402 protein-coding genes and 19 pseudogenes (1 of these 421 only partly in view) are annotated in these 436,706 nt (G+C 70.5%); 192 read left to right on the top strand and 229 right to left on the bottom strand.

Annotated elements, in window-relative coordinates; all coding sequences use genetic code 11:
• Both C1N81_RS44845 and C1N81_RS44840 read left to right on the top strand, forming a co-directional pair.
• Positions 1-339, top strand: a 339-nt coding sequence (locus tag C1N81_RS44845) for a hypothetical protein (RefSeq protein WP_394437757.1), incomplete at its 5' end; no start/stop codon positions are given.
• Positions 340-373: 34 nt separating this feature from the next.
• Positions 374-1,144, top strand: coding sequence for a transposase (locus tag C1N81_RS44840; RefSeq protein ID WP_394437755.1), 771 nt, complete (start codon positions 374-376; stop codon positions 1,142-1,144).
• Between the two features lie 771 nt (positions 1,145-1,915).
• Here the strand turns inward: C1N81_RS44840 and C1N81_RS44835 are convergent.
• Positions 1,916-2,723 (bottom strand): annotated as a pseudogene (locus C1N81_RS44835) (IS5 family transposase).
• Between the two features lie 39 nt (positions 2,724-2,762).
• Entirely contained in the window at positions 2,763-2,852 is a 90-nt protein-coding gene (locus C1N81_RS44830) for a helix-turn-helix domain-containing protein (RefSeq protein ID WP_394426245.1), read from the bottom strand.
• 549 nt (positions 2,853-3,401) lie between these two features.
• Here C1N81_RS44830 and C1N81_RS44825 point away from each other — a divergent pair.
• The gene (locus C1N81_RS44825; RefSeq protein ID WP_394437753.1) at positions 3,402-4,271 is read left to right on the top strand and encodes a PA14 domain-containing protein; all 870 of its coding nucleotides are present in this window, start codon (positions 3,402-3,404) and stop codon (positions 4,269-4,271) included.
• Positions 4,272-4,335: 64 nt separating this feature from the next.
• Here C1N81_RS44825 and C1N81_RS44820 read toward each other — a convergent pair whose 3' ends face one another.
• Positions 4,336-4,506, bottom strand: a complete 171-nt coding sequence (locus C1N81_RS44820; protein WP_394437752.1) for a hypothetical protein — start codon at positions 4,504-4,506, stop codon at positions 4,336-4,338.
• A 98-nt stretch (positions 4,507-4,604) separates the two neighbouring features.
• Here C1N81_RS44820 and C1N81_RS44815 point away from each other — a divergent pair, with 98 nt between their 5' ends.
• Positions 4,605-5,684 carry a fibronectin type III domain-containing protein gene (locus tag C1N81_RS44815; RefSeq protein WP_394437750.1) on the top strand — a complete coding sequence of 360 codons (1,080 nt, stop codon included), beginning with the start codon at positions 4,605-4,607 and terminating at the stop codon, positions 5,682-5,684.
• A gap of 748 nt (positions 5,685-6,432) precedes the next feature.
• Here C1N81_RS44815 and C1N81_RS44810 read toward each other — a convergent pair.
• Complete coding sequence (locus tag C1N81_RS44810; protein ID WP_394437748.1) at positions 6,433-7,323, bottom strand: hypothetical protein; 891 nt, start codon at positions 7,321-7,323, stop codon at positions 6,433-6,435.
• A gap of 815 nt (positions 7,324-8,138) precedes the next feature.
• Here C1N81_RS44810 and C1N81_RS44805 point away from each other — a divergent pair.
• Positions 8,139-8,804, top strand: a complete 666-nt coding sequence (locus tag C1N81_RS44805) for a hypothetical protein (protein ID WP_394437746.1) — start codon at positions 8,139-8,141, stop codon at positions 8,802-8,804.
• A 495-nt stretch (positions 8,805-9,299) separates the two neighbouring features.
• Here the strand turns inward: C1N81_RS44805 and C1N81_RS44800 are convergent, their stop codons facing one another.
• From C1N81_RS44800 to C1N81_RS44785, 4 genes and pseudogenes are all read right to left on the bottom strand, one after another.
• Positions 9,300-9,494 carry a hypothetical protein gene (locus C1N81_RS44800; protein ID WP_394437744.1) on the bottom strand — a complete coding sequence of 65 codons (195 nt, stop codon included), beginning with the start codon at positions 9,492-9,494 and terminating at the stop codon, positions 9,300-9,302.
• Between the two features lie 118 nt (positions 9,495-9,612).
• A complete protein-coding gene (locus tag C1N81_RS44795; RefSeq protein WP_394438612.1) occupies positions 9,613-9,831 on the bottom strand; it encodes a hypothetical protein in 219 nt (72 codons plus the stop codon).
• 65 nt (positions 9,832-9,896) lie between these two features.
• Positions 9,897-10,052, bottom strand: a pseudogene (locus C1N81_RS44790) (IS4 family transposase); the annotation flags it as partial.
• Between the two features lie 161 nt (positions 10,053-10,213).
• A pseudogene (locus tag C1N81_RS44785) lies at positions 10,214-10,393 on the bottom strand (transposase domain-containing protein); the annotation flags it as partial.
• Between the two features lie 198 nt (positions 10,394-10,591).
• On the opposite strand from C1N81_RS44785, the pseudogene C1N81_RS44780 reads away from it, so the two are divergent.
• Positions 10,592-11,523 (top strand): annotated as a pseudogene (locus C1N81_RS44780) (IS5 family transposase).
• A gap of 289 nt (positions 11,524-11,812) precedes the next feature.
• Here the strand turns inward: C1N81_RS44780 and C1N81_RS44775 are convergent.
• The 7 genes from C1N81_RS44775 to C1N81_RS44745 all read right to left on the bottom strand — a co-directional run bounded on the left by C1N81_RS44775 (position 11,813) and on the right by C1N81_RS44745 (position 15,988).
• The gene (locus tag C1N81_RS44775) at positions 11,813-12,220 is read right to left on the bottom strand and encodes a hypothetical protein (RefSeq protein WP_394437743.1); all 408 of its coding nucleotides are present in this window, start codon (positions 12,218-12,220) and stop codon (positions 11,813-11,815) included.
• Positions 12,217-12,798 (bottom strand): hypothetical protein, encoded by a 582-nt coding sequence (locus tag C1N81_RS44770; RefSeq protein ID WP_394426195.1) that lies wholly within the window; start codon positions 12,796-12,798, stop codon positions 12,217-12,219. Before C1N81_RS44770 ends, C1N81_RS44775 begins: the two co-directional genes overlap by 4 nt.
• Before the next feature lie 95 nt (positions 12,799-12,893).
• Positions 12,894-13,601, bottom strand: a complete 708-nt coding sequence (locus C1N81_RS44765; protein ID WP_394426193.1) for a hypothetical protein — start codon at positions 13,599-13,601, stop codon at positions 12,894-12,896.
• 166 nt (positions 13,602-13,767) lie between these two features.
• Positions 13,768-13,983 (bottom strand): hypothetical protein, encoded by a 216-nt coding sequence (locus C1N81_RS44760; protein ID WP_394426192.1) that lies wholly within the window; start codon positions 13,981-13,983, stop codon positions 13,768-13,770.
• A gap of 541 nt (positions 13,984-14,524) precedes the next feature.
• Positions 14,525-14,866 carry a hypothetical protein gene (locus tag C1N81_RS44755; RefSeq protein WP_394426190.1) on the bottom strand — a complete coding sequence of 114 codons (342 nt, stop codon included), beginning with the start codon at positions 14,864-14,866 and terminating at the stop codon, positions 14,525-14,527.
• A gap of 46 nt (positions 14,867-14,912) precedes the next feature.
• Positions 14,913-15,383 (bottom strand): hypothetical protein, encoded by a 471-nt coding sequence (locus tag C1N81_RS44750; RefSeq protein ID WP_394426188.1) that lies wholly within the window; start codon positions 15,381-15,383, stop codon positions 14,913-14,915.
• Between the two features lie 104 nt (positions 15,384-15,487).
• The gene (locus tag C1N81_RS44745) at positions 15,488-15,988 is read right to left on the bottom strand and encodes a hypothetical protein (protein WP_394426187.1); all 501 of its coding nucleotides are present in this window, start codon (positions 15,986-15,988) and stop codon (positions 15,488-15,490) included.
• 223 nt (positions 15,989-16,211) lie between these two features.
• Here C1N81_RS44745 and C1N81_RS44740 point away from each other — a divergent pair.
• From C1N81_RS44740 to C1N81_RS44725, 4 genes and pseudogenes are all read left to right on the top strand, one after another.
• Positions 16,212-17,161, top strand: a pseudogene (locus tag C1N81_RS44740) (IS3 family transposase); the annotation flags it as partial.
• Positions 17,162-17,750: 589 nt separating this feature from the next.
• A complete protein-coding gene (locus C1N81_RS44735; protein WP_394426242.1) occupies positions 17,751-17,903 on the top strand; it encodes a nucleic acid/nucleotide deaminase domain-containing protein in 153 nt (50 codons plus the stop codon).
• A 188-nt stretch (positions 17,904-18,091) separates the two neighbouring features.
• On the top strand, positions 18,092-18,496 hold the full coding sequence (locus C1N81_RS44730) for a hypothetical protein (protein WP_394437740.1): 405 nt from the start codon (positions 18,092-18,094) through the stop codon (positions 18,494-18,496).
• A 396-nt stretch (positions 18,497-18,892) separates the two neighbouring features.
• On the top strand, positions 18,893-19,144 hold the full coding sequence (locus C1N81_RS44725) for a hypothetical protein (RefSeq protein WP_394426251.1): 252 nt from the start codon (positions 18,893-18,895) through the stop codon (positions 19,142-19,144).
• An 18-nt stretch (positions 19,145-19,162) separates the two neighbouring features.
• Here the strand turns inward: C1N81_RS44725 and C1N81_RS44720 are convergent.
• The 12 genes and pseudogenes from C1N81_RS44720 to C1N81_RS44665 all read right to left on the bottom strand — a co-directional run.
• Positions 19,163-19,747 (bottom strand): annotated as a pseudogene (locus tag C1N81_RS44720) (hypothetical protein); the annotation flags it as partial.
• Entirely contained in the window at positions 19,747-20,094 is a 348-nt protein-coding gene (locus C1N81_RS44715; RefSeq protein ID WP_394426250.1) for a hypothetical protein, read from the bottom strand. The gene C1N81_RS44715 and the pseudogene C1N81_RS44720, both read right to left, overlap by 1 nt.
• A gap of 22 nt (positions 20,095-20,116) precedes the next feature.
• Positions 20,117-21,037 (bottom strand): annotated as a pseudogene (locus C1N81_RS44710) (IS5 family transposase); the annotation flags it as partial.
• 831 nt (positions 21,038-21,868) lie between these two features.
• On the bottom strand, positions 21,869-22,120 hold the full coding sequence (locus C1N81_RS44705; protein WP_394426185.1) for a hypothetical protein: 252 nt from the start codon (positions 22,118-22,120) through the stop codon (positions 21,869-21,871).
• Between the two features lie 661 nt (positions 22,121-22,781).
• Complete coding sequence (locus C1N81_RS44700) at positions 22,782-23,063, bottom strand: hypothetical protein (protein WP_394426183.1); 282 nt, start codon at positions 23,061-23,063, stop codon at positions 22,782-22,784.
• Between the two features lie 34 nt (positions 23,064-23,097).
• Complete coding sequence (locus C1N81_RS44695) at positions 23,098-23,295, bottom strand: hypothetical protein (RefSeq protein WP_394426182.1); 198 nt, start codon at positions 23,293-23,295, stop codon at positions 23,098-23,100.
• A gap of 594 nt (positions 23,296-23,889) precedes the next feature.
• A complete protein-coding gene (locus C1N81_RS44690) occupies positions 23,890-24,048 on the bottom strand; it encodes an RHS repeat-associated core domain-containing protein (RefSeq protein WP_394426180.1) in 159 nt (52 codons plus the stop codon).
• Between the two features lie 342 nt (positions 24,049-24,390).
• Positions 24,391-24,939 (bottom strand): RHS repeat-associated core domain-containing protein, encoded by a 549-nt coding sequence (locus tag C1N81_RS44685; RefSeq protein WP_394426178.1) that lies wholly within the window; start codon positions 24,937-24,939, stop codon positions 24,391-24,393.
• Between the two features lie 443 nt (positions 24,940-25,382).
• Positions 25,383-25,787, bottom strand: a complete 405-nt coding sequence (locus tag C1N81_RS44680) for a hypothetical protein (protein WP_394426176.1) — start codon at positions 25,785-25,787, stop codon at positions 25,383-25,385.
• A gap of 3 nt (positions 25,788-25,790) precedes the next feature.
• The gene (locus tag C1N81_RS44675; protein ID WP_394438601.1) at positions 25,791-26,633 is read right to left on the bottom strand and encodes an IS5 family transposase; all 843 of its coding nucleotides are present in this window, start codon (positions 26,631-26,633) and stop codon (positions 25,791-25,793) included.
• Between the two features lie 150 nt (positions 26,634-26,783).
• Positions 26,784-27,559: pseudogene (locus tag C1N81_RS44670) on the bottom strand (IS5 family transposase).
• Positions 27,560-27,751: 192 nt separating this feature from the next.
• Positions 27,752-28,306, bottom strand: a complete 555-nt coding sequence (locus C1N81_RS44665; RefSeq protein ID WP_394437738.1) for an EF-hand domain-containing protein — start codon at positions 28,304-28,306, stop codon at positions 27,752-27,754.
• 246 nt (positions 28,307-28,552) lie between these two features.
• Here C1N81_RS44665 and C1N81_RS44660 point away from each other — a divergent pair, with 246 nt between their 5' ends.
• On the top strand, positions 28,553-30,826 hold the full coding sequence (locus tag C1N81_RS44660) for a cytochrome P450 (protein WP_394437736.1): 2,274 nt from the start codon (positions 28,553-28,555) through the stop codon (positions 30,824-30,826).
• Positions 30,823-31,647, top strand: a complete 825-nt coding sequence (locus tag C1N81_RS44655) for a class I SAM-dependent methyltransferase (RefSeq protein WP_394437734.1) — start codon at positions 30,823-30,825, stop codon at positions 31,645-31,647. Before C1N81_RS44660 ends, C1N81_RS44655 begins: the two co-directional genes overlap by 4 nt.
• Before the next feature lie 174 nt (positions 31,648-31,821).
• Here the strand turns inward: C1N81_RS44655 and C1N81_RS44650 are convergent.
• Positions 31,822-32,633: pseudogene (locus tag C1N81_RS44650) on the bottom strand (IS701 family transposase); the annotation flags it as partial.
• 211 nt (positions 32,634-32,844) lie between these two features.
• Between C1N81_RS44650 and C1N81_RS44645 the strand changes: the two are divergent.
• Entirely contained in the window at positions 32,845-33,810 is a 966-nt protein-coding gene (locus C1N81_RS44645) for a helix-turn-helix transcriptional regulator (RefSeq protein ID WP_394437732.1), read from the top strand.
• Positions 33,811-34,312: 502 nt separating this feature from the next.
• Here C1N81_RS44645 and C1N81_RS44640 read toward each other — a convergent pair.
• From C1N81_RS44640 to C1N81_RS44625, 4 genes and pseudogenes are all read right to left on the bottom strand, one after another.
• The gene (locus C1N81_RS44640; protein ID WP_394437730.1) at positions 34,313-34,462 is read right to left on the bottom strand and encodes a hypothetical protein; all 150 of its coding nucleotides are present in this window, start codon (positions 34,460-34,462) and stop codon (positions 34,313-34,315) included.
• Between the two features lie 23 nt (positions 34,463-34,485).
• Positions 34,486-35,666: pseudogene (locus tag C1N81_RS44635) on the bottom strand (IS256 family transposase).
• Positions 35,667-36,120: 454 nt separating this feature from the next.
• On the bottom strand, positions 36,121-37,359 hold the full coding sequence (locus tag C1N81_RS44630; protein WP_394428871.1) for an IS256 family transposase: 1,239 nt from the start codon (positions 37,357-37,359) through the stop codon (positions 36,121-36,123).
• Positions 37,360-37,929: 570 nt separating this feature from the next.
• The gene (locus tag C1N81_RS44625) at positions 37,930-38,583 is read right to left on the bottom strand and encodes an LIM domain-containing protein (protein WP_394438599.1); all 654 of its coding nucleotides are present in this window, start codon (positions 38,581-38,583) and stop codon (positions 37,930-37,932) included.
• Positions 38,584-39,542: 959 nt separating this feature from the next.
• Here C1N81_RS44625 and C1N81_RS44620 point away from each other — a divergent pair.
• On the top strand, positions 39,543-40,145 hold the full coding sequence (locus tag C1N81_RS44620) for a hypothetical protein (protein ID WP_394437729.1): 603 nt from the start codon (positions 39,543-39,545) through the stop codon (positions 40,143-40,145).
• 255 nt (positions 40,146-40,400) lie between these two features.
• Here the strand turns inward: C1N81_RS44620 and C1N81_RS44615 are convergent, their stop codons facing one another.
• Entirely contained in the window at positions 40,401-40,817 is a 417-nt protein-coding gene (locus tag C1N81_RS44615) for a PqqD family protein (protein WP_394437727.1), read from the bottom strand.
• 48 nt (positions 40,818-40,865) lie between these two features.
• Positions 40,866-41,285 (bottom strand): peptidase inhibitor family I36 protein, encoded by a 420-nt coding sequence (locus tag C1N81_RS44610; RefSeq protein WP_394437725.1) that lies wholly within the window; start codon positions 41,283-41,285, stop codon positions 40,866-40,868.
• Positions 41,286-41,730: 445 nt separating this feature from the next.
• Here C1N81_RS44610 and C1N81_RS44605 point away from each other — a divergent pair, with 445 nt between their 5' ends.
• Complete coding sequence (locus tag C1N81_RS44605) at positions 41,731-42,234, top strand: hypothetical protein (RefSeq protein WP_394437723.1); 504 nt, start codon at positions 41,731-41,733, stop codon at positions 42,232-42,234.
• 26 nt (positions 42,235-42,260) lie between these two features.
• Here the strand turns inward: C1N81_RS44605 and C1N81_RS44600 are convergent.
• A pseudogene (locus C1N81_RS44600) lies at positions 42,261-42,413 on the bottom strand (ATP-binding protein); the annotation flags it as partial.
• A gap of 1 nt (position 42,414) precedes the next feature.
• A pseudogene (locus tag C1N81_RS44595) lies at positions 42,415-42,519 on the bottom strand (IS5/IS1182 family transposase); the annotation flags it as partial.
• A 675-nt stretch (positions 42,520-43,194) separates the two neighbouring features.
• Between C1N81_RS44595 and C1N81_RS44590 the strand changes: the two are divergent.
• Positions 43,195-43,650, top strand: coding sequence for a hypothetical protein (locus C1N81_RS44590; protein WP_394437721.1), 456 nt, complete (start codon positions 43,195-43,197; stop codon positions 43,648-43,650).
• 125 nt (positions 43,651-43,775) lie between these two features.
• Here the strand turns inward: C1N81_RS44590 and C1N81_RS44585 are convergent, their stop codons facing one another.
• Positions 43,776-44,135, bottom strand: coding sequence for an Imm51 family immunity protein (locus C1N81_RS44585; protein WP_394437718.1), 360 nt, complete (start codon positions 44,133-44,135; stop codon positions 43,776-43,778).
• Positions 44,136-44,433: 298 nt separating this feature from the next.
• Positions 44,434-44,682 (bottom strand): annotated as a pseudogene (locus C1N81_RS44580) (transposase); the annotation flags it as partial.
• A gap of 85 nt (positions 44,683-44,767) precedes the next feature.
• Between C1N81_RS44580 and C1N81_RS44575 the strand changes: the two are divergent.
• A complete protein-coding gene (locus tag C1N81_RS44575) occupies positions 44,768-45,061 on the top strand; it encodes a hypothetical protein (protein ID WP_394437716.1) in 294 nt (97 codons plus the stop codon).
• A gap of 107 nt (positions 45,062-45,168) precedes the next feature.
• Here C1N81_RS44575 and C1N81_RS44570 read toward each other — a convergent pair whose 3' ends face one another.
• Positions 45,169-45,696, bottom strand: coding sequence for a hypothetical protein (locus tag C1N81_RS44570; RefSeq protein ID WP_394437714.1), 528 nt, complete (start codon positions 45,694-45,696; stop codon positions 45,169-45,171).
• A 169-nt stretch (positions 45,697-45,865) separates the two neighbouring features.
• Here C1N81_RS44570 and C1N81_RS44565 point away from each other — a divergent pair, with 169 nt between their 5' ends.
• Positions 45,866-46,006, top strand: a complete 141-nt coding sequence (locus tag C1N81_RS44565) for a hypothetical protein (protein ID WP_394437712.1) — start codon at positions 45,866-45,868, stop codon at positions 46,004-46,006.
• Positions 46,007-46,605: 599 nt separating this feature from the next.
• Positions 46,606-47,481, top strand: coding sequence for a barstar family protein (locus C1N81_RS44560; RefSeq protein ID WP_394437710.1), 876 nt, complete (start codon positions 46,606-46,608; stop codon positions 47,479-47,481).
• A 38-nt stretch (positions 47,482-47,519) separates the two neighbouring features.
• Here the strand turns inward: C1N81_RS44560 and C1N81_RS44555 are convergent, their stop codons facing one another.
• Positions 47,520-47,693: a DUF4265 domain-containing protein gene (locus tag C1N81_RS44555; RefSeq protein WP_394438597.1), complete on the bottom strand. Its 174-nt coding sequence runs from the start codon at positions 47,691-47,693 to the stop codon at positions 47,520-47,522.
• A gap of 83 nt (positions 47,694-47,776) precedes the next feature.
• A pseudogene (locus C1N81_RS44550) lies at positions 47,777-47,863 on the bottom strand (hypothetical protein); the annotation flags it as partial.
• A gap of 192 nt (positions 47,864-48,055) precedes the next feature.
• Between C1N81_RS44550 and C1N81_RS44545 the strand changes: the two are divergent.
• From C1N81_RS44545 to cutA, 3 genes are all read left to right on the top strand, one after another.
• A complete protein-coding gene (locus tag C1N81_RS44545; RefSeq protein ID WP_394437708.1) occupies positions 48,056-48,658 on the top strand; it encodes a CPCC family cysteine-rich protein in 603 nt (200 codons plus the stop codon).
• Positions 48,659-49,078: 420 nt separating this feature from the next.
• Positions 49,079-49,390 (top strand): immunity 53 family protein, encoded by a 312-nt coding sequence (locus C1N81_RS44540; RefSeq protein WP_394437706.1) that lies wholly within the window; start codon positions 49,079-49,081, stop codon positions 49,388-49,390.
• Between the two features lie 204 nt (positions 49,391-49,594).
• Positions 49,595-49,921, top strand: coding sequence for a divalent-cation tolerance protein CutA (gene cutA / locus C1N81_RS44535; protein WP_394437704.1), 327 nt, complete (start codon positions 49,595-49,597; stop codon positions 49,919-49,921).
• A 71-nt stretch (positions 49,922-49,992) separates the two neighbouring features.
• Here cutA and C1N81_RS44530 read toward each other — a convergent pair whose 3' ends face one another.
• Complete coding sequence (locus tag C1N81_RS44530) at positions 49,993-50,613, bottom strand: TetR/AcrR family transcriptional regulator (protein ID WP_394437702.1); 621 nt, start codon at positions 50,611-50,613, stop codon at positions 49,993-49,995.
• 111 nt (positions 50,614-50,724) lie between these two features.
• On the opposite strand from C1N81_RS44530, the gene C1N81_RS44525 reads away from it, so the two are divergent.
• The 3 genes from C1N81_RS44525 to C1N81_RS44515 all read left to right on the top strand — a co-directional run bounded on the left by C1N81_RS44525 (position 50,725) and on the right by C1N81_RS44515 (position 54,289).
• Positions 50,725-51,573, top strand: a complete 849-nt coding sequence (locus C1N81_RS44525) for a siderophore-interacting protein (RefSeq protein ID WP_394437700.1) — start codon at positions 50,725-50,727, stop codon at positions 51,571-51,573.
• 39 nt (positions 51,574-51,612) lie between these two features.
• Positions 51,613-53,820: a 2Fe-2S iron-sulfur cluster-binding protein gene (locus C1N81_RS44520; RefSeq protein WP_394437698.1), complete on the top strand. Its 2,208-nt coding sequence runs from the start codon at positions 51,613-51,615 to the stop codon at positions 53,818-53,820.
• A 103-nt stretch (positions 53,821-53,923) separates the two neighbouring features.
• Complete coding sequence (locus C1N81_RS44515) at positions 53,924-54,289, top strand: hypothetical protein (protein ID WP_394437696.1); 366 nt, start codon at positions 53,924-53,926, stop codon at positions 54,287-54,289.
• Here C1N81_RS44515 and C1N81_RS44510 read toward each other — a convergent pair.
• Positions 54,286-55,218 (bottom strand): AraC family transcriptional regulator, encoded by a 933-nt coding sequence (locus tag C1N81_RS44510; protein WP_394437694.1) that lies wholly within the window; start codon positions 55,216-55,218, stop codon positions 54,286-54,288. The genes C1N81_RS44515 and C1N81_RS44510 overlap by 4 nt on opposite strands.
• Positions 55,219-55,325: 107 nt before the next feature.
• On the opposite strand from C1N81_RS44510, the gene C1N81_RS44505 reads away from it, so the two are divergent.
• Positions 55,326-56,306, top strand: a complete 981-nt coding sequence (locus C1N81_RS44505) for a zinc-dependent alcohol dehydrogenase family protein (RefSeq protein WP_394437692.1) — start codon at positions 55,326-55,328, stop codon at positions 56,304-56,306.
• A gap of 303 nt (positions 56,307-56,609) precedes the next feature.
• On the opposite strand, the gene C1N81_RS44500 is transcribed toward C1N81_RS44505, so the two are convergent.
• Entirely contained in the window at positions 56,610-57,344 is a 735-nt protein-coding gene (locus C1N81_RS44500) for an SDR family oxidoreductase (RefSeq protein ID WP_394437690.1), read from the bottom strand.
• A gap of 150 nt (positions 57,345-57,494) precedes the next feature.
• Between C1N81_RS44500 and C1N81_RS44495 the strand changes: the two genes are divergently transcribed.
• Positions 57,495-58,349: a helix-turn-helix transcriptional regulator gene (locus C1N81_RS44495; RefSeq protein WP_394437689.1), complete on the top strand. Its 855-nt coding sequence runs from the start codon at positions 57,495-57,497 to the stop codon at positions 58,347-58,349.
• Positions 58,350-58,526: 177 nt separating this feature from the next.
• Here C1N81_RS44495 and C1N81_RS44490 read toward each other — a convergent pair whose 3' ends face one another.
• The gene (locus C1N81_RS44490) at positions 58,527-60,011 is read right to left on the bottom strand and encodes an alpha/beta hydrolase family protein (protein WP_394438595.1); all 1,485 of its coding nucleotides are present in this window, start codon (positions 60,009-60,011) and stop codon (positions 58,527-58,529) included.
• A gap of 175 nt (positions 60,012-60,186) precedes the next feature.
• On the opposite strand from C1N81_RS44490, the gene C1N81_RS44485 reads away from it, so the two are divergent.
• On the top strand, positions 60,187-60,366 hold the full coding sequence (locus C1N81_RS44485) for a hypothetical protein (RefSeq protein ID WP_394437687.1): 180 nt from the start codon (positions 60,187-60,189) through the stop codon (positions 60,364-60,366).
• 63 nt (positions 60,367-60,429) lie between these two features.
• Here C1N81_RS44485 and C1N81_RS44480 read toward each other — a convergent pair whose 3' ends face one another.
• Positions 60,430-62,103 (bottom strand): glycoside hydrolase family 27 protein, encoded by a 1,674-nt coding sequence (locus tag C1N81_RS44480; protein ID WP_394438593.1) that lies wholly within the window; start codon positions 62,101-62,103, stop codon positions 60,430-60,432.
• A 695-nt stretch (positions 62,104-62,798) separates the two neighbouring features.
• Between C1N81_RS44480 and C1N81_RS44475 the strand changes: the two genes are divergently transcribed.
• A complete protein-coding gene (locus C1N81_RS44475) occupies positions 62,799-63,155 on the top strand; it encodes a hypothetical protein (protein ID WP_394437685.1) in 357 nt (118 codons plus the stop codon).
• Between the two features lie 424 nt (positions 63,156-63,579).
• Here the strand turns inward: C1N81_RS44475 and C1N81_RS44470 are convergent, their stop codons facing one another.
• Positions 63,580-64,578, bottom strand: a complete 999-nt coding sequence (locus C1N81_RS44470; protein ID WP_394437683.1) for an NADP-dependent oxidoreductase — start codon at positions 64,576-64,578, stop codon at positions 63,580-63,582.
• Positions 64,579-64,706: 128 nt separating this feature from the next.
• On the opposite strand from C1N81_RS44470, the gene C1N81_RS44465 reads away from it, so the two are divergent.
• Together C1N81_RS44465 and C1N81_RS44460 are read left to right on the top strand one after the other, a co-directional pair.
• Complete coding sequence (locus C1N81_RS44465) at positions 64,707-65,582, top strand: LysR family transcriptional regulator (RefSeq protein WP_394437680.1); 876 nt, start codon at positions 64,707-64,709, stop codon at positions 65,580-65,582.
• Between the two features lie 43 nt (positions 65,583-65,625).
• Positions 65,626-65,811, top strand: coding sequence for a hypothetical protein (locus C1N81_RS44460; protein ID WP_394437679.1), 186 nt, complete (start codon positions 65,626-65,628; stop codon positions 65,809-65,811).
• A 78-nt stretch (positions 65,812-65,889) separates the two neighbouring features.
• Here the strand turns inward: C1N81_RS44460 and C1N81_RS44455 are convergent, their stop codons facing one another.
• The 4 genes from C1N81_RS44455 to C1N81_RS44440 form a co-directional block, all read right to left on the bottom strand.
• The gene (locus tag C1N81_RS44455) at positions 65,890-66,315 is read right to left on the bottom strand and encodes a subtilase-type protease inhibitor (RefSeq protein WP_394437678.1); all 426 of its coding nucleotides are present in this window, start codon (positions 66,313-66,315) and stop codon (positions 65,890-65,892) included.
• Positions 66,316-66,960: 645 nt separating this feature from the next.
• On the bottom strand, positions 66,961-67,674 hold the full coding sequence (locus tag C1N81_RS44450; RefSeq protein WP_394437676.1) for a family 16 glycoside hydrolase: 714 nt from the start codon (positions 67,672-67,674) through the stop codon (positions 66,961-66,963).
• Positions 67,671-68,834 (bottom strand): non-hydrolyzing UDP-N-acetylglucosamine 2-epimerase, encoded by a 1,164-nt coding sequence (gene wecB, locus C1N81_RS44445; protein WP_394437674.1) that lies wholly within the window; start codon positions 68,832-68,834, stop codon positions 67,671-67,673. Before wecB ends, C1N81_RS44450 begins: the two co-directional genes overlap by 4 nt.
• Before the next feature lie 75 nt (positions 68,835-68,909).
• The gene (locus C1N81_RS44440; RefSeq protein ID WP_394438590.1) at positions 68,910-70,109 is read right to left on the bottom strand and encodes a glycosyltransferase family 2 protein; all 1,200 of its coding nucleotides are present in this window, start codon (positions 70,107-70,109) and stop codon (positions 68,910-68,912) included.
• A 539-nt stretch (positions 70,110-70,648) separates the two neighbouring features.
• On the opposite strand from C1N81_RS44440, the gene C1N81_RS44435 reads away from it, so the two are divergent.
• From C1N81_RS44435 to C1N81_RS44425, 3 genes are all read left to right on the top strand, one after another.
• Positions 70,649-72,427 carry a DUF2334 domain-containing protein gene (locus tag C1N81_RS44435; protein ID WP_394437672.1) on the top strand — a complete coding sequence of 593 codons (1,779 nt, stop codon included), beginning with the start codon at positions 70,649-70,651 and terminating at the stop codon, positions 72,425-72,427.
• The gene (locus C1N81_RS44430) at positions 72,424-73,476 is read left to right on the top strand and encodes a glycoside hydrolase family 113 (RefSeq protein ID WP_394437670.1); all 1,053 of its coding nucleotides are present in this window, start codon (positions 72,424-72,426) and stop codon (positions 73,474-73,476) included. The genes C1N81_RS44435 and C1N81_RS44430 overlap by 4 nt, the downstream gene beginning before the upstream one ends.
• 299 nt (positions 73,477-73,775) lie before the next feature.
• A complete protein-coding gene (locus tag C1N81_RS44425; RefSeq protein ID WP_394437667.1) occupies positions 73,776-73,940 on the top strand; it encodes a hypothetical protein in 165 nt (54 codons plus the stop codon).
• Positions 73,941-73,961: 21 nt separating this feature from the next.
• Here C1N81_RS44425 and C1N81_RS44420 read toward each other — a convergent pair whose 3' ends face one another.
• Entirely contained in the window at positions 73,962-74,324 is a 363-nt protein-coding gene (locus C1N81_RS44420; protein ID WP_394437665.1) for a hypothetical protein, read from the bottom strand.
• A gap of 204 nt (positions 74,325-74,528) precedes the next feature.
• Between C1N81_RS44420 and C1N81_RS44415 the strand changes: the two genes are divergently transcribed.
• Entirely contained in the window at positions 74,529-75,323 is a 795-nt protein-coding gene (locus tag C1N81_RS44415; protein ID WP_394437663.1) for a LolA-like protein, read from the top strand.
• Positions 75,324-75,341: 18 nt separating this feature from the next.
• Here the strand turns inward: C1N81_RS44415 and C1N81_RS44410 are convergent, their stop codons facing one another.
• The gene (locus C1N81_RS44410) at positions 75,342-75,722 is read right to left on the bottom strand and encodes a hypothetical protein (RefSeq protein ID WP_394437661.1); all 381 of its coding nucleotides are present in this window, start codon (positions 75,720-75,722) and stop codon (positions 75,342-75,344) included.
• Between the two features lie 179 nt (positions 75,723-75,901).
• Here C1N81_RS44410 and C1N81_RS44405 point away from each other — a divergent pair, with 179 nt between their 5' ends.
• On the top strand, positions 75,902-76,666 hold the full coding sequence (locus C1N81_RS44405; protein WP_394438588.1) for a hypothetical protein: 765 nt from the start codon (positions 75,902-75,904) through the stop codon (positions 76,664-76,666).
• Positions 76,667-76,933: 267 nt separating this feature from the next.
• Here the strand turns inward: C1N81_RS44405 and C1N81_RS44400 are convergent, their stop codons facing one another.
• Positions 76,934-77,359 (bottom strand): hypothetical protein, encoded by a 426-nt coding sequence (locus tag C1N81_RS44400; RefSeq protein WP_394437659.1) that lies wholly within the window; start codon positions 77,357-77,359, stop codon positions 76,934-76,936.
• 360 nt (positions 77,360-77,719) lie between these two features.
• Between C1N81_RS44400 and C1N81_RS44395 the strand changes: the two genes are divergently transcribed.
• Together C1N81_RS44395 and C1N81_RS44390 are read left to right on the top strand one after the other, a co-directional pair.
• Positions 77,720-78,226, top strand: a complete 507-nt coding sequence (locus C1N81_RS44395) for a hypothetical protein (protein ID WP_394437657.1) — start codon at positions 77,720-77,722, stop codon at positions 78,224-78,226.
• Complete coding sequence (locus C1N81_RS44390) at positions 78,219-81,536, top strand: CHAT domain-containing protein (protein WP_394437655.1); 3,318 nt, start codon at positions 78,219-78,221, stop codon at positions 81,534-81,536. Before C1N81_RS44395 ends, C1N81_RS44390 begins: the two co-directional genes overlap by 8 nt.
• 56 nt (positions 81,537-81,592) lie before the next feature.
• Here C1N81_RS44390 and C1N81_RS44385 read toward each other — a convergent pair whose 3' ends face one another.
• Positions 81,593-82,537 (bottom strand): hypothetical protein, encoded by a 945-nt coding sequence (locus C1N81_RS44385; RefSeq protein WP_394437653.1) that lies wholly within the window; start codon positions 82,535-82,537, stop codon positions 81,593-81,595.
• On the bottom strand, positions 82,534-82,932 hold the full coding sequence (locus C1N81_RS44380; RefSeq protein ID WP_394437651.1) for a hypothetical protein: 399 nt from the start codon (positions 82,930-82,932) through the stop codon (positions 82,534-82,536). Before C1N81_RS44380 ends, C1N81_RS44385 begins: the two co-directional genes overlap by 4 nt.
• A gap of 277 nt (positions 82,933-83,209) precedes the next feature.
• Here C1N81_RS44380 and C1N81_RS44375 point away from each other — a divergent pair, with 277 nt between their 5' ends.
• The 3 genes from C1N81_RS44375 to C1N81_RS44365 are packed head-to-tail and all read left to right on the top strand — an operon-like array spanning position 83,210 to position 86,641.
• Positions 83,210-83,644, top strand: coding sequence for a hypothetical protein (locus tag C1N81_RS44375; RefSeq protein WP_394437649.1), 435 nt, complete (start codon positions 83,210-83,212; stop codon positions 83,642-83,644).
• Positions 83,645-83,657: 13 nt separating this feature from the next.
• Positions 83,658-86,120 carry a tetratricopeptide repeat protein gene (locus C1N81_RS44370; protein ID WP_394437647.1) on the top strand — a complete coding sequence of 821 codons (2,463 nt, stop codon included), beginning with the start codon at positions 83,658-83,660 and terminating at the stop codon, positions 86,118-86,120.
• Positions 86,117-86,641: a hypothetical protein gene (locus C1N81_RS44365; protein ID WP_394437645.1), complete on the top strand. Its 525-nt coding sequence runs from the start codon at positions 86,117-86,119 to the stop codon at positions 86,639-86,641. Before C1N81_RS44370 ends, C1N81_RS44365 begins: the two co-directional genes overlap by 4 nt.
• Before the next feature lie 2 nt (positions 86,642-86,643).
• Here the strand turns inward: C1N81_RS44365 and C1N81_RS44360 are convergent, their stop codons facing one another.
• The 9 genes from C1N81_RS44360 to C1N81_RS44320 all read right to left on the bottom strand — a co-directional run bounded on the left by C1N81_RS44360 (position 86,644) and on the right by C1N81_RS44320 (position 96,070).
• Positions 86,644-87,558 carry a tetratricopeptide repeat protein gene (locus C1N81_RS44360; protein ID WP_394437642.1) on the bottom strand — a complete coding sequence of 305 codons (915 nt, stop codon included), beginning with the start codon at positions 87,556-87,558 and terminating at the stop codon, positions 86,644-86,646.
• A gap of 2 nt (positions 87,559-87,560) precedes the next feature.
• The gene (locus C1N81_RS44355) at positions 87,561-88,823 is read right to left on the bottom strand and encodes an NB-ARC domain-containing protein (protein WP_394437640.1); all 1,263 of its coding nucleotides are present in this window, start codon (positions 88,821-88,823) and stop codon (positions 87,561-87,563) included.
• Positions 88,824-88,916: 93 nt separating this feature from the next.
• Positions 88,917-89,387: a hypothetical protein gene (locus tag C1N81_RS44350; RefSeq protein ID WP_394437638.1), complete on the bottom strand. Its 471-nt coding sequence runs from the start codon at positions 89,385-89,387 to the stop codon at positions 88,917-88,919.
• A gap of 239 nt (positions 89,388-89,626) precedes the next feature.
• Positions 89,627-90,478, bottom strand: coding sequence for a class II fructose-bisphosphate aldolase (locus C1N81_RS44345; protein WP_394437636.1), 852 nt, complete (start codon positions 90,476-90,478; stop codon positions 89,627-89,629).
• Positions 90,479-90,623: 145 nt separating this feature from the next.
• Positions 90,624-91,574, bottom strand: a complete 951-nt coding sequence (locus C1N81_RS44340; protein WP_394437634.1) for a DMT family transporter — start codon at positions 91,572-91,574, stop codon at positions 90,624-90,626.
• Positions 91,571-92,563, bottom strand: coding sequence for a BadF/BadG/BcrA/BcrD ATPase family protein (locus C1N81_RS44335; protein WP_394437632.1), 993 nt, complete (start codon positions 92,561-92,563; stop codon positions 91,571-91,573). Before C1N81_RS44335 ends, C1N81_RS44340 begins: the two co-directional genes overlap by 4 nt.
• Positions 92,564-92,612: 49 nt before the next feature.
• Complete coding sequence (locus tag C1N81_RS44330) at positions 92,613-93,782, bottom strand: SIS domain-containing protein (protein WP_394437630.1); 1,170 nt, start codon at positions 93,780-93,782, stop codon at positions 92,613-92,615.
• On the bottom strand, positions 93,779-95,074 hold the full coding sequence (locus C1N81_RS44325) for a D-tagatose-bisphosphate aldolase, class II, non-catalytic subunit (RefSeq protein ID WP_394437628.1): 1,296 nt from the start codon (positions 95,072-95,074) through the stop codon (positions 93,779-93,781). Before C1N81_RS44325 ends, C1N81_RS44330 begins: the two co-directional genes overlap by 4 nt.
• A 204-nt stretch (positions 95,075-95,278) precedes the next feature.
• Entirely contained in the window at positions 95,279-96,070 is a 792-nt protein-coding gene (locus tag C1N81_RS44320; RefSeq protein WP_394437626.1) for a GntR family transcriptional regulator, read from the bottom strand.
• A 430-nt stretch (positions 96,071-96,500) separates the two neighbouring features.
• Here C1N81_RS44320 and C1N81_RS44315 point away from each other — a divergent pair, with 430 nt between their 5' ends.
• The gene (locus C1N81_RS44315; protein ID WP_394437624.1) at positions 96,501-98,576 is read left to right on the top strand and encodes a glycoside hydrolase family 36 protein; all 2,076 of its coding nucleotides are present in this window, start codon (positions 96,501-96,503) and stop codon (positions 98,574-98,576) included.
• Positions 98,577-98,966: 390 nt separating this feature from the next.
• Positions 98,967-99,668 (top strand): RDD family protein, encoded by a 702-nt coding sequence (locus C1N81_RS44310; protein ID WP_394437622.1) that lies wholly within the window; start codon positions 98,967-98,969, stop codon positions 99,666-99,668.
• A gap of 151 nt (positions 99,669-99,819) precedes the next feature.
• Here the strand turns inward: C1N81_RS44310 and C1N81_RS44305 are convergent, their stop codons facing one another.
• Together C1N81_RS44305 and C1N81_RS44300 are read right to left on the bottom strand one after the other, a co-directional pair.
• Positions 99,820-101,238 (bottom strand): purine-cytosine permease family protein, encoded by a 1,419-nt coding sequence (locus C1N81_RS44305; RefSeq protein WP_394437620.1) that lies wholly within the window; start codon positions 101,236-101,238, stop codon positions 99,820-99,822.
• Between the two features lie 142 nt (positions 101,239-101,380).
• Positions 101,381-102,538, bottom strand: a complete 1,158-nt coding sequence (locus C1N81_RS44300; RefSeq protein WP_394437618.1) for an FAD-dependent oxidoreductase — start codon at positions 102,536-102,538, stop codon at positions 101,381-101,383.
• Between the two features lie 317 nt (positions 102,539-102,855).
• Between C1N81_RS44300 and C1N81_RS44295 the strand changes: the two genes are divergently transcribed.
• Both C1N81_RS44295 and C1N81_RS44290 read left to right on the top strand, forming a co-directional pair.
• Positions 102,856-104,523, top strand: coding sequence for an amidohydrolase (locus tag C1N81_RS44295; RefSeq protein ID WP_394437616.1), 1,668 nt, complete (start codon positions 102,856-102,858; stop codon positions 104,521-104,523).
• 5 nt (positions 104,524-104,528) lie between these two features.
• Positions 104,529-105,563, top strand: coding sequence for an Lrp/AsnC family transcriptional regulator (locus C1N81_RS44290; protein WP_394437614.1), 1,035 nt, complete (start codon positions 104,529-104,531; stop codon positions 105,561-105,563).
• A gap of 589 nt (positions 105,564-106,152) precedes the next feature.
• Here the strand turns inward: C1N81_RS44290 and C1N81_RS44285 are convergent.
• Positions 106,153-106,554 (bottom strand): hypothetical protein, encoded by a 402-nt coding sequence (locus tag C1N81_RS44285; protein WP_394437612.1) that lies wholly within the window; start codon positions 106,552-106,554, stop codon positions 106,153-106,155.
• 467 nt (positions 106,555-107,021) lie between these two features.
• Positions 107,022-108,374, bottom strand: a complete 1,353-nt coding sequence (locus C1N81_RS44280) for a hypothetical protein (protein WP_394437610.1) — start codon at positions 108,372-108,374, stop codon at positions 107,022-107,024.
• Positions 108,375-108,639: 265 nt separating this feature from the next.
• On the opposite strand from C1N81_RS44280, the gene C1N81_RS44275 reads away from it, so the two are divergent.
• The gene (locus tag C1N81_RS44275) at positions 108,640-109,170 is read left to right on the top strand and encodes an ATP-binding protein (RefSeq protein WP_394437608.1); all 531 of its coding nucleotides are present in this window, start codon (positions 108,640-108,642) and stop codon (positions 109,168-109,170) included.
• Here the strand turns inward: C1N81_RS44275 and C1N81_RS44270 are convergent.
• Both C1N81_RS44270 and C1N81_RS44265 read right to left on the bottom strand, forming a co-directional pair.
• Positions 109,167-109,415 (bottom strand): hypothetical protein, encoded by a 249-nt coding sequence (locus tag C1N81_RS44270; RefSeq protein ID WP_394437606.1) that lies wholly within the window; start codon positions 109,413-109,415, stop codon positions 109,167-109,169. The two genes, C1N81_RS44275 and C1N81_RS44270, sit on opposite strands and share 4 nt — an antisense overlap.
• A 99-nt stretch (positions 109,416-109,514) precedes the next feature.
• A complete protein-coding gene (locus C1N81_RS44265) occupies positions 109,515-109,982 on the bottom strand; it encodes an NUDIX hydrolase (RefSeq protein WP_394437604.1) in 468 nt (155 codons plus the stop codon).
• Positions 109,983-110,176: 194 nt separating this feature from the next.
• Between C1N81_RS44265 and C1N81_RS44260 the strand changes: the two genes are divergently transcribed.
• Together C1N81_RS44260 and C1N81_RS44255 are read left to right on the top strand one after the other, a co-directional pair.
• Positions 110,177-110,716, top strand: a complete 540-nt coding sequence (locus tag C1N81_RS44260; protein WP_394425771.1) for a winged helix-turn-helix domain-containing protein — start codon at positions 110,177-110,179, stop codon at positions 110,714-110,716.
• Positions 110,713-111,261, top strand: coding sequence for a transposase (locus tag C1N81_RS44255; RefSeq protein ID WP_394426219.1), 549 nt, complete (start codon positions 110,713-110,715; stop codon positions 111,259-111,261). The genes C1N81_RS44260 and C1N81_RS44255 overlap by 4 nt, the downstream gene beginning before the upstream one ends.
• On the opposite strand, the gene C1N81_RS44250 is transcribed toward C1N81_RS44255, so the two are convergent.
• Positions 111,255-111,713 (bottom strand): NUDIX hydrolase, encoded by a 459-nt coding sequence (locus tag C1N81_RS44250; protein ID WP_394437602.1) that lies wholly within the window; start codon positions 111,711-111,713, stop codon positions 111,255-111,257. The genes C1N81_RS44255 and C1N81_RS44250 overlap by 7 nt on opposite strands.
• A 182-nt stretch (positions 111,714-111,895) precedes the next feature.
• Between C1N81_RS44250 and C1N81_RS44245 the strand changes: the two genes are divergently transcribed.
• Entirely contained in the window at positions 111,896-112,270 is a 375-nt protein-coding gene (locus C1N81_RS44245) for a nuclear transport factor 2 family protein (protein ID WP_394437600.1), read from the top strand.
• A gap of 115 nt (positions 112,271-112,385) precedes the next feature.
• On the opposite strand, the gene C1N81_RS44240 is transcribed toward C1N81_RS44245, so the two are convergent.
• From C1N81_RS44240 to C1N81_RS44230, 3 genes are all read right to left on the bottom strand, one after another.
• On the bottom strand, positions 112,386-112,640 hold the full coding sequence (locus C1N81_RS44240) for a hypothetical protein (RefSeq protein ID WP_394437598.1): 255 nt from the start codon (positions 112,638-112,640) through the stop codon (positions 112,386-112,388).
• Positions 112,583-114,115 carry a bifunctional transcriptional activator/DNA repair enzyme AdaA gene (locus C1N81_RS44235; protein ID WP_394437596.1) on the bottom strand — a complete coding sequence of 511 codons (1,533 nt, stop codon included), beginning with the start codon at positions 114,113-114,115 and terminating at the stop codon, positions 112,583-112,585. Before C1N81_RS44235 ends, C1N81_RS44240 begins: the two co-directional genes overlap by 58 nt.
• Positions 114,116-114,449: 334 nt before the next feature.
• Positions 114,450-115,331 carry an NAD(P)-dependent oxidoreductase gene (locus C1N81_RS44230; RefSeq protein WP_394437594.1) on the bottom strand — a complete coding sequence of 294 codons (882 nt, stop codon included), beginning with the start codon at positions 115,329-115,331 and terminating at the stop codon, positions 114,450-114,452.
• 96 nt (positions 115,332-115,427) lie between these two features.
• Here C1N81_RS44230 and C1N81_RS44225 point away from each other — a divergent pair, with 96 nt between their 5' ends.
• The gene (locus C1N81_RS44225; protein WP_394437592.1) at positions 115,428-115,802 is read left to right on the top strand and encodes a winged helix-turn-helix transcriptional regulator; all 375 of its coding nucleotides are present in this window, start codon (positions 115,428-115,430) and stop codon (positions 115,800-115,802) included.
• 279 nt (positions 115,803-116,081) lie between these two features.
• Here C1N81_RS44225 and C1N81_RS44220 read toward each other — a convergent pair whose 3' ends face one another.
• A complete protein-coding gene (locus C1N81_RS44220; RefSeq protein WP_394437590.1) occupies positions 116,082-116,456 on the bottom strand; it encodes a MarR family transcriptional regulator in 375 nt (124 codons plus the stop codon).
• Between the two features lie 330 nt (positions 116,457-116,786).
• On the opposite strand from C1N81_RS44220, the gene C1N81_RS44215 reads away from it, so the two are divergent.
• On the top strand, positions 116,787-117,584 hold the full coding sequence (locus C1N81_RS44215; RefSeq protein ID WP_394437588.1) for a COG4705 family protein: 798 nt from the start codon (positions 116,787-116,789) through the stop codon (positions 117,582-117,584).
• 128 nt (positions 117,585-117,712) lie between these two features.
• Here C1N81_RS44215 and C1N81_RS44210 read toward each other — a convergent pair whose 3' ends face one another.
• Positions 117,713-119,098 (bottom strand): DUF6056 family protein, encoded by a 1,386-nt coding sequence (locus C1N81_RS44210; RefSeq protein ID WP_394437586.1) that lies wholly within the window; start codon positions 119,096-119,098, stop codon positions 117,713-117,715.
• 285 nt (positions 119,099-119,383) lie between these two features.
• Between C1N81_RS44210 and C1N81_RS44205 the strand changes: the two genes are divergently transcribed.
• The 4 genes from C1N81_RS44205 to C1N81_RS44190 all read left to right on the top strand — a co-directional run bounded on the left by C1N81_RS44205 (position 119,384) and on the right by C1N81_RS44190 (position 127,025).
• Entirely contained in the window at positions 119,384-120,865 is a 1,482-nt protein-coding gene (locus C1N81_RS44205) for a glycosyltransferase (protein ID WP_394437584.1), read from the top strand.
• 26 nt (positions 120,866-120,891) lie between these two features.
• Positions 120,892-123,015: a PIG-L family deacetylase gene (locus C1N81_RS44200; protein WP_394437582.1), complete on the top strand. Its 2,124-nt coding sequence runs from the start codon at positions 120,892-120,894 to the stop codon at positions 123,013-123,015.
• Between the two features lie 132 nt (positions 123,016-123,147).
• Positions 123,148-125,418, top strand: a complete 2,271-nt coding sequence (locus C1N81_RS44195; RefSeq protein ID WP_394437580.1) for a bifunctional glycosyltransferase/CDP-glycerol:glycerophosphate glycerophosphotransferase — start codon at positions 123,148-123,150, stop codon at positions 125,416-125,418.
• Positions 125,385-127,025 carry a glycosyltransferase family 2 protein gene (locus tag C1N81_RS44190; RefSeq protein ID WP_394437578.1) on the top strand — a complete coding sequence of 547 codons (1,641 nt, stop codon included), beginning with the start codon at positions 125,385-125,387 and terminating at the stop codon, positions 127,023-127,025. Before C1N81_RS44195 ends, C1N81_RS44190 begins: the two co-directional genes overlap by 34 nt.
• A gap of 43 nt (positions 127,026-127,068) precedes the next feature.
• Here C1N81_RS44190 and C1N81_RS44185 read toward each other — a convergent pair whose 3' ends face one another.
• The gene (locus tag C1N81_RS44185; protein ID WP_394437576.1) at positions 127,069-128,697 is read right to left on the bottom strand and encodes a glycosyltransferase family 2 protein; all 1,629 of its coding nucleotides are present in this window, start codon (positions 128,695-128,697) and stop codon (positions 127,069-127,071) included.
• Positions 128,698-128,825: 128 nt separating this feature from the next.
• A complete protein-coding gene (locus tag C1N81_RS44180; protein ID WP_394437574.1) occupies positions 128,826-130,058 on the bottom strand; it encodes an alpha/beta hydrolase in 1,233 nt (410 codons plus the stop codon).
• A 185-nt stretch (positions 130,059-130,243) separates the two neighbouring features.
• Here C1N81_RS44180 and C1N81_RS44175 point away from each other — a divergent pair, with 185 nt between their 5' ends.
• From C1N81_RS44175 to C1N81_RS44165, 3 genes are all read left to right on the top strand, one after another.
• Positions 130,244-131,980, top strand: coding sequence for a phosphatidylglycerol lysyltransferase domain-containing protein (locus C1N81_RS44175; RefSeq protein WP_394438586.1), 1,737 nt, complete (start codon positions 130,244-130,246; stop codon positions 131,978-131,980).
• Positions 131,981-132,415: 435 nt separating this feature from the next.
• Positions 132,416-133,093: a response regulator transcription factor gene (locus C1N81_RS44170; protein WP_394438584.1), complete on the top strand. Its 678-nt coding sequence runs from the start codon at positions 132,416-132,418 to the stop codon at positions 133,091-133,093.
• Between the two features lies 1 nt (position 133,094).
• Positions 133,095-134,570, top strand: a complete 1,476-nt coding sequence (locus C1N81_RS44165; RefSeq protein WP_394437572.1) for a sensor histidine kinase — start codon at positions 133,095-133,097, stop codon at positions 134,568-134,570.
• Positions 134,571-134,625: 55 nt separating this feature from the next.
• On the opposite strand, the gene C1N81_RS44160 is transcribed toward C1N81_RS44165, so the two are convergent.
• The gene (locus C1N81_RS44160; protein WP_394437570.1) at positions 134,626-135,474 is read right to left on the bottom strand and encodes a COG4705 family protein; all 849 of its coding nucleotides are present in this window, start codon (positions 135,472-135,474) and stop codon (positions 134,626-134,628) included.
• A 168-nt stretch (positions 135,475-135,642) separates the two neighbouring features.
• On the opposite strand from C1N81_RS44160, the gene C1N81_RS44155 reads away from it, so the two are divergent.
• On the top strand, positions 135,643-136,701 hold the full coding sequence (locus tag C1N81_RS44155; RefSeq protein ID WP_394437568.1) for a bile acid:sodium symporter family protein: 1,059 nt from the start codon (positions 135,643-135,645) through the stop codon (positions 136,699-136,701).
• Positions 136,702-136,998: 297 nt separating this feature from the next.
• Here C1N81_RS44155 and C1N81_RS44150 read toward each other — a convergent pair.
• Positions 136,999-137,195: pseudogene (locus C1N81_RS44150) on the bottom strand (BlaI/MecI/CopY family transcriptional regulator); the annotation flags it as partial.
• Positions 137,196-137,373: 178 nt separating this feature from the next.
• Between C1N81_RS44150 and C1N81_RS44145 the strand changes: the two are divergent.
• From C1N81_RS44145 to C1N81_RS44120, 6 genes are all read left to right on the top strand, one after another.
• Positions 137,374-138,063 (top strand): DedA family protein, encoded by a 690-nt coding sequence (locus tag C1N81_RS44145; protein ID WP_394437567.1) that lies wholly within the window; start codon positions 137,374-137,376, stop codon positions 138,061-138,063.
• Positions 138,060-138,665: a phosphatase PAP2 family protein gene (locus C1N81_RS44140; protein WP_394437565.1), complete on the top strand. Its 606-nt coding sequence runs from the start codon at positions 138,060-138,062 to the stop codon at positions 138,663-138,665. The genes C1N81_RS44145 and C1N81_RS44140 overlap by 4 nt, the downstream gene beginning before the upstream one ends.
• Positions 138,662-139,450 (top strand): phosphatase PAP2 family protein, encoded by a 789-nt coding sequence (locus C1N81_RS44135; protein WP_394437564.1) that lies wholly within the window; start codon positions 138,662-138,664, stop codon positions 139,448-139,450. The genes C1N81_RS44140 and C1N81_RS44135 overlap by 4 nt, the downstream gene beginning before the upstream one ends.
• Positions 139,404-140,066 carry a response regulator transcription factor gene (locus C1N81_RS44130; RefSeq protein WP_394437562.1) on the top strand — a complete coding sequence of 221 codons (663 nt, stop codon included), beginning with the start codon at positions 139,404-139,406 and terminating at the stop codon, positions 140,064-140,066. Before C1N81_RS44135 ends, C1N81_RS44130 begins: the two co-directional genes overlap by 47 nt.
• Positions 140,063-141,433 (top strand): sensor histidine kinase, encoded by a 1,371-nt coding sequence (locus tag C1N81_RS44125; RefSeq protein WP_394437560.1) that lies wholly within the window; start codon positions 140,063-140,065, stop codon positions 141,431-141,433. Before C1N81_RS44130 ends, C1N81_RS44125 begins: the two co-directional genes overlap by 4 nt.
• Positions 141,434-141,694: 261 nt before the next feature.
• The gene (locus tag C1N81_RS44120; protein ID WP_394437558.1) at positions 141,695-143,077 is read left to right on the top strand and encodes a hypothetical protein; all 1,383 of its coding nucleotides are present in this window, start codon (positions 141,695-141,697) and stop codon (positions 143,075-143,077) included.
• A 247-nt stretch (positions 143,078-143,324) separates the two neighbouring features.
• Here C1N81_RS44120 and C1N81_RS44115 read toward each other — a convergent pair whose 3' ends face one another.
• Positions 143,325-143,948 carry a PRC-barrel domain-containing protein gene (locus C1N81_RS44115; protein ID WP_394437556.1) on the bottom strand — a complete coding sequence of 208 codons (624 nt, stop codon included), beginning with the start codon at positions 143,946-143,948 and terminating at the stop codon, positions 143,325-143,327.
• 357 nt (positions 143,949-144,305) lie between these two features.
• Between C1N81_RS44115 and C1N81_RS44110 the strand changes: the two genes are divergently transcribed.
• Positions 144,306-144,782 carry a hypothetical protein gene (locus C1N81_RS44110; protein ID WP_394437554.1) on the top strand — a complete coding sequence of 159 codons (477 nt, stop codon included), beginning with the start codon at positions 144,306-144,308 and terminating at the stop codon, positions 144,780-144,782.
• 236 nt (positions 144,783-145,018) lie between these two features.
• Here the strand turns inward: C1N81_RS44110 and C1N81_RS44105 are convergent, their stop codons facing one another.
• The 3 genes from C1N81_RS44105 to C1N81_RS44095 form a co-directional block, all read right to left on the bottom strand.
• Positions 145,019-145,828, bottom strand: coding sequence for an SAM-dependent methyltransferase (locus C1N81_RS44105; RefSeq protein ID WP_394438583.1), 810 nt, complete (start codon positions 145,826-145,828; stop codon positions 145,019-145,021).
• A gap of 195 nt (positions 145,829-146,023) precedes the next feature.
• Positions 146,024-146,800 carry a polysaccharide lyase family 7 protein gene (locus tag C1N81_RS44100; protein ID WP_394437552.1) on the bottom strand — a complete coding sequence of 259 codons (777 nt, stop codon included), beginning with the start codon at positions 146,798-146,800 and terminating at the stop codon, positions 146,024-146,026.
• Between the two features lie 225 nt (positions 146,801-147,025).
• Positions 147,026-147,625, bottom strand: coding sequence for a TetR/AcrR family transcriptional regulator (locus tag C1N81_RS44095; protein WP_394437550.1), 600 nt, complete (start codon positions 147,623-147,625; stop codon positions 147,026-147,028).
• An 84-nt stretch (positions 147,626-147,709) separates the two neighbouring features.
• Between C1N81_RS44095 and C1N81_RS44090 the strand changes: the two genes are divergently transcribed.
• Positions 147,710-148,447 (top strand): SDR family NAD(P)-dependent oxidoreductase, encoded by a 738-nt coding sequence (locus tag C1N81_RS44090; RefSeq protein WP_394437548.1) that lies wholly within the window; start codon positions 147,710-147,712, stop codon positions 148,445-148,447.
• A 241-nt stretch (positions 148,448-148,688) separates the two neighbouring features.
• Here C1N81_RS44090 and C1N81_RS44085 read toward each other — a convergent pair whose 3' ends face one another.
• Positions 148,689-149,318: an SMI1/KNR4 family protein gene (locus C1N81_RS44085; protein ID WP_394437546.1), complete on the bottom strand. Its 630-nt coding sequence runs from the start codon at positions 149,316-149,318 to the stop codon at positions 148,689-148,691.
• Positions 149,319-149,489: 171 nt separating this feature from the next.
• A complete protein-coding gene (locus C1N81_RS44080) occupies positions 149,490-150,359 on the bottom strand; it encodes a ketopantoate reductase family protein (protein ID WP_394437545.1) in 870 nt (289 codons plus the stop codon).
• A 70-nt stretch (positions 150,360-150,429) separates the two neighbouring features.
• On the opposite strand from C1N81_RS44080, the gene C1N81_RS44075 reads away from it, so the two are divergent.
• Positions 150,430-151,059 (top strand): TetR/AcrR family transcriptional regulator, encoded by a 630-nt coding sequence (locus C1N81_RS44075; protein ID WP_394437543.1) that lies wholly within the window; start codon positions 150,430-150,432, stop codon positions 151,057-151,059.
• Positions 151,060-151,150: 91 nt separating this feature from the next.
• Here C1N81_RS44075 and C1N81_RS44070 read toward each other — a convergent pair whose 3' ends face one another.
• Positions 151,151-152,170 carry a LuxR C-terminal-related transcriptional regulator gene (locus tag C1N81_RS44070; protein WP_394437541.1) on the bottom strand — a complete coding sequence of 340 codons (1,020 nt, stop codon included), beginning with the start codon at positions 152,168-152,170 and terminating at the stop codon, positions 151,151-151,153.
• Positions 152,171-152,353: 183 nt separating this feature from the next.
• Here C1N81_RS44070 and C1N81_RS44065 point away from each other — a divergent pair, with 183 nt between their 5' ends.
• The 13 genes from C1N81_RS44065 (at position 152,354) to C1N81_RS44005 (ending at position 174,259) form a co-directional block, all read left to right on the top strand.
• Positions 152,354-152,713 (top strand): hypothetical protein, encoded by a 360-nt coding sequence (locus C1N81_RS44065; RefSeq protein WP_394437540.1) that lies wholly within the window; start codon positions 152,354-152,356, stop codon positions 152,711-152,713.
• A 222-nt stretch (positions 152,714-152,935) separates the two neighbouring features.
• Positions 152,936-153,406 (top strand): helix-turn-helix domain-containing protein, encoded by a 471-nt coding sequence (locus C1N81_RS44060; protein ID WP_394437538.1) that lies wholly within the window; start codon positions 152,936-152,938, stop codon positions 153,404-153,406.
• A gap of 175 nt (positions 153,407-153,581) precedes the next feature.
• On the top strand, positions 153,582-153,983 hold the full coding sequence (locus C1N81_RS44055) for a cobalamin B12-binding domain-containing protein (protein WP_394437537.1): 402 nt from the start codon (positions 153,582-153,584) through the stop codon (positions 153,981-153,983).
• Entirely contained in the window at positions 153,980-155,287 is a 1,308-nt protein-coding gene (locus tag C1N81_RS44050) for a methylaspartate mutase (RefSeq protein ID WP_394437535.1), read from the top strand. Before C1N81_RS44055 ends, C1N81_RS44050 begins: the two co-directional genes overlap by 4 nt.
• Positions 155,288-155,372: 85 nt before the next feature.
• Positions 155,373-156,374, top strand: coding sequence for an asparagine synthetase A (locus C1N81_RS44045; RefSeq protein WP_394437533.1), 1,002 nt, complete (start codon positions 155,373-155,375; stop codon positions 156,372-156,374).
• Complete coding sequence (locus C1N81_RS44040; protein ID WP_394437532.1) at positions 156,371-157,678, top strand: glutamate synthase-related protein; 1,308 nt, start codon at positions 156,371-156,373, stop codon at positions 157,676-157,678. Before C1N81_RS44045 ends, C1N81_RS44040 begins: the two co-directional genes overlap by 4 nt.
• A gap of 24 nt (positions 157,679-157,702) precedes the next feature.
• Positions 157,703-158,917 carry an MFS transporter gene (locus tag C1N81_RS44035; protein WP_394437530.1) on the top strand — a complete coding sequence of 405 codons (1,215 nt, stop codon included), beginning with the start codon at positions 157,703-157,705 and terminating at the stop codon, positions 158,915-158,917.
• Positions 158,910-160,304, top strand: a complete 1,395-nt coding sequence (locus C1N81_RS44030; protein WP_394437528.1) for an amidase family protein — start codon at positions 158,910-158,912, stop codon at positions 160,302-160,304. Before C1N81_RS44035 ends, C1N81_RS44030 begins: the two co-directional genes overlap by 8 nt.
• 270 nt (positions 160,305-160,574) lie before the next feature.
• Positions 160,575-160,781 carry an MbtH family protein gene (locus C1N81_RS44025; protein ID WP_394437526.1) on the top strand — a complete coding sequence of 69 codons (207 nt, stop codon included), beginning with the start codon at positions 160,575-160,577 and terminating at the stop codon, positions 160,779-160,781.
• 129 nt (positions 160,782-160,910) lie between these two features.
• Positions 160,911-168,908: an amino acid adenylation domain-containing protein gene (locus C1N81_RS44020; RefSeq protein WP_394437524.1), complete on the top strand. Its 7,998-nt coding sequence runs from the start codon at positions 160,911-160,913 to the stop codon at positions 168,906-168,908.
• On the top strand, positions 168,905-172,777 hold the full coding sequence (locus C1N81_RS44015; RefSeq protein WP_394437522.1) for a non-ribosomal peptide synthetase: 3,873 nt from the start codon (positions 168,905-168,907) through the stop codon (positions 172,775-172,777). The genes C1N81_RS44020 and C1N81_RS44015 overlap by 4 nt, the downstream gene beginning before the upstream one ends.
• Positions 172,774-173,124, top strand: coding sequence for a nuclear transport factor 2 family protein (locus C1N81_RS44010; RefSeq protein ID WP_394437520.1), 351 nt, complete (start codon positions 172,774-172,776; stop codon positions 173,122-173,124). Before C1N81_RS44015 ends, C1N81_RS44010 begins: the two co-directional genes overlap by 4 nt.
• Before the next feature lie 73 nt (positions 173,125-173,197).
• A complete protein-coding gene (locus C1N81_RS44005; RefSeq protein WP_394437519.1) occupies positions 173,198-174,259 on the top strand; it encodes a branched-chain amino acid aminotransferase in 1,062 nt (353 codons plus the stop codon).
• A 54-nt stretch (positions 174,260-174,313) separates the two neighbouring features.
• On the opposite strand, the gene C1N81_RS44000 is transcribed toward C1N81_RS44005, so the two are convergent.
• Complete coding sequence (locus tag C1N81_RS44000; protein WP_394437517.1) at positions 174,314-175,606, bottom strand: MFS transporter; 1,293 nt, start codon at positions 175,604-175,606, stop codon at positions 174,314-174,316.
• A 215-nt stretch (positions 175,607-175,821) separates the two neighbouring features.
• On the opposite strand from C1N81_RS44000, the gene C1N81_RS43995 reads away from it, so the two are divergent.
• Positions 175,822-175,956, top strand: coding sequence for a hypothetical protein (locus C1N81_RS43995; protein WP_394437515.1), 135 nt, complete (start codon positions 175,822-175,824; stop codon positions 175,954-175,956).
• 229 nt (positions 175,957-176,185) lie between these two features.
• The gene (locus C1N81_RS43990; RefSeq protein ID WP_394437513.1) at positions 176,186-177,733 is read left to right on the top strand and encodes an aKG-HExxH-type peptide beta-hydroxylase; all 1,548 of its coding nucleotides are present in this window, start codon (positions 176,186-176,188) and stop codon (positions 177,731-177,733) included.
• A gap of 55 nt (positions 177,734-177,788) precedes the next feature.
• Here the strand turns inward: C1N81_RS43990 and C1N81_RS43985 are convergent, their stop codons facing one another.
• Complete coding sequence (locus C1N81_RS43985) at positions 177,789-178,514, bottom strand: LuxR C-terminal-related transcriptional regulator (RefSeq protein WP_394437511.1); 726 nt, start codon at positions 178,512-178,514, stop codon at positions 177,789-177,791.
• 519 nt (positions 178,515-179,033) lie between these two features.
• On the opposite strand from C1N81_RS43985, the gene C1N81_RS43980 reads away from it, so the two are divergent.
• Positions 179,034-180,545: an MFS transporter gene (locus C1N81_RS43980; protein WP_394437509.1), complete on the top strand. Its 1,512-nt coding sequence runs from the start codon at positions 179,034-179,036 to the stop codon at positions 180,543-180,545.
• A gap of 61 nt (positions 180,546-180,606) precedes the next feature.
• On the opposite strand, the gene C1N81_RS43975 is transcribed toward C1N81_RS43980, so the two are convergent.
• The 3 genes from C1N81_RS43975 to C1N81_RS43965 form a co-directional block, all read right to left on the bottom strand.
• Positions 180,607-180,990 (bottom strand): hypothetical protein, encoded by a 384-nt coding sequence (locus C1N81_RS43975; protein WP_394437507.1) that lies wholly within the window; start codon positions 180,988-180,990, stop codon positions 180,607-180,609.
• Between the two features lie 135 nt (positions 180,991-181,125).
• Positions 181,126-182,886 carry a ThuA domain-containing protein gene (locus C1N81_RS43970; protein WP_394437505.1) on the bottom strand — a complete coding sequence of 587 codons (1,761 nt, stop codon included), beginning with the start codon at positions 182,884-182,886 and terminating at the stop codon, positions 181,126-181,128.
• A gap of 35 nt (positions 182,887-182,921) precedes the next feature.
• Entirely contained in the window at positions 182,922-185,780 is a 2,859-nt protein-coding gene (locus C1N81_RS43965) for a PQQ-dependent sugar dehydrogenase (RefSeq protein WP_394437503.1), read from the bottom strand.
• 330 nt (positions 185,781-186,110) lie between these two features.
• Between C1N81_RS43965 and C1N81_RS43960 the strand changes: the two genes are divergently transcribed.
• The gene (locus C1N81_RS43960) at positions 186,111-186,698 is read left to right on the top strand and encodes an Imm21 family immunity protein (RefSeq protein ID WP_394437501.1); all 588 of its coding nucleotides are present in this window, start codon (positions 186,111-186,113) and stop codon (positions 186,696-186,698) included.
• A gap of 284 nt (positions 186,699-186,982) precedes the next feature.
• Here the strand turns inward: C1N81_RS43960 and C1N81_RS43955 are convergent, their stop codons facing one another.
• The 3 genes from C1N81_RS43955 to C1N81_RS43945 form a co-directional block, all read right to left on the bottom strand.
• Positions 186,983-187,897, bottom strand: a complete 915-nt coding sequence (locus C1N81_RS43955; RefSeq protein WP_394437499.1) for a hypothetical protein — start codon at positions 187,895-187,897, stop codon at positions 186,983-186,985.
• Positions 187,898-188,269: 372 nt separating this feature from the next.
• On the bottom strand, positions 188,270-188,737 hold the full coding sequence (locus C1N81_RS43950) for a TrmO family methyltransferase domain-containing protein (RefSeq protein WP_394437497.1): 468 nt from the start codon (positions 188,735-188,737) through the stop codon (positions 188,270-188,272).
• Positions 188,738-188,775: 38 nt separating this feature from the next.
• The gene (locus C1N81_RS43945; RefSeq protein ID WP_394437495.1) at positions 188,776-190,173 is read right to left on the bottom strand and encodes a tetratricopeptide repeat protein; all 1,398 of its coding nucleotides are present in this window, start codon (positions 190,171-190,173) and stop codon (positions 188,776-188,778) included.
• 266 nt (positions 190,174-190,439) lie between these two features.
• Here C1N81_RS43945 and C1N81_RS43940 point away from each other — a divergent pair, with 266 nt between their 5' ends.
• Complete coding sequence (locus tag C1N81_RS43940; protein ID WP_394437493.1) at positions 190,440-191,009, top strand: ATP-binding protein; 570 nt, start codon at positions 190,440-190,442, stop codon at positions 191,007-191,009.
• A gap of 213 nt (positions 191,010-191,222) precedes the next feature.
• On the opposite strand, the gene C1N81_RS43935 is transcribed toward C1N81_RS43940, so the two are convergent.
• Together C1N81_RS43935 and C1N81_RS43930 are read right to left on the bottom strand one after the other, a co-directional pair.
• Positions 191,223-191,366 (bottom strand): hypothetical protein, encoded by a 144-nt coding sequence (locus tag C1N81_RS43935; protein ID WP_394437491.1) that lies wholly within the window; start codon positions 191,364-191,366, stop codon positions 191,223-191,225.
• A gap of 12 nt (positions 191,367-191,378) precedes the next feature.
• Positions 191,379-192,311 (bottom strand): LysR family transcriptional regulator, encoded by a 933-nt coding sequence (locus tag C1N81_RS43930; protein ID WP_394437489.1) that lies wholly within the window; start codon positions 192,309-192,311, stop codon positions 191,379-191,381.
• Positions 192,312-192,422: 111 nt separating this feature from the next.
• Here C1N81_RS43930 and C1N81_RS43925 point away from each other — a divergent pair, with 111 nt between their 5' ends.
• Together C1N81_RS43925 and C1N81_RS43920 are read left to right on the top strand one after the other, a co-directional pair.
• Positions 192,423-193,268, top strand: coding sequence for an alpha/beta fold hydrolase (locus tag C1N81_RS43925; RefSeq protein WP_394437487.1), 846 nt, complete (start codon positions 192,423-192,425; stop codon positions 193,266-193,268).
• A complete protein-coding gene (locus C1N81_RS43920; protein WP_394437485.1) occupies positions 193,265-194,647 on the top strand; it encodes an MFS transporter in 1,383 nt (460 codons plus the stop codon). The genes C1N81_RS43925 and C1N81_RS43920 overlap by 4 nt, the downstream gene beginning before the upstream one ends.
• Before the next feature lie 50 nt (positions 194,648-194,697).
• On the opposite strand, the gene C1N81_RS43915 is transcribed toward C1N81_RS43920, so the two are convergent.
• The 3 genes from C1N81_RS43915 to C1N81_RS43905 form a co-directional block, all read right to left on the bottom strand.
• A complete protein-coding gene (locus tag C1N81_RS43915; RefSeq protein WP_394437483.1) occupies positions 194,698-199,005 on the bottom strand; it encodes an nSTAND1 domain-containing NTPase in 4,308 nt (1,435 codons plus the stop codon).
• A gap of 52 nt (positions 199,006-199,057) precedes the next feature.
• Positions 199,058-199,438, bottom strand: a complete 381-nt coding sequence (locus C1N81_RS43910; RefSeq protein WP_394437482.1) for a CU044_2847 family protein — start codon at positions 199,436-199,438, stop codon at positions 199,058-199,060.
• Positions 199,439-199,577: 139 nt separating this feature from the next.
• Complete coding sequence (locus C1N81_RS43905; RefSeq protein ID WP_394437480.1) at positions 199,578-199,898, bottom strand: hypothetical protein; 321 nt, start codon at positions 199,896-199,898, stop codon at positions 199,578-199,580.
• A 467-nt stretch (positions 199,899-200,365) separates the two neighbouring features.
• Between C1N81_RS43905 and C1N81_RS43900 the strand changes: the two genes are divergently transcribed.
• Together C1N81_RS43900 and C1N81_RS43895 are read left to right on the top strand one after the other, a co-directional pair.
• Positions 200,366-201,256: a hypothetical protein gene (locus C1N81_RS43900; RefSeq protein ID WP_394437478.1), complete on the top strand. Its 891-nt coding sequence runs from the start codon at positions 200,366-200,368 to the stop codon at positions 201,254-201,256.
• A 137-nt stretch (positions 201,257-201,393) separates the two neighbouring features.
• The gene (locus C1N81_RS43895) at positions 201,394-201,774 is read left to right on the top strand and encodes a DUF6355 family natural product biosynthesis protein (RefSeq protein ID WP_394437476.1); all 381 of its coding nucleotides are present in this window, start codon (positions 201,394-201,396) and stop codon (positions 201,772-201,774) included.
• 39 nt (positions 201,775-201,813) lie between these two features.
• Here the strand turns inward: C1N81_RS43895 and C1N81_RS43890 are convergent, their stop codons facing one another.
• Positions 201,814-203,238 carry an NAD(P)/FAD-dependent oxidoreductase gene (locus C1N81_RS43890; protein WP_394437474.1) on the bottom strand — a complete coding sequence of 475 codons (1,425 nt, stop codon included), beginning with the start codon at positions 203,236-203,238 and terminating at the stop codon, positions 201,814-201,816.
• Between the two features lie 113 nt (positions 203,239-203,351).
• Here C1N81_RS43890 and C1N81_RS43885 point away from each other — a divergent pair, with 113 nt between their 5' ends.
• Positions 203,352-204,566: a carboxylate-amine ligase gene (locus C1N81_RS43885; RefSeq protein ID WP_394437472.1), complete on the top strand. Its 1,215-nt coding sequence runs from the start codon at positions 203,352-203,354 to the stop codon at positions 204,564-204,566.
• A gap of 218 nt (positions 204,567-204,784) precedes the next feature.
• Here C1N81_RS43885 and C1N81_RS43880 read toward each other — a convergent pair whose 3' ends face one another.
• From C1N81_RS43880 to C1N81_RS43870, 3 genes are all read right to left on the bottom strand, one after another.
• Entirely contained in the window at positions 204,785-205,195 is a 411-nt protein-coding gene (locus tag C1N81_RS43880; RefSeq protein ID WP_394437470.1) for a TraR/DksA family transcriptional regulator, read from the bottom strand.
• Positions 205,196-205,376: 181 nt separating this feature from the next.
• Positions 205,377-205,886 (bottom strand): hypothetical protein, encoded by a 510-nt coding sequence (locus C1N81_RS43875; protein ID WP_394437468.1) that lies wholly within the window; start codon positions 205,884-205,886, stop codon positions 205,377-205,379.
• Between the two features lie 43 nt (positions 205,887-205,929).
• Positions 205,930-206,253: a DUF2795 domain-containing protein gene (locus tag C1N81_RS43870; protein ID WP_394437467.1), complete on the bottom strand. Its 324-nt coding sequence runs from the start codon at positions 206,251-206,253 to the stop codon at positions 205,930-205,932.
• Positions 206,254-206,488: 235 nt separating this feature from the next.
• On the opposite strand from C1N81_RS43870, the gene C1N81_RS43865 reads away from it, so the two are divergent.
• Positions 206,489-207,052: a YrhB domain-containing protein gene (locus tag C1N81_RS43865; RefSeq protein WP_394437465.1), complete on the top strand. Its 564-nt coding sequence runs from the start codon at positions 206,489-206,491 to the stop codon at positions 207,050-207,052.
• A 531-nt stretch (positions 207,053-207,583) separates the two neighbouring features.
• Positions 207,584-208,021, top strand: a complete 438-nt coding sequence (locus C1N81_RS43860; RefSeq protein WP_394437463.1) for an SMI1/KNR4 family protein — start codon at positions 207,584-207,586, stop codon at positions 208,019-208,021.
• A gap of 51 nt (positions 208,022-208,072) precedes the next feature.
• Here C1N81_RS43860 and C1N81_RS43855 read toward each other — a convergent pair whose 3' ends face one another.
• The 5 genes from C1N81_RS43855 to C1N81_RS43835 form a co-directional block, all read right to left on the bottom strand.
• A complete protein-coding gene (locus tag C1N81_RS43855) occupies positions 208,073-209,518 on the bottom strand; it encodes a nucleobase:cation symporter-2 family protein (protein WP_394437461.1) in 1,446 nt (481 codons plus the stop codon).
• Positions 209,515-210,948, bottom strand: a complete 1,434-nt coding sequence (locus tag C1N81_RS43850; protein ID WP_394437459.1) for an amidohydrolase family protein — start codon at positions 210,946-210,948, stop codon at positions 209,515-209,517. Before C1N81_RS43850 ends, C1N81_RS43855 begins: the two co-directional genes overlap by 4 nt.
• Positions 210,949-211,038: 90 nt before the next feature.
• Positions 211,039-212,034 carry a 2OG-Fe(II) oxygenase family protein gene (locus C1N81_RS43845; RefSeq protein WP_394438582.1) on the bottom strand — a complete coding sequence of 332 codons (996 nt, stop codon included), beginning with the start codon at positions 212,032-212,034 and terminating at the stop codon, positions 211,039-211,041.
• Between the two features lie 445 nt (positions 212,035-212,479).
• Positions 212,480-213,853, bottom strand: coding sequence for a hypothetical protein (locus C1N81_RS43840; RefSeq protein WP_394437457.1), 1,374 nt, complete (start codon positions 213,851-213,853; stop codon positions 212,480-212,482).
• A 249-nt stretch (positions 213,854-214,102) separates the two neighbouring features.
• Entirely contained in the window at positions 214,103-214,984 is an 882-nt protein-coding gene (locus C1N81_RS43835; RefSeq protein ID WP_394437456.1) for an alpha/beta fold hydrolase, read from the bottom strand.
• Positions 214,985-215,208: 224 nt separating this feature from the next.
• On the opposite strand from C1N81_RS43835, the gene C1N81_RS43830 reads away from it, so the two are divergent.
• On the top strand, positions 215,209-215,970 hold the full coding sequence (locus C1N81_RS43830) for an isocitrate lyase/PEP mutase family protein (RefSeq protein WP_394437454.1): 762 nt from the start codon (positions 215,209-215,211) through the stop codon (positions 215,968-215,970).
• A gap of 36 nt (positions 215,971-216,006) precedes the next feature.
• Here the strand turns inward: C1N81_RS43830 and C1N81_RS43825 are convergent, their stop codons facing one another.
• The 4 genes from C1N81_RS43825 to C1N81_RS43810 all read right to left on the bottom strand — a co-directional run bounded on the left by C1N81_RS43825 (position 216,007) and on the right by C1N81_RS43810 (position 220,914).
• A complete protein-coding gene (locus C1N81_RS43825; RefSeq protein WP_394437452.1) occupies positions 216,007-219,237 on the bottom strand; it encodes a tetratricopeptide repeat protein in 3,231 nt (1,076 codons plus the stop codon).
• On the bottom strand, positions 219,234-219,599 hold the full coding sequence (locus C1N81_RS43820; RefSeq protein WP_394437450.1) for a trypco2 family protein: 366 nt from the start codon (positions 219,597-219,599) through the stop codon (positions 219,234-219,236). The genes C1N81_RS43825 and C1N81_RS43820 overlap by 4 nt, the downstream gene beginning before the upstream one ends.
• Positions 219,600-219,742: 143 nt before the next feature.
• Positions 219,743-220,480, bottom strand: coding sequence for an ATP-grasp domain-containing protein (locus C1N81_RS43815; RefSeq protein ID WP_394438580.1), 738 nt, complete (start codon positions 220,478-220,480; stop codon positions 219,743-219,745).
• Between the two features lie 65 nt (positions 220,481-220,545).
• Positions 220,546-220,914, bottom strand: a complete 369-nt coding sequence (locus tag C1N81_RS43810; protein ID WP_394437448.1) for an Imm1 family immunity protein — start codon at positions 220,912-220,914, stop codon at positions 220,546-220,548.
• A gap of 12 nt (positions 220,915-220,926) precedes the next feature.
• Here C1N81_RS43810 and C1N81_RS43805 point away from each other — a divergent pair, with 12 nt between their 5' ends.
• Complete coding sequence (locus C1N81_RS43805) at positions 220,927-221,265, top strand: hypothetical protein (protein ID WP_394437447.1); 339 nt, start codon at positions 220,927-220,929, stop codon at positions 221,263-221,265.
• 314 nt (positions 221,266-221,579) lie between these two features.
• Here C1N81_RS43805 and C1N81_RS43800 read toward each other — a convergent pair whose 3' ends face one another.
• Positions 221,580-222,152 carry a TetR/AcrR family transcriptional regulator gene (locus tag C1N81_RS43800; protein ID WP_394437445.1) on the bottom strand — a complete coding sequence of 191 codons (573 nt, stop codon included), beginning with the start codon at positions 222,150-222,152 and terminating at the stop codon, positions 221,580-221,582.
• A 144-nt stretch (positions 222,153-222,296) separates the two neighbouring features.
• On the opposite strand from C1N81_RS43800, the gene C1N81_RS43795 reads away from it, so the two are divergent.
• Entirely contained in the window at positions 222,297-223,034 is a 738-nt protein-coding gene (locus C1N81_RS43795; protein WP_394437443.1) for an SDR family oxidoreductase, read from the top strand.
• Positions 223,035-223,200: 166 nt separating this feature from the next.
• On the opposite strand, the gene C1N81_RS43790 is transcribed toward C1N81_RS43795, so the two are convergent.
• Positions 223,201-223,635: a MarR family winged helix-turn-helix transcriptional regulator gene (locus C1N81_RS43790; protein WP_394437441.1), complete on the bottom strand. Its 435-nt coding sequence runs from the start codon at positions 223,633-223,635 to the stop codon at positions 223,201-223,203.
• 107 nt (positions 223,636-223,742) lie between these two features.
• On the opposite strand from C1N81_RS43790, the gene C1N81_RS43785 reads away from it, so the two are divergent.
• Positions 223,743-224,657 (top strand): alpha/beta hydrolase, encoded by a 915-nt coding sequence (locus C1N81_RS43785; protein WP_394437439.1) that lies wholly within the window; start codon positions 223,743-223,745, stop codon positions 224,655-224,657.
• Between the two features lie 40 nt (positions 224,658-224,697).
• Here the strand turns inward: C1N81_RS43785 and C1N81_RS43780 are convergent, their stop codons facing one another.
• Positions 224,698-225,633, bottom strand: coding sequence for a LysR family transcriptional regulator (locus C1N81_RS43780; protein ID WP_394437437.1), 936 nt, complete (start codon positions 225,631-225,633; stop codon positions 224,698-224,700).
• A 227-nt stretch (positions 225,634-225,860) separates the two neighbouring features.
• Between C1N81_RS43780 and C1N81_RS43775 the strand changes: the two genes are divergently transcribed.
• Positions 225,861-226,604 carry an SDR family oxidoreductase gene (locus C1N81_RS43775; RefSeq protein WP_394437435.1) on the top strand — a complete coding sequence of 248 codons (744 nt, stop codon included), beginning with the start codon at positions 225,861-225,863 and terminating at the stop codon, positions 226,602-226,604.
• Positions 226,605-226,758: 154 nt separating this feature from the next.
• On the opposite strand, the gene C1N81_RS43770 is transcribed toward C1N81_RS43775, so the two are convergent.
• The 14 genes from C1N81_RS43770 to C1N81_RS43705 form a co-directional block, all read right to left on the bottom strand.
• Positions 226,759-228,126 (bottom strand): FAD-dependent oxidoreductase, encoded by a 1,368-nt coding sequence (locus tag C1N81_RS43770; RefSeq protein ID WP_394437433.1) that lies wholly within the window; start codon positions 228,124-228,126, stop codon positions 226,759-226,761.
• Positions 228,123-228,908: a VOC family protein gene (locus C1N81_RS43765; protein ID WP_394437431.1), complete on the bottom strand. Its 786-nt coding sequence runs from the start codon at positions 228,906-228,908 to the stop codon at positions 228,123-228,125. Before C1N81_RS43765 ends, C1N81_RS43770 begins: the two co-directional genes overlap by 4 nt.
• Positions 228,905-230,293, bottom strand: a complete 1,389-nt coding sequence (locus C1N81_RS43760; protein ID WP_394437429.1) for a cation:proton antiporter — start codon at positions 230,291-230,293, stop codon at positions 228,905-228,907. Before C1N81_RS43760 ends, C1N81_RS43765 begins: the two co-directional genes overlap by 4 nt.
• A gap of 85 nt (positions 230,294-230,378) precedes the next feature.
• On the bottom strand, positions 230,379-231,344 hold the full coding sequence (locus tag C1N81_RS43755; RefSeq protein ID WP_394437427.1) for a chlorinating enzyme: 966 nt from the start codon (positions 231,342-231,344) through the stop codon (positions 230,379-230,381).
• Positions 231,341-232,126 carry a thioesterase II family protein gene (locus C1N81_RS43750; RefSeq protein WP_394437425.1) on the bottom strand — a complete coding sequence of 262 codons (786 nt, stop codon included), beginning with the start codon at positions 232,124-232,126 and terminating at the stop codon, positions 231,341-231,343. Before C1N81_RS43750 ends, C1N81_RS43755 begins: the two co-directional genes overlap by 4 nt.
• Positions 232,123-232,893, bottom strand: coding sequence for a thioesterase II family protein (locus C1N81_RS43745; protein ID WP_394437424.1), 771 nt, complete (start codon positions 232,891-232,893; stop codon positions 232,123-232,125). Before C1N81_RS43745 ends, C1N81_RS43750 begins: the two co-directional genes overlap by 4 nt.
• 31 nt (positions 232,894-232,924) lie before the next feature.
• Positions 232,925-234,193 carry a cytochrome P450 gene (locus tag C1N81_RS43740; RefSeq protein ID WP_394437422.1) on the bottom strand — a complete coding sequence of 423 codons (1,269 nt, stop codon included), beginning with the start codon at positions 234,191-234,193 and terminating at the stop codon, positions 232,925-232,927.
• The gene (locus C1N81_RS43735; protein ID WP_394437420.1) at positions 234,190-236,427 is read right to left on the bottom strand and encodes a non-ribosomal peptide synthetase; all 2,238 of its coding nucleotides are present in this window, start codon (positions 236,425-236,427) and stop codon (positions 234,190-234,192) included. Before C1N81_RS43735 ends, C1N81_RS43740 begins: the two co-directional genes overlap by 4 nt.
• 32 nt (positions 236,428-236,459) lie before the next feature.
• A complete protein-coding gene (locus C1N81_RS43730; protein WP_394437419.1) occupies positions 236,460-237,716 on the bottom strand; it encodes a cytochrome P450 in 1,257 nt (418 codons plus the stop codon).
• A gap of 149 nt (positions 237,717-237,865) precedes the next feature.
• Entirely contained in the window at positions 237,866-238,702 is an 837-nt protein-coding gene (locus C1N81_RS43725) for a hypothetical protein (protein WP_394437417.1), read from the bottom strand.
• Between the two features lie 69 nt (positions 238,703-238,771).
• Positions 238,772-240,346 carry a carbamoyltransferase C-terminal domain-containing protein gene (locus tag C1N81_RS43720; RefSeq protein ID WP_394437415.1) on the bottom strand — a complete coding sequence of 525 codons (1,575 nt, stop codon included), beginning with the start codon at positions 240,344-240,346 and terminating at the stop codon, positions 238,772-238,774.
• A gap of 4 nt (positions 240,347-240,350) precedes the next feature.
• Positions 240,351-241,118, bottom strand: a complete 768-nt coding sequence (locus tag C1N81_RS43715) for a thioesterase II family protein (RefSeq protein ID WP_394437413.1) — start codon at positions 241,116-241,118, stop codon at positions 240,351-240,353.
• A gap of 55 nt (positions 241,119-241,173) precedes the next feature.
• Positions 241,174-242,514: a cytochrome P450 gene (locus C1N81_RS43710; protein WP_394437411.1), complete on the bottom strand. Its 1,341-nt coding sequence runs from the start codon at positions 242,512-242,514 to the stop codon at positions 241,174-241,176.
• A complete protein-coding gene (locus C1N81_RS43705) occupies positions 242,511-244,367 on the bottom strand; it encodes a non-ribosomal peptide synthetase (protein ID WP_394437409.1) in 1,857 nt (618 codons plus the stop codon). The genes C1N81_RS43710 and C1N81_RS43705 overlap by 4 nt, the downstream gene beginning before the upstream one ends.
• Before the next feature lie 302 nt (positions 244,368-244,669).
• On the opposite strand from C1N81_RS43705, the gene C1N81_RS43700 reads away from it, so the two are divergent.
• Positions 244,670-245,665, top strand: a complete 996-nt coding sequence (locus tag C1N81_RS43700; RefSeq protein ID WP_394437407.1) for a TauD/TfdA family dioxygenase — start codon at positions 244,670-244,672, stop codon at positions 245,663-245,665.
• An 85-nt stretch (positions 245,666-245,750) separates the two neighbouring features.
• Here the strand turns inward: C1N81_RS43700 and C1N81_RS43695 are convergent, their stop codons facing one another.
• On the bottom strand, positions 245,751-246,731 hold the full coding sequence (locus tag C1N81_RS43695) for a D-2-hydroxyacid dehydrogenase (RefSeq protein WP_394437405.1): 981 nt from the start codon (positions 246,729-246,731) through the stop codon (positions 245,751-245,753).
• A complete protein-coding gene (locus C1N81_RS43690) occupies positions 246,732-246,941 on the bottom strand; it encodes an MbtH family protein (RefSeq protein WP_394437404.1) in 210 nt (69 codons plus the stop codon). It abuts the gene before it with no gap.
• 249 nt (positions 246,942-247,190) lie between these two features.
• Here C1N81_RS43690 and C1N81_RS43685 point away from each other — a divergent pair, with 249 nt between their 5' ends.
• The 10 genes from C1N81_RS43685 (at position 247,191) to C1N81_RS43640 (ending at position 264,235) form a co-directional block, all read left to right on the top strand.
• Positions 247,191-247,829 carry a phosphopantetheine-binding protein gene (locus C1N81_RS43685; protein WP_394437402.1) on the top strand — a complete coding sequence of 213 codons (639 nt, stop codon included), beginning with the start codon at positions 247,191-247,193 and terminating at the stop codon, positions 247,827-247,829.
• 24 nt (positions 247,830-247,853) lie between these two features.
• On the top strand, positions 247,854-248,879 hold the full coding sequence (gntD, locus tag C1N81_RS43680; RefSeq protein ID WP_394437400.1) for a guanitoxin biosynthesis L-enduracididine beta-hydroxylase GntD: 1,026 nt from the start codon (positions 247,854-247,856) through the stop codon (positions 248,877-248,879).
• A gap of 64 nt (positions 248,880-248,943) precedes the next feature.
• Complete coding sequence (locus tag C1N81_RS43675; RefSeq protein WP_394437398.1) at positions 248,944-250,134, top strand: pyridoxal-phosphate-dependent aminotransferase family protein; 1,191 nt, start codon at positions 248,944-248,946, stop codon at positions 250,132-250,134.
• Between the two features lie 52 nt (positions 250,135-250,186).
• Positions 250,187-251,311, top strand: a complete 1,125-nt coding sequence (gene vioD, locus C1N81_RS43670) for a capreomycidine synthase (protein WP_394437397.1) — start codon at positions 250,187-250,189, stop codon at positions 251,309-251,311.
• Positions 251,311-255,132 carry an alpha/beta fold hydrolase gene (locus tag C1N81_RS43665; RefSeq protein ID WP_394437396.1) on the top strand — a complete coding sequence of 1,274 codons (3,822 nt, stop codon included), beginning with the start codon at positions 251,311-251,313 and terminating at the stop codon, positions 255,130-255,132. Before vioD ends, C1N81_RS43665 begins: the two co-directional genes overlap by 1 nt.
• A gap of 37 nt (positions 255,133-255,169) precedes the next feature.
• Positions 255,170-255,919: a thioesterase II family protein gene (locus tag C1N81_RS43660; protein WP_394437395.1), complete on the top strand. Its 750-nt coding sequence runs from the start codon at positions 255,170-255,172 to the stop codon at positions 255,917-255,919.
• A 71-nt stretch (positions 255,920-255,990) separates the two neighbouring features.
• Entirely contained in the window at positions 255,991-257,808 is a 1,818-nt protein-coding gene (locus C1N81_RS43655) for a non-ribosomal peptide synthetase (protein ID WP_394437393.1), read from the top strand.
• A gap of 53 nt (positions 257,809-257,861) precedes the next feature.
• Entirely contained in the window at positions 257,862-259,544 is a 1,683-nt protein-coding gene (locus tag C1N81_RS43650; RefSeq protein ID WP_394437391.1) for a PhpK family radical SAM P-methyltransferase, read from the top strand.
• 57 nt (positions 259,545-259,601) lie between these two features.
• A complete protein-coding gene (locus C1N81_RS43645) occupies positions 259,602-262,973 on the top strand; it encodes an amino acid adenylation domain-containing protein (RefSeq protein WP_394437389.1) in 3,372 nt (1,123 codons plus the stop codon).
• Positions 262,970-264,235, top strand: a complete 1,266-nt coding sequence (locus C1N81_RS43640) for an MFS transporter (protein ID WP_394437387.1) — start codon at positions 262,970-262,972, stop codon at positions 264,233-264,235. The genes C1N81_RS43645 and C1N81_RS43640 overlap by 4 nt, the downstream gene beginning before the upstream one ends.
• 85 nt (positions 264,236-264,320) lie before the next feature.
• Here the strand turns inward: C1N81_RS43640 and C1N81_RS43635 are convergent, their stop codons facing one another.
• The gene (locus C1N81_RS43635) at positions 264,321-265,058 is read right to left on the bottom strand and encodes a LuxR C-terminal-related transcriptional regulator (RefSeq protein ID WP_394437385.1); all 738 of its coding nucleotides are present in this window, start codon (positions 265,056-265,058) and stop codon (positions 264,321-264,323) included.
• Between the two features lie 64 nt (positions 265,059-265,122).
• On the bottom strand, positions 265,123-265,317 hold the full coding sequence (locus C1N81_RS43630; RefSeq protein WP_394437383.1) for a hypothetical protein: 195 nt from the start codon (positions 265,315-265,317) through the stop codon (positions 265,123-265,125).
• A gap of 302 nt (positions 265,318-265,619) precedes the next feature.
• Between C1N81_RS43630 and C1N81_RS43625 the strand changes: the two genes are divergently transcribed.
• Entirely contained in the window at positions 265,620-266,603 is a 984-nt protein-coding gene (locus C1N81_RS43625; RefSeq protein WP_394437381.1) for a DUF6879 family protein, read from the top strand.
• 243 nt (positions 266,604-266,846) lie between these two features.
• On the opposite strand, the gene C1N81_RS43620 is transcribed toward C1N81_RS43625, so the two are convergent.
• Positions 266,847-267,224, bottom strand: a complete 378-nt coding sequence (locus C1N81_RS43620) for a MerR family transcriptional regulator (RefSeq protein WP_394437379.1) — start codon at positions 267,222-267,224, stop codon at positions 266,847-266,849.
• A gap of 75 nt (positions 267,225-267,299) precedes the next feature.
• Between C1N81_RS43620 and C1N81_RS43615 the strand changes: the two genes are divergently transcribed.
• From C1N81_RS43615 to C1N81_RS43590, 6 genes are all read left to right on the top strand, one after another.
• Positions 267,300-268,028, top strand: a complete 729-nt coding sequence (locus C1N81_RS43615; protein WP_394437378.1) for an SDR family oxidoreductase — start codon at positions 267,300-267,302, stop codon at positions 268,026-268,028.
• Between the two features lie 369 nt (positions 268,029-268,397).
• On the top strand, positions 268,398-269,321 hold the full coding sequence (locus C1N81_RS43610; RefSeq protein ID WP_394437376.1) for an acyl-ACP desaturase: 924 nt from the start codon (positions 268,398-268,400) through the stop codon (positions 269,319-269,321).
• A gap of 49 nt (positions 269,322-269,370) precedes the next feature.
• A complete protein-coding gene (locus C1N81_RS43605) occupies positions 269,371-269,631 on the top strand; it encodes an acyl carrier protein (protein WP_394437374.1) in 261 nt (86 codons plus the stop codon).
• Positions 269,618-270,841 (top strand): beta-ketoacyl-[acyl-carrier-protein] synthase family protein, encoded by a 1,224-nt coding sequence (locus C1N81_RS43600; RefSeq protein WP_394437373.1) that lies wholly within the window; start codon positions 269,618-269,620, stop codon positions 270,839-270,841. Before C1N81_RS43605 ends, C1N81_RS43600 begins: the two co-directional genes overlap by 14 nt.
• A gap of 158 nt (positions 270,842-270,999) precedes the next feature.
• The gene (locus C1N81_RS43595) at positions 271,000-272,037 is read left to right on the top strand and encodes a type III polyketide synthase (protein ID WP_394437371.1); all 1,038 of its coding nucleotides are present in this window, start codon (positions 271,000-271,002) and stop codon (positions 272,035-272,037) included.
• 208 nt (positions 272,038-272,245) lie between these two features.
• A complete protein-coding gene (locus C1N81_RS43590; RefSeq protein WP_394437370.1) occupies positions 272,246-272,635 on the top strand; it encodes a peptidase inhibitor family I36 protein in 390 nt (129 codons plus the stop codon).
• A gap of 66 nt (positions 272,636-272,701) precedes the next feature.
• Here C1N81_RS43590 and C1N81_RS43585 read toward each other — a convergent pair whose 3' ends face one another.
• Entirely contained in the window at positions 272,702-273,112 is a 411-nt protein-coding gene (locus C1N81_RS43585) for a RidA family protein (RefSeq protein ID WP_394437368.1), read from the bottom strand.
• A 77-nt stretch (positions 273,113-273,189) separates the two neighbouring features.
• On the opposite strand from C1N81_RS43585, the gene C1N81_RS43580 reads away from it, so the two are divergent.
• Both C1N81_RS43580 and C1N81_RS43575 read left to right on the top strand, forming a co-directional pair.
• Positions 273,190-273,564: a winged helix-turn-helix transcriptional regulator gene (locus C1N81_RS43580; RefSeq protein ID WP_394437367.1), complete on the top strand. Its 375-nt coding sequence runs from the start codon at positions 273,190-273,192 to the stop codon at positions 273,562-273,564.
• A 187-nt stretch (positions 273,565-273,751) separates the two neighbouring features.
• Positions 273,752-274,984: a M48 family metalloprotease gene (locus C1N81_RS43575; protein ID WP_394437366.1), complete on the top strand. Its 1,233-nt coding sequence runs from the start codon at positions 273,752-273,754 to the stop codon at positions 274,982-274,984.
• A 7-nt stretch (positions 274,985-274,991) separates the two neighbouring features.
• Here the strand turns inward: C1N81_RS43575 and C1N81_RS43570 are convergent, their stop codons facing one another.
• The 6 genes from C1N81_RS43570 to C1N81_RS43545 form a co-directional block, all read right to left on the bottom strand.
• A complete protein-coding gene (locus tag C1N81_RS43570) occupies positions 274,992-275,456 on the bottom strand; it encodes a hypothetical protein (protein ID WP_394437365.1) in 465 nt (154 codons plus the stop codon).
• A gap of 3 nt (positions 275,457-275,459) precedes the next feature.
• Positions 275,460-275,837: a hypothetical protein gene (locus tag C1N81_RS43565; RefSeq protein WP_394437364.1), complete on the bottom strand. Its 378-nt coding sequence runs from the start codon at positions 275,835-275,837 to the stop codon at positions 275,460-275,462.
• Between the two features lie 88 nt (positions 275,838-275,925).
• Positions 275,926-277,536 carry a Na+/H+ antiporter gene (locus C1N81_RS43560; protein ID WP_394437362.1) on the bottom strand — a complete coding sequence of 537 codons (1,611 nt, stop codon included), beginning with the start codon at positions 277,534-277,536 and terminating at the stop codon, positions 275,926-275,928.
• A 145-nt stretch (positions 277,537-277,681) separates the two neighbouring features.
• Complete coding sequence (locus C1N81_RS43555) at positions 277,682-278,104, bottom strand: arsenate reductase ArsC (protein WP_394437361.1); 423 nt, start codon at positions 278,102-278,104, stop codon at positions 277,682-277,684.
• Positions 278,097-279,221 carry an ACR3 family arsenite efflux transporter gene (gene arsB / locus C1N81_RS43550; RefSeq protein WP_394437360.1) on the bottom strand — a complete coding sequence of 375 codons (1,125 nt, stop codon included), beginning with the start codon at positions 279,219-279,221 and terminating at the stop codon, positions 278,097-278,099. Before arsB ends, C1N81_RS43555 begins: the two co-directional genes overlap by 8 nt.
• The gene (locus C1N81_RS43545) at positions 279,218-279,631 is read right to left on the bottom strand and encodes an ArsR/SmtB family transcription factor (RefSeq protein ID WP_394437359.1); all 414 of its coding nucleotides are present in this window, start codon (positions 279,629-279,631) and stop codon (positions 279,218-279,220) included. The genes arsB and C1N81_RS43545 overlap by 4 nt, the downstream gene beginning before the upstream one ends.
• A 119-nt stretch (positions 279,632-279,750) precedes the next feature.
• Between C1N81_RS43545 and arsM the strand changes: the two genes are divergently transcribed.
• The gene (arsM, locus tag C1N81_RS43540) at positions 279,751-280,575 is read left to right on the top strand and encodes an arsenite methyltransferase (protein ID WP_394437357.1); all 825 of its coding nucleotides are present in this window, start codon (positions 279,751-279,753) and stop codon (positions 280,573-280,575) included.
• A 929-nt stretch (positions 280,576-281,504) separates the two neighbouring features.
• Here arsM and C1N81_RS43535 read toward each other — a convergent pair.
• A complete protein-coding gene (locus tag C1N81_RS43535; protein WP_394437356.1) occupies positions 281,505-282,083 on the bottom strand; it encodes a TetR/AcrR family transcriptional regulator in 579 nt (192 codons plus the stop codon).
• Between the two features lie 82 nt (positions 282,084-282,165).
• On the opposite strand from C1N81_RS43535, the gene C1N81_RS43530 reads away from it, so the two are divergent.
• From C1N81_RS43530 to C1N81_RS43520, 3 genes are read left to right on the top strand one after another with little or no spacing between them, the layout of a single operon-like run.
• Positions 282,166-282,939 (top strand): oxidoreductase, encoded by a 774-nt coding sequence (locus C1N81_RS43530; protein ID WP_394437355.1) that lies wholly within the window; start codon positions 282,166-282,168, stop codon positions 282,937-282,939.
• 46 nt (positions 282,940-282,985) lie between these two features.
• On the top strand, positions 282,986-283,348 hold the full coding sequence (locus tag C1N81_RS43525) for a VOC family protein (protein WP_394437353.1): 363 nt from the start codon (positions 282,986-282,988) through the stop codon (positions 283,346-283,348).
• A gap of 2 nt (positions 283,349-283,350) precedes the next feature.
• Positions 283,351-284,184, top strand: coding sequence for an aminoglycoside phosphotransferase/kinase family protein (locus tag C1N81_RS43520; protein WP_394437352.1), 834 nt, complete (start codon positions 283,351-283,353; stop codon positions 284,182-284,184).
• 85 nt (positions 284,185-284,269) lie between these two features.
• Here the strand turns inward: C1N81_RS43520 and C1N81_RS43515 are convergent, their stop codons facing one another.
• Together C1N81_RS43515 and C1N81_RS43510 are read right to left on the bottom strand one after the other, a co-directional pair.
• Positions 284,270-285,445 carry a zinc-dependent alcohol dehydrogenase gene (locus tag C1N81_RS43515; protein WP_394437350.1) on the bottom strand — a complete coding sequence of 392 codons (1,176 nt, stop codon included), beginning with the start codon at positions 285,443-285,445 and terminating at the stop codon, positions 284,270-284,272.
• The gene (locus C1N81_RS43510; RefSeq protein WP_394437348.1) at positions 285,442-286,380 is read right to left on the bottom strand and encodes an SRPBCC family protein; all 939 of its coding nucleotides are present in this window, start codon (positions 286,378-286,380) and stop codon (positions 285,442-285,444) included. The genes C1N81_RS43515 and C1N81_RS43510 overlap by 4 nt, the downstream gene beginning before the upstream one ends.
• A 451-nt stretch (positions 286,381-286,831) precedes the next feature.
• Between C1N81_RS43510 and C1N81_RS43505 the strand changes: the two genes are divergently transcribed.
• Positions 286,832-289,324, top strand: a complete 2,493-nt coding sequence (locus C1N81_RS43505) for an ATP-dependent Clp protease ATP-binding subunit (protein ID WP_394437346.1) — start codon at positions 286,832-286,834, stop codon at positions 289,322-289,324.
• Positions 289,325-289,373: 49 nt separating this feature from the next.
• Here C1N81_RS43505 and C1N81_RS43500 read toward each other — a convergent pair whose 3' ends face one another.
• From C1N81_RS43500 to C1N81_RS43490, 3 genes are all read right to left on the bottom strand, one after another.
• On the bottom strand, positions 289,374-290,318 hold the full coding sequence (locus C1N81_RS43500) for a M56 family metallopeptidase (protein WP_394437344.1): 945 nt from the start codon (positions 290,316-290,318) through the stop codon (positions 289,374-289,376).
• Positions 290,315-290,692: a BlaI/MecI/CopY family transcriptional regulator gene (locus C1N81_RS43495; RefSeq protein ID WP_394437342.1), complete on the bottom strand. Its 378-nt coding sequence runs from the start codon at positions 290,690-290,692 to the stop codon at positions 290,315-290,317. Before C1N81_RS43495 ends, C1N81_RS43500 begins: the two co-directional genes overlap by 4 nt.
• 420 nt (positions 290,693-291,112) lie before the next feature.
• Positions 291,113-291,775 (bottom strand): maleylpyruvate isomerase family mycothiol-dependent enzyme, encoded by a 663-nt coding sequence (locus C1N81_RS43490; RefSeq protein WP_394437340.1) that lies wholly within the window; start codon positions 291,773-291,775, stop codon positions 291,113-291,115.
• A 71-nt stretch (positions 291,776-291,846) separates the two neighbouring features.
• Between C1N81_RS43490 and C1N81_RS43485 the strand changes: the two genes are divergently transcribed.
• Entirely contained in the window at positions 291,847-292,785 is a 939-nt protein-coding gene (locus C1N81_RS43485) for a LysR family transcriptional regulator (RefSeq protein ID WP_394437338.1), read from the top strand.
• Between the two features lie 286 nt (positions 292,786-293,071).
• Here C1N81_RS43485 and C1N81_RS43480 read toward each other — a convergent pair whose 3' ends face one another.
• Complete coding sequence (locus tag C1N81_RS43480; RefSeq protein WP_394437336.1) at positions 293,072-293,431, bottom strand: STAS domain-containing protein; 360 nt, start codon at positions 293,429-293,431, stop codon at positions 293,072-293,074.
• Positions 293,432-293,719: 288 nt separating this feature from the next.
• Between C1N81_RS43480 and C1N81_RS43475 the strand changes: the two genes are divergently transcribed.
• The gene (locus C1N81_RS43475; protein ID WP_394437334.1) at positions 293,720-294,121 is read left to right on the top strand and encodes a VOC family protein; all 402 of its coding nucleotides are present in this window, start codon (positions 293,720-293,722) and stop codon (positions 294,119-294,121) included.
• Between the two features lie 156 nt (positions 294,122-294,277).
• Here the strand turns inward: C1N81_RS43475 and C1N81_RS43470 are convergent, their stop codons facing one another.
• A complete protein-coding gene (locus tag C1N81_RS43470) occupies positions 294,278-295,204 on the bottom strand; it encodes a LysR family transcriptional regulator (protein WP_394437332.1) in 927 nt (308 codons plus the stop codon).
• 234 nt (positions 295,205-295,438) lie between these two features.
• On the opposite strand from C1N81_RS43470, the gene C1N81_RS43465 reads away from it, so the two are divergent.
• Positions 295,439-296,350, top strand: coding sequence for a winged helix-turn-helix domain-containing protein (locus tag C1N81_RS43465; RefSeq protein WP_394437330.1), 912 nt, complete (start codon positions 295,439-295,441; stop codon positions 296,348-296,350).
• Between the two features lie 3 nt (positions 296,351-296,353).
• On the opposite strand, the gene C1N81_RS43460 is transcribed toward C1N81_RS43465, so the two are convergent.
• The 4 genes from C1N81_RS43460 to C1N81_RS43445 all read right to left on the bottom strand — a co-directional run bounded on the left by C1N81_RS43460 (position 296,354) and on the right by C1N81_RS43445 (position 298,832).
• The gene (locus tag C1N81_RS43460; protein ID WP_394437328.1) at positions 296,354-297,076 is read right to left on the bottom strand and encodes a hypothetical protein; all 723 of its coding nucleotides are present in this window, start codon (positions 297,074-297,076) and stop codon (positions 296,354-296,356) included.
• 89 nt (positions 297,077-297,165) lie between these two features.
• Positions 297,166-297,531 (bottom strand): hypothetical protein, encoded by a 366-nt coding sequence (locus tag C1N81_RS43455; protein ID WP_394437327.1) that lies wholly within the window; start codon positions 297,529-297,531, stop codon positions 297,166-297,168.
• A 3-nt stretch (positions 297,532-297,534) separates the two neighbouring features.
• On the bottom strand, positions 297,535-298,245 hold the full coding sequence (locus tag C1N81_RS43450; protein ID WP_394437325.1) for an Asp23/Gls24 family envelope stress response protein: 711 nt from the start codon (positions 298,243-298,245) through the stop codon (positions 297,535-297,537).
• Complete coding sequence (locus C1N81_RS43445; RefSeq protein ID WP_394437323.1) at positions 298,236-298,832, bottom strand: RNA polymerase sigma factor; 597 nt, start codon at positions 298,830-298,832, stop codon at positions 298,236-298,238. Before C1N81_RS43445 ends, C1N81_RS43450 begins: the two co-directional genes overlap by 10 nt.
• Positions 298,833-299,004: 172 nt before the next feature.
• On the opposite strand from C1N81_RS43445, the gene C1N81_RS43440 reads away from it, so the two are divergent.
• The 6 genes from C1N81_RS43440 (at position 299,005) to C1N81_RS43415 (ending at position 302,654) form a co-directional block, all read left to right on the top strand.
• Positions 299,005-299,505 carry an Asp23/Gls24 family envelope stress response protein gene (locus C1N81_RS43440; protein ID WP_394437321.1) on the top strand — a complete coding sequence of 167 codons (501 nt, stop codon included), beginning with the start codon at positions 299,005-299,007 and terminating at the stop codon, positions 299,503-299,505.
• 62 nt (positions 299,506-299,567) lie between these two features.
• Positions 299,568-299,753, top strand: a complete 186-nt coding sequence (locus C1N81_RS43435; RefSeq protein ID WP_394437320.1) for a hypothetical protein — start codon at positions 299,568-299,570, stop codon at positions 299,751-299,753.
• Positions 299,750-300,778, top strand: a complete 1,029-nt coding sequence (locus tag C1N81_RS43430) for a DUF6286 domain-containing Asp23/Gls24 family envelope stress response protein (RefSeq protein ID WP_394437318.1) — start codon at positions 299,750-299,752, stop codon at positions 300,776-300,778. Before C1N81_RS43435 ends, C1N81_RS43430 begins: the two co-directional genes overlap by 4 nt.
• Entirely contained in the window at positions 300,771-301,355 is a 585-nt protein-coding gene (locus tag C1N81_RS43425) for a hypothetical protein (protein ID WP_394437316.1), read from the top strand. The genes C1N81_RS43430 and C1N81_RS43425 overlap by 8 nt, the downstream gene beginning before the upstream one ends.
• Positions 301,333-302,238 carry a YihY/virulence factor BrkB family protein gene (locus C1N81_RS43420; RefSeq protein WP_394437314.1) on the top strand — a complete coding sequence of 302 codons (906 nt, stop codon included), beginning with the start codon at positions 301,333-301,335 and terminating at the stop codon, positions 302,236-302,238. The genes C1N81_RS43425 and C1N81_RS43420 overlap by 23 nt, the downstream gene beginning before the upstream one ends.
• A 98-nt stretch (positions 302,239-302,336) precedes the next feature.
• Positions 302,337-302,654 (top strand): hypothetical protein, encoded by a 318-nt coding sequence (locus C1N81_RS43415; RefSeq protein ID WP_394437312.1) that lies wholly within the window; start codon positions 302,337-302,339, stop codon positions 302,652-302,654.
• Between the two features lie 143 nt (positions 302,655-302,797).
• On the opposite strand, the gene C1N81_RS43410 is transcribed toward C1N81_RS43415, so the two are convergent.
• The 4 genes from C1N81_RS43410 to C1N81_RS43395 all read right to left on the bottom strand — a co-directional run bounded on the left by C1N81_RS43410 (position 302,798) and on the right by C1N81_RS43395 (position 305,982).
• Entirely contained in the window at positions 302,798-303,346 is a 549-nt protein-coding gene (locus C1N81_RS43410) for a hypothetical protein (protein WP_394437310.1), read from the bottom strand.
• A gap of 81 nt (positions 303,347-303,427) precedes the next feature.
• Complete coding sequence (locus C1N81_RS43405) at positions 303,428-304,333, bottom strand: aminoglycoside phosphotransferase family protein (RefSeq protein ID WP_394437308.1); 906 nt, start codon at positions 304,331-304,333, stop codon at positions 303,428-303,430.
• A gap of 553 nt (positions 304,334-304,886) precedes the next feature.
• Positions 304,887-305,219: a hypothetical protein gene (locus C1N81_RS43400; RefSeq protein ID WP_394437307.1), complete on the bottom strand. Its 333-nt coding sequence runs from the start codon at positions 305,217-305,219 to the stop codon at positions 304,887-304,889.
• Between the two features lie 337 nt (positions 305,220-305,556).
• Positions 305,557-305,982, bottom strand: a complete 426-nt coding sequence (locus C1N81_RS43395) for a pyridoxamine 5'-phosphate oxidase family protein (protein WP_394437305.1) — start codon at positions 305,980-305,982, stop codon at positions 305,557-305,559.
• Between the two features lie 380 nt (positions 305,983-306,362).
• Here C1N81_RS43395 and C1N81_RS43390 point away from each other — a divergent pair, with 380 nt between their 5' ends.
• Entirely contained in the window at positions 306,363-307,346 is a 984-nt protein-coding gene (locus C1N81_RS43390; protein WP_394437303.1) for an aldo/keto reductase, read from the top strand.
• A 216-nt stretch (positions 307,347-307,562) separates the two neighbouring features.
• On the opposite strand, the gene C1N81_RS43385 is transcribed toward C1N81_RS43390, so the two are convergent.
• Positions 307,563-309,035 carry a vanadium-dependent haloperoxidase gene (locus C1N81_RS43385; protein WP_394437301.1) on the bottom strand — a complete coding sequence of 491 codons (1,473 nt, stop codon included), beginning with the start codon at positions 309,033-309,035 and terminating at the stop codon, positions 307,563-307,565.
• Between the two features lie 333 nt (positions 309,036-309,368).
• On the opposite strand from C1N81_RS43385, the gene C1N81_RS43380 reads away from it, so the two are divergent.
• Both C1N81_RS43380 and C1N81_RS43375 read left to right on the top strand, forming a co-directional pair.
• A complete protein-coding gene (locus C1N81_RS43380) occupies positions 309,369-311,540 on the top strand; it encodes a hypothetical protein (protein ID WP_394437299.1) in 2,172 nt (723 codons plus the stop codon).
• Positions 311,541-311,577: 37 nt separating this feature from the next.
• Positions 311,578-312,084, top strand: a complete 507-nt coding sequence (locus C1N81_RS43375) for a hypothetical protein (protein WP_394437297.1) — start codon at positions 311,578-311,580, stop codon at positions 312,082-312,084.
• A 38-nt stretch (positions 312,085-312,122) separates the two neighbouring features.
• Here the strand turns inward: C1N81_RS43375 and C1N81_RS43370 are convergent, their stop codons facing one another.
• The 5 genes and pseudogenes from C1N81_RS43370 to C1N81_RS43350 form a co-directional block, all read right to left on the bottom strand.
• A complete protein-coding gene (locus C1N81_RS43370) occupies positions 312,123-313,103 on the bottom strand; it encodes a UDP-glucuronic acid decarboxylase family protein (RefSeq protein WP_394437295.1) in 981 nt (326 codons plus the stop codon).
• Between the two features lie 158 nt (positions 313,104-313,261).
• Positions 313,262-313,999 (bottom strand): YoaK family protein, encoded by a 738-nt coding sequence (locus tag C1N81_RS43365; RefSeq protein ID WP_394437293.1) that lies wholly within the window; start codon positions 313,997-313,999, stop codon positions 313,262-313,264.
• Entirely contained in the window at positions 313,980-314,519 is a 540-nt protein-coding gene (locus tag C1N81_RS43360; protein WP_394437291.1) for a DoxX family protein, read from the bottom strand. The genes C1N81_RS43365 and C1N81_RS43360 overlap by 20 nt, the downstream gene beginning before the upstream one ends.
• A gap of 54 nt (positions 314,520-314,573) precedes the next feature.
• Positions 314,574-315,235 (bottom strand): annotated as a pseudogene (locus tag C1N81_RS43355) (hydrolase).
• A gap of 73 nt (positions 315,236-315,308) precedes the next feature.
• A complete protein-coding gene (locus C1N81_RS43350) occupies positions 315,309-317,231 on the bottom strand; it encodes an amidohydrolase (RefSeq protein WP_394438579.1) in 1,923 nt (640 codons plus the stop codon).
• Between the two features lie 519 nt (positions 317,232-317,750).
• Between C1N81_RS43350 and C1N81_RS43345 the strand changes: the two genes are divergently transcribed.
• Together C1N81_RS43345 and C1N81_RS43340 are read left to right on the top strand one after the other, a co-directional pair.
• A complete protein-coding gene (locus C1N81_RS43345) occupies positions 317,751-318,821 on the top strand; it encodes a helix-turn-helix domain-containing protein (RefSeq protein WP_394437289.1) in 1,071 nt (356 codons plus the stop codon).
• A 121-nt stretch (positions 318,822-318,942) separates the two neighbouring features.
• A complete protein-coding gene (locus C1N81_RS43340) occupies positions 318,943-319,095 on the top strand; it encodes a hypothetical protein (RefSeq protein ID WP_394437287.1) in 153 nt (50 codons plus the stop codon).
• A gap of 95 nt (positions 319,096-319,190) precedes the next feature.
• Here the strand turns inward: C1N81_RS43340 and C1N81_RS43335 are convergent, their stop codons facing one another.
• A complete protein-coding gene (locus tag C1N81_RS43335; RefSeq protein WP_394437285.1) occupies positions 319,191-319,649 on the bottom strand; it encodes a nuclear transport factor 2 family protein in 459 nt (152 codons plus the stop codon).
• 566 nt (positions 319,650-320,215) lie between these two features.
• Here C1N81_RS43335 and C1N81_RS43330 point away from each other — a divergent pair.
• The gene (locus tag C1N81_RS43330) at positions 320,216-320,437 is read left to right on the top strand and encodes a hypothetical protein (RefSeq protein WP_394437283.1); all 222 of its coding nucleotides are present in this window, start codon (positions 320,216-320,218) and stop codon (positions 320,435-320,437) included.
• A 77-nt stretch (positions 320,438-320,514) separates the two neighbouring features.
• On the opposite strand, the gene C1N81_RS43325 is transcribed toward C1N81_RS43330, so the two are convergent.
• Complete coding sequence (locus C1N81_RS43325) at positions 320,515-320,877, bottom strand: ANTAR domain-containing protein (RefSeq protein WP_394437282.1); 363 nt, start codon at positions 320,875-320,877, stop codon at positions 320,515-320,517.
• Positions 320,878-321,115: 238 nt separating this feature from the next.
• Positions 321,116-322,042, bottom strand: coding sequence for an ANTAR domain-containing protein (locus C1N81_RS43320; protein ID WP_394437280.1), 927 nt, complete (start codon positions 322,040-322,042; stop codon positions 321,116-321,118).
• Between the two features lie 667 nt (positions 322,043-322,709).
• Between C1N81_RS43320 and C1N81_RS43315 the strand changes: the two genes are divergently transcribed.
• Positions 322,710-323,270 carry a hypothetical protein gene (locus C1N81_RS43315; protein WP_394437278.1) on the top strand — a complete coding sequence of 187 codons (561 nt, stop codon included), beginning with the start codon at positions 322,710-322,712 and terminating at the stop codon, positions 323,268-323,270.
• 2 nt (positions 323,271-323,272) lie between these two features.
• Positions 323,273-323,695, top strand: coding sequence for a hypothetical protein (locus tag C1N81_RS43310; protein ID WP_394437277.1), 423 nt, complete (start codon positions 323,273-323,275; stop codon positions 323,693-323,695).
• A gap of 123 nt (positions 323,696-323,818) precedes the next feature.
• On the opposite strand, the gene C1N81_RS43305 is transcribed toward C1N81_RS43310, so the two are convergent.
• Complete coding sequence (locus C1N81_RS43305; protein ID WP_394437275.1) at positions 323,819-325,426, bottom strand: alpha/beta fold hydrolase; 1,608 nt, start codon at positions 325,424-325,426, stop codon at positions 323,819-323,821.
• A 93-nt stretch (positions 325,427-325,519) separates the two neighbouring features.
• Between C1N81_RS43305 and C1N81_RS43300 the strand changes: the two genes are divergently transcribed.
• Positions 325,520-326,497, top strand: coding sequence for a MerR family transcriptional regulator (locus C1N81_RS43300; protein ID WP_394437273.1), 978 nt, complete (start codon positions 325,520-325,522; stop codon positions 326,495-326,497).
• A gap of 279 nt (positions 326,498-326,776) precedes the next feature.
• Here the strand turns inward: C1N81_RS43300 and C1N81_RS43295 are convergent, their stop codons facing one another.
• Positions 326,777-327,673, bottom strand: a complete 897-nt coding sequence (locus tag C1N81_RS43295) for a LysR family transcriptional regulator (protein WP_394437271.1) — start codon at positions 327,671-327,673, stop codon at positions 326,777-326,779.
• A 184-nt stretch (positions 327,674-327,857) separates the two neighbouring features.
• On the opposite strand from C1N81_RS43295, the gene C1N81_RS43290 reads away from it, so the two are divergent.
• Positions 327,858-328,631: an alpha/beta fold hydrolase gene (locus tag C1N81_RS43290; RefSeq protein ID WP_394437270.1), complete on the top strand. Its 774-nt coding sequence runs from the start codon at positions 327,858-327,860 to the stop codon at positions 328,629-328,631.
• Between the two features lie 45 nt (positions 328,632-328,676).
• A complete protein-coding gene (locus C1N81_RS43285) occupies positions 328,677-329,495 on the top strand; it encodes an alpha/beta fold hydrolase (RefSeq protein ID WP_394437268.1) in 819 nt (272 codons plus the stop codon).
• A 352-nt stretch (positions 329,496-329,847) separates the two neighbouring features.
• Here C1N81_RS43285 and C1N81_RS43280 read toward each other — a convergent pair whose 3' ends face one another.
• On the bottom strand, positions 329,848-331,092 hold the full coding sequence (locus C1N81_RS43280) for a VanZ family protein (RefSeq protein ID WP_394437266.1): 1,245 nt from the start codon (positions 331,090-331,092) through the stop codon (positions 329,848-329,850).
• Between the two features lie 89 nt (positions 331,093-331,181).
• On the opposite strand from C1N81_RS43280, the gene C1N81_RS43275 reads away from it, so the two are divergent.
• Positions 331,182-332,204, top strand: a complete 1,023-nt coding sequence (locus tag C1N81_RS43275) for an LLM class flavin-dependent oxidoreductase (protein WP_394437264.1) — start codon at positions 331,182-331,184, stop codon at positions 332,202-332,204.
• Positions 332,205-332,338: 134 nt separating this feature from the next.
• Here C1N81_RS43275 and C1N81_RS43270 read toward each other — a convergent pair whose 3' ends face one another.
• The gene (locus C1N81_RS43270; protein WP_394437262.1) at positions 332,339-332,722 is read right to left on the bottom strand and encodes a MerR family transcriptional regulator; all 384 of its coding nucleotides are present in this window, start codon (positions 332,720-332,722) and stop codon (positions 332,339-332,341) included.
• Positions 332,723-333,014: 292 nt separating this feature from the next.
• Between C1N81_RS43270 and C1N81_RS43265 the strand changes: the two genes are divergently transcribed.
• Together C1N81_RS43265 and C1N81_RS43260 are read left to right on the top strand one after the other, a co-directional pair.
• Positions 333,015-333,953 carry an alpha/beta hydrolase family protein gene (locus C1N81_RS43265; RefSeq protein ID WP_394437260.1) on the top strand — a complete coding sequence of 313 codons (939 nt, stop codon included), beginning with the start codon at positions 333,015-333,017 and terminating at the stop codon, positions 333,951-333,953.
• Between the two features lie 101 nt (positions 333,954-334,054).
• A complete protein-coding gene (locus C1N81_RS43260) occupies positions 334,055-335,074 on the top strand; it encodes an LLM class flavin-dependent oxidoreductase (RefSeq protein ID WP_394437258.1) in 1,020 nt (339 codons plus the stop codon).
• Positions 335,075-335,158: 84 nt separating this feature from the next.
• Here C1N81_RS43260 and C1N81_RS43255 read toward each other — a convergent pair whose 3' ends face one another.
• Positions 335,159-335,485: a hypothetical protein gene (locus C1N81_RS43255; RefSeq protein WP_394437256.1), complete on the bottom strand. Its 327-nt coding sequence runs from the start codon at positions 335,483-335,485 to the stop codon at positions 335,159-335,161.
• A gap of 171 nt (positions 335,486-335,656) precedes the next feature.
• Between C1N81_RS43255 and C1N81_RS43250 the strand changes: the two genes are divergently transcribed.
• The gene (locus C1N81_RS43250; RefSeq protein WP_394437254.1) at positions 335,657-335,905 is read left to right on the top strand and encodes a hypothetical protein; all 249 of its coding nucleotides are present in this window, start codon (positions 335,657-335,659) and stop codon (positions 335,903-335,905) included.
• Between the two features lie 173 nt (positions 335,906-336,078).
• On the opposite strand, the gene C1N81_RS43245 is transcribed toward C1N81_RS43250, so the two are convergent.
• Positions 336,079-337,524 (bottom strand): endo-1,4-beta-xylanase, encoded by a 1,446-nt coding sequence (locus C1N81_RS43245; protein ID WP_394437253.1) that lies wholly within the window; start codon positions 337,522-337,524, stop codon positions 336,079-336,081.
• Positions 337,525-338,201: 677 nt separating this feature from the next.
• Between C1N81_RS43245 and C1N81_RS43240 the strand changes: the two genes are divergently transcribed.
• Positions 338,202-339,680 carry a non-reducing end alpha-L-arabinofuranosidase family hydrolase gene (locus C1N81_RS43240; RefSeq protein ID WP_394437252.1) on the top strand — a complete coding sequence of 493 codons (1,479 nt, stop codon included), beginning with the start codon at positions 338,202-338,204 and terminating at the stop codon, positions 339,678-339,680.
• 117 nt (positions 339,681-339,797) lie between these two features.
• Here the strand turns inward: C1N81_RS43240 and C1N81_RS43235 are convergent, their stop codons facing one another.
• The 4 genes from C1N81_RS43235 to C1N81_RS43220 form a co-directional block, all read right to left on the bottom strand.
• Positions 339,798-340,973 (bottom strand): glutathione-independent formaldehyde dehydrogenase, encoded by a 1,176-nt coding sequence (locus C1N81_RS43235; RefSeq protein ID WP_394437250.1) that lies wholly within the window; start codon positions 340,971-340,973, stop codon positions 339,798-339,800.
• A 217-nt stretch (positions 340,974-341,190) separates the two neighbouring features.
• Positions 341,191-342,348, bottom strand: coding sequence for a hypothetical protein (locus tag C1N81_RS43230; RefSeq protein ID WP_394437248.1), 1,158 nt, complete (start codon positions 342,346-342,348; stop codon positions 341,191-341,193).
• A gap of 73 nt (positions 342,349-342,421) precedes the next feature.
• The gene (locus tag C1N81_RS43225) at positions 342,422-343,471 is read right to left on the bottom strand and encodes an AraC family transcriptional regulator (RefSeq protein WP_394437246.1); all 1,050 of its coding nucleotides are present in this window, start codon (positions 343,469-343,471) and stop codon (positions 342,422-342,424) included.
• A 319-nt stretch (positions 343,472-343,790) separates the two neighbouring features.
• Positions 343,791-344,429 carry a histidine phosphatase family protein gene (locus C1N81_RS43220; protein ID WP_394437245.1) on the bottom strand — a complete coding sequence of 213 codons (639 nt, stop codon included), beginning with the start codon at positions 344,427-344,429 and terminating at the stop codon, positions 343,791-343,793.
• 378 nt (positions 344,430-344,807) lie between these two features.
• Between C1N81_RS43220 and C1N81_RS43215 the strand changes: the two genes are divergently transcribed.
• The 3 genes from C1N81_RS43215 (at position 344,808) to C1N81_RS43205 (ending at position 347,365) form a co-directional block, all read left to right on the top strand.
• Positions 344,808-346,169, top strand: coding sequence for an epoxide hydrolase family protein (locus C1N81_RS43215; RefSeq protein WP_394437243.1), 1,362 nt, complete (start codon positions 344,808-344,810; stop codon positions 346,167-346,169).
• 74 nt (positions 346,170-346,243) lie between these two features.
• A complete protein-coding gene (locus C1N81_RS43210; RefSeq protein WP_394437241.1) occupies positions 346,244-346,942 on the top strand; it encodes a DUF4331 family protein in 699 nt (232 codons plus the stop codon).
• Positions 346,943-346,972: 30 nt separating this feature from the next.
• Positions 346,973-347,365: a DUF4331 family protein gene (locus C1N81_RS43205; RefSeq protein ID WP_394438577.1), complete on the top strand. Its 393-nt coding sequence runs from the start codon at positions 346,973-346,975 to the stop codon at positions 347,363-347,365.
• A 75-nt stretch (positions 347,366-347,440) separates the two neighbouring features.
• Here C1N81_RS43205 and C1N81_RS43200 read toward each other — a convergent pair whose 3' ends face one another.
• Positions 347,441-348,451 carry an NAD(P)H-dependent flavin oxidoreductase gene (locus tag C1N81_RS43200; RefSeq protein WP_394437239.1) on the bottom strand — a complete coding sequence of 337 codons (1,011 nt, stop codon included), beginning with the start codon at positions 348,449-348,451 and terminating at the stop codon, positions 347,441-347,443.
• A 226-nt stretch (positions 348,452-348,677) separates the two neighbouring features.
• Between C1N81_RS43200 and C1N81_RS43195 the strand changes: the two genes are divergently transcribed.
• Positions 348,678-349,403, top strand: coding sequence for a dienelactone hydrolase family protein (locus tag C1N81_RS43195; protein WP_394437237.1), 726 nt, complete (start codon positions 348,678-348,680; stop codon positions 349,401-349,403).
• A 47-nt stretch (positions 349,404-349,450) separates the two neighbouring features.
• Here C1N81_RS43195 and C1N81_RS43190 read toward each other — a convergent pair whose 3' ends face one another.
• The 3 genes from C1N81_RS43190 to C1N81_RS43180 form a co-directional block, all read right to left on the bottom strand.
• Entirely contained in the window at positions 349,451-352,297 is a 2,847-nt protein-coding gene (locus C1N81_RS43190) for a lectin (protein WP_394437235.1), read from the bottom strand.
• Positions 352,298-352,685: 388 nt separating this feature from the next.
• On the bottom strand, positions 352,686-353,396 hold the full coding sequence (locus C1N81_RS43185; protein WP_394437233.1) for an ANTAR domain-containing protein: 711 nt from the start codon (positions 353,394-353,396) through the stop codon (positions 352,686-352,688).
• 76 nt (positions 353,397-353,472) lie between these two features.
• Positions 353,473-354,216: a GAF and ANTAR domain-containing protein gene (locus C1N81_RS43180; protein ID WP_394437231.1), complete on the bottom strand. Its 744-nt coding sequence runs from the start codon at positions 354,214-354,216 to the stop codon at positions 353,473-353,475.
• 933 nt (positions 354,217-355,149) lie between these two features.
• On the opposite strand from C1N81_RS43180, the gene C1N81_RS43175 reads away from it, so the two are divergent.
• Positions 355,150-355,458: a hypothetical protein gene (locus C1N81_RS43175; protein ID WP_394437229.1), complete on the top strand. Its 309-nt coding sequence runs from the start codon at positions 355,150-355,152 to the stop codon at positions 355,456-355,458.
• A gap of 75 nt (positions 355,459-355,533) precedes the next feature.
• On the opposite strand, the gene C1N81_RS43170 is transcribed toward C1N81_RS43175, so the two are convergent.
• From C1N81_RS43170 to C1N81_RS43155, 4 genes are all read right to left on the bottom strand, one after another.
• Positions 355,534-355,848: an SCO5918 family protein gene (locus C1N81_RS43170; protein WP_394437228.1), complete on the bottom strand. Its 315-nt coding sequence runs from the start codon at positions 355,846-355,848 to the stop codon at positions 355,534-355,536.
• Between the two features lie 56 nt (positions 355,849-355,904).
• Complete coding sequence (locus C1N81_RS43165; protein ID WP_394437226.1) at positions 355,905-356,210, bottom strand: CBS domain-containing protein; 306 nt, start codon at positions 356,208-356,210, stop codon at positions 355,905-355,907.
• A 58-nt stretch (positions 356,211-356,268) separates the two neighbouring features.
• Positions 356,269-357,765: a DEAD/DEAH box helicase gene (locus tag C1N81_RS43160; RefSeq protein ID WP_394437224.1), complete on the bottom strand. Its 1,497-nt coding sequence runs from the start codon at positions 357,763-357,765 to the stop codon at positions 356,269-356,271.
• Positions 357,766-358,113: 348 nt separating this feature from the next.
• Positions 358,114-358,317 carry a cold-shock protein gene (locus tag C1N81_RS43155; protein ID WP_394437222.1) on the bottom strand — a complete coding sequence of 68 codons (204 nt, stop codon included), beginning with the start codon at positions 358,315-358,317 and terminating at the stop codon, positions 358,114-358,116.
• Between the two features lie 446 nt (positions 358,318-358,763).
• Here C1N81_RS43155 and C1N81_RS43150 point away from each other — a divergent pair, with 446 nt between their 5' ends.
• Positions 358,764-359,975 carry a serine hydrolase domain-containing protein gene (locus tag C1N81_RS43150; protein WP_394437221.1) on the top strand — a complete coding sequence of 404 codons (1,212 nt, stop codon included), beginning with the start codon at positions 358,764-358,766 and terminating at the stop codon, positions 359,973-359,975.
• A gap of 105 nt (positions 359,976-360,080) precedes the next feature.
• On the opposite strand, the gene C1N81_RS43145 is transcribed toward C1N81_RS43150, so the two are convergent.
• Together C1N81_RS43145 and C1N81_RS43140 are read right to left on the bottom strand one after the other, a co-directional pair.
• Positions 360,081-361,844, bottom strand: coding sequence for a cation:proton antiporter (locus tag C1N81_RS43145; RefSeq protein WP_394437219.1), 1,764 nt, complete (start codon positions 361,842-361,844; stop codon positions 360,081-360,083).
• A gap of 218 nt (positions 361,845-362,062) precedes the next feature.
• Complete coding sequence (locus tag C1N81_RS43140) at positions 362,063-362,893, bottom strand: hypothetical protein (protein ID WP_394438575.1); 831 nt, start codon at positions 362,891-362,893, stop codon at positions 362,063-362,065.
• Between the two features lie 324 nt (positions 362,894-363,217).
• Here C1N81_RS43140 and C1N81_RS43135 point away from each other — a divergent pair, with 324 nt between their 5' ends.
• The 4 genes from C1N81_RS43135 (at position 363,218) to C1N81_RS43120 (ending at position 367,773) form a co-directional block, all read left to right on the top strand.
• A complete protein-coding gene (locus tag C1N81_RS43135) occupies positions 363,218-364,411 on the top strand; it encodes an ROK family transcriptional regulator (RefSeq protein ID WP_394437218.1) in 1,194 nt (397 codons plus the stop codon).
• A 298-nt stretch (positions 364,412-364,709) separates the two neighbouring features.
• The gene (locus tag C1N81_RS43130; RefSeq protein ID WP_394437216.1) at positions 364,710-365,009 is read left to right on the top strand and encodes a lasso RiPP family leader peptide-containing protein; all 300 of its coding nucleotides are present in this window, start codon (positions 364,710-364,712) and stop codon (positions 365,007-365,009) included.
• Positions 365,010-365,026: 17 nt separating this feature from the next.
• Positions 365,027-366,928 (top strand): albusnodin/ikarugamycin family macrolactam cyclase, encoded by a 1,902-nt coding sequence (locus C1N81_RS43125; RefSeq protein WP_394437214.1) that lies wholly within the window; start codon positions 365,027-365,029, stop codon positions 366,926-366,928.
• Positions 366,925-367,773, top strand: a complete 849-nt coding sequence (locus C1N81_RS43120; protein WP_394437212.1) for a lasso peptide biosynthesis B2 protein — start codon at positions 366,925-366,927, stop codon at positions 367,771-367,773. The genes C1N81_RS43125 and C1N81_RS43120 overlap by 4 nt, the downstream gene beginning before the upstream one ends.
• 256 nt (positions 367,774-368,029) lie before the next feature.
• Here the strand turns inward: C1N81_RS43120 and C1N81_RS43115 are convergent, their stop codons facing one another.
• Positions 368,030-368,188 carry a hypothetical protein gene (locus C1N81_RS43115; protein ID WP_394437210.1) on the bottom strand — a complete coding sequence of 53 codons (159 nt, stop codon included), beginning with the start codon at positions 368,186-368,188 and terminating at the stop codon, positions 368,030-368,032.
• Positions 368,189-368,725: 537 nt separating this feature from the next.
• Positions 368,726-369,778, bottom strand: coding sequence for an NAD(P)-dependent alcohol dehydrogenase (locus tag C1N81_RS43110; RefSeq protein WP_394437208.1), 1,053 nt, complete (start codon positions 369,776-369,778; stop codon positions 368,726-368,728).
• Between the two features lie 138 nt (positions 369,779-369,916).
• Between C1N81_RS43110 and C1N81_RS43105 the strand changes: the two genes are divergently transcribed.
• Entirely contained in the window at positions 369,917-370,504 is a 588-nt protein-coding gene (locus tag C1N81_RS43105) for a TetR family transcriptional regulator (RefSeq protein WP_394437206.1), read from the top strand.
• 25 nt (positions 370,505-370,529) lie between these two features.
• Here the strand turns inward: C1N81_RS43105 and C1N81_RS43100 are convergent, their stop codons facing one another.
• The gene (locus tag C1N81_RS43100) at positions 370,530-371,471 is read right to left on the bottom strand and encodes an ADP-ribosylglycohydrolase family protein (protein WP_394437204.1); all 942 of its coding nucleotides are present in this window, start codon (positions 371,469-371,471) and stop codon (positions 370,530-370,532) included.
• 314 nt (positions 371,472-371,785) lie between these two features.
• Here C1N81_RS43100 and C1N81_RS43095 point away from each other — a divergent pair, with 314 nt between their 5' ends.
• Entirely contained in the window at positions 371,786-372,112 is a 327-nt protein-coding gene (locus C1N81_RS43095) for a hypothetical protein (RefSeq protein ID WP_394437202.1), read from the top strand.
• Between the two features lie 48 nt (positions 372,113-372,160).
• On the opposite strand, the gene C1N81_RS43090 is transcribed toward C1N81_RS43095, so the two are convergent.
• Positions 372,161-372,853: a response regulator transcription factor gene (locus C1N81_RS43090; protein ID WP_394437200.1), complete on the bottom strand. Its 693-nt coding sequence runs from the start codon at positions 372,851-372,853 to the stop codon at positions 372,161-372,163.
• Between the two features lie 31 nt (positions 372,854-372,884).
• Complete coding sequence (locus C1N81_RS43085; RefSeq protein ID WP_394438573.1) at positions 372,885-374,069, bottom strand: sensor histidine kinase; 1,185 nt, start codon at positions 374,067-374,069, stop codon at positions 372,885-372,887.
• Positions 374,070-374,417: 348 nt separating this feature from the next.
• Here C1N81_RS43085 and C1N81_RS43080 point away from each other — a divergent pair, with 348 nt between their 5' ends.
• The 3 genes from C1N81_RS43080 to C1N81_RS43070 all read left to right on the top strand — a co-directional run bounded on the left by C1N81_RS43080 (position 374,418) and on the right by C1N81_RS43070 (position 377,022).
• Positions 374,418-375,920, top strand: a complete 1,503-nt coding sequence (locus C1N81_RS43080; protein WP_394437198.1) for an alpha/beta hydrolase — start codon at positions 374,418-374,420, stop codon at positions 375,918-375,920.
• Between the two features lie 77 nt (positions 375,921-375,997).
• The gene (locus C1N81_RS43075; protein ID WP_394437196.1) at positions 375,998-376,651 is read left to right on the top strand and encodes a hypothetical protein; all 654 of its coding nucleotides are present in this window, start codon (positions 375,998-376,000) and stop codon (positions 376,649-376,651) included.
• Positions 376,652-376,800: 149 nt separating this feature from the next.
• Entirely contained in the window at positions 376,801-377,022 is a 222-nt protein-coding gene (locus tag C1N81_RS43070; protein WP_394437194.1) for a hypothetical protein, read from the top strand.
• A gap of 3 nt (positions 377,023-377,025) precedes the next feature.
• Here C1N81_RS43070 and C1N81_RS43065 read toward each other — a convergent pair whose 3' ends face one another.
• From C1N81_RS43065 to C1N81_RS43055, 3 genes and pseudogenes are all read right to left on the bottom strand, one after another.
• Positions 377,026-377,736 (bottom strand): SMI1/KNR4 family protein, encoded by a 711-nt coding sequence (locus C1N81_RS43065; RefSeq protein ID WP_394437193.1) that lies wholly within the window; start codon positions 377,734-377,736, stop codon positions 377,026-377,028.
• Positions 377,737-377,797: 61 nt separating this feature from the next.
• On the bottom strand, positions 377,798-378,463 hold the full coding sequence (locus tag C1N81_RS43060; protein WP_394437191.1) for a hypothetical protein: 666 nt from the start codon (positions 378,461-378,463) through the stop codon (positions 377,798-377,800).
• A pseudogene (locus tag C1N81_RS43055) lies at positions 378,460-378,657 on the bottom strand (DUF2199 domain-containing protein); the annotation flags it as partial. The pseudogene C1N81_RS43055 and the gene C1N81_RS43060, both read right to left, overlap by 4 nt.
• 212 nt (positions 378,658-378,869) lie before the next feature.
• Here C1N81_RS43055 and C1N81_RS43050 point away from each other — a divergent pair.
• Complete coding sequence (locus C1N81_RS43050) at positions 378,870-380,336, top strand: hypothetical protein (protein WP_394437190.1); 1,467 nt, start codon at positions 378,870-378,872, stop codon at positions 380,334-380,336.
• Positions 380,337-380,563: 227 nt separating this feature from the next.
• Here the strand turns inward: C1N81_RS43050 and C1N81_RS43045 are convergent, their stop codons facing one another.
• The 4 genes and pseudogenes from C1N81_RS43045 to C1N81_RS43030 form a co-directional block, all read right to left on the bottom strand.
• On the bottom strand, positions 380,564-381,238 hold the full coding sequence (locus C1N81_RS43045; protein WP_394437188.1) for a hypothetical protein: 675 nt from the start codon (positions 381,236-381,238) through the stop codon (positions 380,564-380,566).
• 145 nt (positions 381,239-381,383) lie between these two features.
• A complete protein-coding gene (locus C1N81_RS43040) occupies positions 381,384-381,578 on the bottom strand; it encodes a hypothetical protein (protein WP_394437186.1) in 195 nt (64 codons plus the stop codon).
• Positions 381,579-381,804: 226 nt separating this feature from the next.
• Positions 381,805-382,335 (bottom strand): MarR family winged helix-turn-helix transcriptional regulator, encoded by a 531-nt coding sequence (locus tag C1N81_RS43035; protein WP_394437184.1) that lies wholly within the window; start codon positions 382,333-382,335, stop codon positions 381,805-381,807.
• Between the two features lie 407 nt (positions 382,336-382,742).
• Positions 382,743-383,659: pseudogene (locus C1N81_RS43030) on the bottom strand (DUF6891 domain-containing protein).
• 117 nt (positions 383,660-383,776) lie between these two features.
• Here C1N81_RS43030 and C1N81_RS43025 point away from each other — a divergent pair.
• Both C1N81_RS43025 and C1N81_RS43020 read left to right on the top strand, forming a co-directional pair.
• Positions 383,777-384,394, top strand: a complete 618-nt coding sequence (locus tag C1N81_RS43025) for a helix-turn-helix domain-containing protein (protein WP_394437182.1) — start codon at positions 383,777-383,779, stop codon at positions 384,392-384,394.
• A gap of 122 nt (positions 384,395-384,516) precedes the next feature.
• Complete coding sequence (locus C1N81_RS43020; protein ID WP_394437180.1) at positions 384,517-385,440, top strand: class I SAM-dependent methyltransferase; 924 nt, start codon at positions 384,517-384,519, stop codon at positions 385,438-385,440.
• A 38-nt stretch (positions 385,441-385,478) separates the two neighbouring features.
• Here the strand turns inward: C1N81_RS43020 and C1N81_RS43015 are convergent, their stop codons facing one another.
• Positions 385,479-386,300 carry an AraC family transcriptional regulator gene (locus C1N81_RS43015; protein ID WP_394437178.1) on the bottom strand — a complete coding sequence of 274 codons (822 nt, stop codon included), beginning with the start codon at positions 386,298-386,300 and terminating at the stop codon, positions 385,479-385,481.
• A gap of 201 nt (positions 386,301-386,501) precedes the next feature.
• Here C1N81_RS43015 and C1N81_RS43010 point away from each other — a divergent pair, with 201 nt between their 5' ends.
• On the top strand, positions 386,502-387,281 hold the full coding sequence (locus C1N81_RS43010) for an alpha/beta fold hydrolase (RefSeq protein ID WP_394437176.1): 780 nt from the start codon (positions 386,502-386,504) through the stop codon (positions 387,279-387,281).
• A gap of 212 nt (positions 387,282-387,493) precedes the next feature.
• Positions 387,494-387,907, top strand: coding sequence for a four-helix bundle copper-binding protein (locus C1N81_RS43005; protein WP_394437174.1), 414 nt, complete (start codon positions 387,494-387,496; stop codon positions 387,905-387,907).
• A 139-nt stretch (positions 387,908-388,046) separates the two neighbouring features.
• Here the strand turns inward: C1N81_RS43005 and C1N81_RS43000 are convergent, their stop codons facing one another.
• Together C1N81_RS43000 and C1N81_RS42995 are read right to left on the bottom strand one after the other, a co-directional pair.
• Entirely contained in the window at positions 388,047-388,940 is an 894-nt protein-coding gene (locus C1N81_RS43000; RefSeq protein WP_394437172.1) for a class I SAM-dependent methyltransferase, read from the bottom strand.
• A gap of 271 nt (positions 388,941-389,211) precedes the next feature.
• Positions 389,212-389,685 carry an STAS domain-containing protein gene (locus tag C1N81_RS42995; RefSeq protein ID WP_394437170.1) on the bottom strand — a complete coding sequence of 158 codons (474 nt, stop codon included), beginning with the start codon at positions 389,683-389,685 and terminating at the stop codon, positions 389,212-389,214.
• Positions 389,686-389,819: 134 nt separating this feature from the next.
• On the opposite strand from C1N81_RS42995, the gene C1N81_RS42990 reads away from it, so the two are divergent.
• Complete coding sequence (locus C1N81_RS42990) at positions 389,820-390,149, top strand: helix-turn-helix transcriptional regulator (RefSeq protein WP_394437168.1); 330 nt, start codon at positions 389,820-389,822, stop codon at positions 390,147-390,149.
• Between the two features lie 137 nt (positions 390,150-390,286).
• Here C1N81_RS42990 and C1N81_RS42985 read toward each other — a convergent pair whose 3' ends face one another.
• Entirely contained in the window at positions 390,287-390,526 is a 240-nt protein-coding gene (locus C1N81_RS42985; protein WP_394437166.1) for a hypothetical protein, read from the bottom strand.
• Between the two features lie 90 nt (positions 390,527-390,616).
• Positions 390,617-391,813, bottom strand: a complete 1,197-nt coding sequence (locus C1N81_RS42980) for a DUF4037 domain-containing protein (RefSeq protein ID WP_394437164.1) — start codon at positions 391,811-391,813, stop codon at positions 390,617-390,619.
• Positions 391,814-391,950: 137 nt separating this feature from the next.
• Here C1N81_RS42980 and C1N81_RS42975 point away from each other — a divergent pair, with 137 nt between their 5' ends.
• A complete protein-coding gene (locus C1N81_RS42975) occupies positions 391,951-392,937 on the top strand; it encodes an NAD-dependent epimerase/dehydratase family protein (RefSeq protein WP_394437162.1) in 987 nt (328 codons plus the stop codon).
• A 57-nt stretch (positions 392,938-392,994) separates the two neighbouring features.
• Here the strand turns inward: C1N81_RS42975 and C1N81_RS42970 are convergent, their stop codons facing one another.
• Positions 392,995-394,104 (bottom strand): sensor histidine kinase, encoded by a 1,110-nt coding sequence (locus tag C1N81_RS42970; protein WP_394437160.1) that lies wholly within the window; start codon positions 394,102-394,104, stop codon positions 392,995-392,997.
• A 2-nt stretch (positions 394,105-394,106) separates the two neighbouring features.
• Complete coding sequence (locus tag C1N81_RS42965) at positions 394,107-394,991, bottom strand: response regulator (RefSeq protein WP_394437158.1); 885 nt, start codon at positions 394,989-394,991, stop codon at positions 394,107-394,109.
• Between the two features lie 114 nt (positions 394,992-395,105).
• Between C1N81_RS42965 and C1N81_RS42960 the strand changes: the two genes are divergently transcribed.
• Genes C1N81_RS42960 through C1N81_RS42950 form a run of 3 tightly spaced genes read left to right on the top strand, consistent with a single transcriptional unit; the run spans position 395,106 to position 397,218 of the window.
• Positions 395,106-395,837, top strand: a complete 732-nt coding sequence (locus C1N81_RS42960; RefSeq protein ID WP_394437156.1) for a glycosyltransferase family 2 protein — start codon at positions 395,106-395,108, stop codon at positions 395,835-395,837.
• Positions 395,834-396,451: a TIGR04282 family arsenosugar biosynthesis glycosyltransferase gene (locus C1N81_RS42955; RefSeq protein WP_394437154.1), complete on the top strand. Its 618-nt coding sequence runs from the start codon at positions 395,834-395,836 to the stop codon at positions 396,449-396,451. Before C1N81_RS42960 ends, C1N81_RS42955 begins: the two co-directional genes overlap by 4 nt.
• Positions 396,448-397,218 (top strand): class I SAM-dependent methyltransferase, encoded by a 771-nt coding sequence (locus tag C1N81_RS42950; RefSeq protein ID WP_394437152.1) that lies wholly within the window; start codon positions 396,448-396,450, stop codon positions 397,216-397,218. The genes C1N81_RS42955 and C1N81_RS42950 overlap by 4 nt, the downstream gene beginning before the upstream one ends.
• 334 nt (positions 397,219-397,552) lie before the next feature.
• Here the strand turns inward: C1N81_RS42950 and C1N81_RS42945 are convergent, their stop codons facing one another.
• The gene (locus tag C1N81_RS42945) at positions 397,553-398,803 is read right to left on the bottom strand and encodes a molybdopterin-dependent oxidoreductase (protein ID WP_394437150.1); all 1,251 of its coding nucleotides are present in this window, start codon (positions 398,801-398,803) and stop codon (positions 397,553-397,555) included.
• A 113-nt stretch (positions 398,804-398,916) separates the two neighbouring features.
• On the opposite strand from C1N81_RS42945, the gene C1N81_RS42940 reads away from it, so the two are divergent.
• The gene (locus tag C1N81_RS42940) at positions 398,917-400,299 is read left to right on the top strand and encodes a hypothetical protein (RefSeq protein WP_394437148.1); all 1,383 of its coding nucleotides are present in this window, start codon (positions 398,917-398,919) and stop codon (positions 400,297-400,299) included.
• Between the two features lie 251 nt (positions 400,300-400,550).
• Positions 400,551-402,942, top strand: a pseudogene (locus C1N81_RS42935) (phosphoketolase).
• A 24-nt stretch (positions 402,943-402,966) separates the two neighbouring features.
• Here the strand turns inward: C1N81_RS42935 and C1N81_RS42930 are convergent.
• The 3 genes from C1N81_RS42930 to C1N81_RS42920 all read right to left on the bottom strand — a co-directional run bounded on the left by C1N81_RS42930 (position 402,967) and on the right by C1N81_RS42920 (position 405,792).
• Positions 402,967-403,659, bottom strand: a complete 693-nt coding sequence (locus C1N81_RS42930) for a response regulator (RefSeq protein ID WP_394437146.1) — start codon at positions 403,657-403,659, stop codon at positions 402,967-402,969.
• 179 nt (positions 403,660-403,838) lie between these two features.
• Positions 403,839-404,336 carry a GNAT family N-acetyltransferase gene (locus C1N81_RS42925; protein WP_394437144.1) on the bottom strand — a complete coding sequence of 166 codons (498 nt, stop codon included), beginning with the start codon at positions 404,334-404,336 and terminating at the stop codon, positions 403,839-403,841.
• A 208-nt stretch (positions 404,337-404,544) separates the two neighbouring features.
• A complete protein-coding gene (locus C1N81_RS42920) occupies positions 404,545-405,792 on the bottom strand; it encodes a ricin-type beta-trefoil lectin domain protein (protein WP_394437142.1) in 1,248 nt (415 codons plus the stop codon).
• 211 nt (positions 405,793-406,003) lie between these two features.
• Here C1N81_RS42920 and C1N81_RS42915 point away from each other — a divergent pair, with 211 nt between their 5' ends.
• Entirely contained in the window at positions 406,004-406,741 is a 738-nt protein-coding gene (locus C1N81_RS42915) for a class I SAM-dependent methyltransferase (protein ID WP_394437140.1), read from the top strand.
• Between the two features lie 62 nt (positions 406,742-406,803).
• On the opposite strand, the gene C1N81_RS42910 is transcribed toward C1N81_RS42915, so the two are convergent.
• From C1N81_RS42910 to C1N81_RS42900, 3 genes are all read right to left on the bottom strand, one after another.
• Positions 406,804-407,547 carry a GNAT family N-acetyltransferase gene (locus C1N81_RS42910; RefSeq protein ID WP_394437138.1) on the bottom strand — a complete coding sequence of 248 codons (744 nt, stop codon included), beginning with the start codon at positions 407,545-407,547 and terminating at the stop codon, positions 406,804-406,806.
• A 123-nt stretch (positions 407,548-407,670) separates the two neighbouring features.
• Entirely contained in the window at positions 407,671-409,305 is a 1,635-nt protein-coding gene (locus C1N81_RS42905; protein ID WP_394437136.1) for a hypothetical protein, read from the bottom strand.
• Between the two features lie 347 nt (positions 409,306-409,652).
• Positions 409,653-410,021 (bottom strand): hypothetical protein, encoded by a 369-nt coding sequence (locus C1N81_RS42900; protein WP_394437135.1) that lies wholly within the window; start codon positions 410,019-410,021, stop codon positions 409,653-409,655.
• A gap of 352 nt (positions 410,022-410,373) precedes the next feature.
• Here C1N81_RS42900 and C1N81_RS42895 point away from each other — a divergent pair, with 352 nt between their 5' ends.
• On the top strand, positions 410,374-411,237 hold the full coding sequence (locus tag C1N81_RS42895; protein ID WP_394437133.1) for a glycoside hydrolase family 16 protein: 864 nt from the start codon (positions 410,374-410,376) through the stop codon (positions 411,235-411,237).
• Between the two features lie 110 nt (positions 411,238-411,347).
• Here C1N81_RS42895 and C1N81_RS42890 read toward each other — a convergent pair whose 3' ends face one another.
• Positions 411,348-412,343: a hypothetical protein gene (locus C1N81_RS42890; protein WP_394437131.1), complete on the bottom strand. Its 996-nt coding sequence runs from the start codon at positions 412,341-412,343 to the stop codon at positions 411,348-411,350.
• A 360-nt stretch (positions 412,344-412,703) separates the two neighbouring features.
• Between C1N81_RS42890 and C1N81_RS42885 the strand changes: the two genes are divergently transcribed.
• From C1N81_RS42885 to C1N81_RS42875, 3 genes are all read left to right on the top strand, one after another.
• A complete protein-coding gene (locus tag C1N81_RS42885; RefSeq protein WP_394437129.1) occupies positions 412,704-413,000 on the top strand; it encodes a hypothetical protein in 297 nt (98 codons plus the stop codon).
• Between the two features lie 187 nt (positions 413,001-413,187).
• The gene (locus tag C1N81_RS42880) at positions 413,188-413,388 is read left to right on the top strand and encodes a hypothetical protein (RefSeq protein ID WP_394437127.1); all 201 of its coding nucleotides are present in this window, start codon (positions 413,188-413,190) and stop codon (positions 413,386-413,388) included.
• Between the two features lie 57 nt (positions 413,389-413,445).
• A complete protein-coding gene (locus C1N81_RS42875; protein ID WP_394437125.1) occupies positions 413,446-414,015 on the top strand; it encodes a DUF4253 domain-containing protein in 570 nt (189 codons plus the stop codon).
• A 27-nt stretch (positions 414,016-414,042) separates the two neighbouring features.
• Here C1N81_RS42875 and C1N81_RS42870 read toward each other — a convergent pair whose 3' ends face one another.
• Together C1N81_RS42870 and C1N81_RS42865 are read right to left on the bottom strand one after the other, a co-directional pair.
• Positions 414,043-414,789, bottom strand: a complete 747-nt coding sequence (locus C1N81_RS42870; RefSeq protein ID WP_394437123.1) for a Fic family protein — start codon at positions 414,787-414,789, stop codon at positions 414,043-414,045.
• Complete coding sequence (locus tag C1N81_RS42865; protein WP_394437121.1) at positions 414,786-415,418, bottom strand: hypothetical protein; 633 nt, start codon at positions 415,416-415,418, stop codon at positions 414,786-414,788. Before C1N81_RS42865 ends, C1N81_RS42870 begins: the two co-directional genes overlap by 4 nt.
• A gap of 216 nt (positions 415,419-415,634) precedes the next feature.
• On the opposite strand from C1N81_RS42865, the gene C1N81_RS42860 reads away from it, so the two are divergent.
• From C1N81_RS42860 to C1N81_RS42845, 4 genes are all read left to right on the top strand, one after another.
• Positions 415,635-416,777 (top strand): DNA polymerase III subunit beta family protein, encoded by a 1,143-nt coding sequence (locus tag C1N81_RS42860; protein WP_394437119.1) that lies wholly within the window; start codon positions 415,635-415,637, stop codon positions 416,775-416,777.
• A gap of 32 nt (positions 416,778-416,809) precedes the next feature.
• Complete coding sequence (locus C1N81_RS42855; protein WP_394437117.1) at positions 416,810-417,322, top strand: hypothetical protein; 513 nt, start codon at positions 416,810-416,812, stop codon at positions 417,320-417,322.
• Positions 417,323-417,490: 168 nt separating this feature from the next.
• Complete coding sequence (locus tag C1N81_RS42850; RefSeq protein WP_394437115.1) at positions 417,491-418,537, top strand: phage baseplate protein; 1,047 nt, start codon at positions 417,491-417,493, stop codon at positions 418,535-418,537.
• A gap of 116 nt (positions 418,538-418,653) precedes the next feature.
• The gene (locus C1N81_RS42845; protein WP_394437113.1) at positions 418,654-419,610 is read left to right on the top strand and encodes a C45 family autoproteolytic acyltransferase/hydolase; all 957 of its coding nucleotides are present in this window, start codon (positions 418,654-418,656) and stop codon (positions 419,608-419,610) included.
• 224 nt (positions 419,611-419,834) lie between these two features.
• Here the strand turns inward: C1N81_RS42845 and C1N81_RS42840 are convergent, their stop codons facing one another.
• Entirely contained in the window at positions 419,835-421,028 is a 1,194-nt protein-coding gene (locus C1N81_RS42840; RefSeq protein WP_394437111.1) for a winged helix DNA-binding domain-containing protein, read from the bottom strand.
• 73 nt (positions 421,029-421,101) lie between these two features.
• Entirely contained in the window at positions 421,102-421,722 is a 621-nt protein-coding gene (locus C1N81_RS42835) for an NUDIX domain-containing protein (protein WP_394437109.1), read from the bottom strand.
• A gap of 184 nt (positions 421,723-421,906) precedes the next feature.
• Between C1N81_RS42835 and C1N81_RS42830 the strand changes: the two genes are divergently transcribed.
• A complete protein-coding gene (locus tag C1N81_RS42830) occupies positions 421,907-422,197 on the top strand; it encodes a hypothetical protein (RefSeq protein ID WP_394437108.1) in 291 nt (96 codons plus the stop codon).
• A gap of 37 nt (positions 422,198-422,234) precedes the next feature.
• On the opposite strand, the gene C1N81_RS42825 is transcribed toward C1N81_RS42830, so the two are convergent.
• The 4 genes from C1N81_RS42825 to C1N81_RS42810 all read right to left on the bottom strand — a co-directional run bounded on the left by C1N81_RS42825 (position 422,235) and on the right by C1N81_RS42810 (position 424,896).
• Entirely contained in the window at positions 422,235-422,723 is a 489-nt protein-coding gene (locus tag C1N81_RS42825; protein WP_394437106.1) for a hypothetical protein, read from the bottom strand.
• A gap of 175 nt (positions 422,724-422,898) precedes the next feature.
• Complete coding sequence (locus C1N81_RS42820; RefSeq protein WP_394437104.1) at positions 422,899-423,153, bottom strand: ribosomal protein L7/L12; 255 nt, start codon at positions 423,151-423,153, stop codon at positions 422,899-422,901.
• Between the two features lie 137 nt (positions 423,154-423,290).
• A complete protein-coding gene (locus C1N81_RS42815; RefSeq protein WP_394437102.1) occupies positions 423,291-424,286 on the bottom strand; it encodes a CU044_5270 family protein in 996 nt (331 codons plus the stop codon).
• A complete protein-coding gene (locus tag C1N81_RS42810; protein ID WP_394437100.1) occupies positions 424,279-424,896 on the bottom strand; it encodes an RNA polymerase sigma factor in 618 nt (205 codons plus the stop codon). The genes C1N81_RS42815 and C1N81_RS42810 overlap by 8 nt, the downstream gene beginning before the upstream one ends.
• Positions 424,897-425,075: 179 nt before the next feature.
• On the opposite strand from C1N81_RS42810, the gene C1N81_RS42805 reads away from it, so the two are divergent.
• The 3 genes from C1N81_RS42805 (at position 425,076) to C1N81_RS42795 (ending at position 426,730) form a co-directional block, all read left to right on the top strand.
• Entirely contained in the window at positions 425,076-425,579 is a 504-nt protein-coding gene (locus tag C1N81_RS42805; protein WP_394437098.1) for a hypothetical protein, read from the top strand.
• A 168-nt stretch (positions 425,580-425,747) separates the two neighbouring features.
• Complete coding sequence (locus C1N81_RS42800) at positions 425,748-426,335, top strand: SRPBCC family protein (protein WP_394437096.1); 588 nt, start codon at positions 425,748-425,750, stop codon at positions 426,333-426,335.
• A 53-nt stretch (positions 426,336-426,388) separates the two neighbouring features.
• The gene (locus C1N81_RS42795) at positions 426,389-426,730 is read left to right on the top strand and encodes a hypothetical protein (protein ID WP_394437094.1); all 342 of its coding nucleotides are present in this window, start codon (positions 426,389-426,391) and stop codon (positions 426,728-426,730) included.
• Between the two features lie 3 nt (positions 426,731-426,733).
• Here the strand turns inward: C1N81_RS42795 and C1N81_RS42790 are convergent, their stop codons facing one another.
• The 3 genes from C1N81_RS42790 to C1N81_RS42780 all read right to left on the bottom strand — a co-directional run bounded on the left by C1N81_RS42790 (position 426,734) and on the right by C1N81_RS42780 (position 429,542).
• On the bottom strand, positions 426,734-427,717 hold the full coding sequence (locus C1N81_RS42790) for an MBL fold metallo-hydrolase (protein WP_394437092.1): 984 nt from the start codon (positions 427,715-427,717) through the stop codon (positions 426,734-426,736).
• 117 nt (positions 427,718-427,834) lie between these two features.
• Positions 427,835-428,761, bottom strand: a complete 927-nt coding sequence (locus tag C1N81_RS42785; RefSeq protein WP_394437090.1) for a hypothetical protein — start codon at positions 428,759-428,761, stop codon at positions 427,835-427,837.
• A 79-nt stretch (positions 428,762-428,840) separates the two neighbouring features.
• Positions 428,841-429,542 (bottom strand): DUF4232 domain-containing protein, encoded by a 702-nt coding sequence (locus C1N81_RS42780; RefSeq protein WP_394437088.1) that lies wholly within the window; start codon positions 429,540-429,542, stop codon positions 428,841-428,843.
• A gap of 437 nt (positions 429,543-429,979) precedes the next feature.
• Between C1N81_RS42780 and C1N81_RS42775 the strand changes: the two genes are divergently transcribed.
• Positions 429,980-430,270, top strand: coding sequence for a DUF6355 family natural product biosynthesis protein (locus tag C1N81_RS42775; RefSeq protein ID WP_394437086.1), 291 nt, complete (start codon positions 429,980-429,982; stop codon positions 430,268-430,270).
• 56 nt (positions 430,271-430,326) lie between these two features.
• Positions 430,327-430,593, top strand: coding sequence for a hypothetical protein (locus C1N81_RS42770; protein WP_394437084.1), 267 nt, complete (start codon positions 430,327-430,329; stop codon positions 430,591-430,593).
• A 47-nt stretch (positions 430,594-430,640) separates the two neighbouring features.
• Here the strand turns inward: C1N81_RS42770 and C1N81_RS42765 are convergent, their stop codons facing one another.
• Positions 430,641-432,146 carry a hypothetical protein gene (locus tag C1N81_RS42765; RefSeq protein ID WP_394437082.1) on the bottom strand — a complete coding sequence of 502 codons (1,506 nt, stop codon included), beginning with the start codon at positions 432,144-432,146 and terminating at the stop codon, positions 430,641-430,643.
• Positions 432,147-432,236: 90 nt separating this feature from the next.
• On the bottom strand, positions 432,237-432,770 hold the full coding sequence (locus C1N81_RS42760; protein WP_394437080.1) for a hypothetical protein: 534 nt from the start codon (positions 432,768-432,770) through the stop codon (positions 432,237-432,239).
• Positions 432,771-433,043: 273 nt separating this feature from the next.
• Between C1N81_RS42760 and C1N81_RS42755 the strand changes: the two genes are divergently transcribed.
• Both C1N81_RS42755 and C1N81_RS42750 read left to right on the top strand, forming a co-directional pair.
• Positions 433,044-434,666 carry a M48 family metallopeptidase gene (locus C1N81_RS42755; protein ID WP_394437079.1) on the top strand — a complete coding sequence of 541 codons (1,623 nt, stop codon included), beginning with the start codon at positions 433,044-433,046 and terminating at the stop codon, positions 434,664-434,666.
• Positions 434,666-435,733 (top strand): hypothetical protein, encoded by a 1,068-nt coding sequence (locus C1N81_RS42750; RefSeq protein WP_394437077.1) that lies wholly within the window; start codon positions 434,666-434,668, stop codon positions 435,731-435,733. Before C1N81_RS42755 ends, C1N81_RS42750 begins: the two co-directional genes overlap by 1 nt.
• A gap of 111 nt (positions 435,734-435,844) precedes the next feature.
• Here C1N81_RS42750 and C1N81_RS42745 read toward each other — a convergent pair whose 3' ends face one another.
• Positions 435,845-436,706: the 3' portion of a serine hydrolase gene (locus tag C1N81_RS42745; RefSeq protein ID WP_394437075.1), read on the bottom strand. 17 nt of this gene lie beyond the right edge of the window; 862 of the gene's 879 nt are visible here — the last part of the coding sequence; the start codon falls outside the window, past its right edge — the gene reads right to left on this strand; its stop codon occupies positions 435,845-435,847.

The following is a 436,706-nucleotide window of genomic DNA, read 5'->3' as shown; positions in this document are numbered from 1 at the left end:
TGTCCGTACCCCTTCGTCTGGCAGGCTCTGGCCACCAATCCTCACACCCCGCCCGCGGCTCTCCTGGAGCTGAGCAAGGCGCGCGACAGTGACTGGAACGACAACCGACTCCTTCACCTCCTGGCCGAACACCCGGAGGCAAACCGCATAGTTCTCCGATCTGTGCTCGATGGCGTTGCAGCGAAGCTTGACGAGGGCGAAAGGCCTTACGCCGCCGTCCTTGCTCTCGCGGGTCGGCCAGAGCTTGAGACCGGCGAGGTGAGAAAGCTCGGGACTCTTCGAGGGTCCTCTGCTCGTCTACGCCGCCTGCTTGCACTGCGGCTGAGCTCCCGCATCTGAATGATCGTGCCTCTCCAGGTGCGACGATCACGGCGTGGCTGGTGTGATCAAGGCGTCGGAGCCTTCCTGGATAGCCCCGTTCACCGGGCTGAGCCCGCGTGTCTTCAGGAAGCTGGTGACGGGTCTGCGTTGCGCGGGTGCGGACGCGGTCCGCAAGGGCCGGCCATGGAGCCTTCCGCTGGAGGACCGGCTCCTGCTGGTCGCGGCGTACTGGCGAACCGACCTCACGATGCGGCAGCTCGCGCCGCTGTTCGGGGTGTCAAAGTCGGCAGCCGACCGCATCATCGCCCACCTCGGACCGAGGCTCACCCTCCAGCCCCGCAAGCGGTTCGCCAAGGGCACCGTGCTCATCGTGGACGGCACCCTGGTGCCCACCCGCGACCACACGATCGCCGAGCGGTCGAAGAACTACCGGTACTCCACCAACCACCAGGTCGTCATCGACGCCGACACCCGCATGGTCGTCGTGGTCGGCCGGCCACTCGCCGGAAACCGCAACGACTGCAAGGCGTGGGAGGAATCCGGCGCCAAAGCCGCCGTCGGCGAGACCACCACGATCGCCGACGGCGGATATCCCGGCACCGGGCTCGTCATCCCTCACCGCAGAGAACGCGGCAAGACCGAACTTCCAGCCTGGAAGGGGGAACACAACAAGTCCCACAAGCAGGTCCGGGCACGCGTCGAGCACGTCTTCGCCCGCATGAAGACCTGGAAGATCCTCCGCGACTGCCGCCTCAAAGGAGACGGCGTCCACCACGCCATACTCGGCATCGCCCGCCTGCACAACCTCGCCCTCGCCGGATAGGCCAGCGCGCCGCACGGCGGCCCACCACGCCCGAGGCGTCAGAGATCATTCACGGGACAGCCCTTAAGAGGGACCAAGACGTCGTTTCTTATGGCTGAGGTGCGGGGTGGACGGCTTCAGGGAAGCCCAGCTCGTCCAGCAGCGCGTCGAACAGCTCCTCCACGAAGGTCTCCTGTGTGCGTAGCAGTTCCTCGATCCGAGACCGCTGCGCCGCGGCCTGGGCACCCCGCTGAAGCCCACACGAGAGCGCCTTCGGCGTCGGTCGGCACCTCCGCATCGAGTTCTGCACGCTTGTGTCCGATGGCTTCTTCGAACTCCGGGGTGGCCAACCACAGACTCACGTCGTCCACGTCCTCCGGTTCCTCGACGAGGAGAGCGGCGGCGTTGTCCAGGTTGAGCCACGCCTGCCAGCGGTGCCCGTCGGCGTCCAGGCCGGTCACGAGGGCGACGCTGCTGTCGGAGACATCGGCGACGCAGGCCGGCGCTCCGGTCCATTCGACCAAAAGTGGACAGGTACTCGTCCTCCCAGATGCCTTGTTCCAACTGCAGGGTCTGCCAACCGCCCGGTCGCGGCTGCCACTCGTGCACGTCGTCCCTCAGCTCTGGACCGGTGCTGTTGAACATGGGTGCCTTCAGCAGTGGGCGCTCGCTGCGCGCAAAGACCAGATGACCGGAAAAGCCCATCGAACCTCCTCGTCGAATCCCAGCGCACCCTACGAGCTGCTACTGACATCACCGGTGCTGGCCGACTGTTGCTCCCGACCGACCGGCTCACCTGATCAACCGGCGGTAGCCGATGAGGACTGCGGCTATGCCGACGAACGCGAGGAAGTGTTCGGCCTTGCGTTCGTAGCGGCGGTGGAGTTTTCGACAGCCGGCCAGCCAGGACACGGTTCGCTCGACCACCCACCGATGCCGGCCCAGCCTCTGCGAGGACTCGACGCCCCTGCGGGCGATGCGGTGGCGGATGCCGCGTTCGCGGAGCCATCGGCGCAGGGGGTCGTAGTCGTAGCCCTTATCGGCGTGCAGCTTCGCCGGCCTTCGCGCCGGGGACCACGGCGGGACCGGATGGGCGGGATGCCGCGCACGAGCGGCTCCAGACCCTGGCTGTCGTGCATGTTCGCGCCGGAGATACCCAGGGACAGCGGCAGTCCGTTCCGGTCGCAGATCAGGTGGATCTTCGATCCGAGTTTGCCGCGGTCGGTCGGATTCGGTCCCGTCAAAGGCCCCCTTTTGCCGCCCGCAGACTGACCGAGTCGATCGCGCACCGCGACCAGTCCAGCTCACCCCGCGCACCGAGCTCGTCAAGGATCACGCGGTAGAGCCTCGCCCAGACCCGGTCCCGGCTCCACTGGGCGAACCGGCGGTAGACCGTGGGCCAGGCCGGGCCGAACACCGGCGGCAACTGCCGCCAGGTGCAGCCCGACGTCGCCACAAAGATGATCGCCGCCAGGGCCTCACGGTCACCGGCCCGGCGTCGGCCACCGCCCTGCGGGCGTATCACCTCAGTCGGTGGCACCACCCTCCGGAACAATGCCCACAACTCGTCCGGCACCAGGCGCTCAGCGAGATCAGTCATGCACGGATCAACGAACGATCACGCCATAAGAAACGACGTCTAAGCCGACTTCCGGCTCACCCGGAGCTGCCGCGCGACCTCCATCGGCGTGTTGCCTTGCGCCAACAACCTGGCGGCCTGCACCCGCACGGTCTCCCGGCGTCCACGCCCCACGGCGGTCAACCCGCCCCCCTCCGCATACCTCACACACCACGGAATACAGCCAACACACCGGACACATCAGGCACTTCCCGCAACTGCACCCTAACGAGCCGAAGTCAGTAACGCCCTCTCAGGTCACCGCACATAACCGCCACTCTCCGCCGGGCACGGGTGGGGCACGGGAATCGCCGCGAAAACCGTGTGCCCCAGCGGCTGAGCTGTTGCGGCTGCTCGTACAACCAACCGGCCCTCTTGTTTGTCTTGTTCGGCGATGTCTGAATCACCTCGGCCGCCGAACAGGACTGACTGACTTGATGAACCCAGCCAGACGCACGACCGCCACCGCCTTGGCTCTGGCCACGGCAGGCGGAGTGCTCTACGCCACCGCGGTACCTGCTTCTGCGGCGGTGAACTGCACTTCCCCTGTCTTCACACGGCAGTTCTTCGCGAACACGACGTTCTCGGGCACGCCGAAGAAAGACGGACTGCGATTCCACGATCGACCAGAACTGGGGCAGCGGAGCACCCGTCTCCGGCGTGCCGTCCAACAACTTCGGGGTGCGCTGGTCGGTGACGCGCGACTTCGGCTCCGGTGGCCCCTTCACGTTCACGGCATCCGCCCTGGACGGAATGCGCGTCTATGTCGACGGTGTCCGCAAGATCGACGTATGGAAGAACGTCTCCGCCACCGTCAAGAAGACGGTCAACGTGACGATCCCCGCAGGCAAGCACACGATCCGCTTCGACTTCGTCAACTGGACGGGTTCCGCGAATGTCAGGTTCGCCTATGCGCCACGTACCTCCGCCGCCTACGACAAGGTCAAGCCCCTCATCCCGACGGGCACGGCCGTCTCGTACAACTCCGTCACCGGCGCCGCCAAGCTCACCTGGACCAGGAGCAAGGAGATGGACCTGGCGAATTACCGGGTCTACCGCCGGCTTAAGGGCGCGCCGTACGGCAAGCAGCTCGCAACGACCACCGCGACGTCGTACACCGACAGCGCGCTGCCCAAGACCGGGGCGACCTACTACTACGAGGTGCGTGCCGTCGACAAGGCGGGCAATGTCTCCGGCGGCAGCCCTGACAAGCTCGTCACCACCGTCGACAGGACGCCGCCCGCCGCGCCCTTCGTCGAACAGGACGCCTGTCCGGCCGACCAGCCCTACGCGGCACCGCAGCTGGTCACCACGCGCAGAACGCCGCCGACATCGTCCGGTACGAGATGCAGCGGCTCGACGCCGCCACGAAGCTCTGGAGCACCGTCTACTCCGGCACCAAGGGTGCGATCTGCGACACCGGTTACCGGGCCGACGGCAGCAAGGTCACCTACCGGGGGCGGGCCCGGGACGCCGCCGGGAACTGGTCGGCGTACTCGGCCGCCACGACGTTCACCACTCCCGACCTGACCCCGCCAGCCCCGGTCACAGGGCTCCGCGCCGAATACAGGTCGGCGTTCCGCACCTGGTGTGGTCACCCGTCACCGGGGCCGCCTCTTATCAGGTCCTCCAGTACGACCCGGCGACCGGCGGCTACACCGACGCTCTTCCCGGAGGCCACCACCACCCGCACCGACGTGGTGCCGACCCAGTCGGCCGCCGTCGCCGACACATACCGGTACGCGGTGCGCTCACTGGACGCCAAGGGCAACCCTGCCGCGCCGGTGGAGGTCACTCTGGAGATGGCAGACCGGCCGGAGGCGATCCCCGCGTTCAAGACCACTGCCGACAGGTTCGACGGGCGTGATGGTCGAGTGGAGCAGCGTCGACCCGTGGACCGTCGACGAGCAGCCCCTTCCCACGTACAAGATCATTCGAACCGACACCGCGACCGGCGAGACCGACATCGTTGACCGGTGCAAGCCGTTCACCTCGGTGGACCAGCCGCTGGATGCCCCGGACGCGTACTGGACCTGGGCGGACGACGACGCTCCTTTGTCCGCCCGCAAGCAGGTCAACGGCAGTTGCTGGGACGTCCAGGGCAAGTCGGAGACGACGTACGAGTACCGAGTCGTGACGACCGACCGGTACGGACATGTGTCGCAGGTCGGCCCGCCCGTCACCGAGACCACCCCGGACACGCAGCGTCCCGCCCCGGTTCAGGACCTGACCGCGGAGCGTGTCCCGCTCGGCGTCCGGCTGACCTGGACGCCACCCGCCGATGCGGACGTCACCGGCTACCACGTATGGCAGGGCGTCACCGACGCGGACAGTGGTGAGACGGTCTGGAAGGAGAACTGCTGGTCCGGCAGCTCCCTGGCCAGGACCGAGATCCTCTGCCCCACGGTTGCCGACGGTGCCACCCACGTCTACAAGGTGGCAGCCACGGACGGCCGGCTCATGCACGACGACCGGGCACTCGACGTCCTCCACCCCGCCGACGTCTCGGTCACCCTGCCTGACACCCGCCCGCCGGGCTGGACGGAGTCCGAGGTCGGTGAGGGCCAGTACCCGCAGCTGTACGTCGGCTGCTCCGAGAGCTCCGGACTCGGGGACTGTTCCCGGTTCGCGAGTTACCGCGTGGAGCGTTGGGACTCCGTCACATCCGCATACGTGGCTCTGGCGGAGGGCACGATGGGTGACGCCGCGTACTACACGGACACCACGGTGCACGAGGACCGGCTCGGCCTGTACTACTACCGCGTCGTACGGTTCGACGCCTTGGGCGTCGAGGCCGAGACCCGATCGACGGCGTACGGCATCTGGACTCCTGGCTCTGACCGGACGTGGGACATGGGGAGCGGGCCGAAGGCTTCTTCTGCCCCTCCCCGTGTCCCCGTGCTGGGCGACGAGTGGGTGCCCGCCCCCATCGCCTCAGGCTGATCAGCAACGCATCTGCGGGTCATTTTCGTGTCAGTCCCGGCATGGCGGTACCGCTGGTGCGTCCGCGGATCGGGGCGACCGTCACAGGGCAACGAGGTGGACCGTCCCAGGTGCGACGGTCCACCTTGAAGTTCCCGGGGTTACCTTCCTCGGCGACTTCGTACCGCGAACGCGACGAGAGCAATTACGGCGATGCCGACCAGGAGCCACAGGGGTACACCACTGAGCCCTTTGTAGGCCAGCACGGTTGAATCGGCGGTCGGGTACATGGGGACTCCCTCACTGTTGGGTGGGTGTGTCAAGTGGTGGCGTCTTCATAGGCGGCGTCCGTTGCCTCACCGACCGCCATGCCTCCGACGGCGCACGGCACGGCTCCCGCTCCACCAGTCAGGTAAGTGCAGCCTGCGGTGAACGCCTTCTGCCGCGAAGCTCACTGCCGTGCCGGGTGGCGTCCGCGCAGCACTGTAGCCACGAAGGAAGCCCTCGCGGCTACAGGTGATGCGGACGGCACTCTCAAGTACGGTGATGCCGGGCGGCCGGCACGCTACCGGCGTTGTGTCGGCCGGTCAGTTGGCGGTTCTGGCCGTCTTGACGCGTTGGCGCGCACGCCAGACCACGGCTACCCAGATCAGCGCGACGAGCAGGATGCCCGCTCCTTCACGTGCTCCCCAGAAGAGGACTGCGAGTATGCCGCCCACGGCCAGCAACGCAGCTACCGCACCGGCTACCGCGAGCGAGATCTTTTCTCCTAGCAACTTCCCCTCCAGGGATAGGCGTAGCCGTAGAAGTACAGGAAGTGGGTCCAGCCGAACGTCGTCTGGATGGCGATGGAGGCTCCCGCGATGATGGCGCACACGGCGATGACCGCGGGGTGCGGGAAGATCATCGCTACGATGGCCCGCGATTCCCGCCGGAACGAAGCCGTAGTCCGCGACCCTTCCCGTCCACAGTCTGTTGAGCTTGTAGGTGGTGCTGTCGGTGCGGCGCAGGTTGTGCTTGTTCGTCCACTTCTTGAGGACCACCTTGCCCCAGGAGCGGTAGACCGTACGCTTGCTGTAGCGGTAGACCTTGCGTCCGTCGAGGTCGACATTGGTGACCGGGTTCCCTGCGGCGTACTCGACTCGGTCGTCCAGCCGCGGAATCGGTTGGCCGGGTCGAGCGTCCACGTCTGGCGGCTGTTGCCCGCCGTCTGCCGGCGCACGAGGTCGTTGGCGTAGTAGGTGACGGCGGTGCCTCCCGGCAGTGCCGTGGTGCGGCCGAACGTGTCGTAGACGTAGCCGCTGTCGACGATGCGGTCCGCCGAGTCGTAGGCCGACGTCCTGGTCGTGCCGCCCGTGGTCGGGCAGTCGGAGCCCGGTGTGCCCACGGTCGTGGTGAGCGAGGTGCGGTTGGTCCTGTTGTCGAAGCCGTAGCCACGCCGGGTGCAGGTGCCCTCCGCTGTGTCGGCCACGTGGGTGAGCCGCCGCCCGATCCCGTCGTAGGTGTAGTCCTGCGTCTCGCCCTGGCCCGCTCCGCCCGAGTGATTGAGCCACTGGCCGTGGATCGTCTCGGTCGCGGAGTCGGAGATCAGGAGCGTTCCGTCGGAGTCGCGGGTGTAGGACCGCTGTGCCGGTCCGGCCTGACCGAGGTCCTGCCGCATGGTGTAGCCGTGGGGCCGGCCGGATTCGAACCGGCGTCCTCCCACATGCGGTGAAGGCGCGACAACCGCTGCGCTACGAGCCCATCCCGATCGCGATCGTATGAGAACCCTGGATCCAGCGCTCTGTATTTACCCAGGATGCCTGCGCACTCAGGCGCGACGACGTCACGGTTCGTGCAAGGCGGCGAGCTTCTACGCGGGCCGATCCAGCTCATGTCCATGGCCTCACTGTATGGCGCTCCCCCCGCACGGCAGGGCGGAACCGGGTGTTCTCCGCTGCTCGTTCAGGCAGCGGGGCGGCGTGGTCATGGTCTGGCCGACGAGCCTCAACAGCCGCGGCTGCCAGTGGGCCCCGGGAAAGTGATGTCACGTCCATCATGACAGGCCGGGGGGCGTTTTCGTAGGAGTAACGGCACAGGTGGTGAGCCTTGTTCGGCCCTCTCCGGGACGCCCAGAATCTCCGTCATGAGTCACTTGGGGAAAGGTCGCTCAGGACGACATCGTGCCGGGCGCGGAATGTACTGCTCGCGTCGGGCCGCCGCACGCCGCGCGAGGAGGTCGACGCCTACCGGGTGCTCGCTCAGGTCAGCCCCGCCTCGTACTTGCCGCTCCTGGCCCGGGCACTGCAACATCTGAGTTACGACACTGGCTCCGGAAAGAAGCATCCTGCCTGTCTCGCACTGCGTGAGGAGGCGGTGACCGTGGCCGCGGTCGATCGATCCGGCCGAACCCGCCCGCGCGGACGTTCTGTACGGGCTCTCGACATGTGTCAAAGGGAGCTGTACAGCCTGGGCCGGCGCGCCGAAGGGCTCGCCATGCGCGCCGAGATGCTCGCCATCGGCCGAGCGCAGGCCGAACTGTCCAAAGGACCGATGGTCAGAGGGCTGCGCGAGTGGGCTGCCGGACTTTCCGAGGAAGGCCGGTACGCCGAGGCTGCCGATGCCATGACCGAGCTGGTCGCGGCGGTCCTGCCCGACGGGTCCCGCAGTGGGGCTCTCGCCTGGTCACTGCTGGAGTGGATCGGCGCTCTGCATGACGCCGGCCGGTCCGGCGAAGCCCTCGCCGCATTCGAGACACTCGTCAGCATGGAAGCGGCCGAAGCCGCGAACGACCGCGGCCCGACGGCCTGCCACCTCTACTCACTCATCGGGTACGCGCAGATGCTCGACACCCATGGCCAGGGCGAGCAGGCGGTCCTCGTACGGCAAGAGGCACTCGCGCTGCTGACGGAGCTGGCGGATACCGGTGAGCGGAAGTCTTGGAGTGGTTATGCGGCGTCGTTCTGGGCGGTGCTGCTGACCTTCTCCGGCGCCGAAAGCGATCGGGCTTCCTCCGATAGACCGCGGCCGCCTTCAGGGGCGGAGCCCTTGCAGTGGTCGCCCGATGCCCAGCGGCGGCTACTTCGACAGCCTTTCATGCCCTCCGTGAAGAGGTGGACACGCTTGCTGCGCGAGTCACCGAGGATCCGGCTCAGCATCTGACCGAACTGGTCCGGCTGCATCGGCTCCTCACCGTCCGCTCCGCCGTTTACTGGGAACACCGCACCCATCTGTTCGCGGAACGCGTGCGCTCCCTGTTCGACGACACAGTGAGCCTGGCTCGTCGGCTGTCTCAGCACGACCCGGCCGAGGGCCGCGGACACTGGCCAGGATCCTGATCGACCGATCGACCTTCCACACCGCCGTCTGTGAGTTCGGGTCCGCCCTCGACGACTTCCGCCAGGCCTTGCGCTGCCTGGGGGAGGCCGACTAGGCCCAATGCCGTTGCCTTACGTCCTCGTGGGTGGGGGTCGTTGGATGCGGACGGCCCGGACGGCGGCGCGGGTGGGCTGGGGACAGGTGCGGTGTTCGGCCCGTTTGAGCCGGTAGTTGGATATCTTGCGTTTGACGACGCGGGGCTGGCTGCGCAGGCGTCTGGTCGGCAGGAGCCGCTCCAGCAGGTCGTGTTCGAGCAGGACCAGTGCCTGGGCCAGGAGGTCAGGGGGAAAAACGGCCCGGCGTGACGGTCACGCTGCGCCGGGCCGAGCGCAGGGTCTCGGTGAAGGAGAGCCGGTCTGGATCCGAGCCGCCGGAGGTGGCGGTTCGAAACATCAGCTCGCGCAGGGCCCGGTGGACCAGCAGGTGGGCCCAGATCTGCTGCAGCACCCCGTCCGGGGTCTTGCTGCTGAGCACGGTGTGGGCGCCGCGCTGGCGGGTCTTGAGTTCGCCGAGGACCGACTCGACCTCCAGCGCTCCTGGTAGAGCGCGGCCAGTTGCCGGGCCGGGAAGCGGCGGGCATCGAGCAGGCTGGTCACCAGCCGGTAGTCGTCCGCCGCCGGGCCGGCTGGTCGAGTTGGTAGGCCAGGACTCTCACGGTGACCGGGTCTTGCTTTGCGGGGTCGGTGCTGGCGTGGATGCGGGAGATCCAGGAGCCGTCCCGCAGCACCCGGTCGGCGGGCAGGACGCGATTGGCGGGCACCCGCCACAACAGGTCGGCGCCGCTGGCGGTGAAGGCCCGCCACAACGGCACGCGAGGAACTCGCGGTCGGCCAGGACAAGCTGGCCGGGTCCGCAGGAGCGGGGCAGGCGGCGGACCAGGGTGACCTCCCCGGTGCGGCAGCCGGCCAGCTCCGCGTCCACTACCAGGTGCGTGCCGGTCTCCACCAGGCAGGCCATCCACACCTGCGGGAAGGAGCTCTTGTCCGCACCGCGGGCGTGGCCCGGGCGGCCGAAGGCGGCCTCGTTGGCCACCGTGTCGGCGACGTCCCAGCAGGTGCCGTCCACCGCCAGCAGCCGCAGGCCCCGCCAGACACTCCGGGCGTGTCCTTGGTGCCCAGCGGTTTCGCCGTCGCGGTGAACAGCACCCGCAGCGGCTCGCTCCCCAGCCGCTGACGGGCCCTCAACAGCGAGGACTTCGCCGGAATCCGCCAGTCACCCAGCAGCCCCGGGCCCCGCAGGCCCTCGACCAGGTGCCGCATGACGTCCAGATAGGGAGCGGGCGAGAACAGCGCCAGGCCCAGGACGAAGTACACCACCAGCCGGGCCGGCAGCAGGCGTCTGCGTTGCTCCACCCGCCCGCAGGCCGCCAACACCCGATCCACCAGACCCGGCGGATACACCAAGGTCAACAGCCCCAGACCCGATAAGTCAGACACACTCGCAGACACCGGCACCACCCCGGGAGCAGTACACAGAAGCCTACGCCGAGCAGCTAAAACAACGGCATTGGGCCTAGGCGCTGTTTCTCGGATCTCCTGACATGACAGGGATGTTGTGGTCAGGCTGGAGTCATGGGTCGTGGGGATTTAACGAATGCGGAGTGGGATCGGCTGGAGTCGTTTCTGCCGCGGGGCGGGACGCGTGGAGGACGGTGGAGTGACCACCGGCGGGTGATCAACGGGGTGCTGTACCGGGTGCGGACGGGCGTGCAGTGGCGCGACCTGCCCGAGCGCTTTGGGCCCTGGGAGACCGTCTACAAGCGCCATCGCCGCTGGTCAGCGGACGGCACCTGGAAGATGCTGCTGTCGAAGATCCAGGCAGCCGAGGATGCGGCAGGTCGGGTCGACTGGGACGTGTCGGTGGACTCCACCGCGGTGCGGGCTCACCAGCACGCCGCTGGCGCCCGCAAAGTGCCGCCGCCCGCGCCCCCTCAAAAGGGGCCCGCACGGGGACGAAACAGGCCGATCCGGTTTTGCGGAGACTGGCCGTCCGGCTGGAGGAGGTGGTTGCCTCGGCGAGTGCCTGGGACGCTCCCGCGGCGGACTGACCACCAAAATCCATCTCGCCGCCGACGGACCCTGTCGGCCCCTCGCGCTCCTGCTGACTCCGGGCCACTACGGTGACGGCCCCCAACTCGAGCCCGTGCTGCGGCAGATAGCGGTGCCCCGCATCGGCGTCGGACGACCCTGCTCCCGGCCCGACCACGTCCTGGCCGACAAGGCCTACACGTCCCGCAACAACCGCCGCTACCTGCGACGACGCGGGATCGCCCATACCATCCCCGAGCGACGTGACCAGCGCAGACACCGGCTCAACCGCGGCTCCCGCGGCGGCCGACCCACCGGCTTCGACAGCGATCACTACAAGAAACGCAACACCCGTCGAGCGTGCCATCAACCGCCTGAAAGGCTTCCGCGCCGTCGCCACCCGCTACGAGAAGCGGGCTTACATCTACCTCGGCACCGTCACCCTCGCAGCACTCATCATCTGGCTCCGCACATGATCCGAGAAACAGCGCCTAGTTACTGCAGGAGCACCGGCTGCCGCCGGACGGCTGCGGCCGGCCTGTGCGGGCGTGAGGCGGTGGCGGGAGCGCGCCACGGCGGCCGCAGACCGGCCGGAAGCAGTCCGGTATGCCGGCGCCGAGTGGAGCCGGGACGGGGTCCGGCGGCAGCGTTGGAGTGCCGGATTGCCTCAGATGTGGGACGTGACCCGCTTGACCATGGTCACTTCGCTGGGCCGGGCCTCTCCGCGGCTGAGGACGCCGAGAACCACAGGCTCGATCCCCAGTTTCAAGGTGACGTTCTGCAGCGTTTCGCGCAGGTAGGGGTGGGCGATGAAGTAGGCGTTGTACTCGGCATAGAGGTCGATGGCCTCCCGTGTGGAGAGGGGCCGTCGTCCATGGTGAAATCGACCACCACGACAATCTCGACCTCCGCCAGAGGCTGTTCCTCTGCGTCCCGCAGGATGACCGTTTGCGTGAAGCGGACGGCGAAGCGCGGCGGTTCCAGGAGCACTTCGCCGGGGCCGACGCTGATGACGATGGTCGACACGTCCAGGGGCGGGTCCTGGACCGCTTCGGCCCGCAGCCGCTGGACACGCACGTCGTCCAGGTGCAGCCGGCTGTGCAGGTCTCGCAGATCCTCTTGTGACGAGATCGTTTGCAGCCGGTCCTCTTGTTGTGCGGGCGTGGTGGTCATGGGCAGGTGTCCCGGGTGGCGAACCGGCGTGCGGTGGGCGCGTTCTCCTGCAGGACTTCTTCGAGCGAGGCGAGCGTACGGGTCACCCCGGCGGTGCTCGTACGCTGCCACTGCTGTTGCTTGGGCTCGTGCAATGCGGCGTTGAGGCGGGCAACGTGCCGTGCGTCGAGGTAGGTGACGCCTGGCTCGAGGTCGAGGCAGTACTGCTCCTTGAGCCAGATCAGGACTTCTGGCCATGCCCAGATCTTGGATGTGGAGCGGCCCTGGCCCACCTGGGTCCGTGCTGCGGGAAAGGGCTCACGGCCGGTGCGGCGTTTGCCGGTTGCCCAGAGCCTGACTGCTTCGTGGGTCAGGCCGGCGCGGGCTGCGATGTCGGCGAGTGTGACGAACTGTTCGTCGACGCGTTCGACGATCGTGTGTGGCAGGACACGGCGGATGTGGTTGGCGGCTGCAACGGCGTCGGCCACCGGATCGGAGCCGGTGGAGTAGACGGTTGCGGTGGTGAGTCCGCCGGCCTCCTGCCAGCCCAGGTCGCCGAGGCTGAGTGCCAACTGCTCGATGGTCTCGTCATCGTCCAAGTTGATGTTTCGGATGACGAGAGAAATGCACGTTGTCACGGAGTACCCCCTTCTCCTGACTCCACCATACCCGGTTGTTGGACTTATCCAACACGCTAAACGCAAGTGGATCCGGACGCATTCCCGCGCTGCCGGATGCGCCGCAGAAGAAGTCTTCTGCGCTCTTTGCCCTGCTCGATACGGTCCTGCAGAGCGGCGGCCGGTTCCTGGCGGGGCAGGCCGTCGACCATGTGTCCTGCTTCGTCGGACCGGTGTCCGGCTTCAATCACCAGCATCTCGACCTCGCCGACCGAGGGCGGGCAGCCCAGGTCGCTCCCGGACGGCAGCACCTCATAGGCCGTGATGAGCAGAGCGTCGGACTGTTCCTGGGCGTGGATGGCGCGGCCGAGGAGCTCTTCGGCCTCAGCCGCCGCGGTATCCGCACATTCCAGCAGCTCAGCAGCTTCCATCTGCCGGTCCGCGGACGTCAGGCAGGCATCGGCGGCGTCCATCAGTCGGTCCGCCTGCGTGAGCAGGACGACAGCCCGGGCGACTATCTGTCCGTCGGCCTCGGCCGCGAGGTGGGGGCACCGCTCGATCTTCTTGCGCGCATCGCGCGCTGCATCCTCGCCGCCGTTGCCCGTGCTGAGAACGAGGAAGGCGCACGGCTCCTCGAGGGCGGGGTCGCACACGATCCGGCCCCAGGCATGGCCGTCGTAAGGCTTCAGATGCCAGCCAGAGGAGCGAGCGAACTCCAGGGTTTCGCGCCACCAGGATTTGGAATGGCGGGGCCATGCTTCCTTGGGCTGGTGCCAGTTGCTCACCTGGATCCTCCGTCCCCCGTAGACCACCTCCGCGGCATACACCATCGGCAGTCACCAATAGCCCAGTTTCTCAGGCAATGCCGGTACAGGGCCACCATCTGCGGACGATCCGGTGCCGTCGTACGCCGGTCCGGACGGCCGTTGCCGCGGCAGCACGTTCCTGCCGTCACGGCTGCTGCCTGCCGCGCCGGTGGTCTCCCGTTCCCTCCGCCGTGACGGGGGCGTCCGGGCGGGTCGGCGCGGCGCCCGGACCGGCGGACGTGCGCGGAAGCGGCCGGCGCTTGTCCTCCCCGGCTCCGAGCACCGGTTTGTCGGCGGAGGGAAGCTCTTGCCGCGAGGAGTTGCTCTTCACATCGTCGCCGCTCAGGGGGAAGAGAAGCATTCTCCGCATGCCTGCGCCGGCGTGGACGACCGCCGCCCCGATGCAGAGGTAGGGGCTCGTTTCGTACGCCGGCTGTTGCCGGGCGAGGTCTGCCGCACGGTGCCCTCTCCATGCGTTCTCCGCCTGTGGCGAAAGCCGCCACAGGGCGGGTAAGGGGCATTCAGCCCGTTCTCTCGTGTTTCCGCGCCGGACGGTAGCCTCATCACGGCGGAAAAGAAGGCATGGAGATATTCCCAGAGCCCGCCGCCCGGGCCGATCTCTCTTTCCGTGTGCAGGGAAGGCAGTACGTCCACAAGAACGCGAAGGGTGTGCGGAAGGTGTCTTCCACGCCCTCAAGCGGGTGCGCAGGCCCTCGACGCCTTCGGGCTGATAGCGGCGGTATCAGGTGTAGTAAGTCTGCGGGGAGAACCTGCAGTACCGGCAGAACAGGGCGACGTTCCCAATGACTTCCCGCCATGGCGTGTGACAGCCAGGCACCGCGTGGCCTCCCGGCCAAGCGGCTTACCATGGCTCGAGTTCGGCATACCCGTCGCGTTTCCGGTCAGGCGACTTGGCGGCCCAGCTTTGCCGACTTCCGGTTGTGCCCCTTCGTATCCCACCACTCTTCGAGGTGAGCATGGACCAGATGCACGAGCTGGTGCAGTCGGTCGGGAGGGGGCGCGGGCGAGGTGAGCACATCGGCCCAGGACTTGTCGTCCCAGGGCAGAGCGAGAACCCAGTGTTCATCCGGGTGGCCATGGCGTTTCACGCCGAGCTGGTAGGCCAGTGTCGCGCTACGGTCCGCATGCTGCTCGACCGACAGCTGTTCGACATCGAACCGCACCCCGTCAGCAGTCACGTATGAACTGCTCAGTGCTTTTTCGGCTGGTGTTTGTTCTGCCATGGTCGAAACACCCTTCCTATCTCGTCCCGCGTCCCCTCACCTGTTTCTAGCAGCGAGGCGCGCTGGCGGCGACCGTCTGGTTGACCTTGTAGGCGGTCAGAAGGTCGTTGGTCCCGGCCGGGGTGCCGATGATGGTGCGGAACTTCTCCACGCGCGGGCACTGGTTGAGGTACGTGGAGTAGCCGCCGCGGCCGTTGGCGTCGCCGGACCATATGGCCGCGTTTATCTTGCGGTCCATCGTGCTGTTCCAGCCGTGCCGAGCCTTGATGTGCTTCCAGCCCCATGTGCTCGTGCCGCAGCGGAGCGTGATCACCTTGGGGCCTCGATAGTACTTCTTCAGGACGTAGGTACGGCTGTGGCTTCTGCACTTGGCGTCAAAGCTGGTGGCTACCGCCGCGACGGCCCCATCCGCAGGCCCCTGCGACGCGGCGGACGCCGGGCCGACTGCTGGAACGAGCAGGACTGACATGGCCGCAGTAGCAATCAGTGCTGCCTTGATCGGGACGGTGACAGGCATGTGTTCCCCCTTTGTTCCCCGTGGTCAGCGGGGAGTTGTTGGATGGAGCGCCTCTGTGAGACGCGGGAGCACCGTGTCATCACTGTCTGAACCCTGTCAATCACTTACGGGTGCGGCTCTCGGCTCATACAAGCGAAGATCTGGCCGTTGGCGAAGGAGTGCAGAAAGGGCAGGTCAGCAGCGCGAGTGCAGTTGATACAGGCCGTCAGCTTCCCGGCGTTGTCCTCGTCAGGAACCAGTAGCTCGGCGGAGGTGCGGATCTGGTCTGCCAGCACGGTCATCTCCGGGCAGGCGCCGGTGAGCTGGTCACGCAGAGCGCGCTGGCCACCGGAGAGGTGGGCGAGGTGGCAGGTGAGCAGGCCGGTAACCTTGCGGGGCGGCAGGGCGGCATGGTCGGCCTCGACGCGCCCTTGGTTGATGTAGCGGACCAGGAGATTGGACGCTGCCGGTGTAACCCTGTTCCCGGATCTCCGCCAGCAGGTGAGTGACGGGGACGGCCGGGTCCTCGGTGCGACGTCTGCGCAGATGATCGCGGTAGGGGTCGACCAGACAGGCCCGGTATACGGGGGCGCGGACCATGCGGTCCGGCTCGCTGTGGCGGGCACAGCGCTTGACGGTGTTGAGCGACACGCCCAACCGGCGGGCGCACGCGAGCAGGCCGACGCCCTGGTCGAGGAGGTCGTGCACCTGCTGCCATCTCTCACGGGTCGTGGCGCTTTTGCCCTGGGTCAGCGGCGGGCCGAACTTGCTCCAGCAGGAGGCGGGCCTTGACCCTTGATGCTGGACACACGAGACACTGGATCCTGAGGATCTGAGAACGGACATCTCGTGGTCATGAAGAACTACCCGCCGGAGTTCAAGGCGGACGCGGTCGCGCTCTACGAGTCGCGGCCGGAGGCGACGATCAGGTCGGTCGCCGCCGATCTGGGCATCAATCCGGAGACCCTGCGGAACTGGGTGAGGGCTGCCGGAGCAAGCCGTCCGCGAGGACGCCGGACGGCGGAGACGGCCCAGCCGCCGGAGCCGCTGGAGGCGGAGAACGCGGCTCTGCGGAAGAAGATCCGCGAGCTGGAGGAGGAACGCGAGATCCTGCGGAAGGCGGCCAAATATTTCGCCGGAAAGACGCGCTGGTGAACCGCTTCCAGTGCGTCGCCGACCTGCAGCGCCGCTACGGCGTGAAGCGGCTCTGCCGCGTCCTCGGCGGCAGCCGCTCGAGCTTCTACTACTGGCGCCGGACAGCCGCAGACCGGGCCGCCCGGCAGGCGGCCGATGCCCGACTGGCGGCCCGGCTACGGGCGGTGCACCGGGAATCGGACGGCGCCTACGGAGTCCCGCGGATCACCGCCGAGCTCCGCGAGACCAGCGGTGAGGCGGTCAACCACAAGCGGGTCGCCCGCATCATGCGAGAGTCCGGGATCGAAGGGGTCAGGTTGCGCCGCCGGCACCGCACCACCGTCCCCGATCCGGCCGCAGCCAAGGCCCCAGACCTGATCCGCCGCGACTTCACCGCCATCACGCCGAACACGAAGTACGTCGGTGACATCACCTACCTGCCCCTCGACAGCGGGAAGTTCTGCTACCTGGCCACCGCCATCGACCTCGCCTCGCGCCGTCTGGCCGGCTGGGCGATCGCCGACCACATGCGCACGGACCTCGTGACCGACGCCCTGGCCGCCGCCGTCCGCACCCGCGGCAGTCTCGCCGGATCGATCATGCACACCGACCACGGAGCCCAGTACACCAGCAGGGCTTTTGCTAAAGCCTGCAGCTCAGCAGGGGGACGATTTGATCTTCCTCGATAACCAAAAGACTGACCCGCAGCCTAAAAAAAGTCACCGATACTATCTCGATGGAGGAGTTCAACGAGAGTATTGACCCAGTCGATATTCTACTGGGTGACTTCATCGACTGCGCAAAAAGATCACACCCGGAGTCAAGGGCGGAAGTTGGACTGGGTGCGCGTGGATCGCAGGATGATTCATTGCCACATCAGCGCTCAAGGCGCTGGCCGATGCCGTCAAGGCTGCGGATGCATCCCTCAAGGTTGGTGTCGGCCTCGCCGTTGCTTTCAAGACCCTGCGAGCTGCCCGACTGCCTGAGTCGGCAATTGCAGGAATTGCTCGCAAGCTGGTCAAGCGATTCTTTAAAGACTGCAAAAAGTCGAGGTTGTCGAGCTTCTCGGCTCGAGGATCATAGGGACCCCCGTTCCAGAGTACTCACGCATCGGCATGATCGCATACAACAGCAATGATATATCGCACATGGCCCTCAAAGTCCGGATAGGATCCAGACCTGGCTACACCGCCAAAAAAACGTTGCCGTAGCCAGGGTTCCGGGTTGGAACGACCCCGTTCACGGTGACTTCGTATACGCTGTCAGCGAGATTCCGGCGTTCACTCTGAGATCGGAATCATCGACAAACTCGAAAAGAAAGTCTTCTCAGCCAAACAGATTGAGGAGCTATACACAGAGCGACAACCATGCCCGCTTGCGCCTCTGAACTGGAGAGTAAGCTCGTGACGAGAACACCCGTTCACTGGCCAGTTGGTTACGGATCGCATAAAGAGCTGAACATAGAGATGCGGCTTACGCTGGAAGATATGAGCAGACCATTTATGGAAGGATAGATTTCTCATGAAGGGGTGGAGTTAGGGAGGTACTCCCCCCCTCATGCTACTGAGAAACTCATGCAGTGAAAGGCGTAGCTCATGTGTGAAGAGCTCAAGGCTGACGAACAGAGTATCACTGAGTGGAATAGTATTGCCGACGTCGCAATCCGCGAGCTTAGGCTTGCCGGCCTCACGGCGACGCGAATCCCGAATAAAGATGCCATCCCCGGCGCACAGGTCATGGTGGACCAGATGGGTGATGGGGGTGGAGTCTTCGTCACGTGGAGGCCCGCCCCACCCCCGGGGGGAGATTTCATGGAGAGCATAAAAAGAGGGGACATGCACCTACGGATGCGCGAGATCCGCCATCGTCAGGTAATTGCTGCAGAAATGAATCGAGCAATCCTGGCAATCTTGAATTCTGCCGGATTTATCGCTACGGACGCAAGTGACGATATTGATCCATACACAATTCGCGTAGAGCGCGGTGAGAAGAACATGTAGAACCTCCCCCGTCCGGGAGGGCGCGGTCGGGGATCTGTCGACTATGCGTCAACCTGCGTGATCCGCTCATCCTTCGACTGCTACTGGGGAGATCACGTGAACCAGGGGAATCGCCACATTCGCAGGACCTGTTGTCGGCTCGGCCGCCGCCGGGCTCACCGCCTGGACCGCCGACCGCACGAACAGTCGGCAACAGCCCCGCAAGATCTGCATCCCGCTCCAGGCAGCTTTGGTCAAGGCTGCACGCGGACTTCACCGATGGGCAGCGCCAGGCCACCACGGACGACCCAGTCAGCAACGGCAAGCAGATGTACACCTGCGGGGTCACGCATCCCACCTCGCACCGCCGCATACGCAAGCCCGCCTACCCACCCAAGGTCGATCCGGGGAGGGTAATTGCCCGAGCCCCTGCCGGCGCCCGCCGACGGTCGCCGTTCCCCGGCGGACGCCCCAGCGCTATCGGACCCGGCGGCCGCCGAGCGCCAGGAGCTCATCGAGCGTTGGGCCGAACGCCACGGTGTCGGCGCCGCCCGTCGCCTGGCCGGAGCCAAGGCCGAGAACCTGGCCATCGCCGCCGAGACCATCCCGGACAACACCGCCTTTCGTATGAGGGGCGAGGTCGCCTGCCTTACGGGCGCAGGCCCCTGAACAGCGCGGGACTCGGCACGCGGCGAAACCGATGTTGGTGACGTGCTCGTACTGGCCCCACTGCGAGAGCCAAGGTCGACGACGTGGTCGATCCAGGCGGCATCCAGGACCTGGTCGTCATCGTCGGCCCAGGCCTGCACGAGGCCGTCCCGGTGCCGGACGTTGAGGGTGCGGTGTTCGATGACGCGCTGCTGGGGGACGGAGGACCTGGGACTGATTGAGTGGGTGTATCTCCCCGCGGGTGCCGCGGCCGCAGCGTATGAGGCGGGCGGCCAGGTGGCCGGGCCGCGTTCTGCCGTCGCACCTGATGGTAGGCCTCCTCGATCCGTGCCAGGTTCGCCTTCGACGCAGTACGGCGTCCATCCAGCCAGGCCTGGACGGTGCGGTCGGTCGGTCGGTCGGTCGCGGTGAGGCTGGCGGCCCGGGCGGCGGTGCGGGCCCGCTCGGAGCGGGTGAGGTAGTGCAGGCGGGTTAGCAGCCCGCGGCGCTGGCTGATGGGTGTGGCGTGAAACCGGCCAGAGCATCGAGCTGGCGGGCGACGGCCTGATGGCCCTTGATGCCGCGGGCCCCGAACTTCCCGAGCTCCAGGTTGCGTGCGGGCATCAGGCGACCGCCTTTTCGGCGAGAAGTCCCTGGGCTCGGTGGCGGGCGCACACGTAGCGCTCGGGCAGGGCCAGGCGCCCGCACGGGTCCTGGGCGCTGCCGCCCGAGCAGGTCGGGGGCGACGTGTCGGCGGCCGATGCCGGGGCGGGGGCCGGTATCACGGCGCGGGACTGTGTCCGCTCGCGGCAGTGCTTGCACAGCCCGTCCTCGAGGACCGGGCCGATCACCATCATGTGGGCACCGCAGTCGCCGCAGAACCCGCGCGGCACGGCTTCGAGGACCGGCTGGTCGTCCGTCACCACTGCGGTGGTGGGCGGGTGAGCGATGACGCGGTCCAGTTCGCACACGGCGCACCGGCCCGAGCGTCGTGCGGAGCCAGACCATGAGTGCTGCGAGGGTGACGGTGCCGAGGTAGATGTAGGCCCGCTTCTCGTAGCGGGTGGCGACAGCGCGGAAGCCTTTCAGGCGGTTGATGGCACGCTCGACGGTGTTGCTGCGCTTCTTGTAGTGCTCGCCGTCGAAGCCGGCCGGCCGCCCCGGGAGCCCCGGTTGAGACGGTGTCTGCGCTGGTCACGCCGTTCGGGGATGGTGTGGGCGATCCCGCGTCGTCGCAGGTAGCGGCGGTTGCTGCGAGCCGTGTAAGCCTTATCGGCCAGGACATGATCAGGCCGGGAGCGTGGTCGTCCGACGCCAAGACGGGGTACGGCTATCTGCCGCAGCACGGGCTTGAGTTGGGGGCCGTCACCGTAGTGGCCCGGAGTCAGCAGGAGCGCGAGGAGCTGGCAGTGTCCGTCCGCGGACAGATGGATTTTGGTGGTCAGTCCGCCGCGGGGGAGCGTCCCAGGCACTCGCCGAGGCGACCACCTCCTCCAGCCGGACGGCCAGTCTCCGCAGCGCCGGATCGACCTGGTTCGTCCCTGCGCGGGCCCCTCTTTACGGGAGCGCGGGCGGCGGCGCGTGGCGGGCGCCGGCGGCATGCTGATGGGCCCGCACCGCGGTGGAGTCCACCGACACGTCCCAGTCGACCCGGCCCGCTGCATCCTCGGCAGCCTGGATCTTCGACAGCAGCATCTTCCAGGTGCCATCCGCTGACCAGCGGCGATGCCGCTTATAGACGGTCTCCCAGGGCCCGAACCGCTCGGGAAGGTCCCGCCACTGCACACCGGTTCGCACCCGGTAGAGCACCCCGTTGATCACCCGACGGTGATCACTCCACCGGCCTCCACGCATCCCGCCCGGAGGCGACTCCAGCCGTTCCCCCTCCGCGTTCGTTAAATCCCCACGACCCATGCCTCCAGCCTGACCACAACAGCCCCGCCAGGTCATGAGATCCGAGAAACAGCGCCCAAGGGGCTGCCGATCAATAACCTGCAGTCTTGATCTTGCAGCTGCAGTCGTTGCTTCGGGCAGTGACTCTGGCTTGAAGGCCTGCCAGGACGGTCGGCGGGGTGGCGGTCTGCGAGATGGCAACGCTCTGCGCTTCGAGTAGTCGTCTGATCTTCAGCAGGGTGCGGTGCATGGCGGTGCGGCTGCTGGCCTGTTCGTCATGACCACACGTAGAACGTCGCCACGCCGGACAATCCCAGATCGCGAATGCGTTCTCGGACGGCAGCAGCAGTCCGCTCGAAGGCAACCACCACCTCACCGACGGACAACGAACTCCTGTCCTGTTCATCCGCACCCAGCGACCAGGTGTTGGTCTCCCACTCCGCGCGCCGGTCAGTCGGCTCCAGTGCCAGAGGCTCGTCTGCCTCTTCAGCGATTCACGTCAACAGCACCACAGCAGTATCCCTGCACGACTCGACCCGAGAACAGCAAAAGAAACGACGTCTAAGGCCCTCTCGACACGCCGGGACCAGGAAATACCTACGTACCACCATCAAGTAGAGCGACACGCTCAGTCATGGTCCATCGGTCGCGCTCGTCGGACCAGACGACCACCCCTAAAGGAGCCGAAGCCTCGGGCCTGACGGTGAACGCCTGCTCTGGCGGCTGCCACATCCGGTTGCACTCCTGGAGAGGGAGAACCTTCCTATGGACACCGCTCTGAGCATCTTCTCGAAGCGAAACGAGTAGCAGCGGTGGGCGAAGGTGTTCTTGGTGCCGAAGAGGGTCGTGCTCTCATAGGTCGCGGCGAATTTGACGACGGTCGTCAGCGACCGGCCCGAGGACGTGTGGGCGAAGAGGGTGCCCTCGTGCTGCCGGGCTCAGGACGTCCCTCTCGTAAGAGTCCGCCAGTTCGGCCGTCTCCCGTAACGCCTCGTCCTTGTGGCGTGCGTTGGCGCTGTCCTGACCGCGGCTCAGGACCACCAGTACCCCGGCGATGACCAGGACGATGACGAACGGCGTCAGGAGCGCCACGATGCAGCCCAAGGCCGGTACTCCGCCGCGGTTCGACCGCGGCGGAGTACTGGAAAGGGCGGGAAACGTGCTCACTCCTCTTCGCGCCTCGCGGACAGCAGGGTTCTGTTGGACCCGGCCCGCCTACGCGACTCCGCATCCGCCGACCGTTGGACGTGGCTGATCATCGCCGCCCACACTTATCCGCCCATAAAACCCGTCGGTTACGACAGGAATGATTCCGATTCATTTAGTCGAAAACCCGTCTCTCAGGGGATTTTTTGTGCTGTCAGCCCACCGCACACATAAGGCGCTCCGGCAGAGTTTGGAAGAGGCCACGTTAAAGGCGCGTGAAGCCCACTACACAAGCAATCCAGAGGGCCGTACGCCCGCCCTTCGAGTGGGCATAGGTACAGGACGTGAGACGACTCAGTGCCGCTACAGCCAGGCCGAATGCGATCACGATAATACCTGCGATCACGACTCACCCCTTCCTTCTTTTGTTCCAGATTCCGAAGCCGAACATTGCCACGATTCCGACAAATATGAGGATCGCGACCACGGATCCGGCGGTCCCGCCCGGGATCCAACTCCCGCGGCCATCAGCAGCGAACAACATGCGAATTCCCTCCTTCAGATTGACCTTGTGGCGTGCTCCCGCCTGACGGGAGCACGCCACAATTAGGTGGTTCGATTACGACCAGGATTCGGAATCCGCGTCCTCCACCTGGCTTCCGACAAATTCGCCCGCAAACCCGCAACCGGCACCGACCAACGCTCCGCCCACGCCAGCCGTCGGCAGGCTCACCGCTGCAGCTGCCGACACACAGGTGGCATCGGTGATAGCACCTGCGACAGCGCCCGCGGCAGTCGCGGCGGCACCGCCCCAGTCGCCCTTCGCGGCGTTTTCACCAACCCCCAGGATTGCCTCGGCATCGAACGCGCCACCGACCTCCTTTTTGGGCGCCTCGTCCATTCTGCAGACAAGGCGCCCAAAACAGATGTCCTACCTAGCCGAGCTTGGCCACCCCAGCCGCATACACGATTCCCAAAATCAGCATCGCTACACCCACAACTCGAAATGCAATCGAGTTCGATGCCTCAAATCGGCGCCCTGACCGTGAACCGACTTCCCGGCCGAATCGTGGACCGAAAACCGCAATGGCAGCACCCATCATCGCGACGATGATCCCAACCAGAATATGCATACAGCCGACTCCTCTGCTTTTGCATTTCCGCCTCTATCAAGCGGAATCTACTTGCGCCGGCGACTTCTCAAGTAGAGAAAAAGGGCGCCGAGACCAAACAGGACAACCATTCCAATTGCCAGGAAAGGCGACCATGACGGTCCGTCTGGGCGGTCGTTTGCAAGCAGCAGTAGTGACGTCATCGCACCCTCCGTCTAAATTTCACCACGTGTACTTCGCCGATGCGAAGCATTTGCCCGAGCTCCCTCCCGTTCCGACCCCCTCAGATCGGTCGGTGGCTACGGAAAGTTCTGCTGGGCCATCGCCACAAGCAACCTCACCAGTCCAACCGCTGTCGGCGGAACCAGACGCCAAGCTGGCATCGGCGCCGGCGCCGGCGCCGGGAGTACCTGCACCGAACTGCACGTACGGGTGCAGACTTTCGTCCTCGTTGATACTTACTCCGCCCCCGATGCAAAGTCAGTAACACCCCTCTATGCCTATATCGAAAGAAAGAAGAACGCTCTGGTCGCTGCGATTGGCGGGGTCGCCGGCGGCATAGGCGTAGAGGTTGCTTTCTTTGCCGGAGGGGTCGGGCTGGGTGAAGCGGCCGAGTTAGGGGTCGTAGTAGCGGGCTCCCATCTTGTACAGGCCCGGCGGGTCGAGGTAGGTGCCGGTGTAGCGGTAGGGCTGGTTGGTGCCGGTGGTGGTGCGGACTTCGCCATAGGGGCCGTAGCTGTAGGTCGCGGTGCGCTTGCCGCTCGCGTCGACCAAGCCGATGACGCTGCCCTGGACGACGGTAGGCTGATACTGCCTTGCTTCGGCCGAGGCCCCGGGGCCAGTAAATACGCGTGGGCGCCCTACGCATTTCAAGAGTAGGACGCCCACGTACCGGTGGCACTAACGTGACGATTGTCCGCTCACTCGTTTTTCTCTGATGCACATGGAGAGAGTCGCCGCGCGTACATGACCGTTACCTCTTGCGGGCCTTACTCCACAAAAAAGCCACCCCGACGATTACGATCAGGATGATCGCGATGATCCAGAAGCTAGGGGTTCCTTCCCCTGCTCCCTTAGCCAAAAAGACGAGCTCATCCATCTTTCCGGTCTCCTCTCTCAGTGCGCGACCCCCTCTTTAGTTGAGGACGCTAGTCGCTGCTTTTCGCCAAGCTCACCTGCTGCGTACCCGGCCCCGAAGCAGGTGGCACCAACCGCGAGTCCACCCACTCCCGCAGTCGGTGCGCTCACCGCGGCGGCTACTGCGCCGCACCCAGCCTCGGCGGCGGCGCCAGCGGCCATACCCACTCCCGTGGCCAGGGCGTCCTTGTAATTACCCTCGTCAATGTCCTTCGCCATGCTGCCTATGTCGTAGATGTCGAATCCCTTGCCGACAGCGTCGAAGAAAGACAGCCCGTTCGGGTCGATGCGGTTGGTGGGGTCGCCGGCGGCGTAGGCGTAGAGGTTGCTCTCCTTGCCGGAGGGGTCGGGCTGGGTGAAGCGGCCGAGTTGGGGGTCGTAGTAGCGGACTCCCATCTTGTACAGGCCCGACGGGTCGAGGTAGGTGCCGGTGTAGCGGTAGGGCTGGTCGGTGCCGGTGGTGGTGCGGGCTTCGCCGTAGGGGCCGTAGCTGTAGGTCGCGGTGCGCTTGCCGCTCGCGTCGACCAAGCCGATGACGCTGCCCTGGACATCGGTGACGTAATACTGACTCGCCCCGCCGCTCGTCAAAGCTGTCTAGGGATTCGATGGCTCTCAAGACTTGCCCTATCGGGCGATGCTGGTATCGGCGTCGTTCCGAACAACGCGATCTGTTGAACTGCGCCGACCGGGATCCAGACAGGGGGACGCCCGCGGATCCCAATGCACGGGCTCCCAGACCATCTGTGTGGGCTTGGCGCCCCGGGGTGCCGGTGTGGAGGATGGAAAGGGCGAAGAAGGCGACGGTGCCGAGGCGGAGGCTTCGCTGCTCAACGACGGCAGGCAAGCGCAGCAAAGCTCCCGGGAGGCGAGTATGGTCAGATGAGCACTCGCCTCCCAGGAGCTTCGTGGCACCGGACTTTCGGTCAACCGCCGACAGCTCTCAGTGGGTGTTCTGCGAGTGTTTGCCGGGTCTAGTCCGGACGTGGGATTGGCCGGGGAAGGGTGAAGAGGCCAGGTTCGGGTTCGGCGAGGATGCCGCGGCTGACCAGGCGTTTCAGTTTGGCTCGGATGCCTTCGACGTGCCGGGGTTCGGTGCCGGTGTTCAGGGCGAGGCAGACGTCTTTGGGGTGGAGTCCGTCGGCGGTGTCCTCGAAGAGCGTGAGGATCTGGCGGTAGGCCGAGGGCAGGGGCTCGAGGCCGCCGGGGAGGTCAGGGGCGATCTCCAGGATGGTCTCGCGGGTGATGCGCAGTCGCTGCAGGGCCGCTTCGGTGGCCTGGAGTTGAGCGGTGAGCTCGGCGATCTGGGCGCGGAGCTTGTCGGCCAGGTCGCGGGCCGCGGCCTCGCGTAGTTCAAGCTGTTCCAGGAACTGGTGCATGCTTTACCCCTGCTCGTTCGAGCTGACCTCGCGGGGCGGGCCGGGTGGCGGGTCACGCCAGGTCAACGCGGTGGAGGCGGTGAGCCGGCGGGTCATCACGCCGGTCATCGACCAGCGGATCCAGGACGCCGAACTGGCGGGCCGGGCCTCGTAGTCGCGGGCCAGGCGGCGGTGCAGCATCAGCGTGCCCAGGGTCTGCTCGACGATCCACCGTTTCGGTGACGGGGTGAAGCCCGTGGTGGCCGGATCCCGGTGGACCACCTCGACGTCGATGCCCAGGGTGGCACCGTGGGCGACGACGGCGTTCTTGAACCCGGCGTCGACCCAGCTCTTGGACAGCGACGGGTTGTCGGCCGCGGCCTCGTTGAGCAGGGTGATGCCGATGGCGTTGTCGTGCACGCTCGCGGCGACCACGATCACGGCGATGAGCAGGCCGAGCATGTCGGTGGCGATGCCCCGCTTGCGGCCCCGGCTTCTCTTGCCCGGATCCAGCCCCGTGCTCTCTTTGGGTGCGTTGAGCGAGGCGTGCACGGTCTGGGTGTCCATCACGATCGCGGTCGGGTCCGCGTTTCGGCCGCGGCTCTCGCGGACCTGCCAGCGCAACAGGTCATGGACCGCCTGGTCGGTACCGTCGTCCCGCCACAGCCCGAAGTAGTAGTAGACCGCGGTGTAGGGCGGGAAGTCGTGCGGCAGATAGCGCCACTGACAGCCCACCCGGGCCTGGTACAGGAGGGCGTTGACGATCTCCCGCATCGCATACCGGCCCTGATGGCCGCTGACCGACGGATGCCGGCCCTTCCAGGCCGTGAGGACCGGCCGGATCAGCTCCCACGCCTCATCCGACAGGTCACTCGGGACGGCTGCCGGTCAGCCACTCCTCCAGCACACCGCACCGTCACTCATGCGCAAGCCCTCAATCAGGACAACCACACCGACGACTCACAGAACGCCCACTTAGTGCTGTGACCGCAAAGGTTCGCCGGGTAAAGGTCGCGGCTAGGTCGTTTCTGACGGCTCTTGGACGGTGTCGCGGAGCCAGATGACGATTGCGGTGATGGTGAGGGTGCCGTTGAAGATGTAGTCGCGCTTGTCGTAGCGGCTGGCCACCGACCGGAACTGTTTCCACTTGCTGACGCAGCGCTCGGCCGCGCTGCGCCGACGGTACTGGGCCTTGTCGAAGGCAGGCGGTCGGCCGCCGGCCCGGCCACGGTTCCGGCGGTTGGCCCGCTGGTCGTCCGGCTCGGAGATGGTCGCCTTGATGCCCCGACGGCGCAGGTAGGCGCGGTTGCCGCGGCTGGAGTAGGCCTTGTCGCCGCGCACCCGGTCCGGGCGGCGGCGTGGGCGTCCGGGCCCGCGGCGAGGAACCCGCAGTGTCTCCAGGACCGGCAGGAGCATGGAGCTGTCGCCCCGCTGGCCCGGTGAGGTGAGCCAGGTCAGCGGGCGGGCCCGGTCGTCGGCCAGCAGGTAGACCTTGGTGGTCAGTCCGCCCCGGGAGCGTCCGGGATCGCAGGCATCGGCCTCGATCTGCAGCTCGGCCAGGATCCGCTGCCAGGTGCCGTCCGCCGACCAGCGGCGATGCCGTTCATAAACGGTCTGCCAGGGCCCGTACCGCTCCGGCAGGTTCGGCCAGGCACCCGGGTACGGGCCCGGGACAGCACCCCATTGACCACCGTGCGGTGATCGGACCACTGCCCACCGGGCCGCCCATTGACCGGCAGCAACGGCTCGATCGCCCGCCACTGCGCATCGGTCAGTTCATGCCGCCGCACCATGCCCGACGCCTGCCCGGCTCCAAGCTTGGTCCACCCACCCGACAAGAGCCATCAGAAACGACCTAGTTGGATGTGTGGTGGTGTCCAATGTGGCTGCTGACGGTGCGGTGGCCTCGTCCGTCTGTGGCGGCAGGGAGCCGGGAGGACGGTCAACCGTCCTCCCGGCTCCCTCTGGCTTTGTCGAGCGGCGTCCTACAGCGGGCCGTACAGCCAGTTGCCCCGCGCGTCGGGATTCTCGCTCGTGAAGTACTCGATCACGGCGGTGCGGATTTCCTCGGCGTCCAGGGTGCCGTTGCCGTCGAGGTCGAGCTGGGCGAAGGCCGCGGCCATGTCCTCGTGGGTGCCGCCGCTGACGGCTTGGCCGAGCAGAGTGTACTCCTTCAGGTCGATCAGGCCGTCGTTGTTCTGGTCGCAGATGTCCAGGCAGGATGCCACGACGCCGTGCAGCGCGGAGACGAGGGAGGTCGCGTCCGTGTCGATGGCCTTGCGCACGCCTCGCTCGTACTCGGCCGGGTCGATGGCCCCGTCGCCGTCGAAGTCCATGTGGCGCAGGTGCTGTTCCCAGATAGCGCCGAGCGCGCCCCGGAGCCGCTCGACCTTCACCGGCTGCGTGGGCACCGAGGTGGCCAGGCGGTCCGCGATGGCCGACAGGTCATCCTCGGTCAGGCGGCCGTCCTGGTTGGTGTCGAGGAAGTTGAACATGCGGTGGAGCTTGGTGCCCAGCACCGATGTTTCCGCCGTCGTCATGGAAGATCCTTCTCTGCTGTCCTGAAGCGGTCTTGGGAGGCTGGCCCGGCCGATCGCCGTTCACGCACGAAACGGGCGCTTTTCACTCGTTGGAATGGCGCGGGGCGCTGGCCGGCTGGGACGTGCTCCCGGGCCGTGATCATGAAGAGGGCCGTACCCAGGCGGCCCGTGCCGGGGCTGCGCTCCGCGCGAGTTCGGGCGCCGCGGTCCCCGCCGCCGCCCCTGTCGTCAGCGAAGGTGAGCCTCATGCCCGTACGGGCCGACATCCACCACCAGCACGGGCTGGGCGCCGAACGCTCCGTGCGCACCGGGTCCGACGTGCCGACCCGGTCCGGACCGGACACCTCCTTCGCCGAATTCGTCATCCCGCGCGTACGGCTGCCGTTCGAGGCCCCCGCACCGCGCGCCGACGCAGATGCCCTGCGGGCGAACGCCATCGCCTGGGCGGAGCGGCACGGGCTGATCGGACGCCGCGGCCGGACCCGGCTTGCGGACTCCCCGGTACTCGATCTGGGGGTCACGCTCACCGGTCACGCCCCGTTACCGCGAGCGGGGACACTAATGGACTGGTTTTTGTGGGCGCTGGTCCTCGACGACCGGATCGACGACGGGCCATGGCCCGAGGGCGGCGTGCTCGGGCGCTTCAACACCGAGGCCGCCGCGCTCGTACGGGCAAAGGCGGCCGGTCCTCACTCCGATCCGATACTGGATGTGCTGGCACGTGAACTCTGGCCACGTACAACAAAGTTGGGTAACGGGCAGTGGCTGGAGCGGCTGCGCGGCCACCTGCTGCTCCACCTGAAGGCCCAGAACGCCCTGGTCGAACTGCGCGAGAGCGGTGGGCAGATCACGCTCGCCGCGTACTGCGCGCAGCGACGGCACGCCTTCGGGGCGCTGCTGTTCTTCGACCTCATCGAGGCGGCGGACGGCGCGGTCCAGGGCACCGACCCGTGCGGCAAGGGCTGCTGGGCGAAGCTGCGCGAGACGGCCGCGGACGTCATCGCCTGGACCAACGACCTGTGTTCGGTCGCCAAGGATCTCGTCCACGGCGAGCCCTTCAACCTGGTGGTGATCCACTCCGAAGAACACCGCGTCCCGCGCTTGGAGTCGCTGCAGGCGGCAGGCGAGATGATCGCCAAGGCGGCGGACCGTTTCGTCGAACTCAAGCAGCGGCACCTCGACCACCTGCCGCAGGCCGCCCCACAGACCGCACGTTTGGAGCAGGCGATGCGGGCCTCCGCGGACTGGCATGCCCAGGTCTCCCGCTACCACCTGCAAGCCCCGTCCGGGATCCGCACCAATGCCACGGTCGACCTGCGGCACGCGCCGCCCACCCTGAAGTCGAAGGCGTACGAGACCGATCCGTACCCGTTGTACCGGCGGCTGCGCGACACCATGCCGGTCGCCTACGACGAGCCCACCGACACCTGGCTGCTGAGCCGGCACGCGGACGTACGCGCCGCGCTCAGCGATCCGCGCTTCGGCAACGACAGCTACACCTGGCAGATCGGGCCGCTGCTCGGCCACAGCATCGTGTCGATGGACGGGGCAGAACACGCCGCCCACCGCGCCCTGCTCACCCCGGCGTTCCGCAGCCGGGCCCTGGTCGCCTTGCAGGAGTCCATCACGGAGACCGTCCGGGAGCTGATCGCACGGCTGCGGGGCCGGGAGCGGGCCGATCTGGTGGCCGAGTTCACCCACGCCCTGCCGGTGCGGGTCATGGCCCGTGTGCTGGGTCTGCCCGCAGACTCGCCCGAGCAGGTGGCCCGCCTCAAGCGGTGGTGCACGGTCGGCTTCTCGTATATGGGCAACTATCGTCAGGATCCCGGCCTGTTGACCCACGGGATGGCCAACCGCGACGACTTCTACGCCTACCTCGAGCCCTACCTGGACGCCCGCAGAGACGGCAGCGGCGACGACCTGATCTCCGCCATGTTCCGCGCCCGGGTGGACGACCACCCCCTGTCGCAGGAGTACATCCGGGGCTGCTGCGCGATCCTGATGACCGCGGGCAGCGAGACCAGCCACGGCACGCTTGCCAACCTGATCATGAACGTGCTTGAGGTGCCGGACCTGCTGGCCACCCTCCGCGCCGACCCGGCGAGCATCGATGCCGCGCTCGTGGAGACCCTACGCCGCAATCCGTCGCTGCAACTGGTGCTCCGACAGACCCGCCAGGAGGCAGATCTGCCCTCCGGCACGGTCCCGGCGGGGGCGACCGTCGCCTGTCTGATCGGCGCGGCCAACCGCGACCCCCGCCGCTTCACCGACCCTGACACCTTTCAACTCGACCGGGCCGCGGACCGGATCGACCGCGAGTACGGCGGCGCGGCCGCACACTTCGCATTCGGGTCAGGCCGCCACTTCTGCCTCGGGTCGCATCTGGCCCGCGCCGAGATCACCACGGCGCTGCGCATGCTCCTTGACGCCTTTCCCCACCTGCGCTGGGCGCCCGGCTTCCGCCCGGCCGAGACCGGCTTCCTCAACCGCTGCCCCGCCACGCTGGAGGTCTGCCTGTGACCCCCACCTCCGCTCACAGATCCGAACACGGCTACAGCACCAGCTACGTCGCCCACGACACCCCCGGCGAGGCGGCCCGGCTGCACACCCTGGAAGCCGCCTTCGACCATGCCAGCATCACCGTTCTCACCCGCATTGACCTGCCCGCCACCGCCGTCTGCCTGGACCTCGGCGCGGGATCGGGCTCGATCGCCGCCTGGCTGGGCACGCACCGCCCCCAAGGCCGCATCACGGCCACCGACACCGACACCCGCTTCCTGCACGTCCCGCCCGCCCCGTCCTCCGCCCCCATCGAGGTGCTCCGCCACAACGTCGTCCACGACGACCTGCCAGCAGCCGCCTACGACCTCGTTCACGCCCGCGCCCTGCTGTGCCATCTACCCGAACGCGACGAGGTACTGCAGCGCGCCGTGCACTGGCTCCGCCCCGGCGGCTGGCTGGTGATCGAGGACCTGACGGTCGAGCCTGCCGACGCCTCACCGAACACCCTGTTCACAAGGGTGACGCGAGCGGGCGAGGAACTGCTGGCCGCCACGGTGGGCTCCGATCTGCGCTGGGCGTCCACCCTCTCCGGGCAACTTCACGGCCTGGGCCTGCACGACGTCGGTTCGAGTACCGCGCTGGGCACGGTGGGCGACAACAGCGCCACGGACGCGTTCTGGACGGCAACGTTCGAACAGGCCGTCCCGGCCCTGCTGGACGGAGGCTTCCTCACGGACCGGGAGATCGACGAGATGCGCGCCCTCCACCGAACGCCGGGATTCACCGATACCGGAATCTCACTGGTATCGGCATGGGGACGCAAATCTGGAAAGCCGTAGTGTCTTCACCGGGTGAATGCCCCCGTTAAGGACAGCCGTAGCAACGCGACTCGTACTGGCTAGTAGGGCTTGGTCAGGTTGGTGCGGGGTCGGGGGTGTCGCGGTGACAGGTGGGGCAGGCGCCGGTCCAGAGTGCGAGGAGTAACTGCACTTCGCGGACGACTCGGTAGAGGCTCAGGCCGACGCCGTCTCTTTTGGGGAGCGGGTCAGCCGCTGGAGGGTGCAGAAGGCGTGAGCGACGGAGACAAGGGTGACGTGGTGGTGCCAGCCGGGCCAGGTGCGGCCTTCGAAGTGGGCCAGGCCGAGGGCCTGTTTCATCTCGCGGTAGTCGTTCTCGATGCGCCAGCGGAGCTTCGCGGTGCGCACGAGGACGGGCAGCGGGGTGTTCTCGGGCAGGTTGGAGAGCCAGAACTGCACGGGCTCGTCCTCGGTGGCGGGCCATTCGGCCAGCAGCCAGCGCACCGGCAGTTCGGTGCCGGCCGTGGCCTTGCGGATCTCGCGTCCGGCGGGCCTGATCCGCAAGGCGACGAAGCGCGAGTACATGCGCTTGTGGCCACTGCGGCCGCTGCCGGGCCGTGAGCCCTCTCGCCACTGCACCGGACGGGCGGACGCCTTGCCCGCGGCGATGACAAGGTCCTTCACGCGCCGGGCCGGCTCGGGATAGGCAGCACCCGGTCGTCGGCCCCGGCCGGTGTACTCGGCGGTGCACGGTCGTGCCTGCTCGGGTTGTGCGGTGGTCGTGGTCGAGATGCCCACCGCATAGGTGAGACCGCGTTCTTTCAGGCCGAGCCGGAAGGCGGCGGTGTCGCCGTAGCCGCCGTCGGCGATCACCTGGGGGACCTCGACGCCCCAGGACCTTGTCTCGTCGATCATGTCGAGGGCCAGCTGCCACTTCTCGACATGGCCGACCTCGGCGCGACCGCGCACGGGGTGCGACGGATCACCTTGACCGGATCGGCCTTCGGCGAGGCGGGATCCCAGCTCTTCCGGATTCGGTAGAGACTCCGGACTGCCCCGAGTTGGGTGGAGTCGGTTGTCGGGCCGTTTGGCTCTTGGGCCGGGGAGCTCCTGTCGAGTAGGACGCAAGGAGAAGCGACAGCAGGCCTGCCAGACCGGGAGTCTCACCAGGGATGCTGGCGGGCGAACGGCCGGGACCAGGCTGGCGGATGCCGGGGCTCTGATTGGCAGGGAGGTTGTATGCCGGACACGCCGGGTGCTCCTGTGGTGTTCGAAACGGCGGACCCTGACGCGGCACACGCGTTTATGAAGCAGGCCTGGGCCGGTGCGCCGACGATGCGGGTGAGTGAACAACCGTCCGGCGTGCCGCTCTGCTCCTACCGCCAGTGCGCCGCCGGACCGATGGCACTGGCCAAGGTCACGACGCGGCCCGAGTTCGTCGGCCTCATCGAGTCCAACGATCTGCTCGCCCTGACGTTGATCCACTCCGGGACGGTCGAGATCAACCTGCTCGACGGTCCCGAACGGTACGCGGCAGGAGATATCTTCGCGGCTATCGGGCCAGGACTGAACTACCGGTGCGTCACGAAGAACCTGACAGTGTCGGTCCTGACGCTTCCCGGCCTCTTGCTCACCGAGGCCGCCGGACTGGAAGACGTGGCAAAACCGTGGCAGTTCCTGGCTCGAGAGCCGGTGGACGAGGCGGCTGCCGACTTGTGGCGCGCCACCACCTCCTATGTGGGCCGTCTCTTGGACAGTCCCCTGGCGGTGACCAGTCCCCTGCTCGCCGCAGCGGCTGCCCGCATGACGGCCGTCGCTGCACTCAAGGTCTTCCCCACCACTCTCACAGTGGCACCCACCCGCACCGACGGCGCTGACGCCACCCCCGAGACCCTACGCCGGGCCGTAGCATTCATCGAAAACAACGCCGATCAAGGCATCTCTCTCACTGACGTCGCCGCAGCCGCCTACGTCACCCCTCGCGCCCTCCAGTACGCCTTCCGCCGCCACCTCGACACCACCCCCATCGCCCACCTGCGACGGGTGCGTCTGGACGCCGCCCACGCCGAACTGCTCGCCGCCGATCCCTGCAATGCGACGGTCAGCGACATCGCCGCCCGCTGGGGCTTCGGCCGGCGCTTCTCCGCCCTGTACCAAGCCGCCTACAGAGTCCCGCCCAGCCGGACACTGAACCACCCACCCTGACGCGCACGCCACGGCTGGCCATCCCAGATCATGGACGGCCTCTTGAACTGCCGTGCCTGCGCCAACTGGCCCCACAGCCAATGACAGCGATCGCTGCCAAGCCATACCGTCCGACCGCAGCAATCCCACTGATGACGCCAGGCAGGCAGGCAGATGCCCCATAGCATCAAACACCAGACGCCGCGCTAGGCAGGATGACCGCCTCCGACAGACAGCGACGTCCTGGGACCATTCCGGGCGACATCACACGCAGTGGAGGATGCAAAGTTCCTCCCGCCACCGACTGCGGGAGGAACTCCGCCCGCCCTTGCCGACGGTCTACGCCGACTGGACTCCGGGGAAACCCGGAGTCCAGCGCGGAGCATCCAGGGTCCGGGGACACTGCCGCACTGCCAGTCTGGCAATTGGTTCTGCCGTCGGCCGTACCACCAAACGAAACCGCAATCACCGATCGACCCGAAAACGAAAGAACGACCAGCCCCCCCCCGTGGGCCGATAGCGGTCACGTCCGCTGTGGTGGTGTAGCCGTGGGGAGTTCGTCTCCCGTGTCGTGGTCCGTGTAGATCGCGTCCATGCTTCCTTCGGAGAGGTAGCGGCGGGCGAAGGCGATCCATTCGTCGTGCATCTCGCTGAGCAGGGTGTGTCCAATCAACGGCTGATCTTGGTTGTTGAGGGTCAGTGGCTGGTGGGGGTGAGTCGGCCTTCAAAGGCGATCTGGAAGGCGTTCAGCGGCGTCGGCCCTTGCCGGTCGGGTCCAGGCTCATCAACGCCATGTAGACGCATTTCAACGCGGCGCCCTCCGACGGGAAGTGGCCGCGGACCCGAACGGCCTTGCGGATGCGGGCGTTCACGCTCTCGATCGCATTCGTCGAGCAAATGACCTTGCGGATCTCGACGTCGAAGGAGAGGAAGGGCACCATCTCGGCCCAGGCATCGGACCACAGCTTGACCACGGCCGGATACTTGTTGCCCCACTTCTCGGAGAACTCCAGGAACCGTTCGGTCGCGGCGGCCTCGCTCGGTGCGGTGTAGACGGGCTTCAGGTCCTTGGCGACCTTGTCCCAGTCCTGGCGGGCGCAGTACCGGATGCTGTTGCGGATCAAGTGAACGATGCAGGTCTGAACGACAGTTCGGGGCCAGACGGTCTCGACCGCGTCCGGCAGGCCCTTCAGGCCGTCGCAGACCAGCATGAGGACGTCCTCGACGCCGCGGTTCTTCAGCTCGGTGAAGACCTGGAGCCAGTGCTTGGCGCCTTCGCCGCCGTCGCCGACCCAGATACCGAGGATGTCGCGAGTTCCGTCGACGGTGACGGCCATGGCGACGTAGATCGGACGGTTGGCGACCTTGCCATCGCGGATCTTCACGTTGATCGCGTCCACGAAGACCACCGGCTAGACACGATCGAGCGGCCGGGCCTGCCATTCGGCCATGCCCTCCATGACCTTGTCGGTGATCGTGGTGATGGTCTGCTTGGACACCTCGGCGCCATACACCTCGGCCAGGTGAGCCGATATCTCGCCGTGCGTGAGTCCCTTCGCGGACAGCGAGAGCACCATCTCGTCCACGCCGGTCAGGCGCCGCTGACGCTTCTTCACGATCTGCGGCTCGAAGGTGCCGGCCGTGTCGCGGGGAACCTTCACCTCCACCGGACCGACATCGGTGAGCACGGTCTTCGACCGGGTGCCGTTGCGGCTGTTGCCACTGTTCCTGCCCGTCACGTCGTGCTTGTCATAGCCGACATGATCGGTGATCTCACCCTCCAGTGCGGACTCCAGGACCCTCTTGGTCAGCTGCTGCAGCAGCCCGCCCTCGCCGGTCAGCTGCAGTCCTTCGGAGCGAGCACGGTCGACCAGCATCGCGACCAACTGCTCGTCCGACACCGGCTCCGCAGTCGACTCGACGACCGGCTCCTCCACGGTCTCGTGCTCGGTGATGGTCTCGCTCATCAGGCGTCTCCTTGATCATCGGATCCGCCGTCTATTGGACACTCCCCCGCCGGGGTCTGTCCTTCCTGGGTGGTTGGGCTGGGAACCGAGCGAGCTGGAAGGGCCGGTTTCCGGCCCCGAACCGTTTCTGCCCAGACGGCTGGAGCCGCATCGCCGACCACGCGGCTCCAGCACCCGCCCCCTGGGTGTCGAACGTCCGGCGAGGCAGCTCCCGCACCTCATCCGGCGTCCAGAGGACGTCTCACGCGCAGGACGCGAAGATGAAAGGCGCTTCGCTGCGCGCCGCCCGCGGCCGGGGTTACGGAAAGATTCCCACCGCCCCGTGCGCCCTGTCCGATGGTGCCCCTCGTCGTGGTGTAAGCGATCAACTGGCTGGCTTGTTCGGGGTGTCGGGTAGTGCGGGGGCGCTTTCGGGGAGTTCACGGTAGAGCTCGTCCATGCTGCCTTCGGGGAGGTAGCGGCGGGGGAAGGCGATCCATTCGTCGTGCATCTCGAAGAGCACGGCGGTGACCAGCCGCAGCAGGGCGTCGTCGTTGGGGAAGACCTGGACGACGTCGGTCCTGCGCTTGATCTCCCGGTTGATCCGCTCCAGCGGGTTCGTCGACTGGATCTTCTTCCAGTGCCGGGGCGGGAAGTCCGCGAACGCGGTCAGGTCCTCCTTCGCGTCCAGCAGCATGGCCCTGACCTTGGGAAACTGGGTGCCGAGCATGTCGGCGACGGTATCGAGCTGGGTGCGCACGAGGTCGGCGGTGGGCTGGGTGAAGATCGTGCGGATCGTCGCGGCGACCATCTCGCCGGAGTCCCGGTCGATCACGCTGAAGACGTTGCGCAGGAAATGGACACGACAACGCTGCCAGGCGGCACCGAGCATGACCTTGCGGACCGCGGCGACCAGGCCCGAGTGCTGGTCGGTGACGACCAGGCGGACCCCGGACAGGCCACGTTCACGCAGCGAGCGCAGGAACTCTTTCCAGAACGCCTCGCTCTCGCTGTCGCCGACCATCAACCCGAGGACCTCGCGATTGCCGTCCTCGGTGATGCCGGTGGCGACCACGACGGCCCGCGAGACGATCTGGTGGTTGACCCGCGCCTTGCAATAGGTCGCGTCCAGGTAGACGTAGGGGAAGCGGACATGGTCCAGCGGGCGGGTGCGGAACGCGGTCAACGGCTCGTCCAGCGCCGCGCAGATCCGCGAGACTGCCGACTTCGAGATGCCGCTGTCCCCGCCCAGTGCTTTGACCAGGTCATCGACGCTGCGGGTGGAGACGCCGTGCACGTATGCCTCCATGATCACGGCGTAAAGGGCCTGATCGATGCGGCGCCGGCGTTCCAGCAGTGACGGGAAGAAGCTGCCGGTGCGGACCTTGGGGATCTCCAAATCCAGGTCACCGGCCAGCGTGGTCAGCACCTTCTCGCGGTGCCCGTTGCGGAGGTTGGTCCGCGTCGGCGTGTGCTCGTTCCACTCCGCGCCGATGTGAGCGGTCGCTTCGGCCTCGATCAGCTCCTGCACCATCCGCTCGGCGATGGCGCGGATCAGCTCGATTCCATCGGTCGAGCGTAGTGACTCAAGCAGCCGTATCAGCTCAGACTGGGACAGGGCCATCGTGTACTCCTCGTGGTTGAACTGGCTTTTCACCAAGGAGAGTTACGCGGTGGCCCACCCCCTGTTCAGGGAGCGGTACTCACCCGTGGAAGTGCGCCCCGGGCAAACGCCCGCGCACTCCCAGCCGCTGATCCCGTACACCACGACGAGGGACACCATCCGCGTGCCGGGGTTCAACGATGGCGGCTCTTCCCGCTGCGCCTCTCACGCCGCGCCGTCAACGTTGCGACCAGTCCCGGCCCAGAACGAGAAGTTCTCCCGCCTCCCACCCCGGGACAACCACCGGTCCCCCACTGCCCACAGCAGGCGTCGACACCGACGACAACGGAGATGATCGGCGGAGACGGCGACCGGGCTGTCATACCCAGCGGCCTCGATCACGGGCACAGGGATCCTCGGCTTCGGCCCCGCGACGGCCATGAACAGGTGCACGAGCCCTAACTCCTCGCTCCTGACAACCCGTTGGTCACCTCATGACCACCCCGCCTGAGGGTCACGATGGGCAGGGCGGGGGCCAGTCGGGTGACCGCGCAGCCGGTGACGAGACCAGCCAGGCGCCAAGTCGTCTCGCTAATCGTTCTGTCCCGGGGCTGTGAGGTGGTGTTGACGCGCGGCCTCGACGTATCGCGGAGCGAACTTCATCTCGTGAGCCTCGGGCACCTCGTAGGGGGAGCGCCATTGGTCCGGGACGAAGCTGTCGCCGTCCTCGTGGCAGACGTGGCACGCGGCACACCATTCGGTGCGCCACCCGTAGGCGGTCGCATGGACCCCGTCGAACACATCGTCCAGCGGGGCATCCACCCGGTACCACTGGTGGAGTTCCCTCGCGCCGCAGCACGGACACGGTGCCGTGAGGTCCGGGGCCGCGCGGTCGGCGTCGAAGATCGCCCGCCAGGCGTCAACGGTGTCGGGCGGGACGAGCCTCCAGTTTCCCGGGCCCAGCAAGTTGGCCTCGTCCCGGTCGAACAGGTTCAGCTCGATTGCCTCGAGAGAGCCGAGCATGGCGCACATGCCCGTCGTCAGATCGACCTGGACGGGGCCGATGCCGATGGCCATCTGCGAGGGGTCTCCGCTCTCCAGGTATCCCCGGGTCTGAAACCCGAAGTAGGCGACTTCGCCGACCACGGCCACGGCACCGTCCACGGGCACCAGATCCACCTCAGAGTTGAGTGGGTCCTCGGCCACGTACCGCTGCGCCAGCCGCGCCGCTCGGTCAAGCTCCATCACTTATCGGCCCTCAAGAATCTGTAGTTCCTGTAAGCGCGTTGGTCAGCCTGCCCCGACTGACCAACGTTTGTGAAGCCTTGTCGGCAGCACGGTGTTAGGTGTGCGGTCGCTGCCGTTGGGGTCCCGCTGAGGGCAAGCTCGAGATGGGGGTCGGGAATCGGAGTCGTACGGGTGGCGTGCGGTGTGTGGCCGCCTTGGCGGAGCGCGACAACCGGCCTTCACCAGGAGAGTTAAGGCGACCGACCGAGACGGCTGTTGATCACGCGCCGATTCGCCAGGTCGGTGGCTCCCGTCAGCTCGGCGCTGGACGTGCATTTTTGGGCGCTTTGTTGCGGGCTGGGCCGATGGCGATTAGCGCGGCGAGGAGTGAGGCGGTGGCCAGCAGCGTGGCTGGGCAGCGCTCCGCCACGCCCTCCAACTGCCGGGATCCCGGTTCGTCCTCGGCCCGCGCAGTCACCGACAGTCCGAAGAGGCGGGGGTAGCCGCCGAGGAGGGGCGTCAGGGCGGCTCCGGCGAATCGATCACGCACCGTCCTGGCAAGCGACACCCAAACCCACGTCGAAACGACATCCACGAGGAGTGACAAAGCCAGGCGCGCACACGGGCCGCCTGACCGGCCGAAAAACATACTTCGCGGACGGGGCAGGCGCGCGCCACATGAAGCATCGCCGCGGAGCGCTGGCGAGTTGGACCGCAGCTGCGCACCACACGATGTCTTCGCGCACGGGGCCCCGCCCTGCTTCGCCGCCGCCTACGGGCCTGACCTCCCACGTCCCTCCCTCCTCGGCAGGTCTCTTGGAACCAACCGGCGAAGAAAGTGATCAAGGTATGTATACGAACCGAATGGCCTGATGCTGTTCGAGAACGGGAGTCTTGAGTTGAGGTCGTCAGTCCGTCCCCTGTTGTCCGGTAGACCCGCTGTGGCGATAGTGGCTGTGATAGGTATCACCGCAGGGGTGCTGATCGGCCGGGAGGGACTGCGCACCGTGGTGGGCTGCGGCCCGGCCGACGACGCCTATCCGTCGCAGACCGCGGCGGACTGGAAGGCCGGCGCGGACCACGTGGTGGTGGCGGTGCCGAGCGCCGAGCGGGAAACCAACAAGCAGGACGTGGCCAAGGGGGCGGTGCGGTACACCCTCGACCGGGCGGTAACGCTCCGGACAGAGAAGGTGTTGTGGTCCGCTGCCACCGCCCGGCGGGAGCTGGGGAGCGCGTTCGAGATGACCGCTCCCGGCTGGTCGGTGTACCGGAGCGGCAAACGGGTCAAAGACACGGCGCCGGAGGCACCCCGGCTGGAGACCGGTCACACCTATCTCCTCGCGTTGCGCTGGGAAGCCGGCCGGTGGATCGTCCTCGGCGAGGGCGCGGCCGTGCCGTTCGACGACCATGTGGCGGGGCGAGGCGAGTGGTGCGGCCGAGTACTGAGCGAGGACGACTTCGCCAAGGGCGAGCGGTTCTCCCGCCGGGATGACCACAGCCTGGAAGAAACGGTGCGGGGACAGGACGAACACGCCGTCTCCCGTGAACTGGCGAAGACCAACGGCAGAAAAGGGCCGTAGCCCGGCTCGGTAAACCTTTTGCACCATGAGCTCGGGCGTAGGGAGTGCACGCGCGACAGACAGGCGGCCCGCGCGACTCGGCGCCTGCACAGGGCGACCGGGTGACCATGCCGGCCAGTACCTTCTCCAGCCGCTCGGCTCCTGTCAGCGAGACGCCGGCCCCGACCTCCGGATTCCCTCCAGGAGGTAAGTGGCGAAATCTGCCCATGATCTCGGACACATGACCCAGGCGGAGGCAGCGTTGCCTGCAACGTCTCAGGCCGGGCGCCAGCCGGGGTCGATATCGTCGAGGAGTTGGCGCTGCTCCTCGGTGAGCGCCCCCGTTTCCGACCCGACCGGCTCCCCGGCTTCCCGGCGTGCGGCGATCTGGTCGGCGAGCTTGGCCGCGTCGCGCATGTTCTTCGCCCACTTCCCGACCGGGTAGTCGCTCCACACGGCGGTGGCGGGCGGCACGGAGCGCTCGTGCGCCTCATGCTCTGGCGGCGGTGAGACCGTCTGGCTCACCGCGTCTCTCACCAGTTTCTCCTGCACCAGGCGGGCGAGGAGCGCGGTGACATCGGCGCCGGCGCGCGCGGGGGTGACGGGGCAGGTGGCGGCGAGCTGCTGGGCGATCTGCTCGGGCGTGGCGCCGTGCAGCAGCGCCCGCACGACGAGCGCGCCGGCGCCGTTCATCTAGCAGTAACGGCCATCGCGTTCATCGAGCAGGACTATGCCGTGGTCTCAGCCGCCGCAGGATGTCGTGTTGTTCTTGAGGGAGTGGGTGGTGTCGTTGAGCTGGTAGGAGCGCAGGTCGTGGATGGATCCTCCGTTGCGTCCCACGCAGACGTGGCGCCCGTGGTAATTGTCCTTTTGGTAGACCCGCGCGGTCCTGCTGGAGTTGTTGATGACCGAGCTGCCGTCGTTGCGGATGTAGTCGGGAAGGTGCTTGACGCTCCCATCCGAGGCACGCTTGACGTAGGGCTGGCCCCGGAAGCTGATGCTGGGGTAGATGCACACGTAGCCGCGGGGGCAGGCAATGGCTGCGGAGGTCTGTGCCCGTGGGGGCGGGGCGGCAGAAGCAGCGTCTGCGGTAACGGGCACCGCGAGCGCCACTGCGGCTCCGAGGGACAGTCCGGATATCGCTGTGCTCCTGAAGTGCATGGGGTTCCTCCGTGTCGTTGGCACTGTGTGGTGCGCTGGATCGGGCTATCGCCGATGCAGAGATGCCCGGCGCCGGAGCAGGCGACGGTGGTTCGACGGTGCCAGTGTCCAGGGCACGAGTCGTCAGACGAACGGCGTAATTCGGCGCATTCTGCGCGCTAACCCGGCTCGCCCTGAGGGGGATGGTGTTGTCATGCCTTCGCCGAGCAACCCCACGCGGTTGCACCCGCAGGGGACATAGCACGGGGCCGGATTCGGTTCGTCCGAGTGACTGGCTGACTCGTCGTGCCGGTCGTCAGCGCACGCGGCCGCCGGCGGTTGAAGTGCTCAGCCAGGTACGGATGAACGTGCTCAGCTTGGTGATCGTCAGGGTGCCCTGTGTGGTGGGAAAGGTCAGGGCGGTGGGCCCTTGTCGTTGGAGGCAGAGGGAACGCATGATCGACTCATGCGAGGCGCCTTCGACGATGTCCCGTTGCCCACGCTCTTCCCCCGCCTGTCGCCTGCCGACGTGGGATCTCTGGAACAAACCGCCCGCGCAGTTGATGCGGCTCGCGCGCACGGAGACAAGGCTGAGTGGGAGTGGGCACTGGATCACGTGGTCTTTCCGGGCCCGCAGCCGTGGACGCCCATCGTGCTTGGCCTGGATGTCATCGAGCATGCGGACGGGGGCGATCAGCTGGAGTTCCTGCTTCAAGTCGTGTGGACCGACTTCGCCCAGCTCGCGGTCGACGCGGCGGTGAACGTGGCCTGCTGGTGCGACACCGATCACGCCAGCCATGACGTCGACGCCTTCAGGCTTGTTGTCGATGAGGAGACCTCACTGCCTCGCGCCTTCCAAGCAGGCGCTGAGCGTCTGATCGGATGGCTCACCGACCCTCGCGACGCGAATTCTGGCGTGCCCGAGCGGCTCTGCCTCCCCGCCAGCCCGCCTAGGAAGCCGGCGGGATGACGACGGGTGACGGGCAGTTGGTGTGATCAGGCCACGTTGATGTCGCGTTCGATGGCGGCGAGCCGGTTCTTCAGCCGGTAGCTCGGACCGTTGGTGGAGACGACGTCACAGTGGTGCAGGAGCCGGTCGAGGATGGTCGTGGCGAGGACCTTGTCACCGAACACCTGCCCCCATTCGCTTGATTACGCGCCGATGGCACTGCCGACGTCCACCCCGCCCAACCTGCTTGGGCTGATGCGGTTCAAGCAGGGCCCACTCGTCGTCCGATAGTTCTCCTCGCCCCACATCAGCCGGAACGAGCCGCCGCCCGGGTGAGTCACTCGACCCCTCGGACAGGCCCTCTGGCGGTCAGCCCGCCAGCGCCCCAACCTCGCGACGCCCAGCACCACGCGACCGCCAGCGACCACCCGCTGGACACCCCCGCCTGTCGCGCCACGGCCTACCTGCCGCCGCTGCGCTCGCGCGCCCATAGACCAGGCCGCAGGGCCCACGGTCCGGCCGACCGCTACGACTTCCCCAGCGCGCCACCACGACACTGCCCCCTCCCCCACCGCGCACCACCGGCCCGCCCTGCCGGTGAGCGGATGGGGTCCGCGACAGCGCTGTCCGGTGCGCGTCCTCCCTGGTGAGGGCGGGATCTTGCAACGTCGTACGCATCTCTTCGCTGTGCCAGAACCGCTCATGGTGCGCCCGCCAGACCATCCTCGCAGGCGCGGGGAGCAGGGCCGCAGCCGTCGACAATCCCGCCGAAGGCAGGGAACATCCCCGCAGGCGCGGGAACGGTTCCGTCCCCTGCCCACCTGCACGGTGCACGGCGCCACCGTTGATCGACTGACCCTAAACGGCATCATCTTCGCAACCGGCACCGAGTGCTATCGACGCGGCCAGATCAGGGCCGAGCAGCAACGAGACTAGCGAAGTTCGCCTGGGCATCAACACGTTCCGTGGCAGGCTGCGGGCATGGCGCCCCTCGACGATCAAGAACTGAGCACCGCGATTCAGAATGCCGACTCGCCGGAGTGGGCTGTCCGCGGGGCGGCCGGGCGGCGGATCGCGGGTTCCGACAGGATCGAGGAAGTGGCGGGTGTCATCCAGCGTCTTCTCCTGGACGCCCAGGACACCTGGGTCATCCAGGAAACGGCCGAGGCATTGCTCGAACGCGAGGACACCATCGGCCTGCGCCACGTCCTGCTGGCCTACAGCCAGGCAGGCAGCTACGACGTGGTGGACCAGCTCGGCGCTGCCCTGGACTGCAAACCCGTATGGATGACGACCGAAGGCGCGGACCGCCTGATCAAGCAGTGCCGAGAGCTGGCAACAGACCGTGACGCAGGAGTCCGCGGCGAAGCCCAACAGATCCTGGCGAAGCTGCGGCCACGCGAGGAATGGGCGCGCGCCCCAGAAGCCGACGACTGATCAGCGGTTGAGCAGGGTCGACCGGGCCACGCGAAACCGGAAGCCGCAACCGCTTCAAGTATTCGCCACCGGAACCCTGTTGTGGCCCCGGCATCCGGTCAGTTGTAGCCCTGCACACACGGGCTCTATCGATCCGGGGAGCGCGGGTCGGACGTCAGGATGTACTGGCTGAGGAGTTCGCGGTTGTGGAAGGCGGAGTGCAAGAGGACGGACAGCTCCGTGAGGGCCTTGAGATCGCTGCTCAAAACAACGAACGTGCCGGCTTCTGATCCGAAGTGGAAAGTGTCCGCGCTGGCGGGCATACGGGAATTGACCAGGGATTCAGCCAACCACTCCCAGCCATGACCATGGCTCTCGGCGTTGTGCTGCTCGAAGACGTCGGCAACCCGCTCCATGTCGCCTTCGCAGAGATAGAGGCAGTGGGAGGGGCCGGGTTCGCCGGTTTCGTCCAGGTGGAACGGGGCCAGGGCTGATCGGTCGCTCATGGCGTGATGGTAGGTGCCCGGGTGGCACGCCAACCTCAACGTCCTCGGCCGCTACAGCTTCCGCGCCTCCACCCCGGTCGACGGCGGACTGCGCCCGCTGCGCGACCCGACAGCCGGCCGTCTCGACCAGGACGATGGCGCCTCAGGCCGATGCCGAACCACAGAAACTTGGTCATCGCGGAGTCGACCGTGAGCTTGGCTCTCACCTCATATCGCATGTACTCAGCGTGCTGACGGTCATGTCCCGCTGAGTGGTGGAATTGGATTGACCGCGTGACGCTCAGCGGGTGTGTTTCGACTATGCGCCGGTGAGTGCGGGCGGCGCCACCGGTTCGCCGGCAGCGACTTGGGCCATGGAGCCTTCGGAGAGGTAGCGACGGTCGGTGACCTGCCATTCGTCGTGCTGCTCGGCCAGGACGGCGCCGGTCAGCCGGGCCAGGGCGGCCGGGTTGGGGAAGACGCCGACCGCGTCCGCGCTGCGTTTGATCTCCCGGTTCAGCCGCTCCAGTGGATTGGTCGACCAGGTCTTCTTCCAGTGCGCGACCGGGAAGTCCGCTGGGCCCGGTATGACCGCATCCTCACATGGTGCTGTACTGGAAATGGCTGGGCCCTCACCACCCGAGGAGCAGGCTATGGGATGGATCAACAAGTCCAAGGGCGACGAAGCGGCCAGAGCTGCTCAACACGCCATTGAGTCGGGTAACACGGTCTTGGTCTACAAGTTCATCGAGGCGAACACGAACTCCATGGCCACGGGCCCCATGACTGGCATGGCCGAACAGATCCAGTCCGTTGAGGAGCTCGGCTGGACGCTGGACACGATGACCGCGGCCGAAGGCAAAGCAATGACATCAGAGCGCATCGCACTCATCTGCCTCTTCCGCCGTCCCGCAGCGCAACCACAGGCGTCGGATCCGGTTCTGTAGCCCGAAGCATGTGGCGGCCGCTGCAGTGCCGGTCGGGGCGCTGTACTGGCGGCAGCAGAAGCACCCGTGCGTCCCCCTCGTCTCGGCGCACGGCGGCGCCGTGATGCTCAATGGGTGGGAGGTGGCGCCGTGCAGCCGGTCTCCGGGTAGTGCCCGTTGACGTCGATCCAGATCCGTGTGGTGCTGACTGCTCCCGTGACGCAGGCGGTCTCGCCTACGAAGATGCCGAAGTCACTGCCGTCAGCCGGACTCTGCGCGGTACCGACCGTACGGCCGCTGAGGTCGAGCCGCCCCGGGCGCGCCAGGCGCTCGAGGACGGGGCGTATCTCCTCAGGGGTGATCTGTCCGCGCTGTTGCTGCACTTGCAGGGCGTGCTGGATGCTGCGGGCCTTGCGCTCGGCCTCCTGCCGGTCGCGGGAGCTCATGCTCTTCGGGTGGCGGGCGCGGTTGTTGTCGGCGTAGTTCGGCGGAGTGTCGCCTGCGGGCGGCTCGGCACCGGCGGTGGTGGAGGGGGGTGCCGAGTTGGGCGGATTCGGGTCCAGATTCGAGAAGAGGTCGTCGACGGCGGAGCATCCGGTTGTGGCAAGGGCGGCGACGAAGGCCACAAGGGCGGCGGCTGCTCGGCGTATCGGCATGGCATCAGACTTGCTGACCATGTCTGCCGGCGCCTGAGTACGCGTACCTACTCGGCAGAAGACCACCGGCGCGGCGGCCTCTCCGCCGTCGCCCCATTCGGTGACCGTGACGCGGACGCCCGGGTTTTCCGCGTGCTCGGCGGTGAATCCCTCCGCGGTGGAGTCGGCGATGTCGCCGACCGCAGCCCAGCCCCTGAACCGCACGGCCGTCTACAACTCCATGGTGGGCACGGACCCGGATACGGTCCTGCTTATCGAGGACCACGTGCTGTGTGAGGACGGTGAGGACCAAGGCGAACCGATGCTGTGATTCTCGCCCCAGGCCAACCCGTACCTGATGAAGGCCTTCGTTCCAGCCGTGGTGCAAGCGCTGCGCGCGTTGCTCTGGACGGCCGCTTAGCCCTGTGGGCCCGGACCCAGCCGGCGTCTGGCCGAGGGTGCACTCCGAAAGGGGCAACGAGCGGCGCGGTGCTGCCAGCCGCGCCCGCGCGGCACCACGCCCAGGCGTGCAGGTGGGCTGGGCGGTGCTCCAGCCTGCGGTGCGCCGCCCAGCCGTGGGTGCGCATGGTCTCGGTCTCCCGCGCCTCGAACAGCTCCGGCAGCCGCTTGGGGTCGCGGCCCGTGTCTCGGTGCCCCTGGATGAACGCGCGAGCGGCAGGGCGGTTGGCGTCGCAGGCCGGGCGGAGTTCCAGGCGCAGGAGTGCCGGTTCCCGCCGGGCCCGTCTCCGGCCGTTTGCCGGCGCCCAAATTCAGACGGTTGACGACCACAGCCAGAGCGCATCCCGCCCGGTTGCCACCGGCGCCGCAGTCCTCCACCGCCCAGCGGCCAGACCCCGGTGTGGGTGTGGCAGTGCAGCACCGCTCCGGGCCGCCGTGAACCTCTCTGCGTCCGGTCCGTAAGCTCGGGCCATGTCGACCGAGGACCACCCGCAGAGCGCCGTCAAACACTGGCGAGAGTGCACGGATGTGCACGACCTCCTCGAGCAGATCCGCCTGCGGCCGGGCATGTGGCTGCCCAACCGCTCACTCCAGGACCTGCAGTCCATGCTCGACGGATACCACTATGCGCTCGGCATCCACGGGGTCGACGAACCCTTTGCCTTCGGGCCCGGCGGTAGCTTCAAGTCCTGGCTTGAGGATCACCTCGGCTTCGCCAGTTCCCTTGGCTGGGCGGCGGAGATCGAGCGCGCGACTCCACAGGGGACGACACCCCTCGACGAGTTCTTCCGTCTACTCGACGCCTTCACAAGCTCCACCACCAACGCCCCGGACGCCGCCGGGCGCGACTCCCTCGGCGTCGATTTCATGCTGAACTCGTTCGTCACCCTCTTCTGGCGCCGACGGCTCCTCGACGCGTCGGTTGAGAGACTCCGGCTGCGGGGCTTCCGAACCATCCAGATGTCAGCCGACCAGTGGGCCACAGAGAAGGACATGCACCGCGCCTTCGCGGAAGCCCTGTCCTTCCCCGACTACTACGGCCGCAACCTCGACGCGTTCAACGACTGTCTCGGCGATGTGGCCTGCTACGGCGGCTACGACGACGCGCCCGAAGGCGCCGGACTGGTCCTGGCCCTCACCGACTACGACCACTTCGCCGCCGCCTGCCCCCAGACCGCGCACGTCGTCCTGGACATCGTTGCCGACCAGGCCCGCCGCGCCTCCGTGCTCCGGCGCCGCCTCATCTGCCTGGTGCACAGCAAGGACCCCGACATCGCCTTCGAGCCCGTCGGCGCCATGCCCGTCCTGTGGAACAGCGACGAATGGGCGGACAGCAACCGCGGCTGAGCACACGGCACCACGGAGCGATCACCACCGAACCGCAGTCAGCCGGTGGAGGTGGCTCGCCAAGCGGCGGTGACGCACCCTTCCTCCCAGTGCCACCAGCCCTTGGCCGCACCGTGCTCCAGGAACTTTCGAATCTGCGCCAGGTCCGCGCCCGGTGGGACGTCCAGAGCCACCATCCGGAACCGCTCGATCCCCTCACCGGTGGTCCCCAGACGATGGAAGTCTCCAGCACCGTCTGCCGAGCGACACCCGAGCCGTCGTCTTTCAGAACGATCAACCGGATCGTGTAGTTCTCCGACGCCCGCACCGTCTCCCCAGCCCAGCGGACACCACCCTCGTCGACATCGACCCGGATGCTGTCGTCGCTGGCGACCCCGCGCACGAACCACGAGGGTTGTCCAACCGGACCGTGTCGTCGCCGAGGTCCACCGCCCCAGGCTCACGCTCGCCGGCGGCCAGCCGCTTTCGTCTCTCTCCAGCCGGAAGTGGACCTCCACGTGATCGTCCCTGATACCTGTCACCGCATCATCATCCGTATGACCGTCACCTATGTCGCATCAGGGATGATGCGACCGTGGCAGATTCGTTCAAGAACGTCGTCGGAGATCCGCAGCAAGGGCCCTACCGATGCCCGTGCTGCGGCTACATCACCCTGCGCGAGCGCGCAGGGTTTCAGATCTGCGATGTCTGCTTCTGGGAGGACGACGGACAGGACGATCACGACGCTGACACCGTCCGCGGCGGCCCCAACGGCGCCCTGAGCCTTTCCACCGCACGCCGCAACTACCGGTCCTTCGGGGCCTGCGACGCTGCGCACATCCCGTCCGTACGCACTCCGCTACCGAAGGAAGCCCCGACGGGCAGTCGGCCGTATGGCGTCGGGGTACTCGAGGACCACACCCCGAAGCTCCCATCCGGGTGGACCCTGGAGAGGATCCGCGCCGTGTCCGGCGACCGCGAGGCGATCCCTTTGCGCACGGACCGGAAGATCGTCTACCTCAACCCGCCCGGGGAGGACGAGCCGGTGGACGCCGAGATCGTGCTCGGCTTCCACGGCCTCTGCTTGGTGAAGCGGGTGGATGACGATGACTGGTTCATGGGCAGCCATAACGATGACGGCAGCGTCGACCTCTGGTGTGCCTATGGCAACCTGTATGAGGCGCTACGCGGACTGTGATCCGGCCGTCAGCCTGTCGCGGAATGACTCCGAGCACTCGGGTCCATGGCCGATTCCGCGCAAATGGTCGGACGCGCCCTGCGCATGAAACCCGGGCAAGGGGAAATCGCCCCGCTCATCGTCCCGATATCCCTCGAAGAATGAGAAAACCCCGAGGACATGCTGCCCCCCGGCCTACAGCAAGCTGGCGAAGGTCCTCGAAGCGCTGCGGTGGTGAATGCAGGCGAGCTGACGTGGCCGGTCGGGCCCCTTCGCTATCTGACGGGAAGTGAGTCCGTCCCCCGGCCGACTGTGTGCTTTCGGAGCGGATCGGCTTTCACCCTTTCGCATGTGCACCTCCCGTGATGTTCTGATTTCCGTTGGCTACCGACGCGGGATGCCGTGGATCCTGGCCCCGCGGCTGACCTAGCATCATGTGCCGTGAGCGAAGCCGAGAACGTCTTGGACTGGCTGCAGAGTTGGTACTCCGCACAGTGCAACGAGGACTGGGAGCATGAGTGGGGTGTCAAGATCGACACGCTCGACAACCCTGGTTGGTCAGTCCGCATCGACCTGGAGGACACCGACCTCGAAGGGCACGACTTCCTCCGCCAGGATCTCCGCCGAAGCAAGGACAACTGGGTCTTGGCCTGGACCTCGGACATGACCTTCCATGCTGCATGCGGGCCAGGCAACCTCACTGAAGCACTCACCCTCTTCCGCAGGTGGGCGGTGGAGGACACCCCGCAGTAGCACAGCCCCGGCTCGATCCCTTCCAGCCGCAGACGCAAGGGTGCGGACGACGTGATCGCCGTGCTGCCGGAGGCCGGAGCGGATCTCGACGCCGGCACGCCGCGCACGAGCGGCGGCATCCCTGTTCGGCCGCGAGCACCTGTTCGCGGACTGAACGGTCGGCAGGACCGAGTGCGAACCGCACACATGAGGAGAGGTAGCTCTATGGCCGGCGAGGTCGTGATCGCGCAGACCACCATCGACGACGAGGAGCGCGCGAAGGGGCTGGCGCGTGGCGCCGTCGACGGTCAACTGGCGGCGTGCGCCCATATCGACGCCCCCTTCACCGCGGTCTACCGCTGGAACGGCGCCATCGAAACCGCCCAGGAATGGCGCGTCTCGTACAAGACCACCGTCGACCGGCTTCCCGAGTTGGAGGCGTGGGTCGCGCGTGAACACACGTATGAAGTTCCCGAGTGGATCGCGCTTCCGGTGACAGGTGGGTCCGAGGCATACCTGTCCTGGGTGGTGGCGGAGACCCACCCGCGATAGGAACGAGGGTCCCGGCTCCCGGTCGGCCGTGTATACGGGAAAAGCAGCCACCGCCCTTGACGGCCACGGCGCTACTGATCGCCGCGCAGGTACCGGGTGACCATGCCGACCAGTTCGTTCTCCAGTCGCTCGACCTCGACGCCCCGCGCGTCCGCCATGAACTTGTGCGCGTTTATCTCGACCGTGGTCAGGATCAGTTCGGCGGCCACGTCGAGATCTCGCACGCGGACGTCGGGGTGCCGGGTGAGCAGATCGCGCAGCTGACTGACGCGCACTTTGCCGTGCCGGTCCATCGTCTCGATCAACTCGCTGGAGACCGGCGCCTGTTCGATCATGATCCGGAGCAGCTGCGGGTCGTCGCGGTGGTTGTCGATCGCGTCGCGGACCAAGGCGCGCATCGTCTTGTCGAGGCTGCCGGGTTCCAGGTCGAGCTGGTCGGGCTGGGTCCAGGTGCCTCGGTCGATGTGCCGCACCAGCAGTTCGGCAAGGATGGCGTCCTTGTTCGGGAAGTACTGATACAGCGAACCGATCGACATGCGGGCGTGCTCGGCGATGCGATTGGTGGTGCCGGCGGCGTACCCGTACTCGGTGAAAACGTGAGCAGCGGCGGACAGGATCCGCTCGCGGGTCAGCTCCGCGCGCACCTGGCGGGGCTTGCGACGTGGGGCGAGACGGCGGTCGGCGGACGTCATCCGAGGGTCCTTCCGGGGCGCGGAAAGCGAGTAGCGAAAGAACTGAGCTTTTGCTCAGAATACTGCCATGAGCTGCGAAAACAAGAAGCTCCCCAGGTCCGGGAGCCGTTCATGAGTCCCCGTGTGCGCCTCCCTGCGGCGCGCACGATGATCACGCTGGAGGTGCGCCGCAGCGAGCTGCTCACCCCGGGCTTCGCGAGCGTCACCCTGGGCGGCCCGGGCGTGCGCCAGCTGGTCGCCGTCGGCGGTGACCAGGCCGTCCGCCTGTTCTTCCCCCGCGCCGGGCAGAGCGCGCTGCGCATGCCGACCGCCTCGAACGAGGCGTGGATGGCGCAGGTGATGCTGATGCCCAAGGCGGTCCGTCCATGGGTGCGCAATCTGACCGTCCGGCGCGTGCGGCCCGTCGAGCAGGAGATCGACATCGAGTTCGCCCTGCACGACGCGTCACCCATGTGTTCCTGGGTGCGCGGCGTCCGGCCGGGCGACCCGGCCGGGATATTCGACCTCGGCACCACATACCGGCTGCCCGAGTACGCCCGGGGCCGGCTGCTGGTCGGCGACGCGTCCGCGCTGCCGGCCATCCTCTCGATCCTGGACAGCGACAACGACAACGACAGCGGGGGCGAGGACGAGGTCGGGGACGGCGGCGGCGTGCACCCGCCGCCCACCGAGGTCTTCCTCGAAGTGGCGACCGCCGCCGACATCCGGCCCGTCCGCACTCCGCACGGAGTACGTGTCCACTGGCTCACCCGCGACGACGAGGCCCTGCGGCCCGGTACCCGCGCACTGGAGGCGGTCCGCGCCGCCGAACTGCCCCCGGGCCCCCTCTACGCCTGGGTGGCCGGCGAGTCCCGGCTGGCCACGGGCGTGCGACGACATCTCGTCAACGAGCGCGGCGTACCCAGGCGGGACGTCTCCTTCGTCGGCTACTGGCGGCTGGGCCGCTCCACCCCCGGCTGAACCGACGGAAAGAAACCGACGGAAAGGAACGCGCATCCCATGCAGCACGCACCCCATCTCGACACCCTGCACCGCCTCACCACCGCGGCCGAGGTCGAAGCGGTCGTCGGCCACCCGGCCGCGATCATCAGCCTCAAGCAGCTCAGCGCCCTGGACGAAGGCTGCCGCGCCGTCCTGGCCCACAGCCCGGTCGCGGCCCTCGGCCACCGGGACGCCGACGGCGCCGCCCGGACCACGTTCATCGGCGGAGCGCCCGGATTCGCGCGCGTCCACTCCGCGACGCGGATCGGCTTCACCGTCCGGGGACCGAAGGTCGCCCACGGTCCCGTCTCGCTGTTCTTCCTGCTGCCGGGGGTGGGCGAGGTGCTGCGCGTCAACGGCTCGGCGGTCGCCCACGACGGCGCGGAGACGATCGTGGACATCGCGGAGGCGTACATCCACTGCGCCCAGGCCGTCATCCGCTCCCGTCTGTGGGAGCAGCCCGGCCAGGCGCCCGTGGCCGAACCGGTGGAGGGCGAGGGCCCGTTGACCGGCCCCGGCGTGGCCGACTTCCTGGCCGCCGCACCCTTCCTGGCCCTGTCCACCTGGGACACCGACGGCGGCAGCGACACCAGCCCGCGCGGGGACCGGCAGGCCGTCGCCCGCATCCTGAACGGCCGCACCCTGGTCCTCGCGGACCGTAAGGGCAACAAGCGCGCCGACACCCTGCACAACCTGTTGCAGGACGACCGGCTCTCGCTCGCCGCGGTCGTCCCCGGCCGCAGCGGCGTACTGCACCTGCGCGGACGCGCATCGATCACCGACGACTCCACCCTCCTTGCGACCATGGCGCTGCGCGGGATGCCGCCCCATCTGGCGCTCCTCATCGACGTCGAACATGCCGAGGTGACCGGCAACGCCGCCCTGGCGGACGCCCGTCCCTGGGCCCCCGGCGGACAGCCCGGTCCCGGCGAGGCCCTCGACATGATGGCCCTGGGCAGCGCCCAGCTGGCCGCCAACTCGGCAGCCCGCGGCAGCAGGTGGGCCTGGCTGCTGCAACGCGTCACCGCCGTTCCAGGACTGACCCTGCTGATACGGAGAGCGGCCGACCGCGCCTACCGTTCCGGCTTGCGCAAGGAGGGCTACGACGACGTCGGCACAGGCGCGAGCGGCCGACGGCGCGGAGTCATAGAGCAGCGACCTACCGGTGGCGGCGGGACGGAAAGCCGCTTCCGCGAGGTACGCGTCGCCGAGGTACGCCAGGAGACCCCGAGCGCCCTCACTCTCGTACTGGAGGATGTCGAGGACGTCGGCACCCGGAAGCCGTTCGACTTCCTGCCCGGCCAGTTCTTCACCCTCGTCACCGACATCGGCGGCCACCCGGTACGTCGGGCCTACTCGGCCTCCTCGGTGCCCGGCGCTTCCCGACTGGAGGTCACCGTCAAGCGCATCGAGGGCGGCCGGTTCTCCACCCACGTGCACGACGCTCTCCGCGTCGGCGACCACCTCGCGGTGCGCGGCCCCTCGGGCTCCTTCCACACCGAGCCAGAGCCCCCGGACGAGATCGTGCTGGTCGCGGCGGGCAGCGGTGTGACGCCGATGATGAGCATGATCCGTACGCGGCTCACCGACCGGTCCGCCCGTGACCGGATCACGCTGCTGTACAGCAGCCGCGGCGCGGAGGACATCATCTTCGCCGAGGAGCTGACACGGCTGGCGCACGACCATCCGGACCGGCTGTCGGTCACCCACGTCCTGACCGCCCGGGACGGACGACTCGATGCCGACGGCGTACGTCGCTGGGTGGCCGGCCGGTCTCCGGCCCCCGGGGCGCACTACTACGTGTGCGGTCCCGAACCTCTGATGAACGCCGTACGAGAAGCCCTGACCGGGCTAGGTGTCCCGGAAGGGTCGGTGCACCACGAGCGCTACACCAGCGGCGCGGACACCTCGGCCACGACGAGCGCCCCGCAGCTGCTCACGGTCGAGGAGGACGGACACACACTCGGCACTGCGGTGGTCGAACCCGGGCAGACCTTGCTGGAGGCGGGGCTCGCCGCGGGACTGCCCCTGCCGTACTCCTGCACGGTCGGCAACTGCGGCGACTGCATGGTCCGGCTCCGCGGCGGCCAGGTCGCGCAGAGCGGACCGAACTGCCTCACACCACAGCAGAAGGCCGACGGATACGTGCTCACGTGCACGGGCTGCCCGACATCGAAGGTCACCCTCGACATCACGGACCCGTCATCGCCGACCGGCCCCTCCTGAGCGGAGGGTGCCGACGCCCAGGTCGGGCGTGCGAGGCAGGAGCGGGTTGCGCGGGAAGGAATCCGGTTGCCCGGACTTCCGGTCCGTCCCCAGACTCGCGGTCATGACGTCCGACGCTAGAGCCCTGGCCCTTGAACACTTCCGCTGGATCGACGGCCACGCCGACGTCTGGCCGATCTTCCGTGATCCCGTGGCGCTCGCCGCGGTGGTCCGCGCACTGGCCGGACCGTTCCGGGGCGAGGGCATCTCGGCCGTCTGCGGCATCGAGTCACGGGGCTTTCTGCTCGGCGCGGCAACGGCCGTCGAACTCGGCGTCGGCTTCGTTCCGGTACGCAAGCGCGAGGGGATCTTTCCGGGGAAGAAGGTCATCCGGCGCAGCGCCCCCGACTACCGGGGCACGCGCCAGGAGCTGCGCCTGCAGCAGGCGGCGGTGGCCCCAGAGACCGGCGCTCATGGTCAATACGACTAGCCCGCCACGCCCCTCCCGGCTTGCGCTCTCTGCCTCCAGGTTCCGGGCGAGATGCCCTCCCTCTTGGCGAAGGCCCGGCTCAGGGCTGTTCCGGACTCATAGCCGACCTCAGTGGCAATCTCCTGGACACTGAGCGGCGTCTCTCGAAGCAGGACTTTGGCCCGGTACATGCGCCAGGTGGCCAGGTAGCGCAATGGGGTGTCACCCGTTCGCTCACTGAACAGGGCGGCGAATGCCGAGCGTGACATGCCCGCCGCTCGGGCCAGTTCGGCGACGGTCCAGCTATGGCCCAGGTCTGCGTGCATCCGTTGAATGGCCACCGCAAGGCGTGGATCGCGAAGAGCGGCGATCCAACCGACCGTGCCGGTACCGACGTCCGCGCAGAAAGTTCTCAGCGCCTGAACGAAGAGCGTGTCCGACAAGCGGCTCATGACGAAGCCCGAGCCGAGGCGGTCAGCAGAGATTTCACGTTCGATGAGGCTGAACGTGGCGCGCAGAAGTTCACCGGACGTGCCGTCCGGGCGCAGTCGGAACAGTGGTGGCAGGAGTGCGAAGAGGGGTTCTGCGGCGACGTTGTCGAAAGTGAATCGTGTCGAGACCACCCGTGTCAGTTCACCGTCACCTTCGACGCGGATCACGTGTCCGGACGCCCCGGCTGCCAGGGCGTCGCAGTCCAGGAGAGCGCTGCCGGCCGCGTCGCGGAGAGTGAAGCCGACACCGGCGCGGACCAGGACACAGTCGTTCGCCTGCAGGTATTCCGGATGCTCCAGGACGGGCGAGTCAAGTCGACAAGAGCCTTCCGCAATGTGGATCAGCCGGGCCAGGTGCCGCGGAGAGAAGGAGACGCCCCAGGGTGCGTGTGCGTCGATCCGCACGTACCGCGCGTCCTCGATCCGCATCGTCGCAAGGAGCTCGTCCACCGAGTCCACGACACCTCCTGGACGCTCTGCACCAAACAACGGACGCCAAGATACACATCGTCCAGATCCGCCAGCCTACCTTGGCATGAGCTCACGAAAGAGAGGCTGCACAGCACATGCGCGCTTACACGGTCCAGGCCGGTGGCGGTCTGGCACTCACGACCCAGCGGGCCGTACCCGCCCCGTCCGCAGGGGAGGTACAGGTGAGGGTCAAGGCCACCTCCTTGAACGCCCGGGACCGGCTCATCGTCTCCGACACATACTCGGTGAACGTCCAGGGCCGCGTCCCGCTCTCCGATGGCGCGGGCATCGTCGAGGCTGTCGGGGAAGGGGTCACTCGCTTCCACGTCGGGGACCGCGTGATGGGGGCCTTCCATCCCACGTGGCTGTACGGGCCGTATCCCGGATGGACAGGGCTCCCCGGGACGCACTGCGACGGGTGGCTCCGCGACTACGTCGTCCTGGACCAGCAGAGTCTGGTCGCAATCCCCGACACGCTCTCCTTCGAGGAAGCGGCCACGCTGCCGTGCGCCGCCCTCACCGCATGGTCGGCGGTCGACGGAACCGGGCCGGGCACCACCTTGCTGGTCCAGGGCTCCGGCGGAGTGTCCGTCTTCGCATTGCAGTTCGCCCGCCTGGTCGGCGCGCGTGTGGTAGCGACGACATCGGACGACGCCAAGGCTGAGCGCCTGAGAACGCTTGGCGCGCACGACATCGTCAACTACAAGGAGACGCCTCACTGGGGCGTACGGGTACACGAACTCACGGGCAACGGCGTCTCACATGTCCTGGAGGTCGGCGGTGCCGGAACGTTGGAGCAGTCGATCAAGGCCCTTGCCTACGGAGGCCAGATCGCTCTGGTCGGCAACCTCGCCTCTGGCAACGGCATGGACGTGAACGAGTTCTTCGGCAAAGCAGCGACTCTCCGGTCCATCAGTGTGGGCAGCCGCAGCGAGCTCGAGCAGATGAGCCGGACCGTTGCCCGCAGCGGCCTCCGGCCCGTCATCGACACCGTCTTCCCCTTCAGTCAAGCGCCGGAGGCGTTCGACCACTTCGAGCGGGGACCACGCTTCGGAAAAGTCGTCATCATCCACTGAACCTCGTCCGCAACCGGACCTCCGTCGAACGCGGTGATCAGCGCATTCCCTACCGCCAAGCTATGGTTCGCCGGGCCGCCCGACGGGAACGCTCCTCGCACCCGCACCCGCACCCGCACCCGCACCCCGATCACGATGCTTTCCTCCAGGCTGGAGCCCCTTCCATGACCTCATCACAAACCATGACCCGGTAGCCGGCTTCTTCCCGTGTGGAGAGGCTCACCCGCGTACGCCACTCAGAGCGTGCGGCCCGTGTCCACTCCGCACCAGGTCCAGCGGCCTGTCAGATGGCGGCCCGGCCCCCTATTGCGCACTGGCGGCCGGGCGCACCACGATCTCGTTCACGTCTACCTCGGCGGGCTGGGAGACGGCGAAGGCAATGGCATCGGCGATCGCGGATGCCGGAACGGCCACCGAGCGGTAGGTCTTCATGTCCTCGCGCGCACGCGGGTCGGAGATGGAGTCGGCGAGCTCGGATTCGGTGACGCCCGGGGAGACCACAGTGACCCGGATGTCCCCGGCCGACTCCTGGCGCAGCCCCTCGGACAGGGCCCGCACGGCGAACTTGGTCGCGCAGTAGACGGCGGCCGTCGGCACCACCTCGTACGCGCCGACCGAGGCGACGTTCACGATGTGCCCGCCGCCCTGCTCCCGCATGACCGGCAGGGCGGCCGCAATGCCGTGCAACACCCCGCGGACGTTCACGTCAAGCATCCGGTCCCACTCGTCCACCCTCAGCTCCGACAGCGGCGAGAGCGGCATGACTCCGGCGTTGTTGACGATCACGTCCACCCGTCCCCAACGCTCGATCGCCGCTGACACGAAGGCCCCTACATCGCCCGCGTCGGTGACGTCAAGCCGCCGGAAGTCGGCGGTGCCACCGTCGGCGGCGATCCGCCCGGCCAACTTCTCCAGGCGCTCCGTACGGCGCGCGCCCATGAACACCCGATGGCCGTCGGCGGCCAGGCGCACGGCCGTCGCCTCACCGATTCCGCTGCTCGCGCCGGTCACCAGGACGACCTTGGCGGTCTTTGTCATGACGTTGTCCTTCTCGTGGATGGATGGTTGCGCAGTCGGGTGACTGCGCAACTGAGTCTGTGCGGAACGGTCAGCGCTGGACCAGGACGGGCGTTGCCTGGGTACGACACACCCAGGCACCGCGAAGGACAGCCGCCTAGTCTGTATCGCATGGACGAGAACCACTTGGGTGCCTTCCTGCGTGCCCGACGGGCCGGGCTCACGCCACGGGACGTGGACATGGTCAGCCATGGGACGCGCAGGGTCGCCGGACTGCGCCGGGAGGAGGTCGCGGTCCTCGCCGGGATGAACGCCGACTACTACACGCGCCTGGAACAAGGCCGCGAACGCAACCCCTCCCCCCAGGTCCTGGACGCCCTCGCCCGCGCCCTGCGGCTGGACGGCGACGCGCGGACGCACCTGTTCCGACTGGCCGGCGGCGTACCCGGTGCGGAACGCTCCGTCCACACGGCGGCCGGGGTGAGTCCGGCGCTGCGCCAGTTGATGGACGGCTACCCGCACACCCCGGCGTTCGTCCTGAGCCGCACCCTGGACGTCCTCGCCACCAACGCCCTGGCCGACGCACTCTTCACCCCGTTCGACCAGGCGGACAACCTGGCCCGCATGATCTTCCTCGACCCCGCGGGGCGGCACTTCTACGCGGAGTGGGAGCGGGCGGCGCAGGCCGCCGTGGCCAATCTGCGCGAGGGCGCCGGCCGCGACCCGGACAACCCGGAACTCCGTCGGCTGGCCGCCGAACTCGCCGACGGGAGTGCGGAGTTCGACCGTCTGTGGAGCGCCCACGACGTGCGCGGCAAGAGCCGGGACGCCAAGAACCTCCACCACCCCGAGGTCGGTCCGCTTGCCCTCACCTACCAGGCCTTCGACGTGCGCGACGCCCCCGGTCAGCAACTCGTCATCTACCACGCCGAACCGGGCAGCCCGAGCGCCCGGGCCCTCGGGCTCCTCGGCTCCCTGCACGCCACCCGACGCCACGCGCAGGCCGGGCCACCTGCCCACCGGTAGTTCGCTGGATCCGGACGTTGCTTGATGCGGCACTGGTCACCCCAGCCACCGTTCCCCCGTGTACACGACCAGGGGGATGATGGTTTGAGCGCATGCTCCCCTCCCCTGCGCGCGTCCGGTGAATGCTCCAGACGAAGCCGCGCCACTTCGCCGACAACGGCCCATCACAACCGCCGCTCACGGCACCACCGCTCCCCTGACTTCGGCGGTCAGCGGCTGGCTCTTGCGGTAGACGCTGAGGTCGCCGTAAGTCGACAGGGCGGCGGCCGGATCGCCAGGTTTGTGCCGCAAGGTGGCGTCCAGGAAGGCGAGCGTGGTTGCGGCGACGATGTGCGGGCTCTCGGAGCGCCCTAGGGAGCCAACTATCGAGGGAACCGGCGGGAGGTACAGGGGGCCGTCCATGAAGGTGAGGTGAGCGGCGCCGGGAATGGTGAGCAGGTAGCTCGTTGCGGTGTTGCGCCTGAGCACCTTGGTGAGTCGGGGTTTGTAGTGCGGATCGGTCTCGGCGGTGATGGCCTGGGTGAGCGCGAGTGCCGGCTGATGGAGGGAAGGGGAGGCAAGGCCGTGCGGGTAGCCGTCCAGATCGATGACGGCGTCGAACCGGTGGTCCCGCCGGGCTGCTTGAAGGGCCGCAGCACCACCCATGGAGTGTCCGGTAACCGCGACATTGCGGGTGTCCAGGCGTCCGGTCAGCGACCCGCTGATCTCACCACGGCCCAGGCGGTCCAACTGGGTCAGGACGAAGCCGAGGTCGGCGGCCCGGACAGCCGTCCAGCCGGCCGCCAGCTCGTGGTCCTTGCCACGGTCGCCGGCGGAGACGGTCTTCGTGTGAATGGTCCGGCCGTCGGTGAGGACGACAGCGGCGGAGTCGTACGGGTGGTCGAGGGCGGCGACCACGTAACCGTGGCTGGCCAGTTCCTCCGCCCAAGCGGTGTTCTGGGTGCGCACTCCACCCGAACCGGGAGAGAACAGCACGACGGGAAACCGTCCGCCACCACCGGCCACCGGGGCGTTGAAGACCGAATGCGTGCGGGCGCGCGGGACGCCGTCGACCAGGAAGCCGGGCAAGCCGACCTGACGGGCGAGGGCACGGGAAACGGTGCGCGCCTCGTGGCCCGTGCGTCCGAGGTATGGGGCTCGCTTGACGCCTGCGGGGCTCTTTCGCGCGGGATACCAGAGCTGGACCACGACCGTTCGCCGGTCGTGCGCGTCGGTGGTGAAGGTCTCGGGGCGGTGCGGGTCGGTCCACTGCACCACGCGGGTGCCGACCGCGAAGGTGCCCGACGGTTCGGGGAACACGGGCACAGGAAAGGCCCAAGCGGCCACCGGGCCCATGGCGATCAGGCCGACGCAGGCCACCGACCCCGGCACCGCAAGCCACCATCGGGCGCGCCACGCCGGCCGGCCGGTACGGCGTCGCAGCACGGGGGAGAGCGCGAACGGGAGCAAGACGGCAGATGCTGCCAGTACCGGCAGCATCTGCCAGCGGATCCCCACCACACTCAGCACCGTCACAGACAGCGCAAGAACCGTCCCCGCCACGATCGTGACGCGCGGACGGGCCGAGAGGGGAAGCCAGCGCGCCACCGCCAGCACCACGGCACCTGCCACGGCGGAGAGCTCCAAGGGGGACAGGTAGAGCCCCGGGATGATCTCGGTCATCCGGCCATCCTCGGGGCCGGACACGCGATGCCGCATCGACCCGAGGTCGCCATCGCATGCAACCGGAGTCGCGATCCAGCACACCGGCTCAACGGCTGTTTTGCGACCTCGGAAGGAGGGGGACTCCTCCTGTGGTCGTACCTCGGCGCGGTGCCTGCCGCCCTTCGGCCCGGAATTGCACGACACCGAGCTCATCTGTTGGCAGGCGAAGTGGAAGGACTACCCGCAACGCGCCCGCACCAGTGCCGACGGCAGCGGCCTGGCCGTCGAGAAGGGCCTGCCCGCCGACGCAGTCGAATCAACGCAACAGCAGCGAACTGCACTCGAGGCGCATAGGCGCGACAAGGGCGCCTGATCAGGCTAGTTGCCCGTCAGACGCCCTTGGCGGAGCCCTGCTGAGCGATGGGGAGACGACGCCTCAGCCCAGGATCCACTGCTGGTTGGCGCCGCCGTTACAGGTCCACAACTCCAGCGCGGTGCCGTTGACGTTCCCGGCAGGCTTGTCACCGCCGGTGACATCGAGGCACAGGCCCGACTGGACGCCGGTGATGGTCCCGTCGGGGTTCAGCCTCCATTGCTGATTGGTTCCGCCGTTGCAGGTCCACAGTTGTACCGCGGAGCCTGGTGTGGTCCCGCTCTCGTGGACGTCGACGCATTGTGTGCCGTTGTAGAGACGCAGTTCGCCGACGGGGGTGAGTGTCGCGGCCTGGTTGGCGCCACCGTTGCAGTCCCAGATCTCGATCTTGGTGCCGGGAGTCGTCCTGGCGCCTTCCGCGTCGAGACAGCGCTGGGAGGAGGCGCTGATCAACGGGTGGGTCGTGCCGATGCTGCTGCCGTTTCCGGCCGAGACGCGGTACATGACGGTGCCGTGGGCGGGCACCGACGCGCTGATGGCACCGCTCGTCGACGTGACCGCCTTGGACCACAAGTTGGAAAGCCTGTACGAGGCCGCGCTCGGCAGCCCGGCCGCGGTGGCCGTGGTGCTGACAGTGGCGGTTGAACTGTTCTCGTTCGTGAGGGTGACCGAGCGGTCGCCGTTGGCCAGCTGTTTGGTCATCACGACGAGTCCGCCGGAGGAGGAGACGACCGTGCCCTGCTTGCCGAGGGGGTCCTGGTCGACGGCGATGACGTCAGGGTTCTTCAGGATGGTCAGCGTCTGCGCGCTCGCGCTACGTATGTCGCTGCCGATGAGCAGGGGCGCGGCCATCTGTGCCCAGAGGCTGAAGTGGGTGCGGTACTCGGTGTCGGTCATCCCGCCGTTGCCGACTTCCAGCATGTCCGGGTCGTTCCAGGCACCGGCCTTGGCGTATTGCGCCAGACGCTGGCTCTGGTGGGCGATTCCGATCATGCTGGACCAGTTGTCGCTGATGTCACCGGTGGTGCGCCAGCTGTTTCCGATGGGTGGCGCCCAGTTCCATGGCGAGTTGGAGCCCCACTCGCAGATACTGTAGAGAATCGGCCGTCCGGTGGCCTTGAGCGCGTCCCCCATCGCCTTGTACCGGGTCTGTGCGTCGGCGCCGGTGTTGTTGCAGTTGTCGTACTTCAGGTAGTCCACGCCCCAGGAGGCCCACTGGTTGGCATCCTTGGTCTCGTACCCGAGTCCGCCGGGGAACCCCTCGTTGGCACAGGTCTTGGTGCCCGCGCTGGAGTACAGGCCGAACTTCAAACCCTTGGAGTGCACATAGTCCGCGACGGCCTTGATGCCGTTCGGAAACCGCACAGGGTCGGGGACCAGATTGCCGGCGGAGTTCCGTTGGGGCAGGGCCCAGCAGTCGTCGAGATTCACATAGGTGTAGCCCGCGTCTTTGAGACCCTTCTCGACGAAGGTGTCGGCGATGCCTTTGACCATCGCCTCGTTGAACTGTGCTCCGCATCCCGTGGTGTTCCAGTTGTTGAAGCCCATCTGCGGAGTCCGAGCGAGACCGTTCTCCAGCGCGGCAGCCTCGGGTGCGGCGGCCACGGCCACGATCTGAGTGGTGGCCGCGACTCCCGCGGACACCGCGGCGGCGCCGGTCAGAGTCCCGGCAGCCAAGGTCAGCGAGGCGACCGAGGCCGCAAAACGGTGTCTGCAACTGTGCTGTTCGCTGTGCATGTGCGGCATGTGCGGCTCCTAGACGAGGAATGTGGCGCACAAATCAACAAGGACGAACGAAAGCAGCCACATCAGACCCTTGCAGCATGTACGTGTCAAGGGGGTTCGCGCCTCCATCCACGAACGAGGATCAACACTCCCCTCTCTGTTGAGGTACCACCACTCCCCCGTTTCCCGCCGGGCGGTCCGACGAGGCAATCCGGTGCAACGACGCTGCCCCGAACTCTGCCTGCACGGTGCCTGGACCACCCTGGACGTGACCACCTCGCCCGTAGGTCGTTCGCACAAAGGGAACGCGTCGAACGCCCGAGTGGCGCCCGAGTGGCGCCGGAGTGGGCAGGGGGCGTCGCGGCTTCCCTTCGAAACCGCGCTTCGGCTGCTGGCCTCATGGACCGAGGAGAACGCGCAGTTGGGCTTCCCGCCTGCCCGGCACGCGCTGACCATGAGCGTGCATTATCGGCGGAGGGACATTGTCCCGGACAGTCCCGGACAGTCCCGGACAGGGACGATCTTGACTGCGGACATGGCGCTTGCCAAAAATTTCCGTGAGCTAAACGGCCATTGGCCCTCGACCTCTGAGGCCTTCATTTTTTCTGGCAGATGATGACGAGCCGATGGCTGCACGCACTGTCATCGCAGGGCCGCCCTTCCCTGCTCGGGAAGGACAGCTCTCCCTTGTAAAGGAGGGATCAGGAATGAGTAAGCGGAAAGTCACTTTAGGTACCGCGCTCGCCACCGCAGCACTGGCTGGTGCGGCGGTCATCATGTCTCCGGGCAACGCGAGCGCGAACCCGATCTGCACGACCCTGTACGCGCCCGGTGGGGGTCATGCCGACATCTGTAGGCAGTGGTGGTCCAACGGTGCCGGCTCCTACGACGGCAAGTGGTACCCCAAGACCCCCGGCGTGATCACGTCGAATGTCTACCTGCAGGCCAGGGAAGACGGGGGTGCGCCGTACAGGACATCCTTCTCGGCTCGCTTCTACAGCGCCGACAAGGCGCTCAACAGGCTGTGTTCCAGCCTGACGAATACGTGCGGCGGATGGTGGTGACGGACTTCCCCACCTGCCTGGCGTGAGCTGAACACCAGGACGTGGCCGGCTGTGCCTGGTGTGGATGTGCTCAGGCAGATTCGGGCGGGAAAGAAAGCGCACCCCGAAAAGGCGCGGCGCCGACACGACTCATCAGCCATTACGCGCCCGTTCTCGCTGAGAGCACTGCGGCGGACCCTTTGCTTCTACAAGCGGCGGGAACTGTGCAACCAGCGCAGGTCCCGCCACTCGTAACGGTTCTCCACGGAATCGCTGTGTGTCGGCGGCGTCGGCGATATCGGCGATATCGGCGACGGTCGGAAAGTGGTTCCAGAGCACTTGCGGTGCCGAGCCACGGGCGTGACCGAACCCGAGATCACTTCGACGCGCGGGAGGAAGAGGCCGACCGCTGTCATCGCCGCGCGGGTCCGGTCAGCCGTGGCGATCACGAGGCCACGGTCAGCACGATCTTGCCCTGGATATGGCCCTGCGCGGCTCGTGCGTGGGCGGCCGCCGCTTCGGACAACGGGTAGGTGCTGTCAACCCCGACCCGGAGTGTGCCGTCGTCGAGCAGACTCCCGATCTCCGCGAGCTGGGGGCCGCTGGAACGGACCTGGATGTTGGAGACGCTGACGCCCAGCTTCGCCGTCTCTTCGGGGTCGTATTCCGCGAAGAACACCGGAAGCATGGTGCCACCGCGCTTGAGCACGGTCAGCAGGCGTGAGCTGTCCGGACCGCCGACGGCGTCGATCACCACATCGACGTCGTCGACCACGTCCACGGCCCGCGCCTTGGTGTAGTCGATGAACTCGTCGGCGCCGAGCTTGCGCAGGAAGTCCTCGTGCCGGCCCGAGGCCACCGCGATGACGCGGGCCCCCTTCCACTTGGCCAGTTGCACCGCGAAGTGGCCCACTCCCCCGGCGGCCCCGTTGACGAGCACGGTCATTCCCGGTGCGAGAGGCACTGGCCGGTGCACCCGCCCGGTGAAGGGTGACGGTACGTCGTGGCCGAGGTCGATGAGGTACTGCCAGGCCGTGAGCAGGGCCATGGGCGCCCCGGCGGCCCGCTCGTGGTCGACGCCGGCCGGTTTGTGGGCGAGGTCCGACGCGGGCGCGGCCACGTACTCGGCGTAGGTCCGGCCGTCGAAGCCGGGAAAGCGCAGCATGCCGAAGACCTCGTCACCGGCGGCGAACCCGCGCACGTCCGGAGCGACCGCCTCGACCACGCCCGACATGTCCGTCCCCGGGATCAGAGGGAAGTCGAGCGCCGGCCGCATCTCGGGCGGCATGACCTTCAGCCCCTCGCGCAGGTACCAGTCCGGCGGGTTGATGCCCACGGCGCGCACCCGTACGAGCACCTCCCCCGCTCCGATTTCCGGGGTCGCCACCTCGTCGTAGTGCAGTACTTCGGGGCCGCCCGCCTCGTGAGCCTGGATCGCCTTCATCGCGCCTACCGCCTTCTCGTCGCTCGGGAACGGTTGCTCGGCCAGTCAAGCCCCGAGACGCCGAGCCCGTCCAAGACCCGTTCGGCAACCACGTCATTCCGAAACGGCATGGCCCGTACGCTGAAGACATGAACGACCTCGGGCAGGACCTGGAACTGCGGCTCGTGCGCTACTTCACCGTCGTCGCGGAGCACCAGCACTTCGGTCGGGCGGCCGCCGAACTGCACGTGGCCCAGCCCGCGCTGAGCCGCCAGATCCAGCGGCTCGAGAAACACCTCGGCACACCACTCCTTGACCGCGTGCCCCAGGGTGCCAGGCTCACCCCGGCCGGTCGGGCGTTCCTCCCCGAGGCCCTGGCCCTGCTGCAGGCCGCGCACCGGGCCGAGCAGGCCGTACGGGACCACGCGCGCACCGAACGGATCGCCATCGGCTACGTCGAGGACCTGGTGATCACCTCCGCTGTACGGGAGCTGCGCAGCCGCCGGCCGGACGCCGAGATCAGCACGCGGTACTTGAGCTGCCGCGATGTCGTGGCCCTGTCCGACAAGCGCGTCGACGCCTTGGTGGCGCGAGCGCCGCTCCCGCTCGCCACCGACGACGTGACCATCACCCCGCTGTACGAGGAGCCCCGGATGCTCGTGGTCCCGCGCGGCCACCGGCTGGCCGACCGCACGTCGGTGAGCGCGGCGGAACTGGCCGGCGAGGAGGTGGCGCCGTGCGCGTTCGGAACCGCTGACTGGGGCTCCTACCAAGTCCTCGGGGCCGGTGCGCCGGCCATCGAGGGCTACGAGGACAAGCTCGAACTGGTCGCGAGCGGCAAGGCCATCGCCGTGCTCCCGGTCGGCGACCGGCGCAGCTCGCTCCGTCCCGGCCTCGTCACCGTCCCGGTCCTCGACGCCCCCGCCAGCCAGGTCGTCCTGGTCAGCCGCAAAGGCGACCTGAACCCGTTGATCGAAGACCTCCATCTGGCCGCGAAGGCCGCTCTGAACGCGTCGGAATCCTGACCGGGACCACGCGCGGGTGACCCCGCTTGGCACCCTGCCGCAATTGCGAACCCACTGCGCGTACTGCACCGCGGGCGTTGGCCATCGCGGTGATGTCCTTCGCGGCTTCAAGGCGGCCGTCGCCCGGCTGGCAGAGCCGGGCGACGCCATCCGCGTGCGGTGGAACGACATCACGGACGAGGACGACACACCGTACGCGATGGGTTTCGTGGAGCCGGAGCCGCCGTGACCGAACCGACGGCTTGCCAGCCGCGCCGACCCGGATTCCTGGTCCGTCAGGTCTTCCTGCGCTTACCTCAGATGTTCGTCAGAACTCGAAAACGGCCGACGACTCGGTTCTCTTGACGCACTCATTGGCGAAGGTGCGCTCGTACGCGACGCGGGTGCCTCGCCAGACACCCTGGGCGGTGACGGTGACGGGGTGGTACACGCGCGTACAGACGGCGCCCTTGTCAGCCGACAGACCGTCGAAGTCACCGCCCGCGAGGTCAAGTTGGGAGCAGGCCGGTCCGGCGGCCGGGTGACTGCCCGAGGGCTTGGGGGCGCAGGTCAGGGTGACGGCTCGCTCGGGGGACGTGCTCGCCGCGGAATCCCCGTGCGCCACCGTCAGGACGAGCGCCGACGGCGCGTACAGGGAGGGGGTGGCAGCCGGGAGCGCTGTGCCGCTCAGCGGTCCCCACAAGGCGGTAGCCGTGAGGGTGATCGTTGTGGCCAGGCGCGCGGTGATCGGCATGGTGTGCATCCTTCCGCTTGGGTCTAGGTGCCGGATTCGGCAGCGGCGAGTCTGCTGAGTCGGCTCCGGAAACACACATGCGATGCACACGTTTCGGGTGACTTTGAGTACTCAACCAGTGGCGGGATGTAGCACAAAGAGACCACACGCCTTCCGGAACTGAGCTTCACCCGGGCTTGTTGAACGCCCTTTGGCCGAATCCCCGCTGTTCGACAATCGGCCTGAATGCGCGCCTCGACGCCGCCACGACCAGCCAGGCGGCCATGGCCGTCGACTGCTTCCGGGCGTCCTGGTTGCCGCTCGGAGGGGGACGCACGATGGAGGGGGACGCACGATGAAAGAGGACGACCACACCGTGAGAGAGACCGTGGTGGTCCTGGTGACTCGGGACGGGTGAGCGCGTGACAAACGCGGCGGTGGCCCGGGCCGCGTGTGGCTGGTGCCGCGTTGCGCCAGGAGGCGTTGTCCTCGGGCGGCTGGTCAGCCGTCCTGCGTGGCGGAGGCACCCTGAAGTGGTCGGAGACGACTGGCGTGGACGCCGGGCCGGATGCATCAGCCTTCCCCGCATGCCCCGTCCTGGCCATACCTGTCGGGTCATACCTGTCGGGTCATACCTGTCGGGCCATACCTGTAGGCGAGGTGCCGTCAGCCCGAACTCGCCTGGAGCTTCTCGAATCGCACCGCCGCGTCCTCCGTGTACGCGCCGACCCGACCGGTGCGGTAGGGCCTCTCCCGGTCCGTGTACGTCACCAGAGGTGTGCCGTCCACAGCGACCGACATGGTCGCGCCGTGCTGTTCCACCCGCGCCTCGGTCCACTCACCCAGCGGGAACTCCCCATGGCCCGTGGCCAGGAAGCGCTGGCCGCCCGGGTAGGCGGGGTCGCGTTTGCCGAGCTCCCAGCCGTTCGGCTTCAGGGTGATGTAGTAGAAGTGCTCCGGGTCGGTGTACGCCCAGAGCAGCCAGGGCACTTCCCAGGGATTGGGCGCGGGGCGGCGCAGTTGCCTCTCGGTCCGCATCCGCGCCTCGAGACGCACGTCCGTGTACGAGGCGGTGCTGACGACGAGGCCCGCGTGCGTGGTGCCGGGATCCTCGGCCGGCATCGGGGAGAGCGAGAGAAAGTCCTCGTCGCCGACGTTCGTGCCGTGGCCGTTGAAGACGGAGAGCCAACGGCCGTGCGTGGAGCCGTCCTTCCATGGTGCCGGCGGCGGCTCGGACTCCCCGTCCCCGCACCGGGCGAGGCCGACCGCGAGGGCCGCGGTCAGTGCGACGGTCAGGGCGAGGCCGGTGAACAGGCGCCGCCGCCGCTCCCGCGGCAGCGGCGGAATCCGGGGACGGGTGCGCGGGGGCAACGGCGTCATGCGGTCGAGTATGGCTTCGGTGTGGTGCGCCCGACGGGTACGGCGGCGGCCAAATCCTCGGCGAGGCGGCCGAGGATGCGGACGGCCGCTTTGCCGTCACCGAACGGATTGACCGCGTGCGCCATCCTGTTGTACTCCGCCGGATCGTCGAGCAGCCTCTCGGCCCAGGTCACCAGGGACTCGGGGGAGGTTCCGATGAGCCGCGCCGCGCCGGCCGCGACCGCCTCGGGCCGCTCGGTGGTGGTGCGCAGCACCAGCGTCGGCTTGTGCAAGCTGGGCGCTTCTTCCTGGATGCCCCCGGAGTCGGTCAGGACGAGGTCGCAGTCGGCGAGCGTCGCGGCGAAGTCGAGGTAGGCGAGTGGTTCGATGAGCGCGATGCCCGGACGGCCCGCCAGCACGGGCAGCAGGGCGTCGCGCACGGCCGGGCTCTTGTGCAGCGGCAGCACGATCTCCACGTCGCCGCGCCCGGCGAGGCGGGTCAGCGCCCGGCCCATGTCGCGCATCCGCTCGCCCTGGTTCTCGCGGCGGTGCAGGGTGACCAGGATCCGGCGGGCACCGGTGCGGAACGCGGAGACGCCGGTGCCCTCGGCGAGCACCCACAGCAGATTGTCGATGACCGTGTTGCCGGTGATGAACACCCGCTCCGCGGGGACCCCTTCGTCGGTCAGGTGCCGGGCCGCGGCCGCCGTCGGGGCGAAGTGCCAGCGGGCGATGCGGCCGATGAGGCTGCGGTTGAGCTCTTCCGGGAACGGATTGTCGATCACGCCGGTGCGCAGACCGGCCTCGACGTGGGCGACCGGGATCTTCTCGTAGAAAGCGGCAAGGGCCCCGGCGAGGGCGGTCGTGGTGTCCCCCTGCACCAGGACCAGATCGGGCCGCTGTTCACGCAGGGCCCGGCCCAGTTCACGGACGAGGCGGGCGGTGAGGTCGGAGAGCCGCTGCCGACTGCGCATGACGTCGAGCGCGACGCGGCTGTCGAGGCCCAGCATGCCGAGCATCTGATGGAGCATCTCGCGGTGCTGACCGGTGGTGACGACGATCGGCAGGAACTGGGTGCCCGCCGTCATCTCCCGTGCCACCGGCGCCAGTTTGATGGCTTCCGGCCGGGTGCCGAGCACGAGCACGGCGCGTAAGGGCACGGCTGACGGGTCAGTGGACATACGAGCCCCCCTTGGGCAGTCGCGATCGCCGCGCGGGCGACCGCGTGAGGGTGAGAAGAGGCGTGAGGCGGCTGCTCAGGTGCGCGCGGTCTTCAGCCAGGTCCGCCGGCCGGTCAGCATGCGGCAGAAACCCCACCAGCCGGCCGCGAACCAGATGTATCCGTAGAAGATGAAGACGTGGGCGATGAGAACGGAGCGGACGAGCCCGAGGCCGCGCTCACGCTTGGCGTACACGAAGCCGTACGCGTACGCGGCGGTGAACGACAGCACGTACGGGCCGATCAGCCACATGGGCGAGGCGAGCGGGTGCCCGACGCGGAGCGAGGCCACGGTGATGGCGGCAAGGGCGACGAGGAAGGACAGCGGCAGCAGCGAGGTGAGCAGGATGAGCACCGGGCTGGAGAGGTGGTACAGCAGATCGAGGGCCGCCCGTAGCGGCACGGACCGCAGGACGAGCGGCACGAGGCCGGCCGACTGCAAGTGCCCCTGGAACCACCGGGATCGCTGGCGGATCAGGCGCCGCAGGCTGAGAACGGCCTGCTGGGAGACGGCGGCGGCGGTGCAGTGCTGGTTGGTCCAGCCCTTGGCGATCAGCCGGATGCCCAGGTCGAGATCCTCGGTGAGGCTGTCGCTCCACGGGCCGTCGCCGTCCAATGTGTCGAGCGCGGCGAGCCGCATGAACTGGCCGTTGCCACCCATGCCGACGCTGCCGATGAAGCGGCGGGCGCTTTGGAAGACGTCGCCGTAGACGACGAACTCCATGTCCTGCATGCGGGCGAGGAGCCCCAGCTGCCGGTTGTACATACGGACGCAGACCTGGACCGCTCCGGTGCGCGGGTCGTCGAAGCACGGGTCGACCGCCTGCACGACGTGCGGATCGAGCCGGCCGTCCGCGTCGACCACACAGACCACCACGTCCTCGGCGGCGTGCCGGGCGAGCAGCCCGGACTCCCGGAGATGGCGCACGCCGTCGTTGAGGGCGGCGCCCTTGCCCCTGCGCGCGTTCGGCGGGTTGCGCCGGTGCAGGTGGACCAGGGCCGGGTGGGCGGCCAGGGCTATGTCGGAGGTGCGGTCGTCGGACCCGTCGTCGATGACCAGGGCCATGAAATTCCGGGCGGGCAGGGATGTGATACGGGCCAGGCTTTCCGCCAGCACTTTCTCTTCGTTCAGGCAGGCCAGCAGGAATACGTAGAACCGCTCTCGCCGCTCGTTTTCGGAAGGTCGGTTTCTACGTCGCGAAAGAGTGAATAGAGTTGTGTTGTAGCAGCCCGCCATCACGATCAGCGTGACGCTGGACCAGAGCAGCAGGTCATTGATCATGGCCGCTCCCGGACGGGGCCCGCGGTGGCCGGACAGGGCGGCGCAGGCGTATCCGGGCGAGCAATATCAGACCGGCCAGAAGACAATAAAGAAGGAAACCGGCCCCGGCCGTGGCCTGCAACGCCCTGGCCAGAGGAAGCCCTGGTAGTGCCTCCGGCGCCACTGTCGCCCCTGCCAAGGGCAGCACTGCCCCCAGGGCGGGTCGTCCGTACATTTTCCCCCCATATTTCACTGCGCGTCCCCCGCACGCGAAAGGAACGTAGCAGACCTTCGGCCGTTCTCAAGCAGGGATCAGAAAAGCGGAACCGGCTCCCGGCGGCGTGCGTCAAACGCCCCCCGCAATACGCCGTTACCCCCTTGACAGCTTTCTTGATCGCTCACAAGAATCACTGAATTCCTGACCGTGAAAACCTTTGCCGTTGATGGCGGAGTGGAGGGGAAGAATAGTGAGACCAGTGTTACGCCGCCGCAGACGATCGACTTCGAAGCTCTCTTTGCTCTTACTGCTCGTCGCCGCACTGCTGAGCGGCACCTTCATGGCCGCGGGAGCCACCGCCGACGGCGGCAGGCGCCACGGGCACGAGACCGTCGGCAACCGGTCCGGGCTCAGCGGCGTCGACCTCAAGGGCTGGGCGAAGGCGCAGGTCAAAGCCGACAAAGCACGCAAGAAGAAGCCGCACACGACGACCACGGCCACCGCAGCCACGGCCGGCCCCGTGGCCAAGGCGCTTCCCGCCGCGCTCGCCGCCCCCGACGCCACCCCGACCACGCTCGTGCTGTACGACACGGCAGGCGCCTACGGCCACCTCGGCGAGCTGTACGCCATGGCCGCCGCCAACCTCGCAGGTCACTTCGGCGACGTCACCGCCAAGCCGGTCACGCAGTACACCGCGGGCCAGGCCGCGACCTACACCGCGGTGATCTACATCGGCTCCACGTACTACTGCTGCTCCACCCCCGACGCGATCCCGGCCGCCTTCTACCAGGACGTCTCCACCACGACCACACCCGTGCTCTGGATGGGCGCCAACATCTGGAACATGGCCAACTCGCTCGGCGTAGCGCAGTTCACGCAGAAGTACGGCTGGGATCCGACGACGTCGTACTACGAGGACGGCGGTTCCGTCGGAACCGTGACACAGGTGACGTACCGGAATCAGGCTTTGACCCGGAAGATCCCGGCGGGCCAGGACGGTGGCGTGCTGCGCCCCAACATCCTCACCGGCCCCGGCTACCCCGCGGTCACCACGCTCGCCCAGGGCCTCGACAGCTCCAACGGCCACACCTTCGGCTGGGCGATCCGGTCCTCCAACCTCACCTACGTCGGCGAGATCCCGTTCGCCTACGTCTCCGAGACCGACCGCGTCATCGCCGTCGAGGATGTGCTCTTCGACGCCCTCGCCCCCACCACCGCCGAACGGCACCGCGCGCTGCTGCGCCTGGAGGACATCAGCCCGGCCTCGGACCCGGCCCAACTGCGGTCGATGGCCGACTCCTTGTCCGCGCAGAACATCCCGTACGGCATCAACGTGATCCCGGTCTACAAGGACCCGTACGGCACCTACAACAACGGTGTCGCGCAGACGATCACGCTCGCGCAGCGGCCCGAGGTCGTCAGCGCCCTGCAATACATGCTGGCGCGGGGCGCGGTCCTGATGAACCACGGCTACACGCACCAGTACGGCACCGTGGCCAACCCCTACAACGGCGTCACCGGTGACGACTTCGAGTTCTACCGCGCGCACATCGACGCGGCGAACAACGTGGTGTACGACGGCCCGATCGCCGAGGACTCCACCGCCTGGGCGCAGGGGCGGGTGACCAGCGCGCTGGCCGAGTTCACCGCCGCCGGCCTGCCGAAGCCGACCCTGTGGACCACCCCGCACTACGCGGGCTCCGCCGCCGACTACAAGGTCTTCGGCGCCAACTACGCCGCGCGCCTGGAGCGTTCGCTGTACTTCTCCGGCACCATCGGCGGCACCTCCGCCGGACCCAACGTCTTCATCGGGCAGTTCTTCCCCTACGTGGTGAAGGACGTGTACGGCACCAAGGTGCTGCCCGAGAACATCGGCAACTACGAGCCGGACCCGTACAACAACCATCCGCCGCGCCTGCCCGCCGACCTGATCGCCGCGGCCAAGTCCAACCTGGCCGTCCGCGACGGGGTCGCCAGCTTCTTCTACCACCCGTACTACCCGACCCAGCCCCTGAAGGAGACCATCGACGGCATCAAGGCCCTGGGCTACACCTTCGTCGGCCCGACGAGCCTGTGACGAGCCTCGCCACGAGGAGGTGGGCCGTCGCCATCGCGGCGGCCCTGCTCGCCGCGGCCGCCTGCACGCCCGACGGCGGCCCGCGGCCCGACGCCGCCGAGCAGCCCCACGGCGCCGGGAGCGACGCCACCCTGCGCGGCATCACCCTGCCCTCCTGGTACCGCAGCGATTACGACAGCCCGGCCGCCGACCGCTACCTGCGCGGCATCCGCGCCACCGGCGCCCGCTGGATCACCCTCACCCCGACCTGGTACCAGCACAGCCGCACCGACACCGTCATGCGCCCCACCGAGGAGAGCGCGAGCGATGCCAGCCTGCGGCACATCACACGCCGGGCCCACACCCTCGGCCTCAAAGTGATGCTCAAGCCGCACGTCGACCTGGCCGACGGCGGGGACCGCGCGGGGATCCGCCCGCGCGACCGCCGCGCCTGGTTCGCCGCCTACCGGCACTTCATCAGCCACTACGCGGAACTGGCCACGGCGACCCGGGCCGAGCAGTTCGCGGTGGGCACCGAACTCGCCGGAGTCTCCGGCGACCGCACCGCCTGGCGGGCCGTCGTCGACGCCGTCCGCGACCGCTACCACGGGCCGCTCACCTACGCCGCCAACTACGACGAGTACCAGAAGATCCACTTCTGGCAGGATCTCGACCTCATCGGCATCGACGCCTACTGGCCCCTGTCGGACCGGCCCACCCGCTCCGTCGCCCGGCTGCGCCGCGCCTGGGCACCGATCCGTGCGGAACTCGCTGCCTACGCGCACGAGCAGGGCCGGCGCATCCTGTTCACTGAGGCGGGATACGTCAGCCAGCGAGGTGCCACAACGGCCCCGTACTCCTGGACGGTCAGCCGGGTCCCGGCCCCCGCCGAACAGGCCGCCGCCTACCGGGCGCTGCTCGAGACCTTCGCCGACAGGCGCTGGTGGGCCGGGGTGTGCTGGTGGATGTGGGACGACTGGCCGGACAGCGGCGAGACCCCGGAGCGGCTCGCCTACAGCCCGCGCGGCAAACCCGCGGAGAAGGTGCTGCGTGAGAAGTGGACGGGCTGAGGACCGGTACCCCCGCACACGCTCACCGCGGAGCGGAGGCGCGCCTCAGTTATGACGCGTGCGCCCCGTCTCATTGCCCTCCGGGTACGTGAGGGCGCTCACCCCTCCCCCGCGACCGAACGCGCGGCACACCTGGCGAGCGAGGACGCTGCCAGCCTCCGGTGCGCACTGGTCACGAACCGCCGAGACCCGATCGGTCTCCGGGTGCGAGAAGTGGACCAGGCTGAACCACCGCTCACGCCCGCCGATCACGGCCCGCGACATGGAATCTCACGCGTCACGGCCTATGCGGCCGCACCATGCGCGACGAGGTGGCCGGCACGGACACGCTCGATGAACAGCCGCCTGCCCTGAACGGCCAGCCGGGCATCACAGTGGGACACGAAGACCTCCGGTGTGGTGCAGTCCTGAACAGCTCCACCACACCGGAGGTCTTCGTCATGATCAAGCCCAGCCAGCGTTGACAACGCTCGTGATCAATACGCCTAGGCCGTACGTCCGCCGGTCCCGGGAGCGGCGACCCATAGCGGCACCAGGGCCCACACGGGGTGTCCGTCGGCGGTCATCTCCGTGCCGCAGCTGTCGGTGCCCAGAACTCGCAGGGCGGCCAGCATGTCGGTCGTATGGAGTTCGGCGGTCTGCTGATGGCTCAGGCACAACACGAGTGCCAGGCGGTCCTGTTCGGACAGATGGAGGGTGGCAGATTCCAGCGACCAGGAGGCGCCGCGCCGGTTGCGCATCACCGGATACCCGGCCTGGCCGTCGCGCTGCGGCGCAGGCAGACCGGCCGGGAGTTGTTCCGGCTGCTGGAGCAGGGGATGGCGTTGGCGCCGGCCTGTCTCCTCCATTCCTGGCACGCGTCGCCGTCGCCGTCTCCCAGCGGCTGATGAGCCGCCCCGACCACCTGACCGAGGACCAGCGCCTGATGCCCGCCCGGAGGTCCCCTGCCCCTTCCGGGTAAGGTGCTAGGCACACATATCTCTCACAGGCCGCACACCGTATCCGGCCGGACGTCGACCGGAGTCTTCTTGCGCGCCGCTCCTGCATTCACCGTGACCTCGCTGACGGCCGCCGTCCTGCTGTGCGCGGGCTGTGCGACCAGTTCGACCGATGCCGCCCCGCCGGCGGCGAAGTCCTCGGCCTCCTCCGCCGCCGAGGCGACAGCCGTCGTGCGATCCGCGGTGCGAGCGACCCGCACCACCTCCGCGTACACCCATCAAAAGGTCGAGGTCGCCGACGGTCGGGGCACCACCTACCGCATCCACGTCACGGGCGGCTTCGACCTGGCCGCCGACCGGGGCGACCTGCGCGTACGCATGCCCGGCGGCCCCACCGGCAGCATCGACGAGATCTTCGACGGCGACACCGTGTACGTCCGCGGCACCGAGGACCTCGCGTCCGAGACGTGGGGCGCCACCTCTCGTTCGACCGCGAAGGCGCACGCCCTCCTGCGCGCTCCGCTCAACGATCCCGAGTTCGTGCTGCAACAGATCGCGACCATGCGTAAGACGACCGAGGTCGGCTCGGAGCGGGTCGACGGCGCCCGCACGACGCACTACCGCGGCATCCTCGACCGCGCCGCGCTCGTCCGGCGCACCACACCGAAGATCCATGACAAGTACGACCAGATCGTGGAGTACACGGGCAGCCAGGTCATCGTGTTCGCCGACGCCTGGGTCGATGACGCGGGCCGGATCGCGCAGACCCGCACCACGATGAACATGGCCGGACTGGGCATGACGGTCACGCTGACGTTGTCCGACCACGGCCGCCGCGTCGAGGCGGCGAGGCCGAGCGCCTCCGAGACGGTGATGGTGCCCTCGTACGAGGGGCCGATGCTGGGCTAGGAGGGGCCGGCCCCTCGGTCAGGCTGTCCAGCTGAGCCGACCGTCCACGACGGCCGGAAGGGACCTGGGCATGTCGTCGGTGATCCAGGCGAACTCCAGGGCGACGAGCGTCGCGCCGTGCTGCGTCCACACGAGGATCTCGCCAAGGTACGCGTCCGACGGGCCGTGCACGGGTGCGCTCACCGGTACGAGGCTTCCCGCCAGTGCCGCATGTGCGCACGGCTCCCGGACCCGCAGGTCAACGCTGACCGAGCCGGGCCCCCAGGCTGCGATCACCTCGGTTCGGTCCAGCTGGCTCCGCAGTTGCGCCGCCCCTGCGAACTCCGCCGAGAGGATGTGTTCGAGCACTGCACGCTCGTCGGCGTGCAGCGGGCGCGGGTCGAGGGGAAGGGAAGCCATAGGACCATTCTCCCAAGGCGGCCATGTTGCGGCCATCTTGCGGAGTAGGGACGCGCAGCGAAGATCGTCCGATGCCCGATCGTGATCCACGAAGGTACAACCTCGTAGGGGTCCCGCATGTCTGGGAGGCGCCGGAGGACGAACCTTCGGCGTACGTCGAGACAGAGATCGGGGATCAGGTGGGGAAAAAGGTCTGGAGAGCCGTCGTGGCCGGAGGCGCGGCGGCTCTGTTCATGGGCGCGGCCGCGCTGCCCGCCCATGCGGCCGAGGGCGGAGTCTCGTTCACCCGTGTCAAGGTGAACGACGGCAAGCCGATCGTGATCGGGGTGTCGGCGGAGGTCGCGGCACCCACCTCCTTCCGGGTGACGACTACGCACAAGTACAAGTGGCCGGCGGTGTTCCTGTATCGCGGCAACACGGGTGAGCAGCTGTGGCACGCCATCGACACGAGCGACTGCATCCGGGTGAGCTCGAGCGTCTGCGACTACCGCGAGACGATGTACTTCGATCCGAGCGAGTGGGAGATGCACAACAGTGAGGCCGGGGCCTGGAAGGTCGCGGCCGAGGTGTACTTCCCGGGCGGCGGCGGTGACACCGACGACGAGAACCTCACCGTCTACGTCAAGCGCAATTCCCGCCTGAGCGTGAACGCGTCGCCCGAACCGGTGACGAAGGGCAGGACCATCACCGTCACCGGAAAGGTCACGCGGGCCGACTGGCAGAAGCGGAAGTACGTCTCCTACGCGGATCGCCTGGTGAACCGGCAGTTCAAGCCCTCCGGCAGCGCGTCCTACACCACAGTGAAGCAGGTGCGCGCGAACAGCACGGGCAGTCTGAGGACGACCGTGAAAGCTTCCAAGACCGGTACCTGGCGCTGGCAGTACTACGGCAACACGACCACCGGACCGTCGACCTCGACCGGGGACAACGTCGTAGTGAGGTGAGACCGCCCCAGGCTACCTCCCGCATCCGCTCGGCGACGGGTCGCTCCCGTCGACCGGGCGGGGGCGGGAGGGGGCCGCAGACCGTACGCGGCCACTGCGGAGGGCACCTCATGTCGGAGCTGCCGCTGGAGCCGGCCTTGCCCACTGGCACCGGACGCAAGACCACCGCGAGCAGTTGTCCGGCCCCGGTCCTCGCCAGTCCTGTCATGCCTCTTGGGACCATCGCTGCGCGTGTAGAGGGCGTAGGTCGGTCATCGTGGTTCATGATCACAGCCGCCACGGCCGGCGGCGGACCGATGCTGACGCAGGCGTGCTGCCGTCGCGCTGGGAGGCGTGCCAGCGCAGCCGTTCCTGGCGAAGGCGGCGCCGTCGTCGCTCTCGCCTGAGTCGGATGCAGCATGCGCTGGCTGCGACCGTGAACAGCAGCAGCGCGAGCAGGGTGGCCATGACGGCCTGGGCGATGGAGGCCGCAGGGAGATTGACCAAGGCCATGCCGTAGGCGATCGCTGCCGCACTCGCCGATCCCGTACTCAGCACGAGCAAGTACCGGCCCGTCGGATCGGGTACCCACTGCCCCTGGGCGGCCCACTGCTTCATGGCTTCAGTGAACCAGAAGCCCACCAGTGCCACCGCTTCGAGCACCGGCAGCAGCGCAGCCAGCCCAAGGTCCGCTAGTGACTTCACCTTCGCCATGCTCTGGTAGAAGGTCAGCAGCCCGCCTGAGTACGGCTACTCAGATCCAAGCGGCTGCTTGCTCAGGGCAGTCGTCATTGCGAGTTACGGCTGTCGGCCCCTGCCTCATAGACAGGCTTCTGGCGCCGAGCAGGCTGGAATGGATGGATCACACGCCACGCGTGCGCGACTCAGCCCTGACAGGCTGCGGGTCGGATTCGCGCCCCTGCGTCAGGTACTCGTTGAACACCGTGCACAGCCGAGGGCCGCGGGAATTGGCAGGAAACTCACGCGATCAATGCCGCGCTCCGTCATAGTGAGGGGCTCGGGACCGCCTTGGGGCGGATGCGGGACGGGGGATCCGGCATGTCTTTCTTCATCGTGCTCGTCCTGCTCGGGATAGCGGGGTTCGGCATCTTCGCGATCCGTGCCGCGCGGGAGAACGAGGACGCGCCTGCTCCGAGGCCGTCCGGCGGAGCACAGCCCCGGGATGGGGAACCGCGCGATATTCCGCCTCTTTTCCCCGACTTCTTCCACGGAGTTCTGTTCGGGGTCGGCAAGGAGGCCACTTCGCAGAACCTTCTGGCGCTTTGCGAATACGTCTCCCAGATGATCAGCGTCAACGCCTACGGCTGGTTCCACCAGTCCGGCGACGTGGCGGCCGAAGCACGCTTCAGCCGGCGTTTTCGCGGCGGCGGCGGACCGGAGCAGGCACTCGAACGGGTCCCCGACGACATGATCGATTTCCTGTGGGACTGGCACGTCCGGGCCCACGACCCGCTGCGCGAATGGATACCCCGCCTGCACGGCGACCTGACCGCGCCCAGCAGCCGCCTGTGGCGCTACGGCCCCGACCTGCCCTTCGGGATGTGGGAAGACGATGACTGAGCCGGTCGGCGGGGCGCTCGACGCCGTACGGGCGCGGCTGGAGGGGTTCCGGGCCGGGGACGCCTCGGCGGTCCTGGATCCCGCGGCCGAGCGGGACGCGGCCCGTGCGGTGGAGCGGCCCACCGCCGAATCGGTGGCCGCGGCGGCGTGGCTCTACCAGTACCGGGCGATGGCGCTGGACGATCTCGGCGGCTCCGACGCGCAGTTGGCGTACCAGCTGTTCGGCAAGATCGTGCGCGCGCTGCCCGACGAGGTGCCCCCGCACGTGGCGGCGCTGCTGCGGATGGCCTCGCTGCCCGAGGACGCCCCGGCCGGTCGGCTGGAGCAACTGCTCGCCGACGCGGAGAACGGGATGGAGGCCGCCGACGCGGCGCACGACGCGCAGGCGCTCGACCGGTGGCTCGACGCTCTGGACGCTTTCCGGCCCACGGCCGCGGAGCACGGCCGGGAGCACAGCCTGCTCGATCTGCTGGGCAGGATCCTGCGCCGCCGCCACCCGTACGACCCGGGAGAGATCTGGCGCCTGGAGCGCGCCGCGGAGTGCCTGCGCGGCGCGGTCGGCATGGTGCCGCCCCGCGACGTCCTGGCCCATCTGCCCGCGTACAACCTGTGTGTCACCCTCCTCGACCACTTCGAGGCGACCGGCGACACCCGCAAGCTGAGCGAGGCGTCCGAGGCCGGTGCCCAGGCGCTGCGCAGCATCAGCGCCGCACACGCCCACTACCCCCGGCTGCTCGCGCAGCAGGCGGACATTCTCTGCACCCGCTTCGGTGCCGAGCCCTCGGCGGTCTCGATGGACGAGGCCGTGGGCCTGTGCAGGGAAGCCGTGCGGCGGCTGCGCCCGGGAAGCCCCTCGGCGCCGTTCGTCCACGCGACGGTCGCCCGTGTCCTGTCCGACCACTACGTGTCCAGCCACGACCTCGCGGTGCTGCGGGCGGCGCTGGCGTCGGCGGAGGAAGCCGTCGCGTTCCTTCCCGACGAGGGCGAGCGCCACACCGTTCTGGGACGGCACGGCCGGGTGCTGTTCCTGCTGGGCCAGCGCACCGGTGACCCGTCCGTGTTCATGCGCGCCGAGGAGGCGCTGACGCGCGCCGCCGGATCGCTGCCGCCGGGCCACGCCATGCGCGCCGTGCACCTCAGCGACCTCGCGGACGCGCAGTTCGAGCACCATCTGCGCACCGGGGACGGGGACTTGCTGCGCGCCGCTCGGGAGAACGCGCTGCTCTCCGTCCAGTCCCTCACACGCGGGGACACCGCGGCCCCGCCGATGCTCGACACGCTCGCCCGCATCCTGGTGCGGTGCTACGAGGTGGACGGCGACCCGCGCGCACTGGCCGTCGCCGTGCGGGAGCTCCAGCGCGCCGAAGAGCTGTGCCTGCCGGGCAGCCGCTCCCGCGGGCTGGCGCTCCTGCACCTCGGTCACGCCCTGATGCTGTGGGCGACGACGCTCGTGGGCAGCACGGAGCGCCGGGCCGCGTTCGACGAGGCCGAGGAGACGGCCCAGCTGGCCGTGGACGCCTGCCGGCCCGGACCGGACCGGTCCATGGCGCTCAACAACCTCGCGGCGGTGATCCGCCGCAGGAGCCAGCGCGACCCCGAGGCCACCCGCCGCGCGGCAGGCCTGTATCGCGAGGTGCTGCGGACGGGCACCCCTTCGCAGAGCGCCTTCCAGCACGCCACGTACAACCTGGGGGCGGCGCTGCTCGATCTGTACGACACCGACCGTGACCCCGCGCTCCTCCAGGAGGCCGAGCCGCTGCTGCGCAGCGCGGCGCGGGCGGCGGCGAGGGTCACGGAGGCCACAGAGGGCGCATCGCCACTGGGGCCGCGGCACGACGCCACGGTGACCGTGGCGCTCGCCCGCTGCCTCGCCCTGGGCGCCGGAGCTCCCCCGCGCGAGGCCATGGAGCTGCTGCGCGGCCTCATCGCGGGCGGCGGCGGGACGACGAGCGCGGAGCGGGTCTCGGCGGCCGTCGCGCTCGGCCGGCTGCACGCCGACGCGGGCCACTGGCGGGCGGCCCGCGACGCCTTCGCCACCGGGATCGACGTGCTGTCCGCCGCGCTCACCGGAGGCGAACGCGCGGTGCGTGAACACGGGGTCGCCTCGTTCTTCGGCCTCGCCTCGCAAGCGGCCGCCTGCGCGCTGTCGGCGGGCGACCCGGTGGACGCCGTCGCCCTGCTCGAACGGGGCCGCGGGCTGCTCGTGCCCGGATCCCGGCCGCGCGACCCGGACCTTGGCACCGCCGGACGGACCGTCGCCATGCTCAACGTGAGCCGCTACCGCTGCGACGCGCTCCTGGTCCGCGACGGGCGGGTCACCGCGGTGCCGCTGCCCGAGGTGACGCACGACGTCGTCAACCAGCAGGCGGCCACGTTCGTCTGGGGCGTTCAGCGGGGTGCCGATCCCGCGTGCTCGCCGGAGGAGCGCCGCCAGGGCTCCCAGGTCGCCGTGAACGGTGCGCTGCGATGGCTGTGGCATACCACGGTCCGCCCCGCTCTCGACGCGCTGCCGTCCGGCGGCTCGTCCGGGCCGCCGCGGATCTGGTGGTGCCCGACGGGCATGCTGTCCTTCATGCCGCTGCACGCCGCCGGGGAGTACGCCTCCCGGTACGGCGGGGCGGACGGGGAGTGCGCCGCCGACCGGGTCGTCTCCTCGTACACGCCGACCCTGCGCGCCCTGCGCGAGGCGGCCGGCCGGGGGTCCGGCGTCGCGCCGCCCCCGCCCGGCGATCCCCTGGTCGTGGTGCCGCGCACGCCTGGCCTGCCCGCTCTGCAGCAGGCGGAGAGCGAGCTGGAGGCCCTTCGTTCGCTGCACCCCGACTGCACGGCGCTGGTCGGGCCGGAGGCCACGAAGGACCGCGTCGTCTCCCGGCTGCCCCGCCACGCCTGGTTCCACTTCGCCGGACACGGCCACCAGAACGTGCAGGTCGCGGGGAGCGCCCAGCTCGTCCCCCATGACCAGGCGCAGCACGGCGGGATCGGCGCGGACGCCCTGGAGGCGCTGGACCTGAGCCGCGCTGAGCTGGCGTTCCTCTCCGCGTGCAGCACGGCCACCGGCCAGCTCACCCTGGCCGACGACCAGGCGCACATCGCCGGGGTGCTCCTCGCGTCCGGCTTCCGGCACGTGGTCGCCGCGCAGTGGACCGTCCTCGACTCGGTCGCGGCGACCGTCGCGACGGCGTTCCACCGTCAGGCCGCGGCCCGGGGAGGCGTCGACCCCGCGGTCGCGCTGCACCGGGCCGTGCAGGAGGTGCGGCGCACGCGTCCGGAGCCGTATGTGTGGGCTCCGTTCACGCACTACGGGCCGTGATGCGCAAGCCGCCGGTCGGGAGCCGAGGACATACGGGCAGAGCCGGCGGCATACGGTCAGGAGCCGGTGACGTACACGAGCGCCGGGTCGTCGGAGCCCCTGAGCACGGCCGCGGTCAGGCGCTCCCCCGCGGCCGGCTCCGCCGCGGCGTCCGCCGGGAGGGGGTGCCGCAGCGCCCGGTAGACGTCGAAGCGGTGGAGGTCGAACGCCGCCCGCACCAGCACCCCGAACTCCCGGCCCGCGCCCGGGAGCACGCCGCGCCACATCACGTACACGAACGGGAGCGCGAGCAGTGCCCACGGTGTGCGGACCACGGCCGGGAGCAGCAGCAGGCCCCACACCCCGGCCGCCACCACGCCGTCCACGTGCCGTCGGGCCGCGGCGAGGTCCAGGCGCAACACCTCGGGCAGGACGTTCCACAGATGCGGCCAGAGGATCAGGGTGTCCAGGCCGTACTTGTCGAGCGGGTCGGTCTCGGCGGCGCACAGGATGTTGCCCAGGCGGGTGGGCAGCATCCGGTCGGCGCGGGGCAGCCAGCGCAGCATCTCCTCCAGCTGGACGAGCCGCACCACATCGCTCCGGTTCAGGGGCGGGCCTCCTCCCTGGGCCGCCGGGTATCCCAGGTGGCGCAGCAGCAGGGGGTTCGCCTCGCCCGCGTAGCGGGTCGCGCGTCGGACGTGCCGCTCGCGCAGTCGGCGGCTCAGCGGCTCGGCCCACCGGGGCCAGTACCCCTCGATGAGCCGCAGGACGGGCAGCGTCAGATACGTCACGAGCAGACTGGAGCCGGCCAGCACGACCATGCCGATCACCAGCAGCGCCACCTGCTCCCCGGTGCTGAGAGCGCCGAACTCCCGCAGCCTGCGGGCGGCTTCGTCCCGCGGGCTGTCGCTGCCGAGCGCCCACAAGGCCGCAAGCGCCAGCCAGTACACGGCGGCGGCGAAGCTGGTCACGAGCCAGCGCTCGACGAGTTTGCCGACCGCGACGTTCCAGAAAGCGGTCACGAGGGGGCCCGGCTGAGCAGTTGGTTGCAGGTGGGACAGGCCGGGACGCTCTCCATGCGGTTCCGGCGGACGAACGTGCCGGGCACCGCGCACCCGGCGGTCAGACACACGTAGACCGTGCCGCCGGAGATCACGGAGCGCGATCCGGGCGGGCCCTGATATCCGCTCGGCAGAGCCCTGTGCTGCTCGCCCGGTGCGCTCTCCCTCTCGCGCACCCACGCGGCCAATCGGGAATCCGAGTCGAGCACACGGCGCAGCGCCGTGAAGTCCGCATCCGTCAGCGCCTGTTTGATTTCATGATCGATACGTCGGGCGTCCCCGTCCACAATGTGCGGCAGCACCCGCAGCAGATCTTGCATCTGAATGCGCAGCCTGTCGGCCTCGGCCTCATTCACCTGTCCCCCAGCACCGATGCGAGCGAAGCACGAGTGTCGCACGCGACGTCACACCCGGGTGAGAAAAACGGGGAGAACCGGTTTACAGCCGCGCGGCCGCCCCCATACTCGTCCTCATCCGCCATATTCCGTAAGGAGCAGCCGAGTTCATGGCTTCCCGCAAAGCGAAGGACACCGGCACCGACCTCTACCTGAAGCTCTATGGTCGCCCCACATCCGGTCCCCGGCCGCGCAACCCTCTGCCGCGCCCCGCACCGGCGAATCCCTCGCGGCGAACGTGTCGCCTTTCTGGGCCGAGGGAGATCGCGACCCCACCAAGAAGCGCGACATCCCGCATTTCTACCCGTACTTCTACCACTCCGTTCTGGCGCGGAACGGAAAGCCGCTGACCGGGCAGAACATCCTTTCCTTGATCGAGTACATCCACGCCATGCTGTACTTCCAGGGCAATCTCTGGATCTTCAAGGACATTCAGGATCCGCGTACGGGAGAAGTGTTCAAGCAGCGTTTCTGCGGCCCGCTGGACACCTACCCGTCTCCCGAGCACCGGCCCGACGACGAGGTCGACTTCCTCTGGGCCTTCAGGGCGACACTCCGCCCCGGTCTGCGGGAGTTCGTCGACCAGACCTACACCTCGCTCACCAGTCCGGACAGTCAACTCCTCAAGTACGGGCGCACCTTACCGCTCGACATCTGGCACGACGACGCGTGAAACGGCGGCACCCATGAGCGTGCGGAGCGCGCAGTACGACGTCTTCCTCTGTTACACCTGGGCGGACGGCAAGGAATGGTCCGACGCCATGTACGAAGCCCTGCGCGAAGAGGGGCTGGACGTCTTCCAGGACGACGGTTCGGTGCCCGAGTGGGACGAGGAGGAAATGCTGCCGTCGGTCAAGGCGGCCCTGCTCGGTTCGCGCTTCCTCGTCCCTCTGCTCACCCCGTGTTTCGACGAGAGCGACCATTGCTGGTCCGAACTGCATCTCGCCCTGTCCTGCGCCAAGGCGCTCGGTGGCACGGCCATGCGCCGCGTCATGCCGCTGACCTGGAAGGTGCCGCCCGCGAAGGTCAGGCCCAAGGCGTTGAAGAAACGCAAGCTGACCCTGGAGGGCCACTCCGTCGAAGAGTTGGCGCAGCACGTCGCGGACACCGTCCGCCACGTACGGGAGACCGACGACCGGCGCTTCGGCGACGTGATCGACGGCGGAACCAGCTGGGTCAGGAGCGACCTGCCCGGTGAGTTCGGGTTCGTCGGACGACGCCGAGAACTCTGGGCGCTGCACGACGCCTTCCAGAACCCCGACGGAACACTCGACCCCGGCCTGCCCGCCGTCGCCGTACGTGGTCTTGGAGGCTCGGGCAAGACCGCTCTGTGCAGGCAGTACGCGCGATGGGCCGCCCAGGACCATCCGGGCGGTGTCTTCGTCGTCCAGCTGGCCGGCAGCGATCCGTCGGGCGTGCACGACTCCGACGCGGTCCACAACGCCTTCGACCGGGCGCTGCGCCCCATCGCCCGGCGCTTGTCCCTGCCCGAGTCCGGCGTGGACGGCGAGGAGTTGCGTGTTGCCGTGGCCCGTCGCCTGGAGTGCCTGCCGCGCTACCTCTGGCTGGTCGACGACCTTCCCTCCTCCGTCGGCCTGCGCGAGCACCCGTATCTGCTCGCTCCCAGCTCCAACGGCAGAACCCTGGTCACCAGCCGCGGCACCGTGGACGGCCGGGTCCGCAAGAGCGTGCAGCTGTCGGGTATCGGCGCACGGCCGGGGTTCGAGCTCCTGACCGCGAGCCATGTGCCCGCCAAGAAGGACGCCGACGAACGCAACGCCGTCCGGGGCATCGTCGAGGAACTGCGCGAACACCCCCTCGCCCTGCGGATCACCGCCGGGCTGACGACGGCGGACGGGTTCACCGGATACCGCGCTCTCCTCGCCGATCTCCGCAAGGACGCCGAGCCCACACTCGAACTCGCGGCCCACCTGGGCCACGACCTGCCCGCGGAGACCGCCCGGCCGCTCAGCGGCGTACTGCTGCGCTCCTTCCACGCGCTGCCCGCCCCGGCCGTCGCCGTGCTCGCCGCCGCGAGCGTGCTCGCCGCCGCGCCCGTCCCCCGTACCCTGCTGACGGCCGCCTTTCCTGTCCGGGACGAGGACACGGCGTCCGTCGCGGCCGGCGTGGCGGACGGCATCGACGCTCTTGAACGCCGCCGACTCCTCACGCGGGACACGAGCGCGGCAGGGGAAGACGAAGCCGACGACACCCTCGACACCACGTACTCCGTGCACGCCCTCGTCGGACGCGCCGCGCGCGTCCTGGTGCACGACGACATGCGGGCCGAGGCGTCCCGCAATGCTCTGCGGGCCCTGGCGGACCAGCTCGGCGCCGCGGAGCCCGACGCAGCGTCGAGAACCCGCACGCTCGGCCTGCTCGCGCACGTCCAAGCCGTGGCGAATCTGGCGGCGCCCGAGGGCCGGGACGTGGGCATGGACCAGTGGTCCCTCGTCGACCGGTCCGGGCAGCTGCGCTCGCACCTGGGCGACAGCGCGGGCGCCGTCGAGGACTTCCGGGCCCTGTACACTTCGTGCCGCGCGTCGCCGTACTGCGATCCGTACACCGCACTGCGCGTGTTGGTCGGCCTCGGCGCCGTGCTCCAGGAGGACGGCGCCTTCACGGAAGCGCTCGGTTTCCAGCGGCGGACCGTCGAGGAACTGGAGACCCTGCACGGCCGCGACCCGTTCGGCCGCCCCCACCCCCACACCCTGTGGGCGATGAACAACCTCGCCAACACCCTGCAAGAGCTCGGCGACTTCCAGGCGGCCCGTGCCCTCCTGCGGGACACCCACCGCGGCTGGCGCGGTCACCGCGGCCCGACCGCCCCGGAGACCCTGACGGCCCTGAACAACCTGGTCATCGCGGTCGGCCGGGGACCCGGCCGGTATGCGGCACGCGTCGCGCTGCGCATCGGCTCCTTCGCCCACGAACGATGGGCCGCCACGGCCGGACCCGACGCCCGCGGCACCGTGGACAGCCTCTTCAGCATCGGCGCCAACCGGCTCCGCCTCGGTGACACCGAAGGCGCGCGCACCGCGTTCGAGGAGGTCTGGCGGCGCCGCCGATCCCACCTCGGCGACGACCACCCCGACACGCTCGACGCCCGAGAGAACATCATCACCGCACGCAGAAGGGCCACTTCGTGACTGACACACCCGATGAGTGGAGCCATTACGCCCTCTACGCGGACCGGCTCCGCACACAGGGGCCCATGCACCCCGCCACCGTGACGACCCTGCGGGCGCTGCTCCGCGGCGAGCTGGCCGACCTCCCCGCGCCGCAGGACCCCGGCAGCGCCCTCGGCGAGCCGAGCGCGCTCCCCGACGGCGTCACCCCCGAGGACGTCCATCTCGACGGCGACCACACCGAACTGCTCAGCGAACTCCTGGTCGCCGCGATCGACTTCCAGGAGCGGCAGGTCGACCTGCACGGCCCCGACTCGCCCGAGGCGGCGCGCGCCACCTTGAGCCTCGCTCACGCGTTGGCCGCGGCCGACCAGTACGAGGGGCAGCGCGACGAGGCCCTGCTCCTGGCGCAGGATGCCCGCGAGGGCATCGACGACTGGGCGGCACGGTCACCCGACGCCGTCACCGCCAGGGACCAGAAGGTCGCCCGGAGCCTGCACCACTGGATCCTCGGCACCAGGGGCGAGGAACCCACCTACTGACCTCACGGCTCCGTCGGCTGCGCCAGCCGCACCGCCACGGCCTCCGCCTCCGCCGCCCCGAGCGAGGTGAACAGGTCGAGGGAGCGCTGCCATCGGTCGCGGGCGTCGTCAACCCGGCCCGCGGCGGCGTCCAGGTCGCCGAGCCGTCGCAACGCCCGCGCCTGTTCATACCGGCTCCCGGCCCGGCGCCCGTACTCGGCGGCCTCCTCGTAGGCCGCCGCGGCGGACGCCTCACCGGCCCGCTCCCGGGCCGCCCCGAGTGCGTACGCGGCCTGGGCGACGTCGAGGTCGAGGCCCAGCGCGGAGAAGAGGGTCCGCGCCTCGTGGGCGTGGCTCGCCGCCTCGTCGGTGCGGCCCAGCGCGGTCTCCGCCTTGGCCATGCTCCGCAGGGTGATGCCGACCTTCCGAGTGGATCCGGTTCTGCGATAGGTGTCCAGCGCACGCCGCTGCAGATCAAGGGCCTCAGTGTGCGCGCCCTGACGTCTGCGGACCGAGGCGAGGTTGACCAGGGAATCGCTGAGGCCGAACTCGTCGTCCAGAGTCACGAAGAGGTCGTGCGCCCGCTGGTACTGGTGGGCCGCCTCCTCCGTGCGGCCCGTCTCCAGCAGCGCGCGCCCGTAATTGTTCCGGGTGACGGCCTCGGCGCGCCGGTCACCGAGCCGGGCGCAGCCCGCCAGGGCCAGGGCGTGGCTCTCCACCCAGCCGTCCAGGCGTTTGGCCAGGTAGAAGTAGTCCCGCAGGGTGTACGCCAGCTGCCAGCGCCGCACGTCGAACGTGGGCTCGTCCAGGCGGCAGAGCGCCACCAGCGTGCGCCACTCCGCGTCCATCCAGCGCAGCGCCTCGTCCCGGTCCGTCAGCGGCGGGGTGACCGTCTTCTCCGGGCCCGCGGTCTCCGCCGTCCGCGCGGGCGCCGCCATGTTCAGGGGAAGCGGTAGCGGTACGGCATGATGACGCGTCCAGCACGGTCGGCCGCGGCCAGGTAGTAGTCGTACAGCCCGTCGAGCGGATGAGCGGCGCGCTCCCGTGGGCCGAGGGCCGCGTGCAGTTCGCGCCCGTAGGTGCGCAGCAGATCGTGCAGGGCGAACCTCTCCCCGCGCTCCCCCGCCGCGTCGTCCACCAGGTGCGAGTCGGACAGGCGGCGCAGGACGCGGTCCGCCTCGTCCTCCGCCGTGCCGAGCAGGGCCGCCGCCGAAGGACGGTCGAAGGTGTCACCGGGGTGCAGGGCGAGGAGGGCGAACGCGTCGCGTACGTGCTTCGGCAGACCGCGGTAGGACCAGGAGAACACCGTGCGCAGGGTGGAGCGGGTGTCGTCGTCCGTCTCGAAGAGGTCGAGCCCCGGGCCGACGGCGTGCAGTTCGCCGACGAGGGAGGCGATGCTCCGGGCGGGCCGCGCGGCGACTTTCTGCGCCGCGATGCGCAGCGCGAGGGGCAGGCCCGCGCACTGGTCGGCGAGCCGGCCGAGGCTCGTCTCCTCGCCGGCCGCCCGCTCCCCGATGGCCGCGTGGAGCAGGCCAAGGCTGTCGGCCCGGTCGAGCATTCCGAGCGCCACGGTCCGTACGGCGTGGTGCACGCCGAACCCGCTGAGCCTGCGCCGGCTGGTGACCACCACGGCGCAGGTGTCCGAGCCGGGCAGGAGCGGACGTATCTGGTCCGCGGAGGAGGCGTTGTCGAGGACGACGAGCAGCCGTCGTCCGCTCACCGCCGTACGGAAGGCGGCGGCGCGCTCCTCCAGGGGGCCGCTCTCCGCGGCGCGGGAGCGGCCCAGAGCGCGCAGGAATCCGCTGAGCGCGGTGAGCGGCGGGAGCGGTTCCTGCGGGCCGAACCCCCGCAGGTCGACGTAGAGCTGGCCGTCGGGGAAGTCGGCGGCGGCCTCATGACCCCAGAGCGCGGCCAGCGCCGTCTTCCCCGCGGCCGCGGGGCCGCAGAGCAGGGCGATCCTCGGCAGTCCGGCCCCGGGAGGCCGGCGCAGACAGTCCAGTGCCGCGAGTTCAGCGGAACGGCCGACGAAAAGCCCCGCCCGCACCGGGAGCTGACGCGGCGTCCCGGTCTCCGGAACGGAGCGTTCCACCCGGACGCCGCCGTCGATCCGGCCCGCCTGGACGACCACACCGGCGGAGGCGTGGACCGCGTTGACGACCTCACTCCCTCGGGGGTCCGCGGAACGGTCCGGCTGATGGGTCATGCGGTCCCCCTCGGCGCGCTCTCGTCCCGCCTCCCTCCGAGGGTATCCACCAGCGGGCGGCGCGCACAGCGGATCCCGGGCGCGGCCGGGACGTCAGGGCCGCGTGGGCCGGGAGGGCGGCTCGGGTGACACGGGAGACGTAGGCGGTACCGCGAGGTTGAGCGAGCCCACCGTGCCGGCTTGGATCACCGGCCCGTGCTGCACACCGCCGCCGATCGTGTTGTGCACCTGCACCACCTCCTGCCCGGCGGGGCGCGGCAACTCGTCGAGGACCGCCCTGAGTTCCGCCGCGGCCGCCGGGTCGGCAAGCAGCCTGCGCCGCAGCCGGACGCGCCACTCGGCCTCGACGTCCGCGGCGCCCTGCTCGTCCCCGGACGCCGCCGCGGCCGCAAGATCCCCGCGCGACTCCTCCAGCTGCCGGGCGACAACGTCCTCCGTCGTGTCGCCGCGCCGGACGAAGAAGGCCACGATGCGGTCCCGCATGTGCCCCCAGGAATCCGTCGCCATCTGCTGAACGACCGCCGTGGCACCCGAGGCGGCCAGTGCCAGCAACTCCGCTTCCATACAACCCCCTACGAAGTTGTCCGTAGGCCCACCGTACCGGCCCGCCGCGCCCTCAAGCGGCCCTCTCCGCCAGGAACGACTCCCTGGTGCGGTCGCCGTGCACGGCGCGCGGCGACGCGAGGTTCACGCCGCCGCGGGACGCGCGACCGACTCTGCCGGGCATGCGCATGTGAAGCACCGGCTACGGCCCGGCCACGCGGTTCGTGCCCGGCGCACGGGCATCGCGCCGGCCGAACCGTTCAGCCACTCACCACACCGAGGAGGACCCGGACCGTCTCCGCCATCGCCTCCCGGCCCTGGGCAACGTAGGGCCGGGGGTCGATCAGGTCGGGGCGCTCCGCCAGCGTCTCGCGGACCGCGCCGGTGAACGCGACGTTGAGAGCGGTGCCGATGTTGATCTTCACGATGCCCGCCTGGACTGCTTGTCGCAGATCGTCGTCGCCGACGCCCGACGAGCCGTGGAGCACCAGAGGTACGGGCACGGCCTCCCGCAGGCGTTCGATGAGCGCGTGGTCCAGGGTCGCGGAGCGCTCGGTCATCGCGTGGCTGCTGCCGACGGCGACGGCCAGGGCGTCCACGCCGGTGTCCGCGACATAGCGCGCCGCCTCCTGCGGGTCGGTGCGCACTCCGGCCGCGTGGGCGCTCGCGGGGGCGTCGGGCTTGCCGCCCACATAGCCGAGTTCGGCCTCCAGCCACAGGCCCGCGCCGTGGGCCCACTGGGCCGCGGCGCGGGTGGCGGCGAGGTTCTCGGCGTACGGCTGCGCCCCGGCGTCGAACATGGCGGAGGAGAACCCCGCGTCGGCCGCCGTGCGCAGCAGCCGCATGTCCGTCACATGGTCCATGTGCAGTGCGACGTCGACGTCGCAGGCCTTGCCGACCTCGGCCGCTGCCCGCGCGATCGGCTCGACCCGGCCGCCGTGGAACCGTACGGCGTTCTCGCTGATCTGCAGGATCACCCCCGGGGCGCCCGCGGCGGCTGCGCCGGCGGTGATCGCCTCGGCGTGCTCCAGCGTGATCACGTTGAACGCCGCGACGGCCCGGCGCGCGGCGGCGGCCTTCGAGACGAGTTCGCGCGTGGGAACCAGGGGCATGAGGGTGTCCCTTCGCTTTCATGTCGGTTCGGTGGGTACGGGCCGGTAGGTACGGGCCGGTGAGTGCGGGCCGGTATCGGCCCGTACCGCTACGTCGTTCGGCCGGTACGGATATGTGGTTCGGCCGGTACGGATACGTGGGCGATCAGGACTTCTGCGGGGCCGGGCTCACGTCCGCGCCGTCGTCCGCCGCCCCCGGGGCAACGGAACTCTCGCCGCTCTTCTCGTCGCTGTAGACCATCAGGGTCGAGCCGGCGAGGGCCAGCACGATGCCGAGGGTGCCCCATACGTTGGGGAGTGTCTGGTAGACCGCCAGGGACAGCACGATGGTCAGCACCGGCGCCAGTGCGTTGGTGACGGGGGCGACCACCGTGGCCTTGCCCCGGCTGAACGCCATGACCAGGAACAGCGCGCCGACGGCGTTGAGGACCTGTGTCACCGCGGTGAGCGCGGGCGCCTGCCAGGGGGCGTCGGACGGGAAGTCGCCCATCATCACGAACGCCACCGGCACCAGCAGCAGTCCGCTGATGGTCATCCAGCCGAAGGTCGTCGCGTCGTTGACGCCGACCACCGCGGCCTTGCGCATGCAGAACGCCTGCACGCCCCAGGCGACGCAGATCAGGATGGCCATCAGCAGCCACGGGCCGTGCGAGTTCGAGTCGTCCTTGGAGCTGGGGATGCTGAGCAGCACGATCGCCGCGAGCGCCGCGACGACACCGACGAGGGCGAGCCGGTTGATCCGCTCACGCAGCAGCGCCATCGCCATGAGGACGGTGACCACCGGGGAGAGCGAGACCAGGGGGAAGATCAGGTACGCCGGGCCGTTGGCGAGCGCGTGGAACAGCAGCAGTTGTCCGCCGGCGCCGGTCAGCCCCGCGATCAGTCCGTACACCGCGGCTATCGGCCGGCGGTCGAAAGTGTTGCCGCGCATCGCGAAGTACGCGGGGATGAGCATCGTGAAGGCCCAGATGATGTAGATCATCTCGTTGGGGTAGCCGTACCTGCTGTTCGGCTCGCTGGAGAAGGCGCCCCACACACCCCAGAACAGGACCAGCAGCGACGCGTACAGGATCCAGCTCTTCGTGCCTCTGTTCATCGGGCGTCCTCTCCTGAGGCGGGGGTTCCGGGGGCCGTGCGCAGCGCGTCGAGCGCGGGCTGGTCGAGCGGGGTTCCGGCGAGTTTCGCCGCGTACAGGGCGGCGCCTACGACAGGCTCGTAGAGAGGGTGTCGCAGCTCGTAGTTGGTGAAGCGTTCCTTGAGTCCGGAGGCGAACGCCTCCAGCACCGTGCGGGCGCCGAAGGTGCCGCCGGAGTAGGAGACCGGTACGGTCTCGTCCGGACCGAACTCCAGCCGCTCGCGGGTGACTTCGACGAGCAGGGCGAGTTCCCGGCCGGCGTCGGTGAGGATCTCCGTGGCGACCTCGTCGCCCTGAGCTGCCGCCTCGGCCACCGAGCGGCTGAGCGCGGCGATCCGGCTCCGGTCGCCCTGCCACTGGTTGTGGACGACGTCGATCACGTCGAGGTCGGAGGCGAGATCCAGGTGGCGCCGGAACACCTCGGCCAGAGGGCCCTCGGGGAGCCGCCCGTCGCCCATCCGCGAGAAGGCGTTGAGGCCCCGGACCGCGATCCAGTGCGCCGATCCCTCGTCGCCGAACATCTCGCTCCAGCCACCGATGCGCACGCCCCGGCCCAGTCGCTCGCCGTAGGTCATCGAACCGGTGCCGCTGATCACGTTGATGCCGTCGACCGCGCCAAGGGAACCCGCCCAGCCGCAGACCATGTCGTTGTCGCAGGCGTAGCGGTCGTGTCCGAGCACCGCTCGCGGGGTCGCGTCCAGGACGGGCAGATCGCGGGCCGCCTCCCCGTAACCGGGCAGCCCGAAAAAGGCGTACTCGATGTCGGCGGGGCTCAGCCCGGCCGCCGCGCAGACAGCTTCGACGCCTTCCTTCAGCACCCGCTCGACCAGCTCGATGCCGTGGGAGAAGTAGTACGAACTTGCCGCCTGCGCTCGCGCCACGACGTGTCCGGACCGGTCGACCATGCAGAACGCGGTTTTCGTACCGCCACCGTCGACACCTAGGAACATCGTTGTACCTCCGTCCGGCGCCCTTGATCCGCGCCGTCGATGCCTTTGATCAGTTGTGCAAGGAGTGCAGGGTCACGCCCTGCACCACGCGGTTGATCTCACCCGAGGGGAACGGGTTGTCGGGCCGCAGGCCCCGGGCCAGGGAGGCACGCAGGGCGGTGAGCTGGGCGTACACCACGGCGGACAGCGCCAGGGCGACATCTTCGACGCCCTCGAGGCCCGGCAGCGGCCAGGCGTCGGTGCCTGTGCCTGTGTCCTGCGTTCCCGCGCCGGAGTCCGCGGAGACCGTGACGACACTGCCGGCGGGCAGATTTCCGCGTAGCTCCGCATAGATGTCCTGGTCGTACTTGCGGGTGTACGGGTCGTTCGACATGTACACCACCGCGACCGAACGGTCGTTGAGCACCGCCTTGGGACCGTGGCGGAATCCCAGCGAGGATTCCGCGACGGCCATGAGCGTCCCCCCGGTGAGCTCGAGCACCTTCAGCGCCGACTCCTCCGCAAGGCCCTTCAGCGGGCCGCTGCCGAGGAAGACGATCCGCTCGGGCGCGCTCTCCAGGAGGGCGCCGACGGTGCGGTCGACAGCGCTGCTCTCGGTGATCGACTCGGCTGCCCGGGCAAGGCGTTCGGCGACGCCGTCGTAGGCGCTGCCGCCCAGGGCGAGCAGGGCCGCGAGCGTCATGCAGGTGAAGCTCGACGTCATGGCGAAGCCGCGGTCGTTGGACCCGGGCGGCATCAGCAGCACGCGGGACTTCGGCAGCTCGGCGTGTTCGCGCGCCAGGCGGCCCTGCTCGTTGCAGGTGATCACGAGGTGGTGCACCTCGGAGAGAACCTGGTCGGCCAGGGCGGTGGCGGCCACGGACTCGGGGCTGTCGCCCGACCGCGCGAAGGAGACAAGGAGCGTGGGCACGTCCTCGGCGAGACAACCGCGGGGGTCGGCGACGAGGTCCGTGGTGGCGACCGCGTCGACGCGCCGTCCCAGACGGCGGGCCAGGGCGGGCTGGAGCACCTGGCCGGCGAAGGCGGAGGTGCCTGCGCCGGTGAGCACCACGCGCAGGTCGTCGCGGGCGACGAGCGGACGCAGGAAGGCGTCCAGCGAGTCCCGGGAAGCCGAGACGATCTTGTCGACCTCGCGCCACAGCGCGGGCTGCTGGGCGATCTCGCGGACGGTGTGGGCAGCGCCGTCGTCCAAGGACAGCGTGCCGGAGGGCGTGGTCACACGTACTCCTTCTGTTTCGGGGTGGAGGCGCGGTCGTAGTCGCGCAGAACATCGCGGACGTGGTCCACGGCCAGGTCGCGCGGCCGGGCGGCGAGCTCGCCGTGGCGGACACGGGCGTACTGGAGCGGAAGATGTGCGCTGAGCAGCGGCAGGGGGATGTCCACGGCCGAGAGGTTGTCCAGGAGCTGGGCCTGGGCCTTTTCGATCTCGGGGTCGGGCCAGTAGTAGCGCATCCGGTCGCTGTAGCTGTAGCGGCGTGCGAGGCGCTGCTCGGCGGCGGCGCCCGGGTAGTAGCCCTCCCATTTGGCGGGCTCCGCGAGCATCCGCTGCTCGACGACCTCGGCAAGCCGGGACCGCTCGGCGGCCGGCACCAGTTCGTCCTCGATCGCGGCGAGGGCGAACAGTGCCTCGCGCAGGGCGAAGGTCAGCCCGGGGCCCACCTTGAGGACCGCCCAGTGGCCCTCGACCAGCGCGGTGAGCGCCTCGGCGGTCTGGTAGTCGGTCGAGTGGGCCTCGAAGACCATGGTGGGCTCGTCGTCGAGGACCTTGCGCAGCTCCTCGGTCAGCTCCCGCCGGTAGTCGACGACCTGAAGGTGGTCGAACTCCACGGCCGGCTGGACGACGAGGGCCATGACACGCGGCCAGACCTCCTCGATGCCGTGCCGGGCGAATGCCTTGCGGTGCTGCTCCAGAGTGGTGCGCGCCGCCTCGGGCGTGGTCGGGACGAGAGCGCCGAGCGTCTCGTGCGCGCCGCCGGGCGTGGGTACCTCGGTGCCGATCACATACCGGATCCGCTCGGCCCGCTCGGGACCGGCTGTCTCCTCGGCCACCCTGATCAATCGCGCGGCGCGTTCGGCGACCACGTCGTCGGTCAGCGGTACGGGGTCACCGGCGCACGCGAAGCTGCAGTCCAGGTGGATCTTGGTGAAGTCCGCCGCCACGTAGGCGGCGACCAGGGCGTCGGCCCGCTCCATCGCCTCGTCGGGCGTCAGGGACTGCCACCGGTTCGGTCCGAGGTGGTCGCCGCCGAGAATCACGCGGTCCAGTGGCAGACCACTTTCGGCCGCGATGCCGTACACGAGGTCGCGGAAGTCCGCGGGCCGCATGCCCGTGTAACCGCCGTACTGGTCGACCTGGTTCGAGGTCGCCTCCACCAGAACATGACCGCCGCTCTCCAGCGCCTGCGCCACGGCCGCCTCGATGACCAGCGGATGGGCCGAACACACCGAGGTGATGCCCTGCGGCTGTCCGGCCTTCTGCCGCCGGACCACCTCGCTCAATGGGCTCTGCATTGCCAACCCCTTACTCAACGTGCGTTTTGGGCCCTTTCGCCGACGTTGGCCCGGAGCCCAGTGGGGACAGTACTGGTCTCATTCATGGCCGTCAATAGTCTTATTCTGGTCTGTATCTGGTATTCCTTGGCGGACGCTCCGTCCGCCCCACGGCCGGGGTACGTGGTGAAGGAGGAGAGCGCCCGGAAGGCCTGCGGTGATCTATCAGCCCTGATTGGTGATCGAGGCCCGGAACCGGTAGCGGTCCCCCCGGTAGACCTGGACGGTCAGTTCGATCGGGCGGGACTCCTGATTGGACGTCAGCTGGGTCGCGACGAGCATCGGCATGGTGTCCCCGATCCCGAACAGCTCCATCTCCCGTGGCGTCGGATGGCGGGCCTCGACCGAGTAGTCGGCGACGCGGGGCAGCTGCGGCGGGTTGGCGGCGCGCAGAGTGGCGTAGAGCGAGGCAGTGCTGAAGTCGGTCTCGGCCAAAGCGGGGCAGACCGCCAACGGGAGCCGGTTGTGCTCGAGCACGACCAGCAGACCGTCGAGGGAGCGCAGTCGGTGCAGATCGAAGAGGTCGGCGCCCGGAGCGATCCGGAGCTGCTCGGCCTCGGACACCGTGGCCGGGCGGACGGTGGCGGAGAGCACCTTGCCGGCCGTCGTGAGGCCGTTGGCCTGGGCATAGTCGGCGAACCCCTGGACCTGGGGGGCCACCGCCGCGGTGGACGCCATCGCCGCATCAGGGAGCAGGCCCAGCTCGGCGACGAACCACCCGCGCGACGACGACGGCCGCACGATGCCCCGCGTCTCCAATTGCGCGAGGGCCGCTCGCAGTGTCACCCGCGATACGGCGTACCGCTCGACCAGAGCCCGCTCGGAGGGCAGCCGGTCACCGGGGCGGGCGGCAGCGGCGCGCAGGTCGTCGAGCAGCCGCGCGGCCGTGCGTTCGTACAACGGGAGAGCGTCGTCGGCGAAAAGACCTCTGGGCATCGGCGTACTCGCATCCGTCATACCAGAACCATACCAATCCGATGACGCCGCCAACCCTCGTCCTGGGCGGCGCACCCGTTGACATGCCAGTCGAATACCACTTACGTTCTCGAAGCAGGCCACCCGGTGATGAAGAAGTAGCCCGTGTGAGCGACCTTCCATGTCGCCGTGCCCCGGGCACCCTCCGGTGATCGGGGCAACGTTGTCGCAGCTCACCGAGGATGGCCGCGCACTGCTACCGGAGGCGACCTCGCACCGGGGCGCCCGTTCGGACGGCACCTCGTTTCCCGACCCCACCGACCCCCTGCGTAAACCGCTAGCGGACCAGGCATCGACCAGCCCGATGGACGGTCGCTTCGTCGCGAGCACGCGGCTCGACTCCGACGATCCACCACGACGGACAGAAGGCGGCTGCCCCAGTCGGGCACGCACGACCGAAAGAGAGTTCGACATGACGGACATGAACCGGCGCAGCGTACTGAAGGTGGCGCTGGGGGGTGCCGGCCTGGCCGCCCTCCCCTCCGTGGCCCTGGGCTCCTCACCCGCGGCCGCCGCACCGAACTCGCATCCCGACCTCGTCGGAGTCGGCGACACCTCCATCACCCTGGAGTTCGACGACCGACTGCGCAGCCGGGTGGCGCTGCAGGGCGTCGCCCTCACCCGCTTCGACGCCGGTGAAGCCCTGCTGGTGGGCGACAAGGCCATCGAGGCATTCGCCTACCGCGGACACCGGACCCGCAGCACCCGCCACCCCCGCCATGGCGCGGGCGTCCGGGTGACGATCGAGGGCACGTCCAGGGAAGGCGTGCACAAGACGGTCGAGCTGACCTCCTTCGAGCGGCTGGCCGGCATGATCGTGATGAAGGTGACCTACACCAACAGGTCCTCCACCGCGCTGAAGGTCACCGGGTGGCGCAACGGAGCACACGAACTCCTGGAGACCCCCGGCGGCTTCTACACCTTCTCCGGCACCACGTACACGGACCGCCGCGACTGGGTGATGCCGGTGAAGGACGGCTACGTCCAGGAGAACTCGCTGGGGATGGACTCCTCCGACTACGGCGGCGGCACCCCGTTGGCGACCGTCTGGCGCCGGGGCGCGGGCCTTTCCGTCGGACACGTAGAGCCCGTCGCGACGATCCTGCGCATGCCGGTCCGCAAGACGGCCGCCGGGGCGAGCATCGCCATCCAGGACGACACCGCCCGCACCCTGAAGCCGGGCCGTCGGCTCAGCACCGACACCACGTTCCTGACCGCCCTCCCGGGCGACCACTTCGTGCCGCTCCAGCGGTACCGCGACTACATGAGCGACGTCGGCCAGCGCGCCCCCGAAGTCCCCGCGTCGGCCTTCGAGCCCATCTGGTGTGCCTGGGGCTACGAGCGCGACTTCACCGTCGAGCAGGTCACCGCAACACTGCCGAAAGCGCGTGAGGTCGGCCTGCGCTGGGTCGCGCTCGACGACGGCTGGCAGACCAATGAGGGCGACTGGGACATCAACACGGCGAAGTTCCCGCGCGGCGAAGCGGACATGCGGGCCTTCACCAAGGAGATACGGGACGCCGGCCTGCGACCGCGCCTGTGGTGGGCCCCGCTCGCGGCGGACCCCGACAGCAACCTGATCCGGGACCGCTCCGACATGCTGTTGCTGGACCGCGACGGCAACAAGCAGGACGTCACCTGGTGGGACGCCTACACGCTCTGCCCGGCCTACCAGCCGACAGTGGACTACTTCGTCGAGCAGGCGAAGAGGTTCATCGGCGACTGGGGCTACGAGGGGCTCAAGATCGACGGCCAGCATCTCAACAGCGTCGCGCCCTGCTACAACCCCAAGCACCGGCACGCCCGCCCCGAGGAGTCCACCGAGGGCGTGGCCCGGTTCTGGAAGGCGATCCACGAAGCCGCACACGCGGCGAACCCCGACGCCCTCGTCGAACTCTGCCCCTGCGGCACCGCGTTCGCCTTCCACAACCTGCCCTACGTCGACCAGTACCCCAGCTCGGACCCGGAGTCCTCCTACCAGGTCCGCAGCAAGGGCAAGTCGATGAAGGCGCTGATGGGCACGGGCAGCAGCTACGCCGGCGACCACGTCGAACTGAGCGACGGCGGCGACGACTTCGCCTCCTCCTACGGGGTCGGGGCCGTCCTGTCGACCAAGTTCACCCTCCCCGGAACCGGAGCCCCGGACAAGGCGACCGACCTCACCCCGGAGAAGGAAACCCTCTGGCGCAAGTGGGTGTCCCTGTACGAGAAGAACATGCTGCCCACCGGGGAGTACCGCGGTGAGCTGTACGACATCGGCTTCGACAAGCCCGAGGCGCATGTCGTGGCCACGAAGCGGACCCTCCACTACGCCTTCTACGCCGACCAGTGGGACGGGACGGTCGAGCTGCGCGGCCTGGGCCGCACGCGGTACCGCCTGACCGACCCGTTCACCGGCACGTCACTCGGAACCGCCACTGCTCAGCACAACACCGTGAAGCTGTCCTTCCAGCGGTTCCAGCTCGTCGTGGCGGAGCCCATCGGCTGAGCGCCTGATCCGAACGGCTATCAGGCGGGCGGCCGGGGCAGCACTCCCCCATGGTGCGAGTCGCGTGCCGCCGCTGCCGGGCGTGAGGTGGAGGGTGTTTTCGGAGTGGGTCGGCCGAGGCGTGCGTGCCGCACATCCGGCGCTGATGCACTATGTCCCGCAACCGTCAGCAACTTGGCTCCCGTCGGCATCGCGCCGGCGTGCCCTTGTCCGTGTCGCCGTTGCACAACAGACGCCTGCCTTCTCTGGACAGGGCGCGACCGGTTGGGGAACATGATCACTTCGTGTCGTGGACAACGGCGGGGGATCAAGCCGTGCTCGCGGCTGTGCCGACGTGCCGTCCTCCGTCGGTCCGCGGCGTCATCCACGACAGCCCGAAGGAAGCGCGCCATGAGTTTCGGCGGCCCGAACGACCCCTACAGACCGCAGCCCCCGCAGCCGGTCACCAACCCGGGCCCTTATGGTCAACAGGCCGCTCTTCAGGGCGTTTCTCCCGAGGGCTACAGCTATCCGCAACAGCCGGGGATGCCCCAGCAGGGCATGCCGTACGGCGCATACCCACATCCCAATGTGCCGTATCCGGGTATGCCTGGTGTGCCGCCGCTCGCCACCATGGGGCGACGGCTGGCAGCGCGGGTGATCGACGGAGTGCCGCTCGGGATCATCAACCTGATCCTGATGGCGCCGCTGTTCGTGGACTACATCGACGCCGTGATGAAGTGCGATCCGGATGACCCCGCCGCCTTCAACAGTTGCGCACAAGACGCCATATTGGACTTCTACGTGGGCATCATCCCGCTGACCCTCATCATGGCGGGCATCGCCTTCCTCTACGAATGGCTGATGATCGCGTTCGTCGGCGCCACCCTCGGCAAGCTGGCCGTCGGTGTGCGGGTCCTGAAGGTGGAGAACGGGGCGAAGCCGGGACTCGCCAGCAGCTTCGTGCGCTGGGTGGTTCCGACGGCTGGCATCTTCGCCTGCGGCTTCGGCCAGATGGCCGTCTACCTCTCACCCCTGTGGGACAAGTCCGGCCGCAGTCAGGGCTGGCACGACAAGGCCGCAAGCGTGGTCGTCGTACAGGTGAAGGGCTGACCCGCAGCCCGGTGCCGGGCGGCGCGGCCACCACATGTTCGGCGACCTCAACGCGCTGGGCCTGACCACCCTGACTGCCGACCACCGGCCATGAGCGGCAGCTGGTGACACGGTCGCGCCCGGCCCTCAAGCGGGCCGGGCGCGAGGCGCGTCACAGCGCGGGAACACGTACCTCCTCGGCGGGGGCGGGGGCACCGTGCTGCTCGGCGCCTCGGGCGAGGAAGTAGTAGAGCGCCCCGGAGACGAGGAGTCCGACGATGAACGCGAGGTCGGCGCCGCCGAGGGCCTTCGTCACCGGACCCGTGTAGAAGCTGAGGGTGACGAAGGGGATCATGGACACGAAGCCGCCGAAGTACGCGGTGAGTCCGCGCCAGGCCCAGTGGCCGTAGCGGCCGTGCGGATCGGTGATGTCGGCGATGGCATAGCGCCCGCGCCGGACCACGTAGAAGTCCACGAGGTTGACGGCGGTCCACGGCACCAGCAGGTAGCACATGACGGCGATGAAGGTGTGGAAGCTGTGCATGTAGTCGGCGGGCATGCTCAGGGCGATGCCCAGTCCCACCGCGCCCACCGCGCATACGCCGACGACGCGGAGCCGCAGGGTGGGGTTCACGCGCTTGATGCCGTCCAGGACCGTGGTGGCGCTGAGCATCGCTCCGTACGCGTTGACGCCGGAGGTGCCGATCAGTGCGGGCAGGGTGGCCAGGACCGCCACGGCGCCGAAGCCGGGGAAGACGGTGTCGCCCACCAGGTGCAGCTGGCGCAGGGCGTCCGGCGCCGGGACGTAGGAGGCGAAGAGGGCGCCGAGGCTGCCCAGCCAGGCGGCGCCGGTGAAGCCGCCGAGGAATGTCCAGCCGATGAGCTTGCCGTCCGGGATGTCGTCGGGGAGGTAGCGGGAGTAGTCCGAGACGTAGATGCCGTAGCTGATCTGGTAGCCGCCGGCGGCGGCGAACTGGGCGAGGAACGCGGAGCCGGAGAAGCCCGCGGCGACCGGGACGGCGTCGCCGAGCGGGTAGTACACGACGGCCGCCACCGTGACGACCGCGAAGATCGCCATGGTGAGGTAGCTGAAGTAGCGCTGCACGGTGTGCAGCAGGTCGTGGCCGACGACGGCGATGACGACGGCCACCACGGCGAGGACGACGTACCAGATCTTCCGGCCCGGCAGGAACATCGACAGCGCGTCGCCGGCAAGGACCATCTGGAAGACGTTGTAGCCGACGTAGATGAAGACGGCCATGGCCAGCGGGAAGAACGCGCCGCGCGACCCGAATTGGGCGCGGGACTGGATCATCTGGGGCAGGCCGAGGCGGGGGCCCTGGTTGGCGTGCAGGGCCATGAACAGGGTGCCGAAGGCCATACCGGAGATCACGGCGGCCAGTGACCAGCCCAAGCCCATGCCCATGGACGGACCGAGGAAGCCGACCAGCAGGGACGGCAGCATGAAGCCGCCGGTCAGCCAGAACGGGCCCTGGTGCCACGCCTTCCCGTGGCGCTCAGTGGCGGGGACGTAGTCGATCGACCGTTTCTCCACGCCGTCTATCCGGGCACCTGAGGCCATGTCTGCCATGTCTGCCGTGTGTGCCATGTGCGCCATGTCGAGTTCCTCCTGGGTCGTGCATGATGCGAAAGGTGTCCTTGTTCTGTGGTGGGTGGTGCGTCGTGCACGGGGTGCCGGGTGCGGCGCGGCCTCCCCGTTCGCGGGGGCCGGGTCAGGCGGCGCGGCGCTGCGTCGGGCGGACCGACTCCGCACCCTGGTGCGCCGCGACGTTGACCCGCTCCTGCCAGCGCTTGGAGCGGCCCGCGGCCCAGACGAGGACGGAGCGCAGGTCGGCGACCGGGCGCGGCCAGCGGGTGCCGACGCGGCCGTAGAGGCGGGAGTAGCGCTGGGTGGCGTCCGTGACGGGGCGCTGGCGCGCCTCCCATGCGCGCAGGCCCCGGGGCACGTCGGACTGGCCCTCCAGCATCAGGCCGAGGCCGTAGCCGTTGGTCATCGCCAGGCAGGCGGCCTGTCCGAGGTTGGGTGACATGGCGCTGGCGGAGTCGCCGACGAGGGCGACGCGGCCGTTGACCCAGCTGTGGCAGCGGACGTCGGAGAACGAGGCCCAGCGCGAGACGTCCGGGATGCGGTCGAAGATGCTCCGCAGGGTCGGGAACGACTCCGTCCACGACTCCTTGTTGAAGGGCCGCTCGCGCCCGACGAGGTCGCTGGAGGGGCAGCAGGTGTACACGTAGGTCTGCTCCGGGGTGACGGGCACGATGCCCACGCGCCGACCGCCGTTCCAGTACTCCAGGGCGTTGTCGACGGGGTCGTGCGGCAGCCGGGGGATGAGGCTGCGCATGCAGCCGTCCTGGAGGTCGCGGACGACGAGGTTGAGGCCGACGGAGTTGCGCACCGGAGAGCCGACGCCGTCGGCGCCGACGACCAGGTCGGCCTTGAGCCTCTCGCCGGACTCCAGCAGCAGTTCGCCGTCGGGGGTGGCGCCCGCGACCAGCGAGTCGGTGACGATCTCGACCCCGGCCTCGGTGGCCGCGTTGCCGAGGGCCCGGTGCAGGTCGGGACGGAGCACGGTGAAGAGGCGGGTCTCGCCGCCCTTCATCCAGTCGTCCTGGAGCAGGCGCCGCCGTTCGTCGTACAGCCGCCAGCTGTCGATGCGCTCGGCGCGACGGGTGGCCTCGTCGAAGGCGCCGATGCCTTCGAGTACCCGCAGGGCGTTCTCCCACATGAAGATGCCCGCGCCGATGTCGCGCAGGTCGCGGCCTCGTTCGTGCAGACGGACGCTCCAGCCGCGCTGGGCCAGCGCGGCGGCGGTGGTCAGGCCGGCCAGGCCGCCTCCGGCGATCTCGGCGTGACGGGTGGGCGATGACATGGGGCCTCCATGCGGAAGTGATGAGTGCGGGTGTCCGGACGCGGGGTCCGCTACGGCGGTGTCCGGTACAGCGGTGTCCAGTACGGCGGTGTCCCGTACGGCGATGCCGTGGGAGATCACCGGGCGAGCGGCGAGGGAAAGGCTGCACGTTTCGCGGTGCCCGAACGGAATCAGTCCTCACGCCCTCTGTCAAGGGTTGAATTCGTTATGTGTGGCAGCCCTGCGGGTTGAATTAGTCATTGACATGCGTCGGAGCGCGCGATTACGTTCTCGCTTCAACAAAAGTCCCCGTCGGGCAGACCATCGAGGAGGCGTACATGAGCGAGGGCACCGCGGAACTCGTCCTGATCTCGGACAAGTTGATCCGGATGGCCGAGGGCGAGCCGGTGGGCCCCGGCTTCGTCGCCGTGCGGGCCGGGGTCATCGTCGCCACCGGCCCCAAGGAGGACGCCGGGGCCCACACCGGACCCGGCACCCGGGTGCACGATGTCGGCGACCGTCCCGTCATGCCGGGCTTCGTCGACGTGCACGCCCATATGGAGGTCGCCGCCCGTACGCACTACCAGACCGTCGACTGCCGGGCACCGCGCTGCGGCTCCGTCGCCGACGTCCTCGCCACCCTCCGCGCACACCTCGACGAGGCGGTCGACGGCTGGCTGGTCGGCCAGGCCAACCTCTTCTTCGACCAGAAGCTCACCGACAAGCGCCTGCCGACCCGCGCCGAACTCGACTCGGTCAGCACGGAGGTGGCCGTCGCCGTACGCGCCGGGGGCCACATCACCGTCCTCAACAGCCGCGGCCTGGAGCTGGCCGGCATCGACCGCGACTACCGTGAGGCCGAATACAGCATCACCGGACTGCCCACGGTCCTGCGGGACGACTCCGGGGAACCCACCGGCGTCGTCAAGGAGATGGACAACCTCCTGCCGCTCCCCCGCCTCTCCGGCGACGCGCTGCACCACGCCCTCAAGCGCGGCGTGCGCGAGCTGTTCACGGCCCACGGAGTGACCACCATCGGCGAGATCTCCGAATCGGTGGACGGACTGCGGGCCATGGACCGCCTGCACCAAGACGGTGAGTTGGGCACCCGGCTGCGTGTCTATCTCTGGGCCCCCGGCACGGTCTCCCTGGACGAGGCGTGCACCCACCGCGAGTGGCTGGACCTGGGCGCCCCCGAGGAGCTGCTGCGCATCCACGGCGTCAAGATGTTCGCCGACGGCGGCTACTCCGCCGCCAGCGCCGCCGTCAAGCAGCCCTACGTCAACGACGACCACGCCGGCCACCACCACCGCGGCGAAGTGGCCCTGAGCCCCGACCAGATCGGTGAGGCGCTGCGTCGTACCGCGGAGGCGGGCCTCCAGCTCGCCGTCCACGCCAACGGCGACCGCGCCCAGGAAGAGGTCTGCGAGGCCATTGCCGCGGCGGGCGGCGCCCCCGCCGGAGTCCCCGCGCCCCGCGTCGAGCACGCCGGCAACTTCCTTCCGGACCCGGCGGCGACCGCACTGTGGCGCAAGGCGGGCATCATCCCCGTCCCGCAGCCGGTCTTCCTCTACACCTTCGGCGACTTCTTCCCCGCCTACCTCGGCGACTACGGCCGGCTCGGCCGCTTCCCGTTCCGGCGCCTGCTGGACGAGGGCTGGCCGATCACCGGCAGCTCGGACGTCTGGATCGGCTCCGAGGAGCGCGCGACGAACCCGTTCTTCAGCATCTGGTGCACCCTGCGCCGCCAGTCGTTCCTGGGCGACATCCTCGACGCCGACCAGGAGATCACCCTCGCCGAGGCCCTGCGCATGCACACCATCAACGCCGCCCGGACCCTCGGCGAGGGCGACAACTACGGCTCTCTGGACGCGGGCAAGCACGCGGACGTCATCGTCCTGGACCGCGACCCCTTCGCCTGCTCGGCGGACGAACTGCTCGACGTCCGCGTCGACGAGGTGTATCTCGCCGGGCGCCTCGTCCACGAAGCCGCACCGATACGATGACTGCCATGCGCGGCCCCTCTCACCTCGTCTCCAGCTTTCTCGACGGCTCGCTGCCGCTGCCCGACCAGGACGAGGTGGACTCGCGGATCACCGAACTCGACCGCCAACTCATCCGCCTCCTCCAGGCGGACGGCCGTCAGTCCTTCGCCGGCATGGCCCGTGACCTGGGCGTACCGGAGAAGACAGTCCGCCGCAAGGTCAACCAGCTCCTCGACGACAACGTCATCCAGATCACGGCGGTCGCCGACCCCGGCCTCCTCGGATTCCCGGTGATGGCCCTTGTCGGACTCGGCTTCGACGGCGGACAGGCCGTCAAACCGCTGATGAACTCCCTCGCGGAGCTGCCCGCCGTCGACTACGCCGTCATCACCACGGGCCGTTACGACGCGCTCGTGGAGGTGCTGTGCCGTGACACGGCGGAACTGCTGACCGTCGTCCACGACACCCTGACCCGGACACCGGGCGTCGGATCCGCCGAGGTCTTCCCCTACCTCCAGCTCCACTACCAGGAACCGGCCTGGGACGTCGCCCAGGACAAGGCGGCGCCGCAGCGGACGGAGGAAGGCGACAGCACGCAGGCCGCCTCGCTCGACGCCACCGACCGGCAGATCATCGGGGAACTCAGCCTGGACGGCCGGCTCCCCTTCCAGGGCATCGCGGAGACGGTAGGCATCTCCGAGTCCCAGGTCCGCAAGCGCGTCACCCGCATGCTCGGCGACCGCGTTCTGCGTATCACCGCCATCGCCAACCCGCGCAGCCTCGGCTTCGAGATGCAGGTCTGGGTGGCCATCCGCGGCCGCCCGGGCCAGGGCATCGAAGCCCTCGCCCAGCTCCTCACCAAGATCCCGTCCATCACCTATGTCGTGGCCTGCGCCGGCCGCTTCGACATCTTCGCCGAGGCCGTCTGCCGCGACGCCCAGGACGTCATGCGACTGATCGACTCCGAGATCAGAACCCTGCCGGGCGTGGAACGGACCGAACTGCTCATGTGCCTCGACCTGTACTACCGGGCCGTGCGTCCCGCGGAACGGCGGACGTGAGGCGGGGTCACCGCGCGCCCCGCCTCCGTCGCGCCTGAGCACGTCCGCGCCTCCCACCGCCACCTCGCCAGTCGCCGGACGGACAAGGAACCCATATCCGTCCGGCGATGCTTGGGAGCACCCTTCCGGCACAGAGATATCGCCGGCATTCCGTACCGCGTCGGCAAACGACATACCAAGCGTGCCGCTGCGCGACCGGCGCTCCTCAGCGCTGCCGGTCCCACAGGCCGCCAGGCAGTGGCCTGGCCCGCCCGGGCAACTACACGCTTCGCTGATCGAGGAGGGCGTCAAGATGCTTGACCATGTGATCGGCTTCGTGGCGAGTGTTCTCGCCCCGGACTTCAGCGGCCGCCGGGAGCGCCGACGGGCACGCGCTTTCGAGTCGGGTGACGAGGTCGTCTTCGAGGCATGCCTGCTCGGCGAGCAGAGCTACTGCCGCGAAGCGATCGTCTACATGGCGGCGTCGCACGTCTCCCTGCACGTCTCCCCCACGGAGGTGAGCGGCCTCGAGCCGCACCGTTGCCGTACTGGACGCGGGCGGCACCGCGACGGCCCAGCCGGCCCCGCCGGGCTATCCGGCCGGCTGGGTCTACGGCCGCCGCACCCCGGCAGCAGCTGCGGGCCGGTAAGCGACAGCTCCGAGTGGGCCGAGAGCCGACGAGGGCGGCGCGGCGATCGTCCTGGCAAGCGCGGCGCTGACCCGGGTCCGGCCACGGTGACGAGCGGCATGGCGGGCGGCCTGGTTCACCGAGCCCTCCAGTGGAACCGAGTAGGCAGAGGCGCTCAGGTCCTCGTTGTCGAACCAGTAGTTGCACCCCTCGTGGGCCTTAGGTCTGATCGTCGCGCCGTCGAACGGTGTTCCCAGCAACCCTGAGACGTCCGCCCACAGGCGGTCGCCGAATTCTCTGCTCCGGAAGCCGTCCGGCCGCGCGGGCCCGACACAGAAGTCGAAGTCCCTTTTGTAACCGTCGTACTGCGCGAAATCCGTCATCGGATCTTTCTACAGGCTGGCCAGGACTGACAGATAGCTCGATCGTTTGCCAATACGGGCCGGATCTGGTGTGGGGGTCGTCTTGTGTCGGCTCGCCTCTCGCCCTGCCCTTCGCGGTGGCGCAGCCTTGCGACGTCGCGCGCACCGGCCACGGCGCGGGCACACCTCATGGAGGTCGGCGGCGCGGGGGCAGCGGTCGCCACCTCCGCAAAGCGCGTCTTTGCTGCTCTCGCAGCGTCCGCCAGGCCGCCGGCAGGGCGCAGCTGGAACCGCCGGGAGCCGCCGGAGGCAGGTCCGGGCTGCCCGGCGCCGCCTCTTCGCCGTCGCGCGGCGGCGAAAAGGCGACCGAGCGGATATCGGCCGGACAGAGACCGGGTGCTTCAGCGGCTGACCGCTGGACGTCTCCCGAGTAGGCTGGCGCCGTCCCCCGGGGGTTTGCCGACAGCTTCCTCCGGGGGACTCGCGCGTTACGCCTTCAGCGCTGCCACCTCGCGAGCCCGGTCCGCCAGCTCGCGCACCACGTGCGACCTCTGGTGAGGGCGCATCTCCTTGCGCATCGTCTTGAAGTGATCATCGCCGCGCGCGGAGGACACCTGCTCGTACTCGGCAAGGAACCGGCACCAGGAGTGCGCCGAGGCGTCCACGTGCCCGAGTGCCAACTGGCGCTGCGCGAGCAGGGCGTAGGAGTGCACGCGCCCCTGGCGTTCCTGTTCTGGCTGCACTGCGATGGAGTCCTGCAAGGCCTTGATCGAACCGCGCAGATCGTTCTCCTCCATGAGCACATGCGACGTGTGGAACAGCAAGGCGGTTCGGTCGTAGCCGCCTACGGCGTCGCGTCGGCTGTCCGCCTTCGACAGGGCGTTCTCAGCCTCGCTGAGCCGCATGTGGGCCTGCCGCTTGTCCTTGACCATGGATGCGGCATGCGCCTGCTGGCCGCGCAGGAACGCCACCAGCCGCGGGCCGGCCGATGGAGCGGCCTCGGCCGCCGAGTCGGCGAACTCCAGCCCCTTCGAGCCGCGGCGCAGGCTCGTCATCTGCAGGGACATGCCGCGCAACGTACGGCAGTAGGTGACGTGGTCGTCGGCTTCGTCCGCCAGGTCGAGGGCCTTGAGATACCAGCGTTGGGCTGCGGCATGGTTCTTCTCGTACATCGCCATCCAGCCGGTCAGATACGTCAGGTCGCTGGCCGCCGCCTTCATCTCGTTCGCAACTGCTGCGGTGGACTGAGCGCGCAGCCACGGCGCGACGGTGTTGACGAGATACGCGGCCGCCATCGGACGTGCGTGGCCGGCGCCGTCCTCGTCCAGGATGTCGGCGATCCTCCCTGTGGTACGCCGGAGGCTTGCGACCTGCGAGGCGCCCACCCGGGCAGTCGCCTTACCAGTCGACACCGGTTCGCCGGCACTGGCTTGGGTGGCAGAGCCGAAGACGGGGACCGCCAGAGCTGCGGAAAAGACTCCTGCGGCGAGTACGCCGCGTCGGGATGGATCCATGTCCGCCCTTCCGAGAATGAGCAACTGCTCGACAGTGTCGAGGTCTTGATGCCCACTGGGGGATGTCGGTGGTGTGAGACCGGCTTCCTCGTGGGTGATCGGTCGACCGCACTTCTCGGAGAGTGCGGCGAGAACGAGGGGCCGGACCTGCCACTTCGGCTGGTGTCCGCGTAGCCACATCGAAACCGTGTGGCCGGAGTAGTTCAGTGGTATGCCGGCGAGCCGCCCCATCCGGTTCACGGCGCTCGCCAGTTCCTGACGCTGACATTGTGCCTGGTCAAGTAGGGCGCTGAGGCTGGAATTTGGCGTACGCGGACTCGATGGCATGGCGTATCTCCCGACAGCTCCGACAGCTTTTACGGCGTTTACGCGACTGTTCTCCTTTCAAGGTACCCGCGCACTGCCACCGGGCGATTACCTAAGTGACAGAATTTGCCGGAAGTGATCAAGAGGCAGAGGTATCTCGCGGGGGCAACGCATTCCCGGGTGGTCTCTGACCACCTTGACCACCCCGGGCCCTGGACCCGTGCCTACCGCATTGATTCAGCGGTTCGGTAGCGGAGGCAGGACACCGACGAGCAGGAGCACTCCCATGCACCCTACGACTGGCAGACCCGTGGTGACTGCCGCGGGCCTGGCCGACCTCGCACAGCAGCGGAGCAGCATGCCTGCAACGGGCCGTTCGTGTGGAACTGCCGAGCTGCCCGGAAGACACACCTCACGGGTCGCGATGTCCGTCGAGCAGTCCCCCAAGTACGTCTCCCGGGTCCGTAAGGTCGCGGCTTCCTGGCTGAGACAGATATGCCGGATGCCGCAGGACCGTGTGGAAGCGACGCTCGTAGTCGTGTCCGAACTCCTCACGAACGCCGTGCGGCACGGCACCGAGGACTCCGTTCAGTACCTGAACTACTCCCCGCGGCCGGGCATGGTCCGCATCCAGATCGGCAACGGGACCACGGCTCCCCCTCCGCAGCCCCGGCAGACCGACGCCCTGGCCGAATCGGGGCGAGGACTGCTCCTTGTGGACCTGCTCGTGACGGACCTGCACGGGGACTGGGGCTACTCCGAGGACGGTACGACCGCATGGGTCTGCCTGCCCATCGAAGGTGAACAGCCCGCCTAGCGGCGCGCACGCACGGGTCGCTCCCCCTCTCCTGCCCGTACATCGAGAGGACGAGCATCTGCCGTCCGCAACGCATCACGTCTCTCCACCCCCGCGCCCAGCAGCATCGCCAACGCCGCCCCGTAGCCCTCGCGTTGACTGAGCAGCTCGACGAGCAGACCCCGCGCCCCGCGCGACAGCCGCCGGCCCTGTACCGCGTGATGGAACACCGTCGTGCGATGCCCGCCGATCACGTCGACGGCCATCGGCCCCCGCTCGATCGGCCCGCCACAACCCCGGCCCGCTCCGCTCACCGCCGACACCGCACGTCGGCGGACTTGAGTGCGTGGTGGCATCGACCGGGATCAGTGTTGGATCAAACCACCGACCGGGACGGGAGCAACATGTCCGGTTGCCGGCAGGCCCTGCGCCAGAGCGAGGCCGACATCGACCAGCGATGACCGGCGCAGGCGAGCAACGTCCGAGAGCGGGGTCCAGACCGACTCAGCGGTCTCACCGTTCGGCTCGGGCCGCAGCCGCCCGCTGGTGATACGGACCCCGTAGAAAATCCCGACATTTTGATGCTCGGTTCCGGCACGGACCTGGGCAGCAGGAATCACCCTGGAGTCCACGCCCAGCAGGCGCTGGACCACCGCCTGACAGCCGGTCTCCTCGGCGACCTCACGGATCACCGCGTCGAACGGGTCTTCCATGTGCTCCACCCGGCCGCCCGGAAGCGTCCAGTTCGACTCGCCCACCGCGGGCGCATGACGGGCGAGCAGCACTTGCTCGTCCTGGATACATACGGCGTACGCCGCCAAACGGAAACTCATCACCACACCTCCCAGCGGACCCTACGCGACGGCCCGCGCTACATAAGCGCAGTCTGGATGCTTCAGCAGGGCGCCGGCTCGGGCCGTCCTCGGAACGATCCGGGCTCATCTGGCCTTGCAAGCTCCGCTACTGAGTTTGTGGGCGTGATGTCGGGAGGGCTGACAGAGGAAGTCAGTCGCGGTAGGCCGGAACCATGAGGTATCCGCAAGGTGGTGGCCTGACGGCCGAGCGGCGGGCCTTTCGCGAGGGAGTCCGCCTGCAAGCAGCCGCGATGTTCGCCGCAGGTGACGGCAACACGGTGGTGGCGAAACAGCTGCGAGTCAGCGTTCGTTCAGTGCAGCGCTGGCGCCGCGCCTGGCAGGCTGGCGGGGACGGCTTCCTGTTTTCCAGGGGCTCGGCGGCCCGGCCCAAGCTGAGCGAGAAGCTGTTCGCGGTGCTGGAGGAGGAACTTGCCAAGGGGCCTGTTGCGCACGGCTGGCAGGACCAGACATGGACCCTGGAGCGGATCAAGGTGCTGATCGGGCGCCGGTTCCATAAGACCATCACCCTGTCGACCATCGCGCAGATGCTGCGGCGCCACGGCTGGAGCCACCAAGTCCCGGCCAAGCGGGCCCTGGAGCGCGACGAGGACAAGGTGACCGGCTGGGTGAAGGACACATGGCCACAGGTGGAAGCACCGCGGCGGCGCTCGACGCCTTCATCGTCTTCGAAGACGAGGCCGGATTCTCGATGACGCCGCCCACTTCCCGCACCTGGTCCAGGCGGGGGCACACGCCCGTGGTCCGGGTGCGAGGCCGTTCCCAGCGCCGCTTCTCCATCGCCGCCCTGGCCTGCTACAAGCCCGGCGAACGAACACGTCTAATCTTCCGGCCCAAACAGCATCTCGATCACAAGCGAGGCGGCCGGCGCAGCTTCACCTGGCGCGACTATCGCGACCTGCTGGTCGCCGCCCATCAACAGCTCGGCGCCCCGCTGATACTGGTCTGGGACAATTTGAATGTGCATCTGGACGCCCGACTGCGGGCCTTCATCGACGCCCACGACTGGATCACCTCCTTCCAACTCCCCTCGTATGCACCCGATCTGAATCCCGTGGAAGGTGTCTGGTCACTGGTCCGGCGCTCGGCGCAGTGCAACACCGCGTTCAGCGACCCGGACCACCTGATCCGGTCACTCCGCCGCACACTCCGCGAGATTCAGTACCGCCCCGATCTCATCGACGCATGCCTCACCGCAACCGGCCTCACCCTCACGACATCACGCCCACAAACTCAGTAATCGGTCGCGGGGTGAGTGGACCACTGTGGGTCGATGCGGCCGATCCACGCGTCTTGATCGTCAGCCAGTGGCCGCTCCAGAGGAAGCGAGAGGAACCGGCAGGCGAACGTGAGACCAGCGTCCTCGCCGCCGCCGTGTACCTTGTGCTCCCATGCATCGGGAGTGTCCGGGGGCGCCTGGAGGTGGAAGAAGCTCGTTCGTCGTGGCTGTCTCGTTACGGGATGGGGCTTGTCCTCGACGACGATTCGCCGGACCACCGTGGCTGTCCGTAGACCGGTTTCCTCGGCGACCTCTCGAAGAACCGCTTCTTCCCATCCTTCGCTCGGGCTGACTCCCCCTGCTGGGACCTGAGTGCCGGCGTCCGGCATCCCCACGTGATCGAACACCAGCAGTTCGGGAACGGTTCGGTGCCGGATCACGTAAGCAGCCACACGGATTCTGGGTTGAGTCATCCCGGCATTGTCCGTCAGACACGGCAGTGCGGTTCGCAGAAGCTGCGGTTGGGGCGCCACGATCGGGATGCGGTAGCCGTAGGTGTGCGGCTTCGTTCGCGTTTGACGACAGCACCGTCCCGTCGTCGCGGCGAGTGCTCAATTCACTGTGCCTTGGCAAGCGGCCTCCGTAGGGTTCGCGCATGACAGATGAGGATGAGCGGGCCGTACAGGCCGTACAAGCAGCCGTCGATGGGGAGATGCGGCTTCTCGATCCCGAGGTGCGTGCTTCCCCGGCCCGTGTCCTGGAGCTGCTGGATCCGGAGTTCATCGAGTTCGGGGCTTCTGGGCGCCGGTGGGACGCGGAGTCGATCCTCACGGTGACGAGCGGAGGCTCGGTGTCTCTGGAGTCTCCGGTCAAGGTCAGTGAGATGGCTGGAGTCGTCCTCGCTCCGGGCATCGTTCATCTGACCTACTTTGCCGACAACCAGGGCCGCCGGGCGCGGCGGAGTTCTCTGTGGCGCCTGACGGATACGGGCTGGCGGATGTACTTCCACCAAGCCACTCCGACCAGTTGAACCTGTCCGAGTTCCAAGAACGTCTGATGCTCAGCGGCAGGAACGCCCGGTCCACGGGAGAGCGATGTCGCTGAGTTTCGAGAACACCTCGGTGCGCGGCGCGCCTCGCGTGCGTCTATCTGGTGTTTCGTTGCTGGTCCTGCGAGGTGATGCCGCCTGCGCCCGGGCGGCTCTTCTCCTTGTCCGGGTACCGCAGCAGCCCGAGGCCGGGCAGGCCGGCCAGTGCCACCATGACGGCCGTGGTCCACCCAACCCCGCCGTGGAGCAGCAGCGGCGCCGCGACGGCGGATCCCAGCGGGGCGGTCCCCTGCATCAGGGTGCGCAGGGCGGCGAAGGCCCGGCCGTGCATCTCCGGCGGGATGCGTCGCATGCGCAGGGTCTGAGCCCGGTCCAGGGCTTGACACCGGGCAGCCGGAGCAGAACGGCGGTGGCCGCTTCCCGGTCCGTGTCCCGCTCCAGCAGGAGGCGTTCATCGGCCACGGCGTGCGCCAGCGCGTGCAGGGCGCTGCAGGCAGCAGAGGCCGACGCCCGGATCGCGGCCGGGCCGGAGGCGAGGCTGTCCGCGTAGGTGTCCTCGGGTGTGCCTGTCGCTGCTGCCACAAGGGCCCCGGCCGGGTCGGCGTCGGCCAATATCGCGGGGCCGGGGAACAGCCGCGCGGGGGCGCCGTCGGGGCCGGTGAGGGGATCGCCGTAGCGGGTCACCAGCCATGAGCACAGCCGGCGGGCGTGGTCGCGGGTCAGGTACTGCTGGACGAGGAGGCGTACGGCCAGTTCGAAACCGTCCGCGCAGCCGGGTACGCGCAGCCCCGGCGTCGCTCGGACCAGCGGGCCAAGCCGCGCGTCCGCACTCAGTGTCCCGGCCACCGCTGCGGGGTCGCAGTCCAGATCGAGGAGGTCGCGGCAGCGCCGAACGGCGGCGGTGACGTCCCTCAGGTCCGACAGCCACAGCCGCACGGTCACCTGCTGATGCTTCGCGCCCGGGTCGGGAAGGGGAACCGGGGGCAGGTCCCTCAGATCGAGCTCGGCCCGGCCCTGGCCGCGCGGCAGCCTGAGGGTTCGGTACAGCCGGCGGTCTTCGACGTCCTGCACACCGGGCAGTGCCGTGTCGCGAAGCCAGGAGAGCAGGGGTTCCACCGCGAGAGGGGGACGGTAACGCAGCCGGAGCACCAGCGGCTCCGGCCGCGGCTGCGACTCCGGCCGCGGCTGCGACTCCGGCCGCGCCCCGGGCTGCGAGGTGCCGCCGGTCCTGACGGGCGCGGTCCGGTCATCTCCCCGTGTCCCGCGCGTCCTGCCCGCGCGGCGCAGTTCTCGCGGCGGACAGCCGAAAGCGGCGCGGATCCCATCGTTGAACTGACGCAGACTGGAGTATCCGGCGGCGAAGGCGACGTCCGGCAGCGGCAGCTCGCTGCCTTCGAGGAGCATGCGTGCCATCTGGTTGCGGCGGTTCAGGGCCAGATTGAGCGGGCCGGCTCCGACCTCCGCGACGAGTTGGCGGTGCAGATGGCGTTCGCTGACGGCGAGTCGGCGGGCGACACCGGCCACCCCGACCTCGTCCACGGCGCCGCGCGCGATGAGCCGCAGCGCGCGGCCTACCAGGTCACCGCGCACGTCCCACTCGGGCGAGGAGGGATGGACCTCGGGGCGGCAGCGGCGGCAGGCACGGAAACCGGCTGCCTCGGCCGCCGCGGCGACATGGAAGAAGCGCACGTTCTCCCGCTTCGGAGTGCGCGAGCCGCACACCGGACGGCAGTAGACCCCCGTCGTGGTGACCGCCACGTAGAAGGACCCGTCGAACCGGGAGTCTCTGCTGGCCATGGCGCGGTAATAGGTTTCGAAGTCCGGCACACCGACATTCTGCGTCCCTGTCGCCGCCACGTCTGGCGGCGATCGGACCTGGTGATCCACGAAGCCGGGACATCCTGGTCCCCCGCGCCAGACAGCATGGCGGGGCCCATGGGCGAGGAGGACAGACCTGCCGACAGCCCGCAGACCGGGGTGACAGCTCAACTGACATGAAGTGTTCCGCAAACCCGGCCGCCTTCGGCGACATGTGTCCTGAGACGTGATGGTCGGCAGTGCGGGACTGGGCGAGACTGGGGCGTGTGGTGAAAGTGCTGGGCACAAGGTCTCGCAGAGGACTGTGACCAGCACGGTCGCTGCGGTGGCGGCAAGTGGCCGGTCAGTGCACCAGCAAGTCGATCACGCCCGTCAGGTCCTCCTCGCCGCTGCCCTCGGCCAGGCGGCGGCGCATCAGCTCGAAGTAGGGGCTGAGCAGTTCCGGGCTGACCCCCTGCTGCTCGGCGGTGCTCAGGAAGCTCGGCGCGCCGGCCACCTGCATGGCGAGGTTGGAGACGACACCCTTGGTGTAGTCACCGCTGCGCAGCTGAACGGCGGTCTGGTGCACTGCCGGGGCCATCGCGACGAGCCAGTCGGCGAGCAGCGGGGCGAGCGCCGCGGGGTCGATGTCCTCCTTGCGGATCAGGGCGAAGGCGTGCGCGGCCCCGGCGAACATCCCGTACATGGCGCTGAGCAGGGCCACGTCGTGCAGGGCCGCGAAGCCCGGGTCCTCGCCGACGTAGGTGGTGCCGACCGGGACGCCCAGGGTTTCCTGGTGCCGCTCGAACAGCTCTGGCGAGCCGCTGTAGAAGACGTAGCCGCCGGCTTGTGGGACGCCGATCATCGGCGGGACAGCCATGATCCCGCCGTCCAGGTAGCGGGCGCCGCGCTCGCGGGCCCACTGGGCGCGAGCGCGGGCCTGGGCGGGGGTGCTGGTGGTCAGGTTGACCAGGTCCCGGCCGGCCAGATCGGCGCCGGCCAGCACCTCCCCGACCGAGGCGTCGTCCAACAGGCAGACGATGACCAGGGTGTTCGCCGCGACCGCCTCGGCGGCGGTGTCCGCGACCCTTGCACCCTCGGCGGCGAGTGTCGCCGCGCGGCCCGGGGTGCGGTTCCAGACGGTGAGCGGGTGGCCGGCGGCAAGCCAGGTGCGGGCCAGCGCGGTGCCCATCGCGCCGAGGCCCAGCAACGTGACGGGAGTCTTCCCAACAGTGTTCTGCGTCATGCCGATTAGGCTGGTCGCAGGCCCCGAGGTGATCAAGTACGCACTTGGTAGTAGGTGGTTACCCCGGGGTGAGCGAGCACGTCAGAGGGGTGGGGCATGACGACGCTGAACCGGCCGGGCGCACCAGACGGACACGTCTGCGGGATCGACGCCGCGATGGAGGTGATCGGTGGCAAGTGGAAGGTGCTGATCCTCTGGGCGCTCCACGAGCACCCCTGCCGCCGCTTCGGCGAACTGCGCCGACTGCTTCCCGGCATCACCGAGAAGGTGCTCGCCTCTCACTTGCGTGAGCTGGAAGCGGACGGCGTCGTGCACCGCGTCTCCTACGACGAGGTGCCGCCCCGCGTCGAGTACTCGCTGACCGAGGACGGCAAGCGCCTCAACGACGCACTCCAGCCGCTGGCCGCCTGGGGGCGTGAGCGGCCGACTACTCGAGGGCTGGAGGAGAAGGCGGGCCAGGGTCTGTGGTGAACGTGCTGGTCACAGCCGTTCGTTGAGGGCCGCGACCAGCATGGTGACTTCGTAGCGGACGGCGAGTTTGATGCCCCTACGGGTATCGAGTGGGTGCGCCACGAGAAGCGGGCCTACACCTGCCTCGGCGCCGTCATCCTCGCCGCACTCATCATCTGGCTCCGCACAAGCGACGCCCAGACCATCCAGCAGCAACTGACCGTCAGCGGCTGATGCTGCGACTGAGAACGTCCGCCCTCGCAGCCCGGGTGTCGAGGAACCGGACACGGACGCGCCCCCTCATCGCGGTGGCTCGGCAAGGCGGTCGAGGATCCGCTGCCGCATCGACCGGCGCTCCAGCGCCCGCCGCACCTCCTCGACAACGGTGGTCATCGCGTACGGGATCTCGCCGTCCAGCTCGGCGACCGTCTCGCGGGTGGCGCGCCACTCCGCCTCCAGGAACGGCACCAGCGACCGGCCCCGCTCGGTCAGGTCGATCCGCCGGGTGCGGGCGTCGCGCCCCGGCTCGGAGGTGACCAGGTCCTCCTTGCGCATGGCGGCGATGGTCTGGCTGATCGCGGAGTGCGAGCGGTCCAGCGACTTCGCAAGCTCACGAATGGTGAGTGGTCCGGTGTGGGCGAGCCGGATCAGCGGATAGGCGTACCGAGGCCGCAATCCGTGGATGCCGCGCTCGATGTAGACCTGTTATCTGGAGTCGGGATCGTCCCAGCATGCCTTTGTCACGGTCCCCGCCGCGTCTTCCGACGGCGGCCACGTCCCACGGTCGTGCCGCGCGCTCTCACTCCGTCCGCGCGGCTGCGCGGATCCGCGCGCGTCAACCCCTCTTGGTATCGACGCCGGAAGGCACCCGGCAAGACCCGGGCGTGCCATGTTCAGGTTGTGTTCAGGCTCGCGCGGAGCTTGGGAAACACATGCACCGGATGCCTCAAATCCCTGGTAAAGGGGCGTGGGGAGCGGGTTGTTCGCCGTGGCATGGTGCGCACCATGAATCCAGAGCACGTCCTCGACCACCGGGACGACCGTCCCGTCGGCCATGCCCGCGTGCGCCGTTTGGCGAACAAGGTTCCGGAAGTCACCGTCTACTTCTGGATCATCAAGGTGCTGACCACCGGCATGGGCGAGACCGCGTCGGACCTGCTGGCCAAGACTTTGAACCCCGTCCTGGCGGTCGGCCTCGGCGCGCTCGCCTTCACCGCCGCGCTGGCCCTGCAGTTCACGGTGCGCCGGTACGTGGCGTGGATCTACTGGACCGCCATCGTCATGGTCAGTGTGTTCGGGACGATGGCGGCGGACGTGCTGCACGTCGCGCTCGGCGTCCCGTACGTCGTCTCCACACCGATCTTCATGATCCTGCTGGCCGCCGTCTTCACGCTCTGGCACGCAAGGGAGCGCACCCTGTCGATCCACAGCATCGATGTACGGCGCAGGGAGCTCTTCTACTGGGCCGCGGTCCTCGCCACGTTCGCGCTCGGCACCGCGGCCGGTGACCTGACGGCGTCGATCGGCCTGCGCTACCTCGGCTCGGCCGTCCTGTTCGCCCTCGCGATCTGTGTCCCGGCCCTACTGCACCGGTTGCGTGCGCTGGGTGCGGTGAGCGCGTTCTGGGCCGCGTACGTCATCACCCGCCCGCTTGGTGCCTCGCTCGCCGACTGGATGGCGCTCTCGCACGACCGCGGCGGACTCGATCTCGGCCTCGGACCCGTCACCGCGTCTTGGACGGTGGCCATTCTCGGGTTCGTCGGGTATCTGGCTGCCTCGAAGCGGGACACGAAGACCGGTTGAGCAGGCACATGCCCCCGTTACGAAGTGAGGCGTCGCCCGGGGCACAACTTGCTTAACAGGCAGCGGAGTTACGGCGGATGCCGTGCCGGCGGGAGACCTCGGCGGCGCGGCCCGCGTCCGACGGCCGGTCAGGGCAGTTCGAAGCCCTGGGTGACGCGTCGCACCCCGTAGTAGTCGGCGATGCACGAAGCGGGCCACTTCGCGCGCCCGCCATGGCGGAACGGCTCGGTCATGTCGCTCAACGGCAGCCGCTTGTACGGCAGGACATGTACACCGGCGGCGGCCTGACTGCGCATCCAGCGGTCCTGCCGGTCGAAGTCGTGCGCACGGGTGATCATCTGGAGTTCGAGTCCCGCGAGTGACATGGCTAGGACGACGCTGACCATCGCGCACATCACGACTCCGGCGGCGACGACCGGACCCGTGTGCCGGGTCCAGCCGCGCACGACGCGGCCGACGAGCGTGCCGAAGTGGACGAGCAGCAGCACGTAGAGCAGCAGATAGTCGTTCCACAGACGCGTCGAGGACACCACGGCCTCCCCGAAGACGGGATAGGTGATGACCGTGCACGCGTATCCCGACACCAGCAGGGCGCACCCGCCTGCCCCCAAGGCGAGAGCGTCCCTCCTGCCGGGGGCCCATCCGCCCGCCGGGCCACGAGCCAGCAGACCGAGGAGGATTCCCGCGGCGAGCGCCCCGAGGTACGGCCACGTCGTCAGCAGGACGTGAAGGATCTCCCGGAATCCGCGCAAAGAGGCCAGGAGAGAGTCGGAGTCGAACATGGTCGAGGAGTGCTTGCGTTTCCGGCGGTTCAGTGAGCCCGGCGACGTGTACAGGATCGTGATGCCGACAACGACGCTCACGAGGCCCGCGGAGCAGCAGACCCGGAGGAACCGGCGCCGGTTCTCCGGAAAGAGAGGACGGCTCACCAGCAGTGCGCACACCAGGACGGTCGATACGACGACGCTGGTCTCCTCCGAGAGGAGGCCGAGTGACACCCCGGTGAGGACGACAGTGAGCAGCGCGAGGCCCTTCGCGCGGCGCGATGACGCCCGTAGCACGGGGATGGCCGCGGCACAGGCGAACACCGGTGGCAGGGTGTGGGACACGGAGGCCGCGGGCCAGTAGAAGGTCTTGTAGGTGTTGGGTGAGCCGAACAGGAAGAGGGCCAGCGCCATGGACGCCACCAGGAGCGGGACGCCTCGGGGAACGGTGACCCGGGCGGCGCGCAGGACGGCGGCGACGAAGGCCCAGCAGAGGACGAGCATGAGCGCACCGCTGAGCGGGGCGAACCACTGCTGTCCGGCGGGGCCGAAGCGCGCGTAGGCCCAGACCAGCACGGCGTTGGTGAGGCGCCCGTTGTCATGGAAGTAGAACTTCCCCGTCATGGCGGACAGTCCGCCGTCGCGGACCACGGGCAAGAAGCACCAGTCGTCACCGCCTGGACGCACCCAGCGGGCGTCGGCCCCCGCGAAGACGAACACGGTGAGCGGCAGGAGCCAGAGAAGCCCCACCCATCCCCTGGCCCCCTCGCCCGCCTTCCACGTGTCGGGGCCGCCACCGTCCGGTCGGCTTTCAAGGGTCTTTGCCTGCGCCTGAGTCACAGGCCGCGTGTTGTTCTGAAAAGAACGCGGCGACGAATCCATGTCTCCGTTTCCATCACGACGCAACGTTCCCTCTCCAGCCGGCATACCGAGAACACACCGATCCGGACCGTTCTCTTACCTTCGTCTTGCAGAGGCGCGCCATGCTGGCACTCGCGGCCGGAAAGGTCGCACCCGCACCGGCTGAGGTGGCAAATGGATGCGTGTCAGATCTCCGTCGTCGTGCCGTGTTTCAACGAGGAAGAGGTGATCACCACCTTCCACTGCGCGTTGATGTCCGTCCTCGACGCCACCCGGCGGTCTTTCGAAGTCTGTTACGTCGATGACGGCAGTCGCGACAGCACCCGCACGCGTCTCCGCGCTTTCGCCGCCGCGGATCCACGTGTCCGCTACACGTCCTTCAGCCGCAATTTCGGCAAGGAAGCGGCCATGCTCGCCGGACTGCGCATGGCGCACGGCGACGCCGTGGCCCTCATGGACGCCGACCTCCAGCACCCGCCCGGTCTGCTGCACCGCATGCTGGAACTGCGCACGCACGGCTACGACCAGGTCGTCGCCCGTCGGGACAGGTCCGGCGAGGGCGTGCTGCGCAGGACGCTCAGCGCCGCCTACTACCGGGCCGTCGGGCGGTGCATGGACGTCGATGTCGTCGACGGGGAAGGGGACTTCAGGCTGCTGTCGCGGCGGGCCGTCGACGCGGTCCTCGCGCTGCCGGAGGCCAACCGGTTCTCCAAGGGGATCTTCTCCTGGATCGGTTTCGACACCACCAGCTTCACCTATCACAATGTCGGCCGTGTCGCGGGGCGCTCGAAGTGGGGCGGCCGCCGCCTCCTCAACTACGGCATCGACGGCCTCATCTCCTTCAACAGCCGCCCGCTGCGCCTGGTCATCTACGCCGGAATCGCCCTCGCCTGCACGGCTTTCGCGTACGCAGTGTGGATCGCCGCTGACGTCGTCCTGCACGGCGTGGACGTACCCGGGTTCGCCACCCTGCTGATCGCGATCGTGGCTCTGGGCGGACTCCAGCTCGCCACCCTCGGCGTCATCGGCGAATACGTGGGCCGCATCTACGGCGAGACGAAACGCCGCCCGCTCTATGTCGTGCGCGAGACCGAGGAGGATCCCTGCCGGAGCGAGGCCGGCCCCGCAGCCGCTTCAGACGCGCCCTCGACCCTGCCGACGCCCGCACGGCCGACGACCACGACGCGGCTGTCCACCCGATTCCGTACCGCGCGGCAATTCCTGATCTTCGCCTCGATCGGCGTCGTCAACACCGCCGTCTATCTCACGGTGTACGCCTCGCTGAATCAGCAGATCCCCTACTTGGCCGCTCACGTCGTCGGCTTCACGGTCAGCCTCGTGGGCTCATTCCTGCTCAATACCTATCTCACCTGCCGCACACAGCCGACCTGGCAGGCTTTCCTCCGCTTTCCGCTTTCGGGCCTCGTCACCATGACGGTCAGCGGTGCGCTCCTTTTCTTCGGCGTCCACTTCCTCGGGACAGGAAAGAACGTGACAGCTCTGGGCGCGGGAGTCCTGGCCACGCCCCTTTCCTTTCTGGTCGCCCGTTGGGCCATCGACTCCGGCGCCACGCATTCCCGGCGCCACGACGCCGGCCGGATGCTCGCACCCGGCGCGACGGGGCAGCCCCTTGGCCACGATCACCAGAACTCGTGACAGCGGACAGGCGGACGGGGGCCACGGTGAAGGACAGCACACCCAGGAAACCGGCGCCTCGGGCAACCCGCAGGGAGGTACTCGCGGGAGGCATCGGCGTCTTCGGCGCCGCCGTGCTGGCCGGGTGCGGGCCCGGGAAGCCCGCTGCCCCGGTGTCGCCCGTGCACGCCGAGGACCCGCAAGCGACCAACGCTTTCACCGCGACGGGGAGGAGCCTGCTGCTCCAGGTCATCGCCCACCCGGACGACGACCTGTTCTTCATGAACCCCGACGGCGTCCACCTGCTGACCGCCGGGGTGCCGGTGGTCACCGTCGTAGTCACGGCAGGAGAGGCCGCGGGCCGCAACCGCACAGCCGGTGAGCCCCGGCCGAGAACGTCCGACAAGGCGGGGTACTCCGGCGCCCGGCAGCAAGGCATGCGCCAGGCCTACGCCGAGATGCTCGGCCGTGACCCTTTCACCACCTGGGACCGCACGGTCCTCGCCCTGCCGCACGGCATCACGGCGGAGACCGACAGCCTCGCGTCAGCCAACGGCCGGGCGCGGCTGATCTTCCTCAACATCGCCATGCGCGGCGCCCACGGCGTGCGCCTGCCCGCCCTGTGGGAGACACCCGGCACCGTCCTGCACACCCTGCGGGCCACCGACTCCCCGGTCTCGCGCGTGCACACCTACGACCATCAAGCCCTGGTGGACGTACTCGCCTGGCTCATGGACCGCTTGCGCCCGACCGTCATCCACACCATGGACCCCGACCCCGACTACCAGGTGCACGACGCGGCCCAGCCGAAGGGCAGCGACCAGCCGCACTTCTCCGACCACCGCGATCACACGCCGACGGCCCTGTTCACCTGGAAGGCCATCGCGCAGTGGGTGGCCGACTCCGACCGCGGCGGCGCGCCCACCCCGCGTTTCACCACGGCGTCCTTTCGCGGCTACTACAACCAGCGCTGGCCGCACAACCTCCCGCCCGCCGTACTCGCGCAGAAGGTCCGCTACATCGCCGCCTACGGGGGCAGTCCGCGCTGGGCCTGCGACGACCCGGCCGGTTGCGGCGACTACAGCCAGGGCGGGGCCCACGCCCTCACCAGCCGCAAGGGCTGGGCCCGCAGCACCCACCGCCGCTACCCGGGCCCCTCCTCCGTGCCCCTGTCCGACCGCTCGGGCCGGATCGTCGCCTACGGGATACTCGGCACCAAGGCCGTCCGGTGGCAGGAGACCGCACCCGGCACCGGCCGCTTCGGCGCCCCGGACGATCTCGGCGGCGGACCACTGGCCCCCGCCCTGTCGGTGGTGGCCGACGCCGCCGGCCGACACCTCGTCCTCAGCCTGCGTTTCTCCGCGCTGGACGGCCAGGGCCGCGCCGACACACGGGAGATAGTCGTCCTGGAGCAGCACGGCCCGAACGGCCGCTTCGGCGCCTGGCGGGGACTCGGCACGCCCGAGGCCGATGCCGTCAGGGGACGGCACGTCGGCTGCCCCGTCGCCGTGGCCACGCCCGACCACCGTGTCCATGTCTTCGCCCGCACCGCCGACCAGGGCCTGGCCACGCGCATACGCGACGCCTCCGGCCGCTGGGGCCGATGGCAACACCTTGGCGGCCAACAGGTCCAGGACGGACTGGCCGTTCTCCTCGACGCGGCGGGACGCGTCCACGTCTTCGCGGCCGGACACGACAGCGTGCACCACTGGTCCCAGAGCCGCCCCGGCGGACCGGTCGTCTTCCGTGGGCCGACCGGACATCCGCCCCCCGACGGCCCGCCCGGCGCCGTCCTGCGGCCGGACGGGCACATCGAGCTCGTCTACCGCGCCGCCGGTACCGCGACCCCGTACATCTCCGGCACCTCCGCCCGCGCTACCGGCACCGCTCTGCCGCATTTCGCCGGCTACGGGACCATCACCGCCCAGAGGGCCGTTCAACCCGGCGAGCACAGGGCCGTCCTCGTACTGCTGGGCTCGGCCGACGGAGGCCGCCCCCAGATCCAGTACGGGACCTCACCGCATGACCGCCCTCTGGCCTGCCCGGCCCAGCCGGTCGCCGTGGGCTCGCCGTCCCTCCTCGCTCCGCGCGGACACCCCGCGTCGGTCATAGGTCTCGCACCCGACGGCACACCGTGGATCTGGCGGCCGCAGATCGCCCCTCGGACATGAGGACCCTCCCCCGGCCCCGGGCTTCACACCCGCCTCTCACCCGGAGCGTGCGGGTCCCTTACCGGCGCCTCGCACGCTGTCCCCGTCCGCCCCGCCTTCGAGGGGGACTCCGTCATCAGGGAGAGTCACGCGATGAGCCGGTTCAGTGTCGTCGTCACCGCCGCAGACGCACAGGGTTTCCTCCGCGAGTGCCTGGACAGCGTCCTGGCCGGCTCCTCGGCTTCACCCGGTGCCGAGATCGTCGTCGTCGACAACGGCTCGACGGACCTCACCGGTTCCCTCCTCGACGAGTTCGTGGAGCGCGACGAGCCTGTCCGCGCGGTGCGGCTGCCCCACCGGCGCCCGGCCGGCGCCGCACGAGCGGCCGGAGCAGAGCGGGCCGGCGGGGAGTACCTGCTGTTCCTGGAGGGACACGACGCGCTCGTCCCGGACGCGCTCACGGTGCTCGCCCGCCGCGTCGAGGAAACGGCACGGCCCGATGTGATCGCCTTCGACCACGCCGACGCGGCCTGGGACCACCAGGCGACCGCCGGCAAGGACGAGTGGCTGCTGGGCGTTGTGGACGGTACGGCCTTCGCCCTTACGGAACGGCCCAGGACACTGCACCTGACGCCGACCCTCGCCAATCGTGTCCTGCGCGCCGACTTCTATGCCGCGCACCAGGAGTTGTTCGCTCAGGACGCTTACACCGAGGTCCTCCCGGCGCTCGGCTCCCTGCTCGCCGCGGAACGGATCGCCCTCACCGACGCGGTGCTCCTGCGCCGCAACCCGCGTGAGGCGTCGCGGGACGAAGACACATATCTCAACCTCTTCCCCCAGTACGAGGCGGTGTGGGAGCTGCTCGCCCCGGGTCCGCCGAGGACCGAGGAGGCCCTGATCGTCTTCAGCGGCATGGTGCGCCGCTACCTGAAGGTCCTCGCTCTGCCGGGGACGCCGACGCCGGACCATGCGCTCTTCTTCCGTCGGGCCTGCGCACACTTCTCGCGCTACAAGCCCGACGGCTACCAGCGCCCCGCCGGTCTCAACGGCGTACGCCACGCCCTGCTCGAGCGTGGCTCGTACACCGCCTACCGCACCTCGCAACTGGCCAACCGCACACGCCGTGACGTCGGCTCGATCGCCGCCACCGCAAAGAGGAGGGGCGCCGCCGCGGCCACGGACGGGCTGTACCGCGGACCGGTGCACCACCCGGTCGACGAGCACCTCGCCGTGTTCTCCGCGTACTGGGACCGCGGTGTCACCTGCAACCCCGCCGCGATCTCCGCGAAGCTCGCCGAACTCGCGCCGTGGATAAGTCAGGTGTGGGTCGTCAGGCCCGCGGACCTGCCGCTGGTCCCGGCGGGGACCGACTGTGTGGCGCCCGGGTCGCGCAGGTGCGCGAGTGTGCTGGCGCGCGCGAAGTACCTGGTGAACAACGTCAACTACCCCGACTCGGTGATCAAAAGGCCCGGCCAGGTCCATCTGCAGACCCACCACGGCACCCCGCTGAAACGGATGGGCGTCGACCAGGTCCCCTACCCGGCCACCTCGCGCGGCGTGGACTACGCGGCGCTGCTTCAGCGATGCGCCCGCTGGGACTACAGCGTCTCCGCCAACCGGCACTCCACGGAGACATGGACGCGGGCGTACCCCGTACCGTTCACCTCGCTCGACTACGGCTACCCGCGCAACGACCCGTACTACGCGGCAAGCGCCCAGGACGTCCTGCGCGTCCGCGAGCGGCTGGGCATAGCGCCCGGCCGCAAGGCCCTGCTCTACGCACCGACCCACCGGGACTACGAGTCCACCTGGACCCCGCGCCTGGACCTGCGACGGCTGGCCGAGGCCCTCGGCGACGCGTTCCTCCTGCTGGTGCGCGGCCACTACTTCTACGACCGCGGCCCCTCCCCGCTGACGGAGCTGCACAGACAAGGCCTGATCGTCGACGTGTCCAGGTATGACTCCGTCGAGGAGTTGTGCCTGGCCTCCGACGCGCTGATCACCGACTACTCCTCGGTCATGTTCGACTTCGCCAACCTCGACCGCCCGATCGTCCTGTACACCGACGACTGGGACACCTACTCGGTCACCCGCGGCGTCTACTTCGACCTCCCCCGCCAGGCCCCCGGCGCCGTCGCCTCCTCCCATGAGGAGATCGAGCGACTCTTCCTGGACGGCTCCTGGCGCAGCGCGGAAGCGGCGCTGCGGCGTGCCGCGTTCCGGCGCCGCTTCTGCGAGTTCGACGACGGGCACGCCGCCGAACGGGTCGTCCGCCACGTCTTCCTCGGACAGCCGGGCGTCCCCCCGATCGTCCCGCTCGACCAGCGCGTGCCCGCCCCTGACCCCGGGCGAGCCACCGCCCTCACCCACAGCTCCCCACCGGAGGACCCATGCCCGCCGCCCCCGACGTCACCGTCACCGTGATCGGGTACAACGACGCCGAGCGGCTGCGGCGCGCCGTGGACTCCCTGCGCGGGCAGACCCTGCGCACCATCGAGATCATCATCTGCGACGACCACTCCACCGACCACACCCCCGAGGTCGCACGGGCGTTGGCCACCCAGGACGACCGGGTCCGCTACCACCGCCTGCCGCGCAACAGCGGCGGCTGCGCCGCCCCGCGCAACGCCGGCATCGAACAGGCCCGTGCCCCGTACCTGATGTTCCTCGACAGCGACGACGTCCTGCCCGAACGGGCCTGCGAGGTTCTCCTGGACGCCCTGCGCGCCGACGACGAGGCCGACTTCGCCGCGGGGGCCACCGAACGCATCCGCACCGACACCGGGACCCGCGGGTGGTGGCACCCGCACCTGTTCGGCTGCCGGCGCACCGTCCGCGGCATCCGGGAGGAACCGGGCCTGCTCTTCGACCACCTGTCGACCAACAAGATGTACCGCAGGGAGTTCATCGACCGGCACACACTGCGCTTCCCGCTCGGCCCCCACTACGAGGACCAGTTGTTCTCGGCGCAGGCGTACTGCCTCGCCCGCGCCTTCACCATCGTCCCGGACCCGGTCTACCGCTGGCACATCGCACCGTACGAGGCGGACGACGCACAGTCCATCTCCAACCAGCGCCACCGCATGGCGAACGTCCGCGACCGTATCGAGGTCGCCCGGCGCATCGATGCCTTCCTCGACGACAGTGGCCACCACGACATCGCCGTCCACAAGGACTACAAGTTCCTCAAGCACGACCTGCGGATGTACACGGGCGACCTCCCCTACCGCCGCACGGAGTGGATCAAGGAGTTCGGTGCCGAGATCACGCCCTACCTCGCCACGCTCGCCCCGGAGGCGTTCCAGCGCCTGCCACGGGACCAGCGGATCGTCATCCAGCTGGTGCGCGACGGCCGGTACGAGGAGGCGCGCCAGGCGGCGCGCGGCATGGGCCGGCAGATCGGTCCGCGCGAGGTGGCGCAGGGCCGCGACGGGCGCGTCCACTGGGGTCCGTTCCGCCCCGCGGACCCGGACGCGGCCCGTGAACTGGACATCACCGATCTCGCGCTGCGCACCCGGCCGTTCCGCTCCGCCTTGCTGCGGCACGAGATCACCCGCGTCACCCCCGGCAACGGGGCCCGCGTCACTTTGGACGTGCGTACCTTCGATCCGGGCTTGCAGCTCCCGCTGGGCCCGGTCGCCGCGACGCTGTGTCTCGCCCCGGGCAGGAAACGCCTGCGCACCTCCTTCCGGCTCGATCCGGTCCGCCCCGGCCTCTTCGAGGGCACCGTCACCCTCGACCTCGCGGCGGTCCCGCTCCCGCCGCACGGATTCTCCGGGCGGCGCCATCCGGTGCTCGCCCTCAAGGAGCACGGACGCCACCACACCGGCATCCTCCTCGCTCCGCTGGACTTTCCCCCGTTCGGCAAGAAGATCCCCGGCCGGCGCCGACCGGGCGGACATCTCGTCACCGTCGGGCCCGAGGGCCACGGCAGCGGCCGCCTGCAGATCACCTGGGAACGCACGGGCCTGCTGGCGAGGGCGGAACCGCACCTGCCGACGCTGCGCGCCCTCTCGGGCCGCACCCGGTGACGACGCGGCCGTGCCGGGCGCGCGCCCGGCACGGCCCACCGCGCTAACCGCGTAACCGCCGCCGCAACCTGCGTACGCGCCCCTCGGCGAGACGACCGAGACCGCGGGCGCTGTCGACCACACGCAGCACGAGCGCCGACCCGGGCGCCACATGCACCTGCACGAACAGCGGCCGCCCCAGCCGTACGACCATCCTGCGTCGCGCCTGGCCGGCTGCGGCGGCCCGCACCCCGGCCGGAACGACCTCGCCGCCCGCGCACCGCACCTCCGCCGACAGGCTCCAGGCCATGACCTCCTTCGGACCGGTCAGTTCCGTCATGCGCAGCGGTGCCTCGGCGGTCCAGCCGCCCTCGTCCGGCACCAGCGGGGCCTCGACCGCGTACTCGGGACGCGCTCCGGCCCGTTCGAGCAGCACGACCCGCACCGATGTGGGGTCCAGGGCGCCGAGCCTGCCGTACAAGTCGTGGACGCGCAGGGCGAGGCGGGCGACCCGGCCGACGGCGACCTGCCCGTCCACCGCGATCGGCAGTTCGTGCGGCGCCAGTTGATCGAGCCCCGCCAAGGGCACTGCCGCCGCCCCCGCGCCGAAGACCGGCACCGAACCGGCCCTGCTGTACGGCGGGACCAAGCGGGGCGGCCGGGCCGCCAGCTCTACGAGGCGGCCCAGCTCCGCGGGCTCCGCCAGCGCCTCCAGAGCGCGACCGAGCCACCGGTGGGGCACCCGCGCGGCCGCGTAGCCGACGGCGTCGAAGGTACCGAGGTAGTCGGCGGTCAGTCGCCACCATGCGTCCTGGTACGCCCGGGTGCGCAGGGGCAGTTCCCGCGCGTACATGGGCACGTCGTGATCCAGGAACTTGCCCTGCGCGGCGGCCGCAAGGCCGCGGTGTCCGGCGTCCCGCAGGACCTCCACCGCGAGTTGGTGGGCCGCGATCCGCTGTTCCCAGTTGGCGATCGCGGCGCGGCGCAGGGAGACGGACAGGTCCGCCGCGTGCCGGCGGACGTACCAGATATAGACCAGGCGCTCCACGACCGCGAGGCGGGGTTCGGCTGCGTAGAGCCGGGCGGTGAAGACGAAGTCCTCGTACGGGAAGGCGCCTTCGGGGAAACGGATACGGTGCCGCGTGAGGAACGCCCGGCGGTAGAGCTTGTTCACCGACAGGGTGTCCCACAGCAACTCCGGCTGCTTGCCGATGCCTTTGAACACCCGGCCGGGCAGTTCGGCGCCCGCGGACCGGTCGAACAGTTGCGGTTGCCACACGGTCGCCCGGCCGTCGGGGAGTTCGCGGCGCAGACAGCGGCCGGCCACGACGTCGGCGCGATGCACGTTCGCCGCCACGAGCAGCGCGTCGACGGCTCCGGGCGCGAGCGCGTCGTCGCTGTCGAGGAACATCACGTACTCGGCGCGGGCGACGGTGAGCCCGTCGTTGCGCGGCGACCCGCAGCCGCCGCTGTTGCGTTTTCTGGTCACCAGGCGTACCCGGGTGTCCTCGGCGAGGGCGCGCAGTGTCGCGGGGGTGCCGTCGACCGACGCGTCGTCGACGACGACGACCTCGGCCACCGACTGTCCTTGGGCGAGCGCGGAACGCACCGCGTGGGCGACGCACACGGCGTCGTTGTGGACGATCACCACGACACTGATGCGCCCTGGTGCGGACGGGTCTGCGAAGTGCATAGCGGTCCCGAGGTCTGGGGGGGTGGAACACGACAGAACCCGGCCCAGCGTTGTCGCACGAGGTAAGAGCAGGACAGCAGGGGCGCCAGAGCACGGTACGAACACGGCGCGCCCTCGGCGCCGGCCGCTCAGCGGCCCAGGACGGGCCGCGCTCCGGGCGAGGCCGCCTGGGCGGTGCGCCGCGGCTTGCGGGCCGGTGCCGTGTCCTGGGGAAACGTCAGCTGCCTGCCCATCCACTCGGTGGCGGGCCCGATCTCGCGCCGCCACGTGGTGAAGTGGTGGCTGCCGCTGTCCAGGATGATCCGTGCCGAGGTCATCGGCGGTTTCACGGCCTTGAGGAACCGCAGCGTCGGACCGTAGTCACGCTCGCCGTGCCGGCTGCTCGCCACCAGGACCGAGACCCGCGGCACCGGCAGATGCCGCAGCCGCCACACCAGATCGTGTCCCTCCTGCAGGTGCCGCGCCCGCGGCCCGGATCCGAACAGGTTGCCGGTCGCCAGGTCGTCCTTGATCTTGTAATCGGCGGAGAGGGCGGCAGCCGCCGTGTACGCCCCGGGGTCGCGCAGGGCGAGTTGCAGCGCACAGGAACCACCCGACGAGTAGCCGAGGGCACCCCACGCACTGGGGTCGTGCCCGACTCGGTACGCCGACTTCACCGCGGCGGGCAGGTCTTTCGTGAAGAACGTCTCCGCCTTCGGCCCGCCGGGCACATCCACGCACTCCGTGTCGCGCGGCGGCGCGATCGTCGGCCGCACCATGACGATCACCGTCGGCTGGAGCCTGCCGCTCCGCTCCAGCCCGGCGGCTGTCTGCGGGACCTGGAGGTGCTGGCCGAGGTTGACGATGCCGCCGGGATAACCGCTGATCGCCACGATCACCGGGAACCGCTGGCGGTGATACTGACGCTGGAAGTACTGCGGCGGCAGATAGACGAACGCAGGGACGACGGCTCCCGTGCGACGCCCGACGATCCGGACCGACTCGACCCGGCCCGCCCGCGCGGCCGGCCCGGCCGGCAGACCCGTCACCCGGTCGAGCCCCTGCGGCCCGGCCGCCTCCACGAGGCCGCTCTGCGCTCCGAACACGCCGCCCCCGCCGCCGGAGGCCGTGAGGTGTCCGGGCGCCGTAGGGACGTGGCCGACCAGCTCGCCCCACGTGCCGTAGAAGTCGAAATGCACATTCACCATGACCGCGCATGCCGTCAGGATCGCCAGCTGCGTGGCCGCGATGGCACCCAGCCGGCCGAGGACGGCTGCCGGGCCACGCCGGGCGAGCCGTGGCCACACCCAAACCGTCAACCCCGAACACGCCAGGGCGACCAGTACCGTCACGCACTCCAGCGTCCGACTCGTCAGACCCATCTCTGCTCCACCTCTCACCGGGGACAGGACAGCTGCCCTCGAAGACAGCTGTCCTTCGAAAAGAGGCCCGCACCGCGCGGCCGGTTTGCTCCGCCGCGCGTTCTCACCGTCCCCTTCACCGGCTCTTACCTCGCCGATGACCAGCACACCTACGCTGAGCAGCCGTGAAACCTCGCCCCGCCACCATGGCCGGCCACACGTGCCTGTTCATCGGGCTCATCGACATCGCGACGGCCATCTCCCCGCACGTGCGCGCCGGCCGCCTCGAACGCGTCGCGCCCTACGTCCCCGGCCTCACCGAGGACGTGACCCGCGCCGCCACTCTCGTCGCGGGCGTCCTGCTCGTCCTGCTCGCCCGGGGGCTGCGCCGCCGCAAACGGCGGGCGTGGGAGGCGGCCGTCGCCCTCCTCGCCGTCAGCGCGCTGGTGCAGGGGGTACGCCACCACGCCTTCGTCGCGGCCACGGTCTCCGCGCTGCTCTGCGCCGCCCTCGTCGTGCTGCGCGCCGAGTTCCGGGCCGAGAGCGATCCGCGCGGCAGAAGCCGCGCCCTGGGCAACCTGCTGCTCCTCGGCGCGGTCAGCATCGGCCTCGGCCTGCTCATCGTCGGCATCCGCGCCGATCAGGAGGCCGGGCACGGCATCTCCTTCACCGACCGCCTCCAGCAGGTCCTTTACGGGCTCGCCGGAATGGCGGGGCCGCTGACGTACGACGACGACCGGGTCGGCGACATCGTGGGCGCCTGCCTGCTCGCCCTCGGCCTGCTCACCGCCTCGACCACCGCCTACCTGGCCCTGCGCCCCGTCCGGCTCACCGCCGACGACGACAGCTCCCGCCTGCGCGCCCTCCTGGCGCGTGAAGGCCGGCGCGACTCCCTCGGCTACTTCGCCCTGCGCGGCGACAAGACCGTCCTGTACTCGGCAACCGGCAAAGCGGCCATCGCCTACCGCATCGTCTCCGGTGTCGCCCTCGCCGGCGGCGACCCACTCGGCGACCCGGAGGCCTGGCCGGGCGCCATCAAGGACTTCCTCAACCAGTGCGCACGGCACGCCTGGACCCCGGCCGTCATGGGCTGCAGCGAACTGGGCGCACACATCTGGACCCGTGAAGGCGGCCTGCACGCCCTGGAGCTCGGGGACGAGGCAATCGTCGACTGCGCCGACTTCGCCCTCACCGGGCGTGCGATGCGCAACGTACGGCAAATGGTCCACCGCATCGAACGCAGCGGCTACACCTGCCAAGTGCACCGCGTGAGCGCCCTGAGCGATGAAGAGAAGCAGCACCTGCGGGAGGCCGCCGCCGCCTGGCGGGGCAGCGCCACCGAACGCGGCTTCTCCATGGCGCTCGGCCGTTTCGGCGACCCGTCCGACAGCGACTGCGTCGTCGTCACCGCCCACCAGACGGCCGCGGACGGCACCCAGCGCATCCGCGCCCTGCTGCACTTCGTCCCCTGGGGCGAGGACGGCCTCTCCCTCGACCTCATGCGCCGCGACCGCACCGCCGACCCCGGCCTCAACGAACTCCTCATCGTCGCCGCGCTGCGCGCCGCACCCGGCCTCGGCATCGCCCGCGTCTCCCTCAACTTCGCCGTCTTCCGCGCCGCGCTGGCGCGCGGCGAACGCATCGGCGCGGGCCCGGTGCTGCGCGGCTGGCGGGCACTGCTCGTCTTCCTCTCCCGCTGGTTCCAGATCGAGTCGCTCTACCGCTTCAACGCCAAATTCCGGCCCCGCTGGCAGCCCCGCTTCGTCGTCTACCCCACAGCCCGCGATCTCCCCCGCATCGGCTGGGCCTGCCTCCAGGCCGAAGCCTTCGTCATCCTTCCCAGGCCCGCCGAGCGACTCCGGCAATGGGCGCGACACCGCTACCCGGGCACCCCCGCGGAACCGGCGGTCGCCGGGGAACACCTGCACGACGGCGGGCACTGAGCCATTCTCACCGCCATTCTCACCGTAGTCTTGCCGTCCCTTGGCCCGGGGCTTGCCCGCCCCCGCCACCATGGAGTGGAACACCCGGCCACGGGACACCTCCGGCTCCCGCCGCGCGTCGGCGGCACGGCACGAGCCGGACTGCCCCACCCGGCACGGCCGTGCCCTCCATGCCTCGGCTCATGCGGGGGCCTCCCCCGGCGCCGTGCCGGGAGACGGTGTTCGCCCGTTGCCCGGGGCTGTGGGGACAGGCCTCGGGCAACCGGCCCGGCCAAAACGCCCGATCCACCGATCGTCCCCGGTGAGAGGCGGGTAAGAAGCCTCCCGGGAAACCGCCGCACACTCGATTCGGCAAGGCCACCGGGGCAGACTGGGGATGTGTCACGTCCAGTCGCGTCACCCGCCGCCCCTCCGCCCACCACGCCCACCGCCACGGTGCTGCTCGCCGAGGACGACCGTGCGATCCGCCACGCGCTCGCCCGCGCCCTCACCCTGGAGGGCTACGCCGTCACGGCCGTCGCCGACGGCATCGAGGCGCTGGCCACCGCGCACCGCTCGACGCCCGACATCCTCGTCCTGGACGTGATGATGCCGGGCATCGACGGCCTTCAGGTGTGCCGGGTGTTGCGCGCCGAGGGCGACCGCACACCCATCCTCATGCTGACCGCCCTCGTGGAGACCCCCGACCGGATCGCGGGGCTCGACGCGGGCGCGGACGACTACGTCGCCAAACCCTTCGACGTCGAGGAGGTCTTCGCCCGCCTGCGCGCCCTGCTGCGCCGCGCCGTACCGGTACCGGACGAGGCGTCGTGCCACCAGGTCACCGCCGCCGATGTGCGGGTGGATCCGGCCGCCCGGCGCGCCTGGCGCGGCGGACGCGAACTCTGCCTGACCCGCACGGAGTTCGACCTCCTGGAACTGCTGGTCCGAAACGGCGGCATCGTCCTCGACCACGCCACGATCTACGACCGCATCTGGGGCTACGACTTCGGCCCCGGCTCGAAGAACCTCGCGGTCTACGTCGGCTACCTCCGGCGCAAGGTCGACGAGCCGGACCGGCCGCCCCTCATCCACACGGTCAGAGGCGTGGGCTACGTGCTGCGGGAGGCATGAGATGCACCCTCGTGGGGACGCCGGCGCCGCACCGTTCGACGCCCGCTCCCCCACACCACACCGCCAGCGCTTCGAACGACGGCGGGCCGGCAGCCTGCGCACGACGCTGGCCATCGCGTTCGTGCTGGTCGCGATCGGTGTCACTGCTCTGGTGGGTGTCCTGTCCTACCGTTCCGCGGCCCGCCTCGTCCGCGTCGACCAGGAGGCCGTGTTCGACGAGGTCGTGCACGATCTGCGCGTTCAGGTGCGCCAGCACGCACGCACGCCGGACGACTTCGCCTCCGGCGACCCGGATCACGACGGGCCCCGCGACGAACTGACCCGCCGCCTGGGCACCGACGTCCAGGTACTCGACGCCCTCGGCGCCCCGACCGACCGGGGCCGTCCCGCGCTCCCCGTGGACGTCGAGGCCCGCCGGACCGCCGGCGCCACCACCCCGGGCGCCCTCACGAAGGCCGACGCCGTACGAATCGACGGCGACGAGTACCGCGTCGCCACCGTGGCGCTCGGTGGTCGGCGGGGCGCGGTGCAGGTCGCCCAGCAGTTCAGCGACACCGAGGACCTGCTCAAGGAGTTGCAGAAGCGCACGCTGCTGTTCGCTGCCGCGGTCGTGCTCGCGGCGGGCCTGTTCGGCTGGTGGTTGGCCGGCCGTATCACCTCGCGGCTCGTGCGCCTCGCGGAGACCGCCGAACAGGTGGCGTCCACCGGCCGGTTCGATGTCGCGGTGCCGGTCACCGGCGGGGACGAGGTCGCCAGCCTGGGCCGCTCCTTCGACCGGATGCTGGGCCGGCTCGCCCGCTCGGTGGAGGACCAGCGGCGCCTGGTCCAGGACGCGGGCCATGAACTGCGCACGCCGCTCACCTCGCTCCGGACGAACATCTCGCTCCTGCGCCGTATCGACGAACTGCCCCGGGCCACCCGCGAGGAGCTCGTCGACGACCTGACCAGCGAATCCCGTGAACTGACCGATCTGGTCAACGAGTTGGTGGACCTCGCGGCAGGACAGCAGAACGACGAGCCGCCCGTCGAGGTGGCGCTCGCCGACATCGCCCAGGACGTCGCCACAGTGGCGCGCCGCCGCACCGGCCGCACGGTCAGGGTGCGCTCCGCATCCGACACGACCGTCATCGGCCGACCGGCGCAACTCCAGCGCGCCCTCTCCAACCTGGTCGAGAACGCCACCAAGTTCGACGCGCACGGCACGGACCCCGTCGAGATCGTCGTCACCCGGGGCGGGGCGGGCAACCTCCGCGCGGAGGTCCTCGACCGCGGCCCCGGCCTGTCGGACGTCGACATCGAGCGCGTCTTCGACCGCTTCTACCGCGCACCCGCCGCCCGCAGCCTGCCCGGCTCCGGCCTGGGCCTGTCGATCGTCCGGGAGGTCGCGGCGGCCCACGGCGGCGTACCGTTCGCCGCCCGGCGGGAGGGCGGCGGAGCCGTGATCGGGTTCACGATCACCAGGGTGGCCCCGGGCTGACACCCACCCCTGGAGGTGCGATCCACCGCGCCCTCCGGGACGAGGCGCATCAGCTTCAGCCCGACTGCCGCGCGGCCGCCGCGTCGTGTCCGACCGGCGCGACGTCCCGGCGCGTCACCGACAGGTAGACCACCAGGGCGAGGATGACGGCCAGGAAGAGCCCGCTGGCGACGACGGTGCCGAGGCCGAGACCACCGTCACCGTTCGGCTGGGAGAGGTAGTCGCCGATCGAAGCGCCCAGGGGGCGGGTGAGGATGTAGGCGATCCAGAAGCTCCACACCGCGTTCAGGCCGAGGGCGAAGTGCGCGACGGCCACGGCGCCGATGGCCGCGGCGAACAGGAGCGCGGCCAGCCAGTAGCCGAGATCCATCCGCTCCGAGACCAGGTCACCCGCCGCGGTGCCGAGGGCGAAGGTGAACAGGACGGCCAGCCAGTAGAACGCTTCACGGCCGGTGGTGTCGATGCTGTGGATCGACAGGGTCCGCTCGCGCCTGTACCAGACGATGAACACGACGGCGAGGACGGCCGCGAACACCACCGTGCTCGTCTGCAGCGGCACGCCCATGTTGTCGGTGAGGTTGTCGCTGATCAGCGTGCCGACGACGCTGATCAGGGCGACGGCCAGCCAGTAGACGCCCGCCCGGTAGGCGCTGGTGCGGAACTGCACGACCAGGGCGACGGCGAGGAGCACGCTCATCAGCACCGATACACCGGTCAGGCCGAGCCCCATCTTCTCGTTGAGCAGGTCGGCCGCGGTCTCGCCGACCGTCGTGCACAGGACCTTGATGACCCAGAAGTAGACGGTGACTTCGGGGACCTTGTTCAGTCGCAGGCGACGCGCGTGCCCGGCGGGGCCGCTGGTGTCCCGCGCGGCGTCCGGGGTTTCTGAGAGTTCGTAGGTCATGGGGGACGAAGGTGCCACCGGGTACCTGAACGTTTCCTGACCGCCCGCGGTGATCACCGTCCGCCCGCGTGCCCCGCGCGCATGATGGGCACATGCACCGGCATCGACTGCACCCGCGGATATCGGCGTTCCGTCCCGCCCCGCCCGATGTGACGGAAGAAGACCACCGTGCCTCCCCTGCCCGTTCCTCCCTCGTTCCTCGACCGTGCGACCGACCATCTGCGCCGTCGTCTCGGCCTCGCGGTCCTCATCGCCTACGCCGCCGCCCTGCTGCTGCCCGGCCCCGGCCTGTGGCTCCGCCACCCACACACCGTGCCGCCGACGGGCCCGGCCCACCTGACGCTGCGCACGGCCTCGTTCCTGCTCTCACTGGTGCTGTTCGCGGCCGGGCTCCAAGTACCCGTGCGGGCCATGGGCCAAATTGTGCGAAGGCCCATGGCCATGCTGGCCGGGCTCGTGCTGCATCTGCTGATTCCGGTGCTCGTTCTGCCGGTGGTCGCCTTCCTCCTGCGGCGCACCCCGGACTCCGACGGCGGCAGCGGACTGCTGACCGCCATGGCCCTGGTGGTCGCGATGCCCGTGGCCGCGGGCGCCACCGTATGGACGAGCAAGGGCGAGGGTGACCAGCCGACCATGGTGGGGCTCGTCCTCGGCTCCACTCTGCTCAGTCCCCTCACCACCCCGGTCCTGCTGGCGGCGACGGTGCCCTTGCTCAGCGAAGACTACGCACAAGCCCTGACCGGCATCAGCCACTCGGCGCACAGCGGATTCACCCTCGCCACCGTCGTCCTGCCCTGCGCCGCGGGGCTGCTGTGCACGCTGGTGCTGCCGCCGGTGGTGCTGGCCCGCCTGTTGCGGGGCGTGGTGCCATTGGCCCTGGTGGGCTCGCTCCTGCTCACGTACGTCAACGCCAGCGGTGCTCTCGGGTCCTTCCTCGCCCACCCTCGCCCGCTCCTGCTCGCCGCGGCGCTCGCCGTCGCCGCCCTGGTGTGCCTGCTCTCCTTCGCCCTCGGCCGGGTCGCCGCCCGGGTACTGCGCCTCGACACGCCTGTGGCCTCTTCGCTGACGCTGGCCTGCGGAATGAACAACAGCAGCGCGGGCGCGGTGCTGATCACTACGTCGCTGCCCGACAGGCCCCATCTGCTGCTGCCGGTTCTGGCATACGGAGTGCTGCAGAAGATGGCCGCCGGACGCGTCGTGACCGGTCCTCGGCCAGTTCCCACGTAGCGGCCGGCGCGCCCCGGCATGTGCTCGTCAGGCGCTGTCCCGCGGCTCGGCGCGGCCTACCGGCACCATCGAAGAGGGGCGTCGCCTCGCCGTCGATGGTGCCTTCGTCCGTCACGTCGAAGGCGAGCGCGTCCTCGAGGTCGCGCACCGTCAGGCGCACGGTGGAGCGCAGCCGTTCAGCCACCGCGCCCTGTTGAGTGATCGCCGCGCACACCCAGGTCGCCAGCGTCGCCGCCGCGGCCGCCGACAGCCAGTCCCGCTCGGCGCCGGCAAGGTGGTCGGCTCCGGCTCCATCGTGCGCCGCGCCGTCAGTCCCGGGGCGTCCTGTACGGGGCGTAAACGAAGCCGCGTCCCTGTCGTTCCCGGCGGACGAGTCCCTCTTCGTACAGGCGATTGACGATCGTCGCCACGGTCGTGCGGGCCAGGCCGAAGCCGAGTTCGCTGCGCAGCCGTTGTGGTGTGAGCGGGGTTCCGGCGGCCCACAGCGCCGCCATGACGGCGCTCTCCAGCTCGCCTGCAGGCCGCCACCACGTCGCGCGCCTCGGTCACGGGAACGCTCCTCCTTGCGCTAGCGTCTACAGTAACGTAGACCGTCTACAGAATTGTAGTCGCACGGCCGGGTGCTGCCGCACAGGAACATCCGGCGCGACCCACCCGAGGGAGCCCACGACGATGACCCCAGCCATGCACTTGTCGTCGCAGATCGCCGTCAATGTGCTGGATGCCCGCTCCCTGCTGTCCGCGTTCGGCGCACTGGGCGTGGGAGTAGTGCTCTTCGCCGAGACAGGGCTCCTGTTCGGCTTCTTCCTGCCGGGTGACTCGCTGCTGTTCACGGCGGGGCTGCTGTGCACCGGCAGCGCCGACCGCGGACTGCAGCTGTCCCTCGCCCCGCTCCTGGCCGCCGCGGCGGCCGGGGCCCTGGCAGGCTCGCAGTGCGGCTATCTGTTGGGCCGCAGAGCGGGCGGCGCACTGCTGAACCGCAGCCACTCGCCCCGCCTGCACGAAGGAGCCCGGCGGGCGGAGGAACTGCTCGCCCGCTACGGGCACGCGAAGGCGATCGTGCTGGCCCGCTTCGTCCCGGTGGTACGCACGGTCCTGAACCCGATGGCGGGCGCCCTGGGAGTCCCGGCGCGGACGTTCACCCTCTGGCAGGTCTGCGGCGGACTGGTGTGGAGCATCGGACTCGTTCTGGCCGGCTACGCCCTGGGCTCCTCCGTGCCGAACGTGGACCGGTACCTGCTTCCTCTGGTGGCGGCGATCGTGGCCCTGTCGCTGATCCCGCTCGTCCTCGAGGTCCTCCGCTCCCGCCGGGGGGCGCCTGCTGCCGCGCAGAACGCGGCACGGAAGGAGGCCCAGCGATGATCACCGCGTTCGACGGCTCGTCCATCGACGGCTCGTCCACCATCGCCGTCGTGGGTTGGGCCCGGCACGCTCCGTCGTGGCTGAACGACACTGTCGCGGCATGGTCGACGTACGGCCTGGCCCTGTTCGCCGTACTCATGGTCATCGCCTGGTGGCGGGCCCGGCAGGTGAGCGCGGGTGCGGCGGTGACGGCGCTCGCCGTCCCGCTGATCGTGGCCGGGGCCTTCGCCGTGGACGCGGCGCTGAAGCTGGTGGTGCGCGAGGACCGGCCCTGCCGGAGTCTGCACGTCACCACACTGGAGGCATGCCCGGCCCCTGACGACTGGTCCTTCCCCAGCAATCACGCGGCCATCGCCACCGCCGCGGCCGTCGCCCTGCTACTCGTGTCGCGCGCACTTGGCGTCGTCGCGGTGCCGGCCGCCGCTGCCATGGTGGTCTCGCGTGTCTGGGTCGGCGCGCACTACCCCCATGACGTGCTCGCCGGGGTCGTCGTCGGCGCGCTCACCGCGCTGCTCGTCCTGCCGGCCGCACGCGCCGGCGCGCAGCGTCTGGCCCCGCGCCTCGCGGCGACCCGCCTGCGTCCACTCCTTGCGGCGCCATGACGCGCCGCGGCGTCCTCGTCCGCGCCGGCGGCTGCTGCCTGGGCGCGTGGACGGCGTTCGGCCTGCTGACCATGGTCGTGGCGGGCCAGGACGGAAAACCGCTGTCCGTGGACCACGGCCTTCTGGACTGGTCCGTGGACCATAGCCCGGCCGTGGTGCTGGCCCTCGCCCGCGCACTGACCGACACCGGGACCGCCGTGGTCCCGTACGTGCTGGCCGTGCTCGCCGGGATCGTCGCAGGGCGCACCATGCGGCAGCGCGCGCTCACCGTCCCGCTCTGCCTGGCCTGCCTCGGAGCGGGCCAGGCCCTGCGCTACGGGCTGATGACGCTCGTCGAGCGGCCCCGCCCGCCGCAGGACGACTGGCGCACCCACGCCTCGGGCTGGGCCTTCCCCTCCGGACACACCACCACGGCGGCCCTCACCGCGGGGCTGCTGATCGTCGCCGTCCTCGTCCGCGACCCGCGAGGCCGGACGATGCTGTGCGCGACCATCGGCTGCTGGGCTGCGCTCGTCGGACTCACCCGCGTCTACCTGGGCGTGCACTGGTTCACCGACGTCCTCGGCGGCTGGCTGCTCGCGCTCGGCTGGCTGGGCGTGTCCCTGGCTGCCACGGTCCGCTGGCTGCCCGAACTCCGGACGCCACGCACGCCTGACACGGGTGCGCCCGGCGCCGCCACCCACCCCTCCGGCACGGAAGCGCGCCGGACGGTCCAGGCACGAAAGAACGAGGAGGACCATGCGCCCGACGATCCTGGTCGCGGAAGACGATCACGGCCTGCGTGACGTGCTGCTGCGGGGGCTGCGCGACGAGGACTTCGACACCGTCGCCGCGCCGGACGGCAGCACCGCCCTGCGCCTTGCCACCACCGGCATCGCCGCCGTCGTCCTCGACATCGGGCTGCCCGACGCCGACGGCCGGGACGTGTGCCAGGCGATGCGCGCGAACGGATTCGCCGCCCCCGTCATCTTCCTGACCGCCCGCCACCACCTCACCGACCGGCTCTCCGGATTCGCGGCCGGAGGCGACGACTACCTGCCCAAGCCGTTCCACCTCGCCGAACTCAGCGCACGCGTCCGGGCCCTCCTCAAACGGGCCGCGCCCCCGCTCCCCACGACGACGGGAGACCTGGCCCTGGACGCCACGCGGCACACAGTCGACGTCCGGGGCACCCCGATCGACCTGACGCCGACCGAATTTCGCCTCCTCGCCACCCTCATGGCCGCGTCCGGCACGCTCGTCAGCCGCCGCGACCTGGTCCGAGCGGCATGGCCCGAAGGCGCCCTCGTCCACGACAACACACTCGACCAGTACCTGACCCGGCTGCGCCGCAAGCTGCGCGAAGCGGGCAGCGGGCAATCGATCGCCACCGCCCGAGGGATCGGCCACCGCCTGGCATGAACGACGTCCACGACCGCCCGCACGCCACCGCCCTGCACCGACTGGCCCCCAGCACCCTGCGCGGCCGGCTCTCCCTGCTGGCCCTCATCACCGCGACCCTGGTCGTGCTGGTCCTCACCATCGCCTTCAACACGGCGGCCCAGCACCGCCTCCAGCACCAGGCGGACGACGAACTGCGCACCCGCGCCGCCGCGGTCGCGACGACCATCGACACCGAAGGCACGACCGTGCGCGTCCTGGAGACCTCCCACGACGGACTCCTCGACGCCAACGTGTGGATCTACGCCGGCCACCACCTCCTCGAACAACCGCCCACCGCGGGCCGCCTGACCCGCGTCGCCACCGCCCTCGCCGGACACGGCGGCCATCGGTGCCTGACCACCGACGTCCACGGCCCCCTCCGCCTGTGCTCCTCCCCGCTCCCCGGAACACCCAGCCCGGCCACCGTCGTCACCGCGCTCGACCTCTCCCCCTACCGCGGTTCCGCCAACACCCTGCTCCTGGGCTCACTCGCCCTCGACATCATCATGCTCACCTGCACCTACGCCCTGACACGCCTGGCCGTCGGCCGCGCCCTGCACCCCGTGCGCACCATGACCGACCAAGCCATCCAGTGGAGCGCCGTCGCATCCGAGGACCGCTTCGCCAGCACCCGGCACCCGGCCGAACTCGCCCGGCTCGGCGCGTCGCTGGACTCGATCCTCGACCGCATCCGCACCGTCCTGCGCCACGAGCGGCAGCTCACCGGGGAACTCTCGCACGAGCTGCGCACCCCGCTGAGCCGGATCATCGCCGAGCTCGACTGGTGGCGGACCCGCCCCCGCACCGCTGAGCAGACGCACGCCACCCACCAGGTCATCGCCGACTCGGCGGAGTCGATGCGCACCATCTGTGACACGCTTCTGGACGACGCCCGGGACAGCGCGCACACCGGTCCCGGCACAGCCGAGGTACTGCCCACCCTGCGCCACCTCACGAGGACCCTGCACCCACCGAGCCCCGTCGCCATCACCATCGAAGGGCCCCATCTGGTGGCCGGAGTTCCATCCGCCCTCCTCCAACGCATCGTCAGCCCGCTCCTCACCAACGCCTGCCGCTACGCGCACGCCACCGTCCATCTCCGCGCCCGGCCCGCTCACGGCGGCGTACGCGTCGATGTCACCGACGACGGCCCCGGCATCCCCTCCGTGTTCGCCCCGCACCTCTTCGAACCCGGCCGCCGGGCGGACCCCGCCGACGGCCACAGCGGGGCGGGCCTGGGCCTGCCCCTGGCCCGCCGCCTCGCCCTCGCCGCGGGCGGAACGGTGACATACGACGCCGCGCATGCGCCCGGAGCACGGTTCGTGGTGCACCTGCCCGGCGGGTGAACCACGGCACACCCGTAGATGAGGGCAGACCCGGAGTGCGGCAAGAGTTCAGTGAGAGAGTCGGCGTTCACGCCTCGTCGCAGCCCGGTTGGCGACATCTTCGAGAGGCGATGAGTGCGTGCTTCCATCGTGCTCCCGCCCGCGGGACGCACGGCCCACCCCTCACGCGACCTTCGAAAGAGGCCATCAGTCGGACTGCGGACCAGATGGTCCTCCCACCACGACGGTCAGGCAGTAGACGGGCATGGAGACGGGAGGGGCATGACGCACCGGCTCGAACGGTACGGAACACCTGGGCACCTCTTGCACTCAGGACGCATCGGCCGCATTCCCTTGCGGTGGCATCACCTTGTCCTTGCGGCGTGGACGGCCCTGTGGATCCCCGCGGCCGAACTCCATGAGGCCATCTCCTGGCACTACTTCAGGACCGGCGAGCAGTTGCTGTTCAACGGCACACCCGGGGGCGGACTCGCCTTGTACGCCCACCACCCGGAACTCCAGATCGGCCCGGTCAGCTTCCTGACCGCCGCCCTCTTCGCCCCGTTCCGCTTTCACACCGGCGAGGAACTCGCCGATGCGTTCATGTTCGTCCTCGGTCTGTGCATACTCGTGCTGATCGGCCGGGTCGCCGCCGACCACTACCGTGCCACCGGCATCGACACCCGTCACCTGCACCGTTGTCTTCTGATCGCGGGGGCCGCCTTCGCCCCCATGTGGCTCGAGGTCGCGGTCCGCTTCGGGCACCTCGACGACGTCCTCGCCCTGTTCTTCACCACCCTCGCCGTACACGCCCTGTTTCGCGGACACGCCATCGCCGTCGCGCTATTCCTCGCGCTCGCCATCGACTCGAAGCCCTGGGCGGTCGGGTTCCTGCCGCTGCTTCTGGCCATGCCGCGCTCCGCACGGCTGCGGCCTGCCGCTCTGCTCGCCGCTCTGGTCGCCGCCGCGTGGCTCCCTTTCTATCTCTCGAACCCGACCAGTACGGCGGCCGCCCGGTTCACCATCCGCAACCACCCCGCCTCCGCGCTGCGTTGGCTCGGTGTCCACACCGCCGGCACCCCCTGGTGGGACCGGCCCGCCCAGATGGCCCTCGGTATCCTCCTGGGGCTCGTGGCCCTGCGGCGCGGACGCCGGCCCGCGATCGTCCTGCTCGCCGTGGACGCCCGTATCCTCCTGGACCCCGGCGTCCACGCGTACTACGACGCGTCAGACTACGTCCAGTGCGTCTGTACTTTGCAGGCGGCGGACCCGGCTTTCGTCGAGGTCCTGACCATCGCCCTCCCCTCCAGCGCCGTCGAGTCCCGACGCGCCGCAGCGGGCCGCGGTGTGCTCGAGCTCATCTCGCGCGCCAAGAAAGCCGGTCATCTGCGACAGGACTTCAGCGACCGCGACCTCACCATCTTGCTGATCGCCAACTCCGGCGTCATGAGCGCGATCGGCACCACGTCGTCCGACGCCCTACGTCGCCTCACTGCCCAGATGCTGCGCGCCTTCGCCACCCCGAACGCGCCTCTCACACCGATACCGGACGCCCCACCCCGCGCGGAGCTCTACCACGCCATGATCAATCTCCTGCGATCACAGGCGCCGTGTCAGTTGCCAGTCGGTTCCGGGCCCACCCGGCGAACACGTCAAGGCCGGTGAGGGACGCGGTGACGGCCATACGGCCGCCCGTGAGGAAGGGCAGGACGGCACATCCGGCGATGACGGTCTGTTCTTCCCCGCAAACAAGGCCACCGACATGAACACGATGTTCTCCGACTGAGCCCCCCTCTCGCGGGCTCGGCCGGAGAACACCGTCGCCGCCACGCATCCAGGACCGTCGACCCCAGCTGGTGCCCGGCGTGGGACGCGGGCGGGCAGCGCTGCCTCATCTGCGGTGCAGCGGGGTTCACACTCCGCTGTCGCGTCCGGCTCCTGCCTCGCCGCCGTTGGCCGGAACCGTCGTGTGGACATTCTCGGCGATCGCGATACGCGTCAGCCGCGCCTCACCGGTCCGGCTGCCACTGTGGTGTGCGTCGTCACGAGAGTCGTCTCCGGTAGTCGCGGCGGCTCCAGCCACGCCTACGGGTGCAGAGCGGGTGTACTCGTCCTCCCCCGGCTGTGCCTCCGCGACGGCGCCTCCAGAGGTCTCACCTGTGACGTCGTCGGGCCGGTGGCCACTGTTGCCCGCAGCGCTGCCGGCCACGCCCACGGGGGCGGACACCCGCAGCCCGTAGTGCGCGAACAGTTCCCGCTCCTCCTGCGCCTCCAACCGGCTGTCCCCCGCAACCCGCGCGGCTTCCGCAATGAGCTCCTTGGCGTAGGGAACATGCAGTTCGCCCTCCGCAGCCCGCGCCCGGTACAGGGGGACGAAGGACTCGGCGTCACCGAACAGACCGGTCTTCACCGACACCCATTCCGCCGCCCCGGAATGGGTGTCGCGATACACATGCGCGACGGCCCCGACCTCGTCCCCCACAGCGTCGTACAGGGTCAGTCCGGTCAGCCGCTCGACAGTCAGGAATTCGCTCATCAGACAGCCCTTTCGCATGAGGTGGCTACGTGTTTATACGTGCTGCGCTCCCCGCCGAGATCCGGGTCGCGGAGGCCGTCTACGGGTGCCCCTCGTCCTCCGAGATCAATCATCGTGGTGAGAGGCTCCCGTAGCTCCACGCCACGGTCTTCGGCGCGGGCACGGGCCTCGCGGGCCTACCTCGCCGAGCGCGGCACGGGACGAGCCGTCGGCGTCGGCCTCCTGCCGGTCGCGTCGAACGTGTCGGCCAGGCTCGAGAAGGCGCTTATGGGGAATCTTTATGTGGAATCTTCAGGATCTCCGTGGGAAGGAGACGAAGGCCGGCTCCGAACTCGAATCCCCCACTAGGAGTTCCTGATGCTCGAGATCAGACGCGAACGCGCCCTTGGACGCACCTACCAGATCTTCTCCGATGGCAGGCGGATCGCGGAGTGGTCCATGCGTGCCTGGAAGTCAGGCGGACGGGTGGAGTTGGCGGGCGAAACCTTTGAGTTGCGGTCCTCCGGATGGGGACGTTCCTTCGAGATGCTGGAAGGGAGCGCAGAGGGAACGCTCCGGTCCCGGGCCCACCGATCCGGCCGGCGCTGGCACATCTCCGACGCGTCAGGAGAGTACGAGCTGAAGCGACCATCGGCATTCCGCGGCAAGAGGCAACTGGTGTCGCAGGACGTCGTGGTCGGGGAGTTCCGGCCCAGTCGTTTCGGCAGCGGTCTGACCGCCGACTTCACTGACGTGCCCGTCCCCGTGCAGGTCTTCGCGGGCCTGATCGTCCTCTCGATGCAGCAGCGCCAGACCGCGGCCGCGGCCGCAGCCGCCGCGAGCTCAAGCAGCTGACAGCGGCGCGCCCTTGAACCGCGGCGCTGCTGAGCGCCGCGAGCAAGGGCGGGTCGGCTACGGCCATAGGCCCGGGTTGGACGCCCTGCCTTTCGGTAGCGACCGGGGCGCGGTTCTGGTCCGCTGCTGCGGAGACGCCGACGTGTCCCGCCTGTGACAACAGGCGGGACACGTCCAGACCTCACGTACACATGGACGTACGTGTACAGGCTCGGCGTCGCAACAACGCCAGGGCCTCAACTCTTGCGTGCCACACCGCAGTACGCGACGTCCACGGCATCCTCCGTCGGCTGCATGTCGTCCGGCCGCCAGGCCGACGTCGTGACGACGCCGGGGTCCACGGCCTCAAGGCCCGCGAAGTAGGCGGCGATCTCTTCCGGCGAGCGCAGGTGGTAGGTGTTGGCCGACTGCGCGTTGTAGGCGGTCACGGCGGCGTTCAGCGCCTCGTTGGTGTTGATCCCGTCGCTCAAGGCCACGTAGCTTCCGGCAGGCAGCGCATCCAGGTACGCGGCGACCAGTTCCCGGGGCCGGTCGGCGTCCGACAGCTGCCCCATGATGCCGAGCAGGGTCAGAGCGACCGGCCGGCTGAAGTCCAGTGTGTTCGCCGCCTCGGCCAGGATGCGTTCCGGGTTGCGCACGTCCTCCGAGATGTACGCGCACGCCCCTTCCGGGCTGCTCGTGAGCAGGGCACGGGCGTGGGCGAGAACGAGCGGGTCGTTGTCGACGTAGACGATCCGGCTGTCCGGCGCGATGCGCTGCGCCACCTCGTGGGTGTTGTCGGCGGTGGGCAGCCCAGTGCCGATGTCGAGGAACTGCCTGATGCCCGCCTCGGCCGTGAGGAAGCGCACGGCACGCGTGAGGAAGGCGCGCTGCAGCCGGGCCACGGCCGCGAATTCCGGGAAGGTCGACAGAATGGCGTCGCCGACCTCACTGTCCACGGGGTAGTTGTCCTTGCCGCCCAGCAGGTAGTTCCAGACACGGGCCGAGTGCGGGCGGTCCGTCTGCAGCCTGCTCTTCACATCAGCATTCACATCATCCATGGGCATAGCTTCACACGGCGCAAGGGGCGGCAAGGCCAACTCCACGATGACGATGCCCTTTTCACGTACTACGGACAAGCCCGGCCGCGATCTGGACACGGCCGGGCTGTGTGACGCGCCGGGGCGACGCTTTCGGCGACACGCTCGGGACATCGAGATGCTCAGCGTCGACGCGTCGGGGAGGCTGTCGCCACCACCTTGTCAGCCGTGCGAGACGTTGAGCCCGTAGAAGGCGACCCGCGCACCCTTGGTGGTGCTGCTCGACGAGGACTGGTTGTAGGAGCCGGCCTTGAAGTACTGCTTGTACGGGGAGAACGACGAGGGGATGTCGTAGTGGGTGGTGCTGCCGTTGACGGTCACGTCGAGCGTGTCACCACCGGAGACGGCGATCGTGTAACTCCACGTCTTGCCGACCGCCACATGTCCCACCGTGTGCGTCGTCTGGCCGCCCGACGGCGAGTTCTCCGTACCCACCACGATGTCACCACTCGACCGGTAGTACAGCTCCACCAGAGGCTTGGTGGAGCTTCCGCCGGTGCCGAGGTGGATCTGCCCGACGCACACGTTGGACGTGACCGAGACGACGCGCAGGGTCGCGCTCAGCTTGTGGCTGCCGCCCAGCGACCAGTCTGCGGCGCTGCCACTGCGATTCATCTCCCGTAGCTCGGAGCGGGCGTAGTTCGAGTTCGGGGTGGTGACGCCCTTCTCCGGCGCCCAGAAGGTCATCGCGCCGTCGCGGGTGTCGGTGTAGAAGTACGCGTCCTGGAAGCCGTTCGCACCCTGGAGTCGCGACGAAGGAATGGTTGTCGGCGAACCCGGCGAGCCGACGGGTTCCTGCAACTGCCATACGGACAGGTCGAAGTTGCCGCCGGGCGCCTTGCCGGGGTCGGCGGCGCTGGCGCTGGGGCCGCCGAACAGGGCGAGGGCGGAGACGATGCCGACGACCGTGGCAGCGGACTGGATTCTGGTGCGGTGCATGGGGGGTTCCTCCAGGGCTGGGGCGACTTTTCGCGTTCACGTATCTGAAGGTTGAGTTCTCTTGTGAACTCGACGTGCGCCGAACCTAGAGGTCTGCACCAATGCAGTCAAGAGAATGAACAGAGGCGTCGCTTCATGTCCGGCCGCCTGCATACAGCCCCCGCCGAGGCATCTGAATCAGCCGACAGCCGCGCGGGCGCACGGCGCCTGGGACGCGGGGCTTCCCTACGCCTCGGGCTTGGGGAGGACCGCCAGTGCGGTGTCCGCAACGGCGCGCAGCGTCTGTGGATCCAGGCCGGCTTTGCCGACCGCCTCGATACCGCGGACGACGGTCAGCAGCAATGCCGCCAACTGCTCCGGGTCTGCGGCTTTGTCGATGTCGCCGTGGCGTTGGGCCGCGCTGATCTCGTTGCGCAGCAGGGTCAGCAGCGCCGTCATGGTCCGGGTGGACTGTGCGGCCACTGTCGGATCGTTCTGGGCCAGTTCCGCCGCCCCCTTGGCCAGCAGGCATCCGCGGCGCTCGGTGTCCCGAGCGGAGTTCTCTGCCATGAGGTGTACGTACGTGGAGAGCCGGGCCATGGCTTCCGCGTCCGGACCGCCCGCCATCCGCTCTTCGGCGACCTCGACGATGGCGGTGCACCAGTCGCCGAACACGCGGTGGAACAGCTGGCTCTTGTCGCCGAAGGCGCCGTACAGGCTGCCCTTGCCCAGGCCGGTCGCGCGGGCGATGTCATCCATCCGGGTTCCGGCGTAGCCCGATGCCCAGAACTGTTCCCGGGCCCGCTCAAGGACTTGTTGTTCGTCGAAGGCGCGTGGTCGGGGCATGGTGCCAGCGTACCCATTCTTGACTGGATCGTCCATAACGGCCTAGGTTGTGGACGATCCAGTCCAGAACCGAAGGGGTTCGACATGCCAGGCGTGTTGCAGGAGAAGGTGGCCGTGATCACCGGCGGGACCAGCGGGATCGGGCTGGCCATCGCCCACCGTTTCATCCGGGAGGGCGCGCGGGTCTTCGTGACCGGCCGTGACACCGACCGCCTGCAGGCGGCACTCCAAGAGCTGGGCCCTGCGGCCACCGGCGTCGTCTCCGACGTCTCGGTCCTGGACGACCTGGACGCGCTCTACGCGCGCGTCGGCGAGGAGGCCGGGCGCATCGACGTCCTGGTGGCCAACGCGGGCATCGTCGCGGACGCCACGCTCGGCGCCCACACCGAGGCGAACGTCGACCTGACACTAGCCGTCAACGTCAAGGGCCCGCTGTTCACCGTGCAAAAGGCGCTCCCGCTACTGTCGCGAAACGCCTCCATCCTGGTCATCGGCTCCAGCAACAGCGTGCGGCCCAACGACCAACTCGAGGTCTACAGCGCCTCCAAGGCAGCGCTGAGCAACCTCGTGCACAACTGGGCCCGGCAATCACGGGAGCGCCGGTTCCGGGTCAACATCCTCAGCCCCGGACCCACTCGCACCCCCGCCCTGCTCAGCGCCGCGGGACCGGACGCCGACCAGTTCGCCGAAGCCACCGTGCCCCTGGGACGCCTCGCCGACCCCGACGAGATCGCCGAAGCCGCCCTCTTCCTGGCCTCGGACGCCTCCTCCTTCGTCACCGGCGCCGAACTCTTCGCGGACGGCGGCTACACCCGGGCCTGAACCACACACACTCGGCGGACGCCGTGAGCGAGGCTGACCACCTCCGCCGGGGCACAACGATCACCGTCAGTCGGTCCTGGCCGACGGTGATCACATCGATCAGACCGGGTGCATATCAGAACGGGGACAGATCCGACCCGGGCACTGCCCGGCTCAAGGGCTGCGGCGCTACCGAGGCCGACCTTGTTCGCACGGCGGCCAGACCCTTGGGACCAAGCCGGCCGGTAGCGGCCGACCACGTTCAGTGCAGTGCCACCCAGTCGTCGGCCGCCCGGGTGAGCCACGAACTCTTTGGATCGTCCCAGATCAGACAGCCGTAGACGGTGCCCGGCACCTCCGACGAGCCCATCAGATCAGCGGGCCCCACGGTCAGGGTGCGGTGAACGGCCGTCAGGTAGGCGGCAATCGACGGGTACCGCGGAGCGTCGATCCCCTCGGGGAGTTCCCAGGAGCCGACGCCGTCGGGGCCCGCGTAGTGGCCGGACTCGGGCCCGGCCTCGTCCCGGGTGAGCCAGGGAACGACCGGCGCGCCCCACCCGTGGTCACCGCCGAGAAACACCGCGGACATCGCCTGCCCCGGAGTGAGGAGGACTCCGCCCGGGAGGAAGGCTCCGGAGGCGACCTCTTCCTGCTCGTCGCCGTCGATCTCCAGGTGCTCCACCCCACCGCAGAGCCGCCACAGCGCCGTCAACTCGGCGGGCAGTGCATACCCGAGGCGTTGCCTCAACCGACCCTCCGCCGCGGCGATGTCCTCCCCCGGCGCCGGCGGCAGCAGGGAGGCATACGACGCGGGCGCGTGCTCCGCCAACCAGCGGGTCAGAGCGTCCCACGCCTCGGCGAGGGCTTCGTCCTCCGGGCTTCGCATCGGCATTCGCCCACCGTAGCGACGCGACGTCGACCTCGACGCGGTCATGGAGTCAGGGGGTCATGGAGTCACGGAGTCATGGAGTCACGGGATCAGAAGTTTTCGTCCTTGAAGAAAGCGGAGGCGGGCCGCGGGACGGGCGGCGACGTGCGGGGGGAGTCTGCCGCCCCGGGCCGCTCAGCGGGCTCCCGCAGGGGTGCGGAGCTGTTCGGCCAGCCGCTCGAGTTCGGCCACCGTGGCAGGTGAGCGGTCGCTGAGTCCGCTGTGCACGGCCGTCGGGCTCTTCAGGAAGCGCCGGAGCGCGGCGACAAGGAGCCCTTCTGGCAGCACCCGCAACGCGCCGAACGCCCGAGGTACCGGTGGTGTCTCCATCGCGGCGAGATTCTGGCGCATGAGGCGGAGCATGGAGCGAACCGCGGCCGGGTCGTCGCTCAGCGCCACGGGGCCGCCCGCCGCGTGTACCGCCTGACCGAGCGGCACTTCGAACGCGGCGTGTGTCCTGAGCCAGGCGCCCATGTGCGGCTCGGCCTTGGCGTTGATCCCGGCGGTGCGGAACCTCCCCACGATTCGTTCCAGTCGCGGGGTGGTGCGGCCGTCGGGCTCACCGAGCGGTATCGCGACCCGGCGGGTGACGACGTTGGTCTTACGGTAGCGGACCACGTCGCCGTCCATCGTGCCGCCCGTCATGGGGAAGCCGAGCAGCACCCGCTCGTGGCCGAGCACCGCGCCCAGCGCCTCCGGGCCTGCTGCCCAATTGAGCAGGAACAGCACATCCCCCTGCACGTCAGCGAGTGCCTCCATCACCGCATCCACCTGGTGGGTACGGACGAGGACGGTGATCAGGTCGTACCTGTCGCCCGGGTGCTCCGTCACCGCTACCGGCACGCTCCTGACAGGGCCGTTCTCCTCGGCGAGCTGCACTCCCTGCCGGCGCAGGGCGGTCAGGCGCCTGCCCCGGGCGAGGAGTGAGACATCGTGGCCGGCCTCATGCATGCGGGCGGCGAACAGGCTGCCGCAGACTCCGGCGCCGTAGACGAGCAGCTTCACGACACGCCTCTTTCATACGTTCGTTATAATCATACGTTCGTTTCATTCAAACATATGTAGAGTCCTCCGTGTGGCGACCCCCGACACCCGCACCCAGCTCCTCGACGCGGCCGAGCACCTGTTTGCCGAGCACGGTTACCGCGGCACCTCGATCCGCGCGGTCACCCAGCGCGCCGGAGCGAACCTGGCCGCCGTCGGCTATCACTTCGGCTCGAAGGCGGAGCTGATGGCCGCGGTCGTCCGCCGCGTCATCGAACCCATCACCGCTGCCCAGCACGCCGGGCTGGACAAGGTGCTCGCCCGCACCCCCGAGCCATCGGTCGCCGATTTGGTGGAGGCATTCGCGGGACCGCTGTTCGACGAGATGCCGGCCGACGACGAGGGCGGCGCCCGGAGGTCCCGGCTGATCGTGACGATCCTCAGCGACCCCGCCGAGGAGGCACGCAGCTGGACCGGCGCGGCCGACGACTCGGTCCGCGAGCGCTACTTCGCAGCCTTCGCACGCGCCCTCCCCGGTCTTTCCCCGGAGGAGCTGTCCTTCCGTATGCGGGGGATCTTCGCCGTGACGGCCATCGACCGCCTCCAGGTCCACCAGCAGCCTTCCCCTGGCTGCGCGTCCCCGGTAGCGGGCGAGGCGGCCCGGCGTTGGGCGATCACATTCCTGACGGCAGCGATGAGCGCGCCGGCGGCGCGGCCCTGACGACCCGACACTGACACCACCGCCCGCGGCAGCTCGACAGGGGGACCGCGCAGGGACGCACCAGGCCGGTCCGGTGCTGCTAAGCCCCCCCTCACTCCTCCCCCGTCAGCCATCCCGTCGCCACCGCGCTGGCGCCGGCCTGGAAGCGGCTGCGGGCTCCCAGCTTCTCCATCAGGTTCGCCGCGATGCGGCGGGCCGTGCGCGGGGAGATTCCGAGGCGCTTGGCGACGGCCTCGTCCGTCATGCCGCGACTGAGGATACGCAGGACCTCCAACTCCTGGGCGGTCAGATCTCCGCCGTCCCTGTCCCGCGGGTTGGCGCCCCAAGGGGCCGCTGTGGCCCAGTAGTTGTCGAAGAGGGCACACACCACGTCGCCCACCTCCTTGGCTGTCATCAGGAGTGCCTGCGGTCTTCGGCCGCGGCCTTCGTCCGTTCCCGCGTCCTTGCCCTCCGTGGGCAGGATGACGATGTCCCGGTCGATGATGGTCAGCCTCACCGGTAGCGTCGGTGTGGTCCGCACCTCCGCGCCCCGATTCGACAGCCTCGTCATGTGGGCCGCCGTGGGCGGGTCGTTCACCGCGCTGGCGAGGTACATGGCCCGTACGCGCACCCCGCGTTCCAGTAACTCCGCGTACTGCGGTTCGACCGCGTCGATGTCGGTGGCACACTGGGCGCCGCCCGGCACGAACGTCATGACCTCCTTCCCCGCCTGGCGCATGAAAGCCCGGATGTGGTCCTGGATCTCCTCGGCGCCGTCCAGTTGCTCGATGTCGTGCGAGGCCTGGCGTGGCCGGTCGGAGGTGAGATCCGCGAAGGCCACCGCCGCGACGTGCAGTTCTTCCATACGGTGCTGCTCCGCGGCGAGCTGTTCCTGCTGCTTGGTGATCAGTGCTTGAATGCCGAGTTCCGGATCGACGGCGTGGAAGACACGTGAGGCATCGACAGAAGGGCGGACCAGAGCCAACTCGCTCAGTCTGTCCAGCGCCGCGCGCAAAGCGCTGTCGGACAGGTCCAGCTGTTTACGGATCTCCGTCATACCGACTTGCGGCCGTACCAATAATGCCCGGTAAACCCGCACGCACGTATCGTCCAGACCCAATGCGTCCAACACGTGGCCCCCTGGTCTTCTCGCCGTCCTTCTCGGCTTTTACTCCGGTCCCTCCGGTACCCGGCAACTCAGGCTGTAATCAGCAAAGTTGAGCGAGCAACACCGACGGCGGCCTCTTTTGGCATTGGCACAGTCCGCCCCCGAGTTCGCCTTGCGTCCGCATTACGCCCCGCCCACACTCCCCGTATGTATTTGGTTCATGTACGGGGCCTGACCGCTGCGGCCACCTCGAACCCTGAGCGACTGCGGGCGCTGGTGCGCTGCTGCGCCCGGCCCGGTGACCATGTCGAGCACATCAGTGTCCATCTCGGCACGGGACCGCTGATCCTCGGCCTCTTCATCGACGCGGCATCCGCCGTCGAGGCCCGGACCGTCTCACGTACGGTCATTGTGCGCGCCGTTGACCTCGATGTTTTCCTTCGCTGCTCCGACGCTCCCCGTTGTTCCGTGGTGGAGTGGCCGGATCTGGTCAGCGGAGCCGAGGAGGCGGCCGACGGCCGTGGACGGTCTCTGCCGCGGCCGGATCAGGACGGCGGTCCGCGGTAGCCAACCGCGGTGCGATGCAGCAGCGTTGCTCTCGCGGCGGGAAAGCGTCCCCGTCGTCCCGCAGGGTGGGGGCCGCACCGGTGAACAGCGGCAATTTCCGGTTCAGGGTGCGCGACCCCGGGGGGACAAAGCCTGCTCATTGTCCATTGCCGTTTACACCTACCATTGCCTTCCTTTCCGTCGCTCCCTCGGAACCGCAGGCAAGGGAGGGAGGGAGAGATCGTGTTGAGGAGGGACGCGTACGTCGGGCCTTCGACCCGCCAGCGCGAACAGGCACACACCCGTGGTGAAGAGTGGGGCTTCGGATCTCTGCTCCAGAGCTATCGCGCCGAAGAAGGACTGACTCAGAAGGAACTCGCGGACCTTTCCGCGACGAGCGTGCGAGCCATTCGGGACCTGGAGCACGGGCGGGCCGAGCGGCCCCGCCGGGACACGGTTCGGCTGCTCGCGGACGCTCTTCGGCTCGACGGACAACGCCGCCACACCTTCGAGTACGTGGCCCGGCGAACCCACCCGTCCCCGACCCGGCACGAGACCGGTTACGAGTACGCGACCGTACTGCTCAGCGCCCTGTCCCCGGAGTCGGGGGACGGCCAGTGGGCCGAGGCCCTCACCGGCATGGGCCGGCAGCGATGGCAATTGATCAGTGTCGACCAGGGCGTGGCGTTCCTGGAGCGCAGCCTCAGCCGCTGACCCGCCGTTCCGTCCGGCAAGCGGCGATCGTCGGTCCGCCGCCCCCTTTTCAGGCGCGGGTGCTTACCTCTTCCGCGACCTGCCGTACCTCACCGCTTCGACGAAAGAGACGAGCAAGGTCTTGCAGTCACCACAGACACACAGCCAGAGCCGGCCACGTGACCTACGCACCGTCGTGACGAGTCTGGCTTCGGACGCGCACACCTGGAACCTCGTGCACCTCCAGCTCATGCTGGAGGAGTGGGGGCACCGCGTGCACAACCTGGGAGCCTGTGTCCCCGACGCGTCGCTGATCGACGCCTGCGTCCGGTACACGCCCGACCTGATCGTGATCAGCAGCGTCAACGGCCACGGATTCCAGGAAGGCAAACGGATCATCGGCAAGATCCGTGCCCGCGACGAGCTCGCCCAGGTCGCCGTCGTCATCGGCGGGAAGCTGGGCATCAGCGGCCCGGGCGGCGCCGACCAGGTCGCGGCGCTGACGGAGGCCGGCTTCGACGGCGTCTTCGAGGACAGCGGCGGAATGGCCCCCTTCCGGGCGTTCCTGGACCGGATGCCGCAGGGCGTGCCGTCGTGAACGGCCCCCGGCGTCCCGCCCAGGCCTCCTTCGGCGCGTTCGTCGCGCGGGCGGCCTCCGACGGGCGGCTCGTCGTGCAGCCGCGGATGGGGATGGCGGACCCCGCGGACATGCGGGCCGGCCTGCGCGCCGTACGCCAGGCGGGCGTCTGCGCGACGGGCACCATCACCCTCGACAGCTTCACCCGCGTCGGCGACCACGCGGCCGCGCGGGCGGCGCTGGCCGCCGGGGACGACCTCAACGGCTACCCGATCGTGGCGTACGCGCCGCGGGTCACCCGAGGGGTGCTGGACGGGGTGCACGACCCGTCCTTCCCCGTTCAAGTGCGGCACGGTTCGGCGCGGCCACAGGACATCTTCGCCAAGCTCAGCGCGTGCGGGCTGCATGCCACCGAGGGTGGGCCGCTCTCCTACTGCCTGCCCTACAGCCGTGTCCCGGTGGCGGAGGCCGTGCGCGCGTGGGCCGAGTCGTGCCGGGTGCTCGCCGAGCAACGCGCGCACGGACTTGAACCGCATCTGGAATCCTTCGGCGGCTGCATGCTGGGGCAGTTGTGCCCGCCGAGCCTTCTGGTGGCGATCAGTGTCCTGGAGGGGATGTTCTTCGGCCACCACGGCCTGCGGAGCGTGTCGTTGAGCTACGCCCAGCAGACGCATCCGGACCAGGACGCCGAAGCGATCCACGCCCTGCGCACGCTGGCCGCCGAATTCCTTGCGGACCTCGACTGGCACGTCGTGCTCTACAGCTACATGGGCGTCTTCCCCCGTACCCCGGGCGGTGCGACGGCGCTGCTGGAGGAGGCCGCCCGGCTGGCCGTGCGCACCGGCACGGAACGGCTGATCGTCAAGACCGTGGTCGAGGCGCACCGGATTCCCGACATCGCGGAGAACGTCACCGCGCTGCGTGTGGCGAGCGCCGCGGCCGGTCGGGCCGCTGCGACGGTGCGGCCGGCCGCGGCGGACACCGGGATCCTCGCCGAGGCACGCACGCTCGTGGAAGCCGTACTCGATCTCGACGCCGATCTGGGTGCCGCCCTGGTCCGCGCGGTCGCGCGGGGCTACCTCGACATCCCGTACTGCCTGCATCCGGACAACGTGGGCCGGACCCGGGCCCATGTGGACGCCACGGGCCGGCTGTGCTGGTCGCAGACCGGCGCCATGCCGCTCGGTGACACCGTTCGCGGCAGGGACGAAGACACCACAGCGGAGCACTTGTTGCGCTCCCTGACCTACGTGGAGCGCGCCTTCGACGACGCGGCCCTCGAACAGACCATGACGGCCTCTCAGCGGCGGCTCAGCAACCGCTGACTTCCCTGAGCACGGGCCGACGACTCACGACTCATGACACACGACACACGCCACACGTCACACGACACCAAGGAGACCGCACGCCATGGACACCCTTGTGGAAACCCCTCTGCCGCCCACCGACCCGCGGGACCACCTGACGTCGCCCGTCACCCGTGCCGTGTTGCGCGTCCAGCACACGATGCTCGCCGCGGTCCGTGAGTACCTGTCCGAGCAGGGGTTCACCGAGCTGCTGCCGCCGGTGATCGGACCGGTCACCGACCCTGGAGCCCGGGGCGCCAAACAGGTCGACGTGGACTACTACGGCCACCGCTACAAGCTGATGACCAGTGCGATCCTGTACAAGCAGGCCTCCTTGACGGCCTTCGACCGGATCTTCTGCATCGCGCCGAACGTCCGTCTGGAGCCACTGGAGACCAGTGACACCGGCCGGCACCTGGCCGAGTTCCACCAGATCGACGTGGAGATCGCCGGGGCCTCGCGCGAGGACGCCATGGCGGTGGCGGAGAACATCGTGCGGCACGCCGTGCGCCGGGTCGTGGAGCGGTCCGCGGAGGAACTCGCCACGCTCGGGCGGGACACGGACGCCTTCACCGGTCTGCTGACGGGGACGCCCTTCGGACAGCGCACCCACGCCTCGGCCGTGGCCGACCTGCACGACCTCGGTCATGCGCAGAGTCCGGACGCCGAGATCGACTGGGTCGGCGAAGCGCTGCTCTCCAAAGGGTCGGACGTCCCGTTCTTCGTCACGGACTACCCCAAGGGGTCACGCGGCTTCTATGACAAGGAGAGCCGCGACACGCCGGGCACCTTGCGCAACTTCGACCTGTTGGCGGCCGAGGGATACGGCGAGTTGTGCAGCGGCGGCGAGCGGGAACACGAATATCACACGATCATTGCCCGCATGCGAGAGACCGGTGAGAACCCCGCGAAGTACGCCTGGTATCTGAAGATGGTCCGCGAAGGCATCCCCGCGAGCGCCGGCTTCGGCATCGGCCTGGAGCGCCTGACCCGGTATGTGGCCGGTCTGCACGCCGTGTGGCAGGCCAGTGCCTATCCGAAGACCCCGGGGGTGGTGTCCCCGTGAGCGGCCTGCGAGCGGACGGCTTCCCCGCCGAGGCGGTCCGCGCCCGCGCCCGCCGCGGCCCGGCGGCGGCCTTCCCCGACGTCGAGGACTACGGGCACGCTCTGTTCGGTGCGGGCACGGTTTCCGGTGCGGGCACGGCTTTCGGCGCGTCCACGGTCCAGGAGCGCGATCCCCTGGACGCGGCCCGGTTGACGCCCCCGGTCTTCGTGCCCGAGCGGCTCGAGAAGCTGATCGAGCTGGCCCGTGAGCCGTTGCACAGCGACGTGGATCTGCGGACGACCGTCGGCGGGTTCGCCTCCGCACTGCCCCTGTACGTGTCGGCCTTCGGCTCGACGCAGGTCGCCGGGACCGGCCTGGGCCGCGCGGTCGGCGCGCAGGCCGGAGCCCTGGGCGTCCCCATGGTGATCGGCGAGAACGTGGCACCGGTCAACGGCTCGGGCCGGCTCTGCGACGACGTCACGTCCGGGCTGCTGGGACGAGTGCGCGCCTACGCGGACACCGTGCCCGACGGAGTGGGCGGCGTCGTCATCCAGCAGAGCACGGAGGACGCCGACGCCGAGGTCTGGAACCTGGTCTACAGCGACCCCTCCGCCAGGCCGCTGCTGGACAGCGGGCGGCTCGCCCTGGAGCTGAAGGTGGGACAGGGCGCCAAACCGGGCCTGGGCGGTCTGACGGTCGTCGACAGCTCCCAGGCCGCACGGCTCGCGGAGCAGTTCGTCGTGGAGCCGGTCTTCGACGCCGCGACGGGACGGCTGCTGCGCTGCGCCAGCCCCGGCACCTTCACCGAGGAGGTACTGCGCCAGCAGATCCGGCTGATGCGCAACAACTACCCGAGGGCCCGGGTCTGGGTGAAGCTCCCGCCGGGCCGGGACGTGGGCCACGCGGCCGGCATCGCCTGGGCCGCGGGCGCCGACGCTGTCACGGTCGACGGAGCCGAGGGCGGCAGCGGCTGGGCACCCCGCGCGTTCCTGTCCGGTGTCGGGTTACCACTGTCGGAGTGCCTGCGCCGCATCGGAACCCCGGAGGGCTGCCTGCTGGTGTCCGGCCGGATGTGGGAGGGAACCCGCGCGGTGAAGTGCCTGGCTCTGGGGGCGCGGGCGGTGGGCCTCGGGCGGGCGGCGCTGCTGGCCGCGGACGAGGACCCGGAGGCGGGCCTGACAAGGCTCGTGGAATGCCTGGCCCTGGAGATGCGGATGCTGGTCAGCGCGCTGGGCAAGTACCGCGTGGACACGCTGTGCGGCGACGACCTGTGGGTACCGTCCGAGCCGCAGGTGCCGGACGCCGCACCGGCGCGGGTCGGCTGAGCGATGCGCAGTGGTGATCAGACGGTGCCGCGCGCAGCGCGCTCCGGCCCGATGTCCGCCCGCTACCTCTCCTTCGTCGGCAGCATCGGGCTCTCCAGCATCGGCGACGCGGCGTGGACCATCGCGCTGGCCTCGACGGTCGTGGGGAAGACCGACGCGACGACCGCCGGAGCCGTCCTGGCGCTGGCCGGTGTGCCGCGGATCTCCGCCCTGCTCGGTACGGGGGCTGTCGCCGACCGGTACGGCCCCGTCCGGGTGATGGTGGCGTCCGACGTGGTGCGCTGCGCTCTGATGGGGGCCGCCGCGCTCGCGGTCCTGGCCATCGGGCCGTCGGTGCCGCTGCTCATCGCCGTCGCCGCGCTGCTCGGTCTTCTGGGCGCCTTCTTCCTGCCCGCCAGTGGCGCGCTGCGACCGCTGCTGCTGCCGCCGGAGGAGCTCGTGCGGGGCAACGCCCTGTACCTGATGGGGTTGCGGGCGGGCCAGACGGCGGGCGGGCCCGTCGGAGCGTGGCTGCTCGGGCTCGGTGGCATGGTGGCGGTTGCCGGGGCCAACGCGGTGAGCTTTCTGGTGTCGGCCGTCGCGGTGTCGCGCAGCCGGCCCCCGGCTGCGGCCGAACCGCCGACGGCACGGCCGAAGCTGATCAAGCAGATCGCCGAGGGTCTGCGGTATGCGGCGGGCCACCGGGAGCTGCGGCTGCTGCTCGCCGCCGGCGGGCTGGTCGGGCTCGCGGGCGCGGGGCCCATCAACATCGGACTGGTCCTGCTCTCGGAGCACCTCGGGGCGGGCGCCGCCGGTGCGGGTGTTCTGCTGTCCGCGTTCACGGTGGGCGCGGCGGCGGCGTTCCTGGTGAGCCTGGTGCTGCCGGTCCGCCGGCACCCCGGCGTCGGGGTCGTCGTCAGCGTGACAGCGCAGGCCGCGGCGCTGCTGCTGCTCGGTCAGGTGGCGTCGGTGGTGGCGGCCGCGGTCTGCTATGCGGCACTGGGGGCGGCCGGAGCCCAGGCGAGCCTCGTCCTGGTGTCGCTGATCCAGCGTCACGCGGCGACACCGATGCGCGGCCGTGTCATGGCGATCGTCTCGCTGCTGGACTTCGTCGCGCCGACCATCGGCAACGCCGCGCTGGGCGCGGCCGTCGACGGTTTCGGCTTCCCGGTGACCCTGGCACTGCACGCTGTGGCCGCCGCCGCGGCGCTCGCCCTGTTCCTGTCCTCATCGGCCCTCCGGGGGGCCCGCCTTGACTGACCTGACCGCTGCGTGGCCCGCACTGGCGCCGCTCCGCCGTCAGCTGCGACGGCGCGAGACGAGCGCGGTCGGGCTGGTGGAGCTGTGCCATACACGCATCGCCGCCCTCGACCCGGAGCTCCACGCGGTCCTGGCCCTCGATCCGTCCGCCATGGCGCGGGCGCGCGCGGCCGATCGCCGGTACGCGCAGGGCCGCGCGCGGCCCCTGGAGGGCGTGCCGGTCCTCGTGAAGGACAACATCGATACGCGCGGGCTCGCCACCACAGCGGGATCCCCGCTCCTGGCGGCGGTCCCGCCGCAGGCGGACGCCGCAGTGGTGGCTCTGCTGCGTGGCGCCGGCGCCGTGGTGGTCGGCAAGACGAACCTGTCGGAGTGGGGCAACTACCGCTCGACGCGGGGCATCGAGGGATGGTCGGGGGTCGGCGGGCAGACGTGGAACCCGCACGCGGCCGGGTACAGCCCCGCCGGTTCCTCGTCCGGATCGGCGGTCGCGGTGGCCGCCGGTCTGGCCCCGCTGGCGGTCGGGACCGAGACGGACGGCTCGGTGGTCTGCCCGGCGTCGGTCACGGGCGTGGTCGGCGTGACGCCGGAGCGGGGTCTGCTGCCGCTCGCCGGGATCGTGCCGGTCTCCCCCGCGCTCGACACCCCCGGAGTACTCGCCGGTTGTGTGGACGACGCGGTCACCGTGCTCACGGCGCTGGCCGGGGAGCCGCCGGTCCGTGTGCCACCGCCGACGCACCTGCGGCTCGGGGTGTGGGCGGGGCAGTCCATGCATCCTGCCGCGGAACGGGTCATCGACCAAGTGGCCACGCGCCTGAGCGCCTCGGGAGCGGTGGTGCGGCCGGTCGGCCTGGCCGTGGACGCCGACGTGTTCCGCGCGGCCCTGGACGCCCTCGCGGCGGAGTTCCGGCCCGCTCTGGAGGCCTACCTGGCCACCCGGCGCGGCGCCCCGTCGACACTGGCGGCGCTGATCGAGGGCAACGGGGTCCTGCCCGCACCGTTCGGCCAAGACCTGTTCGAGCGCGCGCAGGCGGTCACCGGCCACCGGCGTGCCGCGGCGGCGGCCAAGCGGGCCCGTGCGCGCCACTGGGCCCGCAAGGTGCTCGGCGAGGTGCTCGCCACCCACGCCGTCTCCGCGATCATCGCGCCGACCAGCGACCCCGCCTGGCCGGTGGATCACCGCGGCGGAGACCGGCCGGCCCGCAACACCACTACGCTGCCCGCGCTGGCGGGGTTCCCGAACGTGAGCGTCCCGGCCGGTACGCACGGGCCGCTCCCGGTCGGCGTCTCGGTCTTCGGCCCGGCGAGGACGCACGACGTCCTGGCGATCGCCGGAGCGGTCGAGGCGGTCTGCGGGCCACGGCCCCTTCCGCGCCTCGGGCACTGAATCTGCCGCCCAACTGCCGCCGGGACTGCCGGAGGACGACTCCGGTCACGCCTAGTCTCAAGTGATCCCGAGCGTATGGAATCTCAGGTGATCCCGAATGTACGGGGTCTCAAGTGACCCCGCGCGTACGGGTGTCAAATGCCCCCGAGCGTACGGCGCTTCGCCTTCGCGGCGGAGCCCGGGAGAGAGCGGTCCGCGCTCGACGCGGAGAGCGTCGCAAAAGCCACCGCCGCCCCTCGACGTGGAGTCCCGAGGAGAAGGAGCTTGACGATGACCAACCCCTTCGACGAGTCCGACGCGCCTTTTCTCGTCCTGGTCAATGACGAGCGGCAGCGCTCGCTGTGGCCGGCGACGATCGACATCCCCTCCGGCTGGACGGTGGAGCACGGGCCGGACGACCGGGCCGCGTGCCTGGAGTTCGTCGAGACCCACTGGACGGATCTGCGGCCGGCAAGCCTCGCCGCGCTGCGCGGGTGACGCCACGGCGGAGCGCCGATCCACGACACGGTTGAGGAGTGAAATGCGTTGAGCAGGTCACAGCAAGCCGAAGCGACGGACAGGGAAGGCCTGGGGAGGGAGAGTGCGGAGGACGGCGGTGCGCGGGACGTGTGTGTCCACGAGCTGTTCGCCCGCAGGGCCGCCGAGGCCCCGTCCGCGACCGCTCTGGTCTGCGGCGACAGCCGGGTCTCCTACGGTGAACTGGACCGGCGCGCCAACCGGCTCGCCCACCACCTCATCGACGACGGGGTGACTCCGGGCGACGTGGTCGGTGTCTGTCTGCCCCGGAGCACGGACCTCGTCGTCTCGGTGCTCGCCACGCTCAAGGCCGGTGCCGCCTACACCATGCTCGACGTGCGTTTTCCGGCGCGGCGGTTGACCTCTGTGGCGGCGGACGCCGGAGTCCGCGTCGTGCTGACCGCGCCGGACGGTCCGTTCTCGGGGCCGCGGTGGTCCACCGTGGACCCCTCGCTGCCGACCGTACTCGCCCGTCCCGGCACGGCGCCCGACGTCACGGCGGACGCGGAGGACGTCGCCTGCGTCATGTTCACCTCGGGGTCGACGGGCGCTCCCAAGGGCGTGATCACCCCTCACCGGGCGTTGACCGCGACCCTCACCGGCCAGACGTTCATCGGCGACGACGCGGACCAGGTGTGGCTGCAGTGCTCCCCCGTCTCATGGGACGCCTTCGCCCTGGAACTGTTCGGACCGCTCCTGCACGGCGCCACCTGCGTGCTGCAGCCCGGTGACGTCACCGATCCCGCGCTCGTCACCGAACTGGTCGCCGCGCACGGCATCACCACGGTCCACGTGTCGGCCAGCCTGCTCAACCACCTCCTGGACGAGCGACCGGAAACCTTCGACCACGTCACCCACGTGATGACGGGCGGCGAGGCCGCGTCCCCGCGCCACGTCAGGACGCTGCTGCGGCGGCGGCCGGACCTGTGCCTGACCAACGGCTACTCGCCCGTCGAGAGCACCGTGTTCACCCTCACCCACCGCATCCGCCTCTCCGACGACCCCGTCCCCGTCGGCCGGCCTTTGCGAGGCAAGTCCGTCCACCTCCTCGGCCCCGACCTGAGGCCGGTCGCGGAGGGTGAGACGGGAGAGATCTACATGTCGGGCAGCGGCCTGGCCCACGGCTACGCGGGCCGGCCCGGGCTGACGTCCTCGCGCTTCCTCGCCGCGCCGGGCGGTGGCCGCATGTACCGTACGGGCGATCTCGGGCGCCTTCGGGACGGGGTCCTCGAATTCCTCGGCCGGAGCGACGACCAGATCAAGATCCGGGGTTTCCGCGTCGAGCCCGCCGAGGTACAGGCCGCCCTCACCACGCACCCGGCCGTACGCCAGGCCGCGGTCACGGCGTGGAAGGCCGCACGGGGCGACCACCGGCTCGCCGCATACGTGGTGGGGGACGCTCTGCCCGCGCCGGAGGAGATACGCGCCCATGTCGCCCAGTTGCTGCCGGAGCATCTGGTCCCGTCGGCAGTGGTTCCGCTCGGCGCCCTGCCGCTGACCTCCAACGGCAAACTCGACCGTGCCGCGCTGCCCGCACCGGCCCTGACGACCGGGGCGGGAGGTGCCGCGGCGAACGCGACCGAAGGGGCGCTGTGCGGGCTGTACGCGACGCTGCTCGGCGTCCCCGACATCGGCGCCGAGGACGACTTCCTGGCCCTGGGCGGGCACTCCCTGCTGGTGGCCACCCTGATCAGCAAGGTCCGTTCGGTACTGGGTGTCGAACTGCGGGTGGCGGACGTCTTCGCGGCTCGCACACCGCGCGCGCTGGCGACGGCCGTCGGCAAGGCTCGAGCGGCCCGGCCCGCCCTGGTGCCGGGCGACCGGCCGGCGCACCCGCCTCTGTCGCGGGCACAGTCCCGGCTGTGGTTCCTCGACCAGGTCGAGGGCGGCGCCACGTACACCATCCCGATCGCGCTGCGGATGCGCGGGGCGGTCGACACCGACGCCCTTCGCGGAGCGCTTCACGACCTGACGCATCGTCACGAGGTGTTGCGCACCGTCTTCCCGCTCGTCGACGAGGTGCCCGTGCAACGCGTGCTGGACCACGTCGACGTGGCCTGGAGCGTCGCCGACGTACCGGAGGACGACCTCGACGCCCGGATCAGGCTGCTGGCCTCGCACCCCTTCGACCTGTCCCGGCAGCCGCCGTTGCGGGGCCACCTGCTGAGCGTCGCGCCCGACGACCACGTCCTGCTGATCGTCGTGCATCACATCGCCGGTGACGGCTGGTCGTCTGCCCCGCTGCTGCGAGACCTCGGCGCCGCCTACCGGGCCCGGACCGGCGGCGGCCCGGCCAACTGGCCCGATCTGCCGGTCCAGTACGCGGACTACGCCCTGTGGGAGCGGACGGCCCTGGGCGCTCCGGACGATCCGGGCAGCGTCCTGGCCGGGCAGGACGCCTACTGGCGGTCCGCCCTGGCAGGGCTGCCGGCGCAGGCCACCGTGCCCACCGACCGGCCCCGGCCCGCCGTCCGCGGGACACACGGCGACGCCGTCCCCTTCGTCCTCGACGCGGCCGCGCACGAGAAGCTGCGACACCTGGCCCGGGCCACGGGAACCACCATGTTCATGGTGCTGCACGCCGCGGTCGTGGCGGTGCTCGGCCGGCTGGGCGCGGGCACCGACATCCCGCTGGGCACCCCCGTCGCCGGCCGCACCGACGAAGCCCTCGACCACCTCGTCGGCTTCTTCGTCAACACCCTCGTCCTGCGCACCGACACCAGCGACAACCCCACCTTCCGCGACCTCCTCACCCGCGTCCGAGACACCGACCTCACCGCCTACGACCACCAAGACCTCCCCTTCGACCACCTCGTCCACGCCCTCAACCCCGACCGCACCCTCTCCCACCACCCCCTCTTCCAAATCATGCTCGTCCTCCAGAACACCCCGCCCGCCTCCCCGGACCTGCCCGGGGTGCGCACCGAGCACCGGGTGGTCGATCTGGACGTGGCCAAGTTCGACCTGACCTTCGACCTGGCCGAGACACCCGACGGCGTCACCGGCACCGTCAAGTACGCGACGGAGCTGTACGACCGGACGACCGCCGAACGCATCTCGCGGCTGCTCTCCCGTGCACTGGCCGTCTTCGCCGACCACCCGGACGCGACGGTCGAGCGGGCGGCACTGCTCACCACAGCGGAGCAAAAAGAGCTGCTGGCGGCGGGAGAGGGCGGTACCGGTGCCGCGCGGTCCCCCCGTACCCTGCACCACGTCGTCGCCGAGCAGGCGCTGCGTGCACCTGACGCCACCGCCCTCATCACGGGTGCACACCGGATGACCTACGGCGAACTCGACGCCCGCGCAAACCAGTTGGCGCATCACCTCATCGACGCGGGCGTGCGTCCCGGGGAGCTGACGGGCATCCTGCTCGAACGGGACCGCCCTCTCGTCGTCGCCGTGCTGGCCGTACTCAAGGCGGGCGCCGCCTACGCCATGCTGGACCCGCGGCTGCCCCGGGCGCGGCTCGAGGCACTCATCGCGGAAGGCGACATCGCCCACGTCCTCACCGGGGCCGCCCTGCCGCTGCCCGGCGGGGTGCGCGTGGACGACGACGCCGTCGCGCACCGACCTCGTACCGCGCCCGGGGTGACGGTCCGTCCCGGCGATGTCGCCTGCGCGATGTTCACCTCCGGGTCCACCGGCCGGCCCAAGGGCGTCCTCACCCCGCACGAGGCGCTGTGGCGCACCCTGACCGGCCAGACCTACGCCGCCTTCGGTCCCGACGAGACGTGGCTGCAGTGCTCCCCCGTCTCCTGGGACGCCTTCGCCCTCGAACTGTTCGGGCCGCTGCTGCACGGTGGCGCGTGTGTCCTGCACCCCGGGCACCTGACCGACCCCGCCCGGGTGGCCGAGCTGGTCGTACGGCACCGGGTCACCACTGTGCACTTCTCGGCGAGCCTGCTGAACCACCTCGTCGACGAGCACGCTCATCTCTTCGACGAGGTGAGGCAGGTGATGACCGGCGGTGAACCGGCGTCTCCCCCACACGTGGCGAAGCTCCTCGCCCGCCAGCCCGGGCTGCGGATCGTCAACGGCTACTCGCCGGTCGAGAACACGGTTTTCACGCTCACCCACACCATCACCCCGGACGACACCGCCGGCGGCGTCCCGGTGGGGCGTCCGCTGCGGGACAAGTCGGTGTACGTCCTCGACCGCTTCCTCGCCCCGGTACCGGTCGGCGTACCCGGCGAGATCTACATGTCGGGCCCCGGGCTGGCGCAGGGGTACCTGCACCGAACGGGCCTGACAGCCGAACGCTTCGTGGCCTGCCCGTTCGAACCGGGACGACGTATGTACCGCACGGGCGACCTCGGCCGGTGGCGGCCGGACGGTGCGGTGGAGTACCTCGGGCGCACCGACGACCAGGTCAAGATCCGTGGTTTTCGCATCGAACCCGCGGAGGTCGGCGCCGCCCTCGGGAGCCACCCCGCGGTACGCCAGAGCGCCGTCGTCGTCCGCGAGGACCCGCCGGGCGACAAGACGCTCGTCGCCTACGTCGTCCCCGCCGGCCGGCTGTCCACCGCCGAGCTGCGAAATCATGCCGCGGAACACCTTCCGGAACACCTGCGGCCCGGCGCCTACGTCATGCTCGACGCGCTGCCGCTCACCGGCAACGGCAAACTCGACCGCGCGGCACTGCCCGCGCCCACCCTGGACGCGTCATCGGCGCAGGCCCCCCGCACCCCCCGGGAGGAGATCCTGCGAGGCCTGTTCGCGCAGGTGCTCGACCTTCCCGACGTGGGTGGCGACGACGACTTCTTCGCGATCGGCGGCCATTCGCTGCTCGCCGCCAAACTCGTCAACCGGATCAGGGCGGCACTGGGCTGCGAGCTGAGCATCCAGGACCTGTTCAGCCGCCGGACGCCCAGCGCCCTCGACGACGTCCTCGACGCGGGCGCCCCGGTCCGCCCCGCGCTAGAACCGGGCGAGCGTCCGGCCCGCGTGCCGCTGTCGCCCGCGCAGTCCCGGCTGTGGTTCCTCGACCGTACCGAGGGCGGGACGGACACCTACAACGTGCAGTTCGCCGTCGAGGTCACCGGCGCGGTGGACGCCGACGCCCTCGGGGCCGCGGTGACCGACACGGCCGTCCGCCAGGAGGCTCTGCGCACGGTGTACCCCGCTCACGAGGGAACGCCGTACCAGCACGTGCTGCCCGCCGCCGAACTGACGGGCGTCTTCGCCGCGCACCCCGTCGCACGGGCTGACCTCACCTCGGTGGTCGCCGCCGAGGCGCGGCACCGGTTCGACCTCGCCGAGGAGCCGCCCCTGCGCGTCCGGCTGCTGAGCACCGGTGCCCACGAGCACCTGTTGCTGGTGACGCTCCATCACATCGCGGGCGACGGCTGGTCGTTGCGGCCCCTCCTGGACGACATCGGCGCCGCCTACGCCGCACGGCTGACCGGCGCGCCCCCGCGGTGGGAGCCGCTCCCCGTGCAGTACGCCGACTACACCCGGTGGCAGCGCACCGTGCTGGGCAGCGGTGACGACCCCGGCTCCGTGCTGTCCACCCAGCTCGCGTACTGGCGCGAGCGGCTGGCGGGACTGCCGCAGGAGGTGACCCTGCCCCCCGACCGGCCGCGGCCCGCCCGTCCCAGCCACCGCGGCGCGTGCCTGCCGGTGCGCGTGCCCACGGAGGTGTACTCGGGGGTGACGGGACTGGCCAGGGAGCTCGGGGCCACCCCGTTCATGGTGGTCCAGGCGGCGTTCGCGGCCCTGCTCGGCCGGCTGGGCGCGGGCACCGACATCCCGCTGGGCACCCCCGTCGCCGGCCGCACCGACGAAGCCCTCGACCACCTCGTCGGCTTCTTCGTCAACACCCTCGTCCTGCGCACCGACACCAGCGACAACCCCACCTTCCGCGACCTCCTCACCCGCGTCCGCGACACCGACCTCACCGCCTACGACCACCAGGACCTCCCCTTCGACCACCTCGTCCACGCCCTCAACCCCGACCGCACCCTCTCCCACCACCCCCTCTTCCAGATCATGCTCGTCCTGCAGAACAACGCCGCGGCGTCCGCGGACCTCACCGGGACGCGTTGTGTTCCCGTACCCGTTCCCCATGAGGTGGCGAAGTTCGATCTGACCCTGTCGCTGCACGAGAGCGAGGGCGCTCTGGCCGGTTATCTGGAGTACGCCACCGACCTGTTCGACCGCGGCACCGCCGAGCGGACCGTGGAGCGGTTCGAGCGGCTGCTGGCCGCGTCGGTGGCCCGCCCGGACGAGCCGATCGGCTCCTACGAACTCATGGCGTCCGCGGAACGCCTCGACGTCACGACCCGGTGGACGGGCCGGGACCGCGCCCCTGTGGCACGCGGTCTGCACGAACTGGTGGCCGAGCACGCCGCCCTGCGCCCGCAGGCCACCGCGCTGCGCTGCGAGGACCGTCAGGTCACCTACGGACAGCTGGTGACCAGGGCCAACCGGCTCGCCCACCATCTGATCGACTGCGGCGTGGGGCCCGGTGACGTCGTCGGTGTCCTGCTCGAACGCGACGAGGAGACGGCCGTGGCCGTGCTCGGTGTGCTGAGCACCGGCGCCGCCTACACCATGCTCGACCCCCGCTTCCCCGCACCGCACCTCGCCGATGTCCTCAAGCGATGCGGCACCGATGTCGTCATCAGCACAAGGGCGCTCGCCGCGGGCGTGCCGGCGGCCCGTACTGTGCTGGTGGACGCCGATGCCGCGTCGATCGCGCGCGCGTCCGGACAGGCCCCGCGGGTGCCGGTCTCGCCCGAGGACACGGCGTGTGTAATGTTCACGTCCGGCTCGACGGGCACGGCGAAAGGCGTCGTCACACCCCACCGCGCGCTCGTCGGAACCCTCACCGGACAGGACTGGACCGACTTCGACGCGGACCGCGTGTGGTTGCAGTGCTCTCCGGTCTCCTGGGACGCCTTCGCCCTCGAACTCTTCGGCCCCCTCCTGCACGGCGCCACCTGTGTCCTGCAGCCGGGGCACCTCACCGACCCGGGCCTGGTCGCCCAACTGTTGACCGAACACGGCGTCACCACGGCGCACTTCTCCGCGAGCCTGCTCAACCACCTCGTCGACGAACACGCCGACGCGTTCGCCACCGTGCGTTCGGTCCTCACCGGCGGCGAGGCGGCCTCGGTGGCACATGTCCGCGCCCTGCTGCGGCACCATCCCCACCTGCGCCTCACCAACGGCTACTCGCCGGTCGAGAACACGATCTTCACCCTGACCCATGACATCCCCCCGGACGCGGCGAGCGTCCCGGTGGGCAGGCCGGTGCCCGGCAAACGGGCCTGGGTGCTCGGGCCCGATCTGCGCCCGGTGCCGCCGGGCGTCGCGGGCGAGATCTACATGGGCGGCCCGGGCCTGGCCCACGGCTACCTCGCACAACCCGGGCTCACCGCCCAGCGGTTCGTGGCGGCGCCCGACGGGAAGCGGATGTACCGCACCGGGGACCTCGGCAGGTGGCGTGCGGACGGAGCCGTCGAGTACCTCGGCCGCACGGACGACCAGGTCAAGATCCGCGGTTTCCGTGTCGAACCCGGCGCGATCCAGGCCGCCTTGAGCGGCCACCCGCTGGTCCGGCGCTGTGCCGTCGTGGTCCGTGAGGACAGGCCGGGCGACAAACGTCTCGTCGGGTACGTCGTGCCCGAGACCACCGCGGACCTGGATCCCGCCTCGCTGCGGACACACATGGAGCACCGGCTGCCCGAACACCTGCGTCCCGGCGCCTATGTCCTGCTCGACCAGTTGCCGATCAACGCCAACGGCAAGCTCGACCGCGCGGCCCTGCCCGTGCCGGACCAGGACGGCCGTCCCCCGTCCGGCCGCCCGCCCCGCACCCGGGAGGAGAAGGCGCTCTGCGCACTCTTCGACGAACTGCTCGGAACGCGCGGCGCGGGGCTCGACGAGAGCTTCTTCGCCCTCGGCGGCCATTCACTGCTCGTCAGCCGGCTGGTCAACCGGGTCCGGTCCGTGCTCGGGACGGAGCTCTCGATCAAGACGGTGTTCGAGAACCCGACCGTGGCCACCCTGGCCGCACGGCTCACCGACGGCCCTCGGGCCCGCCCCGCTCTCAGGCGCCGCGCCAGCCGGGAGGAGACACGATGACGACGTCCACCCGGACCACACCACTCTCACCAGCCGTCGAGGCCGCTCCGCTCTCCTTCAGCCAGCAGCGCCTGTGGTTCCTGGAACGCGCCACGCCGGGCCCCGCCTACAACATCCCGGTCGTCGTGGGCCTGCGCGGGGAACTGTCGCACGACGCGCTCCGTGCCGCCCTCACCGACGTGGTCACCCGGCACGAAGTGTTGCGCACCGCCTACCCCGAGGAGGACGGCGCCCCCTGCCAGCGCATCATGCCCCCGGCGGCGGTGCCGCTGCCGGTGATCGCCGTGGACGACCCCGAGGCGGCGCTGGAGAGGGCGGCCCGGCACCTCTTCGACCTGACGCAGGCCCCTCCCCTGCGCGCCACCCTGTTCCGCGTGAACGACACGGACCAGCACCTGCTGCTCGTCCTCGTCCACCACATCACCGGCGACGGATGGTCGGTCGAGCCGCTCCTGCGGGACCTCGCCACGGCGTACACCGCCCGGCTCGCCGGGCGCGCGCCGCACTATCCAGAACTGGCCGTGCAGTACGCGGACTACACGTACTGGCAACAGGACCTGCTGGGCCGTCCCGAAGACCCCGACAGCCTCGTCTCCCGCCAACTGGACTACTGGAAGCGGGCCTTGGCGGGGTCGCCGGAGGAGTGCGGGTTCCCCGCCGACCGGCCGCGTCCCGTCCGCTTCGACCAGCGCGGCGCCAGTGTCCCGGAGTCACTGAACGCGGTCGAGCACCGGGCCCTGCTCGATCTGGCCGCCCGGACAGGATCGACCCTGTTCATGATCGTGCACGCGGCCGTCGTGGCGCTGCTGACCCGTATGGGCGCCGGCACCGACCTCCCGGTGGGCACGGTCGTCGCCGGACGTGACGACGAGGCGCTGGAGGACCTGGTCGGCTTCTTCGTCAACACCTTGGTGCTGCGCGCGGACGCCTCGGGCGATCCGTCGTTCACCGAGCTCCTCGACCGGGTCCGGGCCGTGGGCCTCGACGCCTACGCGCACCAGGACGTCCCCTTCGAACAGGTCGTGGAAGCGGTCAACCCGGCGCGGACCCCGGGCCGCCACCCGCTGTTCCAGGTGATGCTCGTCCTGACGACCCGGACCGGGGATCCGCCCGCCTGGCCCGGCCTCCGGACGGAGCTGCACCACCAGGGCAACGGCTGCGCGAAGTTCGACACCACGATCGGCGTCCAGGAGTCCCGTACCGCCGCGGGCGACCCCCTCGGTCTCCAGCTCTCCTGGGAGTACGCGACCGCCCGCTACGACGCGGCGACCGCCGAACTCCTCTGCGGACGCCTGGCACACCTGCTCCGCCAGGTCGCCCGCGACCCGGACCGGCGGCTGAGTCACCTCGTCGCGCCCGACGGCCACGAGTCCGCGACGCTGTCACCGGACCCGGCGGAGCGGAACGTCCGCGCGGGGTGTCTGCACGACCTCGTCACCGAACAGTGCGCGCGGACACCGACCGCGACCGCGCTCCTGTACGAAGGCCGTCGGACCACGTACGCCGAACTGGAGGACCACGCCGACCGCATCGCGCAGCACCTCGCCACCGGCCCCGGTGACGTGGTCGCCCTCCATCTCGACCGCGGGCCCGACCTCGTGGCGGCGCTCCTGGGCGTCCTGAAGACCGGCGCCTGCTACACGCTGCTCGACACCGGGTTCCCCGCCGGGCGGCTGCGCACGGTCCTGGACCGGACCGGCATCCGGACGGTCGTCGGGACGGCCGCATCGGCGGAGGTGCTCGGCCGGGCCTGCGTCGACCTCGCGTCGGTGCCCGACACACCCGCACCGCCCGCGCGGCCCGTCGCACGCCCGGAAGATCCCGCGGTCGTCATGTTCACCTCCGGCTCCACGGGCGCCCCGAAGGGAGTGGTCACCTCCCACCGCGCCATCAGCACGACCCTGACCGGGCAGGACTACGCGCCCTTCGGACCCGGCGAAACCTGGCTGCAGAGTGCACCGGTGTCCTGGGACGCCTTCGGCACCCAGCTGTTCGGACCGCTGCTGCACGGCGGTACCTGCGTGCTGTACCCGGGCACGCACCTCGACCCAGCGGTCATCGCCACCCTCGTGACCGAGCACGAGGTCACCGTCTTCGACGCGTCGGCAAGCCTGTTCAACCACGTCCTGGACGAGTATCCCGTCGTCTTCGCCACCGTCCGGTGCGCGATGACCGGCGGCGAACCGGCTTCCGCCGCGCACACCTCCCACGCGCGGCGCGCGTTCCCCGAGGTGCGGCTGGTCAACGGCTACGGCCCCGTGGAGAGCACCGGTTTCAGCACCGTCCACGAGGTGACGTCGGTCGACGGCCCCCGCATCCCCATCGGCCGACCGCTCCCCGGCAAAGGCGCCCACGTCCTCGACGAGCGGCTGCGCCCCGTGCCGCCCGGCGGAACCGGCGAGCTGTACCTGACCGGCAGCGGCCTGGCACTCGGCTACCTCGGCGCCTCCGCCGCGACCGCCGAACGCTTCGTCGCCGATCCGTACGGATCACCGGGCGCCCGGATGTACCGCACCGGGGACATCGTCCGGTGGCGCCCCGACCACACCCTCGACTACCTAGGCCGCGCGGACGCGCAGGTCAAGGTGCGCGGGTTCCGAGTGGAGCCGGGGGAGATCGAGGCGGTGCTCGCCACACACCCCCAGGTCGCCCGGTGCGCCGTCACGGTGCGCGAGGACCGCGCGGGGGACAGAAGGCTCGTCGCCTACGCCGCCTGCGGCGAGGGCACTGCGCCTGGCGCCACGGAGCTGCGCGCCCATCTCGCCGCCCGGCTCCCCGACCATCTCGTGCCGGCCGCCGTCGTGCCCCTGGACACCCTGCCGTACACGGCGAACGGCAAGCTGGACCGCAACGCACTGCCCGCCCCCGCGGACGAGCCGGACCGTGGCAGCGCGCCCAGCAGCCCGCACGAGGCGACACTGTGCCGACTCTTCGGCGAAGTCCTAGGAAGGTCCGGGCCGGTCGGTGCCGACGCCGGTTTCTTCGACCTCGGCGGGCACTCCCTGCTGGCGATCCGGCTGATGTCCCGGATCGAGACACACTTCGGCACACGTATCGGCGTGACGACACTGTTCGAGGCACCCACACCGGCCGCACTCGCCTCCCGGCTGCTCAGCGGCTCCCCCGCCGACCGGGCGCCGTCCGTCCTGCTGCCGCTGCGCACCGACGGCACACGGCCACCGCTGTTCTGCGTCCATCCGGCGGCCGGGGTCGGATCCGTCTACGCGGGGCTGCTGCCCCATCTGCCCGACCGTCCGGTGTACGGGCTCCAGGCTCGCACCCTGGTCACCGCCGACCGCGCACCGGCCACGATCGGGGAGATGGCGAACGACTACCTCGCCGAGATCCGCGCCGTCCAGCCCGCCGGGCCCTACCACCTGCTGGGCTGGTCGTTCGGGGCGGCAGTCGCGCACGCGATGGCGGCCACCCTGCGAGCGGGCGGCGAAGAGGTCGCGCTTCTCGCGATGATGGACGGTTATCCGCCGCGCGCCACCGGCGAGACGTACACCGCCGACGACCCGTCCGTCCGAGCGGCCCTGCGCGAGTCCCTGGGCCACACGCCGTCCGCCGCCCGGGAGTTCGAGGAATCCCTCGGCACGGGCGCACGGCTCGCCGACGCCTTCGCCGCCAACCTGACACTCAGCTGCGCGGGCACACCGCCCCACCACCCCGGGCCCGTGCTGTTCTTCCAGGCCACCGCGGGACGAACGGACGCCACCCCGAAGCCCGACACGTGGCTGCCCCACGTCCGCGGCATGCACGTGCACCTGATCGACTGCCGGCACGGCGACATGGCCGGGCCCGGCCCGATCTCCGAGATCGGGACCGTACTCGACCGCTACCTCCAGGAAGTGGGAGACACCCGATGACCGAAGCCCTCATGCACGAGTTCTACCGGCGCGTCGACGCCGGCGACGTCCCCGGACTCGTCGCCCTGTTCACCTCGGACGCCGTCTATCACCGGCCCGGTTATCCACCGGTGCACGGCCGCTCGGGGATGCGCCACTTCTACACCCACACCCGCAAGATCCGGGAGGGGCGGCACGCACTCGACGCCGTGGTGGTCAGCGGCGACGAGGTCGCCGTCCGGGGATCGTTCGCGGGCGTCCTGCACGACGGCACACCCGCGAAGCACCGCTTCGCCGAGTTCTTCACCCTCGCACCGGACCGCACCATCAGCCGACGCGAGACGTTCTTCTCCGCGCCCCTCGTCTGAGCGGACCCGCTCCCCCGACCGACCGGAGGCCGCCCCTCCCCGTCCGACCGGAACCCGACCCCAGGAGACCCGCATGACCACGACCGCCGGCCGTCTCGCCCCCCAGCACACCTCCCCCGGGCACGGCGACGCCTTCACGCGCCACCTCTACACCCTGCGCTACTCCCCCCGATCGGGCTGGCACGACGCCGCCTTGCAGCCCATGGACCACCTCTCGCTCCATCCGGCCACCATAGGGCTCCACTACGGTCAGGTGATCTTCGAGGGTATGAAGGCGTTCCGGCAGGCGGACGACTCCATGGCCGTCTTCCGTCCCTGGGAGAACGCCGCCCGCTTCCGGCGATCGGCCGCCCGGCTCGCCATGCCCGAGCTGCCCGAGGACCTGTTCGTCGGAGGCGTCGACCAGGTGATCGCCGCCGACCAGGACGAGCTGACCCACCATCCGGACCACAGTCTGTACGTGCGTCCGCTGATGTTCGGTACCGACGTGAACCTGATGCTGCGCCCTTCCGAGGAGTACCTGTTCCTGGTGCTCGCGTTCGTCGCCGGCGGGTTCTTCGGCGACGAGGTGCGCCCGGTGTCGGTGCAGATCTGCCGCACCCAGAGCCGCGCCATGCCGGACGGCACCGGCGACGTCAAGTGCGCCGCGAACTACGGCCCTTCCTTCGTCGCGCAGCGCAGGGCTCAGGACGCCGGCTGCCAGCAGGTGGTGTGGCTCGACTCCACCGAACGACGGTGGGTCGAGGAGATGGGCGGCATGAACCTCTTCTTCGTCCGACAGCACGACCGGGACGTCGAGGTGATCACGACACCGCTGACCGGCACCCTGCTGCCCGGCGTGACACGCGACTCCCTCCTGCGGATCGCCGCGCGGCTGGGGCACCGGGTCACCGAACGCCCCGTCTCGGTGGACGAATGGCGCACCGGATGCGCCAACGGTGACATCACCGAGGTCTTCGCGTGCGGCACCGCGGCGGTCGTCACCCCCGTCGGCTCCGTGAGCGACACGGACGGCGACTGGACGGTGGGCGACGGTGGCACGGGACCGGTCACCCGTCAGCTGCGCCAAACCCTCGTCGACCTTCAGCACGGCCGCATCCCCGACGTGGACAACTGGATGCACCACGTGCGGTGAAGCGCACCTCCGCTCGCGAGGCGGGGTGCCGTGCCGGGCGCCCCGCGCGGGCCCTCACCGGGTCGGCGGCTTGTCCGCCCTCAGGCGCTGTCGCCGCACCGGGCCGGCCGCTGTGGCGATCGCCGCGCACACCGTGGCGAGACCGGCGAGCGCGATGGCCGCACCGACGCCGGTGAGTTCGGCGACGGTTCCGAAGACCACCGGGCCGATGCCCTGTACGGACATCAGCCCCGCCGTGAGCAGCCCGAACGCCTGTCCGCGGCACGCCTCGGGAACAGCTTCGACGAAGGCGCGCTGAAGCCCCAGGGCGTACGCGAAACCCACTCCGGTGACCAGCAGAAGCATGGCGCACACCACCAAGGGCGGGTCCAGCGCGAAACCCGTCAACGGCAGCCCGAGAACCACCACCAGGGGTCCGGCCAGCCGTTCACGGACGGCGGGCCGCAGCAGGCGGCCGACGGCCAGGTCTCCGGCGAGCATGCCGACCGGCAGGCAGGCGAGCAGTACACCGGCGGCACCGTCGGGCATCCGGCGGCCCTCCGCGAAAGGGACCACCAGGCCCTCGGCTCCGGCGACGCAGAACGGCGGCAGCCACTGGGCGAGAAGCAGCGCCCGGACCCTTCGATCGCCGAGCAGGCCCATGCCACCGGACCAACTGTCCCGCAGCACCGATCCGCGCCCGCGCCGCGGCTTCGGCTCCGCGGCCCCTTCCCGTACGGACAGGTCGGGGAGCCGCACACGGACGGCGACCGCGGCGGCGAGGTACACGGCCGAGCTCACCAGCAGCGCGTTCCCCGGGCCCAGGAACGCGACCGCGGCGCCGCCGACGGCCAGGCCGAGCAGTTGGGCCAAGGACGCGCAGACGTTGAGCAGCGAGCGACCCAGGACGTACGCGTCCCCGGTGAGGGTGTCGGCGACGAGCCGGTTGGCCGCGCCGGTGGAGACAGGGGTCAGCGCGGCCACCGTGGCGACGAGCACCAGGACAGCCGTCACCGGCAAGTCGACCGTGCCCAGGATCGCGGCCGCTCCGCACTGCATCACATGACCGGCGACGAGCAGCCCGCGCGGCCGCATCCGGTCGGCGAGCGAACCGAGGGCCAGGGACCCCACGAGCTGCGGCAGGAAGCCGGCGCCGAACGTCACCGCGCTCAGCAGGGGCGAACCAGTGGCCGCGAACACGAGCACCGACAGAGTCAGGACGCGCAGCGCGTCGGCGGTCACCGTCAGCGCCCGGGTGGCCAGCAGCAACCGGAAGCGCCTGTCGGCCAGTACGTGCCCGTACGTGGTGCGGTCCGTCCCGTGCCCGTACGTGGTGCCGTCTGTCCCGGTGGAGTGGTCGGAGGTCACCGGCAGGAGTCTGCTGGACGGACCGGAAGGGGGACAACCCGCCTCACTGGAATCCCAGCTGGCTCACCGTCACCGCTGGTACCCGGGACAAGATTCGGGACAACGGCCCCATCAGGGCGGGACGATCACATCGGAGAATGAGCGAAGCCGGACGGAACGCACGGCGGCCCACCCGGCTCGCTCCATGTCCCCACCGACGACCGAAGGGCTTGACCATGCTCGTGGACACCATCGAGACCCCCGTCCTGGCTCCTGAGGCATACCTCGACGACGATGCCTCGGCCGTCGCCGTCGACGCTCCTGAGGAGCGCGCCTGGCTGCCGTCCTACCAGGCGGCCCTGACCGCCTGATCCGCGGCGCCCCGGGCTGGACGCCGGAGCCGGAGGGCCCGGCGTCCGTCGCGGCCCGGCCCGGCGCCCCGGCGGCCCCGCCCCTTCCCCACGCCGCTGCGCACACCCCTCCACCGCTCCCGGCGGACGGGCGCCCCGCTGCGCCCTTCGAGCAGGTGCCCCACGGACACCCCGAAGCGGAGCGCCAGGCGGCCCGCACACGCAAAGCCAGCACAAGGGATGGTTCGTGATGTCCGCTTCCTTCTCCACCGGGACCATCAGCGCCGTCAGGTCCACTGACACCAAGGGCGCCGGACCGGACGCCGACACCGTGGCCCGCGCCGATGCCCTGCTCAGCGCCGACCGGCAGTTCGGCGACTCCGCCGCCATCGGCGAGCGGAACCTCGCGCGGTTCCGGCTGGGCCTGACCATGCTGGCGCACCACGACGCCGCGGCCGCGGACCTGCTGCGGACCATGGCAGCGGCGTCGGGCGAGCAACTGCGCCCGCTGCTGTACGACCCGGTGCTGCGCAACTGCTTCGAAGTCGACCTCGTGGAGCTGGAGCGCGGCCGACTCGACCGCAGTTCGTTCGCCGTCTGTCTGGGCTACGGCGCGGCGGACACACCGCCTCCCATGGGCCCCTGTGAGGCTCTCACCGATCCCCCTGTGCGCGCCTGGCCCCACCTCGGCGACACCTGGGTCCTCACGGAGCCGCCCCCGCGCGACGACGCCCTGCAGAAGTTGGGCGAGCGGCTCATGGAGCTGTACCGGGACGCGGTGGGCAGCGGCTCGACGGTGCCGGTCCGCCCGACGGACGAGGTCCTGGCGGGCCTGCGCGGGGGCGCGGACCTCCTCGCGACGCTGATGCCCTCCTCCGGAGCCGGGGTGCTGGGGCACGTCACCATGGTCGGGTTCACTCACCGCGAGACGGAGGAGGGACCCCTGCAGTCGATGTCCGGGGGTGACCCGCTCCCCTCGGCGGTGCTCCTGGCGCCCGAGCGCTGCGCCAGTCCGTGGCTCGCCGCCGAGAGCCTGCTCCACGAAGGCGCCCACCTCAAACTCTTCGACGCCCTTCGGACGGGCGCCCTGGTCGCGAACCCCACCGAGCGGGTGCCGATCCCGTGGCGCATCGGTTCCTGGACGCTCATCCGGGTCTTCGTCGCCCTGCACTTCTACGTTCATGTGCTGGTGTTCCGCGCCGCCGCGGCCACCGCCGGCGAGTCGGTGCGCGAGCGGTTCGGCGCGCCTCCGACGGTGGAGGAGATCGACGAGCCGAGCCCCGATACCCCCGCCGCGCAGCACGGAACGCACCGGACGGCCGTCGAACGGGCCCGCTACCTGGCGGAGTGCGTACTGTCCCTGCCCGATGAGGCCCTGACCGAGAACGGGCGGCGGTTCGCCGACTGGCTCCTCACCGCCCTGCGGCTGGTGGACGACGAGGCGCCCGAGCCCCCGGCGCGGACCACCGCCGTGGCGGCCACCCCCGCAGAGGAGGCCGCACACGTGCCGGAGGCTCCCGTGGAGGGTGTCCTGGAGCGGGTCGCACCGGTCGACGCGTGCGCCCTGCCCAGCCTCGGACAACTCGTCGTGAGCACCACCCTGTCCGCGCGCATGCACTGGCTGAACGCACGCTCGTGGACGGTCTACTCCCTGTGCGACGGTCGCAGCCCCGGCTCGCTGCGCACGGCCTACGCCCGCGCGGCGGATCTTCCGGTGGACTCACCGGAGGTCGCCCGGCAGGTGGACGGGAGTCTGCGCCGGCTCCTGGCGGCGGGCCTCGTCACCCACGGCGGATAACGTCCGGAGGGCCGGTCACGGCCGAGCCGCCCTGTCCCCCGGCCCGGTGCTGCGCCTATTCGTCCGCCGGCCTGCGACCAGTACGCGCTTCTGTGCGCGGGCCGGTGGAGTCGGTGGTCTGCAGACCGGACAACTGCGCCGCGATGATGGCCTCCTGTCTGCTCGATACCTGGATCTTCGGCAGGATGACCGAGACGTAGTTGCGCACGGTCTTCTCCGATATGAACAGCTCCCGGGCGATCCGGCGATTCCCGTAACCGAAGGAGACTAACCGGAGGACCTCTCGTTCGCGGTTCGTGAGCACCGGGAACGGCATCTCCCGGAACTCCGTTGCCAGGCTTGTCAAGAGAGCGGAAAACTCGCCGCCGCCCCGTGTCCCCACGACGACGTATCCCTGCGCGACGGCCCGCACGGTGGGGGGCAGGTCCGTCGTTTCCGTGTTCTTCAGCAAGTAACCCGTACCTCCCGCCATGAGTGTGGTCAACAACAGCTTGTTGTCGTCGTGTTCAGGGGACACCCAGGCGATCAGCCGGACCGCCGGATACTGCCGGCGCAACTGCTCCATCAGCTCGATCCCCGCGCGACCGGGCGGGTCGAGGTCGACGATGACGACGTCAGGCCTCTCCTCGCGCACCGCACGGGCCCCCTCATGCGCGTGCTGCGTCCCTGCGACGACGGTCATCCCGCCGCTTTCCAGCGCGGAGCGCAAACCGTCGAGGATCAGGGGAATGCCTTCTATGACCACCACACGAATATCAGGATATTGCAACGTTTTATCCACTCTGCCTCGCTCCCAGTGTCATGACGGCGTGCGGCCTGCACAGTGCTTCGCCGCACGCCTCTTGATCTTCCTTGACCTCGCGAACAGGCGACTGCGCACAGGCGCGGCCACGCCCTCTCATGCCCCGGAGCGGCCTGGGCACCTACGGGGCCGAAGCCGTACGGTCCGGCCGGGGCGGGCCCGCTAATTCATGTGCGACGGAGCCGGAGGATGTCGTATCGTGACCGGGTTCCTGCGCCGAGGTGTCGGTGGCAGTGACCGGAGTTCCTGTTCCTGCTGTGTCGATCTTGAGGTGACGTCCTATCCACCAGGCCATGTAGTCGTCCGCGTTCCCCGCGTGCTGTTGTGTCGCACGTGTCCGGGGGCGGACGTCGCGCTGGCCTGAGTTGCGTCACCCTCCCCTGTTTTCAGTCTTTCCCGGGTGCGGCTCTGCCGTCTGCCCCGGGTCTCGTGTTCTCCGGCCCCGGTGCGGCTGTCGGCAGGGCTCCCCGATTCCTTTGGATCAGGAGTCTCCTCGTCGTGTCTTCCTCCGCGCTCGGCAACGAGCCGCACACCACCCCGCCCCCGAACCACCCCTCACCTGGCCTGTCGAAGATGGGCCTGGCCGCCTGGATCGCGCTCCTGGTGCTGCTGGGCGCCGAGCTGATGGACATGATCGACCAGTCGGTCGTCCTGACCGCCCTGCCCGCGATCCAGGAGTCGACCGGCGCAGGACCGGACGTGGTGCAGTGGCTGACCACCGGCTACTCCCTGCCCATCGCCGTCGGGCTGATGACCGGCGGACGCCTCGGCGACCTCTACGGCAGGCGGAAGATCCTCCTCGTCGGCACCGTCGTCTTCACCACGGCCTCGCTGCTGTGCGGCCTCGCTGTCGGGCCGGGTGCGCTCATCGGCGCCCGCGCCCTCCAGGGTGTGGGAGTGGCCGTCATGATCCCGCAGATCCTGGCCACCCTCCACGTCACCTTCGAGGGGCAGAACCGCAGCAAGGTATTCGGCCTGTACGGGGCCGTCATGTCGCTCGCCAATGTCCTGGGCCCGGTGATGGGCGGTCTGCTGACCGAGGCGGACCTGTTCGGGCTGTCCTGGCGGCCGATCTTCCTGGTCAACGTGCCTGTGGGCCTCGCCGTGCTCCTCCTGGGACACCGGTTCATCCCCGAATCGACCGTGAAGAGGGCCTCCCGGCTCGACCTGACCGGCATGCTGCTGTCCGCGACGGCCATCGTCCTGATCGTCTTCCCGCTCACCGAGGGGCACCTTCATCACTGGCCGCTGTGGTGCTTCGCCCTGCTCGCCGCGGGCCTCCTCGTCCTCGGCGTCTTCCTGCGCCACCAGCAGCGCAAGCAGGGTGACGCCCCGCTCGTGGCCCTAACCCTCTTCCGGAGCCGGCAGTTCTCCGGCGGCATGACCGCGCAGCTCATGCACGGCCTGCTGTGCGGGCTGTTCTTCATGACCTGGAGCCTCTACCTCCAGCGCGGACTGGGCATGAGCCCCTTCCACGCGGCCCTGGCCTTCGTACTGCTCTCCGTCGGAGAACTGGGCGGCGCGACGGTCACGGCGAAGACCGCCGGGCGCTTCGCCCGCCGTCTGCCGCAGGCCGGAGCCCTGATCACGCTCGTCTCAGTGGCCGCCTACGGGTTTCAGGTCGGCGCGGGCCAGGCGCACTTGACCCTGCTGGCGATGACCGCTCCGGTGGTACTGATCGGGTTCGGTCTCGGCATGGTCGGCGGCCCGCTCGCCGACATGTCACTGGCCAGGGTTCCGCACGAGGACGCCGGGTCGGCGTCGGGCCTGTTCAACACCGTCATGCATCTGGGCATCGCCCTCGGGACCGCGCTGACCGCCCTGGTGTTCTTCGCCACCACCGGAGGCTCACCCGACGCCGGGCTCAACAGCGACGCGTTCCTCAACGTGCTGTGGTGGGTCGGCAGCCTTCTCGCCCTGATGTGGGCTCTGATGTTCTGCCTGCCCAAGCAGGCCGACCGCCAAGCCGACAAGCAGGCCGACGGCCAAGCCGATAATCAGGCCGACTGAGCCACCCCCAGGTCCCGGCCACGACGCCGGCCGGGGCCTGGCCCTCGTAGAAATTCAGGTCCTAGGCGTCCGGCGACACGGGGACGTAAAGGTCCTGCGGTGACGCACTCAGGACGAACCCGTTGTCGAAGCGGACCCGCACCGTGACCATCGGCCCCTGTTCCTGGAACGCGACCCACGTCGGGTACAGCCCGCCGACCTTCTGCTCCAGCTGCCTCCTGCTCTCCGGGGGCATGCCGTCACCGTAGGAGTCGAGCAGCGCCTTGAGCCGCTCGTACTCGCGGACATCGGCGTCCTCCCGGACATGTTCGACGACTTCTTCCACGGTGCCTTCGGTGTCGGCGGCGAGGGAGAGGATGCCGATGACCGCCCCGGACACCTCGATCGGGTCGGTCAGGCGGAGATCGGCGGCCAGCTTGACCCGCTGGCCTTCCTGCAGAGTCATGGGGTTCCCTGTTCTACGGTCCGGTCGTGCTCGCCCCATGATCGCTCCCCAGCTGCCCGGTCGGCGAACCGCGGCACGGAACCCGGGGGGATCCGTGCCGCGTTCGTCACGCCGTGCCGATCACGCGCCGATCCGTTATGGCAGGGTCCACTTCTGGTTGACACCTGCGTGGCAGGTCCACAGGTGCACTGGCGTGCTGTCCGGCCATGTGCCGCCCGAGGCGTCCAGGCACTTGGCCGACTGCGGGTTGCGGACCGTACCGTCGGACTGCGGCGCCCACTTCTGCGCCCCGGAACCGTTGCACGTATAGAGCTGGACCTTCGTACCGTCCGCACTGCCGCCACCGGAGACGTCCAGGCACTTGCCGAGCGCCTTCAACGTCTGGTCCGAGCCGACCGTCCACTGCTGGGCCGAACTGCCGTTGCAGGAGTAGATCTGCACCTGGGTACCGTCCGCGGACGCCCCGCCACGGACATCCAGGCACTTGCCGTTCACCCCTTTCACCTCGCCGGTGCGCGACGTCGGCGGCGTCGTGCCCTCCTGCTTGATCCGGATGTTGCGGAACGCCACGTCGTCACCGGTCCCGTGGTTCTGCAGCCCGATGTATCCCTGTTTCAGGCTGCGCGCCGGATCCGTGTTGGTGAAGTCGTTGATCTTCCGGCCGTTGAGGATGACCTCCAGGCGCTCGCCGGTGACCTTGATCTCATAGGTGTTCCACTCCCCCGGCGGGTTCAGCGCGGCGTCCCGGGCGGCGATGTCCGCCGACTGGAAGCCGTAGACGGAGCCCGTGGTGCGGTCGGGGGAATCGGTGGCGTCCATCTGGATCTCGTAGCCGTTGTTCACCGCCGACCAGGGGTCGTCGGAGGCCGGGAAGCCAACGAATACACCGGAGTTATCGTCACCGGCCAGCTTCCAGTCGAGCTTGAGCGAGTAGTCGCCGGTGAACTCCTTCGCGTTGTACCAGAGCATGCCGAGGCCGTCGTACGAGGTGAGCGTGGAGTCCGCCAGGGTGAACCCGCCGGGCCCCGCCTGCTTCCAGCCGGTGGTGGACGCGCCGTTGAAGAGCGGCGTGTAACCGGTCTCCGCACGGCAGTCGGCCTTGGTCATCCCCGCCGCGTAGCGGATGCCGCCCAGCAGGTGACGGGTGAAGGCCGGGTCGCTGTAGGACTCCTCGGTGTGCCCTCCGCCGGTGTAGAACGCGCGGCCGCCCTGGTAATCCTTGCACCAGGCGATCGGGTGGTCGCCCGACATGCTGCCACCGGAGTAACTCGACTCGTCGAGCGAGGCGAGCACATGGGCCGTGGTACGGGGATTGGTGCGGTAGTTGTACCACTCGTCGGTGCGCTGCCAACTGCTCGGCAGGTGCGCGGTGGCCGCGTGCGCCCGGTCCTCCACCTTGACGGTGGCGGACTGGATCGCGGGATGCGACTGGAAGAGCGCCCCGGCGAGGCCCTCGTAGAACGACCAGTCGTACTCGGTGTCGGCTGCCGCGTGGACGCCGACGTAACCACCGCCGCCCTTGATGTAGTTCTCGAAGGAGGTCTGCTGGGCGGCGTTCAGCACGTCGCCCGTGGTGGAGAGGAAGACGACCGCCTTGTACTGGGTGAGGTTGCCGGAGAAGGCCGCCGCGTCCTCGGTGGCGTCCACCGTGAAGTTGTTCGCCGAGCCGAGGGTGCGCAGGGCGGCGATGCCCTCGTCGATCGAGGAATGGCGGAAGCCCGCCGTCTTGGAGAAGACGAGGATCTTGTAGGCGGGGTCGGCCATCGGCCGCGCCTCGGCCCGGGCCGAAGTCGGTGGGGCGGACTGCGCCACGGCCTGGGGCGCGACGGTCTGGGGTGCCAGCAGCAGCGCGGCGCCCGCGCACAGGCTCAGGACCGCTTTCAGTGTCGTACGCATGTGCTTGTCACCTCCGTTCATTGCGGCAGGGTTCGTCACGGCAGGGTCCACTTCTGGTTGACACCTGCGTGGCAGGTCCACAGGTGTACTGGCGTGCTGTCCGGCCAGGTGCCGCCCGAGGCGTCCAGGCACTTGGCCGACTGCGGGTTGCGGACCGTACCGTCGGACTGCGGCGCCCACTTCTGCGCACCGGAACCGTTGCACGTATAGAGCTGGACCTTCGTACCGTCCGCACTGCCGCCACCGGAGACGTCCAGGCACTTGCCGAGCGCCTTCAACGTCTGGTCCGAGCCGACCGTCCACTTCTGCGCCGAGCTGCTGTTGCAGGTGTAGATCTGGATCTGCGTGCCGTCGGCGGTGTCCCCGCCGCGCACGTCCAGGCACTTGCCGTTGACGCCCTTGATCTCCCCCGTGCGGGAGGAGGTGGAGGTCGCGAAGGAGAATTCGTCCACGTCGAAGAGGGATCCGCTGCCGCCCTTGAAGACGAGGTAGAGCGAGGTCGAGGCGGCCGGCTGATTGCTGAGCGGGGCCGTCACGTCCTGGAAGGTCTCCCAGTCACCGGTCACCGGCACGGTCGCGGTCCCCAGCAGGGTGCCTGTGCTGGATCCTGCGCGCACCTCGATGGTGCCGCCCGCGCCGGCCGAGGAGACCCGGGCGGTGAAGGAGGTGGCGTTCGCGAGGGTGTACGGCGTGAAGGAGATCCAGTCGCCGTTCTCGATGTTGCCGACCGTCTTGCCGCCGTGCGCGGGCGTGTGGCTGACCACACTGGCACCCGAGGTGGAGCCGTAGTGCTCGGCCTGGCGGTGGCTGGGCTGGACGATGGCCTGGGCGTGCGAGGTCAGCGCGGGCTGGCTGTTCGCACCCTTGTCGGTGTACTCGGCGTCGATGACGCCGAAGATGTTGGCGTTGGGGTCGTGTTCACCGTCCGCGAGGGTTTGCAGGGTGCCTGTGCAGCCGGTCGTGGAGGTCTGCGGGTGGCCGTGGCTGTCGTGGCCGACGATGAAGGTCACCTTGACCTTGGAGCAGTCGACGGTCCCGTCCTCGGGGTCGGTCACGGTGACCTTGAACGGGATCGCCGCGCCGAAGTCGTAGATGCTGCCGTTGAGCGGCAGGTCGACCTTGACCGTCGGGGCCGTGTTGCCGACCGTGATCTGCACCGAGGCCGTCGCCGACTTGCCGGTCGGGTCGGTGACCTTGAGCGTCGCCGTGTACTGCCCGTTGGCGGTGTAGGTGTGGGACGGGTTCGCCGCGGTGGAGGTACCGCCGTCGCCGAAGGTCCAGGAGTAGCCGAGCGCGCCGCCCTCCGGGTCGGAGCTGCCCGCGGAGGAGAAGGAGACGGCGAGCGGCGTCTTGCCGGAGGTGACGTTGGCCTTGGCCGCGGCGATCGGGGCCAAGCCGTTCTCCGCGTACTCGATGCGGTAGAGGGCGGAGTTCTCGTCGCCGTTGAAGTAGCCGGTGCCGTAGTCCAGGACGTAGAGCGCGCCGTCCGGGCCGAACGCCATGTCCATCACCTGGGTGCCGGTCCAGGGGAAGGCGTTGATGGACTGCACGGTGCCGCTGCCGTCCTGCTCGATGCGCTTGATCCACTTGCGGCCGAACTCGCCGGCGAAGAAGTCGCCGTCGTACTCCTGCGGGAACTTCACGTCCGAGGTCGAGGAGGCGTTGTAGCGGTAGACCGGACCGCCCATCGGCGACTCGGAGCCGTTGCCGAACTCGGGTACCGAGCCGCCGTCGTACGGGATCCAGGCCGCGCGGGCGGGTGGCAGGTCGGTCAGGCCGGTGTTGCGCGGTGAGGTGTTCTTCGGCGCCGCGCAGCTGAAGGCCGAGCCCGAGGTGCTGGTGGCGAAGTCGTAGTCCACGTAGGCGTTGTTGTTTCCGGTGCAGTACGGCCAGCCGTAGTTGCCCGCCGAGGTGATCCGGTTGAACTCCACCTGCCCCGCGGGCCCGCGTGTGGCGCTGGCGGTTCCGGCGTCGGGGCCGTAGTCGCCGAGGTAGACGATTCCGGTGGGCTTGTCGACGGTCATCCGGAAGGGGTTGCGGAAGCCCATCGCGTAGATCTCGGGCCGGGTCTTCGCGGTACCGGGCGCGAACAGGTTGCCGCTGGGTATGGAGTACGAGCCGTCGGAGTTCACCTTGATGCGCAGCACTTTGCCGCGCAGGTCGTTGGTGTTGCCGGCGGAGCGCTGTGCGTCGTAGGCGGGGTTGCGGGAGGAGCGTTCGTCGATCGGCGTGTAGCCGTCGGAGGCGAAGGGGTTGGAGTCGTCGCCGGTGGAGAGGTAGAGGTTGCCCGCCGCGTCGAAGTCGATGTCACCGCCGACGTGGCAGCAGATGCCGCGCGAGGCGGGCACGTCGAGGATCTTCTTCTCGCTGGCCAGGTCGAGGCTGTTGTCCGCCTTCAGTACGAAGCGCGAGAGCCGGTTGACACCGTCGAAGGGGGTGAACTGGGCCGCCGTGCCGTCCGAGGGCGCGTCCCCGCCGGGCGTGCTGAGCACCGGGGCGTAGTAGAGGTAGACGAAGCGGTTGGAGCTGAAGCCGGGGTCCACCCCGACGCCCTGCAGGCCCTCCTCGTCGTGGCTGTAGACGCTGAGCTTCCCGGCGACGGCGGTGGTGCCCGCCGCGTCGGTGCGCCGCAGGGTGCCGTCCCGGGAGGTGTGCAGGACCGAGCGGTCCGGGAGCACGGCGAGGGTCATCGGCTCGCCCGTCTCGGCCACCCCCTTCGCGAGGGTGACCTGCTGGAACGTGTCTGCCACCGCCGCCGCCGGCGGCGCCTCCGCGGCGATCGCGGCCGGGGTCAGCCCGCCTGCCGCGAGCAGGGCCGGGACGGCCAGCGCGAGCAGGCGGCGGAGTCTGGGATGTCGTCGTGCTCTCGTGGATCTGGGCGTACGTGTGCGCACGGGGGCCTCCCGTTGGGGGGTGGGTTCCGTTGGGGGGTTCCTGAACCAGGTCGGGCTGGGAGAGCTCGGCGCGCGCCGTCGCGCCGTGGAGCACCGGACTACGCGAAGTATGACCGGTTCATTTCAAGGAAGTTAGCGGCCTTGGTCCGATCCCGGAAGCCCTTTGACGCGCACGCCCGTCTTCTTTCTCCGCTATCAGGACAAAGGCTGGAACTCGCTTTCTGCGTCGCGGAGTTGAGCCGCCGACGAAGATGCCCACAGCTGATGGCCGCGAGCGGTCTCCTCTGGCTCAGGAACGTTGTGTCAGTGGGTGAGACCACACTGACGTGCATGATCACCTCTTCATCCGTCGCAAACGACGCCTCTGGCCTCTCCCCTGTCTGGGTCGAGTCGATGGGCGGCCCTCTGATCGTCGTCCCCGTCTCCGCCCTGGCCTCCTGGGGCGGGTGCACGGAGAAGGGCCTCATGGCGGGAGACGGCGCTGCCCCGGACGACTACGACCGGGCCTGCGCGGTGGACGACCTGGCCGGCGTGATCCCCATCGACGAGAACGGTGCGCAGGCACTGGTGCTGGCGGACGAGCCGGCGACCAGTTGCTATCTGCCCCAGCACCGAGCGTTCCTGCGGTGGCGCGCCGCCGACTCCGAGGCCGGACTGAGAGCCGCGACGGACACCGTCCTCGCCGACCCGGCCACGGTGTGGGAGCAGTGTGGCACCTGGTCCTCCGATGGCCCGGCGGTGCTCATGGACTCCGCCGAAGCGGGTTCCGACCTTGGCATCGAGTACCCCGGTGGTGGATTGCCCGCCGAGGCACCCGTCCCTCTGCCCGCCGGGCGCTGGAGGGTCCGCGCCATGCAGACCGAAGTGGACGAGGAGAACTGGGTCGGCCTGGTCCAGCTCCTGCCCCTCGAACCCTGAACGGACCGTACTTTCGGGCCGTCGTTCGTCCGCCGGTACGCGGCCGCCAGCAGGAGTCGGTCTTCCAGTGACGGTCCCCAGGACGCGTGCAGCAGTTTCCCCGGGTATGACGTGTCGGCCGACGTGCCTGCGCGACCGACATCTACCGGTGAGCAGGCACGCGGACCCGGACCCGCTGCAAAAGTGATCGCATGTGGTTGCCGCCCGAACCAGCGCGGTCGCCTCTCACATGGCCGGGTCCAATCGGCCGCGACGGAGGACTTGCCCCGGGGCACTGCCGAGCGTCAGCTGTCGAGATCGAACACGCCCCAGGCGGTGAACGGCTCGGCCTGCACATAGATCCTGCTACCCCGGCTGACGGCCCGTCGGCGGCCGGGGACGGGGGCGGGGGCGGGGGCGGGGGCGGGGGCGGGGGCGGGGGCGGGGGCGGGGGCGTCGGGGAGGCTCAGCACGCCGACGCCGGTCGGCTCGACCGAGGTCTCGGTGATCTCCCCGCAGGCGAGCCGGTCCCGCTCCCCGTCGTAGCCACCGTAGAAGGCGACCCGTTCGCCGTGGACAGCCAACGCATGCGCACCCCGAATGTCGTTCGCCCACACCCGCACGGTCCGGTCGGTTCGCTCGGGGCGTATCTCGATGAGCGGGAAGTCCGTGTAGGTGCACGCCCAGGCGGTGGTGCCCGACACGTTCAGGGCGTAGCAGTCGAAGAGGCCGGGGATACCGGCGCCGTACGAGCTCCACACAGGCTGGCCGGTGGTGGTCCAGCGGCGGATCCCGTCCGGGTTCTCGTCGAAGTGGCCGACCCAGACGTAGCCGGCCTCGTCCACGAGCAGATGCTCGATGGCATCCCCGACCGAGAAGGACGAGGTCTCACGGCCCAGCGCGTCGAAGACCTGGACCTGGTCGGAGTCCTGATACCGGCGGGTGCGGGGAGCGGCGACCACGAACCCGCCGTCGGGCAGACGATCCAGGCGCGGCCAGCGGGACCGCACCGCGCTCAGCTCGGTGAACTCGACATCGCCGCCCGGCTCGACGGAGACGACGAGCGCGTCGAAGGGCTGTACCTCGCCGCCGGGCTGCGGTACGCGGTCGGCAAGCAGCCAATGGGCGGCACCAAACACGTCGACGGTACTGGTCAGGACGTGGCGGTCACGGTGTGCTCGGGGAAGGCGGGCGTAGGGAACGAGGGTGGTCTGGTGCATGGGCGGGCTCTCCTGGGCTGGCGGGTCACGGCGATCGGCGCTGCGAAAAGCAGCGGCCGGCGGCGCGCGAGCGGTGGAGAGCCGAACAGGGCGCCTAGAGGGCATGGCCCTTTCTGGTCGTCATGCGGAGATCATCGTCGACCTCCGGCCTTGGGACAAACCCTTTCCGCCCAGCCCCCGTCGTTCGGCCGGAAATGGAGACGGTCCGGCGTCGACAGGCGGGGCGTCCCAACCGCCGAACGTGCCGGCCACGGCGAGTCCGACCGCCAGAACGTCGGCGGCCTCCCTCAGGTACGGATGGCCTCTGCCAGGCTGCGATCAGGGACGAACGGCGAAGTCGCCGCAATGCGCCACCCCGCAAGACGGACGCGTCTACTTCTCCGTCCAGTAGTCGGCCAACATCTCCCCGGGCCAGGCCGGTTCGCGAATGGGCCCTCGGGGGCCCATCTCGGCGAAGTACGGCGAGAGGTCGTAGATGTTCGTCCCGACGACCGCGTCCAGATCGGTGACGCGAAGCCGCAGGCCGTCGATCTGAAGCAGTCGCGGGAACGACTGCGCGAGCTGGTTGGGCCTGCGGTGATTCCGGTGGGCGAAGGTGCCGGTGGCCGGCCAGGCGGCGTTCCCGCGCGGGCTTCGGGCGTGGTACTCGACGTCCTCGGGCGAGGCTTGGTCGAAGTGCCACAAGACGATCAGGTGGGAAAATTCAGGGAGGCCCTGCACGGAGTCGAGGGGGAACTTCTCGTCGAGCTGGATCACTGACTCGATGCCGCCCCAGTAGTCGTCCACGACCTCGGTGCGGCCCTCGACGACTTCCCCGATCGGCTCGAGCTCCAAGGCCATGTCCTGATCCTTCCACTCCGTCGCCACTACCGCCCGGGTCAATCTACTTCCGACAGATACGACGCTGCCCGGGCGTCGAGAACGCCGACGGCCGGAATGCCGCGCCGGTGATACGGACTGAGCAACGTGCGCATGTCCTCGACCGCCTGTCGCGCCCGGCCGGAGTACATGCCCTCCTCCACGGCGTCCAGGACTCTCGTCCACGTGGCGCAGGCCTCCTCGACTCTTCCCTGACCGATCTGCGTCGCCCCCAGGTATCCGAGGGTCACGGCGTTCGTGCGCCGGAACGCGGCCCCGCGCGTTCGCACAGATCGGCGGAACTGCCTGATGGCACGCTCCGGGTCGCCCAGGTCCCGGAGTGTGCACGCCGTCTCGTGCGCGAGTGAGGCCTCTCCGAAGAAGAAGGTGCGTTCCGGCTCCCTAATACCGTCGTGTGCCTCGCTCAGATCGTCCTCGGCACGGAGCAGTGCGTGTGCTGCCTGCTTGTTCAACTTGTTGGCGGCTAGAGCGCGCGCGTGCACGACGCCGAGCAGTGCCCGCTCGCGCGGCGTGGCGGCGGCATACCGTTCGCCCTGCACAGACGCCTGCGCGATCTCCAGGGCTTCGCCCCGGAACCCGAGGTCGAGCGCCTGGTGAGCCATCGCTCTCAGAATGTGCCCGCTCAACGGAGCGTCGCCCGCCCGGGCGGCCAGCTTGACCGCAGCGTTGAAGCGTCTGAGGGCCACGTCGTGCTCACTGTTGTCGAACGCCATCCAGCCGGACACGTAGGTGAGCTCCGCGACCGCGCCGAACATGTCCCGCCGCACACGATCGTCGGGGAAGCGTCCCTTCAGGAACGGTGCGGCCTCGCCTTCCAGGTATTCGTCGAGCGCCCGTCTGCCGTGCCCGCCTCCCCGGCGCTGATCCATGCTGGAGAACGCCACGGTCAGCTCACGCACCGTTCCCACGTCCCCGCCGGCGACGCGCTTCCCGGATACCGGCGCGTCGACCTTCGGCCCCTCCGACATGGTCTCCCACCAGGTCGGGTCAGGCAGCGCAAGCCCTGCGGCGGAGTACACCCCGCCAGTGATCAGGCGACGCCGGCTCGCGTCCACTCCACTCCCCAGTTCGCTCAGCGCAATCAACGGATCGACGCGCCAGTCCAGCGCCTCCTGCGCTGGTGAGGTGGGAACTGCGAACCCCGCCGCTTGTGGCGTGATTGCACGCTTCAGACGGCGGGACAACGCCTCGCACAACACAGCGGATGCGACGCCCGTCGGTTTCGTGCCTTCGACCCACGCGGCTACGTGTGTGCGCCCGATGTGGGAGTTCTCCACCGCCTCGCCGCCGTCAAGGGTCTCCCCGGCGACTCGGTTGTACGCGGCAGCTGCCTGCGCTCGTGACCAGCAGGCCTCCAGCAGCAGTGCCTGGAGCCGCTCGTTTCTCTCGCGCGCCATCGTGGGCTCTCCCGCAGTGGAAAACGACCTCTGGTCAGTTGGTGCGACCTGGCTTGGCAGCATGCCGACCCGGCACGTTCGCTCACGCTACCGCTCCTTTCCACCCGCCCATCGTGGCGCTGGCGGGAAGTCAGCCATTCGGGGAACGGGGCGGAGATGATCTTTGTTCACTTTGTTCACCCTGGACCCCTTGCCCAGGTACCGGGACCAGTGCATGAGCGATTCGCTTGTGGTGCCAGCCACACCGATGAGCAGGAGCGCACCAGATGGACCTGTCAACTCGCCCCAGCACCGTGAGCGTCAGCAATCTGGCGGCCCTCGGGCAGCAGCGACGGAGCAAGCCCGCACGTCAGTCCCGCGTTCCGCTTGCCGTGATGCCGCCCGTCATGCCCTCGCAGATCGCCGCCGCGGGCGAGAGAGAGCCGCATGTCGTGCCACGCCTCCGCCGCATCGGAGCCGCGTGGTTACGGAACTCGTGCCGGATGCCGGAGGAGCGTCTGAAGAACGTGCTCGTCGTCCTCTCCGAGTTACTCACGAACGCCGTCCTGCACGGCAAGGGGCACTCGGTGAGCTATCGCAGCTGGTCACCGCAGCCGGGCCTGATCCATCTCGAGATCGACAACGGAACAGAGATCGAGGAGGCGCCTCAGCCCCAAGTGGTCGCGCCGATGGAGGAGTCCGGGCGCGGTCTGCTCCTCACCTCCGTGTTCGTCGAGGAACTGGGCGGCGACTGGGGCTTCACCAACCACGGCGCCACCGCCTGGTGCCGCCTGCCCATCCACGACGACGACCAGCTCCAGGGGCCCATCGGAACACCCCCGCCTCCGCGGCGCTGATCCGCGGACGGCGCCGCAAGACGAGATCGGCCCGGGTCGACCATGCTGCCGCCGTCACCACGGGTTCCACCGGACCGGACGTGGGGACCATTGAGGCCCAAAAGGCCGAGGCCGCCCCTCCAGCGCGAGGACGATGACGGCGCCACCACTTCCTCCTGCCGCTGACGAGCACGCCGGTCCATCAACCGGGCCCGTTGCAGGGCAGGACGCGGCTCAGCGACGGACCAGCACCGCGTGGGTGACGGTCGGCGAGCCGACCAGCTCGGACACCCGGTAACCCTGGATTCCGTCCCCCAGGTGGTCCAGCAGCCGCTCCCGGTCCCCGATGAGCATGAAGCCGTCGAGGGAGATCGTCACATCGTGACCGGATCAAGTGGGCGGCCGGAGACGGTCGTCGAGCGCGGCGCCGACGTCGGAGCAGTTCTTCCGGATGGTGTCGAGGAAGGCGCGCAGCACCGGGGAGTGGTCGCGGGCCGTGAAGGACAGGACGAGATCGGGCAGGGGCGTGCGCGGGGTCACGTCGCAGAACCGCACTCCCGGGCGCGGGACCGCCCTCATGCGGGACGGTCCCAGGCCGACGCCGACGCCCGAGGCGGCGAGGCCGATGATCGTGTGGACGTCCCTCGCGACGGTCGCGCCGCCGAGAGCCGGTGCGTCCGCGCCCAGCAGGGTGCACAGCCCGGCGACGACGGCGGGCTCGTCCTCACCGGCCGACACGATCAGCTGCTGTCGCCGCAACTGATCGGCTGAGACCGCCTGTTGACCCGCGAACGGGTGTGCCGTGTGCACCACGGCGATCACGTGGTCGTGTCCGACGGGGACGGAGACGAGATGCTCGGCTCCGGCGCCCCGTGGCGGGCCGAGGGTGAAGGCCACGTCCAGCTCCCCGGCGACGAGAGCCGGGCTGCTGCGGCTGGTCGCCATCTCGTGCAGCTCCAGTCTCACATCGGGTCGTTCACGGCCGAACCGGCTCAGGACGCCCGGCAGCGGGTCGAGCAGTGCCGAGGCGATGAAGCCGAGGCGCAGACGTCCCGTCTCGCCGCGCGCGGCCCGGCCCGCGTCGACCGTGGCCGCCGCGATCTCGTCGAGCGCCCGGCGCGCCCGCGCGAGGAACGCCTCGCCGGCGGCGGTCGGGAACACCCCGTGACGTGTGCGGTCGAACAGCCGGGCCCCGACCTCGCGCTCGAGGTCGGCGATCTGCTTGGACAGCGGCGGCTGCGCGATGCCCAGTGCGCGGGCCGCCCGGCCGAAGTGTTCGTGCTCGGCGAGAGCAACCGCGTACCGCAGGTGCCGCGCTTCCATGACCGCTCCCCGTCCTTCCCCTCGTCCGCCGGCAATACCTCGAAGATATCGCCAAGCCACTTATGAGATCTATGAGTGGATGGCGTGATGCGTTCCGTCTGAAGTGGAGGCATGAAGAACGTCTTCCTGACCGACACCGTCTACGTCTTCGTGCACGGCGCCTGGCACAGCTCCGGACAGTGGGCGGCGACGCAACGCGCCCTGGCCGGACTCGGCGCCGCGAGCGTGGCCGTCGACCTGCCGGGGCACGGCTTCGACGCGCCCCTGCCCAGCGGATACCTGCTGCCCGGCCAGCCGGGCCTGCTGACGGAGAAGTCACAGCTCGCCGGCCTGACGATGGACGACTGCGCCGAGGCAGTGCTGGGCGTCCTGCGCCAGGTGCGCCACCACCGCACGGTCGTGCTCGTCGCGCACAGCGCGGGCGGCGGTCCCGCGTCCCTGGCCGCCGAGCGGGCGCCCGAACTGGTGGACCGGATCGTCTACCTGTCCGCTTTCGTCCCGGGCGGGCGGCCGCGGTTCTTCGACTACCTGGGCTCACCCGAGAACACCTCCGCGCTGGGCCAGAACCTGAACCTGGGCAACCCCGAGGCCCTGGGCGCCGTACGGATCAATCCGCTCTCGACGGACCCCGCCTACCTCGACGAACTGCGGGAAACCCACTACCACGACACTCCCCTGGACCGCTTCGACCGGTGGCGGTCCGTGCTGAGCCCTGATCTGCCCCTGGCGATTCCGTCGGCTCCAGTCACCCTGAGCGCGGCACGGTGGGGACGAATACCGCGGACCTTCCTGCGCTGCGCCGAGGACCGGGCACTGGCACCCGCCGTGCAGGACGTGATGATCGCGGAAGCCGACCGGGCCTTCCCTGAGAGCCCGTTCACCGTGCATACCCTGCCCGGCAGCCACAGCCCGTTCGCCGCCCGGCCCGGCGAACTCGCCGCGGCCCTCGCCCTGTGAACCGGCTCGTCCTGCCGGTCGTGCTCAGCGCGACCTTCGTACAGTTGCTCAACGTCACCGTCGCGCAGATCGCCGCCCCGGCGATCCAAGGCGACCTGGGCGCCGGCTCAGGTGCCGTGCAACTGATCCTGGCCGGCTACACCCTGACCTACGCCTGTTTGCTCATCACGGCCGCGCGCCTCGGCGACCGGTACGGCTACCAGCGGCTGTTCGTCCTCGGCACTGTCGTCTTCACGGCCGGTTCAGTGGCTGCCGCGTGTGCTCCCGATGCCACGTTCCTCGTCACGGCGCGGCTGGTCCAGGGCGCGGGCAGCGGCTTGGTCGCCCCGCAGGTTCTGTCGATCATCCAGGTCACCGTGCCCATGGCCCGGCGTCCGTGGGCTCTCGGCCTGTTCGGCGCCACGATGGGAGTGGCGTCACTGGCCGGTCCGCTGATCGGCGGACTTCTCGTCGGCGCCGACCTCTTCGGGCTCGGCTGGCGCTCGGTGTTCCTGGTCACGGTGCCGGTGGCACTCGTCTCGCTCGCGGGTGCGACCGTGCTGCCCCGCACGCGAGGCGCGGCCGGACGGCGCGTGGACGGGGTGGGCGTGTTGCTGACCACCGTGGGTTTCGGTGCGCTGGTACTGCCGCTCGCGGTGGGAGGACAAGCCGGCTGGCCCTGGTGGACGTGGGCCTCCCTGGCCGTGTCCGTGGCCGTCCTCGGCTGCTTCGCCCTGACGCTCCCGCACCGGCCGGATCCCCTGGTGCATCCGTCGCTGTTCCACGACCGCGGGGCGCGGGCAGGGGTGCTGCTGGTGTTCGTCTTCAACGCCGGGGTGCCGTCCTTCACGTATCTGTTGTTCCTGCATCTGCAGTCGGCCCTCGGGTATCCCGCCCTCAAGGCCGCCCTGACGTCGGCTCCGTTCGCGGCGGCGGCCGTGCTGGGCAGCCGTCGCGCGCCCGCGCCGGCCCGCCGGTACGGGTCGGCCGTCCTCACCGTCTCTGCGCTGGTGTTGGCGGGGACGGCCCTGGCCCTCGCACCGCTCATCGGCACGGAGGCCGGACGCTGGGCGGTCTTGCCGGTCCTGGCTCTCGGCGGTGCCGCCTTCGGCTCGTTCACCGCCTCGGTGTTCGCGTTGGTGCTTGCGCGCGTGGACGCCAGCGCGGCCGGTTCTGTGTCCGGGCTCCTGCCCACGGCTCAGCAACTGGGCGGGTCGATCGGGGTGGCAGCGGCCGGGCTCGTCTACTTCGCACCCGCTGCAAGCCCGGGCGCCGCGTTTCGGCACGCCATGAGCTACGAGGCCGCGGTCTTCGCCATCACCGCGCTGATCAGCCTCCGGATGCGCGAACGGAACCGACCGGCCATGCCGTCGGCAGACACAGCGCGGGCTGAGGCATAGCCCCGCGCGGGCATCAGTAGCCCACACGTGCACGAGTAAGTCCCCGGGCATCAGTCGGGGCAGACCTCGTCCGGCAGGCCGCTGGGCAGGCTGCCGCGTTCGTCCGGTGTGAGGTCGCGGCCGAGGACGGCGCACACATGACGTCTCCACCGGGCGGGGTCGAGCCGGAGCAGGTCGACCCTGCCGCCCGCCTCAGGGGACTTGAGCAGGGCCTTGCCGTCCTCGCTCGCGGCCAGGAAGCCTTGCGCGTTCTGGAATTCGTACCAGTCCTGGTAAGCCGGGTCGTCCGCCTTCAGAAAGCGCACGGAGCTGTCGTTCGCCACGAAGAAACCCGTGTCCCCGAAGCCGCCCCCGGTCCAGCGATTCTCGTTCAGCGGGCCCAGCGGCCCGGCCACTCGCTCGGGCGTCCGGCCGGGCGGCGCCGACCACAGTTCCACCATGCCGCCCACGGTGTACACCGCCGCGTACCGGGAATCGCGCAGAAAGATGGCTGTGCCGAGGTCGTCGCCGAGGCGAAGGCGCAGCTTCTCGTTCTCCTTGCCCGTGCGCTTGTCGATGGCGAACACGTAGGGCTCACCGTGCACGGTCACCGACAGGTGACCGGGCTCCCGGTGCCGCCCGACGAAGAAGGCCGGCTTCTTCTTCTTGCTGAGGTGCAGGTCGGGCAGGTCGATCGGCCGCGCGAGGCGTCGGCCCGTGCGGGCGTCCCACTGCTCGACACGTGTGCCGGAGACCGTGAGAAGCTGCCGGTCGTTCAGGAAGCGGAAGACCAGCAGTTCAGGGCCGGTGAGGTCCAGCCCCTCGTTCGGGCTCTTCCCGCTCTTGGCGGGAAGACGTGCGGTGGTGAACTGTGCCACCCGGCGCAGCGAGGGGAGTTCCCTGACGGTGACGCGGTTGCGGTCCGACACGTCCGCCACCAGGGTTTCGTCGTCGTTGACCTGGAGCTCCTGTTTGGCGCTGGGAGGGACGGCGGCTTTGATCCTCACCTCGGCGAGGGTCTGGTTCTCCCCTTCCGTCCGCATCACCCGCAGGGTCTCGGCCTGCTCACCCAGGCGGACGACCATGCTGTTCCCGTTGTCCAGCAGGTGCGGCGGGCTGAAGGTGGTCTTGCCGTCGCCGTGCACCATCGCCCACCCGGTCACCGCCTCGCTGCTCCGGGACACCAGAACGGGACGATCGGAAGTACCCAGCAAGGGCAGGGATTTGACTTCCTCCGTGGAGGTGGGGCCGAGGAACTTCTTGGCTGCGCCGCCCCGTCGGGTCTCGACAAGGGTCCACTCCCCGGTACTGCCCATCACCGCGAAGTGTGTGCCCCGTTCGTTGACCGCGATGTCCCAGCAGCTCGCGTTCTCGCCCCGCTTGTAGGTGTTCAGCATCCGGCCGTCCGACACACGCATGGCCTGGTACCGCGCTTCACCGAGGTCGTCGGGGCCCTTCTTCTCCAGCCGGCACGTGATCACGACGCTGCCGTCGCCGGACACCGCGTTGCCGTCGAGCTCGGTCTTCTTGGCCAGCTGTCGCAGCCGGCCGGTGCGCAGGTCGACCGTCAGCATCGTGCCGTCGTCGTCACTGCGCCGGGCGACGATGGTGTTCGGGTCCGGTCCTGACCACACCTCCGACAGTCCGGAGGTTCGCCCCGGCGTCTGCCGGAACCGCCCGGTCCGCAGGTCCCACACCCGTACGGGACGCTCGGCCGACGACGCCGATACGGCGACCAGTCGGTTGCCGTCCGGGGAGAAATCCATGATCTTGACGTCGAGTCCGTACGCGCCCATCGAGATGTCCGGGAGCTCACCGCTGAGCCGGTGGGCGGGCCCGAGGAGCCGACGTCCGGTGGGGTGTACGTCGTGCCAGGTCACCGTACCGTCGGCGTCGTGGACGTAGGCGATGCGCCGCCCATCCCGGCTGACGGCGGGAACCAGTACGTTCACGCCCAGGCGGAGCTGCTCCTGCCTGATCCGGCCCTTCGCCGAGCGCACGAACAGGGTCGCGCGGCCGGTCTCCGTCGTCACCAGCGACACCACGCCGTCGGCGCTCATGGCGGCGTCCTGGATCGGCCCCTCGGCTCCCGTCAGCATCCACGCCGCGTCCCGCAGTTCCTCGTAACGTCGCATCAGCGCGCTACGGGCCTCCAGGGTCGGGGCGGTCTCGTATCCCGCGAGGGCTGCCAGGGCGGCCTTGCCGGGGTTGCTGTCCGTCAGCCCGTCCGACTGCACGGCCAGAGCACGCGAGCGCCCCTCCGCGTCCCGCTGGGTGCTGATCCGCTCCTGGTAGACGAGGAACGTACCCAGGCCCGCCAGCAGCGCGAGCACCACAGCGGCCGCGATCCAGGCGGCCCGTACTCGGGTGCGGCGCTCGCGGTGACGTCGCTCGGCCAGGTGGAGGAATTCCCGTTCTTGCGTGGTGAGTTCGCTCTCCCGACCGCGCAGTTGACCCCGCAACGACACGAGCTGTACCGAGCCGGGCAGCAGATCGGCTGCCTTGTCGGCGGTGAGCCAGCGTCTGATGTCGTGCTCCAGCTCCGCCCGCCCGGCCAGGAACTCCGCGTCGGTCCGCACCTGACGGGCGAGCGTGGGCCACGCGCCGACCAGCGCCTCGTGCGCCAGTTCCACACTCTGCGGCTCGCCCTCGTCCCCGTGCAGCACGAGCAGCCGCCGGGCGGCGAGCGCCTGCGCGATCCGCCACCGGGTTTCGCCGGTCTCGTCCCGGGTGAGCAGGCGGCGCAGCGGGACCTCACTGCCCGGCAGCACCTGGACCAGGCCGGTGAGCAGCCGAAGCGCCTCCGCCTCCTCGTCGTCACCGCTGTCCGCGTGCTCCTGGCCGACACACTCCCGCCAGGCCTGCTCGGCATGGTGTCTGAGGGCACCGGACACGCCCCCGTTCGCCTCGTAGGTGGCGACCCGCAACCGGCCGGCCCGCTTGTGGTCCCACAACTGCGCCAGGACGAAGCCCAGGAGCGGCAGGATGCCCGGTTCGCCGCCCGCGTCGTCGAGGATGCGACGCTCCAGCCCCGGCTCGTACTCCACGGTCGGCACCTGCTGGAGGGGCCGGCTGACCACTTCCGCGAGCTGCTCCCGGGACATCGGTGTGAGCGGGACCGTCACGCCCCGCTTCAGGGCTGGGCCCAGGCGCGGATGCCTGAGCGCCTCGTCCATCAGGTCGGCCCGCAACGTGAGGAGCACCCGCGTCCCCGGCTGCGGCCGCTCGGGCAGCAGCAGGTCGGCGGCTTCGTCGGCCAGCGTACGGGACCTGCCCAGGAGCGCTTCGGCCTGGTCGAGCACGACGAGCAGCGGACCCGCCGACGCTCCCAGGGTGCGGTGGACCGTGTCCGCAAGCCCCAACTCGGCCAGCCATGACTCCACTTGGTCGACGCTGGTGGCCCGTGGCGGATCCGCCGGCGCCGCGCGCACCTTCTCGAACAGTTCGGTGGCGAGAGCGGCCCGCAGCGACGTCCAGCGGGTGGCGTCCACCTGAAGGACGACGTGACCCTGCCGCCTCATGCGTGGCACGACACCGGCCAGGGCAAGGGACGACTTCCCGCAACCCGAGGGCCCGTACACCGTGACCGCGGCCCGCTCGCCCCGCAGGGCGGTGACAACGCGCTCGATGTCGTCGTCACGGCCGAAGAAGACGTCCGCGTCCTCCTCCTGGAACGTGGCCAGGCCGCGGAAGGGGGTGGGCGGGTCCACGTGCGCGGCGAGTTCGGGCACTTCCTTCAGCAGGGTTCGCGTCCGCAGCACGAACGCCTGCTGCGCCTCCCGCACCGGCTGCGCCGCCACCATCATCCCGACGGCCGCGCCCAGTTCGTCGTCCCAGACGGGGCTGCCGCTGAAACCACCCTTGACGTGCACGGCCTCGTTGTCGGCGCGCGAGAGCTGGATCCAGCCCTGCCGCGTGGGACCGCGGAACCTGCCGCTCTGCCAGATCCCGTCGGGGTGGTCGTCGGTGAAGCCCACGGCGCGCGCATCGTGATCCCATACGCCGTTGTGCGCGTCGGCGAGGGGAAGGGGGCGTGCACCACCGATCGGCCGCCGCAGGCGCAGCACCGCGACATCGCCGGTCTGATCCGGTCTGATGGGGATCCAGTGCCGCACCTCGGCGCTCTGCTCGCCTCCGTCGACGCCGTCGGCGTTGCCCGCCAGGGGTACATCGATCCTGACCCCGGTGCCGGGGGCGATCATCTCGTCCCGGGGCCGGTCAAGCGCGTCCGACACGACATGCGCGCACGTCAGCACCAGGTCCGCGGCGATGAGGAATCCGGCCCCACCGATCGCGCCGTCGAGCCCCTTGACGCGCACGACCGCCGGGACGAGCGCCGCCTCGGCCTCCTCGCGGTCACGGCCCTGCGCATCCGCCACTGTGCCCTCCCCCGCCACCACGCCGCGTTGTGGACCGGCAGCACCAACTCCCCTATTCCATACCCGCGTTCCGATCTCCGGCAACGCCCCTGTTCCACGTGAGGCTCACGGAGAAGTTCGCCTCCGTCGCCGTGCTGGCGATGACCACGTCCGCCTCGGCCGACAGGGACACCCCGAACTCCAGGGTCATCTCGTCCGGTGCGTTCGCAAGCCCCCTGAACCGCGATACGAAGCTCTCCGCCACGGGACGTACCGTGTCCAGCATCTGCCCGAGCGACCGTTCCGCCCGCGCGAGTGGGCGACCGCCCCGGCCCACCCGGACCAGCGACTCGTCGACGTCCCTGATCTGGACCCGCACGTATGCGTCACCGTCGCCGTCCAGCGGAACCTCCACCGTGTGCACGGACACCGTATGCACGGCACGCTCGCTCATGACTCACCTCCACGACTCGCGTTCATCAGTGGGGAGTTGAAGATCGTAGGGGGCCACCACGTCCGAGCCGCCCCGGCGCCGGGAGTCACCGCAGGACGGGGACCCGGCCGGGTCCCCGTCCTGGCTCGGGAGGGGCTCCTCAGCAGAACCATCCGTTCTGCACGAATCCCTCCGCGTTGACATTGCCCCAGGCGAAGCCGCGCACGTACTCGCTGCCGAACTCCGCGTAATTCTGGTAGACGGTGAACGTCTGTCCACTGGTGAGCTGGGCGAACGGCGTGCCACCGTAGGAGCTGCGGACATCGAGCGTCTGAGCGCACACGGTCAGGCGCTTGCCGACGTCGCTGTATTGCGCCCACCGGTAGGGGCCTCCGGCGTAGGCAGCGGACTGGGTCGCGGCGAGCACCAGCGCCGCGAGCGCGGCGGTGAGAGAGCCTTTGACAACGGAACGACGCGCCATCCGCCGGGGACGACGGCTCGGGCGCGGGGTCGATCCGGAGGGTCGACGTAACGTTGACGGGACCACGGCGTTGTCTCCTCGCCTCGATGGATCACAGCACGGACACCGTAGAGGGACAGACCGGCTCGGGGCAGCCGAACTGGTGGATGCGCTGGGTCTGCGGCAGGCGGAGGCTGGCTGCGAGGGCGGCCAAGGTGTGCAGGGCGAGCAGGGTGTGCAGGGTCTGCAGGGTGGCGCCGAGGGACAGGTGGGCGAGGCGGCGGCAGTCGACAGCGATCTACCTTTGAAGCGATGGCAGAGCGCTCGACACTGACTGACTGTCTGACTGTCTGACTGTCTGTCTGTCTGTCTGTCTGTCTGTCACGACCGGTATGCGCTATTCCAGTTGTTGTGATCTCGCATGCAAGGTACACGCCAAATGCTAGCCTCCTCCCCTTATCCCCTTATCCACAATGGAGAGGCGCCGAGTGAAGAAACTACTGAGTTTCGCGTCCGTACTGGCACTCTTGACCGGAATCGCCATCGCCTCGACAACGTCCGCCCAGGCCGCCACGGACAGGAGCGGGGCGGAACGGCTGAACATTCCCAACAGCGGTGCGTGCAGGGCAGGCCGCACTGTCATGCAAGGCATGGTCGCGGGTCCGGGCGGCCAGCTCTACATCATCTTCACCAAGGCGGGCGGGGCGGAGCCTGTCCTGTCCAGATGGCTGCGCGACGGCTCAACCTGGGACGGAGCCAGCTGGACCTGTGCCGGCGCGCCGACCTCCATACCCGCACTAGGCCACGGCAACGATCTCGCCTACCAGCCGAACTATCAGGGCCAGGGGCCCGCCCTGATCGCCACCCAAGGAAGTCAATCGGCCTACCCGAGCCCCGATGTGACGATCGTCCACCTGAACTCGTCGGGTTCTGTTGGCGCAAGCGAGGTAGTCCGGCTGCCCATCGGCAATATCAGCGGCTTCTGCTACAGCGCGACGGCGGCCGGCGGAGCCGGCAAATACGCTGCCCGCCGCTCGGGGAATCTGTGGACCCATCCCGGCGCCGGTTCACTGACGAGCGGATGGACGCTGGTGAAGAGCGATCTGACGAGTCACGACAATCGTTCCGACCAAGGAATTGACTGCTCCGAGAACTACATCTGGAACACCAAGTCCATCAACACCTCAACGCCGGAAACCGGTTGGAACTGGGTGTACCAGTACAACTGGTCCGGAGGTGACGTGGAGAGCGATATCGGAATTCCAGGGAACAGCCTGGCCGACGAGATCGAAGATGTTACCCACATCGGGAGCGACTTCTTCATCGGCGTCAATCGAAACGACGGGAACGCCGACTCCGTGAAGGTCTTCATCGAGTGACCCCCTGCCTCCGGGCAGCGCCGCTCAGTGAAGCTGCTGCAGCGTGCCGGTCAAGCCGCAAGGTGAAGTGCCTCGTTTGAGGGGTTTCCTCCTCGATGCCTTCCCGTGCCACGCGGTACCCCGATAGCCATGCTGCTATGACTTTCCTCAGGGCAAGGCACTGCGCATCCATCGCCATCACAGCGGCGCTGACCATCGGCGGACTGACATCGGCGCCGGCTTCGGCCGGCACGTCAGCCGCCCCGACCTCCGTCATCCAGACGTCCTCCGCGGCTCGTGCGGGCTCCTCCGTCGCAGGGTGTGGCTGGAACGAGGGGCGGGGCGGCGAGCGGCCCTACTACGAGCACTGCGCCACCGACACCAACGTGTGGATCCAGGTCAAGCGGTGGCCCCGGTCCAACTACCACCGCTGCGTGGGGCCCGGCCGCACCAACCTGGACGCCGACGCCACCGGCGCCTGGTACGACAGCAACTATCAGGGCGGACTCTGCTCCCACCCCGGCGACACCGGCCCCTGACCGGAAACGCCGCCGGTGACGGTCGGTGAGAACCGCCCGTCACCGGCGGCGCCCGCGCCCGCGTGCCGAGCGGAGGCCGAGGTGGGGTTCGAAGGTCAGGTAGAAGCCGGCCTGTGCGTGCTCCGCGCTCGTGGGGAGCGGGAGCATGTGGCTGGTGCCGTGGCCTCCGAGGCCGTGGGACGCGCGGCCCTCCAGAGGCTGACGCAGCTTTTCGTGGAGGGTAGCGACGGCGTCCTCGCCCGCGTCGCGCAGGTCTTCCAGCCCGGTCACGATGTTGAGGAAGGACTCGTGCAGCCGCAGGCCCGACTGGTCACGGTGGCTGAGGCGTTGGGCTTCGCGGAAGTAGGTGTCCCGTCCGTCGTGGATGCGGTAGAAGGCGCTGACCAGGATGAGGAGTCGTTCGTAGGCGTGCCGGTAGGCGATCTGGTAGAAGCGCTGGGCCGCGTCCTCGGTCACCTCTTCCCGCAAGATGCTGCCGATGGCGGCGGCACACAGCAGGCCGCTGTACATGCCCAGGTGAACGCCGGTGGACAGGAGCGGGTCGAGGAAGCAGGCCGCGTCCCCCACCAGGTAGTAGCCGGGGCCGCAGAACTTCTCGCTGACGTACGAGTAGTCGCTCTCCACCTTCAGCGGTGAGGCCAGGCGGGCGTCGGCGAGCATGCGGCCCAGCAGGGGGCAATCGGCGAGCGCTTCGTGGTAGACGGCGTCGGTCGTGCGCAGCCGTTGCCGGGCTCGCTGGAAGGAGCGCTTGTCGGTGACCAGGCCGACGCTGAGCGTGCCGTCGTGCAGCGGGATGGCCCAGAACCAGCCGTGCTCGGGCAGCGAGAACACCCCGATGGCCCCTTCGGGAGCCTGCTCCAACGGTGCGGCCCCGCGCCAGTATCCCCAGGTGGCGACGTTGCGGAACACATCGTGGAAGTGCCGGGTGCGCAACTGCCGCGCGCCCAGCACGCCGGCTCGCCCGGAGGCGTCGATGAAGTGGGCGAAAGATGTCTCTCCTCGGCGTCCGTCCTTGGTGGCCCAGGCCGCCGAACCGGCCCGGCCGCCGTCCAGTGCGACGTGCCGCACGCTGGTCTCCTCCGCCACGTCCACACCCTGAGCCTGTGCGTGGCGAAGGAGCAGAGCGTCGAACTGGGACCGGACCACCTGGAAACTGTAGGTGGCCGGACGGCCCGGCTCGTCGAAGCCCAGCGACCATTCCTGGCCGCTCCATCCGTAGAAGGCCCCGCTCTTCCGGACGAACCCATGGCCTTCCACCAGATGCCGGGCGTCCATCAGATCCAGCAGGGGCAGCAGGGAGGGCAGGAGAGATTCGCCGATGTGGTATCTCGGGAAACGGTCGCGTTCCAGCAGCGTCACTGCGAAGCCCTGCCGGGCCAGCAGGGTCGCCGCGGTCGATCCCGCCGGACCGCCGCCCGCGATCAGGATCTGCGTCCGGTTCCCGGTACGGGGCTGCTCGGGCATGCTGCTCCTCCATGCGGGCCTGCACGCGGACTACGAGGCGTGGCCGCCGCGTTCACCGGGTTCCAGTCTTCCCTCCCCCGCCGTCCCTCACGCGCTGTGACACCATGGTCACCATGTCCAGCGAAGAGCTGCGGGCCGCGGCGGGCACCGGGGACCCGGCACCGGATGCGCAGCACTCCCCGCCGGTCCGGGCCAGCGACTCCTCGCGCCCGTCACCAAATGCAGGCGTGTCCAGTCGGAGTCCGACCCTGGGGGCCGAGGAGGAGTACCTGCTGGTCGATCCGGTCACGCGCGCGGTGAGCCCGGAGGCGGAGAAGGTGGTGGCACAGGCGGCCACCGAGCTCGGTGACCGGGTCACCACGGAGCTCACCCGGTACCAGATCGAGGCACGCACGGATCCGCACACCCGCCTGGCCGACTTCGCCGAGCAGATCCGCTCGATGCGCGCGGCGGTGACACGGGCCGCCGCGCACCACGGGCTACGTGTCATCTCCAGCGGCACGCCCGTACTGGGACAGCCGATGCCGCCGCCCTGGACGGAGGGGAGCCGGTACGCACGAAGCGTCGCGCAGTTCGGCGCCCTGGACGACGAACAGAGCGTGTGCGCCTGCCACGTCCATGTCGGGATGCCGGACGTGGACACGGCCTTGCGGGTCAGCAACCACCTGCGACCCTGGCTGCCGGCCCTGATCGCACTTTCGGCCAACTCGCCGTACTGGCAGGGCCGCGACACCGGGCACGCGAGTTGGCGCTGGCTGGCCTGGGCCCGCTGGCCCGCCGCCGGCCCTCCCCCGTTCCTGGAGTCTCGCGCCCACTTCGAGGACTTGGTCGCCGACCTCACGGCAACCGGCGCCATCATGGACCGCGGCGGCCTCTACTGGGACATCCGTCCCTCGCATCACCTGCCCACCCTGGAAATCAGGGTCGCCGACGCCGCGAGCAGCCCGGAGGACACCCTCCTCCTGGCCGCCGTCATCAGAGCGCTGGCCGCGAAAGCACTGACCGACATCGATGCCGGGACGCCGCCCCCGCGGCCCCTGCCGGAAATGCTGCGCACGGCGTGCTGGCGTGCGGCCCATGACGGGCTGACCGGCAACGGCGTCGACCTGCACACCCACCGCCTCGCCCCCGCCACCCACCTCGTCCAGCGGCTGCTCACCCACGTGGCGCCGGTACTGGAACACGACGGCAACCTGGACACCGTCCGCACCGGCTGGGCACGCCTGCGAGCCTGCGGCACAGGTGCGGACCGCCAACGAGCGGCCTACCAGCCGCGCAACCGCCTCCCCGACGTGGTCGATCACCTCATCCACACCCTGCGGCAGTAGCTCCTGCGCATCGACGAAGGGCCTGGCAGGTCGCACCGGAAGCCCGGTAGACGATGAACAGACCCCTGGGAAACTGCAAACGGCTGGGCATCCATCGAGCATGCGCCCAGAGAGCGGGCCCGACTCGCTGCGGACGCACTCCAGCTCCTTGATGCACTCGGCTCGTAGCTGCGGCGGTCCCGGCTTCGTCGGTGCCCGCCCGCAAGGCATCGAACGCGTCAGGCCGGGCGTCGCGGCCGACGCGGGTCGGACTGGGCGCATCGGATGCAAGTGGTTGCCGCAGGACGGACCTCCAGGCGCTCCGGAGCGACGGTCCCGCCGCAGCCCGCGCACTGCCCGTATTCGCCCCGCTCCAGGCGTCCCAGTGCCTGGTCGAGTTCTTCCAGGTGCTCGCGCTCCTGGGCGAGGAGGGCGGCCACGTGAGCCCGCTCGAAGGCGGTGCTGGCTCCTTCAGGGTCGTGCTCGTCGTCGACGGCGACCAAGGCGTTCGCAGCGACGATCGCGTCGAAGTCGCGGCTCAGCGCGGCCACCCGCGCCAGCGTGCCGGCGCGGTCCTCGTCCAGGCGTGCGAGGGCGGCTGCGTACGAGGGCGGGCTGCCTTCCTGACCGTCTCGGGATATATCACCCATGCGTGCCATAACGCCGAGTCGTGGTCTACGATTCCCCCGCCGTTGTGCGGCCATTGTGCTGGGAGCGTACATAACACCGCTCCTCCGGGCCTCAAAGCCGGATCAAGGCCGCTGAGCAGCACGGGGCACGTCGGGCACGCGCGGGGTGCGGTGACCGTATGTGACCGGGTGACGCCGCGGGTCACAGCCGGGGCTTCGCCTCCCAGCGGGGGCCCATGTCGGGGGTGTCGGTGCCCGCCAGCTCCGTCACCAGGCGGTGCACCCGCGTCAGATCGTGCAGCAGCGCCCGCGTCTCGTCCGGCGGCATGTCCGCCTGCCGGGCGATGTCGTCCAGGAGCACGGCCTCGCCGTCGTGCGCCGCCTGCGCCGCCGTCACCGCCTGGAACACCCGCTCGTGCTCCTGGGTGTACTCCTGGCGCTCACCCTCGACGAACGTGCGTTCCGCGCCGGCCGCCGCCGGGTCCTTGACCGGCTCCTCGGCCAGATCACCGGGGCGCCACTGCTGCTTCCCACGGTGCTGCGCCGCGATCCGGTCCTCGTGCGTCGCGGAACCGCCGTGGCGCAGATGCGTCCGCTGCTTGGAGGCGCCCGTGGTCTCGTTGCGGGCGCTGGGGGTTTCGCCGACGGCCGCCGCCTCACGGGCCGCGGCCCTGCGCTGCTCCTCGTTGCCTTCCATCTTCTTGCCGACCATGATGCTCTCCCGTCCTCGTGCTCGGCCGTTCCGCCGGTGCGAGTCAGCTGTCCAGTTCCTCCTGGATCGGCGGCTTCGGCGCGTCCCGCAGATGCTGGGACTGGCCCGGCCTGCCGCCCTTGCGTGCCTGCTCAGCGCGCTGCGCGGGGCTCAGGTCGAGGTCGGAGGCGGGGTCCACCCGTACCGACCGCGCCACCTCGTCCTTGTTCGCGTACTCGTCCGGCGGGATGGCGCGCAGCGCCGCGACGACCTCCTCCGATCCGCCGCCCGACCGTCGGGCGGCCTCCACCAGTTCGTCCTTGGTCGCCGGGAAGTCGACGTCCTTCAGGGCGTCCACGACCTCCCGGGCACTCGTACCGTGCGCCATGGCTTGCTCTCCGTTCCGGTGTGCGGGTCCAGCCGCCGCCGGGTACCCGGCACCACGCGCCCCTATCGACAATTTGCCCCACTTTTTCCGCGCTGGTGGCGGCCCGGTACTGGCGGGGTGTGAGCGGTGGGATTCGCCGCCGGTCTCCCGGACAGCAGGCCGGGCGCGGCGAGCGGATGGCATACGGGGCGTAAAGGGCTGGCCGGCTCGGGGGCCCGTGCGGGACGCTGCGGGCGTGATCGAGCGAGAAGCCGCCGTTCGGGCCGTCGAGGAACAGTTGGAGCGCGACTACCAACGGTGGCGTGCTGAAGGCGCAGAGGTGCTGCGCATGGCAGTGCTGGACGTCGAGGAGCACGAGCTGGTGTGGATCGTCTACTGGACGTCCGAGGAGTTCGTGCGCACTGGGGATCGGCGGTTCGAGCTGGCGGGCAACGGGCCGTACCTGGTCGACCGCGTCGACGGGGGTCTGCACCAGATCGGCGTCGTCTCCGCGCTGGACGACCAGTGGCAGGACGACTACCGCGCCCGGATACGCGGGCTGCCGGTGCGCACCGCCGTGGACGATCTGCACGATGTGCTCCGCGACCTCGCGTCTACGCGCGGACGCCTGCACGCCGTGCGGGCTTTGCGCCGCAGGGTGCCGGTGTTCTCGCCGTCCGAGGCCGTCGCGTATGTGACCGCGTTACTGGAGGGTGACGCGCCCGCCCACCTCGTGGCCGTCGCCACCAGGGAACTCGTGAAGCCCCCCGACGCGGTACTTGCCGTGGAGACCATCCGGCGCGGAGCGCCCCCTGCGTGACGATGCGCGTCGACCACCCCATGGGGCTGGCCCGCGCGACGTCGACCGGCGCGGGCAGTCCACAGCGCGGGCCTGTCTCGCCGCGAGGGCAGACGCGCTTCCCGGCGGAAGCTACTCGGTTTCGGCGGCGCGGCCGCGCTCGGGCCGGTCGGCCTGACCCCATGGGGCGCTCGGTGCACTGAGGGCGTGACATTCGAAGCTGACGTCTGCTCGGGTTCAGATCCACTGGTAGTTGGCTGAGCGGAACGGAGAGGAAGAGGGGGTGTCCCGGGCCGGGTGAGCATGGCGTCCTGGATCCAGGTCAACTGCGGTGCGAGCACGGCGTGCTGTCAGTCACTTGCGGCTCCCTCATCGGTCTCGAGAGTGCGGTAGTGGCCCGAGCCCGAGGGGACGTCCATACCAGGCGGCGGCCTCTCCCCGAGCGCAGAATCGAACAGGATCCGTCCCGGACCAGCCCGACTGGAGCTTGATCGCCTGCATGTTGAGGGCGGCCTGCTTCTACGAATGAGGTGGCTGGCTAAGCTCCGGTTCATGTGGACAGAAGCAGCGACAGCCGTCTTCCCCGGCGTGGGCCTACGAGAACCGGCGCAGGCGTCCGTTCTCCTCGCGGCACAGACGCGACTCGGGCGGACACTCCCGTCGGAGCTTCGGCAACTCCTTCTCGAGACCGACGGGATGATCGGCCACCTGGACGTGGACACCGTCTGGTCCGTCGATCAGATCGTCGAGACGAACCTCCAGTTCTGGTCGGACCAGACCTTCGCGCAGCTCTACATGCCGTTCACCCCCTTCCTCTTCTTCGGGGACAACGGGGGCGGTGACCAGTTCGCCTTCGTGCAGACGCCTGAACGTCCCGACATCTTCGTCTGGGAACACGAGAGCGACAGCCGCCGGTGGGTCGCCAACAATCTGCAGGACTACCTCCACCGCGCGCTACGAGATGGCGGCGACGCCTGGTACCAGCCGTAGCGCGACAGTCCTTGATCTGGGACTTCAGCTCATGTGACCGCGGACTTCAGCTCATGTGACGCGCGGCGAAGGCGCTGAGGGTGTCGGTGCCGGGTCGTCGGGATCGTCCCGCTGCCGCTCTGCCGGGGTGCGGCCGGGGCGGGCCGGTGGGCGCAGGTGGTGGAAGAACAGGTTGAGAGTGACGGCGGTCAAGGTGCCCAGCATGATGCCGCTGTCGAACAGTGCCTGGAGCTGGCGGGTCGGCATGTGCTCGGCGAACTGCGGATACGCGGTGGGCAGGAAGCCGATGCCGAGGCTCGCCGCGACGAGGACGGTGTTGCGGGCGTCGCTCAGGTCGGCCTTGACGAGGATCTGTACGCCGACGACGGCGATGGTGGAGAACAGCACGAGGGTCGCCCCGCCGAGGACGGAGGGCGGCATCGCGGCGACCATCGCTCCCACCTTGGGCACGAGCCCGAGCACCAGCATGATCACGCCCGCGGCGGCGACGATCCACCGGGAGGTGACCCGGGTGAGGCGGAGCAGACCCACGTTCTGGGAGTACACCGTGGTGGGGAAGGAGTTGATCAGCCCCGAGACCACCGTGGCCAGACCGTCGGCGCGCAGGCCGCGGGTGAGGGCCCGCGCGTCGACCTCACGCTCGGCGATCTCCCCGACGGCGAAGAACTGGCCGATCGACTCCATCGCGATGATCACCATGACGAGGACGATCGCGAGGACGGCCATGAGGTCGAACCTGGGCGCCCCGTAGTGGAGGGGTGCCTGCATGCCGAACCAGCGGGCGTCGCCGATGCCCGAGAAGTCCGTCCGTCCTGCAAGCGCCGCGATCCCTGTGCCGGCGAGCAGCCCGAGCAGCACCGCGACCGAGACCAGGAAACCTCTCCCGAACCGGTACAGGGCCACGATGACCAGCAGGGTCGCCCCGGCGAGCCCGAGCTGCGCGGGTGTGCCGAAGCCGGGCGAACCCGGGTCTCCGCCACCGACCTGACGCGCCGCCACCCCCATCAGCGTCACACCGACGATGATCACGATGGTGCCGGTCACCAGAGGCGGGAAGAACCGCACCAGCCGGCTGAACAGGGGCGCGATGAAGAAGAGGACGACTCCGGCGGCGATCACCGCGCCGAACACGGTCGGCAGACCGGCTTCCCCGCCGCCGTTCGCGGCGACGCCCACCGACACCAGCGAGGGCACGGCCGCCGTCGACATCCCCTGCACCACCGGCAGTCTGATGCCGATACCCGGCAGTCCGACCGTCTGCAGCAACGTGGCTACGCCGCAGGCGACCAGCGCGGTGTTGATCAGCGCCGCGGTGTCCGGCCCGGAAAGACCGAGCCCTTGGGCCACCAGCAGCGGCATGACGACCGCTCCGGCGTAGAAGGCCAGCACGTGCTGGAACCCGAGTACGGCGAGCCGCCACCAGGCGGGCACCGCGTCCACCGCATGGCCGTGCGCCGCGCCGGTCCCGGAGCCGGCGCGCGTCAAGGTGTCCGTCATACGAGTTCCCCCTGTCGGTGTGTGCCGAGCTGCCACGGCTCGGTCAGCGGCGTGAACCCGGCCCGTGCGACCAACCGCCGGGCCCGTTCCTGCGCGTCGGCGCACAGGGCTTCTTCGTCGATGCCGGGACAGTGGCCGTCCTCGTACACCACGCGGCCGCCGACCAGCGTCATCACCACGTCCGCCGCCCGCGCCGCGTAGACCAGGGAGGACACCGCGCGGTGCACCGGCTGCAGCGCGAGCGCGGTCAGGTCGACGACGACCAGGTCGGCGAGGCCACCGATGCGGATCTGCCCGGATTCCGGCAGGCCCGCGTACCGGGCGCCGTCGCGGGTGGCGGCCTCCAGTGCCTCCTCGCAGCGCACCGCCGCCGGGTCGAGGGCGGCCAGTCGCTGGGCGGACACCATCTGCTTCATCGCCTCGAACATGTCCTGCCGCCCGCCCGCGCTCGGCCCGTCCGTCGCGAGCCCGACGACTGCCCCGGCCGAGCGCAGTGCGCCCCAGGCCATGGTTCCGGACGCCAGATAGGCGTTGGAGCAGGGGGCGTGGGCCACCCCGGCGCCGCGGGAGCCGATCGCCGCCGTCTCCTCCTCGTCGAGCCAGATGGCGTGCGCGAGGGTAGCGTGCTCGTCGAGCAGACCCTCGTGCTCGAGCCATGTCACGGGACGCACTCCGTACGCGTCGAGGTAGCTCAGCGGATCTTTCGCGCTTTCGCTGCAGTGCGTGTGCCAGGGCATGCCGTTCGCACGGGCGAGGTCGACCGCGCCGCGCAGCAGGTCCTGGTCGCAGTAGGAGAGGTTGAGGGGCGCGGGCCAGACCCGCACCCTGGCGTCGGCGCCGCGGGCGGCCATGCACTGCCGGGTGAGGTCGAGCTCCTCCTGCGTGCCATACCGGTAGAGCCCGTCGGGCAGTCCACGGGCGTCGGCGACCTTCGTACGGTCGCCGAGCATGCCGCGCGCCACCGCGCCGCGCAGTCCCACCTCCTCGATGGCGTCGGCGACCGCCAGAACCGTTTCGGGGTCGGTGGGCGCGTAGTGGTGGTCGACGACCGTGGTGATGCCCGCGCGGGCCGCCTCCACCGCGCCCAGCCGGGCGGCGACCCGGGCGTCCTCGGCGTCGAGGTGGAGGGCGTACGGCCACATGAAGTGGTTGAGCCAGGGCCAGATCGGCAGGCCCTCGCCGATGCCGCGGGCGAGGGACTGGAAGAGATGGGTGTGGGTGTCGGTGAAGCCGGGCAGGACGGCGCGGCCCCGGCAGTCGACGGTGCGGCGGGCCCGCCAGCGGGCGTCGACCTCGTCGGCCGGGCCGACGTCGACGACGCGGTCGCCGTCCACCGCCACGGATCCACGGGTGTATACGGTGCGCTCGTCATCGACGGTGACGACCTGGGCGCCGGACAACAGCAAGGCGCACGGGCGCGGTTCGGGCATGAGGCATCCCGCTTTCGGTCCGAGTCTTGTGGGAAGGGGGCCCGGGGCACCGTTCAGGCGGCTGCCCCGGGCAGGAAAGGACGCGGCGGATCAGCCGCCGAAGTTGGCCGCGATGCGCTGGCGCAGATACTCCGCGGCGGTGACCGGCGCGTGGTGGCCGTCGGGGCAGGCGATCACGGCGTCACGGTCGGCTTGCGCGAAGTACGCGATGGAATACCGCGGCCCCTGGTCCGCATCGGGGCCCGGCTGAGCGACGCGGTGGAAGTTGGAGAGCAGACGGTCGCCGCTCCACCGCATCAGCATGTCACCGATGTTGCAGGTGATCAGGTCGGAACGGGCCGGAACCGGTGTCCAGGCCCGGGTGTCGGCCTCCCGGCCCGGGCACACCTGGAGCCCTTCCTGTCCGTCCCGCTGGAAGAGGAGGGTCAGGCAGTCGAAGTCGGTGTGGGCGCCGGCCCGCCAGCCCGCCTCGTCACTGCCGCGGGCCTCCTCGGGCACGGCGTAGTAGTGCAGCAGGCGCAGAGTGGACTGGTGGCCCGGGTCGGACGGGACGTGCCGCTCGGCGAAGAAGTCCCGCTCCAGGCCCAGGCGTTCGGCGAAGCACGACAGTACGCGCATGGCGAGCGCGTGGCAGCGGGACTCGAACCCGAGCAACGTGTCGCGGAAACCGGCCAGTTCGTCCTCGGCTGGCCAGAGGCCCGCCATGTGCGGACGGGTCAGCTGGAAGGACTCCTTCTCGTCGGGCGTGCCCGTCGAGGGCCGCACCTGACTGCGGTACTCCCAGCCCGCGTTGAGCCCCTTCTTCAGCGCATGGCGGCTCTTGAGGCGTTCGGGCAGACCGAAGAATGCCTCGGACGCCGCGAACGCCGCATCGGTCTCGGCCCGTGACAGGCCATGCCCGGACAACTGGAAGAAGCCGGTCATCGTGGCCGCCTGCCACAGCTCCTCGGTGATCTGCGCGCGGCGGGCGTCGAAGTCGGTCAAGTCCACGACCTTGATCTCGCGCAGCGCCGTAGCGGTGCCCGCGCCGGCGCCCATCCGCCGCTCCCGGTCGAGTTCCGCCTCCGCGTGCGGGGCGTGAGGCATGTTCAGGCGCGCGTCCTGGTGCGTGTTCAGGTACGCGTCCTGGTGCGTGTTCTGGTGCGCGTCCTGGTGCGTGTTCTGGTGCGTGGTCAACGTGGTTCTCCCTGGTGCGGGCGCGACCACGGAAGGGAACGAGGGCCGCGCCGGGTGAACGAAGTGAGGTCACCGCCCCCATCACTTCCACCTGTCCGCACACGGCGGACGGGGCACGCGCGCGCCGACCCTGCTGCCGACGCGTCGTGAGCTGGCAGCCCCGGTCCGAACCCGGGCGCTGCGCGATGCCGCGAAGTCTTCCCGGCCTGTGTTACGTCACGGCGACGAGGGATGACGGGGGCGTAACGGCGTGGCCCCGGCCACGCCGGCCGCGGATCCTCGCGCGGGTCCCGGACACCAGGGCTCAACCTCGTTGAGCCGGCGGATCCGGGCGCTCGATCCAGCCAGTGACACGCTATGCGGGCGGCTCCGCGGAGTAGCCCTCCCTGCGAGGGACAGGTTCCGTCATTGCCCGGGCCGCCCGCTGTTCGGGGACGGTGGGGTGGATGGAGATCGCCTCGGCTGCCCGCCCCTGCCGGACCAGGACGTCGAACAGTTCCTGCCGCGCTTCGAGGGTGCCCACCTCCCGCAACTGTGCGGCGGCTTCGGCAAGTCGGCCGGCGGCGCCGAGGAGCCCGGCCCGGACGATGCGCGGGTCCGCGAACGGATCGGGGTGGGCTTCGACCACGGCCATCGCTTCCTCCACTCGGCCGAGCTGAGCCAGAGCGAAGGCCCGCCACCGATGTTGGAACTCCTCATGGCCGTGGTGCGGCACGGTGAGGGGATGGTCCAGGAGGTGGAGCAGCTCCGCGGGCCGCTCGAGGAGGCAGTGGACGAGTGGAACCAGGAGGTTGGAGCAGTCGTGCCCGCTGAACCCGGGTTCGGCCACGGCGATCGCGTCGTCCAGCCGGCCATCGTGCAACAGGGCCGAGGAGAGCCAGGCCTGGTAGCCCACCCAGTCGTCGGCGGCGATGGCCTCGCGCATCACGATCTCGGCTTCCTGGGCCCGGCCGTGCTCCCGCAGAGCACCCGCGTAGATGTCCAGGAAAGTGTGCGCGTCCTGTTCGGCGACCAGCACGCGCAGGTCGTCGAGACGGCCATGACGCGCCAGCAGTCCGGCGTAGGCGACGACGGTGTCGTCCGAAAGGGGGTGGCATCCGGCTATGTCCTCGGCGTAGACCCGAAGTGCCTCCTGCGCGCGGCCCGCTCGCTCCAGCACCCGGGCCTTCAGTTCCCGCGCGTCCGAGCGGCAGGAGGCCTCTCGCCCCGTGTCGTGAGCTTGGCGCTCCGCTGCAACGTGCGGGGCGAGAAGCTCCAGCACCCGCTCGTCCCGGTCTCCGCCTTCGGTGATCTCCACCAGGGCCGTCCTTCTCCACGCCGCACCCAGGTGCGGCACGAGCAGGTCAATGGCCTCATCCACATGGCCCGCCCGGGCGAGCAGCTCGACGACGCCACCACGCACGACCGGTGCGGCGCCGCCCTCCCCGCCCGGGTCCACCAGCGCCAGCGCTTCCTCCACCCGGCCCGCTCGGAGCAGAACCTCCGCCTTCACCCACACAGCGGCCGGCCACCCCGTCGCGGCGAACGGCTCCATCACCTCCAGCGCCCGCCTGAACTCCCCCGACCGGCACAGCTCACGCGCCGCCTCCTCCGCGCAGAACCACTCACCGCGCTCCCTCGCCGCCCCGATCAGCAGGTCCAGACGATCGTGCTCCAGGAGCAGAGCCACCTTCCGGGGACCAAGCCCCCCGTAATTGCCGACCTGCCACGAAAGATCATCCGTATTCATCGCACGCAGCGTAGAAGCAGCCACCGACAGGCGAACTGATGGCCCGGGCATCGACGCTCATGCCGTGCACCGGCAGGGGGCTACAGGCAGCCCTCCAAGGTGACCCCGCCATCAGCGTGCTAGCCGGTCTCGGCCGCAACCAGTGACCCGTGTCGCCGTACGCCCGGACCTTCCTCAGCAGGTACCGCTGCGCTTGCCCAGCTCTCAAGGTGCTTGAGGCCGGAGCTCCGGGATCGGAGAGCCGCTCGGTCAGCGACCGGCCGACGAGGGGCCGTGGAGGACGTCACGCAGCCGGTGTGCGAACTCGTCCGGCCGGCCCGCGTACCCGAACTCCCCGCCGAGGAACCCGCCATGATGGCTCGGGAACACGGTCACCCGCTGCCCGAGCAGTTCGGCGGTCGCGACGGCCGTGCGCCCGGTCAGCACGCCTTCGGACTCCTCGCCCACAGCGATCACGACGCGGGTCGGTGCGGCGGCGATCGCGTCGACGTCCGGCCGATAGCTGCTGACCGCCCATGACCGGTCGGACAGCAGCGGATCGTCACGTGAACCGTCATCCTCCGCGGGCATCCCGAAGGCGACGGGATCGGCCGGCGGCTGAGCGAAGTACGCGTCGGTGAACTCTCCCTTCCACGAGGTCATCGCCACGAACGCGGCCATCCCGGCCCCCCGCCCCCGCTTCTCGTATGCCTCCCGGACCCCGGCCTGTGCCCGCAGGGCCGCCGGGCCGTCCGGCAGGAGGGTGAGGAGCGGCGGCTCGTGCGCGACCAGGGTGGTGATGTCCGTGGGATACCTCGCCACGACCGCGAGCGCGGTGACGGCTCCCCCGCTGCTGGCGAACATCTCGACCGGCCCGGCCCCCAGAGCCTCGATCACGGCGTGCACGTCGTCGGCCTGGGTCTGCGGCGTGTGGTCGACCCGTCCGTCGTGACGGGCGCTGCGCCCGAGGCCGCGCGGGTCGTAGGTGACCACGGTCCGTTCGGGGAAGCGCGTGGCGAGCGCGGCGAAACCGGCAGCATCCATGGGCTGCCCGATCATGAACAACGGCGGGCGTCCATCCACGGTCGGCAGCGGACCGCGAACGTCAAAGACGAGGTCCACGCCGACTGCCTTGAGTGTGTGAGTCTCCATACCTGTGCAGACCGGCCCAGGGCCCGAAACTCGTCGGTCGTCAGCGAGGATGATTCGCTGAACCCTACGTCGCCGCGGGGCGCGGAACTCAGCTGGTGACCAGCACAACGATTACGGCCATCCGACGCGTCACTGACCGGAAACCCACCCCGTGAGTCCTTGACGAAGTTTCTCGACCGCCCACCGGCCGGAGCAGGTGGCCTCGCGGGGGTAACGTCCTCGCCATGGACTCTCGTACAACCATCGAGCGCGCTCAGCGCTTCAAGCAGCTCCACGCCGACCACAAGCCGCTCGTGCTGCCGACCGTCTGGGACGTCTGGTCCGCGCGGACGGCGGCAGGCGCCGGATTCCCCGCGCTGACGATCGGCAGCCACCCGCTCGCGGACTCCCGCGGCGCCGACGACCACGAGGGGCAGACCTTCCAGGAGGTGCTCGACGCCGTCAGGCCGATCATCGCGGCCGTCGACGTCCCCGTCTCCGTGGACCTGGAAGCCGGATACGGGCAGGAGCCCGCGGACCTCATTGCCGGACTCATCGAGGTCGGCGGTGTCGGACTCAACGTCGAGGACACCGTCCACTCCCAGGACGGCCGCGTGCGCAGCACCCAGGAGCACGCCGACTACGTGGCCGGGCTGCGCGCGGCGGCGGACAAGGCAGGGGTCCCGATCTGGGTCAACGGGCGCACCGACCTCTTCCTGCACGCGAAGGACGCCCATGACGTCCTCGACGAGGCGATCGAGCGGCTGCGGGCCCTGGAGCAGGCCGGCGCCGACAGCGTCTACCCGGTGACGATCCAGGACGACGACGACCTGCTCACGGCGGTGACCGGCGCCGTCGCCGTTCCCGTCAACTCCACCGCCCACCCGGTCAAGCACGACCTCGCGCGCTTCCGCCGCCTCGGCGTCGGCCGGATCACCTACGGCCCTTTGCTGCAGATCGCCATGACGGACGCGATGAAGGACATGCTCGGGCCCTGGGCCTCCTGAGGGCCGTCGCGCCCCCAGCCGGTGTGTACGCCGCCCCTACTTCTCCCCGGGCGGCGAAGCACCGTCGAGCTCCGTCAGGCGCTCGCGGCACATGCCCGCCGCGGTGACCGCGCCCAAGTCCTCGTAGATGGCGAGGGCCTCGGTGTAGGCGGCTCGCGTCTCGGCGCCGGATGGAAGTACACCCGCCAGAGAACACAGGGTGTCGGCGAGGCCGCGGCGGGAGCCGACGCGACGGAACGCGGCGCGTGCCTCCTCGTAGGCGGCTCGCGCCCGCTCCGGTCGTCCGTCGGCGCGTTCCGTGTCGCCGAGCGCGCGCAGGGTGAAGCCCAGACCGCCGGGGTTGTCCAGGTCCCGGTGCATGTCGGCGGAACGGGTGAGCGTCTCGCGGGCCTGCGCGTAGTCGCCTTGCAGGCGCTGTACGTCACCGAGCCCGCGGAGCATGTTGGCCTCACCGCGCCGGTCGCCGATGCGGCGGGACAGGTCACGGGCCCGGGTGAACAGGTCGGCGGCTTCGTCGAGGCGGCCGTCCGCCCGGGCCACGTGACCGAGGCCGCGCAGCGACTGGGCCTGTCCGCGCAGGTCACCGATCTCCTCGTACGTGGTCAGGGCCGCTCGGTAGCTCGTACGCGCGTCGTCTCCCCTGCCCTGGTTGCGCGCGATGTCGGCCAGGCCCCGGACGGCCTGTGCCTGGCCCCTGCGGTCGCCCAGCCCCGTGTACAGCTCACGCGCCCGCCGGAACTCCTCGGTGCTGTGCTCGTAACGGCCCAAAGAGACACCGACGTTGGCCATGCCCCAGAGCGTGTCGGCGAGGCCCGCGCGGTCGTCGAGTTCCTCGTAGAGGCGCCGAGCACTGCCGAACAGTGCGCGCGCGTCCTGGTAGCGGCTGCGGGAACGTTCGGTCTCGGCGAGGCCCCACAGGGCGTCGGCCTGACCGCGCCGGTCGCCGAGTTCCTCGTAGAGGCCGGCGGCGCCCAGATAGTTGTCCCGGGCGGCATCGAAGTCACCGCTCGTACGCTCGGTGTCGGCCAGGCCTCGCAAGGCGTCGGCCCGGCTGGGACGGTCGTGATCGGTCCTGGCGGTGTCCCTCATGGTGCTCCACATTCTCGCGAGTTCGGTGGTGGCGCCGAGACCGCCGAGGAGAACGTGCGTCATCGCGGCGAGCCGCCTGGCATGGGCGGAGCGGCGTTCGACGGCGGCCACGGTCACGGCGATCAGGTTGGTGCGCTCCCTGTCGAGCCAGGCCCGAGCGACGCGCGGGTCTCCCTCGCTGGTGGTCAGCGCGGCCAGCGCCGCATCGCCCTGGCTCAGAAGATGGGTGAAGAGCCGGTCGAGTACCTCGTCCCAGCGCTCCCTGGGCTCCTGCCGGACCGCACGGCTGCGGGCGTAGGCGAGGAAGAGATCGTGGAAGCCGAAGCGCCCGCGCCCCAGGAGCTGCAGCAGGTACCGGGTGGCCAGGTCGGCCATCCGGCGGCGGCACTCGCGCGCCGTCGTCCCGGTCATCGCCGCGCACGCCTCCACCTCCAGCTCGGAACCCGGATGCATGGCCAGTACCCGCAACAGGTCGGCCTGCAACGGGTCGGCTGCCTCCAGCGCCTGCCAGGACACCGCGAACGCCGCACCGACACGACGGTCGGCGTCGGGTATCTCGATGAGCGAGGAGTCCGTCTCCCGCATCGCCGCCAGGAGTTCCTCCGGCTCCTCGAAGCGCAGCCGGGCGGCGACCGCCTGCACCGCCAAGGGGAGGAATCCGCACGCCCGGCAGATCTCCCCCAGCGCCGGATCCGTCGGCTCCAGGGCGGGCAGCCCGGCGCTCGCCACCAGCAGTCGTACCGCCTCGTCGGCGGGCAGCACGTCGAGTTCCATCAGCGTGATGCGGTCAGGATCGTGCAGCGCGAGACGGCTGGTGATCAGGACAAGGCTGCTGTCGTCGCCGGGAAGCAGGGACGCCACCTGTTCCAGCGACGCCACGTTGTCGAGCAGCAGCAGGCCGCGTCTGCCGTGCAGCCAGTTGCGCCACAGTGCGGCCTTCGCGTCAAGGTCCGGGGCGTCGTCGCCGCCGATGCCCGCCCAGGTGAGGAGGGCCTCCATCGCGGCCTGCGCCGTCAGCGGAGCCCGGTCGGGGGTGTGCCCGTACAGGTCCAGTTCGAACTGCGCGTCCGGGAAGTCGACGGCGAGCTGGTGGGCCAGATGCCGGGCCAGGGCCGACTTTCCGACGCCGGGCATGCCGACGATGGCGTGCACGAGTTCGGGCCGACCGGTGAGATTCCCGGCGACCAGTTCGGGCAGCCGGGCGCGCTCGGCCTTTCTGTCGACGATCCTGCGCGGCGGCGCCTTGAGGGTGGTCCGCACGGACACCGTCGGCTGCGAACCGGCTGCGACCCGTGCCGATTCCGCCGGGCGTTCGGGATCCAGAGGGCGCAAGACAGCGTCGCGACCGGTCAGTTCCCGCAGTACGCCCCGAAAACCCGGGTCCGCGAGCAGGGCCCGTACCGGAACAGCCGTCAACCGGCGCCCCTCGTACGGCCGGTCGCTCCAGGCGACGACGCCCAGCAGGGCGCCGCTCTTGTGCACGACAGCGCTACCGGACATGCCCGACCACTGGTCCCAGCCGGCCGGCCAGGCAGTGGACACGTCGATGGCGTAACGGTCGCTGCGCGTGTACGTCAGCGGATCGAGGACACCCCGGACCGTTTCGGTCTCCGTGCCATCGCCCGTGCTGCGCGCGGCCGCCGCCGACATGCCGGTCACGGCGACGGCAACCGGTTCGGTGCCCGCCACCTCGGCCCAGCGCGGCTCCGGGACGGCGGGCGCGCCGGACGTGCCGAGCCCCTCGGCGGAGAGCCGCGACAACGGTTCGCAGGAGAGCCGCAACAGCGCCGCGTCCAGCCCGGCGTCCCCCTGCCATGCGACCGTGCACGGCACCGGGTCGGCCATGCGCACCGCTCCTCGCCCGCCGAGAACCGACCTGACCGTGATGTCCGGTCGTGGCCTGCCGTCCGCGAAGGTCACACCGTGCCGGGAGGTGAGGACGAGCAGCGGCGCGAGTAACCGTCCGGACGAGAACTCCTTGCGCCCCTCGGCGTCCTCCGGACCCGCGGTGACCGCGACGAGTCCCGGGTGGAGCGGTGCGGTCGCGTCGTGCGCGCGCCTGGTCTCCGGGACGGTCCCGTCATGCACGCGGCCGGCCTCCGGGGCGGCCCCGTCGTGCACGCGCCCGGTCTCCGGGGCGGCCCCGTCGTGCGCGCGCCCGGTCTCCGGTGAGGTCACCGCCGGCCGGAGACGGTGGCCGACTCCCCGGTCAGGGTGTCGTGGACGTCGAGCTTGAGGCGCAGCCTGTGGGTCGTGCCCTCGGAGACCTTGGCGTCCGCGCCGAGCTTGACCACACCCAGCCGCACACCGCCCGACGCGCCGGCGTCCTTGCGCACCTCGACGAGGAACTCCATCTCCACCTCGGCGATGCGGAATTGCAGCCGCGCGTCCTTGCCGTACTCCTGCGCTGCGGCCAGCTGCGTGCGCAACTCCTCGATCGCCTCGGTGATCTCACCGCTGTCCGTCGCCATCCCGCGCCCCCCGTTGTCGCCGATCACTGTCGCCGCATCCTGCCGCACCGGTCCGGACGTCGACAACACGCTCGCGCCTTGTCCGGGGCCCGGGGTCCGGGGCTCGGGGCCCGGCAACATTCGGATGCCATGGGACATGACCGACCTTGCCGCCCGCCGCCGGGGCCTACTCCGGCCATCTCGGTTCGGGAGCCGGGTTCACGCGGTGCCAATCAGTGCCGTTCGAACGCCAGATCTCGCGGCCGCACGTGCTCGCGCGGCCCCGCCGCCCGCAGGACCACGTCCAACACTCGTGCGGGGTCGGCCGCGTAGGCGTGCGAGAACCACGCCATGTTGGCCTCCACCACGGCCCAGCGGTGGCCTGGGCGGTAGGGGTCCAGCAACTGCCCGACGTCCACGACGACGGCACTGGGCAGCGTCTGCCCTGCCACGTCGGCCAGCCTGTCGACGAACTCCGTGATCTGCGCGGCGGTGGCCCGGTCCGGGCGGTCCGAACCGAGCGGGCGGACATCCAGTCGGCCGAACACCGCGTACCGGCTCGCCGCCACGATCCGGCCCTCCAGCAGGAACAGCCGGTACTCGGCCGCGAACGTCACCACCTCCGACAGCAGCACCGGAGTTGCCGGGTCCAGAGCGGAGGGCAGCCGGGCGCCGTCGGTGTACACCCCGGGCGGGAAGGACTTGTCCCGGGGCGGTTTGACGAACGTCGGCCGGTCGATCCCGCGCGCTTCCGCGAGTGTCACTGCCCGTATCTGGCGGCCGGTGAACTCCTCCGGCAACTCGGTGAGCCAGCCGTCCGCCGGCTCCAGCAACGCCAATCCGAGCCGTGCTCCCAGCCGCGCACCCGCGACCGGTCCGCCGTACCAGTACGCAGGTCCCGCGAGCCCGGGGTCCTCCGCCGCCCTGACGGACATCCCCCGCCCCGCCGCCTCGACGGCCAACAGCTCCATCGTCGACGTCCGCCGCCCAGGCATGACCAGCACCCCGAACCCCCCTCCGAACCAAAACCGCCACGCTATCTGTCGAACAGCTCACCGGTGAAATGCCCCACAGCCCACTGAACTCTCGCTGGACGAAATCCGGTTGCCTCACGGAAGTAGTCTTCGATCGTCGCCCGGACGACGGGAAGAGGCAGGACACTGACGCGATCGAAGAAGTAGGGGGTCCAGGGGTCGGACAGTACCTTCGGGTCCCTGACCGGTGGGTTCGGGTTCAATGAAACCCAGACGGAGTCGGCCACATCGGCACCCATCTCCTCCGTCACTTCGTCGGCGAGCCCGAGGTCGCAGTACCAGAGAATTCCCCCGAATCCCGATGGGTGATCGAGACCAACTGACAGAACATTGTCCGGCACGCCGATAGCGGTGCGCGTAATCGAACTCACTGAAATGAGCTCATGGACATCCCCCACATCGCCGAGACAATTCTCGAAGACGGGCTGGACGACTGGGTCCCGCTGCACAGTCTCGCCTGGGCGGCACAGGACGAAGCCGCTGGTTCCGGAGATCGCCCCCGTGACGTGCTGGCGGCAGCGTTGGGTTTTCTGCTCGAACAGAAGCTCGTGACAGTCGGAGATCTCGGGGATCGCATCATTCCATGGCAGGGAGACGTACCCTCGGTGGTGAGCCGTGTGGTGCGCCAGTGCGACGAACTCGACTGGAACCCTCGGGGGGACGGATGCTGGTTCGCCAACACCGATAAGGGCAACGCCTGGATCAGGTCGCGGCAACGGTGACCTGGGCGGTCCAGGACCCGGCCCCCGGGGCGGATCCCAGTCCACGTCGACCCGTACTTCGTGGAAGTCCCGTGCGAGGCTCACGACCATGTCCGCCACGGCACCCCGCATACAAACAGGGGGGCGCCTCTCCTTCTCCCTTTCTCGTCTCACCATGCAGCCATTCAACCTCGTCGACTTCATGACGGTTTCAGTCGCCAGAAGGTTCAGGCCGCGCCGAGGAGAGGGCCAGGTCCCGTGCGTCGCACGGTTTCGGCCGTGGGCAGTGGCCGGGCCGCTCCGAGGAACCGCGATTTCCGCTCCCACCACCGCTCTCATGGGCGGACCGTGAGCCCGTCCAGGATGAGGTCGAGCAGGCGTTCCGCTTGCTGTCGGTGTTCGGCACCGGCCGAGGTGAGGGCGATGCCTTCCAGGGCGGCGGCGATGTCGGTGGGCTGGATGTCGGTGCGGATCGCCCCCGCGGCCGTGCAGGCGTCCATGAGTGAGGTGAGGGCGGCCTGGATCATCTCCCGGCTGTGACCGTACGGGTATCTTCCGGTCGCGGCGATGGCGCGCAGGGCGTCGATCATGCCGTACTTGGCGGTGACGTAGTCCAGGAACAGGCGTGTCCACGCGCGCAGGGCTTCTGCCGGCGGCTCCTGTGCCAGGAGGGCGGGAGCGGCTTCGCACAGGCGGGCCACCTCGTTGCGGTAGACCGCCTCGATCAGGGCTTCGCGGGTGGGGAAGTTGCGGTACAGGGTCGCGCTGCCCACGCCTGCGTCCTTGGCGATGCGCTCCAGGTGGGCGTCCAGCCCCTGCGTCGAGAAGACGCGTACAGCGGCCGCCAGGATCTTCTCCCTGTTGCGCCGTGCGTCGGCCCGCAATGGCCGGAGCGTTCCGTCGCTCATCCGTGCTCGCCATTCCCCTCTTCCAAGCGTTGCGAATTGCTAACCGGACACGCCCCCACTTATGGTGAGCTAACTGGGGACACCTCCGGTTTCACTGTAGGTCACCGCACTGACCTGCGCGCACCCCGTCGAAGGAAGCCGTTCATGTCAGGCATCCAGGGCAAAGTCATCGCGATCACCGGCGCCAGCAGCGGCATCGGTGAGGCAACCGCCACCTACCTCGCGGAGAAAGGTGCTCAGTTGGTGCTCGGAGCCCGGCGCGAGGACCGGCTCCGCAGCGTCGTGGAGGGCATCACCGCGAAGGGCGGCACCGCCACCGGCCTAGTCGTCGATGTCACGCGCCGCGAAGACCTCCAACGCCTGACGGAGACGGCCCTCGACCGGTACGGCCGGCTCGACGTCCTCGTGTCCAACGCGGGCACGATGGCCGTTTCCCCCTTCGACGACCTGCGTCAGGACGACTGGGACGCCATGGTCTCCACCCACATCACCGGCCTGCTCAACGGCATCGGGGCGGCCCTGCCCGTCTTCCGCCGGCAGGGCTTCGGCCAGTTCGTCAACGTCGCCTCCACCGCGGCCTACGTCGTCAAGACTCCTCAGGCCGTCTACGCGGCCACCAAGACGGCGGTGAAGGTACTCACCGAGGGCCTGCGCCAGGAGTCGGGGCCCGACCTGCGCGTCACCCTCGTCTCCCCCGGCTTCACGCATACCGAAGGGGTCGGCAAGGGAGCCAGCCCCGAAGTCGCGGCAGCGATGACCCAGCAGCGGGACGAGATCGCCATGCCGCCCTCGGCGATCGCCTCCGCCATCGGCTACGCCATCGAGCAACCCGAGGGCATCGACGTCAGCGAGATCGTCGTCCGCCCCACCGTGCAGGCCTGACCCTCACCGTTACCGTTACGGTTACCGTTAGCGTTCGCGGCTGCGGCCCGACATCCCGGCGGCTTCCAGGGCCGACCGAGCGCGGCCGCACCGATGGCGCTTCGAGCCACCGGACGCACTTCGACTCACGCGACGCAGCCTCAGGTGCCGGCACCGAACAAACGAGTCACTCGTGTACGCGGTCTGCCCCGGGTGAGTCGAGCATCGTCGTGAGGATGCGTTGCAGCTCAACTCGGTCCTGGGGAGTGACCCTCGCCAGCCTGCGGTCGTACTCCGCCGCGAGGGCCGCAAGCGCTCGATCGCGTGCCTGCGTTCCCGCGGGGGTCAGGACGAGTCGATGACGCCGCAGGTCCGCCTCGTCGATCTCGCGCCGGATGAAGCCCTTGGCGACGAGGTTGCGAACGTAGACCGTCACGCTCGCCCTGGGCAGGAGTAGCGCGGTCGCGATCTCGGCCGGGTACGGCGACGCCTCCACCTCGGCCAGGACGAAGAACTCCTTTGCCTCCAGATCGAGTTCGGCCAGTTCTCGCGTACAGGCATCCAACACGACGCCCAGCAGCCGCTGGTTCAGCGTCCACAGCTGCGCCCCGTCGACCGACATGCGAGCTCCCGTCCATCTGATACATTCTCGTACTAGTTCCAAACTGTATCAGTCACTGAGTGGCAGCTCGACTCTCAGGGAACAAAGACTCGCGAAGGGCGCCAAGCATGCTGCAGCACCTCACGATCCCGCGCGGTCCCCTCACCCTCGCCGTGGACCTTCACCTGCCCGACGACGCCGACACCAGCGCACCGCTGCGCGCCGTTGTGCTCTCCACCCCAGGCAGCAGCGTGAAGGAGCAGATCGGCGCCAACTACGCCTCCCGTCTCGCCGCCCGCGGCATCGCGGCGCTCGTCTTCGACCCCGCCCACCAAGGACAGAGCGAAGGCGAACCCCGAGATCTCGAGGACCCCTACCGCCGGGGCGAGGACATCTCCTACGCCATCGACGCGCTCTCCACGACTCCCGGAATCGACCCGCGGCGCATCGGCGTCCTCGGTATCTGCGCGGGTGGTGGCTACGCCGTGCACACCGCCCGCACCGACCACCGCATCAAGGCGGTCGGCACAGTCGTCCCCGGCAACATGGGCACCTCCTTCCGCGGCTTCCAGGCCGACGGACCGGTTGCCGCGCTCGACGCCCTCGCCGACGCACGCCTCGACGAGAACCTGTCCGGGGAGCAGACCCGGCTGAACTGGCTGCCCGACACCCTGGAGGCCGCGGCGGCCGCCGGACTGACCGACATCGACACCACCCAGGCCATCACCTACTACCGCACCGAGCGCGGCGGCAACGAGCACTCGACCAACCGCCGCCTCGCCCGCGGTGACTCCCTCCTGCTCGGCTACGACGCGTTCCACCTGGTCGACCCGCTGATGACCCAGCCGCTGCAGGTCGTCCTCGCCGGGCGCGTCGGCAACACCGGCTCCTACGAGGCCGGCATGCAGCTGTGGAAGATGGCCCCCAACCCCGTCGACCTCATGGTGATCGACGGGGCCGGCCACTACGAGATGTACGACGAACCCGCATACGTCGACGCCGCCATCGAACGACTCACCAGCTTCTATGTGAACAACCTCTGAGTCGTCCGAACCTCAGGAACGGTGGTGCACCTCGGCGCCGTCAGGACTCGCCGCGCGCCGTTCTGGGGCGTACGAGAAGCTCCTTGGCAGTTGCCCGGAAGAGGGTGACCAGGGGATTGGGGTCGTCGGCGCGAGTGGCGACGACCACCTCGCAGGGTTCGATGCCCATGACGGGGACGATGGCGAGGTCGTCCCGGAGCGAGAAGCGCGGGTCGTCGGCGGGCGCGAGAGCCACGGCCCGGCCGTCGGCGACGACCTCGAGCTTGTCCTCGAAGGTGTCGACGAGCATGGGTCCCAGCGGCGCGTGGCTGCCGTCCGGACGCGGGTCGAGCCGCCAGAAACCCGTCCAGTGCGCGGCCATGCCGGCACAGGCCACGAGGGGTTCGCCGGCGAAGTCGTCCGGCGTGACCGCCTCCTTGCCGGCCAGGCGGTGCGACGCGGGCACGAGCAGCACCCGGGGTTCTTCGTAGAGCGCGGTCACCTCCAGGTCTTCGGCCGGGATCGGCAGCGGGGTGCGGAGGACGAGCGCGTCGACCTGACGGTCGGGCAGGGCGCGGGCCTCGTCCCAGTCCAGATGGCGGGTGCGGATGTGTGCCTCGGGGTGGAGGCGGCGCAGCTGACGTACCGCGGGGGTGATGACGAGGTCCTCGACGTATCCGACGGTGAGGGCGCGTGCCGGAGCGGCGCCGCGCGCGGCGAGCACCGCCCGGTCCGCGGTGTGCAGCAGCGCCTGCGCCTGCGGCAGGAAGGCCGCGCCCGCCGCGGAGAGTCGGCTGCCCTGGGGTGTGCGTTCGAGCAGGCGCACGCCGAGGCTGTCCTCCAGGCGCTGGATCTGGCGGCTCAGGGAGGGCTGGGCGACGTGCAGCGCGGCAGCGGCCCGCGCGAAGTTCAGGTGCTCGGCGATGACGGTGAAGTACCGCACCAGCCGCAGATCCAGATCAGGGAGAGGCGCCTGCGCAGGCGCTTCGTCGGACATGCCCGCAGCCTACTCGCCGCCCACGCGCCGACTTCTCGCCGCCTTCTCAGCGTCTTTTCACCGTCTTCTCGTCATGCGGATTGTGCATGTCGTGGTGCGAAACAGGTCTTGGACGCCGGAACTGGGACGGCTGTTGACTCGTGGATGTCCCTCCGGACCGGCAGTCAGCTCGACTCGGCTCGGCTCGGCTCGGTTCGGTTCGCAGAAGCACAAGGAGTGTGTCCGAGATGAACAAGTACGCGGGAAAGCGTGTGGTGATCACGGGCGGCAGCAGCGGCCTCGGCCTCGTCACCGCCCAGCTTCTTGTCGACGAGGGGGCTCGGGTCCTCATCACCGGGCGCGACCAGGAAGCCCTGGACACCGCCCGCCACCGGCTCGGCGAGCGGGCGCTCGCGGTCCGCAGCGACGCCGCCTCGCTGCCGGACGTCGATGCGCTGGCCGACCGGGTGAAGGCCGAGTTCGGCACCGTCGACGCCTTGTTCGTGAACGCCGGGATCAACGGCTTCGCACCGTTGGAGGCGACCAGCGAGGAACTGTTCAACCAGCTCATGGCCGTCAACACCAAGGGCCCCTACTTCACGGTGCAGAAGCTCGCTCCCCTGCTCGCGGAAGGCAGCGGCGTGGTGCTCACCACCTCCGTGGCGAACGTGCTGGGGCTGCCCATGCTCAGCGCCTACGCCGCCGGGAAGGCGGCGGTGCGTTCGATGACGCGCAGCATGGCCCGGGAGTTGCTCCCCCGCAAGATCCGCGTCAACGCGATCAGCCCCGGCCCGATCGACTCCGGGATCCTGGAGAAGACCATGCCCGCTGAGGCCGCCGCGCGGACCAAGGCGCAGATGGCCGCCGAGAACCCCATGGGGCGCTTGGGGGACCCCGCCGAAGTCGCGCGGGCGGTGCTCTTTCTCGCGTTCGAGGCGACTTTCACCACCGGTGCCGAGCTGGCCGTGGACGGCGGCGGCTCCCAGCTCTGACGCCTGCCCCGACCCGGGCAACTCCCCGGTGTCCGGGCATCTTCGCCACCGGTGTCCGCGGAGTGCCGTGGCGCCCGCGGTAGTTTCACCCAGAACGACTTCTCCAGAACGACTTCACCAGGGCCTCTGACGGGCCGATGTCGGCGATGCGGTGTCACGCCCCGCTGGCGTCCAGCATCTCCTCTCGTTCCACGATCTTGACGCGCTCGCGGCCCTCGTGTTCGCCCCGTGCTCTCTCAGCGGCGTCGAGGCGGTGCCAGCCGTCCCAGGTGGTGTAGCGGACGTTGCGGTCGGCGAGGAACCTGTCGACCGCTTCAGGGAGGGGGAAGGCGGGGGTGTGCAGTCGGCCGGCCGCGTGATCGGCGAGAAGACTGGCCACCGTCTCGTTGGCGTCGCCCTTGGTGTGGCCGATCAGGCCGATCGGCCCGCGCCGGATCCACCCCGTGACGTACGTGGACCGGAGGTGCTCGCCGGATTCCTCGATCACGCGGCCGCCCTCGTCGGGGACGGTGCCGGTGGCGACGTCCCAGGGGAGCTTGGGCAGTTCGTCGGAGAGGTAGCCGACCGCGCGGTAGACGGCGGTGACGTCCCAGTCGGTGAAGGTGCCGGTGCCCTTGACGCCTCCGGTGCCGTCCAGCTCGGTGCGCTCCGTGCGCAGCGCGGTGACCTTGCCGTCCTCGCCGAGGATCTCGGTGGGCGACTCGAAGAAGTGCAGGAACAGCTTGTGCGGGCGCTCGCCGACATCGCGGATCGCCCAGTTCTCCAGGGTCTTGGCGACCATGTCGGCCTGCTTGTTGGCGCGGCGCGTGGCGATCGAGCCCTCGTCGTAGTCGATGTCCTCGGGGTTGACGATGACCTCGATGGTGGGCGAGTGGTCCAGCTCCCGCAGTTCCATGGGGCTGAACTTGGCCTGGGCGGGGCCGCGGCGGCCGAACACGTGGATCTCGCGCGCCTGGTTGGCCTGCAGGCCCTCGTGCACGTTCGGCGGGATCTCGGTCGGCAGGAGTTCCTCGGCGGTCTTGGCGAGGATGCGGGCGACGTCCAGGGCGACGTTGCCGACGCCGAGGACGGCGACCTTCTCCGCCTCCAGCGGCCAGGTGCGGGGCACGTCCGGGTGGCCGTCGTACCAGGACACGAAGTCCGCCGCGCCGTAGGAGCCGTCGAGGTCGGTACCCGGGACGGACAGCGCGCGGTCGGCCGTGGCGCCGGTGGCGAAGATGACGCCGTCGTAGAAGCTGCGCAGGTCGTCCAGGCTGATGTCCGTCGGATACGTGACGTTGCCGAAGAGGCGGATCTGGGGTTTGTCGAGGACCTGGTGCAGGGCGGTGACGATGCCCTTGATGCGCGGGTGGTCGGGCGCCACGCCGTAGCGGATCAGGCCGAAGGGGGCGGGCATGCGCTCGAAGATGTCGACGGACACGCCCGGGGCGGCGGCGACCGGGGACTTGAGTAAAGCGTCGGCGGCGTAGATCCCGGCCGGGCCGGAACCGACGACGGCGACGCGAAGAGGGCGAGGTGTCACCTTGACTCCTTCGAGGAGTGACGCGTGTGGGGGGTGTCGGCGACGAGGACCGCGGACACACGTCCTGAGGCGCTCCGCAGAGCGAGGGTGTGTCCATCGGGGGCAGGGGTCCGTACGGGATCGTCCACCGGGGCGGTGCGTGACGCATCCGGCGCTGTGCTCGCCGGGTTCAGGGGCTTGCTGCTCAGGGACTTGCTGCTCAGGGGCCTGCTGTTCAAGGGCTTGCCGTGCAGGGGCTTACCGTTCGGGATCTCGGTGTTCAGGATTCTGTTGTGCAGCACCTCGTTGTAGAACCTGGCGTGCGCCTTCGGCACCGTCAGGTCGAAGCGCAGCGTCACCGGCGCGGCGGCGGTCCTGTCCCGGTCCGCCGGGCGGCGGTGGTCCGGCACCCAGTTCCGTCCGTCGGCGGGCAGCCCCGTGCGCGTGTCCGCCGGCATCAGGGTGCAGGTGACGTCGCCGATGCCGGAGACGATCACGTGGCCCCGCGCGGAGCGGGTGACGGTGGCGCCCACCGCAAGGGCCGCGTCCTGGGTCGCGCCGACGTCGTCGCAGGTGACCGCGATGTCCGCGATACGGTCCTCGTGGGGACCGCGGGCGCGACGGGTCGCCCAGCCCGAGGTGACCACTACGCTGACGTCGCCGCGTCGCAGCAGCACCGAGCTGCGGTCCACCTCGACGGAGTCGGCCACCCGGACGAAGCCGAACTCGCGGACCAGGCGCCGGATGACGGAGTTCTTGTCCCGTACGTAGACCTCGATGTGCGATACGTCGTGCGCCGTCATGTGTGTCGCGCTCCTTTCACTTGCGGGTCTTCTCGGGTCACCGCTCCCCCGGTCAGGACCGCGCCGGGCCGGACCGGTTCCGCGACGAAGAGGCGTTCGCGTTCGAGCTCCGTGTCCGTCACGTCGATCAGGCCGGTGGTCCAGCGCAGGATGGGCGGCGCCATCACCGAGGTGACGAGCGCCACGAGCACGATGACGGTGTAGGAGGCCGTGGTGAGCAGCCCGATGCCGAGGCCGACCGAGGCCAGGACGATCTCCACCACTCCGCGCGCGTTCAGTCCCGCGCCGACGGCCAGCGCCGCGTTGCGGTCCGCCCCGCTCAGCCGGGCCCCCGCGTAACCGCCGACGAGTTTCACGCCGACCGCGACGACGAGGGTGAGCAGCGCCGCCGCGAGGACCGGCGGGTGTGCGAGCGCCGACACGTCGGCCTGGAGGCCCGCCGTGGCCAGGAACAGCGGGGCGAGCACCGCCATGACGAAGGTGCGGGCCAGGTTCAGGAACCGCCGCCCCGCCGCCCCGGAACCGCCCACGACGATGCCGCACAGGAACGCGCCGAGAATGGGTTCCATGCCGAGCGCGTGGGTTCCCGCGGACGCCAGGACGAGGAGGACGACCACGGTGGCGACGCCGACGCCCTCGGCGTTCCGCGACCTCTCGGCGCTGCGCAGCAGGCGCACGGTCACCGGGCGCGCCACCGCGGTCAGCACGAGGATCAGCAGCAGACATCCCGCGGTCCTCGCGACCGTGCCCGCCCGGAACCCCGCGGTCGCGGTCGCGGAGACCACCGACAGCAGGAACCAGCCCACGATGTCGCTGACGGCCGCCGCGCCGATGATGAGCTGTCCGACGTCGCGGTGCATGAGCTTCATGTCGAGCAGCGTCTTGGCGATCACCGGCAGGGCGCTCACGGCGACGGCGACGCCGATGAACAGCGCGAAGACGGTGCGGCTGCCGTGCTCCCCGCGCAGCGCGTCCGGGAGTACGAAACCCAGGCCCACCCCGGCCGCCAGCGGAAGCAGCACGCTGCCCGCGCTCACCCAGCCGATGGCGGACCGCTTGCGGCGCAGCAGGGGCAGGTCGATGTGTGCGCCGGTGATGCCCACCAGGAAGAGGGCTCCCAACTGGCCCACGGCAAGGAGCATGTGGGTGGTGCCGGGATCCGGGGGGAACAGCCGGTGCGAGAGTCCCGGGCCGAGGTGGCCGAGGACGGACGGGCCCGCGACGATGCCCGCGGCCAGTTCGCCCACCACCGGCGGCAGGTTGCACCGTGCGGCGAGCCGGCCCAGCGCGGTGGCGAGGGCGAGCAGGACGCCGATCTGGACAAGCAGGACCAGCAGGGGGTCGTGCGGGATCGCCGTCACTGTGGCGGCGGCGTGAGGCGGCATGCCGCTCCCTTTCGTGGACCGTGAACTTGTGGGCCGTGAGCCGTGAGCCCGGTGGCGGGTGACGGGTGGCGGGTGGCGGGTGGCGCTACGCGATGCCGACGTAGTCGCGGACCGGGAACGGGTAGCCGCGCCGGGACGTCTGGACGAAACGATTGTGGCCGTAGGTGTCGCGCCCGGAGACCAGTACGTTGCCGAAGTTCTCCAGGGAGGCGCTGCCGCCGAACTCCTGGAGCGTCGTCGAGTGCGGGTAGACCTGGACCGACGTCGGCAGGTAGCGGCCGGCGAAACCGAGCCGCATCTGCTTGCTGAGCCCGGCGTGCGGGTGCGAGGCGTGCATGAGCGTGGACCAGAAGATGACGAACTGGCCCTGCCGCATCACCTGGGAGACGGCGGCGGTCTCGTCGGGCCGCCAGTTCGGGTCCTTCTGGAGCTGCCGGTAGTCGTAGCCGAAGAAGCCGCGGCGCACGCCTTCCTTCTCGCGCTGGTTGATGGCGGCCGGGTCGTAGTCCATGGTCTTGGACTCGTCGTAGTTCATCGTGCGGTGCGAGCCGGGGATGAACTGGAGGCAGCCCGTCTCCACGGTCGCCGGGGTGAAGGCGGTCCACACCGTCACGGTGCCGCCGAAGTCGGCGTCCTCGGGCCAGACGATCTGAGGGTGCTTGGAGCCCGCGACGTTGGAGAAGTTGTCGGCCTGGTGCCAGTCCGTGCCCTCGTCGCCGGGGTACTTCGGGAAGAACTCGCTGCGCCAGCACATCGTGTCCGGGCCGAGGATCGACGAGACACGGTCGACGATCTCGGGGCGGGTGATGTGCGAGGACAGGAAGTCGATGTCCAGGTGGCGGTCGTAGTTGGAGAGGTTGGTGACGCCGGAGGAGCCGTCGTCCGCGTTGTAGGCGGCCAGGTCGGTGTCGAGCAGGTCGGCGCGGAGCAGGCGCAGGTGCTGCTCCATCTCGTCCTCGTCGTACAGGTCGAAGGGGCCCAGGTAGCCGTCGCGGTGGAACTGCTCCAGTTCGGCCTGTGTCAGGGAGAAGTCCGAGGACTGCGGGTTCATCGGTGGCTCCAGGTGTCGGTGGGCGGGACCAGTTCGCGCAGGTCGGCGGTGATCACGTCGGCGATGTGCGGCAGGGACTCGTTGATGAAGAAGTGGCTGCCTGGCAGGACGGTCTGGCGGAAGGCGCCGCCGGTCTCCATGCCCCACTTCTCCATGCGGGCCGGGGAGGCCGGTCCGTCCTCGGCTCCGGAGAAGGCGCGGATGGCCATGGGCAGGGCGGGCCGGGCGCGGTAGGGCCAGGTCGCCACCACGGTGAGGTCGGCGCGCAGGGTGGGCAGCAGCAGGTCGAGGAGGTCGGGGTCGTCGAGGACGTTCTGCGCGGTGCCGCCGAGGTCGCGCAGGTAGGCGACGAGCCGCTCGTCGGACTCGTTCCAGGCCGGTACCTCGCGTTGCAGGTAGGGGCCCGGGCTGGCGGCGACGAACAGTCCGGCGGGCAGGGGCAGGCCCTGGGCGCGCAGCGCGTGGGCGAGGTTGAAGGACACCTGGGCGCCCATGCTGTAGCCGAAGAAGGCGTACGGCAGGTCCAGGTGCGGGCCGAGCGCCTCGACGAGGGCGTCCACCAGCGGCCCCATCCGGTCGTAGGGGCGCTCGGCGATCCGGTTCTCCCGGCCCGGAAGCAGTACGGCCTCGACGGAGACGTCGGCGGGCACGAGGGCGGGCAGTTCCCGGAACATGCCGGGTCCGCTGCCCGCGCAGTGCAGGCAGAACAGCCGGCAGCGGGGCGCGGTGCCGCTCGGGTTCAGCGGCCTGACCCAGCGGTTGCGGCGGCGGGTGGCGGTCATCGCGGCTGTCCCGCGGGGGCGGGGAGCAGCCCGGCCGAGAACACGTCGAGCAGGGTCCCGGGTGCCTCGGTGAAGGTGTAGTGCTCGCCTTCGAGGACGACGAAGTCGGTGTCGCCGCAGAGGTCCCAGCCGCCCATGGTGGAGTGGGGCACCTCGACGTCGCCGTGCCAGCCGACGGCGGTGAGGGGCACGGGCAGGCGCGGCGGGTCGGGGACGTGGTAGCGCTTGTTGGCCTCGATGTCCTCGCGCAGGATGGAGAGGGTGAAGTCGATCAGACTCGGCACCGGTTCCGCTCCGAGTCTCACCATCAACTCCCCAAGTTCTGCTCGTAGTTCGTCGTCGCTCAGGCGCAGGAACCGGCCGCGCGGGCCGTGCTGCGGGGCGACCTGTGAGGAGAGGAAGAGCCGGGCCGGGCGCGGGTGGTCCCGTTCGACGAGGCGTACGGCGGTCTCGTACGCGGCGAGGGCGGCGCCGCAGTGCCCGAACAGGCCATAGGGCCGGTCGAGGTACGGCAGCAGCCCTTCGGCCAGGTCGTCGGCGAGCTCCTGGTACGTCGCGTGCGGCCGTTCCCGGATGCGGTTCTCGCGACCGGGCAGCTGCACGGGGCAGGTCTCGACGTCGTCCGCCACGAAGCGGGGCCACTGCCGGTACATGCTCGCTCCGCAGCCGGAGTACGGGATGCAGAACAGCCGGGCCCGTGCGTCCGGGGAGGGCTCCCTCAGCAGCCAGGGCGTCGGGGCGTGGGTCCGGTCCGGTGGGCTGGGCATCGCAACCATCTCCGTGTCTCGGTTCGGCACGTCAGTAGCCGAGGGGTCCGCGCCGGGCGCGTACGCGTGCGGTGATCGGCAGGTGGGTGTATCCGTGGACGAAGGCGGAGTAGAGCCTTCGTGGCTCGCCCGCGACCTCGAAGTCCTCGAAGCGGCTGAGGAGTTCGGCGAAGAGCAGGCGCAGGGTGACCTTCGCGACGGTGTGGCCGACGCAGAAGTGGGCTCCGGCGCCGAAGGTGATGTGCCGGTTGGGGCGGCGCCGGATGTCGAAGGTGAAGGGGTCGGTGAAGACTTCTTCGTCGAAGTTCGCCGAGTTCAGCCAGGTCACCAGGGCGTCGCCCCGGTCGATGCGCACACCGCGCAGGGTCGTGTCCCGGGTGGCGTAGCGCAGGAAGTGTCCGGCGGGCGAGGACCAGCGCAGCGCTTCCTCGGTGCCGCGGACGGTCAGTTCGGGATGCGCCGCCCAGTCCTCCAGCACGCCGGTGTGCGTCTGGGTCGCCAGGACGCTGCTCGCCACGTGGCCCGTCGTCACATTGGCGCCGAGCAGCAGGCTGTAGCAGTTGGACATGACCTCGCCGGGTGACATGGTGCGGCCGCCGAGGTCCAGGGTCAGCAGGAAGCTGAGCAGGTCGTCGCCGAGCGCCTTCTCCCGTTCGTGGGCGAGGTCCTGGAAGTAGGCGAAGAGTTCGCGGTGGGCCCGCTCCAGGGTGGCCGACGGGCCGTCGGGGAGCATCAGCTGGGGGTCCTGCGGTGCGACGCAGGCGCTGGTGAAGTCGGTGAGCGGGGCCCAGTCCGCCTCGGGTATGCCCATCAGGACGCCGGTGACGGCCATCGGCAGGAGCGTCATGGCCTGCGCGAAGTCGAAGACACCGCCGTCGGCGAGCGGTTCGACGACGCGCAGGACGGTGGCGCGGATCCGTTCGCGGTGGGCGTCCACCGACTTCATCGACAGGGCGCGCTGCAGCGGCTCGCGCATCCGCGCGTGCCGCGGCGGGTCGGTGACCGCCATCTGTTTGCCGCCGGCCGGGTCCTCCGTGCCGAGCATGTGCAGGAGGTTGCCGCGCTCGGAGGTGAACACCGTGTGGTCGCGCAGGACGCGGTCGCAGTCGCGGTACTTCGTGAGCGACCAGTAGGACTTCCCTGCGGCGGTGGTGCGCCGGTCGACGGGGCGGTGGCGGCGAAGTTCGCGCCAGAGCGCGTGGGCCTCGCGGCCGTCGTCGGTGTGCACGGCAGGGTCAGCGGGGTCGAGCCGCCCGGCGCGGGCGGGGCAGCCGGTCAGCACGGCCGGCGGTGCGGTCACCGGCCGAGCCCCTTGGCGAACTCGGCGACGGTCGGGTTCAGGTAGAACTGCCGCGCCGGGACGTCGATGGCGTGGGTCCGCTTGAGAGTGGCGAGCACCTCGGCGACGTTGAGGGAGTGCCCGCCGAGGTCGAAGAAGTTGTCGTCGACGCCGATCGGTTCGATCTCCAGGACCGAGCCCCACAGGTCGGTGAGGCGGCGCTCCATCTCCGTGCGCGGGGCCGCGTACGGGGTGCGCACGGTGCGGGGGCCGCGGGTGAGGGCGGGCAGGCGTCCGCGGTCCACCTTGCCGTTGGGTTTCAGCGGCAGTGCGGCGCTGACGAGGACGGCCCAGGGCACCAGGTACGGGGGCAGGGTGGCGCGCAGCCGTTCGCGCAGCAGGGTGCCGAGGTCCTCCCCGTCGTCCTCGCCGGTGCCGGGGGCGGGGACCACGTAGGCGAGGAGCCGTTTGCCTCCGGAGCCGTCGGCCTGGGCGACGACGACGGCGTCGCCCACCTCGGGGAACCCGTTCAGCTCGGCCGCGATCTGGCCGGGTTCGACGCGGTAGCCGCGGATCTTGACCTGCTCGTCGACGCGTCCCAGGAACTCCAGGTCGCCCTGGGCGTTCCAGCGGGCGAGGTCGCCGGTGCGGTACATGCGGGCGCCGGGGACGCCCGAGAAGGTGTCGGGGAGGAACCGCTCGGCGGTGGCGCCGGGGCGGTTCGCATAGCCCTCGGCGAGGCCTTCGCCGGCCGCGTACAGCTCGCCGCGGGTCCCGGGCGGCACCGGGCGCAGCAGGCTGTCCAGGACGGCGACGCGGGTGCCGGTGACGGGCCGGCCGATGGGGACGATGTCCGCGCCGGGCAGGTCGCGGCCGGTCCTGCAGGTCGTGAACGTCGTGTTCTCGGTGGGCCCGTAGGCGTGCGTGAACGTCAGCGCCGGGTGGGCGTCGAGGAGGCGTCGCAGGTGGTCGGGGGACATGACCTCGCCGCCCGCGATCAGGTGCCGAAGGCCGGCGAAGGCGTCCAGGTGGTTGCTGACGAGCTGGTGGAAGAGGCCGGTCGTCAGGAACAGGACGCTGACCCGTTCGCGGCGCAGCACGTCGCCGAGCTGTCCGACCTCCAGGGCGCCGTCGGGGGCGACGGCGAGGCGGCAGCCGTGCACCAGTGGCGCCCAGATCTCCAGGGTCGAGGCGTCGAAGGCGACCGGCGCCAGTTGCAGGAAGACGTCCTCGGGCGCGATGTCCATCCAGTTCGGGTCGCGCACGAGGCGGGAGACGGCGCGGTGCGGGACGCTCACGCCGCGCGGTTCGCCGGTGGAGCCCGAGGTGAAGCTGATGTAGGCCGTCGAGTCCGGGTCCTGGCCAGGTCCGGCGGGGGCCGCGGGCTCGACCGTCCGGCCGGTGGCCGGGGCGGCGGGGTCGACGACGGTGTGCCCCGCGGGGACGCGCGGGCCGTCCTCCGCGACGACGAGGTGCACGGCGGCGTCGCGGAGCAGCCGTGTGTGCCGTTCGGCGGGGTCCCGCGGGTCGAGGACCAGGTAGGCGCCGCCCGTCTTGAGGATGGCGAGGAGGGTCACGACGAGCTCCGGGGAGCGGCGCTGGAGCACACCGGCCACCCGGCGCGGGCCGAGGCCCGCCGCGCGCAGCACCCCGGCGAGCCGGTCGGCCCGCGCGTCGAGTTCCCCGTACGTCAGGACGTCGTCGCCGCGGCCGACCGCCGGGGCGTCGGGTGCCGCGGCGGCCCGTTCGGCGACGAGTTCGTGCACGCAGCGCGCCACCGGCGCGGACGGGGCGCCGGTGCCCAGGGCGGCCAGGTCCTGCCTACGGGCGTCGGGCACCAGGTCGAGCGCCGAGACCGCGCGGCCGGGGTGGTGGATCCCGCACGCGACGGCGGCGCGCACCTCGGCCTCGATGCCGGGGGCGGCGCTGCCGTACATGAGGAGCGTCGCGTCCCAGCCGTCGTGCACCAGCGCGTGGTCGGCGAACATCCCGTCCTGCGACTCCTCGGCGTCCTCCTCCTCGGGGAGCGCGTCCAGGGCTTGTGCCGCGCGGCGCACCAGTTCGGAGAAGCCGGGGTCGTCGCCGAGGGCGACACTGACGGTGCCGGAGCGGACGGCGCCGTCGCCGGGGACGCGGCAGTGGACCGGTACGTCGTCCTGGCCGGTGTGCCGGTGCACCACCGCGGCGAACGAGGCGAGCGCCTGCGGCACCGACGCGGTCCGCAGCGCGTCCGTGGTGCTCATCAATTCGGTCATGGCCGTCCTTGTCGAGGGGGGTGAGGGCTGGGTCAGGGCCGGTGCGGGGTGAACTCGACCGGCAGGGACGTCACTCCGTAGAAGGAGGTGATGTCGGGGAACCAGGTGACGGCGGCACGGTCGCTCACCCGGTAGTCCGGGACACGTGTCAACACCTCTTCGAGGATGACCGTGAACAGGGCGCGCACCAGCGAGGCGCCCAGGCAGTAGTGCGAGCCGGCCCCGAAGGCCAGGTGGCCCGAGGTGTCGCGGTCGAGGTCGACGGTGGCCGCGTCGGGGAAGACCGTCTCGTCGCGGTTGGCCGAGGCCCAGCTGACGAAGACCCGGTCGCCGGGGCGCAGGGTGCGTCCGCCGAGCTCGGTGTCCTCGGCGGCGGTCCGGCTGGTGCCCTGCACGGGTGACATCCAGCGGGCGTACTCGTCCGCCGCCTTCGGGATGAGCGACGGGTCGGCGATGAGGCGTTCTTTGAGGTCGGGGTGGTCCGCGAGGTGCAGGAGGGCCGTCGCGGTGAGCGAGGAGACCGGGTCGATGCCGAGGAGGATCAGGTAGAGCATCGCGAGGATGTCCTCGTCGGACAGCGGCTCGCCCTCGACGGTGGCGTCCAGAAGGTACGGGAAGAGGCTGCGGTCGTCGCTGCCGGTGCCGTACTCCTGGCGTACGTCCAGCTCCTCCATCAGCGCCATCGTGATGCTCTGCGCGTGGGCGCGGGCGCCGGGCAGGTCGTGCGGGGCGGCGAGGAGCGCCTGCTGCACGAGGGAGTCGATCTCGAACCAGCGCTCGTCGGGCAGTCCCAGGTCGCGCATGGTGACGATGCCGGGCACGCGCAGCGTCAGCGCGGTGACGAGGTCGCAGGCGCCCTCGCGCACGACGGCGTCCAGGCTCTCCCGGGCCAGTTGCCGCAGCTCCGGCATCCGCGCGCGCACCGAGGCGGGCGCGTAGAACGACGAGAGGAGCCTGCGGTACCTGAGGTTGCGCGGCGGGTCCGCCTCCAGCGGGACGAGCCGGCCGGTCTGTCCGAGCGGCGGGATCGTCACGCCCTGGATCGTGCCGTCGGGGCGCACGTGTCCGGTGCGGAACTCCGGCGCGCGTCCCGCGCGGGACACCTCCGCGTGCCGCGCCGCGACCCAGTAGCCGTCCCAGGCCCGGCTCCAGGACATGGGGCACCGGGAGCGCAGGCGCGCGTAGGCCGGGAAGGGATCCTGGGCCAGGGCCGGGTCGTGGCTGTCGAAGTCGTCGCTGTCGCTGTGGGGTCCGTCGGGCGCGGGCCTCGACGAGTCCTGCACGTCCACCTCTTCCCGCCTCTCCGTGGGGGGTTGGTCGCCAGGGGTCCGCCTCCCGCGTCGGGGCAGCGACGGCGTCGCGCGGTGGGGGCGCACGCTCGGGGAGACGGACCCCTGGACGTGTTGCGCGGCCTCGAAGGGCGCGCGGGACCGGCCGGTCAGGTCCAGCTGACGACGGTCCGCTCGTCGGTGTGGCCCATGATGAAGGAGACCGTCGTACGGTTGCCGGTGTTGGCGTCCACCGCGTGCACGAAGGCGCCGTTGAAGGCGTAGATATCGCCCTCGCGGATGTCGAGGCGCAGTTCGTCGAAGTCCGCCAGGTCCTCGGCCGTGTACGGCAGCCCCGTCAGCTCGATGCCGAGCGAACGCCGTGTCCGGTCGTCGGGCCTGATGTTCCAGATGACGAGGCGCCCGCCCGCGGTGTGCTCGATGCACATGTTCACCGCGCAGATGTCGTGCTCCAGGACGCGCTGGATCTCGAAGCCGGCCTGGCGCGGGTCCTTGCACTGGGCCTCGTCCTCGTGCGGGTCCAGGGAGAAGTCGCCCTCCTTGTCCCAGGCGCGGATGAGCGCGGCGCACGCCGACCGGCCGTCCATCCGCGCCACCCGCAGCGACGCGCCGTGCGGCCGCAGCGCCTCGTTCACGCCGTCGCGGAACACGTGCCAGGGCGAGTCGGGGGCGTCGATCACCTTGCCGACGTGTTCGGCGACCTCGGCGGACTCGTCGAGATAGGTGTCGGCGGACTTGTTCCAGTGGTAGGCGCCGACGTAGTGGGAGGGTTCGCCCTCCCGGTGCTGGCGGGCCGGGCTGGCCCAGAACCGGTCGGTCAGGTCCTTGCGCGCCGACGGGGGGATGACGTCCCGGAAGATGACGCCGAGCCTGCGGCCGTGCAGGACGTCAAGGACGAGCCCGTAGTCGAGTTCGCCGCGCTCCTCGAAGCGGAAGAACTCCTTGTCGGCCTGGTGTCCGCTCACTCGTACTGTGCTCTGCTGCATCGGGTTTCCTCTTTCACACGTACGCAGGTGCTGTTCACGGGCGACCGGGGCCACGCGGGGTGCGCGGCGTCAGGGACGCGGCATGCGCCGGGTCACGAAGGTGTCCCCCACCACGTAGCCGTCGAGGTCGTGCTGTTCGCCGTAGCGGATCAGGTCGCTGGTGCGGTTGATGAAGCCGCGCCCGGAGAAGTTCAGCGACGTGTTGCACAGGACGCTGAAGCCGGTGAGGTCGCGGAAGGCGGTCAGCAGGGAGGCGACACCCGGGTTCTGCTCGCGGGTCACCGTCTGCGTGCGGGCCGTGCCGTCGACGTGCGTGACGGCCTTGAGCTCCGGGGAGCGCACCGTGCTGAAGTACAGCATGTACGGGTCGGGCAGGGAGTCCTCGAACCACTGGCCCGCCTCGTCGGCGAGGCAGATCGGCGCGATGGGCCGGTACCCCTCCCGCTGCTTGATCTTGTTGAGCCGGGCCGTGGTCTCCGCGGTGAACGGCGCGGCCAGGATCGACCGGTTGCCCAGCGCCCTCGGCCCCATCTCCCAGCGGCCGCGCGCCCAGCCGATGATGCCGCCGTCCGCGATGAACCGGGCCACCTCGGCGTAGTCGAGCGGCCGGGTCTCGTAGCGCTCGGGGTCGAACTCGGTGTCGGTGACGAAGTCGTCGCCCGCGTAGACGTCCCACTCCACCTTCGCCTCGCCGGTGTAGTGCAGCTGCGCGTCGATGGCGGTGCCGAGCGAGGAGCCGCTGTCGTTCGGGCACGGCGGCACGAACACCTCGGGGAAGAGTCCGCACTCGGCCCAGCGGCGGTTCCACTCGCAGTTGAGTCCGCAGCCGCCGGAGATGAGCAGCGGCAGCCCCTCCGTCAGGTGCTCGGCGGCGTAGGCGTGGAAGCGGTCGAAGATGGCGTCGGAGTACTTCGCGGCGAGGTCCTTGTACTCCTGGGACTCCACGCCGATGTCGCGGAACGGCGTCCAGCCCATCTCGTCCTTGCCGAGCGTGGTGATGATGCGCTCCTGGGCGAGCAGGAAGTCGATCAGCTCGCGCTCCGCGGGGGTGGTCTCCGTCTTCCGGGCGAAGCCGGTCAGCGCCATCTGCTTGCCCGCGTCCTGGAGCCGCAGCACGCCCTTGTTGGCGGTGAACGACCGGTCGGCCAGGCCGAACAGGTAGGCGTACTTGTTGCCCGGGTCGGACATGACGTGGCGCAGGTGGGTGACTCCGCCGTTCTCGTCGATCCGGTAGAAGGAGCCGATGTTGCCCTCCCACACGAGGCAGTAGTACGGCTGCCCGGCGGGGAACGGCGAGAGGCCGTGCGCGGTCATGATGTGCGAGCGCTCGTGCGTCGAGGAGAAGATCCGTACGTCCTTGCCGAAGAACCGGCCCGCCTCGTCGGAGACCGACCCCTCGCCGACACCGAAGTACCCGGTGCGCGAGGGTGGTTCGTCCGAGAAGGCGCCCTTCACCCAGCCGCCGACCGCCACCACGTCGGGCAGCCGGTCGAGCCGGTCGACCGCGGCGAGCAGGACGTCCGCGGTGAGTGTGTCGTAGCGCGGGAAGGAGTCCTTCTCGGCCTCCATCGAGAACAACAGGCGGCCGTCGTCGATCGCGGTGACCGCGCTGTCGTGCCCTTCCTTGAACGACAGGATCAGCATCTTCCTAGACTCCTTCCGCCGGCCCCGTGGGTGGCCGGTCTGGGCTGACGCCGTCGGCCAGCAGCCGCAGCAATTTCTCGGGGCCCTCGATGAAGGCGTAGTGGCCGCCGTCGAAGACGACCTGGTCCATCTCGCCGCACGCGGCCCAGCCGGTCATCCGCTCGGGTTCCATGCCGATGTCCCCGTCCCAGCCGATCGCGGTGACAGGACACGGCAGGCGCGGCGGATCGGCCAGGTGGTAGCGGCGGTTGATCTCGATGTCGGCGCGCAGCACACCCAGCGTCATGGCGACGAAGGTGGGCAGCGGAGTGCCGCCCAACTGCACGATGAGCGTGCGCAGTTCCTCGGCGAGCCCCTCGTCGTCCATCTGGAGGTGCCGGCCGTAGGGGCCGTCCTGCGGGGCCACCTCCGAGGACACGTAAAGGCGTGACGGCGGGCGGGCGCCGCGGTCGATCGCCTTCAGGGCGGTCTCGTAGGAGGCGAGCGCCGCACTGCAGTGCCCGAACAGGGCCCAGGGGCGGTCCAGATGAGGGGCCAGGACCCCGGCGAGGGTCTCGCCCAGCTCCTGGTAGGTCTCGAACGGCTTCTCCTTCAGGCGGTTCTCCCGTCCGGGCAGTTGCACCGGTACAAAGTTGACGCCCTCGTACTCGGTGGGCCACTGGCGGTACATCGACGCGCCGCACCCCGAGTAGGGCAGCAGGAACACCCGGGCACGCGCGTCCGGCAGCGGCTCCTTGAGGAACCAGCGTGGGGGTCGACCGGCGGTGGGCATCGGCTGAAGGACCTCGCCTTCGGTTCGGCGGACGGCCGCCCGGGGGCGGCCCGGGTCAGTAGGCGGCCGGGCGGACGCGCGGCCGCGGGCGGGCCGTGATCGGCATCTCGGTCCAGCCGTAGATCGTGTTGGAGTACAGGCGCTTGCCGGGGCCGGCCGGCGCGATGTCGGTGAACCGGCTGAAGAGTTCGGCGAAGAAGAGCCGCAGGGTCACCTTGGCCACGGTGTGGCCCACGCAGTAGTGCGGTCCGATGCCGAACGCCAGATGCTTGTTGGGGCGGCGGGCCGGGTCGAAGGTGAACGGGTCGGGGAAGACGTCCTCGTCGCGGTTGGCCGAGGGCAGCCACACCGCCACCGCGTCGCCCGCCGGGACATGTGTCCCGCCCAGGGTGACGTCGTGGGTGGCGTAGCGGATGAAGTGGGTGGTGGGGGTGGACCAGCGCAGCGCCTCGTCGACGCCGCTGACGATCAGGTCGGGGCGGTCGGCCCACGCGTCGAGGCCCGGGGTGCCCATCAGCTCGGCGAGGGTGCTCACGGGCACTTGCGCGGTGGTCACGTTGGCGCCGAGCAGCAGGCTGTAGCAGTTGGAGATGACCTCTCCCGCGGAGAGCGGGCGGCCGTCGATCTCCATCCGGAGCAGCAGGCTGATCAGGTCGTCGCCGGGGTGCGCGCGGCGGTCGTGGACCATCTCGTGGAAGTAGGCGAACAGGCCGCGGTGGGCCTGGTTGAGGACCCGGTCGATGCCCCGCTCGTCGCGGTAGCGCGGGTCCTCGGGCGCCACCGAGGCGGTGGTCAGGTCGACGAGCCGGTCCCAGTCCTCGCGCGGCAGCCCCATGAGGACACCCGCGACCGCCATGGGCAGCCGGTTGGCGTGGGCCGCCAGGTCGTAGGGGCCGCCGTCCGCGAGGGGTGCGAGGAGGTCGGTGACGACGGCACGGATCTGCTCCCGCCGCTCCATGGTCGGTTTGACGGCCAGCGCGCGTTGCAGCGGTTCGCGCAGCGAGGTGTGGCGCGGCGGGTCCGTCGCGGCCATCTGGTGCCCGCCGGCCGGGTCACCCCGCCCGAGGAGGTACAGCAGGGTGCCGCGCTGGGAGGTGAACGTGGCGTGCTCGCGCAGCACCCGGTCCACGTCGGCGTAGCGGGTCACCGACCAGTAGGGGTGGCCGTCCTTCTCGTGCCGGGCCACGGGGTCGTCGCGGCGCAGTCCGGTCCACAGGGTGTGCGGGTCCCGGTCGCTGTAGAGCGCCGGGTCGGCCAGGTCGGCGAGCGGCCCCAGGGTGTCGGCGCCCTGGTGCGCCGGGCAGCCCGTGACGGCGGGCGGCACGGTCGGCCGATGCTGCTGCTCGTGCCCGTGCCCGTGCTCCTGCTCCTGCTCCTGCTCCTGCGAAACGGTCACGGTCGCGTCTCCCGTCCTGCCATCGCCTCGTCCACGGCCTCGCTCAGCTCGGCCACGGTGGAGCGCAGGTACAGGGCGGTGGCGGGGATCTCCACGCCCAGCTCCTTGTGCATGAGTTCGAGCAGTTCGGCGGCCATCAGGGAGTGGCCGCCCAGGTCGAAGAAGTCGTCCTCGATGCCGACGGGCGCGATGCCGAGCAACGCGCTCCACATCTCGGCCAGGCGCCGCTGGAGCGGTGTCCGCGGAGCCACGTACGGGTCGGCGATGTTGCGCGGCTTCGGGCCCGCGGTGGCGAGGGCGGAACGATCCACCTTGCCGTGCGCCGTGACCGGCAGGGTGGTGTGGACGAGGATGGTGTCCGGGACGGCGTAGGCGGGAAGTTCGGCGGCCAGGGCGGCGCGCAGCCGGGGCCCGGCCCCGTCGTCCGCCCGGCCGTGGACGACGTGACCGATCAGGCGGGAGTGCTCGGCGTCGTCGCGCTCCACGACGACGACCGCCCGGTCGACGCCGGGCTGGCGGGCCAGGGCCGCCTCGACGGCGCCCGGCTCCACGCGGTAGCCGCGGACCTTGACCTGCCGGTCGGTGCGCCCGGCGAACTCCAGGACGCCGTCCGGCGCCGTCCGCGCGAGGTCTCCGGTGCGGTACATGCGTGAGCCCGGCGGCCCGAAGGGGCAGGGCACGAACCGTTCCGCGGTGGCGGCGGGCCGCCCCAGGTAGCCGCGGGCCAGGCCGTCGCCCCAGGTGTGGAGCTCGCCGGTGGCGCCGTCGGGCACGGGGTTCATCGCCTCGTCGAGCAGGGCGGTTCCGGTGCCGGTGACGGCGGTGCCGATGGGGACGGGGCCCGGGGGCGGGGTCCCGGTGGTGGTCCAGCGGGTGGTGAACGTGGTGTTCTCCGTCGGGCCGTAGCCGTTGGTGAACGTCAGGCCGGGCCAGGCGCCGAGGAGCCGGGCGACGAGGGCGGGCGAGGCGACGTCGCCGCCGGTCACCACGTGGCGCAGGCCCGCGAAGAACGGGAGGCGGCTCTCGACCAGCCGGTGCAGCAGCCCGGTCGGCAGGTTGACCACGGTGACGTGCTGTCCGGCGACGGTGCCGGCGAGGGCGTCGAGGTCGACCGGTCCCCCGCCGGGGTGCACCACGAGGCGGGCCCCGGCGCACAGCGCGCCGAAGATCTCCAGCGTCGAGGCGTCGAAGGACACCGACGAGACCTGGAGGACGACGTCCCGCGGGGTCAGACGCAGCCAGTCCTGCCGCACCGCGATGCGGTGCACACCCCGGTGGGTCACTCCGACGCCCTTGGGGGCGCCGGTGGACCCCGAGGTGTAGCAGACGTAGGCGAGGTCGTCGGCGCTCCGGGCGCCGGTCGCCGCCGTCCTCGGCGGGTTGCCGGCCTCGGCGGTGGTGTCCGGCGTCAGCGTCGGCAGGCCGGCGGGCAGCCGTCCCGCGGCCCCGGCATCCGCCACGGCGATCCGTGCCCCGGCGTCGGCGACTAGCTCGGCAAGGCGCCGGTCGGGGTCGGCGGTGTTGAGCGCCAGGTAGGCACAGCCCGCCTTCAGGACGGCGAGCAGCGACACGATCAGTTCGGCAGATCGGTCCATGAGGACGGCGACGACGGCGTTCTCGCCGTGTACGCGGGTCCGCAGTTCGGCGGCGAGCCGTTCCGCCCGGGCGTCCAACTCCCGGTAGGTGAGCGTCCGTCCGTCGCAGGTGACGGCCGGCGCCTCCGGGGCTCGGCGGGCATGTTCGGCGACGATTTCGTGGAGCAGCACCCCGCCGGGGTCCGCCGCGTCCGGTCCGGGGCGGCGGGACACGGAGTGCGACTCCCCAGGGGCATCGGCCACAGTGCTGTCGATCAACTCCAGACCACCTCTCACCCTCAGAAGATCTGTTGCTTTCGCAGACCGACTTTAGGCGGCACGGCCCGCCCGTAAATCGGCGGAATGACCGAACCGGATCCACTTTTTACGAGGAGGCCGTCTCCACATTCTGCTGGTGCCGTTTACCTCAACGAGCGAGGGCCCGGCCGACAAAGTGCGGAATAGTCACGGATCCCTTGACCGGGGCTCTTTCGGCGCCGGATGGTGGCCCTGCAACAAAGTCGGTCCGGCCCAGCCGGTCCGGTATCCCCTTTCCGACAGGTCCCCGAAAGGTAGACCGCATGCCGGTGCAGGAAGTAAATCGCGTGGACCGGGAGTTCGGAAAAGACTTCCTCGACGCGGCACGGACGCTGGCCGCCGGCGGCGCCACGGGCGACACCGTGCTGTCCGCTCCCGACGCACGGCTCCCCACGAGCCTCACCGCGGAACTCGACGCCGTCGCACAGCCCCCCGATCCACGCGTCGGGCATCGCGTCGTCCGAGGACTGCTCCCCACCGACGACCCGGGCCCGACGCCGCTGCACTGGCGCGAGGCCGACGCCCGGCGCGATGCCGCCTTCGACATCGCGCTGGCCCTCGTCGCGTCCCGGCTCGGCCGGGTCTTCGGCTGGCGCAACCAGCAGGAGGGACGGATCGTCCACAACATCCTGCCCAGCCCCGGCCAGGAGCGGCTCCAGGTCGGGGCCAGCAGTGTGGTGCCGCTCGTCTGGCACACCGAGGACGCCTTCCACCCCGAGCGGGCGGACCTGCTCCTCCTCGCCTGTGTACGCAACCCTGACGGCGTCGGCAGCAGACTCTCCAGCGCCACCGGGATCGGTCTCGGCGCGGCCGACGTCGCGCAGCTGGAGCGGCCGCTGACGCTGGTGCTGCCCGACGACAGCTACGCCGACCAGCGGGCGGGCGGGTGTGAGCCCGTGGGGATCTCCACGCTGTGGCGCCGCGACGGCGACGCCCTGGGCATCCGCTACGACCCGTCCTACACCCGCCACCTCGCGGACGACCGGGAGTTCACGGTGGCGTACGACCGCCTCGGACACGCCCTGGAGGACAACGGCCATGTCGTGCCGCTGGAACCCGGCGACCTGCTGATCATCGACAACGACGCGACCGTCCACGGCAGACTGGCGTTCAAGGCGCGCTACGACGGGACCGACCGCTGGCTGAAGCGCGTCCTGGTGCGCTCCCCCCGGCCGCGCCCCGCCCGTGAGCGCCTGGAGCACGGCTACGGCCAGGAGCAGGTGGACGCCCACACGACCGCTCGGGCCCGGACCGGCTGAGCGGCGCACACGACAAGGGGGCCGCGCCCACAAGGCGCGGCCCCCTTGTCGTGCCCGGACGGCGTCAATAGCCCCGGCCACGGCGTCAATAGCCCCGGTCGGGGTCGACGACGTTGCGCAGCGGCCGGCCCGAGCGGAAGCGGGCCACGTTGTCCAGGAGCAGCTCGAGACACCGCTCGTCCGTCTCGGGGGTGGCGTCCGCGCTGTGGGGCGTGACCAGGACGCCCGGCTCCGACCACAGCGGGGACGACGCGGGCAGCGGCTCGGACGCGAACACGTCCAGGCCCGCTCCGCCGAGCCGCCCGCCGCGCAGGGCGGCCAGCAGGGCGGACTCGTCGACGACCGGACCGCGGCCCACATTGACGAGGACCGCGCCCGGCCGCAGCAGCGCCAGTTCCCGCGCGCCGACCAGCCCCCGGGTCCCCGGCGTCAGCGGCACCGCCACCACCAGGATGTCGAGGCCGCGCAGGAACTCCTCCAGGTGCTCGGGCCCGTACACCGCGCGCAGCCCGGAACCCGGTTCGCCCGGACCGGGGCGGGTGCCGCCCGCGCTGCGACGGCAGGCCGTCACCTCGACGCCGAACGCGTCCAGGAGCCGGGCCGTGCGGCCGCCGATGTCGCCGAGGCCGAGGACACCGGCGCGGCGCCCCCGCAGCTCGGCGGCGGGCGGCACCCGCCAGCTCCGCTCGCGCTGCGCCACGAGGGTGTGCGGGAGCCCCTTGCAGTGGGCGAGCAGCAGCGCGAGCACGTGCTCCGCCACGGCCGTGCCCCGGGTCCCCGCCCCGTTGGTGACGGTCAGTCCGGTCGCGGCGGCGTGCTTCAGGACCGGGGCCGGGACGCCGACGGCGACGGTGTGCAGCCAGCGGCACTCGGGGTGGGCGGCCAGGAACGCCTCGATCTCGTCGTCCTCGGCCTGCCACACGAGCGCCGCACTGCCGCGGCCGGGCGCCGCACCGGCGCCCGGCCCCGTCTCCACAGCCGTCGTGGACCATGCCGCGGCGACCCGTTCGCGCGCCTGCGGCGGCAGTCCGAATAGCGCCGGACCGCCGCCCTCCCGCGCGGCCACCTAGCCGCGGGCCGCGGCGCGCTCGCGCACGCTGCGCGGACGCATGTCCGTCCACACGGTGTCGATGTGGGAGAGGCACTCCTCGCGCGTTCCCCTGCTGCCCTCCTCGTGCCAGCCCGCGGGCAGTTCACGGCCGGCGGGCCATATCGAGTACTGCTCCTCGTCATTGACGACCACCGCGTACTGTTCGGCGTTGTCCAGGGTTTCCATGGCGGAATTCCTTTCCTCGATAGGTCCGATACGGGTCCGACCGGTCCGGCGTTCCAAAATCCTATGCGGCCGTTTCCGATTGTCGCCAGCAAGGGCAACCGGGCGCCGTCAGCATATTGTTGATGCCTTTCCGCGAACCTCTGACCCGCCTTGCTCCGGCCGTTCATTGACCGTGTGTCCCGGGCGTTCCTAGGGTTTTCCTGGCTGGACGCATCGACGACAGGACGAGCAGAAAGTCTGGGTCAACGAATGGATCGCACCGAGCACACTCTGGACCTCTGCGTGGCCGGGCTGCTCCGTCACCCGGCGGTGGCCGGGGCCGAGGCCACAGCGGCCGGCGACGCCCGCCGGATCGTGTACGTCCTCCCCGCCGAGGGGCACACGCTCGACGACGCCGAGCTCCGCCATCACCTCGATGGGGAGCGCAGCCCGCTGCCGGGCGAGACCGCCCTCGTGCCCGTGCCGGAGTTCCCCCGCGCCGAGGACGGCTCCGTCGACCGGGCCGACCTTGCCGTGTACGGCGTGCTCGGCGGCCTGCTGACCCTGTGGCGGGAGGCGTTCGACAACGAGCGCATCGGCCCGGACGACGACTTCTTCACCCTGGGCGGCTACTCGATGCTCGCCGTGCGTCTCATCGGCCGGATCGCCGACCGCTACGGAGTCGATCTGCCGCTCGCCGAGTTCTTCGACCTGCCGACCGTACTGGACGTCGCATACAGCCTCGTCGAGTCGGGCGCCGACCCCGCGGCGCCCGAGCCACTCGCGAGCGCGGCGGACGAACTGAGCCTGGAGGACCTGCTCGCGGGGCTCGACCAGCTCTCCGACGAACAGGCGCTGAACCTGCTGGGCCCGGACACACCGCCGGCCGACGGCATCGCCCGCGGCTGACCGACGGAACCGACGGAGGGACGCATGTACCGGATCGATCTGACCGACGCCGACCGCGAGGCGGTCGAACCCCTCCTCGCGGAGCTGCTGGCCGAACGGCCCGCGTCCGACGAGGAGTTGCTCGACGCCGTCGCCCTGCGCGCGCAGGAGCTGCCGCGCGGGCTGCGGGCCCAGGTCAACACCTTCCGGCTGGAGGAGCCCTCCGGCGGCTGCGTGATCAGCGGGCTGCCCGTGGACGACACCCGGATCGGCGCCACCCCCGCGACCTGGGGCGAGGCCGACGCGGACGGCCGCACCCGGCGCGAGGACATGTTCCTCCTCATGTGTGCCTCGCTGCTCGGCGACCCCATCGCCTGGGCCACCCAGCAGGACGGCCGGCTGCTGCACGACGTCGTCCCGATCAAGGGCCACGAGCACGCCCAGCTCAACTCCTCGACGGCCGAACCCCTGACGTGGCACACCGAGGACGCCTTCCACCCCTACCGGGCCGAATACGTCGGGCTCATGTGTCTGCGCAACCCCGACGAGGTGGAGACCACCTACGCCCTCTTCGACGACCTGCGCCTGGACGAACAGACGCGGCGGACGCTGGCCGGGGCGCACTACGTGATCCGCCCCGACAACTCCCACCAGCCGCAGCACCGCGGCGCGGACAGCACCCTCGACGCGCCCGCCGACCTCCTGGAGCGCAGCATCCGCCTGATCGAGCGGCTCACCGCGTCGCCCGAGCGGGTGCCCGTCCTCTTCGGGGACCCGCGCTCGCCCTACGGCCGCCTCGACCCGTACTTCATGGACCGCACCACCGAGGACGCCGAGGCGACAGCCGCGTTCGAGGCGCTCGTCAAGGAGATCGACACCCGGCTCACCGGTATCGCGCTGCGCCCCGGCGACGTGCTGTTCATCGACAACTACAAGGCCGTGCACGGCAGGAACCCGTACCGGGCCCGCTACGACGGCCGCGACCGCTGGCTGCGCCGGGTCAACGTCACGCGCGACCTGCGCAAGTCCCGGGACGCCCGGGTGCGCGCCGGCTCCCGCGTCATCTTCTGAGCCCCGCGCGTCACCTTCGTCCGATACTCCCCCGCCAGGCCCAGCGAAAGGCTCTGACCACCCCATGAGGAAATACCGGCTGATGGTCCCGGGCCCCACCCCGACACCTCCCGAGGTCACCGCGGCGGCGGTGCTCCCCGTCGAGGACGAGCGCACCCACGCCTACGCCGAGGTGTTCACACGTGTCGTCGACAACCTCCGGCGGACCCTGCGCACCCGCAACGACGTCCTCCTGGTCGCGTCGAGCATGACCGGCGCGTTCGAGGGCGCGTTGCAGAACCTGTTCGCGCCGGGCGACGGCGTCCTGGTCGTCACCAACGGCGCGTTCGGCGAGCGCTGGAGCCAGATGGCGGCCGCGTTCGGCCTGCGCGTCACCGAGGTGCGGCACGACTGGGGCGAGCCGCTGGACCTGGACCGCATCCGCGAGGCGGCGCGCACCCCCGGGCTCAAAGCCGCGATCGCCGTGCACTGCGAGACCTCCACGGCCATGGTCAACGACATCCGGGGATTCGCGGCGGCGTCCGCGCCGCTGCTCACCGTCGTGGACTCGGCGTCCGGTGTCGGCGCCAGCGACCTGCGCACCGACGACTGGGGCATCGACGTCGTCGTGGGCGGCTGCCAGAAAGCCCTGATGACCCCGCCGGGACTGGCCTTCACCAGCATCAGCGAACGGGCGTGGGAGCAGCACCGCACCGCGCGCCTGCCCCGCTTCTACTTCGACTGGGACGAGACCCTCGCAGCGCTCCGCGCCGACGTCCCCCGCACCCCGTGGACCCCGGCGATCTCCCTGATCAGCCAGCTCGACGTGGCCCTGCGCCAGCTCCACGACGAGGGGCTCGACAACGTCCTGGAGCGGCACGTGCGCCTCGGCCGGATGGCCCGCGCGGGGGTGCGCGGTCTCGGCCTGCGGCTGTTCTCCCCCGACGAGGACCGCCACAGCGCCGTCACCGCCGCCGAACTGCCGCCCGGTGTGGACGCGAGCGCCCTGGTCGACCGGCTCCTGGACCGCTACGCCATTCAACTCGCGGGGGCGCAGCCGCCGTTGGACGGCCGGGTGCTGCGCATCGGGCATTGCGGATACGTGGACGAGTTCGACGTCCTGACCGCGCTGTCCGCCGTCGAACTGGGCCTGGCCGAGAGCGGCTGGACCGTCCGGCCGGGCAGCGGTGTCACCGCCGCGCTCCAGGTGCTGCACGACCTGCGCGCCGCGCCCGCCGCCCGCGCCGGGAAGCAGCCGGTGGCCGCGACCGCCTAGGAGCACCAGAGCACCGCTCGCCCGCGATCCCTTCACGAATCAGGAGCACGCCATGCATCTGCCACGCGCCGCCTTGGAGGACTGGATGCGTGACTTCTACTTCGACACCTCGCTCGACCTGGGCAGCAGCGGTGTGCGGTGCTACTCCCTCGCCGAACTGCGCGCACTGCTCGGCATCACGGTCGAGGAGCTGGACGCGATCGCGCTGGACGACAGCCCCTCGTACGGCGGCGCCCTGCTGCGCCGCGCCGTCGCCGACCGCTTCACCGGCGGTGACACCGACCGGGTGATGGCGACCCACGGCTCCACCGAGGCGATCTTCGTCGTGATGAACGCCCTGCTGTCCGCCGGTGACGAGGTCGTCGTGGTCGACCCCGCCTACCACTCGCTGACCTCGGTCGCCGAGGCCATCGGCTGCCGTCTCGTGCGCTGGCGGCTGCGGCCCGAGACGGGCTTCACGCCCGACATGGCGGAGCTGCGCGCGCTGGTCACCCCGCGCACCCGCATGATCGTCGTGAACTTCCCGCACAACCCGACCGGCGCCCACCTCACCCGCGCCCAGTTCGACGACCTGCTCGACCTCGTGGACGGCCACCCGGAGCTGCGTCTGGTGTGGGATGCCGCGTTCGCCGAACTCGTCTGGGACGGCGAGCCGTTGCCGGACCCCTCGGTCCTCCACGACCGGTGCGTGAGCCTCGGCACCATGTCGAAGGCGTACGGGCTGCCCGGCACCCGCGTCGGCTGGTGCCTGGCGGCGCCGGACGTCCTGGAGCGGCTCGTGGCCCTGCGCGACGCGCTGACGATCTGCCTCTCCCCGCTCACCGAACACCTCGCCGCACGCGCCCTGGCCGGGGCCGACCGCATCCTCGCGGACCGCCGCACCCGCGCGGCCCGCAACCTCGAACGCCTCACCGCGTGGGCCGACGACCACAACGATCTGGTGTCCTGGTCGCGCCCCGCGGGCGGCGTCACCGCCTTCCCCGCCTTCACCGGCATCACCGACACCGAGGACCTCTGCCGCGACCTGGGCGCCCGGTACGACCTGCTCCTGGTGCCCGGATCCGGTTTCGGCCACCCCGACCGCGTACGGCTCGGCTTCGGCGGGGCCGAGGACACCTTCGCCGCGGGCCTCGACCGCCTGCACAAGGCGCTGACGGAACGCCAGGGGGCGCTCTGATGGACCTCACGGACCTCCTCGCCCGCCTCGACGAACTGCCGCCCGCGCAACGCGCCCAGGTGGAGCGGGCGCTGCGCGAGCGCGGCGAACCCCGGACCCACGAGACGTCGGTCACCCAGCAGGGGCTGTGGCTCATCGACCAGATCTCCCCGGGCGACCGGCTGTACACGATCGGCTGGCGACTGCGCCTGACCGGCCGCCTGGACGCCGGGGCGCTGACCGCGGCGGTCGACGCGCTGGTCGCCCGCCACGCGGCGCTGCGCACCACGTTCACCGTGGAGGACGGCCGGCCGCTCCAGGTGGTGCGGCCGCGGCTGCGCATCCCGGTCCCCTTCGACGACCTGCGCGCCGAGGCCGAGCCGGAGCGCCGGGAGCGGGCGGAGGCGCTGTGCGCCGCCGAGGTCGCCCCGTTCGACCTGGAGAAGGGGCCGCTCGCCCGGTTCCGGCTCATCCAAGTCGCCGACGACGAGCACCTGTTCACCATGGTCGTCCATCACATCGTCTTCGACGCCGTCTCGGTCAACGTGGCCCTGGACGACCTCTCCCGCGTCTACAACGCCCTCGTCGCGGGCGGCCCGGTCCCGCAGGCCGCACCGGCGCCGCAGTACCCGGACTTCGCCCGCTGGCAGCGCGCCCACCTCTCCGGCCCGCGCCTGGAGCGCCTGATCGGCTACTGGCGCCGCGAGCTCGCCGGGGCGCCGGGCCTCCTCGCCCTGCCGACGCGGAAACCACGCCCGGCGGAGCAGTCGCACGCCGGGGCGGAGCACACCGCGCTCTTCCCTGCCGAGCTCGCCGACCGGCTGCGCGCGCTGGCCCGCGAGGAGCGCTGCACCCTCTACACGGTTCTGCTGGCCGGCTTCCAGGTCGTCCTGTCCCGCTTCAGCGGGCAGCGCGACTTCCTCGTCGGCACCGTCGTGCACGGCCGGGTCCGCAGCGAGTTCGAGCAGATGGTCGGCTACTTCGTCAACACCCTCGCCCTCCGCGCCGACCTGAGCGGCGACCCCAGCTTCCGGGACCAGGTGCGCCGCGCCCGGTCCACGTTCCTGTCGGCCTACGACCATCAGGCGCTCCCCTTCGACCGGCTGGTGGAGGAGCTGGCACCGCACCGGGGGCTGAGCCACAACCCGCTGGTCCAGGTGGTGTTCGAGTCCCACGACGAGGACGACTGGCAGGAGTTGACACAGTTCACCGGCCTGACGCTGGGCCGGCTGCTCCCCATCGAACTGGACCGCGCCAAGTTCGACCTCAACGTCTCGGCGGTCGAGCGCGACGGCACCATCGACGTGAGCGTCGAGTACGCCACCGACCTCTTCGACGAGGAGAGCATCGCCCGCCTGGTCGCGCACTACCGGCACCTCCTCGACACCGTCACCGCGCACCCGGACACCCCCCTCGCCTCCCTGGAGACGCTGACGCCCGAGGAGCGCGCCCTGCTCACCGGGCAGCCCGCCCCGGCCGCCCCCTCGACCCCTCTGCACGACCTCGTCCGGCTGCGGGCAGAGACTCACCCGGACCTCCCCGCCGTCTCGGACGGCGCCCGCACCCTCTCCTACGGCGACCTGCACGCCGGGGCGGACCGGCTCGCGCACACCCTGGCCGCGCGCGGCGTCACCCCGGAGGCCGTCGTCGCCGTGGCCCTGCCGTCCTCACCGGACCAGGTCATGGCGGCCCTGGCGGTGCTCCGGGCGGGCGGGGTCTGCCTCCCGCTCGACCCGCGGGCGACGCCCGGCACCCTGCGCGCCACCCTCGCCGACGCCTCCCCGGCGCTGGTCGTCACCGACGGGACGGTCCCCGGCGAGGTCCTGGACGCCGAGCACGTCGTACTCCTCGACGACACCGCGCCCACTGTCCCCTCCGAACTGCCCGCACCCGCGCCCGCACCCGTGCAGCCGGAACAGGCCGCTTTCCTGCTCTACACCGGCGCGGCACACGGCGTCCTGCTCACCCACGAGGGTCTCGTCACCGCGGTGGGCCAGGCCGCCCGAGCCCTGTCGGCGGCACCGGGCGACACCCTTCGCGGGCACGGCGCCCCCGGCACCGGCCGCGCCCTCCTGGAGACCTTCACGGCGCTGACCACCGGCGCCGAGCTGGCACAGGAACCCGACGGCGACGCGTCCGGCGACCGGCTCACCCTCGTAGGCCCTGACGGCGTGCGCGTGCTCGACCTCACCGACACGGCCCAGGACGACACGGCCCCGGACGACACGGCCACGGCCGTCATCGGCTACGGGCGCACCGAGACCTCCGTCCTCGGCTTCCTCGCCGCTTCCGCCGCTTCCGCCGCCGACGGGCGGGCCCGGGTGCTCGACGCGGACCTGCGTCGCGTCCCGCCGGGCGCGTACGGCGAGTTGTACGTCGGCGGCGCGGGGCTGGCACGCGGCTACCGGGACCGGCCCGGCGCCACGGCCGCACGCTTCCTGCCGGACCCCTACGGGCCGCCCGGCGCCCGGCTGTTCCGCACGGGCGACCTGGCGCGTCTCGACGCACGGGGACGAGTCGTGGTCCTCGGCCGCGCCGACCACCGGATCCTGGTGCACGGCCTGCCCGTGGAGCCCGGCGCCGTCGAAGGCGCGCTGCTCTCCCACCCCGCCGTGGACCGCGCGGCGGTGTCGATCACCACGGGTGCCGGGGGGCCGCGGCCCGTCGCCCACGTCGTGGCGGTCCCCGGCGCGCACGCCGACCCGCAGGAGCTGCGCCGCCACGTCGCGGGACAGCTCGCCGCGCACATGGTGCCCGTGTCCGTCCTGGTCCACGACCGGCTGCCCACCGCCCCCGACGGATCCCTCGACCGGGCCGCCCTGCCCGCCCCCGAGCCAGCCACCGAGCCGGTCGGCCGCGAACCCGGAACCGCCCACGAGGCCGTGCTGCGCGACCTGTTCGCCGACGTCCTCGGCGTCCCCTCGGTCGGCCTCGACGACGACTTCTTCGACATCGGCGGACACTCCATGCTGGCGGCCCGGCTGATCACCAGGGTCGGTGACGCCCTCGGTGTCGAGATGGGCCTGCGCACCCTGTTCGAAGCGCCCACGGTCGCGGAGCTGGCCCGGGTGCTGCGCGACCGCGGCGAGGCGCCGGACGGGCCCGGCGGCGATCTCGACGTCCTGCTGCCGCTGCGGCCCACGGGCGACGGCACCCCGGTGTTCTGCGTCCACCCCGGGATGGGCCTCGGCTGGTCCTTCGCGGGCCTGGTGCGGCATCTGGATCCGAGCCACCCGGTGTACGCGCTCCAGTCGCCGGGCCTGGCCGAGGGCCCCGGCGCCGTGCCGGGGACGATCGAGGAGACGGCCGCCCTCTATCTGCGCCGCCTGCGCGAGGTCGCCCCGCACGGCCCCTACCACCTCGTGGGCTGGTCCTCGGGCGGCCTCATCGCCCACGCGATCGCCGTACGGCTGCGCGCCGGGGGCGAGCCGGTGGGCATGGTCGCGGTCCTCGACGGCTACCCGCTGGCCGACCGTGTCGAGACCCTGCCCTCCCGCGAGCAGGAGGCCGAGGACCTCCGTCTGGAGACCTCGGGGCTCGACATCCCCGAGACGCTGCGGACCCGGCTCGCCGAGGTCTACACGGCCGTCGCCCGGGGCGCCCGCGGGCACGTGCCCCGGCTGTACGAGGGCGACCTGGTGCACGTCGCCGCCGCCGACCGGCGCGACGGCGGGGCCTTCGTCGCCGACCTGTGGCTGCCTCACGTCGGGGGCGAACTGGTGCGGCACACGGCGCACTGCACGCACGAGGAGATGACCAGCCCGCAGGTCCTCGCGGACATCGGTCCCCGCCTCGCGGCCCACATCGAACGGGCGGACCTCGGGACCGCGACGCCCCGCTGACCCGAGCCCGACGACCCAGCGAACGGAGAGAGCCACCGTGGCAGGCAAACCCTACGTCTCGATCGGCGGTGCCGAGGACACGGCCGCGTGGCGGGTCCTCCTGGTCCCGCACTCGGGGGCCGGCGCGGCCAACGCGCGGGTCCTGCAACCGCATCTGCCGCCGGACTGGCAGCTGGCCGCCGCCCGACTCCCCGGCCGGGAGTCCCGCATCCTCCAGCCCGTCGGGGACCTGGCGAACCTCGTCGCCGACGTGACGGCGACGGCCCGCTCCCTGCCGGGCACGGCGCCACTCCTCGTGGTCGGCGTGTGTGCCGGTGCCGTCATCGCCCTGGAGGCCGTACGGGCGCTCCAGGACAGCGACCCGGGCCTGGTGGCCGGTCTCGTCGTGGTCTCGTACTGGTCGGTGGACCATCCGCCGCGGACCACCCGGCTGCTGCCAGACAGCGACGACCCGGCGGAACTGGCCGCCGCCATCGGCGACTTCGGCTACCTCCCCGACCACGTCGAGGCGCAGGACCTGGCCGACACCTACCTGCCGCCCATCGTCGCCGACATGCGCGCCGTGCAGGACTTCCACAGCGGCCCCGACCCCGTGCTCACCGCGCCGCTCCTGGTGGTCTCCGGCACGGACGACCCGCTGTGCCCGCCGGAACGCGTCGACGGCTGGGCCCCGTTCGCCAAGCGGACGCGGCAGACCCGCGTCGAGGGCGGCGGACACATGCTGCTCCTGGAGCGCCCGGCGGAGCTGGTGGACGCCATCGCCTCGAACCTGGACCACTTCCGGTGACCGCGACCGCCCGCGCGGACGGTCCCGTCCCGGAACGCACGACCTCACACGACGAGAAAGGGTGCGCGGCCATGGAAGCGACCGAGACCGCGGTCCAGCGGCGCCTGGACCTCCTCCTTCTGCGGCAGTGGGAGAGCCGCCCCGAGCTGACGGCGCTCGTCCGCGGCGACGACGTCGTCACCGCGGGCGAACTGCGGGACCGCGTGCTCGCCCTCGCCGAGGACCTGCGCGCACACGGCGTGCGCGACGGCGACCTGGTGGCGGTGTACCAGCCTCGCTCGGTCGAGTTCGTGGTGTCCCTCCTCGCGGTGGTGTGCGCGGGCGCCGCCCACGTCGCCTTCGACGTCGGCGACCCGCCCGAGCGGACCCGGCACGCGATCGACGACTGCACGCCCCGGCTCGTCGTCACCACCCGCGAGGGCGCGGCCCGCCTCACCCCGTCGGTCCCGGTCCTGCTCACCGACGACGGCGCGGCGCGGCCGGTCCCCGAGCGCTTCACCCCGGCGGCCGTCACGCCGGCGTCACCGGCCGTCGTCCTGTTCACCTCCGGCTCGACGGGCCGCCCCAAGGCGTCCGTCATCAGCCACGCCGCCCTGGCCTCCCGGATGGCGGCCTTCCAGAGCGGCCACCCCATGGGCCCCGGCGACCGCGTCCTGCACCACACCGCCTGCACCTTCGACCTCCACCTCGCCGAGCTGTACTGGCCCCTGCTGACCGGCGCGGCCGTGGTGATCGCCGAGCCGGGGCGCCAGCGCGACGCGGCACATCTGGCGCGGCTGATCCGGGACACCGGTGTCACGACGTTCTGCTGTGTCCCCTCGCTGCTCGAACTGTTCCTCCTCGCCCGCGGCGACGACGAGCGCTACGACGGCCTGAAGTACGTCATCGCCGGGGGCGAGGCCCTCTCCCCCGACCTGGTCCGGCGCTTCCACGCCCGCTCGACCGCCTCGCTGACCAACATCTACGGGCCCAGCGAATGCACCGTCTTCGCCACCGCCTGGACCTGCCCGCGCGACCCGGACCCCGACCTCGTACTCATCGGCCCGCCGGTCCCCGAGACGACGCTCCACCTGCTGGACGAGGACCGGGCCCCCGTCCCCGACGGCGCGCCCGGCGAGGTCTACATCGGCGGGATCGGGGTCGCCGACGGCTACCTCGGCCGCCCCGAACTGACGGCCGAGCGGTTCGTCACCGACGTCCCCGGCGCCGAAGGACGCTTCTACCGCACCGGCGACCTCGCCCGCCGGCACCCGGACGGCGCACTGGAGTTCCTGGGCCGCATCGACCACCAGGTCAAGATCCGCGGCGTGCGGGTGGAGACCGGTGAGGTCGAGTCGACGGCGCTGCGCTGCCCCGGCGTGCGTCAGGCGGCCGTGGTCGCCGCGGGCGACGGCAGCGACAAGCGGCTGTACGCCTTCGTCGTCCCCGAGCCGGACACCGACCCGGCCGCCCTGCCGGACCAGGTGCGCGAGCGGCTGCGCGGCTGGCTGCCGCAGACCATGCTGCCCTCCGCCGTGCTCGTCCTCGACACCCTGCCGCTGACGCGGAACGGCAAACTGGACCGGGCGTCACTGTCGCGGCGGGCCCTGGCCGAACGCCCCGCGAAGGCCGCTCCCCGCCCGGCCGCCGAGGACCTCACCACCCCCGCCCGCATGGAGGACCTGGTCTCCGGCATCTGGCGCGAGGTGCTCGGCCTCGCCCGGCTCGGCAGGGACGAGGACTTCTTCGACATCGGCGGCGACTCCTTCCGCGCGGTGCAGGTCATGGGCGCCGTACAGGACGCGCTGGGCCGCAAGGTGCCGCTCGACGTCCTCCTGCGTCAGCCCACCGTGGAGACGTTCTCGGCCGGCCTGCTCGAACTGACCGCGAGGGCCGACGCCCCGAGCTGACCGTTCCTCCCCCTCTCGCCGCCCGCCCCTCCCCAAGAGACCGGAGCACAGCCATGGCCTTCACATCCGACCTGGACTGCTTGATCATCGGCTACAACGACGTCCCGTTCTCCCAGCAGTGGAACCGCGTGAGCCATCGCGGGCCGCGCGACCCCGAGCGCCTGATGTTCATGCGCGACCACCTCCTGTTCGACGGCGAACGGCTGCCGTACATGGACGTGATGAACAAGGTCCTTCACCGCGCCGGGAAACTCGACGAGAACGTCTACATCCACGGCGGGGAGACCCCCAACCTCGCCTCCCACTACCTGGCCAACTACCTCACCCACCGGGGCTTCAGCGCCGAGTGCACCAGCCTCTTCGGGTGCGAGCAGGACCGGATCCGCGACATCCTCCTGACCCGGCGCCCGCGCATGGTGGCCATCACCACCACCTACTACATCATCCCGAACCCGGTCGTGGAGATCACCCGCTTCATCCGCGAGGTGATGCCCGAGACGACGATCGTGGTGGGCGGCCCGCTCGTCGGCAACCTCCTCAAGGACCTCGACCGGGAGGAGCTGGCCGAGGTCCTGTCCTGGATGGACGCCGACGTCTACATCCACGAGTCGCAGGGCGAGACCACCCTCACCCAGCTCGCCGCCGCGCTGCGCGAGGGCAGCGATCTGAAGGACGTCCCCAACCTGCTGCTGCCCACGGGCTCCGGCGACTACAAGCTCACCAAACTCCACGCCGAGGCCAACGTCCTGGACGAGTGCGCCATCGACTGGTCCCGGTTCGGCGCCGACCTCGGCGCCACCGTGCACACCCGCACCGCCCGCAGCTGCGCCTTCAAGTGCAGCTTCTGCGACTACCCGATCCGTGCCGGGGCGCTCACCCTGACCAGCGTCGACGTGGTGGAGCAGGAGCTGCGCCAGCTCGACCGGATGGGCGTCACGCAGATGGTCTTCATCGACGACACCTTCAATGTGCCGGGCCCCCGGTTCAAGGAGCTGTGCCGGATGATGGCCCGCAACGACTTCGGGTTCCAGTGGTACTCCTTCTTCCGCGCGGGCACCGCCCGCGACGAGGAGACGTACAACCTGATGGCGGAGAGCAAGTGCCGCGCGGTCTTCCTCGGCATCGAGGCCGGTGACGACGGCATCCTCAAGAACATGTCGAAGGTAGCCACGCTCGACCGCTACCGCGTCGGCATCGAACGGCTCCACGCCCGAGGCATCGACACCTTCGCCTCCTTCATCTCGGGCTTCCCCGGCGAGACCGAGAAGACCGTCGAGAACACCATCGAGTTCATCAACGAGGTCGGCCCGACGTTTTGGCGCACCGAACCCTGGTGGTACAACCACCGTGCGCCGGTCCAGAAGCAGGCCGCCGAGTTCGGCCTCACCGGGCGCGAGTACGACTGGCGCCACAACACCATGGACATCAACGGCGCCGTGGACGCCTGCCACGCCCTGTTCGACCAGGTGAAGAACTCCCTGTGGATGCCGGGCTACAACTTCGACTTCTGGGCCCTGCCCTACCTGATGGGCAAGGGCCTGCAGATGCCCGACATCATCGAGTTCCACCGGGTGGCCCGGCAGATCATGGAGTTCAACGACCGGCCCGGCGAAGGACCCGCCCCGGAGCTCATCGACCGGATGTACCACGTCTTCGACGACGCGCCCCACATCAGCGGGAAGTACAGCCCGCCGGCCGGGCGCGACGCCGTGCCCGCCCTGGCGCTCCAGAGCTGACACCGCCGTCCGCTCCCGCCCGTGTCCGGCAGCGCCGCCTCACAAGGATGGAACCGCATGACCGCGCCTTTTGACCTCCTCACACCGGACCAGCCTCCGGAAGACACGCCCCGGGAAGACACGTACGACAGCGACGGTGTGCACGACGTCTTCGCCCGGCAGGCGCGCCAGCGCCCGAAGACCACCGCCGTCGTCACGGTGCCCGGCCCCGGGACGGCCGGGGGCGGCCCCGAGCAGGCGTCCTACGCCGAACTCGACGCGCTCGCCAACCAGATGGCGCACCGCCTCGCCGACCTGGGCGTCGGCCTCGGCACCCGGGTGGCCGTCTGCCTGGAGCCTTCGGTGCGCCTCGCGGTGACGCTGCTCGCCGTCATGAAGGCGGGCGCCGCCTTCGTGCCGCTCGACCCGGACTATCCGGCCGCACGCCTGAGCCACCTCCTGGACCACTCCGGCGCCGCCGTCGTCGTCGCCCAGCCGGAGACCGCCGGACGGCTGCCCGCCTCCGCGGCCCAACTCCTCCTCCTCGACGAGGGCTTCTCCGCCCTCACCGGCCGCTCCCCCACCCCGCCGCCGATCGGGACGGGCCCGGACGACGTCGCCTGCGTCATCTACACCTCGGGCTCGACCGGCACACCCAAGGGCGTACTCATCACCCACCGCGGCCTGACCAACCTCGCACGCGCCGCGACGGGCACCTTCGGCCTCGGCCCCGGCCACCGGTTCCTCCAGCTCGCCTCCGTCAGCTTCTCCGCGGCGCTGGAGGAGATCTTCCCCCCGCTGCTCAGCGGAGCGACACTGCTGATGGCGGGCTACCACCGGGCGCTGCCCGACATCCCGCACTTCCTCGAAGTCCTGGAGCGGCACTCCGTCACCGGGTTCGAGATCACCACCAGCTACTGGCACCAGCTCGGCGACGAACTGGCCGAGACCGGCCAGCGCCTGCCGGACTCCGTCCAGTTCGTGGTGATGGGCGGCGACCGGGTGCGCCCCGACCGCGTCCTTGCCTGGCGCGAGACCGGGGTGCCGCTCATCCACGTCTACGGGCCGACGGAGTCCACCGCCACCGCCACCTACCACCACTCGGGCCGCACCGAGCCCCGGCAGGACGGCACACTGCCCATCGGCACCGCCATCGACGGCGCCGCCATCCGGCTCCTGGACGGCGCCCTCGACCCGGTGGCCCCGGGCGACACCGGTGAGGTCTACGTCGCGGGCCGGGCCCTGGCGCGCGGCTACCACCGGGCCCCGGGCGACACCGCCGCGCGGTTCCTGCCCGACCCCCACGGCCCGGCGGGCAGCCGCATGTACCGGACGGGCGACCGGGCCCGCCTCCTGCCCGACGGCCAGCTCGCATTCCTCGGCCGCACCGACAACCAGGTCAAGATCCGCGGATTCCGGGTCGAGCCCGGCGAGATCGAGGCGGTCCTCCAGCGCCACCCCGCCGTCCGGCACGCCGTCGTCACCGTGGAACGGCGCGCCGACAGCAGCGAGAACGCGGTCCTGCACGCCCATGTCACCCCCGCGCCCGGCGAGGACCCGGCGCGGGCGGACGACCCGCGCGGCGGTCAACTGCGCGACTACCTCGCCGGGTTGCTCCCGTCCTACATGGTGCCGTCCACCGTGACCGTCCTCGACACCATCCCGCTGACGGCGCACGGCAAGGTGGACTTCGCCGCGCTGCCCGCCGCCCCGGGCACGACGGAGGGCGTGAGCGCGGAGGGCCGGGCGCCGCGTCCGGGCACGGCGGCGGACCTCGCCGCGGTCTGGGCCTCGGTCCTCAAACTCGACCACGTCGGGGCCGACGACGAGTTCCTCGCGCTCGGCGGCAACTCGCTCCAGGCCGTGAAGATCGCCGCGAGGCTCCACCGGGAGTTCGGCATCGACATCCTGCCGAACGACCTGCTGGCGTCGAGGACCGTCACCCAGCTCGCCGCCGTCATCGACGGCAAGCGCGGCGACGAGACACGCACGGCCGAGGCCTCCCGCATAGCGGCCGAGACCGAGAACCGGCAGACCGCCCAGTGGGCCCGCAAACGCGCGGCCGTCGAGGCGTCCCTGGCCCGCTTCTCCGACGGACGCCGCGCCGCGCCCATCTCCCTCACCCAGCAGGGCCTGTTCGTCCTGAGCAAGCTCGCCCATGACATCCCGCTCTACAACGAGGCCTGGCAGTGCCGGCTGACCGGCCACCTGGACCGCGGCGCCTTCGACCGCTCGGTCCAGGAGATCGCCGCCCGGCACGAGGCGCTGCGCACGTCCTTCGGGCTGCTCGGCGGCAGTCCGGTCCAGTTCGTCGCCCCGACCGCGGACATCCCCGTACGGTACGTGGACGTCTCGGCGCGGCCGGAGGAGCTGGCGGAGCTGCGCGACAGCGAGATCCGCGAGCCGATCGACCCGGCGTCGGCTCCGCTGCTGCGCGTCCTGGTCCTCTCGCGGTCCGAGACGGAACATCTCGCGGTCTTCGTGGCCCACCACCTCATCGTCGACTTCGTCTCCGTCGACGTGTTCATGGACGAACTGGCCGCCTGCTACCCGGCCTTCCACGCGCAGGGCACCCCCACGCTCCCCCGGCCCTCGCTCCAGTACGGCGACTGGGCGCTGTGGCAGCACAGCCATCTGCGCGGCGACGCCATGGACCGGCTGCTGCACTACTGGCGCGAGCGGCTGAGCGATCCGGAGCCGCCCCCGCTGGACCTGGGCGGCGACCGCGCCGCGCCCCAGCACGTCGACTACCGCGGCGGGCGGCTCGCCCTCGACCTGCCGCCCGCCCTGCGGGACGCCGTCCACGCACTGGCCCGGCGCGAGGGGGTCACCCCCTTCATGGTGCTGCTCACCGCCTTCTACTCGCTGCTGCACGCGCGCTCGGGCAGCGACGACGTCAGCGTGGGCACGCCGGTCGCCAACCGCGGCGGCCCCGGCACGGAGCGGCTGATCGGCTGCGTCAACAACACGGTCGTCCTGCGCCAGCGCATCCCGGCCGAGGCGCGCTTCCGTGACCTGCTGGCGCAGGTGCGCGACACCTGCCTCGGCGCCTACGAGCACCAGTCGCTCCCGTTCGACCAGCTGGTGGAGAAGCTGGGCCCGCGACGGCATCCGGGACGCAGCCCCTACTTCCAGGTGCTCTTCGCGCTGGAGGACGAGAAGGCGCTCGAGCGCTCCTTCTCGGACCTGACGCTCGATCAGAACACCATCCTGCCGAACGGACTCGCCAAGTTCGAACTGGTCTGCGTGATCCAGGACCACGGCGACCGCCTGGAGGTCGGCCTCACCTACCGCACCAGCCAGTTCGACGACGCCACCGTCCGTGAACTGGCCACCGAGTACGAGAAACTGCTCACGCGGTTCACCGCCGACCCCGACCGCTCCGTCGCGGCCGCGACGGGTGCGGACGGCAGCGCCACGCCCCCCAGCACCACCGTGGAGACACCATGACGACCGCCCCACCGAAGAAGCCACGCCCGGACCGGCCCGTAGTCGAGCTGGTGCGCCACGCGGCCTACTGGCGCTGGGTCGCCGCCACGATGCTGCACCGGCTGCCCCCGATCATGGCGCCGATGGCCCTGGTCCTGGCCAGCACGCACTACACCGGCAGCCCCGCCACCGGCGGTCTGCTCGTCGGCCTTGCGACCCTGCCCTGCATCCTGGCGGCCCCGCTCTTCAGCCGCCTCCTGGAGAGGCTGGGCCGCGAACGCTGGACCCCGCGCGTCATGGCCCTGGGCGGGGCCGCCCGGATCGGCGTGGCGGCGGGCTTCGTCGGGCACGCACCGGTCTGGGTCCTGTTCGTCCTGTCGCTCGTCGGCAACATGGCCACGTTCGGTGTGGGCGGCGCCATCAGGACCCTGTTACGCGTCACGGTCCCGCAGCGGCTCATCGCCTCGGCGCTGTCGCTCGACGCGGTACTCGTCGAACTCGTCGTCGTCGGCGCGCCGTTCGTGGTCGTCGCCTGCGCGGTGTTCAGCCCCGCGTACGCCCTGATCGTCATGGGCGCGGCCATGCTGGCGGGCGCGCTCCTGCTGTTGCCGAAGGCGAAACCGACGTCCGAGACAGGGGAGGACGGCGGCGCGGAGAACGCCGCCGAGGAGGAGGGGATCGCGCGCGACGTCCCCGAGTCGACGGGCGTGTGGCGCAACCCGGCCTTCCTGTTCTGGGCGCTGGTGACCATGGCGTTCGGGCACTTCCTCGGCACAGCCGAGGTCGGCGCGCTGCCCCGGGTCCTGGAGGAGGGCGGCGGCACGGCCCGGGCGGCGGTACTCATCGGAGTGCTCGGCGCGGCCAGCGCCGCGGCCGGACTCGTCTACGCCTGGTACGCGACCCGCGTCAAGGTCACCCTCACGGCACGTGCCGTCCTGCTCCTGGTGACGATGACGGCGGCCACCCTGGTCATCGCCACCGTCTCCGGCTGGTGGGGTCTGATCGTGGCCTTCGCCCTGCTCGGCCTGTGCGCCGCGCCGCTGAACTCCGTCATGACCGAGGCGCCCGGCTACGTGGTCCCCCGCTCCCGGATGTCGGAGGCGTTCAGCGTCCTCGTGGCCACGCAGAGCATCGGCTACTCGTTCGCCGGCGGGCTGCTCGCCGTGGTGAGCGTGCACCACATGCTCCTCCTCGGCCCGGCGACCGCGGTCGTCGCGCTGGCCGCCGCCACCGTGCTGCGGCCGGCCCGCGCGGCGGCCGCGATGGGCGCCGCCGCGCGCTAGGTGTATGGGCCCGCCCTGACGCGTCGATGCCGGTGCCCCGTCCACTTCCGGACGGGGCACCGGCATCGACGCGTCAGGGCGGAACTCAGCCGGCCGGGCGCATCCCCATACGGGTGTTGGCGTAGCTGTGGCCCAGGAGCACGGCCTCCGTGCGGGTGCGCAGATCCAGCTTGTTGAGGATGTGGTAGATGTGGCTGCGGACGGTCGCTTCCTGGACGTGCAGCCGCCGAGCTATCACCGTGTTCGTGATGCCGTGGCCCAGGGCTTCGAGCACCTCCAGCTCCCGCTCCGTGAGCACGTGCTCGACCTGCGGCAGCGACAGATGCTCACGCCGCATCCCGTCTCCCATCCAGCCCACCAGGACCTCGGCGATCGAGGCGGACAGATAGGTCCGTCCGCTGTGCGCCTCCAGGACGGCCATGCCGAGATCGCGGTGGCTGGTGTTGCGGTCCACGAACCCGCGCACCGCGCACTTCACCGCCGTGCGCAGCATGTCCGCGTCGTCGGGCTGCATCACGGTGACCAGCGCGGGCCGCCTGCCGGATGTGAACCGCTCGGCGAGCGCGGCCCCCGCGTCGTCCTTCAGACAGTCGCCGCCGACGAGCAGCACGTCGGGCCGGACCCGCAGCGGCTGGGCGAACGCCTGCCGCGCCGAGTCGAAATCGGCCATGACGTCGATCTGCGGGTAGTCGTCGAGGAGGGCCCGGATCCCCGCGCGCAGGATCGGATCCTCGTCCAGGACGACGAGTTGTACGGTCCCGTCCATCGCGTGGGGGGCGACGTCCGCACCCAGCAGGGCGGTGCGTCCTTCCGTGGAGTTCACCGAGGGCTCCTTCGGGAGAGTGGGGGGAAGGGGCTTAGCGGACTCTGAACCGGCCGTCCTGGCGTCAGATCGACTCGGCGATGCCGAAGGAGGCCGAAGGCGCCCGGTCCGGCCGCGCCCCGGCCTGTGCCGCCGGCGCATTCTGGACGCGATCCCAACCGATTCCGCCATCATCCGGGATTCCCGCCACTGTCAGCCCGGCGCCGACGAGAGAGGCGGCGGCAAGAAGGGCGGCCACGGGGCCGATGATTTTAGGCATGAGGAGCACTCCTGGTCCACTGTGTGCGGCAAGTTCTAGCCGTCTTTACAGAAAACGCGGGCTTCGCTGGTTCCTGGGCACTGATTCCGTGCAGTAACCACCGACTCCCAGCAGTCTGCGCGAGCGGTCTGTTCCGACGGAACACTTTCCGGCGGCACCTAGCTGCCTAGGCACGTTGGTGCCATCACCAGCCAACACGTGTACACAAAGGCGCTGTTGATGGTGGGCCACCCCACTGGGAGACTCGACCCGTTGTGTGTGAGACGGGGGCGGCCACATGAAAGGGCGCGAGCACGATGGCCATGTTGAGCAACCTGGGTCTCAGCCCTACGGCGGAAGCCGTTTACGCGGCTCTCACCCGTCAGTCACAAGCCCATCCCGCCGAACTCGCGGCCGCATTAAGGTGCTCCGCACAAGAGATAGCGGCAGCCCTTGAAGAACTAGAGGAAGCCACGCTCATACGGCCCTCCAGAGAAAACCCGGAATGCTACCGCGCCGTCAGCTTTCCCGTCGCACTCACGACGCTTCTGCGCAATCAGGAAGCCGAACTCGCCCAGCAGGTACAGGCGCTCAGCGAGCGGAGAGCCGCGGTGGTGGAGGCCGCGGCACGCCTCAGCCATACCTACGACGGTGCACATGAGGGCACGGAGAGACTCATCGGCATCGACGCGATCGAGACACGGCTCGAAACCCTCGCACAGAACCTCGAAAAGGAATGCCTCGCCATACTTCCCGGCGGAGCCCAGTCCCAGGCGAGCCTCGACGCGTCCCGGCCGCTCGACGAGGAGGCGCTCGCACGCGGCGTCTCCCTGCTCAACCTCTACGACGACGCCATGCGCCTTGACGAACCGACCCGCGCCTACGCCTCCTGGCTCACCGAACACAACGCCCAGGTCCGCACAGCCGCCGTGCTCCCGCCCCGCATGCTGATCTTCGACCGGACCGTGGCCGTCGTCCCCATCGACCCGGACAACTCCCGCGCGGGCGCGCTCCTCACCTCGGAGCCCGGCATAGTCGCCACCCTCATCGCCACGTTCAACCAGGCATGGGAACAAGCCACGCCGTACACCGACGACGAATCTTCCCCGTACGAGACGGGACTCAGCGACACCCAGCTCAGACTGCTGATTCTGCTCGCCCAGGGCATGACGGACGAAGCCGCGGCGAAACGCCTCAATATCGGGCTGCGCACCGTGCGCCGCCAGATGTCCACCATCATGGAGCGCATCAACGCCAAAAGCCGCTTCGAAGCAGGCGTGAAGGTCGCGCAACAGGGCTGGCTCTGACCGGCCCGGCCGACAGGGCACATCTCCGGGAGAACGATGCTCAGCCTATGCGCGGGCTGCCGCCGCATCTACCGTCATCGCGCTGAGACGACATCAGCGTTTTGTTGATGCGGTGGCGGCGGCGGTGCTGGCGGTGGCGGCGGTGCTGGCGGTGGCGGCCTGGTCGGCGCCCCCGGGACCCGCTCGGCCGGACCGGGCCGCGACGACTTCGGCGTCGCCCGCCGGTCTCGGTCACCGGCCGATCTACGGGTGCGCGTCCGTGATCGCGATGACCTCGTCGAGACGGTCCAGGGCGGCCTGCAGGTCGTCGACCTTGGCCTGGATGCGGTCGCGCTCGGCGCGCAACATGGATCGCTGCTCGGCATCGGTGTGCCCGCTGTCCCAGCACGGAAGGAGTTCCGCGATCCTCCGGCTGGTCAGACCGGCCGCGTACATCTGCTGGAAGAAGCGCACCAGGGTGACGGTGTCCCGCCGGTAAAGGCGCTGGCCGGACGGGCTGCGCTCCGCGACGAGCAGGCCCTGCTGCTCGTAGTAGCGCACGGCGCGCACCGAGACGCCGGCCTCCCGTGCCACCTCTCCGATGCGCACGAGCCGGTCGGCCGCAGCCTCCGTGACGGTCATGGTGATTCCTCTCGACCCGTTCCTGACAGCCATCACTTGCCTCTGACGTTAGCGTCAGGTTTTAGCGTACCGGGCATGGACATCAACAACTCCGTAGCCCTTGTCACCGGTGCCAACCGCGGCCTGGGCCGCGCCTTCGCCCAGCGCCTGCTCGAACGGGGCGCCCGCAAGGTCTACGCGACCGCCCGCCGACCCGAGACCGTGGACCTGCCCGGGGTCCAGGTGCTGCCCCTCGACATCACTGATCCGGCATCCGTGAGGGCCGCCGCCGAGGCCGCCCCCGACGTCTCGCTCCTCGTGAACAACGCGGGCATCAATACGAGCACCGACCTGGTGACCGGTTCGCTGGACGCGGTGCGGTACGAACTGGAGACCAACACGTTCGGCCACCTGAGCATGGTCCGGGAGTTCACACCGGCACTCGCGCGAAACGGCGGGGGCGCGATCGTCAACGTCCTCTCCGCCATGTCGTGGTTCGGAGGCGCGGGCGCCAATGCCTACCACCTGACCAAGGCCGCCGCCTGGGCCATGACCAACGGCGTCCGCCTGGAACTCGCCGAGCAGGGCACGCTCGTCACAGCGGTACACCTCGGCCTGGCCGACACCGACATGGCGGCGGGCTGGCCCGTGGCCAAGATCGCCCCCTCCGACCTGGCCGACGCGGCGCTCGACGGCGTCGAAGCGGGCTCCGCCGAGGTCCTCGCCGACCAGTGGAGCCGCGACATCAAGTCCCGCCTGCCACTGACACCGGAAGAATTCAACGCGGCGATGGACCGCGCCCTGGCGTCACTGATGGCAGCCTGAGGGAGCCGGCGGGGCCGACGTGTACCCGTTGCGGGCCTCGCCGAAGGAACATCGCGCAAGGGTATGGCGTTGGGAGGGGTGTGGCCGCGGAGGGGACAGTGTCCCCGGGCCTCACCCATTGCCCATGGGGACGATCGTTCGGCTGAAGCCCCATGGAGCCTTTCGCCGCGAGGCGACCGCCCTCCGCGTGCCACACCCAAGCGGCCCTGGCCGGCCTCCCCCGTCCAGCCAGGGCTTTCCTGTTTTCCGGTGTGTCTTTCCCTCTTTTCGCCGCCTCTCGTGAATTGTTCTGTGCGATCAGCGCAGCGATTTCCCTTTTTCAGGCGGCCCCCAGCGGCCCGCCGGGATATCGGGAGGAAAAGGCACACCATGACGACCCCTTCGCCGGACAGCATGCTGCGCGAACTGGAGCCGTCCGTCGAACGGCTCCTGAACCGGCATCTGCGGGTGGCCCGGGACTGGCTGCCCCACCAGTACGTGCCGTGGGGCGACGGGCGGGACTTCGACGGGCCCCTGCGCGGTGACGCCTGGGAGCCGGAGCAGTCGGCGCTGCCGCGCGCCGTACAGGACGCACTGGTCATCAACGTCCTCACCGAGGACAACCTGCCCAGCTACCACTTCGAGATCGCGGCCCGCCTCGGCCGGGACGGGGCCTGGGGCGCCTGGCTTCACCGGTGGACCGCCGAGGAGGACCGGCACTCGTTCGTTCTCCGTGCCTTCCTCCACGCCCGGCGCGCGGTGGACCCGGTCGTCCTGGAGGATCTGCGGCTGCGGAACATGGCGAGCGGATGGTCCGCCCACCATTGGGTGACCCCGCTGCACACCCTGGCGTACGCCACGGTCCAGGAACTCGCCACCCGGCACTCTCACCGCAATACCGGTGCCCTGTGTGGTGACCGGACGGGCGAGAAACTGATGACCAGGATCGCCGCCGACGAGAACCTGCACATGCTCTTCTACCGAGATCTGCTGACCGACGCCTTCCAGGTGTTTCCCGATGACACGATGACGGCCCTGGCGGACGTCCTCTCCGCATTCCGGATGCCGGGGGTCGGCATCCCGGGGTTCGGATCGCGCGCCGCCCGCGTCGCTGCGGCGGGCATCTACAACCCGGACATCCACCACGAGCACGTCGTCGCACCCCTGCTGCGCACCCTGTCGGTGCTTGCCGCGCCCGGACTCGGCCCCGTCGGCCGGCAGGCGCAGGAACGCATCGGTTCGCACGAGGAGCGGTTGAGGGCGCGGGCGGCACGGGCCCGCGACCTCTACGCGAGGGCGCGGGCAGGCGGGTGAGCGCCGCTCATCCGCAGGACAGACCTCACCGAGAGGACACACCATGGTCATGACCGAGCCGGCGGAGGATTCCGTACTGCCCGAGCGACTCGTCACTTTGCTGACCGACCATCTGAAGGTGGCGGTACCCCCCGAAGGGCTCGCGGCCTCGACGACGCTGGAGAGCCTCGGCTTCGACTCGCTGGCGCTGATGGAGCTCCTGGTGGCGGCGCAGGAGACGTACGGGCTCGCTCTGCCCGACCATCTGCTGGACCTGTCCGCCACGGCCACGCTCGGCGATGCGGCGAGGCTGTTCGATGAGGCGCGGTGAGATCGCCGTCACCGGCCTCGGCCTGGTGACCCCGGCCGGACACACCGCGGACGAGAACTGGGCGAACCTGTGCCGGGGCCGGTCGAAGGCCGCGGCCGACCCGCTGCTGGACGGGCTGCCCGTCGACTTCTCCTGCCGCATCACGGGCCTGGACGTCGCCGCCGAACTCGGCAGACCGGCCCAGCGGCTCGATCCCTTCGCTCAGTTCGCCGTCGTCGCGGCGCGGCGGGCCGTCGCCGACGCGGGCCTCGATCCGCTCGCCTGGCCCGCGGAGCGCGTCGGCGTCGTCCTGGGTGTCACGGGCAGCAGTCTGAGCACCTACGAGACCGAGTACGCCCATCTCAACGCGGGCGAGGCGGACCGTGTCTCCCCGCTCGCGGTGCCGCGCAGCATCCCCAACATGGCGGCGGGCGAGGTCGCGATCGACCTGGACGCGCGTGGCCCGAACTTCATCGTCTCCACCGCCTGCGCCTCGGGGGCGACGGCGATCGGGATCGCGCGGGAGCTGCTCTACTCCGGCGCGTGCGACGTCGTGCTGACCGGCGGTGCCGAGTCGGCGCGCAGCCGGATGAACTCCGCGGCGTTCGGCCGGATGCGGGCGCTGTCCCGGCGCCGGGAGCAACCGCACCTGGCCAGCAGGCCGTTCGACACGGCTCGTGACGGTTTCGTGCTCGGTGAGGGCGCCGCCGTCCTCGTACTGGAGCGGCCGTCCGCGGCACGGGCGCGGGGCGCGCCGGTTCTGGCGATGCTGCGCGGCTTCGCGGCCAACGCCGACGCCTATCACCCCATCTCCCCGCACCCCGACGGCCGCGGTGTGCTCGCCGCCATCACCGCCGCGCTGGAGGACGGCGGTTGCCGGCCCGGCGACATCGGTCACCTCAACGCCCACGGCACCTCCACCCCCAGGAACGACGCCCTGGAGGCAGCGGCCATCACGCGGATCTTCAGGGACCACACCCCTCCGGTCACCGCCGCCAAGGGCGTCGTCGGCCATTCGCTGGGCGCGGCCGGAGCGATGGAGGCGGCCTACACCGTTCTCGCGCTGCGGCACGGGTGCGTGCCACCGGTGGCGAACTTCGAGAACCCGGACGGTGACCACAAGCTCGACATCGTGGCGGGACGCCCGCGCCCGGTGTCCACGGGCACGGCCCTGAGCTTCTCCTTCGGGTTCGGCGGGCAGAACGCGGTCCTGCTGTTCACGGCCGACTGACACCCAGAGATGCCGGGGAAGGCAAGGGCACACCGATGGAACCAACGACAGAACCCCCCGCCCGGGAAGCAGGCGCAGACGCAGGCACGGGCACAGGCACAGGCACAGGCACAGGCACAGTCGCAAGCACAGGCGCTCCGCGCATCGCTGCTGCCGAGGTGGCCTTCACCCCGCACCGCTACCCCCAGGACGAACTCCTCGACGCCCAGGAGCGCCTGCAAGGCCGGCGCCCGGCGCAACGACAGCTCCTGAGCAAGATCCGTACCAGCACGGGCATCGCCACACGGCACGTGGCCCGCCCTTTGCCGGATCTCGAAAAGCTCTGCGGGCGCGGGGACTTCACCGAGACCAACGGTGTGTACCTGGCCACCGCCCTGGAACTGGGCGAGCAGGCACTGACCCGTGCGCTGTGCTCGGCAGGCATCCGGGCGCACCAGGTGGACACCATCATCAGCACCACTGTCACCGGCCTGACCGTGCCTTCGCTGGAGGCCCGGCTGGCCCACCGCGTCGGTCTGCGCCCCGATGTGCGCCGTGTTCCGCTGTTCGGCAACGGGTGTGCGGGAGGGGCCGCCGGGCTGGCCCGGCTCCACGACAGTCTGCTGGGCCGCCCCGGCTCGGTGGCCGTGCTGCTCGCGGTGGAGGTGTGCTCCCTGCACTACCGGGCCGTCCCCGATGCCGCGGCTCTCGTCGCCGGAAGCATCTTCGGAGACGGCGCGGCCGCCGTCGTGGCCGTGGGAGGAGACCGGCCCGAAGCCGTTCAGGGTCCGCAACTGGTCGACACCCACAGTCTGCTGCTCGCGGACAGCGCGGAGGTACTCGGCTGGGACATCGGCTCCGACGGTTTCCGGATCGTCCTGTCCGCGCGGATCCCGGCCCTCGTGGAACAGCACCTCCCCGGCGCGGTCGGGGAGTTGCTCGGCCGGCACGTACTGACGCCGCAGGACATCGGCAGCTGGATCGTGCACGGCGCGGGGCCCAAGGTCTTCACCGCCGTGGAGAAGGCCTTCGCCCTGCCACCGCAGGCCCTGGAACTCACCCGCAGGTCGGTGGCGGCCAAGGGCAATCTCTCCTCCGTGTCCGTCCTGGACGTGCTGTGCACCGCGATGCAGGCTCCCCCGCCTCCCGGCACACCTGGTCTTGTCGTGGCGATGGGCCCGGGATTCGCCATCGAGCTGAACCTCATCCGCTGGTGAGAGGCGAGGAGCGCGGTGGACGTCGCCGCAATCCGTAGGGACATTTCGACGGGGTTCGAAAGGATGAGTGGCTGTCACGGGTGGCGCCTACGGTGTGACGCGAAGAGGCCGACCACAGCGCATGACGGGGGTCGGCCGCATGGCAGGTTCTCACTGACGCCTGCTCGACCCGGCGTCACAGTGGAGCCCCGGAAAGGGAGATTCCCTGATGCGGATACTCAAGAAGCACGTGACCCGTACAGCTGTGGCGCTCGCCGTCGGAGCCGGCACACTCATCGGCGGCTCCAGCACCGCCTCCGCCGCCGACGCGGCGACCCACGGCGCCGGAGCCGCCGCGGCCGCGGCGGCCAGCTGCCCGTACAAGTACTTCTGCGCCTACCCGGGAGCGAACTTCACCGGCACCCCCATCCCCATGTACAACTGCACCGAGTACGACATCCCGTGGACGACGATGGGTTCGTGGATCAACAACCAGACCCCTGGGACCCGCGCGCAGTTCAGGAGTTCCGACCACGTCACGCGCTGGACGGACACCGGCGCCTACGACTCGGACGCCTCCGCCGACTGGTCATGGGTCTACTGGGTGAAGCCCTGCTGAGAAGACGGCAGTCGGGCCGCCCGCCGCGCGCGGACTCGCGCCGCGGGCGGCCGCACCCGCGGCGATTCAGTCCAGGAGCGCGGTCGCCTCGACCTCGACGAGCACGTCCGGTTCGAAGAGGTGGTCGACGCCGATGAGGGAGGCCGGCGGCATGGGAGTCCCGAGACCGGTCTCCTCGGCGACGGCCTCCACGCCGGCCATGAGATCGCCGATCTTCTCCGGAGCCCACCCGGTCACGTAGAACGTCAGGCGCAGTACGTCCGCGAACGTCGCGCCCGCGCCCGCCAGTCCCACGGCGGTGTTGCGCAGCGCCTGGGCGACCTGTCCGGCCAGATCGCCGGTGGCGACAGGGGTCCCGTCGGCCCGGCGCGCGATCTGGCCGCTGACATGGACGTGCTTGGTTCCGGTGCCCACGGCGACGTGGTGGTACGGGACGGGCTGCAGCAGGCCTTGCGGGGTGAAGTACTGGACGGTCATGGGTCTCTCTCCTCCGTACTAGGTATCGTGAAGCTACCTAGTACCGGAAAGACACTTCAACGAGACCAGGTTTCGCCATGGATACCGCCGACGAGCTCCGCATCGACGCCCCGCACCGCGAACTCCTCGACCAGATCCTCGACAAGTGGTCGCTCAGCATCCTCAACGAGCTCTGCGAGCGCCCGTGCCGCTTCAACGAACTGCGGCGGGCCATCCCGCAGGTGACACAGAAGTCGCTGACGGCGACACTCCGGCGCCTCGAACGCAACGGTGTCATCGAGCGCGAGGTCGTCTCCACCCGCCCGGTGGCGGTCAGGTACGCGATCACCCCGCTCGGCAAGACCCTTCGGCCCCCCGTCGACGTGCTGCTGGCCTGGGCGTCTCAGCACATGCCCGCCATCGAGCGGGCGCGCGAAGTATTCGACTCACGCGAGGACGAGGCCGCCCGCTGATCCCGCCCGCAGAGCGCGGCCCGCCGCTCACATCGATCCGCTCCGGGCCCGGGCAGGAAGACCTCGTGCCCAAGGCCCCGGCGTGTCCCCACTACTTCTCGCACCGGATGCCGTTAGAGGAGCGTGGACCGGCTCGACGCGGGAGGCGAGAGTGGCTTCGCAACAGGCTCGGCGGTTTCTGGACCGTATGCATGAGAACGTCTGGGAGAGCGTGGGTCTGACACCGGAACCGCGTTCGGCGGCCGGGGAGAGCGCTGACGCCGCGTCGCTCATCAGCGAACTGATGGACACGCGGACCGGACTGGTCGGCCGCGAGCAACTGGAGGCGCTGCGGGCCGGGCTCTTGCGGAACGAGGAGCTTCTGGCCGGCACGACCGTGAGCCAGTACGAGAACGCACGCACCATCCAGTCTCTGCACAAGCTGGCCGACAGGGTGGAGCGGTCCGGCCGGGCGCTGGGATTCCCGATGCCGGAGCGCCCGTTGCTCGGAACCCTTCCCACCGGGCGGGTGAACGTGATGACTCTCCTCGTGCCCGCCACCCGCGAACACCTCGTACTGTTCGAGTCGGAGTTCCTGGGGTTCGCCCACCTGTCCGCGAAAGCCGTGGCGGAGGTATTGCCATACCGCCTGAGCCCGGAAGGCGGGGCGGCCTTCAGCCTCGAACCCGCCCGAGTGCGCGAACGACTCGACCAGCACCCGGAGTCGGCCCACAGGTTCGGCCGGCTGGCGCGCGCGTACCTGGAGACGGGCGTGCCGTACAACGCACCCCGGCACGCCCAGGACCCGGTCCGCAACACCTGGGCCATGATGCTCTGCGAATCCGTCGAGCTGTTCGCGCTCGGCCACGAATACGGGCACATTCTGGAGGGCCACCTCGGCCGGCAGCGCCCCGCGGCCCGGCTCGGCGGTCCGGACATGGACGCACCCGAGGAGCTGGCCTGGACCCGCCAGGAGGAGTTCCAGGCCGACGCCAAGGGCCTCTCCCTCTCCGTCGCCGCGATGCGGTCGAGGGGCTACGACCTTCCGATCGCTTTCCTGGGGGCCGACTTCTACTTCACCATGACGCATGTCATGGAGCGCGCCATCAGCGTGCTGCGCCACGGCCATGAGAACGGACCCGACGGCGACGACGTGCAACGGGCCTCCCTTTTGCGCCGCATGATCGGACGCCAGGGCCAGAAGAAGCCGAGGGAGGACAAGCAGCCTTCGACCGGCGCCGTGACCCATCCGCCCTCCGTGCTCCGGCGCCTGATGCTGCGCGCCGTCCTGGCCCGTGAGAACACGCCGCGGATCGGAGCCGCGATCGAGCTCGGCCAGAACATGGAGCAGGTCATGGACATGCTCTGGTCCGACCTGCGGCCCCGCCTCCTCGACGCGCACCGGGCCGGTGTACGACCGTTGCGGCGCTGGCAGGACTGACGGCGCATCAGGCGGTGGGCCCGTACCAGACCACGCCCACCGAGGCGACGATGAGCCCGAGGGTGACGAAGGTCAGGACGATCGCCGCGCGCAGATCGCGGACCGCACGGTGGACGCGGGCGCGTTCGGCGACCACCAGATCGCTGATCCCGCGGACCGCCGGCTCCGCCTTCGGCAGCCCGAACGCCGAGCGGGACGCCAGGAAGGCGCCCACGCAGGCGACGACGACCGCAAGCAGCAGGAGAACGCCGACGAGCACCCGGGCCTCCGGGGCGAGACCGACGATCGTGTCCCGGCCGCGGATCACCGAGACGGCGGTGACAAGGGTGAGCATGGCCGCCAGCGCGGTGCGCCAGTTGGCCGCCGCCTCCCGCACCTCACGCAACTCCACGGCGGTGCGGGCACGCAACGCCGTGGAGAGCAGGTGGTCCTCGGAGGGGCCCCTCGGGCCTGGCGTGACACGGACCGCCATCGGTCAGGCGCCCCACTCGACGTGCAGGGACCAGGACGCGCCGCAGCCGGTCGCCCCCTCCGGTGAGCCCGGGTGAGGGACCGGGCAGGTGCACGAGCCGAAGACGTCGCGCGAGCGGTCGGCGGTGGCCGCGCGGCGGGCGGCGTCACGCAGCAGGGCGCCGATCCCGGGGCGCAGGGGGTCCTCGCCGCTCATGGCCCGGTAGCTGACGAGGGGTTCGACGTGGGCGAAGTCGTGCCGGCAGCGGGGGCAGTTCGCGGCGACGAGGATGACCTCGGGGGCCCTCTCGTCGGGCTCGACCCGCACGGTCGCGGACCCCGCCATGACCGCGTTCCACTCGGGGCGGTCCTCCACGGCGTACTCGAGCACCTCTTCGGCCACGATTTCCCCCTTGTACACATGCGAGAACCAGCCTCAGGTTAGCGTCCCTCGGGGGCGAGCGAAGACGCCGTCGGCAGGGCGTTCGGCCTCATTCCACCGGGACGTGGCCGCGCAGATGCAGCTCCTCCGCGTCCAGGCGGCCCTGAAGGCGGCGCAGCACCGTGTCGTCGATGTCGCCCGTGTCGCGCAGGCGCACGACCATGGTGCGGCGCTCGCTGAGGAGGGCGAGGCTGAGGGCCGTGTGGTCGTCGGTGAGCTGCTGCGCGTGCGGGGCCGTCTCCTCGGGCGCGGCGGGCATCGAGGCGCAGCGGCGCGCCACCGCCTCAGCCCGCAACTGGTGGGCCCGCTGGATCGTCTCGCGCACGGTAGGGGCCGTGTTCAGGCGTTCGGCCAGGTCCGGCAGGGCATTGAGCGCGGACTCGAAGGCCGCCGACTCGGCGAGCCATTCCTCGTGGGCGACGGACCGGTCGTGCGGGAGCTGCGCCCAGCGCACGATCCACGGCAGGATCAGCGCCTGCGCCATCGTCACGACGATCACCACGCCGGTGACGAAGACGATGAGCTGGCGGGAGGGGAACGCCTCACCGTTGTCGAGGTGTGCGGGGACGCCGAGGGCCGCGGCGAGGGAGATCGCCCCGCGGAAGCCCGACAGGGCGCTCACGGTCAGACGCCGCGGCGAGTACGTCGTGCCCGACGCGCGGGCGCTCCCTCTGCGGGCGACGCGGAAGAAGGCGGCCACGCCGAAGTAGTAGACGAAGCGCACGGCGATGAGGGTGCCCGCCACCGCCAGTCCGGTGCCGAGGGCCCGCGGGAGCTCGTCGTGGCCCATCGTGCGGACCGAGAAGTCGAGTTCGACGCCGATCAGGACGAACAGGGAGCCGTTGAGAAGGTAGGTCGCGACCACCCAGAAGTGCTGCGCCTGCACTCTGACCTCCGCGCGCACCGTACGGGGGCCGCTCTGGCTGAGCATGAGGCCGCACACCACGACGGCGACCACACCCGAGGCGTCGATGTCCTCGGCGATGAGGTAGGCGGAGAACGGGGCGAGGAGCAACAGCACCTGGCCCCGCAGCGCGGCCGCCTCCGCCATCCGCACCCGGAACCACTGCACGACCGTTCCTGTGACGAAACCGATCAGCGCGCCGCCGCCGTAGCCCAGCACGAACAGCCAGCCGACGTGCGGGACGGTGATGTGCTCGGTCCCGACGGTGACGCCGACCGCGATGCCGTAGACGACCAGCGCCGTTCCGTCGTTGAGGAGGCTTTCCGCGCGCAGGAGCGTGATGTCCCGGCGCGGCAGGAGGCGTGCCACGACGTTCACCGCTGTCGCGTCGGTCGGTGCGACGGCCGCGCCCAGCGCCCAGGCGGGGCCCCAGTCGATGCCGAGCGCATGGGCGACGCAGGCCACCGACGCCGCCGAGGCGACGACCAGCAAGGTGGCCGCCAGCGTGACGTCGGTGAGGTGACGACGGATCTCGCGCAGCGAGGTGTTGAGGCTCTCCCAGGCCAGGAGCGCGGGCAGGAACAGCAACAGCACGACTTCGGAGGGCAGTTCCACTTCGCGGAGCGCCGGAAGCAGGCCGATCAGGACGCCCATGGCCATGAGGACGGCCGGTGACGCGATGCGCAGCCGGTCCCCGATGGCGGAACCGACCAGCACGGCGATCCCCAACAGCACGACTAGCTCAAGACCCAGCACGTGTTCCTCCCTGCGGCTCCTCGACAGCCGACGGCCAAGCCCAAGAGTTAGCAGGTATCGACCGGCTCCCCCACTGGGCGTCGGCTCTTCCGGGAGAAGATCACACCGGAGCAGGCGTGATGGTCGGGCGCGGCGGCCGGACCGCTCAGGCCGCCGCGCCGGGCAGGAGCTCGTTCAGCAGCTCCCGGACGCGGGTCTCGATCCTGTCCCGGATCGGGCGGACGGCTTCGATGCCCTGCCCGGCGGGGTCGTCGAGTCTCCAGTCGAGGTACGTCTTGCCGGGGAAGACGGGGCAGGCGTCACCGCAGCCCATGGTGATGACCACGTCGGACGTCTGGACGGCCCGCGTGGTCAGCGCTTTGGGAAGCTCGGCGGAGATGTCGACGCCCACCTCGCGCATCGCCTCGACGACCACCGGGTTCACCGCACCGGCGGGAGCGGACCCGGCGGAACGGGCCTCGACCCGGCCGCGTGCGAGATGGGTGAGGAAGGCGGCGGCCATCTGCGAGCGCCCGGCGTTGTGGACGCACACGAACAGCACCGAAGGCTTCGCAGCGGTTTCAGACACGGGCAGGGTCCTCCTCGGCGGCAGCATCAGCGGCGGCAGCGGCTGACAGGGGCTCAGCAGGAAAGTAGCGGCGGGCGGCGAGGGCTACGTGGACCAGGCCGATCAGTACCGGTACCTCGATGAGCGGGCCGACGACACCGGCCAGGGCCTGCCCGGAGGTCGCGCCGAACGTCGCGACGGCCACCGCGATGGCGAGTTCGAAGTTGTTGCCCGCCGCCGTGAACGCGAGGGTGGCCGTCCGGGGATAGTCCAGGCCCACGGCCTTGCCCAGGGCCATGGAGCCGACCCACATCACGCCGAAGTACACCAGCAGCGGCAGTGCGATCCGCACCACGTCCCAGGGCTTCGAGGTGATCGCATCACCTTGCAGGGCGAACAGCACCACGATCGTGAACAGCAGCCCGTACAGGGCGAGCGGGCCGATCTTCGGGATCAGCCTCGTCTCGTACCAGTGCCGGCCGCGCGCCCTCTCACCGAGTCTGCGGGTCGCGAATCCGGCGGCGAGGGGGATGCCGAGGAAGATCAGGACCGAGCGGGCGATCTCCCACAGCGACGCGTCGAGGGTGGTCTGTTCCAGTCCGAGCCGGCCGGGAAGGACGGACAGATAGAACCAGCCGAGCCCCGCGAAGGCGACCACTTGGAACACCGAGTTCAGGGCGACGAGGACGGCGGCGGCCTCACGGTCGCCGCAGGCCAGGTCGTTCCAGATGATGACCATGGCGATGCAGCGGGCAAGGCCGACGATGATCAGCCCGGTCCGGTACTGCGGCAGGTCGGGCAGGAAGATCCAGGCGAGGGCGAACATCACGGCCGGGCCGAGGATCCAGTTGATGACCAGTGACGGGATCAGCAGCCTCTTGTCGCGGGTGACGGTGGAGAGGCGGTCGTAACAGACCTTGGCGAGCACCGGGTACATCATCACGAGCAGGCCGAGGGCGATCGGCAGCGAGACTCCGGTGACGGTGACCTTCGCGAGCGCGTCGCCCAGACCGGGCACCAGGCGGCCGAGGCCGAGCCCGGCGGCCATCGCGGCCAGGATCCACACCGCCAGGAACCGGTCGACCAGCGACAGCCGCCCGACGGCCGAACCGCCCGGGGCGTTGGACGTCCCGCTCACGAAGCGGCCCCGGCGGGCTCGCCGAGTGGCTGGATGGGCTGGGCGTCCGGGTTGCCGGGGCGGCTCAGGATCGCGGCCAGCTGGTCCGTTGTCCGGGGCAACAGGCGGTAGTACACCCACGTCCCGCGACGTTCGGAGGCGATCAGACCGGCCTGCTTCAACAGCTTGAGGTGATGGGAGATGGTCGGCTGCGACAGTTCGAAGGCCGGAGTCAGATCGCAGACGCAGATCTCTCCACCCTGCTGCGAGGCGATCATCGACAGCAGCCGCAGACGCACCGGATCGCCCAGCGCCTTGAAGACCGGCGCCAGCTCGGCCGCCCGCTCCTCGTCCAGCGGAGCGGTCAGCAGCGTCGGGCAGCACCCGGAGGGGCTGTCCTGGCCGCGCACCTCAAGCTCTTGTTTCGACATTCCTCAATATTGACAGTCTTCGATTCACACCGCAAGGTTGCATCGAGGAACGTCAATGCAGACTGATCGGGCCGTACCCCGTCCCGTCATCCGTCATCCGTCATCCGAGGAGTCGAGTCATGAGCGAGCGGAACACCGACCTGCGTGAGACCGTCCGCCGGCGCTACGCGGCGGCCGCCGTCCAGGTCACCGAAGGGGGCACAGCCTGTTGCGGACCGCAGGCCATCGAGGTCGACGACAACTTCGGCTCCACCCTCTACGCCGCCGACGAGCGGGACGGGCTACCTGCCGAGGCCCTCGCCGCCTCGCTGGGCTGCGGCAACCCCGCCGCGGTCGCCGAACTCGCGGCGGGCGAGCGGGTCCTGGACCTCGGCTCCGGCGGCGGCATCGACGTCCTGCTCTCCGCCCGCCGTGTCGGCCCCACCGGCAAGGTCTACGGCCTGGACATGACCGAGGAGATGCTCGCCCTCGCCCTGGAGAACCGGCGGAAGGCCGGCGCCACCAACGTCGAGTTCCTCAAGGGCACCATCGAGGCCGTCCCTCTGCCCGCGCGCACGATCGACGTCATCATCTCCAACTGCGTCATCAACCTGTCCACCGACAAACCCGCCGTCTTCGCCGAGATGTTCCGCGTCCTGGCGCCCGGCGGCCGGATCGGCATCTCCGACGTCGTCGCCGAGGACACTCTCACGCCCGCACAGCGGGCCGAACGCGGCGACCACGTCGGCTGCATCGCCGGCGCCCTCTCCTTCGCCGAGTACCGGGCAGGCCTCGAAGACGCCGGATTCACCGCCGTCGAGCTGACTGCGACCCACGGCGTCGCGGACGGCATGCACTCCGCCATCGTCCGGGCAGTGAAGCCGACTACGGCAACCGAACTTCCGCTGGCCGCACGGGAGTTCTCAGCAGGTGGTGCGGAATCGTGCTGCGGACACGAGGCATGACCCCGCACGTCACCGGCCCCTCAGCGCCCCTGGAGCGATCCCGCGTCGCCGGTCCGACAGGGTCCGCGGTCTCAGAGCCCGTTCGCCGGCGCCACCAGGGCCGGGCGTCGCTGGTGCGCGGACGCGAGAGCCTGGCGGGCGGGGGCCGGAGGCTCAGCGCCGTCCGGGGCCGGTGACCCAGGTGGTTCCGGGACGGGCGCGGTCCCGGCGCGCTGCTCCCGGGGCGGCGCGGCCGAAAGGTGGGGCAGTTCCCTGCGTACGGGGTCCGGGCACGCAGGGAACCGTTCGGGGCGGCCGGGGCCGCGGCGGTGGCACGAGGAGCAACAGGGGCCGTACTGCCAGGCCAGTCGCAGACCGGGAGCGGCCTCTATGCCCAGGGGCGTTGTCGTGCCCAAGCTGCGCACCCGGGCGGCCCAGAGGAGGCGTGCTCGGTGCGGGCCGAGGTGGCCCGACGTGCCGTCCGACGCCCGCACGCCGACGTCTCCGCGTGCGGAAGCCATGAGGAGCAACGGGCGGTGGGCAAAGAGGTCATGCATAGATCGTCCCGGAAAGGCCGTGCACCACATCGCCTGCCATGCCGCTGCAGAGCGGCGAGACGACACGTCGGAGTATGCAGTCGAAAGAAGCGGTGCGTATGAGGCGGGAACGTTCCCGCAAGGGCAGCCGCTGGCGTATGGAACCCGTCCATGGGCCCGAGAGATCGCCGAAACAGCCGCCGCCGCGCTAACGCCGAGGCACATTTCACGGACTGCTCCGCACGCTACTCCCCCACCCGGCCGCACCGACAGAGTGCACCGCCACAGAAGCGCCCCGCCCGTCTCTTTTGCGCCAGGTCCACGCATCTACGCACGCGGAGAAGCCGCCGCGGCAGCCCGCGCACTGCGCACGTCGGCTCGGAATCCTCGCCGGGGAGGGGCGGCCTGCCGGGATCACTTCGTCGGTGCGGCACCGTGACGCAGGCCGTCGAGCAGCAGGGCGGCGATCTGTCGGGCCTCGTCGATCCATCCCTCGGTCGCCCGCAGAGCGCAGACGCCCCCCAGGGCTCGCAGCAGGGTGGATCCGGTGACGTCGCCCCGCAGCGTGCCTGCCGCGCTGCCGGCGTCAAGGAGCCGGGTGAGGGCGTCGGCCATGCGGGTGCGGGCGTCGTCGAAGACCGGTGAGTCGGTGGCCATGATGCTCTGCAGCGCGACGGACATGCCTTTGCCCACGGCGGCATGGTCCACGAGCAGCAGCAGGAAGCGCCGCAGCGCCTCGTCCGGGGCGTGCCGGGCGAGGAGGTCGTCGGCGGAGGCGCACAGGTCGTCGACCTCGCAGCGCCAGACCTCCTCGATCAGCGCTTCGCGGGTCTCGAAGTGGCGGTAGAGCGTGCCCACGGCGACCCCCGCTCCGCGGGCGATCTCCTCCACGTGTGCCCCGGTGTCGCCGTCGAGGAAGGCCTGGCGGGCCGCGGACAGCAGCAGCTCGCGGTTGCGGCGCGCGTCGGCGCGCATCCGGCGGGGAGGTGGCATGAGGATCTCCATAAGGTGAGTCCGGTTCCGTTTAGCGGTGTAGCGTTTCCGGAGTCGGGTTCATTTTATGAGGGAGTCTTCCATGCAGCACATCGACGAGGGCCTCGCGGGGCTCCGCGTGCTCGTCACCGGCGGCAGCCGCGGCCTGGGCGAGGCGACCGTGCGCCGTTTCGTCGCCTCGGGAGCGACCGTGCTCACCGCCTCGCGCAGCCGGCCCGAGGAGGACAGCGGGGCCACGTTCATCGCGGCGGATCTCTCGACGCCCGACGGGGTGGCCGCGCTCGGCCGCCGTGTCATCGACGAGGCCGGCGGCGTGGACGTGCTCGTGAACAACGCCGGCGCCGCGAGCGCCCCGGCCCCCACGCTGAGCCGGTCAGACGCGTCCTGGCAGGCGGATCTGGAGATGAACCTGCTCAGTGCCGTGCGCCTGGACCGCGCCCTGGTGCCCGGGATGGTCGAGCGGGGCTCCGGCGTCGTCGTGCACGTCTCCTCGATCGCCAGCCGGCTGCCGCAGCGCACCGAGGCGTCCTACGCCGCCGCCAAGGCCGCACTGAACACCTACAGCCGGGAACTCGCCACCGAGGTGGGCGCGCACGGGGTGCGCGTGGTGTGCGTCCTTCCGGGTTTCGTCGTCACCGACGGCGCCACCGCCCACCTGCGACAGATGGCCGAGCAGCAGGGCGTGTCCACCGAGCAGGTCACGCAGCGGATCGTGGACCACCTGAACCTGCCCATGGGCCGCCCCGGCGCCCCCGAGGACGTCGCCGAAATGATCGCTTTCCTCGCCTCCAGCCGCGCCAACTGGCTCACCGGAGCGCAGTTCCGCGTCGACGGCGGCATCATCCCGACCGTCTGACCACCCGCCCCTACCACCCACTCCCACGACGAACAGGAACCGCACCATGACCGTCACCCTGAGTTCCGTCATCATCGACGCCGACGACATCGAGCCCGAGGGCGCTTTCTGGCAGCAGTTGCTCGGCGGCTCGATCCACCGCACGCCGACCCACCACTTCGTCCGGACCCCTGGTCTGTCCGTCATCGTCGTTCAGTCGGCCCCGGGCCAGGTCGCCCCGGACTGGCCGCACGGCACCTCCCAGCAGATGCACCTGGATTTCGCCGTCGAGGACCTCGCGGAGGCGGATCGCGTCGCCGCGGCCGCAGGCGCCGTCCGGCTGCGGCCCACCACCGACGTCACCGAGAGGACCGGCAGCCGCGTCTACGCCAGCCCTGCCGGCCACCCGTTCTGCCTCCGGGCCGCGTGATCATGGAGCCTTCGGAACTCCGTCGCGCAGTCGAGGCCGGGCGGACGACGGCCGCGGAGCTGGGTCTCCAGGTCGACGACGTGATCGTCGTCAGCAACTCGGACCGCGCCGTGCTGCGCCTCGTCCCGTGCGACGTTCTGGCTCGTGTCGCTCCCTCGGGACGTCTGGCCGAGTCCGCGTTCGAGGTGGCGGTGGCTGCCCGTCTTTCCGACGTCGGCGCGCCCGTGGGCGAGCTCGAGCCCCGGGCCGACCCGCGCGTGTACGTACGTGAGGGCTTCGCCGTCTCGCTCTGGACCTACTACGAGCCGGTGAGGGCGGAGGTCGCGCCGGCCGACTACGCGGACGTGCTCATGCGGCACCACGCCGCCCTGCGCAACATCAACGTGGACGCGCCGCATTTCACCGACCGGGTCACGGCGGCGCTGCGAGAGGTGGACGACCCGGCACGCTCCCCCGAAGTCCCGGACGCGGAAAGGGAGTTCCTCAGCGCGACGCTCCGCGAACTGAGCGCCGCGATCAGCGTGCGGACTGCCGGCGAGCAGCTGCTGCACGGCGAGCCGCACCCGGGCAATCTCCTCGACTCCCGGCGGGGGCCGCTCTTCGTGGACCTCGCCACATGTTGCCGCGGGCCGGTCGAATTCGACCTCGCCCATGCGCCCGAGGAAGTGGGGAAGCACTACGTGGGCGCCGACCACGATCTGCTCCGGCAGTGCCGCGCCCTTGGCTGGGCGCTGTTCTCGGCCTGGCGCTGGCGCCGGGACGACCAGCTGGCGGACCGGGACCACTGGAGAGCGGAAGGGCTCGCCCTGGTGCGTGCGGCCCTCGATCGCCGCTGACGGGCCCGCGTCGCCGTCAGAGGCCGCCCCCGACGCGTGAGTACGCACGCGTCGGGGGCGGATCCGCGGCTCGGGACCGCGTCCCTCATGGCGTGAGGACGACCTTCTCGCAGTGTTCCTTCTTGTTCTTGAAGAGGTCGTAGCCGGTCGGCGCCTCGGACAGGGGCAGCCGGTGGGTGATGATCCGGGTGGGGTCGAGCTTGCCCTGTTCGATGAGGTTCAGCAGCGGCTTCATGTACCTGTGCACGTGGCACTGGCCGGTGCGCAGGGTCAGCGACCTGTTCATCCAGGCGCCCGCCGGGAACTTGTCGATCAGGCCGCCGTAGACGCCGATGACCGACACCACACCGCCGCTGCGGCAGGACATGATGGCCTGGCGCAGGACGTGCGGCCGGTCGGTCTCGGAGCGGACGGCCTGCTTGGCACGGTCGTAGAGGTGGACGTGTGAGGCGCCGTGGGTGGCCTCCAGGCCGACGGCGTCGATGCACTTGTCGGGGCCGCGGCCGCCGGTCAGTTCCAGCAGGGCCGACCGTACGTCGGTGTCCTCGAAGTTGATGGTCGTGTAGCCCTGGGCGGCGGCCATGTCGAGGCGGTACGGCTCCTTGTCGATCGCGACGACCTTCTCCGCGCCCAGGACCCGGGCGCTGTCCATGGCGAACTGTCCGACCGGCCCGGCGCCCCAGACGGCGACGATGTCACCTTGCTCGATGTCGCACATGTCGGCGCCCATGAAGCCGGTGGGCAGGATGTCGGACAGGAAGAGCACCTGCTCGTCGGTGAGGTCCGACTCGATCTTCAGGGCGTTGGCGTCGGCGAGCACCACGCGGGCGTACTCTGCCTGGCCGCCGGCGAAGCCGCCGGTGAGGTGGGAGTAGCCGTAGATCCCGGCGGTGGGGTGGCCGAAGAACTTCTCCGAGACCCCGGCGTTCGGGTTGGTGTTCTCGCAGCACGAGTACAGCTCCGAGCGGCAGGACGCGCAGGCGCCGCAGGCGATGGGGAAGGGCACGACGACCCGGTCGCCGACGCGCAGTTTGTCGCCGCTGATGCCGGGGCCGACCTCGACGACCTCCCCCATGAACTCGTGGCCGAGAATGTCGCCCTTTTCCATGGTGGGGACGTACCCGTCGACCAGGTGGAGGTCGGAGCCGCAGATGGCCGTCGAGGTGATCTTCACGATGGCGTCGCGGCTGTTCAGGATGGAGGGGTCGGGGACACTTTGCACCTCGACGGAGTTGCGTCCCGTCCAGCAGTTGGCCTTCATGCGAGGGCCTCCTTCAGTTCGTCCTCGGTCAGGGGTCGGGCCGGGTGCTGCGGGAACTCGCCGCGGGCCCGCTTGCCGCCGGGTGCGCCCTCGGAGCGGACGACCTCGCCGGTCTCCGCGATCTGCTTGAAGCGGCGCAGGTCGTCGTCGAGTTGCTGGTGCGGTTCCTCGCCGAAGTAGCGTGCCGCGGCCTTGCCCAGCGGCCCGGCGGGCAGGTCGTAGCGCAGCTTGACCCGGATCTCCGTGCCCCGGTCGCCGGGGGCGGGCACGAAGCTGACCTCGCCGGAGTTGTCGATGTCGGCGCCCTCCACCGACCGCCAGGCGATCAGCCGGCCGGCGACGTCCTCGGTGGTCTCGGCGTCCCATTCGACCGTCTTGCCGAACGGCGCCTCGGCCCGCCAGTGACTGGTGCGGGGACCCGTGACGCGCACCTCGTCCAGGTGCGCCATGAAGTCCGGCAGCCGCCCCAGGTCGCTCCAGAGGGCGTAGACCTCGTCGGGGGGCCGGTTGACGGTGGTGGCCGCGGTCAGTTGCATGGGGGTGCTCCTACGAGTACGGGTGACGGCCGCGTAGACGTCCGTGGCCGTGATGGCGACGACCGTGGCGGTCGCGGCGGCGGTGCGGCCGAAGCCACGGCCGTCGTGGTTCTTCAGGGCCCGGGTCAGCATCGTCAGATCCATGAGATCGCCGCCGACGCGGCCCCAGAGCCATGCGGGATGCGGCCGCGTCAGCAAGCCGGTGGCGGCCGCCAGTTCCCGTACGCCGACGGCGGTCGTGGCGTAGCGGTGCCGGGGCGCGTCACCCACGCCCAGGGCCCGGGCGAAGCCCGCCGGGGCCGCGACCTGGGGCACGCCCAGGAGCGCGCTGGCCCAGCCGAGCCCCCGGACCAACGGATCGTGGTGCAGCCGGGAGGTGGAACGGCTGTCTGTCTTCATCAATGCTCCCCACGTGCGGAGAGGTGGACGGAGGACCCCCGCCCGAGTCGAGAAGCGAGGGGCGCAAAGTGGGACACAACGGGGGTTTCCACGTAGCGCGCATCTAATCTCGAATTTCCGTACCGCCCGGCGGCGGGCTCGTCCGGTAGCGGCGGAGCGGACGTACGCGCGCGGGACCGTCACACAGAGCGATGCATGAGCACCGTCACGCCGTGCCAGGTGCCCCCGGAGAACGAGTCACCCGGCTGGTTGAACGGTGCGGCGGCTGAAGTGCGCAGGCACCGGGCGGCTCCCACAGTGGGGAAAGGCCCGCGCACCGGCAATGCCTGACAGCGCCGGACAGCGCCGGACAGCGTGAGTCCCTGTCCGCGAGCCACCGCCTCCTCGACAACACGAACGCGGCACCCGGCTCGTCAGGTGGGCAAGGCGCCGTCAGGATCGGACGACCGCAGTGACGACTTCGCCCTTCGGGTCAGGTGACCCCTTCTCGGACCTGTTCAACCGCTTCTTCGGCACGAGCCCGGCCGCCTCCCCGCCCGCGGTCCAGCGCGTTCCCATCGGGCGCCTGCTCAGCGACGCCTCGCAGGAGCTGCTGGCGACGGCCGGCGGACGCGCCGCCGAGGACGGCGCCGATCTCGACACCGTGCATCTGCTGTGGGCCGCCACCCAGTCCGATCCCGGCCGGCAACTCCTGTCGCAGGCGGGTGCCGACCCCGACGCGCTGGCGGCCCAGGTCGAGGAGTCGCTGCCCACCGGCGGCACGGTGGAGGAACCGCGGCTGACCCCGGCGGCGAAGCGGGCCCTGCTCAGGGCGCACGCCAAGTCCCAGGAGGCGGGCGCGTCGTACATCGGGCCCGAGCACATTCTCGCGGCGGTCGTGGAGGACCCCTCGTCCGGCGCGGCCGGCGTCCTCGGCTCGGACAGTGCTGCGGGAACCCGCCGCGGCCGCGGGGGCCCCGGCGGGGCCGGCGGCTCGGGGGCGGGCGGTTCCACCGCCACACCCACGCTGGACGAGTACGGCCGCGACCTCACGGAGGAGGCCCGCGCGGGGCGCCTTGACCCGGTGGTGGGCCGGGCGGAGGAGATCGAGCAGACGGTGGAGATCCTCTCCCGGCGCTCGAAGAACAACCCGGTGCTGCTGGGCGATCCGGGGGTCGGCAAGACGGCCATCGTGGAGGGTCTCGCGCAGCGCGTCGTCTCCGGCGACGTGCCCAGGACCCTGCGTGACCGGCGCGTGGTCGCCCTCGACCTGTCGGGTCTGGTCGCCGGTTCGAAGTACCGCGGGGAGTTCGAGGAGCGCCTGAAGAAGGTCATCGACGAGGTCACCGAGGCGCAGGAGAGCATCGTCCTGTTCATCGACGAACTCCACACCGTCGTCGGCGCCGGTGGCGGCAGTGAAGGCGCCATGGACGCGGGCAACATCCTCAAGCCCGCTCTGGCGCGCGGCGACCTCAGCCTCGTCGGCGCCACGACGCTGGACGAGTACCGGAAGAACATCGAGAAGGACGCCGCACTCGCCCGCCGCTTCCAGCCGGTGATGGTGCCCGAGCCAACGGTCGAGGAGACCGTGGAGATCCTCCGGGGCCTGCGCGACTCCTACGAGGCTCATCACGGCGTCCGCTTCACCGACGCGGCGCTGGACAGCGCGGCCACCCTGTCCGACCGCTACATCACCGACCGGTTCCTGCCCGACAAGGCCATCGACCTGATGGACCAGGCGGGCGCCCGGGTGGCGTTGCGCGGTGGCGCCGACAGCCCCGAGGCGGACGAGATCCACCAGGAACTGACCCGGCTGAACCGGGAGAAGGACGAGGCCGTCCACAACGAGGACTTCGAGCGGGCCGCCGGGCTCAAACGGCAGATCGGCGAGACGGAGGGGCGGCTGTCGGACCTGGACGGCGAGCGGGAACCCGCCGCCGAGGTCACCGAGGAGGACATCGCCGAGGTCGTCTCCCGGCGCACCGGCATTCCCGTCGCCCAGCTGACGGCCACCGAACGCGAACGCCTGATCCGCCTCGAGGAGACCCTGCACGAGCGGGTGATCGGCCAGGACGAGGCGGTCACCGCGGTGGCCCAGGCGGTGCGGCGGGGCCGCGCCGGGATGGGCGACCCCGACCGGCCCACCGGCAGCTTCCTCTTCCTCGGCCCCACCGGCGTCGGCAAGACCGAACTCGCCAAGGCCATCGCCGACATCCTCTTCGGCCAGGAGGACCGGCTGATCCGCTTCGACATGAGCGAGTTCCAGGAGCGCCACACGGTCTCCCGCCTCGTCGGCTCTCCCCCCGGGTACGTGGGCTACGACGAAGCGGGCCAGCTCACCGAGGCCGTCCGCCGCAAGCCGTACAGCGTGGTGCTGTTCGACGAGGTGGAGAAGGCGCACCCGGACGTCTTCAACCTGCTGCTCCAGGTCCTCGACGACGGGCGGCTGACCGACGCGCAGGGGCGCACCGTCGACTTCCGCCAGACGGTCGTCATCATGACCAGCAACCTCGCCTCGCAGCTCATCCTGAACCATCAGGGAGCCGTCGACGAGATCCGCGACGAGTTGATGGCCGAGCTGCGCGGCCACTTCCGTCCCGAGTTCCTCAACCGCATCGACGAGGTGGTCGTCTTCCACGCGCTCACCCGTGACGACCTCGTACGGATCGTCGACCTCCTCCTTGAACGCAGCCGCCGCAGGTTGCACGCCCAGCAGGTCACTCTCCAGGTGACCGACGCGGCCAAGCAGTGGCTCGCGGAGCAGGGGTATCAGCCGGAGTTCGGCGCCAGGCCATTGCGCCGCACCATCCAGACGGAGCTCGACAACCGGCTGTCCACCATGCTCCTCGACGGGCAGGTGGGCCCCGGTGACACCGTCGTCTGCGACGTACGGGACGACGCATTGGTGTGCACGGTCTCGCCCGGCAACCGCGACAACGCCGACGAGGCGGGCACGACGGACTGACAGGGCGCCCGACGCGCGCGGGCCGGCCGCCGAAAGGCGGTTCGGCCGCTCAGCGCGACGCTTCGCCCTGGGCCACCTCGACCTGGTGGTGGAAGGTGAGCGCGCCGTCGGCGCCGGCCCAGGCGGAGAGCACCGCGCAGCAGGCGAGCAGGACGGCGATCCAGCGTGTGGCGTGGGGCGGGCGGGAGGCGGGGGCGAGCAGGGCGGCGACCCGTTGGGGGACGGGGCCGGTGGTGGCCGCGGAGGCGAAGTCCGGGCGCGGTGCGGACGTGGAGCGAGCTGCGTGCCCGGCGAGGGCGGCGCGGGCGATGGCGCGGGCGGTCAGGCGCCGGTTGCCGGTGGCGCGGGCGGCGGATTCGTCGGCGGCGCGTTCGACGGCGAGGCGGATGGCGGTGCGGGTGGCGCGCAGCGCGGGGTGGCAGTGGGCGGTGAGTTCGGCCGCGGCGAGGACGTAGTGGTGGCGGCCCTCGTTGTGGGCGCGTTCGTGGGCGAGGAGGGCGTCGCGTTCGGCGGCGTCGAGGCTGCGCAGCATCGCGGTGGTGACGACGATGCGGTGCGGGCGGCCGGGCAGGGCGTACGCGTCGGGGTGGGGCGAGTCGATGACGCACAGGTCGCCCGCGGTGGGCCGGTGGTTGGCCGCCACGGTCGCCGAGCGGTAGGCGCGCAGTTGGCGCAGGCTCCAGCGGGTGAGCGTCCAGGTGCTGATGGCGAGTGCCCCCATGGCGGCCCCGGCCAGCGGCAGGACGATCATTCCCGAGGGGGTGCGCAGGGGGCGGATGAGTTCGGCGAGGACGGCCAGCCGGGGCAGGGTGAGCAGCCCCGTGAGCACGAGGGTCCCGAGCGCGAGTACCGAGGTGGCGGCCAGGACGACGGAACTCGCGGTGAGCACGTACAGAGCCGGTACGGGAGCCAGGCGCCGGACCGTGTGCCGGGCCAGGGGCCGCGCCGCGAACGGTGCCAGGAGGGGCACCAGGAGCAGCAGTACCGGGCTCATGCGTCCTCGCCCTTGAGGAGCTGGCGCAGCACTTCTTCGTCGTCGGGGCTGAGTCCGGCGACGAAGCGGGCCAGGACGGATTCGCGGTCGGCGTCGCGGTCGAGTTCGGTGTGCATCCGGCGCGCGGTCAGTCCCGGCGCGTCCTGCGCCGGGACGTAGGCGAAGCCGCGCCCCTGACGTTCACGCCGGACGATGTCCTTCTCGTACAGCCTGGTGAGGATGGTCGTGACCGTGGTCCGGGCCAGCTTCCGGCCGAGCCCGGCCTGCACCTGCCCGGGGGTGAGCGGGCCGTCGGCGGCCCACAGGGTGGCCATCACGGCGGCCTCCAGTTCGCCCGCGGGCCGGCGTTCGTCGGTGCTGTCGGTTTCGGTCATGGAACGTTCCTCGCCCCGCTATCGTCTGCAGTCACGCAGACCGTCTACGTCAGTGTAGTCACTCGCCGGCTGCCCCCTGCGCGCCCGGCCGGTCACGACCAGACGCAAGGACTGACGGCGATGACACCAGCCATCCACCTATCCTCGCAGCTCGCTGTCAACGTGTCGGACGCACGCCCCCAACGGTTCACCGCCGGACTCCCCGCCACCGGCGCCGGCGGGGGCGCACCGCACCCGCCTCCCGGTCCGCTGCCGGCACGCAGGGCCGAGGAAGCAGGCCGCTCCCGTCCTGGTCGTCGCGGCCTTCGCCGTGGACACCGTGGTGAAGTCGGCGGTGCCAGCTCTGGTCCGTCTCGCGCCGCCTCGGCACCCTCGCCGCGGTGACCGCGGCTCCCTCACCACAGCCCGCGGGATCAATACCTAGTCGGTGGCGGCGGTGCGGGTGAAACGACTGGCGGCCTCTCCGCGGAGTCGGCCGGCCGGAAGTCTGCGGCCGAAGGCCACAAGGAGGAGATCCTGGGCCGCACCGCACACGGTCCGGCCGGAGCCGTACGACCAGTCGAGGTCGTCGGCGCGCAGTCGCACCCCGTCGAGATCGGCGCCGAAGAACTTCACGCTCCTGGGCCGGATGTCGTCCAGCAGAAGGCGCAGCCGCCTGCCGGGCACGTCCCGGTCGAGGCCGAGGGCGACGGTGATGTCAAGGCCGTGCACGACGTCGTGACCGAGCGCCGCGGTGAGCCCGCCGACCGGCGGTGTCCACGGATGGTGGGCATGAGCCCGCAGGAAGGCCGCCAGCTCGCCGGTGGAATGGGCGGCGGAGTCCCTGCGCGCGACCCGGTCGGTCATACGGTGCAGGTTGCCGCGCGCCTTGACCAGCTCACCGAGCATCGTGGGCAAGGAGAGCCGGAAACCCATCGACATGTGCGCGGCCACGTCACGAACGCGCCATCCCGCGCAGAGACTCGGCTCGTCCCACTGGTCGGCGCGCAATGTGTCCAAAAGGTCGGCCAGTTCCCGGCGTTCGGCCGCGATCGCCGCCCTGACGGTGCCACTGTCCCCGCTCCGGATTGTCGCGTCGTTCATGCGATCAAGCCTGATGCCGACAGGCCGATAAAGCGAATAGATGGTTCTGCTGCCGCTTAGAATGATCGCTTATGGAACTTCGCCAGCTGCGGTATTTCGTCCGTGTGGTCGAGGAGGGCGGCTTCACCCGCGCCGCCGAGCGACTGCATCTGGCTCAGCCCGGCCTCAGCGCGCAGATCCGCCAGTTGGAGCGGGAGTTGGGGCAGCCCTTGCTCGACCGCTCCGGCCGGTCGGTCACACCGACGGAGGTGGGCCGGGCGGTCCTGCCCCACGCCCGCGCCGCACTCGCCGCGGCGGAGTCGGTACGGCAGACGGTCGACGCGTTCACGGGGCTGCTGCGCGGCCGGGTCACGCTCGGGCTCGTCTCCGGGGCCACCGGCCACGCCTTCGACATCGCCGCTCTGCTCGCGGACTTCCACGCCTCCTGCCCCTCGGTGGAGGTGGCGCTCACCGAGGACACCTCGGAGCGGATGCAGGCCGCAGTCCTGGCAGGCGAACTCGACCTCGCCCTTGTCGGGACGGCGGACGACGCGGCCCCGCCCGGAGCGGTCTTCCAGATGGTGATCGACGTTCCGCTGGTCGCCGCCGTCGCTTCCGGCGATCCGCTTCTCGACCGTGACCGGGACGCGGGCGTCGCGCTTGCCGATCTGCGCGATCGGCCGTTGCTCTGCCTTCCCCGCGGTACCGGGGTGCGCGCGGCGCTCGAACGGGGTTGTGCACAGGCCGGATTCCGGCCCCGCATCGCCTTCGAAGCGGCCACCCCTGACACGCTCCTGCAGTTTGCGGCGCGGGGCCTCGGCATTGCCGTACTGCCTGCCGATGAGGACGCGTCCCCGCTCGAGGGGCAGCCGCCCGGCCTGCGGATCGTCCGGCCCGAGATGCGTGCCCGCATCGCGCTCGCGTGGCGGGCCGGGGGCCCTTCGAGCCCTGCGGCCCGGGCCCTTCTCGACCGCCTGCGGGCGGCGCTCCCGAAGCCGGTCGACCGGAAACCGTCCGGCCGCGCCGAATGAGGTGGATCCGGGAGCCCGCACCGGGTGACACGGCCCCCTCGTCCCGGCCGGACATCTGGCCCCCGCCCGTACAGCCGTAGCACCGCGGTTACCACGAATGGGCGACAGTCCCTCTGATAGATGACCAAGATGCCGGGTAATGGGCTCGTGTCAGCGGCGAGCTCCTTCGGCCAGTAGGGGGCTCGGCCAACGGTGGCCCGGTGTCGTCCTCGTCGTGAGGCCGGCTCGGCAGTGGGTTGCTCCCCCGAAGGTGTGGGGAGCGGCCCACTCAGCGCCCCGTCCGGGCTCAGGACAGGGCGGCGGCCGCGTCCTGGACACTGGCGTAGTAGTCGAAGAGCGAGTCGGTGCCCGTGATGTCCAGCAGACGCCTCGTCTGTTCCGTGACCCCGATCAGCCATACCGTGCGCCGCATCCGGGTCTGCAGCAGGCAGTTGAGAAGAGTCGAGTCGCAGAACGTCACCCGGCTCAGATCGAACACGATCGGGCCGTCATGCAGGCGCAGCGCGTCGGCCGCCGCGTCGGCGAGCGGATTGACCGCCTCCACGTCGATGTCACCGACGACCCTGACACCGCGCACCGCGCCGACCTGGATCGAGTACGCAGCATGACCGCCCTCACCGGGCCCGGCACCGACACGTCCCTTCATCGTTTCTCCCTTGGCCGATCCACTGCGCGACGACGATGGCCGGGCAAATAGTTTCCCTAGGTCAACAGTTCGAGAAGCTAACGGTACGCGCTACGGCGCCACGAGCAAAACCCGGCAGGTCGGCACGCGGGGACCGGTCGTGGGGCTGCCCGGCGCGCTCGAAGAAGCGTGGAGCCGTGGAGCCCGTCGGCCCCCGTCGCCCAAGGCCGGGCGGACTCCCTCCTGCCCCGCAGGATTTCCGCCGCCACACCTATGCAGGCGGCAGCCATTGGTAGATCCTTTGTAGCCGTGACTGACACCACGACCGACACCGCGTGGCCCGGCAAGATCAGTGCCATCACCCTGTTCGCAGAGGACCTCGAAGCCACGAAGCAGTTCTACCGTGACGTCTTCCGCCTGCCGGTGGCCTACGAGGACGACAACTCAGCCGTGTTCAGCTTCGGCGACACCCTCATCAACCTGCTGCGCACCACCGCGGCACACGAGCTGATCGGCCCCGCGCGCGTCGCCGCCCCGGACGCCGGCTCGCGCGTTCAGTTCACCCTCCCCGTGGACGACGTGGACGCGATGTGCAAGGAGCTGACCAGCCGCGGGGTGACACTGCTGAACGGTCCCATGGACCGGCCCTGGGGTATCCGGACCGCCAGCTTCAAGGATCCGAGCGGCCACATCTGGGAGATCGCGCGGTGACCTCGGCCGTGGCCCCGGTGACCTCTGCCGTGCCCCCGGCGGTGAACCCCCAAGTCCAGGCCCTTCTGTCCGCTCTGGGCGCTACCGCACGGAGGCGGAGGCGTCCGTGATCCCGAGCCCAAGTGGCCCGGCAAAGGTGTGCGACGCACACGTGGGTCAGGGCTGCTGGGTCGAGCGGGCCGCCGCTCGCAGGGCGCGCACGGCAGGGACATCGCGGTTGGCCGGGAGCCATGCGAGGAAGGAGACGGAGTCACCGAGTTCGGGGACGTCGACGTAGACGAGGCCGGGGCGGGGGTAGAGGCGGCGTGCCGACGCCGGGAGGAAGGTGATGGCGCGCTTCTGCAGCACCGCCAGGACCATGGCCTCGGTGTCCCGGACCACGGGACCGAAGCGCACCGCCGTGCCGTCGGGCCGGGGATTGACGGTCAGATGGTCCCACCAGGAGCGCGGCACCTCACGTGGCATGTCGACGACCATGCGGTCAGCGAGTTGGGCCAGGGTGAGCGTGCGCTCGCCGGCGAGGGGGTCGTCGGCCGCAAGACACACCACGCGTGCCTCGGTGGCCAGTTGCAGGCTCTGCAGCCCCGGTGGCAGCGGGCCGCGCAGGAAGGCGGCGTCGACCTCTCCCCCGGACACCGCGTCGAATTGCTGGACGAAGCCGAGGTTGCGTACCTCGATCTCTAGGTGGGGGTGGTGGTCACGCAGATGGCTGAGGACCGCGTCGGCGTGCGGCATGGCGGCCTCGGCACCGAGTGAGCCGACCCGTAACCGGCCGGTGATCGCCCCGGCGTGCGCGTCCGCCACCCGTAACAGCCGCTCCACTCCTTCGACGACCGTCCTGGCCTGCTCGACGAGCGCGAGGCCGGCGGATGTCAACCGCACGGGGGCCGCTCCCCGCTCGACCAGTGGGACGCCCAGGCGCTCCTCAAGGGTCCGGATCTGTTGACTGAGCGCGGGCTGCGAGATGAACATGCGAGCGGCGGCCCGCCCGAAGTGCAGTTCCTCCGCCAGAGCCAGGAGCAGGCGCAGTTGATGAACGCTCGGCTCGCGTAGGCGTCGACGACGCCTGTCTCCCGCAACCATAACGCCGACATTATCGAAAAGCCGACGTCTCCTTTCCCTCAACTCCCTATCTGCGCGCCTGTGTTGTGGCCCAGCATGGCGGGGCGGAAGAAGCACGGCGTCGCGGCCTGACCAACCGCGACGGGAGCGTCTGCGAAAGAGGCACACTTGCTCCGCTTGCACTTCACCACCGATGACCTGAAGAGAATCCGGATTCTGCGGAACCCCGACCCCACCTGGGAAATCATCTGCAGTATGTGCCGTCTGAAGACCGACGAGGGGCAGACGGCGTTCGGTTCGTGGCGCAGCGCGACGCGTACCAGACTGCTGCGTGACGAGCGGCTCCGTATGACACTGTCTCCCCTGCGCGGCCTTGTGCCCAGCAGCGGCTACATCCCCGACTTCCTGACCCCCGCCGTCCCCGCGCACGTCACCAGCGCCTCCGAGGCGCTGCCCGCGGCGCTGGACACCATCCGGGGCACGTCACGTCGAGACGTCGTGCACCAGCTGACCAGACTGGACTCGGCGCAGCGCCGACTCGGCAGACGGGGCACGTCACCGCGTCCCGACGCCACCGATCCCCTGGTCGTCGCCGGAGCCCTGGAGACGTACTTCGAGACGACGCTGCGACCGCACTGGCCGCGGATGCGGGCGCTGGTGGCATCCGATGTCGACGTCCGTACGAGGGCCTTGCTCGACGGCGGGGTGCAGGAACTGTTCGACAGCCTGGCCCCGCTGGCCCGGTGGCGGGACCCGGTCCTCGAAGTGGACTACCCGGTCGACCGGGACGTGTCCCTCGACGGCCGGGGGCTTGTCCTCGTCCCCTCCTTCTTCTGCTGGCGGCGTCCGACCGCACCCGCGGACCCCGCCCTCCCGCCGACCCTCGTCTACCCGGTGGCCAAACGGCCCTGGGACCTGGCCCAGACCTGGGGAACGGGCGCCGTCCGGCTGCTCGGACGTACCCGCGCCTCGATCCTGTCCGCCGTCGCGCGCCGGGACGGCCGCACCTCGTCGGACGTCGCCCGAGCCGTCGGTGTCGCGCAGTCCAGCCTCTCCTACCAGATCGCGATCCTGCGCGAGAGCGGTCTGCTCAGCAGCCACCGCACCGGGAAGAACATGGTCCACACCGCCACCCCGCTCGGCCTGCGCATCCTCGACGCCGGCTGACCTCTATCCCTCCTGCGGCGCGTCAGCAGCGGACCCGTTCCCCTGCCCGTCGGCCCGGCTCGCGCACACGGTGACGTCGGTCGCGTCGCCCGCCGCCACACCCGCTTCGCAGAGCCGGCTCCCGCGCTCGCTCAGGTCGAGCGAGAACCGTGTGTTCGTGCCGTCCTGCACGAGCCCGTGGATACGCGCGTCCATGTATCCCAGGCCGTTCAGGGTTGCACGGACTCTGGCGGGGGTGGGACGGGAGACCGTTTGCAGGGCCTCGATGATGCGCTGCTCGTGGAATGTGCTCGCGCAGTGGTCGCGGTCGTTGAGCCGCGACGCGGGGTCGTCGAGAACGCCCGGCTCGACCGGCCCGTCCGGCGGTGTCTCGCCGGGACCCAGGCTTCGCTCCGCTTCCGGTCGGCCGGTCGGCCTCGCGGGCCTGGGCTCGGCGGGCCCGCCGCCCTGGTGCCGGTCGGTCGTCGCGGGTCTCTCCGCGTCCATCGCGGCGCACGCGCGCGCGACCTCGTCGAGCAGGGCCGTGAACGCGGCCTGCGCCGGCGTGGGGGGTGTCGCGCTCGTCGTGGAGCGGACGCTCAGGTTCTGCTTCCCCCTGCCGTCTTCCTTGCTGTACTTCTCCTCTCCGCAACCACTCAGCATCGCTGTGGCGGCGACGAGAACGACAGCCGTGAGAGCGCTCCGAGAAGAGACAAGGGTGTTGCCCGCAAGCCGAGTTCGTGTCATGCGCCATAGTCTTCGGCTCCCGCGCGGCGCCTCGCATGAGTACGCATACCTATCGCCCCCCATGCCGACCCGGCGGACAGGGGCCGGGCTCACCCCGACGTGGACGCCACTCCCGTCACGGTCACGCTGACCTGTGCGTCGGACACGATGTCCTCGACCGCCCGGCGCACGGCCCGTGCGACGTCCACGGCGCGCCATCGACCGCGCGCCACGACATACACCTCGACTCGCGTCGGTCGGGTGGAGACGCGCTGCCCGATACGGATACCGGCCCGGCTGTACGCGGGTGTCCCGGTGCCGGTGCGGGCCCCGGCGGAGGCCTTCAACAGCTGGGCGAGGCCCGGCCGCAGTGAGGCGACGCCCGGCACGTCGAGGACGGCGCGCGCGATCCGCTCCTCCAGCTCGTAGATCCGGCTGCGGCTCGGCGGGACGTCTGGTGGGCGATGCGCTGCCATCGCTCATCCCCTCTCGTCGGTCTGGTCGAGGATGTCGACGACGGTCACATCGACTTGGGCGAGCGCCAGCCCGAGTGCCATGTCGGCGGCGCGGGTCACGCGGCTTCTGACCTCGGCGGCGACGCCTTGCAGGTCGGGCACGGGCGGGACCGCGATGTCGAGACTCACGGTGACGGGCCCGCGCGCCCCCGACTGCGCAGATCCGGGGCGCGGTGCTCCGGTCGGCGGGGTGACGCGGCAGCTGCCGGCCCGTACGCCGGGCACGTCCTCGGCGGCGGCGCGCAGTTCCCTGGCGACGGCGGCTTCGACGATCCAGAGGTCCTCGTCGAGGTCGCCGAGCGGGAGGGTACGTCCGGGACGCAGCTCCATGCGGACCACGTCCATGACGCGGGCGGCGAGGTTCGACACGTCGGGCTCGGGCCCCGCGGGCTGTGCGTGGACGGCGGCGTCGAGGGCCCGCAGATCGTTCAGGGCCGCGGTGCAGTGCGGGCAGGTGGCGGCGTGCGGGTCGTCGGCGCCGTCGTCCCAGCGCGCCCACACGTCGGACAGCAGGCGACCGCAGGCCAGTCGCTCGTCCGCCTCCGATCCGTCGAGGCCGTCGGGGCCGTGGGGGTCATGGGCGCCTTGGGCGCCTTGGGCGCCATGGGGGCCGTCAGGGTCGTCGGGGGACGGCGGCAAGGGCACGTCCGGCCGCTGTTCGGGGTTCATCGCCATGCCACCATCGCCTCCGTCAGATGGCGTCGCGCGCGAAAGACGCGACCGCGTACGGCTTGGGGAGAGATGCCGACGAGGTCCGCGATGGTCTCGTAGGGCATTGCCTGCAGTTCCCGCATGATCCAGCACACCCGTTGTTCGGGGGAGAGTCCGCCCATCGCCTGGGCGAGCGCGTCCATGGCCGCCCGCGCCTCGGCGGTGCGGACCGGTGAGGTGGTGTGCTCCGGTGCCGCGGGCTCCGGTACGGAGTCGAGGTCCACGACGGCCTGGCGGCGGCGCAGGACGTTGAGGCAGCGGTTGGTGACGATGCGGTACATCCAGGTGCGGAACGTACTGTCCCCGCGGAACTCGGGGAGCTTGCGCCAGGCGCCCACGAACCCGTCCTGGACCACGTCCTCCGCCTCGGCATGGCTGCCGAGCAGCCGGGCGGCGAGTTGCACCAGGCCCGGCCCGTGCCGGCGCACGAGCGTCTCGAAGGCTTCTTCGTCGCCCTCGCCCGCTCGTGTGGCCAGCAGCCGTTCCTCGGTGTCCGCGTCGCTCCGCACCGGCTCCGTGTGCTGTGACGTACTGCCCCGGTCGCCCGGCACGCATCGACCCCTTTCGATCAGTCCGAGAGTAGGACACCGCGGCAAGGCGGTCTGTTACGCGGCCGGCCCGAAATTCGTCGAAGATTTTTTCCGGCCGTGCGTAACAGCGGCCCGATCGCGGTGTCGGAACAGGTGACGGAGCACAGTCCGACCGCGAGACGAGGGACCGAAGATGACGACGCAGAACGTGAGCGAGCCGGCCGAGCAGCTGTCCGCCGAGCGCCCGGCGGGCACCCGGACGACCACCATCAAGGCCGGTGCCACCGGTGCGGGCGAGCCGGCGGCCGGGCGGGGCAGGACCTCCATCGCCGACGTCGTGGTCGTGAAGATCGCCGGCATGGCCGCGCGGGAGATCCCGGGCGTGTTCGACATGGGCGGTGGTCTGTCCCGCACCCTCGGCGCGGTCCGGGACCGGGTCCCTGGCGGCCGCCCGAACGTGGGACGCGGGGTCAAGGTCGAGGTGGGCGAGCGGCAGACCGCCATCGATCTGGAGCTCGTCGTCGAGTACGGCGTCCCGATCAGCGACGTGGCGCGCGAGGTGCGGGAGAACGTCATCGCGGCGGTGGAGCGCATCACCGGCCTCGAGGTCGTCGAGGTCAACGTCGCGGTGAACGACGTGCGGCTGCCGGACGACGACGAGCCGCAGCACGCCGGGGACGCCCGCGTGGAGTGAGAAGGACGACGCGGTACGGCGTTGGTCGGCGTTCGGGTGCGAGAAGTTCGGAGAGACACGGCATGGACAGATCTGTCGTCGGCCTGCTGGCAGGCATGGCGCTCGGTTTCGCCGCATGGTTCGGCGGATTCGCCGCATTTTTGCTGGTGGGCGCGTTGGGGGCGCTCGGCTTCGGCCTGGGGCGGCTCGTCGAGGGCGGGGCCGACCTGCGCTCCCTGCTGACCCCGCGCGACCGGGAGCGACGGTGACGGCCGGCGCGACGGTGCCGCCGGGCGAACGGGGCCGCACCGTCATCACCGAGCGGGTGGTGCGCCGCGTCGCCCAGCGGGCCGCGGCCGAGGCCGGCGCCTCCTCCGTACGGACCGGCGCCACGGTGGACGGCGACCGCGCCACGGTGACGGCCGACGTCTGCCTGCCGTACCCGACCGCCCTTGCGGACACCGCCGACCAGGTCCGGACGCACATCACCGACCGCACGGCGAGCCTGACCGGGCTGCGGGTGAAACCGGCCCGGGTGCGGATCGGCGAGCTGCGGCTGGACCGGACGCGGAGCACGGTGGCAGAGGACGATGTGTGGGCGGCGGTGCCCGTGAAGAACGGTCCCGCGGGCGCCGCCCGGCGTTCCTGGTCGCCCCGGCGCCTGCCGGTGACCGGCCTCCTCCTTCTCGCCGCGGCCGCGTGCGCGGCTCTGCTGGTGGACGTGGTGCGGGTCCATGCCGCACATGAGGCGGCCTCCCCTTGGCGGGTCAAGGCGGTGGACTGGCTCGGCGAGCACGGTCCCGGCTCGACCGGCGCCCTGGTCGCCGGCCTGGTGGCCGCGTGCGGCATCTGGCTGCTGATCCTTGCCGTCACCCCTGGCCGGCGCGGCCAGTTGCCGCTGCGCACGCAGGACGCGGACGTACGTGCGCACATCACGCGCCGGGCCACCGCCCGGGAGGTGGAACGGGTCCTTCAGGACGTGCCGGGGATCGGGTCGGCCCGTACGAAGGTGCGACGGCGCCGCGTGGTCGTGGTGCGGGCCCGTCTGGAGTTCGGCGATCCGACCGAGGCGCGCGACGCCGCGCTGGCCGCTGCCCGCGCGGCTGCCGAGGCCTTGAGCACCGGACGGACCCTGCGCGTCACCGTACGCATGACGCGGTCCCCGTCGTGGCAGCCGCCGGGCACCTCAGTCGCGGTGTCGGGCACCTCAGTAGCCCTGCCGGGCACCGCAGTTACGGGCGAAGCGAAGGCGCGGCAGGAATCGTGGCAGGAGACGGGAGCCGACCATGCGTAACGTCCTCAACCGGATGGTGCTGGGCGTGGCCGGACTCGTCCTGTGCGCACTCGGCGCCCTGGTGCTCGTCGCCGCCGAGCACCCCGCACGCCGACTCCCCGCACTCGGCCAAGGGCCAGGGACGCCGGTCGGGGAAGTCACCTGGATCAACCCCTCGGCGTGGGACGGCGGACGGGCCCATGGCTGGTGGCCCCTCGCGGTCGGCGCGGCACTGGCCCTCCTGCTCGCGCTCCTGTTGTGGGCCCTTTGGCGCCAGATCCGCGGCGCCGCGCTGCCCCGCCTTCCGCTGGGCCGGGACGGCCTCACCCTCGGCGCCCGCGCCCTGACCCGAGCGTTGGAACACCACCTGCGGACCCTGCCCGGCGTCGCGCACGCGCGCGTGCACGCACACGGCTCCGCGCATGCTCCGCGACTGCGGCTCGCCCTGACGCTCGACGGCCGCGCGGGACCGGCGGACACTCTTGACGCCCTCACCCGCGAGGTGTTGCCGACCGCCCGCGGGGCACTCGCGCCCAAGCCGCTGAGCGCCGACATCCGGATCGAGGGAGGCCGTCGTGAGCGACATCGCGCCCGCTGAGCCCCAAGCCGTCCTCCGCCCCGACGCACACTCTCGGCTCTCCGTCGCCGATCTGCGCCGTGCGCTGCGCCGTACACCGATAGAGCTCTGGCGCGGCGACGTCACCGACTGGGCCGCCGCCCTGACCTACTACGCCATCCTGGCCCTGCTGCCCACCCTGCTGCTCGCCGTCTCCCTGGTGGGGCTCGCGAGCCCGGCGACCTCCGCCTCGGTGATCTCGCACATCACGGCGTGGGCCCCTGCCGAGTCGGGCTCGGCGCTGCACGACGCGCTGTCGGACATGGCGCGGCAACGCTCCGCCGCGCTCACCGTGATCGTCGGCTCCGCGGTCAGTGCCCTGTGGTCCGCGTCGAGTTACGCGGCCGTGTTCCGGCGTGCCCTGCATGCCATGCACGGCGTCACGGACACGCGCCCGGTCTGGCGCACCGTGCACCGCCTCGCGATCACCTCGGTCTCGCTGCTCGTGCTGCTGGTCGTCAGCGCCGTCGCGCTGGCCATGAGCGGCTCCCTGGCGCAGACGGTAGGACAGGCGCTGGGCTACGGCGCCGTGGGCGCCGACGTCTGGGCGCTGCTGCGCTGGCCGGTGCTGGTCGCCCTGGTGTCGGTGCTTGTCCTGGTGCTGTTCCGCACCGGTCCGCCCGCCGCACGCGAACGCCGCCGCACCTGGGTGGGCGGCACACTGGCCGGAGTGCTGTGGCTCGCCGCCTCGGGCGTGTTCACCCTCTACGCCACCCAACTGGGCTCCTACAGCAAGCTGTACGGCTCGCTGGCCGGAATCGTCGTCTTCCTGGTGTGGCTGTGGGTCTCCAACCTCGCACTGCTCGCCGGGGCCCAGTTCGCCGTCGAGGTACCGACGCGGGCCGCCCGCGCGGACGCCGGGTGACCTCTGCGCCGGTCAGCCACACGAGGCCCCGGCCCCGCTGAGAACAAGGCAGGCAGGCCGGGCTGGGCCTCCTGCCTTGCTCACGCCATACTTCCTCCGTGAATACGCCGACCGGCCGCGTCATCCTCTTCGATGACGACGACTACATGTACGTCTTTCGGGATCGAGCCACCGCCGAGGCGTGGTGGGAGCTGCCCGACGAGTACTCCCGCGGGTTCGACGCCCTGGCCAGGCCCTTGCGCATGAGCGGCGAGCCGCACCGGGTGACCCTCGCGCTCAGCGGCGACGAACCGGCCGAGGCGGACCTGCGCCGCCTGGTCGCCGCCCACTACCGGCGCTTCTCGCACGGGCAGAACCCGCCCGGGGCACCCGACCTGCCGGCGTTCGTGGCGGAGTTGCCCATGGAACGGTGCTGACGGGACGCGAGGTGTGGACACGTAGCCGTCCCGGAAGGGTCCGTCTGTCGGCACACGTGCCCGGCAGTGAGAGGGAGCGTGTGTCGCTGTCGTCGAGGGTGCGGGCCGTGTCGGAGGCGAACCGGGACAGGCGCTGTGCTGGCTCAGCCCTGCTGTTCCAGTGTGTCGGCGAACGCGCGGAGGGCGTCGGCCAGTTCCTTCTTGGTGGGCAGTTCGTCCACCTTCTTCTCCAGACCGTCGAGGCGCTTCGTCAGTTCCTCGAGGTCCGCGGGGGTCGTGGGGGTGGGGGGATCGGTCGGCTCCGAGGTCGGTTCGGGTCCGCCCGAGCCCCCCGCATTCGCACCGCCGGAGACGTCACCGGTCACCCCGCCGAAGTCACCACCGTCGGCTCCGCCCGACACGCCGGAGTCCCCACCGTCCGCTCCGCCCGACACGCCGGAGCTCCCGCCGTCCGCTCCGCCCGAGTCCACTCCGCTCGACACGCCTACGTCGCCGCCGTCACCACCGCCGGTGTCGACGCCGACGCTTCCTCCGTCGGCGGACGGATCCACGGACACAGAGGTACGGCCGGAGGCCGCTCCGCCCTGGTCCGTCACGGCGATCGCCCCGCCCACACCCAGCACCATCGCGGCCGCCGCGCCGACCAGCGCCACTGTCATCCGGCGCGCCTGAAACTTCTTCATGATTGTCATGTGACGGACATTAACTAGCGATCTGCGCGGAGGGATCCCTTCCGGGAATTCGGCACCGCGACCGCGGCACGTCACCTCACGTCACGCGAGCGAGTGGTCCGCCAGGATGCGTTCCAGAGAACGTCGCCCCAACCGGTTCATGGCCGGGTTGCTTTCGACGTAGTACCAGACCAACCCCATCGACTGGACGAACGCCCATGCCTTGCCGCGCTCCCATTCGAGGTCGTCGCTCCCCAGGCGCTCTCGGAGCACTTGCCGCGGCCCCGCCTCCAGCAGATGCCACGCGCTCACAAGGTCCAGCGATGGATCGGCCGGCCCGAAGTCGCCGACGTCGAGAATCCCCGTGAGCCGGCCCGCCGACACGAGCACGTTGCCAGGGATCAGATCGCGATGGGACATGACGTCCTCCGCCGCGCCTCGTGGCAGATCACGCAGCATGGCCCAGACCCGGCGCAGCCGAGGGACATCCAGGAGTCGCTCACTGCGTTGGAAGCAGGTCTCCATCCACTCGTCATGGACCTTCAGGTCGCCCCCTCGGCCCGCGCCCGCGAAGGCGCGGCCGCGCCTGTCGATCACGCGCAGGTCCCCGATGAGATCGGCCAAGTCGCGGGCGAACGCGGCCGATTCACCTGGGTCGTCGTCGGTGGCGACGACGCCGGGCAGCCACGTCTGCACCGACCACGGCAGCGGGTAACCGGCCCCGGGTTCACCCAGCGCGACCGGCTCGGGCGTGGGGAAACGCGTACGACCTGCCAGTTCGCGAGCCGCCTCCGCCTCGGACTCCAGTCGGCGTCGCGTCGGCTCGATGTCCCCGGACTCCAGCGGGAACCGGGCTGTGAGCCGGTCACCGATACGGAAGATGGCGTTGACCGTCCCCTGGGACGCGATGCTCCTGACCGGCAGGCTCCGCCACGCGGGAAACTGCCGTTCCACCAACGCGCGCACCGTCTCGGGTGACACCGTCAGCTGATGGGCATGCATCTTCATGGGGGGAAGCATCGGCGTCACGATCTTCGGCCGCAACCCATTTCCTTCGCTCGACAGATCACTGCGGCATCAGGCAGCGAACCCTTCTGAGCCAGCACGTACCTCTTGCGCGCCAGTGCGGAGCGCCCTCCCGGTTAGGCCAACTGCACCGCGTCGGGCGGCTCGCCGCCCGGCACGGCTCATGATCGGAGGATGTACCGAGTCACGACGCCTCTCGGCGCCCAGGTCGAGCAAGCCACCGACGAGCAGTTGCTGAGCTTCGTCACGGGCGTCGCCGCGCGCTCTATGGAGGGTTAGCGGGACCTACGGGACTGGCCGCGCGCGGTGCTCATCGGGCTGAAGGAGCGGGGCAGCATCATGATCGTTCCCGATGCCGAGCTGGAGAGTGAGGTCTTCGAGATCACGATCGTTGGAGATCCCGCGGCTTCGTCATAGCGGGGCACGCCCGCCATGCCCCCCGGGTGCCGGATTCCGTGCGCACGGCCGGGCCCTGCCGCCCCGCCGCGGCAGCAGCACCCGCCCTGCCGCGGCAGCAGGGCCCGGGCGGCCTTGGCTACGGGCAGCGCAGGCGCAGGGTGTCGAGCTGGTCCCAGCCGTGCTGGGCGCACCGTTCGGCGAGGCGGAGTTCGGGGCCCGCGTGGATGCAGAGATATTGCGGCGCGCGGAGGCTGCGGGCCACGGCCACGAGGGTCTGCAGGGCGCCGCTGGAGAGGTAGTCGACACTGGTGAGGTCGACCGTTATCTCCTGGGCGGTTCGCGCGCAGTCGGTCACCGCCAGGGCCAGGGGTATTCGGTGGGCGCCCATGACCTCGCCGTACAGGCGCACCCCGTCGGTGTGGTGCATCGGGGTGATCATCAGCAGGTTGTCGACGAAAAAGCCGCGCATACGCAGCGCTCCGAACAAGGACGTGCACCGCGCCACCACATTCAGCACGGAGGGAGACCGGGTCGTGCTCGTCCACGCTGGGGCCGGGCGGTGGATTACGGGGTGGCGGGCGCAGGGTCCCGCAGGGCAGCCGCCGGCGCAGGGCCCCTCCCCCGGGCCCGAGAGGTCGCCGAATGGGCCTCTGCCGCGCTGACGACGGAGGCATATTCACGGACTGGAGCCAACGCTAGCCCTCCGCGGCCGCCCCGAATAGCATGCGTGGCCGTAGAACACACGCCCGTATGCCTGTCACGGCGGGAACCCCCACCTGCGTAGCGACGCGGGCGCTCGTGAGCGGTCAGACGGTGCCCAGGTCGGAGGAGACCCAGTGCTCCGGGCGGACCGTGATGATGACCGCCTCGCCGTGGTTGGCCTCGGCGAACTCGAGGTAGCCGTAGACCTTCTCGGCGGGCAGATAGCGCGAGGCCATCTCGACCAGGTGCGCGCGGGTGGCAGGGACCGTGGAGGTCACCGGGCCCTCCACGGACACGTAGCGGACGGTCGGCTCGACGCGGTCGACCATGAGCGTGAACCGGCCCGCCTTCGCGATGAGTTCGTGCTTGCGGGAGCCCTTGCCGGTGTGGATCCAGAGATCGCCGCCGGGCGTGTACTGGTACCAGATCGGGACCGTCAGCGGCGCCCTTCCCTCGCCCGCTTCAACGGCCAGGGCCGCGACGTGCGGCTCTGCGAGGAATTGTTCGCGCTCTTCGCGAGTGAGGGCCATGGGACTGCTCCTTCGAAGGCGGATGTCACTGCGGTCACGTCGTCGGGCGGTTCGGTCCTGCACCTCGAACAAGGCCGTCGGCGAGGATCCTATTCCGCCGTCGCCGAAGTCCGGGGAGGCGATCATGTGTCGCCCCTCGGACACACAGGTGGCGCCCACCCCTGCCGAGGACGGCCTCCGCACTCCGATGGCACCGCTGCCCGACGGCCCCCGTGCTGCCGCTGTGCCCTGCGTCGCGCGGGCGTCCGTGTACCTTGGCACGGCGGCACCGGCAGACCTCCTGAACTGGGACTGAGTCCGCACAGGTACCGGGGATCGGCACTCGGCCGGCGTCCACCAGACACATATGTACGGCAGCGGCATCAGTAAGGATGGGAAACATGGAGCAGCGGTCCTTCGGCAGGAGCAAGCAGCGGGTGTCCGTGGTCGGCTTGGGCACCTGGCAGTTGGGGGCCGACTGGGGTGACGTGAAGGAGGAGGACGCCATGGCGGTACTGGATGCCGCCGTCGAGTCCGGCGTGACCTTCTTCGACACCGCCGACGTGTACGGGGACGGCCGCAGCGAGCAGCTCATCGGCGCGTACCTGCGCCGGCGCCCGGACGCGGACGTCCTGGTGGCGACGAAGATGGGCCGCCGCGTCGAGCTGGACCCGGCGCTGTACACGCTGGACAACTTCCGCGCCTGGACGGACCGTTCGCGCGGCAATCTCGGGGTGGACCGGCTGGACCTGGTGCAGCTGCACTGCCCGCCGACGCCGGTGTTCTCCTCCGACGCGGCCTTCGACGCCCTGGACACCCTCGTGGAGGAGGGCCGGATCGCGGCGTACGGAGTGAGCGTGGAGACCTGCGCGGAGGCGTTGGCCGCCATCGCCCGGCCCGGCACCGCGAGCGTGCAGATCATCTTGAACCCGTTCCGGCTCAAGCCCCTGGAGGAGGTCCTGCCCGCCGCCGCGGAGGCCGGGGTCGGCATCATCGCCCGGGTGCCGCTCGCCAGCGGGCTCCTGTCCGGCCGGTACACGAAGGACACGGTGTTCGCCGCGGACGACCACCGCACGTTCAACCGGCACGGTGAAGCCTTCGACCAGGGCGAGACCTTCGCGGGCGTCGACTTCGGGACGGGCGTCGAGGCCGCCGCCGAGTTCTCCGCGCTGGCGCCCGAGGGTGCCAGCCCGGCACAGACGGCCCTGCGCTGGATCATCCAGCAGCCGGGCGTCACCTCCGTCATCCCCGGCGCCCGCAACCCCGAGCAGGTCCGTGGCAACGCCGAGGCCGCCGCCCTGGCTCCGCTGCCGCAGTCGACGCTCGACGCCGTCCAGGCCCTGTACGACGACAAGATCCGCGGCCAGGTGCACCACCGCTGGTGACCCGGCGCGCTCCGGCGACGTCGGCGCACGTGGCGAAGGCCCGCGCACCTCTACCGCACGCGGTGAAGACCCGCGCACCTGCACCGCACGTGGCGAAGGCCCGCGCACCTGCACCGCACGTGGCGAAGGCCCGCGCACCTCTACCGCACGTGGTGAAGACCCGCGCACCTTCACCACGCCACCGCCCTCGCCCTCGCCCTCGCTCGTGCCCGCTCGTCACAATCCTCGGAGCTTGGTCGTGTAGACGTAGTCGGCGATCTTGTCGCCGAGGACGAGCCCGTCCTCGGCGTCCCACGGGAAGTGCACCCCGAGCCAGATCCGGCTCTGGGCGTCCTCGCGGGCAGCCTGGCCGAAGCTGGTGAACGAGCGGTACTTGACCGGGGACTGCGGTTCGTCGGTGGACATCGTGAAGGAGACGTTGTCACTGCCGAAGTAGCGCTTCATCACTCCGGCCCAGGCGGCGCCGAACGTCGCGTGCCCCGACGCCCAGGCCGGGAAGCACGGGGTGACGTTCACTCCGGACTCCGTCTTGAGCAGCGGTTTCCACTGCGGGTCGAGGCCGCCTTCGCGGATGGCGGTGACCGGCCGCCACAGATCGATCGGGGTCAGGAACTTGACGTCCCGCACCGCGATCCCGGCGTCCGCGAGGGCGAGGGAGACGAGGGCGAAGAGCCGGGCGTTCTCGTACGGGGTGAGCTTGCGCCGGGTCGCGATGTCGCGGGTCGCCTGCAGCAGCTGACCCGGCGGCTTGTACGTACCGTCCAGGTCGTTGGCCCAGAACCAGGCCGCCGCCTCCTGGTCCGTGGTGCGGTTGATGACGGGCGTCCTGGCGGTGGGCCGGTCGGCACCGGCCGTGCGGGCCGCCTCCACCTGCTGCTTGTAGGCGTCGCTTGCCAGCAGGTTCTCGTACGTGCCGTACAGGCCGGGGGTGGGCGGCCGGAACTGCGCGCCCGACGTCAGGGCGAACGGTTTGACCCGGCCCCAGAACGGGGTCACCGCCTGACTGTCCTGGGCGCAGCTGGGATCGATCATGTCGGGGTAGCTGGTGGGCCGCCAGGCGCCGGGCTTGTTGTCAGCGACGTACACCTGGTCGTTGTCGGACCCGTCGCCGTTGCGGGCGTCCCGCATCTGCTTGACCATCGTCCCCACGACCGTCGCGTCGAGGAGGTCGAACTGCGTGGGTTCGGTGCCGAAGCGCTCACGGAAGCGGGCGTCCAGGTACGAGGTCTGTCCCGGGTAGAGCCCGAGCAGCACGTTGTACGCGGTGCGGCCGACGACACGCTCCTCCTCGTCCGGCCCTTCGATCCAGCCCGCGTACTTCTCGGCGTGGAGGTAGGGCTCCGAGGTGATCTTGCCCTTCCACTTGAGCTGGTAGGACGATTCCGCGTCGTAGATGGCGGCGTTCAGCATCGCGGCGGACCTGGCCATCGGGCCCGGACCGCCGCCCTCTCTTCGGATGACGTTCATGAACACGTCGTTCCAGTAGTGCACGGGGTCCGCGATGCTCTGCGGCGGCAGTGCCGCGTGGGCCGGTTGCGGCGCGGCGGTCAGAGTGGTGCCCGCGGCGGCCAGCACGGCTGCCGCCGCGAGGACGCGCCGGCGGGGCGCCGAGCGCTTGGCTCGGCCGGTCCGGGTCCTCGTGGGCGCAAGCGCGGGCGTGGAGTCGGGCACGGGCATGGACACGGGCATGGGTATCCCCCTGGTCGCCGAGCTGCTGGAGCACCACCGAAGTGGTGGCGGCGCGATCTTCGCCCCCGTGGTCCGGGCGGGGACGCCGGTCCCGGCGGAATGGCCGACCCCGGGCAGGCCCTTGTCCAAAACCTGTCACCGGGGGACATAGGAGCCCGCACAAGGCGTTTCCCGTCCGGCGGGCCGACCCGTACGAAGCACGCCCATGCCGCGTGCAGGCAAGAGCACACCCGGGCGGAAACGCACAGCTTCCCCGCAGTATGCGTCTTGCCGGGCCAGTGACCACGTCGCACGGCCACTGTGGTCGCACGAGCGTGGACGTACGGGGGCGACATGGCCACTTCGAGTGTGGTGCGCATCGAGGGAGATGTCGGCGGTCAGGTCATCGTCGGCGACCACAATGTAGTGATCGGCGGGCCGTACGGGTCCTCCGCGGCACTGCGCTCCGAAGGCCCTCCCCCGGTGCGCCGGCGCGAGGACTTCGCCGGCCTCGCGCTGCCGCAGCGCCCGGCGGTGCTGCTCGGCCGCGAGAGCGAACTCGCCGCAGTGGACGAATGGCTGGGCGACGGGCACGTGGTGCAGGTGTACGGGCCCCCGGGCATCGGCAAGTCCGCGGTGCTGCGGCGCCACGCCGTGAACCAGGCCGCGCTGGGCCGCGGTCTCGTCCTTCTGTCGGCTGCCGGGCTGACCGTGGAGGACGTGATCCAAGATCTCTTCCACGCCTGTTTCGAGACCGAGGACTACAAGCCGGAGCCGGCGCGGATGCGCCGGCTGATGGGCACGGTCCAAGCCCTCCTCGTCGTCGACGACTTCGCGGGTTCGCCGCAGGATCTCGCTGCGCTCGCGAACGCGGCACCTGGTTGCGACCTTCTGGTGGCGGCCGTGGACCGGTGTGCGTCGGACGAGGTACGGACGCTGCGCCTGGGCGGTCTGCCGGAGACCGCGGCGCTGGGCCTCGTCGAACGCGAGGTGCGCCGTGATCTCGAAGAGGCCGAGTGTGCCGCCGTCCGCGCGCTGGTCGGCACCGTCGGCGGGCACCCGCTGACCCTGGTCCAGAGGTCGGCGGCGGTGAGGGCGGCGGAGACGGCCGGGGCCGGCCCGGCGGGCGGCGCGTTCACCGCCGGTGAGTCGGAGCTGGCGGTGGGCCTGGCGAGCAGCCTCGACGATACCGGCGTGCGGGTGTTGCGCGTGCTGGCCGCCCTGTCCCCGCTGACTGTTTCCACCGAGCTTCTCCACGTGCTGGCCGGTGGCGTCGACCCGACGGCGGGCACGCGCGTCACCGAGGAGTTGCGGGGATCGCGGGTGATCGAACGGGACGGCCCCGGGTATCGCGGCCGAGGTGACCTCACCGCCGCGGTCGTCAGACAGACGGGCGGGGAGGGGGAGGCCGGAGAGTTCGCGGCCGCACTCACCGACTGGCTGCGCAGCGGTGTCTCACGCAAACAGGCCGCGGCCGAAGCCGCCGTGATCTGCGGGGTGTTGTCCGACGCGGCCCGCCGCGAGGACCACGCGGGCGTTCTCGACCTGGCACGGGGCGCGGCCCCCGTACTGGCCGGCACGCTGCGCTGGGGCAGTTGGAGGACGGTCCTGGAACACGGCCGGGTGGCCGCCGCGGCGCTCGGGGCGACGGCGGACGCGGCCTACTTCGCCCACGAGGAAGCAGTCCGCAGGAAGACGCTGGGCGTGGCGGCGGCAATCACCGCGGTGACGGTCGGCGGTGGCGTCGGAGTCGGTGGCGCCGCGGTCCACAACGCGGTGGCGTCGGGCGGCAAGAGCGCGGCAGCCCTCGGCAAGGCGGGTCTGGGCTCGATCGCCACGAAGCCCGTGGTGGTCGCGACGGCCGTTGCCGCGCTGGTCTCAGGAGGGGTCTTCGTCGCACTGGCCGACACCGGTGACGACGCACCGGCCGCCACCGGTCCGGGGGCCTCGCCCGTCGCGTCCGTACCCAGCACGCACTTCACCCCTCCGCCGCTCCCCTCGCCGTCGTCGAAGCCGCCCGGGCACAAAGCGGGGCCGTCGTCGCCCTCCGAGTCGCCGCCCACGTCAGGCGCGAGGGTGCCCCCGACCGACGGCTCGCAGGGATGCGTCCCGATTCCGATCACGGCCCCCGATTTCGGTCGCACCACGCAACACAAGAAGGTGACCCGCCAGGTCGACTTCCACGCGTGGCTGCCTTGCGACGACGAGAAGTCGCTGAAGGTGAACGACGAGGACAACTGGACGGTCGCACGTACCGCCTGCCCCTCTCGCCCCGACCCCCGGTTGTGCCGGTTCACCGTGACCTTCGACCCCGGCGCGCCGGGCACCTATCACGCCACGGTGACCATCCGGGACGACTGGGGCCACGACGACCTGTGGATGAACGTGACCGGCGTCGCCGACCCCACCCCGAGCACCCCCGCCGCCCCGACCCCCTCGCCGCCGCCCAGCGAACCCACCTCACCGACACCGCTCACACCCACCCCACGCCAGGGGCCGACCGAACCGCTGCCCGCGACGACGTGAAGCACCTCCACCCCATCGACCAGGAGGAGACGACACCATGGCCGACCAGCGCGCCACAGGACACGACCATGACGACGACCACCCCGCCGAAGAACACGAGCACGGCGACGCGAGGTCCGACCACTACGACGTACGGACAGTCCACTACGACGTACGGACACACGCGGTCCCGGGCCAAGTGATCGTCGGCCGCCACAACACCGCCACGCAGTCCACCGCCCACACACCCGCGCCTCTGCCGGTGACCGACGACGAACTGGCCGCACTGCGTGCGGAGTTCACACGTGTGCGCCATCTGGTCGACGAGGATGAACCACATGCGCGGCGAGCCCGGGAACTCCTCGACGAGCTGGAGGAAACGGCCACGGCAGCCGAACCCGACCTGTCCACGATGCAGTACGTGCAGCGCTGGTTTCGCCGCGCTCTTCCCGCTCTCGCCGCCGCTGTCACCGGCCTGGTGCTCCACCCGGTGGTCGGCCGCCTGGTCGAAGCAGCGGGCGACACCCTGGCCGATGACTTCCGCCGCCGCTTCGACGGCTCTTGAGCCCGGCTCCGACACTCCTCACGTCGGGCGGCCCGTACTCAGGTCGTCGCCGCAGCGGTGCGTGTCGTGGACCGTCCTTCCGTGGCCCTGAACCACTCGGCGGTCCGTCGGATGCCGTCCCGAGGCGGCACGAGGGGCTCCCAGCCGAGAACGGTGCGCGCCAGTTCCGTGTCCGGACGGCGGCGGCAGGGATCGTCCTGCGGCCGGGCCACGAACTCGATCCCGGAGGACGACCCGGTCACGTCCCGCACCAGGTGGGCCAGGTCGAGCACGGACATCTCGATGGGGTTCCCGAGGTTGATGGGGCCGCTGTGGTCGGAGGCCAGGGCAGCCATGAGTCCGTCCACCATGTCGTCGACGTAGCACAGGGAACGGGTCTGCGATCCGTCCCCGGCGACCGTCAGGGGCAGCCCGCGCAATGCCTGACCGATGAAGGCCGGGACGACTCTTCCGTCCTCCCGGCGCATCCCCGGGCCGTAGGTGTTGAACAGCCGGACGATGACGGTCGACAGCCCGTGCGCGCGGCGATAGGCCGCGGTCGCCGCCTCCGCGTACCGCTTGGCCTCGTCGTACACGCTGCGCGGGCCAACGGGGTTGACGTGCCCCCAGTAGCTCTCCGGCTGGGGGTGCACGAGCGGGTCCCCGTAGGTCTCGGACGTCGAGGCGAGCAGGAACCGCGCGCGGTGGCGGAGGGCCAGGTCGAGCGCGGCAAGAGTGCCGGGGCCTCCCGCGCGCAGGGTTTCGCACGGGTGGCGCTGGTAGTCGATCGGCGAGGCCGGCGAGGCGAGGTGCAGGATCGCGTCGATCCGGCCCGCCGCCGCCGGCACTTCCGTCATGTCGACCACGTCGGTGACCTGTAAGGCGAAGCGGTCGTGCCGCAGATGTCTCGCTATGTTGGCGCGGCGGCCGGTCAGGAAATTGTCGACGCAGATGACGCGGTGGCCCTCCGCCAGCAGACGTCGGCAGAGATGGGAGCCGATGAATCCGGCCCCACCCGTCACGACGACAGTGTTCACCATTGTCCCGCCCCTCTCCGTGCGTGCGCCCCTCCCCCACCGGAGGCAGCTGAGGCCCAGGGCACCCCGGCAGAGCGCGCGAACACAAGAGGCATGCAACAAGTGAGAGACCGAACCGCGCCCTGGGGCGGTGCGGGCCGCCCGGTCCGTTGATCGATCGCCTACGGCGTGGGTCTGGTCCACTCTGGGGTCGTCGCCGACAGGCGGTAGGTCGCCAGGGAGGTTGCGGTGAGCAGGAGGAGTGCCAGGGCCAGGATGTGCAGCAGTTCGGCGTGGCGCAGGAGCAGGGCGCCGACCAGGGCTCCGAGGAACATGGCCAGGACGGAGAGGACGCGCCGGCCGGGCCGGGGAGCCGCTCCGCCGGCCGGTGGGGAGTCCGCGGCCAGGCCGGTCAGGGTGAGCGTCAGCACCGTCGTGGTGAGGTCGGGGACGCCGAGGCGTCGGGCCACCGCGTTCTGCAGCCCCATGGCGATGCCGAGGAGGACGATGAGCGTGTAGCGGACCGGGCTGGTCACCTCGTTGCCCGCGACCGCGACGGCCACGACGGTGGCGGCGACCAGGACGGCCTGGATGGCCGTGGTCGCGCCGAGCAGTCGGCCGCGATGGGCCGCGAACCGGGTACTGAACCGGCCCCCGGTGAGCGCCCCGACGAGGAACGACGCCATCGAGACCAGGGAAGCTGTCACCGACAGACCCGGCGCTCCCGCGAGCGCGAAGCCGAGGAAGACGACGTTGCCGGTCATGTTGGCGACGAAGACCCGCCCGAGCGCCAGGTAGCTCACGGCGTCGATGAGCCCGGTCACGACCGTCAGCGTCAGCATCAGTGGTGGCAGGGGTCCGTGCCGGTCGTCCTTCGGCGGGACCAGGGTGTGGGCGGCGTCAGCCAGCAGCTTGCGCATGCGGCGGCGTCCTTTCTTCCGTCTTGTCGCCGCGGTCGGCGGGACGCCGCAGCACCTTGCGAGTGAGCAGTCCACTGCCCGGGCCGATCACGAGCGCCGCGACGGACACCCACCACGGCCACTCGGGCAGGCCGATGAGCCGGTCCAGGGACCAGCGGCCCGGGCCGGTGAGCGCCAGGGCCGCGGCGGTGACGACGAGCATGAGCGGGTACTCGTAGCCGTCGTTCTGCACCCACAGGCCCTTGTGCCGTTTGACGCTGCCGGCCACCGTCATCACGCCCATGACGACCATCGCCGCCGCGGGCGTGAGCAGTCCGGCCGCCAGGAACAGACCGGCGCCGATCTGGCTGCCGCCCGCGACGAGCGCGGTGAACGCGCCGCCTCGGAACCCGTCGCGGCGGAACTCCTCCGTCCCGCCGGCCAGTCCGCCGCCGCCCAGCCGGAAACTGACTTTCTGCACCCCGTGACCGGCGATGAGCACGCCCATCACGACCCGGAGTATCAACAGTCCGCTGTCCATCGCCTGTTCTCTCGCCTGTTCCTGACGTCCGTCGTCCGTCGTCCGTCGCGCGGGTCAGCCGGCGGCGTGCTCGCCGATGACGGCCTGCGCGTACACGACCCCGAGGCCGTAGGTGCCGCCGTGCTCCTTGACGACGTCCATGACGGGCAGGACGTCTCGGCGCGCGCCCAGTCCCGCTGGAGTTCGAGCAGCACCTGGACCCAGGTCACCGGCACCACCCCGGCCTGGGTCATGCGCTGGACGGCGTGTTCGTGGGCCTGCGGGGTGACGCCGCCGGACGCGTCCGTGACGACGTAGACCTCGTAGCCCTGGGCCAGCGCGGACAGCGAGGGCAGGACGACGCAGACCTCGGTCCACAGGCCGGCGATGACGAGCTTCTTGCGGCCGGTCGCCTTGACCGCGTCGACGAAGGCCTCGTCCTCCCAGGCGTTCATCGTGGTCCGGTCGATGATCCGCTGCTTCGGGAAGACGTCGGCCAGTTGCGGCATGAGCGGGCCCGAGAAGGACTCGGCGGCCACCGTGCTCAGCACGACGGGCACGTCGAAGACGCGGGCGGCCTTGGCCAGCCCCACCGTCGAGTTGATGATCGCGGTGCGGTCGCCGCTGCCCGTGCCGAAGAACATCTGCGGCTGGTGGTCGATGAACAGGACCGCGCAGTTGTCCGGGGTCAGCAGGTCCGGGGAGGGGGCGGCGGTGACGTCGGCGATGTGGGTCATGAGGGTGCCTTTCGGTGTCGGACAGTCCCTTGAGGACGTCTGTGAGGGTGGGTGGTCGGAGCGGAGAAGAAGCTCAGGGAGAGAAGCAGGGGTCGGACCACGGGCCACTGCCGGGGCCGGTGCCGGTGCCGGTGCCGGTGCCGGTGCCGGCTGTCGCGGGGGCCAGGCCGCGCCGGGCGCGCCACTGGCGGTGTTCCTCCGACGCGGCGGCGGCCTCTCCGAGGAGTTCCGCCTGGCGGACGCCGGAGCGTGCCGGTGCGGGCGACGCCTGGTAGCCGCCGAAGTGCGCCACAGGGCTCCAGCCGGGGGTGACCGGCGGCAACGGCTCGTCGATGCCTTCGTACTCACCGGCGGCGTACACGACGCGGCCGCCCACGACGGTCACCAGTGCCTCGATGTGCGGGATCTCCGCGTCGTCGACGGCGAAGAAGTCGTCCGACAGCACCGTCAGGTCGCCGAGGAAGCCGGGACGCAGGATGCCCTTGCGGTCCTGTTCGCCGGTGAGCGTGGCACCGGCCGTGGTGAACATGGCGAGCGCCGTCTCGCGGTCGACCCGGTTGTGCGGCGGACGCATGGACAGGTCGCCGACGGTGCGGCCGGTGACCAGCCAGTGCAGCGCGATCCACGGGTTGTACGAGGACACGCGGGTGGCGTCGGTGCCGGCTCCGACGGTCAGGCCGCGGGCCAGCATCGCGCGGATCGGCGGGGCGTCGGCGGCGGCACCGGGACCGTAGCGGCGGGTGAACGCCTCGCCCTGGAAGGACAGCCGGTTCTGTACGGACATGGCGCCGCCGAGGGCGACGATGCGGTCGAGGCTGTCGGCGGAGACGGTCTCCGCGTGGTCGAAGAGCCACTGGTTGCCGCCCGGGAAGAGCCCCTCCGCGGCGAGCTTCTCGAACACGGCGAGGTCGCGGCGGATGGTCTCGTCGTAGGTGGCGTGGAGGCGGAAGCCCCAGCCGTTCTCCATGAGGAGGCGTACGGCCCGCTCGAACTCGACCTCGTAGTCGGGTGCGTGCTCGGGGCGCGGCTGGGCGAAGTTCTCGAAGTCGGCCGCCGCCCAGGTGAGGTTCTCGCCCGCGCCGTTGAGTCGGAGCCATTCGTCGCCGTCCTCGGGGCGGACCATGCCGATCCAGCGGGTGAGGTCGTCGATCTCCTGGCCAGCGGTCTGCGGGAACAGGTGATAGGCGATGCGCAGGGAGAGTTGGCCTTCCCGCGCGAGGGCGGTGACCGTCTCGTAGTTGTCGGGGAAGTTCTGGAAGCCGCCCGCCGCGTCGATGGCCGAGGTGAGCCCGAACCGGTTCAGCTCGCGCAGGAAGTGCCGGGTGGACGTCTTCCGGTGTTCCTCGTCGAGCGTCGGCGCCTTGGCCAGGGTGGAGTACAGGATCAGGGCGCTCGGTGCGGCGAGCAGCATGCCGGTGGGTTCGCCGCCGCGCCCGCGCATGATCTGTCCGCCGCGGGGGTCGGGGGTGTTCCTGTCGTAGCCGATCGCCTGGAGCGCCGCGTGGTTGAGGATCGCGGACTGGTACAGGTGCAGGACGAACACGGGGGTGTCCGGCGCGGCGGCGTTGAGTTCGGCGACGGTGGGCAGCCGCCGTTCGGCGAACTGCTCGGCCGACCAGCCTCCGACGACGCGCACCCACTGGCCCTTGGGCGTGCGCGCGGCCTGCTCACGCAGCATGGCCAGGCCCTGGCGCAGGGTGGTGACGCCGTCCCAGCGCAGTTCGAGTACGTAGTTGAGGCCCCCGCGGATGACATGCAGGTGGGCGTCGTTGAGGCCGGGGATCATCCTGCGGCCGAGGGCGTCGACGACCCGGGTGGCCGGGCCGACCTGGTCGGCGACGTCCTTGTCGTCACCGACGGCGGTGATCACGCCACCGCGGATCGCGAGGGCCTCGGCCTGCGGGAGACGACGATCTCCGGTGTGGATCTTTGCGTTGCGGACGACGAGGTCCGCAGCGTTGTCGGCGGCGCGGGGCGTCAGCCCGCCGACCGGCATCGTGGACACCTTTCGACAACCTCCTGCTGGTCGGAATGGGCGGGTCGGGACCGGATGAGGTGGGTCGCGTCCGGACCCAGGCCCCGGTGTGATGCGTAAGGGGGGTGCGATACGGTTCGGCGCCGTGCCCGGCGGGCGTTCCGACCGCATCGCCGTCACGTTATGGCCGCTGGTCGAGGGCCGATTTCTGAGCAGCGCACCGGCACTTGACCGGGAGCGCACGGCGGTCGGCCCGTACGTGGCCGCAGGGCCGGGAGCGCACGGTGATCGGCCCCGCACCCGCCCCGCAGGCCGGGACCGCACGGTGACCGGCCCCGTTTCCGCCCGCAGGGCCGGGATCGCACGGCGGTCGGCCCCGTACCCGCCCGCAGGGCCGCCCGCCGTTTCTGCCTGCTTTCTTCCTGGTACCGCCTCGACCGGGGTGATGGCATTGCTTCGTGCGGCATCGGCCCCGGCGCAGTGGTCGGCCCTGGCACCCGGCAGCACCGTTCCGGGGAAGACTCGCTTGAGGAGGAAGCTGTGTCCGTCGTGTTCTCCACCGCGGAGCTGTCCGCGGCCGAACGGGCCGAACACTGGCGGGAAGCCGTGTCCCGCGCCTTCGTGCCCCTGGAGGTGCGGTTCACCGATCCCGACCCGTCGCCCGGACAGCTGGTGAGCGAACGGGTGGGCTCCCTGCAGGTGACCCGCGTACAGGCCGGGCCGCAGACCGTGACGCGCAGCAAGCGGCTCATAGCGCGCGACGAGCGGGAGTACCTCATCCTCACGCTGCAGCAGCAGGGCACCACGGTGAAGGAGCAGGACGGGCGCGAGGCGCTGGTCGGCCCGGGCGAGTTCTCCCTGACCGACGCCTCGCGGCTGTTCCGGAAACGGGTGGGCGGCGCCTTCTCCTTCACCTCGTTCCACTTCCTCAGAGAGGAACTGCGCGTCGGAGACGACGACTTGCGGGCCCTCACGGCGACGACCTTCTCGGGCGCCCCGGGCTCCGGCAGCGGCGCGCTGGTGGCCGCCTACCTCACCCGTATGGCGAACGAGGCGACCGTCCTGGGCGAGGCCGTCGGCCGCCACCACGCCGTGACCGCGCTGGATCTGCTGGCCCTGCTCATCGACGAGCGGCGCGGTCGCTACGAGCCGCGGGCACCGGAGGTGGCCGCGGCGATGCTGGCCCGGGTCAAGGCGCACATCGCGCGCCACCTCGCCGACCCCACCCTGTCACCGGCCTCCATCGCGGCGGCCCACCACCTGTCCACGCGCTACGTGCACAAGCTGTTCGAGCCGGAGGGCGTCACCGTCAGCAGGTGGATCAAGACACAGCGCCTGGAACGGTGCCGCCGCGAGCTGATGCGGGCCCCCGGCGTCCGGCCCGCGATCGCGACCATCGCCCGCCGCTGGGGGTTCCTCAGCGCCAGCCACTTCAGCCGCGCGTTCCGTGCGGCGTACGGGGTGTCGCCGCGCGACTGGCAGACGCACGAGGAGTCGGCCCTGAACGGGGCGGCGGTTCTGAACGGGGCGGTGGTTCCGAGCGGCGCGGTGGTTTCGAGCGGGGCGGCGGTTCCGAGCGGGGCGGCCCGAGACGCGCTGAGACTCGCCTGACCTGCCGGTTGATAGTCGACTTTCCGCACGCTCCACTGTTCGTCGGGCGCGGTCGGTCCGAACAGGCAAGGGCAGAGGACCACGCTGAGTTCGAACGGGGATCGGGTCTCCGGTCAGGGCCTTGGCCTATCACGCCCGGCGGGACGTCGCCTACGTGCCGTTCGACGACGCGGGCCCTGTCGAGTACGCGCTGATGTGGCGCGACGAGGACCAGTCCGCCGCACTGCGAGCCGCCATCGGCACCCTCCTCGACAGCGCCCCGTCACGCACCTGACAGGGCTGATAGCCCCACCGCCGGCGCCCCACCGAGACGGACGGTGTGCGTCCCGTCGGACGGATGCCGGGTTCACCACGGCATCCGGGGAGGCATCAGCCTGCGGCCTGCGCGGGCAGCGCCTGGTTGCCGTCGCCCCAGACCGCGGTCATCACCACCGTGTCGATCAGCCAGCGGTCGCCGGCCCTGACCAGCTCCCACCGGTAGTCGCCTCCCAGCGTCCACAGCGAAGCGCCGTACGCGGTGGCCAGGCGGTGGGTGGCCTGGAAGGAGGCCGTGCATACGGCGCGATCGCCGTCGATGTCGACAAGATGGTTGGCGACGAGATGCTGGGTGGCGTCGTAGCCGCCGAGCGTCCTGGTCCAGGCATCGACGATCTCCTGCGGACTGAGCTGGACGGGTTCGCCGCCGGCCAGGCTGGTGTAGTCGAGCAGGACCTTGTCGGCGAACAGCGCGCGCAACTGCTGCCACTCACGACGATCGGCGTGCACAGCCATCCGGGTGCAGGTCTCGGCGACGGCGTACTTGGCTGCGACGGTGACGGATTCGGGCATGACGGGGACTCCTGGACGGTAGCTGGGGCAACGGTTGGTGGCAGCGTGCGGGCGAAGTGTTCGGCTGCCGTGTGGGCGACGAGCGAGACCTGCCGTGGCCGGTCGTAGAAGTCGAACTGGACGCCTCGGTCCAGAGGAACCCCGAGGGCCCTCCCAGCGCCGCGTGGAAACGGCGGGCCCCGTCGGGGATCGCGGCGTCCTCGCCGCTCACCACCGGAACGTAGGCGACCTCCCCGGTCTCCTCGTAGCGTCGCCGGGCCGCGGCCGCCGCGCTCTTCTCCGCCTCGATCCCCTCCGCGCGAGGGACCGTGCCCGGGGGCTTCGGCGGCGCAGGGGGAGTCGGCGGCCGCCCGCAGGTCCCGGGTCTTCACTCACGCTCGCAGCCGACGTCTCTCGCCGACAACGCCCCGTGCCCAAAAGTCGGTTGAATGTCACTAGACCTGGCGCGCGGACCGGAGGCGCAGTCCGCGGCGAGCGGATGAAGTCCATGATCGCTCCGTGTTGATGCCGGAAATGCCGGGAACAGTTAGGGACGCGCACGAACGGCGACGAACAGGGGATGTGACGTGAGCGAGCAGCACGGCCGCGACTGGACGCGCATGACTCCCGACGACTTCGACCGGGATGCCGCGCTGCGTCCGGACGTCGACGCCGGGCCCGCTACCATACCGGCCGTCCCCGACGAGTTCGGCACGGAACCGCTGTTCGGCGAGGAGAGGACCGGTTCCCGTCGCCGGGGCCGCGAACGCCGCCATGTCACTCGCGTCCAGCAGGACGGCCTCTTCTAGAGGGGCCCGGGGGCGGGGCGGCAGTGACAGCTGCTGCCTCAGAAATGCTCCTCAGCAATGCTCCTCGGAACTGCTCCTCAGAAGTGCTGGGGCAAGCGCATCGTACGGCTGGTGCAGCCTACGGGGGCGTGGCGGAGCTGCTGGTACAGCTCGGCGCGCAGCGTGGTGGGCAGGTTGCCGGTGTGGCCCCAGTGGGTGAGCTGCAGCGCGATGTAACGCAGCTTGGTGTTGGTGTGCTGGGAGATCTCCCGCAGCACCCTCCAGGCCCGGTCGGGCGGGAGTTGGCCGACGGCAACGAGCACGCCGATCGCGCGGTCCACGTCGGCGTGCGAGGTGACCGCCTCTTTCAGCTGCCTGTTCTCCTTTTCCAGCTCCGCCACCCGGGCCTGGGCTTCCTTCAGTTCCTGCAGGCGGGCGAGCTGGTTGGATGCGTCACACATCGAGGACCTCCGGGGGCTGGGGAGGGATGCGGCGTCCGCGTGTCATCTCCGTCCAGTTACCCCGGAGACGGCGGCATGTGCAGCCCTGCCCGACCGGATTCCGGAAGCGGTGAGCAGTGCGGGGTGTGGATGTGGGTCCGGGTGTGCGGGGGCGTTTCCGCCACCTCCCGGGACGGCAGCAGCTCAGGGCAGCACCACTTTCTGACGAGGCCGTCGCCCGTCGCACCAGCCCTGTGGTTCACCGCGGACCGGACGCCACCCGGGCACCAGCCTCGGCGGCGGTGCGATGGAGATGTTCCAGCGCGTCCAGGACGACCGTGTTCGTATGCCACTCCAGCCAGGTGCCGACCGCGCGCTGGATCTGCTCCAGCTGCGCAAGCTGCTCCTGACCGAACCCGGGCAGGGGGCGCATGTGGTGAGTGGAGATGACACCGCGCGCGGTGCCGTCACCGGCGATCAGGGGGATGCTGTGGGCGGCGCGGCTGCCGCTGGCGAGGATGACCTGCCGGGTCTCGTCGTCGAAGACGCTGGTGGTGGCCACGTCGCGCACGGTGACCTGCCGCCCTGCCGCGGCGGCGCGGGAGCAGGCCGTGCCGTCGGAGACGAAGGCGAAGTAGTCGGTGAAGGGCCTGGGGTGGCCACGGTGTTTCTCCAGGCGCAGCACTCCGGCCTCGGCGAGCTGGACGTTCCCGGCGTCGGCACGGGTGAGACGCATGACGCGGTCCAGCGCTGCGCCCAGGACCTGGCCCTGGTTCTTGGGATCCAAGGTGCCGGCGTGCAAGGCGTCCAGGGGCGGCGCGGGGGTGGCAGTGCGACCGGGGAACCAGCGCACCGCTCCCGGTGGGGGTGCGGGGGTGGCGGTCAGGGCGGCGGCGAGCTGGTGCAGTTTGATGTTGAAGCGCTGGGAGGCCTGTCGCAGGCAGGTGAACGCCGTTGCCGGGTCCGCGAGTTGATAGCGGCCCATCAGCATCCCTTGGGCGAGGGCGATGCGCGTGCGGGCCTGTTCCTGTTTGCGCAGGCTCATCACTTGCTCGTGCAGTGAACGCGCCTGGGCGAGCAGCGCTTCCTCACCCGCCGGCCATACCGGGGCCGCCACACGGTCGCCGCCGGTGGTGGGGCCCGGCACGGAGGCGGACGTGCAGGGGGATGCGTTGGGTGTGTGCACAGGGCAAGGCCTTCCGTCCGGCGGGCCCCGTCGTCGAACGGAACCCTTGCGGACCACAAGCCGCGACGGACAGCCGTCCGTACTGGCCCTTCGGGACCCAGAGGGCCGTGGTCCATGCCGTGCCTACATGCCGAAGCACTCCCCCGACCGTATCGGCACCACCCCCACGGGCAACACCGCCTCCTCCAGCCGATCAGGACGCAACAGCCGCCGTGTGGCCGGAAAGGGGCGACGGACATCACCCGGACTGGGGAACCGTGTAGAAGACGCGCCGGTACGCGGGGCGGGGACAGCGCCCCGGGCGCGGTTCCGGACCCGGGACGCCTGAGCCGCGACAGTCCCCGCGGGAAAACCGGCCCGGCCTGCCGCATAAGTGCCCCCTACAAGTACACCCATGCCTCCGCCGCACACAACCCGGCCCGCGACGCGGTGGATGATGCCCCCATAATCGCCGCCGCCCCACGGATCTCCGGCGACCATCCGACTCAACACCCGCTTAGCACAACGCCGTTATTCGCACTGACATGCGCCCGCGCCGGTTCGTAGCGCGGCTATGCATAGTCGACGCAACGTTGGCAAATTCGATCTCCCCCCTTCTCACCAGTACGATCTTGGTCGTTGCGGCTACTGACCATGGCCGCGACTCACACGAAAAAGGGGGACTTCTATGTCGCGCACATTCAATCTGCGAGCACTCGGCGTCGCGGTGGTATTTCTGTCCACCGCCCTGGGCACGACCGCGGCTCACGCGGATACCGATGACTTTTCCGACCCGTCGTCTGCTACCGGTTCTCAGGAGCCCAGCGGGCAGATATCGACCCGGGCGGCTGTCGGCCATTACAGCAAGCTCGTTCAGAAGACGTCGAAGAAGAACTATACGAACACCAAGAACGAGATCGCCCGCTGCACCGCGCAGACCGCGGGCATGACCTGCATGATCAACAAAACGGCGTCGGCGACGCGCACGATCGACGCGGGATTCGGTATGACCTACAACGGCGTCGCATCGAGCCTGAGCATCAGCAAGGCCAAGACGCAGTCCGTGTCGGTGACGTGCAGCGCGAAGGTCGGCAAGGGACACTCGCTCGTCGCCTACCCGATCGGTACGCGGTACAAGTACAAAATCGAGAAGCACATCACCACCCCCATCGACTACAAAGCCGATACGAGCGGGTGGAAGTACGCTTTCGACCCCTCCCCCGCGAAGGTAAGCTGCAAGGTCATATGAATATGAGCCGCGGCCGCAGTCTTTTCCCGTTCAGGTATGCCCGTGCCGGTGTCGGTGTCGTCGTCGGCGTCTCGACCATAGCGGTGTTTCTGGCGGGGTGCGGCGCCGATGACGACGCACGAAGGCCCGTGACTTCACTCGTCGGCCAATCCATCGCCCAAGTGGAAGGCGACCTGCCGTCGGAGGCTTCGATGGTCTCCTACGATCTGTCGAAGACGGTCACCGGAGCGGAGTCCAAGCACAGCCTCTCCGATGACGCGTACCGCAGCGATTGGATCGTGGTGGCGGCGTGTGCGAACACGATGAACATCGAGGACGACACCCGGCTCGCCGTCGGCGTACTGAACGCTGACGACTACTCCGAGAGTGTCGAGCGCAAGGCGAAGAAGCACGCCTTCGACTCTTACCTTTCGGAGTGCAAGTGACCCGGTGAGCCGGGCCGCCCCTTCCGCGCCCCTGCCGTTTCTGTTCGGCAGGGGCCGTCTCCGTTGTACCGCCGTCGCGAGGCCATCGGCTGCGACGGCTTCGGTCGTGACGATGCGTCGCGCTCAGATGCCCAAGTGGTTCAGGACGTGGGTCATCGCGCGGCGCACCGCGTCGCGGGCCTCACCGGTGTGGTCGAGGTCCTCGAAGCCGTGGCGGGCTCCGGGGATGTCGATGACGTCGACCGGCACGTCGTGGGCGGCGGCCGCGGCCAGGAACTCGTCCACGGTCGCCGCGATCACGGGTTGTTCCAGCTCCGGGCGGAGGACGACCATGGGCAACGAGGCGGCGGCCGCGACCGTCTCCGCCGGACGGAACCGTCCTGCGGGCACGCCCCAGTTGGGCAGCGGCGACATGACCGGATAGCCGGCGACCAGGCAGCGCAGCCATGACGGCGGCCCGTCCAGCCACTCCGCCGTGAGCGGACCGCTCCCGGACAGGAACCACAGCGCGATCCGGTCGGCGTCGACCCTGGCATCGGCCCGCACGGCCTCGATGGCGTCGGCCACGTCGCCCGCGGCCACGGGATAGTCCGTCACATCGTGCAGACGGTGTTCGAGGGCTACGCCGATCACGCCCCGGGAGGCCGCGTAGCGCGCGTAGCCCTGGATGACCGGCCAGTCCCGGGGGTCCATGCCGGGCGGCACCGGCCCGCCGTGCACGAACACGACCGCCGGGAGCGGGCCGGCCTGCTGTCGTCGCGGGGGCAGGTACAGGTCCGTGCTGCCATGCCGTTCCCGGGGCAGGGGCGGCACGTCGAGGAGGAAGGACCGTGGCGCCCCGGCGGTGTCGGTGTCGGGGTCAGTGGCCTCCGGTGTCGCGAGGCGTTCGCCCTCGTCGGCCGCCGCCCTGACGAGGACATCGGCGAGTTCGCCGGGGCAGGAGAGCATCGGCCAGTGTCCGGTGGGCAGTTCGAAGAAGGTGACATCCGGGCGCAGGAGCGGTTGGAGGGCGGGGGTGCCCAAGCGGGCCAGCATGCGGACGGACTCGATGGTGGACCCGTTGTAGTGGCACAGCACGCCGGTGGTGGGGACGGATGCGGCCGCGCCGGTGAGTTTCAGGGGCTGGGTCAGGGTGCCCAGGGGGTGCGGTGCGGACAGGTCGGTGAGCCGCTCCCGTTCCGCTGCGGAGAGGCCTCGGGTGCTGCCCCAGCCCTGCCATTCATGCGGGGCGGGGGGCGGCAGCGCGCCACCGATGAGCGGGTCACCGGAGAGCGCGGCGTCAGGACCTGAGGCGCCGGGACCTGCGGCGTCGGGACCTGAGGCGTCAGAACCTGCGGCGTCAGGTCGGACGGCGGCCGCAAGGCGAGCGCGCAGCGCCTGGTCGGGCACGGCGGCGAGGGCCGGCACGCCGTCCGGGGGCGGGGCGGCGTCCACGTACACGAGGCGGGCCACACGCTCCGCGCGGCGATCCGCCGCGCCGAGGGCCGGGTACACGCCGTAGTCGTGCCCGACGATCACGATGTCGCGGTCCGGGGCCGAGCCGGCACGGTCGATCGCCGCCACGACCTGCTCGACATGGGTGTCCAGGACGATGTCGCGCCGCCCCGAGGCGTCGGAGCGCACAGGGTCGACGACGTGCACCTCGGCGCCCGTCGCCTCAAGGTGCCCCGCGACCTCTGCCCAGACCTCGCCGGTGGTGAAGAACCCCGGCACCAGGATGAATACGCTCATGCTCACTCCCTGCTCAACTGCCCCGCGGCCGTCCGGACCGCCTCTCGGCTTCGGCTGTGGGTACGCTAGGAACTCCTCTTGGGGGAGGTTCAAGTGCTGGTTGCGGGTGCCGGGTCGGGGGACGCGTCGTGGACCATCGGAGAGCTGGCCGAACACGCGGCCACGACCGTCAAGACCGTCCGCTTCTACTCCGAGCGCGGCCTGCTTCCGCAACGCCCCCGTAGTAGTGGCGGGCATCGCCGCTACGGCCCCGAGGCGCTGGAACAACTGCGTCTGATCCAGTCGTTGCGAGGTCTGGGGCTGTCTCTGACGCAGGTACGCCAGATGCTGGACGAGGGCGTGCACGACGGTACCGGCGCCGGGACCGGGACCGCGTTCGAGGCAGCGGTCGCCTCCCGGCTGCGTACCCTCGGCTCCCAGCTCAGTGCTATGCGCTGGCAGGAGGCGGCGCTCCGGCTGGTCCAGGAGTGCGGGCCCGAGGAACGTGCGGAGCGGCTGCGCCTCATCGGCTCGCTGAGCAGCCCGCCCAGTACGGAGGCGGTGGCCCGGTTCTGGCGCGCGTGGTTGCCCGCGCGCACGCCCGCGAAGGTCACCGCGGCGTTCCTCGACGCGGCGGTCCCCCAGCTGCCGGAGGCACCCGAGTCCGGCCACGTCCTCGCCTTCGCCCACCTGAACGCCCTCGTGTCCCGCCCCTGTACACCGGACCGCCGGCCCACCCAGCCCGCGGCGCACCAGGGCGCGGGCCCGCGTGAAGTGGGTCTGCTCTACAGCGGGTTGGCGCAGGCGTACGACTTGGCGGCGGTCGACATACGTTCCGGTCTTGCTCCGCGCGCGGGCGGGGCGCTGGACGGGTTCGTCGACACGTACGCGCGGGTTCAAGGGCAGCGCGACACCCCGGATTTCCGGCGGCGGCTGGCCCGGGAACTCGCGGACGACCCGCGCCTCGACATCTACTGGGACCTCGTGGAACAGGCCGTCACCCCGCTGGGCCACCGCCCGGAACCGACACCGGGATCGGCACACGACTGGCTCCTGACAGCCCTGCACACACAGGTCGAACGCGTGGGGTAACTCACCAGATGATGACACCGCCACCCTCGGTCTTGGCCCGTACAGCGGCGTCGACGATGTTGTTCAGGCACGGGGTGATGTACGTCGTGTCGTAGCCGCTGGCTTCGGCCAGGTGATCGATGTGCGGGCGTATCGCTTCGCACTCGGCCAGGAAGTCGTCGATCTCACTCGGCTCCGCACCGCGTCAGAACTCCTGACACCGGGACACCGGGACACCGGGACACCGGGACAGCGAACCGGGACGGGGCGCCCCGGCGCACCCCTCAGGCCGTCCGCCGACTACGTCTGCCCCACCTGCTCGTCGCACGCCGCGAGCAGCGCCGCCAGCCGACGGGACGGTGGATCCGGGCGTACCGCCAGGTAGGTCGGCAGGGACGGCGCGCCGGCCGGGTCGGTGAAGGGGCGGAACGCGATCCGGTGCGCGGGCTGCACGGCGGCCTGTGAGGCGAAGTAGACGGTCCAGCTCGGACGGCCCGACGCGATCGCCGCCAGGGTGTCCTGATCGGTGGTGAACGCCGGCCCCATGACCGGCTCGAACCCGGCCGCCCGGCAGGCATCCACCACCGCGTCGACGAGATGCGGGTTGCTCTCGCGGGACGCGATCCGCAGCGGCAACGCGGCCAGGTCCGCGAGGTCGACCTGATCCGACTCGGCGAGCGGATGCGCCGCGGGCAGCGCCGCGACCAGTTCGTCCCGCCAGAGCGGCAGCAGTTCCAGGCCCGGGGCGCGGTCGGTGCCGCGCACGAACGTGGCGTCCAGGTCCCCGTCGCGCACCTGCTGCAGCCGTGTCGTCGTGGGGCCGCTGACCAGTTCGACCAGCAGCCGCGGCGCCCGTTCCGACAGCGCGGTCAGCACTCCGTCCAGGCGCAGCCCGAGCCCCACGCTCGTCCCGACGCGCAAAGTGGACCGCTGCTCGCCGCGTACGACGTCCATCGCGTCGACCGCCGCCCGCTCGGCCGCGAGCATCGCGCGGGCGTGCGGCAGCAGGGCCCGGCCCGCCTCGGTCAGCCGTACGGCCCGCGTACTGCGGTCGAAGAGGGTGACACTCAACTCCCGTTCCAGACGCCGCACTTGCTGGCTGACCGTGGGCTGCACGATGTACAGCCGTTCGGCGGCCCGCCCGAAGTGCAGTTCCTCCGCCACTGCCACGAAGTACTTCATCTGACGCAACTCCACGCCGCCCCGCCTCCGACCCTCTCGCCCCTCGCGTCGCGTCATCACTCGGCACGACTCATCACGAACCGTGATGAGTGTAGGAGCGGATTCCTCATTGGTGGACGGGCGTCCGTCCGCTGGAATCTGCCCATCACCACAAGGCGCCCGGCCGGACAGGCCGGGCCGGCAGGGAAGGCAGATTCGCATGGCGTACACGACGGTCAACAACACCGCCCTCCACTACGAGAACCTCGGCGCGGGCCGCCCCCTGGTGTTCCTGCACGGATGGGGCACGAGCGGCCGGGTGTGGGACGCGCAGGCGGCCGACCTCATGGCCGACCACCGCGTGATCACCCTCGACTGGCGGGGCTGCGGGCGCTCGGAGCGGCCTGCCGACGGGTACACCATCCGCCAACTCACCAGCGATGTGCTGGAGTTCGTCGACGTCTTGGAGCTCGACCGGCCGGTGCTGATCGGTTCGTCGATCGCGGGCGCTTTCGTCATCGAGGCGGCCCTCGCGGCGCCCGACCGGTTCGGGGCGATCATCCCCGTCGACGCCGGCGTCCACCACTTCTCCCAGCATCCGGAGGCCGTGGACAAACTGCTCGCGGACCTGCGCGCCGACCGTGCGAGCACGCTCGCCGACTTCGTGCCCCACTGGTACCGGCCGGGCGTGAGCGGCGCGATGATCGACTGGACGGTGGCCCAGCTGCTGGAGTCGACCTTCCGTATCGACGGTCTCGTCGTCGACCAGGCCGGTTACGACCCGCGCGAACGGGTCGCCGCACTGCGGGTGCCCACCCACTTCCTGCACGGCGAACTCGACACCGAGGTGCCGCTTTCGGTTCCCCGGGAACTCGCCGCCCAGATCCCGGGCAGTCGCCTCACGGTGATCGACGGCGCCGGACACATGGCGCAGCAGGACCAGGCGGACCGGTTCAATGCCGCATTGCGCACGGCCCTGTCCGGCCTGCTCTGAGCACCACCCCTATCCCCCGCCCTTCGCCCCCTCACGGAGTTCCTCATGCCTTTCGTCGACGTTCCCACCTCCGGCGGCATCACCAAGGCGCATTACCTCGTCACCGGCAGCGGCCCCGGCCTGGTCCTCGTGCACGGCACCGGCGCCACCGCGGCGGGCAACTGGTCGCCGCTGATGGCCGACTTGAGCGACCGCTACACCATCGTCGCCCCGGACCTGCAAGGCTCGGGAGAGACCTGCGACCCTGGTGGCCCGATCACCCTGTCCGACATGGCGGCCGTGGTCGTCGCGGCGGCACGGGACGCGGGGCTCGACCACTTCCACCTCGTGGGCCACTCGCTGGGCGCGGCGGTCGCGGCCACGTGCGCCGCCCTGCACCCGGACCACGTCGCCTCGCTCACCGCGCACGCGGGCTGGGTGCGCACGGACGCCCACATGGCGTTCCAGTTCGACCTGTGGCGGCAGCTCGGCGGCACCGACCCGAACGCCCTGGCCCGGCTGATCCTGCTCACCGCGCTGGGCAAGGACACGCTGCGCGCCTGGGACGAGGAGACCTTCGCCCAGGCGGCAGCCGGGTTCGCCGAGCAGATAACGGGCGCCGTGGACGGCTTCGTCCGGCAGACCACGACGGACATGGCCGTCGACCTCACCGGTCTGCTCCCGGACATCACCGCCCCGACGCTGCTGCTGTCCAGCGCCGACGACCGGCTCGTCCCACCCCACCACCAGCTCGAACTGGCCGAGCGCATCCCGCAGGCCCGCCTGTTGCGCATCCCCGGCGGCCACGGCCTGCCCGCCGAGAACCCGGCTCTGCTCACGGCCAAGGTCACGGAGTTTCTGGACGGGCTGGTCCAGGCCCCCTGACGGCTTGGCCCCGTCCCTCTGGAGAACCCCCGCGCTCCAGCGACGCCAGCCCCCGCCCCCCGAGCAGTGCAGAGTCCGCGCCCCGTCCGCCAGATGGCGGTGTCCGGGGTTCGGGCGCTCCCCGCTGTGCTCGGCCGAAGCGCCGCTACGGGCCACACACGGCAACCTCCTTACGGGTGAACCGCGCTTACCCGCACCGGTGGCGGGCACCGGAGGATCAGCCCCTGCTCTTGTGCCCCGAGCAAGACACGTGGGGGGTGGAGGGGCGAGTGGGCCCCCGGGACAGCCTGATCCCGGGCCCGCTCCTCCCGCCACCGGCAAGCCACCCGTCCCCCTTCGGCACCACCCTGAGTCAGCTCGAACTCGTCGCCCGCACCACCTGCGGGGTCGAACTCCGGCTCTGGGGAGTCCGGGTGTGTGTCAGCGCCACAGTGCGCAGCCCGGATGCCCGCTCGTGCACCCAGAGGCCCGCCTCCCGCCGCCAGGCCATCAGCGCGTATCCGCCGAGCAGGACCGCGACGAGAACGATCAGCAGCACCTGCGGGAAGTGGTCGATCAGCTGCCACTGGATCAGTCGTGCGTCCGCCGCCGTGGCGTCCCGGACCCGGCGCACCACCCATGACGGCCCGTTCAGAAGGATGATGGCCGCGGTCACGAGGGTTGCCATCAGCGGGAGGGCCACCACGCCCAGCAGCGACGTACGGACGCCGAGCCTCCACAGCGCGGGCCGCCCGTCACCTTCGGCCGGTGCCAGCTTCAGCAGAAGAAGCCGCTTGCCCGGGGTCGTCCTCGTCAGCCAGGGCAGGACGACGAACCACAGGCCGAAGACCACGAACGTCACCCGGGGTGCGGCTTCGGACGCGCGGTACATATCTTGTGCCGTGGCCAGGACCACGAGGACGGTGACGGCCGTGACCCCGGTCAGGTCGACCAGCAACGCCACCAGGCGCCGTCCGGACGTGATGGGCGGACGGGCCGACGTCGCGTCGTCCGGCGCCTCCCGCGTCGGCAGCAGCCGGTCGAGCGGTCCGGCCACGTACCAGCCGATGAGCGCTCCCGCGGTGTTGAGCAGCAGGTCGTCGACGTCGAACAGCCGGTACGGGCACGGGTAAGCGCCCCACAGCGCGGTACCCTGCGTGACCTCGAAGAACAGCGAGGCTCCGAGACCCGCGAGGGCCGCGGCGGTGGCGCCCCGCCGCAGGTGGTAGCGGACGAAGACACCCAGCGGGAGCAGCAGGGCCAGGTTCAGGACCGCACCGCTGACCGCCGGGTTCTGCAGTACCAACGCGTTCAGTGTGACCTTGTGGTGCGCCTCCTTCCAGATGTCGCCGAAGGTGTTGCCCGGGATCCACTGCGGGGGGGCGACCGCCGCGAACCTTACGCACATGTCGGTCGTACGCGTCGGCAGCGGAACGAGCGTCATGCACACAGCCGTGATCGCGTAATAGAGGAAGCCGAGGAGCGACAGGGCGCGCCACTGCGACATGGTGCCGTGGCGGCGGTACAGGACGACCGCCGTCGGGAGGAACAGCAGCAGGGCGAGGACCGGGAAGAGCGCTGCGGCTGTCTTCATGGGCAACAGGTACGCGGAAGTCATGCGGCAGACTATACATACTGTGTATACATGCCGTGTATAGCGTCCTGAGCTGCCCGGAATGAATGCGACCCCAGTTTGTTGAAAGCGATATGAAAAAGATCGGGTTCCTGTCCTTCGGGCACTGGACGCCGTCGCCGCACTCGCAGACGCGGTCCGCGGCGGACTCCCTGCTCCAGTCGATCGACCTCGCGGTCGCCGCGGAAGAGCTGGGTGCGGACGGCGCCTACTTCCGGGTCCACCACTTCGCCCGGCAGGCCGCCTCGCCGTTCCCGCTGCTCGCCGCCATCGGTGCGCGCACCAGCCGGATCGAGATCGGCACGGGCGTGATCGACATGCGCTACGAGAACCCCCTGTACATGGCCGAGGACGCGGGCGCGGCCGACCTGATCTCGGGCGGCCGGCTCCAGCTCGGCCTCAGCAGGGGGTCCCCGGAGCAGGTGGTCGACGGCTGGCGGCACTTCGGGCACGTACCGCCGGAGGGCGGGACCGACGCCGACATGGCCCGCGCGCACACCGAGAGGCTGCTTGACGTGCTCAGGGGCGAGGGCTTCGCGGAGCCCGACCCCAGGCCGATGTTCGCCAACCCGCCGGGGCTGCTGCGGATCGAGCCCCATTCCGAGGGCCTGCGGGACCGTATCTGGTGGGGCTCGGGGTCGAACGCGACCGCGGTCTGGGCGGCCAGGCTCGGGATGAACCTCCAGAGCTCGACCCTGAAGGACGACGAGAGCGGCGAACCGCTCCACGTTCAGCAGCGCAAGCAGATCGAGGCGTACCGCGAGGCGTGGAAGGCCGAGGGCCATACGCGGGAACCGAGGGTGTCGGTGAGCCGCAGCGTCTTCGCGCTCGTCGACGACCGGGACCGGGCGTACTTCGGCCGGGACCGGAACTCCGAGGACCAGATCGGTTACATCGACGCCAACACGCGCAGCATCTTCGGGCGGTCCTACGCCGCCGAGCCCGAGGTGCTCGTCAAGCAGCTCGCCGGGGACGAGGCCGTCGCCGCGGCCGACACCCTGCTGCTGACGGTGCCCAACCAGCTCGGAGTGGAGTACAACGCGCATGTGCTCGAGAGCATCCTGACGCATGTCGCTCCGGAGCTGGGCTGGCGCTGACATCGGTCGCCGGAGCTCGGCTGGAACTGGGCCGGCGCTCACATCGATCGCCGGAACTGGGCTGGCGCTCACATTGATCGTTCGCGGACGACGGCACCACACGTGCCGTCGTCCGCGGCTTCGCGGCCCGCTCTTCAGGTCTGCCGCGGGCCTCGTCGGCAGGAGGCGCCGGTGCGCATGTTGGACGAGGCACCGTCGATCACGGAGTCGAGCCTGTCCCGGGCATGTGTCAGGTCCGCGATGCGCCGGTCGAGCTGCTCGCGTTCGATCGCCAGGCGCTGGAGGAGTTCAGGGGTGGCTTGGCCGTCGATGACGCAGGGCGTCAGCTCGGCGATGGCCTTGCTGCTCAGTCCGGCGGCGAACAGCTGACGGATGAGGTGGATCCGCTCGACGGCGTCTTCCGCGTAGTGGCGCTGGCCGCTGCCGCTGCGCTCGGCGGTGAGCAGATTCTGTTCCTCGTAGTACCGCAGGGCCCGCGTGGTGACGCCCGTACGGCGGGCGAGTTCCCCGATGCGCATTCCGGCCCCCTTCCGCGTGGTCCGCGCCACACACGCTTGCCCTTCACGTCAACGTCAAGTTTTACGGTAGCCCACATGTCCGCAACGGGCGGATGACCAGCACCGAAGGCACCACCTGCCACCCGCGACGGCGACGTTACGGCGACGCCAACCCAGGTATGTCGCAACCCAGTCGGGACGAGACGACGGCCTGGCCGCGGACCACGCAGGGACGCGCTCCACCAGCACGGCAGCGGCAGCGGCAGCGGCAGCGGCAGCGGCAGCGGCAGCGCCCCGAACGAAAGACACACACATGCCCACACACTCCGTCACCGGTCTCACCGGCCCCTCCCCCACCGCCACGGTGTCCGTCGGACCGCTCGTGCTGGGCGCGTCCGAACGCGGCGCGGACTTGCACGTCCGCGTCACCGCCCCCGCCACCGGCACCCACCTGCCCGTCGTCCTGTTCGCCCACGGCTTCGGCTCGGACCTGGACGGTTACGCCCCGCTGGCCGAGCATTGGGCATCCGGCGGCTTCGTCGTCATCCGGGCGACCCACCTGGACTCCCGGCGGCTCGGCCTTGCGGCCGATGACCCGCGCCGACCCCGGATGTGGCTCCACCGTGTGCGGGACATGCGGCGCATCCTCGACGAGCTGACCAACCTGGAGGCGAGCGTGCCGGGGCTGGCAGGCCGCGTCGACCACCGCCGCGTCGTCGCGGCCGGGCACTCCTTCGGCGGCCAGACCGCCGGCATCCTGGTAGGTCTGCGCGTCACCGATCCGTCGACCGGCGCCTCGGAGGACCTGTCCGACCCCCGGGTCATGGCGAGCATCCAACTGGCCACCGCGGGCAAGGGCGGCGACGAACTGACCCCCTTCGCCCACGACAACCTGCCCTGGCTGCGCGACCAGGACTTCTCCCACATCACCGCCCCCGGCCTCGTCGTCGCCGGTGACAAGGACGACCTTCCGCTCTCCACCCGGGGCCCGTCCTGGACGACCGACCCCTACACCCTCGGTCGCGGCGACAAGAGCCTGCTGACCGTGCGCGGCGGCGAGCACTTCCTCGGCGGCATCTCCGGCTACCGGTCGGCGGAGACCACCGACGAGAACCCCGACCGTGTCGCCCTCGTCCAGCAGGTCACCCTCGCCTACCTGCGCCACGTCACCGGCATCGACTCCACCGACTGGCACCACGCCCGAACGGCCCTCACCGGCGATCACCCGCTCGGCCACCTCACCTCCAAGTGAGCCGACCACCGCGCTGCGACCGGCCGGACCGCCCCGCGGAATCTTTCACCCCGGCGACCGTGTTGCCCTGGTGATCATTGACCGCTCGATGAGGGAGTCCCGTGCCACCGACCAACACGCCTCTTCGGAAGCTGGGCTTCCTCACCATCGGCCTGTTCGACGAGGCCGATCCCCGACGCGGCCACGAGTCGACGCTGGAGATCATCGAACTGGGCGAACGCCTTGGCTTCGACAGCGCGTGGGTGCGCCACCGCCACCTGCAGTACGGCATCTCCTCCCCCGTCGCCGTCCTGGCCGCGGCCTCGCAGCGCACCAGCAGGATCGAGCTGGGCACCGCGGTCATCCCGGTCGGCTGGGAGAACCCCCTGCGGCTGGCGGAGGACCTGGCGACCGTCGATCTGCTGTCCGGCGGACGGCTCAACCCCGGCGTCAGCGTCGGCCCCCCGATGCACTTCGAGACGGTGAAGGACGCGCTCTACCCCGACACCGCCGGGTCGGAGGACTTCGGCCACGGCCGCGTGCGGCGCCTCCTCGACTTCGTACGCGGCACGCCCGCCACCGACTTCAGCGGCGTCGAGGGGTTCGAGGTGTTCTCGGACCGCGTCCAGCCGCAGGCGCCCGGTCTGGGCCGCCGCATGTGGTACGGGGCAGGCAGTCTGCGCTCGGCACGCTGGGCAGGTGAGCACGCGATGAACCTGCTGACCAGCAGCGTCGTCAAGGCCGAGGAATCGGAGGACTTCGCCGAGGTGCAGCTGTCGCACATCCGGACCTTCCGCGCCCACCACCCCGACCGCGACCGGGCCCGCGTCTCCCAGGGCCTCGTCGTGATCCCCACGGACAACGCCACGCCCGAGCAGCGCAAGAAGTACGAGGAGTACGCCCGGGCGCGCACCCCGCGCACCACTGCCCCGCAGGGCCCGGCCCGGATGATGTTCGCACCCGACCTGGTCGGCACGTCCGCGGAGATCGCCGAGCGGCTGCACGCGCACGTGGCGTTCCAGGAGGTCGACGAGGTCGCGTTCGCACTGCCCTTCACCTTCGACCACGAGGACTACGTCCAGATCCTGACGGACATCGCCCAGGGGCTCGGCCCAGCACTGGGCTGGCACCCGACGGGCTGAGAACCGGTAACGGAGTTGCCATGTGCCCTCGGTAGGCGAGTCGAACTGGAACCGCACCGCGCCGACCGGGGGTGCGCGGCCGGTTCACTCAGCGTCCTGCGCACCGCCCTTCGCCAGGCGCACCGCCGCGTACAGACTCAGACTCGGCTCCGCCTGCCGAAGGATCTTGATGGCCTGGACCGAGTCGGCAGGTCCGTCGTACCCCGCCTCCGCAAGGCGGGCGCGAACCCAATCCCGGCGCAGCTCCGCGTCGCTTCGTGCGGCTGCCTCGGCGATGAGGGCGGCGGCCCGTTCCAGACCTGGGCGTTCGGCCTCGGACGCGGCCTCGATGGCAGCCCGTACCGTGTCGGCGATGCGGTCGGCGTCCCGCAGGACGAGGACGTTCAGCTCACGGCTCGACTTCATGATCATGGGCGCATGATGCGCCACAGGCCCGGTGGAAAGCAGCCGAATTGAGGACGTTCAGAGGTTGGCCGCCATCCGCGTGGGAGGCAACGAGCCCCTGCTCCGCCCTGTCGGGAACCCCGACCCAGTGGAGAACGTCCTGCCATAAAAGATCAAGGTTGCAGGAGAGGAATCCCGATGGGCACGCCCGAACGAGGTCGAAACGACGAGACCCGGCCGGCGGCGGACGCCCCCTGGTGGGCCGGGCTCGGCCTGGTGGGAGGTGTCGTCCTCGTCGCGATCGGAGGAGCTCTGCTGCTCTGGCTGATGTGGGGCGGCACGGACGGCGACGGCTGGTCCCCGTACTACGGGGCCGCGAAAGTCCTGGCCATCGGGGTAGTCATCGCCGGCACGACGCTGACGGCCCGAGGCCGCGCGCGTAAGTAGCCGCGCAAGACAGACCGCCCTGGGCACGGGCGGAGGAGAGATCCGGTGGAGCGCCATCGCGCGTGCGCCCGGCGCCTCCCCCCTCTCGCCGCTGTAGGGCGGTCGGTCGGGCTGGAGGCGCCGGGCCTTGATCTACGGCGTCCTACGTCACGCTGTCCCTCGCGCCGGCCTCGTCAGGTGCGGGTCCAGCGCTGGTTGCTGCCGTTCGAGCAGGTGTAGAGCTGGATCTGGGTGCCGTTGGCGGTGCCGTTGCCGACGGCATCGAGGCAGAGGCCGGACTGGACGCCGACGATGGATCCGTCGGAGTTGAGCCGCCACTTCTGGTTGTCGGCGCCCCAGCAGCTGTAGATCTGGACCTTGGCGCCGTTGCCGGTGCCGGCGGCGTCCAGGCACTTGTTGCCGTAGACCCTGAGCTCACCGGCGTCGGTGGACGTCCACTGCTGGTTGGTGCCGCTGTTGCAGTCCCACAGCTGGAGTTGGGTGCCGTCGGTGGTGCTGGAGCTGGGCACGTCCAGGCAGCGGCCCGATCCGACACCCTTGATCTGTCCGCCGCCGTCGCCCGGCGGCGTCGACGTACCGCCGTTGAGCGCGTTGAGGACGGCGGTGTACGCGGACTTCTTGCTGCCGTCGTTGTTGAACAGCAGCGGGGTGTCCTGCGAGCGCCACGAGTCGGAGTCGCGCACGCCCCACACGGTGATGCCGAGGCAGCGCGAGACGGCCAGGCAGTCGTTGGTCACGCTCGCGTAGGTCGTGGGCGAGGCGCCCTGGATGTCGAGTTCGGTGATGGCGACGTCGACGCCGAGGGCGGCGAAGTTCTGCAGTGTGGTGCGGAAGTTGCTGTTGTACGGGCTGCCGCTGTTGAAGTGCGACTGGAAGCCGACGCAGTCGATCGGCACGCCGCGCTGCTTGAAGTCACGGACCATGTTGTACATGGCCTGGGTCTTCGCCCAGGTCCAGTTCTCGACGTTGTAGTCGTTGTAGCAGAGCTTGGCGGCCGGGTCGGCGGCGCGGGCGGTACGGAAGGCCACCTCGATCCAGTCGTTGCCCGTGCGCTGCAGGTTGGAGTCGCGCCGTGCGCCCGAACTGCCGTCGGCGAAGGCCTCGTTCACGACATCCCACTGCGCGATCTTGCCCTTGTAGTGGCTCATCACGCCGTTGATGTGGTCGATCATCGCCTGGCGCAGGGTGCTGCCGCTGAGGCTCTGCATCCAGCCGGGCTGCTGGGAGTGCCAGGCCAGGGTGTGGCCGCGGACCTTCTTGCCGTTCTGCACCGCCCAGTTGTAGACGCGGTCACCGGCGGAGAAGCTGAACTGGCCCCGCTGCGGTTCGGTGGCGTCTATCTTCATCTCGTTCTCGGCCGTCACCATGTTGAACTCGCGGTTCGCGATGGTCGTGTACGTCGAGTCGCTGAGCCTGCCCGAGGCGATGGCGGTACCGAAGTAGCGGCCGCTCTGCGCCGCCGCCGCACCGAGCGTGCTCTCGGCGGCGTGCGCGGGCGGCGGTGCGACCAGGGCGAGGACGACGCTGAGGACGCCGACGACCAGCGCAAGGAACGCCTCGCGTGTCCTGCGGCGGGCGGGGGGTCGGACAACGGGTCTGGGCAGGGCGTACGAGCCCATGGCTGTGCCTCCAAGCTAGACATCACAGGGGCGGGCCGGGATCGGGGCGGTACGGCGGTACCGGACTCGCGGCCGGGAAACGCGGACGCGAGTCCGGTACGTGTGCCACGCCGTCGGTCGGCGGACGACGCGTGGCATTGGCAAGGGCGTCGCAGCACGGACGACGAAGACATCTCCGGGTCCTCCCTCGCTGCTCAGCCGGATAGCCGTGCGGGCCGCGCACCCTCGACCGGGACAGCGCCGGGGATGCGATGGGTGGTGCGAAACAGGTGGCCCCGACCCCTGACGTTCGAGGTGTCGAACTGCGGCCGGTTTCTCAGACACGGATGATCGAGTCGTTGACGGTGACTCGTCAATGGGTTGCGCGGAATAAGTTTCGGCTTTGTTTCCGAAAGACTCGAACTCGGCAGGTCGGCCGGGGGATCGCGGCGACATCTTCCCCATGCGTGCCGCTTAACCCTCCCCACAGCTTTCACCTGCGGCGTTGAGTATGAGCCGCAGGCATCGTATGCGGCCAGAATGGCGAGAGGCCTTGACCCGGGAGGCGAGCGTTCCTAGCTTGTGGCGTCACACCTTCCGGGATCTCTCCGAAATGTTTCGCAATTTTCGATCCCGAGTAGCCGCTGCCCGGTGGGTCCGGCCAGCTCACTCCCGCCCCCGCCTCAAGGAGTTCTCCGATGAGGGTCCGCCACCCGTCCCCGATCCGTCGATTTCACGCCAGACGACTGCTCGCGCTCCTTTCGCCTCTGTTATTGCTGATCGTCTTTCTCGGCGCACAGCCGGCGAGCGCGGCGACCGTCGACACCAACGCCTCGTACGTGCTGGTCAACCGCAATAGCGGGAAAGCGCTCGACGTCTACAACCTGGCCACCGGCGACGGCGCCCGCATCACCCAGTGGACCCGCAACGACCAGGCCCAGCAGCAGTGGCAGTTCGTCGACTCCGGTGACGGCTACTACCGCATCAAGTCCCGCCACTCGGGCAAGGTCCTCGACATCTACAACTGGTCCTCCGCGAACGGCGGCTCGATCGTCCAGTGGTCCGACCTCGACGCCGCCAACCAGCAGTGGCGCCTCGTCGACACCTCGGACGGCTATGTGCGGCTGATCTCGCGCCACAGCAACAAGGCCCTCGAAGTGCAGGGCGCCTCCACCGCCGACAACGCGAACGTCGTCCAGTACGACGACTGGAACGGCGCCAACCAGCAGTGGCAGCTCGTGAAGGTCGGCAGCGGCGACAACCCCGGTGTGTGCGATCTCCCGTCCTCCTACCGCTGGACGTCGACCGGCGCACTGGCGCAGCCCAAGTCCGGGTGGGTCTCGCTCAAGGACTTCACCGTCGTCCCCTACAACGGCAGGCAACTCGTCTACGCGACGACGCACGACACGGGGACGAGCTGGGGTTCCATGAACTTCGACCTGTTCACCAACTGGTCGGACATGGGATCGGCCCGGCAGAACACGATGTCGGCCTCCACGGTCGCACCCACGCTCTTCTACTTCGCGCCGAAGAACATCTGGGTGCTCACCTACCAGTGGGGCGGGACCGCCTTCTCGTACCGGACGTCGAGCGACCCGACCAACCCGAACGGCTGGTCGTCACCGCAGGTGCTGTTCTCGGGGAGCATCTCCGGCTCCGGCACGGGACCCATCGACCAGACGCTCATCGGCGACGGGACGAACATGTACCTGTTCTTCGCCGGTGACAACGGCAAGATCTACCGGGCCAGCATGCCCATCGGGAACTTCCCCGGCAGTTTCGGCTCGACCTCGACCACCGTCATGAGCGACACGACGAACAACCTCTTCGAAGCCCCGCAGGTCTACAAGCTGCAGGGACAGAACCGCTACCTCATGATCGTCGAAGCGATCGGCTCGCAGGGCCGCTACTTCCGCTCCTTCACGGCCACCAGCCTGAACGGTTCCTGGACGCCCCAGGCCGCGACCGAGAGCAACCCCTTCGCTGGCAAGGCCAACAGCGGCGCCACCTGGACCAACGACATCAGCCACGGTGAACTGCTCCGTACCAGCGCCGATCAGACCATGACCGTCGACCCCTGCAATCTCCAGCTGCTCTACCAGGGCCGCAGCCCCTCGTCGGGCGGCGACTACGGACTCCTGCCCTACCGTCCGGGACTGCTGACCCTGCGGCGCTGACGTTCTGACGCTCCATCAGGAACGCCCCATCAGGAACGCCCCATCAGGAACGCAACAGCAAGGTGCGGTGCCGGGACTTCGCTCCGGCACCGCACCCGGCTTCACTTCAAGCGTTCCTCACCGCTTGTGGCCGTTGCCCTGTCCGTCGGGGTGCAGGACCACCTTGGTCCAGCCGTCGTCACGGGCGTCGAAGTGCTCGTACGCGCTCGGCGCCTCGTCCAGGCCGAGCTCGTGGGAGACGATGAAGCTCGGCTTCGCCTTCCCTCCGGCGATGAGGTCCCGCAGCGCCCGGTTGTACCGCTTCACCGGCGCCTGCCCGGTGCCCATGCGCTGCCCCTTGAACCACATCGTCCCGAAGTCGAGCGGCACCTTGCCCTTCGCCTCCAGCTCGCCCTGGGCCTCCGCCCCGCCGGGGTCCTCCGGCAGGAACACGCCCACCACTCCGATGTCGCCCGTGAACCTGACCGCGTCGATCAGGCCGTTGAGCGTGAGACTGGCGTCCTCCTGTCCCCGGGGGTCGTGCGCCTGGTAGCCGACGCATTCGCAGCCGTTGTCGGCGCCGAGGCCGAGGGTGGCGTCCTTGACGACGTCGGCCGGGTTCTGTTCGGCGGTGTTGATCGGGATGGCGCCGATCTCCTCCGCCTTGGCCAGCCGGTCGGGCTGGTGGTCGGCCACCCAGACGCGGCCTGCGCCCTTGAGGACGGCGGAGTAGGCCGCCATCAGTCCGACGGGTCCCGCCCCGTAGACGATGGTCTGGTCGCCCGGCTTGACGTGGGCCATCTCGGTGGCGTGGTATCCGGTGGGGAAGATGTCGGCGAGCATCACGTAGTCGCTCTGCCGCTCGGCGGCGTCCTCGCCGAGACGCAGCGCGTTGAAGTCCCCGTAGGGCACGCGCAGCAGTTCGGCCTGGCCGCCCTGGTAGGGGCCCATGTCGGCGAAGCCGTAGGCGGCGCCCGCGAGGTCCGGCTCCGGCTGCATGGTGAGGCAGTAGTTCGTCAGCCCTCGCTCGCACTGTTTGCAGAAGCCGCAGGCGATGTTGAAGGGCAGGACGACGTACTCGCCGACCTTCACCTTGCTGACGGCCGAGCCGACTTCGACGACCTGGCCCATGTTCTCGTGGCCCAGGGTGCGGCCGGACTCGAACGAGGTGCGGCCCTCGTACATGTGCAGGTCCGAGCCGCAGATGTTGGTGGTGGTGATCTTCACGATGATGTCGCAGGGGTGCTCGATCTTCGCGTCCGGCACGTCCTTGACGGTGACCGTACGCGGTCCGTCGTATACCGCTGCCTTCATGATGACTCCCCTTGGTGTCACGACACGGCGGTGACGGCTCACGATCCCGTCGACGCGTCTACGCGGGGGTTCACGGCTCGGACATGCTCGGCGAACCAAGAGCCCAGACAGGGACTGCGTCAGCCGGTCCGGCGGAGACGATCGTTCACCGTTCGCTCGGCCGATGTTCTGATGTCCAACGGCCGGCCCTGGATGCCTGTTCGGCCCAAGTCACCCGCTAGTCGCCGTGGTCTCCTTCCAGCATACGACGGCGTTCCTGTTCACGCTTGGAGTAGGCGGCCGCCCGGATCGCCTCGTCGCTCTCCAGGCCCGAGCCCAGGGCACCGCCCACCGTGGCGACCGAAGCGACGAACCAGGCCAGCGTCACGTAATCCGCCGCGTCCAGCGGGGACCTGGTCAGCGTCGAGAAGACGCGGTCGTTGAGGATGAACAGCGCCCATACGAAGTTGATCACCATCAGGCCGATGTAGCAGGCGACCACTCCGATGCCGACGGTCACGATCGTCGAGGCGTTGTACAGCCTTGCCTTCTGCCGCGCCTCCGGTGAGCTCTTCGACGGACGGTGCCACAGCTGCGCGTCCACGATCAGCCAGCCGATCATGGTCGCGATGGAGCCGATCGTGGCAATCACGAGACGGGGCGTGCTCAGGGATTCGGCGAGGCTCCAGACGGTCGAGTTGACGGTGGCGACGGCCCCGGTCGCCAGCGCGGCCGCCAGCGCTTTCGACAGACCCGGCACCAGCCGCCAGGGCCGGTTGGCGCGGACCATCCCCGCGAGCACCCGCAGGCGGCCCCGCCTGCCGCTGACGACGTACAGCAGATCGGGCGACTCCTCGGCGCCATCGGGTTCCGGGCGGACAGGCACGATGTGTCCGGCCATCGGTGCCGACAACGGCGGGCGTGGCGAGCCCTCCTCGTCCTCGCCGGCCGATGGGTCCATGAGGCCGAGCACGGCTTCCTCCACGGCCTGCCCGGCTTTCCTCTGCAGGCGCAGGCCGCCCAGTGAGGGCAGGGACAGCAGGGCCAGCCCGTGCCCGTGCTGCACGTCCACCACCAGGGTGTGCCCCTCGGCGCGCAGCGGAAGGTCGGTGAGCGCCACGACGACGTCCCAGTTCTCCGCGTCCGCGCGGTCCCTGATCCGGCGCATCAACGTGGGCGGCTCCTCGCTGCCCGACGTGAAGGCCTCACTCACCACCTCGACGTCGAACCGTAGCCCGGAGCCGGCTCTCTCGGCCAGCCGGTCCGGCAGAACGCGGACCATTCGCTGCGCGACCTCCGTCGGCGCGTCCGGATCCGCCAGCAGAGCGACGACCGTCACCCTCGAAGACGACGGACTCGTATGCCCCGACCCCTCACGACTGCTGCTTGCGCACATGTGGCGACATGATGCCCGACGGGAGGCCGCGATCCGCGGTGACACGCTTCCCCGCACACCCGGCGCCGCCGCGTCAGGGGCGGGTCGCGGAGAGAGTGGTCGAGGGCGTCACGCCATAGCGCTGTCGGTAGGCGGCGGCGAACCTGCCGAGGTGCGTGAAGCCCCAGCGGTAGGCGACATCGGTGACGGTCACCTCCCCCGCTTCCTTCGCGCGCAGCTCCTCATGGACCCGGGCCAGGCGTGTTCGGCGCAGGTAATCCATGGGGGACATGCCCACGTGCTGGCGAAACCCCTGCTGCAGCCGCCGGATGCCCACCCCGGAGATCTCCGCGAGGGCCGTCGCGGTGAACGGTTGCTCCGGATGCGCCTCCATGGCGTCGATGGCGCGTTTGACCGGGGCGGGGCGACTGGGCCGCACCGGCCGGGACAGCTCTTCGCGGTAAGGATGGTGCGTCGCCAGCAGCAGGCCGATCAGCAACGCCTCATGCAGTCTGTCGGCCACCGCTTCCTGCCCGATGAGCCCGCGCGATGTCTGTGCGTCCTCCGCCGCCATAAGGGCCAGCCGGGCCCAGCTGCGCCCGGGGCCGCGCGAGACGTCCATGCAGGGGTGCAGCCTGAGGGGCAGCCGGACCGGGGCGTCGATCAGGCGCTCCAGCTGCAGTTCGAGGGCGGGCCGCTCGATCTTCACCGCGAGAAGCCGGCAGTCGCCGCTCCATCGGTCCAGCACCGTGTTACGGCCCGGCTCGAAGACGGCGGCTTCGTCCACGGTCGCGAGGAGCGGGTCGCGGCTTCCCTGGTGCCACGCCATGGACCCGGACAACGGTATGTCGACGTGGTAGGCGTCCAGCTCGCCGAAGCGCATACGCAGGTCCGCGCCGAACTCCAGCGTGCCGAGCGCCACCCCGTGCAGTCGGCTGACCGCGAAGCGTCCGCAGAGGGCGGCCGACGGCTGAAGCAGGTCGACGACGTTGCTGTAGAAGTTCTGCCCGATGAGGTGCCGGGCCTCGTCGAGGTCACCGGTGCGGAGTCGGACCGGCCGGGCGATGTCGGCGCGGAGAGCCGAGACCGCCTCGCCGTCCCGACGCTCCGGCGCATCGCCCGCCTCATGCCGGTCTGTCGGCACGGACCGCGGCCAGGGCGACGGAATCACGTGTTCCCGCGGAACATCGGACACAGAATGGTTGCGCATTCATACAATTCTGCCGCCCCGCCGCGTGGGCTTGCGCCGAACGCGTGCCGCTGTGACCGATCGGCTGCGCTCAACGGATCAAGACGTGTGTTGACCGGACTGTGTCCGCCGGAACTTCTGCCTAACGTGGCCCCAGGGCCCTCACCAGCCCTTCCGCAGTGCCGACCGACGGGACACCCGCTCGGCCCGGCCGCGGCCGACGCCCCGGGTGCCCGGACCCCGCGCCCAGGGCGTCGGAAGACGGCGGGGGTTTTCAATGTCGCGCGACGTCGAGATGGCGCGTGTCGCCGAGACTGACGACTTGCCGGTTGTGGAAGAAGTCGTCCTCGCGCAGCGTGGTGATACTGCCGGAAGGGCCCCGGAAGCTGACGTAGTCGGCCGACTCGATCGGCATCCTGATCCAGGACGCCAGGACGAAGGTCAGCGAACCGCCGTGCGTCACGATGATCTGGTGTGCGCAGGGGCGCCGCAGGATCTCGTCCATGGCCTCGTAGACGCGACGCACCCACTGCGCCTTCGTCTCAGCACCCTCCACACCCTCGTCATGGTCCATCCGCTCCCCGACGGCCGGCGGCGGGACGAAGCGCTGGTCCAGCCACTCCTGAGGCATCCCGCCCGCCTCGCCGTAGGACTTCTCCCGGAGTCTGCGGTCGAAAGTCGGCTCCACGCCGAACAGGGCGGCCACCGCCTCGGCGGTCTGCCGTGTGCGCCGCAGGTCCGAGGAGAACAGCTCGACTTCCGCGCCGTCGGGTATCCGGGCCCTGAGCGCCTCGGCGATGGAAGATGCCGCACGAACGCCGGAAGGCGTCAGGCGCGAGTCGTGCCATCCGCCCACGACTCCCTCGACGTGGTGCGTTGCCTCCGGGTGGGTGACGACGTAGAGGGTGCGCACAAAGGCCTGCCTTTCGATCGACGCGCGTCTGAACACGGCCCGCCACCGTATCCGGACGCGATGCGGAGGCTGGGCACCGGAGTTGACCGCGCTGATCACCGACAGCGACGTCGCCCCGTTCCTGCGCCCGCTGTACGCCCTGCCGACCCCACAGGACGAGACAGGCCGAGAGTCGCTCCGTCCTTCTCGTCCAGTACCTGCACGGCCCGCTAGACGCAGGAGTGACTTTTGACGGGATGCTGACAAGGCCGCCAGGGATCGGCGCTCGATGTTCTACCGTCCCTCTCGCGACTGCGGATTCAGGGCGCGCCCAAGACCTCGTTCCACGGTGACGCGGAGCCGTTCACCCGCCGCCGTCACCGGGAGAAGGAGCTTCCGATGAGTGCGAAAGGCAAGAGCGGTCAGATCAATTCGGGGCGTCGGCGGTTGCTCGGTCTCGCCGCCGGCGGTGCCCTCGTCGCTCAGCTCGGGTTTCCCTTCCAGGCGCGGGGAGCGACGACGGGCGAGCAGCCGGCCGTCCCCCCGCCCGGAACCGCCCGTTCGGCGGCACCGGTGAAGCGCGTCAAAGGCGTACGTCCCTTCCGTATCAAGGTCCCTCAGAGGGAGATCGCCGCGCTTCGGCGCCGTCTGCGGGACACACGCTGGCCGGAGAGAGAGACCGTCGACGACCGGACCCAGGGCGTGCAGTTGGCGAAGCTCCGCCCGCTGGTCGAGTACTGGGGCAGTGGCTACGACTGGCGCAAGGTGGAGGCCCGGCTCAACGCGTTGCCGCAGTTCATCACCGAGCTGGACGGCCTCGACATCCAGTTCGCCCACATCCGCTCACCGCACACCGGCGCCCTGCCGATGCTGATGACGCACGGCTGGCCCGGCTCGATCGTCGAGCTGTTGAAGGTGGTCGGACCGCTCACCGACCCCACCGCGCACGGTGGGCGCGCGGAGGACGCCTTCCACCTCGTCCTGCCGACACTGCCGGGATACGGCTTCTCCGCCAAACCCTCCTCCACCGGCTGGAACCCCGCCCGCACGGCACGGGCCTTCGACACGCTCATGCAGCGCCTCGGCTACCGGACCTACGTCTCCCAGGGAGGTGACTGGGGTTCGACCGTCTCGCACCAACTGGCACTGCAACGTGTCCCCGGTCTGCTCGGCATACATGTCAACATGCCCGGCACCGTGCCGCCCGACATCATCCGACACCTGCGCAACTACGACCCCGCGCCGGCGGGACTGTCGGAGCGCGAGAAGACCGCCTACGACCGGCTGCTGCACTTCTATCGCGACGGCTACGGATACGCGGCGATGATGAACCAGAGTCCGCAGACGATCGGCTACTCCCTGGCCGATTCCCCGGTCGGGACGGCGGCGTTCAACTACGACAAGTTCGCGGAGTGGACCGACAGCGGCGGCGAACCCGAGAAGGTCCTCACCTACGACGAGATGCTCGACGCGATCTCCTTCTACTGGCTGACCAATACGGGGACTTCGTCGTCCCGGCTCTACTGGGAGGCCGCGCGTGGGGGCGGTGGCCCCTTCGACGCCGTCGACATCCCGGATGTCCCTGTCGCGGTCACGGTGTTCCCGGGTGAGATCTACCCGGCGCCCCGGAGCTGGGGTGAGCGGGCCTACGGCAACCTCATCCACTGGAACGAGGTCGACAAGGGCGGTCACTTCGCCGCGTGGGAGCAGCCGCGGCTGTTCTCCCAGGAGGTCCGCGCGGCCTTCAGGACGCTGCGCTGACGGCCCGGCATCAGTCGGCACAGTGGTGCCCCGCAATTACGTCGGATGACGGATGTACAGCGGACCGCCGCTCCATGACCGTTGCTGTCGACGATCCACGGACCACGTACATCGAACCCACCTCCAAGGCAGTCGGCATCGACGCACCGTCGAAGCTCGGGTGCGATGCCGCGCGCCGCCCGCTCCGCTCCGCACCGTCGGCCGACAGGAGTTCTCCCATGGCGCACCACGTCTCCGGCCTGGGCATCAGCCCCACGAGCATGGACCCCAGAAGTCACATCACCGATCTCTACGTGTTCCAGAAGCCCGGCGACGCGACCAGGACCATCCTGGTCGTCGACATCAACCCGACCTCACCGATCACCGATGACGCCGTCGACCACGAGTCGGTCTACGAGATAGGTGTGGACACCGACGCCGACGCGGTCACCGACATCGCCTTCCGTCTGCGCTTCTCACCGGTGCGAGAGGGCGCACAGACCGCGACCCTGCGACTGGCCACGGGCCGCGAGGCCGCCGCCGACCTCGACGCGGGGGACACCATCCTGCGCGACGCCCCCGTGACCTTCGGCTCCGAGCCGCAGATCAGCACGGCCGGCGACTTCAGGTTCTTCGCCGGGCTCCGCAGCGACCCGTTCTTCGCCGATCCCGTCGGCGCGGCCGACAAGTTCCAGTGGACCGGAAAGGACCTCTTCGCCGACAAGAACGTCTTCGGCATCGTCCTCGAAGTCCCCAACAGCGCCCTCGGCCCGAACCCACAGGTCGGCGTCTAGGCCCGGGTTCTCGTACCGCACGACGGCCGGCTGGTCCAGGGCGACCGCGTCGGACGGCCCGGGATCGACGCCAACTTCAACCAGAGCGACGACGACAAGCGGATCTGGAACCAGCAGGAACCGTCCCACGACCGCGAAGGCTTCCTCGCCAAGTTCGCGCACGTCTTCGAGCACGCGGGCCACCCCAGTGACCGGGCCCTCGCCCTCGCGGAGAGCCTGCTTCCCGATCTCCTGACGTACGACTGCACGAACGCCGCAGGTTTCCCCAACGGCCGCAACCTCACCGACGACGTCATCAACATGGGAGTCGCCCAACTGAGCAACGGCGCCGTACCCCACGACGGCCTACGCCCCCACACCGACCTTCGCGCCGACTTCCCCTTCCTGGGCGATCCCCACCCACGGCAGCGAGTGACGGGCTGACCTCTGCCTCTGGACACGAACGCACGAGTGCGTGAATGCCCGAATGCCCGAATGCCTGAATGCCCCGACGGTCCCTCACGGACGGAGGCGCGTCGTCAGGACCCGTTCGGCTTCGTCCATCAGCTCCCGGACGATGTCCGCGGCGGGCCGGACGAGGCCGACGCCCTGGCCCATCAGCCAGGGCATCTCCTCCCAGTCCGCCCGGGTGGCGGGGGTCGGCGGCAGCACGTTGAACTTGCGCAACACGGTTTCCTCGCCCTGGATGACCGTGGTGCCGACCTGGTCGAGTCCGTCCCGGTCGGTCGGCACCTCGTCCAGCCGGTCGCTCCACTCCCGTACGACGCGGTCACGCTGCACCCGCATCGGATTGAACTCCGGCCATTCGGGGCCGAACACCCCACTGCGTACGGTGTCCTCGCCCCGCGCGGCGATCAGCCGGTGATGATGCTCCGGATGTACGTGCGCCTCGTCGGAGGCGACCAGACGCGTCCCCACCCATACGCCGTCGGCGCCCAGACACAGGGCCGCCGCGACCTGCCGTCCGTCGGTGATCCCGCCCGCCGCCAGGACGAGCGCCCGCTCCCCCACGGCGTCCACCACCGCGGGCACGCCGACCATGGTCGGCAGTCCGCCGTAGTTGTGACCGCCCGCCTCCCAGCCCTGGGCGACGACGACCTCCACGCCGTCCTCGACAGCCCGCCCGGCCGCGTCGGCGGAGCCGACCTGCTCCCACACCGACACCCCCGCCTCACGCAACTGCGCGAGCTGGTCCTGCGGCGGATGGCCCCAGTGGAAGGAGACGATCGGCACCCGCTCCTCGGCGCAGACGCGGACCAGTTCACTCGTGTCGAAGTACGTGATCAGGTTGATGTGGAACGGAGCGTCGCCCACACCCTTGCGCAGCTCGTGGATCACCTGCTGGAGCGTGTCCGGGGGCATCAGCCCCGCCCCCACGCCGCCGATGCCCCCGGCGCCGGAGACGGCCGCTGCCAGCTCGGGGGTGCCGCCCGCGAAAGCCATCCCGGCGCACACGAACGGATAGCGGACGGCGAACCTCTCGGTGAGGCGGGTGGTCAGCGCATTCATGTCGGCTCCCCTCGTGAACCGGGCCGCTGCGGGCGTGCGCGCGGGAGGCCCGCGACGCTCCGGCAGGTTCCCACCGGGCGGCAGCGGGGGGCCAGGGTCCTGCGCGCATCCGCGCGGACCGCCACTGGCTGGTTCCGGACGCCGACGGGGTGACGCGGGAGTACGCCCTCTGCCGACGGCAGAACACCGGCCCGGCCGGGCTCGACGATCATTACGGTCCAGCCCCATGACGACGATTACCACGCGCACGGTCGCATACGCGGCCGACGGCCTGACGATGAGCGGGCATCTCGCGCTCCCCACCGGTGCCGACCGCCGGCCCGCGGTCCTGGTCGGGCCCGAGGGGGTGGGCCTCAGCGACATCGAACGCCGCCGGGCCGACGCGCTCGCCGAGCGGGGGTACGTGGCGCTGGCCTTCGACCTCCACGGCGGGCGCTACCTGGACGACCCCGAGGAGATGCTGGCCCGTTGCCTGCCGCTGCTCGCCGACCCCGGCCGGATGCGGGGCATCGGCCACGCGGCGCTCGACGTCCTGCACGCCGAGCCACGGGCCGACCCCCGCCGGATCGCCGCCATCGGCTACGGCACCGGGGGCGCGATCGCGCTGGAACTCGGGCGCGACCGCGTCGACCTGCGCGCGATCGCGACCGTCAACGCGCTGACCACGGGGCGGCCGGGCGAGACGGCCCGCATTCAGTGCCCGGTGTGGGCCGGGGTCGGGTCAGAGGACCCGATCATGCCGCCTGCGCAACGGGAGGCGTTCACCGCCGAGATGCGGGCCGCGGGCGTCGACTGGCGCCTCACGGTCTACGGCGGTGCCTTGCACGCCTTCCATCACCCCCCGGTCGACCACACCGTGCGACCCGGGGTCGGTTACCATCCGCGGCACGCCCAGCGGGCCTGGCGGGACGTCCTCGACCTGCTCGACGAGTGCCTGCCCCTGCCGGAGTGACCCGGTCGGCAACCACGACCCCGGACCGCGCACCATGGACGGCCCTGCTAGCGGTTCCCGCTCCCGGCCGCACCCGTAGCCGTAGTCATAGTCCCAGCCGTAGTCGTAGTCGCCGGGAGCGTCCAGTTCTGCGCCCCCGTGCCGTTGCAGGTGTAGATCTGCAGCTGCGTGCCCCCGGACGGCGCCGAGTTGGGAATGTCCAGGCACTTCCCGGAGTTCGGGTTCAGGAGCGAACCGTTGCCGCTCGGCTTCCACTGCTGCGCGCCGGTGCCGTTGCAGCGGTAGAGCTGGACGAGGGTGCCGTCGGCCGTTCCGCTGTTGCTGACGTCGACACATTTGCCGAGCACGCGGAGTGTGCTGTCGGCGGCGACGGTCACGTCCTGGGCGTAGGTCTGGTTGCACCCCCAGGTCTGGAGCTGTGTGCCGTCCCCCGTGCCGGAGTTGGCGACGTCGACGCACAGCTTGCCGTTGGTGCCCGCGACGGCCGACGCGAGCGGGCCGATCCGGGGCGTGGCCGGGGCCGCGACGCCGCCGCTGTAGGAGGGCGGTGCGGCGGAACTGCCGGACGCCCAACCGGTGTTCGCGGTGGCGCCGAGGTTGTAGGTGAGGGTGCCGCCCGAGGTGACGGCCGCGGCCGGGGCGTAGGCGTTGTTCCAGGAGGCCCCGTTCCAGGACGCCGACTGGACGTACGGCGCGTCGTCGGCGGCGCCGTTCCCATTGATGGTCAGCGTCTTGCCCGAGGGCAGGGTGACGACGGCCTGCGGGAAGACAGGCGAGCCCAGAGCGAGATCGGCCGTGCCCGGGGTCTGCGGGAACATGCCGAGCGCGGACCACACGTACCAGGCGCTCATCGCCCCGAGGTCGTCGTTGCCGTTGGCGAGACCGCTCGGCGCGGTGGACCAGATCTGGTTCTGGATGGCCCGTACGGTGCTCTGCGTCTTGTAGGGGGCGCCTGTGTAGTCGTACTCCCACGGCAGTTCGATGCTCGGCTCGTTGCCCACCCAGGCATAGCCGTTGGCGCCGGTGAAGCTGCGCAGCACGGTGTCGAGGTAGTGGTTCATGGCGGTGTTGCCGCCCTTGGCCTTGGCGAGACCGGCGACGTTGAACGGGATCATGCCCGTGTAGATCCACGAGTCGCCCTCGACCATGTCCGTACCGCTGGTGGGGTCGAAGCCGCCGGTCCACGCTCCGTCGGCGTTGCGCGGCTCCACGAAGCCGGAGGCGGGGTTGAGGACGTGGCGCCAGTTCTGCGCCCTGGCGGCATACGTGTTCTGGCTCGCGGTGTCACCGAGGGCGCCGGCAAGCGCGGACAGGGCGAAGTCCGCGGTGTTGTACTCGAGGGTGGTGGCGACAGGGCCGTAGAAGTTGCAGCAGCCGTAGCTGCCGTCGTGCGGCATCCAGCCGGGAGAGTTCAGGTAAGTGAGTCCTGGGCGGTCGTTGTTGGTCTTCGAGGCCTGGGCGACCAGCCCCTTCAGCGTCTCGGCGGCGTCGAACCGCCGGGCGCCGAAGGCGTAGTAGTCGGCGATGATCGCGGCGGCTGGGTCACCGACCATCACATACGACTCGCCGTTGTACTCCGACCACTTGGGGAAGATGCCGGTCTGCCGGTAGTCGTCGAGCATCGACTGCGCCGTGTCGGAAGCCACCTGCGGGTCGACGAGCGCCTCCAGCTGCGCCTGGGAGCGGTAGATGTCCCACCCGGAATAGTTGCCGTAGACCGCTTGGTGCCCGGAGTCGACGGTATGTGTGCGGCCGTCGAAACCCGCGTACTGCCCGTTCGTGTCACTGACGATGTTCGGGTGGAGCAGGGAGTGGTACAGCGCCGTGTAGAACATCTGCTGGTGGGCGGCGCTGCCGCCGCCGATCTGGATCTTCCCGAGCTCGCTGTTCCACGCGTTCTGGGCGGCGCTTCGGGTGGCGTCGAAGTCCCAGCCCGTGTTCTCCGCGGTGCGGTTGGCGGTGGCGTTGGCGACGGACACGTAGCTGATGCCGACCTTGGCCTGCACGGTGGGATGTGCGGTCGCGTCGAACGTCACGTAACCGTTCTGGGCGGGTGCGGCCTGCGCCTTCTCCCCCACACGTGTGCCGGCGTCAGAGGCGGTGGCCGGTTCACCGTGCAGGACGGGCTTGTTGGGTTTCTCCACGGCGCTCTGTGCGGCGCCCTGCCCGGCCGGCTCGCGGAGGGTGGACGCGGCGGCACTGGCACCGCTGGTCTTGAAGGGCTGGTCGAAGACCATGTCGAAGTAGACCGTGTAGGTGTTGCCCGCCCCGCAGAAGCGCCCGCTGGTGACCTGGCCGCTCACCTCGGTGGACGAGACGACGTTGAACTGCGTGTTGCTCGCCCCGTTCTGGCTGCCGGTCAGCTTGAAGACCAGGTTGGCCTGCGTGGTCGAGGGGAACGAGAAGCGCGCCATGCCGCTGCGCCTGGTGGCGGTCAGCTCGGTGGTGACCTTGTTGTCAAGGGCCACCTTGTAGGACCCGGCGGAGGCGCTCTCGTTGGCGTGGCTGAAGCTGTCGGTCGCCGAGGTGCTGACCGCGCCGACGGTCGGGAGCACCGGGACGTCCCCGGCGGCGCCGCAGCCGGGCCCCGCGATGTGCGTCAGGCTGAAGCCGGTGATCGACTTGTCGTTGTACTCGTAGCCGCCGCCCGGGGGCCGCGAGGGGGTGTCGGGGCTCCACTGCACCATGCCGAACGGAACGTCGGCGCCGGGGAAGTCGTTGGCCTGGTTCGACGTGCCGATGAACGGGTTGACGAGTGTCGCCGGCGCGGCCACGAGGGCTGGGGCGGAGGGGGCCGCCGCGGCTCCGGGCGCGACGAGGAACGACGCCGCGAGCGCGGTCGCGGCCAGCAGCCCGGTGCCCAGGGACACCGATGGGTGGGGGGTGCGTCTCATGTCCTTGATCTCCTTGTGCTGGTGTCCACCGGGTCCGGGGACCGGCGGGCAGCGTGCGGGACAGGACTGTGCGGGACGCCTCTGACAACGTTGTCCCCGATGAGCGGGGAGCTTCGAGCGCCGTTGAGGCGAAATTGCTTGGGGTGTTCCGTGCACGGCGGAGCGCTCAGTTGCGCGGGAGCGGGGCGCGTGCCTTTCGGGACGGTAGAACTGTCGACAGGTTCACGTCAAGAGACGGGTCCGAGCCCAGCCTTGGCAACGGCGGGTTGCTCACCCAGGCGCCGACGCACCACATCGAGCTCGGCGGAGTCCGGCGGGTCGAGGGCGAGCTGCAACTAGTGAAGGTCACTCGCGCCGTAACGCTGGCCGCTCCCAGGCTCTCAGGCTTTCAGGGCTGGGCCGTGCCGTTGTCGCCGAGGTGGAGGCGTCGGGCGAGTACGTCGCGGGCCACGTGCAGCAGCGGGCGGTCGTGGCCGAAGGCGTACGCGCGCAGCCGGATCAGCGCCTCGTCGCAGTCGCTGTCGAGCTGGGCGGCGAGCATTCCCGTGGCCTGGTGCACTTCGGCGAAGTGCAGCTGCGGCTCGTCGAGGAGCGCGATCCGGGCCGGATGGGCGTGCGCCTGCATGGCGACGGTGAGCTGCGCGAGGGTGGTGGCCAGGGTGAGGGCGTCGGCCAGTTGACCGGGCGACAGGGGTCCGGGGCGGGTGCGGTGACCGGTGAAGGCGCCGAGCTGGATGATCCCGATCCGCAAGGGGAAGGAGAAGACGGCGTGCACGTCGAGGGCCTGGATCGCGGCGGGCAGGCCGGGCCACCTCTCGTGTCCGAGCCCGCGGAGGTCGGGCAGGAGCTGCAGGTTTCCGTGGCGGGCCGCGTCCAGGCTGGGGCCCTGGCCCTGGACGCGTTGGAGGTCCTCGAGGGCGAGCGTGTGCTTGCCGTGGGACTCGACGAGTTCGGCCGGGCCACGGCTGGGCGAGCGCAGCAGGGCGAGCCCGTCCAGGCCGAGCATGTGGGCGAAGGCTTCCAGGGGCAGGGGTGCCATGCCGGGACCGGTGTGGGAACTGAGGGCGTGCAGGTAGGAGGTGAGGGCCGGGTGCGTCACCGGGGCCGCCCCCTTCCGGGCGGGGCGCTGTACGACCGGGACACGGTGGGCACGTTCCTGGCGGGTTTCGGGCCGTTCACTGACCGTGCCGCTGCAGGAGCGTGGGATCGGCCGTGCCCTGGAGCACCTGCCGGGCGAGGTCGGTGAGCCGCATCTGGCGCCGGCGCGCGTGGATACGCAGCACTCTGAACGCTTCCTCCGCGTCGATGTCGAGGCGGTGGGCGAGGTTTCCCTTGGCCTGTTCGATGATGACGCGGGCGTCCAGGGCTGCCTGGAGTTGCGCGTTCAGCGTCATCTGTTCGTTGACCGCGCGCTGGTGCAGGACGCCGATGGTGGCGGTGTCGGCCAGCGCCTGGCCGAGGCGCAGTTGGGAGGGGCCGAGCGGGCCCGGCTGGTCGCGGAAGAGGTTCAGGGCGCCGATGGTCTGCTCGTGCAGCCGCAGCGGGCAGGCCACGACCGAGGCGAAGCCGAGCTGCACGGCGCGCGGCGCGAACCGGGGCCACCGCTTGCGGGCGGCCGGCGTGTCCAGCAGGACGTCGGGGACCTGATGCCGGGAGTGGTAGCAGTCCCGGCAGGGGCCCTCGTCCCACTCCAGGCTGGCCACCTCCAGCCGACGGGTGCGCTCGTCGGAGGCGGCGGCGTCCACCAGAAGGCCGCCGGGGGTGGCGAGCAGGACGCCGGCGGCCGCCACGTCGAGCAGTTGCACGCAATGATCGGCCAGTGTGTGCAGGAAGCCGATGACGTCGAAGTCCTGGACCAGGGTGTCGGCGAGATCGACGAATGCCGCCGCCAACTGCTCCTCGTGTGGCAGTTCGGCCATGTTCCCGCCCGCTTTCCGAAGTGTGCTTCGACGCACCCTTTCACAGAGCGCCCCTTGCCTGCTGCCCCCTCAGTCTCCTGCTCCGCGCACCCGGCCGAAAGGCCGTCGGGTCACGCGGTCGTCGCGCGAGTGTGTGCGGCACCCCGCCACGGCCCGGCTCGACGTGCTGCTGCTCCTGTGCGCCTAAGGCGATCACGCCCTGGCCGCGTTGGCGACAGGTTGTGTGGCCGTAGAACGCACGCCCGCCCGCGCATCGCACGCCCGGCGTGAGGAAGACGCTCGCGAAGGACGAAAACGGGGGCGCGTAAGTATCCGGCCCCCTCGCGGCGCCAAGTCTCGTATCCACGAAGTGCTTTCCGCACATGACGCCGACAACCGAGAGGACGCAATTGCGGTGTTGCATATACGGAGGAGTGATTTTCCCTCGAATTCCGAAGAGGTGTGAGGATCACCCGTACCGGGGAAGGCGTCGGCGGCCTCCCGTCTGCGGGTTCCCGCAGTCGAGGCAGGCCCGGTCGCGCCGCCGACGCGGTCGCTCAACTGGGCCTGCGAACAGGACGGGACGTGTCCGGCCAGCCGCGCCACACGATGCGTCCGGCCGGACACGTCACCCATCGGTACGCCCGCGAAGCGAGGGGACGTCGTCGCCTGTTTTCCCAAGCGGAGCCCCTGCGGATTACCCGACCCTTTCACCGTACGCACGTGGGAGGGCGTTTATTCCATTGCCGCACGCCGGAGTCCGAGCGAGCCATGGAAAAACGTTCGTGCGTGCCCATGTCACAGAGCACCTGATCAAGCGCGTTGCACGCCAGAAAGCCCCGAAAGGATGCACTTCAGTCATTTCGATGGCTTCGGCGGCGAAGCGATCGGCAGAGTTTGCGGCGCAACGACGCGCGTCTCCCGGCCTTCGGGCTGCCTGAAAGGAAACAGGACATGAAGTATCGCAAGCGTCTGTCCCGCGGCCTCGTCGCCGCGTCGGCTCTCCTCTGCGCCGGCTTCGTCGCCGCCCCCACCGCGTCGGCGGCCCCCGCTGCGACGCAGGGCACCGCCCCGGCCTGCGTCAAGCGGGACGTCATCAAGCACAGGAAGTACGTGAAGGTGACGAACAACTGCAACGAGGCCATGCACCTGAAGGTCGTCATCGACTGGGGCAACGACTCGCCGTGCCTCACCTACCAGCCCGGTGAGCAGTGGGAGTGGAACTGGGGCCGCGGCTCCTACGGCAAGGTCGTCACCTGCTGAACCGATCGGTCGAGGCCGGCGGCGGCCCGGCAGCCGCGTCCGCGCCGGGCGGTCGCCGGGCGCTCGCCGGGCGGTTCAGGCCGGGCCCGGGCCGCCCAGCAGCGCCGAGGCCTGTTGCAGGGGGCTGAGTGTGCTGCGCACAGGTGCCGCCCTGGAGGCCGCGGTGTGGCAGGTGAAGCCGAGCCGGGTCATCGCCCGGAGTACCTCGGCGGCACTGAAGTCACGTCGGTCCTGCCGGGTGAGGGCCTCGCCGACCTGCTTCGCCGGATAGCGGCGGCGGCCGATCGTCACGGACTCACCGGTGTCCGGTTCGGGCTTGAGCCCCTTCATCGTTTCCAGCACGCCGTCCTTCGTGAAGTCGAAGGGGAAACGGGCGATGACGCAGCGCATGTGGCCTCATAGGGGGTAGGGCGGGAGCGGGTCCCGCCGGGGTGACGCTGTTCGCTTCAGGGGGACGGGGTGTCCGTGGTACGTGCGCGGCCGACGTGGAGGTCGCGCAGGCGTACGCGGTCGGTGTAGGCGGCGCTGTCGCGGACGGCGGCGAGTTCGGTTCGGGTGACCTCTCCGACATGCCGGCCGTCCTGGTCACAGATCACCAGACGGCCGGTGCGGGCGGCGGACATGACGGCCAGCGCCACCTCGACGCTCATGTCGTCCCACACGTGTGGTCCGGCCGTGTCGACAGCATCGATCGATATGCGTCGCACAAGGCCGATACCCGCCGAGCGGTGGTGTTCCTGAACCAGCGTCAAAGGTGTCTCCTGCGTGGGTGGTTGGAGGACGGAGTTCGTTCCGTGCTGCACCATGTTTCTAGGCCGCCGGGTTGACGGTGGCGCTCTCGCGCAGCGCCGCCCGCCGGGCCGCGGCAGAGGGGCGCCGCCGGTTCCGGGCCGAGACTCCGCGCTTGGCGCGGGCGACCACCGGCGCGGTGATGACGACCGGAATGCCGGAGGGGGCCTGGGCGCCGGTGATCCGGCTCAGGGCCTCCTCGCCCGCACGCACCTGCGTGGTCTGCGGACGGATTCCGGCGGCCATCAGGAGACGGGCCATGCGGCGGCGCTGGCTGGGTGTCACCAGCGTGACCACACTGCCGGACTCACCGGCGCGGGCCGTCCGGCCGCCCCGGTGCAGATAGTCCTTGTGGTCGCTCGGCGGGTCGACGTTGACGACGAGGTCGAGGTTGTCGATGTGGATGCCGCGCGCCGCGACGTTCGTCGCGACCAGCACGCTGACGTGCCCGGTCTTGAACTGCGCGAGAGTGCGGGTGCGCTCGGGCTGTGACTTGCCGCCGTGCAGGGCGGCAGCCCGTACTCCGCTGCTGAGCAAGTCCTCGGTGAGCCGGTCGACGGCGTGCTTGGTGTCCAGGAACATGATCACGCGGCCGTCTCGGGCGGCGATCTCGGTGGTGGCGGCGTGCTTGTCGGCGCCGTGGACGTGCAGCACGTGGTGCTCCATCGTCGTGACCGCGCCGGCCGAGGGATCGACCGAGTGCACGACCGGGTCGGTCAGGTAACGGCGCACCAGCAGATCGACATTGCGGTCCAGCGTGGCGGAGAACAGCATCCGCTGCCCTTCGGCGCGTACTTGGTCGAGCAGCGCGGTGACCTGGGGCATGAAGCCCATGTCCGCCATCTGGTCGGCTTCGTCGAGAACCGTGACGCCCACGTCGTCCAGCCGGCACTCGCCGCGGTCGATGAGGTCCTTGAGCCGGCCGGGTGTCGCGACGACGATCTCGGCCCCGCCGCGCAGCGCACCGGCCTGCCTGCCGAGCGACACTCCGCCGACCAGCGTGGCGAGGCGCAGTTCGACCGAGCGGGCGTACGGCACCAGCGCGTCGGTCACCTGCTGTGCCAGTTCACGCGTCGGTACGAGGATCAGGCCGAGGGGGCGCCGCGGCTCGGTCCGTCGCCCGGCGATGCGGGCGAGCAGGGCGAGGCCGAAGGCGAGGGTCTTGCCGGAGCCGGTGCGTCCGCGGCCCAGGACGTCGCGGCCCGCCAGCGAGTTCGGCAGGGTGGCGCCCTGGATCGGGAACGGTACGCGCACGCCCTGCCTGCCGAGTTCGGTCAACAGCTGCCCGGGCATGGCGAGTTCGGCGAAGCTCTCGACGGCGGGCAGGGGCGCGGTGACGGTTTCGGGGAGCGCGAACTCACCGCGCGTCGTGACCGTCCGTCGGGCGTGACCGCCGGAGCGGGCGTGACCGCCGGAACGGCGCTGCGCCGGCGGGCCGAAGCGGTCGGCACTCTTTTCGAAGTCGGCGCCGACGCCACGGGTACGGGTGGAGCGGTCATTCGTACGTGTGCGGTTCATTGCGGAACCTTCCTCGGTGCGGCACATAGCAAGAAATTCCCGCGGCAAAACGTTGCACGGCGAATCGCAAGTACGGACCGGGAAAAGGCGGCACATTCGGCCGCGGAATTTTCGTGCGGCGCCGGTATCGGTACGGACGACGCGACGGAGACGGGGAAAGAGAGCCGCGGGCCGAGTCGACCGGGCCGCTGCCCCTCGATACACTGTGGCGCCCTTGAACGGGGCCCGGAGATGAGGGTGACTGACTGCTCCGCGTCACGCCGCGGGCCTGACCACCGCGGCGGGAGAATGCAGCTGGGGCCCGCACCCCCAAGGATGCGGGCCCCAGCTGCCGTACGTGCGTGAGCGTCAGGCCGGAACGATGTTCTCGGCCGTCGGGCCCTTCTGGCCCTGCGCGAGGTCGAAGGTCACCTTCTGGCCCTCGAGCAGCTCACGGAAGCCCTGGGCGGCGATGTTCGAGTAGTGGGCGAAGACGTCGGCGCCGCCGCCGTCCTGCTGGATGAAGCCAAAACCCTTTTCCGCGTTGAACCACTTCACGGTGCCGGCAGCCATGCCATTCTCCTTCGGGGCAGTACATCGGAATCCACGCTGCGCGGACGCCGTGTCGCCGCGATGATTACCCCGTCCGGAAAAAGACCGGAAACACAGGAGCGCCTCTACCGGCAGGTTCCGGCAGGATCTGGATAGGGCCACTTTAAGCTCGGGAACCACAACTGCAACTGTGTTGGACAGTAGCACAGAAAAACAGTTGGCCCGCACCACAAAATAATTTTGGGTCGCACGCCGAATTTTTCGCCGGGGCCTCGCCGGCCCCGTGGGGAATACCCCCGGGCCCGCCCTGCAGGCAGCATGGCCCCGCCCCGGGGGGCAGCCCCATGGGACCGGTCCCGTTGCGGTGATGGAGTGTTCCCGGGCCGTCGGCTTCGCAGGAAATGAGCTGTCGGTTCCGGCTGACGCATGTCGTCGGGCGGACAGCTTCAACGGCATAGGGGATCTTCATGCAGGTGGCTCGAAGACGTCCACCAGTGCGGCTCGTCCTGGCACCACTGGCCGCGGTGGCCGTGCTCGCCGCGTCGGCCGGGCCCGGCGGCGCGGTGGAGCAGCGGCACTCCAGCGCTCTCGCGCGACAGGTCGAGGCGATTCATGACACCGGCGTCGTCGGTGTCGCCGCCGAAACGGTGGCACCGGACACCCGGACCGGCGCGCGGGCCGGTACGGCCGTGAGAGGCACCGGCAGGCCCGTCCCGGCGCGGGGCCGCTTCCGTATCGGCAGCGCGACCAAGACGTTCACCGCCACCGTCGTACTGCAACTGGCCGGCGAGGGGCGCCTGTCCCTCGCCGACACCGTCGAGCGATGGCTGCCGGGCGTGATCAGGACCAGCACCCACTCCCCCGACCGCCGCCGCGTCACCGTGCGTGATCTGCTCCAGCACACCAGCGGCATCCCCGACCTGCCCAGGATTCCCGCCCTGAGCAGCGCGGACGGTTACCGCGCCGAGCGGTTGCGCACCTATCGCCCCGAGCAGTTGGTGAAGATGGCGCTGCGGGAGCCCTCCGCTCCTCAGGCCCGGCCGGCCTGGTCGTACTCCAACACCAACTACGTCCTCGCGGCAATGATCATCCGCCGGGTGACCGGGCGGAGTTGGGCGGCGGAGGTCGAGGAGCGGATCATCCGTCCGCTCGGGCTGACGGACACCAGCGCCCCGGGCACGTTCCCGTTGGTGCTCGGCCCGCACGCCCACGGGTACACCGCGTTCGGCGCGGGCAACGAGCTCGATGTGACCGTGCTCGATCCCAGCATGGCCGTCGGGTCCGGCGCGCTCATCAGCACCGTTCACGACTTGGACGAGTTCTACCGGGCCCTCCTCACCGGCCGCCTCCTGAAACCGGCTCAGCTGAGGGCGATGACCAGCACCGTGCCCGCAGCCGAGCTGGGACCGAACCTCAGGTACGGGCTGGGCCTGGCCGAGATCCCGCTCTCCTGCGGCGGCACCTACTTCGGCCACCGCGGTGAACTCCTCGGCTACCGCACCTGGACCGGCGCCACGCGGGACGGAGCCCGCGCCGCCTCGGTGTACGTCACGAGCGACGGCGGTCCGGACACCGAGGAGGCGATGCTCTCGCTCGTGGACCAGCACCTGTGCGACGCCGACGCGCAGCGACTCGGGGGAAGTGCTCGTGGCCGGGGGCGGGGCGGCTCAGGTCAGTAGATCCAGACGATCAACCGCACCGCTCGCCGCGGGCATCGGTCTCCGTCACGACCCGCGATGACGGAGGAGGTGGGCCCGCACGACAGGACGCGGGGCACGTTCGTATCAGTCGTCCTTCATGTCGGCCGCCGCGTCCGCCGCGTACTGGAGCCGGGCTTCGTCGACGTCGAGGACGTTCTGGGCCTGGTTCAGCGCGAGGGAACTGTATGTGCCCTTGGCGCGGGCCCGCTGTAGGCGTTCCGCCTGTTCGGACAGCACCTTCAACCGGAGCTCCACGTACTGATCGCGGTCCGAGAAGTGGTCCCGGTCCGCTGTGCCGGCTCCGTCGGGTACGCGGGCGTCCGCTCTGGAGTCCGTACGGACCTTGTCCTTCACCGGTTCGCTGAACGGTGTGCCGTCGTGGTCGGTGCCCGGATCGTCCAGCACGGACCGCGCGGCCTCGGAGAGTTCGGCGCCGAGGCGGAAGTACTCCTCCCGGAGACGGGCAGGGTCGTCCTTGGGGACCCGAACGGTGCGGATGACCGCCGGCAGGGTCAGTCCTTGCAGCAGCAGCGTCGTGGTCGCGACGACGTAGGCGATCAGGATGAGTTGGGCACGGTGAGGCGTGTCCTGCGGCATGGTCTGCGCGGCGGCGACGGTGATGGCGCCGCGCATACCCGCCCACGCGAGAACGACGCCGCCGCGCCAGCCGAGAAGCTGATTGAGGCGGAACTCGATGTCGGCGGACGCGCGGTCCACGCGGTGCCGGAACCGTTTCACCTGCTTCTCCGACGCGCGGTTCAGACGCTCCTCCACCCTGGGATCGAGGGTGTCACCCCCGCCCTCGAGTGTGGCCTGCACCGAGTCCAGGCGCGGTTTGAACGCCGCGGCGCGTCGCTGTTCACGGTGCAGGTTCGCGACGAGCGGCGCGACGAACGCGATGCGTACGACGATGACCAGGGCCGATGCGGCCAGCCCGATCAGCAGCGCCTGCCCGGTGTCCGTGCCGCTGTCGCGTACCTGGTCCACGAGCGTCTTCACGCTGAGGCCCATGAGCAGGAACATCCCGCTCTCCAGGAGGAAGGACACGGTGCGCCAGTTCACGGACTCGGCCATGCGCTCGCGCGCCCGCAGGTAGCGCGGGCTGAGGTGGCCCGTCACCAGGCCGGCGACGACGACGGCGAGGACACCGGACGCGTCGAGTTCCTCGGCGGGGAGGAAGGCGATGAAGGGGACGACGAAGGAGATCGCCGCGTTGAACACGGCGTCGCCGAGCAGGGCCCGCATCCGTACGTTGACGATCCCGACGAGGAGCCCGATCCCGACGGCCAGGGCCACCGAGTAGAGGAACTGCCCGGCGATCCCCCACAGGGAGACCGATCCGGCGAGGGCGGCGACGGCGGAGCGCAGCAGGACGAGGGAGGTCGCGTCGTTGACGAGTCCTTCGCCTTCCAGCACCGTGAGGAGCCGGTGCGGCAGCCCCAGGCGCTGACCCACCGAGGTCGCGGCGACCGCGTCGGTGGGGCTGATCACCGCGCCCAGTGCGAACGCGGCGGGCCAGCCGATCTCCGGCAGCAGCCAGTGGAAGAGCCACCCGGCGCCCAGGGTCGAGACGACGACGAGCAGCACGGCGAGGCCGCTGATCGTCCGGAAGTCGCGCCGGAAGTCGACCACGGGCATGTGCACGGCCGCCGAGTAGAGCAGCGGGGGCAGCACTCCGGCCAGGATGAGTTCGGGTTCCACCTCGGGGTGCGGGACGCCCGGGATGAAGCTCAGGCCGATCCCGACGACGACCAGGCTCAACGGGGCGGCGAGGGACAGCCGCTCGGAGAAGGCGGCCACCACCACGATGCTGATGATGCCCAGAATGACGACGAGGGTCAGTTCCACGGGGTTCCCCGTTCTTCCGTGCGAGCACCCGGTCTTCCGGGTCGTTCAGGTCGACGGTCGACGGTCTGGTCAATCGTCTGGCTGTGCCCGGACCCTTCATGATCGGTCCCAGGACAGCGGGCCGCTTGCTGTACGTGGCTTGGCTTCCGCCTGCCTGGACCGTCGAACGAGGGACGGGGCGCGTCGGCCACCCCTGACCTGGCGTCCGGCGCAGAAGCTCAACTACCACTCGCCCGCGCCGAACGAGGCTGAGCGAGCAGGTCGGGCACCCGGGCGCAGTCCTCCGCTCCGGCCAGGCCCTCGCCCAGCGCGAGCAGGGAGAGGACCCGCACGGGCCGGCCGGCTGTCGCAGCGGCCTCGAGCTTGTGGTGCCCGTCGAGGAGGAAGTGGGTCAGGCCCCAGTGCCGGTAGTGGTCGACCGGGGCCCCGGCGGCGGGTTCGCACACGTCGAGCGTGGAGATCGCCACCGCCGTGGGGACCGTTCCTTCCTCCATGAGCCTGACGTACTCCTCGACGCGCTCCCTGTCGTTCCAGGTCGGGGGGACCATGGGCACGACGAACTCGTACAGGTGGGCGTTCGCGTCGACGGCGGTCTCGAAGGTGCGGTAGTACGGGGTGTGCGGGTACTCCGGGAGGCCCCAGAACTGATCGATCCCCCACGTCGTGACCTGTTCGCCGCTGAAGTAGTCACCTTCCTTGCCCGGAACGACAAGCCGCGGGCGCACGCTCAGGAGCAGCGGAAGGTATTCGCCCTGCGGCAGCAGCGTGCCGAACGCGTCGATGACGCCGCCCTCGTCCGGATCCTCCAGCGCACGGGTGAGCCGTTCCTGCACGCTCTCCAGGGACAGTTTCTGCGTCGCGGTCTCCAGCCTGCGGAACAGGAACGGACAGGTCCCGCAGTAGAAGCTGAGCTCGAAGGCAGGCGCGTCGTCGACCATGAGCAGCCTGCGCCGCGGGCCGCCGCTGGTCGCGTGAAACTCCGTGTCGAAGCGCAACCGCGCATCGGAGTCGGGGAGACCGAGGCTGCGCAAAGCGCCCGTGGTGATCATCACGCATCGACCGTACGGGACACGGTGGATCAGCTCCACCGGCCACTGCGGGGTTCGGGGTGCGAGATGTCCCGTCGATCAACCGATAGGCATCCTGACCAAAAACGCCCACGGCAACGACTTTCCCTGGACAATTTCAGCCAATTTCCGACCGGTAAGGAGATCGCCTCCGAACAGGGAAGCACTCAGAAGCCCCATCAGTCACCCCAGCGCCACTCAACTATTCGAAGCAGAAGCTGGTTCGAATTGAAGGTCCGGCTGGTACTATTTTCTCTTCGATCCAAAAAATCGAGATACGGGTGCGGGCACGGGGGCTGGGGGCCAATGGCGAACGCGGACGATCTTTTGAGCCGACTGCCCAAGGCCGGCCCCACCCGGACGGCCAACCGCAAGAAAGTCCTCCTCGCCGTGGCGATAAAGTCCGGCACGCAGGCCGACATCGCGCACCGCACCCTGCTGTCACAGGCCACCGTGTCGGCCTCGGTCCGCGAACTCGCGGTGTCCGGACTCGTGCCCGGCGCCAAGGAGCGCGGCAAGGTCTGCCTCTCGGCTGTGGACGCGGTCGGCGTGGGCGTGCACCTCGGGTTCAATCACATGACCGTGGTCGCCCGCAGACTCGACAAGGAATTCGACCAGGTGACCGCACGGGTCAGTTCCGCGGGCGTCAGCAGGGGCTGGTCCCGGGCTCTGCCCGAGGTCAAGCAGATGATCGACGAGGCGATCCACGGGACGGGGCAGCGCCGCTCCGACGTGTTCTCCCTCGGCATCGCCGTCCCCCGGATGATCAGCCCGCGCACCGGTGGCTTCACCCCGCCGATCCTGCCGCCCTGGCGGACGGGCGACGACCCGGCGAAGGACCTGGGCACATGGCTGGGCGTGCGCGCCCTCATCGACAACGACGCCAACCTCGGCGCCCTGGCCGAACAGACCTACGGCACACGGGAACACCCCGAGACGGTGGTCTACGTGAAGGCGTCGACGGGTGTCGGCGCCGGCATCATCGTGCACAACAACGTGTTGCGGGGCCACGGCGGCATGGCGGGGGAACTGGGTCATCTCACCGTGGACCCGCACGGCGCGGTCTGCCAGTGCGGTGGACGCGGCTGCCTGGAGACAGTGATCGGTGCCGAAGCGCTGATCGCGCAGGTCCGTGCCGCGCGGGCCCGCAACAGCGTGCCCGCGCCGGAAACGCTGGAACAGGTCATCTCGGCCGCCCATGCGCAGGACGCGGTCTGTATGCGGGTGATCCACGACGCCGGCCGGCGCCTGGGGCAGTCCCTGGCCCAGCTGTGCAACCTGCTCAACCCGGACCTCGTCGTCATCGGCGGGCAGCTCGCCGAGAGTCCGCTGCTGCTGGACGGCTGCAAGGAGTCGTTGCACCGTTTCGCACTGCCGGGTGCGGTCGCCGAGGACTCCAAGTTCGTCCTCGACCTCAGCGAACTGGGCACCCGGGCCGAAGCGCAAGGCGCTTTGATCCTGGGACTGCGCGGCATGGAGCAGGCGGTCAACGGCGCCTAGAGACGGCTTTCGGACGCGTGACTCCGCCACCGGAAGCGCCGACGGAGTGGCTCGATGGTCCACCTCCCCCGTAAGCCGCTCTCTTCTTCGATATGGCGCCGCGGACCCCATGTCACCGCTGCGCTCGTTCAAATGAGTGAGCGCCCTTGAGTGAATGAGTCGGCCTCCCGTCAGCCGACCCGTCGGCGGTTCCGGAAACTTTTCTGTCACCAGGACACAAGGGCGGGAACTGCCAGGCTGGAGCACCTGCGATCGCGGGCCAGTTCGGCACCTGGAGCAGTCGGCGCATGGCTACACTTTGGGCCCCGACGACGCCGGAATGTCCGGCGCACATATCTTCACCGTTCTGATCATTTTTGCGGGGCAGCCGATGCCCCTGACCCAAGGCGGCCTCATGACCTACGAGCCCATTGCCGTATCCCCGTACGAGGAATTCGGATATCCGCGGCAAGCGGTGACGGCCGGAGCCGTGCCCTCCCCGGAGGAATCGGCCGCCTACGAACCGCCGATGGTGGTCGACCTGGGTCATGTCCGTGAGGTGACGCTGGGCAGTTCCCCCAGCGGGATCGCCGATGCCAACGCCCAGTACTACTACTGATTTTCCGGACAGCCGTCATGCCCCGCCCCGCGGCCGCCGCCGCAGCCATGGACCTGCGCTGCCCGTCTCCTGACCTTCCCCCTCCCGACGGTCCCACCATCGCGGGACTGCTGTCGCCGGTACCTGCCCCGGCGCCGCGTGGAGCCGCCCGGCTGTGGCCGGGTGAACGCCTGCTCTGGTCCTGGGGGGCATGGCACCCCGGTGAGGTCCGCACCGTACAGAGCGCGGAAGCCCGGCTCGCCACCGTCGGCCCATGTCTCGCCGACGAACAGACGATGCGTCACGACCTGCGGCGCGCTGTGCGGGACGGCTGCTTGGAGCGCCTGACCCGATGGCCCGGCGCCTATCTGCTCATCGTGCTCCAGGACGACGGCCACCTCACCGCGTACGCCGACCCGGCGGGCCAGTTCCCCCTCTACTACGGGCGCCACGGCGCACACACGGTCCTGTCCACCCGGGCGAGGACCGCGGCGGCCCTGTCCGGAGCCGCCTGCCGACCCGACACGGCCGCGCTCGCCGCGCACATCGTCTGCCCCGCGGTTCCCGAACTCACAGAGGGACGCACGGCGTACGACGGCATCAACCGGCTCGGTGGCGGTCAGGCGCTGAGAGTCACTCCCTCGGGCGGCCGCACCGTGTGGACGTACGAGGACCTCGCCCCCGACCCGGGCACGCGGTTCGAGGACAGCGCGGCCGAGTTGCGGTCAGCCCTCACGCGCGCTGTCGGCCTGCGCACCGACAGCGCCCCACGGATCACCTCGGACTTCAGCGGCGGCCTGGACTCCACATCCCTGGCCTTCCTGGCCGCCCGCACCACCGGCCGACCGCCGCTGGACGCCTTCGTCTACCACCACCCGGACGCACCCGCGGGCGATCTCACCCACGCCCAGGTCTACGCCGAACAGGCCCCATGGATCCGGCTCGCCGTGACCCGCGGAAATGAGGACTGCCTCCCCTACGGCGGCCTGTTCGAGCAAGGCTCGGCGGACCAGCCCGACCCGGCGGCAGTCATCGACGCCCGGCACCGAGTGCGCCTGAACGACATCGCGCACGGCGGCCCCGGCATCCACCTGACCGGCGAGGGCGGCGACGCCCTGCTGGCCGCGCCCCCCTCCTACCTCGGAGACGTCGCCGCCACGGCCGGACTGCGCCGGCTCCTGAGCGACGGGCGCGCGCTGGCCCGCTTACGTCAACTCTCACCGGCGGACGTCATCCTGCGGGCCAGGCGCCTTGCCCGCACTCCTCTGCACGAGGCGCTGACCGACCTCGCCTCCCGCCTCGACGAACCCCTCGACCACCCGCCGCAGTGGGCAGACGCGGTTGCCTGGTGGCCCGCCCCGGGACCGGAGACCGCCTGGCTGACCACCAAGGCACGCCGTCACTTGGCCGAACTCGCCGCGGAACGTGCCCGATCGGCCGACCTCGCGTCCGGTCCCACCACGACGACACCGGGTACCCGGGCGGTCTTGTGCGAGCTGCGCGCATCGGCCGCAACACAGGCTCAGTTGATCTCCACTGCCCGCCCGTTCGGAGTCTGGCCGCACGCTCCCTTCCTGGACAGCGAGGTCGTACGGGTCTGCACCGGCCTCCCGTTGCCGCACCGGGTCGACCCGTTCACCGCCAAGCCGCTGCTGGCCGCCGCCCTGACCGGCCTGGTCCCCGACCCCGTACTGCGGCGCAGAACCAAGGGCGACTACACGGCCGAGAACTACCGCGGGGTCCGCCGCTCGGCGGCACAGCTCAGAGCGCGGCTCCTCCGGTCCCCACTGGCCGACCTCGGGATCATCGAACCCTCGCGAGTGATCGCCTCGGTCGAACGGGCGGTGGCGGGTCTGCCCGCCCCCTTCCCCGCGCTCAACCGCCTGCTCGGCGCAGACCTGTGGCTGACGGCCGACGCCGGCGGGAAGGAGTGGTCATGACGCGGCTGAGCGTGTCCGAGCACGTCCGCAAGAGCACCTCACCCCACGGCGGAGGCGTGCTGCTGGACGTGCGGTCCGGCCATTGCTTCGCCATGAACTCCATGGCACACACCCTCTGGCAGGAATGGCACCGCAGCGGGGACTTCGACTCCGCCGTACTGGTACTGGCCGGCCGCTACCCGGATGTGCGGCACGACCGGATCCGCGCGGACGCACAGCAACTCGCCGACGATCTGATCCACCTCGGCCTCCTCACCGCACACGCCTCACCCCGGACGCCCTCCGCGGCGGGACAGCACAGGGACCGGTATCCGGCAGCGGCCGCTCCACCTCCCCCGGCAGAGCAGACTCCGGCGGAGCAGGCACCCGCAGAGCAGACACCGGCAGAAGTGCCTCCTGCCCCGGCCCAGATGAACATGGCCGCCGCACCGGTACGGGACGACGGCAGCCGCTCCGTTCGCGGCGCCGCGACTGCCGTACTCGGCCTGTTCGCACTCCTCGGAGCCCTGCTGCTGATCCGGCTGCCGTTGAGAACCGTCTCCCGTACGGTCCGTTGGACCGCCCGTATCTGGTGCCGCCGGGAGGCCACGCCGGAGCAGGCCGCGGCCTCCCTCGCGGCGGTGCGGCGGGCAGCCCGGTGGTATCCCGGCCGCGCCGCCTGCCTGGAGTTGTCGCTGGCCACGCTCGGGCTCCTGGCACTGACCGGCCGGCGGGTGGTGTGGTGCATCGGCACGGCGGACGATCCCTACCGTTTCCACGCGTGGGTGGAGGCGCAAGGAGTCGCCATCGCCTCGCCGGACGAGTACGGCACCACCGATTTCCGCCGCGTCCTTTCCGTGAGCTGATCAGTTGGAAAATCCGGGGACGGGAAGAGGTGGAAAGAGGCGGAAGAGTTCTCTCACCCTCCGCCTCTCACCGCAGTGTTCAATTCGTACGTGTCCGACGGCTGCCGGGGCCCCTACCGGATAGTTCCAAGAGCAGGCGGAGAAAATCGAGCGGATTCCTCTTTATCGGCCGGACTTTGTGCGCTAGCCTGACAAAGTGAAGGGGCGGTCACCGGACTTCCGGCAACCGCCCCCCACGGAGGGGCCTGCTCGCCCCTCAGACGCGCGGCAACAGCGCGTCGACCAGCGTCATGTCACCGTCTCCGCGAGTCAGCACACTCAGGAACACGAGGATCATGACGATGATGACCACTCGCACGTGCTGCCAGCGCACAGAGATCGAACAGCGGGTGGTCATCGTCATCTTCATACCCATGTGACTTCACCTCACCTTCTCCACGCGTCGTCACCGGCTCCCGGTAATGCGGAAATGCGGCAGCGACTCCGTGTGAAGAACAGTGTTCCCGTCAACCCGCCACGTGACAATGGCCTTTGTCGCGCCCCCACCCGCCTCACGAACCCCGGCCCTGGAGAATCCACTTCTCGTCGCGCTTCAAATTGCCTCTTTACAACGATGACGAATGCCGTCGCGACGTGAACCGAAAACGGAGACCGCTTCCCGGCCCCCTCTCCGCCTCAGCGGGCACCGCAGAGGCAGCACGTCTCGCGCTGCCCAGCCGCCAGCGAGCCGCCCTGCACCTCAGCCCCCACCCAGGCACGCCGGGCACCTGATTCGAAGGCGGCCAGGGAGTGAACACCCCTCGCCCTCATCGAAAAACGCGGCGCCGCCGACGCGTCGAGCCCGCTTTCGGGTGCACGCCGGAAACGCACGCGCCCATAAGTGTGAGGCATATCACATTGCCACTTGGGCTTCTACGGCCCTGGGGGACGCGGGCGCCGCAGACCGGACCGGTCAGTCCAGGTCGCCCATGTCGAGCACGAAGCGGTGGCGCACATCATTCCGCTCCAGGCGGTCCAGCGCTGTGTTCACTTGAGACGACGGCAGCAACTCGATGTCGGCCGTGATGCCGTGCTCGGCGCAGAACCGCAGCAGCGCGTCGGTGGACGGGCGCCCGCCACTGCCGGCGGAGCTGAGCTTCTTGCGGCCGATGAGCAGGTCCATGGCCTCCACGGTGACGGGCCCGAGGTGACCGAGGAGGCTGAGGGTGCCGTCCATGGCGACCGTACGCAGGTAGGGGGCGAGGTCGTGCGGGGCGGAGATGGTGTCGACGACGACGTCGAACGCGTCCCGCACCGCGTCCATCCGCGCAGCGTCGGAAGAGACGACGAACGCGTCCGCGCCCAACTTCCGCGCCTCGTCCGCCTTGTCCGCGGTGCGGCTGATGACGGTCGTCGTGGCGCCGAGAGCGACGGCCAGCTTCACCGCGAGGTGCCCCAGTCCACCCAGGCCGGCCACGGCGACCGTGCTGCCCGGCCCCACGCCAAGGGCGCGCAAGGGTTCCCAGACCGTGACGCCGGCGCAGAGCAGCGGAGCCGCCGCGGCCGCGTCGAGCTCCGCGGGCAGGTGGTAGGCGAAGGCGTCGCGGACGACGTACTCACGGGAGAAGCCGCCGAGAGTGGTCGTGCCGTCCTGCCGGTCGCGCCCGCCGTAGGTCAGGGTCGGGAAGTCGCGGCAGAAGTTCTCCTGCCCCGCCCGGCACATGGGGCAGGTGCCGCAGGCGTCGACGATGTTCCCCACGGCCACCGGGTCGCCCGGGACGAAGCCGGTGACGGCGCTGCCGACTTCGCGGACGGTGCCGGTGAACTCGTGGCCCGGCACCAGGACGCCTTCCGCATCGCCTTGGTGAGCGTGCAGGGCGTGAAGGGCGTGCAGATCACTGTGGCAGACCCCGCAGTAGTCGACGCGGACCGCGATGTCGTCGGGGCGCAGGTCCCGTCGCTGGAGCGTGGTGCGACGCAGGGACTGTTTCGCGGGATCCGCCTGCCAGCCGGTGGTGGTGCGCATGACTCTCCTGACTCTCCACTGACACAGACACAGACACAGACACAAACACAGGCACAGACAAACTGTTCGGTCTATTTGAGCCTAAGCAGGCCGCGCCCAGAAATCAAACAGACTGGTTTGTCTGTTAGCCTGCGGATCATGCCGGAACAGCCATCCAGCGGCCGAGGAGCCGCGACGTACCAGCGGATCATCGACGCCGCCACGAAGGAGTTCGCCCAATACGGCATCGCCGGGGCGCGCGTCGAACGCATCATCTCCGCGGCCCGGACCAACAAGGCGCAGTTGTACGGCTACTTCGGCAACAAGGACCGGCTCTTCGACACGATCTTCCTGGCCTCGCTGGATCGCATCACCAACGTGGCCCCCATCGACGTCGACGATCTGGCCGACTGGGCGGTGCGCCTCTACGACGCCTACCTGGACCGCCCCGACCTGATCCGCCTCGCCACCTGGGCCCGCCTGGAACGGCAGCCGACCGGCCACCTGACCGACCGGCACGAGCACTACGACCACCCCAAGCTCCTCGGCATCGCCGAGGCCCAGAGCGCCGGGCGCGTACGGGACGGCAACCCGTTCGACGTCATGGCCCTGGTGATCGCCATGTCCATGGCCTGGTCACCGGTGAGCAACGTCTACGCGGCCACCGCGGACGAGCCCGCCGAGGTGCATGACGAACGCCGCGCCCTCCTGCGGGACAGCGTCCGGCGCGCCGTAGCCCCGCAGTAGGGGCCGCGCCCGTCCTCGGCAGCTTCTACGCAGACGGCGCGCACGCCGTCCGCCCCGGCCCGGTGATCACCGGGGGCAGCGGTTCGCGAGCCGTGTGCCAGGGCGGAGGGAGAGCGGCGACGCCGGTGCGGGCGGCTATGACTCCGCCCGCGATGGCGCAGGTGGTGTCGATGTCGCCGCGGCCCGCGACCGTGATCCAGAGGCCCTCGTGCAGGTCGTCGAGGTGTCCCGCCGCACACCACAGGGCGTACGGCACGGTGTCGGGACCCGACATGCGATAGCCGGAGCCCAGGACCTCCGCGGCGTGCCTGACCGAGGTGTGGTGCGGCATCCGGGCCGCGATCCGCACTCCGGACCGCACGTCACTGTCGGGGAGCCGGTCCGCGACCGCCTGCAGGAAGTCCGGCCGGGCCGGGGCGGGCCCGCCTCGGCTGCGGGTCGCCAGCGCCGCGGCCAGGGCGACCGCCACCGCCGCGGTGACCGCCTCCGGGTGGTGGTGCGAGACCGCGCCCTGCCGGGAGGCCTGCTCGGCGACCGCGTCGAGGTCGGCGCAGTGCCACGCACCGAGCGGGGCGGCGCGCATGGCCGCGCCGTTGCCCCAGGAGCCCAGTCCGCCGAACTGTCCGGCGACCACCTCCCGCCAGGGCTCTCCGGCACCGATCCGGCGCAGCACGTCGTGCATGGAGGCTCCGTAGCCGCGGTGCGTGTCCTCGGCGTAGGCCGCCGCGAAGCGCAGGGCGAGGCGGTCCTGGTCGACGATGCCCCCGCCCTCGACCAGCTCCCGGACGAGAACAAGGGCTTGAGCGGTGTCGTCGCTCCACCGCCACACCGGTTCCGGGGGCAGCGTGCGTGCCTCCAGGGCGGCCGGACCGTGCCTGCGCAGGATGGCGAACCAGCGATCACCGAACGCGTCGCCGAACGCGAGCCCGTACAGCGAATCGAGGACACCGGTCGGCATGTTGGTCATCGGCGCAGTATCCCAGCGCGATGACCCTCTCCGCACCCCGGTTTCGCCGCCGCCACCCCTCTGACCAGGGCCCCGGCGTCGGCGGGGCCGGTCCCGGCGGCTTCCTGGTGCGTTCGTGCCTGTGTGAGCGTTAAATCTGTTTCCATAGAGCACCAGTTGTACTGCCCAGCTGCCCCTACCCCCGCGGGGACGCTTCACAGCGCCCCGGCTCAGGAGCGCTCGTTCCACCGGATGCAGGGGCTGAAGAGGAAGGGACAGGGAACACGCGCGTGATTCCTGCGCAGCCACCACCGGCTACGAGCCCCGTAGCGCTGATGACGGAGTGGACCCGCGTGGTCGTCATCCTGTTGCAGGGCGACGTGCAGGGCGCCCGGCACATGGAGCTGGTCAGGCTGGCCCTCGCGTCCGCCGGACAGAGCGGGAAGCAGATCGTGACCGACTTGTCCCGGGTGCACTACATGAACCTGAACCTGCTCGCCGAACTCCTCGAACCCGAACACCACGGCGTCTCGCGCCCCTGGATCGCCGGCCCGCTCAACGAGCCCGCCCAAAGGCTCTTCGACCTCACCCACGCCACGAGCATGTTCCGGATCTTCCCCGCCCTCCCCGACGCGGTGCAGGCGGCCCGCCCCCGCCCTTGACCCGGCCGAACGGGCCGGAACCGTAAGTCCCTTGTGCGCAACCGGCTCTCAGTCCTCCGCGTCGCGCACCAGCAAGGCGATCTGCACCCGGTTCTCGACCGCCAGCTTCGCGAACAGGCTGCCGGTGTGCGCCTTGACCGTCGCCACGGTGACCCGCAGCCGCTCCGCGATCTGCGGGTTGCCGAGGCCGTCCGCGATGGCCCGGGCGGTCTCGCGTTCGCGGTCGGTCAGCGCGGAGAGCCGTTCGCGCGCGGCCTCACGGAAGCGGTCGCGGGTGTGGGCCGAGTCCGGACCCGTGGCCGCCGCGATGACCCGGGCGGTGGCCGCGGGAGACAGGACCGGGTTGCCGTCCGCGACCGTGCGCACCGCGTCGAGGATCCGGGCGGGCGGGGTGTCCTTGAGGACGAACCCGAGGGCACCGGCGCGCAGCGCCCCGAGGACCAGGTCGTCGGAGTCGAAGGTGGTCAGCATCAGGACGTGCGGCGGCGCGGGGCGGGACAGCAGTTCCCGGGTCGTCTCCAGACCGTCCCGGCCCGGCATCCGGATGTCCATCAGCACCACGTCGGGCCGGCGCTCCGCCACGAGCGCGAGCGCGGCGTCGCCGTCGGCCGCCTCCGCCACGACGGTCAGGTCCGGTTCGCCGTCGATGACCAGGCGCAGGGCCATGCGCACGAGTTGTTCGTCGTCGACGATGGCGATCCGTACGGGCGGCTGCTCGTCGGGGGTCCGTCGGCTCTCCACTCAGGCGCTCTTTTCGTAACTGTGGCTCTGTTCAGGGACGTTGCCGGCTGCTGTGGACAGTGCCGTCCGGCCACGGCACGCGTGCGGTGAGAACGTACCCGCCCTCCGGGGCGGGTGTGGGGCCGTGGTCGAGTTCGCCGCCTGCGAGGGTGACCCGTTCGCGCAGGCCGAGCAGCCCGAAGCCGGAGGAGGGCGGCGGGGCGGTACGGCGGGCGGCCGGGCCGTTGCGGACGCCGACGGCGAGGTCACCGCCCGGGGCCCCGCCGAGGGTGACCTCCACGACGGCGCCGGGCGCGTGTTTAGCGGCGTTCGTCAAAGCCTCCTGAACGATCCGGTAGCAGGTGCGGCCGACGCTGTCGGGCGGGATCGCGGTCACGGAGTCGACGAGGCCGACGTCGAGTCCGGAGGTCCGGGCGTCGGCGACGAGGCCGGGGATGCCGTCGAGCGAGGGCTGTGGTGGTTCGGGGCGGCCGGGGTCGGCGCGGAGCACGCCGAGAACCTCCCGCAACTCCTCCAGCGCCTGGTGCGAGCCGTCGGCGATGCCGCGGACCAGGACACGGTTCTGCTCGGCCGGGAGGTCCCCGCGATGGTCGAGGACCCCGGCCTGCATGGCGATGAGGGAGATGCGGTGGGCGAGGACGTCGTGCATCTCGCGGGCGATCCGGTTGCGTTCCATGGCCCGTGCCTGCGCGGCACGGGCGTGCTGCTCCCGTTCCGCGCTCTCCGCGCGCTCCCGCAACGAACGCAGTTCGACGCGGCGCGCCCCGACGGCCATCCCCGCGGCCACCGCGATGCCCGCGGTCAGCGCCGGTACCGCGAGCTGGACCCACCACCACGCGTCATCCGACTCGTCGAGCGGATAGATCCCGATGGCGAGCTGCGAGGCCACGACGTAGGCGACGACGACGGCCCCGATCTCCACCGGGCGGCGGCGGGTGGCGACCGAGCACAGTGCGAGCAGCGCGGCGCCGGTGGCGAGCGCCGACACGGTCGAGGCGACCGCGACCGACAGACCGACGGCGAGCGGCCACCGTCGCCGCCACAGGAGGACGACGAGGCAGCCGGCTGCCACCAGTGGGTCGCCGACGAGGACCCAGTGGGTCGGGCCGCCGGGCTGTTGCCGCATCAGCGCGAGGGTCGACAGCCAGATCGGCAGGCTCAGGACCGCGGCCAATGTAAGCCGCCACGTCTGCTGCCACATCCCGAGCCGCGCCATCACGTCCGTGTTCACCAGGTCATTGTCGCCACCTCGTGCCGGGGGTGGATCAGACCGGAGACCGAGGCGACTTCGACCCAGGTCCACCTCGGGTCCGAGCCAGGTACGACGCAGGTCCGACTCGGGCCTGTCCCGCGGTCGGGGCCGGTCCCGTCCGCCGGGTCGATGTGCCGGGGGCGCCTGGTGCACAGACTCGTTCGTGTGCCGGTCGGGCTTCCACTTCCACGACACCCCGTCGGGCCCCCACAGCCACGACGCCTCGTCGGGCCCCGCCACCACACCACCCCGTCGGACCCCACCACCACGTCACCCCGTCGGGCTGCCACCTCGACCGCAGGAGGACACCTCATGCGCAGAAGTCTGTCCCTGGCTCTCACGGCCGCGGCGCTGGCCGTGACCGCACTCCCCGCGTCCGCGTCGTCGTCGGCGCCGTCGGCGCCGTCGGCGTTAGCGTCCTCGATGTCGTTGCCGGACGCGGCGCCGGGTGCCCTGCGGTGGGGGCCGTGCCCCGAGGGCGTCGTCGCGCCCCGCCTCCAGTGTTCGACACTCGACGTGCCGCTGGACCACCGCGATCCGCACGGCCGGCGGATCGAGGTCGCCGTCTCCCGCCTCCCGAGCGAGCACCCGTCGAAGCGGCGCGGTGTCCTGCTGACCAACCCGGGCGGGCCCGGTGGCTCCGGCCTGACGTATCCGGCGATCCTCGCCGCCTCGGGGCTCCCGCAGGACGTCCTCGACTCCTACGACATCATCGGCTTCGACCCGCGCGGTGTCGGCCGCAGTACCCCGGTGACCTGCGACCTCACGGAGAAGCAGCAGTGGCGCGGCAGCTTCCCGGCGTACGCGTACACGGCGGCCGACGTCACGCGCGAGGCGCCGTACGCGAGGAAGTTCGCGGACCAGTGCGCCGGATCGCGAACGGGGTGGATGCTGCCGCACACCACCACCGCCAACACCGCACGCGACATGGACCGCATCCGGGCGGCCCTGGGCGAGTCACACGTGTCGTATCTCGGCGCCTCGTACGGCAGTTACCTCGGCGCGGTCTACACGACGCTGTTCCCGCGCCGCGGCGACCGCATCGTCCTCGACAGCAACCTGGGTCCCGGTGGCTACGACGTCACCGCCATGCGGCTGTTCGCCCGGGGGATGGCGGACCGTTTCCCGGACTTCGCCGCCTTCGCCGCCGCGCACCCCGAGTACGGTCTCGGCGCCACGCCGCGCCAGATCACCGCCACGTTCTACGCACTCGTGGCGAAGCTCGACGCGAAACCCGTCCAGGGTGTCGACGGGACCGGGTTCCGCGCCTACACGTTCGAGCGGCTCTACGCCGACGCGTCGATGCCCGAGCTCGCCGCGTTCTGGCAGGCGGTCGACACCGGCAAGAAACTGCCGCTGCCCGAACCGACTCCCGGCACGGAGAACGCCCTGGCCGCACGGTCGGCCGTGGTCTGCGGCGACTCGCGCTGGCCGGACCGGGTCCGTGACTATCAGCGCAATGTCGCCGTCGACCGGCTGAAGTATCCGATGCTGGGCGGCTCCACGGCGAGCGTCACCCCGTGCGCGTTCTGGCCCGACGAGCGGACCGAGCCCCCGGTGCGCATCACCGGCCGGGGCCCGTCGAACGTCCTCATGGTGCAGAACGAGCGCGACCCCGGCACGCCGCTGACCGGCGCCCGCGCACTGCGGCGGGCCTTCGGCGAGCGGGCCACGATGGTGACGGCCGACCAGGGCGGCCATGGCGTCTACCCGTACGGGAGCAACACGTGTGCCAATGACGCGGCGACGACGTTCCTGACCACCGGGGAACGCCCGGCGCACGACCTCGCCTGTGCGGCGGAGCCGAGCAAGTGAAGACGGGGCGTCAGGTGGGCGCGCTCGACACGTGTGCACACGTACAGGCGAGTTGAAGATCGACAGGGGTGCCGCACATGTTCAAGGAGATACAGGAACGCCGGGCTGCCCGGCGGATCACCCCGGGGGACGGACGGCCGCTCAAACGGTTCCGCTGGTGGCAGTTGCCCTACCGCTCCCTGTTCTACCTCCGCCTCACCGAGACGGGTGGCAGGCAGGTCGTCTACGCCGTGGACGTCAAACGGGGCCAGGACCAGACCTCTCCCGAGGCCAAGGCCGACCTGTACCTCGACGGCAGTCACCACGCCCGCTCGAGACTCCCCGCCGCCTTTCCGGTGCCGGGCGGCACCGTCGAGGTCCGGCTGAGCACCTTCGGGCTGCGACGCTGCCACTACGTCACCTCGCGGGGCACCGAACAGCTCCTGGTCCCCGACCGCGACTCCGCCGAGGGGCGCCGCGCCCACCTCGACCGGGCGCACCCGGCGCTCAGCCGCGGGATCGGCGCCGCCTCGCTCGGCGTGCTGCTCATCGCGCTGGTCCTGCTGATCGCGCAGCTCGCCGAGAAGGTCACCGAGATACCCGTGGTGGCTGCACGCGTCGGCGTCCTCACCTCCCCCGTCCACCCGTCTCTCCGGGTCAACGCCGTCCTGACCCTGATCACGCTGGCGGCAGGTACGGAACGGGCCCTGCGGCTGCGTTACAACCGGCTGCTCGACGGCACGGCGGGCTGAGGGCTGTCCGCACGCCCAGTCGGCTGCGGCCTGCGCGGCGGTAACTATTTCGCCGCATCCACCTGACCCTTTTGTACCGAAATGGCTAGGAAGGTGCTCGTCACCGCATGTGCTGTGCACGAGCGCACCCCACCACCGCTGGAGCAATCATGATCGTCAAGAAGCTGCACGAAGCCGGAGTGAAGAGCGAGCACGCCTACTGCGCCGCTGTCGGCTCCATCGGGCTGTCCATCGCTTCCTGGGTCGCCTCCAACCGCAGCGAATGCACGGAGCGCGCCGACCGCTGGGGCATCTTCGTCGGAGAGTGGGCGCCGACGTTCTTCGCGCTCGGGCTCGCCCTTGCCAACTACGAAGAGCCGGAGAGCTCCTGACCTTCAGCCCCGCCCGGTCCGGTCCGGGCCCTCACCCGTTGCCCCGCCCCCTATGAGCTCCGCTTGTCGCAGCCAGTCCGTGTACCAGCGGGCGAAGGTGATCGCTTCACCATCCGGACCGAGAAGCGGGGCGAGGTCGATGTCGTCCGCTCGCCGGTCGGACCAGATGGTGCCGCGATGGACACCACTGATGACCAGCCACTCCCTCTGGGCACAGCCGAGGTGGGAGATCACGATGGCGCCGGCGGTGCGCTCGGGAGCGAACATGAGGGCTTCCCAGCGCTCGTCCCACGCCTCGATGGCGTCGTCGAAGTCCTCGATCTCCTCGACGTCCTCTTCCTCGGGACGCACGGCCAGAAGTGCGTCGAGGGCTTCTGGGTCCGGGCCGTGGGGAGGAAAGGGCTGGGCGAGCAAGCCGAGGTCGGCCAGGTCGGCGCCGTCTCCCTCCCAGCGCCAGCGTCCCTGGATGCGGCGGACGGGGAACAGGCCGTACGCGGGGCCCGCGCCGCCTGCGGCCACGGAGGTGAGGAAGCTCCGGTAGTCGTCCGGCAACCGCGCACCCATCTGCGCTTCGAGTTCGGCCAGTTCGGCGCCGGTCAGCGGGTCCTCCAGGACCCACCTGTGCCCGTGCGAGCCGAACACCTCGCTGCTCGACGACTGGGCGCCCAGCGCGATCACACGCTGCCGGACACCGCCCCACTGCTCATCAACCATGCGCAGACCGTACGGGGCGCCACTGACACCGGGCCCGCTCGTTCAATCTCGGCCCCGCCGGTCAGCCGCCGTAGAGCCCCCACTCGTCGAGCCCCTGATAAACATGCGCTTCCAGGCATCGCGGGGCGTCGAGGCCCATGGTTTCGCCGCGGTACAGGGCGACGAGCGAGTCCTTGCCACGCCACCACGTATCGGTGACACCCTGCACTTCGGGCACCGGCTCGTAGCCGCGGAGGTCCAATGCCGCGACGGCCTCGCCCCTGAGCCGAGTGACTGTCTTGGCCCAGCGCCGGGCATGTGCGGCGAGCGCCAAGGACTCCACCCATCCGTCCGTGCTCGCATGCAAGGGCGCCCAGCGGGAGGCGTCGATCCCGAACGCGCCGTCGGGGCCGATCATGAACCCGTAGGCCATGGACACCCTGCAGTCCCCCGCCGGGAAAGACCAGCCCTCCGCCACCGCCCCTTCGGGGCAGTCGGCGTCCAGGACGCGCGGGCCGCCCTCGTAGAACGGGGCAGGCGGGAGGGCGAGGCCGCCCCAGCGGTCTTGAAAGGTCGCGGCCCGTTCGGCCTCGGCAGCGGGGATCCCGTGCGCGAGCCAGACGTCGCGGTGTCGACGGAGGTCCTGGCGAGGAAGACGTATGCCGTCTGCCTCGACGAACTGCCGGGCCCGGCGACTCAGGCCGACGGGCGCGACCGAGATGGGCGACACCGCGTCGTCAGCCGTCATCGCGCGTCACGGTCCCTGTCCCTGTCCCTGAGCTCGCCGCCCACGTCGCCGTCGCCGGAGTGCAGTACAGCCGCCGCGATCTCCCGCACGCGGTCCAGCGTGATGCCTCTGCGTTGTTCGACGGCGAGGGGATGGTCGGTGGGCTCCAGCTCGATGACGGGGCGCTCGCCTACTGGGCGTGTGTGCACACGTGTCCCGACGTCACCGCCGGCGCTGGTGCTGGTCATGGGGCTGAAGCTTAGTGAGGCCACGGTTGCGGTGGGACAGAGGATCGGAGCGCGTTCAGTTGCTGGTGAGGGGAGTGTTGGGCGGCGGACCTCGGCCCTGTCAGGCGCCATATTTCGAGCGCGCCCCGCGCACCCCGCCCCCTACGATCACCTGGTACGGCTGCCGGAAAGGGGCGGAAATGCTTGAGGACGTCGAGGACGTCGAGGGCGGGTCAACGGCGGCGACGCGGCTCGCGGGAGGTGCCCCTCTTCGCCGCACGCTCGATGTCACCGACCCCTCCGACTGGCTCGCGCTGGACGCGGGGGTGCGTGAAGTGGCTTACTATCGCGCGCAGTTCATGCCTGCGTGGGAACACCTGACCCAGCTCGACGAGTCCCGGCTCGCACTCGCCCTCTGCCACCGCGACGGACGGATCCGTCAGGAGGCGCTGAGGCAGTCGGTCCGCTCCCCCGGTCTGCTGCCGTTGGTCGTGATCCGCTGTGCCGACTGGGCCGGCCCCGTGCGCGAACTCGCCCGGACGTTGCTGCGCGAGGCCCTGAGCCTGGACTCCGCCCCCGGCCTCGCCTCGCTCATCCTCCGCGTCGGCCGCCGCGACAGAGGGGCCTTCGCCGTCAATGTACTCGGCGAGACCCTGCGCCGGGCGTCCCACGCGCAGTTCGCGATTCTCTTCGCCGACCCCGACCGCGTCGTCCGGCGCTTCGCCTACCGGCTGGCGATCGAGGGCCGGCTGCTGGGCCACGCCGAGCTGGCCCGCGCGGCTGCCACGGAAAACGACTCCGTGGTCCAGGACCTGTGTGCCACAGCCGCACTCGCGGCTCTGGCGGACGAGGACAGGGGCGGGGAGAGGAAGGGAGACGGGAACGGGGACGGGGACGGGGACGCCTACGAGAGTGTGCTGCCTCTGCTGCTGTCCGCACGCAACCCGCGCACCCGTTCGGCCGGCGTCACCGCGCTGAGACGGGCGGGGCGGCCTGAGCAGGCGGAGCCGTTTCTCGCCGACCGTTCCGCGCTCGTACGCGCCTGTGCGCGGTATGTCGTACGACAGCATGGCGGCGACCCGGCGGCCTGGTACCGGAAGCAGTGCACGGCGCCGGACGACCCCGCCTTGCCGCCCGGCGCGGTCATCGGCCTGGCCGAGTGCGGGGACCGCGCGGACGCCGGGCTGCTGCGGCCGCTGCTCGTGCACCCGGCGGCCGGGGTGCGGGCGCGAGCAGTGGCAGGGTTGCGGGCACTGGAGCGCGCGGATGCGCAACAGTTGCGGCCACTGCTCGACGACCCGGCCCCCGCGGTCGTCCGGGAGACCGTCACGGCCCTGCTGCCCTCGGCCAAGGACCTGCCCGCCGACTGGCTGTTGCAGCGCACCGACTCTGAGCAGCCGCGGCACGTCCGCGTCGGTGCGTTCCGGCTGCTGGACGCGCGCGGCGGCGTCGTGGCGCTCCGGGCGGCGGTCGGTCTGCTCGAAGACCCTGACGACAAGCTGCGCACGTGGGCGGCGCAGTCGGTGCAGCGCTGGCATCCGTTGCCGGGCGAGCGGCGCGGTGGCGCGGTCGACGCGGAGGTGGGTGACCTGCTCGACCGCAGTCGACACCTCTTCAGCGAGCCCGTACTGCGTCTGCGCAAGCGGGAGGCCGGGCTGGGCATATGAGCGTTCCTGGTCCGGTCTCCGCCTCGCCGCTCCCGGCACCGGCCTGCCGGTCCTGAACGCCGACACGGGCGAGCCCGTCGGATGGCTGAGCCACCAGGGTGTGCTGCGGGCGCTGCGTCACCCCGAGGAAGGCCGCACGCCCGCACTGTTCACCTCGTAGCAGGAGCAGCAGTGCCCAGGGGCGGGGCGGTCGCATGGCCGAAGGTCGGGGGGGGTCGCCACGTCCGCTACGTTGTCCGCAGCCGGTACGAACGGACCACCGCCACCGCGCACCCGCCCACCAACACGGCAGCGCACGCGGCCAGTCGGAGGGACGCGCCGCGCAGTTCGCCGGGCGCCGCGACTCCTCGCGCCGGTGCCCGGCCTTGTGGGTCGTGGACCACGGGCAGGGTGTCCCCCGGTGCGGTCGACGCGGCGCAGCCGCGCCACACGGCCATCCCGGCCGGGGCCGCTTCGGGGTCGGTGACCGCGCAGACGGCGCGCCCGTGTCGAGCCGACGCCTGGACCGAGGCCACCCGCGCGGGCTCCACGACACCGCGCTGGTGCAGCGCCGCCCCGGCCGCGACGTCGGGTGCCATGACGGCGAGGGCCGCGCCCACCGCCGCGACAAGGCCGATCAGCACGCGTCCGGCCCGCAGCACCATCAAGTACAGGACCAAGGCGGCGACCACCAGCAGGCCGCCTTCGCCGGTGACCAACCCTTCGGGGCCGCCCAGCATCCCGGCGAAGGGCGACGCGACGACCGCGGCAGCCGCACCGGTTCCCGCCGCGAGCCCCTTGGCCAGCCATCGGCACGGAACGCCCATGAACTCGGCGGGCCCCCACAGGCTGCTTCGCAGGCACTCGGCGAGGCCGTGCTCGGTCGAACGGCAAGCCGACGGGTCCCGACGCCGCGCCCGCATACCGCCCCCTTTCGTGCCTGCCTTTGCCGGGTCCACCCTTTCCCGCGCACCGGCCGCGACGCATGGAGCGGCGCCGGACGGCTCGGCGGGGGCCATGCTGCCGGGCACCGGCAACCGGCGACGCCTCACGGGGCCGTTCGACCTCTCACGGCGACCACCACAGATCAGGACCGCCTCCCCGCCAGTCGATCAGTGGTGACGTGACCGCCTCCTCCGCGTCCAGGTCGACGCCGACCAGGCGCAGCAGTTCGATCACATCGGCCAGGCAGTGGGCGACCCCGGCCTGTCTGCCGCGCAGGGTGACCCGTCGCCCGTAGCCGTCCTGCGCCGCGTGCACCACGACGGGCGACGGCGCACGCCGGTCGCCGAGGGGTGGTGACGGCCACGCGTACGCCGAGCCCGCCCGTCCACGCGCGTACTGCTGTGGATATTGCCGGGGCTCTCGGGACTGTCGTGACTGCCGGTGCTCTCGGGACTGTCGGGGCTCTCGGGACCTTGCGGTCATGTGCTCCGTACCTCCTGTCCTGGGTCGCTGATGCGGGGCAGGAGGAACGCGTCGGCGTGGGTCAGCCTGCCTTCGGCGCCTCGCCCCAGCCCAGCGGGTGCGGTCCGGTGCCCTCGTCCGGCGACGGGGCCGGTGGTTCGCCGCCCGCCTGGTTGAAGTCGGTCAACGCGTCGATGAGCGCGGTCCGCTGACGCGGTGCCAGCCGTTCGACGATCGCGGAGATCTCCTGACGGCGCCGGGCGGTGACGTCCTCGACGGTGCGCCGGCCCTCGTCCGTGAGCCGCAGCAACGTCTCGCGCCGGTTGTCGGGGTTGGTCTGCCGGTCGGCGAGGCCGGCCGCGATCAGCCGGTCCACCATCCGCATGGCCGTCGACGGGGCCACGCCCAACAGCTCGGCCAGGGCGACGAGTTTGGTCGCCCCGCGCGAGGAGAGCACCACCAACATGCGGAACTGCGGCAATGTCACCCGGTCCTCGACCTCCGCGAGTGAGCGGGCGGACACCGCCACCAACACCCGCGATGCCGTGAGGACCGCACGGGTCACCGCATCCACGTCGTCCATGGGCTCCGCCGGAGCCGCTTTCCTGGCCATGGCCCTTTTCTACCCTGCCCGCGGCACGGCCGGCCCTCCGCCTGTCCATGTTCCCGCCCCGCCGTCACCTGTGGCGCTGCGGCAGCGCGGCCGCGTCGTCGTGCGGAAACGGTCGGCGTGACTTCCTCGTGGCCACGGCTCTCTCCCCTCCCCGAGTTTTAGACTATGCAAAGCTTGCATGACCTAATAGTCGCAGCACGACATCTGAAGGGCGTTCGTTACGAAACCGATTCCGCGACGCAGCACGTGAGGAGGCACGCGATGACGGCGCAGCAGCACGATCCACATCGGCCAGCGTCTGCTGCCCTTGCATGCGCCTTCATGAACGTCGACGTCGACGGCAGCACCGACTCCTACCGGCGGGCCGGACGGCGGATCCCCTTCGCACGCCTCGACTCCGCCCCTGGCTAGCCGACGAGGCGGCGGCGCCAGGCCAGTGGGGTGACGGCGATCGCCCGGCTCGGGTCACGGTCCCACTCGGCCCGCAGGCCGACTGCCTCAAGTGCGGCCACGACCTCCTGACCGATGGCCGCGGTGGTCTCGGACGAGCCGTCGAAACCGCCATAGAGGAGCATCAGTCCATGGCCGGTCGCGGCGGAATCCGTGCATTGAGTGTGGAAGTAGACGAAGCCGCGGGCGCCGGGCTCGCCTTCACCACCGATCTCCGACTGGCCGCAGTTACGGCAACAGGTGAAGTTCTCCCGGGCCGTGATGCCCGCCTCTCGCAGCGCGGTGAACGCGCGGGTGAGCCGCTCAGGGTCGGTCTCGCCGTGCCACGCGGCCTGCTCCGCGACGCGCTCCAGCCACAACCGATCGGCCAGGGCTTGCGCCTGCTCCCGCGAAACAGGGCGGCGGTCCCGGGTGACCAGATACTCCTCGGCGAGTTCGGCCAGTTCGGCACGGTCCGCGTAGCCGCCGACCAGCACCTCGCGGACGCGCCTCTCCAACTCCCCGCGCTCGTCCTCGTCGAGGTCGAGCGGCGGCACCTCCTGGCTCGGCCCCATGTCCAGCAGCGACCAGGTCAGACCACCGCCCCAACCGGCCTCCTGGCGCGCCCAACCGTTCATCGCCGCGATGACGGCCTCGGGCCCGTCGACCCTGACCTGGAAGTGCCGGTCGGCGGCACCGTCCCGGTACTCCAACGTGTAGTCACCACCGGCCTGGTGCCAGACCTGGGCGAAGACGTCGGGCAGGTCAGGTATCCGCTGGACCACCAGGAACCGGTCACCGTCACCGCCGATGCGCCGCACCAACCGGCCAACTCCTCGATGGACACGCGGACGTACCGCTCCGCGTTCTCCGTCTTCACCACGATCTTGAGCATGCGCAGACTTTGGCACATCCCTCTCGCTCGACGACAACCCCTGAGGAGCCCCTCGGGGTGCCTCCCGGGAGCGCCTCGGGAGCCCCTCCGGAGCGCCTGAGGCATATGGTGTTGCCCATGACGCAAGACGACGGAGATCTGGACAGCCTCGTCCGGAGGCGCATTCGCGCACTGCGGGTGGCGCAGGGCTGGTCCCTGGAGGAGCTGGCCTCCCGCGCCCACCTCAGCCAGTCCTCGCTGAGCCGCATCGAGAACGGGCAGCGTCGCCTCGCGCTGGATCAGCTGGTCACCCTCGCGCGCGCCCTGGACACCACACTCGACCAGCTCGTGGAGACCGCCACCGACGACGTCGTCACCAGCCCCACCATCGACAGCGCCCACGGCCGGATGCGCTGGACCGTCAAGGCGGACCCCGGGATGAGCGTGGTGCGCCAGCGCATGACCCAGCCGCCTCCCGACAATCCGGCGCGCATGCGCGCGCACCCGGGGCGGGAATGGCTCGTCGTCCTGTCCGGCACGGCGACGCTCATGCTCGGGCAGCGCCGCTTCCGGCTAGAGACCAACCAGGCCGCCGAGTTTCCCACGATGATGCCGCACGCCATCGGAGCCGACGGCGGACCCTGCGAGATCCTGGGCATCTTCGACCGTGACGCCCGTCGGGGCCATCAGCGCGACGGCGACAACGACAGCGACAGCGACAGCGACAGCGACAGCGACAGCGACAGCAGTAAGTGACAGTAATGAGTGACAACTGCGAGGGGCACGTTCTTGCGCCCGGAGCAGCAACCGCCACCACTGTCTTGCGTCGTTCGGGATGATTGCTGCCATTCGCGCATGACCGCCGTACCGTGAAACGCATGAACCACGCACCCTCCCAGCCCTCTCCAGCGCACGGCCACAACCACGGCCACGAACACGGCAACCACCACGGGCACGCGCACACGCACACGCACGCCCACAGCCACGCGCCCGAGACGGACTCCCAGGCGGAGATCCTCGACCTCGACGCCGAAGTCCTCGCCGAGCACACCGCTTCGATCACCGCATGGCTGCCCCTGGAGACCTCGCCCCGCCACATCGTGGACCTGGGCGCCGGGACGGGAGCGGGCACGTTCGCCCTGCTCGAGCGCTTCCCGGACGCGCAGGTCACCGCCGTCGACGCGTCCGGGGAACACCTGCGACGCCTGCAGGAGAAGGCGGGCGCCCTCGGCGTCGAGGAGCGCGTGCACACCGTACGGGCCGACCTCGACGAAGCCTCCTGGCCGGACCTCGGCTCCCCCGACCTGGTCTGGGCGTCGGCCTCAATGCACCACATGGCACACCCCGACCGGGCCCTGCGCAACGTGCACGAAGCGCTCGCGTCCGGCGGCCTGTTCGCCGTCGTCGAACTGGCCGGGCACCCCCGGTTCCTGCCCGGGAACGCCCCCGAGGAGCGGCCCGGCCTGGAGGAGCGCGCCCACGCGGCGGCCGACCGCCGCCAAGCCGAGCACATGCCCCACCGAGGCGCCGACTGGGGGCCGATGCTGATCGCCGCCGGGTTCACCGTCGAGGGCGAACGCACCCTCTCCGTCCACCTCGACGGCGCGCACAGCGAAGCGATCGGCCGCTATGCCACCGGCGTTCTGCAGCGCATTCGCAGCGCCGTCGCCGACGCGCTCGCGCCCGGCGATCTCGCCGCGCTCGACGCACTCCTCGACAGCGAAGGCCCGCACAGCATCTTGCGCCGCGACGACCTCACCGTACGCACGGAGCGCACCGTGTGGGCCGCCCGCCGCGCCTGACCACCGACCGCCCCGGCTACGCCCTGACTACACCCTGGCTAGCGGGCCAGACGCTGCCACGCGCCGGGGCGTTGTCCTGTCGCCTTGTAGAAGAACAGCGAGAAGCTCGATGCGTCGGGGAAGCCGAGGGCGGCGGCGCAGCGGGCGGCGGTGAGGCGGTCGTGTGCGAGGAGCCGTTTGGCCTCCAGGACGATCCGCTCGACGAGGTACGCCTTCGCGGTGCGGCCGGTGGCCTGCTGGACCGCTCGGGAGAGGGTGCGGGGCGCGTAGCCCAGCGCGCGGGCGTAGTACGTGGCGTCGTGGTGGTGCCTGAAGTGCGCTTCGACATCGGCGCGGAACGACTGGAACAGCGGATGTGCGAGACCTGCGTCGGCGTGTGGCGGGCGGAGCCGGGCGAGGAGCGCGGAGAGCAGGATCGCGGGCAGCTCCGTGAGGGAGTCGGGGTGTGCGGCGGCTGCTTCGAGGAGGAGATGGTCGCGCGCCATGTCGACGAAGGGCCGGGCGGCGTCGGGGATGTTCCAGTGCGCGGCCAGGTCCGGGGAGGCGACAAGTTCCCGGGTGGCATCGGTGACCGGCGCGGTCGGCGCGAACAGCACGAGATGTCCCGCTACGTGGGCGATGTCGTCCCACCGGTGCACCGCGCCGGGCGGGATCCACACCGCCGACCGGTCTTCGAGCGGGTGCTGGAGGAAATCGACCGTGACGGCGCCGGGGCCTGAGTCGACGAGCGCGAGGACGTGGAAGTCGGCGCGCTGCGTGGCTCCGTCGTTCAGCTCGCGCAGGCGGCCGAACGTCAACGTCTCGACCGTGGCGGCGCGGCTTCCCGGTGGCTGGTAGGTCATCTGCCGGATCTCGTGCACGTGTCCAGTTTTCACCATGCGGCGACCAGTTACGCCGATGCCGTGTCCGAGTGCGGCGGATTCAATGATCGGGCAACGCATTCGCGGAGCCATCGCAGGGCCGTCGCAGGACCATCGCAGGTCCGCCGCAGGTCCGCCGCAGGAACCGTCGCGGGGCCGCAGCAGGGCCGCCGCGCGGAGAATAGGACTCGGAGCGCCATCATGAGCACCACGCAGCGCAAGCATCTGCCCGTTTACGACCATCGGCAAGGTACCGGACCGACCCTGGTCCTTCTGCACTACTGGGGCGGTTCCGCCCGGACCTGGGATCTCGTCGTCGATCGTCTGGCGGGCCGTGACGTGCTTGCGGTCGATTTTCGCGGGTGGAGCCGGTCGAGCGCTCTGCCCGGTCCCTACACGCTCGGCCAGTTCGCCGACGACACGCTCGCCGTCCTCGCGGATGCGGGGGTCGCCGACCACGTCCTCGTGGGGCATTCGATGGGCGGGAAGGTCGCGCAGTTGGTCGCGGCCACCCGGCCCGCGGGCTTGCGCGGCATCGTCCTCGTCGGCTCCGGCCCGGCGAAGCCTGCGGCACAGGTCACCCCCGAGTACCGGGAAACTCTTTCGCACGCCTACGACTCCGCCGAGTCCGTGGCCGGGGCGCGGGACCACGTCCTCACCGCGACCGACCTGCCCGCCCGGCTCAAGGACCAGGTCGTGACCGATTCGCAATCCGCCGCCGAGGCCGCTCGTGGCGAGTGGCCGCTGCGCGGCATCGCGCAGGACATCACCGAGCGCACCCGCATGATCGAGGTTCCCGCCCTTGTCGTCGCCGGAGAACACGATCAGGTGGAACCCGTCGACGTGCTCCGCGACAACCTCATGCCCTATCTCTCCCGAGCCGACTTCACTGTGTTCCCCCGCACCGGGCACCTGATCCCGCTGGAGGCCCCGGGAGGGCTCGCCGACGCCATCACGGCATTCACCCCGGCGGCAGTCTGAGCATCACCCGCGTCGCGCCGGCAGCCGGTCCGCCCCCGGTCCGCCCTGAGCCCTTCGAGTCCAGGCGGGTTCGAGCCGGTCAGATGGGTCCGGGCGGGTTCGGGCGGGGCCAGGCGGGTCCGGGCGGGTTTCCCGCTCGTCGCCCGGTGTTACGCGTACAAGGCAGCCGCCGAGCCGCGCGGCCCGCACCCGCGTCGCACACGGAGGTCTCCATGAGTACGACGGTCAAGGACATGCTCGCCGCCCACCCCGCCGCCGACCTGGCCGGTGTGGACCGCGAGAAGCTGGTCCGCTGCATCGAGGAATGTGTCGCCTGCGCCCAGACGTGTACCGCGTGCGCGGACGCCTGTCTGGCGGAGGAGATGGTCGCCGAGATGACCGCGTGCATCAGGACCGACGCCGACTGCGCCGACCTCTGCGCCGCGACCGCGGCCGTCCTGTCCCGCCGCACCGGCTACGACGCCGGCGTCACCCGCGCCGTCCTCACCGCGTGCGCCGTGGCCTGCAAGGCCTGCGCCGACGAATGCGCGCGGCACGCGGACCAGCACGAGCACTGCCGCGTCTGCGCGGAGGCTTGCCGCCGCTGCGAGCAGGCGTGCGAGGAACTGCTCGCCGCACTGGGCTGACGCCGACGGGCGCGCCGCCGGGGGTCGGGTTCGGCCTCATCCTCAAGCAGCGCTCCGGCAAACTCCGCAGCACGGAACACGGCCTGCTGCCCGGGAACTGGCGGACGACGCCGACCAACTGGCGCTCACCCGGCGGGAGTTATGCGCCCCCCGGAGACGGGTCGGCCCTCCCCTGCCACGGCGCCCAGCGCGCCGTGGAGGCGGATCCTCGCATCGGCCGGCATCGGTCGTCGTCACATGGTCGACCGCACAAGGACAAGTGAGCCGCGGTACGTGGGGCGGCCCCGCAGGTGTCCATAGGCTTCGTCCCAGGCGCCGCAGCCCAGGGCCCTGCGCAGCGAGATGTCGAACTCCTGGCGCGCGCGGTCGTCGATGAAACTCCACGCCGAGCAGGCTCGCCGCGCCGCCGGATCGAGGAGCCTCTCGGGCGGCCGTAATACGCCTCGTTGAAGTCGTCGGTGCAGTCCAGCGGGACGGGGACCGACTCGACCGTCACGGTGCCGCCCAGGGCCCCGGTGAGCGCGGCGAGGGGCGGGTGGCGGCGCGCCTCCGTGTCGAGGACATCGGGCGCGAAGTCGTAGAGCCAGAACTCGCGCACCAGGGCGGGGTCGCACGTGAGGATGACGACGGGGCCGCGGGTCACTCGGCGCATCTCGCGCAGCCCCGCTGCCGGGTCGGACCATTGGTCGACGCTGAAGAGGGCCATGGAGGCGTCGAACCGGCCGTCCTCGAAGGGCAGGTCCTCGGCGACGGCGTCGATCGCCGTCGCCAGCCGGGCCGGGCGCCGCGCCCGCATGGCCAGGGACGGCTCCACCGCGGTGATGGCGTGGGCCGGATTCTCGTAGGACCCGGTGCCCGCACCGACGTTCAGGACGGTGTCGGCGTCGCCGAGGGCCTGGGCGATGGTCTGGGCGATACGTGCGTCGGGGCGGCGGAAGGAGGACGGGCCGTAGCCGAGGGCGCCGTGGCGGACGACGCCGGGGTCGGCGATGCCGGGGGCGGCGTCACCGGCGCCGCCGTCGTGAGTGCGCATGACCATGGGCAACCTCGCCTCGTGGGGGCCGGGACCTGACCGGGACGGTGACCGCCCGGCCCGGGGAACATCACCATCTTGCACCTGCGAGGACAGAAACCCTAGAGGGCTAGCTCATGCTTGGCTGATCACTCAATAGATGACGCATCTGCGGCACCTGGAGGCTTGTAGGTTGTGTGGAACCCCGGTCGGCTCAACAGACCTGCGGGACGGCTTCGCTCGTCCCTGCGGGGCGGCTTCGCTCGTCGTCGCGGAACGCTTCCGGGTGGTCTCAGACGCCGGCCCGCGCCGGTCCCGCCGGTTCGGGTTGACAGGCGCCCTGGGGGTGTTGCTGGGGGATCGCCGGGGCTGTCGCGGCGGGTGGGCCGTCCGCCGCGCCGGACCGAGCACGGCCAGGAGCGTCGGTGAACAAGGCGTGCGTGTGGGTCAGGTGCAGCAGACGCGTGAGGAGCGGGCTCGCCGAGCGGATCGTCACCGTCTTGCCCGCAGCCAGCGCGGCCTGGCGCACCCGCAGCAACACCGCCAAACCCATGGGATCGCAGAACCGCAGTGCCCCAAGGTCCAGCTCAAGCCCCTGGGCGGAGTCGTCGAGGGCGCGGCACAGTTCCCGTTCCCAGCGCGGCCCGGCGTCCATGTCCGCCTCGCCGTCGACCGCCACGACGGTACGCGCTCCCCGTGTACGCACCTCGACGCGCGCCGAGTATGCGGCGGCGGGCAGGGCAGCGCAGTCAGCGTGTTCCGGCACAGCTACCCCTCACGTTCCGGTGTCCAGCGGTTTCCAGTGGTGACCAGGATCACGGGAACAGTACGTCACGTCAACCGATACACGAAATCCATGTCGTGCTTTGTGTGTCATGTAAAGCCTCGTAAACTGGCCTTATGCAGGGACGAAGTGAAGCGCACAGCGGATGGACCTTCCTGACCAACCACGCACGGGTCCTGGCGGCCATCGCCGATGACCGCCATGTCCGCGTGCGGGATCTGGCCGTGCACTGCAGGCTCACCGAACGCGCCGTCCAGCGGATCATCACCGACCTGGAGGACGCCGGGTACCTCTCCCATGTGCGCGAGGGCCGCAGCAACCGTTACGCCATCGACCCCACCAGAGTTCTGCGCCACCCCGCCGAGGCCGACGTCCCCGTCGCGTCCCTGCTGTCCGTCCTGGTCAAGGACGAGGCCGACCGCACCCGGCTGACCGACCACGCCTGACCAAGGCAATCCCAGCTGTCTCAGCTGTCTCAGCTGTCTCAGCTGTCTCAGCTGTCTCAGCTGTCTCAGCTGTCTCAGCTGTCTCAGCTGTCTCAGCTGTCTCAGCTGTCTCAGCTGTCTCAGCTGTCTGAGCCGTCTTAGCTGTCTTCGTCGAGGGTGACGGGGGTGCCGCTCAACTCGGCGTTGCCGGGGGCGTGGCAGACCCAGGCGGTGGAGAAGTCATGGTTCGGCAGCGGCACCACGAGGCCGTTCTGGGCTTCGCACTCCGCCTCGGAGACGGGCGGGTCGCCTGGCCCCACGGCGGCAGCGACTCCGGCGGATCCCATGAGGGCGGCGGTGGCGGCGCCCATGGCGAGTGCGGTGGCAAGACGGCGCATGACACTCCTAGTTCGCAAAGCTGCGGGTAGCGACGTGCGGCTACATGTAGCGACGTGCGGCTACATGTAGCGACGTGCAACTACGCGCGACTACGTATGGCTGGACTGGACACCTGGAGACATGGCCGCCCCGTGACCGGCGCACACGTGTGCCACCTGTTCGCGGCACACACTCCACTCGGTTGGGCGGCCCACCGTGTCGGCGAACTGGTCGACGGTGCCGGTCAGTGGCAGCGCGCGGACGGCCGGGTCGGTGATGCGGGCGGTCAGGGCCGCGGTGAAGCGTTCGGCGTGCAGGACCTTGAACGGTCTGCTGTGGTACGGGCGTGTGGCGGGGTCGACCGGATCGGTGAGGCCGAGCCGGTTGTGGGCGGCGGCGACCGTCTCGTAGGCGCGGGCGAGGTGGTGTTCGCGGGTGTGCCAGTCGGTGGAGGCAAGGGCCGCGGTGAGCAGCGGCGTGAGGACGGCGGCCTGCGGGGTGCGGGCGAAGGCGCTGCCGAGCCACTTGTCGTACGGCGGGTAGCGGCGGTCCATGAGCAGGCAGAGCCGCATGAGATCACGGACCAGGCGGGCGGCGACGACGGCGGAGCCGAGTTCGTCGCCCACTTCGCCGCACCGGCCGACGAAGGCTTCCTCCTGGGAGACGCGCTGCCATTGGCAGGCCAGCAGGTGGAGCCAGAGGTCGTGCGGGTACCAGGCGAGCCGTGCGCGGGCCGGGCCGAGCCGGTCGAGTCCGTCGTGGAAGACGGCACCGGCGGTGACCTCGGCGAGCCGCTGCGCGGGGGTCGCCAGCCAGTCGGGCACGGTGACGTCCTGGCCGGGGTCGAAGCCCAGTTGCTCGGTGAACCAGGTGGTGGGGTCGGTGATGTGCACGCGGTGGTGCACCGGCCCGTCGGTCGCCCGCATGACGCGGATGCCCGCCTCGGCGGTGGCCGCGAAGTGGGTCGGGTACCCGAGGAAGGTCTTCGGCAGCCGCGCGGCCAGCAAGTCGTCGATCGCCGCCCCGTGGCGGGCGACGTCGTCCGGGCGGAGGAACAGTTGGAGCCGGGGTCCCCACTCGTGGTCGGCGGAGCGGGCGGTGTCGAATCCCAGGACTTCCGAGCCGCTGCCGAGCCGGGCGGCGGAGTGGGTGACGCCGGGAAGCACCTCGGCCAGCAGCGGCCGGACGGCCTCGCCGTAGAAGCGGCGGGAGAGTTCCAGTCCGGGGAGGAAGGACGGGGTGGTGGACGGTGCGGTGGACGGGGTGGTGGAAGGTGCGGCGGACGGGGTGGTGGACGGGGTGGTCATGGATCGGAGCCTGCCGGACATGCAGGGCATCGGTCGAAGGGTTTTGAGCGGTGCGGAACCTTACGGATGTATGACCGAAGCGCCGTCGGATGCTTTGGAACGGCTCCGCGCGCCTTCCCGGGCCTACCGTGTCCGGCATGCGTGTTCTGGTCACCGGCGGAGCCGGTTTCATCGGGTCCCATGTCGTGGACGCACTGTCCGCCCGCGGGGACGAGGCGGTGGTGTTTGACGTGCGGGACGAACCCTGGGCCGATGTGCGCGACCCCGAACAGGTCGCCCGTGCGCTGCGCGGTGTGGACGCCGTCTGTCATCAGGCGGCCATGGTCGGGCTCGGTGACGGTGTCACGGACGCGGCGGAGTACGTGTCGCGGAACGACCTGGGGACCGCCGTACTGCTGTCGGCCATGGCACGGGCGGGCGTCGCGCGACTGGTGCTGGCCGGGTCGATGGTCGTCTACGGCGAGGGCCGCTACACGTGCGCCCGGCACGGGGCGGTGCGGCCGGGGCCACGCGCCGTGGAGGACCTCGACGCGGGCCGTTTCGAGCCCAAGTGCCCTGTGTGCGAAGCCGAGTTGACGCCCGGAAGCGTCACGGAGGACGCCCCCGCCGATCCGCGCAACGTGTACGCGACGACCAAGCTGGCGCAGGAGCACCTCGCCGCGGCCTGGGCCCGCAGCACGGGCGGGGTGGCGGTGTCGCTGCGCTACCACAACGTCTACGGTCCCCGGATGCCGCGCGACACCCCGTACGCCGGTGTCGCCTCGTTCTTCCGCTCGGCGCTCGCCCGCGGACAGGCCCCGCGGGTCTTCGAGGACGGCGGTCAGCGGCGGGACTTCGTGCACGTACGGGACGTGGCGGCCGCCAATGTCGTCGCGCTGGCCGCTGATTGCGCTCCGTCCGCGCTGACCTCGTACAACACGGGCAGCGGGGTGCCGCACACGGTCGGGGAGCTGGCGCGGGCGCTGGCCGACGCGTGCGGCGGGCCGCGGCCGGTGGTGACCGGCGAGTACCGGCTCGGGGACGTCCGGCACATCACCGCCGACTCCTCGCGGCTCCGTGACGAGCTGGGGTGGCGGCCCGAGGTGTCCTTCGAGGACGGGATGCGGGAGTTCGCCACCGAATAGGGCCCTGAGCGGCAGGGCCCCGAGCAGCAGGGCTCTGAGCAGGGCGGCGAACAGGGCTCACGGGGCCGTCGGGAGCGTCACCTCGAACCGGCAGCCGCCCGGGATGTTGCGGACGGTCGCCCGGCCCTGGTGGGCCTCCACGATGCCGCGCACGATGGCCAGGCCGAGGCCCGCCCCGGCGGGCGGGGTCCGGGCGTGGCTGCCGCGCCAGCCGGTCTCGAAGACGCGCGGCAGATCCTCCTCGGGGATGCCGCCGCAGCCGTCGGTGACGGACACGACGACGCCGCCGGTGGCGCGGGTGGCGGCGACGGCGACCGTGCCGTCGGCGGGGGTGCGGCGGATCGCGTTGACGAGGAGGTTGCCGAGGACGCGGCTCATCTCCTTGCCGTCGACCTCGACCGGCACCGGTTCGACCTGATGCCCGACGAGCCGCACCCCGTGTTCGCGGGCGAGCGGGTCCGCGCCGGCGAGGGCGTCGCTCACGAGTTCGTAGAGGGAGACGCGCGCGGGGGCGAGGGGCAGGGCGCCCGCGTGGATGCGGGAGAGTTCGAAGAGGTCGCCGACCATGCCGTTGAGCCGTTCGACCTCGGTGCGCATCTGGGTGAGGTATCGGCCGGGGTCGGCGGCCACACCGTCCTCCAGGGCTTCGGCCATGGCGCGCAGTCCGGCGAGAGGGGTGCGCAGGTCGTGCGAGATCCAGGCGACGAGTTCGCGCCGGGAGGTCTCCAGGGCGCGCTCGCGTTCACGGGAGGCGGCGAGCCGGATGCTGGTCGCCTCCAGTTCGCGGCTGACCGCCTCCAGTTCGGCCGTGGCGGGGAGGTGCGGGGCGGCGAAGTCGCCGCCGTCGCCGAACGAGCGTGCCGCGAGGGCGAGTTCACGGCTGCGGGCGACGACCCGGCGCCCGAGGACGAGGGCGGTGGCGAGGGAGACGACGGCGGCCATCGCCACGACGGTGGTGACCACCTTCAGGTCGTGCGGGGACAGGAACATCGCCCAGGCCACGGCGAGGGTCCCCGCGAGCATGGCGACGACACCGACGGCGGAGACGACGGCGAGGGACACGGTGAGCGAGCGTCGGCGCAGCAGCCGCAGGGCGACGGCGCCGACGAGGCCGGAGCAGGCGGCGCCCGCGAAGGAGTAGAGGGCGATGAGGAGATTGGCGTGCACCGTCAGGCCTCCGACGCTTCAGGACGGCCGGGCTCCGACGTTTCAGGACGGCCGGGCTCCGAGGCTTCGGGACGGCTGGCCTCCGACGCCTCCGGACGACCCACCTCCGACGCCACCGGACCGCCCACCTCCGACGCCACCGAACCGCCCACCTCCGACGCCACCGGACCGCCCGCCTCGAAGCGGTAGCCGACGCCCCACACCGTCTGGATCAGGCGCGGGCGGGCCGGATCGTCCTCGATCTTGCCGCGCAGCCGCCGGATGTGGACGGTGACGGTCGACAGGTCGCCGAAGTCCCAGCCCCACACCTCGCGCATCAGGTCCTCCCGGCTGTACGCGCGTCCGGGGTGTCGCAGGAAGAACGCGAGCAGGCCGAACTCCCGCAGCGTCAGGGGGAGTTCGGTGCCGTCGCGGGTGGCGCGGCGGGCTGCGGGGTCGACGGTGAGGCCCGCCGCGCGTACGGGGTGACGGTCCGCGTCGGGGCGGGCGCGGCGCAGGACGGACTCCACCCGCAGCACCAGTTCGCGCGGGCTGAAGGGTTTCGTGACGTAGTCGTCGGCGCCGACCTCGAGGCCCAGGATGCGGTCGTCCTCGTCGCCGCGCGCGGTCAGCATGATGACCGGGACCGGGCCGCGGGCCCGCAGCCGGCGGCAGACCTCCAGGCCGTCCATGCCGGGCAGCATCAGATCGAGCACCACGAGGTCCGGAGGGCCGGCGGCGGCGCGGGCGAGCGCCGCGGGGCCGTCGCCGGCGTGATCGACCGCGTAGCCGGCCCGGTCCAGGTAGCCGACGACGACCTCGGCGACGGTCGGGTCGTCGTCGACGACGAGGACCCGGGGGCCCGGCCCGTCGGTGGCGCTCTTCGCGGGCTCGTATGACTCGTGCATCGCTCCAGCGTGACACCCTCGGAGCCGCGGGGCGGGTCCCGGAGGGCGCGCGGGAGCGGACGTCCGCGTTTCGTAAGGAGCCAAGGACCGTTTTGTCCGTTTGGCGCTCGTAGGGTGAAAGCCGTGACAACCCCACCACCACCGGTCGACGTGATTCTGCCCTGCCTGAACGAGGCCGAGGCCCTCCCCTGGGTCATCGAACGCATTCCTCCCGGCTGGCGGGCGATCGTCGTCGACAACGGTTCCACGGACGGTTCCGCCGACCTCGCCCGCACGCTCGGCGCCGAGGTCGTGCACGAGCCCCGGCGCGGCTTCGGCTCCGCCTGCCGCGCGGGTCTCGCCGCCGCCGGCGCCGACATCGTCTGCTTCTGCGACTGCGACGCCTCCCTCGATCCGGCCCGCCTGACGCCGTTCGTCGACGAGGTGCGGGCGGGCGGCGCCGACCTGGTGCTCGGACGGCGCCGCCCGGCGGGCCGCGGTGTCTGGCCGGCCCACGCCCGCGTCGGCAACCTCGCACTCGCCCGTATGGTGCGCCGCAGGACCGGCGTGCCGCTGCGCGACCTCGGCCCGCTGCGCGCCGCCCGTCGCACGGCCCTCCTCGACCTCGACCTCACCGATCCGCGCAGCGGCTACCCGCTGCAGATGGTGGTGCGGGCGGCCGACGCGGGCTGGCGGATCGCCGAGCACGACGTGCCGTACCTGCCGCGCAGCGGGGCGTCGAAGGTGACCGGCACCTGGCGCGGCACCTGGCACGCGGTGCGCGACATGCGCCGCGTCCTCGCCGAACCGCCCGGGCGCGGGCCCGTCCGCACAGCCGCCTCGGCGGGGGAAGGAGGCGCGCGGTGAACACGCTGCTCGTCATCGCCAAGGAGCCGCGCCCCGGCCGGGTCAAGACGCGGCTCACCCCGCCGTTCACGCCCGCGCAGGCCGCCGCGCTCGCCGAGGCGGCGCTCACCGACACCCTGCGAGCGGTCGCCGCCGCCCCGGCGGACCGGCGCGTCCTCGTCCTCGACGGGCGGCCCGGACCGTGGGTGCCGCCCGGCTTCGACATCGTGCCGCAGTGCGCGGGCGGGCTCGACGCACGCCTCGCGGCCGCCTTCGCCGGGTGCCGGGGCCCCGCGCTGCTGGTCGGCATGGACACCCCGCAGGTCACGCCCGCCCTCCTCGACGTCCGCTTCGACACCTGCGACGCGTGGTTCGGGCCCGCACTCGACGGCGGATTCTGGGCCCTCGGGCTCGCCGCACCCGATCCCGGGCTGCTGCGCGGCGTCCCCATGTCGACCCCGCACACCGGTGAGCTGCAACGGGCCCGGCTCGTCGCCGCCGGACTGCGGGTGCGCGACCTGCCCGCCCTGCGCGACGTCGACACCGCCGCCGACGCCCACGCCGTCGCCGAGCTGGCCCCGGCGAGCAGGTTCGCCGCGCGCCTGGCGCACTGTTCGCCGGCGGTACGCCGATGAGCGCGCCGCCCGTCACCCCGTCCTGGGCGAGCGCCGACCCGTACGCGTACGCGCTGCGGGCAGGCCGCGGCCCGCTGTTCCTGCGCCGCGCCGACGGCTGGCTGCTGCCTCTGGAGGTGGAGCGCTGGTGTGCGCGGGCCGACGCGGTGGACCGGGAGGTTCTCGACCGCTGCGAGGGGGCGGTCCTCGACGTGGGCTGCGGTCCCGGCCGGCTCGTCGCGGAGCTCGCCACCCGGGGCAGTGCCGCGCTCGGCATCGATGTCAGCGAGGCCGCCGTCGACCGCACGGAGCGGCTCGGCGGCCCGGCGCTGCGCCGCTCCGTCTTCGACCCGCTGCCGGGCGAGGGCCGCTGGGACACCGTGCTCCTGATGGACGGCAACGTCGGCATCGGCGGCGATCCGCGCGCCCTCCTGCAGCGGGTGGCGCACCTCCTGCTCCCCGGCGGCCTGCTGATCGCGGAGACCGCGCCGGTGGACGTCGACGAACGCGCCCAGGTACAGGTCGTCGACGTCCCGTCCGGCGCCCACGACGACGGCCGCCCCTTCCCCTGGGCGCGCCTGGGCTCCGAGGCCCTGCTGCGGCACGCGGCACCGGCGGGGTTGGCCGTCGACGCTCAGTGGTCCGCGGGCGGGCGGCGCTTCGTCGCCCTGCGCTCCCGCAGCACCGAGCAGGTCAGCACCAGCGCCGAGCCGCCGAACAACGCCGCGGTGATCAGCAGCCAGTGGGGCAGGAACGGGGAGGCGGACAGCCCCGTGGCCGACCGGTAGCGCGCGTCCATCGACCCGCTGATCAACGGGTACCAGACGAGCAGCAGCAGGAGGGACAGCGCGGCCGGGACCCGGACGTATCCGGCCCGCGCCCGCTGTCCCGCGCTGCCCGCCACCGCCAGGAGCACCTTGTCCGCCGCCGAGTACAGCGGCACCAGAACGAGGTCGTGCAGCAGCGCCGCCCCCACGATCCACAGCGCCACTCCGAGCCAGTCACCGGCGAAGAGCCGCAGCCCCGCGTAGGCGGCGAGCGCGAACGAGCATGTCAGCAGGGCGAGTTGCAGCGGGCTTCCGAGTCGCGGCCGGACCCTGGTCCACTTGCCTGTCATCGTCTTCACAGCCTTCCGAACGTCAGCCGGGTCACCCATTTGGTGTTCAGCACTCCGGGTGCGGCGGGCACGATGATCCGCGCCGGGTAGCCGTGGTCGGGGGAGAGCGGGGCCCCGTTCACGTACAGGGCGAGCAGGGAGCGCGGATCGGCCACCTGGTTGGCGCGCAGCGCGGCGTGCCGGAACGCGCCGTGGCGCTGGAGGGACTCGACGAACACGTCCGGCGGATCGTCCGCGTCGTGGCCGGCGAGGGCCGCGAGGTCCCGCAGCCGTACGCCGCGCCACCGCTGGTCGGACGTCGACCAGCCCTCCACGCAGGCGATCGGCAGCGCGGCACTGTGCTGGACCATCCCGTCGAGCTGCGCCCGGCTCAGGCGCACCGTGCCGCCGCGTCCGGTGACGACCAGGCGCCACGCGTCCGCGGAGGTCTCGGCCGCGCCGACACCCGCGTAGGCGGCGGTCTTGTTGATCTGGAAGCCGTTCGGTCCTTCGCCGGGTTCGGCGCCGCCGTGCGGGGCCAGCAGCGCCGTCGGGCGCAGCCCGTCGAAGCCCCGCCCGACGGTCGTCGCGAAGAGCAGTGCCGATCCGCCGCCGACGAACCACAGCGCGCCGCGCCGCGAAACCGTCGCCGGACCGGGGCTCGGGGCGACCAGCTCCTCTTCCACCTCCGCCTTCTCCGCGCCGGCTCGCATCGTCCGTACGTTGCGCAGTGCGGCAGGTGTCTTGAGCGCCGCGTGTGTCAGGAAGGCGGCGAAGAAGACCCAGGCACCGTAGAAGTGCAGCGGGTAGAACGAGCCGGGGAAGAGGTAGTCCAACTGGACGTTGAGGACGCCCGTCACGAACTCGAACAGGCCGCCGCCGACCAGCAGAAGCAGCGAGAGCCGCTCCAGACCGTGCGCGAGGGAGCGGACCGGCGGCAGCGCGAACAGCCGGGGCAGCACGGACCACAGCTTGGCGAGAAGCACCGGGATCAGCGTGACGCCGAGCGTGACATGCACCCCCTGCGTCAGCCGGTACAGCCAGTGCGGGTGCGTCGGCCAGGCGAACAGGTAGAAGCCGAGCAGCCCTTTGCCGGGGGTCTTGTCGTTCACCGCCGCCAGGTCCGGGTTGTACGCGGCGTAGGAGAGAAGGCCCGTCACGAACAGCACGGGAACACCGAGGAGCAGCACGAGGCCGAGCACCGAGGTGAAACCGGAACCGCGCAGCGGGCTGCGCCAGAATCCGGGGGAAGTGGGAGAACGAAGGGTGTCGCGCATGGTGCGACCGTAGGCCCGATCCCCGCCCGATCCGCCCGCACGACCCATGACGAAACGCTGACGTCCGGCCCCGGCGCCGCCGTTCGCGCGCCCACGCGTCCTAGCGTTCCCGTGTGACCCGCACCGACGCTCCCCCCAGGTCCGCCCGGACCGCACCCCGCTCCGGCCGCCGCGACCTGTACGCCGTCGCCGGGGCCGCCCTGCTCGTGGTGGCCGCCGTGCTGATCGGCCGCCACATCGAGTTCACCCGGCACACCCTGCACGTCGGCTGGCCGCCTCTGTACGCCGACTGGCTGCCCCATGCCGGCCCCGGCACCCCCGCGGCGCTCGTCGTGGCCGCCGCGGTCGTGGCGTACGGCCCCGCGCTCACGACACGACTCTCCTGGCCCGCGCTCCTCGCCACGTCCTGGGCGACCGCGACCGCCTGGATCCTGAGCCTGGCCCTGATCGACGGGTGGCATCGCGGCATCGCCCGCCGCCTCACCACCAAGTACGAGTACCTCCAAGTCATCGACCGCTTCCACGACATCCCGGCCACCCTGCGGGACTACACGCACCACATCCTCATCGACTCCCCCGACCACTGGCCCCCGCACACCGCGGGCCACCCTCCGGCCGCACCGCTCACCTTCGTCCTCCTCGACCGGATCGGCCTCGGCGGCGGCGGATGGGCCGGAATGTGGTGCGTCGTCGTCGGCGCGACGGCCTGCGCGGCGGTACTGACCGCCGTCCGGGCGCTGGCCTCCGAGGACTGGGCGCGGCGCGCGGCACCGTTCCTGGTCCTGGCACCGGCGGCGGTGTGGATGGGCGCGTCGGCCGACGCCTACTTCGCGGCCGTCGCCGCCTGGGCCGTGGCGCTGCTCGCCCTCGCGGTGAGCGGCCGGTCCGTGGGGTGGGCGGCGGGCTCGGGCCTCCTGTTCGGCCTGGTCTGCTACCTCTCGTACGGGCTCACCCTCTTCGCCGTCATCGGCGCCGCGGTGCTGTTCCTCGGGCGGCACCGCGTACGGGAACGGCCGGTGCTCCTGGCCCTGCTGGTCGCCGGTGTCGCGGTGGTCCCGGCGGCGTTCACCCTCGCGGGGTTCGACTGGTGGGAGGCCTACCATCTTCTGGTCACCCGCTACTACCAGGGCGCGGGCGGCGTCCGCCCCTACGGGTACTGGGTGTGGGCCAACCTCGCCTGCACGGTGCTGATCGCGGGCCCGGCCACGGTCGCGGGCCTGCGCAGGGCCGTCGGCCAACTCCTTCCGCGTGCACTCCCCCGGCCCCTGACGCCCCGCGCCCGCCTCGCCCTCCTCACCACGAGCGCGCTGCTGGCCCTGCTCGCCGCCGACCTGTCCGGCATGAGCAAGGCCGAGACGGAACGCATCTGGCTGCCCTTCACCATGTGGCTGCTCGCCGCGCCGGCCCTCCTCCCCCGGACCCGGCTCCGGGCCTGGCTCGTGGCACAGGCGGTATTGGCGCTGACCCTCAACCATCTGCTGCTGACCGGTTGGTGACGGACTCGGGATCCGCGTCCGTAGGAAGGCCGAGTGTGCCGTTGGGCCCCGCGCCGGGAGATCCGGCCTCCGGGCGCGAGGCCGGATCGTCCCTTAACGCCGCCCGGCGCGCGTGGCAGCGTGCTCGGCGACGCGACGCGACGCGCCGCGACGCGACGCGACGCGGCCAGGCCCGGCCCGGCCCGGCCCGGCGGGGGCGCGTCCCGCCCCGCACATCCGAACCCGCTACGCGTGCTTGTGGAGGGAATCCGATGGTGAAGGACTTGTCGAAGCGCAGGCTGGCCGCGCTCGACGCGCACTGGCGCGCCGCGAACTATCTGGCCGTCGGCCAGATCTACCTGCTCGACAATCCCCTGCTGACCGAGCCACTGCGCCCCGAGCACGTCAAGCCGCGGCTGCTCGGCCACTGGGGCACCTCCCCCGGGCTCAACCTCGTGCACACGCATCTCAACCGGATCGTCACGGAGCGCGGACTGGATGCCCTGTGCGTCTGGGGACCCGGCCACGGGGGACCCGCGGTACTCGCCAACTCCTGGCTGGAAGGGACGTACACGCGGACGTATCCCGACGTCACCCGTGACGCCACGGGCATGCGGCGGCTGTTCCGGCAGTTCTCCTTCCCCGGGGGCGTCCCCAGCCATGTCGCGCCGGAGACTCCCGGCTCCATCCATGAGGGCGGCGAACTGGGCTACTCCCTCGCGCACGCGTACGGAGCCGCTCTCGACAACCCGGAGCTGCTCGTGGCCTGCGTCATCGGCGACGGAGAGGCGGAGACGGGACCGCTGTCCGCGTCCTGGCACTCCAACAAGTTCCTCGATCCGGCGCACGACGGCGCCGTCCTCCCGATCCTGCATCTCAACGGCTACAAGATCGCCAACCCGACTGTCCTGTCCCGCCTCCCCGAAGCCGAGCTCGACGAGCTGCTGCGCGGGTACGGCCACGAACCGCTGCACGTCACCGGCGCGGACCCGCTCCGCGTCCACCAGGCCATGGCCCGCGCGCTGGACCGGGCCGTCGACGGGATCCGCGCCGTCCAGCACGAGGCCCGCACCGGCGCGGCCGGGCACCGGGGCCGCGCCCGCTGGCCCATGATCGTGCTGCGTACGCCGAAGGGATGGACAGGTCCGCGCGTCGTCGACGGACAGCCGGTGGAGGGGACGTGGCGCGCGCACCAGGTACCGCTGTCACAGGTGCGCGAGAACCCCGAGCACCTCCGCCAGTTGCAGGCGTGGCTGCGCTCCTACCGGCCCGAAGAACTCTTCGACCCGCAGGGCCGGCCCGTGCCCCGGGTGCTGGAGTGCGTGCCCGAGGGGGCACGGCGGCTGGGCGCGACCCCGCACGCCAACGGCGGCCTGCTGACCCGCGCACTGCCCCTCGCGTCCCTGGAGCGCTTCGCCGTCCCCGTCGACAAGCCGGGCAGCACGCTGCACGAACCGACCCGGGTGCTCGGGGGCCTGCTCGCCCAGGTCATGCGGGACACGGCCGGGCGCCGCGACTTCCGCGTCGTCGGGCCCGACGAGACGGCCTCCAACCGTCTGCAGGCCCTCTTCGACGTGACCGGCAAGGCATGGCAAGCCCGAACGGTGGCGACGGACGAGCACCTCGCCCAGGACGGCCGCGTGATGGAGGTGCTCTCCGAGCACCTCTGCCAGGGCTGGCTGGAGGGCTACCTCCTCACCGGCCGGCACGGTCTGTTCTCCTGCTACGAGGCGTTCGTCCACATCGTCGACTCGATGGTCAACCAGCACATCAAGTGGCTGCGCACGGCGCGGACGCTGCCATGGCGGGCGCCCGTCCCCCCCATGGCGGGCGCCCGTCCCCTCCCTCAACTACCTCCTCACCTCACACGTGTGGCGCCAGGACCACAACGGCTTCTCGCACCAGGACCCCGGCTTCGTGGACCACGTCCTCAACAAGAGCCCCGACGTCGTCCGCGTCTACCTGCCGCCGGACGCCAACACGCTGCTGTCCGTCGCCGACCACGTGCTGCGCAGTCGCGATTACGTCAACGTCGTCGTCGCCGGCAAACAACCCTGCTTCGACTGGCTCTCCCTGGAGGAGGCCCGCGAGCACTGTGCGCGCGGCGCCGGGATCTGGGAGTGGGCGGGTACCGAGCGCGACGGCCACGAACCCGACGTGGTGCTGGCCTGCGCCGGTGACGTGCCCACCCAGGAGGTCCTCGCGGCCGCGGATCTGCTGCGCCGGCAGCTGCCGGACCTCGCCGTCCGCGTCGTGAACGTGGTCGACATCGCCCGGCTCATGCCGAGGGACGACCATCCGCACGGCATGACGGAGTTCGAGTACGACGCCCTGTTCACCACCGACCGGCCGGTGATCTTCGCCTATCACGGCTACCCGTGGCTGATCCACCGTCTCGGCTACCGCCGCACCGGCCACGGCCACCTGCACGTACGGGGCTACAAGGAGTCGGGGACGACGACGACCCCGTTCGACATGGTCGTGCGCAACGACCTCGACCGGTACCGGCTCGTCATGGACGTCATCGACCGTGTGCCCGGCCTCTCCGTCCGGGCCGCCGCCGTCCGCCAGGCCATGTCCGACGCCCGGACCCGTCACCGCGCCTGGATCCGGGCGCACGGTACGGATCTTCCCGAGATCGCCGACTGGTCCTGGACGGGCTGACCCCGAGAGGACGCTAGGCGCGGATCACTGAGCGGTGTCCGGGTGCCGTTCGCGGATCTGCGTCGCGATGACGGCGGCCTGGATGCGCCGCTCGACCCCCAGCTTGGCGAGCAGCCGCGAGATGTGGTTCTTCACCGTTTTCTCGGCCAGGTAGAGACGCCGGCCGATCTGCCGGTTGGTGAGCCCGTCGCCGATCATGTCGAGGATCTCGCGTTCGCGGGCCGTCAATTCGGCCGGCTCGTCGGGTTCCGCCGCTGCTTCATGCCGCGTACGCAGGCGGGCGAGCAGCCGGGAGGTCGCGGCGGCGTCAAGGAGCGACTGCCCGGACGCGACGGTACGCACGGCGTCGACGAGGTCCGGACCCTGGATCTGCTTCAGCACGTATCCGGAGGCTCCTGCCATGATCGAGTCGAGGAGCGCCTCCTCCTCGTCGAACGAGGTCAGCATCAGGCAGTTCAACTCCGGTAGCAGGGTGCGCAGTTCGCGACAGACCGTGACTCCGTCACCGTCGGGCAGCCGGACGTCGAGAACGGCGACGTCGGGGCGGAGTGCGGGCACGCGGACCAGTGCCTGCCCGACGGTGGCGCCTTCGCCGACGACGGTGATGTCGTCGGCCTCCTCCAAAAGGTCGCGCACTCCCCTGCGCACGACTTCGTGGTCGTCGAGGAGGAAGACCCTGACCGGGCCCGGGGCCCCTGAGCGCGCACCGTCCGCCATGACGGCTCCTGTCCGTGCGTCGTCGCGCGTGCGCCGGTGGCCGGGGACGGCCACCTGGCCTGCCGACTCCCGATCCTCGGGGAATTCCCGCTCCGACGCCAGGCGCGGTCTGGCCCTTCGCCCGCCGTGGCGGGATCGGCACGGTCGCGTTGACACGTGCGACACCGGTCGGCTCGGCGTCAGTTCGAGGTCAGTTCGGCGTGGGTCCCGGTGCCGTCATGACCGGCGCTGAGTGTCGCGCCGTTGCGGCGCAGGGCGACCAGTGCCGCCGTGTTGTCCTGCGTGGTGTCCGCGACCACCGCACGGGCTCCGGCTCTCGCGGCTTCGGCCAGGACGATGCCGAGCGCGGCCGTGCCGATGCCGCGTCCGCGATGCGAACGGCCGAGCCACATGCCGGTCTCCAGGACGTCTTCACCGTCACGACGCGCCAGACGGGCCGATCCCACGGCCTTCCCCTCGTATCGGATCACGAAGGTGGCCTCGCGCAGGGGGCCGTGGAGGCCAGGCCATCGATCCCGATGCCACTCGCGGAAGCTCTCCCGGCGCTCGGCCGTCCATCCCGGCGGTCCCGCCACAGCAGGCATCACCTCTTCGGGCGCTGCGTCCTGGACAGCCACGGCGAGGAGTTCGTCGAGGTTCGCCTCCTCGACCTGCTGCACTTCCACGTGACCGACCACGTCGGCGCCCCTCCTGCGAGTGCTGATCCTACGAGTGCTGGTCCTGCCACTGTTGATCCTACGAGTGCTGGTCTTGCCCTTGCCACTGCTGACCTGGGAGCTCCGAGCCGCTGTGACATGCCTCGGCGGTCGCCCCACTCCGGCGATGGCGGCCGTCACCCGAGCAGTGACGGCCGCCGGCCGGGCGATCGCCGTGGCCTCCCGAAGGTCAGCCCACGGTCCACTTCTGGTTGGCGCCGCCCGAGCAGGTCCAGATCTGCAGTCGCGTGCCGTTGGCGGAGTTGTTGCCGGTCACGTCAAGGCACTTGTTCGCCTGCGGGTTCACGATGTCGTTGGCCGAGCTGACCGCCCACTTCTGCGCGGCGGTCCCGTTGCAGTCGTAGAGCTGGACGGGCGTGCCGTCGGCGGTGCCGCCGCTGGCCACGTCGAGGCACTTGCCGAGCGCGCGGAGCGTGCCGTCGGAGGCCCGGGTCCACTGCTGGGCGGCGGTGCCGTTGCAGTCGTAGAGCTGGATGGGGGTGCCGTTGGCGGAGTTCGCCGCGGCGACGTCGACACACTTGCCCGCGAGGCCCCTGATCGCACCACCGGTGGGCGTGTCGCTCGTGGTCACCGACACCGAGTCGACGACGAGCTGGGCGGGGAAGGTCGTGGAGCTGTTGGGGTCACCGGGCCAGTAGCCGCCGACCGCCAGGTTGAGGATCAGGAAGAACGGCTTGTTGAAGGCCCAGGTCTTGCCGCTCACGTCGGCGGGCGTGCGCGTCTGGTAGACGACGCCGTCGACCGACCACTTGATCGAGTTGGGCGCCCAGTCGACGGCGAAGGTGTGGAACGCGTCGGCGAAGGCCTGACCGCCCGGCAGCGTGTACCCGGCGCCGACACCGGCCGATCCGGAGTAGCCGGGGCCGTGGATGGTGCCGTGGACGGTGGAGGGCTCGAAGCCGACGTTCTCCATGACGTCGATCTCACCCGAGTTGGGCCAGCCGACCGAGCCGATGTCCGTGCCGAGCATCCAGAAGGCGGGCCACATGCCCTGCCCGCGCGGTATCTTCATGCGCGCCTCGACGTGCCCGTACTGGGCGCTGAACTTCCCGGAGGTGTTCAGCCGGGCCGAGGTGTACTGGCATGTCCCGTACCAGCACTGGTAGTTGGCCGGGTTCTCCTTCTTGGCCGTGATGACCAGATGGCCCTGGCCGTCGAGGGCGGCGTTGTTGGTGCCGGACGTGTAGTACTGGCGCTCGTGGTTGTTGACGTTGTCGCCGGTCTCGAGCGTCCACTTCGACGAGTTCACCGCGCTGCCCGCGGCGCCGTCGAAGGTGTCGGAGAACGTCACCGCGGCGGCGGTGGCGGCGGTGGCATCCGATGGTTCCGCGCGGGCGACGCCGGTCGCGGCGGATGCGACCAGCGTTGCGGACAAGGCGGCGAGCAAACATCTGCGGAGCAGGCGGTGGGGAGTCACGTCTCGGTCCTTCCGGGGCGGTCGGGCACGAAGGGGGCCGACCGGAATGGAGGTGAAAGCGTTTCGCCTGTTGATTTAAGGAGTGAAGTAAGGGGGGCGTCAAGAGATTGGTACGGGCCAACTGTTGAAGCCTGCGCACCCCTTCGCCGCACACGGCTGATGGCAGTATGGCCGGATGTCTATGCCTGGGCGTGCGTTGAGTTTCGGAGCTGTGGCGGAGGCCTACGAACGGTTCCGGCCCGGTTACCCGGCCGAACTGTTCGACGTGGTCACCGCCTACGCCGGCCGTCCGCTACGGACCGCGCTCGAGATCGGCGCCGGCACGGGCAAGGCGACCCGCCTGTTCGCCGGACGCGGGATCATGGTGACCGCCACCGACCCCGACCCGGCCATGCTCGCAGAACTGCGCAGACACGTACCGGCGAACGTCACGACGGCGCAGGCGGCGTTCGAGGAGCTACGACCGGCCGAACGCTATGGACTGGTCTATGCGACGGCAGCGCTGCACTGGACGAACCCGGAGGGCCGATGGCCACGTGCGGCCGCGCTGCTGGAACCGGGGGGCGTGTTCGCCTCGTGCGTCGGGCCGTTCCGCCTGGCCGACCCGGCTGTCGAGGAAGCCGTCCGCGCGGCACGCGCGCCGTTCCTCGCCAGTGACGAGATCCCCTCGCCCGACGGAACGCCTCCGGGTGAGGAGATGCAATGGCCGGGTACGGAGTTGCAGCGGGCCGAGTGGTTCACGGATGAGCGTCAGTGCGTGATCGAGCGCCGCATGACGCTGAGCGCTCATGACTACGTCGGCCACCTCTCGACCGTCTCGGCCTATCGCGTCCTGCCGACAGCGGAACGGGAACAGGCAGTCAGGCAGGTCATGCGCGTACTGCCGGACAGCGTCGTCATGACCGCCGACATCACCGTCCATCTCGCGCGGCGGCGCTGCGAGGACTGAGCACGAAAGAGCACGATGAGCACGAACCGACGCGATGAGGTGGCACGGGCGGCTCCGCTCCCTCACCGCTGTGCGTCGAGGTGCTTACGGTGGACGGTGGAGCTGTGCCGGACGGTCATGCCGACGCGCAGGTAGAGGTCGAGCGCGCCGGTGTCGGAGTGGGTCCACAAGGTGCAGGAGCGCAGTCCCGTGCGGTGGAAGGCGCGGAAGGTGTGGCGCAGCAGGAGCCGGGCGATCCCGCGGCCGCGGTGGTCACGGTGTACGGCGACCTGTTCGAGGTGGCCCTCGCTCGTGCCCGGCACCCTGAGCGCCAGGGCGGCGCCCACGAGACGGTCCCCGGCGAACGCCAGGGCCGACTGCCGCGGGGCGAACGCGGGCCGCTCAACGGTGTGGGCGGCCCACTCCCCGTACGCCTGCCGCCGTTCCTGCCACTCGTCGAACGCGTCCTGGACGAGGATGTGCGCGGCGGGTCCGTCGCCGACGCGGAAGGGCCGCACTGTGATACCCGCCGGGGTCTCGGGCACGTCCGGCTCGGCCGGCATGACGAACTGCAGCAGCCAGGCCGTCACCAGCGGCTGGAAGCCGTGCGCACGCAGCAGTGCCGTGCCCTCGGCGTCCGCGTCCGGCACGGTCTGCACGACGCGGGCGGTGCCGACCTGCCCGGCGCGCGCCAGCGTCCAGCCGAGCAACGCGGCCCCCAGGCCCCGGCCGCGGTGCTCCGGATGGACGTCCACCTCGGAGCGCCGGTCCACCCAGGCCCGGGCGACGACACGGCCGGACGGCAAAGCGGGAGTAAGGGGAGGCACCGATGGAAGGTAGCCGCGGGCCGTGTCACCCCACAAGAGCGCAGGCGACCGCTTGCTCCCGCGACCACCGGCATGGCATGGCACGGCACGGCACGGCACGACACCAGGCGGCACGCCGGGAGTTCACGCTGACGCTGCCGCTTCCACTCCTCCCTCTTCTGATGCTGATGTTGATGTTGATGCCGCGGACTCTGGGTGTGTCCTGATCAGCCGCCCCTCGGCCGTGCCGATGACCAGGTCACCGTCCGGGCCCGCGCTCAGGCAGGTGGGTGTGTAGACGTGCCCACCCAGGGCCAGCGGCCTGCGTTCCGCCACCGTGCCCGCTACGGCCCGGAGTGTGAGCAGTTCGCGGGCCCCGGTCACGGCGTGGACGAGACCACCGTGCGTATCGAGCCCGGTGATCCGAGCGTCGACGCGGTGCGCCCAGACGACAGCACCGTCCGGGTAGGAGCGCCGTACGAGATAGGTGTCGACGCTCGACGCACACGTGTGCACCAGTCCCGGCCCGGCGGCGTCGTCGACGTACACCGCCGGACCGCCGTCCGGGCGACGGCCCGCGGAGTCGTCCCAGGCGAACCGGAAGAGCCGCTCGATGCCGTCGGGGCTCGCCCGTACGACCCACTTCTCGAGCGTCTCCGGGCGCGCGTCGGCGTCGCCGACACCGTAGAGGAAGAGCAGATGGGGCGAGCGTCCCACCGGGAAGTCGTAGCCGCTGCCGCTCTCCCCCAGTGCGAGGGTGGCCAGCTGCCGCCCGGACGGTGTGAGGACGACGCTTTCGTCCGGGGGCCAGCGCGCGTAGGGGAACAGCTCCCTGGAGTCCCGGGCCACCCAGGCGCCGTCCGTGCGTGCGGTGACGGCCACCGGGAAGTCGAGCCGCAGTTCCGCCAGTTGGGCCCCGTCGGCGAGGGCGAACCGGCACAGCCGGGTGCGCCGGTGGTCGCTGGTTCCGACGAGGACGGTGATCCAGACGCTCTCCTCGTCGGGGGTCACGTACCAGCGGCAGCCGCTGCGCTCGAAGGTGTCCTCCGGCTCCGGCACGGACCATAACAGGATGCCGTCGGGGGACCAGCACTCCAGCAGGGGGCCGCCGACTTGTGCCGCGGCAAGTACGCGGCCGTCCCGCAGGACTTTCACCAGGGCGACACCGGCCCTGCGGGTCCAGGTCAGGTCCCGCTCGGCCGCCGTGGCCGCGAGGAACTCCTGCGGCCGGGGGATCCGCGGTCCCTCGGCGGTGTGCCAGTCGATCTCCACGGGCACCTGCGGCCAGGAGACGAGCGCCGCCAGCCGGCCGGCCGTGACAGCTCCCCAGTCTCCGTACTCGGCGACGGCCCGCGTGTACGTCTCCCGCCCCTCGTCCTCGTAGTCGATGACGGGCCGGGCGAACGTCACCTCCAGTCGGCGCTCGTCCCACCAGCGCAGAGCACTGACGCTGCTTCCGGCGACGACCACGTCGGTGCGGCGCCGGGTCTCCGGCTCGTACAGGTGGAGCCCGCCCCGGCGGTCGAAGAGACCGTCACCGTCCTCCGTGCCCACGGCGAGCAAGGGCAGGAGCGGATGGAAGGTGAGCGCCTCGACGCCGCACTCCAGCACGAGCTGGTCCCACAGGGCGAGATCACTCGACCGGTAGACGGCGATCCGGCCTCGTTCGCCGCGTCCTCGCCCAGGGCAACTGACCGCGATCCAGCGGCCGTCCGCACTCACGTCGGTGGTGAACGGGTGGCCGACCTCGGGGAACGGGTCGTCAGGTATGAGGCGCATCGCAAGAGCCTAGACGCACAGGTGGGTGCCCGTGCCCGCGAACGGCGCCGGACGGTCACCGTCCCCCTGTCCCCCTGTCCCCCTGTCCCCCTGTTCCCCCTGTTCGCCCTGTCCCCCGGGCCCCTGGCCCTCCCGGGTCAGGTGACTCGGCGTCCCCTCTTCGCCGACTTCCGGTTGTACGCCTTCGTGTCCCACCCACTCCTCGATGTGGGCATGGACCAGGTGCACGAGCCGATGCAGTCGCTCGAATGGAGGCGCGGGCGAGCCGAACACGTCGGCCCAGGACTTGTCGTCCCAGGGCAGTTCGACCACGCACTATTCATCCGGGTGGCCATGTCATCACCGGGTCAAAGGTCGCCGCAGAGCTTGCGTGCCTTGTCCAGGTCCCCCTTTGCCGTCGCGTCGAACTCGAATACCCGGGCGTGACGAAGCTGGGAGCGGCGAATGGCCTCGGCGAGCGGCTTGTAGGTCGCGTCGGCGGCGGCCGCGGAAGCCGAGAGGGCGCCGGCTGCGGCGTAGCGGTTGAGCGCTATCTCGCCGGCCGCGCCTTTCTGCGTGTACTTGGACTCGTCGAACCCGTCGAGCGCCTGGCAGGCGGCGCGCGCGTCACCGGCGGCTCCGCCCTCGGCGGGTGCGCTGTCGTCGCCGCGCAACAGCCAGGCAGCGCCCACTCCCCCGGCACCGATGACGAGTCCGACGACGAGAGAGACGACCATAGCGGTCGTACGGCTGCCGCGCGGGGGCGGAGCCGCCGGCGAGACCGCTTGACCGGGAACAGGAACGGTGTGGGGTTGTTGTGGCTGCATCCGAGAAAAGATAGCGGAGCGGTCCGACCGATCCGGGTCACCCTGGAGCGGAACGGAGCCTAGCGGAGCGGAACGGAGCCTAGCGGAGCGGTACGGAACGCGACTGTCAGCGAGGGGGCGCGGCTCACGGACTGCTCGTCTCTCAGTCGGCCGCCCGTCGGCAGTAGTCGCCGAATCAGCGGCTAGGCTCCCGGAGGTCCCTGACGCGGGCCGGGGCACACCCGCCACCTGCGCGTTCCTTCTCAGCTTACGGAGCCCCGTAGTGAAGCATCGTGTCCGCCCGGCCGCCCTCATGCTCGTCGTCGGCGCCCTGCTGACCGGTTGCGTGTCGACACCGGCCGACACGCGACGGCCCGCTCCCGACAGCGACAGGCCTTTCTGGCAGGCCGAGTTCGACGGCACGGCGGGAACCCGCCCGTCGGCCGCGTACTGGAACACCGAGACCGGCAACCGGGACGAGGAAGGATGGGGCAACAACGAGCTGCAGTACTACACCGACGACGCGGCCAACGCGGCGCTCGACGGCTCCGGCCGCCTCGTCATCACGGCGCGGCGCGCTCCCGAAGACGCCGAACTCCCCTGCTACACACAGGACTTCTGTCCGTTCACCTCGGCGCGCCTGACGACCGCCCAGAAGGTCTCGCTCCGCAACGGGCGCGTGGAGGTCCGGGCGAAGCTCCCCACCGGGAAGGGTCTGCTCCCGGCCATCTGGATGCTCGGTGTCAACGGGGAGCAGTGGCCCCGCCAAGGCGAGATCGACATCAGCGAGGTCGTCGGCGGTGAACCCCGCACGGTGTACGGCACCGCACACGGCCCCACGTACTACAACGAGAACGGCATCGGCGACTCCACCACCCTCCCCGGCGACGCCTCCCGAACCTTCCACACCTACGCCGTCGAGAAGAAGCCGCACCGCATCACCTGGTCCGTCGACGGAGAGCGGTACTTCACCCTGACCCCGGACACGTTGCCCGCCCCGCGCGACTGGGTCTTCGAACAGGACATGCACCTCCTGCTGAACGTCGCGGTCGGCGGCGACTGGCCCGGCTCCCCCGACGACACCACCCGCTTCCCCGCACGCATGACCATCGACTACGTACGCTTCTACGGCACCGGACACAGCTGACAGAACCCGGCAGCCCGACCGACCCACCCGGTGGACCAGCACTGCCGACGAGCAACAATGCTCGATCCATGAACGGCTACGTCCAAAGATCACCAGTAGGCATTCTCGGCTCAAGCATCCAACGCCTTACGGATCTGTCGTTGCGTCACTTTGTGCCGGACGCAGCCAGAAAGCCGCTCCAGTTCGGACCGACCCGCTTGTTGGGGGACGCGGGCCAGGGCGCGTACGGCAGTGCCGGTCAGCGGAGTTCGCAAGGGTGCACGTTCGACCAGATCTCCTAGGGTGCGGATGGATGCGGGGCGCGGCGGCAGCAAGGAGAGCAGCCAGGTGAATCCGGCGAGTGCAGGCAGGTTGTACGGGTCGTAGGCGCCGTCCCAGCGGCCCCCGCCGTCGGCGGCGAGGTCCAGCCAGGGCGTCACCGTCCGACGGATCTCCTCGGTGCCGATCGGGGCGATGAGGGCCAGCGCCCTGCGGTCCCAGGCGCGCGTGGGACGCGCCACCGGCGCGAGCAGAGCGTGGCCGATGATGCCGGGCCAGGGCTCGCCGAGCGAGGGCAAGTCGGTAAGCAACACATCGGCCCACGGCTCGCCGGGGTTGAGTACGGGGCCGCGAAGGCGGTCGAGCACCGGTGTCACGCATTCCGTGGGCCAGGCGTGCTCCAGCGCGGAGCGGCGAAGCAGGGCGACAACCGCTTCGGGTACGTGCCTGCCGGCGTCCAGCAGAGCCTGGCTGCACGTCCACAGCTCGTCGCTGATTCCACAGGACCAGAGCCGATCTGCCATATCCGACAACAGGGCCTCCCACGCCTCGCACCAGTCGGCGTCGACGATGTCACGCGAGACTGCGGCGAGTAGCACCAGCCCGCGACAACCGACCCCGCTGTCTGCCGGTGTCGTTACTGCGTGCTCGGCGAACGACCGGGCCAGTGCGATTCGGTCTGCCTCTGGCAGACCGCGCAGCACCGTCGTCACTCCGAAGCCCTCGTGCCATGGGTCCGTCGCAAGGAGCAGGGCACGCGACAGCTCGGCGAGTTCGCCCTTGCTTGCCAGCTCCCGTATGTGGTCAACTCGCGCAGCTGACTCCCACGGTGACGTCACGAAACCCATGGCGGGAGCGTACGGGCAGCTGCCGACAACGCGCGGGAACGCGGCTCGAAGGACTGCCCTTCCCCTCCCGCTCCTACCGATGATCCTTGGGCGGAGTGGTTCGTGGATCGAGCATTGTTGCTGTTCCGGCAGCTGAGACCAGCGACATCACGCGAAGAATCTCAGTGATGCCCCCACGGCTCCGCGCAGCTGACGGTACGGCCCGCGTTCGGCAGGCCGCTCACACGGTCACCGCGCTGGACCTCCGGCGCCCAGGGGTCCCTGCCAGCGGCCTGGGACTGGATGGTGGAATGCGCCCGGTCCGCCGACGCCGCGGTGCGAGGAGCCGATTCCTGGGTTCCTCCTGTCGCGGAGGAGTTGGTGCTGACGGCCAGGGCGAGCGCGTTGGGGCAGTGGTATCCGTTCACCAGCCACAACTACCTCCGGTTCCAGAACGGCCCCGTGTCCTGGCTACCCGGCGCGCACGACGGCGTGACGGAGCTGGCCGGGTCCATCTCCTTCGACACCCGGAGCCCGCAGCGCTGCCCCACCTTTCGCGTCTGGGGCGGCTTGCTTCTCCGGAAGCCCGACCCCGTACTCGTACTCACCACTCCCCACGCCGCTGTGGCCGTGGCCGCCCTGGTGGAACTATTGCCGGCGCACGACGTGAGGAGCTGAGCGGTCCGCCTTCCCGCGGCCGCCCAGCGCCGTCGTCCGATCTGTCTCGGCAAGAGCAACGACCTACGGATCCGGTTCGAGCCCGTCGGCGCCATTACCGGTCCCGCGAAACAACGACGAAGCACGAGACACCCGCCCCCGCTGAGCAGACGCCCCGTTGTCAGTGCTCCCAACTAGGTTGTGCCGCATGAACCTTGGACACCTACCCGGTGCGCTCGCCGACCTATCTGAACTCCGTCTTCCACCCGGCCGAATCGTCACGGCCGATGAAGGCGGCGGCGGCATACAGCCCCTGTGGCTCAGCGACGGGCCGGTGACGGTCGGGCTGTGGGAGCGGCTGCGTGCCGAGCATCCGCGTTCCGGCCTGTGGCCGCTGTTGCTCGATTAGCTGGACCCGCACGACAGCGCATTCCGCCCGTGGGGATCCGGGGAGGTCTTTCCCGAGATGATGTCCTCTCCGGCGGATCACGACCCAGCCGTTCTTCTCGCCCGGTGGTGGCACGCCTGCACGACGACCGGCGAGGACGACGACATGCTCGACACCGACACGCGCCTCGCCGTCACTGCCCCCTTCGGACAGACCTGGCCCGGTCCGGCCCCGAGTCGGCGGACGACAACGAACCCCGATCAACTGGCCACCGAGTCCGCGCAAGGATTTCTCACCGCCCGCCCCCACACTCGTCTGGGGCTGATCGCCGCGGCGACAGGCGCCGAGGCGCTGACGGCCGCGGGCTGGTCCGGACCCTGCAACCACGACAACGACACCGCGAAGTTCTCCGCGGTCGTACGCGACTGGGAGGACCGGTTCGGCGCCCGGGTCGTCGCGGTCGGCTTCTCCACGCTGCATCTCAGCGTCGCCTCACCCCCTGTCGACGAGGACGACGCGCTCCGGGTCGCGGCCGAGCACTTCGCCTTCTGCCCCGACAACGTCTGGCAGGGCGACAGTCCATTCACGCTGGCCGCATACGCCTCGCGGATCACTGGCGCGCATCGCTGGCACTTCTGGTGGGACTGAGCACGTCGGAGACGGCGTCGCGCGCCTTCATGACAGCCTCCCCTGCGCTCGACGTCGCTCCGCGGCGCTGATCAAGAGTCCGAGCAGCCTCGCCAGATCGGCCGCGCCCTCCGGGTCGTCGGCCCAGCGGGTGGTCTGAAGGGGGTGCACCTGATCGAGGAGGACGCGTTCGCGTGCCAGGACGAAGGCCAACGCCAGCATGGCAGCCCGGGCGTTGCCGTCCTCGAACGGGTGGAAGAAGAGGACGTCGAGGTAGGTTCGGGCAGCGCGTGACGGGAGCGGCAGAGCCGGTTGCAGGCTCTCGGACAGGCAGTGCTCGAACAATGCCTGCGTATTGGGGGCGAGACCGTAGCGCTCCCGTCCGCCCTTCGCGAAGGCCGGCATCGTGCGGAATCCAACCAGGTCGCGACCCAGTACAACTGGCTGCCACTGCGCCATGCGGTCGAAGGTCAGCGGCCCGCCTTGCTCCGCGTCGGCGAAGACCAGGTCGAGGGCGGTCAGGAGCCGCGCGGTTCCTTCTCTGTCACGTGCGCCTCGTGTGGAGGTGAAGTAGCTCCGGAAGGCGTCGCGCGTCAGCACCCCGGAGACGGACGCGGAGGGCCCGGCGCGCCAGGACGGCTTGAATGTCCAGGTCGGCCAGGTCGGCCAGGTCGGCCAGGTCGGCAAGGTCGGCAAGGTCGGCAAGGTCGGCAAGGTCGGCCAGGAGATCTTCGGGCGGATGAGCAACCAGTCGTCGAGGCTGTCCTTCGATCGGCGGCCGGGCCCGGGGGTCATCCCATTCCGTCCACGCCACCGGCGAACCGTGAGCTGACCGCGTCGACCACCACGACGTCAGGGGCGGTCCAGCTCTCGAACCGGCCGCCGACCACGTTCGTGACGACCTTCTCGGCCTCGGCCTCGTCGATGCCGCTGTACCCGAGGAACCATCGGAGGACCTGTAGGCAATGCCCGTACCAGCCGCTCTCGGCCTGCGTGCGGTCGGCGACCACGGTGACCAGGCGGGTGCATGCTCGCTCCCAGTACCAGGGGTCCGTCGCAGCCACCGGGGTGTTCCCCGGCGGGGTCAGAGCCGCGAACCGTTCCGCCAGGTCCTCCAGCCATCCACGCCATTCTCGAAGGGCCTCGGCGACCAGTGGGGCGGTCGCGTTCGGGGCCTTCATGGAATGGGACGCACAGCACCACACTTCGACGACGCCCCCGTCGACGTCCCCCTCGCCGACCGACCAGTTCCATCCGCAGGCCCACTGGCCGTACCGCGCCACGAGGAGACCGGTGACCCGATCCAGCGATAGCCAGCGGTCCTGGCGAGCGACATCAGCGCCGGGGAGCCACGGCACAACAGCGCTCGCCAATTCCTGCGCCGCATCGTCGTCCATCTTGAACGGATGCCGCGCCGGATCCACATCCGCCCACGTCAGGTCACGTGCATACAGCTCACTCACCGCCCCCGCTCAGCCTTGCGGCGTTCGAGCTTAGCTTCGCCGCGAACCGGACCCGACATTGTTTTACGCCCAACCCCGCCGGCGACCGCACGCCCGATCCGGCACGCCTGTGTTGACCTTTCTGTGCTGACGCGGCTGTGTTGACCTTCGAGTTGGTTGAACCTCGATGATGGCGGCGTGCCGAATTCCGAGCTGATGCCGATCGGGGTCTTCGCCCAGCGCAGTGGCCTGACCTCCAGCGCCCTGCGCTTCTACGCCGACTCCGGGCTCCTGCCACCCGCCGAAGTGGACCCGGTCACGGGTTACCGCTATTACGACGCCGACCAGCTGACACGGGCGACCACACTGCGTCGGCTCCGCGAGATCGCCATGCCGCTGGCCGCGGTCGAGGCGGTTCTCGGCGCCAGGGCCGAGGAGGCGACACGGTTGCTCGACGAGCATGTCGCCAAGGTCGAAGCGGACGCGACGGCGGCACGGCAGACGGCCGCGGGCATCAAGTCCGCGCTCGGCAGCCACGTGTCCGGCGTACTCATCGCCACGCTGAAGGGCCCCGTACTGGCGGATGCGGTGGAGCAGGTTCTGGCCGCGACCGCGCACGAGCCGGGCATGGCGGTGCTCGCCGGAGTCCACATCGAGGCGAGTGACGAGGCGATCGCCCTGACGGCGACCGACCGCTACCGGCTCTCCACCCGGACCCTGGCGCCGACCCGGCCGACACAGCCCACGCAGCAGACAGGGCCGACGCAGCCGACAGGGCCGACACAGCAGACAGGGCCGACAGGCCAGTCCTGGGCCGGCACGGTCGACGGTGACGACCTGCGGGCCGCACTCACCGCTGTCCGGCGCAGCGCACTGGTCCGCATCGAAACAGTGCCGCACGGGATCTGGCTCCGCCTGCCGCCCGAACGGGAGGACCAGTACTGCCGGACGCTGCCCGAGCAATACCCCGACCACCGGTTGATGCTCGCTTCCCTGGCCGAGGTCACCACCCGCGCCACGGTCCCGAAGGACCTGCTGCTGCGCGCTCTCGAGGAACACCCCGGCGAACACGTCACGCTGCACATCACCGGTCGCCACGTGCACGTCCAGTCCTCGGGCCACGAGCACCCCAGAACCCCGCTCGCCGCCACCAGGACGGGCGCGGACGACCTGCACATCAGGTTCGAGATGACCACGCTCTATCCAGCCGTGAGCACGGCGATCGGCCCCGACGTGATGCTCGACCTGCGAGGACACGACCAGCCCGTCACGATCCGCTCGGCCGACCGCGGCACCCTCACCACCCTGGCCATGCCCGTCGAGCTCGACCACCCGGCCTGAGAACGGCCCCGCCACGACCCACTGGGAACCTCATGTCCACCACCGCTCCCGCCGCCCCCGACCCGACCATGGAAGCCATCGGTCAAGCCGTCGCCGAAGGCCGGACGGGCGACGTCCATACCGCCCGCGACAAGCTCCTGCGCCTCTGGTCGACGATCGGCGTCACCGGCGATCCGCTGCACCGCTGTTCACTCGCCCACTACCTGGCGGACCTCTACGACGACCCCGCCCGGGCCCTCGCCTGGGACATCCGGGCCCTGGACGCCGCCGACGCCATGACGCAACAGCGCGTCGAGGAGCACCACGCGGGCCTCCGCATCGGCGGGTTCTACCCCTCCCTCCACCTCAACCTGGCCGACAACTACCGCCGCCTGGGCTCCTTCGACCCGGCCGCGCAACACCTCACCGAGGCCGGCAAACACGTTCCCGACCTCGCGCCGGACGCCTACGGTGCCTTCCTGCGCACCGCCCTCAAGGAAGTGGCGGAGGCCGTCTCCCGGCGGGACACCAGCAGACGGCCCAGCGCGCCCGGCCCTGTCGCGTGACCCAAACACGCCGGCGCGCGGCCACACGCTGCATGCGCCGTATGCCACATGTGTCACCCAGATCCGTAACCTGCGCACCTCGGCTTCGTTCCGACCAACGAGAAGACCGTCCACGCCACCCTGTGGGCCGGTCGGACCGACATACGTGAACAAGCCGAGAGGTGGCCCATGGCCCGGCTCGTCCCCCACTCCCCCACGCGTAGGAACGCGCTCGGAATCACCGCTCTCACGTTCCTGAACTGCCTGCTGCCCCACACCGCCGCCGCCGCTCATGCCGAGGCCGAGACCGAGACTCGGGCTCAGACCGACACGGCGCGGTCCCGGCCCGGCCCCTCCGGACTCGCCGCCCCCGGAGTCCCGTGGCGCACCGGTCTCCGGCTGCGCCACGGCACCGTGATCCAGTCCTTCGCCTTCGACGAGGCACACCACTGCCTGTACGCGCTTCAGGTGATGCGCGGCGGCATCCGGCTGCGCGGCGAATCGCGCGCGTACACGCATGACGAGCGGGCCCGTCGCGGCGACCTCTGCCTCAACCGGCTCAACCTGCACGGTGCCCTCACGGGCTTCATGTTCCTCAAGGGCTTCGGCCACGGCGGAGCCATGGGCGTCGAGCGGCACGGCAGAGGCAGCAGGCTGTGGACGGAGTGGGACGCCCACCCCGCGTCGGGCTACGGCCGCGGCGTCTGCTGGTTCCGGTTCGTCAGCGGACGCACCCTCTCCCGTTCCAGCGCCCGCCTGACCACCTACCACCCCAAGCCCGGCTCCTCCAGCAACAGTGTCACCCTCGACCAGCGCGGCCGCCGACTCCTGCTGCGCTACAAAGCTCACGGCCTTCCGCGTTTCGCGGTGTACGACCTCGCCCGTTTCGTCGCCCGGGACTACCGTCCGCTCGCCGACTTCGCCCAGCCCGACGCCCATCTCGGGCTGCCGTTCCAGGGCATGGCGCTCCACGGCAACACGCTGTATCAGCTCATGGGCAGCGGCTACGACGCCCTCAATCCACCGGAGGCAGGGGGCAACACCTACCTCAGCCGCATCAACTGGCGCACCGGCACGTCGCACATCACCTTCCCGGAGCGCACGGCCCCGCACCTCAGCCCGCGCGAGCCGGAGGGACTCGCCGTACGGCGCAGCGACGGACGGCTCTATTACGGCTTCACCCAGGGGGCGTCGGGCAACAGGCGCTTCTCCCTCTACTCGAAGGCGCTGCGCTGACAGCGCTCCTGCCCGTCCGTCGCACAGCGCCAATCGCCGCCATCTGGTGAATCCGCAGCAGATTTCAATAACTTGCCCTCACTCCGTCCTCGTCGGTTCCTCAAAGGGGCAATGCGATGTCTGCCATGCGGCACCAGCACAAGACCTTCCGGGCGATCGAGGTCGGCGACGGCCGCGACGGGCGGTGGGCCACCCACGCGCGCGGGCTCTGGCCGGACATGGAGGACCTGCTGACCGCGGAGGGCAGGACTCCGGAAGGCGCGCGCCGTGTGCGGAAGCTGTTCCGTACGCACATGCCGGAACTGGTCCCGGTCCTGCACCGCCTGGCGGGCCAACTCGACAGCCCCGAGGCGGACGTCCTCCTCACCCACGCGGCGCTGCGACCGTTCTCCCCGGCCTGCACCCAGATCGGCGGCATCGGCACGCTGCTGCGCAACTACGACTTCCCGCCCGATCAGTGCGAGGGCACCATTGTCTCGTCGTGCTTCCTCCGCCCCGTGATCGGGATGCAGGACGTGCTGTGGGGCTTGCTGGACGGGATGAACGACGCCGGACTCGCGATCTCGCTCACCTTCGGCGGCCGTTCCGTCCACGGACGCGGCTTCGCCATTCTCGTCGTGGTGCGCTACCTGCTGGAGACCTGCGACACCGTCGACGAGGCGCTCGACAGGTTGCGGTCCCTGCCGATCGCCGTACCGCAGAACCTCACTCTCGTCGATCCCGCGAAGGCGGTGACGGTGTTCGTGGGGCCGGACATGCCGCCGACGACGGCCCCCGATGCCTGCGCCGCGAACCATCAGCACCTCCCGGTCAGCGACGAGCAGGAACGAGCCTCGCGGACGCAGGAGCGGTTACGCGCCATGCGTGCCGCAGGCACGGACGTCGCGGCGATGCTGAAGCCGCCGCTGTACCGGTCCGCCGACGAGCAGCAGGGGCCAGGAACGCTCTACACAGCCCTCTACCGGCCTGTCGAGGGCCGCGTGACATATCACTGGCCGGGCGAATCCTGGCACCAGTCCTTCGACGACTTCACACCCGGAATCCACGACGTAGCTCTGGGCCGCGCCGTCTGAAGTGCAACTCCGGCTGCGAGGGACCGGTTGATCGCGGCGTCTTCACTGGGCCGACGCCTTGGCCACAGATCCGGTGCGGAACGTCATCCGCCCGCTGGCCCGCCATGTCCTCCTCACCACCCTGGGCGACGGGCGCCAGCCACTGCCCCGCGCCGCATACGCCCGGATGCGGGCGGCCCCACCGAACAAATCGTCCCGTCCCTGATCCGCGCCCTCCGGACCGCTCAACCCGCCAGTTCGTCCTCCAGCCACGTGCGGCCACGGGTGCGGGCGGTCAGGCGGACGTCGCCGAGAGGGGCGGCCAGACGGTTCGCCTCCGCGCGGACCGCCGCCTCGGCGTCCGCGCCGATGTCCTCCAGGAAGCGACACACGATCTCTCCGCCGCTGTCCTGGGCCCAGCCGCCGACGATGCGGCCGTTCCACCACAGCGAGGGGCCGATGTTCCCGGCCCGGTCGAAGAGGCGCGGGCCGTGGTCGCCCAGGAACCAGTCGCGGGCGTGCCAGCCCATCGGGGTGGAGTCGAGCGCGGGGAGCAGGGCGGCCCACGGCTCCGGCGGTTCGGTGTCCTCCAGGTCGTCGGGCAGGAGGAGGCCCGTCGTGCCGTCGCAGAGATCGACCTCTACTGGTTTCAGTGCCGTCAGCACTCGCTTGACCTGTGTCTTCGTCCAGCCCGCCCACCAGCGCAGGTCTTCGGCCGTGGCGGGGCCGTAGGAGCGCAGCCAGCGCCGGGCCAGTTCTTCCTCCGCCCGGTGCACGTCCCACTCGGCGAGGCCGCCCGGGGACCAGTCGGTCAGCGGGGCCCAGCGGTACTGGTGCGAGGTCCAGGAGCCGCGCGGCCGGCCACGTACCACGCGGCCCTCGGCGGCGAGCAGAAGCAGCAGTCTGCTCGCGACCTTCTGCGTGCCCTCATAGGTCTTGCCGGCCGCGAGGACGACCGTCGTGCTGAGACGCGGGTCGTCTCCGGCGAGTTCGGCGGCGGTCGCCTCCCCGCGTGCGGCGAGTGCGCGGACGGCGATGTCCTCCGTCTCGGCCAGCCAAGCACGTACCCCGGCCTCGTCGTCCGCGACCTCGGACGCGGTCAGGTACCCGAGGAGTTTGCGGCGTTCCCGGGCCGCCACCGCCCGCGAACAGGCGGCCTGGAGCACCGGGGCCACGTCAAGGGTGGTCACGAACACGGTGCGGCGCATGGCGAGCAGCCGGATGAGGGAGCGGTCCTCGTACAAGGCGCGTTCCACGTCCCGGACCGAACCACCGTTCATACGTGCCCAGATGGCGAGGTAGACGGAGGACGGATCGGTGCTGTGCAGCGCGACGAGGTCCTCCGCCACCTCGCCCGGGCTCTTCGCGCGGGCCGCGACCGCCAGCCGGTGCCGTACGCCGAGCCGCGCCCGTCGTTCCGCCACGTCGATGCGCCGCATGTGCACCACTCCTTTGTGTCGCGCGTCCGCCACGTTCCCGTATCCGCCCCCGGCCCCTCGCCTCCGACCTGCGTCAGCGCGAGCCCCTGGGCGCCTCACTCATGGATGCCACATTGTCGGGCAGAGTCCGTATCCGCGCGATCGACGTGTTGTCGCGGCTCGGGTGAAGCGGTCGTCTGCGTAGCTGTCGTCCGAGCCGGAGAGCGCAACGCCGCATGTGAAGACGGTCGTCGGCGAACCACCCTTGCCAGGGCTCGTCGAGTGGATGCCAGGCAGCCGGCTGGCCGTCCTCGGACTTCAGCCGCGTCCGCTCGTCGACGACCGCCAGATAGGAGATGCCGCCCGTGGCCGGCCAGTCCGGGTGATACGAGCGCACTGTGGCGGCGGCCGGGGCCGTCATCAGGCCGGCCGACACCCCGGTCTCCTCAAAGAGTTCCCGGCGTGACGCTTGGCGCGGCGTCTCGCCCGGTTCGACCTTGCCACCAGGGGCCACCCATCCGCGCCATCGGTGCCGCACCAGCAGGACACTGGCCAGGGCACGGTCGAAGGCCCACACCTCAGCGGCGAGGGGCCCCTCCAGGGACGTGGCGGGTCTGCGCATCCACGTCAACGCTCCGTCGTGCACAGCGAGCGCCTGCCGGGCGTCACGCACCGCGGCCTCAAGGGCCCACTCCTCCACCTCGTGTCGTCTCACCTGACGCAGAGTAGGCGGCCCCACTGACAACCGAGCCCTGTCCGAGGGCGGACCCCTCGACGAACTCGTCCTGCGATGCGACCGACCGGCCCTGGTAGAACTACATCCGGTTCACCACGCGGAGATCGCGGGACGCCATCGAGACGACATCGAGACGACATCGGGACGACATCCGGGGAGCGGCATGACAGTGACAGCGGACGACTTCGACCGTCTCAGCGGCTTCCTGCAGCAGCGTCTTGCCGAGGCCCGCGCGCAGCTGCCGGCCGACGCCCGTGATGCCGCCCTCGCCCTGGACGCGCTGCACTACGAGATCGCCCGCGCCGCGGATGCCGCGAGCTTGTTGCGGGCCGACGTGTTCAGCTCCCGGCCGGCAGACGCATGGGAGACCCTGCGGCACATGGCGCGCCTGTGGAAGGACCACCCCGACTTCCGGATCGAGTTCGCCCTGCCCTCCCGGCACATGTCCGAGTAACCGACCAAGAGTCCGGGTGCCTGGCAGCCATGTCGGGTCAGGGCAGCAGGCGGACGAGTTCGTCGGCGCGGCGGTGATCCTTGGGCCGGCCGAGAGCGCGCCGCATGTCGATGAGGTCGGTCAGACAGACATAGCGGACGATGAAACCCGCCGGGTCCCGGGTGCTCACCGCCCGTGCCAGGCAACCAGCGACATCCATGCCGCCCCAGGGCAGAGCGGGCGTACACAGGTCACCGCTCACGCCAGTTGTCGTGTAGGCCGCTTGCGGTTGGCCGAGGTCGGGCACGTCGGTGCAACCGGTGGCGGTGAGGGCGTCGCGCAGGGCCTGGGCCTGCACGGGCGTACCGTCCCACAGCAGGTCCAGATCGCCGGTCGACTCCCGCGAGCCGTGCAGGATCCCGGCGACCTGGCCGATGACCACCGCGCGCGAACCGGCCTCGTACAGCGCCCGCAGAAGCGGGAACGGGTCGAAGCCGAGAGCGCCGTCCGTGGCGAACGTGCCCGCGACGTCGTCGGCCTCCTCCACACCGCGCCCGGTGACCGCACGTTCACGGGTGGCGGCCTGAATGTGCCCAACGGCCTGACGAAGACGAACAGCAGCCATCTCATTCATGCCGGCCATTCAACAAGCCGCCCCGCGCGTGGCGCTCGCGTATTTCGGCGCTGGCCGGGAACCCTGTGATGATCGAGGCGCCCGGGTCCTACTGGCTCGCTTCTGCATGAGCGCCGGCACCCGTCGCGCGGAGTTCGGCCGCCATGACGGTGGCGACTTCTTCCGGTACGTCCTCGACGATGCGTGTCGGCAGATCGTCGAGGAGGCACTTGCAGCGCCACAAGCTCAAGCCGGTCTGCGTGCGCAGCAATTTCACGACGTCGATCACTCGGGGACCGGAGTCAGTCAGGACTACCGTGTACGGCAGGTCGTCGCAGACCAGCAAGAACGACTCGCTCGCCATGACCGCTCCCACCCCCGCCCCTCAGATGATTGCAGCATATGACGCAGCGGAGCCCTCTCTCCGAGCCGACGGCACCTGCGGCTGACGGCGTCTTCGCTCCTGAGGTGAGCTGAGGCGCCGCCGTTCGGGGTGATGCCTCAGGGGCGCTGCCGCACTCGGTCGACGATCGCCGACTTCTCCACGTGGGAGAGCTGGATGTACGTCTTGTCGCCGGAGGCGGAGATCCGTTCGTCCTTGAAGCCCAGGAACGCGTAGCTCTTCGGGTCGAAGATGAGGTACTTGTCCTGCCCGAGCGGGTTACTGGGCTGGGAGATCCCCACTCCGCTGCGGTCGGCGGAGTCCTTCACTCCCTCGGTCGCTGTGACACCGGGTACCAGCGCCAGCGCCTTGTAGGCGGCGGGACGCAGTCCATGAGGCAGGACCGGTGTCTTCAGAAGCTCTCCGAGCAGGAAGTAGGTGCTGTACCAGTCCTGCTGAGCCAAGTCGTTGATCCGTCGACTGGTCGGTCCGCCGGCGGCGATGACCGGGATGAGCTTCTTCGGGTCGGTCGGCAGCTTTTTCAGGCCACTCCACTGGCGAGGCGGCCACACCTGCTCACCCTTCCGCATGGGCTCCTCCCAGATCACCCGGCCCAGTTCCATCGTGAGGGAGCGCTGGGAGCCGTCCACCGAGTCCCAGTTCTCGTCCACGTAGGTCTTCACCGCACCGGTCCTGCCTTCCCTCTCCTTGATGATCCGCTTCGAATAGACGAACTGGTCGTCGCGCGGCGCCCTCTTCACCTCGTGCCCGCCCGCGCGCGAGGCCGCCTCGTTCAGAACCGTCACCGCGCTGACGTTGCTCATGCGCGGGGTCGCCGCGTCCGGGGCGCGGTCCGCACGTTCGGGGCGTTGCGTGTCGGCGCCACCTTCGGTGATCAGAACGGCCGTGCCCGTCGCCACCACGGCACCCGCGGCAAGGGTTCCCGCAAGGCGTAGTGCGTGGCGGCGGCTGGGGCCGGCCGCAGGGCGCCGTTGCTGGTGGTGGGTGTCGGCCATCGCGTTGAGCAGGCGGTGGCGGGCCTCCGCCCGGGCCGGCTCCGTCAACGGGGCCGCGTCGACGTCCCAGTCCCGTAGGAGGTCGAGTTCGTCAGTCATGGTCGGGTGCCTCTCGCAGTGTCGTCGGATCGGAGCCGCCCAACGCGTCCCGTAGCTTGCCGCGCGCCCTGTGCAGCCGGGATCTGACCGTGCCGACGGGCACGCCGAGGGCCTGAGCCGCTTCCTCGTAACCGAGACCGGCCCAGGCCACCAGCAAGAGCACGTCCCGGTGCCGGGCGGGCAACGTGGCCAAGGCCGCTGCCAGCTCACGGCCCACGGCCTGCGCTCCTACCCGGGCAGCGGCCCGGTCGGCGAGCGGCTCCTCGTGATCGGCCGGAGCCGGGACGCGGGCCATGGCCCTGAAACGACGGGCCTCCGCCCTGCGGTGCCGACTGACCAGGTTCGTCGCTATGCCGAACAGCCAGGGCCGGACACCGTCACCCGTGGCGCGCGAAGGGTCGTAGCGGTGCCGCAACCGGAACGCGGTGGTGAAGGTCTCCGCCATGAGGTCGTCGGCCGGCTCACCGCCGAGCCTGCGGGCCACATAACGATGTACCTCGTGCGCGTAGCGGTCGAAGAGCACCGCGAACGCCTCGGGCTCATCCCGGGACCGCGCGATCACCGAGGCATCACTCTCCCTCGCCGCGCGGACACCTGGCTCGACGGCCATCGGGCTCCTCTCCTCCAAGAACGTGGCTTTCACCTCTCCTTCGCCGTACGTCCCTGACGAGTTCCATCCGCGTTGCAGGCAGTCGGTCCCGGACCGGTCCGGGACCCTGATCCGCTGGGCGATGCGTCCACGCCCGGCCGGGTGACTCATGCCGTTGCGAAGTCCGGTTGGATGCGGACATGGGCAACGGCAGCCACGAGGATTCAGGGCTCTCGAAAAGCGTCTGGAGCGACGCGGATCTCGACGATATGGGTTGGCATGATGCCACCCTGCACGGCTTGTCGGTTCAGCCGACCGACGACATCCTGCCGCGCCTTCTCCTCGACATCGACTACATCGTCCGCTGGGTTCACCCGGTCCCGCCCGCAACGTACTTCTCGTTCTGGGTCGCACCGGCGACGCTCGTCTTCGACGATGTCTTCGACCTTGAGGGCGACCTCGACTTCAAAGGTTTGGGCCTGGATTTGGAGATCGACAAGGTGCACCGGCTGACGCCGGACGACGTCCGCCCGAATTTTGCGTCCTGCCCGCTCTGGCACATCGAAGGTCACGCGTTCGACCTGAAGTTCCGCGCCTCCGGCTTCCACCAGTACTTCCGGCAGGTTCCACGACACGTGTCCCGACAAGTGTTGCCCTACGCCGAACGCGGGGGTTGCACATTCGCCGAACTCGGCTTCAGCTGAAGGGAGTTTGCGCCCCTGGTCAGCTGGCCCCGTACGCCCCCGAACCGCGGCGACCGCCGAGTACTGACATGCTGGACACTAGCCGCTGGCGTGACGACCCCGAAGGGCCCGTCGCGGAAGCGGAGCACCGGGCCATGATGGAATTCGAGGCGTGACTCTGGGGGCCACATGTTGTTCACCGACGGGCCGAGCGTGCACTGTGATGTGTATGTCGAGGCGGACCTGTCGCGGGTCTGGGAGCTGGTCACCGACATTCGTCTGCCCGCGTCGCTGAGCCCGGAGCTGCAGCGCGTTGCCTGGCTCGACGGTGTCGCGGGGCCCGCGCTCGGCGCGCGTTTCGAGGGCTACAACCGCCACGAGCACCTCGGTGAGTGGCGCACCGTCTCCCACGTCGTCGAGCTGGTCGAACAGCGGGTGTTCGCCTGGGCCGTCACGGACGCGGACGGCCGCTACGGAGCACCGGCGCTCGACCCGGCGGACTCCATGGCGTCCTGGCGCTACGAAATCGGGGCCGAGGGTTCGGGGACCCGGTTGCGGCAGTCGGCCCTCGTCGGGCCGGGCCGCAGCGGCGTCACGCTGGCCCTCGAACGCTGGCCGGACCGGGAGGAGGAGATCATCGCCCTCCGGCTGGAGGAGCTGCGCGCCGGGATGGAGGCCACCCTCAGCGGCATCAAAGCGCGCGCCGAAGCGGGGCCATCTGCTGGTGAAGAATCGATTCGGCCGACCCCGAACGAGGGACGGCGCGTTCCGCATTGACGGACCTGGGGCATCTCTGGCGGCGACCAGATGAACCACGGAAAGGACCCGCCATGCCCCTGCGCTCCCTCACCGTCGCCGCCGGTGCCGCCGTACTCCTCACGGCCATGTCCGGTTCGGCCACCGCCGCGAGCGGCCAGTTCCGCTACTCGTACACCACCGCGGACGGGTACGAGGCCGTCGGCTTCCTGAACGACCCCGTCAGCGGTCAGTGCGTCAACCTCGCACCCGCGGCGTCCGAGCCCGGCGCCGCCTCGCGGGCCCCCAAGAACCGCACGAACGCCACAGCCACCGTCTTCCTCGGCACCGACTGCGAAGGCGGCACCTACTACACCCTGCCGCCCGGCAAGGGCGCCTCCGACCGCCTCCTCGTCCGCTCCGTCGTCTTCTCCTGACCCCTAGCAGTCTGGGGGCTTTTGACGCCCCCGAGCGCCCGAACGCCCGGGCGCACGAGGGCAGTTGTCGGTTGTCAGTTGTCCGTTGTCCAAGGGGTGCCAGGCGCGGCCGCTGCCGTTCTGCCGGACCTTTCCGAGGACCGCGTCGGCGAAGTGGTCGCCGTAGCCGAACGTGTCGGGTTCTTCCAACTCGGCGACGAGGCTCCGGCGGTGGACGGCAGCCCCGGCGGGGTCGTGGTCGAAGGCCGACGACCATTCCGGGTGGTCCACCTGGATCGGCGAGTGCAGGGAGTCGCCGAAGGCGATCAGGCGCTGCCGCCCCGACGTGATGACGTACTCAGCGTGCCCGGCCGTATGGCCCGCGGTCGTTCGGACATGCACGCCCGGGAAGATCTCCTGTCCGTCCGTCACGGTACGTACGAGCGGTGCCAGCGCCGCGACTTCCGCGGTCATGCCCTGGTGCTCCAGGACGTCGCGGTGGGCCCACTCCGGTGCGGACACCAGGTAGTCGGCGTGGGCGAAAGCGGGCCGTTCACCCTCCGCGGCGGGGTGGACGGCCCAGCCCACGTGATCGGGGTGGAGGTGGGTGAACGCGATCGCCTCGATCGTCTCCGGCCGACGGCCGAGCCGGCCCAGGCTCTCCAGCAAGCCGCCCCCGTGAATGACACCGCGCGGGCCGTCCGGAGCCGCGGGGAGTCTTCGCGGTCCGAAGCCCGCATCGATGAGCAGGGCGCGTTCGCCGTGCTCCACCAGCAGAGCACCGATGCTTGCCACGAGGTGGCCCGAGGTGTCGAGGAGTTCGGGGTGGGCCGCCCAGACTTCGTCTGTGGTGTCCGGGAAGAGGGCCCGGGGCCGGAGCCGTACGTCGCCGTCCGGTACGTAGGAGACCTTCGTGTCACCGAGTTGCAGCGAACGGATCTCAGCCGGCCTGCGCAAACGGTCGGCGTGGTCTGCGTGGTCTGCGTGGTCTGCTGCCGTGTTCGCCATGGGTTCCCCTCCTGGTGGGCGGCGACGTCACCCTGTGCATCAAGGTGCGCACCGACGCACTGGTCCGGCAGATCGCCGACCATATATGTGCGCGTGCCGTCGCGCTCGACCTCATCCTCACGAAATGTGTCGGCGCAGGAGGTTGATCGCCAGGGTGTGGTCGTAGCGCTCCGCGACCATCAGTGGCGTGGTTCCGTTCCCGTCGGGCAGTTCCGGGTCTGCGCCATAAGCGAGCAGCACCGCGGTGGTGGTCACGCTGAGGGGGGCGCCGCTCTGCAGGGTCGCGTCGCCCTCGGAGTCGATGGTGTGTGTCAGCGGTGTGGCCGTGGTTCCTTCGTCGGGGTCCGCTCCGGCGTCGAGCAAGTGCGCCATCAGGTCCGCGTCGAGGTGCTCCGCCGCGAAGAGGGTCGGCGGCCACCAGCCACTTTCGTCGATCATCGTCCGCTGGCTGGGGCGTAGCGAGGCGTACACGGCGAACCGGCGCCACACCCGTTCCATCACCTCGGCCAGGTGCGGGGCGGTCCCGGTCCGGTGCATGGCCGCGGGGGCCTCTCCGGCCGCGAAGTCGACGGCCTGACCTGCGGGGCCGGTCACCGCGTCAGCGAAGAGCAGTGCGTCCAGGAGTGGGGCGTCCTCGCCCGCGCGCAGAACTGGTTCCGGTTGCAGTTGCGGTTGCGGTTGCGGTTGCGGCACCGACGCAGGTCCGGACGTCTCTCCGGGGTACCGCTGGGTGTCGACGGCGCTCCGGCCCTCTGTGACCAGACGGATCAGCCGCACCAGACGCTCCGAAGCGCCGTGGTCCTCCAGGTACCGGGCGAGGTCGCCAGGGTGCACTGCTGAGCGGCGCACCTCGGTTGCGCCGCTCACGCCTTGCAGCCAAGCCGCCGCGACGAGCAGTTCCCGTTCCTCGTCGGCGACGGTCCACCGCAGTTCCCGTGCCCGTGCGGCCACGGCCTGTGTACGCGCCCACCGGTCCCCCGTCGGGGCCAGCAAGGATGCGGCGAACTCGGCGGCGCCCTCGGCGGTGTCCAGCGAATGGATCATGGTGGGAACGTATCGGAAGAACGGCCGGGCGCGCCGACTCCGCTGGGCCCAACCGGCGCGCTGCCGCTACTTGCGGCCGCTACTTGGTGGTGTGGGTCGGGTACACCTGAACGTCGGTGTAGGCGCCCCTGATGTCACCCGCGTCGGCGGGCCACTTCAGGGTCACGGTGTGGGTCTCGTTCGGCGGCGTCACCAGGATCTCGGTCGGGGACGCGAGGCTGTTGCCGCTCTTGTCGATGGTGTAGGCGAGGTTGAAGATCGCCGACTCGCCGGGCTTCAGGGTCGTGACACGCGGCTGGGCGGGGCCGCGCTCGATCGGGCTCGTGGTGTGGTCGGCGTCCGTGATGTCGACGCCCGCGAAGCCGGTCGCGGAGCAGGTGGCCGAACCCCGGTTGACGAGGGTGATGTCGATCCGGCCTTCGGTCTCGTCGGGCGCGGCGTTCACGGCGTCGATGGCCAGGTCCGCGGTCTTGCAGAAGCCGACCTTGCCGGCGGTCCGCGCCGCGCCGTTCGCTGCCGTTCCGCTGTCGTCGGTGCCCTTGCCCGAGTCGGCCTTCACGTCGTTGCTGGTCCGTGCGTCACCGGAACTCGCGCTGTCGTCCGGCGTCTTGGCTCCGTCGGCCGTGGCCGAAGAAGACGAGGCCGATGAGGACGAAGCCGACGAGGACGAGGCGCCCTTGGCCGAGGAGTGCGTCGCCGAGTCGCCGCTGCCGCAGGCAGTGAGCGAGAGGGTGGCGGCGACGCCGAGGGCGGCGAGTGCGGCGGTGCGGGTGTGCTTCACGATTCCCCCAGGAACGGTGTGGCGCGTGCAATGCGTGTGGTCTCGTGCTTCACGGTGCCTCGTGATGCTTCACGGTGCCTCGTGATGCTTCACGGTGCCTCGTGATGCTTCACGGTGCCTCGTGATGCTTGGTAATCCTTCGTGCTGTCTGCAATCTTTGTATCCCGCACCGAGTCACGGGCGGCCGACCGCGACGTCTTCGTTCTGTCACAGGCGTTCCGGTTCCCGTAGCGAGTGACGCATACCTCGCCGACCCGCCCTGTCCCGTGAACCGTCCAAGACCAGTCGTTCGGCGCACAAGTGAATCGATCCGCCGGGTGAACGCCGGCCTCTACTCTCGGCAGGCCCCCTCTGAGCTGCGAATCTCAGGCGTCGTCAACGGACCGGCACACGCTGGCGGTTCGGGCTCGCTCGCCCTCTACGGTTTGGAGTTCGTCTTGCGTCTTCGTCGTATCGCGACCGGTGCTCTCAGCTCCGTCGCCCTCGTTCTCGCCTCCGCCGGAGCCGTCACCGTCGTCGGTGCCGGTCCGGCCGCCGCCGATCCCTGCGGCTTCTACGAGACACACTCCGACGCCTACTACAACCACTGCACCTCGGACGGCTCCCACATCGTCATCGAGATCGACGACTGGGGGCCCAACAGCGAGCAGTGCGTGGGACCGGGCGTGACCTGGATCGGCTCCGCCTCCGACGTGGACGGCGCCTGGTACACCGGCCGCACCTGCTGATTCCGGGGCACCACCCGTAGCTCGTCCGGGGAGCGGTCACCACGACCGCTCCCCGCTTGCCGTACCTGGTCCCGCTCCCGCTCGGGATATGGCTGTGGCTCGCCTTCCCCAGGCCGGAGCCGCCGCTTCCCGTGTCGGGTGTCCTGCCCGGCCACGCCCTTCGCGACGACTACGACAGGCCCGCCCCGCACCCGCTGCATCTGTTCTGGATCGACCGGGAGGTGTTCCGGCACACCCTGGCCAGGCTTCCGGCCGTCCGCAGCCGGTGGTTTCGCGAGGTCCTCGACCGCGTCACGGATCGTGCGAACGACGGCCTCTTCTGACCCGTCGCAGGAGCGCCCCCGCCCCACGCGGGGCGCATCCCTCGGCGTCAGGACGGCGTCGGTCGGGTGGCGACGGCGCTCAGGCCATGGTCGAGAAGTGCGCGCATGCGATCCGGCGCGAGAGACGGGTTCGACGCGGCGGCCTCCGCGCTGTGCGGGTCGGCCAGGAGGGTTTCCAAGGCCTCCGGGGTCAGGCCCGGGTTGGTGGCCGCTGCCCGGCGTACCGACGCGTCGGGGTCGTCGACCGGGGGGTGCGGCAGAGCCGGGTCGGCCGCCGCCAGGGCGCGTACCTGGGGGTCCGGGTGGTCGATGAGACGGCTCGTGCCGGTACGGGGGAACGCGGGCAGGGTGAGGAGGTGCGGCCGGTGGTCCGGGCGGGTGAGGAAGACGTCCAGGAGCAGGTGCGGCGGCGCCAGTGGGTGATGGCAGGCCAGCCGGATCCGTACCTCCTCGTCCTCGTCCCGAGCGAGCCGTGCGGCGAGTTCCGCGGGGAGGCCGCACCAGCTCGCCGCGATCCGGCGGAGCACCGGCTCCGTGGCCGCCGCGCAGGCGGCGAACCAGTCCGCCGACGGCCGGGGAACGACCTCGGTGATCGGGCAGGTGCAGTCGGGGCCGTGGCCGACGACCCTGTGGATCATGTCGTACTCGGTCCAGGTGCGGGAGAAGGGGTTCAGGCGTGCGCGCGTACGTACGTGGTCATCGGGATCCGTGCGCAACTCCGCCACCAGGTCGGGCCCCAGGTCGGGCCGGGTGGTGACCAGGCCGCGGACGGAGGCGTCGGGATGGCGTGCGAGCCGGGCGAGGGCGGAGGCCGGGGCGTGACGGTTGCGGGCCAGGGCGCGCTCCGCGCCGTCCGCGAAGCACCGTTCGACGAGAGCGGGTGAAAGGGCGCACCAGCCGTAGATGTAGTCCATGCCGCGCGCTTCGTAGGACGGCAGCCTCGCCTCCACCTGCTCGGCATCCAGTACCCAGCTGTGGTCCCGCGCCGCTTCGCGCACTTCGGGGTCCGGATCGTGGAGCAGGGCCGTCCGCTGTGCCGGAGTGAGTCCCGTCCAGTCGTAGACGGCTCTTCTGCGCAGTTCCGGGTGTGCGCGGTCGGCGAGGGAGCGGCGGAAGGACAGCGGGATCTGCCGGGACAGGTCAAGGCCCGAACTGACCTCGTCCGCCGTGAGCCGGCGGTCCTCGCCTCCGTCCTGCGCGGTCAGCAGCGTGACGAGGATGTCGTCCGGCAGCGGTCGCACCCGACGGGGGCCGGGGAAAGGGCCGCCCCAGCCGGAGGCGAGCCGCGCGCGGACGAGGCCCGAGGGGTCCGTCGCCAACGGTGTCAGTCGCGCCGGGTCCACGTGTTGGTTGCGGGCGAGCGCCTGGCGAACGGCTTCGGCCGGGTGGCGCACGGCTGCGTCGACGACGGCGCCGGGCAGGTCGCGCCCCTCGCACATCCGCAGGCCGATGTCGCCGGCCGCTCGATCCAGCAGGCGTGTCAGTACGTCGGCGGGCGCGGCCGGGTTGAAAGCGAGGCCGCGCAGCCACAGAGCGGGGAGGGAGTCGGGCACCACGTCATCCTGTCACCGGGGGGGTGCGGTCGTGTTGACGGTCCGATGTGCCGTCCCGCGGACGTGCTCACATGGCCTTCCGGTCCACGTCTATCCCGCACCCGGCAGCGGAGCGAGGGGGTCCCGTGTGAGCACAGTCGGGGTGGTGAGGGCCGCCTCGTAGGCGGGGCGTGGGAAGACGTAGGGGCCCAAGGGGAGTTCGCCCCACTCCGGCCGTTCTGGCTGGCGGAAGCCGGACCAGGTCACCTCGGTCGCCGTGACACACACCTCGGCGAGCAGGGGCCAGCAGGCCGGGATCCCGCAGTGACAGCCCAGGAGGCACAGGGCGCCGGTGTCGGGGTCGTGGACATAGGGTTCGGTGCCGCCCAGGAAATGAGCGTGGGCGCGCTCATCCTCTTCGCCGAGGTACAGCGGCGCGTGCTGCCGCACCAGGAACTCCTCGCGCTCCCGCGGGGTGTCGTCGTCCTCGTCGAGTTCGAGAGCCCACGAGGCGCGGGTCACTTGCGCGACCAGGACGCGCAGGTCGGTTCCGTCGATCCGGATGCCCCAGGTCAGCAGGTGCGGAGCGTCGAGGTCGGGATGGCGCACGAACTCCACCCGGTGGGTGCCGGTCGACTCACTCATGCGCCTCATCCTGCGGGATCCGCCCGTGCGGCTCCACCGAATTCTCCCGCCGTGACCATCACCGTCGAGGACACCCGTACCCCCTGACACCAGCGGGCTTTCGGTCCTGCGATAGCCGCTCGCCGGATCACCGGCCCTGTGCCATACTTCCGTTCCCCCCACATCTAGTTGCTGTCTCCTGCCTTCCTCCGGTCAGCCCGTTCGCGGCTCACCCCGTGAGGCCGGCTCTCTTCCCGTGGGGGGAACCGCCCGATGGGCTCTACTCTGCGCGCCGTGCGCGCTCTCCTGCTGCTGCTCGGCTTCTACGTGGTCGGGCTCGTGATGCTCGGTGCCCTGGGCCTGGCCGACTGGTGGCTGATCGAGGACGGTGTCCACGGCATAGCCGGGCTCAAGTTCCTCTTCCTCAGTCTGATCGTCGGCATTCCGATCGTGCAGGGCATGTTCGCGCTGCGCGGTCCACGGTTCGAGCCGCCTGCCGACGGGCTCCGCGTCGACGAGCGGCAGGAGCCGCGCCTGTGGGCCGCCGTGCGCCGCCTCGCCGAACAGACCGGCACCCGCGCGCCGGACGAGATCTATCTGGTGCCCGACGTGAACGCCGCCGTCTACGAGGAGGCCCGGCTGCTCGGCCTGTTCCGGGGGCGGCGGGTGCTGCTGGTCGGCATGCCGCTGCTGAGCGGTCTCGACGAGGCCCAGCTCATCTCCGTACTGGCCCATGAGTTCGGCCACTACTCCAACGCCGACACCCGCCTCGGCGCCATCAACCGGCGCGGCTTCGAGCAGATGTCCCGTACGGTCGCCACGCTGATGCGGCGCTCGGCCGCCAAGGTGAACGACGAGCGGGTGAAGGCGGAGGAGAAGGAGGCGCGCCGCGTCGCCAAGGGCAAGGCGGCGCGGGAGGTCAGCACCGGCAGCGCGGGCCTGAGTTTCCGTCTCGCCGCCAAGCCCTTCATCTGGTACGGCAGGTTCTACGTGCGCTCCATGCGGGGCACGATGCGCCGCCAGGAGTACGCCGCCGACCTGGCCGCCGCCCGGATCGCGGGCCGCGCCGCGACGGCGTCCGCGCTGCGCGAGGTCCCGGTGCTCGACGCCGCGTTCGGCTTCTACATGAAGTCGTACGCGAGCCTCGGTGCGAACGCGGGGCTACTGCCGCCCCAGGGCGAGGTCTACGGCGGCCTGCACCGCCTTCTGGAGGCGCGCTCGGCCGAACTGGACGAGCTGCGGGCCGGGTTGCCGCCCGAGGAGCGTTCCGCGTACGACACGCACCCGCCGATCGCCGACCGGGTGGCCCGCGTCGAGCAGTTCCCCGACGACGGTCGCACGGCGGACGCGGCCGGGTCCGCGCTCGGCCTGCTGGACCACCCGGCCGCCGCGCTCGCCGCCCTGGAGCAGGTGTCGCTCACGCCCGAGGCGCTCAAGATGCGGCGCACCGCAGACTGGGAGCAGCTCGTGCACGAGTCGATGACGACCTACGCGGGTGGGGCCGCGCAGCCGCTGCGGCAGGCGGTGCGCGAGGTGACCGGCGGGGACGGTTCGTTCGGCTCGGTGCTCGCCGCGATCGAGGCGGGTGCGCTGTGGCAGGTCGCGGACCGGCTGCCCAAGTCCGCGCAGGCGGCGGCCGCGACGGGCCGTGCGGCCCGCGAGTTCGTCCGCCCGCGCCTGCACGACCTGCTGCGCGACCTGACGGTGGCCGAGCTGATCGCCCGCGGCGGCGCGCACTTCGAGCTGTCCTGGACGGACTCGGCGCTGCTGCGGCTGCACGACGCCTCCGAGGAGCAGCTGGCCCGCGCTCTGGACGCGGCGGTGGCGGACGTGCCGGACACCGCCGGGCTGCGGCAGCTGTTCGACCTTGCCCCGGCCGGCGGGGCGGGCAGCACGCGAGAGCAGGAGGCGGTCTGATGGGTCTCTTCCGCAACCGGCGCGGCACCGGTCCGAACCGCGTCGGCTCCTTCAGCGACAAGCAACTCAGCTCCGCCGAGCGGCAGTTCGGTCTGGTCCCGGTCGAGGAGATCGACGGCGAGGCGGCGATGGCCCCGGAGCCGCGGGCGGAGCAGGTCAAGTCGGCGGTCCGGGCCGGGGACTGGCAGGTCGGGGCCGCGTATCTGGAGGAGGCGGGGCGCGACTGGGCGGAGCGCACCCGCCGCTCCAACCTCCTCGCGGCGCAGGCCGTCACGGACGACGGCTGGCTGCTCGCCTGGCGCACCGCGCGGCGCGACGATCCCGGGGCGGCGCTCGTGAACGCCCGGTCGCTGGTCGACCTGGCGTGGGAGATCCGAGGCGGCGGCGTCGCCGGGGCCACGACCCGGGAGCAGTTCGCCGGGTTCCACCGGATCCTCGCGCAGGCCCGTGAGGCGTTCACCGCGGCGCAGGCGCGGGCGGGCGACGACCCGTGCCCTTACGTCGCGGAGCTGCCGCTGGCGATGGGGCTCGGCTACGACCACGAGGCTTTCGAAGCGATCTGGGCCGAGGTCGAGAAGCGGGATCCGTACCACGTGGGCGCGCACCATTCCGCGCTGCAGTACTGGTGCGCGAAGTGGCGGGGTTCGCACGAGGCGGCGGAGGAGTTCGGCAAGGCCGCCGCCGCGAAGGGCGCTCCGGGACAGCTCCTGTCCACGATCGTCCTGGACGCGTACTTCGAGTACGAGATCTCCGACGACAAGCTGAACCCGGGCACGTACTACCAGCAGCCGCACATCGTCGCGGCGACGGACGCGGCGCTCGCGGACGTGGCCGCCGCGCACACCGAGAACCCGCACCACCGGGCCGTCCCGCCGGCCCGTCACATGCTCGGCCACTTCCTGTACCACCAGCACCGGTACGAGGAGGCGCTGGAACAGTTCCGCGCGGTGGACGGGTACGCCGGGACGACACCGTGGTCCTACTACGGCGATCCGGCGCGGCAGTACGCGCGGGTGCGGAACTACTGCGCGGCTCAGGTCGCGCACCGGAGCGGCGCCGCGCGGTGACGTGAGCGGGGCTCCGCCGTCGCGATCGCGTGATCTCGTTGAGCGGCGCCGACCGGGTCGGCCCGGCGGCGCACTGGCTTCAACTGCGTTGCAAAGAGAGCCCGTTGCGCATCAGACCCTGTTCGCGCGCAACGTGTCCACGGCGATGCGGGCCGCCGTGCCGATGACGGCGTCGGCGGCCGGCAGGACCGCTGCGGTGCGTACGGTGCGGGTGAAGACGGCGACGGCGTAGCGGCCGCCGTCGGGGTACTCCACGACGCCGATCTCATTGCGCAGGGTCGGCAGCGACCCGGTCTTGCCCGCGACGTGCACATCGTCGAAGGGGAACCCGGACGCGAGCCGGTGCGGCCACACCTGAAGGCCCATAAGGCGGCGGATCGCGGCGCCGTGTCCGGGTGTGCAGGCGGTGTCGCGCCAGATGGCAGTGAGCAGCCCGGTCAGGTCGCGCGGGGTGCTGCGGTTGGCCTGCGCCGGGTCGAGCGCGCGGAGCCGGGCGATGACGTGCGGGTCGGCCAGGGCCTGGGCGCCGCCGGGGCCCGCGTCCTCCTTGACCATGGACATCGCCGCGCCGAAGGAGTGGACGGCGAGGGTGTGGGTGAGGCCGAGGCGGGCTGTCGTGCGGTTGACGGCGTCCAGGCCGACGCGGGCGAGGAGCAGGTCGGCGGCGGCGTTGTCGCTGACGGCCATCATGAGGTAGGCGAGGTCGCGCAGCGAGAGCCGGGCGGTGTCGAGCATGGCCGCGAGGCCGGTCGGCCCGGCGGAGCGCCCGGCGGGCGGGCAGTCGACCTGGTCGGCCAGGTCGAGGTCCCCGGCGGCGGCCCGCTCGTGCAGCGCGACGAGCAGGGGCAGTTTGTGGACGCTCGCGGTGCACACCAACTGGTCGCCGTGGAAGTCGAGTTCGGCCCCGGAGTCGATGTCGAGGGCGTGCAGCCACCCGGTGACCCCGGCGTCGGCGAAGGCGGTGCGCAGGGCG

The organism is Streptomyces sp. SGAir0957, assembly GCF_043523415.1.
This window is presented reverse-complemented; position numbering and strand designations above follow the sequence as displayed.

Bases quoted from the DNA above. Each gene is read 5' to 3' on its own strand.
- C1N81_RS44810 (WP_394437748.1), bottom strand. From the start codon at position 7,323: ATGCGGCAGGACCTCGGTCAGGCCGGACCGGCACAGCGGTCCTACACC.
- C1N81_RS44805 (WP_394437746.1), top strand. From the start codon at position 8,139: ATGCGCGCCGAGATGCTCGCCATCGGCCGAGCGCAGGCCGAACTGTCC.
- C1N81_RS44775 (WP_394437743.1), bottom strand. From the start codon at position 12,220: ATGACCACCACGCCCGCACAACAAGAGGACCGGCTGCAAACGATCTCG.
- C1N81_RS44760 (WP_394426192.1), bottom strand. From the start codon at position 13,983: ATGCTTCTCTTCCCCCTGAGCGGCGACGATGTGAAGAGCAACTCCTCG.
- C1N81_RS44755 (WP_394426190.1), bottom strand. From the start codon at position 14,866: ATGGCAGAACAAACACCAGCCGAAAAAGCACTGAGCAGTTCATACGTG.
- C1N81_RS44750 (WP_394426188.1), bottom strand. From the start codon at position 15,383: ATGCCTGTCACCGTCCCGATCAAGGCAGCACTGATTGCTACTGCGGCC.
- C1N81_RS44730 (WP_394437740.1), top strand. From the start codon at position 18,092: ATGTGTGAAGAGCTCAAGGCTGACGAACAGAGTATCACTGAGTGGAAT.
- C1N81_RS44700 (WP_394426183.1), bottom strand. From the start codon at position 23,063: ATGGACGAGGCGCCCAAAAAGGAGGTCGGTGGCGCGTTCGATGCCGAG.
- C1N81_RS44695 (WP_394426182.1), bottom strand. From the start codon at position 23,295: ATGCATATTCTGGTTGGGATCATCGTCGCGATGATGGGTGCTGCCATT.
- C1N81_RS44680 (WP_394426176.1), bottom strand. From the start codon at position 25,787: ATGCACCAGTTCCTGGAACAGCTTGAACTACGCGAGGCCGCGGCCCGC.
- C1N81_RS44665 (WP_394437738.1), bottom strand. From the start codon at position 28,306: ATGACGACGGCGGAAACATCGGTGCTGGGCACCAAGCTCCACCGCATG.
- C1N81_RS44660 (WP_394437736.1), top strand. From the start codon at position 28,553: ATGCCCGTACGGGCCGACATCCACCACCAGCACGGGCTGGGCGCCGAA.
- C1N81_RS44645 (WP_394437732.1), top strand. From the start codon at position 32,845: ATGCCGGACACGCCGGGTGCTCCTGTGGTGTTCGAAACGGCGGACCCT.
- C1N81_RS44630 (WP_394428871.1), bottom strand. From the start codon at position 37,359: ATGGCCCTGTCCCAGTCTGAGCTGATACGGCTGCTTGAGTCACTACGC.
- C1N81_RS44625 (WP_394438599.1), bottom strand. From the start codon at position 38,583: ATGGAGCTTGACCGAGCGGCGCGGCTGGCGCAGCGGTACGTGGCCGAG.
- C1N81_RS44615 (WP_394437727.1), bottom strand. From the start codon at position 40,817: ATGAACGGCGCCGGCGCGCTCGTCGTGCGGGCGCTGCTGCACGGCGCC.
- C1N81_RS44610 (WP_394437725.1), bottom strand. From the start codon at position 41,285: ATGCACTTCAGGAGCACAGCGATATCCGGACTGTCCCTCGGAGCCGCA.
- C1N81_RS44605 (WP_394437723.1), top strand. From the start codon at position 41,731: ATGCGAGGCGCCTTCGACGATGTCCCGTTGCCCACGCTCTTCCCCCGC.
- C1N81_RS44590 (WP_394437721.1), top strand. From the start codon at position 43,195: ATGGCGCCCCTCGACGATCAAGAACTGAGCACCGCGATTCAGAATGCC.
- C1N81_RS44585 (WP_394437718.1), bottom strand. From the start codon at position 44,135: ATGAGCGACCGATCAGCCCTGGCCCCGTTCCACCTGGACGAAACCGGC.
- C1N81_RS44575 (WP_394437716.1), top strand. From the start codon at position 44,768: ATGGGATGGATCAACAAGTCCAAGGGCGACGAAGCGGCCAGAGCTGCT.
- C1N81_RS44570 (WP_394437714.1), bottom strand. From the start codon at position 45,696: ATGCCGATACGCCGAGCAGCCGCCGCCCTTGTGGCCTTCGTCGCCGCC.
- C1N81_RS44565 (WP_394437712.1), top strand. From the start codon at position 45,866: ATGTCGCCGACCGCAGCCCAGCCCCTGAACCGCACGGCCGTCTACAAC.
- C1N81_RS44560 (WP_394437710.1), top strand. From the start codon at position 46,606: ATGTCGACCGAGGACCACCCGCAGAGCGCCGTCAAACACTGGCGAGAG.
- cutA (WP_394437704.1), top strand. From the start codon at position 49,595: ATGGCCGGCGAGGTCGTGATCGCGCAGACCACCATCGACGACGAGGAG.
- C1N81_RS44530 (WP_394437702.1), bottom strand. From the start codon at position 50,613: ATGACGTCCGCCGACCGCCGTCTCGCCCCACGTCGCAAGCCCCGCCAG.
- C1N81_RS44525 (WP_394437700.1), top strand. From the start codon at position 50,725: ATGAGTCCCCGTGTGCGCCTCCCTGCGGCGCGCACGATGATCACGCTG.
- C1N81_RS44520 (WP_394437698.1), top strand. From the start codon at position 51,613: ATGCAGCACGCACCCCATCTCGACACCCTGCACCGCCTCACCACCGCG.
- C1N81_RS44515 (WP_394437696.1), top strand. From the start codon at position 53,924: ATGACGTCCGACGCTAGAGCCCTGGCCCTTGAACACTTCCGCTGGATC.
- C1N81_RS44505 (WP_394437692.1), top strand. From the start codon at position 55,326: ATGCGCGCTTACACGGTCCAGGCCGGTGGCGGTCTGGCACTCACGACC.
- C1N81_RS44500 (WP_394437690.1), bottom strand. From the start codon at position 57,344: ATGACAAAGACCGCCAAGGTCGTCCTGGTGACCGGCGCGAGCAGCGGA.
- C1N81_RS44495 (WP_394437689.1), top strand. From the start codon at position 57,495: ATGGACGAGAACCACTTGGGTGCCTTCCTGCGTGCCCGACGGGCCGGG.
- C1N81_RS44490 (WP_394438595.1), bottom strand. From the start codon at position 60,011: ATGACCGAGATCATCCCGGGGCTCTACCTGTCCCCCTTGGAGCTCTCC.
- C1N81_RS44480 (WP_394438593.1), bottom strand. From the start codon at position 62,103: ATGCACAGCGAACAGCACAGTTGCAGACACCGTTTTGCGGCCTCGGTC.
- C1N81_RS44475 (WP_394437685.1), top strand. From the start codon at position 62,799: ATGAGTAAGCGGAAAGTCACTTTAGGTACCGCGCTCGCCACCGCAGCA.
- C1N81_RS44470 (WP_394437683.1), bottom strand. From the start codon at position 64,578: ATGAAGGCGATCCAGGCTCACGAGGCGGGCGGCCCCGAAGTACTGCAC.
- C1N81_RS44465 (WP_394437680.1), top strand. From the start codon at position 64,707: ATGAACGACCTCGGGCAGGACCTGGAACTGCGGCTCGTGCGCTACTTC.
- C1N81_RS44455 (WP_394437678.1), bottom strand. From the start codon at position 66,315: ATGCCGATCACCGCGCGCCTGGCCACAACGATCACCCTCACGGCTACC.
- C1N81_RS44450 (WP_394437676.1), bottom strand. From the start codon at position 67,674: ATGACGCCGTTGCCCCCGCGCACCCGTCCCCGGATTCCGCCGCTGCCG.
- wecB (WP_394437674.1), bottom strand. From the start codon at position 68,834: ATGTCCACTGACCCGTCAGCCGTGCCCTTACGCGCCGTGCTCGTGCTC.
- C1N81_RS44440 (WP_394438590.1), bottom strand. From the start codon at position 70,109: ATGGCGGGCTGCTACAACACAACTCTATTCACTCTTTCGCGACGTAGA.
- C1N81_RS44425 (WP_394437667.1), top strand. From the start codon at position 73,776: ATGCGCGACGAGGTGGCCGGCACGGACACGCTCGATGAACAGCCGCCT.
- C1N81_RS44420 (WP_394437665.1), bottom strand. From the start codon at position 74,324: ATGGAGGAGACAGGCCGGCGCCAACGCCATCCCCTGCTCCAGCAGCCG.
- C1N81_RS44410 (WP_394437661.1), bottom strand. From the start codon at position 75,722: ATGGCTTCCCTTCCCCTCGACCCGCGCCCGCTGCACGCCGACGAGCGT.
- C1N81_RS44400 (WP_394437659.1), bottom strand. From the start codon at position 77,359: ATGGCGAAGGTGAAGTCACTAGCGGACCTTGGGCTGGCTGCGCTGCTG.
- C1N81_RS44390 (WP_394437655.1), top strand. From the start codon at position 78,219: ATGACTGAGCCGGTCGGCGGGGCGCTCGACGCCGTACGGGCGCGGCTG.
- C1N81_RS44370 (WP_394437647.1), top strand. From the start codon at position 83,658: ATGAGCGTGCGGAGCGCGCAGTACGACGTCTTCCTCTGTTACACCTGG.
- C1N81_RS44360 (WP_394437642.1), bottom strand. From the start codon at position 87,558: ATGGCGGCGCCCGCGCGGACGGCGGAGACCGCGGGCCCGGAGAAGACG.
- C1N81_RS44355 (WP_394437640.1), bottom strand. From the start codon at position 88,823: ATGACCCATCAGCCGGACCGTTCCGCGGACCCCCGAGGGAGTGAGGTC.
- C1N81_RS44350 (WP_394437638.1), bottom strand. From the start codon at position 89,387: ATGGAAGCGGAGTTGCTGGCACTGGCCGCCTCGGGTGCCACGGCGGTC.
- C1N81_RS44345 (WP_394437636.1), bottom strand. From the start codon at position 90,478: ATGCCCCTGGTTCCCACGCGCGAACTCGTCTCGAAGGCCGCCGCCGCG.
- C1N81_RS44340 (WP_394437634.1), bottom strand. From the start codon at position 91,574: ATGAACAGAGGCACGAAGAGCTGGATCCTGTACGCGTCGCTGCTGGTC.
- C1N81_RS44335 (WP_394437632.1), bottom strand. From the start codon at position 92,563: ATGTTCCTAGGTGTCGACGGTGGCGGTACGAAAACCGCGTTCTGCATG.
- C1N81_RS44325 (WP_394437628.1), bottom strand. From the start codon at position 95,074: ATGCAGAGCCCATTGAGCGAGGTGGTCCGGCGGCAGAAGGCCGGACAG.
- C1N81_RS44320 (WP_394437626.1), bottom strand. From the start codon at position 96,070: ATGACGGATGCGAGTACGCCGATGCCCAGAGGTCTTTTCGCCGACGAC.
- C1N81_RS44315 (WP_394437624.1), top strand. From the start codon at position 96,501: ATGACGGACATGAACCGGCGCAGCGTACTGAAGGTGGCGCTGGGGGGT.
- C1N81_RS44310 (WP_394437622.1), top strand. From the start codon at position 98,967: ATGAGTTTCGGCGGCCCGAACGACCCCTACAGACCGCAGCCCCCGCAG.
- C1N81_RS44305 (WP_394437620.1), bottom strand. From the start codon at position 101,238: ATGGCAGACATGGCCTCAGGTGCCCGGATAGACGGCGTGGAGAAACGG.
- C1N81_RS44300 (WP_394437618.1), bottom strand. From the start codon at position 102,538: ATGTCATCGCCCACCCGTCACGCCGAGATCGCCGGAGGCGGCCTGGCC.
- C1N81_RS44295 (WP_394437616.1), top strand. From the start codon at position 102,856: ATGAGCGAGGGCACCGCGGAACTCGTCCTGATCTCGGACAAGTTGATC.
- C1N81_RS44290 (WP_394437614.1), top strand. From the start codon at position 104,529: ATGCGCGGCCCCTCTCACCTCGTCTCCAGCTTTCTCGACGGCTCGCTG.
- C1N81_RS44285 (WP_394437612.1), bottom strand. From the start codon at position 106,554: ATGACGGATTTCGCGCAGTACGACGGTTACAAAAGGGACTTCGACTTC.
- C1N81_RS44280 (WP_394437610.1), bottom strand. From the start codon at position 108,374: ATGCCATCGAGTCCGCGTACGCCAAATTCCAGCCTCAGCGCCCTACTT.
- C1N81_RS44275 (WP_394437608.1), top strand. From the start codon at position 108,640: ATGCACCCTACGACTGGCAGACCCGTGGTGACTGCCGCGGGCCTGGCC.
- C1N81_RS44270 (WP_394437606.1), bottom strand. From the start codon at position 109,415: ATGGCCGTCGACGTGATCGGCGGGCATCGCACGACGGTGTTCCATCAC.
- C1N81_RS44265 (WP_394437604.1), bottom strand. From the start codon at position 109,982: ATGAGTTTCCGTTTGGCGGCGTACGCCGTATGTATCCAGGACGAGCAA.
- C1N81_RS44260 (WP_394425771.1), top strand. From the start codon at position 110,177: ATGAGGTATCCGCAAGGTGGTGGCCTGACGGCCGAGCGGCGGGCCTTT.
- C1N81_RS44255 (WP_394426219.1), top strand. From the start codon at position 110,713: ATGACGCCGCCCACTTCCCGCACCTGGTCCAGGCGGGGGCACACGCCC.
- C1N81_RS44250 (WP_394437602.1), bottom strand. From the start codon at position 111,713: ATGACTCAACCCAGAATCCGTGTGGCTGCTTACGTGATCCGGCACCGA.
- C1N81_RS44245 (WP_394437600.1), top strand. From the start codon at position 111,896: ATGACAGATGAGGATGAGCGGGCCGTACAGGCCGTACAAGCAGCCGTC.
- C1N81_RS44240 (WP_394437598.1), bottom strand. From the start codon at position 112,640: ATGCGACGCATCCCGCCGGAGATGCACGGCCGGGCCTTCGCCGCCCTG.
- C1N81_RS44230 (WP_394437594.1), bottom strand. From the start codon at position 115,331: ATGACGCAGAACACTGTTGGGAAGACTCCCGTCACGTTGCTGGGCCTC.
- C1N81_RS44225 (WP_394437592.1), top strand. From the start codon at position 115,428: ATGACGACGCTGAACCGGCCGGGCGCACCAGACGGACACGTCTGCGGG.
- C1N81_RS44215 (WP_394437588.1), top strand. From the start codon at position 116,787: ATGAATCCAGAGCACGTCCTCGACCACCGGGACGACCGTCCCGTCGGC.
- C1N81_RS44205 (WP_394437584.1), top strand. From the start codon at position 119,384: ATGGATGCGTGTCAGATCTCCGTCGTCGTGCCGTGTTTCAACGAGGAA.
- C1N81_RS44195 (WP_394437580.1), top strand. From the start codon at position 123,148: ATGAGCCGGTTCAGTGTCGTCGTCACCGCCGCAGACGCACAGGGTTTC.
- C1N81_RS44190 (WP_394437578.1), top strand. From the start codon at position 125,385: ATGCCCGCCGCCCCCGACGTCACCGTCACCGTGATCGGGTACAACGAC.
- C1N81_RS44185 (WP_394437576.1), bottom strand. From the start codon at position 128,697: ATGCACTTCGCAGACCCGTCCGCACCAGGGCGCATCAGTGTCGTGGTG.
- C1N81_RS44180 (WP_394437574.1), bottom strand. From the start codon at position 130,058: ATGGGTCTGACGAGTCGGACGCTGGAGTGCGTGACGGTACTGGTCGCC.
- C1N81_RS44175 (WP_394438586.1), top strand. From the start codon at position 130,244: ATGGCCGGCCACACGTGCCTGTTCATCGGGCTCATCGACATCGCGACG.
- C1N81_RS44165 (WP_394437572.1), top strand. From the start codon at position 133,095: ATGCACCCTCGTGGGGACGCCGGCGCCGCACCGTTCGACGCCCGCTCC.
- C1N81_RS44160 (WP_394437570.1), bottom strand. From the start codon at position 135,474: ATGACCTACGAACTCTCAGAAACCCCGGACGCCGCGCGGGACACCAGC.
- C1N81_RS44145 (WP_394437567.1), top strand. From the start codon at position 137,374: ATGACCCCAGCCATGCACTTGTCGTCGCAGATCGCCGTCAATGTGCTG.
- C1N81_RS44140 (WP_394437565.1), top strand. From the start codon at position 138,060: ATGATCACCGCGTTCGACGGCTCGTCCATCGACGGCTCGTCCACCATC.
- C1N81_RS44135 (WP_394437564.1), top strand. From the start codon at position 138,662: ATGACGCGCCGCGGCGTCCTCGTCCGCGCCGGCGGCTGCTGCCTGGGC.
- C1N81_RS44130 (WP_394437562.1), top strand. From the start codon at position 139,404: ATGCGCCCGACGATCCTGGTCGCGGAAGACGATCACGGCCTGCGTGAC.
- C1N81_RS44125 (WP_394437560.1), top strand. From the start codon at position 140,063: ATGAACGACGTCCACGACCGCCCGCACGCCACCGCCCTGCACCGACTG.
- C1N81_RS44120 (WP_394437558.1), top strand. From the start codon at position 141,695: ATGACGCACCGGCTCGAACGGTACGGAACACCTGGGCACCTCTTGCAC.
- C1N81_RS44115 (WP_394437556.1), bottom strand. From the start codon at position 143,948: ATGAGCGAATTCCTGACTGTCGAGCGGCTGACCGGACTGACCCTGTAC.
- C1N81_RS44110 (WP_394437554.1), top strand. From the start codon at position 144,306: ATGCTCGAGATCAGACGCGAACGCGCCCTTGGACGCACCTACCAGATC.
- C1N81_RS44105 (WP_394438583.1), bottom strand. From the start codon at position 145,828: ATGCCCATGGATGATGTGAATGCTGATGTGAAGAGCAGGCTGCAGACG.
- C1N81_RS44100 (WP_394437552.1), bottom strand. From the start codon at position 146,800: ATGCACCGCACCAGAATCCAGTCCGCTGCCACGGTCGTCGGCATCGTC.
- C1N81_RS44095 (WP_394437550.1), bottom strand. From the start codon at position 147,625: ATGCCCCGACCACGCGCCTTCGACGAACAACAAGTCCTTGAGCGGGCC.
- C1N81_RS44090 (WP_394437548.1), top strand. From the start codon at position 147,710: ATGCCAGGCGTGTTGCAGGAGAAGGTGGCCGTGATCACCGGCGGGACC.
- C1N81_RS44085 (WP_394437546.1), bottom strand. From the start codon at position 149,318: ATGCCGATGCGAAGCCCGGAGGACGAAGCCCTCGCCGAGGCGTGGGAC.
- C1N81_RS44065 (WP_394437540.1), top strand. From the start codon at position 152,354: ATGTATTTGGTTCATGTACGGGGCCTGACCGCTGCGGCCACCTCGAAC.
- C1N81_RS44045 (WP_394437533.1), top strand. From the start codon at position 155,373: ATGGACACCCTTGTGGAAACCCCTCTGCCGCCCACCGACCCGCGGGAC.
- C1N81_RS44025 (WP_394437526.1), top strand. From the start codon at position 160,575: ATGACCAACCCCTTCGACGAGTCCGACGCGCCTTTTCTCGTCCTGGTC.
- C1N81_RS44015 (WP_394437522.1), top strand. From the start codon at position 168,905: ATGACGACGTCCACCCGGACCACACCACTCTCACCAGCCGTCGAGGCC.
- C1N81_RS44010 (WP_394437520.1), top strand. From the start codon at position 172,774: ATGACCGAAGCCCTCATGCACGAGTTCTACCGGCGCGTCGACGCCGGC.
- C1N81_RS44005 (WP_394437519.1), top strand. From the start codon at position 173,198: ATGACCACGACCGCCGGCCGTCTCGCCCCCCAGCACACCTCCCCCGGG.
- C1N81_RS43995 (WP_394437515.1), top strand. From the start codon at position 175,822: ATGCTCGTGGACACCATCGAGACCCCCGTCCTGGCTCCTGAGGCATAC.
- C1N81_RS43990 (WP_394437513.1), top strand. From the start codon at position 176,186: ATGTCCGCTTCCTTCTCCACCGGGACCATCAGCGCCGTCAGGTCCACT.
- C1N81_RS43975 (WP_394437507.1), bottom strand. From the start codon at position 180,990: ATGACTCTGCAGGAAGGCCAGCGGGTCAAGCTGGCCGCCGATCTCCGC.
- C1N81_RS43970 (WP_394437505.1), bottom strand. From the start codon at position 182,886: ATGCGTACGACACTGAAAGCGGTCCTGAGCCTGTGCGCGGGCGCCGCG.
- C1N81_RS43960 (WP_394437501.1), top strand. From the start codon at position 186,111: ATGATCACCTCTTCATCCGTCGCAAACGACGCCTCTGGCCTCTCCCCT.
- C1N81_RS43955 (WP_394437499.1), bottom strand. From the start codon at position 187,897: ATGCACCAGACCACCCTCGTTCCCTACGCCCGCCTTCCCCGAGCACAC.
- C1N81_RS43950 (WP_394437497.1), bottom strand. From the start codon at position 188,737: ATGGCCTTGGAGCTCGAGCCGATCGGGGAAGTCGTCGAGGGCCGCACC.
- C1N81_RS43945 (WP_394437495.1), bottom strand. From the start codon at position 190,173: ATGGCGCGCGAGAGAAACGAGCGGCTCCAGGCACTGCTGCTGGAGGCC.
- C1N81_RS43940 (WP_394437493.1), top strand. From the start codon at position 190,440: ATGGACCTGTCAACTCGCCCCAGCACCGTGAGCGTCAGCAATCTGGCG.
- C1N81_RS43930 (WP_394437489.1), bottom strand. From the start codon at position 192,311: ATGGAAGCGCGGCACCTGCGGTACGCGGTTGCTCTCGCCGAGCACGAA.
- C1N81_RS43925 (WP_394437487.1), top strand. From the start codon at position 192,423: ATGAAGAACGTCTTCCTGACCGACACCGTCTACGTCTTCGTGCACGGC.
- C1N81_RS43910 (WP_394437482.1), bottom strand. From the start codon at position 199,438: ATGAGCGAGCGTGCCGTGCATACGGTGTCCGTGCACACGGTGGAGGTT.
- C1N81_RS43905 (WP_394437480.1), bottom strand. From the start codon at position 199,898: ATGGCGCGTCGTTCCGTTGTCAAAGGCTCTCTCACCGCCGCGCTCGCG.
- C1N81_RS43895 (WP_394437476.1), top strand. From the start codon at position 201,394: ATGACTTTCCTCAGGGCAAGGCACTGCGCATCCATCGCCATCACAGCG.
- C1N81_RS43890 (WP_394437474.1), bottom strand. From the start codon at position 203,238: ATGCCCGAGCAGCCCCGTACCGGGAACCGGACGCAGATCCTGATCGCG.
- C1N81_RS43885 (WP_394437472.1), top strand. From the start codon at position 203,352: ATGTCCAGCGAAGAGCTGCGGGCCGCGGCGGGCACCGGGGACCCGGCA.
- C1N81_RS43880 (WP_394437470.1), bottom strand. From the start codon at position 205,195: ATGGGTGATATATCCCGAGACGGTCAGGAAGGCAGCCCGCCCTCGTAC.
- C1N81_RS43875 (WP_394437468.1), bottom strand. From the start codon at position 205,886: ATGGTCGGCAAGAAGATGGAAGGCAACGAGGAGCAGCGCAGGGCCGCG.
- C1N81_RS43870 (WP_394437467.1), bottom strand. From the start codon at position 206,253: ATGGCGCACGGTACGAGTGCCCGGGAGGTCGTGGACGCCCTGAAGGAC.
- C1N81_RS43860 (WP_394437463.1), top strand. From the start codon at position 207,584: ATGTGGACAGAAGCAGCGACAGCCGTCTTCCCCGGCGTGGGCCTACGA.
- C1N81_RS43855 (WP_394437461.1), bottom strand. From the start codon at position 209,518: ATGACGGACACCTTGACGCGCGCCGGCTCCGGGACCGGCGCGGCGCAC.
- C1N81_RS43850 (WP_394437459.1), bottom strand. From the start codon at position 210,948: ATGCCCGAACCGCGCCCGTGCGCCTTGCTGTTGTCCGGCGCCCAGGTC.
- C1N81_RS43845 (WP_394438582.1), bottom strand. From the start codon at position 212,034: ATGCCTCACGCCCCGCACGCGGAGGCGGAACTCGACCGGGAGCGGCGG.
- C1N81_RS43840 (WP_394437457.1), bottom strand. From the start codon at position 213,853: ATGAATACGGATGATCTTTCGTGGCAGGTCGGCAATTACGGGGGGCTT.
- C1N81_RS43835 (WP_394437456.1), bottom strand. From the start codon at position 214,984: ATGGAGACTCACACACTCAAGGCAGTCGGCGTGGACCTCGTCTTTGAC.
- C1N81_RS43830 (WP_394437454.1), top strand. From the start codon at position 215,209: ATGGACTCTCGTACAACCATCGAGCGCGCTCAGCGCTTCAAGCAGCTC.
- C1N81_RS43815 (WP_394438580.1), bottom strand. From the start codon at position 220,480: ATGGAGCTGTTGGCCGTCGAGGCGGCGGGGCGGGGGATGTCCGTCAGG.
- C1N81_RS43805 (WP_394437447.1), top strand. From the start codon at position 220,927: ATGGACATCCCCCACATCGCCGAGACAATTCTCGAAGACGGGCTGGAC.
- C1N81_RS43800 (WP_394437445.1), bottom strand. From the start codon at position 222,152: ATGAGCGACGGAACGCTCCGGCCATTGCGGGCCGACGCACGGCGCAAC.
- C1N81_RS43795 (WP_394437443.1), top strand. From the start codon at position 222,297: ATGTCAGGCATCCAGGGCAAAGTCATCGCGATCACCGGCGCCAGCAGC.
- C1N81_RS43790 (WP_394437441.1), bottom strand. From the start codon at position 223,635: ATGTCGGTCGACGGGGCGCAGCTGTGGACGCTGAACCAGCGGCTGCTG.
- C1N81_RS43785 (WP_394437439.1), top strand. From the start codon at position 223,743: ATGCTGCAGCACCTCACGATCCCGCGCGGTCCCCTCACCCTCGCCGTG.
- C1N81_RS43780 (WP_394437437.1), bottom strand. From the start codon at position 225,633: ATGTCCGACGAAGCGCCTGCGCAGGCGCCTCTCCCTGATCTGGATCTG.
- C1N81_RS43775 (WP_394437435.1), top strand. From the start codon at position 225,861: ATGAACAAGTACGCGGGAAAGCGTGTGGTGATCACGGGCGGCAGCAGC.
- C1N81_RS43765 (WP_394437431.1), bottom strand. From the start codon at position 228,908: ATGACGGCGCACGACGTATCGCACATCGAGGTCTACGTACGGGACAAG.
- C1N81_RS43760 (WP_394437429.1), bottom strand. From the start codon at position 230,293: ATGCCGCCTCACGCCGCCGCCACAGTGACGGCGATCCCGCACGACCCC.
- C1N81_RS43755 (WP_394437427.1), bottom strand. From the start codon at position 231,344: ATGAACCCGCAGTCCTCGGACTTCTCCCTGACACAGGCCGAACTGGAG.
- C1N81_RS43750 (WP_394437425.1), bottom strand. From the start codon at position 232,126: ATGACCGCCACCCGCCGCCGCAACCGCTGGGTCAGGCCGCTGAACCCG.
- C1N81_RS43745 (WP_394437424.1), bottom strand. From the start codon at position 232,893: ATGCCCAGCCCACCGGACCGGACCCACGCCCCGACGCCCTGGCTGCTG.
- C1N81_RS43735 (WP_394437420.1), bottom strand. From the start codon at position 236,427: ATGACCGAATTGATGAGCACCACGGACGCGCTGCGGACCGCGTCGGTG.
- C1N81_RS43725 (WP_394437417.1), bottom strand. From the start codon at position 238,702: ATGCAGCAGAGCACAGTACGAGTGAGCGGACACCAGGCCGACAAGGAG.
- C1N81_RS43720 (WP_394437415.1), bottom strand. From the start codon at position 240,346: ATGCTGATCCTGTCGTTCAAGGAAGGGCACGACAGCGCGGTCACCGCG.
- C1N81_RS43715 (WP_394437413.1), bottom strand. From the start codon at position 241,118: ATGCCCACCGCCGGTCGACCCCCACGCTGGTTCCTCAAGGAGCCGCTG.
- C1N81_RS43700 (WP_394437407.1), top strand. From the start codon at position 244,670: ATGCCGGTGCAGGAAGTAAATCGCGTGGACCGGGAGTTCGGAAAAGAC.
- C1N81_RS43690 (WP_394437404.1), bottom strand. From the start codon at position 246,941: ATGGAAACCCTGGACAACGCCGAACAGTACGCGGTGGTCGTCAATGAC.
- C1N81_RS43685 (WP_394437402.1), top strand. From the start codon at position 247,191: ATGGATCGCACCGAGCACACTCTGGACCTCTGCGTGGCCGGGCTGCTC.
- gntD (WP_394437400.1), top strand. From the start codon at position 247,854: ATGTACCGGATCGATCTGACCGACGCCGACCGCGAGGCGGTCGAACCC.
- C1N81_RS43675 (WP_394437398.1), top strand. From the start codon at position 248,944: ATGAGGAAATACCGGCTGATGGTCCCGGGCCCCACCCCGACACCTCCC.
- vioD (WP_394437397.1), top strand. From the start codon at position 250,187: ATGCATCTGCCACGCGCCGCCTTGGAGGACTGGATGCGTGACTTCTAC.
- C1N81_RS43665 (WP_394437396.1), top strand. From the start codon at position 251,311: ATGGACCTCACGGACCTCCTCGCCCGCCTCGACGAACTGCCGCCCGCG.
- C1N81_RS43655 (WP_394437393.1), top strand. From the start codon at position 255,991: ATGGAAGCGACCGAGACCGCGGTCCAGCGGCGCCTGGACCTCCTCCTT.
- C1N81_RS43650 (WP_394437391.1), top strand. From the start codon at position 257,862: ATGGCCTTCACATCCGACCTGGACTGCTTGATCATCGGCTACAACGAC.
- C1N81_RS43645 (WP_394437389.1), top strand. From the start codon at position 259,602: ATGACCGCGCCTTTTGACCTCCTCACACCGGACCAGCCTCCGGAAGAC.
- C1N81_RS43640 (WP_394437387.1), top strand. From the start codon at position 262,970: ATGACGACCGCCCCACCGAAGAAGCCACGCCCGGACCGGCCCGTAGTC.
- C1N81_RS43630 (WP_394437383.1), bottom strand. From the start codon at position 265,317: ATGCCTAAAATCATCGGCCCCGTGGCCGCCCTTCTTGCCGCCGCCTCT.
- C1N81_RS43625 (WP_394437381.1), top strand. From the start codon at position 265,620: ATGTTGAGCAACCTGGGTCTCAGCCCTACGGCGGAAGCCGTTTACGCG.
- C1N81_RS43620 (WP_394437379.1), bottom strand. From the start codon at position 267,224: ATGACCGTCACGGAGGCTGCGGCCGACCGGCTCGTGCGCATCGGAGAG.
- C1N81_RS43615 (WP_394437378.1), top strand. From the start codon at position 267,300: ATGGACATCAACAACTCCGTAGCCCTTGTCACCGGTGCCAACCGCGGC.
- C1N81_RS43610 (WP_394437376.1), top strand. From the start codon at position 268,398: ATGACGACCCCTTCGCCGGACAGCATGCTGCGCGAACTGGAGCCGTCC.
- C1N81_RS43605 (WP_394437374.1), top strand. From the start codon at position 269,371: ATGACCGAGCCGGCGGAGGATTCCGTACTGCCCGAGCGACTCGTCACT.
- C1N81_RS43600 (WP_394437373.1), top strand. From the start codon at position 269,618: ATGAGGCGCGGTGAGATCGCCGTCACCGGCCTCGGCCTGGTGACCCCG.
- C1N81_RS43590 (WP_394437370.1), top strand. From the start codon at position 272,246: ATGCGGATACTCAAGAAGCACGTGACCCGTACAGCTGTGGCGCTCGCC.
- C1N81_RS43585 (WP_394437368.1), bottom strand. From the start codon at position 273,112: ATGACCGTCCAGTACTTCACCCCGCAAGGCCTGCTGCAGCCCGTCCCG.
- C1N81_RS43580 (WP_394437367.1), top strand. From the start codon at position 273,190: ATGGATACCGCCGACGAGCTCCGCATCGACGCCCCGCACCGCGAACTC.
- C1N81_RS43575 (WP_394437366.1), top strand. From the start codon at position 273,752: ATGCATGAGAACGTCTGGGAGAGCGTGGGTCTGACACCGGAACCGCGT.
- C1N81_RS43570 (WP_394437365.1), bottom strand. From the start codon at position 275,456: ATGGCGGTCCGTGTCACGCCAGGCCCGAGGGGCCCCTCCGAGGACCAC.
- C1N81_RS43545 (WP_394437359.1), bottom strand. From the start codon at position 279,631: ATGTCGAAACAAGAGCTTGAGGTGCGCGGCCAGGACAGCCCCTCCGGG.
- arsM (WP_394437357.1), top strand. From the start codon at position 279,751: ATGAGCGAGCGGAACACCGACCTGCGTGAGACCGTCCGCCGGCGCTAC.
- C1N81_RS43535 (WP_394437356.1), bottom strand. From the start codon at position 282,083: ATGCCACCTCCCCGCCGGATGCGCGCCGACGCGCGCCGCAACCGCGAG.
- C1N81_RS43530 (WP_394437355.1), top strand. From the start codon at position 282,166: ATGCAGCACATCGACGAGGGCCTCGCGGGGCTCCGCGTGCTCGTCACC.
- C1N81_RS43525 (WP_394437353.1), top strand. From the start codon at position 282,986: ATGACCGTCACCCTGAGTTCCGTCATCATCGACGCCGACGACATCGAG.
- C1N81_RS43520 (WP_394437352.1), top strand. From the start codon at position 283,351: ATGGAGCCTTCGGAACTCCGTCGCGCAGTCGAGGCCGGGCGGACGACG.
- C1N81_RS43515 (WP_394437350.1), bottom strand. From the start codon at position 285,445: ATGAAGGCCAACTGCTGGACGGGACGCAACTCCGTCGAGGTGCAAAGT.
- C1N81_RS43510 (WP_394437348.1), bottom strand. From the start codon at position 286,380: ATGAAGACAGACAGCCGTTCCACCTCCCGGCTGCACCACGATCCGTTG.
- C1N81_RS43500 (WP_394437344.1), bottom strand. From the start codon at position 290,318: ATGAGCCCGGTACTGCTGCTCCTGGTGCCCCTCCTGGCACCGTTCGCG.
- C1N81_RS43495 (WP_394437342.1), bottom strand. From the start codon at position 290,692: ATGACCGAAACCGACAGCACCGACGAACGCCGGCCCGCGGGCGAACTG.
- C1N81_RS43490 (WP_394437340.1), bottom strand. From the start codon at position 291,775: ATGAACGACGCGACAATCCGGAGCGGGGACAGTGGCACCGTCAGGGCG.
- C1N81_RS43485 (WP_394437338.1), top strand. From the start codon at position 291,847: ATGGAACTTCGCCAGCTGCGGTATTTCGTCCGTGTGGTCGAGGAGGGC.
- C1N81_RS43480 (WP_394437336.1), bottom strand. From the start codon at position 293,431: ATGAAGGGACGTGTCGGTGCCGGGCCCGGTGAGGGCGGTCATGCTGCG.
- C1N81_RS43470 (WP_394437332.1), bottom strand. From the start codon at position 295,204: ATGGTTGCGGGAGACAGGCGTCGTCGACGCCTACGCGAGCCGAGCGTT.
- C1N81_RS43465 (WP_394437330.1), top strand. From the start codon at position 295,439: ATGTGCCGTCTGAAGACCGACGAGGGGCAGACGGCGTTCGGTTCGTGG.
- C1N81_RS43460 (WP_394437328.1), bottom strand. From the start codon at position 297,076: ATGACACGAACTCGGCTTGCGGGCAACACCCTTGTCTCTTCTCGGAGC.
- C1N81_RS43455 (WP_394437327.1), bottom strand. From the start codon at position 297,531: ATGGCAGCGCATCGCCCACCAGACGTCCCGCCGAGCCGCAGCCGGATC.
- C1N81_RS43450 (WP_394437325.1), bottom strand. From the start codon at position 298,245: ATGGCGATGAACCCCGAACAGCGGCCGGACGTGCCCTTGCCGCCGTCC.
- C1N81_RS43440 (WP_394437321.1), top strand. From the start codon at position 299,005: ATGACGACGCAGAACGTGAGCGAGCCGGCCGAGCAGCTGTCCGCCGAG.
- C1N81_RS43435 (WP_394437320.1), top strand. From the start codon at position 299,568: ATGGACAGATCTGTCGTCGGCCTGCTGGCAGGCATGGCGCTCGGTTTC.
- C1N81_RS43425 (WP_394437316.1), top strand. From the start codon at position 300,771: ATGCGTAACGTCCTCAACCGGATGGTGCTGGGCGTGGCCGGACTCGTC.
- C1N81_RS43410 (WP_394437310.1), bottom strand. From the start codon at position 303,346: ATGACAATCATGAAGAAGTTTCAGGCGCGCCGGATGACAGTGGCGCTG.
- C1N81_RS43405 (WP_394437308.1), bottom strand. From the start codon at position 304,333: ATGAAGATGCATGCCCATCAGCTGACGGTGTCACCCGAGACGGTGCGC.
- C1N81_RS43400 (WP_394437307.1), bottom strand. From the start codon at position 305,219: ATGCGCGGCTTTTTCGTCGACAACCTGCTGATGATCACCCCGATGCAC.
- C1N81_RS43395 (WP_394437305.1), bottom strand. From the start codon at position 305,982: ATGGCCCTCACTCGCGAAGAGCGCGAACAATTCCTCGCAGAGCCGCAC.
- C1N81_RS43390 (WP_394437303.1), top strand. From the start codon at position 306,363: ATGGAGCAGCGGTCCTTCGGCAGGAGCAAGCAGCGGGTGTCCGTGGTC.
- C1N81_RS43385 (WP_394437301.1), bottom strand. From the start codon at position 309,035: ATGCCCGTGTCCATGCCCGTGCCCGACTCCACGCCCGCGCTTGCGCCC.
- C1N81_RS43380 (WP_394437299.1), top strand. From the start codon at position 309,369: ATGGCCACTTCGAGTGTGGTGCGCATCGAGGGAGATGTCGGCGGTCAG.
- C1N81_RS43375 (WP_394437297.1), top strand. From the start codon at position 311,578: ATGGCCGACCAGCGCGCCACAGGACACGACCATGACGACGACCACCCC.
- C1N81_RS43370 (WP_394437295.1), bottom strand. From the start codon at position 313,103: ATGGTGAACACTGTCGTCGTGACGGGTGGGGCCGGATTCATCGGCTCC.
- C1N81_RS43365 (WP_394437293.1), bottom strand. From the start codon at position 313,999: ATGCGCAAGCTGCTGGCTGACGCCGCCCACACCCTGGTCCCGCCGAAG.
- C1N81_RS43360 (WP_394437291.1), bottom strand. From the start codon at position 314,519: ATGGACAGCGGACTGTTGATACTCCGGGTCGTGATGGGCGTGCTCATC.
- C1N81_RS43350 (WP_394438579.1), bottom strand. From the start codon at position 317,231: ATGCCGGTCGGCGGGCTGACGCCCCGCGCCGCCGACAACGCTGCGGAC.
- C1N81_RS43335 (WP_394437285.1), bottom strand. From the start codon at position 319,649: ATGCCCGAATCCGTCACCGTCGCAGCCAAGTACGCCGTCGCCGAGACC.
- C1N81_RS43325 (WP_394437282.1), bottom strand. From the start codon at position 320,877: ATGTGTGACGCATCCAACCAGCTCGCCCGCCTGCAGGAACTGAAGGAA.
- C1N81_RS43315 (WP_394437278.1), top strand. From the start codon at position 322,710: ATGTCGCGCACATTCAATCTGCGAGCACTCGGCGTCGCGGTGGTATTT.
- C1N81_RS43310 (WP_394437277.1), top strand. From the start codon at position 323,273: ATGAGCCGCGGCCGCAGTCTTTTCCCGTTCAGGTATGCCCGTGCCGGT.
- C1N81_RS43305 (WP_394437275.1), bottom strand. From the start codon at position 325,426: ATGAGCGTATTCATCCTGGTGCCGGGGTTCTTCACCACCGGCGAGGTC.
- C1N81_RS43290 (WP_394437270.1), top strand. From the start codon at position 327,858: ATGGCGTACACGACGGTCAACAACACCGCCCTCCACTACGAGAACCTC.
- C1N81_RS43285 (WP_394437268.1), top strand. From the start codon at position 328,677: ATGCCTTTCGTCGACGTTCCCACCTCCGGCGGCATCACCAAGGCGCAT.
- C1N81_RS43280 (WP_394437266.1), bottom strand. From the start codon at position 331,092: ATGACTTCCGCGTACCTGTTGCCCATGAAGACAGCCGCAGCGCTCTTC.
- C1N81_RS43275 (WP_394437264.1), top strand. From the start codon at position 331,182: ATGAAAAAGATCGGGTTCCTGTCCTTCGGGCACTGGACGCCGTCGCCG.
- C1N81_RS43270 (WP_394437262.1), bottom strand. From the start codon at position 332,722: ATGCGCATCGGGGAACTCGCCCGCCGTACGGGCGTCACCACGCGGGCC.
- C1N81_RS43265 (WP_394437260.1), top strand. From the start codon at position 333,015: ATGCCCACACACTCCGTCACCGGTCTCACCGGCCCCTCCCCCACCGCC.
- C1N81_RS43255 (WP_394437256.1), bottom strand. From the start codon at position 335,485: ATGATCATGAAGTCGAGCCGTGAGCTGAACGTCCTCGTCCTGCGGGAC.
- C1N81_RS43250 (WP_394437254.1), top strand. From the start codon at position 335,657: ATGGGCACGCCCGAACGAGGTCGAAACGACGAGACCCGGCCGGCGGCG.
- C1N81_RS43245 (WP_394437253.1), bottom strand. From the start codon at position 337,524: ATGGGCTCGTACGCCCTGCCCAGACCCGTTGTCCGACCCCCCGCCCGC.
- C1N81_RS43240 (WP_394437252.1), top strand. From the start codon at position 338,202: ATGAGGGTCCGCCACCCGTCCCCGATCCGTCGATTTCACGCCAGACGA.
- C1N81_RS43235 (WP_394437250.1), bottom strand. From the start codon at position 340,973: ATGAAGGCAGCGGTATACGACGGACCGCGTACGGTCACCGTCAAGGAC.
- C1N81_RS43230 (WP_394437248.1), bottom strand. From the start codon at position 342,348: ATGTGCGCAAGCAGCAGTCGTGAGGGGTCGGGGCATACGAGTCCGTCG.
- C1N81_RS43215 (WP_394437243.1), top strand. From the start codon at position 344,808: ATGAGTGCGAAAGGCAAGAGCGGTCAGATCAATTCGGGGCGTCGGCGG.
- C1N81_RS43210 (WP_394437241.1), top strand. From the start codon at position 346,244: ATGACCGTTGCTGTCGACGATCCACGGACCACGTACATCGAACCCACC.
- C1N81_RS43200 (WP_394437239.1), bottom strand. From the start codon at position 348,451: ATGAATGCGCTGACCACCCGCCTCACCGAGAGGTTCGCCGTCCGCTAT.
- C1N81_RS43195 (WP_394437237.1), top strand. From the start codon at position 348,678: ATGACGACGATTACCACGCGCACGGTCGCATACGCGGCCGACGGCCTG.
- C1N81_RS43190 (WP_394437235.1), bottom strand. From the start codon at position 352,297: ATGAGACGCACCCCCCACCCATCGGTGTCCCTGGGCACCGGGCTGCTG.
- C1N81_RS43180 (WP_394437231.1), bottom strand. From the start codon at position 354,216: ATGGCCGAACTGCCACACGAGGAGCAGTTGGCGGCGGCATTCGTCGAT.
- C1N81_RS43175 (WP_394437229.1), top strand. From the start codon at position 355,150: ATGAAGTATCGCAAGCGTCTGTCCCGCGGCCTCGTCGCCGCGTCGGCT.
- C1N81_RS43170 (WP_394437228.1), bottom strand. From the start codon at position 355,848: ATGCGCTGCGTCATCGCCCGTTTCCCCTTCGACTTCACGAAGGACGGC.
- C1N81_RS43160 (WP_394437224.1), bottom strand. From the start codon at position 357,765: ATGAACCGCACACGTACGAATGACCGCTCCACCCGTACCCGTGGCGTC.
- C1N81_RS43155 (WP_394437222.1), bottom strand. From the start codon at position 358,317: ATGGCTGCCGGCACCGTGAAGTGGTTCAACGCGGAAAAGGGTTTTGGC.
- C1N81_RS43150 (WP_394437221.1), top strand. From the start codon at position 358,764: ATGCAGGTGGCTCGAAGACGTCCACCAGTGCGGCTCGTCCTGGCACCA.
- C1N81_RS43140 (WP_394438575.1), bottom strand. From the start codon at position 362,893: ATGATCACCACGGGCGCTTTGCGCAGCCTCGGTCTCCCCGACTCCGAT.
- C1N81_RS43135 (WP_394437218.1), top strand. From the start codon at position 363,218: ATGGCGAACGCGGACGATCTTTTGAGCCGACTGCCCAAGGCCGGCCCC.
- C1N81_RS43125 (WP_394437214.1), top strand. From the start codon at position 365,027: ATGCCCCGCCCCGCGGCCGCCGCCGCAGCCATGGACCTGCGCTGCCCG.
- C1N81_RS43120 (WP_394437212.1), top strand. From the start codon at position 366,925: ATGACGCGGCTGAGCGTGTCCGAGCACGTCCGCAAGAGCACCTCACCC.
- C1N81_RS43115 (WP_394437210.1), bottom strand. From the start codon at position 368,188: ATGGGTATGAAGATGACGATGACCACCCGCTGTTCGATCTCTGTGCGC.
- C1N81_RS43110 (WP_394437208.1), bottom strand. From the start codon at position 369,778: ATGCGCACCACCACCGGCTGGCAGGCGGATCCCGCGAAACAGTCCCTG.
- C1N81_RS43105 (WP_394437206.1), top strand. From the start codon at position 369,917: ATGCCGGAACAGCCATCCAGCGGCCGAGGAGCCGCGACGTACCAGCGG.
- C1N81_RS43100 (WP_394437204.1), bottom strand. From the start codon at position 371,471: ATGACCAACATGCCGACCGGTGTCCTCGATTCGCTGTACGGGCTCGCG.
- C1N81_RS43095 (WP_394437202.1), top strand. From the start codon at position 371,786: ATGACGGAGTGGACCCGCGTGGTCGTCATCCTGTTGCAGGGCGACGTG.
- C1N81_RS43085 (WP_394438573.1), bottom strand. From the start codon at position 374,069: ATGGCGCGGCTCGGGATGTGGCAGCAGACGTGGCGGCTTACATTGGCC.
- C1N81_RS43080 (WP_394437198.1), top strand. From the start codon at position 374,418: ATGCGCAGAAGTCTGTCCCTGGCTCTCACGGCCGCGGCGCTGGCCGTG.
- C1N81_RS43075 (WP_394437196.1), top strand. From the start codon at position 375,998: ATGTTCAAGGAGATACAGGAACGCCGGGCTGCCCGGCGGATCACCCCG.
- C1N81_RS43070 (WP_394437194.1), top strand. From the start codon at position 376,801: ATGATCGTCAAGAAGCTGCACGAAGCCGGAGTGAAGAGCGAGCACGCC.
- C1N81_RS43065 (WP_394437193.1), bottom strand. From the start codon at position 377,736: ATGGTTGATGAGCAGTGGGGCGGTGTCCGGCAGCGTGTGATCGCGCTG.
- C1N81_RS43060 (WP_394437191.1), bottom strand. From the start codon at position 378,463: ATGACGGCTGACGACGCGGTGTCGCCCATCTCGGTCGCGCCCGTCGGC.
- C1N81_RS43050 (WP_394437190.1), top strand. From the start codon at position 378,870: ATGCTTGAGGACGTCGAGGACGTCGAGGGCGGGTCAACGGCGGCGACG.
- C1N81_RS43045 (WP_394437188.1), bottom strand. From the start codon at position 381,238: ATGCGGGCGCGGCGTCGGGACCCGTCGGCTTGCCGTTCGACCGAGCAC.
- C1N81_RS43035 (WP_394437184.1), bottom strand. From the start codon at position 382,335: ATGGCCAGGAAAGCGGCTCCGGCGGAGCCCATGGACGACGTGGATGCG.
- C1N81_RS43025 (WP_394437182.1), top strand. From the start codon at position 383,777: ATGACGCAAGACGACGGAGATCTGGACAGCCTCGTCCGGAGGCGCATT.
- C1N81_RS43020 (WP_394437180.1), top strand. From the start codon at position 384,517: ATGAACCACGCACCCTCCCAGCCCTCTCCAGCGCACGGCCACAACCAC.
- C1N81_RS43010 (WP_394437176.1), top strand. From the start codon at position 386,502: ATGAGCACCACGCAGCGCAAGCATCTGCCCGTTTACGACCATCGGCAA.
- C1N81_RS43005 (WP_394437174.1), top strand. From the start codon at position 387,494: ATGAGTACGACGGTCAAGGACATGCTCGCCGCCCACCCCGCCGCCGAC.
- C1N81_RS43000 (WP_394437172.1), bottom strand. From the start codon at position 388,940: ATGCGCACTCACGACGGCGGCGCCGGTGACGCCGCCCCCGGCATCGCC.
- C1N81_RS42990 (WP_394437168.1), top strand. From the start codon at position 389,820: ATGCAGGGACGAAGTGAAGCGCACAGCGGATGGACCTTCCTGACCAAC.
- C1N81_RS42985 (WP_394437166.1), bottom strand. From the start codon at position 390,526: ATGCGCCGTCTTGCCACCGCACTCGCCATGGGCGCCGCCACCGCCGCC.
- C1N81_RS42980 (WP_394437164.1), bottom strand. From the start codon at position 391,813: ATGACCACCCCGTCCACCACCCCGTCCGCCGCACCTTCCACCACCCCG.
- C1N81_RS42975 (WP_394437162.1), top strand. From the start codon at position 391,951: ATGCGTGTTCTGGTCACCGGCGGAGCCGGTTTCATCGGGTCCCATGTC.
- C1N81_RS42965 (WP_394437158.1), bottom strand. From the start codon at position 394,991: ATGCACGAGTCATACGAGCCCGCGAAGAGCGCCACCGACGGGCCGGGC.
- C1N81_RS42950 (WP_394437152.1), top strand. From the start codon at position 396,448: ATGAGCGCGCCGCCCGTCACCCCGTCCTGGGCGAGCGCCGACCCGTAC.
- C1N81_RS42945 (WP_394437150.1), bottom strand. From the start codon at position 398,803: ATGCGCGACACCCTTCGTTCTCCCACTTCCCCCGGATTCTGGCGCAGC.
- C1N81_RS42930 (WP_394437146.1), bottom strand. From the start codon at position 403,659: ATGGCGGACGGTGCGCGCTCAGGGGCCCCGGGCCCGGTCAGGGTCTTC.
- C1N81_RS42905 (WP_394437136.1), bottom strand. From the start codon at position 409,305: ATGCGCCTCATACCTGACGACCCGTTCCCCGAGGTCGGCCACCCGTTC.
- C1N81_RS42900 (WP_394437135.1), bottom strand. From the start codon at position 410,021: ATGGTCGTCTCTCTCGTCGTCGGACTCGTCATCGGTGCCGGGGGAGTG.
- C1N81_RS42890 (WP_394437131.1), bottom strand. From the start codon at position 412,343: ATGGGTTTCGTGACGTCACCGTGGGAGTCAGCTGCGCGAGTTGACCAC.
- C1N81_RS42880 (WP_394437127.1), top strand. From the start codon at position 413,188: ATGAACCTTGGACACCTACCCGGTGCGCTCGCCGACCTATCTGAACTC.
- C1N81_RS42875 (WP_394437125.1), top strand. From the start codon at position 413,446: ATGATGTCCTCTCCGGCGGATCACGACCCAGCCGTTCTTCTCGCCCGG.
- C1N81_RS42870 (WP_394437123.1), bottom strand. From the start codon at position 414,789: ATGACCCCCGGGCCCGGCCGCCGATCGAAGGACAGCCTCGACGACTGG.
- C1N81_RS42855 (WP_394437117.1), top strand. From the start codon at position 416,810: ATGTCCACCACCGCTCCCGCCGCCCCCGACCCGACCATGGAAGCCATC.
- C1N81_RS42850 (WP_394437115.1), top strand. From the start codon at position 417,491: ATGGCCCGGCTCGTCCCCCACTCCCCCACGCGTAGGAACGCGCTCGGA.
- C1N81_RS42845 (WP_394437113.1), top strand. From the start codon at position 418,654: ATGTCTGCCATGCGGCACCAGCACAAGACCTTCCGGGCGATCGAGGTC.
- C1N81_RS42840 (WP_394437111.1), bottom strand. From the start codon at position 421,028: ATGCGGCGCATCGACGTGGCGGAACGACGGGCGCGGCTCGGCGTACGG.
- C1N81_RS42830 (WP_394437108.1), top strand. From the start codon at position 421,907: ATGACAGTGACAGCGGACGACTTCGACCGTCTCAGCGGCTTCCTGCAG.
- C1N81_RS42820 (WP_394437104.1), bottom strand. From the start codon at position 423,153: ATGGCGAGCGAGTCGTTCTTGCTGGTCTGCGACGACCTGCCGTACACG.
- C1N81_RS42815 (WP_394437102.1), bottom strand. From the start codon at position 424,286: ATGACTGACGAACTCGACCTCCTACGGGACTGGGACGTCGACGCGGCC.
- C1N81_RS42810 (WP_394437100.1), bottom strand. From the start codon at position 424,896: ATGGCCGTCGAGCCAGGTGTCCGCGCGGCGAGGGAGAGTGATGCCTCG.
- C1N81_RS42805 (WP_394437098.1), top strand. From the start codon at position 425,076: ATGGGCAACGGCAGCCACGAGGATTCAGGGCTCTCGAAAAGCGTCTGG.
- C1N81_RS42800 (WP_394437096.1), top strand. From the start codon at position 425,748: ATGTTGTTCACCGACGGGCCGAGCGTGCACTGTGATGTGTATGTCGAG.
- C1N81_RS42795 (WP_394437094.1), top strand. From the start codon at position 426,389: ATGCCCCTGCGCTCCCTCACCGTCGCCGCCGGTGCCGCCGTACTCCTC.
- C1N81_RS42790 (WP_394437092.1), bottom strand. From the start codon at position 427,717: ATGGCGAACACGGCAGCAGACCACGCAGACCACGCAGACCACGCCGAC.
- C1N81_RS42785 (WP_394437090.1), bottom strand. From the start codon at position 428,761: ATGATCCATTCGCTGGACACCGCCGAGGGCGCCGCCGAGTTCGCCGCA.
- C1N81_RS42760 (WP_394437080.1), bottom strand. From the start codon at position 432,770: ATGAGTGAGTCGACCGGCACCCACCGGGTGGAGTTCGTGCGCCATCCC.
- C1N81_RS42750 (WP_394437077.1), top strand. From the start codon at position 434,666: ATGGGTCTCTTCCGCAACCGGCGCGGCACCGGTCCGAACCGCGTCGGC.